413 protein-coding genes, 5 tRNA genes, 1 other RNA gene, 3 pseudogenes and 1 riboswitch (2 of these 423 only partly in view) are annotated in these 461373 nt (G+C 60.1%); of the genes and pseudogenes, 258 read left to right on the top strand and 164 right to left on the bottom strand.

The window, feature by feature from the left end; all coding sequences use genetic code 11:
* Positions 1–524 carry the 5' portion of a leucyl aminopeptidase gene (locus KVQ82_RS22070; protein WP_198760213.1) on the bottom strand. 442 nt of this gene lie to the left of the window's left edge, so only the first 524 of its 966 coding nucleotides appear in the window; the start codon lies at positions 522–524; its stop codon lies off the left edge, out of view.
* 70 nt (positions 525–594) lie between these two features.
* Complete coding sequence (locus KVQ82_RS22065) at positions 595–732, bottom strand: hypothetical protein (protein WP_003222780.1); 138 nt, start codon at positions 730–732, stop codon at positions 595–597.
* A gap of 893 nt (positions 733–1625) precedes the next feature.
* On the opposite strand from KVQ82_RS22065, the gene KVQ82_RS22060 reads away from it, so the two are divergent.
* The 3 genes from KVQ82_RS22060 to KVQ82_RS22050 all read left to right on the top strand — a co-directional run bounded on the left by KVQ82_RS22060 (position 1626) and on the right by KVQ82_RS22050 (position 5055).
* The gene (locus tag KVQ82_RS22060; RefSeq protein ID WP_041073059.1) at positions 1626–3044 is read left to right on the top strand and encodes an amino acid permease; all 1419 of its coding nucleotides are present in this window, start codon (positions 1626–1628) and stop codon (positions 3042–3044) included.
* A 99-nt stretch (positions 3045–3143) separates the two neighbouring features.
* Complete coding sequence (gene arfB, locus KVQ82_RS22055; RefSeq protein ID WP_041073058.1) at positions 3144–3557, top strand: alternative ribosome rescue aminoacyl-tRNA hydrolase ArfB; 414 nt, start codon at positions 3144–3146, stop codon at positions 3555–3557.
* A 199-nt stretch (positions 3558–3756) separates the two neighbouring features.
* Positions 3757–5055, top strand: coding sequence for a hypothetical protein (locus tag KVQ82_RS22050; protein WP_222015881.1), 1299 nt, complete (start codon positions 3757–3759; stop codon positions 5053–5055).
* 63 nt (positions 5056–5118) lie between these two features.
* Here KVQ82_RS22050 and KVQ82_RS22045 read toward each other — a convergent pair whose 3' ends face one another.
* The 6 genes from KVQ82_RS22045 to phhA all read right to left on the bottom strand — a co-directional run bounded on the left by KVQ82_RS22045 (position 5119) and on the right by phhA (position 9594).
* Entirely contained in the window at positions 5119–6306 is a 1188-nt protein-coding gene (locus KVQ82_RS22045; protein WP_222019434.1) for an MFS transporter, read from the bottom strand.
* A gap of 115 nt (positions 6307–6421) precedes the next feature.
* Entirely contained in the window at positions 6422–6604 is a 183-nt protein-coding gene (locus KVQ82_RS22040) for a hypothetical protein (RefSeq protein WP_007965516.1), read from the bottom strand.
* 70 nt (positions 6605–6674) lie between these two features.
* Positions 6675–6806: a hypothetical protein gene (locus KVQ82_RS31670; protein ID WP_260687720.1), complete on the bottom strand. Its 132-nt coding sequence runs from the start codon at positions 6804–6806 to the stop codon at positions 6675–6677.
* Positions 6807–7134: 328 nt separating this feature from the next.
* Positions 7135–8328 carry an amino acid aminotransferase gene (locus KVQ82_RS22035; RefSeq protein WP_222015879.1) on the bottom strand — a complete coding sequence of 398 codons (1194 nt, stop codon included), beginning with the start codon at positions 8326–8328 and terminating at the stop codon, positions 7135–7137.
* Positions 8328–8684 carry a 4a-hydroxytetrahydrobiopterin dehydratase gene (locus tag KVQ82_RS22030; RefSeq protein ID WP_003222798.1) on the bottom strand — a complete coding sequence of 119 codons (357 nt, stop codon included), beginning with the start codon at positions 8682–8684 and terminating at the stop codon, positions 8328–8330. Before KVQ82_RS22030 ends, KVQ82_RS22035 begins: the two co-directional genes overlap by 1 nt.
* A gap of 118 nt (positions 8685–8802) precedes the next feature.
* Positions 8803–9594 carry a phenylalanine 4-monooxygenase gene (phhA, locus tag KVQ82_RS22025; RefSeq protein WP_041073052.1) on the bottom strand — a complete coding sequence of 264 codons (792 nt, stop codon included), beginning with the start codon at positions 9592–9594 and terminating at the stop codon, positions 8803–8805.
* A gap of 390 nt (positions 9595–9984) precedes the next feature.
* Between phhA and KVQ82_RS22020 the strand changes: the two genes are divergently transcribed.
* The 42 genes from KVQ82_RS22020 to fliJ all read left to right on the top strand — a co-directional run bounded on the left by KVQ82_RS22020 (position 9985) and on the right by fliJ (position 62427).
* Positions 9985–11547, top strand: a complete 1563-nt coding sequence (locus tag KVQ82_RS22020; protein WP_222015876.1) for a sigma-54-dependent transcriptional regulator — start codon at positions 9985–9987, stop codon at positions 11545–11547.
* Positions 11548–11818: 271 nt separating this feature from the next.
* The gene (locus tag KVQ82_RS22015; RefSeq protein WP_007965507.1) at positions 11819–12559 is read left to right on the top strand and encodes a flagellar basal body rod protein FlgF; all 741 of its coding nucleotides are present in this window, start codon (positions 11819–11821) and stop codon (positions 12557–12559) included.
* Positions 12560–12604: 45 nt separating this feature from the next.
* A complete protein-coding gene (flgG, locus tag KVQ82_RS22010) occupies positions 12605–13390 on the top strand; it encodes a flagellar basal-body rod protein FlgG (RefSeq protein ID WP_003222804.1) in 786 nt (261 codons plus the stop codon).
* A 51-nt stretch (positions 13391–13441) separates the two neighbouring features.
* Entirely contained in the window at positions 13442–14137 is a 696-nt protein-coding gene (flgH, locus tag KVQ82_RS22005) for a flagellar basal body L-ring protein FlgH (protein ID WP_007965503.1), read from the top strand.
* Between the two features lie 27 nt (positions 14138–14164).
* On the top strand, positions 14165–15253 hold the full coding sequence (locus tag KVQ82_RS22000; protein WP_161794916.1) for a flagellar basal body P-ring protein FlgI: 1089 nt from the start codon (positions 14165–14167) through the stop codon (positions 15251–15253).
* 11 nt (positions 15254–15264) lie between these two features.
* Complete coding sequence (gene flgJ, locus KVQ82_RS21995; RefSeq protein WP_222015874.1) at positions 15265–16551, top strand: flagellar assembly peptidoglycan hydrolase FlgJ; 1287 nt, start codon at positions 15265–15267, stop codon at positions 16549–16551.
* 21 nt (positions 16552–16572) lie between these two features.
* Positions 16573–18618: a flagellar hook-associated protein FlgK gene (gene flgK / locus KVQ82_RS21990; RefSeq protein ID WP_041073045.1), complete on the top strand. Its 2046-nt coding sequence runs from the start codon at positions 16573–16575 to the stop codon at positions 18616–18618.
* 13 nt (positions 18619–18631) lie between these two features.
* Positions 18632–20203: a flagellar hook-associated protein 3 gene (locus tag KVQ82_RS21985; RefSeq protein WP_041073043.1), complete on the top strand. Its 1572-nt coding sequence runs from the start codon at positions 18632–18634 to the stop codon at positions 20201–20203.
* Between the two features lie 109 nt (positions 20204–20312).
* Complete coding sequence (locus tag KVQ82_RS21980) at positions 20313–23906, top strand: glycosyltransferase (RefSeq protein ID WP_222015873.1); 3594 nt, start codon at positions 20313–20315, stop codon at positions 23904–23906.
* 214 nt (positions 23907–24120) lie between these two features.
* Positions 24121–27774 carry a calcium-binding protein gene (locus KVQ82_RS21975; protein WP_260687716.1) on the top strand — a complete coding sequence of 1218 codons (3654 nt, stop codon included), beginning with the start codon at positions 24121–24123 and terminating at the stop codon, positions 27772–27774.
* A 97-nt stretch (positions 27775–27871) separates the two neighbouring features.
* The gene (locus tag KVQ82_RS21970) at positions 27872–29878 is read left to right on the top strand and encodes a calcium-binding protein (protein WP_222015871.1); all 2007 of its coding nucleotides are present in this window, start codon (positions 27872–27874) and stop codon (positions 29876–29878) included.
* A 255-nt stretch (positions 29879–30133) separates the two neighbouring features.
* Entirely contained in the window at positions 30134–30907 is a 774-nt protein-coding gene (rfbF, locus tag KVQ82_RS21965; RefSeq protein ID WP_108182025.1) for a glucose-1-phosphate cytidylyltransferase, read from the top strand.
* Positions 30889–31971 carry a CDP-glucose 4,6-dehydratase gene (gene rfbG / locus KVQ82_RS21960; RefSeq protein ID WP_222015869.1) on the top strand — a complete coding sequence of 361 codons (1083 nt, stop codon included), beginning with the start codon at positions 30889–30891 and terminating at the stop codon, positions 31969–31971. Before rfbF ends, rfbG begins: the two co-directional genes overlap by 19 nt.
* A complete protein-coding gene (locus tag KVQ82_RS21955) occupies positions 31968–32528 on the top strand; it encodes a dTDP-4-dehydrorhamnose 3,5-epimerase family protein (RefSeq protein ID WP_222015867.1) in 561 nt (186 codons plus the stop codon). Before rfbG ends, KVQ82_RS21955 begins: the two co-directional genes overlap by 4 nt.
* Positions 32525–33751 carry a class I SAM-dependent methyltransferase gene (locus KVQ82_RS21950; protein WP_222015865.1) on the top strand — a complete coding sequence of 409 codons (1227 nt, stop codon included), beginning with the start codon at positions 32525–32527 and terminating at the stop codon, positions 33749–33751. Before KVQ82_RS21955 ends, KVQ82_RS21950 begins: the two co-directional genes overlap by 4 nt.
* On the top strand, positions 33748–34599 hold the full coding sequence (locus KVQ82_RS21945; protein ID WP_222015855.1) for an NAD(P)-dependent oxidoreductase: 852 nt from the start codon (positions 33748–33750) through the stop codon (positions 34597–34599). The genes KVQ82_RS21950 and KVQ82_RS21945 overlap by 4 nt, the downstream gene beginning before the upstream one ends.
* Positions 34596–35666, top strand: a complete 1071-nt coding sequence (locus tag KVQ82_RS21940) for a class I SAM-dependent methyltransferase (RefSeq protein ID WP_222015853.1) — start codon at positions 34596–34598, stop codon at positions 35664–35666. The genes KVQ82_RS21945 and KVQ82_RS21940 overlap by 4 nt, the downstream gene beginning before the upstream one ends.
* 17 nt (positions 35667–35683) lie before the next feature.
* On the top strand, positions 35684–36421 hold the full coding sequence (locus KVQ82_RS21935) for a cephalosporin hydroxylase family protein (RefSeq protein ID WP_047292500.1): 738 nt from the start codon (positions 35684–35686) through the stop codon (positions 36419–36421).
* Positions 36422–36476: 55 nt separating this feature from the next.
* Positions 36477–39392 carry a TIGR00180 family glycosyltransferase gene (locus KVQ82_RS21930; RefSeq protein WP_222015843.1) on the top strand — a complete coding sequence of 972 codons (2916 nt, stop codon included), beginning with the start codon at positions 36477–36479 and terminating at the stop codon, positions 39390–39392.
* Between the two features lie 30 nt (positions 39393–39422).
* The gene (pseB, locus tag KVQ82_RS21925; RefSeq protein WP_027614222.1) at positions 39423–40424 is read left to right on the top strand and encodes a UDP-N-acetylglucosamine 4,6-dehydratase (inverting); all 1002 of its coding nucleotides are present in this window, start codon (positions 39423–39425) and stop codon (positions 40422–40424) included.
* Positions 40421–41578 carry a UDP-4-amino-4,6-dideoxy-N-acetyl-beta-L-altrosamine transaminase gene (gene pseC, locus KVQ82_RS21920; RefSeq protein WP_222015833.1) on the top strand — a complete coding sequence of 386 codons (1158 nt, stop codon included), beginning with the start codon at positions 40421–40423 and terminating at the stop codon, positions 41576–41578. Before pseB ends, pseC begins: the two co-directional genes overlap by 4 nt.
* Positions 41579–41609: 31 nt before the next feature.
* Positions 41610–42230: a pseudaminic acid biosynthesis-associated methylase gene (locus KVQ82_RS21915; RefSeq protein ID WP_041073020.1), complete on the top strand. Its 621-nt coding sequence runs from the start codon at positions 41610–41612 to the stop codon at positions 42228–42230.
* Positions 42227–42922: a pseudaminic acid cytidylyltransferase gene (gene pseF / locus KVQ82_RS21910; protein ID WP_222015813.1), complete on the top strand. Its 696-nt coding sequence runs from the start codon at positions 42227–42229 to the stop codon at positions 42920–42922. Before KVQ82_RS21915 ends, pseF begins: the two co-directional genes overlap by 4 nt.
* Complete coding sequence (gene pseG, locus KVQ82_RS21905) at positions 42919–44424, top strand: UDP-2,4-diacetamido-2,4,6-trideoxy-beta-L-altropyranose hydrolase (RefSeq protein ID WP_222015811.1); 1506 nt, start codon at positions 42919–42921, stop codon at positions 44422–44424. The genes pseF and pseG overlap by 4 nt, the downstream gene beginning before the upstream one ends.
* The gene (gene pseI, locus KVQ82_RS21900; RefSeq protein ID WP_047292515.1) at positions 44417–45469 is read left to right on the top strand and encodes a pseudaminic acid synthase; all 1053 of its coding nucleotides are present in this window, start codon (positions 44417–44419) and stop codon (positions 45467–45469) included. The genes pseG and pseI overlap by 8 nt, the downstream gene beginning before the upstream one ends.
* Before the next feature lie 227 nt (positions 45470–45696).
* Positions 45697–46623 carry a ketoacyl-ACP synthase III gene (locus KVQ82_RS21895; protein WP_145593072.1) on the top strand — a complete coding sequence of 309 codons (927 nt, stop codon included), beginning with the start codon at positions 45697–45699 and terminating at the stop codon, positions 46621–46623.
* Between the two features lie 85 nt (positions 46624–46708).
* Positions 46709–47998, top strand: a complete 1290-nt coding sequence (locus tag KVQ82_RS21890; RefSeq protein ID WP_222015809.1) for a motility associated factor glycosyltransferase family protein — start codon at positions 46709–46711, stop codon at positions 47996–47998.
* On the top strand, positions 47995–48267 hold the full coding sequence (locus KVQ82_RS21885; protein WP_041073009.1) for a hypothetical protein: 273 nt from the start codon (positions 47995–47997) through the stop codon (positions 48265–48267). Before KVQ82_RS21890 ends, KVQ82_RS21885 begins: the two co-directional genes overlap by 4 nt.
* 236 nt (positions 48268–48503) lie before the next feature.
* The gene (locus KVQ82_RS21880; RefSeq protein ID WP_007920059.1) at positions 48504–49355 is read left to right on the top strand and encodes a flagellin domain-containing protein; all 852 of its coding nucleotides are present in this window, start codon (positions 48504–48506) and stop codon (positions 49353–49355) included.
* 72 nt (positions 49356–49427) lie between these two features.
* Positions 49428–49787 carry a flagellar protein FlaG gene (locus KVQ82_RS21875; protein ID WP_041073007.1) on the top strand — a complete coding sequence of 120 codons (360 nt, stop codon included), beginning with the start codon at positions 49428–49430 and terminating at the stop codon, positions 49785–49787.
* Between the two features lie 83 nt (positions 49788–49870).
* Positions 49871–51340, top strand: a complete 1470-nt coding sequence (gene fliD / locus KVQ82_RS21870; RefSeq protein ID WP_222015807.1) for a flagellar filament capping protein FliD — start codon at positions 49871–49873, stop codon at positions 51338–51340.
* Positions 51341–51469: 129 nt separating this feature from the next.
* Positions 51470–51868 (top strand): flagellar export chaperone FliS, encoded by a 399-nt coding sequence (fliS, locus tag KVQ82_RS21865; RefSeq protein ID WP_027614233.1) that lies wholly within the window; start codon positions 51470–51472, stop codon positions 51866–51868.
* A gap of 11 nt (positions 51869–51879) precedes the next feature.
* Entirely contained in the window at positions 51880–52176 is a 297-nt protein-coding gene (locus KVQ82_RS21860; protein ID WP_041073003.1) for a hypothetical protein, read from the top strand.
* A 172-nt stretch (positions 52177–52348) separates the two neighbouring features.
* Positions 52349–53824, top strand: coding sequence for a sigma-54 dependent transcriptional regulator (locus KVQ82_RS21855; RefSeq protein WP_041073001.1), 1476 nt, complete (start codon positions 52349–52351; stop codon positions 53822–53824).
* A 125-nt stretch (positions 53825–53949) separates the two neighbouring features.
* Entirely contained in the window at positions 53950–55143 is a 1194-nt protein-coding gene (locus KVQ82_RS21850; protein WP_222019433.1) for a PAS domain-containing sensor histidine kinase, read from the top strand.
* Positions 55144–55148: 5 nt separating this feature from the next.
* Positions 55149–56540 (top strand): sigma-54 dependent transcriptional regulator, encoded by a 1392-nt coding sequence (locus KVQ82_RS21845; protein WP_222015806.1) that lies wholly within the window; start codon positions 55149–55151, stop codon positions 56538–56540.
* Positions 56541–56667: 127 nt separating this feature from the next.
* On the top strand, positions 56668–56997 hold the full coding sequence (gene fliE, locus KVQ82_RS21840; RefSeq protein ID WP_003222869.1) for a flagellar hook-basal body complex protein FliE: 330 nt from the start codon (positions 56668–56670) through the stop codon (positions 56995–56997).
* Between the two features lie 15 nt (positions 56998–57012).
* Positions 57013–58800, top strand: coding sequence for a flagellar basal-body MS-ring/collar protein FliF (gene fliF / locus KVQ82_RS21835; RefSeq protein WP_027614236.1), 1788 nt, complete (start codon positions 57013–57015; stop codon positions 58798–58800).
* Positions 58793–59812 (top strand): flagellar motor switch protein FliG, encoded by a 1020-nt coding sequence (gene fliG / locus KVQ82_RS21830; protein ID WP_007920042.1) that lies wholly within the window; start codon positions 58793–58795, stop codon positions 59810–59812. Before fliF ends, fliG begins: the two co-directional genes overlap by 8 nt.
* Positions 59813–59816: 4 nt before the next feature.
* Positions 59817–60623, top strand: coding sequence for a flagellar assembly protein FliH (fliH, locus tag KVQ82_RS21825; RefSeq protein ID WP_222015804.1), 807 nt, complete (start codon positions 59817–59819; stop codon positions 60621–60623).
* The gene (gene fliI, locus KVQ82_RS21820; protein WP_222015801.1) at positions 60613–61971 is read left to right on the top strand and encodes a flagellar protein export ATPase FliI; all 1359 of its coding nucleotides are present in this window, start codon (positions 60613–60615) and stop codon (positions 61969–61971) included. The genes fliH and fliI overlap by 11 nt, the downstream gene beginning before the upstream one ends.
* Before the next feature lie 6 nt (positions 61972–61977).
* Complete coding sequence (fliJ, locus tag KVQ82_RS21815) at positions 61978–62427, top strand: flagellar export protein FliJ (protein ID WP_222015799.1); 450 nt, start codon at positions 61978–61980, stop codon at positions 62425–62427.
* 36 nt (positions 62428–62463) lie between these two features.
* Here fliJ and KVQ82_RS21810 read toward each other — a convergent pair whose 3' ends face one another.
* On the bottom strand, positions 62464–62808 hold the full coding sequence (locus KVQ82_RS21810) for a hypothetical protein (protein WP_222015798.1): 345 nt from the start codon (positions 62806–62808) through the stop codon (positions 62464–62466).
* 147 nt (positions 62809–62955) lie between these two features.
* Here KVQ82_RS21810 and KVQ82_RS21805 point away from each other — a divergent pair.
* Positions 62956–63069: pseudogene (locus tag KVQ82_RS21805) on the top strand (flagella biosynthesis chaperone FliJ); the annotation flags it as partial.
* A gap of 37 nt (positions 63070–63106) precedes the next feature.
* Here KVQ82_RS21805 and KVQ82_RS21800 read toward each other — a convergent pair.
* The gene (locus tag KVQ82_RS21800; protein ID WP_222015796.1) at positions 63107–63460 is read right to left on the bottom strand and encodes a hypothetical protein; all 354 of its coding nucleotides are present in this window, start codon (positions 63458–63460) and stop codon (positions 63107–63109) included.
* 218 nt (positions 63461–63678) lie between these two features.
* On the opposite strand from KVQ82_RS21800, the gene KVQ82_RS21795 reads away from it, so the two are divergent.
* The 12 genes from KVQ82_RS21795 (at position 63679) to flhB (ending at position 73203) form a co-directional block, all read left to right on the top strand.
* Complete coding sequence (locus KVQ82_RS21795; protein WP_108182045.1) at positions 63679–63984, top strand: STAS domain-containing protein; 306 nt, start codon at positions 63679–63681, stop codon at positions 63982–63984.
* Positions 63985–63989: 5 nt separating this feature from the next.
* On the top strand, positions 63990–65693 hold the full coding sequence (locus KVQ82_RS21790; RefSeq protein WP_222015794.1) for a fused response regulator/phosphatase: 1704 nt from the start codon (positions 63990–63992) through the stop codon (positions 65691–65693).
* 30 nt (positions 65694–65723) lie between these two features.
* On the top strand, positions 65724–66071 hold the full coding sequence (locus tag KVQ82_RS21785) for an Hpt domain-containing protein (RefSeq protein WP_041072985.1): 348 nt from the start codon (positions 65724–65726) through the stop codon (positions 66069–66071).
* 106 nt (positions 66072–66177) lie between these two features.
* A complete protein-coding gene (locus KVQ82_RS21780) occupies positions 66178–67572 on the top strand; it encodes a flagellar hook-length control protein FliK (protein WP_222015792.1) in 1395 nt (464 codons plus the stop codon).
* A 225-nt stretch (positions 67573–67797) separates the two neighbouring features.
* On the top strand, positions 67798–68301 hold the full coding sequence (gene fliL / locus KVQ82_RS21775; RefSeq protein ID WP_007966247.1) for a flagellar basal body-associated protein FliL: 504 nt from the start codon (positions 67798–67800) through the stop codon (positions 68299–68301).
* 9 nt (positions 68302–68310) lie between these two features.
* Entirely contained in the window at positions 68311–69279 is a 969-nt protein-coding gene (gene fliM, locus KVQ82_RS21770) for a flagellar motor switch protein FliM (protein ID WP_003222890.1), read from the top strand.
* A gap of 53 nt (positions 69280–69332) precedes the next feature.
* Positions 69333–69794: a flagellar motor switch protein FliN gene (gene fliN / locus KVQ82_RS21765; RefSeq protein WP_164747895.1), complete on the top strand. Its 462-nt coding sequence runs from the start codon at positions 69333–69335 to the stop codon at positions 69792–69794.
* Positions 69795–70247 (top strand): flagellar biosynthetic protein FliO, encoded by a 453-nt coding sequence (gene fliO / locus KVQ82_RS21760; protein ID WP_095139378.1) that lies wholly within the window; start codon positions 69795–69797, stop codon positions 70245–70247. It abuts the gene before it with no gap.
* The gene (gene fliP / locus KVQ82_RS21755; RefSeq protein WP_041072977.1) at positions 70247–71005 is read left to right on the top strand and encodes a flagellar type III secretion system pore protein FliP; all 759 of its coding nucleotides are present in this window, start codon (positions 70247–70249) and stop codon (positions 71003–71005) included. Before fliO ends, fliP begins: the two co-directional genes overlap by 1 nt.
* Complete coding sequence (fliQ, locus tag KVQ82_RS21750; RefSeq protein WP_041072975.1) at positions 71002–71271, top strand: flagellar biosynthesis protein FliQ; 270 nt, start codon at positions 71002–71004, stop codon at positions 71269–71271. Before fliP ends, fliQ begins: the two co-directional genes overlap by 4 nt.
* Positions 71272–71274: 3 nt before the next feature.
* A complete protein-coding gene (gene fliR, locus KVQ82_RS21745) occupies positions 71275–72060 on the top strand; it encodes a flagellar biosynthetic protein FliR (RefSeq protein ID WP_041072973.1) in 786 nt (261 codons plus the stop codon).
* A 3-nt stretch (positions 72061–72063) separates the two neighbouring features.
* Positions 72064–73203, top strand: coding sequence for a flagellar biosynthesis protein FlhB (flhB, locus tag KVQ82_RS21740; RefSeq protein WP_222015790.1), 1140 nt, complete (start codon positions 72064–72066; stop codon positions 73201–73203).
* A 242-nt stretch (positions 73204–73445) separates the two neighbouring features.
* On the opposite strand, the gene KVQ82_RS21735 is transcribed toward flhB, so the two are convergent.
* Complete coding sequence (locus KVQ82_RS21735; RefSeq protein ID WP_222015789.1) at positions 73446–73805, bottom strand: hypothetical protein; 360 nt, start codon at positions 73803–73805, stop codon at positions 73446–73448.
* A 594-nt stretch (positions 73806–74399) separates the two neighbouring features.
* On the opposite strand from KVQ82_RS21735, the gene KVQ82_RS21730 reads away from it, so the two are divergent.
* Complete coding sequence (locus KVQ82_RS21730; protein ID WP_222015787.1) at positions 74400–74726, top strand: hypothetical protein; 327 nt, start codon at positions 74400–74402, stop codon at positions 74724–74726.
* Positions 74727–75024: 298 nt separating this feature from the next.
* Here KVQ82_RS21730 and KVQ82_RS21725 read toward each other — a convergent pair.
* From KVQ82_RS21725 to KVQ82_RS21715, 3 genes and pseudogenes are all read right to left on the bottom strand, one after another.
* A pseudogene (locus tag KVQ82_RS21725) lies at positions 75025–75355 on the bottom strand (hypothetical protein).
* 63 nt (positions 75356–75418) lie between these two features.
* The gene (locus KVQ82_RS21720; protein ID WP_222015784.1) at positions 75419–78337 is read right to left on the bottom strand and encodes a hypothetical protein; all 2919 of its coding nucleotides are present in this window, start codon (positions 78335–78337) and stop codon (positions 75419–75421) included.
* A gap of 342 nt (positions 78338–78679) precedes the next feature.
* Positions 78680–79009: a hypothetical protein gene (locus tag KVQ82_RS21715; RefSeq protein ID WP_260687703.1), complete on the bottom strand. Its 330-nt coding sequence runs from the start codon at positions 79007–79009 to the stop codon at positions 78680–78682.
* Positions 79010–79269: 260 nt separating this feature from the next.
* Between KVQ82_RS21715 and KVQ82_RS21710 the strand changes: the two genes are divergently transcribed.
* The 15 genes from KVQ82_RS21710 (at position 79270) to KVQ82_RS21640 (ending at position 94594) form a co-directional block, all read left to right on the top strand.
* Complete coding sequence (locus KVQ82_RS21710; RefSeq protein WP_108182054.1) at positions 79270–79932, top strand: hypothetical protein; 663 nt, start codon at positions 79270–79272, stop codon at positions 79930–79932.
* A 221-nt stretch (positions 79933–80153) separates the two neighbouring features.
* Positions 80154–82283 carry a flagellar biosynthesis protein FlhA gene (gene flhA, locus KVQ82_RS21705; protein WP_041072957.1) on the top strand — a complete coding sequence of 710 codons (2130 nt, stop codon included), beginning with the start codon at positions 80154–80156 and terminating at the stop codon, positions 82281–82283.
* A gap of 11 nt (positions 82284–82294) precedes the next feature.
* Positions 82295–83635: a flagellar biosynthesis protein FlhF gene (gene flhF / locus KVQ82_RS21700; protein ID WP_222015783.1), complete on the top strand. Its 1341-nt coding sequence runs from the start codon at positions 82295–82297 to the stop codon at positions 83633–83635.
* A gap of 113 nt (positions 83636–83748) precedes the next feature.
* Positions 83749–84579: a flagellar synthesis regulator FleN gene (gene fleN / locus KVQ82_RS21695; protein WP_003222917.1), complete on the top strand. Its 831-nt coding sequence runs from the start codon at positions 83749–83751 to the stop codon at positions 84577–84579.
* Positions 84576–85316, top strand: a complete 741-nt coding sequence (gene fliA, locus KVQ82_RS21690; protein ID WP_007920004.1) for an RNA polymerase sigma factor FliA — start codon at positions 84576–84578, stop codon at positions 85314–85316. Before fleN ends, fliA begins: the two co-directional genes overlap by 4 nt.
* A 167-nt stretch (positions 85317–85483) precedes the next feature.
* Positions 85484–85855 carry a chemotaxis response regulator CheY gene (locus KVQ82_RS21685; RefSeq protein ID WP_003183998.1) on the top strand — a complete coding sequence of 124 codons (372 nt, stop codon included), beginning with the start codon at positions 85484–85486 and terminating at the stop codon, positions 85853–85855.
* 18 nt (positions 85856–85873) lie between these two features.
* The gene (locus KVQ82_RS21680) at positions 85874–86662 is read left to right on the top strand and encodes a protein phosphatase CheZ (protein WP_027613919.1); all 789 of its coding nucleotides are present in this window, start codon (positions 85874–85876) and stop codon (positions 86660–86662) included.
* A 54-nt stretch (positions 86663–86716) separates the two neighbouring features.
* A complete protein-coding gene (locus KVQ82_RS21675) occupies positions 86717–88996 on the top strand; it encodes a chemotaxis protein CheA (RefSeq protein WP_222015780.1) in 2280 nt (759 codons plus the stop codon).
* 49 nt (positions 88997–89045) lie between these two features.
* Complete coding sequence (locus tag KVQ82_RS21670; protein ID WP_041072948.1) at positions 89046–90182, top strand: chemotaxis response regulator protein-glutamate methylesterase; 1137 nt, start codon at positions 89046–89048, stop codon at positions 90180–90182.
* A complete protein-coding gene (locus KVQ82_RS21665; RefSeq protein WP_007967839.1) occupies positions 90182–90922 on the top strand; it encodes a flagellar motor protein in 741 nt (246 codons plus the stop codon). Before KVQ82_RS21670 ends, KVQ82_RS21665 begins: the two co-directional genes overlap by 1 nt.
* 15 nt (positions 90923–90937) lie before the next feature.
* The gene (gene motD, locus KVQ82_RS21660) at positions 90938–91828 is read left to right on the top strand and encodes a flagellar motor protein MotD (RefSeq protein WP_003222931.1); all 891 of its coding nucleotides are present in this window, start codon (positions 90938–90940) and stop codon (positions 91826–91828) included.
* Positions 91829–91871: 43 nt separating this feature from the next.
* Positions 91872–92660, top strand: coding sequence for a ParA family protein (locus tag KVQ82_RS21655; protein ID WP_003222933.1), 789 nt, complete (start codon positions 91872–91874; stop codon positions 92658–92660).
* A 2-nt stretch (positions 92661–92662) separates the two neighbouring features.
* Positions 92663–93625 (top strand): CheW domain-containing protein, encoded by a 963-nt coding sequence (locus tag KVQ82_RS21650; protein WP_222015778.1) that lies wholly within the window; start codon positions 92663–92665, stop codon positions 93623–93625.
* A gap of 90 nt (positions 93626–93715) precedes the next feature.
* Positions 93716–94201: a chemotaxis protein CheW gene (locus KVQ82_RS21645; RefSeq protein ID WP_003222936.1), complete on the top strand. Its 486-nt coding sequence runs from the start codon at positions 93716–93718 to the stop codon at positions 94199–94201.
* Complete coding sequence (locus KVQ82_RS21640) at positions 94202–94594, top strand: DUF2802 domain-containing protein (protein WP_007961680.1); 393 nt, start codon at positions 94202–94204, stop codon at positions 94592–94594.
* Positions 94595–94685: 91 nt separating this feature from the next.
* Here the strand turns inward: KVQ82_RS21640 and KVQ82_RS21635 are convergent, their stop codons facing one another.
* Both KVQ82_RS21635 and KVQ82_RS21630 read right to left on the bottom strand, forming a co-directional pair.
* Positions 94686–95015: an EscU/YscU/HrcU family type III secretion system export apparatus switch protein gene (locus tag KVQ82_RS21635; RefSeq protein ID WP_047599966.1), complete on the bottom strand. Its 330-nt coding sequence runs from the start codon at positions 95013–95015 to the stop codon at positions 94686–94688.
* Entirely contained in the window at positions 95012–96592 is a 1581-nt protein-coding gene (locus KVQ82_RS21630) for a flagellar hook-length control protein FliK (RefSeq protein WP_222015776.1), read from the bottom strand. Before KVQ82_RS21630 ends, KVQ82_RS21635 begins: the two co-directional genes overlap by 4 nt.
* Positions 96593–96789: 197 nt before the next feature.
* On the opposite strand from KVQ82_RS21630, the gene ccmA reads away from it, so the two are divergent.
* The 10 genes from ccmA to KVQ82_RS21580 all read left to right on the top strand — a co-directional run bounded on the left by ccmA (position 96790) and on the right by KVQ82_RS21580 (position 104172).
* Entirely contained in the window at positions 96790–97425 is a 636-nt protein-coding gene (gene ccmA, locus KVQ82_RS21625; RefSeq protein WP_045122041.1) for a cytochrome c biogenesis heme-transporting ATPase CcmA, read from the top strand.
* Entirely contained in the window at positions 97422–98090 is a 669-nt protein-coding gene (gene ccmB / locus KVQ82_RS21620) for a heme exporter protein CcmB (RefSeq protein ID WP_003222942.1), read from the top strand. Before ccmA ends, ccmB begins: the two co-directional genes overlap by 4 nt.
* Positions 98091–98168: 78 nt before the next feature.
* On the top strand, positions 98169–98924 hold the full coding sequence (locus KVQ82_RS21615) for a heme ABC transporter permease (protein WP_041072937.1): 756 nt from the start codon (positions 98169–98171) through the stop codon (positions 98922–98924).
* On the top strand, positions 98921–99097 hold the full coding sequence (gene ccmD / locus KVQ82_RS21610) for a heme exporter protein CcmD (RefSeq protein ID WP_003222944.1): 177 nt from the start codon (positions 98921–98923) through the stop codon (positions 99095–99097). The genes KVQ82_RS21615 and ccmD overlap by 4 nt, the downstream gene beginning before the upstream one ends.
* Positions 99094–99549 (top strand): cytochrome c maturation protein CcmE, encoded by a 456-nt coding sequence (gene ccmE, locus KVQ82_RS21605; protein WP_041072935.1) that lies wholly within the window; start codon positions 99094–99096, stop codon positions 99547–99549. Before ccmD ends, ccmE begins: the two co-directional genes overlap by 4 nt.
* Positions 99550–99552: 3 nt before the next feature.
* On the top strand, positions 99553–101541 hold the full coding sequence (locus KVQ82_RS21600) for a heme lyase CcmF/NrfE family subunit (RefSeq protein WP_222015774.1): 1989 nt from the start codon (positions 99553–99555) through the stop codon (positions 101539–101541).
* Positions 101538–102074, top strand: a complete 537-nt coding sequence (locus KVQ82_RS21595) for a DsbE family thiol:disulfide interchange protein (RefSeq protein ID WP_041072930.1) — start codon at positions 101538–101540, stop codon at positions 102072–102074. The genes KVQ82_RS21600 and KVQ82_RS21595 overlap by 4 nt, the downstream gene beginning before the upstream one ends.
* Complete coding sequence (locus KVQ82_RS21590) at positions 102071–102541, top strand: cytochrome c-type biogenesis protein (protein WP_041072928.1); 471 nt, start codon at positions 102071–102073, stop codon at positions 102539–102541. The genes KVQ82_RS21595 and KVQ82_RS21590 overlap by 4 nt, the downstream gene beginning before the upstream one ends.
* On the top strand, positions 102538–103740 hold the full coding sequence (gene ccmI / locus KVQ82_RS21585; protein ID WP_041072926.1) for a c-type cytochrome biogenesis protein CcmI: 1203 nt from the start codon (positions 102538–102540) through the stop codon (positions 103738–103740). The genes KVQ82_RS21590 and ccmI overlap by 4 nt, the downstream gene beginning before the upstream one ends.
* A gap of 27 nt (positions 103741–103767) precedes the next feature.
* Positions 103768–104172 carry a hypothetical protein gene (locus KVQ82_RS21580; RefSeq protein WP_222015772.1) on the top strand — a complete coding sequence of 135 codons (405 nt, stop codon included), beginning with the start codon at positions 103768–103770 and terminating at the stop codon, positions 104170–104172.
* 58 nt (positions 104173–104230) lie between these two features.
* Here the strand turns inward: KVQ82_RS21580 and KVQ82_RS21575 are convergent, their stop codons facing one another.
* The 4 genes from KVQ82_RS21575 to KVQ82_RS21560 all read right to left on the bottom strand — a co-directional run bounded on the left by KVQ82_RS21575 (position 104231) and on the right by KVQ82_RS21560 (position 107610).
* Positions 104231–104764, bottom strand: coding sequence for a PIN domain-containing protein (locus KVQ82_RS21575; RefSeq protein ID WP_222015771.1), 534 nt, complete (start codon positions 104762–104764; stop codon positions 104231–104233).
* Positions 104765–104801: 37 nt separating this feature from the next.
* Positions 104802–105269: a helix-turn-helix domain-containing protein gene (locus KVQ82_RS21570; protein WP_047599956.1), complete on the bottom strand. Its 468-nt coding sequence runs from the start codon at positions 105267–105269 to the stop codon at positions 104802–104804.
* Positions 105270–105351: 82 nt separating this feature from the next.
* Entirely contained in the window at positions 105352–106239 is an 888-nt protein-coding gene (locus KVQ82_RS21565) for a LysR family transcriptional regulator (RefSeq protein WP_222015768.1), read from the bottom strand.
* A gap of 183 nt (positions 106240–106422) precedes the next feature.
* Complete coding sequence (locus tag KVQ82_RS21560) at positions 106423–107610, bottom strand: MFS transporter (protein WP_047292599.1); 1188 nt, start codon at positions 107608–107610, stop codon at positions 106423–106425.
* 243 nt (positions 107611–107853) lie between these two features.
* Between KVQ82_RS21560 and KVQ82_RS21555 the strand changes: the two genes are divergently transcribed.
* On the top strand, positions 107854–108474 hold the full coding sequence (locus KVQ82_RS21555) for a DUF5666 domain-containing protein (protein ID WP_198759596.1): 621 nt from the start codon (positions 107854–107856) through the stop codon (positions 108472–108474).
* Positions 108475–108618: 144 nt separating this feature from the next.
* Here the strand turns inward: KVQ82_RS21555 and KVQ82_RS21550 are convergent, their stop codons facing one another.
* From KVQ82_RS21550 to gcl, 8 genes are all read right to left on the bottom strand, one after another.
* A complete protein-coding gene (locus tag KVQ82_RS21550; protein WP_222015766.1) occupies positions 108619–109614 on the bottom strand; it encodes a sulfate ABC transporter substrate-binding protein in 996 nt (331 codons plus the stop codon).
* A 180-nt stretch (positions 109615–109794) separates the two neighbouring features.
* Entirely contained in the window at positions 109795–110619 is an 825-nt protein-coding gene (locus KVQ82_RS21545) for an ion transporter (protein WP_086791480.1), read from the bottom strand.
* Between the two features lie 21 nt (positions 110620–110640).
* A complete protein-coding gene (locus KVQ82_RS21540) occupies positions 110641–111555 on the bottom strand; it encodes an urea transporter (protein ID WP_198760332.1) in 915 nt (304 codons plus the stop codon).
* A gap of 201 nt (positions 111556–111756) precedes the next feature.
* Positions 111757–113172, bottom strand: a complete 1416-nt coding sequence (gene pyk, locus KVQ82_RS21535) for a pyruvate kinase (protein ID WP_007961656.1) — start codon at positions 113170–113172, stop codon at positions 111757–111759.
* Positions 113169–114443, bottom strand: coding sequence for a glycerate kinase (locus tag KVQ82_RS21530; protein ID WP_222015764.1), 1275 nt, complete (start codon positions 114441–114443; stop codon positions 113169–113171). Before KVQ82_RS21530 ends, pyk begins: the two co-directional genes overlap by 4 nt.
* A gap of 170 nt (positions 114444–114613) precedes the next feature.
* Positions 114614–115507, bottom strand: a complete 894-nt coding sequence (locus tag KVQ82_RS21525) for a 2-hydroxy-3-oxopropionate reductase (protein WP_047292610.1) — start codon at positions 115505–115507, stop codon at positions 114614–114616.
* Between the two features lie 223 nt (positions 115508–115730).
* A complete protein-coding gene (gene hyi / locus KVQ82_RS21520) occupies positions 115731–116513 on the bottom strand; it encodes a hydroxypyruvate isomerase (RefSeq protein WP_198760333.1) in 783 nt (260 codons plus the stop codon).
* A 156-nt stretch (positions 116514–116669) separates the two neighbouring features.
* On the bottom strand, positions 116670–118445 hold the full coding sequence (gcl, locus tag KVQ82_RS21515; RefSeq protein WP_041072901.1) for a glyoxylate carboligase: 1776 nt from the start codon (positions 118443–118445) through the stop codon (positions 116670–116672).
* Between the two features lie 269 nt (positions 118446–118714).
* Here gcl and KVQ82_RS21510 point away from each other — a divergent pair, with 269 nt between their 5' ends.
* Both KVQ82_RS21510 and KVQ82_RS21505 read left to right on the top strand, forming a co-directional pair.
* Positions 118715–119155 (top strand): heme-binding protein, encoded by a 441-nt coding sequence (locus KVQ82_RS21510; RefSeq protein WP_095667156.1) that lies wholly within the window; start codon positions 118715–118717, stop codon positions 119153–119155.
* Between the two features lie 210 nt (positions 119156–119365).
* Positions 119366–119797 (top strand): transposase, encoded by a 432-nt coding sequence (locus tag KVQ82_RS21505; protein ID WP_222015762.1) that lies wholly within the window; start codon positions 119366–119368, stop codon positions 119795–119797.
* A 155-nt stretch (positions 119798–119952) separates the two neighbouring features.
* Here the strand turns inward: KVQ82_RS21505 and KVQ82_RS21500 are convergent, their stop codons facing one another.
* Positions 119953–120558 carry a TetR/AcrR family transcriptional regulator gene (locus KVQ82_RS21500; RefSeq protein WP_047292618.1) on the bottom strand — a complete coding sequence of 202 codons (606 nt, stop codon included), beginning with the start codon at positions 120556–120558 and terminating at the stop codon, positions 119953–119955.
* Positions 120559–120692: 134 nt separating this feature from the next.
* Here KVQ82_RS21500 and KVQ82_RS21495 point away from each other — a divergent pair, with 134 nt between their 5' ends.
* The gene (locus tag KVQ82_RS21495; protein ID WP_222015760.1) at positions 120693–121607 is read left to right on the top strand and encodes a DUF808 domain-containing protein; all 915 of its coding nucleotides are present in this window, start codon (positions 120693–120695) and stop codon (positions 121605–121607) included.
* 176 nt (positions 121608–121783) lie between these two features.
* Here KVQ82_RS21495 and KVQ82_RS21490 read toward each other — a convergent pair whose 3' ends face one another.
* Together KVQ82_RS21490 and KVQ82_RS21485 are read right to left on the bottom strand one after the other, a co-directional pair.
* Positions 121784–122572 carry a VacJ family lipoprotein gene (locus KVQ82_RS21490; protein WP_041072896.1) on the bottom strand — a complete coding sequence of 263 codons (789 nt, stop codon included), beginning with the start codon at positions 122570–122572 and terminating at the stop codon, positions 121784–121786.
* A complete protein-coding gene (locus KVQ82_RS21485) occupies positions 122565–123863 on the bottom strand; it encodes a serine/threonine protein kinase (protein ID WP_041072894.1) in 1299 nt (432 codons plus the stop codon). The genes KVQ82_RS21490 and KVQ82_RS21485 overlap by 8 nt, the downstream gene beginning before the upstream one ends.
* A 223-nt stretch (positions 123864–124086) precedes the next feature.
* On the opposite strand from KVQ82_RS21485, the gene KVQ82_RS21480 reads away from it, so the two are divergent.
* Positions 124087–124455: a hypothetical protein gene (locus tag KVQ82_RS21480; RefSeq protein WP_222015757.1), complete on the top strand. Its 369-nt coding sequence runs from the start codon at positions 124087–124089 to the stop codon at positions 124453–124455.
* A gap of 93 nt (positions 124456–124548) precedes the next feature.
* Here KVQ82_RS21480 and KVQ82_RS21475 read toward each other — a convergent pair whose 3' ends face one another.
* Complete coding sequence (locus tag KVQ82_RS21475) at positions 124549–126144, bottom strand: beta (1-6) glucans synthase (protein ID WP_222015756.1); 1596 nt, start codon at positions 126142–126144, stop codon at positions 124549–124551.
* Positions 126145–126445: 301 nt separating this feature from the next.
* Between KVQ82_RS21475 and KVQ82_RS21470 the strand changes: the two genes are divergently transcribed.
* From KVQ82_RS21470 to KVQ82_RS21460, 3 genes are all read left to right on the top strand, one after another.
* Entirely contained in the window at positions 126446–127297 is an 852-nt protein-coding gene (locus KVQ82_RS21470; protein WP_047292628.1) for a glycine betaine ABC transporter substrate-binding protein, read from the top strand.
* 250 nt (positions 127298–127547) lie between these two features.
* Positions 127548–127859, top strand: coding sequence for a DUF485 domain-containing protein (locus tag KVQ82_RS21465; RefSeq protein WP_041072887.1), 312 nt, complete (start codon positions 127548–127550; stop codon positions 127857–127859).
* Positions 127856–129514, top strand: a complete 1659-nt coding sequence (locus KVQ82_RS21460) for a cation acetate symporter (protein WP_041072885.1) — start codon at positions 127856–127858, stop codon at positions 129512–129514. The genes KVQ82_RS21465 and KVQ82_RS21460 overlap by 4 nt, the downstream gene beginning before the upstream one ends.
* 982 nt (positions 129515–130496) lie before the next feature.
* Here the strand turns inward: KVQ82_RS21460 and gltA are convergent.
* Positions 130497–131786, bottom strand: coding sequence for a citrate synthase (gltA, locus tag KVQ82_RS21455; RefSeq protein WP_003222994.1), 1290 nt, complete (start codon positions 131784–131786; stop codon positions 130497–130499).
* A gap of 363 nt (positions 131787–132149) precedes the next feature.
* On the opposite strand from gltA, the gene sdhC reads away from it, so the two are divergent.
* The 12 genes from sdhC (at position 132150) to KVQ82_RS21395 (ending at position 146616) form a co-directional block, all read left to right on the top strand.
* On the top strand, positions 132150–132524 hold the full coding sequence (gene sdhC / locus KVQ82_RS21450; RefSeq protein WP_016773673.1) for a succinate dehydrogenase, cytochrome b556 subunit: 375 nt from the start codon (positions 132150–132152) through the stop codon (positions 132522–132524).
* On the top strand, positions 132518–132886 hold the full coding sequence (sdhD, locus tag KVQ82_RS21445) for a succinate dehydrogenase, hydrophobic membrane anchor protein (RefSeq protein WP_003222999.1): 369 nt from the start codon (positions 132518–132520) through the stop codon (positions 132884–132886). Before sdhC ends, sdhD begins: the two co-directional genes overlap by 7 nt.
* 3 nt (positions 132887–132889) lie before the next feature.
* On the top strand, positions 132890–134662 hold the full coding sequence (sdhA, locus tag KVQ82_RS21440) for a succinate dehydrogenase flavoprotein subunit (RefSeq protein WP_007962857.1): 1773 nt from the start codon (positions 132890–132892) through the stop codon (positions 134660–134662).
* Between the two features lie 11 nt (positions 134663–134673).
* Complete coding sequence (locus tag KVQ82_RS21435) at positions 134674–135378, top strand: succinate dehydrogenase iron-sulfur subunit (protein ID WP_003223007.1); 705 nt, start codon at positions 134674–134676, stop codon at positions 135376–135378.
* Between the two features lie 259 nt (positions 135379–135637).
* Entirely contained in the window at positions 135638–138469 is a 2832-nt protein-coding gene (locus tag KVQ82_RS21430; RefSeq protein WP_222015753.1) for a 2-oxoglutarate dehydrogenase E1 component, read from the top strand.
* 42 nt (positions 138470–138511) lie between these two features.
* A complete protein-coding gene (gene odhB, locus KVQ82_RS21425) occupies positions 138512–139735 on the top strand; it encodes a 2-oxoglutarate dehydrogenase complex dihydrolipoyllysine-residue succinyltransferase (protein ID WP_222015733.1) in 1224 nt (407 codons plus the stop codon).
* Positions 139736–139832: 97 nt separating this feature from the next.
* Positions 139833–141269 (top strand): dihydrolipoyl dehydrogenase, encoded by a 1437-nt coding sequence (gene lpdA, locus KVQ82_RS21420; RefSeq protein WP_041074385.1) that lies wholly within the window; start codon positions 139833–139835, stop codon positions 141267–141269.
* A gap of 201 nt (positions 141270–141470) precedes the next feature.
* The gene (gene sucC / locus KVQ82_RS21415) at positions 141471–142637 is read left to right on the top strand and encodes an ADP-forming succinate--CoA ligase subunit beta (RefSeq protein ID WP_222015723.1); all 1167 of its coding nucleotides are present in this window, start codon (positions 141471–141473) and stop codon (positions 142635–142637) included.
* The gene (gene sucD / locus KVQ82_RS21410) at positions 142637–143518 is read left to right on the top strand and encodes a succinate--CoA ligase subunit alpha (RefSeq protein ID WP_003223019.1); all 882 of its coding nucleotides are present in this window, start codon (positions 142637–142639) and stop codon (positions 143516–143518) included. The genes sucC and sucD overlap by 1 nt, the downstream gene beginning before the upstream one ends.
* 388 nt (positions 143519–143906) lie before the next feature.
* Positions 143907–145220, top strand: coding sequence for a branched-chain amino acid transport system II carrier protein (gene brnQ / locus KVQ82_RS21405; RefSeq protein ID WP_047292845.1), 1314 nt, complete (start codon positions 143907–143909; stop codon positions 145218–145220).
* 257 nt (positions 145221–145477) lie between these two features.
* On the top strand, positions 145478–146215 hold the full coding sequence (locus tag KVQ82_RS21400; RefSeq protein WP_003223022.1) for a DUF599 domain-containing protein: 738 nt from the start codon (positions 145478–145480) through the stop codon (positions 146213–146215).
* Positions 146215–146616 (top strand): MAPEG family protein, encoded by a 402-nt coding sequence (locus KVQ82_RS21395; protein ID WP_041074377.1) that lies wholly within the window; start codon positions 146215–146217, stop codon positions 146614–146616. The genes KVQ82_RS21400 and KVQ82_RS21395 overlap by 1 nt, the downstream gene beginning before the upstream one ends.
* Before the next feature lie 88 nt (positions 146617–146704).
* Here KVQ82_RS21395 and KVQ82_RS21390 read toward each other — a convergent pair whose 3' ends face one another.
* Positions 146705–146941 carry a hypothetical protein gene (locus KVQ82_RS21390; protein WP_007962865.1) on the bottom strand — a complete coding sequence of 79 codons (237 nt, stop codon included), beginning with the start codon at positions 146939–146941 and terminating at the stop codon, positions 146705–146707.
* Between the two features lie 158 nt (positions 146942–147099).
* Here KVQ82_RS21390 and KVQ82_RS21385 point away from each other — a divergent pair, with 158 nt between their 5' ends.
* From KVQ82_RS21385 to KVQ82_RS21370, 4 genes are all read left to right on the top strand, one after another.
* Positions 147100–147576, top strand: coding sequence for a PaaI family thioesterase (locus tag KVQ82_RS21385; RefSeq protein WP_222015721.1), 477 nt, complete (start codon positions 147100–147102; stop codon positions 147574–147576).
* On the top strand, positions 147573–148025 hold the full coding sequence (locus KVQ82_RS21380) for a PaaI family thioesterase (protein ID WP_108182076.1): 453 nt from the start codon (positions 147573–147575) through the stop codon (positions 148023–148025). The genes KVQ82_RS21385 and KVQ82_RS21380 overlap by 4 nt, the downstream gene beginning before the upstream one ends.
* Before the next feature lie 81 nt (positions 148026–148106).
* Positions 148107–150011, top strand: coding sequence for a molecular chaperone HtpG (gene htpG, locus KVQ82_RS21375; protein ID WP_222015718.1), 1905 nt, complete (start codon positions 148107–148109; stop codon positions 150009–150011).
* 68 nt (positions 150012–150079) lie between these two features.
* Entirely contained in the window at positions 150080–150808 is a 729-nt protein-coding gene (locus KVQ82_RS21370) for a dienelactone hydrolase family protein (RefSeq protein ID WP_222015717.1), read from the top strand.
* A gap of 157 nt (positions 150809–150965) precedes the next feature.
* Here KVQ82_RS21370 and KVQ82_RS21365 read toward each other — a convergent pair whose 3' ends face one another.
* Together KVQ82_RS21365 and KVQ82_RS21360 are read right to left on the bottom strand one after the other, a co-directional pair.
* Entirely contained in the window at positions 150966–151829 is an 864-nt protein-coding gene (locus KVQ82_RS21365; protein WP_222015715.1) for a pirin family protein, read from the bottom strand.
* A gap of 61 nt (positions 151830–151890) precedes the next feature.
* Complete coding sequence (locus KVQ82_RS21360) at positions 151891–152307, bottom strand: OsmC family protein (protein WP_027614046.1); 417 nt, start codon at positions 152305–152307, stop codon at positions 151891–151893.
* A 153-nt stretch (positions 152308–152460) separates the two neighbouring features.
* Here KVQ82_RS21360 and KVQ82_RS21355 point away from each other — a divergent pair, with 153 nt between their 5' ends.
* Both KVQ82_RS21355 and KVQ82_RS21350 read left to right on the top strand, forming a co-directional pair.
* Positions 152461–153492 carry an amidohydrolase family protein gene (locus KVQ82_RS21355; protein ID WP_222015713.1) on the top strand — a complete coding sequence of 344 codons (1032 nt, stop codon included), beginning with the start codon at positions 152461–152463 and terminating at the stop codon, positions 153490–153492.
* A 130-nt stretch (positions 153493–153622) separates the two neighbouring features.
* Complete coding sequence (locus tag KVQ82_RS21350) at positions 153623–155248, top strand: methyl-accepting chemotaxis protein (protein WP_108182080.1); 1626 nt, start codon at positions 153623–153625, stop codon at positions 155246–155248.
* A gap of 133 nt (positions 155249–155381) precedes the next feature.
* Here KVQ82_RS21350 and KVQ82_RS21345 read toward each other — a convergent pair whose 3' ends face one another.
* From KVQ82_RS21345 to purM, 3 genes are read right to left on the bottom strand one after another with little or no spacing between them, the layout of a single operon-like run.
* Entirely contained in the window at positions 155382–156095 is a 714-nt protein-coding gene (locus KVQ82_RS21345; RefSeq protein ID WP_041074363.1) for a DUF3108 domain-containing protein, read from the bottom strand.
* Between the two features lie 8 nt (positions 156096–156103).
* Complete coding sequence (purN, locus tag KVQ82_RS21340) at positions 156104–156754, bottom strand: phosphoribosylglycinamide formyltransferase (protein WP_041074361.1); 651 nt, start codon at positions 156752–156754, stop codon at positions 156104–156106.
* On the bottom strand, positions 156754–157812 hold the full coding sequence (gene purM, locus KVQ82_RS21335; protein WP_041074359.1) for a phosphoribosylformylglycinamidine cyclo-ligase: 1059 nt from the start codon (positions 157810–157812) through the stop codon (positions 156754–156756). Before purM ends, purN begins: the two co-directional genes overlap by 1 nt.
* A gap of 374 nt (positions 157813–158186) precedes the next feature.
* Between purM and KVQ82_RS21330 the strand changes: the two genes are divergently transcribed.
* The 5 genes from KVQ82_RS21330 (at position 158187) to KVQ82_RS21310 (ending at position 162886) form a co-directional block, all read left to right on the top strand.
* Positions 158187–159257: a DUF2066 domain-containing protein gene (locus KVQ82_RS21330; RefSeq protein ID WP_222015711.1), complete on the top strand. Its 1071-nt coding sequence runs from the start codon at positions 158187–158189 to the stop codon at positions 159255–159257.
* A gap of 31 nt (positions 159258–159288) precedes the next feature.
* Entirely contained in the window at positions 159289–160362 is a 1074-nt protein-coding gene (locus KVQ82_RS21325) for an AI-2E family transporter (protein WP_222015709.1), read from the top strand.
* 219 nt (positions 160363–160581) lie between these two features.
* Positions 160582–161286 carry a DnaA regulatory inactivator Hda gene (gene hda / locus KVQ82_RS21320; protein WP_025111852.1) on the top strand — a complete coding sequence of 235 codons (705 nt, stop codon included), beginning with the start codon at positions 160582–160584 and terminating at the stop codon, positions 161284–161286.
* 226 nt (positions 161287–161512) lie between these two features.
* Complete coding sequence (locus KVQ82_RS21315) at positions 161513–162130, top strand: C40 family peptidase (RefSeq protein WP_041074354.1); 618 nt, start codon at positions 161513–161515, stop codon at positions 162128–162130.
* A gap of 219 nt (positions 162131–162349) precedes the next feature.
* Positions 162350–162886 (top strand): C40 family peptidase, encoded by a 537-nt coding sequence (locus tag KVQ82_RS21310; protein ID WP_034156233.1) that lies wholly within the window; start codon positions 162350–162352, stop codon positions 162884–162886.
* A 132-nt stretch (positions 162887–163018) separates the two neighbouring features.
* Here KVQ82_RS21310 and KVQ82_RS21305 read toward each other — a convergent pair whose 3' ends face one another.
* Positions 163019–164332 carry a sorbosone dehydrogenase family protein gene (locus KVQ82_RS21305; protein WP_222015707.1) on the bottom strand — a complete coding sequence of 438 codons (1314 nt, stop codon included), beginning with the start codon at positions 164330–164332 and terminating at the stop codon, positions 163019–163021.
* Between the two features lie 66 nt (positions 164333–164398).
* Entirely contained in the window at positions 164399–164983 is a 585-nt protein-coding gene (locus KVQ82_RS21300) for a hypothetical protein (protein WP_222015705.1), read from the bottom strand.
* A gap of 164 nt (positions 164984–165147) precedes the next feature.
* Positions 165148–165379, top strand: a riboswitch (cobalamin riboswitch).
* Positions 165380–165458: 79 nt separating this feature from the next.
* Between KVQ82_RS21300 and cobO the strand changes: the two genes are divergently transcribed.
* The 14 genes from cobO (at position 165459) to KVQ82_RS21235 (ending at position 177074) form a co-directional block, all read left to right on the top strand.
* Positions 165459–166070, top strand: a complete 612-nt coding sequence (gene cobO, locus KVQ82_RS21295) for a cob(I)yrinic acid a,c-diamide adenosyltransferase (RefSeq protein WP_041074346.1) — start codon at positions 165459–165461, stop codon at positions 166068–166070.
* Positions 166067–167467, top strand: a complete 1401-nt coding sequence (locus KVQ82_RS21290; RefSeq protein WP_222015703.1) for a cobyrinate a,c-diamide synthase — start codon at positions 166067–166069, stop codon at positions 167465–167467. The genes cobO and KVQ82_RS21290 overlap by 4 nt, the downstream gene beginning before the upstream one ends.
* Positions 167464–168114 carry a 5,6-dimethylbenzimidazole synthase gene (gene bluB / locus KVQ82_RS21285; protein ID WP_086794931.1) on the top strand — a complete coding sequence of 217 codons (651 nt, stop codon included), beginning with the start codon at positions 167464–167466 and terminating at the stop codon, positions 168112–168114. The genes KVQ82_RS21290 and bluB overlap by 4 nt, the downstream gene beginning before the upstream one ends.
* A complete protein-coding gene (cbiB, locus tag KVQ82_RS21280; protein WP_222015692.1) occupies positions 168111–169019 on the top strand; it encodes an adenosylcobinamide-phosphate synthase CbiB in 909 nt (302 codons plus the stop codon). The genes bluB and cbiB overlap by 4 nt, the downstream gene beginning before the upstream one ends.
* Complete coding sequence (gene cobD, locus KVQ82_RS21275) at positions 169012–170004, top strand: threonine-phosphate decarboxylase CobD (RefSeq protein ID WP_222015690.1); 993 nt, start codon at positions 169012–169014, stop codon at positions 170002–170004. Before cbiB ends, cobD begins: the two co-directional genes overlap by 8 nt.
* Positions 170001–171452, top strand: a complete 1452-nt coding sequence (locus tag KVQ82_RS21270) for a cobyric acid synthase (protein WP_222015688.1) — start codon at positions 170001–170003, stop codon at positions 171450–171452. The genes cobD and KVQ82_RS21270 overlap by 4 nt, the downstream gene beginning before the upstream one ends.
* A 138-nt stretch (positions 171453–171590) precedes the next feature.
* The gene (gene cobU, locus KVQ82_RS21265) at positions 171591–172112 is read left to right on the top strand and encodes a bifunctional adenosylcobinamide kinase/adenosylcobinamide-phosphate guanylyltransferase (RefSeq protein WP_222015686.1); all 522 of its coding nucleotides are present in this window, start codon (positions 171591–171593) and stop codon (positions 172110–172112) included.
* Positions 172109–173164 carry a nicotinate-nucleotide--dimethylbenzimidazole phosphoribosyltransferase gene (cobT, locus tag KVQ82_RS21260; protein WP_222015676.1) on the top strand — a complete coding sequence of 352 codons (1056 nt, stop codon included), beginning with the start codon at positions 172109–172111 and terminating at the stop codon, positions 173162–173164. The genes cobU and cobT overlap by 4 nt, the downstream gene beginning before the upstream one ends.
* A complete protein-coding gene (gene cobC / locus KVQ82_RS21255) occupies positions 173161–173736 on the top strand; it encodes an alpha-ribazole phosphatase family protein (RefSeq protein WP_222015670.1) in 576 nt (191 codons plus the stop codon). The genes cobT and cobC overlap by 4 nt, the downstream gene beginning before the upstream one ends.
* Before the next feature lies 1 nt (position 173737).
* On the top strand, positions 173738–174469 hold the full coding sequence (locus KVQ82_RS21250) for an adenosylcobinamide-GDP ribazoletransferase (protein ID WP_222015668.1): 732 nt from the start codon (positions 173738–173740) through the stop codon (positions 174467–174469).
* Positions 174470–174670: 201 nt separating this feature from the next.
* On the top strand, positions 174671–175075 hold the full coding sequence (locus tag KVQ82_RS21245; protein ID WP_007950413.1) for a MarR family winged helix-turn-helix transcriptional regulator: 405 nt from the start codon (positions 174671–174673) through the stop codon (positions 175073–175075).
* Positions 175076–175128: 53 nt separating this feature from the next.
* Positions 175129–176337, top strand: a complete 1209-nt coding sequence (locus KVQ82_RS21240) for an MFS transporter (RefSeq protein WP_097087521.1) — start codon at positions 175129–175131, stop codon at positions 176335–176337.
* On the top strand, positions 176334–176459 hold the full coding sequence (locus KVQ82_RS31665) for a hypothetical protein (protein ID WP_256198942.1): 126 nt from the start codon (positions 176334–176336) through the stop codon (positions 176457–176459). The genes KVQ82_RS21240 and KVQ82_RS31665 overlap by 4 nt, the downstream gene beginning before the upstream one ends.
* A 54-nt stretch (positions 176460–176513) precedes the next feature.
* Positions 176514–177074 carry a glutathione peroxidase gene (locus KVQ82_RS21235; protein WP_222015659.1) on the top strand — a complete coding sequence of 187 codons (561 nt, stop codon included), beginning with the start codon at positions 176514–176516 and terminating at the stop codon, positions 177072–177074.
* A gap of 179 nt (positions 177075–177253) precedes the next feature.
* On the opposite strand, the gene KVQ82_RS21230 is transcribed toward KVQ82_RS21235, so the two are convergent.
* The 3 genes from KVQ82_RS21230 to KVQ82_RS21220 form a co-directional block, all read right to left on the bottom strand.
* A complete protein-coding gene (locus KVQ82_RS21230) occupies positions 177254–178525 on the bottom strand; it encodes an OmpP1/FadL family transporter (RefSeq protein WP_086794935.1) in 1272 nt (423 codons plus the stop codon).
* Between the two features lie 146 nt (positions 178526–178671).
* Positions 178672–179154 (bottom strand): hypothetical protein, encoded by a 483-nt coding sequence (locus tag KVQ82_RS21225; RefSeq protein ID WP_041074321.1) that lies wholly within the window; start codon positions 179152–179154, stop codon positions 178672–178674.
* A 274-nt stretch (positions 179155–179428) separates the two neighbouring features.
* Positions 179429–179653 carry a hypothetical protein gene (locus KVQ82_RS21220; protein ID WP_007962908.1) on the bottom strand — a complete coding sequence of 75 codons (225 nt, stop codon included), beginning with the start codon at positions 179651–179653 and terminating at the stop codon, positions 179429–179431.
* Between the two features lie 1010 nt (positions 179654–180663).
* Here KVQ82_RS21220 and KVQ82_RS21215 point away from each other — a divergent pair.
* Both KVQ82_RS21215 and rmuC read left to right on the top strand, forming a co-directional pair.
* Positions 180664–180987, top strand: a complete 324-nt coding sequence (locus KVQ82_RS21215; protein ID WP_084234297.1) for a sel1 repeat family protein — start codon at positions 180664–180666, stop codon at positions 180985–180987.
* A gap of 175 nt (positions 180988–181162) precedes the next feature.
* Positions 181163–182527: a DNA recombination protein RmuC gene (gene rmuC / locus KVQ82_RS21210; RefSeq protein WP_222019431.1), complete on the top strand. Its 1365-nt coding sequence runs from the start codon at positions 181163–181165 to the stop codon at positions 182525–182527.
* Positions 182528–182613: 86 nt separating this feature from the next.
* Here the strand turns inward: rmuC and KVQ82_RS21205 are convergent, their stop codons facing one another.
* Both KVQ82_RS21205 and KVQ82_RS21200 read right to left on the bottom strand, forming a co-directional pair.
* Complete coding sequence (locus tag KVQ82_RS21205) at positions 182614–186084, bottom strand: PAS domain-containing hybrid sensor histidine kinase/response regulator (RefSeq protein WP_222015657.1); 3471 nt, start codon at positions 186082–186084, stop codon at positions 182614–182616.
* A 247-nt stretch (positions 186085–186331) separates the two neighbouring features.
* Complete coding sequence (locus KVQ82_RS21200) at positions 186332–186874, bottom strand: TetR/AcrR family transcriptional regulator (RefSeq protein WP_222015655.1); 543 nt, start codon at positions 186872–186874, stop codon at positions 186332–186334.
* 91 nt (positions 186875–186965) lie between these two features.
* On the opposite strand from KVQ82_RS21200, the gene KVQ82_RS21195 reads away from it, so the two are divergent.
* The 4 genes from KVQ82_RS21195 to KVQ82_RS21180 all read left to right on the top strand — a co-directional run bounded on the left by KVQ82_RS21195 (position 186966) and on the right by KVQ82_RS21180 (position 191745).
* On the top strand, positions 186966–188153 hold the full coding sequence (locus KVQ82_RS21195; RefSeq protein ID WP_222015644.1) for an MFS transporter: 1188 nt from the start codon (positions 186966–186968) through the stop codon (positions 188151–188153).
* A 51-nt stretch (positions 188154–188204) separates the two neighbouring features.
* A complete protein-coding gene (locus KVQ82_RS21190) occupies positions 188205–188516 on the top strand; it encodes a cupin (RefSeq protein ID WP_222015642.1) in 312 nt (103 codons plus the stop codon).
* Between the two features lie 105 nt (positions 188517–188621).
* Positions 188622–189773, top strand: coding sequence for a TDT family transporter (locus tag KVQ82_RS21185; RefSeq protein ID WP_222015640.1), 1152 nt, complete (start codon positions 188622–188624; stop codon positions 189771–189773).
* 97 nt (positions 189774–189870) lie between these two features.
* Complete coding sequence (locus KVQ82_RS21180; protein WP_222015638.1) at positions 189871–191745, top strand: MFS transporter; 1875 nt, start codon at positions 189871–189873, stop codon at positions 191743–191745.
* Between the two features lie 123 nt (positions 191746–191868).
* Here the strand turns inward: KVQ82_RS21180 and sugE are convergent, their stop codons facing one another.
* The 3 genes from sugE to rdgC form a co-directional block, all read right to left on the bottom strand.
* Positions 191869–192183 carry a quaternary ammonium compound efflux SMR transporter SugE gene (gene sugE, locus KVQ82_RS21175; RefSeq protein WP_198759050.1) on the bottom strand — a complete coding sequence of 105 codons (315 nt, stop codon included), beginning with the start codon at positions 192181–192183 and terminating at the stop codon, positions 191869–191871.
* A 119-nt stretch (positions 192184–192302) separates the two neighbouring features.
* Positions 192303–193268 carry a bile acid:sodium symporter family protein gene (locus KVQ82_RS21170; RefSeq protein WP_198759049.1) on the bottom strand — a complete coding sequence of 322 codons (966 nt, stop codon included), beginning with the start codon at positions 193266–193268 and terminating at the stop codon, positions 192303–192305.
* Positions 193269–193442: 174 nt separating this feature from the next.
* Complete coding sequence (rdgC, locus tag KVQ82_RS21165; protein ID WP_003223096.1) at positions 193443–194363, bottom strand: recombination-associated protein RdgC; 921 nt, start codon at positions 194361–194363, stop codon at positions 193443–193445.
* A 159-nt stretch (positions 194364–194522) separates the two neighbouring features.
* On the opposite strand from rdgC, the gene KVQ82_RS21160 reads away from it, so the two are divergent.
* The 4 genes from KVQ82_RS21160 (at position 194523) to KVQ82_RS21145 (ending at position 195064) form a co-directional block, all read left to right on the top strand.
* Positions 194523–194598 (top strand) — tRNA-Val (locus KVQ82_RS21160).
* A gap of 19 nt (positions 194599–194617) precedes the next feature.
* Positions 194618–194694: transfer RNA gene (locus KVQ82_RS21155), tRNA-Asp, on the top strand.
* A gap of 198 nt (positions 194695–194892) precedes the next feature.
* Positions 194893–194968: transfer RNA gene (locus tag KVQ82_RS21150), tRNA-Val, on the top strand.
* 19 nt (positions 194969–194987) lie between these two features.
* Positions 194988–195064, top strand: a tRNA-Asp gene (locus KVQ82_RS21145).
* Between the two features lie 200 nt (positions 195065–195264).
* Here KVQ82_RS21145 and KVQ82_RS21140 read toward each other — a convergent pair.
* Entirely contained in the window at positions 195265–196398 is a 1134-nt protein-coding gene (locus tag KVQ82_RS21140) for a catalase family protein (RefSeq protein ID WP_222019430.1), read from the bottom strand.
* A 26-nt stretch (positions 196399–196424) separates the two neighbouring features.
* A complete protein-coding gene (locus KVQ82_RS21135; RefSeq protein ID WP_222015637.1) occupies positions 196425–198233 on the bottom strand; it encodes a di-heme-cytochrome C peroxidase in 1809 nt (602 codons plus the stop codon).
* A gap of 270 nt (positions 198234–198503) precedes the next feature.
* Here KVQ82_RS21135 and KVQ82_RS21130 point away from each other — a divergent pair, with 270 nt between their 5' ends.
* The 7 genes from KVQ82_RS21130 to KVQ82_RS21100 all read left to right on the top strand — a co-directional run bounded on the left by KVQ82_RS21130 (position 198504) and on the right by KVQ82_RS21100 (position 206642).
* Positions 198504–199220, top strand: coding sequence for an FKBP-type peptidyl-prolyl cis-trans isomerase (locus tag KVQ82_RS21130; protein ID WP_007966725.1), 717 nt, complete (start codon positions 198504–198506; stop codon positions 199218–199220).
* A 300-nt stretch (positions 199221–199520) separates the two neighbouring features.
* Entirely contained in the window at positions 199521–199976 is a 456-nt protein-coding gene (locus KVQ82_RS21125; protein WP_041071886.1) for a YkvA family protein, read from the top strand.
* 113 nt (positions 199977–200089) lie between these two features.
* Entirely contained in the window at positions 200090–200431 is a 342-nt protein-coding gene (locus tag KVQ82_RS21120) for a helix-turn-helix domain-containing protein (protein WP_041071888.1), read from the top strand.
* On the top strand, positions 200428–200799 hold the full coding sequence (locus KVQ82_RS21115) for a hypothetical protein (protein ID WP_003223109.1): 372 nt from the start codon (positions 200428–200430) through the stop codon (positions 200797–200799). Before KVQ82_RS21120 ends, KVQ82_RS21115 begins: the two co-directional genes overlap by 4 nt.
* Positions 200800–201198 carry a sel1 repeat family protein gene (locus tag KVQ82_RS21110; RefSeq protein ID WP_198760334.1) on the top strand — a complete coding sequence of 133 codons (399 nt, stop codon included), beginning with the start codon at positions 200800–200802 and terminating at the stop codon, positions 201196–201198.
* 246 nt (positions 201199–201444) lie between these two features.
* Positions 201445–206226 carry an RHS repeat-associated core domain-containing protein gene (locus tag KVQ82_RS21105; protein WP_222015634.1) on the top strand — a complete coding sequence of 1594 codons (4782 nt, stop codon included), beginning with the start codon at positions 201445–201447 and terminating at the stop codon, positions 206224–206226.
* The gene (locus tag KVQ82_RS21100; RefSeq protein WP_222015632.1) at positions 206226–206642 is read left to right on the top strand and encodes a hypothetical protein; all 417 of its coding nucleotides are present in this window, start codon (positions 206226–206228) and stop codon (positions 206640–206642) included. Before KVQ82_RS21105 ends, KVQ82_RS21100 begins: the two co-directional genes overlap by 1 nt.
* 19 nt (positions 206643–206661) lie before the next feature.
* Here the strand turns inward: KVQ82_RS21100 and KVQ82_RS21095 are convergent, their stop codons facing one another.
* Entirely contained in the window at positions 206662–208452 is a 1791-nt protein-coding gene (locus KVQ82_RS21095) for a bifunctional diguanylate cyclase/phosphodiesterase (RefSeq protein WP_222015630.1), read from the bottom strand.
* A 133-nt stretch (positions 208453–208585) separates the two neighbouring features.
* Positions 208586–210670 carry a carboxy terminal-processing peptidase gene (locus KVQ82_RS21090; RefSeq protein ID WP_222015628.1) on the bottom strand — a complete coding sequence of 695 codons (2085 nt, stop codon included), beginning with the start codon at positions 210668–210670 and terminating at the stop codon, positions 208586–208588.
* 138 nt (positions 210671–210808) lie between these two features.
* Between KVQ82_RS21090 and KVQ82_RS21085 the strand changes: the two genes are divergently transcribed.
* Complete coding sequence (locus tag KVQ82_RS21085; RefSeq protein ID WP_222015626.1) at positions 210809–211771, top strand: zinc-binding dehydrogenase; 963 nt, start codon at positions 210809–210811, stop codon at positions 211769–211771.
* A 172-nt stretch (positions 211772–211943) separates the two neighbouring features.
* On the opposite strand, the gene KVQ82_RS21080 is transcribed toward KVQ82_RS21085, so the two are convergent.
* The 6 genes from KVQ82_RS21080 to KVQ82_RS21055 form a co-directional block, all read right to left on the bottom strand.
* Positions 211944–212597 carry an HAD family phosphatase gene (locus KVQ82_RS21080; protein ID WP_222015625.1) on the bottom strand — a complete coding sequence of 218 codons (654 nt, stop codon included), beginning with the start codon at positions 212595–212597 and terminating at the stop codon, positions 211944–211946.
* Between the two features lie 34 nt (positions 212598–212631).
* Positions 212632–213621: an ABC transporter ATP-binding protein gene (locus KVQ82_RS21075; RefSeq protein WP_222015623.1), complete on the bottom strand. Its 990-nt coding sequence runs from the start codon at positions 213619–213621 to the stop codon at positions 212632–212634.
* Positions 213618–214418, bottom strand: coding sequence for an ABC transporter permease (locus KVQ82_RS21070; RefSeq protein WP_007965346.1), 801 nt, complete (start codon positions 214416–214418; stop codon positions 213618–213620). Before KVQ82_RS21070 ends, KVQ82_RS21075 begins: the two co-directional genes overlap by 4 nt.
* Positions 214405–215241, bottom strand: coding sequence for an ABC transporter permease subunit (locus tag KVQ82_RS21065; protein WP_222019429.1), 837 nt, complete (start codon positions 215239–215241; stop codon positions 214405–214407). Before KVQ82_RS21065 ends, KVQ82_RS21070 begins: the two co-directional genes overlap by 14 nt.
* Positions 215242–215246: 5 nt before the next feature.
* Positions 215247–216053 (bottom strand): alkaline phosphatase family protein, encoded by an 807-nt coding sequence (locus KVQ82_RS21060; protein WP_041071912.1) that lies wholly within the window; start codon positions 216051–216053, stop codon positions 215247–215249.
* Positions 216054–216232: 179 nt separating this feature from the next.
* Complete coding sequence (locus KVQ82_RS21055) at positions 216233–217300, bottom strand: ABC transporter substrate-binding protein (protein WP_041071914.1); 1068 nt, start codon at positions 217298–217300, stop codon at positions 216233–216235.
* Positions 217301–217652: 352 nt separating this feature from the next.
* On the opposite strand from KVQ82_RS21055, the gene KVQ82_RS21050 reads away from it, so the two are divergent.
* A complete protein-coding gene (locus KVQ82_RS21050) occupies positions 217653–218366 on the top strand; it encodes a UTRA domain-containing protein (protein WP_222015621.1) in 714 nt (237 codons plus the stop codon).
* Positions 218367–219241: 875 nt separating this feature from the next.
* Here KVQ82_RS21050 and KVQ82_RS21045 read toward each other — a convergent pair.
* The 8 genes from KVQ82_RS21045 to minC form a co-directional block, all read right to left on the bottom strand.
* Entirely contained in the window at positions 219242–220576 is a 1335-nt protein-coding gene (locus KVQ82_RS21045; protein ID WP_222015619.1) for an amidohydrolase, read from the bottom strand.
* Positions 220577–220642: 66 nt separating this feature from the next.
* Positions 220643–222796 carry a mechanosensitive ion channel family protein gene (locus KVQ82_RS21040; RefSeq protein WP_047292938.1) on the bottom strand — a complete coding sequence of 718 codons (2154 nt, stop codon included), beginning with the start codon at positions 222794–222796 and terminating at the stop codon, positions 220643–220645.
* Between the two features lie 77 nt (positions 222797–222873).
* The gene (locus KVQ82_RS21035) at positions 222874–223050 is read right to left on the bottom strand and encodes a hypothetical protein (protein ID WP_177327380.1); all 177 of its coding nucleotides are present in this window, start codon (positions 223048–223050) and stop codon (positions 222874–222876) included.
* A gap of 195 nt (positions 223051–223245) precedes the next feature.
* Complete coding sequence (locus KVQ82_RS21030) at positions 223246–224535, bottom strand: M18 family aminopeptidase (RefSeq protein ID WP_047292939.1); 1290 nt, start codon at positions 224533–224535, stop codon at positions 223246–223248.
* Positions 224536–224713: 178 nt separating this feature from the next.
* Positions 224714–225349, bottom strand: a complete 636-nt coding sequence (locus tag KVQ82_RS21025) for an RluA family pseudouridine synthase (protein ID WP_222015618.1) — start codon at positions 225347–225349, stop codon at positions 224714–224716.
* A gap of 168 nt (positions 225350–225517) precedes the next feature.
* A complete protein-coding gene (gene minE / locus KVQ82_RS21020; protein WP_003223146.1) occupies positions 225518–225772 on the bottom strand; it encodes a cell division topological specificity factor MinE in 255 nt (84 codons plus the stop codon).
* A complete protein-coding gene (minD, locus tag KVQ82_RS21015; protein WP_007960626.1) occupies positions 225772–226584 on the bottom strand; it encodes a septum site-determining protein MinD in 813 nt (270 codons plus the stop codon). Before minD ends, minE begins: the two co-directional genes overlap by 1 nt.
* Before the next feature lie 199 nt (positions 226585–226783).
* On the bottom strand, positions 226784–227521 hold the full coding sequence (minC, locus tag KVQ82_RS21010) for a septum site-determining protein MinC (protein ID WP_027613349.1): 738 nt from the start codon (positions 227519–227521) through the stop codon (positions 226784–226786).
* A gap of 117 nt (positions 227522–227638) precedes the next feature.
* Here minC and KVQ82_RS21005 point away from each other — a divergent pair, with 117 nt between their 5' ends.
* Both KVQ82_RS21005 and KVQ82_RS21000 read left to right on the top strand, forming a co-directional pair.
* Positions 227639–228574 carry a lipid A biosynthesis lauroyl acyltransferase gene (locus tag KVQ82_RS21005; RefSeq protein WP_096797021.1) on the top strand — a complete coding sequence of 312 codons (936 nt, stop codon included), beginning with the start codon at positions 227639–227641 and terminating at the stop codon, positions 228572–228574.
* A 35-nt stretch (positions 228575–228609) separates the two neighbouring features.
* Complete coding sequence (locus KVQ82_RS21000; RefSeq protein WP_222015616.1) at positions 228610–229767, top strand: patatin-like phospholipase family protein; 1158 nt, start codon at positions 228610–228612, stop codon at positions 229765–229767.
* Between the two features lie 89 nt (positions 229768–229856).
* Here KVQ82_RS21000 and KVQ82_RS20995 read toward each other — a convergent pair whose 3' ends face one another.
* The 9 genes and pseudogenes from KVQ82_RS20995 to puuE form a co-directional block, all read right to left on the bottom strand.
* Positions 229857–230642 (bottom strand): outer membrane protein OmpK, encoded by a 786-nt coding sequence (locus KVQ82_RS20995; protein ID WP_041068818.1) that lies wholly within the window; start codon positions 230640–230642, stop codon positions 229857–229859.
* 373 nt (positions 230643–231015) lie between these two features.
* Positions 231016–231801 carry an outer membrane protein OmpK gene (locus tag KVQ82_RS20990; protein WP_222015615.1) on the bottom strand — a complete coding sequence of 262 codons (786 nt, stop codon included), beginning with the start codon at positions 231799–231801 and terminating at the stop codon, positions 231016–231018.
* A gap of 49 nt (positions 231802–231850) precedes the next feature.
* Positions 231851–231976 (bottom strand): annotated as a pseudogene (locus KVQ82_RS31660) (metal ABC transporter ATP-binding protein); the annotation flags it as partial.
* Positions 231961–233313, bottom strand: coding sequence for a nucleobase:cation symporter-2 family protein (locus KVQ82_RS20985; RefSeq protein WP_222015613.1), 1353 nt, complete (start codon positions 233311–233313; stop codon positions 231961–231963). The pseudogene KVQ82_RS31660 and the gene KVQ82_RS20985, both read right to left, overlap by 16 nt.
* 191 nt (positions 233314–233504) lie before the next feature.
* On the bottom strand, positions 233505–234821 hold the full coding sequence (locus tag KVQ82_RS20980; RefSeq protein WP_222015611.1) for a urate hydroxylase PuuD: 1317 nt from the start codon (positions 234819–234821) through the stop codon (positions 233505–233507).
* A 51-nt stretch (positions 234822–234872) separates the two neighbouring features.
* Complete coding sequence (locus tag KVQ82_RS20975; RefSeq protein WP_041068829.1) at positions 234873–235376, bottom strand: ureidoglycolate lyase; 504 nt, start codon at positions 235374–235376, stop codon at positions 234873–234875.
* Between the two features lie 150 nt (positions 235377–235526).
* Positions 235527–236522, bottom strand: coding sequence for an allantoicase (gene alc, locus KVQ82_RS20970; protein ID WP_222015609.1), 996 nt, complete (start codon positions 236520–236522; stop codon positions 235527–235529).
* An 87-nt stretch (positions 236523–236609) separates the two neighbouring features.
* Entirely contained in the window at positions 236610–237125 is a 516-nt protein-coding gene (uraD, locus tag KVQ82_RS20965; RefSeq protein ID WP_041068835.1) for a 2-oxo-4-hydroxy-4-carboxy-5-ureidoimidazoline decarboxylase, read from the bottom strand.
* A complete protein-coding gene (gene puuE / locus KVQ82_RS20960; RefSeq protein WP_039769896.1) occupies positions 237122–238048 on the bottom strand; it encodes an allantoinase PuuE in 927 nt (308 codons plus the stop codon). Before puuE ends, uraD begins: the two co-directional genes overlap by 4 nt.
* 421 nt (positions 238049–238469) lie before the next feature.
* Here puuE and uraH point away from each other — a divergent pair, with 421 nt between their 5' ends.
* Complete coding sequence (gene uraH, locus KVQ82_RS20955; protein WP_007913983.1) at positions 238470–238823, top strand: hydroxyisourate hydrolase; 354 nt, start codon at positions 238470–238472, stop codon at positions 238821–238823.
* A gap of 183 nt (positions 238824–239006) precedes the next feature.
* Here the strand turns inward: uraH and KVQ82_RS20950 are convergent, their stop codons facing one another.
* From KVQ82_RS20950 to KVQ82_RS20940, 3 genes are all read right to left on the bottom strand, one after another.
* Positions 239007–239633 carry a LysE family translocator gene (locus KVQ82_RS20950; protein WP_003223174.1) on the bottom strand — a complete coding sequence of 209 codons (627 nt, stop codon included), beginning with the start codon at positions 239631–239633 and terminating at the stop codon, positions 239007–239009.
* An 88-nt stretch (positions 239634–239721) separates the two neighbouring features.
* Positions 239722–241071, bottom strand: coding sequence for an NCS2 family permease (locus tag KVQ82_RS20945; protein WP_041068843.1), 1350 nt, complete (start codon positions 241069–241071; stop codon positions 239722–239724).
* Positions 241072–241369: 298 nt separating this feature from the next.
* Complete coding sequence (locus KVQ82_RS20940) at positions 241370–241816, bottom strand: MarR family winged helix-turn-helix transcriptional regulator (protein ID WP_222015599.1); 447 nt, start codon at positions 241814–241816, stop codon at positions 241370–241372.
* Positions 241817–241898: 82 nt separating this feature from the next.
* On the opposite strand from KVQ82_RS20940, the gene KVQ82_RS20935 reads away from it, so the two are divergent.
* On the top strand, positions 241899–243065 hold the full coding sequence (locus KVQ82_RS20935; protein ID WP_222015597.1) for a PLP-dependent aminotransferase family protein: 1167 nt from the start codon (positions 241899–241901) through the stop codon (positions 243063–243065).
* A gap of 165 nt (positions 243066–243230) precedes the next feature.
* Here KVQ82_RS20935 and KVQ82_RS20930 read toward each other — a convergent pair whose 3' ends face one another.
* The 12 genes from KVQ82_RS20930 to KVQ82_RS20880 all read right to left on the bottom strand — a co-directional run bounded on the left by KVQ82_RS20930 (position 243231) and on the right by KVQ82_RS20880 (position 250201).
* On the bottom strand, positions 243231–243602 hold the full coding sequence (locus tag KVQ82_RS20930; protein WP_108184371.1) for a glutathione S-transferase N-terminal domain-containing protein: 372 nt from the start codon (positions 243600–243602) through the stop codon (positions 243231–243233).
* Positions 243603–243704: 102 nt separating this feature from the next.
* A complete protein-coding gene (gene folE, locus KVQ82_RS20925; RefSeq protein WP_019826593.1) occupies positions 243705–244250 on the bottom strand; it encodes a GTP cyclohydrolase I FolE in 546 nt (181 codons plus the stop codon).
* Between the two features lie 22 nt (positions 244251–244272).
* A complete protein-coding gene (locus KVQ82_RS20920; protein ID WP_260688125.1) occupies positions 244273–245421 on the bottom strand; it encodes a site-specific integrase in 1149 nt (382 codons plus the stop codon).
* Positions 245322–245942 carry a hypothetical protein gene (locus KVQ82_RS31655; RefSeq protein WP_260687693.1) on the bottom strand — a complete coding sequence of 207 codons (621 nt, stop codon included), beginning with the start codon at positions 245940–245942 and terminating at the stop codon, positions 245322–245324. Before KVQ82_RS31655 ends, KVQ82_RS20920 begins: the two co-directional genes overlap by 100 nt.
* Positions 245939–246358, bottom strand: coding sequence for a hypothetical protein (locus tag KVQ82_RS20915; protein ID WP_222015593.1), 420 nt, complete (start codon positions 246356–246358; stop codon positions 245939–245941). The genes KVQ82_RS31655 and KVQ82_RS20915 overlap by 4 nt, the downstream gene beginning before the upstream one ends.
* 76 nt (positions 246359–246434) lie before the next feature.
* The gene (locus KVQ82_RS20910) at positions 246435–247247 is read right to left on the bottom strand and encodes a DUF2303 family protein (protein WP_222015591.1); all 813 of its coding nucleotides are present in this window, start codon (positions 247245–247247) and stop codon (positions 246435–246437) included.
* 41 nt (positions 247248–247288) lie between these two features.
* Positions 247289–247639: a hypothetical protein gene (locus tag KVQ82_RS20905; protein WP_222015589.1), complete on the bottom strand. Its 351-nt coding sequence runs from the start codon at positions 247637–247639 to the stop codon at positions 247289–247291.
* Positions 247640–247699: 60 nt separating this feature from the next.
* Positions 247700–247942 (bottom strand): pyocin activator PrtN family protein, encoded by a 243-nt coding sequence (locus tag KVQ82_RS20900; RefSeq protein ID WP_073473050.1) that lies wholly within the window; start codon positions 247940–247942, stop codon positions 247700–247702.
* Complete coding sequence (locus KVQ82_RS20895; protein ID WP_222015587.1) at positions 247939–248322, bottom strand: hypothetical protein; 384 nt, start codon at positions 248320–248322, stop codon at positions 247939–247941. Before KVQ82_RS20895 ends, KVQ82_RS20900 begins: the two co-directional genes overlap by 4 nt.
* A complete protein-coding gene (locus KVQ82_RS20890) occupies positions 248319–248597 on the bottom strand; it encodes a hypothetical protein (RefSeq protein ID WP_095667284.1) in 279 nt (92 codons plus the stop codon). Before KVQ82_RS20890 ends, KVQ82_RS20895 begins: the two co-directional genes overlap by 4 nt.
* A gap of 9 nt (positions 248598–248606) precedes the next feature.
* Positions 248607–249173 (bottom strand): deoxynucleotide monophosphate kinase, encoded by a 567-nt coding sequence (locus KVQ82_RS20885; protein WP_222015585.1) that lies wholly within the window; start codon positions 249171–249173, stop codon positions 248607–248609.
* Positions 249174–249502: 329 nt separating this feature from the next.
* On the bottom strand, positions 249503–250201 hold the full coding sequence (locus KVQ82_RS20880; RefSeq protein WP_240783206.1) for a LexA family transcriptional regulator: 699 nt from the start codon (positions 250199–250201) through the stop codon (positions 249503–249505).
* Between the two features lie 418 nt (positions 250202–250619).
* On the opposite strand from KVQ82_RS20880, the gene KVQ82_RS20875 reads away from it, so the two are divergent.
* The 8 genes from KVQ82_RS20875 to KVQ82_RS20840 all read left to right on the top strand — a co-directional run bounded on the left by KVQ82_RS20875 (position 250620) and on the right by KVQ82_RS20840 (position 258074).
* Positions 250620–251108, top strand: coding sequence for a phage regulatory CII family protein (locus tag KVQ82_RS20875; protein WP_119427029.1), 489 nt, complete (start codon positions 250620–250622; stop codon positions 251106–251108).
* On the top strand, positions 251101–251307 hold the full coding sequence (locus tag KVQ82_RS20870) for a TraR/DksA C4-type zinc finger protein (RefSeq protein ID WP_134785633.1): 207 nt from the start codon (positions 251101–251103) through the stop codon (positions 251305–251307). The genes KVQ82_RS20875 and KVQ82_RS20870 overlap by 8 nt, the downstream gene beginning before the upstream one ends.
* Complete coding sequence (locus KVQ82_RS20865) at positions 251304–254003, top strand: DUF5906 domain-containing protein (RefSeq protein ID WP_222015583.1); 2700 nt, start codon at positions 251304–251306, stop codon at positions 254001–254003. Before KVQ82_RS20870 ends, KVQ82_RS20865 begins: the two co-directional genes overlap by 4 nt.
* Entirely contained in the window at positions 254000–254338 is a 339-nt protein-coding gene (locus tag KVQ82_RS20860) for a hypothetical protein (protein ID WP_222015582.1), read from the top strand. Before KVQ82_RS20865 ends, KVQ82_RS20860 begins: the two co-directional genes overlap by 4 nt.
* A complete protein-coding gene (locus KVQ82_RS20855) occupies positions 254331–254813 on the top strand; it encodes a hypothetical protein (RefSeq protein ID WP_222015580.1) in 483 nt (160 codons plus the stop codon). The genes KVQ82_RS20860 and KVQ82_RS20855 overlap by 8 nt, the downstream gene beginning before the upstream one ends.
* Before the next feature lie 191 nt (positions 254814–255004).
* Entirely contained in the window at positions 255005–255349 is a 345-nt protein-coding gene (locus KVQ82_RS20850; RefSeq protein WP_217831755.1) for a phage holin family protein, read from the top strand.
* A gap of 135 nt (positions 255350–255484) precedes the next feature.
* On the top strand, positions 255485–256048 hold the full coding sequence (locus KVQ82_RS20845) for a hypothetical protein (protein WP_222015578.1): 564 nt from the start codon (positions 255485–255487) through the stop codon (positions 256046–256048).
* Between the two features lie 4 nt (positions 256049–256052).
* On the top strand, positions 256053–258074 hold the full coding sequence (locus KVQ82_RS20840; RefSeq protein ID WP_222015576.1) for a phage terminase large subunit family protein: 2022 nt from the start codon (positions 256053–256055) through the stop codon (positions 258072–258074).
* Positions 258075–258076: 2 nt separating this feature from the next.
* On the opposite strand, the gene KVQ82_RS20835 is transcribed toward KVQ82_RS20840, so the two are convergent.
* Positions 258077–258514: a hypothetical protein gene (locus KVQ82_RS20835; RefSeq protein WP_222015574.1), complete on the bottom strand. Its 438-nt coding sequence runs from the start codon at positions 258512–258514 to the stop codon at positions 258077–258079.
* On the opposite strand from KVQ82_RS20835, the gene KVQ82_RS20830 reads away from it, so the two are divergent.
* The 28 genes from KVQ82_RS20830 to umuC all read left to right on the top strand — a co-directional run bounded on the left by KVQ82_RS20830 (position 258513) and on the right by umuC (position 280461).
* Positions 258513–258764 carry a hypothetical protein gene (locus tag KVQ82_RS20830; protein WP_222015572.1) on the top strand — a complete coding sequence of 84 codons (252 nt, stop codon included), beginning with the start codon at positions 258513–258515 and terminating at the stop codon, positions 258762–258764. The two genes, KVQ82_RS20835 and KVQ82_RS20830, sit on opposite strands and share 2 nt — an antisense overlap.
* Before the next feature lie 44 nt (positions 258765–258808).
* Positions 258809–259015, top strand: coding sequence for a phage head-tail joining protein (locus tag KVQ82_RS20825; RefSeq protein WP_222015570.1), 207 nt, complete (start codon positions 258809–258811; stop codon positions 259013–259015).
* Positions 259015–260499: a phage portal protein gene (locus KVQ82_RS20820; protein WP_222015567.1), complete on the top strand. Its 1485-nt coding sequence runs from the start codon at positions 259015–259017 to the stop codon at positions 260497–260499. Before KVQ82_RS20825 ends, KVQ82_RS20820 begins: the two co-directional genes overlap by 1 nt.
* Complete coding sequence (locus KVQ82_RS20815; RefSeq protein WP_222015565.1) at positions 260496–261638, top strand: head maturation protease, ClpP-related; 1143 nt, start codon at positions 260496–260498, stop codon at positions 261636–261638. The genes KVQ82_RS20820 and KVQ82_RS20815 overlap by 4 nt, the downstream gene beginning before the upstream one ends.
* On the top strand, positions 261635–261979 hold the full coding sequence (locus KVQ82_RS20810) for a head decoration protein (protein ID WP_222015563.1): 345 nt from the start codon (positions 261635–261637) through the stop codon (positions 261977–261979). Before KVQ82_RS20815 ends, KVQ82_RS20810 begins: the two co-directional genes overlap by 4 nt.
* Before the next feature lie 62 nt (positions 261980–262041).
* Entirely contained in the window at positions 262042–263037 is a 996-nt protein-coding gene (locus tag KVQ82_RS20805) for a major capsid protein (RefSeq protein WP_222015560.1), read from the top strand.
* A gap of 2 nt (positions 263038–263039) precedes the next feature.
* The gene (locus KVQ82_RS20800) at positions 263040–263360 is read left to right on the top strand and encodes a hypothetical protein (protein ID WP_222015558.1); all 321 of its coding nucleotides are present in this window, start codon (positions 263040–263042) and stop codon (positions 263358–263360) included.
* Positions 263357–264013: a hypothetical protein gene (locus tag KVQ82_RS20795; RefSeq protein WP_222015556.1), complete on the top strand. Its 657-nt coding sequence runs from the start codon at positions 263357–263359 to the stop codon at positions 264011–264013. Before KVQ82_RS20800 ends, KVQ82_RS20795 begins: the two co-directional genes overlap by 4 nt.
* 1 nt (position 264014) lies before the next feature.
* Positions 264015–264554 carry a hypothetical protein gene (locus tag KVQ82_RS20790; RefSeq protein ID WP_222015545.1) on the top strand — a complete coding sequence of 180 codons (540 nt, stop codon included), beginning with the start codon at positions 264015–264017 and terminating at the stop codon, positions 264552–264554.
* Positions 264551–265120: a phage baseplate assembly protein V gene (locus tag KVQ82_RS20785; RefSeq protein WP_260687692.1), complete on the top strand. Its 570-nt coding sequence runs from the start codon at positions 264551–264553 to the stop codon at positions 265118–265120. The genes KVQ82_RS20790 and KVQ82_RS20785 overlap by 4 nt, the downstream gene beginning before the upstream one ends.
* Positions 265121–265175: 55 nt before the next feature.
* On the top strand, positions 265176–265409 hold the full coding sequence (locus KVQ82_RS20780; protein WP_222019471.1) for a hypothetical protein: 234 nt from the start codon (positions 265176–265178) through the stop codon (positions 265407–265409).
* 5 nt (positions 265410–265414) lie between these two features.
* Positions 265415–265741 carry a GPW/gp25 family protein gene (locus KVQ82_RS20775; protein ID WP_085683149.1) on the top strand — a complete coding sequence of 109 codons (327 nt, stop codon included), beginning with the start codon at positions 265415–265417 and terminating at the stop codon, positions 265739–265741.
* Entirely contained in the window at positions 265738–266622 is an 885-nt protein-coding gene (locus KVQ82_RS20770; protein ID WP_222015543.1) for a baseplate J/gp47 family protein, read from the top strand. The genes KVQ82_RS20775 and KVQ82_RS20770 overlap by 4 nt, the downstream gene beginning before the upstream one ends.
* Position 266623: 1 nt before the next feature.
* A complete protein-coding gene (locus KVQ82_RS20765) occupies positions 266624–267229 on the top strand; it encodes a phage tail protein I (RefSeq protein WP_222015524.1) in 606 nt (201 codons plus the stop codon).
* The gene (locus tag KVQ82_RS20760) at positions 267226–269184 is read left to right on the top strand and encodes a phage tail protein (protein ID WP_222015522.1); all 1959 of its coding nucleotides are present in this window, start codon (positions 267226–267228) and stop codon (positions 269182–269184) included. Before KVQ82_RS20765 ends, KVQ82_RS20760 begins: the two co-directional genes overlap by 4 nt.
* 2 nt (positions 269185–269186) lie before the next feature.
* A complete protein-coding gene (locus tag KVQ82_RS20755) occupies positions 269187–269630 on the top strand; it encodes a phage tail assembly chaperone (protein WP_222015519.1) in 444 nt (147 codons plus the stop codon).
* Between the two features lie 103 nt (positions 269631–269733).
* Entirely contained in the window at positions 269734–270900 is a 1167-nt protein-coding gene (locus KVQ82_RS20750) for a phage tail sheath family protein (RefSeq protein WP_222015508.1), read from the top strand.
* 12 nt (positions 270901–270912) lie between these two features.
* Entirely contained in the window at positions 270913–271416 is a 504-nt protein-coding gene (locus KVQ82_RS20745) for a phage major tail tube protein (protein ID WP_085683143.1), read from the top strand.
* An 11-nt stretch (positions 271417–271427) separates the two neighbouring features.
* Positions 271428–271742 carry a phage tail assembly protein gene (locus KVQ82_RS20740; protein WP_222015507.1) on the top strand — a complete coding sequence of 105 codons (315 nt, stop codon included), beginning with the start codon at positions 271428–271430 and terminating at the stop codon, positions 271740–271742.
* Positions 271743–271898: 156 nt separating this feature from the next.
* Positions 271899–274406 (top strand): phage tail tape measure protein, encoded by a 2508-nt coding sequence (locus KVQ82_RS20735; protein ID WP_222015506.1) that lies wholly within the window; start codon positions 271899–271901, stop codon positions 274404–274406.
* A gap of 9 nt (positions 274407–274415) precedes the next feature.
* On the top strand, positions 274416–275261 hold the full coding sequence (locus tag KVQ82_RS20730) for a phage tail protein (protein WP_222015505.1): 846 nt from the start codon (positions 274416–274418) through the stop codon (positions 275259–275261).
* A complete protein-coding gene (locus KVQ82_RS20725; RefSeq protein ID WP_222015504.1) occupies positions 275236–275442 on the top strand; it encodes a tail protein X in 207 nt (68 codons plus the stop codon). Before KVQ82_RS20730 ends, KVQ82_RS20725 begins: the two co-directional genes overlap by 26 nt.
* A gap of 88 nt (positions 275443–275530) precedes the next feature.
* Positions 275531–276580: a phage late control D family protein gene (locus KVQ82_RS20720; protein WP_222015503.1), complete on the top strand. Its 1050-nt coding sequence runs from the start codon at positions 275531–275533 to the stop codon at positions 276578–276580.
* 30 nt (positions 276581–276610) lie between these two features.
* Positions 276611–277165, top strand: coding sequence for a glycoside hydrolase family 19 protein (locus tag KVQ82_RS20715; RefSeq protein WP_222015502.1), 555 nt, complete (start codon positions 276611–276613; stop codon positions 277163–277165).
* Positions 277156–277698, top strand: a complete 543-nt coding sequence (locus KVQ82_RS20710) for a lysis system i-spanin subunit Rz (protein WP_222015501.1) — start codon at positions 277156–277158, stop codon at positions 277696–277698. The genes KVQ82_RS20715 and KVQ82_RS20710 overlap by 10 nt, the downstream gene beginning before the upstream one ends.
* Positions 277699–277847: 149 nt before the next feature.
* Positions 277848–278642: a DNA adenine methylase gene (locus KVQ82_RS20705; RefSeq protein WP_222015500.1), complete on the top strand. Its 795-nt coding sequence runs from the start codon at positions 277848–277850 to the stop codon at positions 278640–278642.
* Positions 278643–278765: 123 nt separating this feature from the next.
* Positions 278766–279191, top strand: a complete 426-nt coding sequence (locus KVQ82_RS20700) for a LexA family transcriptional regulator (RefSeq protein ID WP_096796959.1) — start codon at positions 278766–278768, stop codon at positions 279189–279191.
* Entirely contained in the window at positions 279184–280461 is a 1278-nt protein-coding gene (gene umuC, locus KVQ82_RS20695; protein ID WP_222015499.1) for a translesion error-prone DNA polymerase V subunit UmuC, read from the top strand. Before KVQ82_RS20700 ends, umuC begins: the two co-directional genes overlap by 8 nt.
* Before the next feature lie 92 nt (positions 280462–280553).
* On the opposite strand, the gene yidD is transcribed toward umuC, so the two are convergent.
* Positions 280554–280760, bottom strand: coding sequence for a membrane protein insertion efficiency factor YidD (gene yidD, locus KVQ82_RS20690; protein WP_222015498.1), 207 nt, complete (start codon positions 280758–280760; stop codon positions 280554–280556).
* Positions 280757–280999 carry a hypothetical protein gene (locus KVQ82_RS20685; RefSeq protein ID WP_010457973.1) on the bottom strand — a complete coding sequence of 81 codons (243 nt, stop codon included), beginning with the start codon at positions 280997–280999 and terminating at the stop codon, positions 280757–280759. The genes yidD and KVQ82_RS20685 overlap by 4 nt, the downstream gene beginning before the upstream one ends.
* Positions 281000–281330: 331 nt before the next feature.
* Between KVQ82_RS20685 and KVQ82_RS20680 the strand changes: the two genes are divergently transcribed.
* On the top strand, positions 281331–282968 hold the full coding sequence (locus tag KVQ82_RS20680; protein WP_222015497.1) for a restriction endonuclease: 1638 nt from the start codon (positions 281331–281333) through the stop codon (positions 282966–282968).
* Positions 282969–283275: 307 nt separating this feature from the next.
* Complete coding sequence (locus KVQ82_RS20675; protein WP_260687691.1) at positions 283276–287073, top strand: SIR2 family protein; 3798 nt, start codon at positions 283276–283278, stop codon at positions 287071–287073.
* Positions 287074–287414: 341 nt separating this feature from the next.
* On the opposite strand, the gene KVQ82_RS20670 is transcribed toward KVQ82_RS20675, so the two are convergent.
* The 4 genes from KVQ82_RS20670 to KVQ82_RS20655 form a co-directional block, all read right to left on the bottom strand.
* Positions 287415–287633 (bottom strand): hypothetical protein, encoded by a 219-nt coding sequence (locus tag KVQ82_RS20670; RefSeq protein WP_085655295.1) that lies wholly within the window; start codon positions 287631–287633, stop codon positions 287415–287417.
* 1030 nt (positions 287634–288663) lie between these two features.
* Positions 288664–289221: a Smr/MutS family protein gene (locus KVQ82_RS20665; RefSeq protein ID WP_222015496.1), complete on the bottom strand. Its 558-nt coding sequence runs from the start codon at positions 289219–289221 to the stop codon at positions 288664–288666.
* Positions 289222–289295: 74 nt separating this feature from the next.
* A complete protein-coding gene (locus KVQ82_RS20660; protein ID WP_007914024.1) occupies positions 289296–289616 on the bottom strand; it encodes a hypothetical protein in 321 nt (106 codons plus the stop codon).
* 130 nt (positions 289617–289746) lie between these two features.
* Positions 289747–290337 carry a cysteine hydrolase family protein gene (locus KVQ82_RS20655; protein WP_003223193.1) on the bottom strand — a complete coding sequence of 197 codons (591 nt, stop codon included), beginning with the start codon at positions 290335–290337 and terminating at the stop codon, positions 289747–289749.
* Between the two features lie 239 nt (positions 290338–290576).
* On the opposite strand from KVQ82_RS20655, the gene prmB reads away from it, so the two are divergent.
* Positions 290577–291485, top strand: coding sequence for a 50S ribosomal protein L3 N(5)-glutamine methyltransferase (gene prmB / locus KVQ82_RS20650; RefSeq protein WP_047292951.1), 909 nt, complete (start codon positions 290577–290579; stop codon positions 291483–291485).
* A gap of 83 nt (positions 291486–291568) precedes the next feature.
* Here prmB and KVQ82_RS20645 read toward each other — a convergent pair whose 3' ends face one another.
* Positions 291569–292360 (bottom strand): hypothetical protein, encoded by a 792-nt coding sequence (locus KVQ82_RS20645; protein ID WP_145593227.1) that lies wholly within the window; start codon positions 292358–292360, stop codon positions 291569–291571.
* A gap of 99 nt (positions 292361–292459) precedes the next feature.
* Entirely contained in the window at positions 292460–293413 is a 954-nt protein-coding gene (locus KVQ82_RS20640; protein ID WP_222015495.1) for an alpha/beta hydrolase, read from the bottom strand.
* 130 nt (positions 293414–293543) lie between these two features.
* On the opposite strand from KVQ82_RS20640, the gene aroC reads away from it, so the two are divergent.
* The 5 genes from aroC (at position 293544) to mtnC (ending at position 297761) form a co-directional block, all read left to right on the top strand.
* A complete protein-coding gene (aroC, locus tag KVQ82_RS20635) occupies positions 293544–294635 on the top strand; it encodes a chorismate synthase (RefSeq protein WP_041068866.1) in 1092 nt (363 codons plus the stop codon).
* Between the two features lie 31 nt (positions 294636–294666).
* On the top strand, positions 294667–295812 hold the full coding sequence (locus KVQ82_RS20630; protein WP_222015494.1) for an MFS transporter: 1146 nt from the start codon (positions 294667–294669) through the stop codon (positions 295810–295812).
* On the top strand, positions 295809–296435 hold the full coding sequence (locus tag KVQ82_RS20625; protein ID WP_041068872.1) for a methylthioribulose 1-phosphate dehydratase: 627 nt from the start codon (positions 295809–295811) through the stop codon (positions 296433–296435). The genes KVQ82_RS20630 and KVQ82_RS20625 overlap by 4 nt, the downstream gene beginning before the upstream one ends.
* A 92-nt stretch (positions 296436–296527) precedes the next feature.
* Complete coding sequence (locus KVQ82_RS20620) at positions 296528–297073, top strand: acireductone dioxygenase (RefSeq protein ID WP_047293056.1); 546 nt, start codon at positions 296528–296530, stop codon at positions 297071–297073.
* A 4-nt stretch (positions 297074–297077) separates the two neighbouring features.
* On the top strand, positions 297078–297761 hold the full coding sequence (gene mtnC, locus KVQ82_RS20615) for an acireductone synthase (RefSeq protein WP_222015493.1): 684 nt from the start codon (positions 297078–297080) through the stop codon (positions 297759–297761).
* Positions 297762–297932: 171 nt separating this feature from the next.
* On the opposite strand, the gene KVQ82_RS31830 is transcribed toward mtnC, so the two are convergent.
* Positions 297933–298211, bottom strand: coding sequence for a DUF3509 domain-containing protein (locus KVQ82_RS31830; RefSeq protein WP_027613327.1), 279 nt, complete (start codon positions 298209–298211; stop codon positions 297933–297935).
* A 377-nt stretch (positions 298212–298588) separates the two neighbouring features.
* Between KVQ82_RS31830 and KVQ82_RS20605 the strand changes: the two genes are divergently transcribed.
* The 10 genes from KVQ82_RS20605 (at position 298589) to KVQ82_RS20560 (ending at position 307934) form a co-directional block, all read left to right on the top strand.
* Entirely contained in the window at positions 298589–300427 is a 1839-nt protein-coding gene (locus KVQ82_RS20605) for a long-chain-acyl-CoA synthetase (RefSeq protein ID WP_222015492.1), read from the top strand.
* A gap of 96 nt (positions 300428–300523) precedes the next feature.
* Positions 300524–301042, top strand: coding sequence for an ankyrin repeat domain-containing protein (locus KVQ82_RS20600; protein ID WP_041068881.1), 519 nt, complete (start codon positions 300524–300526; stop codon positions 301040–301042).
* 203 nt (positions 301043–301245) lie between these two features.
* On the top strand, positions 301246–301776 hold the full coding sequence (locus KVQ82_RS20595; protein WP_198759349.1) for a hypothetical protein: 531 nt from the start codon (positions 301246–301248) through the stop codon (positions 301774–301776).
* A gap of 71 nt (positions 301777–301847) precedes the next feature.
* Positions 301848–302039: a PLDc N-terminal domain-containing protein gene (locus tag KVQ82_RS20590; RefSeq protein WP_007960694.1), complete on the top strand. Its 192-nt coding sequence runs from the start codon at positions 301848–301850 to the stop codon at positions 302037–302039.
* Positions 302040–302266: 227 nt separating this feature from the next.
* On the top strand, positions 302267–303142 hold the full coding sequence (speE, locus tag KVQ82_RS20585) for a polyamine aminopropyltransferase (RefSeq protein WP_041068886.1): 876 nt from the start codon (positions 302267–302269) through the stop codon (positions 303140–303142).
* A 289-nt stretch (positions 303143–303431) separates the two neighbouring features.
* The gene (locus KVQ82_RS20580; RefSeq protein WP_041068889.1) at positions 303432–303665 is read left to right on the top strand and encodes a hypothetical protein; all 234 of its coding nucleotides are present in this window, start codon (positions 303432–303434) and stop codon (positions 303663–303665) included.
* A gap of 214 nt (positions 303666–303879) precedes the next feature.
* A complete protein-coding gene (locus tag KVQ82_RS20575; protein ID WP_041068892.1) occupies positions 303880–304227 on the top strand; it encodes a ribonuclease E inhibitor RraB in 348 nt (115 codons plus the stop codon).
* A 534-nt stretch (positions 304228–304761) separates the two neighbouring features.
* Complete coding sequence (locus KVQ82_RS20570; RefSeq protein WP_041068899.1) at positions 304762–306171, top strand: circularly permuted type 2 ATP-grasp protein; 1410 nt, start codon at positions 304762–304764, stop codon at positions 306169–306171.
* 12 nt (positions 306172–306183) lie between these two features.
* Positions 306184–307134, top strand: coding sequence for an alpha-E domain-containing protein (locus KVQ82_RS20565; RefSeq protein ID WP_007960702.1), 951 nt, complete (start codon positions 306184–306186; stop codon positions 307132–307134).
* A complete protein-coding gene (locus KVQ82_RS20560) occupies positions 307131–307934 on the top strand; it encodes a transglutaminase family protein (RefSeq protein WP_108182136.1) in 804 nt (267 codons plus the stop codon). The genes KVQ82_RS20565 and KVQ82_RS20560 overlap by 4 nt, the downstream gene beginning before the upstream one ends.
* Before the next feature lie 121 nt (positions 307935–308055).
* Here the strand turns inward: KVQ82_RS20560 and KVQ82_RS20555 are convergent, their stop codons facing one another.
* On the bottom strand, positions 308056–308877 hold the full coding sequence (locus KVQ82_RS20555; protein WP_222019426.1) for a cytochrome c: 822 nt from the start codon (positions 308875–308877) through the stop codon (positions 308056–308058).
* Between the two features lie 584 nt (positions 308878–309461).
* Here KVQ82_RS20555 and KVQ82_RS20550 point away from each other — a divergent pair.
* The 3 genes from KVQ82_RS20550 to KVQ82_RS20540 all read left to right on the top strand — a co-directional run bounded on the left by KVQ82_RS20550 (position 309462) and on the right by KVQ82_RS20540 (position 313659).
* Positions 309462–310667, top strand: coding sequence for an acetyl-CoA C-acetyltransferase (locus tag KVQ82_RS20550; protein ID WP_222015491.1), 1206 nt, complete (start codon positions 309462–309464; stop codon positions 310665–310667).
* Between the two features lie 24 nt (positions 310668–310691).
* Positions 310692–312836 carry a 3-hydroxyacyl-CoA dehydrogenase NAD-binding domain-containing protein gene (locus KVQ82_RS20545; protein ID WP_222015490.1) on the top strand — a complete coding sequence of 715 codons (2145 nt, stop codon included), beginning with the start codon at positions 310692–310694 and terminating at the stop codon, positions 312834–312836.
* Positions 312837–312930: 94 nt separating this feature from the next.
* Positions 312931–313659 carry an amidotransferase gene (locus KVQ82_RS20540; protein WP_222015489.1) on the top strand — a complete coding sequence of 243 codons (729 nt, stop codon included), beginning with the start codon at positions 312931–312933 and terminating at the stop codon, positions 313657–313659.
* Between the two features lie 132 nt (positions 313660–313791).
* On the opposite strand, the gene KVQ82_RS20535 is transcribed toward KVQ82_RS20540, so the two are convergent.
* From KVQ82_RS20535 to KVQ82_RS20525, 3 genes are all read right to left on the bottom strand, one after another.
* Positions 313792–314763, bottom strand: a complete 972-nt coding sequence (locus tag KVQ82_RS20535) for a magnesium and cobalt transport protein CorA (protein WP_027613314.1) — start codon at positions 314761–314763, stop codon at positions 313792–313794.
* Between the two features lie 134 nt (positions 314764–314897).
* A complete protein-coding gene (locus tag KVQ82_RS20530; RefSeq protein WP_222015488.1) occupies positions 314898–315620 on the bottom strand; it encodes a 1-acylglycerol-3-phosphate O-acyltransferase in 723 nt (240 codons plus the stop codon).
* A gap of 217 nt (positions 315621–315837) precedes the next feature.
* Positions 315838–316527: a crotonase/enoyl-CoA hydratase family protein gene (locus tag KVQ82_RS20525; protein WP_047598841.1), complete on the bottom strand. Its 690-nt coding sequence runs from the start codon at positions 316525–316527 to the stop codon at positions 315838–315840.
* A gap of 295 nt (positions 316528–316822) precedes the next feature.
* Here KVQ82_RS20525 and KVQ82_RS20520 point away from each other — a divergent pair.
* The 6 genes from KVQ82_RS20520 (at position 316823) to KVQ82_RS20495 (ending at position 319345) form a co-directional block, all read left to right on the top strand.
* Positions 316823–316912, top strand: a tRNA-Ser gene (locus tag KVQ82_RS20520).
* A gap of 163 nt (positions 316913–317075) precedes the next feature.
* Complete coding sequence (locus tag KVQ82_RS20515) at positions 317076–317396, top strand: YbjQ family protein (RefSeq protein WP_222015487.1); 321 nt, start codon at positions 317076–317078, stop codon at positions 317394–317396.
* Positions 317397–317610: 214 nt separating this feature from the next.
* Entirely contained in the window at positions 317611–317799 is a 189-nt protein-coding gene (locus KVQ82_RS20510) for a hypothetical protein (RefSeq protein WP_041067596.1), read from the top strand.
* A gap of 326 nt (positions 317800–318125) precedes the next feature.
* Entirely contained in the window at positions 318126–318494 is a 369-nt protein-coding gene (locus KVQ82_RS20505; RefSeq protein WP_007960728.1) for a glycine zipper domain-containing protein, read from the top strand.
* Positions 318495–318628: 134 nt separating this feature from the next.
* A complete protein-coding gene (locus KVQ82_RS20500) occupies positions 318629–319054 on the top strand; it encodes a YMGG-like glycine zipper-containing protein (RefSeq protein ID WP_041067599.1) in 426 nt (141 codons plus the stop codon).
* A gap of 123 nt (positions 319055–319177) precedes the next feature.
* Positions 319178–319345 (top strand): hypothetical protein, encoded by a 168-nt coding sequence (locus KVQ82_RS20495; RefSeq protein ID WP_222015486.1) that lies wholly within the window; start codon positions 319178–319180, stop codon positions 319343–319345.
* Positions 319346–319615: 270 nt separating this feature from the next.
* On the opposite strand, the gene KVQ82_RS20490 is transcribed toward KVQ82_RS20495, so the two are convergent.
* Together KVQ82_RS20490 and KVQ82_RS20485 are read right to left on the bottom strand one after the other, a co-directional pair.
* The gene (locus KVQ82_RS20490) at positions 319616–319999 is read right to left on the bottom strand and encodes a hypothetical protein (RefSeq protein ID WP_086794790.1); all 384 of its coding nucleotides are present in this window, start codon (positions 319997–319999) and stop codon (positions 319616–319618) included.
* Entirely contained in the window at positions 319992–324779 is a 4788-nt protein-coding gene (locus KVQ82_RS20485) for an RHS repeat-associated core domain-containing protein (protein WP_222015485.1), read from the bottom strand. The genes KVQ82_RS20490 and KVQ82_RS20485 overlap by 8 nt, the downstream gene beginning before the upstream one ends.
* Positions 324780–325025: 246 nt before the next feature.
* Between KVQ82_RS20485 and KVQ82_RS20480 the strand changes: the two genes are divergently transcribed.
* Positions 325026–325721, top strand: coding sequence for an HAD-IA family hydrolase (locus KVQ82_RS20480; protein WP_108182142.1), 696 nt, complete (start codon positions 325026–325028; stop codon positions 325719–325721).
* A 79-nt stretch (positions 325722–325800) separates the two neighbouring features.
* On the opposite strand, the gene KVQ82_RS20475 is transcribed toward KVQ82_RS20480, so the two are convergent.
* Positions 325801–326547, bottom strand: coding sequence for a 3-oxoacyl-ACP reductase family protein (locus tag KVQ82_RS20475; protein WP_222015484.1), 747 nt, complete (start codon positions 326545–326547; stop codon positions 325801–325803).
* Positions 326548–326673: 126 nt separating this feature from the next.
* On the opposite strand from KVQ82_RS20475, the gene KVQ82_RS20470 reads away from it, so the two are divergent.
* Positions 326674–327600, top strand: coding sequence for a LysR family transcriptional regulator (locus KVQ82_RS20470; protein ID WP_095669232.1), 927 nt, complete (start codon positions 326674–326676; stop codon positions 327598–327600).
* Between the two features lie 116 nt (positions 327601–327716).
* Here KVQ82_RS20470 and KVQ82_RS20465 read toward each other — a convergent pair whose 3' ends face one another.
* The 3 genes from KVQ82_RS20465 to KVQ82_RS20455 all read right to left on the bottom strand — a co-directional run bounded on the left by KVQ82_RS20465 (position 327717) and on the right by KVQ82_RS20455 (position 331351).
* Complete coding sequence (locus tag KVQ82_RS20465; RefSeq protein WP_041067608.1) at positions 327717–328445, bottom strand: aspartate/glutamate racemase family protein; 729 nt, start codon at positions 328443–328445, stop codon at positions 327717–327719.
* A 53-nt stretch (positions 328446–328498) separates the two neighbouring features.
* Positions 328499–330037, bottom strand: a complete 1539-nt coding sequence (locus KVQ82_RS20460; protein ID WP_222015482.1) for an NCS1 family nucleobase:cation symporter-1 — start codon at positions 330035–330037, stop codon at positions 328499–328501.
* A gap of 579 nt (positions 330038–330616) precedes the next feature.
* Entirely contained in the window at positions 330617–331351 is a 735-nt protein-coding gene (locus KVQ82_RS20455) for a phosphoadenylyl-sulfate reductase (RefSeq protein ID WP_222015480.1), read from the bottom strand.
* Positions 331352–331514: 163 nt separating this feature from the next.
* Between KVQ82_RS20455 and thrH the strand changes: the two genes are divergently transcribed.
* On the top strand, positions 331515–332132 hold the full coding sequence (gene thrH / locus KVQ82_RS20450; RefSeq protein ID WP_041067615.1) for a bifunctional phosphoserine phosphatase/homoserine phosphotransferase ThrH: 618 nt from the start codon (positions 331515–331517) through the stop codon (positions 332130–332132).
* 112 nt (positions 332133–332244) lie between these two features.
* On the opposite strand, the gene pabB is transcribed toward thrH, so the two are convergent.
* The 4 genes from pabB to KVQ82_RS20430 all read right to left on the bottom strand — a co-directional run bounded on the left by pabB (position 332245) and on the right by KVQ82_RS20430 (position 336863).
* Positions 332245–333588 (bottom strand): aminodeoxychorismate synthase component I, encoded by a 1344-nt coding sequence (pabB, locus tag KVQ82_RS20445; RefSeq protein ID WP_222015478.1) that lies wholly within the window; start codon positions 333586–333588, stop codon positions 332245–332247.
* 211 nt (positions 333589–333799) lie between these two features.
* Positions 333800–334786: an alpha-L-glutamate ligase-like protein gene (locus tag KVQ82_RS20440; RefSeq protein WP_108182146.1), complete on the bottom strand. Its 987-nt coding sequence runs from the start codon at positions 334784–334786 to the stop codon at positions 333800–333802.
* Positions 334786–336321 carry an inactive transglutaminase family protein gene (locus KVQ82_RS20435; protein WP_041067624.1) on the bottom strand — a complete coding sequence of 512 codons (1536 nt, stop codon included), beginning with the start codon at positions 336319–336321 and terminating at the stop codon, positions 334786–334788. The genes KVQ82_RS20440 and KVQ82_RS20435 overlap by 1 nt, the downstream gene beginning before the upstream one ends.
* A gap of 5 nt (positions 336322–336326) precedes the next feature.
* A complete protein-coding gene (locus KVQ82_RS20430; RefSeq protein WP_025110318.1) occupies positions 336327–336863 on the bottom strand; it encodes an ATP-dependent zinc protease in 537 nt (178 codons plus the stop codon).
* A gap of 291 nt (positions 336864–337154) precedes the next feature.
* On the opposite strand from KVQ82_RS20430, the gene KVQ82_RS20425 reads away from it, so the two are divergent.
* The 6 genes from KVQ82_RS20425 to prpD all read left to right on the top strand — a co-directional run bounded on the left by KVQ82_RS20425 (position 337155) and on the right by prpD (position 345756).
* On the top strand, positions 337155–337877 hold the full coding sequence (locus tag KVQ82_RS20425) for a GntR family transcriptional regulator (protein WP_174377155.1): 723 nt from the start codon (positions 337155–337157) through the stop codon (positions 337875–337877).
* A complete protein-coding gene (prpB, locus tag KVQ82_RS20420; protein ID WP_041067638.1) occupies positions 337874–338764 on the top strand; it encodes a methylisocitrate lyase in 891 nt (296 codons plus the stop codon). The genes KVQ82_RS20425 and prpB overlap by 4 nt, the downstream gene beginning before the upstream one ends.
* Positions 338765–338910: 146 nt before the next feature.
* Positions 338911–340038 (top strand): 2-methylcitrate synthase, encoded by a 1128-nt coding sequence (gene prpC, locus KVQ82_RS20415; protein ID WP_222015476.1) that lies wholly within the window; start codon positions 338911–338913, stop codon positions 340036–340038.
* Positions 340039–340243: 205 nt separating this feature from the next.
* The gene (gene acnD, locus KVQ82_RS20410) at positions 340244–342838 is read left to right on the top strand and encodes a Fe/S-dependent 2-methylisocitrate dehydratase AcnD (protein ID WP_222015474.1); all 2595 of its coding nucleotides are present in this window, start codon (positions 340244–340246) and stop codon (positions 342836–342838) included.
* A 54-nt stretch (positions 342839–342892) separates the two neighbouring features.
* Positions 342893–344095, top strand: coding sequence for a 2-methylaconitate cis-trans isomerase PrpF (gene prpF, locus KVQ82_RS20405; RefSeq protein WP_222015472.1), 1203 nt, complete (start codon positions 342893–342895; stop codon positions 344093–344095).
* Between the two features lie 176 nt (positions 344096–344271).
* Positions 344272–345756 (top strand): 2-methylcitrate dehydratase, encoded by a 1485-nt coding sequence (prpD, locus tag KVQ82_RS20400; protein WP_222015470.1) that lies wholly within the window; start codon positions 344272–344274, stop codon positions 345754–345756.
* A gap of 24 nt (positions 345757–345780) precedes the next feature.
* On the opposite strand, the gene KVQ82_RS20395 is transcribed toward prpD, so the two are convergent.
* The 3 genes from KVQ82_RS20395 to KVQ82_RS20385 all read right to left on the bottom strand — a co-directional run bounded on the left by KVQ82_RS20395 (position 345781) and on the right by KVQ82_RS20385 (position 350054).
* Positions 345781–347103, bottom strand: a complete 1323-nt coding sequence (locus tag KVQ82_RS20395; protein ID WP_041067653.1) for an AAA-associated domain-containing protein — start codon at positions 347101–347103, stop codon at positions 345781–345783.
* Positions 347104–347117: 14 nt separating this feature from the next.
* Entirely contained in the window at positions 347118–348863 is a 1746-nt protein-coding gene (locus KVQ82_RS20390; protein WP_222015468.1) for an ABC transporter permease subunit, read from the bottom strand.
* Positions 348864–349235: 372 nt separating this feature from the next.
* Entirely contained in the window at positions 349236–350054 is an 819-nt protein-coding gene (locus KVQ82_RS20385; RefSeq protein WP_007960912.1) for a pyruvate, water dikinase regulatory protein, read from the bottom strand.
* Positions 350055–350228: 174 nt separating this feature from the next.
* Here KVQ82_RS20385 and ppsA point away from each other — a divergent pair, with 174 nt between their 5' ends.
* The 8 genes from ppsA to KVQ82_RS20345 all read left to right on the top strand — a co-directional run bounded on the left by ppsA (position 350229) and on the right by KVQ82_RS20345 (position 358489).
* Positions 350229–352604: a phosphoenolpyruvate synthase gene (ppsA, locus tag KVQ82_RS20380; RefSeq protein WP_041067660.1), complete on the top strand. Its 2376-nt coding sequence runs from the start codon at positions 350229–350231 to the stop codon at positions 352602–352604.
* A gap of 185 nt (positions 352605–352789) precedes the next feature.
* Positions 352790–353779: an alpha/beta fold hydrolase gene (locus tag KVQ82_RS20375; protein WP_222015466.1), complete on the top strand. Its 990-nt coding sequence runs from the start codon at positions 352790–352792 to the stop codon at positions 353777–353779.
* Between the two features lie 226 nt (positions 353780–354005).
* Positions 354006–354497, top strand: coding sequence for a ribonuclease E activity regulator RraA (gene rraA, locus KVQ82_RS20370; RefSeq protein WP_007960915.1), 492 nt, complete (start codon positions 354006–354008; stop codon positions 354495–354497).
* 22 nt (positions 354498–354519) lie between these two features.
* Positions 354520–355515 (top strand): zinc transporter ZntB, encoded by a 996-nt coding sequence (locus KVQ82_RS20365; protein ID WP_222015465.1) that lies wholly within the window; start codon positions 354520–354522, stop codon positions 355513–355515.
* Positions 355516–355578: 63 nt separating this feature from the next.
* Entirely contained in the window at positions 355579–355827 is a 249-nt protein-coding gene (locus KVQ82_RS20360; RefSeq protein ID WP_003223293.1) for a hypothetical protein, read from the top strand.
* Positions 355828–355829: 2 nt separating this feature from the next.
* Positions 355830–356654 (top strand): mechanosensitive ion channel domain-containing protein, encoded by an 825-nt coding sequence (locus tag KVQ82_RS20355; protein WP_007916401.1) that lies wholly within the window; start codon positions 355830–355832, stop codon positions 356652–356654.
* 87 nt (positions 356655–356741) lie between these two features.
* Positions 356742–357332 carry an RNA polymerase sigma factor SigX gene (gene sigX, locus KVQ82_RS20350; RefSeq protein ID WP_011333251.1) on the top strand — a complete coding sequence of 197 codons (591 nt, stop codon included), beginning with the start codon at positions 356742–356744 and terminating at the stop codon, positions 357330–357332.
* A gap of 107 nt (positions 357333–357439) precedes the next feature.
* Positions 357440–358489: an OmpA family protein gene (locus KVQ82_RS20345; protein WP_027613290.1), complete on the top strand. Its 1050-nt coding sequence runs from the start codon at positions 357440–357442 to the stop codon at positions 358487–358489.
* Between the two features lie 96 nt (positions 358490–358585).
* Here the strand turns inward: KVQ82_RS20345 and cobA are convergent, their stop codons facing one another.
* From cobA to KVQ82_RS20305, 8 genes are all read right to left on the bottom strand, one after another.
* Positions 358586–359353, bottom strand: a complete 768-nt coding sequence (gene cobA / locus KVQ82_RS20340; RefSeq protein WP_222015463.1) for a uroporphyrinogen-III C-methyltransferase — start codon at positions 359351–359353, stop codon at positions 358586–358588.
* A gap of 11 nt (positions 359354–359364) precedes the next feature.
* Positions 359365–362079: a nitrate reductase gene (locus KVQ82_RS20335; RefSeq protein ID WP_222015461.1), complete on the bottom strand. Its 2715-nt coding sequence runs from the start codon at positions 362077–362079 to the stop codon at positions 359365–359367.
* Entirely contained in the window at positions 362079–362396 is a 318-nt protein-coding gene (gene nirD / locus KVQ82_RS20330; RefSeq protein ID WP_041067740.1) for a nitrite reductase small subunit NirD, read from the bottom strand. The genes KVQ82_RS20335 and nirD overlap by 1 nt, the downstream gene beginning before the upstream one ends.
* Positions 362393–364846 (bottom strand): nitrite reductase large subunit NirB, encoded by a 2454-nt coding sequence (gene nirB, locus KVQ82_RS20325; protein ID WP_222015460.1) that lies wholly within the window; start codon positions 364844–364846, stop codon positions 362393–362395. Before nirB ends, nirD begins: the two co-directional genes overlap by 4 nt.
* A gap of 374 nt (positions 364847–365220) precedes the next feature.
* Positions 365221–366894 carry a bifunctional protein-serine/threonine kinase/phosphatase gene (locus KVQ82_RS20320; protein ID WP_222015458.1) on the bottom strand — a complete coding sequence of 558 codons (1674 nt, stop codon included), beginning with the start codon at positions 366892–366894 and terminating at the stop codon, positions 365221–365223.
* A gap of 7 nt (positions 366895–366901) precedes the next feature.
* A complete protein-coding gene (locus KVQ82_RS20315) occupies positions 366902–368113 on the bottom strand; it encodes a NarK/NasA family nitrate transporter (protein WP_222015456.1) in 1212 nt (403 codons plus the stop codon).
* Positions 368114–368415: 302 nt separating this feature from the next.
* On the bottom strand, positions 368416–368991 hold the full coding sequence (locus KVQ82_RS20310) for an ANTAR domain-containing response regulator (protein WP_086794916.1): 576 nt from the start codon (positions 368989–368991) through the stop codon (positions 368416–368418).
* A 15-nt stretch (positions 368992–369006) separates the two neighbouring features.
* On the bottom strand, positions 369007–370218 hold the full coding sequence (locus KVQ82_RS20305) for a CmpA/NrtA family ABC transporter substrate-binding protein (protein WP_222015455.1): 1212 nt from the start codon (positions 370216–370218) through the stop codon (positions 369007–369009).
* Positions 370219–370441: 223 nt separating this feature from the next.
* Between KVQ82_RS20305 and KVQ82_RS20300 the strand changes: the two genes are divergently transcribed.
* Complete coding sequence (locus tag KVQ82_RS20300) at positions 370442–371461, top strand: quinone-dependent dihydroorotate dehydrogenase (protein WP_222015453.1); 1020 nt, start codon at positions 370442–370444, stop codon at positions 371459–371461.
* 300 nt (positions 371462–371761) lie between these two features.
* On the opposite strand, the gene KVQ82_RS20295 is transcribed toward KVQ82_RS20300, so the two are convergent.
* A complete protein-coding gene (locus tag KVQ82_RS20295) occupies positions 371762–371977 on the bottom strand; it encodes a ribosome modulation factor (protein WP_003223300.1) in 216 nt (71 codons plus the stop codon).
* A 532-nt stretch (positions 371978–372509) separates the two neighbouring features.
* Here KVQ82_RS20295 and rlmKL point away from each other — a divergent pair.
* Both rlmKL and KVQ82_RS20285 read left to right on the top strand, forming a co-directional pair.
* A complete protein-coding gene (gene rlmKL, locus KVQ82_RS20290; protein WP_222015451.1) occupies positions 372510–374780 on the top strand; it encodes a bifunctional 23S rRNA (guanine(2069)-N(7))-methyltransferase RlmK/23S rRNA (guanine(2445)-N(2))-methyltransferase RlmL in 2271 nt (756 codons plus the stop codon).
* A gap of 147 nt (positions 374781–374927) precedes the next feature.
* Complete coding sequence (locus KVQ82_RS20285) at positions 374928–377315, top strand: diguanylate cyclase (RefSeq protein WP_222015449.1); 2388 nt, start codon at positions 374928–374930, stop codon at positions 377313–377315.
* 137 nt (positions 377316–377452) lie between these two features.
* Here the strand turns inward: KVQ82_RS20285 and dacB are convergent, their stop codons facing one another.
* On the bottom strand, positions 377453–378913 hold the full coding sequence (gene dacB, locus KVQ82_RS20280; RefSeq protein ID WP_086794912.1) for a D-alanyl-D-alanine carboxypeptidase/D-alanyl-D-alanine-endopeptidase: 1461 nt from the start codon (positions 378911–378913) through the stop codon (positions 377453–377455).
* A gap of 235 nt (positions 378914–379148) precedes the next feature.
* Here dacB and KVQ82_RS20275 point away from each other — a divergent pair, with 235 nt between their 5' ends.
* A complete protein-coding gene (locus KVQ82_RS20275; RefSeq protein WP_003223308.1) occupies positions 379149–379493 on the top strand; it encodes a YggL family protein in 345 nt (114 codons plus the stop codon).
* 128 nt (positions 379494–379621) lie between these two features.
* Here the strand turns inward: KVQ82_RS20275 and KVQ82_RS20270 are convergent, their stop codons facing one another.
* The gene (locus KVQ82_RS20270; RefSeq protein WP_041067769.1) at positions 379622–380812 is read right to left on the bottom strand and encodes a benzoate/H(+) symporter BenE family transporter; all 1191 of its coding nucleotides are present in this window, start codon (positions 380810–380812) and stop codon (positions 379622–379624) included.
* Between the two features lie 357 nt (positions 380813–381169).
* On the opposite strand from KVQ82_RS20270, the gene KVQ82_RS20265 reads away from it, so the two are divergent.
* The gene (locus KVQ82_RS20265; RefSeq protein ID WP_007961054.1) at positions 381170–381934 is read left to right on the top strand and encodes a GntR family transcriptional regulator; all 765 of its coding nucleotides are present in this window, start codon (positions 381170–381172) and stop codon (positions 381932–381934) included.
* A gap of 183 nt (positions 381935–382117) precedes the next feature.
* On the opposite strand, the gene guaD is transcribed toward KVQ82_RS20265, so the two are convergent.
* From guaD to xdhA, 4 genes are all read right to left on the bottom strand, one after another.
* Entirely contained in the window at positions 382118–383422 is a 1305-nt protein-coding gene (gene guaD / locus KVQ82_RS20260; protein WP_041067772.1) for a guanine deaminase, read from the bottom strand.
* A gap of 13 nt (positions 383423–383435) precedes the next feature.
* A complete protein-coding gene (gene xdhC, locus KVQ82_RS20255) occupies positions 383436–384293 on the bottom strand; it encodes a xanthine dehydrogenase accessory protein XdhC (RefSeq protein WP_222015448.1) in 858 nt (285 codons plus the stop codon).
* A gap of 72 nt (positions 384294–384365) precedes the next feature.
* Positions 384366–386765: a xanthine dehydrogenase molybdopterin binding subunit gene (xdhB, locus tag KVQ82_RS20250; RefSeq protein ID WP_222015445.1), complete on the bottom strand. Its 2400-nt coding sequence runs from the start codon at positions 386763–386765 to the stop codon at positions 384366–384368.
* Entirely contained in the window at positions 386758–388212 is a 1455-nt protein-coding gene (xdhA, locus tag KVQ82_RS20245) for a xanthine dehydrogenase small subunit (protein ID WP_222015443.1), read from the bottom strand. Before xdhA ends, xdhB begins: the two co-directional genes overlap by 8 nt.
* Positions 388213–388479: 267 nt before the next feature.
* Here xdhA and KVQ82_RS20240 point away from each other — a divergent pair, with 267 nt between their 5' ends.
* The 7 genes from KVQ82_RS20240 to KVQ82_RS20210 all read left to right on the top strand — a co-directional run bounded on the left by KVQ82_RS20240 (position 388480) and on the right by KVQ82_RS20210 (position 400017).
* The gene (locus tag KVQ82_RS20240; RefSeq protein ID WP_041067784.1) at positions 388480–389139 is read left to right on the top strand and encodes a GntR family transcriptional regulator; all 660 of its coding nucleotides are present in this window, start codon (positions 388480–388482) and stop codon (positions 389137–389139) included.
* Positions 389140–389141: 2 nt separating this feature from the next.
* Complete coding sequence (gene smc, locus KVQ82_RS20235) at positions 389142–392630, top strand: chromosome segregation protein SMC (protein WP_222015442.1); 3489 nt, start codon at positions 389142–389144, stop codon at positions 392628–392630.
* A gap of 259 nt (positions 392631–392889) precedes the next feature.
* On the top strand, positions 392890–393753 hold the full coding sequence (zipA, locus tag KVQ82_RS20230; protein WP_027613270.1) for a cell division protein ZipA: 864 nt from the start codon (positions 392890–392892) through the stop codon (positions 393751–393753).
* 147 nt (positions 393754–393900) lie between these two features.
* Positions 393901–396258, top strand: a complete 2358-nt coding sequence (gene ligA, locus KVQ82_RS20225) for an NAD-dependent DNA ligase LigA (protein WP_222015440.1) — start codon at positions 393901–393903, stop codon at positions 396256–396258.
* A 171-nt stretch (positions 396259–396429) separates the two neighbouring features.
* Entirely contained in the window at positions 396430–397593 is a 1164-nt protein-coding gene (locus KVQ82_RS20220) for a putative zinc-binding metallopeptidase (protein ID WP_047293062.1), read from the top strand.
* Between the two features lie 147 nt (positions 397594–397740).
* Positions 397741–397837: signal recognition particle sRNA small type (gene ffs / locus KVQ82_RS20215), an RNA gene on the top strand.
* 230 nt (positions 397838–398067) lie between these two features.
* Positions 398068–400017 carry a hypothetical protein gene (locus KVQ82_RS20210; protein WP_222015438.1) on the top strand — a complete coding sequence of 650 codons (1950 nt, stop codon included), beginning with the start codon at positions 398068–398070 and terminating at the stop codon, positions 400015–400017.
* A gap of 37 nt (positions 400018–400054) precedes the next feature.
* On the opposite strand, the gene KVQ82_RS20205 is transcribed toward KVQ82_RS20210, so the two are convergent.
* Entirely contained in the window at positions 400055–400804 is a 750-nt protein-coding gene (locus KVQ82_RS20205; protein WP_198759855.1) for an ABC transporter substrate-binding protein, read from the bottom strand.
* A gap of 143 nt (positions 400805–400947) precedes the next feature.
* Here KVQ82_RS20205 and dnaX point away from each other — a divergent pair, with 143 nt between their 5' ends.
* The 5 genes from dnaX to KVQ82_RS20180 all read left to right on the top strand — a co-directional run bounded on the left by dnaX (position 400948) and on the right by KVQ82_RS20180 (position 406806).
* Entirely contained in the window at positions 400948–403038 is a 2091-nt protein-coding gene (gene dnaX / locus KVQ82_RS20200) for a DNA polymerase III subunit gamma/tau (RefSeq protein ID WP_222015435.1), read from the top strand.
* A 67-nt stretch (positions 403039–403105) separates the two neighbouring features.
* A complete protein-coding gene (locus KVQ82_RS20195) occupies positions 403106–403444 on the top strand; it encodes a YbaB/EbfC family nucleoid-associated protein (RefSeq protein WP_003223337.1) in 339 nt (112 codons plus the stop codon).
* Positions 403445–403744: 300 nt separating this feature from the next.
* Complete coding sequence (locus KVQ82_RS20190; protein WP_041067808.1) at positions 403745–404779, top strand: NADP-dependent oxidoreductase; 1035 nt, start codon at positions 403745–403747, stop codon at positions 404777–404779.
* Between the two features lie 66 nt (positions 404780–404845).
* Positions 404846–405448 carry a recombination mediator RecR gene (gene recR / locus KVQ82_RS20185; RefSeq protein ID WP_007965550.1) on the top strand — a complete coding sequence of 201 codons (603 nt, stop codon included), beginning with the start codon at positions 404846–404848 and terminating at the stop codon, positions 405446–405448.
* Between the two features lie 209 nt (positions 405449–405657).
* Positions 405658–406806 (top strand): acyl-CoA dehydrogenase family protein, encoded by a 1149-nt coding sequence (locus KVQ82_RS20180; protein ID WP_222015433.1) that lies wholly within the window; start codon positions 405658–405660, stop codon positions 406804–406806.
* Between the two features lie 89 nt (positions 406807–406895).
* Here KVQ82_RS20180 and KVQ82_RS20175 read toward each other — a convergent pair whose 3' ends face one another.
* The 11 genes from KVQ82_RS20175 to KVQ82_RS20125 all read right to left on the bottom strand — a co-directional run bounded on the left by KVQ82_RS20175 (position 406896) and on the right by KVQ82_RS20125 (position 416765).
* Entirely contained in the window at positions 406896–407444 is a 549-nt protein-coding gene (locus KVQ82_RS20175; RefSeq protein WP_003223345.1) for an adenine phosphoribosyltransferase, read from the bottom strand.
* 78 nt (positions 407445–407522) lie between these two features.
* Positions 407523–408257, bottom strand: a complete 735-nt coding sequence (gene fnr / locus KVQ82_RS20170; protein ID WP_025110355.1) for a fumarate/nitrate reduction transcriptional regulator Fnr — start codon at positions 408255–408257, stop codon at positions 407523–407525.
* 159 nt (positions 408258–408416) lie between these two features.
* Positions 408417–409799 (bottom strand): oxygen-independent coproporphyrinogen III oxidase, encoded by a 1383-nt coding sequence (hemN, locus tag KVQ82_RS20165; protein WP_041067816.1) that lies wholly within the window; start codon positions 409797–409799, stop codon positions 408417–408419.
* A 246-nt stretch (positions 409800–410045) separates the two neighbouring features.
* Entirely contained in the window at positions 410046–410729 is a 684-nt protein-coding gene (locus tag KVQ82_RS20160) for a sulfite exporter TauE/SafE family protein (protein WP_222015432.1), read from the bottom strand.
* Positions 410722–410934: a cbb3-type cytochrome oxidase assembly protein CcoS gene (gene ccoS, locus KVQ82_RS20155; protein WP_041067822.1), complete on the bottom strand. Its 213-nt coding sequence runs from the start codon at positions 410932–410934 to the stop codon at positions 410722–410724. The genes KVQ82_RS20160 and ccoS overlap by 8 nt, the downstream gene beginning before the upstream one ends.
* Before the next feature lie 22 nt (positions 410935–410956).
* Positions 410957–413407 carry a heavy metal translocating P-type ATPase gene (locus KVQ82_RS20150; protein ID WP_222015431.1) on the bottom strand — a complete coding sequence of 817 codons (2451 nt, stop codon included), beginning with the start codon at positions 413405–413407 and terminating at the stop codon, positions 410957–410959.
* 130 nt (positions 413408–413537) lie between these two features.
* Positions 413538–414077, bottom strand: a complete 540-nt coding sequence (locus KVQ82_RS20145; protein WP_108182177.1) for a FixH family protein — start codon at positions 414075–414077, stop codon at positions 413538–413540.
* Positions 414078–414088: 11 nt separating this feature from the next.
* A complete protein-coding gene (gene ccoG, locus KVQ82_RS20140; RefSeq protein WP_222015430.1) occupies positions 414089–415504 on the bottom strand; it encodes a cytochrome c oxidase accessory protein CcoG in 1416 nt (471 codons plus the stop codon).
* Between the two features lie 222 nt (positions 415505–415726).
* Complete coding sequence (locus KVQ82_RS20135) at positions 415727–416137, bottom strand: type II toxin-antitoxin system VapC family toxin (protein ID WP_222015429.1); 411 nt, start codon at positions 416135–416137, stop codon at positions 415727–415729.
* Positions 416137–416391 (bottom strand): type II toxin-antitoxin system Phd/YefM family antitoxin, encoded by a 255-nt coding sequence (locus tag KVQ82_RS20130; RefSeq protein WP_041067899.1) that lies wholly within the window; start codon positions 416389–416391, stop codon positions 416137–416139. Before KVQ82_RS20130 ends, KVQ82_RS20135 begins: the two co-directional genes overlap by 1 nt.
* A gap of 173 nt (positions 416392–416564) precedes the next feature.
* Complete coding sequence (locus KVQ82_RS20125; protein ID WP_108182179.1) at positions 416565–416765, bottom strand: hypothetical protein; 201 nt, start codon at positions 416763–416765, stop codon at positions 416565–416567.
* A gap of 253 nt (positions 416766–417018) precedes the next feature.
* Here KVQ82_RS20125 and KVQ82_RS20120 point away from each other — a divergent pair, with 253 nt between their 5' ends.
* A complete protein-coding gene (locus KVQ82_RS20120; RefSeq protein WP_108182180.1) occupies positions 417019–418023 on the top strand; it encodes a metallophosphoesterase in 1005 nt (334 codons plus the stop codon).
* A gap of 55 nt (positions 418024–418078) precedes the next feature.
* Here the strand turns inward: KVQ82_RS20120 and ccoP (KVQ82_RS20115) are convergent, their stop codons facing one another.
* The 8 genes from ccoP (KVQ82_RS20115) to ccoN (KVQ82_RS20080) all read right to left on the bottom strand — a co-directional run bounded on the left by ccoP (KVQ82_RS20115) (position 418079) and on the right by ccoN (KVQ82_RS20080) (position 424977).
* On the bottom strand, positions 418079–419062 hold the full coding sequence (gene ccoP, locus KVQ82_RS20115; protein WP_041067842.1) for a cytochrome-c oxidase, cbb3-type subunit III: 984 nt from the start codon (positions 419060–419062) through the stop codon (positions 418079–418081).
* On the bottom strand, positions 419059–419244 hold the full coding sequence (locus KVQ82_RS20110; RefSeq protein ID WP_003175465.1) for a CcoQ/FixQ family Cbb3-type cytochrome c oxidase assembly chaperone: 186 nt from the start codon (positions 419242–419244) through the stop codon (positions 419059–419061). Before KVQ82_RS20110 ends, ccoP (KVQ82_RS20115) begins: the two co-directional genes overlap by 4 nt.
* A 6-nt stretch (positions 419245–419250) precedes the next feature.
* Positions 419251–419859 carry a cytochrome-c oxidase, cbb3-type subunit II gene (gene ccoO / locus KVQ82_RS20105; protein WP_198760195.1) on the bottom strand — a complete coding sequence of 203 codons (609 nt, stop codon included), beginning with the start codon at positions 419857–419859 and terminating at the stop codon, positions 419251–419253.
* On the bottom strand, positions 419859–421301 hold the full coding sequence (ccoN, locus tag KVQ82_RS20100) for a cytochrome-c oxidase, cbb3-type subunit I (RefSeq protein ID WP_222015428.1): 1443 nt from the start codon (positions 421299–421301) through the stop codon (positions 419859–419861). The genes ccoO (KVQ82_RS20105) and ccoN (KVQ82_RS20100) overlap by 1 nt, the downstream gene beginning before the upstream one ends.
* Before the next feature lie 481 nt (positions 421302–421782).
* Positions 421783–422736, bottom strand: coding sequence for a cytochrome-c oxidase, cbb3-type subunit III (gene ccoP / locus KVQ82_RS20095; protein ID WP_222015427.1), 954 nt, complete (start codon positions 422734–422736; stop codon positions 421783–421785).
* The gene (locus KVQ82_RS20090; protein WP_041067875.1) at positions 422733–422930 is read right to left on the bottom strand and encodes a cbb3-type cytochrome c oxidase subunit 3; all 198 of its coding nucleotides are present in this window, start codon (positions 422928–422930) and stop codon (positions 422733–422735) included. Before KVQ82_RS20090 ends, ccoP (KVQ82_RS20095) begins: the two co-directional genes overlap by 4 nt.
* Positions 422931–422933: 3 nt before the next feature.
* Positions 422934–423542: a cytochrome-c oxidase, cbb3-type subunit II gene (ccoO, locus tag KVQ82_RS20085; protein WP_003223389.1), complete on the bottom strand. Its 609-nt coding sequence runs from the start codon at positions 423540–423542 to the stop codon at positions 422934–422936.
* A gap of 10 nt (positions 423543–423552) precedes the next feature.
* Positions 423553–424977 (bottom strand): cytochrome-c oxidase, cbb3-type subunit I, encoded by a 1425-nt coding sequence (ccoN, locus tag KVQ82_RS20080; protein WP_041067879.1) that lies wholly within the window; start codon positions 424975–424977, stop codon positions 423553–423555.
* Between the two features lie 95 nt (positions 424978–425072).
* On the opposite strand from ccoN (KVQ82_RS20080), the gene KVQ82_RS20075 reads away from it, so the two are divergent.
* Positions 425073–425750 (top strand): alpha/beta family hydrolase, encoded by a 678-nt coding sequence (locus tag KVQ82_RS20075; protein ID WP_222015426.1) that lies wholly within the window; start codon positions 425073–425075, stop codon positions 425748–425750.
* A 1026-nt stretch (positions 425751–426776) separates the two neighbouring features.
* Here the strand turns inward: KVQ82_RS20075 and KVQ82_RS20070 are convergent.
* Positions 426777–427289: a hypothetical protein gene (locus tag KVQ82_RS20070; protein WP_222015424.1), complete on the bottom strand. Its 513-nt coding sequence runs from the start codon at positions 427287–427289 to the stop codon at positions 426777–426779.
* A 258-nt stretch (positions 427290–427547) separates the two neighbouring features.
* On the opposite strand from KVQ82_RS20070, the gene KVQ82_RS20065 reads away from it, so the two are divergent.
* The gene (locus KVQ82_RS20065; protein ID WP_222019470.1) at positions 427548–427817 is read left to right on the top strand and encodes a hypothetical protein; all 270 of its coding nucleotides are present in this window, start codon (positions 427548–427550) and stop codon (positions 427815–427817) included.
* A 246-nt stretch (positions 427818–428063) separates the two neighbouring features.
* Here KVQ82_RS20065 and KVQ82_RS20060 read toward each other — a convergent pair whose 3' ends face one another.
* The 3 genes from KVQ82_RS20060 to inhA all read right to left on the bottom strand — a co-directional run bounded on the left by KVQ82_RS20060 (position 428064) and on the right by inhA (position 431416).
* Entirely contained in the window at positions 428064–429629 is a 1566-nt protein-coding gene (locus tag KVQ82_RS20060) for a PAS domain-containing methyl-accepting chemotaxis protein (protein ID WP_222015422.1), read from the bottom strand.
* Between the two features lie 102 nt (positions 429630–429731).
* Positions 429732–430523 (bottom strand): CPBP family glutamic-type intramembrane protease, encoded by a 792-nt coding sequence (locus KVQ82_RS20055; RefSeq protein ID WP_222015420.1) that lies wholly within the window; start codon positions 430521–430523, stop codon positions 429732–429734.
* Between the two features lie 206 nt (positions 430524–430729).
* A complete protein-coding gene (inhA, locus tag KVQ82_RS20050) occupies positions 430730–431416 on the bottom strand; it encodes an isonitrile hydratase (RefSeq protein ID WP_222015415.1) in 687 nt (228 codons plus the stop codon).
* A gap of 89 nt (positions 431417–431505) precedes the next feature.
* Here inhA and KVQ82_RS20045 point away from each other — a divergent pair, with 89 nt between their 5' ends.
* Both KVQ82_RS20045 and KVQ82_RS20040 read left to right on the top strand, forming a co-directional pair.
* On the top strand, positions 431506–432477 hold the full coding sequence (locus tag KVQ82_RS20045) for a GlxA family transcriptional regulator (protein WP_222015414.1): 972 nt from the start codon (positions 431506–431508) through the stop codon (positions 432475–432477).
* 55 nt (positions 432478–432532) lie between these two features.
* Positions 432533–433627, top strand: coding sequence for a hypothetical protein (locus KVQ82_RS20040; protein ID WP_222015413.1), 1095 nt, complete (start codon positions 432533–432535; stop codon positions 433625–433627).
* Positions 433628–433636: 9 nt separating this feature from the next.
* On the opposite strand, the gene KVQ82_RS20035 is transcribed toward KVQ82_RS20040, so the two are convergent.
* The 6 genes from KVQ82_RS20035 to KVQ82_RS20010 all read right to left on the bottom strand — a co-directional run bounded on the left by KVQ82_RS20035 (position 433637) and on the right by KVQ82_RS20010 (position 440811).
* On the bottom strand, positions 433637–434539 hold the full coding sequence (locus tag KVQ82_RS20035) for an alpha/beta fold hydrolase (protein ID WP_222015412.1): 903 nt from the start codon (positions 434537–434539) through the stop codon (positions 433637–433639).
* 44 nt (positions 434540–434583) lie between these two features.
* On the bottom strand, positions 434584–435681 hold the full coding sequence (locus tag KVQ82_RS20030) for a hypothetical protein (protein WP_222015409.1): 1098 nt from the start codon (positions 435679–435681) through the stop codon (positions 434584–434586).
* Between the two features lie 94 nt (positions 435682–435775).
* The gene (locus KVQ82_RS20025; protein WP_222015407.1) at positions 435776–436165 is read right to left on the bottom strand and encodes a hypothetical protein; all 390 of its coding nucleotides are present in this window, start codon (positions 436163–436165) and stop codon (positions 435776–435778) included.
* A 391-nt stretch (positions 436166–436556) separates the two neighbouring features.
* The gene (locus KVQ82_RS20020; protein ID WP_222015405.1) at positions 436557–438383 is read right to left on the bottom strand and encodes a glycoside hydrolase family 15 protein; all 1827 of its coding nucleotides are present in this window, start codon (positions 438381–438383) and stop codon (positions 436557–436559) included.
* Entirely contained in the window at positions 438376–439176 is an 801-nt protein-coding gene (locus KVQ82_RS20015; RefSeq protein ID WP_041068237.1) for a glucose 1-dehydrogenase, read from the bottom strand. Before KVQ82_RS20015 ends, KVQ82_RS20020 begins: the two co-directional genes overlap by 8 nt.
* Positions 439177–439263: 87 nt before the next feature.
* Positions 439264–440811, bottom strand: coding sequence for a family 2 encapsulin nanocompartment cargo protein terpene cyclase (locus tag KVQ82_RS20010; protein ID WP_222015403.1), 1548 nt, complete (start codon positions 440809–440811; stop codon positions 439264–439266).
* Between the two features lie 334 nt (positions 440812–441145).
* On the opposite strand from KVQ82_RS20010, the gene KVQ82_RS20005 reads away from it, so the two are divergent.
* On the top strand, positions 441146–442318 hold the full coding sequence (locus tag KVQ82_RS20005) for an MFS transporter (protein WP_222015402.1): 1173 nt from the start codon (positions 441146–441148) through the stop codon (positions 442316–442318).
* A 177-nt stretch (positions 442319–442495) separates the two neighbouring features.
* Here the strand turns inward: KVQ82_RS20005 and KVQ82_RS20000 are convergent, their stop codons facing one another.
* Positions 442496–443629 (bottom strand): cupin-like domain-containing protein, encoded by a 1134-nt coding sequence (locus tag KVQ82_RS20000; RefSeq protein WP_222015401.1) that lies wholly within the window; start codon positions 443627–443629, stop codon positions 442496–442498.
* 180 nt (positions 443630–443809) lie between these two features.
* On the opposite strand from KVQ82_RS20000, the gene KVQ82_RS19995 reads away from it, so the two are divergent.
* From KVQ82_RS19995 to KVQ82_RS19985, 3 genes are all read left to right on the top strand, one after another.
* A complete protein-coding gene (locus KVQ82_RS19995) occupies positions 443810–444496 on the top strand; it encodes a thioesterase II family protein (RefSeq protein WP_217436937.1) in 687 nt (228 codons plus the stop codon).
* Between the two features lie 229 nt (positions 444497–444725).
* Positions 444726–457046 carry a non-ribosomal peptide synthetase gene (locus KVQ82_RS19990; protein ID WP_222015400.1) on the top strand — a complete coding sequence of 4107 codons (12321 nt, stop codon included), beginning with the start codon at positions 444726–444728 and terminating at the stop codon, positions 457044–457046.
* On the top strand, positions 457046–461373 hold the 5' end (the start) of the coding sequence (locus KVQ82_RS19985; protein ID WP_222015382.1) for a non-ribosomal peptide synthase/polyketide synthase. 10663 nt of this gene lie beyond the right edge of the window; the window shows 4328 of its 14991 coding nt (coding positions 1–4328); its start codon is at positions 457046–457048; its stop codon lies off the right edge, out of view. The genes KVQ82_RS19990 and KVQ82_RS19985 overlap by 1 nt, the downstream gene beginning before the upstream one ends.

Genomic DNA, 461373 nt, shown 5'->3' with positions numbered 1-461373 from the left:
CCGTTGATGTCGGTCCACTTCTTGATGCTGCTCAGCGGCGTTTCAAACCATGAGCCGTGGTCGTCCTTGAAACTCAGCGTGGTCGCTTGGGACATGCGCTGGATCAAGTGACTGTTGAGCCCGGCGATACGCTGCGGCGTCACGCTGAAGGTGTCGTAGAAATAGTCGCCGTAATCCTTGAACAACAGCGACTTCTTCCAGTTTTCCGCCATCACGCCTTGCAGGGCGCGCACGAACTCCGGGCCGTCGGGGCGCGGGTTGGGTAGGGTGGAAGAGTCGTAGAAGAAAATGTACAGATCGCTGTCGGCAATCGCCGCCGTCAGCGTTGCGGTGCTTTCCAGGTCCAGGCGTCTGGCGCTGAAGGTGAAGCGGGGATGATCGCCGGCCTGTTCGACGATGGCGCCGGTCAGGGCTTCGTAATCGGCGGTGTGGCCGAGCAGTACCTTCGCCGAGTCGAGACCGGCAAGGGCAGGGTGATGTTCGAGGTAGTAAAGGAAATGCGAGATCGCGCGGGGCTTATCCATGAGTCCTCCCTGACTGACCGTGAGAAAGCGGCAGGCACGACCGGCCGGATCGTGCCTGCCCGGGGATGTCTTACAGAGGCCACATCGCCGTGCCGAACGGAACCACCGCGTCGGCTTGCATCATTTCCACGGCGGCCTCATGGGTTGGCGCTTCAAACCATTCGTCCAGTTGCAGTTCGGTGTCCAGGTCTTTTTCCAGTGCTTGCATGGTCGATCTCCTAGATGACTTTCACGGTTATGACTGGCCGGTCGAGGTGGCCGGCAAGACGTGAAGAACCTAGTTCAGGGTGTTTTGTAATGCAAAAAATTATTTATTTAAAATTTAAATAAACTTTTTATTCTGTTTTTAAGCGGCGGTTTTCTTATTTGAAAACAAAAAACTAAGCGGCCACTTTCATTAGCAAGCTAGCTACCGTCAATTTGCAGACGTCCTACAGAATTTTCCGAAATGGAAAATCTGCGTTACGCCTTGTAAAGAAATGTTTACGAAAACCCCGGTAAAGGCCAGTGGATTCACCCCGTTGCCGACACTGTAAGGAAAACCTGCCGACGCCCGGCTGCAAAGGCCCCGCGCAGGGCTCTGGCGTGCTTGTTTCAGCCTCGTTTGCAGGGTGAGATGCGCCTCATGCCTGTCGTGCAGGTGCATAACAAGAAGGAGGCGCAATGAACGCCGAGATTGATCTTCACTTCTCTCCGTGGGGCGTTTTTTCGCTCGTCCCCGTCGATGGCCTGCAAAGGCCTGACTCATTTTTTGCAGTCGCCCGAGTGTCTCGAGGCGGACCCACGCAATCCCGGCAGGCGCCACGCTGATCCAGCGGGGTCTGGCAGCAGGGGGTTAGCGGTGTACAATGCGCCGCGTTTTAACTGTGACCCTCTGCGTAATCGCGCAAACCTCAAGGCTATCCGCCTTGTTCACTCCGCCACGTCACAAGCGTGTCGGGTTCGATTTCGTCACAGATAAAAACAAACAGGTGACGCATGACCGTTGTAAAAACGCTGAATTCCTGGTGCTTGCGCTGGGGTTTGATCGGGGTTGTCTGAAATCGCAACCTTGCAGCAACGTCTACTGAACATCATCAAACCTTGCGTGGGACCTTTTTCATGAGTGGACAAAACTCGCAATCAGGCGAGCTGAAACGCGGCCTGAAAAATCGCCATATTCAACTGATCGCCCTCGGTGGCGCGATTGGTACCGGATTGTTCCTCGGCTCGGCCGGGGTGCTGAAATCCGCCGGCCCGTCGATGATCCTCGGCTACGCCATCTGCGGCTTCATCGCCTTCATGATCATGCGCCAGCTCGGCGAGATGATCGTCGAAGAGCCGGTGGCCGGTTCCTTCAGCCATTTCGCACACAAGTACTGGGGCGGTTTTGCCGGTTTCCTGTCGGGCTGGAACTGCTGGATTCTGTACATTCTGGTGGGCATGTCGGAGCTGACCGCGGTCGGCAAGTACATCCACTACTGGGCGCCGGACATCCCGACCTGGGTCACCGCCGCTGCATTCTTCGTGCTGATCAACGCGATCAACCTGGCCAACGTCAAAGTCTTCGGTGAAGCCGAATTCTGGTTCGCGATCATCAAGGTCGTGGCGATCGTCGGCATGATCGCGCTGGGCAGCTACCTGCTGGTCAGCGGCCATGGCGGCCCGCAGGCCTCGGTCAGTAACCTGTGGTCGCACGGCGGGTTCTTCCCCAACGGCGTCAGCGGTCTGGTGATGGCGATGGCGATCATCATGTTCTCCTTCGGCGGTCTGGAAATGCTCGGTTTCACTGCAGCCGAGGCCGACAAGCCGAAAACCGTGATCCCGAAAGCGATCAACCAGGTGATCTACCGGATCCTGATTTTCTACATCGGCGCGCTGGTGATCCTGCTGTCGCTGACCCCGTGGGACAGTCTGCTGGAAACGCTCAATGCGTCCGGCGATTCGTACAGCGGCAGCCCGTTCGTGCAGGTGTTCTCGATGCTCGGCAGCAACACCGCCGCGCACATCCTCAACTTCGTGGTACTGACCGCGGCGCTGTCGGTGTACAACAGCGGTACTTACTGCAACAGCCGCATGCTGCTGGGTATGGCCGAGCAAGGCGATGCGCCTAAGGCCTTGTCGAAGATCGACAAACGCGGCGTGCCGGTGCGTTCGATCCTCGCGTCCGCGGCGGTCACGCTGGTGGCGGTGTTGCTTAACTACCTGATGCCGCAACAGGCGCTGGAACTGCTGATGTCGCTGGTGGTGGCCACCCTGGTGATCAACTGGGCGATGATCAGCTTCTCGCACTTCAAGTTCCGCCAGCACATGAACAAGACGCAGCAGACGCCGCTGTTCAAGGCGCTGTGGTACCCGTACGGTAACTACGTCTGCCTGGCGTTCGTCGCGTTCATCCTCGGCGTGATGTTGTTGATCCCGGGCATCCAGATCTCGGTGTACGCGATTCCGGTGTGGGTCGTGTTCATGTGGGTCTGCTACGTGATCAAGAACAAACGCGGTGCGCAGCAGGCGCTGCACGCGGCAAGTGCTTCGAAGTAGGCGCTGAGGCAACAAACAACAAACCCGGCCAATGTGCCGGGTTTTTTATTGCGCCTGTTGATGGCGTATCCTGCTGCTTCTGAATACGGACGCTTTTCCATGCTGGTGATTTCCAACAATGTGCATCTGCCGGATGCCGAGATCGAACTGACGGCCATTCGCGCGCAGGGCGCCGGTGGGCAGAATGTCAACAAGGTCTCCAGCGCCGTGCACCTGCGCTTCGACATTCCGGCCTCGTCCTTGCCCGAGTTCTACAAGGAGCGGCTGCTGGCGCTGCGCGACAGCCGCATCACCAGTGATGGCGTGCTGATTATCAAGGCTCAGCAATACCGCACGCAGGAAGCCAACCGCGCCGATGCGCTGCAGCGTCTGACCGAGCTGATTCTCAGCGCCACCAAGGTCGAAAAGAAACGCCGCCCGACCAAGCCGACCCTCGGTTCGAAGAAGCGCCGGCTCGAATCCAAGACCAAGCGTGGCAGCATCAAGGCCGGGCGGGGCAAGGTGGATTTTTAAGGTTTGGCGCCCTGGAATTATTCCATTTCATCATAAGCGGGCATTGCATCCATTTCGTCCCCCTCAACTTAAATGCATTTCCGGATATTGAAATACACACTTATAACCAATCGGTCTGCCAGGCTGTCATATATGACAGGTGTGCCGGATGGCTGCCTCACGTTTACTGAGCTCTCTTTTCTAGATTGAGCAAAAGCAAATGAATAACTTAATTAACGGGCGTGGTACTCCAGATACTGATTTTGGTGTGCGTGGTGAGGTCGTTCTTTATGGAAAGAAAGGTCAGCGACTCCAGGCTCGGGTCGTCACTCTTCTTTCGGAGCCGAACAGAATTCTTTGCGGCGCCACTGACGAGGAGCTGCAAGAAACTTACCTGTCCATGCTTGATGAAAGAGGTCGTATCGACCAGAGCTTCGGAAATTTGGGTACAACTGTTTTTAAACTATCGGATTTTTTTCCTGAGTGGGGTCTGGCGCAGCCCTATAGCGTGAAATTTGATAGTGCTCATGGCAAGTATGTGTTGGGGTACTTCGCTCGTAAAGACGGCTTTAATCGTGCTACCGGCCTGGCTCGATTTGACTTGAATGGGCAGCTCGATAAAGCGTTTGGTAACAACGGCGTCATGTTGTGGAGTCTGGATGTGAAAGAGGCTGTTCCTGTCAGTTCGAAAGTCCAAAAGGTGGAGCAACCGTTGACTGATAAGGGGCGCGACTACCACGGATCGATGGAGTTATTAGACGATGGTGGTGTATTGCTTTTGACTACGCTTGACGACCGTGGCTGGGTAGATCGAGCATTTCTAGTCAAAGTGAAGAGCAGCGGAACCCTGGACGAAGGGTATGGTAATCGTGGGTGGCGATTGGTTATTCGAGGTTCGAGTGGTTTTGTCATAGGAGAGGACTTGGTCAGGCTGGGTGATGATTTTCTCGTCGCCGCTTCAGAGGGTTCTCCTGTTAAGAAGTGGTTTGTTGGCAGATATGATGCTGAGGGCGAGCTCGATACTGGTTTTGCGGTCGAAGGTTATTATGATGGAGCCCCTTCGGTTAAAGACATCATTCTGAAACGCGACGATCGTTCTCGGTTTTATATTGTCGGTACTTCGGATAATGGAGTTCCGCAGTATCTGTTTCTCAAGCTTCAACGTCGCGGGCTGAATGGCGAGGAAGATCCACTTTTTGGCGATCAAGGATGGACAGGGTCTATCAGTAATGACTTCAGCGATATCTATATGACGAAAGCAGTCCTCTACAATTTGAAATCAACCGTTGTGGTAGCAGGTTATGCTTATTTGCGTGGCGGGTCGGACAGCCAGGCATTTATTGGCAGTATTGAACAAGACATGGGGTGGGATGATGGGTTTGGTGATACTGGAAAGATTGTATTTTCAAAAGACCAGATTATTCACGATCTCGCGGTCCAGGAAGATCGAAAAATTGTGTTTGTTTCCAGTAAAAACAGAGAGAGCGGTAGCTTCGCCATCTTCCGTTTGCATGGTTAGTGTATAAAAACGGAAGCTGTCTATTGGCCATTCGGAATCGACTGAATGGCCAATATTGGGCGATCAGTGAAAGTGGTGTTTTGGCGCACTGCGATACAGATACACACTCAGGATCAGGCCGCTCAGCGCAGCGAGGGCGGCGAACAGGAAGATCGAGGAAAAACCGAAACCCGACGCAATGGCCCCGGCCAACGGCCCGGTAATCCCCAAAGACAAGTCGATGAACAGCGAATAAGCGCCAACGGCCGCGCCTCGGCTGGAGGCCGGCACCAGGTTCACCGCTTCCACGCCCAGCGCCGGGAACACCAGCGAGAAGCCGAAACCGCTCAGCGCCGCCCCGGCCAGCGCCCAATGTGCGTCGGGCGCCAGCCACAGCAGCAACAGGCCCAGGGTTTCCACCGACAGACAGGCAATCGCCACGCGAAAGCCGCCGAGGCGGTTGATCAGGTTGCCGAACAGCAGCCGCGCGCCAATGAAGCTGGCGCCGAACAGGCTCAGGCACAACACCGCGTTATCCCAGTGCTGAGTGGCGTAATACAGGGTGATGAAGGTGGCGATGGTGCCGAAACCAATCGAGCCCAGTGCCAGTCCGCAGCCGTGCGGGAACACGCGACCGAGCACATGCATGAACGGCAGACGCTCGCCGGCGACAATCGGCGCGGCGGTTTTCGGCCACGCCAGCAGCAAGCCCAGCGCTGCCAGCAGAATGATGCTGACGCCCATGCTCCACAGCCCCAACTGGCCGACCAGCCACACCCCGAACGGCGCACCCACCGCCAGCGCGCCGTAACTGGCGATGCCGTTCCACGAAATCACTTTCGCGGTATTCGCCGCGCCAACGCGGCCGATGCCCCAGCCGATTGAACCGGAGCCGACCAGGCTTTCCGCGCTGCCCAGCACCAGACGGCCGATCAACAGGCTGATCAGGCTGAGCATCGGCAAGTTGGGAGTCCAGGCCGAAATCAGCATGAACACCCCACTCAAACCGCAACCGGCCAGACCAATCATCACCGCGCGCTTGCTGCCCTGATTGTCGATGATCTTGCCGGCGTACGGACGGCTGAGCAGGGTGGCAAGGTATTGCACGCTGATCACCAGCCCGGCGATCACCGCGCCAAAACCCAGGTCGCTGTGGACGTAACCCGGCAACACCGCGAGCGGAATGCCGATGTTCAGGTAGCCGATAAAGGTGAAGAGGACGATGGACACGACTTGCAGCGTGACTGCCAGGGGGCGCTGGGGTTGTGGCATAGAGGACGACATTGGGAACGATCCACGGCAAAGCAGGATTAGATAGGCTGCTTATGATACCGGCGCGGACGTGTCAGGGGCGGGGAAAAGTAAAACTATTTGCCGGACGGGGACGTCAGGGTTTGGCCGGGGCGACCAGTTGCGTGGTGACGAGGGCGGCGAGGGCGTTTTCTTCGCTGCCGAAACGGGCGAGCAAAGCAGCCTGTTTTTCCGGAGAGAGGCGCTGCCAGATCTCGATCATTTTCTCGGTGGCGCCGATCAGGACGGCGGCTTGGCTTTCGGAGAATTCGTCGGTCATGGCGGGCTCGGTTTCAGGCAGTGTGGAAAGCGCATCTTAGCGCTTTCCACACGGTCTGTACGGCGGGGTTTTACTCTTCGTGGTCGGCCTGGCGGCTGTCAACGGCTTCTTTCGGCTCGGGCTGTTGGGCACCGGCTTGTTGCGTGGTCGTCTGCTCAGGTACGTGCAGGCTTGGGAAGGGGAGATTAGGAATCTCGTGCATGGTTGCGCTCCTCGCTAAGTCTGTTGATAGATCTGGTAGATCCGCGCTTCTTGAAAGCCTGCGCAGGATACAGCAGGAAAAATGACAATCAGACTTTTAATTCAAAATAATGCGACAGATGGCCGCAGGGGAGGGCGTATTCCAAGTGTGGGTGTGAATAAACCTGTGGCGAGGGGATTTATCCCCGATCGGCTGCGAAGCGGTCGTAAAACAATTGCACGCGCCATGTCAGACATTTCGCGATTGCAGTGTTGAGGCCGCTTCGCTGCCCATCGGGGATAAATCCCCTCACCACAGGGCTCACTCCTAAGAGGGGGGGATTGCGGGGTTATCTGCAGACGTCAGCGATGGCGTCGGCCAGCAGTGCCAGACGCGTGGCATCTATGCCGGCGACGTTCGCCCGGCCCGAGCTGACCATGTACACGCTGTGCTGCTCACGCAGTTGTTTGACCTGCTCCGGCGACAGGCCGGTGTAGGAGAACATGCCGCGTTGCACGCCAATGTGCGCAAAGCGCTCACGCAAACCGTGCGGTTCCAGTGCTTCGACCAGACCGCTGCGCAGCTGGGCGATGCGCAAGCGCATGGCTTCCACTTCGTCGGCCCAGCGCGCTTTCAGCTCCGGGTCGGCGAGGATGGTCGCGACCACGGCCGCGCCGTGATCCGGTGGCGTCGACCACAGGTTGCGGGCGATGTTGGCCAGTTGGCTGCGAATGTCGATCAGTTTGTCGGCGGTTTTCGCGCAAACAATCAGCGCCCCGGTGCGGTCGCGGTACAGGCCGAAGTTTTTCGAGCAGGAGCTGGTGATCAGCAACTCGGGCACTTCGGCAGCGAACAGCCGGGTCGACCATGCGTCCTGCTCCAGCCCGTCGCCAAAGCCCTGGTAGGCGAAGTCGATCAGTGGCAGCAGGTCACGCCGGCGCACGACGTCGAGCACACGCTGCCAGTCGTCGTGACTCAGGTCGAAACCGGTCGGGTTGTGGCAGCAGGCATGCAGCAGCACCACATCGCCTTGCGGCACTTCGTTGAGCACGGCAAGCATCGCGTCGACGTCGAGGCGGTTGTCGCTGCCCACGTAGGGGTAGTGACTGACCTTGACCCCGGCGGCGGCGAAAATCGTTTCGTGGATCGGCCAGGTCGGGTTGCTCAGCCAGACGCCCTTGCCCGGCAGGCACTGGGCGATGAAGTCGGCTGCCAGACGCAGGGCACCGGTGCCGCCCGGAGTCTGGGTGGCGCCGGCGCGCTGTTCGGCGATCAGCTTCGAGTCGGCGCCAAGCACCAGCTCATTGATGACCTTGCCGAACAATGGGTTGCCGTGCCCGCCGATGTAGGTCTTGGTGTCCTGGCGTTCGACCAGTCGCGCTTCGGCGATTTTCACCGCTTCGGGGATCGGCGTCAGGCCCTGGGCATCCTTGTAGACGCCAACGCCGAGGTCGAACTTGCGCGGGTTACTGTCCTGCGCATAGGCCTCCATCAAACCGAGGATCGGGTCGCCGGGTACCCGGCCGATGGCGTCAAAGTGCATTACTTGCGTCCTTCTGCGGTCTTGGCCACTTCATCAGTGCGCGCGGCCATGATGAAGTCGTTGCGGTGCAGGCCCTTGATCGAGTGGCTCCACCAGGTCACGGTGACTTTGCCCCACTCGGTCAGCAGACCCGGGTGGTGACCTTCGGCCTCGGAGATCTCGCCGACGGCGTTGGTGAAGGCCAGTGCGTGCTTGAAGTTCTTGAACAGGAAGACTTTCTCCAACTGCATGATGCTGTCGCGCACTTCGATGTTCCAGTCAGGGATCTGCTTGATCAGGATCGGCAGTTCTTCGTCGCTGACTTGTGGCGCATCGGCACGGCAGGCTTCGCAGTGGGCTTGGTTCAAAGTGGACATGGTGTGATTCCTGAAATCGAGTGTGTTTTTTTTATAGAAACTATCGGTCCGTCAATGCCGTCACGCTAAACCAAAGTGGCGGCGACTGACAGACTCAATTGTCAGCAAAAGTCGCGGATCACGCGGCTTTCGGTTTTGGCGGAAACTTCGGTGCGTGCAACCCCAACTGCATGCCTTGCTTGACCATGCCCATGATGTCTTCGTGGGCCAGGTCGAACAGGCGCTTGAGGTTCGGCAGGACAAAATAAAGTGGCTGCAGGATGTCGATGCGATACGGCGTGCGCATGGCTTCCAACGGGTCGAAGGCCTGATGCTCGGGCTCGTCCGACAGCGAATAAACGGTTTCCTTCGGCGAGGACAGGATGCCGCCGCCATAGATGCGTTTGCCTTGCGGGGTGTCGACCAGGCCGAACTCGATGGTCATCCAGTACAGGCGCGCCAGGTACACGCGCTCTTCCTTGGTGGCCTGCAGGCCGAGCTTGCCGTAGGTATGGGTGAATTCAGCGAACCATGGGTTGGTCAGCAGCGGGCAGTGACCGAAGATCTCGTGGAAGATGTCCGGCTCTTGCAGGTAGTCCAGTTCTTCGCGGGTACGAATGAATGTAGCCACCGGAAACTGCTTGCTGGCGAGCAATTCGAAGAAGGTCTGGAAGGGGATCAGTGCCGGGACGCGGGCAACCTGCCAACCGGTGGTCTCACCGAGCACCTTGTTGATCTCGCCCAGTTGCGGAATGCGGTCGTGGGGCAGACCGAGTTTTTCGATACCGTCCAGGTATTCCTGGCACGCGCGACCCTCGATCACTTTCAGCTGGCGGGTGATCAGCGTGTTCCACACCGCATGTTCTTCGGCGGGGTAGTCGATAAAACCTTGCGCATCGGGCTCGCGGGCCACGTATTGCGTCTGTTTCATACTGCTCTCCTGCTAGGGGAATTCGTTCTTGTTATGTCCAGCGATGGGGTCAGGATTACCCGAGAGTGGGGCGGGATGCAGCAGTTTGAACGCGATCGTTGTAGGAACAATCGCCGTATTTTGTAAATAAATCGTTACGCTTTGGCCGGTATCTCGCATTTACGGTGATTTGCAGGTTTGAAAAGGGCCGTGCCTGTCACATAATCTTGACAACTATCTGCGCGCCTCGACAGAAAAATGGGTTCCGGGCGCACCGCAATACCCTGTGGGAGCGAGTTTGCTCGCGAAAGCGGCAGTTCTGACATATCAATGTTGGGTGTGCTGACGCATTCGCGAGCAAGCTCGCTCCCACAGGAATTGTGTTCAATCCCAATTTGTCGGGTCATTCATATGCGTATCAAAGTCCACTGCCAGAACCGCATCGGCATCCTGCGTGACATTCTCAATCTCTTGGTCGAGTACGGGATTAACGTTGCGCGCGGTGAGGTCGGCGGCGAGCATGGCAATGCGATCTACCTGCACTGCCCGAACCTGATCAACATTCAGTTCCAGGCGCTGCGGCCGAAGTTCGAAGCGATTGCCGGGGTGTTTGGGGTCAAGCGCGTCGGGTTGATGCCCAGTGAGCGTCGGCACATGGAGTTGAATGCGTTGCTTGGCGCGCTGGAATTTCCGGTGCTGTCGATCGACATGGGCGGCTCGATCGTTGCCGCCAACCGCGCGGCCGCGCAGTTGCTCGGGGTGCGCGTGGACGAGGTGCCGGGGATTCCGCTGTCGCGCTACGCCGAGGATTTCGACCTGCCGGAACTGGTACGCGCCAACAAATCGCGAATCAACGGCATGCGCGTCAAGGTCAAGGGCGACATCTTTCTCGCCGACATCGCGCCACTGCAATCGGAGCACGACGACAGCGAAGCCATGGCCGGTGCGGTGCTGACCCTGCACCGCGCCGACCGCGTCGGCGAGCGCATCTATAACGTGCGCAAACAGGAGCTGCGTGGCTTTGACAGTATCTTCCAGAGTTCGAAGGTGATGGCGGCGGTGGTGCGTGAGGCCCGGCGCATGGCGCCACTGGATGCGCCGCTGTTGATCGAAGGCGAAACCGGCACCGGCAAAGAATTGTTGGCGCGGGCCTGTCACCTCGCCAGTCCACGCGGGCAGTCGCCATTGATGGCGCTCAACTGCGCGGGGCTGCCGGAGTCGATGGCCGAGACCGAACTGTTCGGCTACGGTCCCGGCGCGTTCGAAGGCGCGCGCGCCGAAGGCAAACTCGGCCTGCTGGAACTGACAGCGGGCGGTACGCTGTTTCTTGATGGCGTCGGCGAAATGAGCCCGCGCTTGCAGGTGAAGCTGCTGCGCTTTCTGCAGGACGGCTGCTTCCGCCGGGTCGGCAGCGATGAAGAGGTGTATCTGGATGTGCGGGTGATCTGCGCCACTCAGGTCGACTTGTCCGAGCTGTGCGCGCGCGGCGAGTTTCGTCAGGATCTGTATCACCGCTTGAACGTGTTGTCGCTGCACATCCCGCCGCTGCGCGAATGCCTCGACGGTTTGACACCCCTGGTGGAACACTTCCTCGATCAGGCCAGTCGGCAGATCGGTTGCTCGCTGCCGAAACTGGCGCCGGCGGCGATGGAGCGTCTCAGTCACTACCACTGGCCGGGCAACGTGCGGCAGCTGGAGAACGTGCTGTTCCAGGCGGTTTCACTGTGCGAGGGCGGCACGGTCAAGGTCGAGCATATTCGCTTGCCGGACTACGGCGTGCGTCAGCCGCTTGGCGATTTCTCGCTGGAGGGCGGGTTGGACGAGATCGTCGGGCGCTTCGAGAAAGCCGTACTGGAGCGGCTGTACTCCGAGCACCCGAGCAGTCGGCAACTGGGTAAGCGGTTGGGGGTTTCGCATACCACCATCGCTAATAAGTTGCGTGAGTATGAGGTCGGTAAAGACTCTGAAGCTTGAGATCAAAAGATCGCAGCGTGCCGCAGCCCCTACAGGGGGAAGCATTTCAATGTAGGAGCTGCCGAAGGCTGCGATCTTTTGATCCTTTGCCGCCAAGCGGCATAACACCGCCGGTTTTTCGACTTCGATACATTTCAAATTTCCCCGCAAAACCCCGCAAGTCCTTTGTTTACCGGGCCGCAAGCCGTCAGAAAAAAGTTGGTCTGCAAATTGCTTATGGCTCAGCAGTACAGCGGTGGGCGGCAAACGTCCGGCATGCAGAGGAAAGAGTGTGGACAAGTACCTTTATGTGGCAATGACCGGCGCCAGTCAGAACGCGCTGGCGCAAAAGGCCCATGCCAACAACCTGGCGAACATCTCCACCAATGGTTTTCAGCGCGACCTGGAGCAGGCGCGTTCGATGCCGGTGTTCGGTGACAGCTTTCCGGCGCGTGCGTTTGCCATGAGTGAGCGGCCCGCCACCGACTTCACCGCCGGTTCGCTGGTGCAGACCGGCCGCGACCTCGATGTGGCCGTGACCGGCAACGGTTTTATTGCCGTGCAGAACCCCAACGGCGGCGAAAGCTACGTGCGCACCGGCAGCCTCAACATCGACGCCCTCGGCGTATTGCGCGCCGGCAACGGCATGCCGGTATTGGGCAACGGCGGTCCGATCGCCGTGCCGCCGGAGCAGCAGGTCGAAGTCGGTGAAGACGGCACCATCAGTATTCGTGCGATGGGCGAAGGCCCGCGCGTCATGGCGGAAGTCGACCGGATCAAACTGGTCAACCCGGACATCAAGAACCTCAACAAAGGCCTCGACGGCTCGATCTACACCAAGGACGGCCAGCCGGCGCCGGCCGACGCCAACGTCAAACTGGTGTCGGGTTTCCTCGAGTCGAGCAACGTCAATGCCGTGGAAGAAATGACCTCGGTGCTGGCCCTGGCCAAGCAGTTCGAGTTGCACGTCAAGATGATGAACACCGCCAAAGACGACGACCAGGCCATGGCTCGGGTCTTGCAGATCAGCTAATTATCAGAACGTCGCGCCGTAAAACAGGCGCACGAGGAGAATCGAATGCTTCCGGCTCTATGGGTTGCCAAAACCGGTCTGTCCGCCCAGGACACCAACCTGACCACCATTTCCAACAACCTGGCCAACGTCTCGACCACGGGTTTCAAACGTGACCGTGCCGAGTTCCAGGACCTGCTGTATCAGATCAAGCGTCAGCCAGGCGCCCAGTCGACCCAGGACAGCGAACTGCCGTCGGGTCTGCAACTGGGTACCGGTGTGCGCATCGTCGGTACCCAGAAAAACTTCACCGCCGGCAGCCTGCAAACCACCGAGCAGCCGCTGGACATGGCCATCGACGGTCGCGGTTTCTTCCAGATCCTGCAGCCGGACGGCACCACGTCCTACACCCGTGACGGTACTTTCCACCTCGACTCCAACGGCCAGATCGTCAACGCCAGCGGTTTCGCCCTGGAGCCGGCCATCGTCATCCCGAACAACGCGCAGAGCTTCACTGTCGGCACCGACGGCACCGTCTCGATCACCGTGCCAGGCAACCCGGCCGCTCAAGTGATCGGCAACCTGCAAACCGCCGACTTCATCAACCCGGCCGGTCTGCAGGCGGTGGGTAACAACCTGTTCCTGGAAACCGCTGCTTCCGGCGCGCCGCAAATCGGCACCCCGGGCCTGAACGGTTTCGGTACCACGCTGCAGAACACCCTGGAAGGTTCCAACGTCAGCACCGTTGAAGAGATGGTCAACATGATCACCACTCAGCGCGCCTACGAGATGAACTCCAAGGTGATCTCCACCGCCGACCAGATGCTCTCGTTCGTAACGCAGAATCTGTAATCAAGTCTATGGGGCGGCCTGAGGCCGCCAGCAACACCGTGAGGTAGGGTCATGAAACGCTTCGTATCTGTTCTGGCATTGGGTGGGGTCGTCTCGCTCGCGGGCTGCGTCGCACCGACGCCCAAGCCCAATGACCCTTACTACGCTCCGGTGTTGCCACGCACGCCATTGCCGGCGGCGGCCAACAACGGCTCGATCTATCAGGCCGGCTTCGAGCAGAACCTGTACAGCGACCGCAAGGCGTTCCGGGTCGGTGACATCATCACCATCACCCTGAACGAGAAGACGCAGGCGAGCAAGAACGCCAACTCCCAGGTGGCCAAGAACAGCAAGACCGGCATCGGTCTGACCTCGCTGTTCGGCGGCAGTGGCACCACCAACAACCCGTTGGGTGGCAATGACCTGAGCCTCGACGTCGGCTACAGCGGCGACCGTGCAACCAAGGGCGACAGCAAGGCCGCGCAGGGCAACACCCTGACCGGCTCGATCACTGTGACCGTGGCCGACGTGCTGCCCAACGGCATCATCGCCGTGCGCGGCGAGAAGTGGATGACCCTCAACACCGGCGACGAGCTGGTGCGGATCGCCGGTCTGGTGCGTGCCGATGACATCGCCACCGACAACACCGTGTCGTCGACCCGTGTCGCCGATGCGCGCATCACCTACTCGGGCACCGGTTCGTTTGCCGATGCGAGTCAGCCAGGCTGGTTCGACCGTTTCTTCCTCAGCCCGCTGTTCCCTTTCTAGGTGGCGACTTTGAATTTCAAGAGCCTCATGCTGGCGGCGGCCCTGTTGTCCGCTGCCTTTGGTGCCCACGCCGAGCGGCTGAAAGATATCGCCAGCATTTCCGGCGTGCGTTCCAACCAGTTGATCGGTTACGGCCTGGTGGTCGGGCTTAACGGCACCGGCGACCAGACGACGCAAACCCCGTTCACCCTGCAGACCTTCAACAACATGCTCTCGCAGTTCGGCATCAAGGTGCCGCCGGGATCGGGCAACGTGCAGTTGAAAAACGTCGCGGCGGTGTCGGTGAGTGCCGATCTGCCGGCGTTCGCCAAACCGGGTCAGCAGGTCGACATCACCGTGTCTTCGATCGGTAACTCCAAGAGCCTGCGCGGCGGCACCCTGTTGCTGACCCCGCTCAAAGGTATCGACGGCAACGTCTACGCCATCGCTCAGGGCAACCTGGTGGTCGGCGGTTTCGATGCCGAAGGGCGTGACGGTTCGAAGATCACCGTCAACGTTCCGTCGGCCGGTCGTATTCCGGGCGGTGCGTCGGTAGAACGTTCGGTGCCGAGCGGTTTCAACCAGGGCAACAGCCTGACGCTGAACCTCAACCGTTCCGACTTCACCACCGCCAAGCGCATCGTCGACAAGATCAACGACATGCTCGGCCCTGGCGTGGCGCAAGCCATCGACGGTGGCTCGATTCGTGTGACGGCGCCGCTCGATCCGAGCCAGCGCGTCGACTATCTGTCGATTCTGGAAAACCTTGAAGTGGACCCGGGGCAGGCGGTGGCGAAAGTCATCATCAACTCGCGCACCGGCACCATCGTCATCGGCCAGAACGTGAAAGTCTCGCCGGCCGCCGTGACCCACGGCAGCCTGACCGTGACCATCACCGAAGACCCGATCGTCAGCCAGCCGGGCCCGTTGTCCAATGGGCAGACGGCCGTGGTGCCACGCTCGCGGGTCAACGCCCAGCAGGAAGCCAAGCCGATGTTCAAGTTCGGCCCGGGCACCACCCTCGACGAAATCGTGCGGGCGGTGAACCAGGTGGGCGCGGCACCGGGTGACCTGATGGCCATTCTCGAAGCTCTGAAGCAGGCCGGCGCGTTGCAAGCCGACCTGATCGTGATCTGAGGGCGGCGACCATGGATATGCGCAAAGGCAGTCTGGTGGGCACGGGCGATTCGGGTTCGTACTCCGACCTCAATCGTCTGAACCAGCTCAAGGTCGGCGACAAGAACAGCGATGCGAACATGCGCAAGGTGGCGCAGGAATTCGAATCGCTGTTCCTTGGCGAAATGCTCAAGTCGATGCGTTCGGCCACCGAGGCGTTGGGTAAAGACAACCCGATGAACACCCCGGCGGCCAAGCAATATCAGGAAATGTACGACCAGCAACTGGCGGTCTCGCTGTCCCGTGAGGGCGGGGGTATCGGTCTGGCCGACGTGCTGATGAAGCAGATGTCGAGGAACAAACCGCTGGCGCCAGGCGAGGCTGCGGCAGCGTCCGCCGCCAAGCAAGAGGCGGCGAAAGCGGCTGCGGTGCAGACGCCGATTGCCGCCGGCACGACCGCCACCCACGGGCCGTTATCGCGGCTCAATGGCGAGCGTCCGCTGTGGGCGTCGCGTTCCGGGCGTGTCGCCACGACCGAAGCCTCGCACAGCAATGACATGGCCATGATCAACAAGCGTCGTCTGGCCTTGCCGCCGAAACTGGCCGATCGTTTGCTCGCCGGTCTGGTGCCTTCCGCCACGCCGACAGCCACCAATGCCTTGCCGCAACGTGCCGCAACGACGGCCACCACCGGCGCCGGTCCGCTGTACAACGGCGACTGGCTGACCCGTGCCGAAGACGCCAAGGCGTCCGGCGGGCAGATGCAGATTTACGGCCGGGCGATGGCGCAGATTCCGCTGGCGCCGGCCAAGCGCGCCTTCAGCTCCGCCGATGAATTCGTCAACACCATGCTGCCGATGGCCAAAGAAGCCGCCGCGCGTATTGGCGTCGATCCGCGTTATCTGGTGGCGCAGGCCGCACTGGAAACCGGCTGGGGCAAATCGGTCATGCGTGCCCAGGATGGCAGCAGCAGCCACAACCTGTTCGGCATCAAGGCCAGCAGCAACTGGACCGGCGATTCGGCCCGGGCAATCACCAGCGAGTTCCGCAACGGGCAGATGGTCAAGGAGACGGCGCAGTTCCGTTCCTATGCCTCGTACAAGGACAGTTTCCACGATCTGGTGACTTTGCTGCAGACCAACAATCGCTATCAAGATGTCGTGAAGTCGGCCGATAACCCAGAACAGTTTGTACGCGAGTTGCAAAAGGCCGGTTACGCGACCGACCCGAACTACGCGACGAAGATTTCGCAGATTGCCAAGCAGATGAACAGTTTCGAAAACTACGCTGCGGCCGGCGTTTCAACGACGCCTCTATAAACACACGGTAAGGTTTGAATCATGAGTTTGCTCAATATCGGGATGTCGGGGTTGTCCGCGAGTTCTTCCTCTCTCGCGACCACAGGTAACAACATTGCCAACGTCGACACCGCCGGTTATTCACGCCAGCAAACCGTGCAGAGCACCAAGTCCTCGCAGCAGTTCGGCAACGTCTTCATCGGGACGGGGACGACCCTGGCCGACGTGCGCCGGGTCTACAACTCTTACCTCGAAAACCAGCTGCATACCGCCACCTCGCTCAATAGCGAAGCGGCTGCGTACGGTGCCCAGGCCACTGCGCTGGATGCCTCGATGTCCGACACCAACACCGGCCTGACCGGTGTGCTGCAGAAATTCTTCACCTCGATGCAGGGCGTGGCGACCTCGGCCACGGACGACACTTCCCGTCAGTCGGTGCTGACCGGTGCGCAGGCGCTGACCAGCCGTTTCAATGCCCTGGCCAAACAGCTGAACGATCAGAACACCACGATCAACGGCAACCTTGCGGACATGACGTCGCAAGTGAACAAACTGGCCACCTCGATTGCTAATCTCAACCAGAAGATCGGCGAGATTTCCACCAGCGGCGGTCAGCCGAACGATCTGCTCGACAGCCGTAACGAAGCGGTGCGCCAGCTCTCCGAGCTGACCGGTGCGCAGGTCGTCGAGCGTGGCACCAGTTTTGATGTGTACATCGGCACCGGCCAGCCGCTGGTGATCGGCAACACCACCAACACCCTGAGCACCGTGCCGAGCAAGGATGATCCGACGCGCATGGCCATTCAGATGGACCGTGGCTCAAGCGTCATCGACATCACGTCGGCCATGAGCGGCGGCGAAATCGGTGGTCTGCTGACCTACCGCAAAGAAGTGCTCGATCCGTCGCTCAACGAGTTGGGCCGTGTCGCGCTGGTGGTGGCCGACCAAGTTAACAGTCAGCAGGCCCAGGGCATCGACAAGAACGGTGACTTCGGTGCAGCGATTTTCAACAACATCAACAGTGCCGCGCTGATCAGCCAGCGCAGCATCGCGCAGGCGGGCAATAGCGCCGGCTCGGGCAACCTCGATGTCACCATCAAGGACACCGGCAAGCTGACCACCAGCGATTACCAGGTGACCTTCACCAGCGCCACCAATTATTCGGTCAAGCGCTCCGATGGCACTGACATGGGCTCGTTCAGCACCACGACTACGCCGCCACCTGTGATCGACGGTTTCACCCTGGCCCTCAATGGCGGGGCACTGAGCGCGGGCGACACGTTCAAGGTGACGCCGACCCGTAACGCGGCGAGCTCGATTCAGACCGTATTGACCGATCCGAAGAAAGTCGCGGCGGCAGCACCGTTGACCGGCGTGGCCAGTGCCAACAATTCCGGTACCTACACCCAGCCGACGCTGACCGACTCGATCGACATCTACAACCCGGCGTCGCAGACCGAGTTGCAAAATGCGCTCAAATATTCGACGCCGGTCAAGCTGGTGTTCGGGGCGGTCGCCAGTGGCAGCCAGTCGTACAACATGGTCGACGCCAAGGGCAACACCATCGGTTCGGGCACCATCGTGCCGGGGCAGGCCAACACCTTGAACCTCAAGGTCGGCATGGTCGACTCCACCGGCGCGCCGGTGATGGACACCACGGTCACGCCGAACGTGCAGAAGACTTTCACCGTGCAGACCACCGTGGGCGCGACGCCGAAGTCCGGCGAAACCTTCACCATCAACCTGACCGGCGCGGCCTCTTCGGACAACCGCAACGCCCAGGCACTGGTTGGCCTGCAGACCAAACAGACCGTGGACACCGGCAGCGGCAGCAAAGGCATCAGCCTGACCGACGCTTACAACAAACTGGTGACCAACGTCGGTACCAAGGCTGCACAGAGCAAGTCCGACAATGACGCCACCTCGGTGATCCTCGATCAGGCCAAGGGCGCGCGTGATTCGTTGTCCCAGGTCAACCTCGATGAAGAGACCGGCAACCTGGTCAAGTATCAGCAGTACTACACAGCGTCTTCGCAGATCATCAAAGCTGCGCAGGAAACTTTCGCCACGCTGATCAACAGTCTTTAAGGAGTCGTAATTCATGCGCATTTCCACCGCCCAGTATTACGCGACGCAAGCTGCTCAATATCAGCGCAACTACAGCAAGACGGTCGCGACCGCCAACGAAGCGAGCAGCCTGCAGCGCATCAACACCGCTGCCGACGATCCGATCGGCGCCGGTCGTCTGCTCAAGCTGGGTCAGCAAAGTGCGATGCTCGACCAGTATCAGGGCAACATCGACACCACCAAGAGTGCGCTGACCGTGCAGGAGTCGACGTTGAACTCCATTACCACGGCTTTGCAGCGCGCCAAGGAAATCGGCCTGGCGGCCAACAACGGCATCGCCACCGACGACAACCGCAAGGCCTATGCGGCAGAACTGAGCCAGATCCAGCAACAAGTGCTGGGCCTGATGAACTCCAAGGATGCCAACGGCAACTATCTGTTCTCCGGTTCCAAGACCGATACCGCGCCGTACTCGCAAAACGTCGACGGCACCTACACCTACAACGGTGACCAGACCCAGATCAACCTGGGCATTGGCGACGGCATGTCGGTCGCGACCAACACCACCGGTTGGGATGCGTTCCAGCAGACCATCAACACCAGCCGTACGCAGACCAACATGACCGCTCCGGCGGTGGATGACGGTCGTGTGGTGCTGTCCAACGGTACGGTTGGCACCGCGGCGACCTACAACGCCAAGTTCACGGCGGGCCAGCCATACACCGTGGATTTCATCAGCAGCACGCAGTTGAAAATCACCGATGCCCTGGGCAACGACGTGACGTCCGAGGCCAGCCAGAACGGCCTGATCAGCAACAGCAATGGTGCCAACCAGACCGTCAGCTTCCGTGGCGTCGACATGAAGTTGAACATCAACCTCAAAGCCGGCGACACCAACCCGGATGCGGTCATCGCCGGTCACAGCTTCCAGCTGTCGGCCACGCCTGACTCGTTTACTACCGCGCGCAGCCCGGGCAACCCGTCGACGGCGGTTATCACCGGCTCCAGTGTGACCAACCAGGCAGCCTACAGCGCAGCCTTCCCGTCGGGCGGCGGGGCAGTGCTGAAATTCACCAGCGCCACCGATTTCGACCTGTACGCGGCCCCTGTGACCGCTGACAGCAAACCGGTGTCGTCGGGCACCATGGTCGGCGGCAACGCCACGGCCGCCGGTGTGACCTTCGCCATTGGCGGTACGCCGGGCGCGGGCGATCAGTTCTCGATCCAGTCCAACAACCACCAGACCCAGAACGTGCTCGACACCCTGGGCCAGATGGTCACGGCGCTGAACCTGCCGGTCGACGGTGATCCGGTGGTCAAGCAGCAGTTCCAGGGGGCCATGGAATCGGCGCTGGGTAACCTCGACAGCGCCTCCAACCAAATCGGCGCAGCGGTGACCTCGATCGGTGCTCGCGGCCAGTCGCTGGAGGATCAGAACACGACCAACCAGAGCCTGATCCAGGCCAACACCACGACTCAGGGTTCGATCCGTGATTCGGATCCGGCCGAGGTGATGACCCGCCTGACATTGCAACAGACCATGCTGCAAGCCTCGCAACTGGCGTTCAGCAAGATCAGTCAGTTGGGTCTGTTCAACAAGATCTGACGTCGGACGGGCGCCTCGGCGCCCGTTTGTCTCGTCCCTCAGTTAATGTTTTTTTGCGGTTTCATGGGCTCGCTTTACCGAGCGGGCTCGTACCGCCTGTGAGCCCGCCGTGAATTCACTTCCTCTCGTTAGTCTGGTCATTCCCGCCTTCAATCCGCGCTTCTTCGAGCGGACCTTGAACAGTGCGGTGAGCCAGACTTATGGCCAACTCGAAATCATTGTGTGCGACGACAGTCGCGGCGACGAGATCGAAGCCATCACCGCGTCTGTGACCGAACAGACAGGTGTGGCCGTACGCTACGTGCGCAATCCGCGGACGCTGGGGCTGGTCGATAACCTCAAGGCTTGTCTCGAGCAGGCGCAGGGCGAGTACATCAAGTTTCTGTGCGATGACGATCTGCTCTATTCCGCGTGCATCGAGCAGCAGGCCCATGAAATGCAGCGTGAAGAAGTCAGCCTGGTGGTGGCGCAACGGCTGCTCTGGGACGCAAACGACATCATTCTGCCGGCGCGCATCGAAAACACGCCGTTGTCGCCAGTCAGTGGCTTGCTCAAGGGCGACGACGTACTGGGCATCTTTGAAAAATTCCCGGTCAACGTGCTCGGTGGATTCAGCAATGCGCTGATGCGTCGTGCCGACGTCGTCGAGCTGTTGCCGGCATTGACCGAGGATGGCGCCTGCTTCGTCGCGACGCTGGATTTTGCCCTGTATGTCTGCCTGCTGCGGCGCGGCAATCTGGCGGTGTCCAACAGCGTACTCAGTGCCGAACGCCTCTACCCGGAGCGTCTGAGTGCACAGCAACCGATGAAGGATGCTGCGCAAGTCGAGCGCGAGTGGATTTCGCAAATGCTCAAGGCGCGCAGCGGTGAATCGGCGCCTGCGCCGGGATGGGTGCGTTATGTTCCGCTGTCCCGGGCCGATGAGTTGCCCCGGGTCTGGCAAGAGTTGCCCCTGAGTCGAACGCTGGGTACCAAGCAGAGCCGTCAGGAGTGGGGAGTCGGCGTCAACAGCTTCAGCTTCGGCGAACTGTACGCACAGTGGCTGGCATGTCGGGTGCTCACCGAGCAGCAACGTCACTGGTTGCCGGAAACGCTCGCCAGTTGGCCCTGCCAGCCGCGCATCGTACCGATCATCATTGACGGGCAGGGCAGTCGCGATGGTCTGGAGCGCACGTTGGAGGCGCTCGCTGCGCAGGATTATCCGCCAGAGCTGATCCTGGTCCTGTCCGCTTCGTGTACCGAGGCGCGCCTTGACGGGCGAGTGTTCCACATGTCGTTGCAGGATGATGGGCTGGAGCAGATCAACACACTGCTGCCGCAGCTCGAAGGGGCTGACTGGTTCTATCTGTTGCAGCCAGGCGATCGCCTGGTGGCGCCGGCGTTGCTGGTCATGGCCGACCGGATCGCGCACACCCCAACCCTGACATGTCTGTACAGCGACGAAGGCAGCCTGCGCAGCGGCGAGTCGGCAGAACCTGCGTTCAAACCGGATTTCAACCTCGACCTGATGCGCAGTTATCCCTACGTCGGGCGCGCCCTGGCGTTCAAGCGTGAGCGGTTTCTGGCGCTCGGCGGCTTTACGCCGACGTTTGCCGAACTGGCGCCGCATGATGCGCTGTGGCGGATGGTCGAGAACGACGGCTTGCACGTCGTGGGGCACATCGCCGAAGTGTTGCTGGAGTCCAAATTCGACCTCTCCCAGTGGCTGACCGAGCCCGGTGTCGTGGCGCAAAGCCCGCGGATTCTCGAAGCGCATCTGCAACGCCTGGGGATTGCCCATGACATCCGCCGTGGCGGCAGCGAACTGCTCAACCGCGTGGATTATCAGCATGCTCGACGCCCGCTGGTGTCGGTGGTGATTGTCACTCAAGACCAGACGGCTGCATTGCAGCGCTGTGTTGAAACGCTGCTGGAAAAGACCGCTTACACCGAGTACGAATTACTGTTGGTCGACAACGGCAGCGAAAGCGCCGAGGCGCGGGTGTGGCTGGACGGCATGGCGCAACTGGGCAGCGAGCGAATTCGTGTGCTGAGCTATCCGCAAAAGGGTAATGCGGCGGCCGCGCACAACTTTGCGGTCAGCCATGCGCGTGGCGAGTATGTGGTGCTGCTCAATGCTTTCGCGGTTATCACGCAGGCCGACTGGCTCGACGAACTGCTCAATCATGCGCAACGCCCGGAAGTCGGTGTAGTCGGTGCGAAGCTGTTCAACCCGGACGGTGGTGTGCTGCACGCCGGGCTGATTCTCGGTTTGAACGGCCCGGTCGGGCTGCCGTTCTATGGCCAGCCCGTGCAGTCGGACGGGTACATGTTCCGCCTGCAAGCGGTGCATGACCTGAGCGCGGTTGGCGGCGATTGCCTGATGATTCGCAAGTCGGTCTTCGAGGTTGCCGGTGGGCTCGACGAACAGGATCTGAAGCAGACGTTGAACGTCGTGGATCTGTGTTTGCGGGTCGGCCGCGAAGGCTACCTGGTGGTATTGAATCCCCACGCCATGCTCGCCGTGGGCGCACGCCCGAGCGCCGCGGCGACGACTGAAGACGAAGCGCTGTTCGCCGAGGAAAGGGAAACCTTCTACCAGCGCTGGTTGCCAACCATCGCCCGCGATCCGGCCTACAACATTAACCTGACTCTGCAGGGTGTCGGTGCCACCAACTTCAGTCTTGAGCCTGGCCTGCGAACCGGTTGGAGTGCCTTTTCCAAAGCGCAGTTGCCGAATGTGCTGGTGGTGCCGATCAACGCCTCGGCCATCGGCCATTACCGCATGAGTCAGCCGATGATCGAGCTGCAGGCGGCCAACAGAGTCGAGGGGCGCATTTGCTATGGTTTGCCGTCGATCATTGATATCGAGCGCCAGTCGCCTGATGTGATCGTGCTGCAGGGGCGCTATTCGGAACACGCCATCGATGAAATCCCGCCTCTGAAAAAATACTTCAATGCGCGGCGCATCTTCGAGCTCGATGACTACGTCATCGACGTTCCCCATCGCAATGCGCACATCCGCAATATGCCGAGCAAGCAGGACATGGAGCGTATGGTGCGACGTGCCATCGGTCTGTGTGATCGTGTGGTCGTATCGACCCAGCCCCTGGCTAACGTGCTGTCCGACATGCACCACGACATTCGTGTCGTACCGAACATGCTGTCCAAGGACTTGTGGAGCCACTTGCGCAGTCAACGCCGCACCTCGAAGAAACCACGGGTCGGTTGGGGCGGCGGGACCAGTCACCACGGTGATCTGGCGGTGATCGCCGATGTGGTGCGCGAACTGGCCAACGAAGTCGACTGGGTTTTCTTCGGCATGTGCCCGGACGATCTGCTGCCGTACATGCATGAGTTCCACGGCGTGATCGATCTGGAGGTCTACCCGGCGAAGTTGGCCAGCCTGAACCTGGACCTGGCCCTCGCGCCGCTGGAATTCCACGTCTTCAATGACTGCAAAAGCAACTTGCGGCTGCTGGAGTACGGTGCCTGCGGCTATCCGGTGATCTGCACCGACACCGAGGCCTACCGTGGTTATCTGCCGTGTACCCGGATCAAGACCAACAGCACGGACGAGTGGCTGCAAGCGATCCGCATGCACCTGGCCGATCCGGATGCCAGTTACCGCATGGGTGATGAGTTGCGTGAGGTAGTGCTGCGTGACTACGTGTTGCGTGGCGATAACTTGCGGTATTGGGAGTATGGCTGGTTGGCGGATTGATCTGCGTTCGGCTACCGGAAAAAGGCGACCTGAAGGTCGCTTTTTTTTGTCCGTGAAATGCGTGTCTGCGTTAAATGCCGACGGATTTGCGCGCGGATTAAAGCTTTGGTTTTTCCCTGTCGATATCAACGTATTCTCGATTTATCAATGTGCTTGGCGGGGGATGATCGCCACGCAAGCAGGGGCCGGTTCATAACAAGGCAAGGAAGAAGTAATGGCAGTTATAAACGGAACAAACGGCGCGGATACGCTGACCGGTACCAGTGGGGATGATGAAATCAATGGCCTGGCCGGCAATGATCTGATCAGGGGAAGTGCCGGAGCAGACAAGATCGATGGCGGTACCGGGACTGATACGGTGGACTATTCCGCATCGGCTGATGGGATCAACGTCGACATCCGCTCTAATGCTGTCGGTCTTGCGGGCATCGGCGGCGACGCTCAGGGTGACACCCTGAGCGGCATTGAAAAGGTGATCGGCACGGCGTTCAACGACACCTTCAATCTCGATACGGCCACCGCGACGTTCGAGGGCGGAGCGGGGGATGATGTCTACGTTCTCAACGGCAGTGGCGGCACGGTCATCGAACAGTCGAGTGGCGGTAACGATGAAGTACGCAGCAACTTCGCCCAGATTTACCTGAGCGCCAACGTCGAGCGTCTGACCTATACCGGAACCGGTTCATTCACCGGTTGGGGCAATGCCAGCGACAACGTCATTACAGGAGGCGTTGGCAACGACTTCCTGTATGGCGGCGCGGGAGCTGATCAGTTTATCGGTGGTGCCGGTATCGACACGGTCGGCTATACCGATAGCACTGTCGGTGTCAGCATCAACCTGAAAACCGGCGTCAATTCCGGGATCGCGGCGGGGGATACCTACACCGGCATTGAACGAATCCTCGGCTCGAACGGCAACGATACATTCGTCGCCGATAGTCGGGTATTTGCCTTTGACGGCGGCGCCGGAGCGGCGGATGTGGTGGATTACTCGACATCCAACGAGGCGATCAATGTCGACATCCGCTATAACGCTGTCGGTCTCGCGGGCATTGGCGGCGACGCTCAGGGTGACACCCTGTTCGGCATTGAAAAGGTGATCGGCACGGGGTTCAACGACACCTTCAATCTCGATTCGGCCACTGCGACGTTCGAGGGTGGAGCGGGGGATGATGTCTACGTTCTCAACGGCAGTGGCGGCACGGTCATCGAACAGTCGGGTGGCGGTAACGATGAAGTACGCAGCAACTTCGCCCAGATTTACCTGAGCGCCAACGTCGAGCGTCTGACCTATACCGGTAACGCGGCATTCACCGGTTGGGGCAACGCCAGCGACAACGTCATTACGGGGGGCATTGGCAATGACACCCTGTATGGCGGCGCGGGTGCCGACCAGTTCATCGGTGGTGGGGGTATCGACACCGCTGGCTATGCCGACAGCACTGTCGGCGTCACCTTGAATTTCAAGACCGGGGTCAACAGCGGCATCGCAGCGGGCGATACCTACACCGGCATTGAGCGAATCCTCGGCTCGGGCTTCAACGATACCTTCATCGCCGACAGTCGGGTGTTTGCATTTGACGGCGGTGCGGGAACGGCTGACGTGGTGGATTACTCGACGTCTGTCGAGGCGATCAATGTCGATATCCGAGCTAATGCTGTCGGTCTCGCGGGCATTGGCGGCGACGCTCAGGGTGACACCCTGATCGGCATTGAAAAAGTGATCGGCACGGCGTTCAACGACACCTTCAATCTCGATTCGGCCACTGCGACGTTCGAGGGTGGAGCGGGGGATGATGTCTACGTTCTCAACGGCAGTGGCGGCACGGTCATCGAACAGGCGGGTGGCGGTAACGATGAAGTACGCAGCAACTTCGGCCAGATTTACCTGAGCGCCAACGTCGAGCGTCTGACCTATACCGGCAACGCTTCATTCATCGGCTGGGGCAATGCCAGCGACAACATTATTACCGGTGGTGCCGGCAACGACCTGTTGTATGGCGGCGCAGGTGCCGATCAATTTATTGGTGGCGCCGGCATGGATACCGCCAGCTACGGCGACAGTACTGTTGGCGTCAGCATCAATTTGAAAACCGGTGTCAACAGCGGCATCGCAGCGGGCGATACCTATACCGGCATCGAGCGAATCCTCGGCTCGGGCTTCAACGATACCTTCATCGCCGACAGTCGGGTGTTTGCATTTGACGGCGGTGCGGGAACGGCTGACGTGGTGGATTACTCGACGTCTGTCGAGGCGATCAATGTCGATATCCGAGCTAATGCTGTCGGTCTCGCGGGCATTGGCGGCGACGCTCAGGGTGACACCCTGATCGGCATTGAAAAGGTCATCGGCACGGCGTTCAACGACACCTTCAATCTCGATTCGGCCACTGCGACGTTCGAGGGTGGAGCGGGGGATGATGTCTACGTTCTCAACGGCAGTGGCGGCACGGTCATCGAACAGGCGGGTGGCGGTAACGATGAAGTACGCAGCAACTTCGGCCAGATCTACCTGGGCGCCAACGTCGAGCGTCTGACCTATACCGGCACCGGGTCATTCACCGGTTGGGGCAACGCCATCGACAACATCATTACAGGGGGCAATGGCAACGACATCCTGTATGGCGGCGCGGGTGCCGACCGGTTCATCGGTGGTGCCGGTTTTGACACTGTCGGCTACGGCGACACGACTATTGGCGTCACCATCAACCTGAAAACCGGGGTTCACACGGGGATCGCAGCAGGGGATACCTACACCAGTATCGAGGCTTTGACCGGCACGATAGCCGGTGACATTTTCATCGCCGACGGCGCGGCCATGGCTTTTGACGGGTTAGTGGGTGCGGACATGGTCAGCTATGAACAATCCGACAGCGCCGTGACCATTGATTTGAAAACTAAGGTCAATGCGGGTGACGCGGCCGGCGATACCTACACCGGAATCGAGTTTTTCCAGGGCAGCAGCTTCAACGACACCCTGTCCGGAACCGCATTCGGTGACAACTTCATTGGTGGCTCCGGTGCGGACCTGATCGATGGGCGTGAAGGGCATGACACTGCCTGGTACATCAACAGCAAGGCCGCTGTGAACATTAATCTGCAGACCAACGTCAACGAAGGCGCCGATGCTCAAGGTGATGTGCTGCTCAATATCGAGCGAGTGATCGGCAGCCAATTCGACGATACGCTGACCGGAAGTTCGGCAGTCGATTTTCTTGAGGGCAGCACAGGCAACGACGTGATTTATGGCGGCGACGGGGCCGACTTCATTTATGGAGGCCTGGTTTCCCTGGCCGGGCCGTTAGCCAGTTCGGCACCCAATGCAGGGGCTGAGGCTGATGCGCTCTATGGCGGCAATGACAACGACACGATTCTCACCGCATCCAACGACACTGGCAGCCGTGCGTATGGCGAAGCGGGCGATGACACCATCACCGTAGCTCATGGCATCGCTGATGGTGGTGAAGGCAATGACAAGCTGATCGGTACCGGCCTGGGCTTCTCGCTGTTTGGCGGCGTGGGCAAGGATAATCTGGTATTGCAGTCCGTCGGTTCGGCCTTCGGTGGTGAAGGTGACGATATCTACACCATCGACACTTCGGCATTGGTCAACATTCAGGACGACGGTACCAGCCGTGGCGACAAGATTGTGCTGTCGTACATTCGCGCTTCGGAACTGCAAGTCGATCGTGTCGGTGACGACCTCTACCTGCACCGTTACAGCGTTTCAGCCGGACAGACGCCGGATGAGGGCGTGCGCCTGAAGGATTGGTTTGCCGGTTCCGACACTATCGAGCAGATCGTGACGGCCGATAATCAGACCATCAATCTGCCGGCTAACAGTGATGCGTTCGCGATGTTTGGCTGACCACTGAATCGCACACCTGCAATCGCAATGCGGCCGCAGGTGTGCGCTTGGCAGCTGAAGGACCAACCTGGTTTTCAACCAAGCAAGGAAGAAGCAAATGTCAGTGATTTATGGAACGAGTGAAGCCGATGTCATGGGCGGCAATGAAGGCAATGACGAACTCTACGGACTGGAGTCGGATGATCAGATCTGGGGTACCACGGGGTCCGATCTGCTGGATGGCGGGGAAGGGTTCGATTCAGTGAGTTATCAGATGATGCCGAACGGCGTCAGCGTCGATTTCCGCGAGGGGCTGGCCACTGTCACCAAGGCGGACGGCTCCGTCGATACTCTGGTCGGCATCGAAAAAGTCATCGGCAGCTTTGACAATGACACCTTGGTCAGTTCGGTCAGCGGTATCACGCTGGAAGGTGATAACGGCGATGACGTGTACATCGTCGGTAGCGAAGGTGTGACCATCGTCGAAGCGGAACGCGGCGGTTACGACGAGCTGCGCACCAGCGTCAACACCCAGAGGATGGATCCGTTCCTGGACAAAATGATCTTCACCGGCACCGGCGACTTCAAGGGCTACGGCAATGCCGAGGCGAACGTGATTGTCGCCGGTGCAGGCAATGACGTGCTGTGGGGTGGCGACGGTGGCGATCAGTTCATTGGCGGTGAGGGCTTCGACACCGTCAGCTATACCGACAGCCTTGAAGGCGTCAGTATCGAGCTCTCGAGCATGTGGGGCGCCACCGGCATTGCATTCGGCGATACCTACTCGAGCATCGAGGCCGTGCGGGGTTCGAATTTCAACGATGTGATCTTCGCCGGCGCAAGCGCAATGGTCATGGACGGTGCCGATGGCTTTGACGCCGTCGATTACAGCCGTTCCAACGACGCGGTCAGCATCGAGTTTCGTGATGGCAAGGGCTTCGGTTCCGGCGACTACGCCGAGGGCGACACCTTGATCAATGTGGAAAAGGTTGTCGGGACTAACCTGGACGATCACTTCACTGCCAACTCGGGCGGCGTGACCTTCGAAGGTGGCTGGGGCAGCGACGTCTATACGATCAACAGCGAGGGTGTGACCATCGTCGAGACAGACTCAGGCATGGGGTTTGACGAGCTGTACACCAGCCTGTCGGTCATGAAGATGGACCCGTTCATCGAGAAAATGACCTACACCGGTACAGCCGATTTCACCGGTTATGGCAATGATTCCGACAACTACATCTTCGGCGGCAGCGGCGATGACCTGTTCTACGGTGGCGCCGGACGGGATGTGTTCGTCGGCGGCGCGGGAACGGACATCGTCAGCTATGACGACAGCGATACGGGTGTGGTGGTCAACCTGTCGAGGATTGGCCAGAACGGTACGGCCGAAGGGGATATGTATTACGACGTAGAAGGTCTGCAAGGCAGTCGTTTCAACGATGTGATGGATGCCGGCCGCGAGGACGCGATCCTGGAAGGTGGCAACGGCGATGATGTGATCAGTGGCAACGATGGCAATGATCACCTTTACGGCGGACTGAAATCCGGTCTCGACGGTGATGTCGCGCAGGCCGACACACTGTCTGGCGGTTCGGGTGATGACGTCATCGTCAGCGCTGTGAATGACCTGGGTACAGTGGCCCACGGCGACGGAGGCAATGACACCATCACGGTCCACAACGGCAGTGCCCTTGGTGATGACGGTCATGACGTGCTCACCGGCACCGGCAACAATTATCTGTTGTCAGGTGGCAGCGGCAACGACGTGCTGAACCTCAATCTTCCGGGGCAGTCCGGTACTGGCGGCACCGCACTGGGCGGTATGGGTGACGATATCTACATCGTGAACAGCACCGGGCTGGTATCGATTCAGGACGAGGGCTGGGATCTCAACGACACCCTGATCCTCAACACCATCACCAACGCCAGCCAGTTGAACGTCACCCGCATCGGCGATGATGCCTACCTGCACAGCGCCAACGACGGCAGCAGCGGTGTGCCGGACAACGGCGTGAAACTGGCGGGATGGTACGCCGGGTTCAACAACATCGAGCACCTGCAGACTGCCGACGGCCAGGTCTACGACCTGCCGGCGACGATTGATGGGTTCGCCATGTTCGGCTGATCACTCGATCTGTTGATGCAACGCAATGAAAGGGATGAATCCGCTGCTGGATTCATCCCTTTTTTCATGCCTTACGGCGCACCCGACGCAGGGCTTGCGGAGCTGGCGCGTTTCCTGCAAGTCCCCCTCAAATCGCCATAAAACGAGCGCTCGCGGTCATCGCAGCGGCGCCGCAGGCGGCAAAAGGGTTAGCCAGACGGCCCGCATCGCTCAACCAAGCCATGCGCAGCCCGGTGACGAACGAGAGGGGAGACGATGAAGGCAGTTATTTTGGCGGGTGGCCTCGGCACGCGCATCAGTGAAGAGTCGCACCTCAAGCCCAAGCCCATGATCGAGATCGGCGGCAAGCCAATTCTCTGGCACATCATGAAGCAGTATTCCGCTCACGGGATCCACGACTTCGTGATTTGCCTGGGCTACAAGGGCTATGCGATCAAAGACTTCTTCGCCAACTACTTCCTGCACACCTCCGACGTCACGTTCGACATGCGCAACAACCGCATGGACGTGCACCAGAACTACAGCGAGCCGTGGAGCGTCACCCTGATCGACACCGGCGAGGAAACCATGACCGGTGGCCGTCTGCTGCGTGCCGGCCGTTACCTCAAGGATGAAGAGGCGTTCTGCTTCACCTACGGCGACGGCGTTTCCGACATCAACATTGCTCAACTCGTCGATTACCACAAAGCCCACGGTCGCCTGGCCACCGTCACCGCGGTGCAGCCGCCGGGACGTTACGGTGCCCTTGAGCGCCAGGGCGATCAGGTGCTCGGTTTCACCGAAAAACCGCGTGGCGACGGTGGCTGGATCAACGGCGGCTTTTTCGTGCTGTCGCCCAAAGTCCTGTCCTACATTGCTGGCGATGAAACCACTTGGGAAGCCGAGCCGCTGGCGCGTCTGGCTCAGGAAGAACAGTTGAACGCCTTCGAACACGAAGGCTTCTGGCATCCGATGGACACCCTGCGCGACAAGAACCACCTCGAAGCGCTGTGGCAGAGCGGGGAGGCCCCATGGAAGCAATGGGCCTGAGTGCGGATTTCTGGCGCGGCAAGCGCGTACTGATTACCGGCCACACCGGTTTCAAGGGCAGTTGGCTGACCCTGTGGCTGCAAAGCCTCGGCGCGCAAGTCAGCGGTTTCTCGCTGGATCCGTCGACCGAGCCGAGCCTGTATGAACTGGCGCGGGTTCACGAAGGGATCAACGATCAGCGCGGTGATCTGCGCGATCTCGGCGCGTTGCTGGAGATCATCGCCGACACCGAGCCGGAAATCGTCCTGCACCTGGCCGCGCAGCCACTGGTGCGTGAAGGCTATCGCGACCCGCTGGGTACTTATTCCAGCAACGTCATGGGCACGCTGAACCTGCTCGAAGCGATCCGTCAGGTCGGTTGCGTGCGCGCCTGCGTGCTGGTGACCACCGACAAGGTTTACGCCAACAAGGAATGGCTGTGGCCCTACCGCGAAGACGAAGCCCTCGGCGGGCACGATCCCTACAGCAGCAGCAAGGCTTGCTGCGAACTGTTGGCGCAGTCTTACGCCGCGTCGTTTTTCCCGGCCGACAAGTACGCTGAACACGGTCTGGCCCTGGCCACCGCGCGCGCCGGCAACGTCTTGGGTGGCGGTGACTTCGCCCCTGAACGGCTGATTCCCGACGTGCTCAAGGCCTGGACTGCAGACGAGCCGGTGACCCTGCGTTACCCGCAAGCCGTGCGCCCGTGGCAGCACGCGCTGGAACCGCTGGCCGGTTACCTGCAACTGGCTGCCGGCCTCTACGAGCAAGGCCCGGAATACGCCGGGGCGTGGAATTTCGGCCCGGGCAAGGCGGACATGTGCAGCGTCGGCGAAGTGGTCGAACTGCTTGCCAACCGCTGGCCTCAGGCACGTGGTTTGCGCATCGAAAAAAGCGAACTGCACGAGGCCGGCCTGTTGCGTCTGGACAGCAGCCGCGCCCGTCAGGTGCTGGGCTGGCAGCCACGCTGGACCTTGCAGCAATGCCTGACCCAGACCCTCGACTGGCATCTGGCGTGGCAGAACGGCGATGACATGCGCAACGTCACTCTCGGCCAACTGAACCTGTACCGAGGCGCGCTGTGAGCGAGTTTTCCTTGAAACCGTTGCCGCTGGCCGGGCTGTTCAGCGTCCAGCACAAACGCTTCGAAGATCAGCGCGGGCACTTCGCCCGATTGTTCTGCGAAGGCAGCCTGAACGCGTTCGGCCGCGAATTTCACATCCGCCAGATCAACCATTCCTGCACCCGCGAGAAGGGCAGTGTGCGCGGTCTGCATTATCAGAATGCCAATGCGCCGGAAGCCAAGCTGATCACTTGCCTGCGCGGTGAAGTGTGGGACGTGGCGGTGGATCTGCGTCCTGACTCCGAGACCTTTCTGCACTGGCACGCCGAGCACCTCAAGGCTGGCGATGGTCGCAGCCTGTTGATTCCGGCCGGGTTCGCCCACGGCTTCCAGACCCTGACCGCCGACGCCGAACTGCTTTACCTGCACAGCGCTGATTATGCGCCGGAGCATGAGGGCGGCTTGTCGGTGAACGATCCACGGCTGGCGATTGCCTGGCCGTTGCCTGTCAATAATTTGTCAGCGCGTGATGCCAGCCATCCTGCGCTCGATCAACACTTTGCCGGAGTGCGTCTATGAACTGCCGTGGGTGCGCCGCACCGCTGAGCCTGCCGCTGATCGACCTCGGCACCTCGCCACCGTCCAACGCCTACGTGCACGCCGAGCGCCTGGAACAGGCCGAGCAATGGGTGCCGCTCAAGGTTGCCGTGTGCCAGCAATGCTGGCTGGTGCAGACCGAGGATTACACCCGCGCCGACAGCCTGTTCGACGCCGAGTACGCCTACTTCAGTTCGTTCTCCAGCACCTGGCTGGCCCATGCCGAGCGTTATGTCGCCGAGATGGTCGAGCGCTTTGACCTGAACGCCGACAGCCGTGTGGTCGAAGTCGCCGCCAATGACGGCTATCTCCTGCAGTACGTCGCTGCTCGCGGCATTCCGTGTCTGGGTGTCGAGCCGACCCGCAGCACCGCGCAAGCGGCGCGGGAAAAAGGCCTGCAGATTCGTGAAGTGTTCTTCGGTCGCGACAGCGCTGCGCAGCTGCACAGCGAAGGCTGGGGCGCCGACCTGATGGCCGCCAACAACGTGCTCGCGCATGTGCCGGACATCAATGATTTTCTCGGTGGTTTCGCCGCGCTGCTCAAGCCGACCGGCGTCGCCACTTTTGAGTTTCCGCAACTGCTGACGCTGATGGCCGGCGCGCAGTTCGACACGCTGTACCACGAGCACTATTCGTATCTGTCGCTGACCGCGGTGCAGACTTTGTGCGAGCGCAATGGTCTGGAAGTGTTCGACGTCAGTCAGTTGAGCACCCATGGCGGTTCTCTGCGGGTGTTCGTGCAGCGCCAGGACGGTGAGCGTCGTGCGGTGCAGCCGGCGGTGCAGCAACAACTGCAGGCCGAACTGGATGCCGGGGTGAAAACGCCGGAGTACTACGCGACCCTCGCGCCGGCTGCCCAACGCATCAAACATGAACTGCTGCGCTTCCTGTTGCAGGCCAAGGCCGACGGCAAGCGTGTGGTCGGTTACGGCGCGGCGGCCAAGGGCAACACCTTGCTCAACTACGCCGGGGTCAAACCCGATCTGCTGGCGTGGGTGGCCGATGCCAACCCGCACAAGCAGGGCAAGTTTTTGCCGGGCAGTCGTATTCCGATTGTCGCGCCGGCGCAGATCGACATCGAAAAACCGGACTACGTGCTGGTGTTGCCGTGGAACCTGCTGCACGAAGTCAGTCAGCAACTGGCGCAGGTGCGTCAGTGGGACGGGCGCTTCGTGATCGCCGTGCCTGAGATGAAAGTCCTGTGAAAGTCCTGGTCAGCGGCGCCACGGGCTTCGTCGGTCGGCATCTGGTCGCGGCGTTGCTCGCGCGTGGCTGCGCCGTGCGCGCGGTGGCGCGCAATACAGATACGGCTGCGAGCATGCCATGGATCAATGACGTCGAATTCGTCGCGGCGGATATTCATGCGGCGGAGCTGGACATTGCGGCGCTCACCGACGGCATCGACGTACTTGCCCATCTCGCCTGGCCGGGGTTGCCGAACTATCGGGCGCTGTTCCATTTCGAGCACAACCTGATGGCCGACTACCGCTTTATCAAAGACGCGGTCGAGGCGGGTGTGCCGCAAGTCCTGGTGACCGGCACCTGCTTCGAGTACGGCATGCAAAGCGGCCCGCTCAGCGAAAGCGTCGAGCCGCGGCCGAGCAATCCTTACGGTCTGGCGAAACACACACTGCACCTGTTTTTGCAAAATCTGCAGCAGGAAAAACCGTTCACCTTGCAGTGGGCGCGTCTGTTCTACCTGCATGGCGAAGGGCAGAACCCCAACAGCCTGCTGGCGGCGCTGGATCGGGCGATCGATGCCGGCGAGACGTCGTTCAACATGTCCGGCGGTGAGCAACTGCGGGACTTTTTGCCGATTGCCAGCGCCGCCGATCACCTCGCCGCGATCGTCCATCAGCGCGATTTCAATGGCGTGATCAATTGCGCCAGTGGCCAACCGGTATCGGTGCGCGCACTGGTTGAACAACGGCTGCGCGAGCGCGGTGCGGCACTGAATCTGAACCTCGGCCATTACCCTTATCCGACCCATGAACCGATGGCGTTCTGGGCCGTGACCGAGCGTTTGCAACAGCTACTGGGAGAGCCGCAATGAGGCACGAGTTGTATCGGGTCACCGACCTGCCGGTGTTGCAGAACCGCACCTTTGCCGACCCTGAATCGGCAAAGGCGTCGGCCAGCGCCGACATGCTGCTGGTGCAGGATGAGCGCAGCGGTCTGATCTTCAACGCCGCGTTCGATGCCGACAAGCTCAGCTATGACGCCGACTATCAGAACGAACAGGCCCATTCGGGCCAGTTCCAGAAGCACCTGAGCGACGTCGAAGGCATCATCGCCAAACACTTCAAGGGCCAGGAGCTGATCGAAGTCGGCTGCGGCAAGGGCTACTTTCTTGAGTTGCTCAAGGGCCTCGGTTATTCGATCACCGGGATTGATCCGGCCTACGAAGGCGAAAACGCCGACGTAATCAAGGCGCCGTTCACCCGAGGTCTCGGCCTGGCGGCGGACGCCATCGTGCTGCGTCATGTGCTGGAACACATCGAAGACCCGGTCAGCTTCCTGTCGGTGATCGCCGAAGCCAACCAGGGCGGGCAGATCTACATCGAAGTGCCGTGCTTCGACTGGATCCTCGAGCACAAAGCGTGGTTCGACCTGTTCTACGAGCACGTCAATTATTTCCGCCTCGATGACCTGCGCCGGATGTTCGGCACCGTGCACGAGGCCGGCCACCTGTTTGGCGGCCAGTACCTGTACATCGTCGCCGACCTGTCGACGTTGCGCCTGACCCCGGATCAACCGGTGCCACGCCTGGCACTGCCGGACGGTTTTACGGCGAGCCTTGAGCGTGCGGTGCAGATCATCCAGTCCGCACCTGAACAGGGTTCGGCGATCTGGGGCGCGTCGTCCAAAGGCGTGATCTATTCGCTGTTCCTGCAGCGCGCGGGTGTCGCGGTGGATCGCGTGGTGGATATCAACCCCGCCAAGCAGGGACGTTATCTGCCACTGAGCGGCGCGCGGGTGTCCTCGCCGCAAGAGGCCATGGATGCCTTGCCCGAAGGCGCCAACCTGTTTGTGATGAACTCCAATTACCTCGAAGAAATCAAGCGGATGACCGGTGGACGTTACGTCTATCACGCCGTTGACAGCGCTTCGTTCCAGTGACCCTTGAGATTTTGAACATGACCGACAACAGCATCAACAAAGCCTTCGAAGCCGAGTGCCGGGAACAGATCGCCCAGCAGGGTGACGACCAGAAACTCACTGGCCTGGCCCGTGATTTCTTCAACGAATCGGCCAAACACAAGTACAGCTATCACTTCTCGTGGATGGGCCGCCCGATCATCCAGCTGCCGCAGGACATGATGGCAATGCAGGAGATCATCTGGCAGGTCAAGCCGGATCTGGTCATCGAGTGCGGCATCGCCCACGGCGGTTCGATCATCTATTACGCCTCTCTGCTGGAACTGCAAGGTCACGGCGAAGTGCTGGGCATCGACCTCGACATCCGCCCGCACAACCGTGAAGCGATCGAAAGCCACCCGATGGCCAAGCGCATCAAGATGATCGAAGGTTCGAGCATCGATCCGGCCATCGCCGCTCAGGTGCAGGCTGCGGCCAAGGGCAAGAAGGTCATTCTGGTCCTCGACTCCAACCACACCCACGACCACGTGCTCGAAGAGCTGCGCCTGTATGCGCCGCTGGTCTCGGTCGACAGCTACTGCGTGGTGATGGACACCGTGGTTGAAGACATGCCGGCCGATTTCTTCCCGGATCGCCCGTGGGGCCCGGGCGACAACCCGAAAACCGCGGTGTGGAAGTACCTGGAAGAGAATCAGGACTTCGAGATCGACCAGCAGTTGCAGAACAAGCTGCTGATCACCGTGGCGCCGGACGGCTATCTGCGTCGCGTTCGTTAATTCGCACCATCACCAAAGCGTTATCTCGGCGAGTCGCCGGTTGTGGAGAGAAGTTATGCAAGGCAAGTACAGTTCTGAACTGGCGCTACCGCTCAACGAGCTGTTGACCGTGGTGCTGATTACTCACAATCGGCCGGCGTTCCTGCGTCGGGCGGTGAAGTATTACAGCAGCTTGCCCTGCCGGATCATGGTGCTCGACTCGACGGTCGAGCGGCCTGAAGGGGATTTTTCCGCCGTCGATTATCACCATGTGCCGCAGTTCGCCTACTGGGGCATGCAGGCCAAACTGGCTTATGGTGTGGAGCAGCTGACCACGCCGTATATGGTGCTGGCGGCCGACGATGACTTCATCCTGCACGATTCGCTGACCGAGTCCGTGAACTTCCTGCAGGCGAACCAGGATTACGGCATGTGCCACGGCTATTGCCTGATGTACCTGTCTCTGGCCCATGGTGTGAACTACTACCGGCGTGACAAGAAAGTCCGGGAAGACTATTCGTCCGAGCGGGCGCAGGATCGGGTTATCGATTACATGAGTCAGTACATCCCGCCGTTCTACGCGGTGACCCGTACTGACCTGATGAAAAACTGGCATTCGGCGTTGCCACCGGGTACCAATTTCCAGTGGCAGGAAATCGGTCACGTCTATTACCTGCTGGCCAGTGCCAAGGCACGCATCCTGCCGATGCCTTATGTGGTACGCGAGATCAACTACGGTGTCTCCGAGCACAATACCGATGTGTATCACTCGCTGACGTACGCCGACGGCAAATCGGTCGCCGAGCGAGAAGCCTTTGCCGAGTTTCTCGCCTCTCTGCCAACCGCCATTCAAGGGCTCGACGCCGGACAGCTCAAGGCGTTTGCCCTGCAGAGTTTCGAGGCGATGGCTGACAGCTTGACGACTGGACGAGCGCTGACAGCGGAACTGATTTTCGAATCCACCTGGAATCAGAACCTCAGGCATCCGGATCGTCGTTTTGGTCCGTTGCAGTACGTCGAGATGCCGTTTTACAACCAGCCGTTCTTCGATCGTCTGGAACAGTTCGAATTCATGCTGCACGCCATGCCCGCCGGCCGTATGCAACTGGAAGGGCTTGAGGGGATATGGACGCGTCAGGCGCACCTGCTGCAGGCACGCAACAACGATACGCCGGAAAGTGTGGTCGACCGTTTGTGGCAGGCGCACGACCTCAATGCTTTCAACCAGACAGTCGTCAAACGCCTTGCCGCGCATCTGAATGACATGGGTGAAGACGAAGCCGCCGGGTCGGTGAACGAGTGGATCGCTCGGCTTGAAACCCTGGTGATTGAAGACCATCAGGCAGTCTTCGACAACATGAAATCCGGTCGCCTGCTGCAGTGGCTGGCCGCGCGGGAGCCGTCGGCGCAACAGGTCGAGTCGATCACTCGACATCTGTCGGCCAATGGCGGTGGTCCGCAGTTCGGCATCTTCCTGCTGGATCTGGATGACCAGATCGACAAGGTGCAGGTCTCGCTCGACAGTCTGCTCGAGGGGCACTGCAAAGCGTTCAGGATTGTGGTGTTCACCACGGGCGAGCCGCCGGTGGCGACCACCGCGCAAAATACCCTGCACTTCGTGCGCGTTACCCAGAGCAACTACGTCGACAAGTTGAATCAGAGTGCTCAGCAGTCAGCGTGCGACTGGTTGTTGCTGGCGCAGGCGGGCGACGAGTTCACCGCCGGCGGCCTGTTGCGGGCGAGTCTGGAACTGATGTCTGCCGCGGGTGTGCGCGCCGTCGCCACCGATGAAATCCAGCGCAAGGAAAACGGTGCACTGGTCGACGTCTTCCGCCCGGGCTTCAATCTGGACCTGCTGCAAAGCGTTCCAGCGCTGATGGCGCGTCATTGGTTGATTCGCCGCGAAGTGTTGCTCGAAGCCGGTGGCTATCAGGCCGACTTCAGCAAGGCACTGGAGCTGGATCTGCTGCTGCGCATCATCGAACAGGGCGGCATTGGCGGCCTGGCGCATCTCGACGAGCCACTGCTGATCACCCAGGCCTCGGTACTGGAAGAGAATGCCCACGAACGTCAGGCGCTGCTGCGTCACCTGGGCAATCGTGGTTACAAGGCCAGGGTCACCTCGGCGACGCCCGGTACCTATCAGATTGATTACCGTCACGCCGAACAGCCGCTGGTGTCGATCATTGTGCCGGCCATCGACGACCTGGCGGCACTGCGTCGCTGCCTGGAAGGCGTGTTGCTCAGAACCCGTTACAGCCGTTATGAAGTGCTGATTGCGGCGAATCCGAATCAGTCGGCCGAGGTCAATGACTGGCTGGGCACGCTGCGTAACCCTAAAGTCAATGTGCTGCGTGCCGATCAGCCGCTCGGCGAGACGGCGTTGTACAACGCCGCCAGCGAGCAGGCGCAGGGTGAGTATCTGGTGCTGTTGGCCGCTGACAGCGAAATCGTCAATCCAAACTGGATCGACTCGTTGCTCAATCACGCGCAGCGTCCGGAAGTGGCTATCGTCGGTGCCAAACTCGTCGATCGTGACGGCAAGATCGCTCATGCCGGTTTGATTCTTGGTCTGAACGATGGCGTGGGCTCGCCTTTCATCGGTGAAAAACATGCCGCTGAGGGCTACATGCAACGCCTGGCGGTCGAGCAGAATTATTCCGCGGTGTCGAAAGTGTGCCTGATGATCCGCAAAGAACTGTTCAACGCACTGGGCGGTCTGGACGAAGTGACGTTCGCCGACGGCTTGAGCGATGTCGATCTGTGCCTCAAGGCCGGTGAGGCGGGTTACCTCATTGTGTGGACGCCGCTGGTGCAGGTTGTGCATCCGGGCCTCTTGCCGCAAGCGCCATCAGCCCTGGCTGCTTTGCGTGAGAAGTGGGGCGGCGCCTTTGCGCAGGACAGTGCCTACAACGCCAACCTGTCCCTCATCGGCAAAGGTTTTACCTTGGGTGAAAGCACGCCGGTCAACTGGTCGCAGTTACTCGCTTGAGTCCGTCGGACAAGCAACAGGAATCAGCACATGTTCAACGGTAAATCGATCTTCATCTCTGGCGGCACCGGCTCGTTCGGGCGCAAATTCATCGCCCGTCTGCTTGAGCAATACCAGCCCAAGCGCGTGGTGGTGTTCTCCCGCGATGAACTCAAACAATACGAAATGCAGCAGACGTTCAACGCGCCGTGCATGCGCTACTTTCTCGGTGACGTGCGCGACGCCGACCGGCTGCGGCAGGCCATGCGCGGCATCGACTACGTGGTGCACGCGGCGGCGCTCAAGCAGGTGCCGGCGGCGGAGTACAACCCGACCGAGTGCATCCGCACCAACGTCAATGGCGCGGAGAACATCATTGCCGCCGCCATCGACAACGGCGTGAAGAAAGTCGTCGCGCTGTCCACCGACAAAGCGGCCAGCCCGATCAATCTGTACGGCGCGACCAAGCTGCTGTCGGACAAGCTGTTCGTCGCCGCCAACAACATTGCCGGTGAGCAACAAACGCGTTTTGCCGTGGTGCGCTACGGCAACGTGGCGGGCTCGCGGGGTTCGGTGGTGCCGTTCTTCAGCAAGCTGATTGCCGACGGTGCGCAGGAGCTGCCGATCACCGACGAGCGCATGACCCGCTTCTGGATCACCCTCGATCACGGCGTGCAGTTTGTCCTCGACAGCTTTGCGCGGATGCACGGCGGCGAAGTGTTCGTGCCGAAGATCCCGTCGATCCGCATCGTCGATCTGGCGCGGGGCATGGCCGAGCATCTGCCGCACAAGAACGTCGGTATTCGTCCCGGGGAAAAACTGCATGAACTGATGGTGCCGCTGGACGATGCGCGGATGACCCTGGAATTCGAGGATCACTACACCATCCAGCCTTCCATCCGCTTTACCAGCGTCGATGTCGATTTCTCCATCGACAAGCTTGGCGAACATGGGCGGCCGGTGAGTGAAGATTTCGAATACCGCTCCGACACCAATCCGCACTACCTCTCGGTCGGGCAGATCGCCGAGCTGCACGCGAAGTTGTCGGCATGATTCCCTACGGTCGGCAGAGCGTTGATCAGGCGGACATCGATGCCGTGGTCGAGGTTTTGCAATCGGACTGGCTGACTCAAGGCCCGACCATCGAGCGTTTCGAGCAGGCAATGGCTGCACGCTGCCAGGCCGACTTCGCGGTGGCGGTGTGCAACGCCACCGCGGCGCTGCACATCGCTTGCCTCGCTGCCGGCCTGGGCCCGGGCGACCGTTTGTGGACCACGCCGAACACTTTTCTGGCCTCAGCCAACTGCGGGCGCTATTGCGGCGCCGAGGTGGATTTCGTCGACATCGATCCGCTGACCTGGAACCTCGATGCTTATGCTCTCGCCGCGAAGCTCGATCAGGCCGAGCAGGACGGCACACTGCCGAAAGTGTTGGTGGCGGTGGCGTTCTCCGGGCAGAGCTGCGACCTGCGCAAGATTGCCGAACTGGCCGAGCGCTACAACTTCACGGTGATCGAAGACGCCTCGCACGCGGTGGGCGCCAGCTACGCCGGGCGCCCGGTGGGGTGCGGGGAATTTGCGGCGATGACCGTGTTCAGTTTCCACCCGGTGAAAATCATCACCAGCGCCGAAGGTGGCATGGTCCTGACCAATCGCCCGCAACTGGCCGAGCGTCTGCAACGCCTGCGCAGCCACGGCATGACCCGCGATCCGCAGCAGATGAGCGAACCCAGCCACGGCCCGTGGTATTACCAGCAGATCGAGCTGGGCTTCAATTACCGGATCACCGATTTGCAAGCGGCGCTGGGTCTGTCGCAACTGGCCAAACTGGACGGGTTCATCGCCCGTCGCCGCGAACTGGCGGCGCGTTACGACCGGTTGCTGGCCTACCTGCCACTGACCTTGCCCAGCGCGCAGCCGGAGGCGGAATCGGCGTGGCACCTGTACGTGGTGCGCCTGCAGACCGAACGCATCGGCCTGACCCATCGTCAGGTGTTCGAAGGCTTGCGTGCCGCCGGCATCGGCGTGAACCTGCACTATATTCCTGTGCATTTGCAGCCGTACTATCGCGACCTGGGTTTTGCCGAAGGCGACTTCCCCGAAGCCGAGCGTTATTACGCCGAGGCGATCAGCCTGCCGCTGTATCCGTTGCTCAGTGATGAGCAGCAGGATCATGTGGTCGAGCAATTGCGCCGGCTGACCGAATAAACCCCGCTGCGGCGGCGAATGAGACTGTGCAATGCGTGATCTGAGTGAGCAGGAAAAATTCTGGCAGGGCGATTTCGGCAACCAGTACGTCGATCGTAACGTCGGTCAGCCGCTGGTCGCGGCCAACCTGGCGTTGTTCGCCAAGGCCCTGAGCCGCGCCGGGCGCATCGACAGTGTGGTTGAGCTGGGCACCAATGCCGGCAACAACCTGCAGGCGCTGCGTCAACTGCTGCCGCACAGTGAATTGTTCGGCGTCGAGATCAATGAAAGCGCCTGTGCGCAGGCGCGGGCACTGGGCATCGCGCAGATCTGGCACGGCTCGCTGTTCGACTTTCCGCGCGAGCGCAGTTACGACCTGACCCTGAGCAAAGGCGTGCTGATCCATCTGGCGCCGGAGCTGCTGCCGACTGCCTATGCGCAGTTGTATGCGTTGAGCCAGCGCTACATCCTGATCGCCGAATACTACAATCCGGCACCGGTGGAAGTGTCCTATCGCGGCAACAGCGGCAAGCTGTTCAAGCGCGATTTCGCCGGGGAAATGCTCGATCGTTATGCCGATCTGCAATTGCTCGATTACGGCTTTGGTTATCACCGTGACCCGCAATTCCCGGTGGACGACATCACCTGGTTTCTGCTGGAAAAACGTCCTTGAACAGCGTCGCAATCATCCCGGCCCGTGGTGGCAGCAAGCGCATTCCGCGCAAGAATCTGCTGGCGTTCGACGGCGTGCCGATGATTGTCCGCTCGATCCGAACGGCGCTTGACAGTGGCCTGTTCGAACAGGTCGTGGTCAGTACCGATGACGCGGAAATTGCCGAACTGGCGCTGGCTCACGGTGCGCAAGTGCCGTTCCTGCGCCCGGCTGAACTGGCGGATGATTTCACCGGCACCGCTGCGGTGATCGTGCATGCCTTGCAGCAACTGCCCGCGTTCGATTACGCCTGCTGCGTGTACGCCACGGCGCCGTTGTTGCAGGCGCGTTTTTTGTGCGAGGGATTCGAGTTGCTGCAGCAGCACCCGGACAAAGCCTTTGCGTTCTCCGTGTGCAGCTTTGGTTTCCCGGTGCAGCGTGCGCTGACGCTGGACGGGCAGGGCGCATTGACCGCGTTGTACCCGGAATTTCGCAACACCCGCTCGCAGGATCTGCCTGAAGCTTTTCAGGACGCCGGCCAGTTTTACTGGGGCCGTCGCGAGGCGTGGCTGCGCGGTGACGTGTTGTATTCACCCGCGAGCCTGCCGGTGCTTCTGCCGCGGCATCTGGTGCAGGACATCGACACGCTGCAAGACTGGAAACGCGCCGAATACCTCTACGCCGCGCTCAAGGCCGGCGGAGAACTGCAATGAGAGTGCTGATCCGCGCTGACGCTTCGCCGACCATCGGCAGTGGCCACATTGCCCGTTGTCTGACGCTGGCGCGGGTGCTGCGCCAGCAGGGCAGTCATGTCGCCTTTGCCTGTCGGCGGTTGCCCGGGCATCGGCTCGATGCCTTGGCTGCCGAAGGTTTCGAGACCTTCGCCTTGCCGGACTTCTACCCCGGCGAAGACCCGCAGCAAGCCATCGAATCGATGCTGCCGTGGCAGGCAGACATCGAGGCGCTGGACGCCTTGCTGGCAGGTCACGCCGCATTCGACTGGATCATCGCCGACCACTACGGCCTCGATCATCATTGGCAAACCGCTGCCCGTCGTTGGGCGCCACGGATTGCGGCGGTGGACGATCTCGCCACCCGCCGTTACAGCGTTGATCTGCTGCTCAATCAGAATCTGTCCGGTCTCAGCGCAAACTATGCGCCGCTGCTGCCCGAAGGCTGCCGCACCTTGCTCGGCCCGCGCTACGCCATGCTGCGCGAGGAGTTCGTCTGCCCGGCCATTGCGATCAAGCCCAAGGCGCGCCGGGTGCTGGTGAATTTCGGTGGTTTCGATGCGGCGATGCAGACTCACCACGCGATGTTGGCACTTCAGGACTTCACTGAACTGGAAGTGGATTTCGTCGCCGGTGCGGACAATCCTGCGTGGGCGCAAATGCAGGCACTGGCCGCAACACGGCCGCATTGGCGCATGCACAGTTTCGTCAGCGATTTCCAGCAACGCATGACCGCGGCCGATCTGTTTATCGGCGCCGGTGGCGGCACCAGTTGGGAGCGCGCGGCGCTGGGCCTGCCGACGATCTGCATCGCGGTATCGAACAATCAGCAGGCCAACGGCGAAGTCATGGCAGCGGCGGGGGCGCATGTGTTCATGGGCGCCCGCGAGCTGGTCAGCGTCGAACAACTGCGCGACGCCATCGGTTTTGTCGTCGACAATGTCTATCTGCGCCAGAGTCTGGCCGAGCGTTCACGTCAACTGGTCGATGGGCGCGGTGCGTTGCGCGTGGCGGCAGCGCTGGCCGGTGCCGTGCTCACGCTGCGCCCGGCGACCCTCGATGATGCGCAATTGCTGTTCGACGGGCGCAATGCCGAGGCTGTGCGGCGCTGGTCACTGGACACGGCTGCAATCGAATGGCCGCAGCACCTGAACTGGCTGAAGGCGAGCCTGCGCAACCCGCAGCGTCTGCTGTTGATTGCCGAGGCCGATGACGGCCCGGTCGGCGTCTTGCGTTATGACTTGCGTGGATTTGAGGCTGAAGTGTCGCTGTATCTGCTGCGCGGGCGTTTTGGTCTGGGCTGGGGCAGGGCGCTGCTGGCGCGAGGTGAGGCGTTCGTCCGCGAGCACTGGCCGCAGATGACCGCCATCACCGCTCAGGTGCTGCCGGGCAATCGCCCCTCTTTAAATGTGTTTCGTGACGCCGGATTCGCCCAGAGTGCCTGCGCGTTCACCCAGGTTTTGAAGGATCACCGCGATGAGTAGTTTCAAGATTGGCGAGCGTCTGATCGGTGCCGATGCGCCGCCGTTCATCATTGCCGAGATGAGCGGAAACCATAATCAGTCGCTGGAGCTGGCGCTGCAGATTGTCGAGGCCGCCGCCAAGGCTGGGGCGCATGCCTTGAAGCTGCAGACTTACACCGCGCAGACCATGACCCTGGATCTGGCCGAGGGCGAGTTTTTCATCAAAGACCCGAATAGCCTGTGGGCGGGTACTTCGCTGTACGACCTGTATGAGAAGGCCCACACCCCGTGGGAGTGGCACGCGCCGATTTTCGCTCGGGCCAAAGAACTGGGCATGCTCGCGTTCTCGACGCCGTTCGATGACACGGCGGTGGACTTTCTCGAAAGCCTCGACGTGCCGGCGTACAAGATCGCGAGTTTCGAAAACACCGATCTGCCGTTGATCCGTCGTGTGGCGGCAACCGGCAAACCGCTGATCATCTCCACCGGCATGGCCAGCATCGCCGAGCTCGACGAAACCGTGCGCGCCGCCCGCGAGGCGGGGTGCAAGGATCTGGTGCTGCTCAAGTGCACCAGCACTTACCCGGCGACCCCGCTCAACAGCAACGTGCGCACGATCCCGCATCTGCGTGAACTGTTCGGTTGCGAGGTGGGACTGTCCGATCACTCGATGGGCGTGGGTGTGTCCGTGGCCGCCGTGGCACTCGGGGCAACGGTGGTGGAAAAACACTTTACCCTCGACCGTTCGGCAGGTGGCGTCGACGCCAGTTTCTCGCTGGAGCCTGCGGAGCTGGCCAGTCTGGTGGTCGAAACCGAACGCGCCTGGCAAGCCATGGGCCAGGTGCATTACGGCGTCACCGAGGCCGAGCGCAAGTCGCTGGTCTATCGCCGCTCGCTGTACGTCACTGCCGACATGGCCGCCGGTGAAGCCTTTTCCGGGGACAATCTGCGCGCCATTCGCCCTGGTCTCGGTCTGCCGCCCAAGCACACCGATGCCGTCCTCGGTCGCCGCGCTCGTCAGGCGATCAAACGCGGCACGCCGCTGGACTGGTCGTTGGTCGAATAACCCGATCTGCCACCGATTCGGCAAAATAGCGTGACCTGCGAGTCATAACGCGCATCTTCACTGTATTGTATTGACCGGGGAGATGGCGCCTGGCCGTGTAATCGGTTCCAGTGATAGCCCTTTGCGCTCCCCGTGGCTGCCCGTTGTGGCGGCCGTTTTCTGTTTGTCGGCGCCCCTCGAATCCTTGCGAGCGGTGGTTTTGGGCTGTTTTTTATTGGGAAGCCGTAATGATTGGCATAAAAAGCATTGCGAGCTACGTTCCTGTAGCCGGCGTGGACAATTACGCACAAGGTGCAAAATTCGAGAAGGATGAAGAATTCATCCTCGGTAAAATCGGTTCGGCCTTCCTGCCGCGCAAAGGCGCTGAACAGGAAACCTCCGATCTGTGCGTGGAAGCGGCCAATGCGCTGTTTGCCAGCAACCCTGAATTGAAACGTGAATCGATCGACGCGCTGATCGTCGTCACCCAGAACGGTGACGAAGAAGGTCTGCCGCACACCGCTGCGATCGTCCAGGACAAGCTCGGTCTGCCGACAAATGTTGCGGCGTTCGACATTTCCCTGGGCTGCTCCGGTTACGTCTACGGCATTTACGCGATCAAGGGCTTCATGGAAGCCGCCGGCCTGAAGAACGGCCTGCTGATCACCGCTGACCCGTATTCGAAAATCGTCGACCCGGAAGACCGCAACACCACCATGCTCTTCGGCGATGCCGCCACGGCGACCTGGATGGGCGAAGACCCGGCCTGGGCGCTGGGCAAGGCCAAGTTCGGTACCGACGGTTCCGGCGCGCCACACCTGAAAGTCACTGATGGCGTGTTCTTCATGAACGGCCGTCAGGTGTTCAACTTCGCACTGCTCAAAGTCCCGGCGCACTTGCACGAATTGCTCGACGACTCCGGCCTCAAGGCTGACGACATCGACGCCTTCTGCATTCACCAGGGCAGTGCGGCGATTGTCGATGCGGTGGCGCGGCGTTTCGAAGGTGAACCGGAGAAGTTCATCAAGGATATGGTCGAGACCGGCAATACCGTGTCGTCGAGCATCCCGCTGCTGCTGGAAAAACACGTACTCGATTCCGACTGGCAGCGCATTGCCCTGAGCGGTTTCGGTGTCGGTCTGTCGTGGGGCTCGGCGATCATCTATCGTCCTTGAGTCGGTCAAAAACGGCGGATACAAAAATAGCGTTCAAGGTTACCCTTGAACGCTATTTTTTTGCCTGAAGGGAGCGCGAGCCGGCATGAGCGAGTTTTTCCAAGCCAACGCCGAGGTTATCCAGCAGCGCTGGCCGGCGTTGTTCGAGCGGCTGATGGCTGAAGACGGTTCAGCGGTTCAAGCCGAGCTGGTGCAGGGCTTGGGCTCGACGCTCAGTGTCAATGGCATTCAACTGACCAGTCGCCACGACCGCGTCCACGAAGCCCGCATCCAGGCTGCCAGTCTGGCGGATAAGCCGCAGTTGCACGTCTATGGCACCGGCCTCGGCGACCTGCCATCGGTGCTGCTGGAGCGCGCCGGGCTTGAGCGGTTGTACGTGCATATTCTCAATGGCGCGTTGTTCGCCCTGGTGCTGCAACTGCTCGATCAGCGCCAATGGCTGGAAGATCCGCGCGTGCAGCTGTTCTATGCCGGTGATCTGTCAGACATCTGCACACCGTTTTTCGCCTTGCCGGCCGAGATGCTGCTGGCTGATGACTTCAACGCGAAGATCCGCGATCGGTTGGTCAGCGAAGTGCACTTGAGCTTCAACAATCGTGAATTCGATCCACATTTGCCGTTCATTCAGCAGCGTCTGCAAGACTGTTTGCCGGTGTTGCTGGGCGATGATGATGTGGCGCAGTTGTTCGGGACGGCCAGTGGCCGGGAAATCTATGTGATTGGCACCGGGCCGACGCTCGAAGGACATTTTCAGCGTCTGGCGGCGGTGCGCGCGCAGGCTGAACGTCCGGTGTTGATGTGTGTGGATACCGCTTACCGGCCATTGCGTGAGCACGGGATCGTCCCGGATCTGGTGGTCACCATTGATCAGCGCATCAGCTTCCGGCATCTGCCGTTCGAGGACTCCGCTGGCATCCCGCTGGTGTATCTGCCCATGAGCGATCCTGCCGTGCTGACCGCGTGGAAGGGCAAACGCTACGGCGGTTACTCGGCCAGTCCGGTGTACGCCGCGTTGCGCGAGCAATATCCGCGCGGGCAACTGCATGTCGGTGGCAGCGTGATTCATCCGGCGGTGGATCTGGCGGTGAAGATGGGTGCATCGCGCATTACCCTGTTCGGCGCCGACTTCGCCTTCCCGATGAACAAGACCCATGCCGGCTGGAATGACGGTGATCTGGGGCCGGGGGTCGATCAGGCGCGGCACTGGGTACAGGACGGCCATGGCCAGCGGGTCAGCACCCAGCTGAACTTTCGCGGCTATCTGTGTGTGCTGGAGCGCTATATCGCCGCGCATCCGCAGGTGCAGTTCTTCAACAGCAGTCGGGCAGGCGCGCTGATCGCCGGGACACAGTTCAATCAGGAGTTTGTGCAATGACGACGATTGAGCAGTGCGTCGACGAGTGCCGTCAGTGCGCCGGGTTGTTTCGTCTGGGGCGTGACGTTGAGGCGGCGCTGGATATGGTCGAGGTGTTCGAGGGCGCGCAGCAATTGCTGATGTCCGCGCCGGCGACGGTACAGCAGGACTGGGCCTTGGTACTCACGCAGATGCTCGACTGTCAGGAGCGCCAGGACTGGTTGGGCCTGGCTGACTGGATGGAGTACGAGTTGATCGAAGTGTTGCAAAAAGCACGATCGGCAAACTGACCGACCGCACTGGCCCGCGGCTTTGCGTGCGGGTCGGTTTTATGGCGTCATTTTTTCGCAGGTGGGGGGCGCTAAGCCCTTGTTTTCTCGGGGGTGGCAGGGTGATGGCAAATTTTTTTCAAAAAGCCCTCAAGCAACCTGCCAACCCGACGATAACTATTACGAAGGTTCTCTAGGCCATTCCAGGCGGTTGCCAGGGCCGGAAGCCGCAGTACCCAACCAACGAGGAATTCGTCATGGCTTTAACAGTAAACACCAACACCACGTCGCTGAACGTTCAAAAGAACCTGAACCGCGCTTCCGACGCTCTGTCGACTTCGATGCAGCGCCTGTCTTCCGGCCTGAAAATCAACAGCGCTAAAGACGACGCTGCTGGCCTGCAGATCTCGAACCGTATGTCTTCGCAGATCCGTGGTAACACCCAAGCCATCCAGAACGCCAACGACGGTATCTCCGTTGCTCAGACCGCTGAAGGCGCTCTGCAAGCGACTACCGACATTCTGCAGCGTATGCGTGAACTGGCTGTTAAAGCACGTAACGGCACCAACGGCACTGCTGACCAGACCGCTACCAACGCTGAATTCGCTCAGATGTCTGACGAAATCACCCGTATCTCGGCATCGACCAACCTGAACGGCAAAAACCTGCTGGACGGTTCGGCTGGTACTGTGACCCTGCAAGTTGGCGCAAACACTGGTTCGGCTAACCACATCGACCTGGTACTGAGCTCCAAGTTCGACGCCGTCAGCCTGTCGGTTGGTAGCGGTACTCTGTCCCTGACTGGCGCTACCGTAACTGGCGCTTCGCAGAACATCGACAACGCGATCACCGCAATCGACGCCGCTATCGCTGCAATCGGTGCAACTCGTGCCAGCCTGGGTGCTTCGCAAAACCGTCTGACCAGCACCATCCAGAACTTGCAGAACATCACCGAGAACACCACTGCTGCACAAGGTCGCGTACAAGATACCGACTTCGCCGCAGAGACTGCTAACCTGACCAAGCAGCAAACCCTGCAACAGGCTTCGACCTCTGTACTGGCTCAAGCCAACCAACTGCCTTCCGCTGTACTGAAGCTGCTTCAGTAATTCGGAATGAGTTTGGGCGGGAGGGTGCGCTGGTCGCGCTCTCTCGCTTTTTTACGTTAGGAGGTGATGAGCATGGACATGAGCGTAAAGCTTAACGTGTCTTATCCGGCTCCCAAGCCAGCGACGCCTGTTGCTGATAAGCCGTCCGAGACGCCAAAAGTTGCACCGGCCGACGCTCCGGTCGCTGACAAGAAAAGTCAGCAAACGGATGACGCCAAGTTGAAACTGGCCGTGCAAGAGATCGAGAAGTTCGTTCAATCGATCAAGCGTAACCTGGAGTTCTCGATCGACGAGCACTCTGGCAAGGTCATCGTCAAGGTGATCGCAAGCGAGACGGGTGAGGTCGTACGCCAGATCCCCTCCGCAGAAGCACTCAAGCTCGCAGACAGCCTCGCCAACGCAAGCCATGTGTTGTTCGACGCCAAAGTCTGATAGCTGGCATGAATAGTGTTTGTCTTTCTTGAATGACGCCTGGATGGGTCAAAAGTCTGGCAACAATCTGAAGGGAGATGCACATGGCAAGTCCAATTCTACCGGGTTCCGGACTGGGTTCCGGCCTGGACATCGGCGCGATCGTGACCGCGCTGGTCAACGCCGACAAGTCGCCGAAGCAGACGCAGATCGATTCCGCGACCAAGACCAATACCCTGAAGATTTCCGGTGTCGGCACGTTGAAGAGTGCGCTGACCGCGTACCAGACGGCGATGACCAACCTGGGCAGCAAGACCAACCCGGCATTTGCCGGCTTCACGGCGACCTCGAGCAACACAGCGATTCTCGGCGCCACCTCCGATAACACCGCGGTGTCGGGGACTTACAACGTTGTTGTCAACCAATTGGCCACTGGCTCGAAAGTTGCCAGCGCTTCATTCGCCGGCGGTGCTGCCAGTGCCATTCCGAGTGGTACCCTGAAAATCAGTCAGAATGGCACTGATTACAATGTCACGATTCCGGCCAATGCGACCTTGCAGAGCACCCGTGACGCGATCAACACGGCTCAGGGCGCCAATGGCATTTCTGCCAACATCGTGACCGATAGCAGCGGCGCTTCGCGTCTGGTGATCAGCTCGAACAAGACGGGCGCAGGTTCCGACCTGTCTGTCAGCGGGATTGCCGGTCTGGAAATCGACGGTACTCAGCCGATGGGTACCAATCCGGCGGCAGGCGCCTCTGGCAACGTCAACGGTCCTGCACAAGATGCCATGGTGACCATCGACGGTCTTCAGGTTTCCAGCAAGAGCAACACGGTCAGTGGTGCAATCAGCGGCTTGACTCTGAATCTGACCGCAGTCAGCCCAGTCGTTGGTAGCGTTGCCACGCCGACCGTTGTCAGCGTCGATACCAACACCAAAGGGCTGCAGGCTTCGGTTCAGGCGTTTGTTGACGCCTACAACACCCTGAAGACCACCATCGACACCCTGTCCAAGGCAACACCGGACGCCGATGGCAAACTGACGGTGCAGGCCGCTTTCACCGGTGACTCGTTGCCGCGCTCGCTGATCTCCGACATCCGTGGCCAGTTGACTGCTCCTGGTGCTGGTGCAGATGGTGCTTTGTCCTACCTGTCGGAGATCGGTGTGATGACCGATCGTCTCACCGGTAACCTGACGTTCGATACTGCTGCGTTCACCAAAACCATGAGTCAGCCTGGCAAGGCCGGTCAGGTTCAGCAGATGTTCACCGGGACCAATGACACCAACGGTCTGCTGGCGCGCATGAGCAAGGCGGTGGACCCGTATCTGAAAGCTTCTCCGGATGGTAAAACCACCACGGGTTTGCTTGATCAGCGTATGACCATTTTGAACAACAACACGCGCAACCTTACTTCCCAGCAATTGGCGCTGGATCTGCGTGTGGCCAACCTGACCAAGACGTTGACTGCGAAATACAACGCCATGGACCTGCTGGTTGGGCAAATGAAGGCGACGGCCAGTAACATCACGTCGTTCTTCAGCTCGCTGAACGCTCAGCAATCCGCGAAGTAACCCGCAAGAACGACAAAAACCCGGCTACGCTTTATCGGCGTGCGCCGGGTTTTTGTCTTTTGATCTAAAGTTCTGTGATTCGTTGGCGATACACTGGTTATACGAGTCATTGTGGCAATGAGGTAGAACATGAACCCAATGTTAGCCCTTCGGCAATATCAGAAAGTCGGCGCGCACGCCCAGACCTCCGAGGCGAGCCCGCACCGTCTGGTACAAATGTTGATGGAAGGCGGGCTGGCCCGCATCGCTCAGGCCAAGGGTGCCATCGAGCGCAAGGACATTCCTGGCAAGTGCACCTCGATCAGCAAGGCCATTGGCATTGTCAGCGGTCTGCGCGAAGGTCTGGACCTGGAAAAGTGTGCCGATGAATTGGCCGATCTGGACGGGCTGTACATCTACATGATGAAGCGCCTCGCCGAGGCCAACATCAACAGCGATCCGCGCATTCTCGATGAGGTCGCCGGCTTGCTGAGCACGGTCAAAGAAGGCTGGGATGCCATCGCCCCCGAGCCTGCTCCGCAGTTTTGAAGGAGAGCACCATGAGTCTTGTATTGCAGCGAATCGCCGACACCCGTGAAGCGCTGGTCAGTGCGCTGGCCGAACGCAACTGGGAAGCCATTGGCGAGCTGGATCTGGCTTGCCGATCCTGCATGGAAGACGTCATGGTCGAGGCCTCGCTGGATGAGGAGGCCTTGCGCAATAACCTTGAGGAGCTGCTCCATGTCTACAAGGAGCTTCTGGAGGCAGCGATGGGTGAGCGGCAGGCGATAGCCAACGAGATGTCGCAGATCACCCAAGCGCAAAAGGCGGCAAAGGTTTACCATCTGTTTGGTTAATTAACCCCCAGTTAATCCAGACATGTGCGCCATAAATTTGACTGTGCACGGTTTTTTGACTTAACTAGTGGCTGTTTTCAGATTTCAGGCGTCTACAGGCACAAGGTGTCCTGCAAGCGTCTCGCTTGCCCCATTTTTCGGGCATTGAGTTGACTAGGGAAGTTGCTATTGCATGTGGCGTGAAACCAAAATTCTGCTGATCGATGACGATAGCGTCCGCCGCCGCGACCTGGCGGTGATTTTAAATTTTCTCGGCGAAGAAAATTTACCCTGCGGCAGCCATGACTGGCAGCAGGCTGTCGGCTCTTTGTCATCAAGTCGTGAAGTCATCTGTGTACTGATCGGGACGGTAAATGCTCCGGGTGCACTGTTGGGCTTGTTAAAGACACTCTCGACATGGGATGAGTTCCTTCCGGTTTTGCTGATGGGCGATAATTCTTCCGTCGACCTGCCGGAAGACCAGCGCCGCCGGGTGCTTTCGACGCTGGAAATGCCACCCAGCTACAGCAAGCTGCTCGACTCCCTGCACCGTGCCCAGGTCTATCGCGAGATGTACGACCAGGCCCGCGAGCGCGGCCGTCATCGCGAACCCAACTTGTTCCGCAGCCTCGTCGGCACCAGCCGGGCGATCCAGCATGTCCGTCAGATGATGCAGCAAGTGGCCGATACCGACGCCAGTGTGCTGATCCTCGGCGAGTCCGGCACCGGCAAGGAAGTGGTTGCGCGCAACCTGCATTACCACTCCAAGCGTCGCGACGCGCCATTCGTGCCAGTCAACTGCGGGGCGATCCCGGCAGAGCTGCTGGAAAGCGAACTGTTCGGGCACGAGAAGGGCGCCTTCACCGGCGCGATCACCAGCCGTGCCGGACGTTTCGAGCTGGCCAACGGCGGTACGCTGTTCCTCGATGAAATCGGCGACATGCCGCTGCCGATGCAGGTCAAACTGTTGCGCGTCCTGCAGGAGCGTACCTTCGAGCGTGTGGGCAGCAACAAGACCCAGAGCGTCGATGTGCGCATCATTGCCGCGACTCACAAGAACCTCGAAAGCATGATTGAGGTCGGCACCTTCCGCGAAGACCTCTACTATCGCCTGAATGTGTTCCCGATCGAGATGGCGCCGTTGCGTGAGCGCGTCGAAGACATCCCGCTGCTGATGAACGAACTGATCTCGCGCATGGAGCACGAAAAGCGCGGTTCGATCCGCTTCAACTCGGCAGCGATCATGTCGCTGTGCCGTCACGGCTGGCCGGGCAACGTCCGCGAGCTGGCCAACCTGGTGGAGCGCATGGCGATCATGCATCCGTACGGGGTCATCGGTGTGGTCGAGTTGCCGAAGAAATTCCGCTACGTCGATGATGAAGACGAGCAGATGGTCGACAGCCTGCGCAGCGATCTCGAAGAGCGCGTGGCGATCAACGGTCATACCCCGGACTTCACCGCCAACGCTTTGTTGCCGCCGGAAGGTCTGGACCTCAAAGACTACCTCGGTGGTCTGGAGCAGGGCCTGATCCAGCAGGCACTGGACGATGCCAATGGCATTGTGGCGCGTGCCGCCGAACGCCTGCGCATTCGTCGTACCACGCTGGTGGAGAAGATGCGCAAGTACGGCATGAGCCGGCGCGAAGGTGATGAACAGGCGGATGATTGACGCCTGTTTTTCAACGCCTTCATTTATAAGCAGTTTTTTTTAGGCACGGGTATTGCTACATCCCTCGCAACGTTCCGTTTAACTGACGGTCAGCCAAGCGAGAGAACACAATGCCCCACGCCCAGATGTCATCTGCCTCCAATGCCGAGGGGCAATCGTCGTCCGTAGAGCAGGCGAGCCGTCAGGGGCTTGAGCAGGCGTTCGCGCTGTTCAATCAGATGTCCAGTCAATTGACCGACTCCTACAGCATGCTTGAAGCCCGGGTCACCGAGCTCAAGGGCGAGTTGGCCGTGGTCAGTGCCCAACGCATGCAGGAGCTGGCCGAAAAAGAACGTTTGGCCAACCGCCTGCAAAACCTCCTTGATCTGTTGCCCGGTGGTGTCATCGTCATTGACGGCCACGGCATGGTTCGCGAAGCCAATCCGGCGGCTATCGAGTTGTTGGGGTTGCCTTTGGAAGGCGAGTTGTGGCGCCACGTGATCGCCCGATGCTTCGCCCCGCGTGAGGATGATGGTCATGAAATCTCTCTGAAAAACGGTCGGCGACTGTCGATTGCCACCCGCTCGCTGGATGCCGAGCCGGGGCAGTTGGTGCTGCTCAACGACCTGACAGAAACCCGCCACCTTCAAGATCAACTGGCGCGTCATGAGCGTCTGTCATCGCTGGGGCGTATGGTCGCCTCGCTGGCCCATCAGATCCGCACGCCGTTGTCCGCCGCTTTGCTCTACGCCAGTCATCTGACTGAGCAGGAATTGCCGGTCGCGACCCAACAGCGCTTTGCCGGACGCCTCAAAGAGCGCCTGCATGAGCTGGAGCATCAGGTGCGTGACATGCTGGTGTTCGCCCGCGGCGAGTTGCCGTTGACTGACCGCATCACCCCCAATGCCTTGATGCAGTCGCTGCAAGCGGCAGCGTTGACCCATGTGCAGGACTTGCCCATTCGCTGGCAGTGCGACAGTCATGCCGGCGAATTGCTGTGCAACCGCGACACGCTGGTCGGGGCTCTTCTCAATCTGATCGAAAACGCGATTCAGGCCAGTGACGGCAACGTGCGCCTGAAAGTGCATTGCTACACCCGCGACAGCAGCCTGCGCCTGTGCGTCAGCGACAGCGGCAGCGGTATAGATCCGGTGGTGCTCGAGCGTCTCGGCGAGCCATTTTTTACCACCAAAGTCACCGGCACCGGGCTCGGCCTGACCGTGGTCAAGGCTGTGGCCCGGGCACATCAGGGAGAATTGCGGCTGCGTTCGCGGGTCGGGCGCGGCACGTGCGCGCAGGTGATCCTGCCGCTGTTTTCCGCTGTACAGGGAGCTGAGTAAACGTCATGGGCATCAAGGTTTTGCTGGTCGAGGATGACCACTCGTTGCGCGAAGCGCTGGCCGATACGCTGTTGCTGGCGGGCCACGACTACCAAGCCGTCGGCAGCGCCGAAGAGGCGTTGCAAGCGGTCGAGCGCGAAGCGTTCAGTCTCGTGGTCAGTGACGTCAACATGCCCGGCATGGACGGCCATCAACTGCTTGGACTGTTGCGCGCCCGGCGGCCGCAACTACCGGTGCTGCTGATGACCGCACACGGCGCGGTGGAGCGAGCGGTCGATGCGATGCGCCAGGGGGCGGCGGATTATCTGGTCAAGCCGTTCGAGCCCAAGGCTCTGCTGGACCTGGTTTCGCGGCATGCGCTGGGCTGTATCAGCGTGGCTGATAGCGACGGGCCGGTGGCGGTCGAGGCGGCCAGTGCGCAACTGCTCGACCTGGCGGCGCGGGTGGCACGCAGCGATTCCACGGTATTGATCTCCGGCGAGTCCGGTACCGGCAAGGAAGTGCTGGCGCGCTACATCCATCAGCAATCCCAACGTGCCAGTCAGCCGTTCATCGCGATCAACTGCGCGGCGATTCCCGACAACATGCTCGAGGCCACGCTGTTCGGTCACGAGAAGGGCTCATTCACCGGCGCCATCGCGGCGCAGCCTGGCAAGTTTGAACAAGCCGATGGCGGCACCCTTCTGCTCGACGAGATTTCCGAAATGCCCCTGGGCCTGCAAGCCAAGTTGCTGCGGGTACTGCAGGAGCGTGAAGTCGAGCGTGTCGGTGCGCGCAAGCCGATCGCGCTGGATATTCGCGTGGTCGCGACCACCAACCGCGATCTGGCCGGCGAAGTGGCGGCTGGACGCTTCCGTGAAGACCTTTTTTACCGTCTGTCGGTTTTCCCTCTGGCGTGGCGTCCACTTCGCGAGCGCACTGCCGATATCTTGCCGCTGGCCGAGCGGTTGCTGAACAAACACGTCAATAAAATGAAGCACGCGCCGGCGAAACTGTCGCCAGAAGCCCGGGCTTGCCTCACCGGTTATCCGTGGCCGGGCAATGTGCGTGAACTGGATAACGCCATTCAACGGGCGCTGATTCTGCAGCAGGGCGGTTTGATCCAGCCGCAGGATTTCTGCCTGACGGGCGCGGTGACGTTTGGTGCTGCGCCGTCCGTTGCGCCGGTGCAGCCGTTGGTGCGCGAGATCGAAGTCGAGGCTGAATCCGCCGGTGCGCTGGGCGATGACCTGCGGCGTCGGGAGTTTCAGATGATCATCGATACCCTGCGCACCGAACGCGGCCGGCGCAAGGAAGCGGCGGAAAAACTCGGTATCAGCCCGCGAACCCTGCGCTACAAGCTGGCGCAAATGCGCGATGCCGGGATGGACGTCGAAGGCTATCTGTTCGCCACGTGAGCGGTGGAGCGAATGTTTGAAAGTGCTTTTCTGAAAGGCTGCCCGATAGCTGGCACCCTTGTTGCTAATACCTGTGTACCCGCCGAGTGAGTGTCAAAAAATTGCGGGCCGCCCAAGAGAGTAGACCATGAGCCAAGGTATTGAATTTAATCGGTTGATGATGGACATGAAGGCCATGAAAATGGACGCCATGGCCACGCCGAAATCGACTGCCGCCGTCCCTGAACTGGCAGGCAGCAGCTTTTCCGACATGCTCGGTCAGGCCATCAACAAAGTCAGCGATACCCAGCAGGCCTCGACTCAGTTGGCCAACGCATTTGAAATCGGCAAGAGCGGCGTCGATCTGACCGACGTGATGATCGCCTCGCAGAAAGCCAGCGTGTCGTTCCAGGCTCTGACCCAGGTGCGCAACAAACTGGTTCAGGCTTATCAAGACATCATGCAGATGCCGGTTTAAGGACGAGATTGAGTCATGGCAGAAGCAGTCGCCGATAACGTTCCGGCCAAGGCCACCCCGATAGACGGCAAACCGCCGCTGTTCGGCCTGTCCTTCCTGGAAAACCTCTCCGAGATGACCATGCTGCGTCAGGTGGGCCTGTTGGTCGGCCTGGCTGCGAGCGTGGCGATTGGCTTTGCCGTGGTGCTGTGGTCGCAGCAGCCGGATTACCGTCCGTTGTACGGCAGCCTTGCCGGCATGGACGCCAAGCAGGTCATGGACACCCTGGCCTCCGCCGACATCCCTTACACCGTCGAGCCGAACTCCGGCGCCTTGCTGGTCAAGGCTGACGACCTGTCCCGTGCGCGGATGAAACTCGCGGCCGCTGGTGTCACTCCCAGCGACGGCAACATCGGTTTCGAAATCCTCGACAAGGAACAGGGTCTGGGCACCAGCCAGTTCATGGAAGCGACCCGTTACCGTCGCGGCCTCGAAGGCGAACTGGCGCGCACCATCTCCAGCCTGAACAACGTCAAGGGCGCCCGCGTGCACCTGGCGATTCCGAAGAGCTCGGTGTTCGTGCGTGATGAGCGCAAGCCAAGCGCTTCGGTTCTGGTCGAGTTGTACTCCGGTCGTTCGCTGGAGCCGGGTCAGGTGGTGGCGATCATCAACCTAGTGGCGACTTCCGTGCCTGAACTGAGCAAATCGCAGATCACCGTCGTCGATCAGAAGGGCAATCTGCTCTCCGATCAGGCGGAGAACTCCGAAATGACCATGGCCGGCAAGCAGTTCGATTACAGCCGCCGCATGGAAAGCATGCTCACTCAGCGCGTGCACAACATTCTGCAGCCGGTACTGGGTAACGATCGCTACAAGGCTGAAGTCTCGGCCGACATTGATTTCAGTGCCGTCGAATCGACCGCCGAGCAGTTCAACCCGGACCAACCGGCGTTGCGCAGCGAGCAGTCGGTCAATGAACAGCGCACCGCCAGCAATGGCCCGCAAGGTGTCCCGGGGGCCCTGAGCAATCAGCCGCCGGCGCCGGCCTCGGCACCGCAAACCACCGGTGGTGCGCAGGGCTCTACCGGCATGATTCAGCCCGGTCAGCCACTGGTGGATGCCAACGGTCAGCAGATCATGGACCCGGCCACCGGCCAGCCGATGCTCGCACCGTACCCGGCGGACAAGCGTCAACAATCCACCAAGAACTTCGAACTTGACCGTTCCATCAGCCACACCAAGCAGCAGCAGGGTCGCCTGAATCGTCTGTCGGTGTCGGTAGTGGTCGACGATCAGGTCAAGGTCAATGCGGCCAACGGGGAAACCACCCGCGCGCCATGGAGCGCCGATGAACTGGCGCGTTTCACCCGTCTGGTGCAGGACGCCGTTGGCTTCGATGCCAGCCGTGGTGACAGCGTCAGCGTGATCAACATGCCGTTTTCCGCCGAACGCGGTGAAGTGGTTGCCGATATTCCGTTCTACTCCCAGCCATGGTTCTGGGACATCGTCAAACAAGTGCTGGGTGTGTTGTTCATCCTGGTGCTGGTGTTTGGTGTGCTGCGTCCGGTGTTGAACAACATCACCGGTGGCGGCAAAGGCAAGGAGCTGGCCGGTCTGGGCAGCGACGTGGAACTCGGTGGCATGGGCGGCCTGGACGGCGACCTGGCCAACGACCGCGTGAGCCTCGGTGGTCCGCAGAGCATTCTGTTGCCGAGCCCGAGTGAGGGTTACGACGCACAACTGAATGCAATCAAGAGCTTGGTGGCCGAGGATCCGGGTCGCGTGGCTCAGGTCGTGAAAGAGTGGATTAACGCAGATGAGTGATAACCGAGCCGCAACTGTCAAACTGAACAAGGTCGACAAAGCTGCAATTCTGCTGCTGTCCCTGGGTTCGACCGATGCCGCGCAAGTGCTGCGCCACATGGGCCCGAAAGAGGTTCAGCGGGTGGGTGTGGCCATGGCTCAGATGGGCAACGTCCATCGCGAGCAGGTCGAGCAGGTCATGAGCGAGTTCGTCGACATCGTCGGCGACCAGACCAGCCTCGGCGTCGGTTCCGACGACTACGTGCGCAAAATGCTTACCCAGGCCTTGGGCGAAGACAAGGCCAACGGCCTGATCGACCGCATTCTGCTCGGTGGCAACACCAGCGGCCTCGACAGCCTGAAATGGATGGAGCCGCGCGCGGTTGCCGACGTGATCCGTTACGAACACCCGCAGATCCAGGCCATCGTCGTCGCGTACCTCGACCCGGATCAGGCCGGTGAAGTGCTCGGCAACTTTGACCACAAGGTGCGCCTGGACATCATCCTGCGCGTTTCGTCGCTGAACACCGTGCAACCGGCTGCGCTGAAAGAGCTGAACCAGATTCTCGAGAAGCAGTTCTCCGGCAACTCAAACGCCTCGCGCACCACCCTGGGTGGCATCAAGCGTGCGGCGGACATCATGAACTTCCTCGACAGCTCGATCGAAGGCCAGCTCATGGACTCGATCCGCGAAGTCGACGAAGACCTGTCCGGTCAGATCGAAGACCTCATGTTCGTGTTCAACAACCTCGCCGACGTCGACGACCGCGGCATCCAGGCGCTGTTGCGCGAAGTCTCTTCCGATGTGCTGGTGCTGGCCCTCAAGGGTTCGGACGAAGGCGTCAAGGAGAAGATCTTCAAGAACATGTCCAAGCGTGCCGCCGAACTGTTGCGCGACGACCTCGAAGCCAAAGGCCCGGTGCGCGTCAGCGACGTGGAAACCGCGCAGAAAGAAATCCTCACCATTGCCCGTCGTATGGCCGAAGCCGGCGAGATCGTGCTCGGTGGCAAGGGCGGCGAGGAAATGATCTAAGCCCATGGACAAGCATGACGAGTCAGTGACGGATCTGATCCGCGCCCGCGATGTCCGTGGTTTCGAATCCTGGGCACTGCCCAGCTTCGATCCGCCGAAACCGGAACCCGAGCCGGAGCCGGAGCCCGAACCGCCGGAAATGGAAGAAGTGCCGCTGGAAGAAGTCCAGCCACTGACCCTGGAAGAACTCGAAAGCATCCGTCAGGAGGCTTACAACGAGGGCTTTGGCATCGGTGAGAAGGAAGGTTTTCACAGCGCCACGCTCAAGGTGCGTCAGGAAGCCGAAGTGGCGCTGGCGGCAAAACTGGCCAGCCTCGAACAACTGATGACCCACCTGTTCGAGCCGATTGCCGAGCAAGACACGCAGATCGAAAAATCGCTGGTCGACCTCGTGCAACACATCACCAGACAGGTGATCAAGCGCGAACTGGCGATCGATTCCAGCCAGATCGAACACGTCATGCGCGACGCGCTCAAGTTGCTGCCGTTGGGCGTGGACAACGTGCGCCTGTACGTCAATCCGCAGGACTTCGAACAGGCCAAGGCCTTGCGCGAACGCCATGAGGAAACCTGGCGCATCGTCGAGGACGAGTCGCTGATGCCCGGTGGTTGCCGGGTTGAAACCGCGCACAGCCGCATCGACGCGAGCATTGAAACCCGCATCACCCAGGTCATGGGCAAGCTGTTTGACCAGTTGCACGAACAGTCTCTGCACCCGGCTGCGCCGGATCTGAGTCTGGACATTCCTGAAGAAAGCCCATCGGCGACTGCGCCGCAAGAGCCGCTCGCGGACATCCCCGATGCGCCTTGAACGCACCAGTTTCGCCAAGCGCTTCAGCACCTATGCCGACGCCACTGAAATCGCTGGCGCGCCGATTCTTGAAGGCCGCCTGCTGCGCATGGTCGGCCTCACCCTCGAAGCCGAAGGCTTGCGCGCCGCCATGGGCACACGCTGCCTGGTGATCAATGACGACAGCTATCACCCGTCCCAGGTGGAAGCGGAAGTCATGGGGTTTTCCGGCAGCAAAGTCTTCCTGATGCCGGTCGGCAGCGTCGCCGGCATTGCCCCGGGCGCCCGTGTGGTGCCGCTGGCCGAAACCGGTCGTCTGCCGATGGGCATGAGCATGCTCGGTCGCGTACTCGACGGTGCCGGACGGGCGCTGGACGGCAAGGGCGGGATGAAGGCTGAAGACTGGGTGCCGATGGACGGCCCGACAATCAACCCGCTCAACCGCGACCCGATTCACGAACCGCTGGATGTCGGCATCCGTTGCATCAACGGTTTGCTGACGGTCGGGCGTGGTCAGCGTCTGGGCCTGTTCGCCGGTACCGGTGTCGGTAAATCGGTGCTGCTGGGCATGATGACCCGCTTCACCGAGGCCGACATCATCGTCGTTGGTCTGATCGGTGAGCGGGGTCGAGAAGTTAAGGAGTTCATCGAGCACATCCTCGGTGAAGAAGGCCTCAAGCGTTCGGTGGTGGTCGCCTCACCGGCGGACGATGCGCCGCTGATGCGTTTGCGCGCGGCCATGTACTGCACGCGGATCGCCGAGTATTTCCGTGACAAGGGCAAGAACGTTCTGTTGCTGATGGATTCGCTGACCCGTTTCGCTCAGGCTCAGCGGGAAATCGCTCTGGCCATCGGCGAGCCGCCAGCGACCAAGGGTTATCCGCCCTCGGTGTTCGCCAAACTGCCGAAACTGGTAGAGCGCGCCGGTAATGCGGAGAAGGGCGGGGGTTCGATTACTGCGTTCTACACCGTGTTGTCCGAAGGCGATGACCAGCAGGACCCGATTGCCGACTCGGCGCGGGGCGTGCTCGACGGCCACATCGTGTTGTCCCGGCGGCTGGCCGAGGAAGGGCACTATCCGGCCATCGACATCGAAGCCTCGATCAGCCGGGTGATGCCGGCGGTGGTTTCGGCGGAACACATGCAGCGTGCGCAGTACTTCAAACAGCTGTGGTCGCGCTATCAGCAGAGCCGCGATCTGATCAGCGTCGGCGCTTACGTCGCCGGTGGCGACCGAGAGACCGATCTGGCGATCAATCTGCAGCCGCAACTGACCCGCTACCAGCGGCAGGGGCTGAACGACAAGATCAACATGGGCGAGAGCCAGGCCTATCTGGAAACCCTGTTCGCGCCTGCGGCGGGCGGGTAACCGGCCATGGCCATGAGCCGAGCTGCACGTCTGGCACCGGTGGTGGAAATGGCCGAACAGGCTGAAAAAACGGCCGTCCAGCGCCTGGGATACTTTCAGGGCCAGGTCAAGGTGGCTGAAAGCAAACTCGCCGACCTCGATGCCTTTCGTCTGGATTATCAAGAACAGTGGATCGTACGCGGCAGCGACGGGGTTTCCGGGCAATGGCTGCTGGGGTATCACGGCTTTCTGGCGCAACTGGACACCGCGATCGACCAGCAGCGGCAAAGCCTGGCCTGGCACCAGAACAACCTGATCAAGGCGCGAGACGCCTGGCAGCAGGCGTTCGCCAAGGTCGAAGGCCTGCGCAAACTGGTGCAGCGCTACCGCGAAGAGGCGCAACGCCTCGAAGACAAGCGAGAGCAGAGGTTGCTGGATGAGTTGTCGCAGCGTTTGCCGCGGCACGATCCGTATTAAACGTGCCGCAGCAGTAGTGCTAGAGGATGGTCTGAGTCATTCGGCTAATATTGTGAAACTGAACAATGCGGAGAATCCCAGAAATTTGGAGTCGCGGAACACGGTGATGAAGGCATATATCTGTTTGCCCACAAGTTCCCAATCATTGGCAGGATCGATGGCTATACCGTGATCCTCTCGATCAGAGCCGAGTATACGCTTCTTTATGATGGGGAAGGTTCCATCGGCTACAAGGTAAAATGCAAGCTCGTCGCCTTTCTTACCCGGGTAGTTCGCCATCACGTAGGTATCACCACTTTCGTATTCAGCGTAGGTGACGATGTTTGGTGACAGGGTGTTTTTCAGGAACGGTGCTTCGAAAAGTGTATTAGGCGAGTTCATGATGCAGATCCTTTGATCTTAGGGCAGCGAAATTGCTGCCGCTTGATTAAGGGCTACGCCTCTTTCCTCGGTCCACTGTCAGATCTGACAGTGGCGACGAGCGGCAGTCTCGGTCAGTCTCGGAGTGGCTGCAGGGCATCGGTCTTACTGCGCAAACGATTGCAGCGCTACCGCGAAGCGGCGCAACGCCTCGAAGACAAGCGCGAGCAGAGGTTGCTGGATGAGTTGTTGCAGCGCCTGCCGCGACGCGATCCATACTGATGCGACGCGGCAGTACCGCTTTAAACGATGTCTTGAATCAATCGGCTGATACGCTGAACGTGAATGCCTTGGATTGACCCAGCGTGATTGATTTACGTCTTACGGTGAAGTACACACTGACCGTTTTTCCCACAAGTTCCCAATCGTCGGTCGAGTTGATTTTCGTGCCAACTTCCCCATTCGTAACTCCCGCGGAAGAAACTCTGGCGAGTTTTTCATAGTGCACATTCCCGTCAGCGTCAAAGACAAATGTGACTTCGTCATTTAGCTCTGTACGGTATCGCGCCATTACAATGGCTTCGCCTCGTTCGTACTCTGCATGGCTGATCTGGGTGGGCGACACTGTGTTTTTCAGGTGTGGCGCTGGGTAGGGTTCTTTTGACGAGCTCATGAGTCATATCCTTCGATTCGAGCGCAGCGATTTTGCTGCCGCTTGATGATGGGTTTGGATAATCATCGCGCACACTGACAGATCTGACAGTTACGACGAACGGTGCGCGAAGAGGGTGCAAATGAATCCATGGTCATTTGTTGCTGCAATCGAGTTGCTGGCCGCTCTACCAAGTGCTAAACCTTGTACACGTTCGTCAATGACAAGGAAGCCAGTCAATGTCAGTCGTTACAGAAGTCTCTCCGGATGGTCAAAAACTGACGATTTCGGTCAGGGGGCGGTTCGATTTCGGGCGCCATCAGGAGTTTCGCGAGGCCTATGAGCGGCTTAACCGCAAGCCTGACTCCATCGTGGTCGATCTGAAGGACGCCACCTACCTCGACAGCTCCGCGCTGGGCATGCTGCTCCTGCTGCGCGATCACGCCGGCGGCGACGACTCGGACGTGCGGGTGGTCAACAGCAACTCCGACGTGCGCAAGATTCTCGCCATCTCCAACTTCGACAAACTGTTCGACATCAGTTGACGGCCATGCAGGCGCAAGAGCCGCTGACGATCCTGATCGCCGAAGACAGCGCCGCCGACCGGTTACTGTTGTCGACCATCGTCCGGCGTCAGGGACATGAAGTACTGACCGCCGCCAATGGCGCCGAAGCGCTGGAAGTGTTTCGGCGCCAGCCGCTGCATCTGGTGCTGATGGACGCGATGATGCCGGTGATGGACGGCTTCGAAGCGGCGCGACAGATCAAGGCGCTGGCGGGCGAAACCCTGGTGCCGATCATCTTTCTGACCTCGTTGACCGAAAGCGAAGCGCTGGCACGCTGTCTGGAGGCGGGCGGCGACGACTTTCTGGCGAAGCCGTACAACCAGGTGATCCTTGCCGCCAAAATCAAGGCGATGGATCGCTTGCGTCGTTTGCAGGCCACGGTGCTGCAGCAGCGCGACCTGATTGCCAAGCATCACGATTACCTGCTCAACGAACAACGCGTGGCCAAAGCGGTGTTCGACAAGGTCGCGCATTCGGGTTGCCTGAGCGCGCCGAATATTCGCTACCTGCAATCGCCCTATGCATTGTTCAACGGCGACCTGCTGCTGGCGGCCTACACGCCGGCCGGCGACATGCATGTGCTGCTCGGTGATTTCACCGGCCACGGTCTGCCGGCGGCGGTGGGGGCGATGCCGTTGGCCGAAGTGTTTTACGGCATGACGGCCAAAGGTTACGGCCTGGCCGAAACCCTGCGCGAGATGAACGCCAAGCTCAAGCGCATCCTGCCGGTGGACATGTTCTGCTGCGCGACCATGCTTTGCCTGAGCTTTCAGCGCCGTACTGTGGAGGTGTGGAACGGCGGCATGCCCGATGGCTATCTGCACCGGATCGCCACGGGCGAACGGCTGCCGCTGCCGGCGCGGCATTTACCGCTGGGGGTGCTCAGCCCGCAGGCATTCGACGATCGCACCGAAGTGCAGGCCATGGCGGTGGGGGACCGCGTGTTCCTGCTGTCAGACGGCGTGATCGATACCACTGACGCCGATGACCGCTTGTTTGGTGTCGAGCGTTTGCAGCAACTGTTTGCCGCCAATCGTGAACCGGACAACCTGTTCGCCGAGATCGAGCAGGCCTTGCACGCCTTTCGTGGCGAGCCCCGCGACGATGTGAGCATGGTCGAGATCAGTCTGCTGGAAGCGGCGCAGGTGGTGCCGTCGGCGCCGGTGTACTCCGACAGCGGCCAATCCTGTCCGCTGGACTGGTCGGTTAGCTTCGAGTTTCGCGGTGCGACGCTCAAACGCTTCAATCCGTTGCCATATTTGCTGCAATTGTTACTGGAAGTACATGGCTTGCGCACCCAGGGTGGCGCAATCTACAGCGTGCTTGCCGAGCTCTATTCCAATGCACTGGAGCATGGCGTGCTGGGACTCGATTCCAGCCTCAAGCGCGATGCCGCTGGATTCGCTCGCTACTACGAGCAGCGCAATGCACGACTCGAAGCGTTGCAGGACGGTTACGTGCGCGTGCATCTGCAAGTGAAACCGCAAGGTGCCGGAGGCTGCCTGGTCATCCGCGTCGAGGACAGCGGCAAGGGGTTTGACGTGGCGCGCGTGATGGAGCGACCGCTGGACGGCGTCCGTCTGTCGGGGCGCGGCGTCAGCTTGATTCGGCAATTGGGGCATAACGCCAGTTGGTCGGACGAAGGTCGCAGTGCTTGCGTAGAGTTTTTCTGGGAGGTTAGGGCATAATTCGCCGATTCTTGATCAAGGAGTGAACAAGTGACTGACCAACATGTGGATCGCGAAGTACTCGATGCGTTGCGCGAAGTGATGGAAGACAGCTATCCGGATTTGCTGGATACCTTCCTGACCGATTCTGAAAGTCGCTTGCATCAATTACAAAAGACCGCCGACGCCAAGGTGTTGGCCGAGGTCGCCCATAGTTTCAAGGGCAGCGCCAGCAACATGGGCGCCGTGCGACTGGCGACGCTCTGTCAGGCGCTCGAGGCGGACGCCAGAAACAAAAGTCCCGCCGAAATCGTCGATCTGGTGGCGGACATCAGCAGCGAATTTGCCGATGTGCGACCTGTCTACGAAGACGAACGCCAGCACGCCCTCACGCATTGAATCCTGCCGTCCGGCGCTTTTCGCCAGCGCCGGACGAAACTGGCCCGACACTTGCAATAATCCCCGTCAACTGTACCTACGATCCCAGTGCAGCGGAGACCGTGTCATGCCTGCGACCCCCAATGTTCTTCTTCAATCTGCCGCCCAGGCCAAGGCGCAAGCCGCTGCTGCCAAAGCACCGGTCGTGGCTGCAGACGCCGGGGACAAGGCCTCAAGCTTCGCTCAGGTGTTCGCTGATCAAGGCCCGAAAAAAAATCTGCCAGGCACTGACAGTTCGTTGAAACCGGCACGTGACAAGGTTGCCGACAACAGCGACAAGAAAGATCTCGGCAGGGATAAGTCTGCCGCCTCGCAACAGACCGTTGCCGATAGCGGCAATGCCTTGCCTGCCGACAAGACCGCTTCGACTGCATCCGATGATCAGGCGGCCTCTGACAATGCCGCCACCGATGCGGCCGCTGACAGCACGCAGACGCCAGTGGCGGACACCCCCCCGGTAGATCCGGCGCTGGATCCGGCGCTGGTGCAAACCGTGCAACCGCTGGTGACTGCACCGGCGGTGCCCGCGCCAGTCGCTGCAACACCGGAGCCGGTCAAGGCCGAGACACCGGTCGTGGCTGCAACCGTTGCGCCAGCCGTGGTCAAAGACCCGACGGCATCGACCGATAGCGCTTTCGACCCGGCGGCCGATCCACTCGATTCGCTGCCGGCGGTGCGCATGGCGATGGAGCAGGGCGGACACATTTCTGCCAGCAGTCAGGCGCAACCCAAAGCTACGCCGGCCCAGACTCAGGCCGACGGTGAATTGACTGCGGCGCAGAACTTCGCTGCCGGCATGGCGAGCATGCTCGACGTACAGGCCGACAAGGACAGCACCAGTCAAAGCGGCGAGAAAGCCTTCAGCGGTCTGATCGACGATGGCCTGAAAGATCTCAAGTCTGCCACCAGCGACACTCGAGTCGATGATTTCGCCAACCGTCTGGCGGCGCTGACTCAGGCGGCTACGCCGAAAACCGCGAACGCGGTGCCGGTGAATCAACCGATCGCCATGCACCAGAGCGGCTGGACCGAAGAAATCGTCAACCGCGTCATGTACCTGTCCAGCGCCAACCTGAAGGCGGCGGATATTCAATTGCAGCCGGCAGAGCTGGGGCGTCTGGATATTCGGGTGAACATGGTTCCGGACCAGCAGACCCAAGTGACCTTCATGAGCGCGCATCCAAGCGTGCGTGAAGCGCTCGATGGTCAGATGCATCGCCTGCGTGACATGTTCACCCAGCAGGGCATGGGCCAGGTTGACGTCAATGTCTCCGACCAGAGCCGTGGCTGGCAGGGTCAGCAGGGTCAGGAACAGGCGCAGCAGGGTCAGAGTGGCCGCACCAGCGCTGCTGGCGGACGTCTGGATTCGGCGGAAGAAGAATTGGCGCCTGTGAGCGTGGCCGAAGCCGCTGCGCAAACCACCAGCGTGATCGGCTCCAGCGCCGTCGACTATTACGCCTGATTCAAGGTGTTCACAAAAACCTGTGGGAGCTGGCTTGCCAGCGATGGCGCCGGCACATTCAAAACCAATGTGTCAGACCAATCGCGATCGCTGGCAAGCCAGCTCCCACAGGGCTTGTATCGATTCATGCACCTCGCTCCTCCAACGCTCCGACACTTCTGGCATAACACTTGCTCTTGCCTTGCCGTGCGACTGTGAAAACCCGATTAGTGACGGATTATTGGCATGGCGAAGAGCGAAGCAGCAGCTGTAAAAGACCCCGCGACCAAAGGCAAACTCAAGATGATCATCCTGATCGTGGTGGCTCTGCTGCTGGCGATCGGTGTTTCCGTGGGCGCGACCTGGTACTTCATGCACAGCGCTCAGAGCAAGCCTGCCGCAGCGGCCGAGGCTACTCCGGTCGGCAAGCAACCGGCGATTTTCGAGCCGATGGCGCCGGCGTTTGTCGCCAACTACAACCAGAACGGCCGTCAGCGCTACATGCAGGTGAGCATCACCATGCTGGCGCGTAATCAGGCCGATCTGGAGGCGCTCAAAGTGCACATGCCGGTGATCCGCAACAACCTGGTGATGCTCTTCTCCGGTCAGGATTTCGCCACACTGGCGACCCCGGTCGGCCAGGAGATGCTGCGCCAGAAGGCCACAGCCAGCGTCCAGGAAGTGGCGCAGAAAGAGCTGGGCAAAGTGGTGATCGAACAGTTGCTTTTCACTAATTTCGTACTGCAGTAGGAACACGACATGGCCGTGCAGGATCTGCTGTCCCAGGATGAAATCGACGCGCTGTTGCATGGCGTCGACGATGGTCTGGTACAGACCGATAACGCTGCCGAACCCGGCAGTGTCAAAAGCTACGACCTGACCAGCCAGGATCGCATCGTCCGTGGACGCATGCCGACCCTGGAAATGATCAACGAGCGTTTTGCCCGTTACACCCGCATCAGCATGTTCAACATGCTGCGCCGCTCGGCCGACGTTGCCGTCGGTGGCGTACAGGTGATGAAGTTTGGCGAATACGTGCACTCGCTGTACGTGCCGACCAGCCTCAACCTGGTCAAGATCAAACCGTTGCGTGGTACCGCACTGTTCATCCTCGACGCCAAACTGGTGTTCAAGCTGGTGGACAATTTCTTTGGCGGCGACGGCCGTCACGCCAAGATCGAAGGGCGTGAATTCACCCCGACCGAACTGCGTGTGGTGCGCATGGTGCTGGAGCAGGCCTTCGTCGATCTGAAGGAGGCCTGGCAGGCGATCATGGAAGTCAATTTCGAGTACATCAACTCGGAAGTGAACCCGGCCATGGCCAACATCGTCGGCCCGAGCGAAGCGATTGTGGTCTCCACTTTCCACATCGAACTCGACGGCGGTGGCGGTGACCTGCACGTGACCATGCCGTACTCGATGATCGAGCCGGTACGCGAAATGCTCGACGCCGGTTTCCAGTCGGACCTCGACGATCAGGACGAGCGTTGGGTCAACGCCCTGCGTCAGGACGTGCTCGATGTCGACGTGCCGATCGGCGCCACCGTGGCCCGCCGTCAGTTGAAGCTGCGCGACATCCTGCACATGCAGCCGGGGGATGTGATCCCGGTCGAAATGCCGGAAGACATGATCATGCGCGCCAACGGCGTACCGGCCTTCAAGGTCAAGATGGGCTCGCACAAAGGCAACCTCGCGTTGCAGGTGATCGAGCCGATCGAGCGGCGCTGAAGCGCCGCTCTCACCCCCACGCATTTAACTGAATTGTTGCCCGCCGAGGACAAATGATGAACGACGAAATGAACGCCCAGGACGATCAGGCACTGGCCGATGAATGGGCTGCGGCTCTGGAAGAGACCGGTGATGGCAGCCAGGCTGACATCGATGCGCTGCTGGCGGCCGACGCTGGCGCGGCAAGCTCCAACCGTCTGCCGATGGAAGAGTTCGGCAGCGTGCCGAAGAACAACGATCCAGTGACGCTGGATGGCCCGAACCTCGACGTGATCCTCGACATCCCGGTGTCGATCTCGATGGAAGTGGGCAGCACCGACATCAACATCCGCAACCTGCTGCAACTGAACCAGGGTTCGGTGATCGAGCTCGATCGTCTGGCCGGCGAGCCGCTGGACGTACTGGTCAACGGCACCCTGATCGCGCACGGCGAAGTGGTGGTGGTCAACGAGAAGTTCGGCATCCGCCTGACCGACGTGATCAGCCCAAGCGAACGCATCAAGAAGCTGCGCTGAGTGAAACGGTTTCTCTGGGCTTTGCTGGCACTGCCATTGAGCGTGCTGGCCGCCGAGCCGTCGACGGCGACCACCGTGCCCGCTGCCACCGCGCCGATGGTCAACAGCGGCGTGGCCGGGCAACTGACGCAACTGGTGTTCGGTCTGTTGCTGGTGCTGGGGTTGATCTTCTTCCTCGCCTGGCTACTGCGCCGGGTGCAGCAGGCCGGGCCAGCGGGCAAGGGCCAGGTGATCGAACTGATCGGCTCGCGCGCGCTCGGTCCGCGTGACCGGTTGATGCTGGTGCAGGTCGGCAACGAGCAAATTCTGTTGGGCCTCAGCCCTGGCACCATCACCGCGCTGCACGTGCTCAAAGAACCGGTGCAAGTGCCGAGCAGTAGCGAAAAAGCGACCCCGGAATTTGCCCAGCATCTGCTGAAGATTCTCGGCAAGGATCAGAAGGATAAGAAGTAATGGCTGCGCTCCGCATCGTCTTGACGCTGGCCCTGATGCTGGCCGCGCCACTGGCATTCGCCGCCGATCCGTTGTCGATCCCGGCGATCACGCTGGGCACCAATGCCGACGGCGCGCAGGAATACTCGGTCAGCCTGCAGATCCTGCTGATCATGACGGCGCTGAGCTTCATTCCGGCGGCCGTGATTCTGATGACCAGTTTTACCCGGATCATCATCGTCTTCTCGATCTTGCGTCAGGCCCTCGGTCTGCAGCAGACGCCGTCGAACCAGATTCTCACCGGCATGGCGCTGTTCCTCACCATGTTTATCATGGCCCCGGTGTTCGACCGAGTGAACAACGATGCGCTGCAGCCGTACCTGGCGGAAAAGCTCACCGCGCAGCAAGCGGTGGAAAAGGCTCAGGTACCGATCAAGGACTTCATGCTCGCCCAGACCCGCACCAGCGATCTGGAGCTGTTCATGCGTCTGTCCAAGCGCACCGACATCGCCACCCCGGATCAGGCGCCGCTGACCATTCTGGTGCCGGCGTTCGTCACTTCCGAGCTGAAGACCGCCTTCCAGATCGGTTTCATGATCTTCATCCCGTTTCTGATCATCGACCTGGTAGTGGCGAGCGTGCTGATGGCGATGGGTATGATGATGCTCTCGCCGCTGATCATTTCGCTGCCGTTCAAGATCATGCTGTTCGTGCTGGTGGATGGCTGGGCGCTGATCATCGGCACTCTGGCCAGTAGCTTCGGAGGTGTCTCGCCATGACGCCGGAAGTTGCGGTCGATATCTTTCGTGAAGCGCTGTGGCTGACCACCTTGATGGTCGCGATTCTGGTGGTGCCGAGTCTGTTGGTCGGCTTGTTGGTGGCGATGTTTCAGGCCGCGACGCAGATCAACGAACAGACCCTGAGTTTCCTGCCGCGTCTGTTGGTGATGCTGGTGACGCTGATTGTGGGTGGTCCATGGATCGTGCAGACGTTCATGGAATACATCATCCAGCTCTACAAAAACATCCCGATGGTCATCGGCTGAACCATGCAATCGTTGCTTCAGCTGACCGACACCCAGATCAGTACCTGGGTGGCGTCGTTCATGTTGCCACTGTTTCGTGTTGCCTCGATGCTGATGGTCATGCCAGTGTTCGGCACCACCCTGGTGTCACGCCGCGTGCGGTTGTATTTCGCCGTGGCCATTACCGTGTGCATTGCCCCGGGGCTGCCGCCGATGCCGGAGGTCAGTCCGCTGGCGCTCAGTGGCTGGTTGCTGATTGCCGAGCAGATTCTGGTCGGCGCGGTGCTGGGGTTTTCCCTGCAACTGTTTTTCCAGGCGTTTGCCGTGGCCGGGCAGATTGTCGCGATCCAGATGGGTATGGGCTTCGCCTCGATGGTCGACCCGGCCAACGGCGTCTCGGTGGCGGTCATCGGCCAGTTCTTCACCATGCTGGTGACGTTGTTGTTCCTGTCGATGAACGGCCATCTGGTGGTCTTCGAAGTGCTCACCGAGAGCTTCACCACGCTGCCGGTCGGCGGCGGCTTGATGACGGCGCAGTACTGGGAGTTGGCCGGCAAACTCGGCTGGGTGCTCGGGGCGGCGTTGTTGCTGGTGTTGCCGGCGGTCACGGCGCTGCTGGTGGTCAACATTGCGTTCGGCGTGATGACCCGCGCCGCGCCGCAACTGAACATTTTCTCCATCGGCTTTCCGCTGACCCTGGTGCTCGGCCTGTTCATTGTCTGGGTCGGTCTGGCGGACATCCTCAATCAGTATCAACCGCTGGCCTCAGAAGCCCTGCAGTTGCTACGCGAACTGGCACGGGCGCGCTGAGGCATGGCTGAGAGCGAAAGCGGTCAGGACAAAACAGAAGACCCCACGGAGAAACGCAAAAAGGACTCCCGTGAGAAGGGTGAGATTGCCCGCTCCAAAGAGCTCAACACCCTGGCGGTGATGCTCGCCGGCGCTGGTGGCCTGCTGATCTTTGGCGGCATGCTGGCGCAGGAATTGATGGACCTGATGCGCCTCAATTTCAACCTTTCGCGGGAAGTGATCATGGACGAGAAATCCATGGGCACCTTCCTGCTGGTCTCGGGCAAGATCGCCCTGGTTGCGATCCAGCCGGTCATGATTACTTTGTTGCTGGCCGCATTGATCGGGCCGATCTCCCTCGGCGGCTGGCTGTTCGCCGCCGGCTCCATGGCGCCGAAATTCAGCCGGATGAATCCGGGTGCGGGCCTCAAGCGCATGTTCTCGATGAAGGCCGTGATCGAACTGGTCAAGGCGCTGGCCAAGTTCATCATCACGCTGTTCGTGGCACTGATGGTGTTGTCGGCCGATATCGATGACTTCCTGCGGATCGCCCATGAACCGCTTGAGCAGGCAATCATTCACAGCGTGACGCTGGTGGGCTGGAGTTCACTGTGGCTGGCCTGCGGGCTGATCATCATCGCGGCGGTCGACGTGCCGGTGCAGCTCTGGGAAAGCCACAAGAAACTGCTGATGACCAAGCAGGAAGTGCGCGACGAGCACAAGGATCAGGAAGGCCGGCCAGAGGTCAAACAGCGCATCCGCCAGACCCAGCGCGAGATGTCGCAGCGGCGGATGATGGCGGCGATTCCCGACGCCGACGTGGTCATCACCAACCCGACCCACTACGCCGTGGCGCTCAAGTACGATTCGGAGAAGGGTGGCGCGCCAGTGCTGCTGGCCAAGGGTAGCGATTTCCTCGCGCTGAAGATCCGCGAAATCGCCGTCGCCAACAACGTCATGCTCCTCGAATCGCCGGGGCTGGCACGCTCGATCTACTACTCCACCGAACTTGAGCAGGAAATCCCCGGCGGCCTGTACCTGGCTGTCGCCCAGGTGCTGGCCTACGTCTACCAGATCCGCCAGTACCGCGCCGGCAAGGGCAAGCGCCCGGATCCACTCAAGGACGATTTGCCGATCCCGCCGGATTTGCGCCGCGATTCCTGACGTTTGCCGTGATCAAAAAAACCGCCGCCCCGGTTTGACGAGGCGGCGGTTTTTTTATGCCCGACCCAATGATATTTCGGCGCCTGTCGCCGTCATTGTGGTGAGGGGATTCATCCCCGATGGGCTGCGCAGCGGCCCTAAAACCTGTCACTGCGATCTTTCAGGAATACCGCGAGCTCAGGATCTACGACTGCTGCGCAGCCGATCGGGGATGAATCCCCTCGCCACAGGTTCTTGCCTGCTTAGCCTGCCAACTCCAGATTATCCAGCGCCCGATTCACCGCCAGTTCGCCGAGCATGATCAATTGCGCGATGCCCAGCAGCGTCCTGCGCTGCGACGCCGGTATCAGGTGGGCGAAGTCATTGGCGATGGTTCTGGCTGAGGCGAGTGTCTCGCAGGCGTCGGCCAGCAGTTCTTCGTTTTTGAAGTCGGCGGTCACGGCGTACATCCTGCGGGTTCTGCGCGGCGATGGGGTGGATCCGGGCGCACAGAGGTAATGGTCGAGCGCGCGGTCGGCGGCATCGTGGAGCTTTTTCGAATCGAGGGATTCGTAGGGGGAGGTGGGGTCGGTTTCGGGCGGGTTGGGTGTTGGTTTGATCATGGTGAAGCTCCGTGGTTGATTTGGCCGCCACGGCTCATCGCTAAACAAGTAAAGGTGGCGGCTGTACGCAGGTTAGCGATCCGGGTCACAGAAACCCCGGGTAGACCCGAAGGTCTCCCGCGCACAGCCACCATGACGCCAAGTGCAGATAGACAAACCTGCAATTGAGACTGGGGATTGAGCGTCTGTAAGGTATCGGATCGCTAAACCCGATCGCTGATTCGTCAGCGACCGATCCACAATAGAACCCGCCCCCAAGGCGCACAAGCCGGCGGATTCTGGCGTAGCTGTAGGCAATGGCGCAAGGATATGTAGCCGCAAGGCGTGTCTGAAGGTGTCTTTTAAACACCGAAGTTTAAAGGGCAGCTGAGCGAGCAAATGTCACTGAGTGCCTGGTTTTTCGCTGAAAGGACCTCGCGGACGATTTGCTGACTGCGCCGGGTTAACGGCGTGATTCCAATATTTACCTTTCGTCTGGAAACATGTCGTACCTGTCAGGTTTTACAGGTGTGGAACAAGTGCATTTGCGGTTTGCTTGCTGGGTGGCGCTGCACATTCGATGCGCACACTTCTGTGACAACAGGGAGAAAGACAATGAAAGGCAAATTCGACAGCTATGACAAAACTACGGGTAAGATCACCATTGTGGCGGACGAAGAACCCAATAAGGCGGGCAGTCCAGTCGACTCTCTTCCCGAAAATTCCACTCTTTCCAAGTGGTTTACCAAGTACGAGTTTGAGGCTGAGTACGCCGAACTACGTAGTCTGGACTATGAAATTAAATCTACAAATGAGAAAAAGAAATACGAGCTTATCGTTCCTGAGGCGCATAGGGGCATTATTAACATCGCACCGGGTGCGAGCGTTGAGTTTGAACTTGTGAGCGAGGGGTCAATGGAAGTGAAAAGTATCAGTTACTAAGTAGTCTGGTGTTTTAAAAATCTTTCCGATTTCATCGAATCTGCGCCGCGATTCCTGAACCTACCGATAAAAAACGCCGCCCCGGTTTGACGAGGCGGCGGTTTTTTTATGTCTGACCCAATGATATTTCGGCGCCTGTCGCTGTCATTGTGGTGAGGGAGCTTGCTCCCGCTGGGCTGCGTAGCAGACCCAAAACCTGAGACTTCGATCTTTTAGAAATAGCGCGAATTCAGGGTTTACGACTGCTGCGCCGTCGAGCGGGAGCAAGCTCCCTCGCCACAGGTTCTTGCCTGCCTTCTTAGCCTGCCAACTCCAGATTATCCAGCGCCCGATTCACCGCCAGCTCCCCCAGCATGATCAATTGCGCGATGCCCAGCAGCGTTCTGCGCTGCGACGCGGGTATGAGGTGGGCGAAGTCATTGGCGATGGTTCTGGCTGAGGCGAGTGTTTCGCAGGCATCGGCCAACAGTTCTTCGTTTTTGAAGTCGGCGGTCACGGCGTAGATCAAGTGGGTTTTACGTTGAATGTGCGTGGCACCGGGCGGGCAGAGGTAGTGTTAGAGGACGCGGCCGGCTCTTCGTGGAGTTTTTTGAATCGAGGGAAATTGGTGCCTGCGTTGGGTGAGGCATTCTAAAAAAAAGCAGCTGTTAATGTTGCTGGAAATAAGCGCCCCAATTGAGGCGCTTATGGGGTTAATCAAACGTAAAGTTATCAAAAATTACTTGTTCTTCGCCTCCGTTATGAAATTCGATGTAATTGATGTTCGGTGCAGAAAAAATTAACTGTGAAATGCCTGTGCTGCTGATTAGTGATCTTTCGCCTATATATCCGTCTGGTCCATAGAATAGGATTTTTCCAAGGGCGGCTTGAACGTCAGTATAGTAAAAGCTTAATTTTTTGGCGGGGGCTTTTAGGGTTATCCTGAATCTGGTTACAGTGCTCTCGTTAATTAATACGTTCCCCTCTATCAGCCCTGAAGCGCTCCCTCTATTAAATTCGACGATTTTTAGTGACCCTGTTGAGCTTTGATTAATAATGCTTATCGCACCAGTATCTAAAGTTTTCAACGGTCCTATAAGTTGAGGGAGGACAGCATCAAAATTCTCATCTCTTTGGGTGCCTCTAAGGCTATAGATTCGTGGTGGGCAGATTGCCGCAGTGATCTGACAGGCTATTCCGTCAAGATTTACTTTCACGATGATCGTCAGCTTCGTTCCGTTCTTCAGTTCTTTTAACCACTCAATCGGAGCCGCCAGGGACAATCCATCCGGCGAATCATTGGGCTCTCCCGACCTGACGTCGTTGGTTATCGGATCGCCGTTCTTGTCAAAGCCTGTACAGGTTACCCAGATCGGCTGTCCTGGTGCGAACAATGGCCATCTTTCCGCGAGAATCCGCGAATCTGTAGTGAGGTCTTGAATGTTCAATTCCGTACTTGTGTTGCCTGCGATGTTCGGTGTTGGTAAGCGTGGATCTTCATCGGTTATCTTCATTACGTTCAGGGGCAGAATGGGTGATTTGCCAGCTTGGCTGTCATTGCGATTCAAACTCCAACGAAGGCCCATCACCTTGCCTTGCCGCGCCGCAAGAAACGCCGGGCTCAACACCGTGTTCACCCGTTTGTTGCTGTTGAATTCGACCAACGGGAACGGCGGCCAACCCGGCGGTGGATTGACCTCCTCCAGGCTTGCCCGGTCGCCGCTCAATGCTTCAAGAAATTCAATGCGTACCGTCACTCCTTCCGGGTAGGCCAGGACATAAATCGGATCGATGGCCGGTGCTACAAGAAACGGTGGCGGCAGCTCCGTCAGCGCCGTGCCGATGCGCAATGTCAATTCCCGGGATTGCCCCAGCGGCACGCTGCCGCGATGAATACTGTAATCCGCGACCACCGTGCCGTTGAGGTTGGCGGTCACGTATTTTTTATCCACGGTGATGCGTACCGGCCGGCCGGCGGTGGCGGGGATCAGGTCGACATGATCATTGATGCTGCCGCCGCTGGCGGAGCCGCGCCAACGGTAGTTCACGCGATCCTTGTCCTGGGTGCCGAGGTACGGCACCACCAGCGTGGCGCCAGTGGGTGGCACGTTGTCCGGGTCGAGCACGTCGTTGGCATCTGCGCCCTCGACTTCCGGCCGGTCGAACGTCGGCAAGGCCACACCGACCTGCATCATGAACGGCAGCGAATCGCGGACGCTCAACAGCCCCGTTTCGCTGTTGGTGACGATGTAATAGACCTTGACGTTCAGGCCGTTGAAGCGCTGGATTTCGGCATTGCTCACGCTGCGCAGGACGGGATGATTGTCCGCCACGTTGCCGACCGGACGGGGATCTTCGTAAAAAACGGTGTCGTTGCCGGGCGTCCGGGCCCACCAGATCAGGTTGATCAGGTCACTGCTGTTGCGACCGGAATACCAGGGAATGTTGACGGTTGCCCAAGGGGTCTCCGGTGGCAACGTCCCGCCCGGTGCTTCGTCGACGGTAGGGGCGACCAACTGACTGATGTCGCCAATTACCGTGACACTGAGATTTTTCGAAGGGCGGTCGCTTTCACCGTTGCGACGGCGCACATAGCCGACCGAGGCTGCGCCTTTGGCGATGGCTTTGACGGCGGCGTTGGGGATGGTGAAATCGAGCTGGAAGGGCACGTACAACACCTCTTTTTCCAGCGGCCCAACGATGATTTGCGACCCTTGCGCCGGGGTACCGATCCAGGTCAGGAGCACCTTGTCGCCCACCGCAAAATCATCCTTGGTGATATACACGCGGGCGTTCACATCGTCATCCCCGAGCTGATCGAGGTCGATGCTGACGGTTGGAGTGCCGTTGACCAGCACCTGCGGTTCGTCCAGCCGATTGCCGCCGAGGTCCACCAACAGGTGATGTGTCGCCGACCACGGCGCACGCTCGTCCGGGTAATTGCCGCAGCGATCAATGACCTGATAAGCCACCGCCACGCGCGCTCCGTCTCCGGCCGCCTCGATAACGGCGCGACTGAAAACGACGTCGATCGGGTTGCCGATCGGGTCCTGGGCCTGCTGGGGCGTAACGACATGTACCAGTTGCTGGCTGCCCCAGCGGGCGAGAATGCGGTCGTATCGGGTGAGGTTGCGGTAGGGCACGATGTGCATCGTCACCCCGCCGGGCGGCAGGGTCTCATCGACCTCGTCATGGGAGAGGGAGAACTTGAGATCGGAATGGCCGTCATCGCCCGGAATGTCATCGTACTCGCCGGGCCGCGTGAGTTTGACCAGCAAGGTCTGGATGGGGGCCGAGTCCTCCGGGGTCTGGTTCTTGCGCGTGATCCGGTAGAAAACTGGCGTGGCATCCCCCTCAAACACGTGGGCCCTGGCAATGGTGAAAGCTACATCCTTGTTGAGCTCGGCGTTGTTCTCGATGTGCTTGCTCCAAACCGCTGCACTGTCATTGCCCCAAAACACTTCGGCATAATCGCCAATGGACATGGTCAGCCAAGGGGGGATGATGCCTTGCAGATCGCCTTCCACGGCTCTGATGGGAAGGCCTGCGTAATAGTGTTCGGCGGGGTTGAGGGTGACTTGGGCCGGAAAATACAGAGGTCTGAGGGCTTGAGGGGTTTGCTGGCTGGACATCTGGCGAACTCCGGTCGGGGGCTGGGTGACGGAGTTATTGAGCGCGCGTTGGAGGAATTGGGCACCTGTCAGATCTGACAGGTGCCGGCGGGTTTCCGACAAGTGGTCATGTGGGCTGAGGGAAAGAGGCGACAAACCGCAGCCGGGTTAAATGAGGTGGCGGTTTTTTTATGCCTGGAGACATGTATCGGCTGTGAGGCCGCCTTCGCGAGCAAGCTCGCTCCCACAGGGGTTGGGGTCGATCACAAACCTGTGCCTACACGCCGAACCTGTGGGAGCGGGCTTGCCCGCGAAGACGTCAGCAGCCGCAACGCCTCATTCAAGGCTTGTCACCGAACCGTGTTACTGCGGCAACTCCAGATTATTCATCACCCGATTCACCGCCAGTTCGCCGAGCATGATCAGTTGCGCAATGCCCAATAGCGTCCTGCGCTGCGACGCCGGTATCAGGTGGGCGAAGTCATTGGCGATGGTTCTGGCTGAGGCGAGTGTTTCGCAGGCATCGGCCAGCAGTTCTTCGTTTTTGAAGTCGGCGGTTACCGCGAACCCGCCCCCAAGGCGCACAAGCCGGCGGATTCTGGCGTAGCTGTAGGCAATGGCGCAAGGAGGTGTAGCCCACAATGCGTGTCTGGAGGTGTCTTTTAAACGCCAGCGTTTAAAGGTGCTGCTCATGATTCTGTGGTGTCGCAGATGGCCTCTTCGCGAGCAAGGCCGCTCCCACAGGGGGGCTGTGTGATACCCCCAATCTGTGTTCATTGCGACGCGATTCCTGATAAATCAAAAGACTGCGACCTTCCGCCTGTCTGAAAAAGGCCTCTACCTGTTAGTTCTGACAGTGGACACAAAGGGCATTCAGCTATCCCATGTTCCTTGGCAGGTTTCCCGGGCAAGTCGCCTTCTGACCTGTCTTAACATTCGCCAAGGAGAAGGTCATGCCAGAGAACTACAGAAAGCTTGAAGGAATGAGGTTCGAGTTCGTTTCCGGGGCGGTGGCGAAAGAGTCTGATCATATCGCTTGCACGTTCACTTTTAAGGCGATGTTGGACTTCACGCATTTCGTGCACATGAGCAATGCGTATGTGCCGGGCTATCTCGATTCGTATATCAATGCGATCAAGCCAAGGTTGGACGGGGTAGCCCACCATAGTCTCTACAACCGATTCAATAGTGCCGCTGGCAACATTGGCACCGTTGAAGAGTTGGTCAGGGTTTTCTCTTCGCCCAATAACTACTCCGATACATGGGGGAGCAATGGCACTGCCCTGCAGATGCGTTATCACAAACCACAATTTCACATGGTTGATGATCAGTTACAGGTCACGGGTGGGCAGGACTTTCGATGGGAGGTCGAGGGGGAGATCGAGCCGCAGGATGTGCCGGACATTTACTTTGTCTGGGCACTGATTGTGTTGAAGGCATACCCCGAAGATCCTTTTCATCAGCCTGAGGAAATCGTGACCTTAGGCTATTCTGAGGAGGCGTTTGTCGACGTGGGAGGGAGTCCGATCCGTAAGGGTACGCGCTACCTGGTGGGCCGCGATTTGCGTCTTGGTGCGATTAATCCAGCGCAAATTTTGACTGCCGGATATCCGTGAGTGCGCGGTTTTTTCTGATTTTTGTTCACCTGCGCTAAGGGTGATAGTCGTCCTGCGTCTGTTTCGCGGTCGGCTCCATGGCGCCCAGCTTCTTTCAAGACACTTCCCCTGGAGCAAACCTCAATTTCAATCCCCGGCAAAAGTTGGAAGGCTTCTTGCAGTAGCCGCCGTGCGCCCGCTTCGGGCGTCAAAAGTTTGCTTTAAAGGAACGGGGAAAACCGGTGGATCGCTCTCAGTTATTCAACACTGCTCGCTCGAATGTTGCCGACCTCAGTCGAGGCAATCTGGGCGTGCCGTTGTTGCTGCTGGTCATGCTGGCCATGATGATGCTGCCGGTGCCGCCGTTCCTGCTGGACGTGTTCTTCACCTTCAACATCGCCTTGTCGATTGTCGTCCTGCTGGTCTGCGTGTACGCGTTGCGGCCGCTGGATTTCGCGGTGTTCCCGACGATTCTGCTGGTGGCGACGCTGCTGCGGCTGGCGTTGAACGTGGCCTCGACGCGGGTGGTGATGCTCCACGGTCAGGACGGCCACGCCGCCGCCGGCAAGGTGATCCAGGCCTTCGGTGAAGTAGTGATCGGCGGTAACTACGTGGTCGGTATCGTGGTCTTCGCGATCCTGATGATCATCAACTTCGTCGTGGTGACCAAGGGTGCCGGGCGGATTTCCGAGGTGAGCGCGCGCTTCACCCTCGACGCAATGCCTGGCAAACAAATGGCGATCGACGCCGACCTCAACGCCGGTCTGATCGACCAGAACCAGGCCAAGGCGCGCCGTCAGGAAGTCGCGCAAGAGGCTGAGTTCTACGGTTCGATGGACGGTGCCAGCAAGTTCGTGCGGGGTGACGCCATTGCCGGCTTGCTGATCCTGTTCATCAACCTCATCGGTGGCATGGCGGTCGGTATCTTCCAGCACAACATGAACTTCGCCGACGCCGGCAAGGTGTACGCCTTGCTGACCATCGGTGACGGTTTGGTGGCGCAATTGCCATCACTGTTGTTATCGACAGCGGCAGCGATCATGGTGACCCGTGCTTCCGGTTCGGAAGACATGGGCAAGCAAATCAACCGGCAGATGTTCGCTTCGCCCAAAGCACTGGCAGTGGCGGCTGGTCTGATGGCGGTCATGGGTCTGGTTCCGGGCATGCCGCATTTCTCGTTTCTGAGCATGGCTGCGCTGGCCGCCGGTGGCGCCTACTTGTTCTGGAAAAAACAGAACGTCGCCAAGGTGCAGGCGCTGCAGGAAGTTCAGCGTCAGCAGGAACTGCTGCCGTCGCCGGCCCGCGCCATGGAGACCAAGGAGCTGGGCTGGGATGACGTGACGCCGATCGACATGATCGGCCTGGAAGTCGGCTATCGCCTGATCCCGCTGGTCGATCGCAATCAGGGCGGGCAGTTGCTGGCGCGGATCAAGGGCGTGCGCAAGAAGCTCTCGCAGGACCTGGGCTTCCTGATGCCGACCGTGCACATCCGTGACAACCTCGATCTGGCGCCGAGCGCCTATCGCCTGACCCTGATGGGCGTGATCCTGGCTGAAGCCGAGATCTACCCGGACCGCGAACTGGCGATCAACCCGGGGCAGGTCTACGGCACGCTCAACGGCATTACCGCCAAAGATCCGGCTTTCGGCCTGGAGGCAGTGTGGATCGAAGTCAGCCAGCGCGCGCAGGCGCAATCGCTCGGGTACACCGTGGTCGACGCCAGTACCGTGGTCGCGACGCACTTGAACCAGATTCTGTACAAACACTCCAGTGAGCTGATCGGCCACGAAGAAGTGCAGCAACTCATGCAATTGCTGGCCAAAAGCTCGCCGAAACTGGCTGAAGAGCTGGTGCCGGGTGTGGTGTCGCTGTCGCAATTGCTCAAGGTGCTGCAGGCATTGCTGGCCGAACACGTGCCGGTACGCGACATCCGCAGCATTGCCGAAGCCATCGCCAACAACGCCGCCAAGAGTCAAGATACCGCCGCTTTGGTGGCCGCCGTACGCGTCGGCGTATCCCGCGCCATCGTCCAAAGCATTGTAGGCACTGACTCCGAGCTGCCTGTGATCACCTTGGAACCAAGGTTGGAACAAATATTGCTCAATAGTCTGCAGAAGGCAGGACAAGGCTCGGAAGAGGGCGTTCTGCTGGAGCCAAGCATGGCCGAGAAGCTGCAGCGTTCGCTCATCGAAGCGGCGCAGCGCCAGGAAATGCAAGGTCAACCGGTGATCCTGTTGGTAGCAGGCCCGATCCGCGCGATGCTCTCGCGTTTCGGTCGCCTCGCCGTCCCGGGGCTGCACGTGCTGGCCTACCAGGAAATTCCGGACAACAAGCAAGTGACCATCGTTGCGACAGTAGGGCCCAACGGCTGAGGTAGTGGTTTATGCAAGTTAAGCGTTTTTTCGCCGCCGATATGCGTCAGGCCATGAAGCTGGTTCGTGATGAGCTGGGCGCTGATGCCGCCATCATTGGCAACCGCCGCATTGCCGGCGGCGTCGAGCTGACGGCGGCGCTGGATTACAAATTGTCGGCGCTGGCGCCACGGGTTCCGAACATGGAACTCGAGGACGAACTGCGCAAGACCCAGTCGCGCATCGTCACTGCTAAGGCCGAACTGAGCCTGCGTGGCGAAGCCGATGGCAATAGCAATCGCCAGATCTTTGCCGGGCTGCCGTTGACGGCCGGCCTGCCACTGACCGCTGCCGAACCGTTGAGCGAACCGACCTACGCCGCCCCGGCGCGCCCGGCGCCGGCACCTGCAGCGGCATCGGCGGGTGTCGATCCGCGTGCGCTGGATTCGATGCGTTTCGAATTGAACAGTCTGCGTGAGCTGATGGAAGTGCAGCTCGGCACCCTGGCCTGGAACCAGTTGCAAGGTAGTCGTCCGGCGCAAGCCAATCTGTATCGCCGCCTGCAGCGCATCGGTCTGTCCGGGCCGTTGTCGCGCGACCTGCTGGCGATGATCACCGACATCGAAGAACCACGTCAGGCCTGGCGCATGTTGCTCGCGCACCTGGCGCGGATGATTGCCGTACCGGAAGTCGAGCCGCTGGAAGAGGGTGGAGTGATTGCCATGGTCGGCCCGGCCGGCATGGGCAAGACCACCACCCTGGCCAAACTCGCTGCGCGCTACGTGCTCAAGTACGGCGCGCAGAATGTGGCGCTGGTCAGCATGGACAGCTTCCGCATCGGTGCGCAGGAACAACTCAAGACCCTGGGGCGGATTCTCAACGTGCCGGTGACCCACGTCGATCCGGGCCAGTCGTTGGTGCAGGCGCTGGATCCATTGCTGCGCAAGCGCGTGGTGCTGATCGATACCGCCGGCCTGCAGGCCAGCGATCCGGCGCTGCGCATGCAGCTGGAAAGTCTGGCCGGGCGTGGCATCCGTTCAAAAAATTATCTGGTGCTGGCAACCACCAGCCAGAAACAGGTTCTAACCGCCGCTTATCACAGTTACAAGCGTTGCGGGCTTGCCGGCTGCATCCTGACTAAACTGGATGAGACGGCCAGCCTTGGCGAAGTGTTGAGCCTGGCGATCAGTCATGAACTGCCGGTCGCGTACCTGACCGATGGACCACGGATTCCGGATGATCTGCATCTGCCGCGCCGTCATCAGCTGGTCAGCCGCGCCGTCAGCGTGCAAATGCAGGAAGAACCCAGCGAAGAAGCCATGGCTGACATGTTCGCTGATATCTACCACAGCCCGACCAAGCAGGTTGGCTGAGGTAATGAACAGTTTTTGTACCTACATCGATGGTCTGCCATGCATTGTTCCGGTTGTGAACGCGCAGCCAGTAATGTGGCCTCCGTCTATGCAAGACAAGGTAAAGAAATAACATGGGCAGCATGCATCCCGTACAGGTGATCGCGGTGACCGGCGGCAAAGGTGGCGTCGGCAAGACTAACGTGTCAGTGAACTTGTCTCTGGCGCTGGCAGAGCTTGGCCGTCGGGTCATGCTGCTGGACGCTGACCTGGGGCTGGCGAACGTCGACGTTCTGCTGGGACTGACCCCCAAACGCACGCTGGCCGATGTGATCGAAGGCCGCTGCGAGCTGCGCGACGTGCTGTTGCAGGGCCCCGGCGGGATCCGCATCGTACCGGCCGCTTCCGGCACCCAAAGCATGGTGCACCTGAGCCCGGCGCAACATGCCGGTCTGATTCAGGCCTTCAGCGACATCGGCGACAATCTCGATGTACTGGTGATCGACACCGCTGCGGGCATTGGTGACTCGGTAGTCAGTTTCGTGCGCGCGGCGCAGGAAGTGTTGCTGGTGGTCTGCGACGAGCCGACCTCGATCACCGACGCCTACGCGCTGATCAAACTGCTCAACCGCGACTACGGCATGAACCGCTTCCGCGTCCTCGCCAACATGGCGCAGAGCCCGCAGGAAGGGCGCAATCTGTTCGCCAAGTTGACCAAGGTCACGGATCGCTTTCTCGACGTCGCCTTACAATACGTCGGCGCGGTGCCGTACGACGAAAGCGTGCGCAAGGCAGTGCAGAAGCAGCGAGCGGTCTATGAAGCCTTTCCGCGTTCCAAGTGCGCGCTGGCGTTCAAGGCGATCGCACAGAAGGTCGATACCTGGCCGCTGCCTGCCAACCCGCGTGGGCACCTTGAGTTTTTCGTCGAGCGCCTCGTGCAGCAAACGGCAGGGCCTGTGTTATGACCGCCAGCGGTATGAACTACTACAAGAAATCGGCACGTGACGCGCAGTACGAGTTGATCGAGCGTTACGCGCCACTGGTCAAGCGCATTGCCTATCACCTGCTGGCGCGCTTGCCGGCGAGTGTGCAGGTCGAAGACCTGATTCAGGCCGGGATGATCGGCCTGCTCGAAGTCTCGACCAAATATGACGCCAGCAAAGGCGCCAGTTTCGAAACGTACGCGGGCATTCGGATCCGCGGCGCGATGCTCGATGAAGTGCGCAAGGGGGATTGGGCACCACGCTCGGTTCACCGCAACACCCGTATGGTCAGCGACGCAATTCGCTCAATTGAAGCTAAAACCGGCCGTGATGCTAAAGATCACGAGGTTGCGGCCGAACTCCAATTGAGTCTCGATGATTACTACGGGATTTTGAATGACACGCTGGGCAGCCGGCTGTTCAGTTTCGACGACCTGCTGCAGGACGGCGAACACGAAGGGCTGCACGAGGATGGCGCCAGTGCTCATCTTGAGCCGTCACGCGATCTGGAAGATGAACGCTTCCAGGCTGCGCTGGCGGACGCGATTGCCAATTTGCCGGAGCGTGAGCGACTGGTGTTGGCGCTGTACTACGACGAAGAACTGAACCTCAAGGAAATCGGTGAAGTCCTTGGCGTCAGTGAATCGCGGGTCAGCCAGTTACACAGCCAGTGCGCGGCCCGCTTGCGGGGGCGTTTGGGGGAGTGGCGAGCGCGCTGAAGGCAGTGTGGGGACACTGCGAACGAGGCTGGTGCGGTGATGAACGGCACCGGTCTTGCTCTGTTGTGCTCCAGACAGTCATCGAGTGCTTTGCCGGATTGATTGAAATGGCGCGTCCAGGTGCTGGGCGCGTTTAAGACTGCTTGGAGGTCGAATTGGACAAGAACATGAAAATCCTCATCGTTGATGACTTCTCAACGATGCGGCGGATCATCAAGAACCTGCTGCGTGATCTGGGGTTCACCAACACCGTCGAGGCCGACGATGGCACCACTGCCATTCCGGTGCTCAACAGCGGAAGCATCGACTTTCTGGTAACGGACTGGAACATGCCGGGCATGACCGGTATCGACCTGCTGCGCCACGTGCGTGCCGATGAAAAACTCAAGCACCTGCCCGTGCTGATGGTGACTGCCGAAGCCAAGCGCGAGCAGATCATCGAAGCGGCCCAGGCCGGCGTGAACGGCTACGTGGTCAAACCTTTCACGGCTCAGGCGCTGAAAGAAAAAATCGAGAAGATTTTCGAACGCATCGGCTGATGAACGCGCGGGGGAGCTATGGAGCATAACGAATCTTCACAGGGCGATTTCGAATCGACCCTGAAAAAACACGCGGTCGAACTGGTCGAGAGCCTTGAAAAAGGCAGGTTCGGCGACGCTGTGCAACTGATCCATGAGCTCAATCAGACCCGTGACCGTGGCCTGTATCAGGAAGTGGGCAAGCTCACACGCGAACTGCACAGTGCGATCGTCAACTTCCAGATTGATCCGCACATGCCGCAGGCCGAGGAAGTGTCGCAAATCACCGACGCCACCGAACGCCTGGGCTATGTGGTCAAGCTGACCGAAGCCGCGGCCAACCGCACCATGGATCTGGTGGAAAGCGCGACCCCGGTGGTCAATGGCCTGGCTGAAGAAGCCCAGGCCCTGAGCACCGATTGGGGCCGCTTCATGCGTCGTGAAGTCGGGGCTGAAGAGTTCCGCGAGCTGGCGCGCCGGGTCGACGGTTTTCTGTCACGCAGCAGCACGGACAACCGTGCGGTGTCGAGCAACCTGAACGACATCCTGCTGGCTCAGGATTACCAGGACCTCACCGGTCAGGTGATCAAGCGTGTGACCCAACTGGTCACCGAAGTCGAAAGCAATTTGCTCAAACTCGTCCTCATGGCCAGTCAGGTTGACCGCTTTGCGGGCATCGAACACGACCGTGCCGCGATGCTTGCAGAAAAAGATCCACAAAAACATCTCTCGCAGGGTGAAGGTCCGCAGATTCATGCCGATAAACGAGAAGACGTTGTGTCCGGTCAGGACGATGTGGACGATTTGTTATCCAGCCTCGGATTCTAGAGTTTTGGAATTTTAGGTTTTTTGGGTTTTTAGACCTGTAGGAGCACCCCATTAATGAGCTTCGGCGCCGATGAAGAGATCCTTCAGGATTTCCTGGTTGAGGCCGGCGAGATTCTTGAGCAACTGTCCGAGCAACTGGTCGAGCTGGAAAGCCGCCCGGATGACGCAGATCTGCTCAACGCAATTTTTCGCGGTTTCCACACTGTAAAAGGGGGCGCCGGCTTCCTTCAGCTCAACGAGCTGGTGGAGTGCTGTCACATCGCCGAAAACGTGTTCGACATCCTGCGCAAGGGTGAGCGTCGCGTTGATGCAGAACTGATGGACGTGGTGCTTGAAGCACTGGACGCGGTGAACAGCATGTTCAGCGAAGTCCGTGAACGTGCACCGATCACGGCCGCCACTCCGGAACTGCTGGCCGCGCTGGCGCGTCTGGCCGAGCCGCAATCGGCGGACGAAGCTCCGGCTTCGCCGGTGGCCGAGATGATCGAAGAGCTGGTCGTCGAAGGCGATTCGAGCGATTCGGGCGACATCACCGATAACGAATTTGAACAGCTGCTGGATTCGCTGAACGCCGTCAAGGCTGAAGCCGAAGCCCCGGCCGCTGCTGCGCCTGCGCCGGCTGCCGATGCGGCCGCCAGCGATGAAATCACCGACGCCGAATTCGAGTCGTTGCTCGATCAGTTGCACGGCAAAGGCCAGTTCGCGCCAGACGCCGTGGCACCGACCGCGGCTGCTCCGACGGCACCGGCTGCCGGTGACAGTTCGGACATCACCGACGACGAATTCGAAGCACTGCTCGATCAATTGCACGGCAAGGGCAACTTCGCCGTTGAAGCGCTGGAATCGGCAATTGCCTCGGCACCGGCTGCGCCTGCCGCACCGGCGGCCGCGGCTGCCGGCAGTGATCTGATCAGCGATCACGAATTCGAATCGTTGCTCGACGAGTTGCACGGCAAAGGCAAGTTCACCGACGTTGGCGCCGCTGCTGCAGGCACCGCGTCGACCGTGGCTGCGCCAGTTGCCAAGGCCGCCGCTCCGGCTGCTGCGCCGAAAGCGGCGCCCAAGCCTGAACCGAAAGCCGAAACGCCGAAACCGGCTGCCGCTGCTGCGCCAGCGCCGGCCCGTGCTCCCGCTGCACCGCCGCCGGAAAAACCGGCGAGCGAAGCCGAGACCACCGTGCGGGTCGATACCGCGCGTCTCGACGAAATCATGAACATGGTCGGCGAACTGGTGCTGGTGCGTAACCGCCTGGTGCGCCTGGGTCTCAACAGCGGCGACGAAGCCATGTCCAAGGCCGTGTCGAACCTCGACGTGGTCACGGCGGACTTGCAGACCGCGGTGATGAAGACCCGGATGCAGCCGATCAAGAAGGTCTTCGGGCGCTTCCCGCGTCTGGTTCGTGACCTGGCGCGTCAGCTCAAGAAAGAGATCAACCTGGAACTGGTGGGTGAAGAAACCGACCTCGACAAAAACCTTGTCGAGGCCCTGGCCGACCCGCTGGTCCACTTGGTGCGCAACGCGGTCGACCACGGCATCGAGTCGCCGGAAGAACGCGAAGCTTCGGGCAAGGCCCGTGGCGGTCGCGTGGTACTGGCGGCCGAGCAGGAAGGCGACCACATCCTGTTGTCGATCTCCGACGACGGCAAGGGCATGGACCCGAACGTCCTGCGTTCGATCGCGGTAAAGCGCGGTGTGATGGACAAGGACGCGGCCGATCGCCTGAGCGATACCGAGTGCTACAACCTGATCTTCGCCCCGGGTTTCTCGACCAAGACCGAGATCTCCGACGTGTCTGGCCGTGGTGTCGGCATGGACGTGGTGAAGACCAAGATTTCCCAGCTCAACGGTTCGATCAACATCTACTCGACCAAGGGCCAGGGCTCGAAGATCGTCATCAAGGTGCCGCTGACCCTGGCGATCATGCCGACCCTGATGGTCATGCTCGGCAATCAGGCGTTTGCGTTCCCGCTGGTCAACGTCAACGAAATTTTCCACCTCGACCTGTCGACCACCAACGTGGTGGATGGCCAGGAAGTGGTGATCGTGCGGGACAAGGCGCTGCCATTGTTCTACCTCAAGCGCTGGCTGGTCAGCTCCGCCGCTCACGAAGAGCAGCGTGAAGGCCATGTGGTGATCCTGTCGGTGGGCACCCAGCGGATCGGCTTCGTCGTCGATCAACTGGTCGGCCAGGAAGAAGTGGTCATCAAGCCATTGGGCAAAATGCTGCAGGGCACTCCGGGCATGTCCGGCGCCACCATCACCGGTGACGGCCGCATCGCGCTGATCCTCGATGTTCCAAGCATGCTCAAGCGTTACGCGACGAAGCGTATTTGAATCCGGGGCGGCGGGGCGACAACGTCCCGCTGCACCTAATGGAGTGTTTATGGCAGTCAAAGTCCTGGTGGTGGACGATTCGGGTTTTTTCCGCCGCCGCGTCTCGGAAATTCTTTCAGCGGATCCGAGCATCCAGGTGGTCGGCACGGCCACCAACGGTAAAGAGGCGATCGATCAGGCCCTGGCCCTCAAGCCGGACGTGATCACCATGGACTACGAGATGCCGATGATGGATGGCATCACGGCAGTGCGGCACATCATGCAGCGTTGCCCGACCCCGGTGTTGATGTTCTCCTCGCTGACGCACGAAGGCGCCCGGGTGACCCTGGATGCGCTGGACGCTGGCGCGGTGGATTTCCTGCCGAAGAATTTCGAAGACATCTCGCGCAACCCCGAGAAGGTCAAGCAACTGCTGTGCGAGAAGGTCCACAGCATCTCGCGCAGTAACCGTCGTTTCAGTGCCTACAGTGCGCCGGCTCCGGCCGCTGCACCGACGCCTGCACCCGCCCCGGCGGCTTCGAGTTTCAGCAGCCACAGCACTGCTGCTCCGACGCGTCCGGCGCCGGCTCCAGCACCTGCTCGCGCGCCAGCCGCCAGCGCGTCGTCGCCGGCTCCGAAACGCAAAGCCTACAAACTGGTCGCCATCGGCACCTCGACCGGCGGCCCGGTTGCCCTGCAACGGGTGCTGACCCAATTGCCGGCAAACTTCCCGGCGCCGATCGTGCTGATCCAGCACATGCCGGCGGCGTTCACCAAGGCGTTTGCCGAGCGTCTGGACAAGCTGTGCCGCATCAGCGTCAAGGAAGCCGAGGATGGCGACATCCTGCGTCCAGGCCTGGCGCTGCTGGCCCCGGGTGGCAAGCAGATGATGATCGACGGCCGTGGCGCGGTGAAAATCCTGCCGGGCGACGAGCGTCTGAATTACAAGCCCTGCGTGGACATCACCTTCGGTTCGGCGGCCAAGTCCTACGGCGACAAAGTTCTGGCGGTGGTCCTCACCGGCATGGGCGCCGACGGCCGTGAAGGCGCGCGTCTGCTCAAGCAGGGCGGCAGCTCGGTATGGGCCCAGGACGAAGCAAGCTGCGTGATCTACGGCATGCCGATGGCCATCGTCAAAGCCGATCTGGCTGACGCGGTCTACGGCCTGGACGACATCGGCAAGCACATTGTCGAGGCGTGTATCTGATGGATGTTTTAAGCCTTATCGGGATTATCCTGGCGTTCGTCGCCATCATTGGCGGCAACTTCCTTGAGGGCGGTCACCTCGGCGCGCTGGCCAACGGCCCGGCGGCGCTGATCGTCCTCGGTGGCACCATCGGTGCAGCGCTGTTGCAATCGCCGATGAGCGCCTTCAAGCGCGCCATGCAGATCCTCGCCTGGATCCTGTTTCCGCCACGGGTGGATCTGGCTGGCGGCATCGACCGCGTGGTCAACTGGAGCCTCACTGCGCGCAAGGAAGGCCTGCTCGGCCTGGAAGGCGTCGCCGATGCCGAGCCGGACAACTACTCGCGCAAAGGCCTGCAACTGCTGGTCGACGGCGCCGAGCCGGAAGCGATCCGCAGCATCCTCGAAGTGGATTTCTACACCCAGGAAGCCCGCGACATCGAAGCGGCCAAAGTCTTCGAAAGCATGGGCGGCTACGCGCCGACCATCGGCATCATCGGTGCGGTGATGGGCCTGATCCATGTGATGGGCAACCTCGCTGATCCGACGCAATTGGGCAGCGGCATTGCCGTGGCATTCGTCGCGACCATCTACGGCGTGGCCAGTGCCAACCTGGTGTTGCTGCCGGTGGCGGCCAAGCTCAAGTCAATCGCGTTGCGGCAGTCGCGTTATCGCGAAATGTTGTTGGAAGGTATTTTGTCGATCGCCGAAGGTGAAAACCCTCGCTCTATCGAGCTGAAGCTTCAGGGCTTCATGGATTGATGGGGGTAATGGACTATGGCTCGCCGCAGGCATCAGGAAGAACACGTTAATCACGAGCGCTGGCTCGTGTCCTACGCGGATTTCATCACGCTGCTGTTCGCGTTCTTTGTGGTGATGTACTCGATCTCGTCGATCAACGAAGGCAAGTACAAAGTCATTTCCGAAGCGTTGATCGGGGTTTTCACCGACTCCGATCGCTCGCTCAAGCCGATTCCGATTGGTGAAGAACGACCGAAAACCGTCACCCCGGCCAAGCCGCTGGTCAAGGACAGCGAGCAGGTCGATGCGGGTATCGCCGGGGCCAGCGATCCGCTGAAAAGCATCGCCGATGACATCAGTGCCGCGTTCGGCGACCTGATTGCTTCCAACCAGATGACTGTGCGCGGCAATGAGTTGTGGGTCGAGATCGAACTCAACTCCAGCCTGTTGTTCGGCAGTGGCGACGCGATGCCGAGCGACATCGCCTTCAACATCATCGACAAGGTCGCGGCGATCCTCAAACCGTTCGATAACCCGATCCACGTCGAAGGCTTCACCGACGATCAGCCGATCCGCACTGCGCAGTACCCGACCAACTGGGAGCTGTCCTCGGCGCGTTCGGCGAGCATCGTACGGATGCTGGCGATGCAGGGCGTGAACCCCGGGCGTCTGGCCTCGGTGGGTTACGGTGAGTTTCAGCCGGTGGCCAACAACGCCACCGCCGAAGGCCGGGCGAAAAACCGTCGTGTGGTGCTGGTGGTGTCGCGCAATCTCGATGTGCGCCGCAGTCTGACCGGCACCGGGACCGCCAATGCGCAACCGGACGCAGCATTGAAGCGTGCTGGCACACAAACTGCACCGACCCCGGTCAAGACGCCGGGACGCGAGAGTGCCGTCAATTCTCCGTCGCCCGCATTAATACGCTGAGCTATGTCTCGGTCGAGGATCTCGGCCGGGAGGAACGAACCGAATGAGAGTCTGGGCAGTCGCCAATCAAAAGGGTGGTGTCGGTAAAACCACATCTTCCATCGCTTTAGCCGGGTTGCTGGCGGAGGCGGGCAAGCGCGTGGTTGTGGTCGATCTCGACCCGCACGGCTCAATGACCAGCTATTTCGGCTACGACCCCGACAGCCTGGAACACAGCAACTACGACCTGTTTCTGCACAAGGGCAGCGTGCCGCAAGGCTTGCCCGGGCAGTTGCTGTTGTCGACCAGCGACGAACGCATTTCCCTGTTGCCGTCGAGTACCGCACTCGCCACCCTTGAGCGCCAGTCGCCGGGGCAGAGTGGTTTGGGCCTGGTGATCGCCAAGAGTCTGGCGCAGCTGTGGCAGGACTTCGATTACGCGATCATCGACAGCCCGCCGTTGCTCGGCGTGTTGATGGTCAACGCCCTGGCCGCGAGCCAGCAACTGGTGATCCCGGTGCAGACCGAGCACCTGGCCGTCAAAGGCCTGGAGCGCATGGTCAACACCTTGGCGATGATCAACCGCTCGCGCAAACAGGCGCTGCCGTTCAGCATCGTGCCGACCCTGTTCGACCGCCGCACCCAGGCGTCGCTGGGCACCTTGCGCGTGCTGCGCGACAAGTTTCCGGAAGAGATCTGGCAGGGTTACATCCCGGTCGATACCCGTCTGCGTGATGCCAGCCGGGCCGGGGTCACGCCTTCGCAGTTCGACGGCAAGAGTCGTGGCGTGCTGGCGTACCGCGCGTTGCTCAAGCATCTGCTGGCGCAGCAACTTGTTCCGCAGGTGGCTTGAGCATGAATCGGCCGATCAAACTGACGTCGCGTCCGCAACTGGCGTTGCAGTCCTATCTGGACAGCTTGCTGCAGGAAATCCCTGACGAGTTGCCGCCAGTGGAAATGCCGGTCGAGGCGCCGGTCGAGGTGGCCGAAAGTGCTGCGGCGCTGGATGAGTTTCAGGCTGCGGTACTGGAAGAGCAGGCGCGTGATGCGCAGAAAGCCGCCAAACCTGCCGCCCCGGTTGCCGCGCCTGCCGCCGCACCGATCGCCAAGGCGCCAGTGGCGTTGATCGAAGAAGCCGAGCCGCCACGCGCGCCGGTTTCGACACTCGCCCCGCTGCTGCAAACCCAATTGTTGAAAACCGCGCCGGAACCGGTCGTGGCCGAACCTGCGCCAGTTGCGCCGGCACCCGTCGAGCAGACGCTGGTGCCGCCGGTGGTGGAAGTTCACCTGCCGCCAAGCAACACGCCACCTCCGGTGGACACCGATGGCCGTCCGGCCTGGGCTGCCGAAGCGTTCGAGTGCCTGTTGTTCGATGTTGCCGGGCTGACGCTGGCGGTGCCGCTGGTGTGCCTGGGCTCAATCTATTCGCTGGCCGGCCACGAGTTGACGCCGCTGTTCGGGCAGCCGGAATGGTTCCTCGGGATTCTGCCGAGCCAGGCCGGCAATCTGAAAGTCTTGGACACGGCGCGTTGGGTCATGCCGGATCGCTATCGCGATGATTTCCGTCAGGGCCTGCAGTACGTGATTTCGGTACAAGGTTACGAATGGGGCCTGGCGGTGCATCAGGTCAGCCGTTCGTTGCGTCTGGATCCGAATGAAATCAAATGGAGAAGTCACCGGGGTCAGCGGCCATGGCTCGCCGGCACGGTGATAGAGCACATGTGTGCATTACTTGATGTAGCCGCGCTGGCCGAGTTGATCGCCAGCGGCGGGGCAAAGCACATGGGCGGCCACAAGCCGCTACATAAATCGACATAGCAGCCGACATAACAATCAGGCGATGGCATTTTTCAATGCCTCCACACAGAACACACACCGCCCAGTGCGGTTTTTTCGAGGGGTCAGGGTATGAGTAGTCAGGCGACGAATGCAAAAGGTTCTGAAGATCCGATCCTGCAATGGGTGACCTTCAAGCTGGACAACGAAACCTACGGCATCAACGTGATGCGCGTTCAGGAAGTCCTGCGGTACACCGAAATCGCTCCGGTACCGGGTGCGCCAAGCTACGTGCTGGGCATCATCAACCTGCGCGGTAACGTGGTCACCGTGATCGACACCCGTCAGCGCTTCGGCCTGAACAGCGGCGAGATCAGCGACAACACCCGTATTGTCATCATCGAAGCCGACAAGCAAGTGGTCGGGATCATGGTCGACAGCGTGGCCGAAGTGGTTTACCTGCGTCAGTCGGAAATCGAGACCGCGCCGAACGTCGGCAATGAAGAATCGGCCAAGTTCATCCAAGGCGTGTGCAACAAGAACAACGAGTTGCTGATCCTGGTCGAGCTGGACAAGATGATGAGCGAAGAAGAATGGTCGGAACTGGAGAGCATCTGATTGATTCTCGAGGTGGCGGTCATTGTCCTGTTCCTCTTCTGGGCAGGCACGCTGGCAATGTTTCTGGCGTACATCAAGGCGCAGCGCGTAATCGCGGCGCAACAGGCCCAGGGCGACGCGCTGCGTGATCAGCGCATCAAAGACCTGGCCAAGCGTGTCGACGACTATCAGAACGGCAACGTGCGCATGGGCGAAGCCCTGCACGAGCTGCGCTCGGTCGTCGGCCCGTTGCCGGACAAGATAGTTGCGCTGGAGCAGCGCGACCCATCTAGCCTGTCGTTCGCCCAGGCGGCGAAACTGGTGGGCATGGGCGCGAGCGTCGATGAGCTGACTCAGTCCTGCGGTTTGACCCAGGCTGAGGCGGAGTTGATGCGCAAGTTGCACAGAAGCTGAAGATCAAAAGATCGCAGCCTGCGGCAGCTCTACATTGGAACGCGCTTCCCTGTAGGAGCTGCCGAAGGCTGCGATCTTTTGCTTTCAAGGCTTAATAATCATCCCCGCGCGCGGTAACGTCCTTCTCGACCATCGGCGCATCCGGATCCTGTCCCTCGGGGAATTTTCCCTTCAGATTCCACGCAAACGCGATGATCTCGGCGATCGTGCGGTACAGCTCTTCGGGGATGCTGTCGCCCAGTTCCATTCGCGCCAACAGGCGCACCAGCTCGGCGTTTTCATAGATCGGCACTTCACAGTCGCGGGCAATGCGCAGGATTTCTTCGGCCAGTTCCTCGTCGCCCTTGGCGGTGAGGGTCGGGGCGTGGTTGCCGTCGTATTTGAGGGCGATGGCCTGGCGTGGAGCAGTGGAATCGTTCATGCGGTTTCGTCGACCCAGCGGTGTTCGAGACGGGTTTGATTGCCTTGCGGCGGGGTGCCGAGGTGGCAGTCGAGATCACCGACGTTCAGCCCGCGATCAAGCAGGCGCTGGCGCAGCGCGAACAGGTTGGTTTCGATCAGGTCGGCGGTGTACGGGCGCTCGGCCCAGAGCTGACTCGACAGGCTGCCGGCAATCAGCTGCGCCTGAATTTGCATCGGCCCCAACGGCTCCATATCGAACGCCAGATCGACGCGCCACAGTTGCTGTTTGGGCTCGCGCTCGTCGCGGCGTTCGTTGGGTTGCGGTTCTCTTTCCGGCGCTTCTTCGCGCTGGAACTTGACCTGCAACGGCACGATGTCCTGCAGGTTACGCATGGGGATTTCCAACTGCCAGGTGCTGAGCAGGCGGCCGTCATCGGTGACCCCGGTCTGTTCCAGACTCGACAACTGATGGCTTTGCAGGCGCGACACGGCGGCTGCAGCGAGGCGCAGCAGATGTTCCAGATCGCCTTCGCCGTCCTGGCTTTGCAGCAGGCGGTCGGGCAGCGGGAAACTGCTCGGCACGGGTTTGGCGCTGACCTGGCCGAGGGTGCCGAGGGCGTTGCGCACGAAACTCGGCAGCGCTTGCGCCAGGGTGTTGGCGGCAATGATCGCGTTGAAACTGGCATTGCCCGGCACACCCGGGGACAGTTGCGCGATCAGTTTGAGCAGATCGGCTTTCATGTCCGGGGCCAGCGCCGGATTCTGTCCGGTCAGCAATTTGGCTTCGAGGAAGGCGCCACTGTTGGCCAGGGCCAGGGCCACGCCTTTGGCGCTGCTCATCTGCTGCACATCGGGCAAATTGGCAAGCAGACGCACGACGGCAGCGCGCAGATCCTGCGAAGTCTGATCATCGTCGCTCGGCAGGTTTTGCAAAGCATTGAGCAAACCGTCCAGCGAGCCTTGGCGACTTTGTTGGCCGAGCAGTTGCTGGCTCACCGCCAATTGCTCCTGACGGCTGCTCAGTGGCACGAATTTGAGGGTTTGCGAGTCTTCGACCAGTGCCGAAAGCAGGGTGCCGATGCGCAGCGGCGTCGGGCTGTCGATGTCCAGCGTGGCGCCACTTTGCGCGGTGTTGAGCAGACTGACCAGCGAGCGGTACACCGTCGGCTGCCCCGGCACTTGCGGCAGTGTCTGCGAGGTCAGCACCTTGCCTTGCAGCAGTGTGCCGACCGGCAACTGCGCGGTGTCGATGCGGGTGAGGGCGGCGACGCTGCTGGCGATGGCCTGCTGCACGGTGATTGCCAGATTGCCCGCCGATGGCTGAGTAACCGCCAGGTTGGTACCGGTTGGCAGCGGCAGGTTGCTGCTGGCTTGCACGGTGGTCTGGCGGCCGCCGTCGACGGTGACCTTGAGCAACAGTTGAAAGGTCTGATCCGCCTGCTTGAGTGACAACACCTCGGCCTGAGCGCTTTGCCCGGCACCGATCAAGCCTTCGACCGGGGTCAGCAGCTTGAGCAACTCACCGCTCATCACCAGCGGACGCGTGTTCGCCGGGGTGGTGGGCGGAAGCGGGAGGATGTTCATTTCGCCTGTCATACGCGGACACAACCTGAGGAAATTGCGCTCTTGGGAGTAAGGCACGCCATGTATAATGCCGCGCGTCTTGCGCTTCGTTCAGAAAACATAGCAATTGTTTGATCCAGCTCTCTGGTTCGCACCGTCATTGCATTTATCCTGCATCTCTTTAACGGCCGCGCCAGAGCCGACTTGAACCGTATAAGGCCCGTGATCCCTTGACCAGTCCTGTCCTGCAAACCGTTGCCCTTGCCTGCGAGCGAGACCTGCGGCTGCTCTTCGAAAATCTCGAATTAAGACTGGCCAGTGGCGATATGGTGCAGATCAGCGGCCCCAACGGCAGCGGTAAGACCAGCCTGCTGCGCCTGTTGTCCGGGTTGATGCAGCCGACCAGCGGTCAGGTGCTGCTCAACGGTCAGCCTTTGACAGCACAACCGAGCGAACTGGCGCGCAACCTGTTGTGGATCGGCCACGCCGCCGGGATCAAGGACTTGCTGACCCCGGAAGAGAACCTGTCCTGGCTCTGCGCCCTGCATCGGCCGGCTGAACGCGAGGCAATCTGGCAGGCGCTGGCAGCCGTAGGATTGCGCGGTTTCGAAGATGTTCCCTGCCACACCCTGTCCGCCGGTCAGCAACGCCGTGTGGCGCTGGCGCGGCTGTATCTGGACAGCCCGCCGCTGTGGATTCTCGACGAGCCGTTCACCGCGCTCGACAAACAGGGCGTGGCGCAGCTTGAAGAACACCTGGCCGGACACTGCGAGCGCGGCGGTCTGGTGGTTCTGACCACGCACCACACGCTGAGCCGGATGCCGGCCGGTTATCGCGATATCGATCTGGGGAACTGGGCAGTATGAGTGTGTTCGGCCTGCTGGTTGCCCGTGAGTCCCGTTTGCTGTTTCGTCGCCCGGCGGAACTGGCCAATCCGCTGATTTTCTTCGCCATCGTCATCGCTTTGTTCCCGCTGGCCGTCGGCCCGGAAACTCAAGTCTTGCAAAACCTGTCCCCGGGGTTAGTCTGGGTGGCCGCGCTGTTGTCGGTCCTGCTTTCGCTGGACGGATTGTTTCGCAGTGATTTCGAAGATGGCTCTCTGGAGCAGTGGGTCCTTTCGCCGCACCCGCTGCCCCTGCTGGTGCTGGCCAAGGTACTGGCACACTGGCTGTTCTCGGGACTGGCACTGGTTCTGCTCTCGCCGTTGCTGGCGTTGATGCTCGGTCTGCCGGTCGCCTGCCTGCCAGTGTTGCTGTTGTCTTTGCTGCTGGGTACCCCGGTGCTGAGCTTGCTCGGCGCGGTGGGCGCGGCGCTGACGGTCGGTCTGAAACGCGGCGGCCTGTTGCTGGCGTTGCTGATTCTGCCGTTGTACATCCCGGTGTTGATCCTTGGCAGTGGCGCCTTGCAGGCCGCCTTGCAAGGCATGCCGGCGACCGGGTATCTGCTGTGGCTGGGTAGCCTGACCGCCCTGGCGATCACCCTGACACCTTTTGCAATAGCGGCTGGCCTGAAGATCAGCGTCGGCGAATAATGAGGTCTGGTTAAAATTTAACCAGCAAAGACCCTGAGACTGCTCACACCGATGAGCGGCACCCGTGATGGAAACAGTATGAACTGGACCTGGTTTCACAAGCTCGGCTCGCCCAAGTGGTTCTACGGCATCAGCAGCAAGTTCCTGCCGTGGTTGAGCATCGCAGCGTTGCTGCTGATCAGCATTGGCGTCGTCTGGGGCCTGGCCTTCGCGCCGCCGGACTATCAGCAGGGCAACAGCTTTCGCATCATCTATATTCACGTGCCGGCGGCGATGCTCGCGCAGTCGATCTACGTGATGCTGGCGGTGTGCGGCGTGGTCGGCCTGGTGTGGAAAATGAAACTGGCCGACGTCGCCCTGCAATGCGCGGCGCCGATCGGCGCGTGGATGACCGCTGTGGCGCTGGTCACCGGGGCGATCTGGGGCAAGCCGACCTGGGGCTCGTGGTGGGTCTGGGATGCGCGGTTGACGTCGATGCTGATTCTGCTGTTTCTGTATTTCGGGGTGATTGCGCTGGGCAACGCCATCAGCAACCGCGACAGCGCCGCCAAGGCCTGCGCGGTACTGGCGATTGTCGGGGTGATCAACATTCCGATCATCAAGTACTCGGTGGAGTGGTGGAACACCCTGCACCAGGGCGCGACCTTCACCCTCACCGAAAAACCGGCGATGCCCGCGGAAATGTGGCTGCCGCTGCTGCTGACGGTGCTGGGTTTCTACTGCTTCTTCGGCGCCGTGCTGTTGTTGCGCATGCGCCTTGAAGTGCTCAAGCGCGAAGCGCGCGCCAGTTGGGTCAAGGAAGAAGTGCAGAACAGCCTGGAGGCCGCGCGATGAGTTTCGCTTCATTTGGCGACTTTCTCGCCATGGGCCACCACGGCCTGTACGTCTGGTCGGCCTACGGTATCTGTCTGGCGGTGCTGATCCTCAACGTGGTCGCACCGATTGCGGCCCGCAAGCGCTATCTGCAACAAGAGGCGCGTCGTCTGCGCCGGGAGAACGGCAAGTGAATCCGCTGCGCAAAAAACGTCTGACCCTCATTCTGGCGATTCTGGTCGGGGTCGGCGCTGCCGTCGGCCTGGCCCTCAGCGCCCTGCAGGAAAACATCAACCTGTTTTACACGCCGACCCAGATCGCCAACGGCGAAGCGCCGCACGACACGCGCATCCGCGCCGGCGGCATGGTCGAGAAGGGCTCGCTGCAGCGTTCGCCGGACTCGCTGGACGTCAAATTCGTCGTCACCGACTTCAACAAAGCCGTGACCATCACCTACCGCGGGATCCTTCCGGATCTGTTCCGCGAAGGGCAGGGCATCGTCGCCCTGGGCAAACTCAATGCCGACGGCGTGGTGGTGGCCGATGAAGTGCTGGCCAAGCACGACGAGAAGTACATGCCGCCGGAAGTGACCAAAGCGCTGAAAGACAGTGGTCAATCGGCACCGACCCCAGCGAAGGAGGGTTGATTGATGACGTCTGCACTGTTTATTCCCGAACTCGGCCATCTGGCGATGATTCTGGCGCTGTGTTTCGCGCTGGTGCAGGCCGTGGTGCCGCTGCTCGGTGCCTGGCGCGGCGACCGTCTGTGGATGGGCCTGGCCCAGCCGGCGGCGTGGGGCCAGTTTGCGTTCCTGCTGTTTGCCTTCGGTTGCCTGACCTACGCATTCATGACCGACGATTTTTCGGTCGGTTACGTGGCGATGAACTCCAACAGCGCCTTGCCGTGGTACTACAAGTTCAGCGCTGTATGGGGCGCCCACGAAGGGTCGCTGCTGCTGTGGGCCTTGATCCTCGGTGGCTGGACCTTCGCCGTGTCGGTGTTCTCCCGGCAGTTGCCACAAGTCATGCTCGCCCGCGTGCTGGCGGTGATGGGCATGATCAGCACCGGTTTCCTGCTGTTTCTGATCCTCACCTCCAACCCGTTTTCGCGGATCCTGCCGCAGATTCCGGCCGATGGTCGTGACCTCAATCCGCTGCTGCAGGACATCGGCCTGATCGTGCATCCGCCGATGCTCTATATGGGTTATGTGGGGTTCTCGGTAGCCTTCGCCTTCGCCATCGCCGCACTGCTCGGTGGTCGTCTTGATGCTGCTTGGGCGCGCTGGTCGCGGCCGTGGACGATTGTCGCCTGGGCGTTTCTCGGCATCGGCATCACCCTCGGTTCGTGGTGGGCTTACTACGAACTCGGCTGGGGCGGCTGGTGGTTCTGGGACCCGGTGGAAAACGCCTCGTTCATGCCATGGCTGGTCGGCACCGCGTTGATCCACTCGCTGGCCGTCACGGAAAAACGTGGGGTGTTCAAGAGCTGGACGGTGTTGCTGGCGATTGCTGCATTTTCGTTGAGCCTGCTCGGTACCTTCCTCGTGCGCTCCGGCGTGCTGACCTCGGTGCACGCGTTTGCCTCCGACCCTGAGCGTGGCGTGTTCATTCTGATCTTCCTGCTGTTCGTGGTCGGTGGTTCGCTGACGCTGTTTGCGTTGCGCGCGCCGGTGGTCAAGAGCCAGGTCGGCTTCAACCTGTGGTCGCGTGAAACCCTGTTGCTGGGCAACAACCTGGTGCTGGTGGTAGCGGCGTCGATGATTCTGCTCGGCACCCTGTATCCGCTGATTCTCGATGCGATCAGCGGCGCCAAGCTCTCGGTCGGCCCGCCTTACTTCAATGCGCTGTTCATCCCGCTGATGGCGTTGCTGATGCTGGTGATGGCGGTCGGCGTGATCGTGCGCTGGAAAGACACCCCGGTGAAGTGGCTGGCGAACATGCTGACTCCGGTGCTGCTCGGTAGCGTCGCATTGGCGGTGGTGGCCGGTGTCGCCTACGGCGATTTCAACTGGGCGGTGATCGCGACGTTCCTGCTCGCTGCGTGGGTGTTGCTCGCCGGCGTGCGCGACATCTTCGACAAGACTCGCCACAAGGGCCTGATCAAAGGTCTGCCAAGCCTGACTCGCAGCTACTGGGGCATGCAGATCGCTCACCTCGGCATCGCCGTATGCGCACTCGGTGTGGTGCTGTCGAGTCAGAACAGTGCCGAACGCGACCTGCGTCTGGCGCCGGGCGAGTCGATGGATCTGGCCGGTTATCACTTCATCTTCGAAGGTGCCAAGCACTTTGAAGGGCCGAACTTCACCTCCGACAAGGGCACCATCCGGGTGATCCGCGACGGCAAGGAAGTCAGCGTGTTGCACCCGGAAAAACGCCTGTACACGGTGCAGAGTTCGATGATGACCGAGGCCGGGATCGACGCCGGTTTCACTCGCGATCTCTATGTCGCCTTGGGCGAGCCGCTGGAAAACGGCGCGTGGGCGGTGCGGGTTCACGTCAAACCGTTCGTGCGCTGGATCTGGTTTGGTGGTCTGCTGACCGGTCTGGGCGGATTGCTGGCGGCGCTGGATCGGCGTTATCGAGTCAAGGTCAAAGCCCGGGTGCGTGAAGCCCTCGGCCTGCAAGGAGCGGCTGCATGAGACGTTGGTTGATGCTGGTACCCCTGGCGATTTTCCTGCTGGTGGCGGTGTTTCTTTATCGCGGTCTGTACCTCGATCCGGCGGAGCTGCCGTCGGCGATGATCAACAAGCCCTTCCCGGAATTCAGCCTGCCGAATGTGCAGGGCGACAAGACCCTGACCAAGGCTGACATCCTCGGCAAACCGGCACTGGTCAACGTCTGGGGCACCTGGTGCATTTCCTGCCGGGTCGAGCACCCGGTACTGAACAAACTGGCCGAGCGTGGCGTGGTGATCTACGGCATCAACTACAAGGACACCAACGCCGATGCGTTGAAGTGGCTGGCCGAATTCCACAACCCGTACCTGCTGGACATCCGTGACGACGAAGGTTCGCTGGGTCTGAACCTCGGCGTGTACGGCGCGCCGGAAACCTTCTTCATCGACGCCAAGGGCATCATCCGCGACAAGTACGTCGGGGTGATCGACGAACAGGTCTGGCGCGAAAAACTCGCAGCCAAATATCAGGCACTGGTCGATGAGGCCAAGCCATGAAGCGTTTTATGGCTGCCGTGGTCTTGGGTTTGAGTCTGGCCGGTGTGGCCCACGCCGCGATTGACACCTACGAGTTCGCCAAGGAAGGCGATCGCGAGCGTTTCCGCGAGTTGACCAAGGAACTGCGCTGCCCCAAGTGCCAGAACCAGGACATCGCCGACTCCAACGCACCGATTGCCGCAGACCTGCGCAAAGAGATTTTCCGCATGCTCGGCGAGGGCAAGGACAATCAGCAGATCATCGATTTCATGGTTGATCGCTACGGTGATTTCGTCCGCTACAAACCGGCGCTCAACGCCAAGACTGCACTGCTGTGGTTCGGCCCGGCCGGGCTGCTGCTTGGCGGTCTGGTGGTGATTGTGCTGATCGTGCGCCGTCGTCGCGGTCAGCGCGCCGAAACCCCGTCATCGCTGTCCACCGAAGAACGTCAGCGCCTCGACCAACTGTTGGATAAAAACCAAGAATGATTGATTTCTGGCTTGCCGCAGGGCTGTTGCTTCTGGTCGCCCTGAGTTTTCTGCTGATTCCGGTTTTACGTGGCCGTCGCGCCCAGCGTGAAGAGGATCGGACTGCCCTGAACGTCGCGCTGTATCAGGAACGCGTCGCCGAGCTGCAAGCGCAGCAGGCCGAAGGCGTGCTCGATGCCGCGCAAATGGACAGCGGTCGTGCGGAAGCAGCGCGTGAACTGCTCGCCGATACCGAAGGCGTTGCCGCGCCGCGTGTGTCGAAACTGGGCAAGCCGTTGCCGTTGTTGGCCGCGGTGCTGGTGCCGGTGTTGGGCCTGGGTCTGTACCTGCATTTCGGTGCTGCGGACAAGGTCGAGCTGACCCGCGAGTTCGCCCAGGCGCCGCAGTCGATGGAAGAGATGACCCGGCGTCTGGAACGAGCCGTCGCCGCGCAACCGGATTCGGCGGAAGGTCTGTACTTCCTCGGTCGCACCTACATGGCCCAGGATCGTCCGGCGGACGCGGCGAAGATGTTCGAACGCGCCGCCAACCTTGCCGGTCGCCAGCCGGAGCTGCTCGGCCAGTGGGCACAGGCGCAGTATTTTGCCGACGGTAAAAAGTGGTCGGACAAGATCCAGGCCCTGACCGACGAAGCGCTGAAAGCCGACCCGAAAGAAGTCACCAGCCTCGGTCTGCTCGGCATCGCCGCGTTCGAAGGCGAGCGTTATCAGCAAGCCATCGACTATTGGAATCGCCTGCTGGCGCAATTGCCAGAGAACGACAAGTCCCGCGAAGCCCTGCAGGGCGGCATCAACCGCGCCACTGAACGGCTTGAAGCCAGCGGCGGCAAGGTCGCCGCTGCACCGGCTGCCAAGGTTGCCGCACTGCTCAAGGTGCGCGTCGATCTGGCCAGCGAACTCAAAGGCAAGGTGCAACCGGGCGACAGCGTGTTCATCTTCGCCCGTGCCGTTTCCGGCCCGCCGGCACCGTTGGCGGCCAAGCGTCTGACCGTGGCGGACCTGCCGGTGACCGTCGAACTGGGCGATGCCGACGCGATGATGCCGCAGTTGAAACTGTCGAACTTTCCTGAAGTCCAACTGGTTGCGCGCATCTCTCGCGCCGGTCAACCGACCGCCGGGGAGTGGGTGGGTCGCAGCGGCCCTCTGGCCAGCAGCACCACCGCACCGCAAACACTGACCATTGACAGCCCGGACCAATAACCCCGGAACCCACAGGAAAGCACCGCCATGCACAGCCTCGCCCGCATCACCGTCATTACATTGGCCTTGAGCATGAGCGCATGTGCGGTGCACCGACCGGAACCGACCACCAACCTGCCACCCATCCCGCCGTCACAACCGAGCCCGACCCCGTCGACCTCACCAACACCCGGAAAAAGCATCCCGGCCAAACCGTCCAAACCGGTGCCACGCACCTCGGCCAGCTTCGCCCCGCCACCGGGCGGCAACAGCCACTGGGATCAGAAGCTTGGGGTCTACGTCCTCGACGACCAGCCCAACACCTTCTACCGCCAGCGCACCTACTTCCGCTGGAACAACGGCTGGACCCGCTCAGTCAGCCCCAACGGCCCTTGGGAAGACACCGACATCCACGGCGTGCCGCCGGGGTTGAGCAAACAGTTCGGGCAGTGATGAGCACGCGGCGATCTTTGGATCGCCGTTTGTTTGTCTGGTGTTCCAAAACGAGTATTCAGAGCCTCGCACGGTAGGCGCTTAGCGCCTGAACTGACTCGACCAATCTCTGGCGCCGCAAAAGGTCAAGGAACGGCTCGATCTCCATTGGCGGAAATTTCAGTTGTTGGCGCTGTCGTTGCGCCGCAGCGATAACAGCTGCCGGATCAAGGTGAAACAGGTTCTCGACAAACTCATCTGGGTGTTGGGCCTCGACGCCATAGGGGGCGAGGCAGGTATCGGGAAAATCTTTCAGGTTGAATGTCACGATCACCCCAGCGCCGCAGCGTATGGCTGCAGCCAATACATGGCGGTCGTTGGGATCGGGCAGGGAAAGTCCGGTGATCAGCGCTTCATAGTCACAGACACAGGCATCGGGTATCGCACGATCCATAAGCTCGGACGTGCGATCCAGTTGCTCCATCGTCAGATCGGTTCGGTTCTTCAATAAATTGCGTTTCCATTCGCCGTGAATCTCCTGGGTCCATCGGGCTCGAAATCGCCCCGAAAGCGCGAGCCACATCAGCAAGTCTCTAAGCGGGGCGGGGTACAAAACACATGCATCGTATACAGCGGTGAAAGGGAATGCCTCACTCGTATCCTGTCCTTAAAGCCTGTGCCTGCTCCGCGAGAAGCGCCATTGCCTGCTCGCTGGCGGTATCGCGCCGGGTTTTATAGTCCATCAAATCGGCGAAACGCACACGTCGGTGCTTGCCGGTTTTGTGGTAGGACAACTCGCCGCTTTCCAGCAGTTTTATCAGGTGCGGGCGTGAGACATTGAGCAGGTCGGCGGCTTCCTGAGTGGTCAGCTCGGCATGCACCGGTACGACTTTGACCGCGTTACCCTCGGCCAGCGCCGCCAGAATATCCATCAGCAGTTGTAATGCCGAGGTTGGCAGCTCGACCTGATGCGCCTGGTTCTGTTCGTCGAAAATCTGGATGTGCTGTGTTTCGAATTGGGTCGCCAGGTAGGCGGCGAGCGCGCGTTTGCCTTCGATGGCGGCTTTGACTTCGCGCTCCACCGGGAGGTTGAGAGAGGGGTGGAGGACAATCGACATAATGGATTCCAGCATTCTGAATAAGATGCCGGAACGTTATTCGAATTAAACGAAAATCGCAATAAACGAAACAAAAGCCGGTTCAGTTCAGGTGTGTCAGCAAGTTTTCCATGTACTCCACAAACGCCCGCGCCTTCGCACTGACCATCCGCCCCGTGGGAAATACTGCCCACAAGTCCTGATCCGGCAATGCCCAATCACTCATCACCGCCCTGACCGCGCCGCGTGCCAGCTCCGGGGCGAACATCCATTGCGAGGCAATCGCCAGGCCCTGATCCGCCAGCACGGCTGCGCGCAAACCCTCGGCGGCGCTGACGCGCAGGCGGCCGGTCAAGGTTTGCGTCTGCTGTTCGCGGCCTTTGGTGAAGGTCCAGGTGGCGCCGCCGCTGAGGTTGTAGACAATGCCTTGATGCTGATCCAGATCGGTCGGGCAGCACGGCTCACCGTGGCGGGCGAAGTAGGCCGGGCTGCCGAGCACCACGCGGCGGCAGTCGGCGATTTTGCGCGCGGTGAGGCTGGAGTCACTGAGCGGGCCCATGCGCAGGGCGACGTCGATGCCTTCTTCGACCAGATTGATGTTGCGGTCATCGAGCATCAGGTCGATGTTCAGGTGCGGATGCCGATCGAGAAACGCCCCCAGTTGCGGCACCACATGCAGGCGTCCGAAAGTCACCGCAGCGCTGATGCGCAGGTTGCCGCGCAAACCGCCGGCGCTGCCACGGGCGGCGTTATCGGCTTCGTTGGCTTCATCGATGGCGCGTCTTGCTCGCTCGAAAAACGCCAGGCCGGCTTCGGTCGGCGTCAGGCCACGGGTCGAGCGCAGCAACAGGCTGACCGCCAGGCGCTTTTCCAGCTGAGCGATGGTTTTCGACACGGCGGGCTGGCCGATATTCAGGCGTCGCGCGGCGGCGGAAAACGAGCCGGTTTCGACGACGCAGACAAAGGTTTCCATGGCGGCGAGGCGGTCCATCTCAGGTCCTTGTGCAATCTTCAAGCATTCAGAGGAGCCCTGTGGGAGCGAGCTTGCTCGCGAATACGGTCTGACATCCAGCGGATGGGTTGACTGATCCGGCGCCTTCGCGAGCAAGCTCGCTCCCACAGGGGGACGTTGTGTCTTTAGTACTCGGTTTTTGCCGAGCGAGCTGCAGATGACTCAAGCCGTCGCCAATGAACCACGTTGCGAAGCACTCAAAAACCGCACCAGCGCCAGCAGCGGGAAGGCGCTGCCGACAATCACGATCCACAACCAGCCGCCATGTTCATACACGGCACTGGCGACCGACGAGCCGAAGGCGCCGCCGATGAAGATGCTGGTCATGTACAGCGCATTCAGGCGACCACGGCTTTTGGCGTCCAGCGAGTAGACCGCGCGCTGGCCGAGAACCATGTTCATCTGCACGCAGAAGTCCAGTACCACACCGGTCACGGCCAGGCCGATGACGCTGTAGGCCGGGTGGATGAAGGCGGGCAAGAAGCTCAGGCTGGCGAACAGCATGGCCAGCAGCGAGGCGATGCGGGTGTGGCCGGCGTCCGCCAGGCGTCCGCTGATCGGCGCGGCGATGGCACCGATGGCGCCGACCAGGGCGAAGATCGCGATCTCGCTCTGCGACAGGCCATGGTTACGCGCCAGCTCCAACGGCACGGCGGTCCAGAACAGGCTGAAGGTGGCGAACATGCAACCCTGATAAAACGCCCGCTGGCGCAGCACCGGTTGCTGGCGCAGCAATGTCCACAATGAGCCGATCAGTTGGCCGTATGTGGCGCTGTGATCCGGTTGACGCTTGGGCACGGTCAGCGCCAGCACCACGCTGATCGCTGCCATCAACGCCGCAGCAATCATGAACATCGCGCGCCAGCCGAAATGGTCAGCCACCACGCTCGACACCGGTCGCGCCAGCAGAATGCCCAACAGCAAGCCACCCATGATCCCGCCGACCACCCGACCCCGGGACTCTTCCGGCGCCAGATGCGCGGCCAGCGGAATCAGGATCTGCACCGACACCGAACTGAAACCCACCAGCAGCGAGATCAGCAAGAACACATTCGGCTGACTGGTGAACGCCGCGCCGAGCAGGCTGGCAATGGCCACCACGGTGGTGATGATCATCAGTCGGCGGTTTTCCAGCAGGTCGCCCAGCGGCACCAGGAAAAACAGACCCAGCGCATAACCGATCTGTGTCAGCGAGACGATGAAGCTGGCCATGGTGTCAGAGAGGCCGATGTCCGGTGCGATCAGACCAATGATCGGTTGCGCGTAGTAGATGTTGGCGACGATGGCACCGCAGCAAAAGGCGAACAGCAGCACCATGCCTCGGGTCATTGCGTGAGTTGTAGCGTTCATAAGGTTTCTCGATCCAGCGAAAGGGAATGCGGTGAGGCTAAGGGACGCACCGACGTGGCGGTAGAAGCCTTGTATCGATATCAGTTATTCCGTTGCGGAATGATTGGCTTCAAGCGCGGTGTCGTCCATCGGCGAACCTTGCGTCCGGCCGGAGAGCGTCGATGATACATTCACTTACATCTTCTTCGATAGCGTGCTTATGTTTACCGCTGCTGTTCAACTGTTTACCAACGGAGGATTGCCATGTTGCGTCGGCTGCTGCGTCACACCACTACGATTGTTCTGATCGGTCTGCTTGGCGCCAGCGCAGTACAGGCTGCGGATGCCCCGGGGATGCGGATCGGCGTACGCGGCGAGATCACCGGAGTCAGCGCTGACTCGTTGAAAGTCCACGTCAACAGCGGCGAGAACGTGGTGATTCAATTGACCGCTGACACCAAAGTGCGCGCCGTCACCCTGGCCAATATCGAGGACATCAAGCCCGGCAGCTACATCGGCTCGGCGGCCATGCCGCAGGAGGACGGCACGCTCAAGGCGCTGGAAGTGCACGTATTCCCGCCGGAACTGGCCGGCAGCGGCGACGGCCATCGGCCGTTCGACTTGGCCAAGGGCAGCAGCATGACCAATGGCAGCGTCGGTGATCTGGTGGTGAGCAATGGCCGGGTGCTGACCGTCAACTACAAGGGCGGGCAGCAGAAGATTCTGGTGCCGGAGGATGTGCCGATCGTCAACCTGATGCCAGGGGATCGGAGTTTGCTCAAGGTTGGGGTGAAGATCGTGACGTTCGTCACGCAAGACGCGGACGGCACGCTGACCGCCCAATCGATTTCCGCTGGCAAGGATGGCGTCACTCCCCCGATGTAACTGCAGGAGCTGCCGAAGGCTGCGATCTTTTGATCTTGGTTTTTAAAATCAAAGTCAAAAGATCGCAGCCTGCGGCAGCTCCTACAGGGTTTCGCCACAAAAAAGGCGACCTGTTGAGGTCGCCTTTTTCATGTCCGCCAAATCTTACTGGCTGTAGATCTGATCAAAGATCCCGCCATCATTGAAGTGGGTCTTCTGCACCGAACGCCAGTCGCCGAAGGTCTTCTCAACCGACAGGAAGTCGACTTTCGGGAAACGATCGGTGTACTTCGCCAGCACTGCCGGGTCCCGTGGACGCAGGTAGTTGGCGGCAGCAATTTCCTGACCTTCCGGCGACCACAGATATTTCAGGTATTCATCGGCGGCGGCGCGGGTGCCTTTTTTGTCGACCACTTTGTCGACCACCGACACCGGTGGTTCGGCTTCGGCGGAGACGCTCGGGTAGATCACTTCAAACTGATCGCGACCGAATTCGCGTGCGATCATTTCGGCTTCGTTCTCGAAGGTCACCAGCACGTCGCCGATCTGGTTGGTCATGAACGTGGTGGTCGCGGCGCGGCCACCGGTGTCGAGCACTGGCGCTTGCTTGAACAGTTTACCGACGAAGTCTTTGGCCTTGTTCTCGTCACCACCATTCTTCAGCACGTAGCCCCAGGCCGAGAGGTAGGTGTAGCGACCGTTGCCCGAAGTTTTCGGGTTCGGCACGATCACCTGCACGCCGTCCTTGAGCAGGTCCGGCCAGTCTTTCAGGGCTTTCGGGTTGCCTTTACGGACGATGAACACGGTGGCTGAGGTGAACGGCGCGCTGTTGTTCGGCAGGCGAGTGACCCAGTTGTCCGGCACCAGTTTGCCGTTGTCGGCGAGGGCGTTGATGTCGGTTGCCATATTCATGGTGATGACGTCAGCCGGCAGCCCATCGATCACCGAGCGCGCCTGCTTGCTCGAACCGCCGAAGGACATTTGCACGGTGATGTTTTCGTTGTGCTCGGCCTGCCAGTGTTTCTGGAACGCAGTGTTGTAGTCCTTGTAGAAATCGCGCATCACGTCATAGGAGACATTGAGCAGGGTCGGTGCGGCTTGAACCACGCTGCCAAAGGCAAGACCGGCGGCGAGAAGTGAGGCGCCAAAGAGTTTTTTCACTGCGCATTCCTTGTTGTTTATATGTAGGAGCTGCCGAAGGCTGCGATCTTTTGATCCTGATCTTTTAAAAGCAAGATCAAAAGATCGCAGCCTGCGGCAGCTCCTACAGGGGGTGATGTTTAATTGCCACTGACTATAACGGGGCACGCATAGTCGTTTAAAGATTAAAAAGCTCTGTGCTTATTCCACTTTCTTGAACAGCTGACTGCCACACCGCGAGCAAAACGCCGCGCTGTGTTCATGGCTGCTTTTCTTGCACACCGGGCAGTCGTGTTGCAGCTGTTCGCCGCGCATGGCGTTGGCCAGTTCCGCTGTGAAAATCCCGGTGGGCACGGCGATGATCGAGTAACCGGTGATCATCACCAGCGAGGAAATCACCTGGCCCAGCGGAGTCTTGGGCACGATGTCGCCGAAGCCTACCGTGGTCAACGTCACGATAGCCCAATAGATGCCTTTGGGGATGCTGGTGAAGCCGTGTTCCGGGCCTTCGATCACGTACATCAGGGTGCCGAACACCGTCACCAGCGTGCAGACGCTGACCAGGAACACCACGATCTTCTGCTTGCTGCCGCGCAGCGCCGACATCAAATAGTTGGCTTGCTTGAGGTATGGGCTGAGCTTGAGTACGCGGAAGATCCGCAGCATCCGAATGATCCGGATGATCAGCAGGTACTGCGCATCGCTGTAATACAGCGCGAGGATCCCCGGCACGATCGCCAGCAGATCCACCAGTCCGTAGAAACTGAAGGCGTAGCGCAACGGTTTCGGTGAGCAATACAGGCGCAGGATGTATTCACCGAGAAAAATGACCGTGAAACCCCACTCGATGTAGGCCAGCACATCGGCGTAGTTCTGGTGAATGCTGTCGATGCTGTCGAGCATCACCACCACCAGGCTGGCGAGGATGATCAACAGCAGGGTGCCGTCAAAGCGCCGCCCGGCGAGGGTGTCGCTCTGGAAAATCATCACGTAAAGCCGTTCACGCCAACTGTTGCTGCTGTCCATGGATAACGCCTGAATTGAAGATCAGCGCAGCCTAGGTTGATTGTCCCCCTGTGCGCAAGGCGTGGCGTCGACGGCCGCTTTGCCGAGCATCTGGATCCCGGCACGGATCAGCCAGCCGGCGAGTATGAACGGCGCGGTCAGCGTCGCCAGACCAAGGGCGGCGAACAGCGGCGTGACCAGCAGCGCAAGGACGATGCCCAGCAGCGGCAGCCACGGTTGTTGACGCTGTGAACTGAAGGCGAGGGCGGCGAGCACCGCGTTGTAACTGCCCAGTCCCAGCAACGCTGCAGCGGTTTCGTGGTGTAGCAGGCTGGAGGCGAGACCGATGGCCGACGCCAGCACTGCCCAGCAGAACGCCCGGCGATCAGCGATCAACAGACCGATGCCGATCAACGCGCCGGCCAGCGGATGACCGAGGAACATCACCTGACCCAGTCCACGCAGTTCAGCGGCGAGCAGGTTCAGCGAGGTCATCTCGATGTGAGTCATCGGCGCAGACGGTTCGGCGAACAACAGTAACACCCAGCTCATTGCTACAAACGGTGAGGTGTAGGCCGGTATCGATCGGCTGCGGTACACGTGTTTGAGCCATTGCTGAGTGACCATCGCACTGAGGCCACCGGCCGCCAGAATCAGCGGCGGCAGCATCGGCGACCACGGGAAATACAGGCTGAGCACCAAGCCAAGCAGCACGCCGTTGTAACTGAACAATCCGGCCTGACGATCCGCCTTGGCATAGTTGCGTCGCTGTGCGGTGAGCAGGCCGGCGACTGCACCGAGCAGCGCGCCGGCAAACAGCACCGGCGCAGTGAGCAGGATCGCCAGCAGGCACAACAGGCCGCACAGCGGATGGCGCTGGAGGAATATCTGACTGAAACCGTTGAGCAAAGCCTCGGCCCAGTCGGGGCAGTGGGTGTTGAAATGATTGGCAGGCATGTTGAAAAAAATCTGGGCAGTTGGAAAATCAAAAGGTCTTGCCAATAACTGTGGCGAGGGAGCTTGCTCCCGCTGGGTCGCGTAGCGGCCCCAACATGGGTTAATGCGGTTCTTCTGTGAAAACCGTCATGCCCTAAAAGCGACGACTGCTGCGCAGCCGAGCGGGAGCAAGCTCCCTCGCCACAGGTTTTGTGTCGCTAGTCAGATCAGCGTTTCGATCCGCAGTGAGTTGGTCGATCCTGGCTGCCCGAACGGCACACCGGCGGTGATCAGCAACGTATCGCCACGCTCGGCCATGCCTTGCGCCTGGGCGATTTCCAGCGCGGTCGAACACACCTCATCGACCTGACGCAGGCGATCGTTGACCACCGAATGAATCCCCCACGCCACGCTCAAGCGCCGCGCGGTCTGCAGGTTCGGCGTCAGGTTGAGGATCGGCGCTTTCGGTCGTTCCCGTGCCGCGCGCAACGTCGAAGCGCCCGATTCGCTGTAGTTGACCAGCACCGCCACCGGCAGCACGTTGCTGATGCGGCGGATCGCGCAACTGATCGCATCGGACACCGTCGCCTCGGCTTTCGGTCGGCTGACGTCGAGTTGAGTCTGATAGTCCGGACCGTTTTCCACCTGACGGATGATCTTGCTCATCATCTGCACCGCTTCCAGCGGGTATTCACCGGAGGCGGTTTCGGCCGACAGCATCACCGCATCCGCGCCTTCAGCCACAGCATTCGCCACGTCAGTGACTTCGGCGCGGGTCGGGGCCGGGGAGAAACGCATCGATTCGAGCATCTGCGTCGCCACCACCACCGGTTTACCCAGTTCGCGGCAGGTGCTGATGATGTTTTTCTGGATCTGCGGCACGCTTTCCGCCGGAACTTCGACGCCGAGATCGCCGCGAGCGACCATGATCGCGTCACTCAATTCGGCGATTTCGCGCAGTTGTTCAACCGCTGACGGCTTCTCGATTTTCGCCATCAGAAAGGCCTTGTCACCGATCAGCTCGCGGGCTTCGAGAATGTCTTGCGGGCGTTGCACGAACGACAGCGCCACCCAGTCCACCCCCAGCTCCAGGCCGAAGCTCAGGTCGCGGCGATCCTTGGCCGTCAGTGGGCTGAGGTCGAGCACCGCTTGCGGCACGTTCACGCCTTTGCGGTCCGACAGTTCGCCGCCATTGAGCACGGTAGTGTCGATCGCGTCGGAGTATTTGCTGACCACGCGCAGGCGCAGTTTGCCGTCATCCAGCAGCAGATCCATGCCCGCTTCGAGCGCGGCGATGATCTCCGGGTGCGGCAGGTTCACGCGGCGTTCATCGCCCGGGGTCGCGTCCAGATCGAGGCGGAAGGCCTGACCGCGATGCAGCTGCACCTTGCCGTCGGCGAACTTGCCGACGCGCAGTTTCGGCCCCTGCAAGTCCATCAGGATCCCCAGCGGATAGTTGAGCTGGCGCTCGACCTCGCGGATCCACTGATAGCGCTTGGCGTGGTCGGCGTGATCGCCGTGGCTGAAGTTCAGGCGGAAGATGTTGACCCCGGCCTCGACCAGCTCACGGATGTCTTCGATGCCATCGACGGCAGGTCCGAGGGTGGCGAGGATTTTTACCTTTTTGTCAGGCGTCATGATTTGCAGTTCTCAAGGATCAGGATGGCGCGGAAGTCGTTGACGTTGGTGCGGGTCGGCTCGGTGACGATCAGCGCATCGAGCGCCTCGAAGTAGCCGTAACCGTTGTTGTTATCCAGCTCGTCGCTGGCGCTCAATCCGAGGGCGGCGGCGCGGGCGTAGCTGTCCGGGGTCATGATTGCGCCGGCGTTGTCTTCCGAGCCGTCGATGCCGTCGGTGTCGCCGGCCAGCGCGTAGACGCCGGGCTGGCCCTTGAGGCTGTCAGTGAGGCTCAAGAGGAATTCGGCGTTGCGTCCGCCGCGACCATTGCCGCGTACGGTCACCGTGGTTTCACCGCCGGAGAGAATCACGCAAGGCGCAGCCAGTGGCTGCCCATGGTTGATGATCTGTCGGGCGATGCCGGCGTGGACCTTCGCCACCTCGCGGGATTCGCCTTCCAGGTCGCCAAGGATCAGCGTGCTGAAACCGGCCTGACGACATTTCACCGCCGCCGCATCCAGTGATTGCTGCGGGCGCGCGATCAACTGGAAATGACTGCGGGCCAGGCTCGGGTCTCCGGGTTTGACGGTTTCCGATTCCGCGCTTTGCAGCCAAGTACGCACGGACGCCGGGACTTCGATGCCGTAGCGCTTGAGGATCGCCAGCGCTTCGGCCGAGGTGCTCGGGTCGGCCACGGTCGGGCCCGAGGCGATGACCGTGGCGAGGTCGCCCGGTACATCGGAAATCGCGTAGGTATACACAGTGGCAGGCCAGCAGGCCTTACCGAGGCGGCCGCCCTTGATCGCCGAGAGGTGCTTGCGCACGCAGTTCATTTCGCCGATGGTCGCGCCGGATTTGAGCAGGGCTTTGTTGATCGACTGCTTGTCCGCCAGGGTGATGCCTTCAGCCGGCAGGGCGAGCAGGGCAGAGCCGCCACCAGAGAGCAGGAAGATCACGCGATCGTCTTCGCTCAGGTTGCTGACCAGTTCCAGCACGCGTTTGGCCACGGCCAGGCCGGCAGCGTCCGGTACCGGGTGCGCGGCTTCGACCACTTCGATTTTTTCGCACGGGGCGCCGTGACCGTAACGGGTCACTACCAGACCGGATACTTCACCCTGCCAGCAGCGCTCGACCACCTGGGCCATGGCGGCTGCGGCCTTGCCGGCGCCGATGACGATCACCCGACCCGTGCGATCGGCAGGCAGATGGGCTTCGAGGACTTGGTTCGGATGGGCCGCGTCGATGGCTGTGGCAAACAGCTCACGCAGCAGTTGTTGCGGATCGACCGACATGGCGGGCTCCCGGAATTCTTGTTATTGGGATGGAACGACAACGGTGCAGCGACGCGATCCTTGTGGGAGCTGGCTTGCCAGCGATTCAGGCGCCGCGGTCATTCAGGCAGACCGAGTCGATGCCATCGCGGGCAAGCCCGCTCCCACAGGGAGCGAGCCAGAAGCGCAGATTACTTCTTGTCGCGAATCGAGAAGTTGGCCATGTGTTCCAGACCCTTGATCAGCGCCGAGTGGTCCCAGTTGCTGCCACCGATGGCCGCGCAGGTGCTGAACACTTGCTGGGCGTTGGCGGTGTTCGGCAGGTTGATGTTCAGTTCCTTGGCGCCTTGCAGGGCCAGGTTCAGGTCTTTCTGGTGCAGGCTGATGCGGAAGCCCGGGTCGAAGGTGCCTTTGATCATGCGCTCGCCGTGCACTTCGAGAATCTTCGACGAAGCGAAACCGCCCATCAGCGCTTCACGCACCTTGGCTGGATCAGCACCGTTTTTCGAGGCGAACAGCAGGGCTTCAGCGACAGCCTGAATGTTCAGCGCGACGATGATCTGGTTCGCCACTTTGGCGGTCTGACCGTCGCCATTGCCACCGACCAGGGTGATGTTCTTGCCCATGGCTTGGAACAGCGGCAGCGCGCGTTCGAAGGCATCGGCATCGCCACCGACCATGATGCTCAGAGTCGCGGCCTTGGCGCCGACTTCACCGCCGGATACCGGGGCGTCGAGGTACTGCGCGCCTTTTTCGTTGATCTTCGCGGCGAAGGCCTTGGTGGCGGTCGGCGAGATAGAGCTCATGTCGATCACCACTTTGCCTTTGCCGATACCGGCAGCCACGCCGTCGGCGCGGAACAGCACGTCGTCGACCTGTGGGGTATCCGGCACCATGACGATGATGAATTCAGCTTCCTGCGCCACTTCGCGCGGGTTGGCCAGGGCGACGGCGCCAGCGGCCACCAGATCGGCCGGAGCGGCGTCGTGGTGCGCCGACAGGAACAGGCTGTGACCGGCTTTCTGCAGGTTCGAAGCCATTGGGTGGCCCATGATGCCGGTGCCGATAAATCCGATTTTAGCCATGAGAAAATCCTCTTGTTTTTGTGTAGCTCCCAACACCGGGTTGGTGAGCTTTTGTGGCGAGGGGATTCATCCCCGATGGGCAGCGAAGCTGCCCCAGCTTTTAGCGCGAATCAGTTCCAATCCCGGGTGCAGGTTTTACGACTGCTGCGCAGCCGGTCGGGGATAAATCCCCTCACCACAGGGGATCTGGTTTCAAATACAGATCCATGTTGAAAACTCGGACTCAGATCGCGTTGTGCGATTTCAGCCAGCCCAGACCGGCCTCAGTGGTGGTCAGCGGCTTGTACTCGCAGCCGACCCAGCCCTGATAACCGATGCGATCCAGGTGTTCGAACAGGAAGCGGTAGTTGATCTCGCCAGTGCCCGGCTCGTTGCGCCCCGGGTTGTCCGCGAGCTGCACATGGTTGATCTCGGCCAGGTGCGATTGCAGGGTACGGGCCAGATCGCCTTCCATGATTTGCATGTGATAGATGTCGTACTGCAGGAACAGGTTGGCGCTGCCAACTTGCTCGCGAATCGACAGGGCTTGCGCCGTGTTGTTCAGGTAAAAGCCCGGGATGTCGCGGGTGTTGATCGCTTCCATCACCAGTTTGATACCCGCCGCCTGCAGCTTGTCGGCGGCGTACTTGAGGTTGGCGACGAAGGTCTTTTCCACAGTGGCATCGTCGACGCCTTGCGGGCGGATACCGGCCAGGCAGTTGACCTGGGTGTTGCCCAGCACTTGCGCGTAGGCAATCGCCAGATCGACCCCGGCGCGGAACTCTTCAACGCGATCCGGCAGGCAGGCGATACCGCGCTCGCCCTTGGCCCAGTCACCGGCCGGCAGGTTGAACAGCACTTGGGTCAGCCCGTTGGCCTCGAGCTTTGCCTTGATTTCGGCAGAGCTGAAGTCGTACGGGAACAGGTATTCCACACCACTGAAACCGGCCTTGGCGGCGGCGTCGAAACGGGCAAGGAAATCCTGTTCGGTGAACAGCATGGACAGGTTGGCTGCGAAACGCGGCATGGTGGTCTCCTGTTGCGAATTAATGATGATGGCCCTGTGTAGGAGCTGCCGCAGGCTGCGATCTTTTGATCCTGATCCTGAAAAACCAAGATCAAAAGATCGCAGCCTGCGGCAGCTCCTACAGGGGAGTAACCGCGGCCATCAAATCCTGGCAGATCAGTCGAGCAGCGAAATCGCCGTTGGCGCGTCGTTGCCGACCAGCGCCAGGTCTTCGAATTCGTTGACGGCGTTGATCTCGGTCCCCATGGAGATGTTGGTCACACGCTCCAGGATGATTTCGACGATCACCGGCACTTTGAACTCTTCGATCAGCTCTTCGGCCTTGCGCAGGGCAGGGGCGATGTCCGCCGGTTCGAACACACGCAGCGCTTTACAGCCCAGGCCTTCGGCGACGGCGACGTGGTCGACACCGTAACCGTTGAGTTCCGGCGCGTTCAGGTTATCGAAGGACAGCTGCACGCAGTAGTCCATTTCGAACCCGCGCTGGGCCTGACGGATCAGGCCCAGGTACGAGTTGTTCACCACGACGTGGATGTAAGGCAGTTTGAACTGAGCGCCGACCGCCAGCTCCTCGATCATGAACTGGAAGTCATAGTCCCCCGACAGGGCCACGACTTTACGGTTCGGATCGGCCTTGACCACACCCAGCGCTGCCGGAATGGTCCAGCCCAACGGGCCGGCCTGACCGCAGTTGATCCAGTGACGCGGCTTGTAGACGTGCAGGAACTGCGCGCCGGCAATCTGCGACAGACCAATGGTGCTGACGTAGCAGGTGTCTTTGCCGAACACCTGGTTCATTTCTTCGTAAACGCGTTGCGGCTTGACCGGCACGTTGTCGAAGTGGGTCTTGCGCTGCAGGCTGGCCTTGCGCTGCTGGCAATCCTGCAGCCAGGCACTGCGGTTTTTCAGCTTGCCGGCGGCTTGCCATTCGCGGGCGACTTCGATGAACACGGTCAGCGCCGCAGCAGCGTCGGAGACGATACCCAGGTCCGGGGTGAACACACGGCCGATCTGCGTGCCTTCGATGTCAACGTGAATGAACTTGCGGCCTTCGGTGTAGACGTCGACCGAACCGGTGTGACGGTTGGCCCAGCGGTTACCGATGCCCAGCACCACATCGGACTTGAGCATCGTGGCGTTGCCGTAACGGTGCGACGTCTGCAGACCAACCATGCCGACCATCAGCGGGTGATCGTCCGGAATGGTGCCCCAGCCCATCAGGGTCGGGATCACCGGAATACCGGTCAGCTCGGCGAACTCCACCAGCAAATCGCTGGCGTCGGCGTTGATGATGCCGCCACCGGCTACCAGCAATGGACGCTCGGCCTGATCCAACAGCGCCAGCGCCTTTTCGACCTGAACGCGGCTCGCGGTCGGTTTGGCCAGCGGCAGTGGCTGGTAGGCGTCGATGTCGAATTCGATTTCAGCCATCTGCACGTCGAACGGCAGGTCGATCAGCACCGGGCCTGGACGGCCGGAGCGCATTTCGTAGAAGGCTTTCTGGAACGCGTAAGGCACCTGGCCCGGCTCCAGAACGGTGGTCGCCCACTTGGTGACGGGCTTGACGATGCTGGTGATATCGACCGCCTGGAAGTCTTCCTTGTGCATACGGGCGCGGGGTGCCTGGCCGGTGATGCAGAGGATCGGAATCGAGTCGGCCGAGGCGCTGTAGAGCCCGGTGACCATGTCGGTACCGGCCGGGCCGGACGTACCGATGCACACGCCGATGTTGCCGGCCTTGGTGCGGGTGTACCCCTCGGCCATGTGCGACGCGCCTTCGACGTGGCGAGCGAGGACGTGATCGATGCCACCGACTTTTTTCAGTGCGGAGTACAGCGGGTTGATCGCTGCACCCGGAATGCCAAAAGCGGTATCAACCCCTTCACGGCGCATCACCAGAACGGCGGCTTCGATTGCTCTCATTTTGCTCATGGTTTTGTGCCTCTTTACGTTTTGTAATTGTATACAAGTGGCTTTGCGCAGAGTGTATTCACGGCGGACGGCGCAGGTCAATCCATTTTCTCAAGCGCCTGTTTCATTCGTCGCAAGCCCGATTCTGCTGTGGCTTTTCGTCGCATGTGGCGCTTTTCGAAAATTATTGTATACAAAAAAATAATTCATTGTGTTCTATTTGTGGCATCGGGCTGCGGCACAACCGCGCAGCCCCACGACTTTCCCAATAACAAAATGAGGACGGCACCATGAGCGCTTTAACCTTGAAAGTCGCAGTCAACCTGGTCGAACAGGCCATCACTACCGGGCGCGGGATCAACGCCGCGCCGCTGACCATCGCGGTACTCGACACCGGCGGCCACCTGATCACTCTGCAACGCGAAGACGGCGCCAGCCTGCTGCGCCCGAACATCGCCATCGGCAAAGCCTGGGGCGCCATCGCCCTGGGCAAGGGCTCACGCCTGCTGGCGCTGGACGCCCAACAACGCCCGGCCTTCATCGCCGCACTCAACAGCATGGGCCAGGGCAGCGTCGTCCCGGCTCCGGGCGGGGTGTTGATTCGTGATCAGGCGGGGAATGTGCTGGGCGCGATCGGCATCAGCGGCGATCTGTCGGATATTGATGAGCAGGTGGCGATCAAAGCGGTGGAGGCACTGGATTTGCGGGCGGATGCGGGGGTGGCGGCTTGATCTTAAGCGGCTGATCGAAAGTCATCGCTGGCAAGCCAGCTCCCACAAGGTTTTGTATTGGGCAACGATTTGTGATCGACACAAAGCTCTGTGGGAGCTGGCTTGCCAGCGATGGCGGCCTGTCTGACACATCAAGAAAAAAGACCACACCAATCAAATAGATCATTGAGGTCTAGCCTTCTGATGAACTCATCATGAAGGGGCAATGGATTGCCTGATCTTCCCGCTTCACATCGTCTGCGAACCGGCCGCTATGCCGAGCCCAATCGCATCTATCTACTGACAACCAATACACTTGATCGCGAGCCGATCTTTGCTGACTTCGCTTTGGGCAGATTGGTCGTTCGTCGATTTCGGCGGGCACAAGAGCTTGGATTGGCACAGTCACTGGCGTGGGTGGTCATGCCGGATCATTTTCATTGGCTCGTTGTGCTGGAAAACTGTTCGCTCAGAAGGCTGATGGGTGAAACCAAGTCGCTGATAACCAGAGAAGTGAATTTATCCATCGGCCGTAGCGGGCCGCTTTGGCAGCAGGGTTTTCATGACCGTGCATTGAGGCGGGAAGATGATCTGGTGAAGATGGCGCGCTATGTGGTGGCCAATCCATTGCGGGCAGGATTGGTGGAAAGGCTAGGTGATTAGCCGCTGTGGGATGCTATCTGGGTTTGAATTGATACCGAGCTGCCGCCATCGCTGGCAAGCCAGCTCCCACAGGTTCTTGTGTTGAACACAAACTTTGCGAACGAAACAGATCCTTGTGGGAGCTGGCTTGCCAGCGATAGGGGCACCGCGGTCTATCAGTCCGGCTCGCACCCCTTCAACACCAACCGGATAATCGTCTGCGCCGCCGCCTCGTAATCCGCCTCGTCCAGCTTGTCCTTGCCGGTAACTGCAGAGATCTGCCAGTCGAAGTCGGCGTAGGTCTGGGTCGCGGCCCAGATGCTGAACATCAGGTGGTTGGGGTCGAGCGGGGCGATCTGGCCGCGGTCGATCCAGCTCTGGATGCAGTCGATGTTGTGCTTGGCCTGGCTGTTGAGCTGCTCGACCAGGTCGGCGCTCAGGTGCGGGGCGCCGTGCATGATTTCGCTGGCGAACACCTTGGAGGCGAAGGGCAGGTCGCGGGAGATGCGGATCTTCGAGCGGATGTAGCCGCTGAGCACTTCGCTCGGCACGCCGTCCGGGTTGAACGGGGTCGAGGCCTGCAGGATCGGCACGATGATGCTTTCCAGGACCTCGCGGTAGAGGTTTTCCTTGGACTTGAAGTAGTAGTAGACGTTGGGCTTGGGCAATCCTGCCTTGGCGGCGATGTCGCTGGTTTTGGTCGCAGCGAAGCCCTTGTCGGCAAATTCCTCACTGGCGGCACGCAGGATCAGTTCTTTGTTGCGCTCGCGGATTGTGCTCATAAACCCGGTGGTTCCTTGCCTGTTCTGGCGGTTGCGCATGGTAGCACCGGCCTCGCGCATGGCTCAAGAATGCCCCGTGTGGCCCGCAGTCGCGGTATGCTGCGCAGCATTATTCACATAAGGAAACACGATTCATGGCAGGAAGCAGTTTGCTGGTGCTGATCGACGATATTGCCACCGTTCTGGATGACGTGGCGTTGATGAGCAAAATGGCCGCGAAGAAGACCGCCGGGGTACTCGGCGATGATCTGGCGCTCAATGCCCAGCAAGTCTCCGGAGTTCGCGCCGAGCGGGAAATTCCCGTGGTCTGGGCAGTGGCCAATGGCTCGTTCGTCAACAAACTGATTCTGGTGCCGTCGGCGCTGGCGATCAGCGCATTTGTGCCGTGGCTGGTGACGCCGCTGTTGATGGTCGGCGGCGCGTACCTGTGTTTTGAAGGTTTCGAGAAACTCGCGCACAAGTTCCTGCACAGCAAGGCCGAAGATGATGCCAACCACGCGCAACTGAGCGCGGCGGTGGCCGAGCCGACCACCGATCTGGTGGCCTACGAGAAGGACAAGATCAAAGGCGCAATCCGCACCGACTTTATCCTCTCCGCGGAAATCATCGCCATCACCCTCGGCACCGTGGCCGACGCTTCGCTGACTCAGCAAGTGATCGTGATGTCGGGCATCGCCATCGTCATGACCGTGGGCGTTTATGGTCTGGTGGCCGGCATCGTCAAGCTCGACGACCTGGGCCTGTGGCTGACCCGGAAATCGGGTGCAGCAGCAAAAAGCATTGGCAACGCGATCCTGCGCGCCGCGCCGTACATGATGAAAGGCCTGTCGGTGATCGGCACGGCGGCGATGTTCCTGGTCGGTGGCGGCATCCTCACCCACGGTATTCCGGTGGTGCATCACTGGATTGAAAGTGTCGGTGCAGCGGCTGGCAGTGCCGGGTTTGCCGTGCCTGTGTTGCTCAATGGCGTAGCGGGGATTATCGCGGGCGCGGCAGTGCTGGCGGTGGTGTCGGCGGTTGGCAAGATCTGGCGCGCGATCAAAGGCTGAACACAACAACCCTGTGGGAGCGGGCTTGCCCGCGAATGCGGTGTGCCAGTCGAAGAATATGCTGACTGATTCACCGCATTCGCGAGCAAGCTCGCTCCCACAGTTTGATCCTGGTTGTGCCATGAAAAAGGGCCATTCGACTCGCATCGAATGGCCCTTTTTCGTTGCCGCTGAAGTTACTCGGCAATCTGCAGCTTGCGCGACTCGGTGTAGACGTAGCGCACTTTCTCGTACTCGAACGGCGAGTTCATCTGGCCGTAGCGGAAGTTGGTCTGGTAGCGCTTGTCGACTGCACGCAAGGCCCAGATTTCCGGGTGGTTTTCGCTGACTTTCGACACGTTCAGGTAGTTGATCGCCGATTCGGCGGTGTAGTCCACGGCCAGGCCGGCGGTGTCGCGGATGTTCGACGGGCCGAGAATCGGCAACACGAAGTAGGCGCCGCCCGGTACGCCGTAGAAACCCAGGGTCTGACCGAAGTCTTCGCTCTGGCGCGGCAGGCCCATGGCGGTCGCCGGGTCCCACAGGCCGGCAATGCCGATGGTGGTGTTGAGCAACAGGCGCGCGGTGGTTTCCATCGAGCGCTTGCCCTTGAACTGCAGCAGGCTGTTGACCAGGTTTGGCACGTCGCCGAGGTTGTTGAAGAAGTTGCTCACTCCGGTGCGCAGGAAGCTCGGCGTCACGTAGCGATAACCGTCGACCACCGGCAGGAACACCCATTGGTCGAAGCGGTAATTGAAGTGGTAGACGCGGCGGTTCCATGACTCCAGCGGGTCATAGACGTTGAGCGCGTTGAGTGTCGAGCGTTCGAACTCACGCTGGTCCAGCCCCGGGTTGAACTTGAGTTTGGACAGCGGCTCCTTGAAGCCGTCGCTGTCGACCACCACTGGCGCGTTGGCTTTGCTGTTGTCGGCCTGGGCCACGCCTGCACTGAGGAGCGCTGCAATCAGCAGGAGATATTTAGCCACGGAAGAACTCCAGCATGGCGTCGCTGTTGACGCGGTAGTTAAGGTTGCCGCAATGGCCGCCCAGTGGGTAAACAGTCAGGCGATCGCCGAAGGTCTTGCGCAGGAAACCCAGGTCGCCAGGGCCGAGAATCACGTCGTCAGCGTTGTGCATGACGGCGATTTTCGGGCTGTCGTGCAGGTAATCCTTGAGCGCGTACAGGCTGACCTGGTCGATCAGTTGCAGCAGGCTGCCGCCGTCGGTACGGGCGCGCCACATCGGGATCACCTGTTCGGTCAGGTAGCAGTCGAAGTCGCATTGCAGCGCACGCTTGAGAAACGGCGTGAGGCTGGTGCCTTCGGTGATCGGGAATTTCGGCGGGGTGATCAGGCCACGACGGTTGATCAGGTCGGAGGTGAAGGCAATGTCGGCGGCCGAGAAACGGAACGAGGTGCCGATCAGCATCGCCATCTGTTCGTTGGTCAGGTGCTGTTTGGACTGCTGGAAGTCGTAGAGCAGGGCGTCGTTGAGGTCGATGTAGCCTTTCTGCTGGAAGTAGCGGGTCAGCTTGTTCAGCACCAGTTCATAGAAAGTGGTGCTGTTGTTGATGCCCTTCACCTCGGTCTGCACCAGCTTGTCGAGGTTGCTGATGGACGTGTAGAGGTTGACCGGCGGGTTGAGCAGCAGGACTTTCTTGAAGTTGAAACTGCGTCGGGTCTCGTCCAGGTGCGCGACGAACGCGGCATCCAGCGCGCCAAGGCTGTAGCCGCTGAGGTAGTACTCGGTGACCGGCAGTTTCGGATGTTGCGCGCGCACGGCCTGCATCACCCGGTACATGTCTTCGGCGTCTTCCTTGGTGATGCCCGGGGTGGCGAAGCGTGACGCGGCGCTGATGAAGTCGAAGCTGGTTGGCGACGACAACTGCACGACGTTGTAGCCGGCCTTGTAATAAAGCTTCTTCAGGTACTCATTGAGCGAACTGTCATAACGCGCACCGGTGCCGGCGATCAGGAAGATCAGCGGCGCCGGTTTGTCCTGCTCGGCGATACGGTAGGTGAGTTTTTTCACCGGCCAGAAGTTGTCCGGGAGGATGAAGGCCCGTTCCGGGCGCAGGGTGATGCTGTGGTCGGACTGATTGATCTCGTCGTTCGACGGCAATTCCGGACGCAGGTCCGGTGGTGTGGTGGCGATGGTCGCCTCGAACGGGTTGGTCAGGGGATAGCCATAACTGGCGGCATCGATATCCACCGCCAGTGCGGACGCACTCAGAATAAGGCCGCTGAACAGCGCGGCGAAGCGCAAGGAACGGAGCATGACTGGATCCCTTAAAGGAAGGTGCCGAATGAAGTTCGCAGGCTATGACCACCGGGCTTGCGCCAAAGTGCCATGCCTCGGCACCAAACAGGCAGAATTCGGAGTAATAGTAGCTGGACGATACACTCTGCAAGGCGCGGATGACCAGTTAACAGTTGTTAGTGCTTGCCAATGCGTGCGGGCAGATTAAGCTGGCCGCCGATTTCGTTGATTGGAGAGATTCATGTCCCGCCGCTTGCCCGTGATTCTGTTGCTCGTGCTGTTGCCGCTGTGGCTGGCCGCCAGTTATGGCGCGCGTTATGGCTTCATGGAGGATGGGCAGTGGGTCGGCATCTGCGTCGATGAGGCGACCCGCTGGGAATGCACGGTGCGCTCGAATCTGGGGCTGATGATTCACTTCAAGGTGTTGGGCTGGACCGCGCTGGGTGCGGCGCTGCTGGGTTTTGTGCTGCCGGGGCGGGCAGGGTGGTGGCTGGCGGTGCTGGCGCTGGTGTTCGGGTTGCCGGCGCTGGCGTTGTACAACACGACGCTGGCGGTGTTTGCGGTGGTGATTGCCGGATTGCGGTTGGTCCGGGCATCCCGCAGCGCCTGACAGAAAAAGATCGCAGCCTTCGGCAGCTCCTACAAGGGGCAGTGAACCCTGTAGGAGCTGCCGAAGGCTGCGATCTTTTGATCTTGCTGCTAATCAGCGACTGCGAACCCGCAGACAGCGCCACAACGCCGCCACCATTAACCCGCTGACCAGCGCCCAGCCCCACGCCTGCTGATTCAACAAGCCTTCCTCATACAGCTGCGGCGCAATGCCGGCGCCGATGATAAAGGTCAGCAGGGCGATTTCCCGGCGTGGCACGCTGACTGGGCGGCACACATACACCAGCGCCGGCAGAATGAACGCCATGCTGGCAAAGCTGCGATAGCGTGCGTCAAAAACCATCTCCAGCATCATCACCGCTGCCGCAAAACCGGCCACGGCAACCAGCCATCCGGCGCGGCGTTCCAGCAGACTGAACGCGCGTTCACGCCAACCCTGGCGGGCGCTCAGGCTCAGCGTGGCATGTGCCAGCACCAACAGATTCAATACGGTCAGCAAGCCGACCCACAGCCATTCGCTGGCAAACCGCGTGGTTACTCGCGCCAGATCGCCCCAGGCGCCGATCGAGCAGGCGGCCAGCGCACCGAGCAGCGGCAGGATCAATGCCGATCGGGTGGTGCGCACCCGGCCGCCGAGCAGCAGTGTGCCGAGGAAAATCAGGCCGCCGACGCCCAGCCATGCCTTCCAGTAGGGCACATTGGTCACCGGCCCGGCAAGCACGCCCTTGTCCTGGCGGTCGGCATCGAACAGGCCCCAGTAACCGCCGACTGCACCTTCGCTGCCACGCTTCCATGGCTGGTCGAACGCTTCGATCAAGTTGTAATGCCAGCCTTCTTTCTCGGCCATCGCGACAAAACCACGAATGAACTTGGCCTCGTTGACCCGGCTCGGCAGGGCGGTTTCGCGCTGGCGACCTTCGCTGGGCCAGCCGGTCTCGCCGATCATCACGTCTTTGGGCGCGAATTTGTTGCCGAACACCTGGCGTACATCCGCCACATGTTGCAGGGCGACGTCGATGTTCGACGGATCATCTTCCCAGTACGGCAGCAAGTGAATGGTCAGAAAATCCACCGCCGGCGCGACTTCCGGGTGCTTGAGCCAGAACTCCCAGACATCGGCATAGGTGACCGGTTGCTTGATCTGGCTTTTGACCTTGTTGATCAGCTTCGCCAGTTGCGCGCCGGTGACTTCCTTGCGCAGCAGCGCTTCGTTGCCGACGATCACCGCGCTGACCACATCCGGGTTGGCGTTGGCCGAGGCAATCAGCAGGTCGACTTCCTTTTCAGTGTCCACCGGGTTGCTGTTGACCCAGGCACCGATCATCAGCTTCAAACCGTGCTTGCGCGCCAGTTCCGGCAGCGCTTCGAGGCCGGTCATTGAGTAGGTGCGGATGCATTCGAAACGCGTCGCCAGCAGGGCGAGGTCGGCGTCCATGCGCTCCGGACGCAGTTTGAACGGCACGTCGAACGGCGACTGATCCTTGTCGAACGGCGTGTAGGAGGCGCATTGCAATTTGTGCGTCGGGGTTGCGGCATCCGGCAGAATCACCGGTTTGCCGAGGCCGTACCAGAAGCCACCGAGGGCCAACAGGCCGAGCAGGCAGGCAAAGAGATAAGGAACAAGCGGGAAGCGGGAGGTCGCGGACATGGTCAGGCCGAGTGGCTGCAAAGCGACGCATGTTACCTGCATTTATCCGCGGGTTGGTGGCCTGCATGATTTGCACATGCAAAGTTCGGGCGGATTGTCTGGCGCCAATTATTCAGAGGTGATTAATGGCCTTCTGATGTCGTTTCTCGGTGTATTGAGGTCGCTGACAGAGCAGGTCGCGTTTGGCGTCAGGCCGATGATCGAAAGCGTCAGTACCCTTATAGAAAAGACGACTGATGTTCGGACGAGTTTGCGGTCAGGCGTGATGGGGGCGCTGTGCACCATAACAATACGTTGACGATGCCCGGCATCCGTCGGGCGCAGCATTTCGGGGAAGTAAACGATGAAGATGCGACGACTTTTAGGCGCAGGTGCCGCTCTGGTGCTTGCGATGAGCTCCACTTTCGCCAGCGCTGAAAAACAGACCCTGAACATCGGTTACGTTGACGGCTGGTCCGACAGCGTCGCGACCACCCACGTGGCCGCCGAAGTGATCAAACAGAAACTCGGCTACGACGTGAAGCTGCAAGCCGTCGCCACCGGGATCATGTGGCAGGGCGTGGCGACCGGCAAACTCGATGCGATGCTCTCGGCCTGGCTGCCGGTGACCCATGGCGAATACTGGGCGAAGAACAAGGATCTGGTCGTCGATTACGGCCCGAACTTCAAGGATGCGAAAATCGGCCTGATCGTGCCGGAGTACGTCAAGGCGAAATCGATCGAAGACCTCAAGACCGATGACAGCTTCAAGAACCGCATCGTCGGCATCGACGCCGGCTCGGGCGTGATGCTCAAGACCGATCAGGCGATCAAGGATTACGGTCTGGACAAATACACCCTCAAGGCCAGTTCCGGCGCCGGCATGATTGCCGAGCTGACCCGTGCCGAGAAGAAGAACGAATCGATTGCCGTCACCGGTTGGGTGCCGCACTGGATGTTCGCCAAGTGGAAACTGCGCTTCCTTGACGACCCGAAAGGCGTGTATGGCGCGGCTGAAACCGTAAACAGCATCGGTAGCAAAGAACTGGCTACCAAGGCACCGGAAGTGGCCAAGTTCCTGAAAAACTTCCAGTGGGCGTCGAAAGACGAGATCGGCGAGGTCATGCTGGCCATCCAGGACGGCGCCAAGCCTGACGCGGCGGCCAAGGATTGGGTCGCCAAGCACCCGGACCGCGTGGCTGACTGGACCAAATAACCCCAGATTGCTTCGGTTCACCGCACATCCTGTGGGAGCGGGCTTGCCCGCGATAGCGGTCTGTCAGTCAACTGATTAGTTGGCTGATACGACGCCATCGCTGGCAAGCCAGCTCCCACAGTTTTTTTTGTGTGCTGAAAATTGGCGAAAACGTCATGTCGTTCTAATACTAAGGTCGTCTGGAAGCCGTTCCGCAGCCGCATACAGTGGATACGTTCCAACAATAATCTGTGCTGCGAGGATAAAAACAATGAACGACAGCATTTACCTCTCGATTCAAAACAGCCCGCGCTTCAAGGAGCTGGTGAGAAAAAGAGAAAAATTCGCCTGGATACTCTCGGCGATCATGCTCGGGCTGTATTCCGGATTCATCCTGTTGATTGCTTACGGGCCGCAAGTGCTCGGAGCGAAACTCAGCCCCGGGTCTTCAATTACCTGGGGCATTCCGATCGGTGTCGGGCTGATTGTCTCGGCCTTCGTCCTGACCGGTATCTACGTGCGACGCGCCAATGGCGAGTTTGACGACCTGAACAATGCGATTCTCAAGGAGGCTCAGCAATGATCCGGCGTCTACTGGCTCTTTTGAGCATTGCAGCATTCGCTCCGGCTGTCTGGGCTGCTGACGCCTTGACCGGCGAAGTCCACAAACAACCACTCAACGTTTCCGCGATCGCCATGTTCGTGGTGTTCGTCGGTGCGACCTTGTGCATCACCTACTGGGCGTCCAAGCGCAACAAGTCGGCCGCTGACTACTATGCGGCGGGCGGCAAGATCACCGGGTTCCAGAACGGTCTGGCGATTGCCGGCGACTACATGTCGGCGGCGTCCTTCCTGGGGATTTCCGCGCTGGTGTTCACCTCTGGCTACGATGGCCTGATCTACTCGATCGGCTTCCTGGTGGGCTGGCCGATCATTCTGTTCCTGATCGCCGAGCGTCTGCGTAACCTGGGTAAATACACCTTTGCCGACGTGGCGTCCTACCGCCTCGGGCAAACCCAGATCCGCACGCTGTCTGCCTGTGGTTCGCTGGTGGTGGTGGCGTTCTACCTGATCGCGCAAATGGTCGGTGCCGGCAAGCTGATCCAGCTGCTGTTCGGCCTCGACTACTACGTGGCGGTGATTCTGGTCGGTATCCTGATGTGCCTCTACGTGCTGTTCGGCGGCATGCTGGCGACCACTTGGGTGCAGATCATCAAGGCGGTGCTGTTGCTGTCCGGTGCTTCGTTCATGGCGCTGATGGTGATGAAACACGTCAACTTCGACTTCAACATGCTGTTCTCCGAGGCGATCAAGGTTCACCCCAAAGGTGAGGCGATCATGAGCCCCGGCGGTCTGGTGAAAGACCCGATTTCGGCGTTCTCTCTGGGCCTGGCACTGATGTTTGGTACTGCTGGTCTGCCACACATCCTGATGCGCTTCTTCACCGTGAGTGACGCGAAAGAAGCGCGCAAGAGCGTGCTGTATGCCACCGGCTTCATTGGCTACTTCTACATCCTGACCTTCATCATCGGCTTCGGCGCGATCCTGCTGGTCAGCACCAACCCGGCCTTCAAGGATGCAGCGGGCGCTCTGCTCGGCGGCAACAACATGGCGGCGGTGCACCTGGCTGACGCAGTGGGTGGCAGTATCTTCCTCGGTTTCATCTCGGCGGTGGCGTTCGCGACCATTCTGGCGGTGGTGGCCGGTCTGACTCTGGCCGGTGCTTCGGCGGTGTCGCACGACCTGTATGCCAGTGTGATCAAGAAGGGCAAGGCCAACGACAAGGATGAGATTCGCGTGTCGAAGATCACCACCATCGCCCTGGGTGTGCTGGCGATTGGTCTGGGCATCCTGTTCGAAAGCCAGAACATCGCGTTCATGGTCGGCCTGGCGTTCTCGATTGCAGCGAGCTGCAACTTCCCGGTGCTGTTGCTTTCGATGTACTGGAAGAAGCTGACGACCCGCGGCGCGATGGTCGGTGGCTGGTTGGGGCTGGTGAGTGCGGTGGGTCTGATGATCCTCGGCCCGACCATCTGGGTGCAGATTCTGCATCACGAGAAGGCGATCTTCCCTTACGAGTACCCGGCGTTGTTTTCGATGATCATTGCGTTCATCGGTATCTGGTTCTTCTCGATCACCGACAAGTCGGCGGCGGCCGAGAACGAGCGGGCGCTGTTCTTCCCGCAGTTTGTGCGTTCGCAGACGGGGTTGGGGGCGAGTGGGGCGGTTTCGCACTAAGATCTGGTTACATGGTTTGAGTGGAATGCCCTGGTTGAGAGATCGGGGCATTTTCTTTTTGTGGGCGGTTATCGGACTTGGGCCTTCGTGGTTGGTGTTTATGAGTACATATCCGTTGCTGCGGTAACGGCTGCTTAGGGTTCCGCCCTTACGGCGGGTCACTTTTGACAAACGCCTCAAAAGTAACCAAAAAGGCTTTACCCTGACGTTCGGCCCTCGCTCAGGCTCGGGTTCCTTCGCTGCGGGATTCATCCGGGGGGGCAGCGCCTACGGTTTGCTTCGCTGCACCTCCTCTCGCTGTGTTTGGCTGCGCCAAACGGTCGCTGCGCTCCCACCCCCCGGATAAATCCCTCCACTCAGCCTGCCGACGGGCCCTCAGATCAAAAGCTTTACTCGAGCTAACGCTCATCGTGTTGAGTGGTGAAAAGCTAGCGCTTGGCTTTGGCGCTTCTGTGGGAGCGAGCTTGCTCGCGAAGGCGGCCTGACAGCCGACCAAATTCCAACTGAAAACACCCAATCCCCTGTAGGAACTGCCGAAGGCTGTGATCTTTTGATCTGCTTTGGCTTTGGCTTTGGCTTTGGCTTTTGATCTTAAGCCCCTTCGGCAGGCCGAGCGTAGGTGTCCATCAGGGGGTTAGGCGCGCAGCGCCGTGCGGCGAAGCCGCATACATCGAAAGGAGGTGCAGCGAAGCAAACCGTAGGCGATGCCCCCGGATGGGCACCGTAGCGAGGGAACGCTGAGCCTAAGCGAAGTGCCGTACGCCGGGGCAAAGCCTTTTGGGTTACCTTTTCGGCGTCTGGAAAAGGTGACTCGCTGTAAGAGCGAAACCGCCAGCGGCAACACCCGCAGCAACGGATATGCCCACAAATGCCCAAAAGCCAGTCGGCCCCCAGGCCGCTGCGACCCCACAAACAAAAACGGCCTCTATATAAATAGAGGCCGTTCCCGATACAACTTCAAGACGTTATCGCAAGACAAGCCTTATTTGCGGTCTTCCAGCTTGGTGATATCACGCGACTCATAGCCAGTGTACAACTGGCGCGGACGGCCAATCTTGTACGGGCTGGAGAGCATTTCTTTCCAGTGCGAAATCCAGCCCACAGTACGCGCCAGAGCGAAGATCACGGTGAACATGCTGGTTGGAATGCCGATCGCCTTGAGGATGATCCCCGAGTAGAAGTCGACGTTCGGGTACAGCGAGCGCTCGATGAAGTACGGGTCGGTCAGGGCGATCTCTTCCAGGCGCATGGCCAGTTCGAGTTGCGGATCGTTGTTGATGCCCAGTTCCTTCAGTACTTCGTCGCAGGTCTGCTTCATCACAGTCGCGCGCGGATCGCGGTTCTTGTAAACGCGGTGACCGAAGCCCATCAGCTTGAACGGGTCGTTCTTGTCCTTGGCCTTGGCGATGAACTTGTCGATGTTGGACACATCGCCAATCTCGTCAAGCATGGTCAGAACGGCTTCGTTCGCACCGCCGTGGGCAGGGCCCCACAGTGCGGCGATGCCGGCGGCGATACAAGCGAACGGGTTGGCACCCGAAGAGCCAGCCAGGCGCACGGTGGAGGTCGATGCGTTCTGCTCGTGGTCGGCGTGGAGGATGAAGATCCGGTCCATGGCCTTGGCAAGTACCGGGCTGATCGGTTTGATCTCGCACGGGGTGTTGAACATCATGTGCAGGAAGTTTTCCGCGTACGTCAGGTCGTTGCGCGGGTACATCATGGGTTGGCCCATGGAGTACTTGTAAACCATCGCTGCCAGGGTCGGCATCTTGGCAACCAGACGGATCGCGGAGATTTCGCGATGCTGCGGGTTATTGATGTCCAGGGAGTCGTGGTAGAAGGCCGAAAGGGCGCCGACTACGCCGCACATGACGGCCATCGGGTGGGCGTCGCGACGGAAGCCGTTGAAGAAGGTTTTCAGCTGCTCGTGAACCATGGTGTGGTTTTTCACGGTGCTGACGAACTGGGCCTTCTGTTCTGCGGTCGGCAGTTCGCCGTTGAGCAGCAGGTAGCAGGTTTCCAGGTAGTCCGACTTTTCAGCCAGCTGTTCGATCGGGTAGCCGCGGTGCAACAGAATGCCGTTGTCACCGTCGATATAGGTGATCTTCGATTCGCACGAGGCGGTCGACATGAAACCCGGGTCGAAAGTGAAGCGGCCCGTGGCCGTCAGGCCCCGAACATCGATTACATCGGGACCAACGGTGCCGGTTAAAATGGGCAGCTCGACGGGGGCTGCGCCCTCGATGATCAACTGCGCTTTTTTGTCAGCCATGTGGCCTCCTATTTATGCTTGAACCATCAGACAGACCCCCCACGCAGGGCCCGCACCACTATAGTGAGATAAATTCGAATGTCAATTTGCCTAAAGTCTTGCTCCAGAAGGCTTTAAGCGCACTTTTTCCTCGAAATTGACTGCCATTTACGCCTTTTATACGACTTGTGCAATCAGCTATTTGGGGTAGGTGATTGCGTTGTCATTAGTAGCCTAACTGTCTATACTCGGCCACCGACCGCCAAGGGCTTTTGGGCTTGCTTTCATTGGGGGTCGCATCCCTGGGTGGTGGTTACCTGACCAGTGCACTCCCCAACAACTTTGCCCTGATTGTTAGGGGCTCTTCAGTGTGAAAAAAAAGCCGTGAAAAGCCAACGACCTGTAAACCTAGACCTAAGGACCATCAAACTCCCAGTCACTGCTTACACGTCCATTCTTCACCGTATCTCCGGTGTCATCCTCTTCGTGTGCCTTGCCATCATGCTTTACGCATTGGACAAGTCGCTGAGCTCCGAGGAAGGCTTCGGTCAGGTGAAAGCGTGTCTGACCAGTCCGCTAGCGAAGCTAGTGATTTGGGGCATCCTGTCCGCTCTGCTGTATCACTTGGTAGCCGGTGTGCGCCATTTGATCATGGACATGGGCATCGGTGAGACGCTGGAAGGCGGCAAGCTGGGCTCGAAAATCGTTATCGCCGTTTCCGTGGTGGTAATCGTTCTGGCAGGAGTCTGGATATGGTAACTAACGTCACGAACCTCTCGCGTTCGGGCCTCTATGACTGGATGGCGCAACGTGTGTCGGCGGTCGTTCTCGCGGCTTACTTCATCTTTCTGATCGGATACGTCGTGGCCCACCCAGGCCTCGAGTACGCCCAGTGGCATGAACTGTTCGCCCACAACGGGATGCGTATTTTCAGCCTCCTGGCCCTTGTTGCTCTCGGCGCTCACGCCTGGGTCGGCATGTGGACCATCGCGACTGACTACCTGACGCCAATGGCGTTCGGCAAGTCCGCGACGGCTATACGTTTCCTTTTCCAGGCAGTATGCGGCGTCGCGATGTTCGCTTACTTCGTCTGGGGTGTGCAGATTCTCTGGGGTATCTGAGTCATGGCTAACATTCCAACGATTTCTTTCGACGCCATCATTATTGGTGGTGGCGGTGCTGGCATGCGCGCTGCGCTGCAGCTGGCACAGGGCGGTCACAAGACTGCGGTGATCACCAAGGTTTTCCCGACCCGTTCGCACACTGTATCCGCCCAGGGCGGCATCACCTGCGCGATCGCGTCCGCTGACCCGAACGATGACTGGCGCTGGCACATGTACGATACCGTCAAGGGTTCCGACTACATCGGTGACCAGGACGCTATCGAATACATGTGTCAGGAAGGCCCGGCTGCCGTTTTCGAACTGGACCACATGGGTCTGCCGTTCTCGCGTACCGAGCAAGGTCGTATCTACCAGCGTCCGTTCGGTGGTCAGTCCAAGGACTACGGTAAAGGTGGTCAGGCTGCTCGCACCTGCGCAGCGTCCGACCGTACCGGTCACGCACTGCTGCACACCCTTTATCAGGGCAACCTGAAAGCCGGCACCACGTTCCTGAACGAGTACTACGCTGTCGACCTGGTGAAAAACCAGGAAGGCGAGTTCGTCGGTGTGATCGCGATCTGCATCGAAACCGGCGAAACTTCGTACATCCGTGCCAAGGCCACCGTACTGGCCACTGGCGGTGCCGGTCGTATCTACGCCTCCACCACCAATGCCCTGATCAACACCGGTGACGGCGTTGGCATGGCGCTGCGTGCTGGCGTACCGGTACAAGACATCGAAATGTGGCAGTTCCACCCGACCGGCATCGCCGGCGCCGGTGTACTGGTTACAGAAGGCTGCCGTGGTGAAGGTGGTTACCTGATCAACAAGCACGGCGAGCGTTTCATGGAGCGTTATGCTCCGAACGCGAAAGACCTGGCTGGTCGTGACGTGGTTGCCCGTTCGATGGTTAAAGAAATCATCGCCGGTAACGGTTGCGGTCCGAATGGCGATCACGTAATGCTCAAACTCGACCACTTGGGCGAGGAAGTGCTGCACAGCCGTCTGCCAGGCATCTGCGAACTGTCGAAGACTTTCGCACACGTTGACCCGGTGGTTGCGCCGGTTCCGGTTGTTCCGACCTGCCACTACATGATGGGCGGCGTTGCCACCAACATTCATGGTCAGGCGATCACCCAGAACGCCGAAGGCGTGGACCAGATCATTCCTGGCCTGTTCGCCGTAGGTGAAGTGGCTTGCGTATCGGTACACGGTGCCAACCGTCTGGGCGGCAACTCGCTGCTCGACCTGGTGGTATTCGGCCGCGCTGCCGGCCTGCACCTGGAGAAGGCGCTGACCGACGGCATCGAATACGACGACGCTACCGAAGCCGACATCGAAGCAGCCCTGTCGCGTCTGAACGCGCTGAACGGCCGTACCGATGGCGAAGACGTGGCAACCCTGCGTCGCGAGCTGCAAAGCTGCATGCAGAACTACTTCGGCGTATTCCGTACTGGCGAATACATGCAGAAGGGTATCGCTCAGCTGGCCGATCTGCGCAAGCGCATCGCCAATGTGAAGATCAACGATAAGTCGCAAGCGTTCAACACTGCGCGTATCGAAGCTCTGGAACTGCAAAACCTGCTGGAAGTGGCTGAAGCTACCGCCATCGCGGCCGAAGTACGTAAAGAGTCCCGCGGCGCTCACGCCCGTGAAGACTTCGAAGACCGTGACGACGAAAACTGGCTGTGCCACACCCTGTACTTCCCGGGTGAGAAACGCGTCGCCAAGCGTGCCGTAAACTTCTCGCCGAAGACTGTTCCGACTTTCGAACCTAAAGTCCGGACTTATTAAGGGTGATCGCCATGTTGCAAGTCAGTGTTTATCGCTACAACCCTGATCAGGACGCTGCGCCGTTCATGCAGGAATTCCAGGTCGATACCGGTGGTAAAGACCTGATGGTGCTGGACGTGCTGGCCCTGATCAAAGAGCAGGACGAGGGTTTCTCCTATCGTCGCTCTTGCCGTGAAGGCGTCTGCGGCTCCGACGGCATGAACATCAACGGCAAGAACGGTCTGGCGTGCATCACGCCGCTGTCCGCTGTCGTAAAAGGCAACAAGTTGATCGTTCGTCCGCTGCCAGGTCTGCCGGTTATCCGTGACCTGGTTGTCGATATGAGCATCTTCTACAAGCAATACGAGAAGGTTAAGCCTTACCTGCAGAACGACACGCCGGCTCCGGCCATCGAGCGTCTGCAGTCCCCTGAAGAGCGTGAAAAGCTCGACGGTCTGTACGAGTGCATCCTGTGCGCCTGCTGCTCGACCTCGTGCCCGTCCTTCTGGTGGAACCCGGACAAATTCCTGGGTCCAGCTGCCCTGCTGCAAGCGTACCGCTTCCTGGCAGACAGCCGTGACACCAAGACGTCCGAGCGTCTGGCTTCGCTCGATGACCCGTTCAGCGTTTTCCGCTGCCGGGGCATCATGAACTGCGTCAACGTATGTCCGAAAGGCCTGAACCCGACTAAGGCCATCGGTCACATCCGTAACATGCTGCTTTCGAGCGGCGTGTGATTCAGCTGCTGTAACCGTAGAACCGCTGTAACGAAGAGGCTGTGGCGCGGGCTTCAACCCGCGTCATGGCTATAACCAGAGCAGTAGCCACAAGCTGCAGCTCTTATTTTGAAGAAATGAGACAAGCAGGGGCATCCGGGCTGGTACCCGGACTATCAGCGTGATCCTAAGTGGCTTGTTTTGGTCGCTGCATTCGGACTTCTGCAAGTTTGCTCGGTATTGACGCCGATGGTGTTCCCCTAACCGAGGGTGACCAAGCATGCAAGAAAGCGTGATGCAGCGCATGTGGAACAGCGCCTACCTTTCAGGTGGAAACGCTGCCTATGTGGAAGAGCTTTATGAGCTCTACCTGCACGACCCTAACGCTGTGCCAGAAGAGTGGCGCACCTACTTTCAGAAGCTGCCTGCCGACGGCAGCTCTGCCACTGATGTTTCGCACTCCACAATTCGCGATCATTTCGTGCTGCTGGCAAAGAACCAGCGCCGCGCTCAACCGGTTTCCGCCGGGAGCGTGAGCAGTGAGCACGAGAAGAAGCAAGTTGAAGTGCTGCGATTGATCCAGGCCTACCGTATGCGTGGCCACCAGGCAGCCCAGCTTGACCCGCTGGGGCTGTGGCAGCGTCCTGCACCTGCAGACCTGTCGATCAATCATTACGGCTTGACCAATGCCGATCTTGATACGACCTTCCGTGCCGGCGACCTGTTCATCGGCAAAGAGGAAGCGAGCCTACGCGAAATTCACGAAGCGTTGCAGCAGACATATTGCCGCACCATCGGCGCTGAATTTACGCACATCACCGATTCCGAGCAGCGCCAGTGGTTCCAGCAGCGTCTGGAAAGCGTGCGCGGTCGTCCGACGTACTCCGCTGACATCAAGAGCCACCTGCTTGAGCGCGTGACGGCCGGTGAAGGCCTGGAAAAATACCTGGGCACCAAATACCCGGGCACCAAGCGTTTCGGTCTGGAAGGCGGCGAAAGCCTGATTCCGATGCTCGACGAACTGATCCAGCGTTCCGGTTCCTACGGCACCAAGGAAGTCGTCATCGGCATGGCCCACCGTGGCCGTCTGAACGTGCTGGTCAACACCTTCGGCAAGAACCCGCGCGAGCTGTTCGACGAGTTCGAAGGCAAGAAGAAGGTCGAGCTGGGTTCCGGTGACGTTAAATACCACCAGGGCTTCTCGTCCAACGTGATGACCGCCGGCGGTGAAGTTCACCTGGCCATGGCGTTCAACCCGTCCCACCTGGAAATCGTTTCCCCGGTGGTAGAAGGTTCGGTTCGCGCCCGTCAGGATCGTCGTAACGACCCGACCGGTGAGAAGGTTCTGCCGATCTCCATCCACGGTGACGCTGCATTCGCAGGTCAGGGCGTGGTCATGGAAACCTTCCAGATGTCGCAGACCCGCGGTTTCAAGACCGGCGGTACCGTGCACATCGTGATCAACAACCAGGTCGGTTTCACCATCAGCAACCCGCTGGACTCGCGTTCCACCGAGTACGCCACCGACGTTGCGAAGATGATCCAGGCGCCGATCCTCCATGTGAATGGTGATGATCCGGAAGCCGTGCTGTTCGTCACTCAGCTGGCCATCGACTATCGCATGCAGTTCAAGCGCGACGTGGTGATCGACCTGGTCTGCTACCGTCGTCGCGGCCACAACGAGGCCGACGAGCCAAGCGGCACCCAGCCGCTGATGTATCAGCAGATCACCAAGCAGCGCACCACCCGTGAGCTGTACGCTGATCGTCTGACTCAGGCCGGTGTGCTCGACGCAGAGCGTGTACAGGCGAAAGTCGACGAGTATCGCAACGCGCTGGACAACGGTCTGCACGTGGTGAAATCGCTGGTCAAAGAGCCGAACAAAGAGCTGTTCGTGGACTGGCGTCCGTACCTGGGCCACGCCTGGACTGCGCGTCACGACACGCGTTTCGACCTGAAGACCCTGCAGGAACTGTCCGCCAAGCTGCTGGAAATTCCGGAAGGCTTCGTGGTTCAGCGTCAGGTTGCGAAGATCTACGAAGACCGTCAGAAGATGCAAGCCGGCGGCCTGCCGATCAACTGGGGTTACGCCGAAACCATGGCGTACGCGACCCTGGCGTTCGAAGGTCACCCGATCCGCATGACCGGTCAGGACATCGGCCGCGGTACGTTCTCGCACCGTCACGCTGTGCTGCACAACCAGAAAGACGCCGGCACCTACATTCCGCTGAAGCACCTGTACGAAGGTCAGCCACGCTTTGACCTGTACGACTCGTTCCTGTCGGAAGAAGCGGTACTGGCCTTCGAATACGGCTACTCGACCACCACGCCAAACGCGCTGGTGATCTGGGAAGCCCAGTTCGGCGACTTCGCCAACGGTGCACAGGTTGTTATCGACCAGTTCATCACCAGCGGCGAACACAAGTGGGGCCGTCTCTGCGGTCTGACCATGCTGTTGCCGCACGGCTACGAAGGTCAGGGTCCTGAGCACAGCTCGGCACGTCTTGAGCGTTACCTGCAACTGTGCGCCGAGCACAACATTCAGGTGTGCATGCCGACCACCCCGGCGCAGATCTACCACTTGCTGCGCCGTCAGGTGATTCGCCCGCTGCGCAAGCCATTGGTCGTTCTGACTCCAAAGTCGTTGCTGCGCCACAAACTGGCCATCTCGACCCTGGAAGATCTGGCCGAAGGTTCGTTCCAGACCGTGATCCCGGAAATCGACACCCTGGACCCGAAAAAGGTCGAGCGTGTTGTTCTGTGTAGCGGCAAGGTCTACTACGACCTGCTGGAAAAACGTCGTGCCGAAGGCCGTGACGATATCGCCATCGTGCGTATCGAGCAGCTGTATCCATTCCCTGAGGACGACTTGAAAGAAGTCCTGGCGCCTTACACCAACGCCAAAGCGGCCGTCTGGTGTCAGGAAGAGCCAATGAACCAGGGCGCCTGGTACTGCAGCCAGCACCACCTGCGTCGCAGCATCGGTAACCTCAACAAATCTCTCGTACTCGAGTACGCGGGCCGTGAGGCTTCTGCTGCACCTGCATGTGGTTACGCATCGATGCACGCCGAGCAGCAGGAAAAACTGCTGCAAGACGCGTTTACCGTTTAACGCCTTCGCGCACCTGAAACCGAATTTAAGGAACCACAGATAATGGCTATCGAGATCAAAGCCCCCACTTTCCCGGAATCGGTTGCCGATGGCACCGTTGCCACCTGGCACAAACAACCGGGCGACGCCGTCAAGCGTGACGAACTGATCGTCGACATCGAAACCGACAAAGTCGTACTGGAAGTGCTGGCTACCGCCGACGGCGTGCTGGGCGCAATCGTCAAGGGCGAAGGCGACACCGTTCTGTCCGACGAAGTCCTGGGCTCCATCGTTGAAGGCGGCGCTGCTGCCGCTGCTCCAGCCGCCGCTGCTGCTCCGGCTGTTGCTGCCGCTGCCCCGGCTGCTGCCGAAGGCGAAGACGATCCTGTTGCTGCTCCGGCTGCGCGCAAGCTGGCTGAAGAAAACGGCATCAACATCGCTTCCGTTGCCGGCACCGGCAAAGGCGGTCGTGTGACCAAGGAAGACGTGGTGGCTGCTGTTGCCGCGAAGAAAGCCGCTCCGGCTGCCGCTCCTGCGAAAGCTGCTGCTCCGGCCGCTGCTGCCCCGGTATTCGCTGCCGGTGACCGCGTTGAAAAACGCGTGCCGATGACCCGTCTGCGTGCCAAGGTTGCCGAGCGTCTGGTTGAAGCCCAGTCGAACATGGCGATGCTGACCACGTTCAACGAAGTCGACATGACCGAAGTCATGGCCCTGCGTTCGAAGTACAAGGACCTGTTCGAGAAGTCCCACAACGGCGTACGCCTGGGCTTCATGTCGTTCTTCGTCAAGGCGGCCACCGAAGCGCTGAAACGCTTCCCGGCGGTCAACGCTTCGATCGACGGCGCGGACATCGTCTACCACGGCTACGCCGACATCGGTGTTGCCGTTTCCAGCGACCGTGGTCTGGTTGTTCCGGTTCTGCGTAACGCCGAGCTGATGAGCCTGGCTGAAATCGAAGGCGGCATCGCCACGTTCGGCAAAAAAGCCCGTGACGGCAAACTGTCGATGGAAGAGATGACCGGTGGTACCTTCACCATCACCAACGGTGGTACCTTCGGCTCGATGATGTCGACTCCGATCGTCAACCCGCCGCAGGCAGCGATTCTGGGCATGCACAACATCATCCAGCGTCCTATGGCCATCAACGGTCAGGTCGTGATTCGTCCGATGATGTACCTGGCACTGTCCTACGATCACCGTCTGATCGATGGCAAAGAAGCTGTAACCTTCCTGGTGACCATCAAGAACCTGCTGGAAGATCCGGCTCGTCTGTTGCTGGATATCTGATAGAAGCAGCCATGCGCTGTGGGTGGCGTACCGTCGGCAACGGCGGTACGGCCCGCAGCGCGCGGCTTGAAGCTTTTCGCTAAAGAGGATTTTTTGAATGTCGCAGAAATTTGACGTAGTAGTGATCGGTGCCGGCCCTGGCGGCTATGTAGCTGCCATCAAGGCCGCGCAGCTGGGTCTCACCACTGCCTGCATCGAGAAGTACACCGACGCTGAAGGCAAACAGGCCCTCGGCGGTACTTGCCTGAACGTCGGCTGCATTCCGTCCAAGGCGCTGCTGGACAGCTCCTGGAAGTACAAGGAAGCCAAAGAGAGCTTCAACGTTCACGGTATCTCGACCGGCGAAGTCAAAATGGACGTCGCTGCGATGGTTGGCCGCAAGGCTGGCATCGTCAAGAACCTGACTGGCGGCGTTGCCACCCTGTTCAAGGCTAACGGCGTGACTTCGATCCAGGGCCACGGCAAGCTGCTGGCTGGCAAGAAGGTCGAAGTCACCAAGCCGGACGGTTCGGTTGAAGTCATCGAAGCCGAAAACGTCATCCTGGCCCCAGGTTCGCGTCCGATCGACATTCCACCGGCTCCGGTCGATCAGAAAGTCATCGTCGATTCGACTGGCGCTCTGGAGTTCCAGGCCGTACCTAAGCGTCTGGGCGTGATCGGCGCTGGCGTGATCGGTCTGGAATTGGGTTCGGTGTGGTCGCGTCTGGGTGCAGAAGTGACTGTCCTGGAAGCCCTGGACACTTTCCTGATGGCAGCCGACACCGCTGTTTCCAAGGAAGCGCTGAAAACCCTGACCAAACAGGGTCTGGACATCAAGCTGGGCGCTCGCGTGACCGGTTCGAAAGTGAACGGCGACGAAGTCGTTGTTAACTACACCGATGCCAACGGCGAACAGACCATCACTTTCGACAAGCTGATCGTAGCCGTTGGTCGCCGTCCGGTGACCACTGATCTGCTGGCTGCCGACAGCGGCGTGACCCTGGACGAGCGCGGTTTTGTGCACGTTGACGATCACTGCGCCACCACCGTACCGGGCGTCTACGCCATCGGTGACGTGGTGCGCGGCATGATGCTGGCGCACAAGGCCTCGGAAGAGGGCATCATGGTTGTCGAGCGCATCAAGGGTCACAAAGCCCAGATGAACTATGACCTGATCCCATCGGTTATTTATACTCACCCGGAAATCGCGTGGGTTGGCAAAACCGAGCAGGCCTTGAAAGCCGAAGGCGTTGAAGTTAACGTCGGCACCTTCCCGTTCGCCGCTTCCGGCCGTGCCATGGCCGCCAACGATACCGGTGGTTTCGTCAAGGTCATCGCTGATGCCAAGACAGACCGCGTATTGGGCGTGCACGTGATTGGCCCGAGCGCTGCAGAACTGGTTCAGCAGGGCGCGATCGGTATGGAATTCGGCACCAGCGCTGAAGACCTGGGCATGATGGTTTTCTCCCATCCGACCCTGTCTGAAGCCTTGCACGAAGCTGCTCTGGCAGTGAATGGCGGCGCCATCCACATTGCCAACCGCAAGAAGCGTTAAGACACACAATAAGAAACCACGGCGGTAACGGCCCGTCGTGAGCCTTGCGAGCAAGTCTCACCGCGGAATGTCCGCTGGACGCAGTCTTGCGTAGCTGAATCGGGTAACCGGAAGGCTACGCAAGCAGCAGTCACAGGTGGCGCGGCACTCATCAAGAGCGCAGCGCCGAATGCGCAGTACCTAACGAAGACGGTAAAAAGCATGAATCTTCACGAGTATCAGGGTAAGCAGCTGTTCGCTGAATACGGCCTGCCAGTTTCCACTGGTTACGCAGTAGACACCCCGGAAGCAGCAGCAGAAGCTTGCGAAAAAATCGGCGGCAGCGAGTGGGTTGTCAAAGCCCAGGTCCACGCCGGTGGTCGCGGTAAAGCGGGCGGCGTCAAGCTGGTTCGCAACAAAGAAGACGCCAAGGCCTTCGCACAGCAGTGGCTGGGCAAGCGTCTGGTGACTTACCAGACTGACGCCAATGGTCAGCCAGTCACCAAGATCCTGGTTGAATCGTGCACTGATATCGCTAAAGAGCTGTACCTGGGCGCTGTCGTTGACCGTTCGAGCCGTCGCATCGTGTTCATGGCTTCCACCGAAGGTGGCGTGGACATCGAGAAAATCGCTCACGACACTCCAGAAAAAATTCTGAAAGCCACTATCGATCCACTGGTTGGCGCTCAGCCATTCCAGGGTCGCGAGCTGGCGTTCCAACTGGGTCTGGAAGGCAAGCAAGTTGCCCAGTTCGCCAAGATCTTCGTCGGTCTGGCCAAACTGTTCCAGGATCACGATCTGGCCCTGCTGGAAGTGAACCCGCTGGTGATCAAGGCTGACGGCGATCTGCACTGCCTGGACGCCAAGATCAACATCGACGCCAACGCCATGTACCGTCAGCCTAAGCTGAAGACTTTCCACGATCCGTCGCAAGACGATCCGCGCGAAGCGCACGCTGCCAAGTTCGAACTGAACTACGTAGCCCTGGAAGGCAACATCGGCTGCATGGTCAACGGTGCCGGCCTGGCCATGGGTACCATGGACATCGTCAACCTGCACGGCGGCAAGCCAGCCAACTTCCTCGACGTAGGTGGTGGTGCTACCAAAGAGCGCGTGACCGAAGCCTTCAAGATCATCCTGTCCGACACCAACGTCGCTGCAGTACTGGTCAACATCTTCGGTGGCATCGTTCGCTGCGACATGATTGCCGAAGGCATCATCGGCGCCGTGAAAGAAGTCGGCGTGAAAATCCCGGTTGTTGTTCGCCTTGAAGGCAACAACGCTGAGCTGGGCGCTAAAGTACTGGCAGAAAGCGGTTTGAACATCATCGCTGCTACCAGCCTGACCGACGCTGCTCAACAAGTTGTCAAAGCTGCGGAGGGCAAATAATGAGCGTCCTGATCAATAAAGACACCAAAGTTATCTGCCAGGGTATTACCGGTTCGCAAGGTAGTTTCCACACCCAGCAAGCCATCGAATACGGCACCAAGATGGTTGGTGGTGTAACTCCGGGCAAAGGCGGCACCGAGCACCTGGGTCTGCCAGTGTTCAACACCGTTAAAGACGCAGTTGCTGCCACTGGCGCTACCGCCAGCGTGATCTACGTTCCGGCTCCTTTCTGCAAGGACTCGATCCTGGAAGCAGCGTTCGGCGGCATCAAGCTGATCGTTTGCATCACCGAAGGCATTCCTACCCTGGACATGCTGGACGCTAAAGTTAAGTGCGACGAGCTGGGTGTTACCCTGATCGGCCCTAACTGCCCAGGCGTGATCACTCCAGGCGAATGCAAGATCGGCATCATGCCAGGTCACATTCACTTGCCAGGCAAGGTCGGTATCGTTTCGCGTTCCGGCACCCTGACCTACGAAGCTGTGAAGCAGACCACTGACGCCGGTTTCGGTCAGTCGACTTGCGTCGGCATCGGTGGTGACCCGATCCCGGGTTCGAACTTCATCGACATCCTGAAGCTGTTCCAGGAAGACCCGAAGACCGAAGCGATCGTGATGATCGGCGAGATCGGTGGTTCGGCTGAAGAAGAAGCGGCTGCCTACATCAAGGCACACGTGACCAAGCCGGTTGTTTCCTACATCGCGGGTGTGACTGCTCCTCCGGGCAAGCGCATGGGCCATGCTGGCGCAATCATCTCTGGCGGCAAAGGCACTGCAGACGAGAAATTCGCTGCGCTGCAAGACGCAGGCGTAAAAACCGTGCGTTCGCTGGCAGACATCGGCAAGGCCTTGGCCGAGCTGACCGGTTGGGCTGTCAAGTAAGCCTCGTGCTTGACTGACGCTTCACCAGACAAAGGCCACCTTCGGGTGGCCTTTGTTGTTTCTGAAGATCAAAAGATCGCAGCCTTCGGCAGCTCCTACAGATGATCCTGTGTAGGAGCTGCCGAAGGCTGCGATCTTTTGATCTTTGCGTTCTTTATGAAATTTAGATGCGTAAACGCGACACCGACACGTCGTGTATCGGATAGTTCGCCCTCAAACAGTGCGTTTGTCAGACAAATTCGTTAGGCTAGCAGCCATTTTTGCGTCTGCCGCCCACAAGGCATGCAACGCGCTAAACGGGTCAGCCCCATACGGACTGACAGCATTTCCCTGACCCAAAAGGGAAATCCCCCTCTAAATTCCGATTCAGTAGTGTGGTATTTCCTTAATGAAAGTTTTGAAAGGTCAGGACATCCTGGCACTGGGCTTTATGACATTTGCCCTGTTCGTCGGGGCCGGCAACATCATTTTCCCGCCTATCGTCGGCCTGCAGTCCGGACCTAACGTCTGGATGGCGGCGCTGGGCTTTTTGATCACGGCAGTCGGCCTGCCGGTGGTCACCGTTGTCGCTCTGGCCAAGGTCGGGGGGGCGATGGATGCGCTGAGCAGCCCGATTGGCAAGATCGCCGGTGGTGTCCTCGCCGCGGCGTGCTACCTGGCGGTCGGCCCGTTGTTCGCCACCCCGCGGACTGCGACCGTCTCCTTTGAAGTGGGTCTGGCGCCACTGACCGGCGAAAGTCCGCTGGCGCTGTTCCTCTACAGCTCGGTGTACTTCCTGCTGGTATTCTTCATCTCGCTGTATCCGGGCCGTCTGCTCGATACCGTGGGGCGTTTCCTCGCACCGCTGAAAATCATCGCCCTGGCGGTACTCGGCATCGCCGCGTTCGCCTTGCCGGCCGGTGATATTGGCCAGGCTACGCCTGAATACGTCGCGGCACCGTTCTCCCAGGGCTTCATCAATGGTTACCTGACCATGGATACCCTCGGCGCGCTGGTCTTCGGCATCGTCATCGTCAACGCGATCCGCTCCCGTGGCGTCGAGTCGCCTGCGCTGATCACCCGTTACGCAATCATTGCCGGCCTGATCGCCGGTGTCGGTCTGGCGCTGGTGTACATCAGCCTGTTCCGCCTCGGCTCCGGCAGCCACGAAGTCGCGGTCGGTGCCACTAACGGCGCGGCGGTGCTGCATGCTTACGTGCAACACACCTTCGGTTCGCTGGGCAGCGGTTTCCTCGCGGTGCTGATCTCGCTGGCGTGCCTGGTGACGGCGGTCGGTCTGACCTGTGCCTGCGCTGAATACTTCAGCCGCGTGCTGCCGCTGTCCTACAAGACCCTGGTGATCATCCTCGCCGCGTTCTCGCTGCTGGTGTCCAACCTGGGCCTGACCAAGCTGATCGCGTTCTCGATCCCGGTACTGACCGCAATCTACCCGCCGTGTATCGTTCTGGTGGCCCTGAGCTTCTGCAAGGACTTCTGGCATGAACACGGGCGGATCCTCGGCCCGGTCATGCTGGTGTCGTTCCTGTTCGGCACCATCGACGCGCTCAAGGGCGCCGGTCTGGCTGACTGGATGCCGTCGCAGCTGGCGCACCTGCCGCTGAGCGAGCAGGGTTTGGCCTGGCTGGTTCCATGCGTGATGACCCTGGTGGTCGCCGTGGTCTGCGATCGCCTGCTGGGCAAGCGCAGCGAAGCCGTTGCCTGACGTTGTCTGACCCGCCACAAGCGGGTCTTCAGCGCTTAAACAGAAATGCCCCGTATCAATCGATACGGGGCATTTTTTATGGGCGTCTGGCAGTGTCTTTTTTCGCGAGCTAACGTCGAAAGGTTGCCGAAGTCTTAATGTGGGAGCGAGCCTGCTCGCGAAAGCGTTGTGTCAGCCGCCATCAATGTTGTGCGATACGCCGCTTTCGCGAGCAGGCTCGCTCCCACAGGCAGCATCCATACTCCACAGGGAATTGCATGTCGTTTATCCAAGCCAACCTGATCCACCTGCTGGCCGCGCTCTGGTTTGTCATCTGCTGGGGCGGCTACACCCGTTATGCGTCGTGGAAGGCCCGCGACACTGCGTGCCTGGCCAGTGTGTTGCACCTGTACCGCGAAGACTGGATGCGCCGCATGCTCCTGCGTGACAACCGCATCGCCGACGCCAGCGTTATCGGCAATCTGGAGCGTAACGCCTCGTTCTTCGCCTCCAGCACCCTGATTATTCTTGCCGGTATTCTGACCGTGCTCGGTGCGTCCGAACGCGCCGTGTCGTTGCTGGCGGATATCCCGATGGTGCAGCAGGCATCGCAGGGCATGTCGGAGATCAAGTTGCTGTGCCTGGCGCTGGTGTTCGTCTATGCGTTTTTCACGTTCAGTTGGTGCATGCGTCAGTACAACTTTGCCGCGGTACTGGTCGGCTCAGCGCCAATGATTGGCGAGCGCCAAGTGTCCGAGCAGGAGCGCAAGGCGTTCGCACTGCGGGCGGCACGGGTGATTTCGATGGCGGCCAACCAGTTCAACTTCGGTCTGCGTTCCTACTACTTCGGCATGAGCATGCTGGCGTGGTTTGTCAGCCCGTGGTTGTTCATGTTGATGAGTGCCGGTGTGGTTCTAGTGTTGTACCGCCGCGAGTTTCACTCCGACGTGCTCGATGTGATGGTCTATACCCCTACAGAGGCGCCATTGCCCGAAACCAATAAAGAGGCCGCTTGATGAGTATTCCGTTCTGGTGTGTGTTTATCAGTGCATTGTTGATCTACATCGCGCGTATGCCGGTGGGTAAAGCCATGAAAGAGCAGGGCGGTTACAACAACCACCTGCCGCGCCAACAACAGGCGCAACTCACTGGTTATGGCGCGCGGGCGCTGGCGGCGCATCAGAACTGCATCGAAGCGTTCATCCTGTTCGCCGTGGGTGTGCTGATGGCGCACACCACGCAAACCCAAGGCTGGTTGATTGATGCTCTGGCAATCATCTTTGTGATCGCGCGGATTCTTTACGTGTGGTTGTATCTGGCGGATAAACCAGCCCTGCGCAGTCTGGTGTGGCTGGTCGGCCTGCTCTGCAGTTTGTTGCTGATGATTAGTCCGACTTTTAGAACCGTATTGCTCTAAGAAAGCCTCTAAGCCAAGACTGACCAAAAATCACAGGCAAAAGAAAACCCGCACTTGGCGGGTTTTCTTTTTCTGCATCAAGTCGCAATTATTGCTTCTTGGCAGCTTCTTCTTGAGCAGCTTGATTCGATTCAGCCTGAGCTTTGGCAGCTTCGGCGTTTTCTTTTGCTGCGTCGTTCACTTTATCCTGAGCTTTGTTCATGTCTTGCTGAGCTTGCTCAGCATGTTGGTTGGCATCTTGAGCTTTGTCCTCGGATTTTTTATCGCAGGCAGCGAGACCGAGGGAGGCGGTCAACATCAAGGCAATAGCTAAAGTCTTACGCATGGGGTGTTTCTCCTTATGGAAAATAACTACTGGCCTTAAGAGCGCAGCGCCAAAGGTTAAGTTCCTCATTTTGTTCAGATATATAAGTTTGTTTTTCAGTGGAACTTTTGCCGCATTGCTTACTACTGGCAAAAGGCTCTAACGAGAGTAATTATCAAATGGCTGAAAACCCCGTTTTTGAGCGCGCGACACGCTTTCTATCGGCCCTGCGCCATTGTCAGGTGCTCGGTTTGACGGTGCACAGCGCCAGCAGCGAAGGGCTGACGGTGAAGCTACCGTACAGCGCGCAAATCGTTGGCAATCCGCAAACCGGGGTCATCCACGGCGGCGCGATTACTTCGCTGATGGACACTGCATGCGGTATGTCCACATTGTGCGTGCTGCCGGAATTCGAAGTCTGCCCGACCCTGGACCTGCGCATCGACTACATGCACGCCGCCGAGCCGAACAAGGACGTCTACGGTTTCGCCGAGTGTTATCGGGTCACCACCGATGTGATCTTCGCTCGCGGTTTTGCCTATCAGGACGATCCGCAGCAACCCATAGCCCATGTTGTTGGCACGTTCATGCGCATGGGCAAGGGGCTGAAAGGCTCCCAGGGATTTGGTGGCAGGATCAAAGGAGAACTTCGATGAGCGATGACTGGAAGCAACAACTGCTGCTGGCTCACGCCCAGGGCGATTACGCGCCTTTGCTGCAGATGATTCCCTACGCCGGGCTGATCGGCGTCGAATGCTCGCGAGTCGGTGATGACCTGCTGTTCAAGCTGCCGGCGAACAAGGACAACATTGGTAACCCTTTATTGCCTGCGATCCATGGCGGGGTGATCGCCGGATTCATGGAGCTGGCAGCCGCGTTGCATTTGTTGATCTTCACCGGAGCGCCCGGGGTACCGAAGATCATCGATTTTTCCCTGGATTACCTGCGCGCCGGGCAGTTTCGCGACACTTGGGCCAAATGTCAGGTCTGCCGTCAGGGCCGGCGCGTGGCCAACGTCGCCATTGCGGCCTGGCAAAGTACCGAGAGCGAACCGATCGCCACCGCCCGTGCACACTTCAAAATCGATGAGCCCTTGAAATCCTGAACGCTGCCCCCAACTCAGTGAACAACCCGCCGCCGACCCTCCGGGTCGCGGCCACTGCCATCTGATTGGAGTTTGATGACCATGAGTGTGGAAACTCAAAAGGAAACCCTGGGCTTCCAGACCGAGGTAAAGCAGCTGCTGCACCTCATGATCCATTCGCTGTATTCCAACAAGGAAATCTTCCTTCGCGAATTGATCTCGAACGCCTCTGACGCTGTCGACAAGCTGCGCTTCGAAGCTCTGGCCAAGCCGGAATTGCTCGAAGGTGGCGCTGAACTGAAAATCCGTGTGAGCTTCGACAAGGACGCCAAGACCGTCACCCTCGAAGACAACGGTATCGGCATGAACCGTGACGATGTGATCACCCACCTGGGGACCATCGCCAAGTCGGGCACCGCCGATTTCATGAAGAATCTCTCGGGCGATCAGAAGAAAGATTCGCACCTGATCGGCCAATTCGGTGTCGGCTTCTACTCGGCGTTCATCGTTGCCGACCAGGTTGATGTGTATTCCCGTCGCGCCGGCACTCCTGCCAGCGAAGGCGTGCACTGGTCGTCGAAAGGCGAGGGCGAATTCGAAGTCGCCACCATCGACAAGCCAGAACGCGGCACCCGCATCGTCCTGCACCTGAAATCCGCTGAAGACGAATTCGCCGACGGCTGGCGTCTGCGCAACATCATCAAGAAATACTCCGACCACATCGCGCTGCCGATCGAGCTGCCGAAAGAAGTCACTGCCGCTGAAGGCGAAGAGAAGCCTGCCGTTGAATGGGAAACCGTCAACCGCGCCAGCGCCCTGTGGACCCGTCCGCGCACTGAAGTGAAGGACGAGGAATACCAGGAGTTCTACAAGCACATCGCTCACGACTTCGAAAACCCGCTGGCCTGGAGCCACAACAAGGTCGAAGGCAAGCTCGAGTACAGCTCGCTGCTGTACGTGCCGGCCCGTGCGCCGTTCGATCTGTACCAGCGTGAAGCGCCGAAAGGCCTGAAGCTGTACGTGCAGCGCGTGTTCGTGATGGATCAGGCCGAGTCGTTCCTGCCGCTGTACCTGCGCTTCATCAAGGGCGTGGTCGATTCCAACGACCTGTCGCTGAACGTGTCGCGGGAAATCCTGCAGAAAGACCCGATCATCGACTCGATGAAGTCGGCGCTGACCAAGCGCGTGCTGGACATGCTGGAAAAACTGGCGAAGAACGAGCCGGAGCAATACAAGGGCTTCTGGAAAAACTTCGGTCAGGTCATGAAAGAAGGCCCGGCAGAAGATTTCGCCAACAAGGAAAAAATTGCCGGTCTGCTGCGCTTCGCATCGACCACCGAAGGTGACGGCGAGCAGATCGTCGGTCTGGCTGACTACCTGGCGCGCGCCAAGGAAGGTCAGGACAAGATCTACTACCTCACCGGTGAAACCTACGCGCAGGTCAAGAACAGCCCGCACCTGGAAGTCTTCCGCAAGAAAGGCATCGAAGTGCTGCTGCTGACCGACCGTATCGACGAGTGGCTGATGAGCTACCTCAGCGAATTCGATGGCAAGACCTTTGTCGACGTGGCACGCGGTGACCTCGATCTGGGCAACCTGGACTCGGAAGAGGACAAGAAAGCCGCAGAAGAAGTCGCCAAGTCCAAAGAAGGTCTGGTCGAGCGTCTGAAAACCGCGCTGGGCGATTCCGTTGCTGAGGTTCGCGTCTCTCACCGTCTGACCGACTCGCCAGCCATTCTGGCTATTGGCGAACAGGACCTGGGCCTGCAAATGCGCCAGATCCTCGAAGCCAGCGGGCAGAAAGTGCCGGAGTCGAAGCCGATTTTCGAATTCAACCCGAGCCACCCGCTGATCGAGAAACTCGATGGCGAGCAGAACGAAGCGCGTTTTGGCGACCTGTCGCACATCCTCTTCGATCAGGCCGCTCTGGCGGCTGGCGAAAGCTTGAAAGACCCGGCCGCTTATGTGACCCGTCTGAACAAGCTGCTGGTTGAGCTGTCAGCCTAATCACGATGTAGAAAAACCCGCTTCGGCGGGTTTTTTCATTCTGGTGTTTAACTAATCAGGAGTCAGAAATGAGCCAAGTTACTGTTCGTTCCGTGGTCTATCAGTTGGATGGTCAGCCCTATGAAGGTCGTCTGGCGTTCGACGCCGAGCACAGGGGGGCGCGCCCGGGCCTGTTGATGGCGCCGAACTGGATGGGCGTCAGCGCCGGGGCGGAAGAAGTCGCCAAATCGGTCGCGGCCAAGGGGTACGTGGTGTTGATTGCTGACGTGTACGGGCAGGCAGTACGTCCGCAGAACGCTGACGAGGCCGGCGCGGCGATGATGCCGCTGAAGAACGATCGTGCACTGCTGCGCAAGCGTATGCAGGCGGCGTTCGAACAACTGCAGAAGCAGGGCGAGGCGGCGGTCGATACCTCGAAGCTGGCAGTGTTCGGTTTCTGCTTCGGCGGTTGCTGTGCGCTGGATCTGGCGCGTACCGGTGCACCGGTGAAGGCGGCGGTGTCGTTCCACGGCACGCTTGACTCGCCGAACCCGGCCGATGCGCAGAACATCAAGGGCTCGGTGCTGGTGCTGCACGGTGCTTCCGACCCGTTGGTGCCGAAAGAGCAATTGCCGGCGTTCGAAGATGAAATGAACGCGGCGAAGGTCGATTGGCAGTTGCTCAGCTATGGCGGTGCGGTGCACTCATTCACCGATCCGCATGCCAATGTGCCAGGCAAGATGATGTACGACGCGAAGACCGCCAAGCGTGCGTTCAAGTCGATGCATGATTTGCTGGAAGAAGTGTTCAAAGGCTGATTGTGCAGTCAGGCATTGACTCGGTCGGTGCCTGATCTGGCCTCATCGCTGGCAAGCCAGCTCCCACAGTGTTCGATTCGTTTGCTGGATATTTGTCCGGCGCTAAACCTGTGGGCGCTGGCTTGCCAGCGATGGCTGACTAACAGGCGACACAGAGCTAAGGCAATTCAATCCGCTCAACTTCCCCCGGTACCGTCGGCCAATCCCCGGCCGCCCACTTGCGCCGCGCCTCATCGATCGCCGCCGGATCGCTAGCGACGAAATTCCAGTTGATCCGCCGTGGCCCGTCCAGTGCTGCGCCGCCAAACACCACCGCGTGCACATCGCTCTCGGCAAACAGACTCATCGCTTCCCCGCCCGGCAACACCGCCAGCGCGTGGGGTTCGAGGGGCTCGCCATTCAATTGCGCATCGCCACTCAGCACATACACCGCGCGTTCTGCGTGCTCGGTCGGGATCAGCAGTGTGGTCGCGGTCTGCATCTTCACTTCGGCATACAGCGTAGGAGAAAGCACCGGCACCGGCGATTCCAGGCAAAAGCCTGACCCGGCAATCATCCGAATCTGCACGCCAAGGTTATCGCTGACCGGCAAGGTTGCGGCCGGGTGATGGCTGTAATGCCCAGGGCCTTGCTCATGATCCTTGGGCGAAGCCAGCCAGATCTGCAAGCCGTGCATGGTGAAGCTTTGCGCCCACAACGGCTCGGGCGTGCGCTCGACATGGGCAATCGCACTGCCGGCGGTCATCCAGCTGACATCGCCGGCGCTGACCACTTGATCGGAGCCAAGGCTGTCCTTGTGCTGGATCTGCCCTTCGAAGAGGTAGGTCAGGGTCGACAGACCAATGTGCGGATGCTGTCGGATGTTCATGCCTTTGCCCGTCGGATAAACCGTCTCGAGCATGTGGTCGAAAAATACAAATGGCCCGACGCTGCGGCATTTGGCTGACGGCAGCGGGCGCAGGATCGGCTGGCCTTCGACGTCTTCGGCGCGCGGGCGGATGATCAGTGGTTGCGTATCCATGGTGCATTCCAGGCTGAGCGGGTGATGCCAGAAGCATAACCCGCCGCTGGCAAGAGGGTGATTACTGGCTGTCGAAGCCTTGTGGAGCGTGGGTTTCGATGCTGACGTCGGTGGTGGTCATCAGTTTGTGGATCGGGCAGCGATCGGCGACGCGCAGCAGTTCTTCACGCTGGGCATCGGTGAGGACGCCCTTGAGGGTAAGCGTCACATGCAGGGCATATTTGCCTTTCTGCTCTTCGCTGTTGTCGCGTTTGACTTCGACACCCACGCCGGTCAGCGGGATGTCTTTTTTCTTCGCGTACATTTTCAGGGTCAGGGCTTTGCAGGCACCGAGCGCGGCGTCGAAGTAGTCGTGTGGCTCGGGTGCCGAGCCTTCGCCGCCGGCAGACTTCGGCACGTCGGCAAACAATTCGTGGTCATCGATCTGTACGGTGTGACGAAAACCTTCGGCGGAGACGGTATTGACGGTAACAGTCATGGCAACCTCACTGGCAGTAGGAAAAAGTCGTGCGATCAAAAAAGACCTTGCAGTTATAGAGCATTCCCACAGAGCCGCGTTCCACTTTCCTGCAGGATGAACCCTTGTTGTCGGCTCAAGGTCTAGGCTATGCCTACCTGTCGGAGATTACTTGTGTCCCTGTTTCGTTTGAGTCTTGCCTGCCTGCTGGCATGTGCCGGTACCGCCAGCGCCCGCGATTACACTTACAGCGATGCGCACCTGCACTATGTGGATTTTTTCCAGGAGACCGCCGGCATGGCGAAATTGCTCACGGCCATGCAGGACAATTCCATCGACCATGTGATGATTTCCGGCATTCCCGTGGCGAAGAAATGGCATGAAGACGAACCCAAACGTCCACGCTATTACGCCGGTGATGACGCCGACGCCTACTGGTACAGCGCCACCGACGTGATCGTTGCCGATGCCGTGCAGAAACTGACGCCGGAGCAGCGTCTGCACTTTCATCCATTCCTCTCGGGCTTCAACCCTAACGACAAGAACTCTGCCGCACACATCCAGCGCCTGCTCGATCTGTATCCGGGTCTGTGGCAGGGCATCGGCGAAGTGTTCACCCGCCATGATGACCTGACGGCACTGACCGCTGGCGATACCCCTCGGGCCAATAACGAAGCGATGAAGCGGATATATCACCTGGCCGCCGAAAACGATCTGCCGGTGATGCTGCATTCCAACATCACTTCCAAGCGTGAGAAAAATCCGCTGTACCTGAAGGAAGTTGAAGAACCGCTGCGAAATCACCCGCACACCCGGTTCATCTGGGCGCACGCCGGCACCAGTGCGGAGATCCATCGGCACCAGACGCAGTTGGAATTCCTTCTGCCCACCGTCAGCCGGATGTTGGAGGCTTACCCGAATCTATTCATCGATCTGTCGTGGAGCATGCTCACGCCGTATCTGCTGGATGAGCAGGGCAAGCCGCGTGCGCAATGGCTGGCATTGGTGGAGAAATACCCTGAGCGCTTTATGGTGGGTTCGGATGTTGTAGGCCGATTCAACAAGCTCGGTGAGGAAATGCGCAGTTTCACGCCGTTCCTTGATGCCTTGCCCGAAGACGTGGCGCGTAAAGTCGCCCGGGATAATTTCTTGGCGATATTGCCGCGAACAGCAGCAAAGTCCGGGAAATCCGCGCTGAATCGTTAATGCCGAGGGTTCGAAGTATCAAGGCCTTTTGATATCACCTTTTCGTCTTACGCAAATTTGCGCGGGGCCGATACCTTCTAGAGCAACCAGCTGCAGGGTTGATGCAGCGCTTTTGGAAGGAACCAGAGTAATGAGCATCCGTAGTCTCAATATTGCGCCGCGTGCCGGCCTGGGTTTTGGTGTGTTGGCCTTGATGGTGTTTGCCTTGGGGGCGTTCGCCCTGCTGCAAATGTCGAACATGCGCGCCCAGTCGGATGAGGTCGACAACAACTGGTTGCCGAGCGTGATGGCGGTTGGCGAGATGAGTCAGGACATGCTGCGCCTGCGTGCGCTGACCATGCGTCTGTTGCTCAATCGGGATCCGCAGGCGCTGGCGCAGAATGTCGCCAAGCTCAATGACCTGCGCGGTGTGTTGAGCGAAGCCCAGCAACGCTATGACGTGTTGATCGTGCTGCCCGAAGAGCGCAAATTGTTCGACCGCTTCAAGGTCGCCGAGCACCAGTATCTGGAGTTTCAGGCGCAGGTCATGCAGTTGTCCGCGCAGAATCGGGTGGAGGAGGCGGCGGCGATTCTCAACGGTGAGATGAGCCCGTTGGCCGACGACATGGCGGTCACTCTGAAAGAGTTGGTCGAGCTGAACAAGCACAACGCCAACCTTGCCACCGAAGCGGCGCGCCTGGTCTTCATCAATTCGCGGGTCTGGGTCGGCGTGATGATCGGCATCACTGCACTGATCACCATCGGTCTGGCGCTGTTGCTGACCCGCAGCATCGTGTTGCCTCTGACGCAGTCGCTGGGCGTGGCGGAAGTGGTGGCCGGTGGCGATCTGACGGGCGATATCAATATCTCCGGCAAGGACGAACCGGCGCGGCTGCTGCAGGCGCTGAAAAGCATGCAGCATAACCTGCGCGACACCATCCGGCAGATTTCCGAGTCGTCCAGTCAGTTGGCTTCGGCATCGGAGGAGCTGAGTTGTGTCACCGAAGACGCCACACGTGGGCTGCACCAGCAGAGCCTGGAGATTGAACAGGCCGCCACGGCGGTCAATCAGATGACGGCTGCCGTTGAGGAAGTGGCGAGCAATGCGGTGGCGACATCCGAGGCGTCACGCGAGTCTGATCGCATCGCCCAGCGTGGCCGCGAGCAGGTCCGGCAGACCGTGACGTCAATCGAATCCCTGGCTGATGATGTCACGTCGAATGCCACGCAGGTGGAGGATCTGGCGCAGAAGGTTCACGGCATCAGCAAGGTGCTGGATGTGATCCGCTCGATTGCCGAGCAGACCAACCTGCTCGCGCTAAACGCTGCGATCGAGGCCGCGCGGGCCGGCGATGCCGGTCGCGGCTTCGCGGTGGTGGCCGATGAAGTGCGGGCGTTGGCTCATCGCACGCAGCAATCGACCCAAGAAATCGAACAGATGATCGGCGGTATCCAGCAGGGCACCGATTCGGCGGTCAATTCGATGCAGCAGAGCAGCCTTCGCGCCAATTCAACGCTGGAACTGGCGAAGGCGGCGGGTGAGGCGCTGGAAGAAATTGCCTCGGCGTTCACCTTGATCAACGAGCGCAACCTGGTGATCGCCAGCGCCTCGGAGGAGCAGGCGGCAGTGGCGCGGGAGGTGGACCGCAATCTGATGAATATTCGCGATCTGGCGACGCAGACTTCTGCCGGGGCTAATCAGACCAGTGCGGCGAGCCAGGAGTTGTCGCGGCTGGCGGTGGATTTGAACAATATGGTGGCCAAATTTTCGGTCTGATCTGACCGCTGAAGATCGAGCTGAACTTTGTGGGAGCGAGCAGGCTCGCTCCCACAGGGGGATATGTGTCGTCGCGAAAACTGCAGGCATAAAAAAGCCCCGCATCTGCGGGGCTTTTTGTTGTAGCGGCGGATCAGCTGCCTTTAACGGTTTTGCCGTTGACCGTGCCGTCTTGGAGCATGATGTTGTACTCCTTGCCGTCGGTTTCAACCTGTTGCAGGCGGACCAGCAGGTAATCCCAATCCTTGGCGAACCACAGCACGGTAGTGCGCTTGCTTTGTGTCGGATCGCGCACGCGCTCGACCTTGATTGCATCGATCTTGCCGGCCTTGGTGTCGACTTTCTCGGCACCCAGTACACGGAAGTCATAGGTATCGACTTCACCGTCATCGACCACCTGGTAGCTCATGGTCTTCTTGCCGGAGGCGACGTCGTGCTGCAGCGCCAGTTGATAGGTCGACTTGTCGACCATGCCACGGTTCAGCGGGATCTTCACCGCGTCGCCACGGTCGGTGCCGGTGACCATCTTGCTGTTCCAGTCGAAGTCCAGATCAGCCTTTTTCGCTTTGCCCAGACCGCCACGTTCGAAGTGGTAGGACTGCGGCAGCAGGGTGTCCTTGTCCAGGGTCAGGGTGCTTTCTTCCGTCAGGCTGGCGATCATCATCGACGCCTTGAAGCTGAGTTTCCAGACGCCGTTGGCTTCCTTGGTCAGGCTGCGTTCGGCGGTGCCACTCATGGGCAACTGTTTCCAGTCGGCAGTGTAGCTGGCGGAGAACGGTTGAAGGTCTGCCGCCTGCGCGAAGGGCAGGGCGAGCAGAGCGCAAGCGAAGAGCAGGGCGCGACGCATAAAATCTCCTAGTGTCGAATCAAGTGGCCGCTGGCCGCGAGTAACTGGCCATCCAGTAAAGCACCTTGCTCACCGAGTGCCAGTCGGCCTTCGGCAAACCAGCGTACAGCCATCGGGTAGATCAGGTGTTCCTGGACATGCACTCGCTGCGCAAGTGTCTGCGGCGTGTCGTGCAACTCTACCGGTATTACTGCCTGTACGACCAGTGGCCCACCATCGAGTTCCTCGGTGACGAAGTGCACGGAGCAGCCGTGTTCCGCATCGCCGGCCTCGAGCGCCCGCTGATGAGTGTGTAACCCTTTGTATTTGGGCAGCAGCGACGGGTGGATATTGAGCAGACGACCCTGATAGTGGCGCACGAAATCAGCGCTGAGAATGCGCATGAAGCCGGCCAGCACCACGAGTTTCGGTTTGAATTCGTCGATCAGTTCGATCAGGGCCGCATCGAAGGCCTCGCGACCTTCGAAGGCCTTGTGATCCAGCGAGCGGGTGGCGATACCCGCGTCACTGGCGCGTTGCAGGCCGTAGGCGTCGGCGCGGTTGGAAATCACCGCGGCGATGCGGACCGGGCTGTCGCCGGTCCGCGTGCTGTCGATCAGAGCCTGCAAGTTACTGCCGGTGCCGGACAACAGCACCACGACATCACAGGTCTGGGACATCAGTGAGCCTTGAGGTTTTTCAGCTCGACTTGAGCGGCGCCTTCGGCAGCGGCAGCGATCTGGCCGATGACCCAAGGTTGCTCGCCGGCATCACGCAGGGTGTTCAGGGTCACTTCAACGTGCTCCTGAGCCACGCAGATGACCATGCCAACGCCGCAGTTCAGTACGCGGTGCATCTCGGTCTCGTCAACGTTGCCTTTCTCTTGCAGCCAGTCGAAGACCGCCGGGCGAGTCCAGCTGGCCACGTCAACCACGGCCTGAGCGCCTTTTGGCAGAACGCGCGGGATGTTGTCCAGCAGGCCGCCACCGGTGATGTGGGCCATGGCTTTGACCGCGCCGGTGTCTTTGATCAGCTTGAGCAGCGGCTTCACGTAGATGCGGGTCGGGGCCATCAGCAGGTCGGTCAGCGGTTTGCCGTCGAGCTGAACGGTTTCGATGTCGGCGCCGGACACTTCGATGATCTTGCGGATCAGCGAGTAGCCGTTGGAGTGCGGGCCGGACGATGGCAGGGCGATCAGCGCGTCACCGGTGGCGACTTTCGAGCCGTCGATGATGTCGGCTTTTTCCACGACGCCGACGCAGAAGCCGGCCAGGTCGTAGTCTTCGCCTTCGTACATGCCAGGCATTTCAGCGGTTTCGCCGCCAACCAGAGAGCAGCCAGCCAGTTCGCAGCCTGCACCGATACCGGTGACCACGGTGGCAGCTACGTCGACGTTCAGCTTGCCGGTGGCGTAGTAGTCGAGGAAGAACAGTGGTTCTGCGCCGCACACCACCAGATCGTTGACGCACATGGCGACCAGGTCCTGGCCGATGCTGTCGTGCTTGTTCAGGTTCAGCGCCAGGCGCAGCTTGGTGCCGACGCCATCAGTACCGGATACCAGCACCGGCTGTTTGTAACCGGCCGGGATCTCGCAGAGGGCGCCGAAACCGCCCAGGCCGCCCATGACTTCCGGGCGCGCAGTGCGCTTGGCGACGCTCTTGATGCGTTCGACCAATGCTTCACCGGCGTCGATGTCTACACCGGCGTCCTTGTAGCTCAGGGAGGGTTGCTTGCTCATGATCCAGGCCTTTAGGGGAGGGGATTCAGGGGTAACGACCGAGTTCAGCGGGAACATCGAAATCGAGAGGGCGATGGCCTCACGCGAATTTCGGGGTGCCCGGCTGTTGCCGGTCTGCGAAGGCGCGCGATTTTATCAGGCTTGAGGGGCAGCGGCCATCCTCGCGCCGACGGGCAGGGGCATAATCAGCGGAAATTTTTTGCAATTGTGCCGGGTGGCTGCCTGTATAAGGTGTACCGATTAACCGTCTATCGTTATCCCTGTGCAAAAACTTACCGCCGCCGTGTGAATGTTTTGCGATGGCAGATTGTCACAGCCTTGCTTAACCGGTTCACGCGGCCTGTTCCAGCCGCTCCTGTCGACGGGAATTTTCCATGCGTTTTTGTAAATTGTTGGTTGTGGGTTGTTTGTCCGTGGTCAGCCTGGCGAGTCATGCCGAAAACCTCAAAGGTCTCTATCAAGTGCGTCAGCCGGTCAGCAGCCAGGCGCCGGAAGAGCGCGATCGCGCCACGCAGGCGGCGCTCGATACGCTGGTGTTGCGCCTGACCGGTGACCCGAAGGCGGTGCAAAATCCAGGGTTGGCAACGATTCGCAAAGACCCGCAGCAGATCATCAGTCAGTTCGGTTTTGATGCCGGGCCACCGGAAGTGCTGAAAGTCGATTTCGACCCGGCCACCACTGAGCAGGCGCTGCGTCGTGCGGGATTGTCGTTGTGGGGCGCGAGCCGGCCGTCGATCCTGAGTTGGTGGCTGAACGATTCGACTGAAGGCTCGAGCCTGGTCGGTGACGGTCAGACAGCGGCGGCACCCCTGCGTGCAGCGGCTCAGCATCGTGGTTTGCCCTTGCGTTTGCCGCTGGCGGATCTGAGTGAGCAACTGGTGGCCACCGCGCCGGTGCTGGATGGCACCGATCCCGCACCATTGCGCGGCGCTTCGGAGCGTTACGGCGCAGATGCCTTGCTGGCGGTGCATGCGCACGAAGAGGGCGGGCAGTGGCAGGCCAAGTGGCATCTGTGGCTGGGCGATCAGAAAGAGGCCGGCAGTGTGCAGGGCGCCGATCAGGCTGGCGTGGCCGATGCGGTGATGCTGGCGGTAGCGGAGCGTCTGGCGCCGCGCTTTGTCGCCAAGCCTGGTGCTTCGGGCCAACAGACCCTGGAAGTGCAGGGCATGAATCTTGAGCATTACGCCACACTGCTGCGGTTACTCGAACCGTTCGGTGTGCGTCTGCAAAGTGTCGAGGGTGATCGCATCGTGTATCGGGTCAACGGCAGTGCCGATCAGTTGCGCGCGCAGTTGTCGCTGGCGAAGTTGCAGGAGTTGCCGGCCGAAGCACCGACGCCAGTGCCAATGCCAGTGCCAGCGCCGCAGCCAGCCGTCGCAGGTGCGACGCCTGTTGCGGCACCGACGCCTGCACCGGTAGCACCTTCGTTGCGGTTTCGCTGGTAAGTCTTTCCTTATATAGAAGCAGGAGTGATACATGGCCGATACGCGGCGTTGGTTCTGGCTCGGTGGGGTAGTCCTGCTTTGCGCGTTTGTGTGGTTGCTGCATCCGATCCTCACGCCGTTTCTGGTGGCGCTGCTGCTGGCGTACCTGTTCGATCCGCTGGTGGATCGGTTGGAGAAACTCGGTTTGTCGCGAACCTGGGGTGTTATCGCGGTGTTCGCCTTGTTCACTCTGATCGTCACCACGTTGCTGTTGGTGCTGGTGCCGATGCTTGCCAAGCAGTTGGTGCGTTTGTATGAGTTGGCGCCGCAAATGCTTGACTGGCTGCAGCACACGGCGCTGCCGTGGGCGCAATCGAAGCTGGGGCTGTCGGACGGTTTCTGGAAGTTCGACAAGGTCAAGGCTGCAATCAGTGAACACATGGGGCAAACCACTGACATCGTCGGTGTGGTGCTGAGTCAGGCCACGGCTTCAAGCCTGGCGCTGATCGGCTGGCTGGCGAATCTGGTGTTGATTCCGGTGGTGAGTTTCTACCTGCTACGCGACTGGGACGTGATGATGGCCAAGATCCGCAGCCTGCTGCCCCGTGACCGTGAAGAAACCATCGTCTCGCTCGCGGGTGAGTGCCATGAGGTGCTCGGCGCGTTCGTGCGCGGGCAATTGCTGGTGATGCTGGCGCTGGGCGTGATCTACGCAGCGGGTCTGATGATCGTTGGGCTGGAACTGGGGCTGTTGATCGGCCTGATCGCTGGTCTGGCGGCCATCGTGCCGTACATGGGCTTCGTGATCGGGATTGGCGCGGCACTGATTGCCGGTTTGTTCCAGTTCGGTGGTGATCTGTATCCGATGATCGGAATCGTGGCGGTGTTCATGGTCGGGCAGGCGCTCGAAGGCATGGTGCTGACGCCTTTGCTGGTGGGTGACCGGATCGGTCTGCATCCGGTGGCGGTGATTTTCGCGATTCTGGCCGGCGGCGAGCTGTTCGGCTTTACCGGTGTGCTGCTGGCATTGCCGGTGGCGGCGGTGATCATGGTGCTGGTGCGTCACGTGCACGATTTGTACAAGGACTCGGATATTTACAGCGGGACCGATGAGCCCGAGCTGTGATCCGATCACGGGCGGTCCGGCATTGTGCCGGGTTGGCCCGTGTTTTGCGGTGGATTGTTTCGCTAACGCGTCAGAGAAACTGTCATAAAACCAGCGTGTTAACGCAAACCTTTGATTTTGCTTGGGGTCTGTCGCATTGTGCGCTCAGCTTCACGGGTATAAACTTCGCAAACTTTACACAGAGGCCACTAACGGTTCCTTGAGAACTGTTCAGTCAGCATGAAACCGATTCAGCTGCCCCTAGGTGTGCGTCTGCGTGACGACGCCACCTTCATCAACTACTACCCAGGCGCCAATGCCGCTGCACTCGGCTATGTCGAGCGCCTATGCGAAGCCGACGCCGGTTGGACCGAAAGCCTGATCTACCTGTGGGGCAAGCACGGGGTAGGGCGTACGCATCTGTTGCAGGCGGCTTGCCTGCGCTTTGAGCAGATGGGTGAGCCGGCGGTGTACCTGCCGCTGGCCGAATTGATGGATCGCGGTATCGAAATCCTCGACAACCTTGAGCAGTACGAACTGGTCTGCCTGGATGACTTGCAGGTGATTGCCGGCAAGCCGGACTGGGAAGAGGCGATGTTTCATCTGTTCAACCGCTTGCGTGACAGCGGTCGGCGTTTGCTGATTGCCGCTTCAACCTCGCCACGCGAGCTGCCGGTGAAACTGGCTGACCTCAAATCGCGCCTGACGCTGGCGCTGATCTTCCAGATGCGCCCGCTTTCCGATGAAGACAAATTGCGTGCCCTGCAATTGCGTGCTTCGCGTCGCGGCCTGCACCTGACCGATGAAGTCGGACACTTTATTCTGACCCGCGGCACCCGCAGCATGAGTGCACTGTTCGACCTGCTCGAACAGCTGGATCAGGCCTCGTTGCAGGCGCAACGCAAGCTGACAATTCCGTTCCTGAAGGAAACCCTCGGCTGGTAGTGCAGCCCTTTAAATCCGCAGGTTTCAGGCGGTTTCGACATATTTCAGGCGCCAGAAATCCCGCATTTCCACACGGTGTGCAGACTGCGTATCGAGTTAAATGGGCTTAAGCGCTTAGATGTAAACGAGAAACCGGGAAGTCACAAAAAGATCGATTGAATTTGCAAATGAGGCCGATAGCGGGCATAGTCTCGGCTTCTTTACAACTTCAGCCACGGTCGTGCCCATGCTAAATCGCTTCGCACCCCTCGTGCCTCTCGCACTCGTCACCCTGTTGTTCGGTTGCGCTGCTCATTCTCCAGTTCAAGAGCAGCCTCAACAGGTTAAAAATTCTGCCACCGCCCAGTCTTCCGTTATTTACCAGGAAGAGCTGGCCACCGAAAAAGAACTCGCCGATTTCAACGGCAAGAAGCCCTATGAGCTTCCGGTTCTGGCCGACAGCATCCTCGAACGCGGCATGTCCCTGATCGGTACCCGTTACCGTTTCGGCGGTACCTCTGAAGCCGGTTTCGACTGCAGCGGTTTCATCGGTTATCTGTTCCGCGAAGAGGCCGGCATGAATCTGCCGCGCTCCACCCGCGAAATGATCAATGTGGATGCGCCTCTGGTCTCGCGCGGTAATCTTGAGCCGGGCGATCTGCTGTTCTTCGCCACCAATGGTCGTCGCGGTCGTGTAAGCCACGCCGGGATCTACCTGGGTGACAACCAGTTCATTCATTCCAGCAGCCGTCGCAGCGGCGGTGTCCGCATTGACAGCCTGGGTGACAGCTACTGGAGCAAGACCTTCATCGAAGCCAAGCGCGCCCTCGCAATGGCACCGACCGTGGTTACCGCTCGCAAGTAATTCCCCGTTGTCGCCACGTCCGTGGCGACAAAAACGGTTCCCGGCAAGGGAGTAGACCTAGACTTTACAAGGTGAAGTTAAAGTCTTACTTGAAGTTTGCCGTGTAGCCGCTAGAATCCTGTATCTATATTGATGGCAAACCGCCTGCGTGCTCCGCAGGCGGTTTTGTTTCTGTCCATTCGGCAGAGAAAGCCGCAGCCAGATCAGGATGTTCTGCTTATGACGATGTCGGCCCGCCTCACATTGATTTTCTTCGCAGCGCTGCTCAGCGCTTGCGCCAGCCGCACTCCGCCGCCTGCGCCTGTGGTACGCGCTCCGGTGGTGTTCGGGCCCTCCCAGGCTTTTTCGCCGGCTGCTGAAGACGTGTTGTTTCGCGCGCTGGGCCTGGTTGGCACACCTTATCGCTGGGGCGGCAACACACCGGATTCCGGGTTCGATTGCAGCGGCCTGATCGGTTTCGTCTACCGCGATGCCGCCGGTATCTCCTTGCCGCGCTCCACTCGCGAGATGATCGTGATGCAAGCGCCGAATGTCGGCAAAGAGGGTTTGCAGACTGGCGACCTGATCTTCTTCGCCACCAATGGCGGCTCGCAGGTCAGTCATGCGGGGATCTACGTGGGGGAAGGTCGCTTCGTGCATGCGCCAGCAACCGGCGGCACAGTGAAGCTGGACAGCCTGTCGAAGGCGTATTGGCAGAAGGCGTATCTGAGTGCCAAGCGGGTGTTGCAGCCGGAGCATCTGGCGCATAACCCCTAGTAAAAATCGCAGCAATCCTAAAGTGGGAGCGAGCCTGCTCGCGAAAGCGGTGTATCAGTCAACTCAATGGAGGCTGACACTCCGCATTCGCGAGCAGGCTCGCTCCCACAGTTGTTTTGTGGCGGGCCAAAGTTACTTGGCGGCCGACACCCGCCACACCTTGTTCCCCACATCATCGGCCACCAGCAAACCACCTTGCTGGTCAATCACCACGCCAACCGGGCGGCCCAATGCGTTCTCGTCCTTGTCGAGGAAGCCGGTCAGCACATCCACCGGTGCTCCGTTCGGCTTGCCGGCGGCGAATGGTACGAAAATCACCTTATAGCCACTGTGCGGTTTGCGGTTCCACGAGCCGTGCTGGCCGATAAACGCGCCTTCCTTGAACTGCGCCGGCAAGTTGTTGCCCTCGGCGAAGGTCAGGCCCAGTGACGCGGTGTGCGGGCCGACGGCATAGTCCGGAGCGATGGCCTTGGCCACCAGATCCAGATTCTGCGGCTTCACCCGGACATCCACGTGCTGGCCGTAATAGCTGAAGGGCCAGCCATAGAATCCACCGTCCTTGACCGAGGTGATGTAGTCCGGCACCAGGTCGCTGCCGATTTCGTCACGTTCGTTGACTGCTGTCCACAGCGCGCCTGTGGTGGGTTCCCACGCCAGGCCGTTGGGGTTACGAATGCCTGAGGCGAAGATCCGGTGATTGCCGGTGGCGCGATCGACTTCCCAGATCGCGGCGCGACCTTCTTCTTTATCCAGACCATTCTCGCCGACGTTGCTGTTCGAGCCGACAGTGACGTACAGCTTGCTGCCGTCCTTGCTGGCGATGACGTTTTTGGTCCAGTGATGGTTCAGCGTGCCGCCCGGCAGGTCGGTGACTTTGATCGGCTGGGTCTTGATCTCCGTCGCGCCGGATTCGTAGTGGAAGCGCAGCAGCCGATCGGTGTCGGCGACGTACAAATCGTTGCCGACCAGGGTCATGCCGAATGGCGAGTTGAGGTTCTGCAGAAACACCGTGCGGGTCTCGGCCACGCCGTCGTGATCGGCGTCGCGCAGCAGGGTGATGCGGTTCGGGCTCGGCACGCCGGCACCGGCTTTGCCCATGACTTTCTTCATCACCCAGCCACGAATGCCGCTGCTGTCGTCAGGCTTGGGCGGAGCGTTGGTTTCCGCCACCAGCACGTCACCGTTGGGCAGCACGTAGAGCCAGCGTGGGTGATCGAGGCCTTCGGCAAATGCAGCCACTTGCGTACCGGCTGCGGCGGTCGGTTTGCCACCTGCAGGCCAGCCGACCGCTGGGGCGATGTTCACCGTCGGGATCAGGGTTTTGTTCGGTTCGGGCAGCTTGGGTGACGGTCCGGTGCCGTCAGAAACTTGCAGGCTGGAGGATTCACCGCAGGCGGCGAGCCCTCCGGCGAGGGCGATGACGAGAGCGAGTCGGGTTTTGCGCATTACTGATCTTCCCTATGAATGCATGCCTAATCATAGAGGAGTGCGCGCACCCGATGGTTCAACCGCTCAACCACGGGCCTCTTTGAACAGCACGGCGATGCCTGGGTGATAGTTACCCGCTTCGCTGCGCAACTTGCGGTAGGCGTAGGGGAAATACCAGGCCACTGCGCAGCAGTGTTCCTTTTGCAGGTCGTCGACCATGTCCTGCAGTTCTTCCGGGCTGGCGCTGTGCTGAGCCTTCTGCGGGGCGACGAACAGACAGCCGAGCTTGAGGTCACTGGCGAAGCTGATGCGTTTGGCATCGCTGGTGATGTCCAGCAGGGCCTGAGTCAGGTTGAGGTTGTTGACCCGCGGCCAGCGCTGGGTGGCCTGAAGGTAGGCGCGGTCTTCGGCCCCGGCGATGAACAGGTCGGCGCGGGCATTGCGCTCGCCGTCCTCGCTCTGCTTGCGGGTGGTGGTATCGCAGAGGGTAACCAGCTCGGCCATCCATGCCGCAGCGGAGAGCAAGCCGAGATTGGCGTTCTCGTCATGCCAGTAGGGCGTGTCGTTGTCACCGCGTACCGCGTTGTAACGGTCAATACAGTCAAACCAGCGTTCAAGCACCGGGCGCAGGAATTCCAGGCGCGGGTTGCTGATGATCATGCCTTGCATCGTCATCATCCTTATTGTTGTGGTGTGCTTTTTCAATCAAAAGCATGGCTCTTTGATATCACTTGTCTCAGTGTGGCACAAGATTGGCGTCAGATAATTGATCGGTGGCAGTTATTCGCCCGACGGCCCCCTCTTTAATTGACGCTCCACCCCCAACCCTCTAACCTTCGCGGCTTGTTTCAGGTGCTCTGTGACGCGTGTCGACAGAGTGAAACAGGGAAGCCGGTGAGGGTTGTCTTCAGGTGAAGAACGATCACGATCCCGGCGCTGCCCCCGCAACGGTAAATGAGTGAAAACTGCGCATTGAGCCACTGTGTCGACCGACGCGGGAAGGCGCGCAGTCAGGCGATTCGCCGCTCATGAGCCCGGAGACCGGCCTGATCCATCCAGCGGCATCACGGTGGGCGATGCCAGGCTTTTTGCCGTCTGTTCTTGTGCCTGCCCGCCGTTATCCAGCCTCAACGGAGAGCTCCCCATGACCGATTCCCCCGAGCGCGACGAACGCCATCTGGCGCGTATGCAGCGCAAAAAAGCCGTGATCGACGAGCGCATCGCCAATTCGCCTGACGAATGCGGCCTGGTGCTGGTGTTGACCGGCAATGGCAAAGGCAAAAGCAGCTCGGCGTTCGGCATGCTCGCCCGCGCCATGGGCCACGGTATGCAGTGTGGCGTGGTGCAATTCATCAAGGGCCGCAACAGCACTGGTGAAGAGTTGTTCTTCCGCCGCTTCCCCGAGCAAGTGCGTTTTCACGTGATGGGCGAGGGTTTCACCTGGGAAACCCAGGACCGCCAGCGTGACATCGCCGCCGCCGAAGCTGCGTGGGCAGTGTCCCGCGAGCTGCTGCGCGATCCGTCGATCGGCCTGGTGGTGCTGGATGAACTGAACATCGCCCTGAAACACGGCTACCTCGATCTGGATCGAGTGCTCAGCGACCTGCAGGCGCGTCCGCCGATGCAGCACGTGATCGTCACCGGCCGCGCGGCCAAGCCGGAAATGATCGAAATGGGCGACACCGTCACCGAAATGGGCATGCTCAAGCACGCCTTCCAGGCCGGCATCAAAGCGCAGAAAGGCGTCGAACTTTGAATCAACCACGTCACTGCCCGGCGGTGCTGATTGCCGCGCCGGCCTCCGGTCAGGGCAAGACCACCGTCACCGCCGCGCTCGCGCGCTTGCACCGCAATCAGGGGCGCAAGGTGCGCGTGTTCAAGTGCGGCCCGGACTTCCTCGACCCGATGATTCTCGAGCGCGCCAGCGGTGCGCCGGTGTATCAACTGGACATGTGGATGGTTGGCGAACAAGAAAGCCGCCGCCTGTTGTGGGAAGCCGCCGCCGAAGCCGATCTGATCCTGATCGAAGGTGTGATGGGCCTGTTCGACGGCACGCCGTCCAGCGCTGATCTGGCGCGGCATTTTGGTGTGCCTGTGCTTGGTGTGATCGATGGTACCGCCATGGCCCAGACCTTTGGTGCACTGGCGCTGGGGTTGGCGCGCTATCAGCCGGACCTGCCGTTTGCCGGGGTGCTGGCCAACCGCGTCGGCACCTTGCGTCATGCGCAATTGCTCGAAGGCAGCCTCACCGAAGGTCTGCGTTGGTACGGCGCGCTGTCGCGGGAAACCGGGATCGAGTTGCCGAGCCGCCATCTCGGTCTGGTGCAGGCCAGCGAACTGAATGATCTGGACCTGCGTCTCGACGCGGCGGCTGAAGCACTGGCCAGCAGTTGCGAGGTAGCGCTGCCACCGGCCGTGGCATTCGCCGCGCCTGAAATGATCAGCGCTGAACCGCTGCTCGACGGCGTGCGCATTGCCGTCGCTCGTGACGAAGCCTTTGCCTTCACCTACGGTGCCAGCCTCGATCTGCTGCGGGCGATGGGCGCCGAGTTGAGTTTCTTCTCGCCGATCCGCGATACGCAGTTGCCCGACGCCGACAGTCTGTATCTGCCCGGTGGTTACCCGGAATTGCACCATGTCGCGCTGGCGCAAAATACTGTGATGCTGGATGCGATTCGCGCGCACCACGCTGCCGGCAAACCGCTGCTTGCCGAGTGCGGCGGCATGCTCTATCTGCTCGACGCGTTGACCGATGTCGACGGCACCCGCGCCGAACTGGTCGGGCTGCTGCGCGGTGAGGCAGTGATGCAAAAACGTCTGGCGGCACTGGCACTGCAAGCGGTGGATTTGCCAGAAGGTTCGTTGCGCGGCCACACCTATCACCATTCCCTGACCAGCACCGAGCTGACGCCGATTGCCCGGGGCATCAGCCCGAATGGCGGGCGCGGGGCGGAGGCGGTTTATCGGGAAGGGCGGATGACGGCGTCGTACGTGCATTTTTACTTTCCGTCGAACCCGACGGCGATTGCCGCATTGTTTGCGCCAGATCTCAAGGCCGCCATCGCTGGCAAGCCAGCTCCCACAGTGGCCGGTGTCATGCCTGAAGAAACGCGATCCCCTGTGGGAGCTGGCTTGCCAGCGATGGGGCCATGACCGACAACGCCTATTCCGAGGCCGAACGCGCAGCCGTCTACCGAGCCATCGCCGAACGCCGCGACATGCGCCACTTCACCGGCGGCACGGTCGAACCGGAGCTGCTGCGCCGTCTGCTCGAAGCCGCGCATCAGGCGCCCAGCGTCGGTCTGATGCAGCCATGGCGCTTTATCCGCATCAGCGATCGCGCCTTGCGTGGGCAGATCCAGAACCTCGTCGAAGAAGAGCGCGTGCGTACCGCCGAAGCCCTCGGCGAGCGCAGTGACGAGTTCATGAAGCTCAAGGTTGAAGGCATCAACGACTGCGCCGAAGTGCTGGTCGCGGCGCTGATGGATGATCGCGAAAAGCACATTTTCGGCCGTCGTACGCTGCCGGAAATGGACATGGCCTCGCTGTCCTGCGCGATTCAGAATCTGTGGCTGGCGTCACGTGCCGAGGGGCTGGGCATGGGCTGGGTGTCGCTGTTCGAACCGCAGGCGCTGGCCGATCTGCTGCAGCTGCCGGCCGGGGCCAAGCCATTGGCGGTGTTGTGCCTGGGGCCGGTCAAGGCATTCTATCCGGCGCCGATGCTGGTACTCGAAGGGTGGGCGCAGGCGCGGCCGCTCAATGAGTTGCTGTACGAAAATTATTGGGGAGTGAGTCAATGAGTGTGGCGTTGTTGAGTGTCGCCGCGGTCGCGCTGGATGCGCTGCTGGGTGAACCGAAACGCTGGCATCCGCTGGTGGCGTTCGGCAATTTTGCCGGGCGCATCGAGCGCCGTTTCAATGCGGGCGGACGTGGCTGGCGCAGTCACGGGGTCACCGCGTGGGTGATCGCGGTGCTGCCGCTGACCTTGCTCGCGACCGCGTTTTCCTGGGCGCCGTACGTGGGCTGGATCGTCGAGATTCTGGCGCTGTATTGCGCCCTCGGCATGCGCAGCCTCGGTGAGCATGTCGCGCCGGTAGCCTGCGCCTTGCGCGCTGATGATCTGGAAGAAGCGCGCAAACGCGTCGGCTATCTGGTCAGTCGCCAGACCAGCGAACTGGACAGCACCGCCGTCGCCCGCGCCGCCACCGAATCGGTGCTGGAAAACGGCAGTGACGCGGTGTTCGCCGCGCTGTTCTGGTTCGTCGTGGCCGGCGCGCCGGGCGTGGTGCTCTATCGCCTGAGCAATACGCTCGACGCAATGTGGGGCTATCGCAATGAACGCTTCGAGCGCTTCGGCTGGTGCGCGGCAAAAATCGACGACGTGCTCAACTACATTCCGGCCCGACTGGTGGCGCTGACCTACGCGCTGCTGGGCAACACCCGGCTCGCCTGGAAATGCTGGCGCAGCCAGGGCCCGCAATGGGACAGCCCCAACGCCGGTCCGGTGATGGCGGCTGGCGCCGGTGCGTTAGGCGTCGAACTGGGCGGCCCGGCGATCTATCACGGCGAACTGCATGAGCGTCCGCAACTGGGCGAAGGTGCGCCGGCGGATGCCGATTCGATTGATCGTGGCTGGCAATTGGTCCAGCGCGGGGTATGGTTATGGCTGCTGATTCTCTGCGTGGGGGCTGAATTCTATGCTTGAGCACGGTGGCCGGCTGCGCAAGGCTGCACTCGATTACGGGATTGCCGAGGCCGACTGGCTCGACCTGTCCAGCGGCCTTGCGCCGTGGCCATTTGCGGTGCCGCAGATTCCGTTGCGCGCCTGGGCACGCTTGCCGGAAACCGACGACGGCCTGGAGCAGGCCGCGTGTGATTACTACGGTGCTTCGCAGGTGCTGCCGGTGGCCGGCTCGCAAATGGCGATCCAGCTGCTGCCGCGTTTGCGCCGCGCCGGCAAGGTCGGTGTGTTGTCGCCGTGTTATGCCGAGCACGCCGAAGCCTGGCGTCGCAGTGGTTACATCGTGCGCGAAGTGCTGGAGCAGGAAGTGGAGTTCTTTCTCGACAGCCTCGACGTGCTGGTGGTGGTCAATCCGAACAATCCCACCGGCCTGAGCCTGACGCCGGCGCGGCTGCTCGACTGGCATGCGCGGCTGGCCCAGCGCGGCGGCTGGCTGGTGGTCGATGAAGCGTTCATGGATAACACGCCGCAACTGAGTCTGGCGTCGCACACCCATCAAGTTGGCCTGATCGTCTTGCGCTCCTTCGGCAAGTTTTTCGGTCTGGCCGGGGTGCGTCTGGGGTTTGTGCTGGCCGAGCGCAAGTTGCTCAGATTGCTCGCCGAACAGGTCGGGCCGTGGGCGGTGAGCGGGCCGACGCGGGTGCTCGGTCAGGCCTGTTTGCAGGACACCGAAGCGCACACTCGGCAACGTATTCGCAGCGATGAGGCCAGTGAGCGCCTCGTGTTGTTGCTGGAGCGCTATGGTTTCAAACCTCAGGGCGGTTGCGCGTTGTTTCAGTGGCTGATCACCGAGCACGCGCCTGCGTTGCACGAGTTCATGGCGCGACGCGGGATCCTTCTGCGCATCTTCACCCACAACAGCAGTTTGCGTTTTGGCCTGCCCGCCAACGCCGCTGAAGAAGCGCGCCTCGAACAGGCGCTGCAAGCCTTTGCCAAGGAATCGAAATGACCACCTTGATGGTGCAAGGCACCACCTCCGACGCCGGTAAAAGCACGCTGGTGACGGCGCTGTGCCGCTGGGCCACCCGTCAGGGCGTGGCGGTGGTGCCGTTCAAACCGCAGAACATGGCGCTCAACAGTGCGGTGACCGCCGACGGCGGCGAGATTGGCCGGGCGCAAGCGGTGCAGGCGCAAGCCGCGCATCTCGAACCGCATACCGACATGAACCCGGTGCTGCTCAAACCCAACAGCGACACCGGCGCGCAGGTAATCATCCATGGCCGCGCGGTCACCAGCATGAACGCGGTGGCGTATCACGACTACAAAGCCATCGCCATGCAGGCGGTGCTCGCGTCGCACGAGCGGCTGAGCGCGGCCTATCCGCTGGTGATGGTTGAAGGCGCTGGCTCGCCGGCCGAAATCAATCTGCGTGCCGGTGACATCGCCAACATGGGCTTCGCCGAAGCGGTGGATTGCCCGGTGCTGCTGATCGCCGACATCAATCGCGGCGGGGTGTTTGCGCATCTGGTCGGCACGCTGGAGTTGCTGTCGCCGAGCGAGCAGACACGGGTCCAGGGCTTCATCATCAACCGCTTTCGCGGTGACATCGCCTTGCTGCAACCGGGCCTCGACTGGCTGGAACAACGCACCGGCAAACCGGTGGTCGGCGTGCTGCCGTACGTGATGGATCTGCATCTGGAGGCCGAGGATGGCATCGATCAGCGCCAGACCGACAAGGCCGAACAGGTGTTGAAAGTGGTGGTGCCGGTGCTGCCGCGCATCAGCAACCACACGGACTTTGATCCACTGCGCCTGCATCCGCAGGTCGATCTGCAATTCATCGGCCCGGGGCAGGCGATCCCTGCCGCCGACCTGATCATTCTGCCTGGCTCGAAAAGCGTGCGCAGCGATCTTGCCTATTTACGTGCCAATGGCTGGGACACGGCGATCAATCGGCACTTGCGCTATGGCGGCAAGGTGCTGGGGATCTGTGGCGGTCTGCAAATGCTCGGCGAGCAAGTGCACGATCCGCTGGGCCTCGAAGGCGCGCCGGGTTCGAGTGCCGGCCTGGGTTTGCTGGCGTTCGAAACCACGCTGGAAGCCGAGAAGCAGTTACGCAATGTCCGAGGGCATCTGGCGTTGGAAAACGCCGAGGTCAGTGGCTATGAAATCCATGCAGGCGTGACGGTGGGGCCGGCGCTGGAAAATGCGGCGGTGCATCTGGATGACGGTCGTTGCGATGGCGCGCAGAGTCTGGACGGGCAGGTGTTCGGCACCTACCTGCATGGCTTGTTCGAATCACCGCAAGCCAGTGCCGCGTTACTGCGCTGGGCCGGGTTGAGCGCTGTGCAGGAGGTGGATTACCACGGCTTGCGCGAGCGCGATATCGAGCGGTTGGCGGATCTGGTGGAGCGGCATCTGGATACCGATTTGTTGCGTGAGCTCTGCGGGATTTGAGTGGCCTGCCCAGGCCCCATCGCTTGCAAGCCAGCTCCCACAGGGGAGTGAGGTGTTTCAGCCACTGCGATCACTGTGGGAGCGGGCTTGCCCGCGAAGGGGCCGGTTGCCTCAACACTTAATTTTCAGGATGTCCCCATGCACCAACTGATCCTCGGCGGCGCCCGCTCCGGCAAAAGTCGCCTGGCGGAAAAACTCGCCAGCGACAGCCATCTGGCTGTCACCTACATCGCCACCAGCCAGCCGCTGGACGGTGAAATGAACGCCCGCGTCGCCCATCACCGCGCCCGGCGTCCGGCCGAATGGGCACTGATCGAAGAGCCCATAGCGCTGGCCCGCGTCCTGCGTGAAAGCGCCGACGCCGAGCGTTGCCTGCTGGTGGACTGCCTGACCCTGTGGCTGACCAATCTGCTGATGCTCGATGACGCCGCGCGTCTCGCCGCCGAACGTGAAGCTCTGCTGGACTGCCTGGCGTCATTGCCGGGGGAAATCATTTTTGTCAGCAACGAGACCGGAATGGGTGTCGTGCCGCTGGGCGAATTGACTCGCCGCTACGTCGATGAAGCCGGTTGGCTGCATCAAGCTCTGGCCGAGCGTTGTCAGCGAGTCGTCCTGACCGTCGCCGGCCTGCCCCTGACCCTGAAAGGACCTGCGTTATGACTCAAGCGTGGTGGTTGAACCCGTGCCAATCCGTAAATACCGAGATCGTTGAACACGCGGCGGCGCGCCAACAGCAGTTGACCAAACCGGCCGGGTCCCTCGGTCGCCTCGAAAGCGTGGCGGTGCAGCTGGCCGGATTGCAGGGGCAGATCAAGCCGACCCTCAAGCAGGTCTGGATCGCGATTTTTGCTGGTGATCACGGGGTGGTCGCGGAAGGTGTTTCCGCCTTCCCGCAGGAAGTCACCGGGCAGATGCTGCTCAACTTCGTCAGCGGCGGTGCGGCGATCAGCGTGCTGGCGCGCCAGCTCGATGCGCAATTGGAGGTGGTCGATCTGGGCACGGTGACGCCATCGTTGAACCTGCCGGGCGTGCGCCACCTTAACATCGGCCCGGGCACGGCGAATTTCGCGAAGGGCGCGGCGATGACCCAAGCGCAGGGCGAACTCGCCTTGCAGGCCGGTCGTGACAGCGTGCTGCGCGCCAAAGCGGCGGGCGCACAGTTGTTCATCGGTGGCGAAATGGGCATCGGCAACACCACTGCCGCCAGTGCACTGGCGTGTGCCTTGCTCGATTGCCCGGTGGTGCACCTGACCGGTCCCGGCACCGGGTTGAACGCCGAAGGCGTCAGCCATAAAGCACAAGTGATCGAGCGCGCACTGGCGCTGCACGCGGCGCAACGTGGCGATGCGCTGCAAACCCTGTTCAACCTCGGCGGTTTTGAAATCGCCGCACTGGTCGGCGCGTACCTGGCTTGTGCGCAGGAGGGCGTGGCGGTGCTGGTCGACGGCTTTATCTGCACGGTCGCCGCGTTGGTCGCGGTGCGGCTGAATCCAGCCTGCCGCGAGTGGCTGCTGTTCGGCCACCGGGGCGCCGAGCCGGGCCATCGTCATGTGCTGGAAACCCTCAATGCCGAACCGCTGCTGGAACTCGGTTTGCGTCTGGGCGAGGGCAGCGGGGCGGCGTTGGCTGTGCCGCTGTTGCGTCTGGCCTGCGACCTGCACGGGCAGATGGCGACGTTCGCCGAAGCGGCGGTGGCGGATCGTCCGGCATGACGTTGCGTCTGGACCTGCTGCGCCACGGGGAGACGGAGCTGGGCGGCGGATTGCGCGGTAGCCTCGATGATGCGCTCACGGAAAAGGGTTGGGCGCAGATGCGTGCGGCGGTGATAGCCGGAGGGCCGTGGGATCGCTTGATCAGCTCGCCGCTGCAGCGTTGTGCGCGGTTTGCTGCAGAGCTGGGCGAGCAACTGAATCTGCCGGTGCAGTTGGACAAGGACCTGCAGGAACTGCATTTCGGTGCCTGGGAAGGGCAGAGCGCAGCGGCACTGATGGAGACCGATGCCGAGGCGCTGGGGTTGTTCTGGGCCGATCCGTATGCTTTCACGCCGCCGCAGGGTGAGCCGGTCAGTGATTTTGCGGCGCGCGTGCTGGGCGCGGTTGCGCGTTTGCATCAGGCCTATGCCGGTGAACGCGTTTTGTTGATCAGTCATGGCGGCGTGATGCGTCTGTTGCTGGCGCAGGCGCGAGGTTTGCCACGTGAGCAGTTGCTCAATGTCGAAGTCGCGCATGCTTCGCTGTTCGCGCTCAGCGTCGAGGCCGATGGCGTGCTCAAGGAAGGTCACTGAGATGCTGCCACTGTGGATCGCCCTGCAATTTCTCAGCAGCTTGCCGATTCGTCTGCCGGGGATGCCGGAGCCGCAACAGCTCGGGCGTTCGCTGTTGTTTTATCCGTTGGTGGGGCTGCTGTTCGGGGTGATCCTCTGGGCATTCAACCTGGTATTGGCCGGCGCGCCGTTGTTGTTGCATGCGGCGCTGTTGCTGACGGTGTGGGTGCTGCTCAGCGGCGCGCTGCATCTGGATGGTCTGGCTGACAGCGCCGACGCCTGGCTTGGTGGTTTCGGTGATCGTGAGCGCACGCTGACGATCATGAAGGATCCGCGCAGCGGGCCGATTGCCGTGGTGACGCTGGTGTTGGTGTTGCTGCTGAAGTTCTGCGCGTTGCTGGCGCTGGTCGAGCAAGGGCACGCGGTGATGTTGATCATCGTGCCGCTGCTGGGGCGAGCGGCGTTGCTGGGGCTGTTTCTGACCACGCCGTATGTGCGCGCGGGAGGTCTGGGGCAGGCGTTGGCTGATCATTTGCCGCGCAGGGCCGGTTGGTGGGTGCTTGGGGCGAGTGCGCTGGCCTGTTTGCTGATTGCCGGGGTGAAAGCGATTGTTGCGCTGGTTGTCGCGTTCGTCGGGTTTGTCTGGCTGCGGCAGGTGATGATGCGGCGGTTGGGTGGGACCACTGGCGATACGGCGGGGGCATTGCTGGAATTGCTGGAGATGGCGGTGCTGGTTGGGGTGGTGTTGGTCTGACAGGCGTCTGTTGCCTGTTCGGACCTCATCGCTGGCAAGCCAGCTCCCACAAGTATTGAGGGCGTTTGCAGATTTTTTGAACACTTGCAAAAACTGTGGGAGCTGGCTTGCCAGCGATGGGGATGTGTCAGACGCCACAATCCTTATTGATAAACTCATGTGTAACTTGATTTAACACAGTCGCGGGTATATACACGCATCATGCTTCCTTCTCAATGTTTGTGCACCAACCTGCGTCGCGCCGCTCGTGGCGTCAGCAGGCATTATGACGGCGCTCTCGACGGCTTCGGGATCAACGTTGCCCAGTATTCTTTGCTGTGCAATCTGCAGCGTCTGGATCAACCGAGCATCTCGGAACTGGCCGAAGCCATGGGCCTGGATCGCAGCACCCTGGGGCGCAACCTGCGGGTGCTGGAAGGCGAGGGCCTGGTGGCGCTGGCCGAGGGCGAGGACATGCGCAACCGCATCGTCCGGCTCACCGAAACCGGTGCACAGCGCCTTGCGGCGGCGCTGCCAGCCTGGGAAGCGGCGCAACAGCGATTGATCGATCGCCTGGGCGCCGAGAAGCGTGAAACCTTGCTGCGACTGTTGGACGAACTGGCCTGAACGCCGGTTTTTCCGGATTTAAGCGGGTATATACCCGCGAACGGAGAATAACAATGACATCGATGTGGCGTACGTGCGGTTGGGTGTTGCTGGGAAGTGCGCTGATTCTGGCGTTGTCATTGGGCGTGCGGCACGGCTTCGGCCTGTTCCTGTCGCCGATGAGTGCGCAGTTCGGCTGGGGGCGCGAAGTGTTTGCCTTCGCCATCGCCCTGCAGAACCTGATCTGGGGTCTGGCGCAGCCGTTCACTGGCGCCCTGGCTGACCGTTTCGGGGCGGCGAAAGTGGTGCTGGTCGGCGGCGTGCTGTATGCCGCGGGCCTGGTGTGCATGGGGCTGTCCGATTCGGCGCTGACCCTGTCGCTGAGTGCCGGTCTGTTGATCGGTATCGGTCTGTCCGGTACGTCGTTCTCGGTGATTCTCGGCGTGGTCGGTCGTGCGGTGCCGCCGGAAAAACGCAGCATGGGCATGGGCATCGCCAGTGCTGCCGGTTCGTTCGGCCAGTTTGCGATGTTGCCGGGCACGCTGGGTTTGATCGGCTGGCTCGGCTGGTCGGCGGCGTTGCTGGTGCTGGGCCTGCTGGTGGCGCTGATCGTGCCGCTGGTGAGCATGCTCAAGGACAAGCCGCTGCCGGTGCTGGGCCATGAACAGAGCCTGTCCGAAGCGTTACGCGAAGCCTGTTCGCACTCGGGGTTCTGGCTGTTGGCATTCGGCTTTTTCGTCTGCGGCTTTCAGGTGGTGTTCATCGGTGTGCATCTGCCGGCCTATCTGGTTGATCAACATCTGCCGGCAACCGTCGGCACCACGGTGCTGGCGCTGATCGGTCTGTTCAATATCTTTGGCACTTATACCGCTGGCTGGCTCGGCGGACGCATGTCCAAGCCGCGTCTGCTGACGGCGTTGTATCTGCTGCGTGCGGTGGTGATCGTGCTGTTTCTGTGGCTGCCGGTGACGACGACGTCGGCGTACCTGTTCGGCATGGCCATGGGCTTCCTGTGGCTGTCGACGGTGCCGTTGACCAACGGCACGGTGGCGACCTTGTTTGGTGTGCGCAATCTGTCCATGCTCGGCGGCATCGTGTTCCTGTTTCATCAGCTTGGCTCGTTCCTCGGCGGCTGGCTGGGAGGCGTGGTGTATGACCGTACCGGGAGTTATGACTTGATCTGGCAAGTGGCGATTCTTTTGAGCCTGCTGGCGGCCGCGCTGAACTGGCCGGTACGCGAGCGTCCGGTGGCGCGCCTGCAACCGGCTGTCGGCGCCGTATGAAGCGTTCCTGGCCGCGAATCGCCTTCACCGCACTCGGCGCGCTGTTGCTGGCGCTGGTGTGGTGGGGCTGGCATCAGGGCGGCCTGGCGTTGATGCAGTTGGGCATGGGCGCTTGCTTGTAGGCTTGGATGACGAGTAACGTCGGGAGTCTGATGACTGCTCAAAGGATGCCCGACATGCTCATGCGCTGGTGTGCTGTACCCGCGTTGCTGATGGCGTTGACCGGACTGGCCCAGGCGGCTGATTGCCCGGAGGCGCTGCAAGGTTCGTTGCCCAAGTTGCGCGCCAAGGAATCCGTCGATCTGTGCCAGCGCTACGCCGGCAAGCCGCTGGTGGTGGTCAATACCGCCAGTTTCTGTGGCTTCGCTCCCCAGTTCGAGGGCCTCGAAGCGCTCAATCAGCATTACAAGGCGCAAGGCCTGGAAATGCTCGGCGTGCCCTCCAATGACTTCAAGCAGGAGTCCAAGGACAGCGCCGAAACCGCCAAGGTCTGCTACGCCAACTACGGCGTGACGTTCACCATGACCGAGCCGCAGAAGGTTCGTGGCGATGAGGCGACTCACCTGTTCAAGGTGCTGGCCGAACAGAGCAGTGCGCCGAAGTGGAATTTCTACAAGTATGTGATTGATCGGCAGGGCAAGGTGATTGCCAATTTCTCCAGCCTGACCAAGCCGGATGATCCGGAGTTTATTGCGGCAGTTGAAAAGGCTATCGCCTCAAAACCACTGCAACCATGACCCTGTAGGAGCTGCGGAACGCTGCGATCTTTTGATCTTAAAAAACAAGATCAAAAGATCGCAGCCTCGTTTCACTCGACAGCTCCTACAGGTTGTAAATCTCAGGCACAAAAAGCCCCGCTTTCTTTAAAGAGAGCGGGGCTTTTCTGTGGGCGAGGGTTTAGCCTCGCCGTGCAGCATCAGAAGCGGTAAGTAGCGCCAACACCGAAACCGTTTGCCGAGTTTTCATACTTGGCGTCGTAGGTCTGGCCACGATCGTTCTGGTTGTGGACCTTGACCGACTCTTCTTTCAGGTACGAGTAAGCCACGTCGATGGTCAGGTCTTCGGTCGGGCTCCAGCCGGCACCGATGCTGAAGATTGTGCGGTCGCCAGTAGGGATGCGTGGCGAGCGGTCGACGTTGTTGGTCGGCGACTGGTCGAAAGTCAGACCGGTGCGCAGTACCCATTCCTTGTTCAGCTGGTACGAAGTACCCACGGCGTAAGCCCAGGAGTCGTGCCAGTTCTGCTCTTCGGTGATCTCGCCAAACTGACCGGCCAGCAGCGGCTGTACGCCGGAGTTTTCAACGGTGATCTTCTTCAACTGGCTCCAGCGGGTCCAGGTCGAACCGGCGTAGACGTTCCAACGATCGTTGATCGCCTGAGTGACCGAGAAGTCCACCGATTCAGGCGTGGTGATCTTCAGCGAAGCGTCGTACTTCTGCTCGGCGCCCAGACCGACTGCGCCCAACACGCTGTAATTGACCTTGGTGTTGCCTTCGAGCTTGTAATCGACTTTCGAGTGGTAGGTCAGACCCAGACGCGTGGTGTCGGTGGCCTGTACCAGCACGCCGATGTTGTAGCCCAGCGCGGTATCGTCACCCTTGATCTTGACCTTGCCGTCCGGCGCGGCCTGGGTGATCGACAGGTTGGATTCCAGCGTACCGTCGATACGGTTGATGGTCGGACCGAAACCGATCGACACCACATCGTTGAACTTATAGCTGACAGTTGGCTGGAAAGTGATGACTTGTACTTCGGACTTGCTGCCGAAGTAACGGCCGCCAAAGCCTTTTTCATAGTCGGTAATCAGGCCGAACGGCACGTAAACGCCGAGGCCGAATGCCCAATGCTCGTCGATCGGTTTGACATAGAAGCCCATAGGTACGGAGGTGAAGGGCACCATGTCGCCTTTGTTGCTGCCGCCGTTAGGGCTGGAGCTGGCGTCGCTGATATCGGTCTTGGCATCGAGGAATGCAACACCGCCGGTGACTTGTTCGCGCGTGAGGCGCGACATGCCGGCAGGGTTGCCATAAACAGTGCTTGCGTCGTCGGCAGAAGAGGATCGCCCAGCGTAACCAGTACCCATCCCGCTGATGCTGTGTTCGTTGATGGCAAAGCCAGCTGCGAAGATCTGGGTGGATGCCATGGTAACGGCGAGGCTAAGGGTGGTTTTGAGCATGACTTTTTTCATTATTAGAACTCCTGGTGATCACCGGGGCGAAAATTACCAACATTTTCGTTCCAGCGCTATAGTCCCTATACCTTGAGTTAGAGCGGTTTTGTAGGACAATCCGACCAGATTCGCGGCCTGTTGAGCGATCTTCTGAAACTCGCCAGTCAACACGCGACCTGATTCACCGGTGAAACACAGGTTTGCCAAGCGTAGGTGAAGTCGCGCAGACGGCCTTGCGGCTGGAAGGTCTGACGCCAGATTCGCGCCATGCCCAGCAGATCGCCCGGGGCGGGGAGGGTGGGGTGTTGTTCTTCTACCAGCAGCCAGGCGATGGCGGTGGCGTAACGCAGATTGACGGTCAATTCCAGGTGCGGGCCGCTAAGAAAAGCATGCTGGCTGGCGAGGCCGCGAACAAGGCTCGCGCGCTCCGGATCCAGTGCCAGGTAGTGATCCCAAAGGGCTTGGTGGCGATGCTCGGCAATCCGGTAGAGGCCGTGGCCACGGCGGTCATGCAGGGCGGAGCCGAGGGCGGACTGGCTGGCGGCGATTCCCAGCAGCAGGGATTCGGCGGTTGCGCAGTGACGTCCCAGATAAATCAATGTGGGACGGATCACGTAGCGACACAGTTCGCTGGCAGCGATACCCATAATGCCCTCGATTCTTGTAATGGGGCGGCGAAACCTGAAGGGGCCTTGGCAGCGGTGGATCGACTCAGGCTCGCCGGAAGCGGATCAAGCCGCTTGAGTTGAAGTGTAGTGTCATATTCACGTCGTAAAGGCCTGTTTTTAAAATATTTCCGGCGCTGGGTCAGTCGCGTTATATCCGATGGTGCTTAGACGTCAAAAGCTAAAAGCGAAACATCAGGCAATAAAAAGCCCCGCATTATGTGCGGGGCTTTTGCTTTTGCAGCCTTTTCGGCCCTCAGGCAATCAACGCCTGACGCGTACGATCGATAATGGCCTGCAGCGGTTCGGCGCTGGAGTATTGATCGGGGTACAGACGCTCGCTGTGGCGAGCGATCCCGTGTTCATTGACCACGGTGAAGCTGAAGCAGCCTTTGCGAGCGGCCATGATCAGGCAGTTCATTGGGGCAAAAGCGTTGGTTAGGGTGCGAATGGCATCCTGAGTCTGGATTTGAGTAGACATAGTTATTAGGTGTTCCTACAAATGACACGGATAAGAACCGTGCAACGTTAAAACGTTCCAGTAATGTCGACCACCATTGGTCGAACAAAGAACCCGACTGGAACAAAGCAGCCAGTTTGAAGCGCTGATAAGTTGGCGCGCTTGGGCTGGCAGGTAGGTACTTAGGAGGACAGGCAACACATCGAGGGCAGAGGTTCTGGGCCCGGGGTGAAGATCCTGATCAATTTGCAGGTTGGTTCGGTCAGAGTAAGTGGTCTTTGCAGCACCCTTTGCATTCATTCAAAGGCTGTGCTGGCGCAAGATTTACCTGGAAACCATCGAGGGGTCGTTCCCGCTTTTTTCGGTGAAGGGCTTCTGGGAAGAAGGTTGACCGTGGGGATGTGTTCGACCGGAATTGACTTTCAGCTTGGTACTAACGCCGCGGATAGTAACGAAACGTCCTGGACAATGCAAACCCTGCGGCAAAAAAGATTTCGGTCGGTGGCGCGGATCGTGGGTGACAGGGCTGGCCCTTTCGCGAGCAGGCTCACTCCCACAGGAGAACAGGGACCGAATGTGGGAGCGAGCCTGCTCGCGAAGAAGCCGTCCGTCGCCACAAAAGCGTGCAGCCATGCCCATCGCCAACCCGCTTATCCACTGCTCAGGGCGCAAAACGACCCGAAAAAGCGCATCGATATAACCGGGTAACAGGTACTTGTGCACATTAGTTGCGCAGACGGTAACCTCACTGTCACATCAATCCTGACCCCGGTGGCTGCCTGCATCAAAAGTTTAAGTCAATGAAAAATATCGTCTTTTTTTGTTGGTGAAAAAATCGTCAGTTTGACTGCGAGCCCCATTCCACAAGGCTTTGCGGAGGTTCGGGAGCGGTTGTCCACTGAGTTATCCACAGCTTCTGTGGATTGTCCCTAGCGCTTGCTCTAGGACGGGCGTGCCGGGTTTTTTTCGACTTTACCTGTACGAAAAAGAGAGTAGAGTGGCGCGCCTTCCGATCTGTCCCACAGTGTTTTATGAAGTTTCGCTCAGTATCAGACTCTGTTACCTCCGAACACCCTCGTGTTACCTCACCCAAGCGATTTTCCGTGCGTGTGGCCGAATGGCTGCTCGACAGCCCACGGCTGGGCGATAGCCGTAATGCCAAGCATCTGGCGGGGCGTCTGCTCAAGCAACCGGCACGCGAAGGCGTAGTCGCGGCGCAAAGTCGCCTCGGCCAATTGATGTGCCGCGAGTGCGGCAATGCCCGGGATCGGCGCATCGGCCAGGATCTGCTGCGCCAGGCCGCTCGCGCCGGCGACCGTCGTGCACAACGGGAACTCGGTCTGCTCGAAGACTGAGCTGTCCAACACCCCACGCCTTGGTTAACCTTCAGGCTTTATCGGATCGGCAGGAGTGGCTATGGCTATGGACTTGACCAGCGTGTTGCTCGGTCTGGCGGGCGCGGGATTACCGCTGCTGGCGCTGGCCTGGCAACTGCAGCGGCGGGCCAGCGATCGGCAAGCCGAGGTCGCCTTGCTCGAAGAGCGCCTGGCCATGGCGCAACTGGCGCAGGACGGGCTTAACGTGCAGTTGGAATCCAGCCGCGATGAAATCGTCGACCTCGGCCAGGCCAATGCCGCCAGGCAGGCGGAGTTGGCGGCTCTGCGCCGCGAAGTCGAGTTGTTGCAGATCGAACGCGATGACGCCCGTGACGCGTCCCACGCCTGGAACATCGAGCGTGCCAACAAAGAGGCCGAATTGCGCCGCCTCGACGCCCAGACCGCTTCGCTGAACGCCGAACTGCGCGAGCAACAGGAAAGCCATCAACAACGTCTCAGCGACCTGCAAGGCTCGCGCGATGAGTTGCGCGCGCAGTTCGCCGAGCTGGCAGGAAAGATCTTCGATGAGCGTGAACAGCGCTTTGCCGAGACCAGTCAACAGCGCCTCGGGCAGTTGCTCGATCCGCTGAAAGAGCGCATCCAGTCCTTCGAAAAACGCGTGGAAGAGAGCTATCAGGCCGAAGCCCGCGAGCGCTTTTCGCTGGCCAAAGAGCTGGAGCGTCTGCAGCAATTGAACCTGCGTCTGAGTGACGAAGCGACCAACCTGACCCGTGCCCTCAAAGGCCAGAAAACCCAAGGCAACTGGGGTGAGTTGATTCTTGAGCGGGTGCTGGAGCACGCCGGTCTGGAGAAGGGCCGCGAGTACCAGACCCAGGTCAACCTCAAGGGGCCGGACGGCGAGCGCTTCCAGCCAGACGTGATCATTTACCTGCCGGGCGACAAGCAGGTGGTGGTCGACTCCAAGGTCAGCCTCACGGCGTATCAGCAGTACGTCGCCGCTGAAGACGACACCCTCGGCCAGATCGCGATCAAGCAGCACGTGCTGTCGCTGCGCAGTCACGTCAAAGGCCTGGCCGGAAAGGATTACAAGCGTCTGGAAGGCCTGCACAGCCTCGATTTCGTGTTGCTGTTCGTGCCGATCGAAGCGGCATTTTCCGCCGCTTTGCAAGCCGAGCCGACGCTATTTCAGGAGGCGTTCGACCGCAACATCGTGATCGTCAGCCCAACCACCTTGCTGGCGACGTTACGGGTGATCGACAGCCTGTGGAAGCAGGAACGGCAGAGCCAGAACGCCCGGGAAATCGCCGAGCGTGCCGGCTGGCTGTACGACAAATTCGTGCTGTTCATTCAGGATCTGGACGAAGTCGGCAATCGCCTGCAACAGCTGGACAAGGCCTACAGTTCGGCGCGCAACAAACTCACGGAAGGGCGCGGCAACCTGGTCAGCCGCAGTGAACAGCTCAAACTGCTCGGTGCGCGGGCGAGCAAGAGTCTGCCGGCGGACTTGTTGGAACGGGCGATGACCGATGTCGACGGGCTGGTCGAACTGCCAGAGTGAAGAGCAAAAGATCGCAGCCTGCGGCAGCTCCTACAGGATGAATGCAAATCCCATGTAGGAGCTGCCGCAGGCTGCGATCTTTTGCTTTACAGCGGCACATACCGACTCAACAACGCCCGCAACGCCGCCGGTTTCACTGGTTTGGTCAGATAATCCAGCCCTGCCGCATGCACCTGCGCCACCGTCTCCGGGCGGCCATCGGCGCTGATCACCACCCCCGGCACCGGCTCGCCTAACGTGGTGCGCAGCCACGCCATCAGCTCGGTTCCGGTATCGCCGTGGTCGAGGTGATAGTCGACCAGTGCCAGTTGCGGTCGTACGCCATCGTTGAGCAACGCCGCGCATTCTTCGCGATTGCGCGCCGTCCACACCTGACAGCCCCAGCGGGTGAGCAGGCTGTTCATGCCAATCAGAATGCTGTCTTCGTTGTCGATGCACAGTACTTGCGCGCCGCTGAGCAACTTGCCGTTCAACTCCACCGCGGCGTTCTGCGGCAGCGCTTGCGTCCGGGCCAATGGCACGCTGACGCTGAACACGCTGCCGCGTCCCGGCCACGAACGTACGCGCAGGGTATGGCCAAGCACGCGACATAAACCGTCGGCAATCGCCAGGCCCAGGCCGAGGCCTTTTTCGGCGCGGGTCTGATGGCTGTCGAGGCGTTTGAATTCCTCGAAAATCACCTGTTGCTTGTCTTCCGGAATCCCCGGTCCGCGATCCCACACTTCCAGACACAGTTCACTGCCGCGACGGCGTACGCCCAGCAGCACCGGGCCCTTGGCGTAGCGGAACGCGTTGGTCAGGAAGTTCTGCAAGATCCGCCGCAGCAGCTTGATGTCGCTGTCGATGCGCAAATGACTGCCGCGCACCCGGAACGTCAGCCCTTGTTCCTGCGCCAGCGCCTTGAATTCGGCGCCGAGGGTGTCGAACAGCTCGTTGACCGCGAACGGCTTGCGATCGGGGTTGATCTTGCCGTTTTCCAGGCGGGAAATATCCAGCAGGTCGCTGATCAGGTCTTCTGCCGAACGCAGCGAACTGTCGAGGTGTTGCACCAGTTTCTGTGCCTCGCTGCTCAAGCCGTCGTCCTGGTGGGACAGGGCGGCAGAGAACAGGCGCGCGGCGTTCAGCGGCTGCATCAGGTCATGGCTGACGGCGGCGAGGAAACGGGTTTTCGACTGATTCGCGGCCTCGGCATGGCCCTTGGCTTCGGTCAGTGCAACGTTGAGCTGCGACAGCTCTTGGGTGCGCTCGCTGACCCGTTGCTCCAAACCTTCGTTGGCCTCGGTCAGCGCCTGCTCGGCTTCGCGGAACGCGGTGATGTCGGTGAAACTCATGACGAAGCCGCCGCCGGGCATCGGGTTGCCGATCAGCTCGATCACTCGGCCGTTGGGGAACAAGCGTTCGGACGTGTGCGCACGCCCCTGACGCATCCAGTGCAGCCGCCGGGCAACGTGGACTTCCGCCTCGCCGGGGCCGCACAAGCCGCGTTCGGCGTTGTAGCGAATGATGTCGGCAATCGGCCGGCCGACGCTGATCAAGCCGTCCGGGTAGTTGAACAGCTCCAGATAGCGCCGGTTCCACGCCACCAGTTTCAGCGACTGGTCGACCACGCTGATGCCCTGGGTGATGTTCTCGATCGCGCCTTGCAGCAGGGCGCGGTTGAACTGCAGCACTTCCGAGGCTTCGTCAGCGATCCGGACGACGTCCTCCAGCTGCATTTCCCGACCTTCAATCGCCGCTTTTACCACTGCCCGAGTCGAAGAAGCGCCGAGCACACCAGCCAACAAGCGTTCGGTGTGGGCGATCCATTCGCCGTCAGCATTCTGGTTCGGGTTGAAGCCCTTGCCCTGCCGGTAGGCGAAACGAATGAAGCTCTGCCGCGCACGTTCTTCACCGACAAAGCGTGCCGCCAGTTGCAGCAAATCATCGATCTGCACTGCGAGCATCGAACGCGCACTCGGCCGCGCGCTGATTTCCTGACCGATGAAGCGCCCGGCCTGCCAGTGCTCCGAAACCCGTGTACGCGACAGCACCGAGACCCAGGCGAACAACGTGAAGTTGCCCGCCAGTGACAGCACCACGCCTTGGGTCAGCGGGGTGATCGGCAGGTTCAGCGGGTTGCTGTGCAGCCACGAAAGGCCCGGGAACGTGCTCAGCGACCAGCCGAGACTGTGGGCGGCAATCGGCAGGATCAGCGTGTAGAACCAGAGGAACGTACCGGCGGCCAGACCGGCGAAAACCCCGCGACGGTTGGCCTGCTTCCAGTACAGCGCGCCGAGCATCGCCGGGGCCAGTTGGGTGACGGCGGCGAAGGCGATCTGGCCGATGGTTGCGAGGCTTGCGGTGGAGCCGAGCAAGCGGTAACTGACGTAGGCCAGCAACAGAATCAGCACGATGCTCACGCGGCGCACCGAGAGCATCCACTGGCGGAACACTTCGAACGGGCGCTCGGCGTTGTTACGGCGCAGCAACCACGGCAACAGCATGTCGTTGGAAACCATGGTCGACAGTGCCACGCTGGCCACAATCACCATGCCGGTGGCCGCCGACGCGCCGCCGATGAACGCCAGCAACGCCAAGGCCGGATGGGCCTGGGCCAGCGGCAGGCTGATCACGAACGAGTCGGGCAGTACGTGGCTCGGCAGCATCATCTGCCCGGCGAGGGCGATCGGCACCACGAACAGCGCGGCCAGCGCCAGATAAGCCGGGAACACCCATTTGGCCAGGCGCAGGTCTTGCGGGTCGATGTTCTCCACCACGGTGACATGAAACTGTCGTGGCAGGCAGATGATCGCCATCATCGCCACACCCGTTTGCACCACCATCGACGGCCAGTTGATGGTTTCTTTCCAGTATTGCTCCAGTCGTGGCGCGAGCATGGCCTGATTGAACAGGTCGTCGAAACCGTCATACAGGCCAAAGGTGACGAAGGCGCCGACAGCAAGAAAGGCGAACAGCTTGACCAGTGATTCAAAGGCAATCGCCAGCACCATGCCGCGGTGGTGCTCGGTGGCGTCGAGGTTGCGCGTGCCGAAGACGATAGTGAACAGCGCCAGCACCAGCGACACGATCAGCGCGGTGTCCTGGGCGCGGGTGCCCATGGCGTCGGCACCGGCGCCGATCAACAGGTTTACACCGAGGACGATGCCTTTGAGTTGCAGAGCGATATAAGGGAGAACGCCGACCAGACAGATCAGCGCGACCACCACTGCCAGCGATTGCGATTTGCCGTAGCGCGCGGCGATGAAGTCGGCAATCGAGGTGATGTTCTCCTGTTTGCTGATCATCACCATTTTCTGCAGGACCCACGGCGCCCCCAGCAACAACAGGATCGGCCCGAGGTAGATCGGCAGGAATGACCACAGCTGTTCAGCGGCTTGGCCGACGGCGCCGAAGAACGTCCAACTGGTGCAATAAACCGCCAGCGACAGGCTGTATACCCACGCGCGCATCCGCGGCGGCAACGGCGTGCTGCGACGGTCGCCATAGAAGGCGATGGCGAACATGATGGCCATATAGGCCAGGGCGACGGCGGCGATCAGCCCGGTGGACAGCGACATGCAACACTCCCGACAAAAGACTCCCCGGCAATCCTGCCCGGGCGGACAGTCTCGCATGAGTGCGGCGGTTAGTCAGTGTCGACCAAGGTCGTGGCGTGGCGGGGTGTCGCAGGTTTGAAACCGGGTGGCTTCTCGGGTGACCGGTCAGGCCCCATCGCTGGCAAGCCAGCTCCCACAAGGAACTCCAGTGGGCACATATTTTGTGAACATCACAGACCCTGTGGGAGCTGGCTTGCCAGCGAAAGCGTCAGTCCTGTTTCAGCGCGATATCGATCAACCGATGCAGCTCATCCACCTCCAGCGCCGCCGCCGAAAACAGAATCCGGAACACCACCGGGGCCACCACCAGATTGATCAGATGATCAACGCTCGGCGCCGGCTCGTCAGGGTGACGCTCGATGATGGTCTGCAACTGCGCGCCAATGATCGTCACGCAATACCCCGGCGTGGCGCTGGCCTGCACGTCGCGCATCATGTTGCGCCCAGGCTCCGAACTCATCTCGTCCAGATACTGCTCGGCCCAGGCGCGGATATCACCGCGCAGGTCACCGGTCACCGCCGGTTCACTGTCCGGGCGCATGCGGGCGAGGGCGACGTCGGCGAGCAATGCTGCCAGATCACCCCAGCGCCGATAGATCGTCGACGGCGTGACCCCGGCGCGCGCCGCAATTTGCGGGACGGTCACGGTGCTGCGCTCCTGTTCTTGCAGAAGTGCGCGGACTGCCGAATGAATCGACTCTTGCACCCGGGCACTGCGGCCACCGGGGCGTAAACCTTCTTTAATAGCCATGCGTCAGACCTTAACACAAAGAATTTGCTTTAAGCCAAGGCCGGGAGCACACTCCGCAAAAGCAAAAAATTAGCTTTTGCGGAGTGTGCCCATGACCAGCCTTGCTTCCAACCGTGGCAGCCTGATTTTTCTGGCGATCACCTTACTCAGTTTTCTCGCCGCTTCCACGGCGCCGACGCCGTTGTATCACCTGTATCAGGATCAACTGCACTTCTCGGCAGCGGTGCTGACCCTGATTTTCGGCGTGTATGCGCTGAGTCTGCTGGCGGCGCTGCTGACGGTCGGCTCGCTGTCCGATCACTTGGGACGCAAACCGGTGATTTTCACGGCAGTACTGCTCAATGCACTGGCGATGTTGCTGTTTATCGGCGCCGACAGTGTTGCCTGGCTGATCAGCGCCCGCGTATTGCAGGGTTTTGCCACCGGCATGGCCACCGCTGTTTTGAGCGCGACGCTGCTCGACACCGACCGCCAGCAAGGGCCGTTGATCAACAGCGTCGCACCGTTGCTCGGCATGGCGCTGGGCAGCATGGGCTGCGGCTTGCTGGCCGAGTTCGCCCCGGCGCCGTTGCAGCTGACTTACTGGCTGCTGCTGGCGCTGTTTGTGTTGCAGGCGGTGTATGTCTGGCGTCTGCCGGAAAGCGTCACTCCACAAGCCGGGGCCTGGGCTTCGTTGCGGCCAACCCTGCATGTGCCGGTTCAGGCGCGTTCGACCTTATGGCGTGTGCTACCGCTGAACACCGCAACCTGGGCCCTCGGCGGCTTTTTTGCCTCACTGGCACCGTCGCTGGTGCGCACTGCTACCGGTTCGACGTCGAACCTGATCGGCGGCGCTACCGTTTCGGCGTTGACCGTGACCGGGGCGCTGATGATCTTCACTTTGCGCAATCGTCCCGCCGGCAAAGCCCTGCAAATTGGCGCCAGTCTGCTGCCTATCGGCGTGCTGCTGATTTTGCTCGGCGTGCACAGCGCCAGTCTGGCGCTGTTTTTCCTCGGCACACTGGTTGCCGGTTGCGGCTTTGGCTCGGGTTTCCTCGGCGCGGTGCGCAGCCTGGTGCCGTTGGCCCTGCCGCATGAACGGGCCGGTTTGATGTCGGCGTACTACGCGCTGAGTTATCTGGCGTTCTGCCTGCCGGCCTTGTTGGCCGGGCATTTGACCCGAGCCTATGGGTTGCTGGCGACCACCGACGGCTATGGCGCCGGATTGATCGTCCTGGCCGTCGCCGCGCTGTTGCTCAGCCTGCGCCCGCAAGCAGTCAAGGCTTGCAGCACTCCATAAACGCGGTGGTTTCAGTTACCTTTGTCCGGCCTTCTTTTCACGGATCGACAGATGAAGATTATCCGCAGCAAGTCGTTCACCGCCGAGCGTGCCTGGGGCGCGCTGGACATCGCCAACATGAACGGCATCACCACGCGCCTGCACTGGACTGATCAGCCGTACAAATGGCACATCAACGACGGTGAGGAGGTGTTCGTGGTGCTCGACGGTCAAGTGCAGATGCACTATCGCGAACAGGGCGAAGAAAAGCAGGTGCTGCTGGAGATCGGCGACATCTTCTACGCCTCGGTCGGCACTGAGCACGTTGCGCACCCACAGGGGGTGGCGCGGATTCTGGTAATCGAAAGCGAAGGCAGTGTTTGACTGCTTATCTGCAAAGTAGATAACAGATAGAGAAATTACCCGTTATATAGATATTCGATTCGGTTCTACCATGGACTTAACCTCACCTGAGGACAGGAGTTCATGATGACTTGCCCCAACATAGCCAAACCCGGCATCAAGCCGTTAAGCCAGCTTCAGCATCCGCGTGAAGTGATCCGTCAATTCACCCCGAACTGGTTCGCCGCGACCATGGGCACCGGCGTGCTGGCCCTGGCGCTGGCGCAACTGCCGGTGGCGATCCCCGGGTTGCACGCGGTGGCCGAAGGTTTGTGGCTATTCAACATTCTGTTGTTCAGCCTGTTTACCTTCGCTTATGCCGCGCGCTGGATCTTATTTTTTGATGAAGCGCGGCGGGTCTTCGGCCACTCCACCGTATCGATGTTCTTCGGCACTATTCCCATGGGTTTGGCGACCATCATCAACGGCTTTTTATTGTTCGGTCTGCCACGCTGGGGCGAGGGCGTGATTCATCTTGCCGAAGTGCTGTGGTGGCTCGATGTGGCGATGTCGCTGGCCTGCGGTGTGTTGATTCCGTACATGATGTTTACCCGTCAGGAACACAGCATCGACCAGATGACTGCCGTCTGGCTGCTACCGGTGGTGGCTGCAGAAGTGGCGGCGGCCAGCGGCGGTTTGCTCGCGCCGCATCTGGCCGATGCTCACGCGCAACTGGTGGTGCTGATCACCAGCTACGTGCTCTGGGCATTTTCCCTGCCGGTGGCGTTCAGCATTCTGACCATCCTGTTGCTGCGCATGGCGCTGCATAAACTGCCTCACGAAAACATGGCCGCCTCGAGCTGGCTGGCCCTCGGCCCGATCGGCACTGGTGCGTTGGGCATGTTGCTGCTGGGCGCTGATGCACCAGCGATCTTCGCCGCCAACGGGCTGCCGGGTATCGGTGAAATCGCTGCAGGCGTAGGGCTGGTCGCCGGTATCACCCTGTGGGGCTTCGGCTTGTGGTGGATGTTGATGGCGCTGCTGATCACCGCGCGTTACCTGCGTGACGGCATCCCGTTCAACCTCGGCTGGTGGGGTTTTACCTTCCCGCTGGGCGTGTATTCGCTGGCGACCCTCAAGCTCGCCAGCACGCTGAGCCTGGGTTTTTTCAGCGTGGTCGGCTGCGTGCTGGTGAGTCTGCTGGCGGTGATGTGGCTGATCGTCGGTAAACGCACCGTGCAAGGCGCGTGGCGCGGTGAGCTGTTTGTCTCACCTTGTATTGCAGGGTTGAAGAAATAACCTGAAAAGTTTAGGTAAGGTGTGGCCTGGATCGCCGATCGAGATTCCAATAAGCAGATCCAGGCCATTCTCTACCGACCTCAGGGAAACACGGAAGATGAGTCACCCCTCACAGTTCAACCTGCTTCGCACTCGGCGCTTTCTGCCGTTTTTCATCACCCAGTCACTGGGCGCGTTCAACGACAACGTGTTCAAGCAGTCGCTGATCCTCGCCATTCTGTATCGGCTGACCATCGAAGGTGACCGTTCGATCTGGGTCAACCTGTGTGCGCTGCTGTTTATCCTGCCGTTCTTCCTGTTCTCGGCGCTGGCCGGGCAGTTCGGGGAAAAATTCGCCAAGGACGCGCTGATCCGTCTGATCAAGCTCGCGGAAATCGCGATCATGGCCGTAGGATCGGTCGGTTTCCTCTTCGATCACCTGTCGCTGATGCTGGTGGCGCTGTTCGCCATGGGCACGCATTCGGCGCTGTTCGGGCCGGTGAAGTATTCGATCCTGCCGCAGGCGTTGCGTGAGGATGAACTGGTTGGCGGCAACGGGCTGGTGGAGATGGGCACGTTTCTGGCGATTCTCGCCGGGACCATCGGCGCCGGGATCATCATGTCCTCGACCCATTACGCGCCACTGGTGTCGACCGCGATTGTCGGCATTGCCGTGATCGGTTATCTCGCCAGTCGCAGCATTCCGCGCGCGGCGGCGGCATCGCCGGAAATGCGCCTGAACTGGAACATCTTCAGCCAGTCCTGGGCCACCCTCAAACTCGGTCTGGGCCAGACGCCCGCAGTGTCGCGTTCGATTGTCGGCAACTCGTGGTTCTGGTTTGTCGGGGCGATTTACCTGACGCAGATCCCGGCCTACGCCAAGGAATGGATGCACGGCGACGAAACCGTGGTGACGCTGATTCTCACAGTGTTTTCGGTAGGCATTGCGCTGGGTTCGATGCTGTGCGAGAAGCTCTCCGGGCGCAAAGTCGAGATCGGTCTGGTGCCGTTCGGTTCGTTCGGCCTGACCGTGTTTGGCCTGCTGCTGTGGTGGCATTCCGGTGGAATCCCGGAAAGCGTCACTGGCCACAGCTGGACCGAAGTGCTGGGCTTTGCGCATACCTGGGCGGTGCTGGTCGACATTCTCGGCCTGGGTATTTTTGGCGGCTTCTATATTGTGCCGCTGTACGCCTTGATCCAGTCGCGCACCGCCGAGAACGAGCGGGCGCGGGTGATTGCCGCCAACAATATTCTCAACGCCCTGTTCATGGTGGTGTCGGCGATCGTTTCGATCGTGTTGCTGAGCGTGGTCAAACTGTCGATTCCGCAATTGTTCCTGGTGGTGTCGCTGCTGAACATCGGCGTCAACGCCTACATCTTCAAGATCGTCCCCGAGTTCAGCATGCGTTTCATGATCTGGCTGCTCAGCCATTCCATGTACCGCGTCGAGCACCGCAACCTCGAGGCGATCCCGGACGAGGGCGCGGCATTGCTGGTGTGCAACCACGTGTCGTTCGTCGATGCCTTGCTGATTGGCGGCGCGGTGCGTCGGCCGATTCGCTTTGTCATGTACTACAAGATCTACAACCTGCCGGTGCTGAACTTTATCTTCCGCACGGCGGGGACGATTCCGATTGCCGGACGCAACGAAGACATCCAGATCTACGAAAAGGCCTTCACCCGGATTGCCCAGTATCTGAAGGACGGTGAGCTGGTGTGCATCTTCCCGGAAGGCAAGTTGACCACTGATGGCGAGATCAATGAGTTCAAGGGCGGGCTGACGCGGATTCTCGAAGAAACGCCGGTGCCGGTGATTCCGCTGGCGTTGCAGGGGTTGTGGGGCAGTTTCTTCAGTCGCGATCCGAACAAGGGACTGTTCAAGCGGTTGTGGTCGCGGGTGACGTTGGTAGCCGGTTCGGCGGTGGCGGTGGAATCTGCGGAGCCGGCGAAGCTGCAGGGGTTGGTGGGGGCGTTGCGCGGGACTGTCAGATAGTTGTTATCTGAATTGGCCCCATCGCTGGCAAGCCAGCTCCCACAGGTTTTCTGGATTTACACAAGAATTGTGTTCACCGGAGATCCCTGTGGGAGCTGGCTTGCCAGCGATGGGGCCATTGGCTTAAGCGCTTACTTTAAGGCCAATCAACCCGGTAATGATCAACGCCACACTGGCCAGGCGAATCAACGCCATCGATTCACCAAACAGAATGATCCCGGCAATCACCGTGCCCACAGCGCCGACTCCGGTCCAGATCGCATAAGCCGTACCCAGCGGCAATTCCTTCATCGCCAGGCCCAGCAAGCCGAGGCTGATGGCCATGGCCGCAACCGTCAGGAGGGTGGGGAGCGGGCGGGTGAAGCCGTCGGTGTATTTCAGGCCGACGGCCCAGCCGACTTCGAACAGGCCGGCGAAAAACAGAATGATCCAGGACATGAGAGACCTCCATCGATTGACGGGGCCGTCCCCAGATTGATAACTCGATCGAGCCGCAGGGTCGTCCCCGCGTAGCGAAATAGTCTGCCGAGCATTAATCCGGGGATCAAGTTTCCCGGTCAGTCGGCTGGCTGCTGCGCTAGCGCCTCACGGTCTTCTTTCTCGCTCATGCGCCGGAAGTACGTCGAGAGCAACGCCCCGGAAATGTTGTGCCAGACGCTGAATAACGCGCTCGGCACCGCCGCCAGCGGCGAGAAGTGCGCACTCGCCAGCGCCGCGCCCAACCCCGAGTTCTGCATGCCGACCTCCAGCGCCAGCGACTTGCGCTGCGCCAGTGGCAGCTTGAACAGACGTCCGGTGAAGTAACCCAGCAGGTAGCCGAAGCTGTTGTGCAGCATCACCACGGCCATGATCAGCAGCCCGGATTCGGCAATCTTCGCCTGACTGGCGGCCACCACGGCGGTGACGATGATCACGATGCTGACCACAGACACCAGTGGCAACACGTCCACCGCGTGGCGCACCCTGTCGCCGAGCACGCGTTGCGCGACCACGCCGAGCACGATCGGCAGCAACACCACTTGCAGGATCGACCAGAACAACTCCATGAACGACACCGGCAACCATGCCGAAGCCAGCAGCCAGATCAATGCCGGGGTCAGCAGCGGAGCGAGCAGGGTGGTGACAGCGGCAATCGCCACCGACAGCGCCAGATCGCCGCGGGCCAGCCAGGTCATGACGTTGGAAGAGGTGCCGCTTGGGCAGCAGCCGACCAGAATCACCCCGACCGCGATTTCCGGCGGTAGGTGGAAGATCTGGCAGAGCAACCACGCCACGCCGGGCATGATCACGAAATGTGCGACCACGCCCAAAGCCACGCGCCACGGATGGCGGGCGACGGCAGCGAAGTCATCGAGTTTGAGGGTCAGGCCCATGCCGAACATCACCAGCCCCAGCAGCGGCACGATTGCGCCTTTGAGGCCGAGGAACCACGCCGGTTGCAGGAACGCGATCACGGCGAAAATCAGAACCCAGTAAGCGAAGGTATTGCCGACAAAGCGGCTCAGTGCAGCCAGTGCTCGCATGGCGTGTTCCTTATTATGTGAAAGCGTTAGGAAGCCAAGCATACGGTGCCAGCAAAAAGATCGCAGCCTTCGGCAGCTCATACAGGGAAACACATTCCAAATGTAGGAGCTGCCGAAGGCTGCGATCTTTGCTTTTTCAGGCGCCCTCAATAAAGGAGGGCGCCGGAGAGAGGTTTAGATCCCCTGCGGAGTCTCTTCCCCACCCAACGCTTCCACCAGTGCCGGCAGGAAGTCGCCGAAGGTCAGCATCATCAGGGTGAAGCTGGCGTCCAGTTGGCCCAGAGCCTCGTCGCCACCGTCCTGCTCCGCCTGATCCTGCAGCAGGTCTTCGAACTTCAGGCGTTTGACGGTCATCTTGTCATCGAGCATGAACGACAACTTGTCTTGCCAGGCCAGCGACAACTGAGTGACAACTTTGCCGGTGCTCAAGTGCAGCTGAATTTCTTCGCTGGTCAGATCCTGACGCTTGCAACGCACGATGCCGCCGTCTTCGTGTGTATCGCGCAGCTCGCATTCGTCCAGCACGAAGAAGTCCGGTGCTGCTTGCTGGGTGGTGACCCACTCGGTCATCACCGCGGTCGGCGCGGTTTTCACGGTCAGCGGACGCACGGGCAGGGTGCCGAGCACTTCACGCATTGTGGAGAGCAGGTCTTCGGCGCGTTTCGGGCTGGCCGAGTTCACCAGGATCAGGCCCTGTTTCGGTGCGATGGCAGCGAAGGTCGACGAGCGACGGATAAAGGCGCGCGGCAGGAACGCCTGGATGATTTCATCCTTGATCTGATCGCGTTCCTTCTTATAGACCTTGCGCATCTGCTCGGCTTCGATCTCTTCGACCTTTTCCTTGACCGCGTCGCGCACGACGCTGCCCGGCAGAATACGTTCTTCCTTACGCGCAGCGATCAGCAGGAAGTCGCCGCTGACGTGCACCAGTGGCGCATCTTCGCCTTTGCCGAATGGCGCGACGAAACCGTAGGTGGTCAACTCCTGGCTTGCACATGGACGCGCCAGTTTGGTGGCCAGTGCAGTTTCCAGCGCCTCGGCATCGACAGGCAGGTCTTGGGTCAGGCGATAGATCAGCAGGTTTTTGAACCACATGGGGTGAGTCTCTCCTTTATACAAAGGGGGGCATTATTGTCTTCGCCGTGGCATAGGCCAACCCTTCTCTAAGCCTTTGGAAGGCCTGAGAAAATTAATTAAAAAAGTGCTTGCCAGAGGTTGGGTCGCTCCGTAGAATGCGCGCCACACCGAAGCGAAGGGTGATTAGCTCAGCTGGGAGAGCGTCTGCCTTACAAGCAGAATGTCGGCGGTTCGATCCCGTCATCACCCACCATTCGTTTCAAGTGTTTAGCGCAGCGGTAGTTCAGTCGGTTAGAATACCGGCCTGTCACGCCGGGGGTCGCGGGTTCGAGTCCCGTCCGCTGCGCCATATTCGGTAACCTGGAGCACTGAACGCCAGGTCACCACGGAAAACCCGCTGAAGCGGGTTTTTTTCTGTCTCACGTTTGTACCTTGTTCCATCGGGTTTGTGTCGTTTCACCGGTTTTCGGATTTATTTGAAAAAAACTTCAATTAAATCAACACTTTACGAAAACTTGTGGCATAATGCGCCCCGTAACGAAGCGAAGGGTGATTAGCTCAGCTGGGAGAGCGTCTGCCTTACAAGCAGAATGTCGGCGGTTCGATCCCGTCATCACCCACCATTCGTTTCAAGCGTTTCGCGCAGCGGTAGTTCAGTCGGTTAGAATACCGGCCTGTCACGCCGGGGGTCGCGGGTTCGAGTCCCGTCCGCTGCGCCATATTCGGTCACCTGGACCCACTGAACGCCAGGTCACCACAGAAAGCCCGCCAAGTGCGGGCTTTTTGCTGTCTGCGATTTGTGAAATCACTCGATCTCCTCTGTAGGAGCTGCGGCACGCTGCGATCTTTTGATCTTGCTTTTAGAGATCAAAAGATCGCAGCCTCGTTTCACTCGACAGCTCCTACAGAGGAATTCTCACTATTCAGCATTGCGGCTATGCCGATAATCGCTCACCGCCTCATACACCGCTTTACGCAAGCGATTGATCCCGCCAATCGGCCGATGCGCCTCGATACCAAACCACGGATTGAACGACAGGTTGTCGCATGCCAGATTCAGCGCTGGCGTGTCGAAGTCCTGCGCCGGCAGGGTGATCCGTGCCACTGTTTCGAACGCTGAATCCTGCTCGCGCCACTCGATGCTGGTGTCCTCGATCGGCATGTACTTGTTCGCATCCTGGCGCTGAATCTGCAGCACGAAACACGCCGGTACCCGATCCGTCGACAATTGCTGATTCAAGGCGCTGCGCAGGAAATTCGGCAGGTCGTGATTTTGCGCGGGCAGGGTGTAGGTTGGGCAGTTGTCTGGATCCGGCGCAACCCGAAACTTGGCATTGGCCTCGCCAAATTTGTAAGGCGATACCGAAAAGTAGGTGGTCGCGGTCGGGCTGTCCGGCGGCGGTGACAGGGTCGCCAGGGCGATGAGCAGGTGGCGAATCTGCCAGTTGCGCGGATCCCAGCCAGGAAAGAACGCCATGATCTTTTTGCCGTCAGCCTGAGCCGCCACATTCTGACGGTACTCGGCGACATCGCTGACGAAGAAGTTCGGGTGGCTGAACATCACAAAGTCTTGTTCACGGCGCACCTGACGGTCGCCGAGCAGCTGCTTGCCGGGGACATCGAGCAGCTTGATCGCCATCCCCCGGGCGTCGCGGATGCTGTCGAACTGCGGGTAGGCGTTGCCATTGGACAAGCGAATCAACGCCTGCCAGGTTTTGCCTGGTTCGGTGAAAACACCTTGGCGCAGCGCTGGTGTCAGTTCCGGCAGCACCGTCACTTCAGCTTTCACGCAACCATGGGCTTTGGCATGCGCATCGCGCAGGTAGCGTGTGCCTTCGCGGTGCTGATCGACGATGCGTACGGCGGTCTGGATCACGTCCTGGGTCATGGCCGCTTCACCGGCGGGAACCTGTTCCTGCGCTGACACCGGGCCTCTGTGTTGCCAGGCGAACCACGCGCTGGCGATGGCCCAGCCCAGCAGGCCGACAATCAGCAATGCCAGCAGGGCTTTGCCTAGCAGACGCCCCAGCCACATCCAGACGCGGGCGAACATCGACGGTCTTTTATACGGGTCGATCCTCATGGCAATTGCGCCTCCAACGGGCCGCCCAGGACTTTCAGGTACTCCAGCAAGGCCCAGCGCTCCTCTGGTTGCAGCAGTCGGCCGATGACCCCACTGCCGCGCTCGCCGGCGCGGAATTCGTGACCGCTGTTGTGGTTGCCGGAGATTCGCGTGTCGAACAGGAAACCATTGGTAAAGGCTTCGGTGCGATACCCCAGATGGCGCGGGTCGTATTCGAACGTACCTTTATAAAACGTCGTGGCACGCTCATCCTGCGGCGACAGCAATTGATAAAGGCTCGGTACTGAACCGTTGTGCAGAAACGGCGCGGTGGCCCAGATACCGGCCAACGGCCTGGCCTTGTAGGCGACCTTTTCGCGCACGCCGATCGGCAGTCCGAAGCCGTCGAGTTGGGGTTTTTCCTGCGGGGTGACGCCGGCCTCGCGATAGGCGCGCTTCTCGACGAACGCGGTGACGTAGGCCAGGCCCTTGGCCACCGATAGCTGGCTCAGGTCCAGTGGTTCGGTGGGCGTCGGATGCAACTTCACATCCATTTGCTCAAGTTCTTTCGGGTCCCATTGCAGCGGCGTCAGGTCGAAGCGGTGAGTGGCAATGTTGGTCGCGGCATTCGGGTCGGTGCCGATCACCTCCACCGGCAACATGTGCAAGTGCTGCACCCAGCGCTCGCCCTCTTGAGTCTTGCGCGGCACGTGGCAACCGGCGCAGTTCTCGGCAAACAGCGTGCGGCCCTTGGCGGCCAACGGTTTGTCGATGGCACCCAGGACATCTTCCGGCCAGGCTGGTGGTTGCAGGCGTTGCAGGGTTTCCTCGATTGTGTGCAGATCGCGTACGCGGACACTCGAGGCATAACGCGCATCGCCTTGCAGCGGCTGGCCGTTGCTGTCGAAGAAATTCAGCGTAGCGCCGACGCCCAATGCCTCACCGATGTTGCGCGCCATCGGTTGCTGGGCCGAGCCGTTCCACTGCACCCAGTCGAAGGTCCACATGTCCCACAGTTGCGGGTAGTCGACCGGGGCGTTGGCCACGCGGTAGTTGGCGGGGGAAATCGCGTCGCCGAAGGTGGCGTTGGCAATGCGGCCGAACGCATCGGTGCGTCCAGGGCCTTCCTCGGTCGGGTAGAGGCCGCGATGGGTATCGTTCCAGGCGACTTTCAGGAAGGTGTTCAGCGATTGCTTGAAGTCTTTGCGCAGTTGCTCGCGGCGCGGCTCGTAGCCATCGCCCAGAACATTTCTGGCGAAGCGTTCGAATTTCCACGGGTTGTAGTAAGTCGAGGCCAGACTGGCGACCAATGCCTGTCCGAAACTGCCACCGCGCAACGTAGGAACGCTGGAAGGCAAAACATGCTGCGCCGACCCGCCGTCGATCCGCACGGCCTGGCCGTTGAAGCGCAGTTCGCCGGTGTGGCAGGCGGCGCAGGTGATATCGAGGTATTGCTCGGTACCGCCGGGGTTCTGATGGCGGGCAAAGCCAACCGGCAGATTGCCAGGGTTGTTCGGCGTGGCTTTCTGCTGCGGATCAACCAGAAAACCGAAGCGTGCGAGGTATTCCGGGGACGCGAAACGCTGCTGCGAGAAGGGCAGTTCCAGCGCCTGGAACCATTCATAGCGCAGGCCTTTGACCTGCGTCCCTTGCGGGGTGAAATAGTAAGTCTGGCGCTCCTCCTCGCTCCACTGTTGCAGGTAACGTACCTGTTGGGCCGGGGTATAGAAGGGCAGTTTCGGGTTGGCGACGTAGTACAGAATCACGGCCAGGACCAGGCCCAGCAGTACCACGATCAGAGTCAGCACACGGAATAAGAGGCGCAAGATAAACATCCTTGTCGAGTTGTTGCGCTGTTATGCCTCAGCTGCTGCAGGTGCGGCAAGTGGCCATTACGCCAACTGTCGTAGGAAGTCTCGTCAGCCCTTGTCAGGCCAAGATGACAGAAGCTTCATCGTCGCTTTGCTCGAATGCGTTTTAATCCCTGAACTTATCGGACGTTTCCTGCTCTCATGCCGGTAGCCATTGGTCGTGGCGGCCTGATAAGCTCGCGGCTTTACTCGATTGCCCTTTCGGCGCATGAACAAGGAAATAGCATGAAACAGCATCGGTTGGCGGCGGCGGTAGCCCTGGTTAGCCTGGTCCTCGCGGGTTGTGATTCGCAGACCAGCGTAGAGCTGAAAACCCCGGCGCAAAAAGCTTCCTACGGTATCGGCCTGAACATGGGCAAGAGCCTTGCTCAGGAAGGCATGGATGATCTGGACTCCAAAGCGGTAGCCCAGGGCATCGAAGATGCCGTCGGCAAGAAAGAACAGAAGCTGAAAGACGAAGAACTGGTCGAAGCTTTCGCCGCGCTGCAAAAGCGTGCCGAAGAGCGTATGGCCAAGATGAGCGAAGAGTCGGCAGCCGCCGGCAAGAAATTCCTCGAAGAAAACGGCAAGAAGCCTGGCGTTACCACCACCGCTTCCGGTCTGCAGTACGAAGTGGTCAAGAAAGCCGACGGCCCACAGCCCAAGCCGACCGACGTAGTGACTGTTCACTACACCGGCAAGCTGACCAACGGCACCGTGTTCGACAGCTCCGTGGAACGTGGCAGCCCGATCGATCTGCCGGTCAGCGGCGTGATCCCGGGTTGGGTTGAAGGTCTGCAACTGATGCACGTTGGCGAGAAGTACAAACTGTACATCCCTAGCGATCTGGCTTACGGCGCGCAATCGCCAAGCCCGGCAATCCCGGCCAACTCGGTTCTGGTCTTCGACTTGGAACTGCTGGCCATCAAGGATCCAGCCAAAGAAGACGCCGCTGCCAAGTAACAGGCATCGGTAACGGCTTCGCCAACAACGCCTCGCTTATGCGGGGCGTTGTTGCATCTGAAGGATGGCGCAGGTAAACAGAGCGAACGGATGCCGCTGGCAGCAGTCCTAGAGATTGAGGCCGCCGTGGGTAGACGTCCTGAGCCGCCAAGTCAATGAAATATTGGGTTTTTTTATGTGAGTAAAAAACGCCCGATCTGAGCGAAGCCCTTATGAAACGGGGCTCTCAGCGCTGAAATGCAGCTCTGTTCACAAGGTTATCCACAATTTGTGTGGATAACATTTCAACGGGAGAAATAGATGAAAGCGCCGTGGAATTTCGCCCGGTTTCTGCCTCTGGCGGGACGCCTGCTAGCGCGTGGCCGGCTGCCGACTCTGCTGTTCGCCGTGGCGAGCAAGGGCGCTGCGCAAGGTAATCGCCTGGGCAAGCTCAAGGATGATCTGCGCTTGCTCCAGGCATTGTGTCTGGCTTACTGGCGCGGCGAGTACCGGGCGATCAGTCCGAAAGCCATCGTTTCGGTGGTGGCGGGCTTGATGTATTTCCTCAGCCCGGTAGACGCGATCCCGGATTTCATCCCCGTCTTCGGCATGCTCGATGACATTGCTGTTCTCGCCTGGCTAATGAAAACCCTCGACGACGAACTCGCTGCCTTCCGGCTCTGGCGCAATCGACAACAGCCGGAAAAGCTCGCAGTGGTCGAGCGTTTGCCCGATACCCCCGAGCAACTTCAACTGCAGGGCCCGAAAAAAACCTGATTCACCTCGTCTGCAGGCAGATTGATACCCCCCCGCGACCTTGGCCGCTGTTAGGATTACACTTCTAGGGAAAAGTGCCGACTCGCTAAGTGTTGTTGTCCTACGGGGTAGTCATGGATATTCAGATAATTGCACGCGATGGCGAACCCGAATACGCGGTTCTGCCATGGGGCCAGTATCAGGCTCTACTGAAAGCAGCAGGCATCAACGACATACCGCAGCAGCAGGCGCCAGCGCCGGCCGCCGCAGCGCCAGACCCGATTCTTCCAGGTCTGGATCAACTACGCAGTTTGCGCGAAGGGAAGGGCATCGCCATCGAGGCGCTGGCCCGCACGGTAGGCATCAGCCCGTCTTATCTGGCCATGATCGAAAGCGGCGAGCGTCAACCTGACGCCGCGATTCGCCGCAGCCTGGCCTGGGAACTGACGGTGCCGGGTTGGAGGGATGAATCGTGAGCGTACGCATCAGTCGTCAACATTGGGACGGATTGTTGGGGGAGCTGGATCAGGCGCGCAGGCAGCGCCATCTGTTGACCTATCGAGCCTTGCTCGAACGTTTGCAACTGCCGACGCCGGCGATGCAGACGCTGACCGCGGCACTTGAGCATCTGGCTGCACTGGACGCCAAGGCCGAGCAGCCATTGCGCAGCTCGCTGGTGATCAGCCAAGGGGCCAGCCGTTTGCCTCGAACCGGTTTTTTTGAGTGCGTTGAACGTCTCGGGCGTTTTTCCGGGCCATCCGATGGCGTCGCGGCTGCCTCTTGGCATGCGTCGGAAGTGGTCAGGGTCTTCGAATACGAGTACCCGGAATCGGCGGAGGCCTGAGTGTTCTTTCGACTCAAGGCATCGGCCAGTTACTGGTTGGCCCGCAGGCTGTTTCACTGGTCGTGGTTCGTCCGCCAACCCAGAGGCTGGCGCTGGCTCGAAGGGCAGTTTGCGCGCATGGCCAATCTGGGCGATGTCGGCGCGCAAAGCTTTTATGGGCACATTCTGACGTTTCGCGGTGTTGGCCTGGGCGCCCGCGAAGAGGGTGTGCGACTGTTGTGTCTGGCGGCGCTCGCCGGCGATGGCAAAGCAGCTTATCAGGTCGGCGTGATCAGCCTGGCCGGTACTCCGAGCAAAGCGCCGGATCCGGCAGAAGCGGCGCGCTGGTGGACGCTGGCCGCCAAGGCCGGCCACCCGTTGGCCGAGCTCAAACTCAAAGAGTTGAGCGCTCGGGATTAAACCCAGTAAATCATTTTGTATCGTTGGATAAACGTGGCGTGAGGGAAACCTCACGCCACGTTTGCGTTTATCGCCATACGTTTTGTAGTAATCAGTCCTTTGCAGAATAGTCCTACAGCAAAAGCCTACTCGCCTGACTTCTTTCCTGATTGATCCCCCGCAAAGTCCCCGCGCCTAATTTTTGCGCGAGGGAACGCTCATGTTTGACCCGGTTTTTCATTCCACCCCGCATCGTTGCGTGCGCTGATGGAAGCCGTCAGCCGTATCGAGCAGGAACTCGACAGCTTTCCCGACACCCTCAGCCTCTATCGCCAGCAGCTTGAACATTGGTTCAGCAGAGCGGCCGATCAGGTCAGCCATGCGGCGGATTTGCCGTCGCTGATGGGCATGGAGCGGATCATCCGTTTCGGTGATCGCATCACCGCTGTCAGCACAGGAGACAGTGAGTTTGCCTCCGGCGTCGTGCAGTGCCCGAAAAGCGGGGTGCTGACGATCGAGAGCAAATTCGAGTCGGTGTACGACATTCCGCTGGGCGACATCGTGGTCGATGTGGTGGCGGTGGATGATGGCCAAATCTTCCCCGTCGGACTTGATGCGCAAGGCCGGGGAACATTCACCGGGACGCCGGGCAAGTTCTATCGCGTGCAGGTGCACAGCGACGTTACCTCGGAGCAGATCGAGGCGCTGTTCAAGTCCTACGACGGCTTGACCGGTAATCTGGAGGGCTGGCTGCGCAGCGAGTGGCAGGGGTTCAAGCCGCAGTGGTCACAGTCGGTGGCGACTGCGGCGGGCAACGGCATGCTCGCCGGGAGTTGGGCGGCGATCGAGGGCGTGTGGGACAGCATCGGCATGCTGTCGGAGATTCTGCAGGATCCAGGGGCGTTTGCTGAACGTCTTGGAAGTGGTGCGGCCGATCTGATCCGCCTCGCAGAATCAGCTCCGGATGTCATGCAAAAGCTGCAGTTGCTGGTCAGCGACGAGGCGGCGCTGTGTTTGCTGTTGCGCAGTGCAAGTCTCTGGCTGGAGATGCTGCCGCCCAGCCGGATCGCCGGTAAAACCGCTGAAATGGCGTCGATGATGATCGTGCAGGTGCTGCTCGATGTGCTGATCGGCGTTGTGTTGACATTCGTCGGGGCTGGTGCAGGGATCGCCTATCTGACGCTACGCCTGGCGGATCGCGCCGCCCAGCTGCTCACGGTTGTGAAACGCTTGGTAAAGGCGATGTTCGGCATCGTCAACACGTTCATCCATTACGTCGACCAGTACAAAACCGTCGCCGCGCGGGGCATTGCCGCCGGCGTTAAAAAGGGCCGCATGCAGTTGCGCTGGGATGCGAAGCGCAATGCCGCCCTGAAGAAAAACGAGCATCACGACGACTCGCCGGAACAAGCGAAAAACCCCAACGGCGACAGCGCCGATTGCGCGCCGCTGACCTGCACCAACGGTTGCCCGGTGTCGATGGTCACCGGCGAAGAACTGCTGACCCTGACCGATGGCACGCTCGATGGCTTGCTGCCGTTCGAGTTCACCCGGCTGTATCGCACCAGCGCGGTGGAGATCGATGTCGGGCTGGGGTTTGGCTGGAGCCATTCGCTGGCGCATCGGCTGGAGTTTGATGGCGATGCGGTGGTCTGGGTCGATCACGAAAATCGCCGCACGCGGTTTCCGTTGCCCAGTGTGGAGCGGCCGCAGATTCACAACAGCCTGTCGCGGGCGGCGATTTTTCTCGGGGATGAACCGGAGGAACTGATCCTCGCGCTGGCCGGGGATGCGGCGCGGTTTTATCACTTTCGTGCCGGGCGGCTGGTGGCGGTCAGTGATGCGTATGGCAATCGTCTGACCGTTTCTCGCGATCATCAGCAGCGAATTATTCGCCTGGACAATGGCGCGGGTCGCTCGCTGCTGTTGCGCTACGACCGGGCGCATCTGGTGGCAGTTGATTACCAGGTGTTTGAGGCGGGTGGCTGGCGCACCGAGCAAACGCTGGTCAGTTATTGCTACGACGCGCGTCAGCGGTTGTTGGCCGCGACCAATGCGGTCGGTGACAGCGAGCGTTACGACTACGACGATCAGCACGTCATCCTGCAGCGGCAGTTGACCGGCGGCGCGAGCTTTTTCTGGGAGTGGGAACGTTCCGGCAAAGCCGCGCGTTGCGTGCGCCATTGGGCGTCGTTCGCGCAGATGGACACCCGTTACGTCTGGGCCGATGACGGCAGCGTCGCGGTGCACTACGTCGATGGCAGCGAAGAAACCTACGTCCACGATGACAGCGCACGGCTGGTGCGCAAGGTCGAGGCCGATGGCGGTGAGCACCTCAAGGCTTATGACGATCAGGGCCGGCTGATCGCCGAGCAGGATCCGCTGGGCGCGGTCACCGAATACCGTTACGACGACGTCGGACGGCTGATCGCGCTGCTTCCGCCGGACGATGAGCCAACGTCCTACGAGTACCGCAACGGTTTCCTGCACAGCCGTTCCCGCGGCGAGGCGGTGTGGACGTTTCGGCGCAACGCCGAGGGCGATGTCACCGAGGCGGTCGATCCCGACGGTCAGGTCACCCATTACTACTACGACACGCGCGGGCAGTTGCTGTCGATCCGCTACCCGGACACCAGCCGGCACAAGTTGTCGTGGAACGACCTTGGCCAACTGACCGAAGAAACCCTGCCCGACGGTGGTGTACGGCACTTTTCCTACGATGCGCAGGGGCGACGGACGACCACTTGCGACGAACACGGTGCGATCACTCGCCAGCAGTGGGACGCCGTTGGCCGACTAGTTCAGACGACGTTGCCCACAGGCGCCACTCGCGCCTACAGCTACGGCGCGTACGGCCAGGTCACGGCCGAGCGTGACGAACTCGGGCGCATCACCCGCTACGAGTATGACGACGACCTGCACCTCGTCTCGCGCAGGATCAATCCCGACGGCACGCGGGTGCAGTACCGCTACGACCATGCGCAACTGCTGCTGACGGAAATCGAGAACGAGTCCGGCGAAAAGTACCGACTGGACTACACGCCCACCGGATTGATCCGACAGGAAACCGGCTTCGACGGCCGGCGCACCGCGTACGCCTACGACCGCAACGGGCACCTGCTGGAAAAAACCGAGTTCGGCGATGACGGCTCGACGCTGGTCACTGCCTACGCGCGTGATGCGGCCGGGCGTCTGCTGCTGAAAACCCTGCCGGACGGGGTTGAGGTGGCTTACACCTACGACCGCCTGGGCCGATTAACCGGGGTCGATGATGGCCAGCAACATCCACTGGCCTTTGAATACGACCTGCAGGACCGGCTGATCACCGAGCATCGGGGCTGGGGCACCTTGCGTTATGCCTATGACGCCTGCGGGCAGCTCAAGCGCCAGCGTCTGCCGGACAACAGCACGCTCGACTATCACTACGCCAAGGGCGGCGCGCTGACCGCCATTGACCTTAATGGCACGCGGCTGACCAGCCACGTCTATCAGTCGGGTCGCGAACAACAACGTCAACAAGGCCTGTTGCTCAGCGAATATGCCTACGACGATCAAGGCCGTTTGCTGGCCCACGCTGTAGGCCATCAGCACGCTTCGCTGTATCGCCGCGATTATGCCTACAGCGCCAACGGCAATCTGGAACACATTGCCGACAGCCGTCACGGTCAGCGCACCTATGGCTACGATGCCCTCGACCGGCTGATTCGCGTCCGCCACTCGCGCGACGAACTGCCCGAAGCCTTCGCCCACGACCCGGCCGGCAACCTGCTGATGCAGGACCGTCCCGGCCCCACCCGGATCAAGGGCAACCGCCTGCTGATGCAGGGCGACCGGCACTACGACTACGACGCCTTCGGCAACCTGATCCGCGAGCGTCGTGGCCGCGATCAACTGCTGATCACCGAATACCGCTACGACTGCCAGCACCGCCTGATCGGCCTGACCCGCCCCGACGGCCAAACCGCGACCTACCAATACGACGCCTTCGGCCGGCGCATCCGCAAAACCGTCGACGGCATCAGCACCGAGTTCTTCTGGCAAGGCGACCACCTCGTCGCCGAAAGCAGCAAAACCCACCACCGCAGCTACGTCTACGAACCCGGCACCTTCCGCCCACTGGCCCTGCTCGACGGCAAAGGCCCGAAAAAGGCCTGCCCGTTCTACTACCAACTCGACCACCTCGGCACCCCGCAGGAACTGACCGATTACAGCGGCGAAATCGTCTGGTCGGCGCAGTACGACGCCTACGGCAAGGTCGCGGTAATCACTCTGGCGGGCGAGGACTACCTCGACCAGCCGCTGCGGTTTCAGGGGCAGTATTTCGATGCGGAGAGTGGACTGCATTACAACCGGCATCGGTATTACGACCCGAGGTTGGGGCGGTATCTGACGCCGGATCCGGTGAAGTTGGCGGGTGGGTTGAATCAGTACCGGTACGTGCCGAATCCGACGGGGTGGGTGGATCCGTTGGGGTTGAGCTGCAGTTGTCCTCCGCCGACACCGCGCCGTCCGATGCGCTACGAGGCGGGGCGTGCAGTTGTCGAAGAAGGTGCGCCTCCACTGCCGAAGATGACAGCGCAGGAGCGGCGGGCGAGGCTTGATGAGGTGGCTGAGGAGAATGCGAAGCGTCGGGTACATGAATATGAAGATCTTTATGGTATGCACACCGTAAAAAAACACAGCTCCGAAATTCCTGATCGAGCCCTTAAGCAACGTGGAATTAATGGTGCTGATCCTCATACTGGTATTGTCCCAGTACGTGCAAGAGGAAATCTTAGCTCTCAGTTTCATAACTGGCGGATGCATTTGGGCGCGTTGAATAAAGCGATGACAAAGGATAAAGATGGTTTAATTATGCACACAGGGAAAGATCAAAAAGGTAATCCAATAGTTAGATTGGAGTTGCCTGGGGCGGGGCGTGGGTATAGGCCAAATAGAATGGATCCGCAAAATCCGAGCCTCAATGAGGATATGAATTGGTTCGAAGTGAAATTCGATCAGATAAATATACAGAAGCCGTTTACGGGGTTTCCTGCTGAGGGTAAGTAATGTTGAAAGATCCGTTTTTGAATGAGCCTTTTGATCCGCGGTTAATGTGGTTTATTGGTATGTTCGATGTTTATGATCGGGAAGAAACACGAGGGGTAGAACTCGAAGTTTACAATCCCGATGATACTGGTGATCGGGAGGCTTTGATCCGAAAGTATTGTCTGGATCTGCCGTACCTCTCTCATCGGCACAAACTGGTCTTACTTGAGAATCTGGAAGTAAAACTCGCGGATCCAACATATGACTTTCAGCATTTGTTCGAGATCGATCCTTGCGAAGCCGCAAGTTGGCCTCGTGAAGAGTGGGATTCCCTTGAAAATCCTCGAGGTTTTTTTGAGGAAATTTATAAATTGGCGATTGAGGTTTGGGAGCTGGATCTTGCAAAAGCCTCTAGTGAAGATCGGTCTATATGGTAGCTTCGATTATTTTAAAACATCAACGATGGCCAGAAACGAGGGCTTCGGTAATCGGTAGAGCATCCATACTATCAATCACATGCACGCTATACCCCGGAACATTCTTCGCATGATGCTTCGCCTGCGAAGCCATTTCCGCCAGCTGACTCGCATCCAGTTCTGCGCAGGCTGCGGGGTGCAAGTGGACGACGCCGATGGAGAGTGACAACAACGGATACTCCTGCCGAGTCCCCTGGCGATTCGGCGCGATAAAGCAGCCGGCTTCCAGGTGCTCCGGGCGATAGAAACGCCTACATTGGCTCTGGAAGTCGTCGAGCAGTTGGTTGAGGCGTTTGCGCCAGTCTTCCGGGCCGAGTACCAGCAGGAAGTCGTCGCCGCCGATGTGGCCGACGAAGTCGCGGGACGGGTCGACGCGTTCGTTCAGGCATTGCGCCAGGTACAGCAGGACTTCGTCGCCACGGCCGTAGCCGTAGATGTCGTTGAAGGGTTTGAAGCTGTCGATGTCGACGTAGCAGATGATCGATTCGCGGCCTTGTTGCAGCAGGCGGGTCAGGCATTGCTGGATCGGCACGTTGCCGGGCAGCAGGGTCAGCGGGTTGGCGTAGCGCGCCTGCTGGATTTTCAGTTCGGTGATGAGTTTGAGCACGTCGATCACCCGGCCAAGGCCCAGATAACCGCCGTTGAGGGTGATGATGAAATCTTCTTCGATGCGCTGCCGGGCGCGGCTGGTGATCAGGCGGCTGACCTGTTGCAGCGACTGGCTCATTTCCACGGCGAGGAAGTCATCGTTCATCAGGCGGCTGATCGGTTTACGTGCGAACAGGTCGGTGGCGAACGGTTTGAGCAGTGCGTCGGACAGCGAATGGCGATGGACGATGCCGCACGGCTGGCCCTGTTCGTCGAGCACCGCCAGTGAGTTCAGATTGGCCTGGCGGCGGAAGGCTTCCAGCACCGTCGCGGTTGGTGTGTCGCGATGCACCGCCGGTTGGTCGTTGAGCAGGGCGCTGAGGTCGCTGCCTTCGTCATTCAATGTCACGGCGCTGCTGTCGTGTTTCGGCATCAGGGCCCGGGCATCGCGGGGCGGATGCTCCTGTGGACGACCCAGCAGGTAACCCTGCACCAGGTCGACGCCCATCTCGGTCAGCACCGCCAGTTCCTCCGGCAACTCGATACCTTCGGCAATCACTTGCGCGCGCGAGGCCTTGGCGATTTGCAGGATCGAGCCGACGAACTCTCGTTTTAACGCGTCCTGATGAATGCCGTCGATGAAGTGTCGGTCGATCTTCACGTAATCCGGGCGCAGTTCTGACCACAGACGCAGGCTCGAATAGCCGGCGCCCAAGTCATCCAGTGCAATCGAAAAGCCCATCGCCCGATAGTGATGCAGTGCGGTTTGCAGCAACTGGAAATCGTCGATCGGCGTCTGTTCGGTGAGCTCGATGACCACTTGGCTCGGCGGAATGCCGAAGTCCTGCAGCAGTTGCAGGGTTCGTCCCGGTTGGTGCGCAGCTTCGAGCAGGGACTCCGGCGAGACGTTGAGGAACAGCTTGCCCGGCAGTTGCTGCTCGTTGAAACGACGGCAGGCCGACTGGCGGCAGGCGATCTCCAGTTCGCTCAAGCGGCCGGCCTGACGCGCCACGGCGAACAGCGCGATTGGCGTGTGTAGCGGGCTGTTTGACGGGCCTCGGGTAAGGGCTTCGTAGCCGAGAATGCGACGCTCGGAGAGACAAATGATCGGCTGGAACAGGCTGTGCAAACCGCTTTGAGTCAGGATCGAGCTCAAGGCACTCAGCTGTTCGGTCGTGGTCATGGCAATCTCTGGCGATAAAAAAAGGACTGGGAGCGCTCTTGCTTGAAGAGGCGCTCCCAGTCCTTTATTTCACGACAGAATGATGACTGTTTGATGACGCTCCGGGGAGCGTCACCATTAAATTGCCATCATCTTACTTCTTGGCCACCTGATTGCTCAGCTTCAGGTAATCCAGCAGGACGCGCCCGGTTTCGCTCAGGTAAGCGTCGTCCTCTGGTTTGACCTTGTCCGGCTCAGCCGCAGCCAGCGCGTCTTCATCTTCTTTCTTCAGCTCTTTGAGCGGCTCTTCGCCTTTGGCTTTGCGACGGATGTTTTCCATCGCCAGTTGCTTGGCATCGATGTCCGCGTGCTGGGCACGACGATCGGCTTCGTTGAGGCTGACGGTTTTTTCTTCCATCAACTTCTGCGCCAGGGCCAGCTTGTCGCGGATGAATACGAACTCGGCGTCTTTGGCGCTGCGTGCGTCGTGCTCGGACTTGAGCTGCGCGAGGAACGGTTTGAACGGATCGGAGGCCGGCTTGATCGCCGCCTTGATGGTGTCCCAGGGCATGGCTTCCGGCAGGGCACTTTCGCCGATTTCCTTGGTGTCGATGATCGACGGGTAGTCGATGTCCGGCAGCACGCCCTGATGCTGGGTACTCTGCCCGGACACCCGGTAGAACTTGGCCAGGGTCAGTTTCAGTTCGCCATGGTTCAGCGGCTGAATGGTCTGTACGGTGCCTTTGCCGAAGGTCTGGCCACCGATGATCAATGCGCGATGGTAGTCCTGCATGGCGCCAGCGAAAATCTCCGAAGCCGACGCGGACAGGCGGTTGACCAGCAGTGCCATCGGGCCTTTGTAGAACGCGCCCGGGTTTTCATCTTCGAGGACATCGACGCGGCCATCGGCATTACGCACGAGGACGGTCGGGCCCTTGTCGATGAACAGGCTGGTCAGTTCGGTGGCTTCCTGCAGGGAGCCGCCGCCGTTGTTGCGCAGGTCGATGACCACGCCGTCGACTTTCTCTTTCTGCAGTTCGGTCAGCAGTTTCTTGACGTCACGGGTGGTGCTCTTGTAATCCGGATCACCGGCACGGAACGCCTTGAAGTCGAGGTAGAAGGCCGGGATCTCAATGACGCCGAGCTTGTAGTCCTTGCCGTCCTGTTTCAGGTTCAGCACGGACTTTTTCACCGCCTGGTCTTCAAGCTTCACCGCTTCGCGAGTGATCGGCACGATCTTGCTGGTCTGGTCGTTCGGCGCATTGCTCGCCGGAATCACTTCCAGGCGCACCACGGTGCCTTTTGGACCGCGGATCAGCTTGACCACTTCGTCCAGACGCCAGCCCACCACGTCGACCATCTCTTTGTTGCCCTGGGCAACGCCGATGATCTTGTCGGCCGGTGCGACCTGTTTGGTTTTGTCGGCCGGGCCTGCCGGCACCAGACGCACGACTTTCACTTGATCGTTGTCGCTCTGCAACACGGCGCCGATGCCCTCCAGGGACAGGCTCATGTTGATGTCGAAGTTCTCCGCGTTATCCGGCGACAGATAGTTGGTGTGCGGGTCGTAGGACATGGCGAAGGTGTTGATATACGCCTGGAAAATGTCTTCCGCGCGAGTCTGATCGAGGCGCGCCAACTGATTCTTGTAGCGCTTGGTCAGGGTTTCCTGGATCTGCTTGGAATCCTTGCCGGCAATCTTCTGCCGCAGCACTTCGTCCTTGACGCGTTTGCGCCACAGGTCGTCGAGTTCAGCGGTGGATTTGAGCCAAGGGGCGTCCTTGCGATCGATCAGCAAGGTCTCCTTGGTGGTGAAGTCCATCTTGTCGACGCCCTTGTTCAGCTCCGCAATGGCGAAGTCCAGACGCGCCTTGACGCGGTCCAGATAGCGCTTGTAGATGGTGAACCCGGCGTTGAGGTCGCCGCTCTTGAGGAAGTCGTCGAACTGGGTCTTCCATTTGTCGAATTCGGCGATGTCGCTGGCCATGAAATAGCTGCGCGACGGGTCCAGCAGCTTGATGTAGCTGTCGTAGATGATCACCGAGCGCGCATCGTCGAGCGGCGGCTTGCTGTAGTGGTGACGCTTGAGCAACTCGACGACGTTGAGACTGGCGATCACTTCGTCGCGATCAGGCTGCAACTTGTCCCAGCTGTTGGCTGCGAATGTAGTGCCCGATACCGGCAGCAAGCCGATACCGATGAAAAGAGCGAGGGCGGTGCTGGGGAGCAAATGCTTCATGCTGATTCGACGCGGGGACAATTGATAACGCATATTAGGCCGTCTTTGAAGTCGCCGGTTCTACGAGAGCCGGTCGCATAATGCAAAAAGCCCGGCGCTACAGCTTCGGGCTCAGTCCAGACTCACTATGGAGGCACTGTGAAGGCATTGCAAGGCGTTGAAGGTCAAGTGGCATGGGTTGAAGAGCCGAGTCCGGCATGTGATGTAGGACAAGTGCGCATTCGTGTGGCGGCAGCCGGCCTCAATCGCGCCGATTTATTACAGAAAGCCGGGCTTTATCCACCGCCGCCCGGTGCCAGTCAGGTGCTCGGTCTTGAGTGCTCCGGGGTGATCAGCGAAGTCGGCGCCGGCTCCTCCTGGCAGGTCGGCGACCGGGTCTGCGCCTTGCTGGCCGGGGGCGGAATGGCCGAGGAGGTGGTGGTCGACGGACGGCACGTGCTGCCGGTGCCCGAGGGCGTTTCGTTGATCGAGGCCGCGGCATTACCCGAGGTTTATGCAACGGTCTGGCTCAACGTGTTTCAACTGGCGGCGCTGAAACCCGGCGAGAAGGTTCTCCTGCACGCCGGGGCCAGTGGAATTGGTTCAGCCGCCATTCAGCTATGCAAGGCGTTCGGCAATCCCTGTTGGGTCAGCGTCGGGTCGGCTGAGCGATTGGCCTACTGTGAGGCGCTGGGAGCCCAGGGCGGCGTGGTGCGCACCGATGATCTGGAAAGCCTGCGCGACTTCGGGCCGTTTGACGTGATCCTTGATCCGGTCGGCGGCAACTACGCCGCGCTGAACCTCAAGCTGACGGCGCTGGACGGACGCTGGGTACTGATCGGCCTGATGGGCGGGCGTGAGGCGAAACTGGACCTGGCACAGGTGCTGGGCAAGCGCGTGCAGTTGCTCGGTTCGACGTTGCGTAGTCGCGACGATCAGTTCAAGGCCGACCTGTTCAGCGATTTGAGCCAGCATGTGTGGCCGCTGTTTGCCGAGGGCCGGTTGAGTCCGCAATTGGCAAAAGCCTTCCCGGTGAAAGACGCCGAGGCGGCGTTTGCCGAGCTGGCGAGCAATACGGTTTCGGGGAAGGTGGTGTTGGTGATTGACGACAGTCTGAGCTGACCTCCACCAACCCTTGTGGCGAGGGAGCTTGCTCCCGTTGGGTCGCGAAGCGGCCCCAAATCATTCAACGCGGTGAGTCAGATCAAACCGGTTGACTGGTTCTGCGACTGCTTTGCAGCCGAGCGGGAGCAAGCTCCCTCGCCACATTTATGCGTCCAAATTGGATCTTTGGTTATTTCCAGAGATGGATCGGCCAGCCGGCTTTTTCGGCGTGCTCCAGCAATACCGGATCCGGATTCACCACATGCGGGAAATCCACCTTCAGCAGCAACGGCAGATCATTGCGTGAATCCGAATAGAAACTCGCGCCTTCGAGGTTCTCCTCCTCGGCGTCCAGCCATTCCAGCAGGCGGGTGATCTTGCCTTCGCGGTAGGTCAGCGTGCCGACGGTCTGGCCATTGTAAACGCCGTGCGCAACGTCCAGTTCGATGCCGAGAATTTCGTCGATGCCCAAGCGGTCGGCGATCGGTTTGACCAGGTGCGTGCCCGAAGCCGAGATCACCAGAATCCGGTCGCCGCCCTTGCGGTGAGCGGCGATGGTTTCGGTGGCGTCGCTGAAGATGATCGGTTCGATGAAGTCTTCAACCCATGGGCCGACCAGGTGCTCGACCTCTTCCGGGGTACGCCCGATCATCGGCTCGAGGCTGAACGCCATGAATTCTTCCATGCGCAATTTGCCATGGCTGTAGGCGTCCATCAGCTCGTTGTTCTTGCGCATGAACGACTCGGGATCGACCCACCCCAGGCGCCCCATCTGTTCGCTCCAGAGGGTGGCGCAGTCGCCGTGGATCAGAGTTTCGTCCAGATCAAAAATTGCCAGGGCCATCAGTGCAGTTCTCTCTTCAACGTCAGCAAAGTCATCAGGCTACCTCACACAGGGCCGTCGGATCGATGGAAAGCGCCAGACGCTGCCCGTCGGGATGCAGATCCGCCGCCGAGCGGTTGAGCACATCGACCACCAGTTCCACGCCGCGCGCTTCGACCCGGTAGCGGATCACGTTGCCGAGCAGGCTGTGGCTGCGGATCTGCGCATCGAGTTCGCCATTGAGGCTCAGTTCGATGGCTTCCGGGCGTATGGCGATGCGGTGGTTGATCGGCCTTTGCAGCAGCTTCGAGGCGCTCTCGGCGTCGAGCAGGTTGTAGTTGCCGATGAAGCCTGCGGCGAATATGTCCACTGGTGCGGTGTAGAGGGTTTCGGCATCGCCGCTCTGCACGATCTTCCCTTGGTTCATCAGGAAAATCCGGTCGGACATGGTCAGCGCTTCTTCCTGGTCGTGGGTGACGAAGATGGTGGTCAGGCCGAGTTCGCGCTGGATCTGGCGGATCTGTTCGCGCAGGTGTTTACGGATTCGCGCATCCAGCGCCGACAGCGGTTCATCCAGCAACAACAGGCGTGGGCGGGTGACCAGCGAGCGGGCGAGGGCGACACGCTGGCACTGACCGCCGGAAAGCTGATGCGGATAACGGCTGGCGAAGTCGTTGAGCTCGACCAGTTTCAGCACCTCGGCGACACGCTTGTGGCTGTCGTCCGCGTTGACTTTTTGCATGCGCAGGCCGAAGGCGACGTTCTGCTCGACGGTCATGTTGGGGAACAGCGCGTAGCTCTGGAACACCATGCCGATCCCGCGTTTCTGCGGGCTCAGCGGCACGATGTCGACGCCATCAAGCAGGATCTTGCCGCCATCCACCGGCGTCAGCCCGGCGATACAACGCAGCAGGGTGGACTTGCCGCAACCGGACGGGCCGAGCAGGGTGACGAACTCGCCTTTGTTGATTTCGCAGTTGATGTCGCTGAACACCGTGGTGCCCGCGTAGTTTTTCTGCAGGTGTTGGACGCTGACGTAGCTCATTCGCTTTTGTCCTTGTTCAAGATGTTGGCGATCCAGGTCAGGACCAGCACGAAAAAGAAGTACGAGATCACCAGCGCACTGGTGAAGTGGCCGCTGCTGTTGCGCATGTTGTTCAGATACACCTGCAGGGTTTCGTAGCGCGTGCCGACGAGGATGTTGGCGAACACGAATTCCCCGAACAGGAACGAGAACGACAGCAGCAGCGCGACCATCAGGCCTTTGCGCAGGTTCGGCAGCACCACCAGAAACGCCGCCTGAAAGGTGCTGGCGCCGAGCAATTGCGCGGCGTCCATCAGGTCGCGCAGGTTGATCGCCTGCAGATTGTTGGTGATCGCCCGGTACATGAACGGCAGCGCCACGGTGAAGTAGCAACCGATCAGGATCCACGGCGTACCGACCATCGCCAACGGCCCGGAACCGTACAGTTGCAACAGGCCTACCGACGACACCACTGGCGGCACCGCGAAGGGCAGCAGGATCAGGATGTTCATCAGCGCATCGAGTTTCGGGAAGTGGTAATGCACCACGAACAGCAACGGCAGGATCAGCACCACCGACAGCACCAGCGCGCCGACGCACACCAGCAGCGACTGGCCGAAAGCATGCAGAAAGCGTGGATCGCTCCACAGCTGGAGGTACCACTTGAAGGTGAAGCCGCTGGGCAGGATGGTCGCCGACCAGCTGCTGGCGATCGAATAGATCAGCGTACCCACCAGCGGCAGCAGCAGGATCGCAAACAGCAAATAAACCACGACGCGGTGGTAGACGCCGGCCGGGCCGGATTCAGCGCGAGACATGGTAGCTCCTCTTCAGCAGCAATTGATGCACGACGGTGACGAGGGTCATCAACGCCACCAGCACCACGGCCAGGGCGCTGGCCAGATTCGGATCGAGGGAAATATCCCCGGAAACCATTGCCGCGATGCGGATCGGCAGCACGTTGAAGTTGCCGGTGGTCAAGGCGTACACCGTGGCGTAGGCGCCGAGAGCGTTGGCCAGCAGGATCACAAATGTACCGAGCAGTGCCGGGGTCAGCACCGGTAGACCAATATGCCGCCAGAACTGCCAGCCGTTGGCGCCGAGCAGCGCAGCGGATTCGCGCCAGTCTTCACGCAAGGCGTCGAAGGCCGGGTAGAGCAGCAGCACGCCGAGGGGAATCTGGAAGTAGGTATAGAGGATGATCAGACCGGTTTTCGAGTACAGGTTGAAGTCCTGAATGATCCCGGCCTGCTTGAGCATGATGGTGATGCTGCCGTTGAAACCGAGCAGGATGATGAACGCGAAGGCCAGGGGCACGCCGGCGAAGTTGCTGGTCATATTGGCGAAGGCATTCACGAAGTTGCGCAGTTTCGAGTCGACCCGGCGCAGGGAATACGCACCGAGCACGGCGATGATGATGCCGAACACACTCGACCAGAAACTGATCTCCAGGCTGTACTGAATCGCCTGCAGATAGAACTTGGAACTGAAGATCTTTCTGAAGTTGGCGAAGCCCCAGCCGAATTCTTCCGATTGCAAGCTGTTGATCATCACCCAGACCAGCGGGGCGATTTCGAACACGATAAAGAACAGGGCGAACGGCACCAGGCACAGGGCTGCCAGCCATTTGCCGCGAGTCATGGCATTCACTTGAGCAGCTCCCGGCATACAGGTTTGTCGTGGGGGGCGCCGAGCAGTTCGCAGACGGTGCCGCAGATCTCGGTTTGCTTCGGCGCGGCATCAATATTGAAGCTGAAGGCGTCACCGAGAACGAACAGCGGCACCTGCCGCTCTTCCGGCAACAGGCCGTTGTGCGAGCGGTCGTTGTTCATGCCGTGGTCGGCGGTGACCAGTACCTGATAGCCCGCATCGAGCCAGCCTTGCAGGTAGTCGGCGAGGATGATGTCCGCCGAGCGTGCGCTATTGCGGTATTGCGTGGAGTCGAGGCCGTGCTTGTGGCCGGCGTCGTCGATGTTCATCGGGTGAATCAGCAGAAAGTTCGGCGCGTGGCGCAGGCGCAGGTTTTCCGCGTCGGCAAACAGGTGCGAATCCGGGTAGTGATCGCTCCAGTAGAAGTGGCCGTGCTGGATCGGCAATGACAGGTTTTCGGTGTGCCGGTCGCGGGCCACGACGAACGGCGAGCGGTTATACAGCTCGCTGACCCAGTGATAGGCCGCTGCGGCGGTTTTCAGGCCGGCGTCGCGGGCGTAGTGATAGATGCTGCGCTGGTTGGACAGACGCGCGACATTGTTGTGGACGATGCCACTGTCGATCGGCGGCACGCCGGTGAGGATGCATTCGTAAAGCGGTCGGGACAGGGCCGGCAACTCGCACTCCAACTGATAGAGTGCGGCGCGTCCTGCGCCAACGTAAGCCTGCAGATGCCCCATGGCGTGCCGCGCGACCTCGTAATTGAGACCGTCGAGCACGACAAGGATGACGTTGTGCTTCATAGGGGCAAAAACTCCGCGAAAACAGGAAGTATCAGATTCATTCGGGAGCCCTTGTGGGAGCGAGCTTGCTCGCGAAGGCGTCGTGTCAGCCACCATCAATGCTGAATGAAAGACCGCATTCGCGAGCAAGCTCGCTCCCACAGGGATCTCCGGCAATCCCGAAAGTGGGATTTACAGGATTACTTCATCTCGACGATGACTTCTTCGTTCCACTTCTGCGGCAGGGCCTTGGAGGTTTTTTCCCACGCGTCGGCGTCCTTGATTGGCGTGACCTTTTTGTACTGCTCGTTTGGCAGCAGCTTGGCCTTCACGTCTTCCGGCAGTTGCAGATGTTCGGCACGGATCGGACGGGCGTTGCCGCGCGCCAGGTTGGTCTGGCCGGCGTCGCTGAAGATGTATTCGCGGGTCAGCTTGGCGGCGTTCGGGTTTTTTGCGTACTTGTTGATGATGGTGGTGTAGCCGGAAATCACCGAGCCGTCGGACGGGATCAGCACCACGTAGTCATCCGGGTTGGCCATCTTGGCCTTGTAGCTCAGACCATTGAAGTCCCAGACCACGCCGACTTCGATCTCGCCTTTTTCCATGGTGGCGATGGTCGGGTTGGCCATCGACAGGCGACCTTGCTTGGCGATGTCTGCAAACAGCAGCAAGGCCGGCTGGAGGTTCTTCTCGTCGCCACCGTTGGCCAGGGCAGCGGCGAGTACGCCGTTGGCGGCTTGCGCGGCGGTGCTCACGTCACCGATGGAAACCTTGTATTTGCCGCCCTTGAGGTCAGCCCATTTGGTCGGTACTTCGGAACCGTGCAGCAGCTTCTTGTTGACGATGAAGGCGATGGTGCCGGTGTAGGCCAATGCCCAGTTGCCGTCCTTGTCCTTGGCCCAGGCCGGCACCTGATCCCAAGTGCTCGGTTTGTACGGTTGCACCACGCCCTGCTTGACCGCGATCGGGCCGAAGGCGGCGCCGACGTCGCCGATGTCGGCGGTGGCGTTGTCTTTTTCAGCGGCGAACTTGGCGATTTCCTGGGCCGAGCTCATGTCGGTGTCAATGTGTTTCAGGCCGTAGGTCTTGGCCAGGTCTTCCCAGGTGCCTTTCCAGTTGGCCCAGTCATCGGGCATGCCGACGCTGTTGACGGCGCCTTCCGCTTTCGCAGCGGCTTCGAGGGTTTTCAGATCGGTGTCGGCCGCCATGGCGGCGGTGCACATTGCAATGGTCGAGCCTAACAGTGTTGCCAGGAAAAGCTGTTTCATTCCGAAGCTCCTTGGTCGTGTTCAACGCTGCGATTGCGGTTTGTGTTGGTCTAGGTCAGCAATACCTGAGCCAATTTAAGGGGGCTGGATGACACTTTGATGTCGGCGGTCGCCCGGCAGGCCTTTTATTTGCCCGGTTTCGGCGCTTGCCCGCTAAGCGTAGACCAAGGTCAAAGCCCCGGCAGACAAGGCACTTGGCCGATGTATTGCAAGTCATGAAGGCGACCGTCGGGCGGTTTTGTCATCTCTCGGTCATCTGCACTGCCTAGGCTTGCAAGACACGGAAACGGCTTGCAGGCCGTACGGTTTTTGCCCCGAAACAGTGCTGGTCTAGTCCAGATAGGTAACGTTGATGCGCGATGAGGCAACAAAAGCGGTGACAGCCATCGGCCAGGTGCTGCAGGAGCAGCTCGATCATGGCCTGTTGGCGCCGGGCAGCAAGCTGCCGGCCGAGCGCAAGCTCAGTGAGTTGTTCGGCACCACGCGCATCACGGTGCGTGAGGCCTTGTTGCAGCTGGAGGCGCAGGGGCAGATTTATCGCGAGGAGCGCCGTGGCTGGTTCGTTTCGCCGCCGCGTCTGGCGTACAACCTGATGCAGCGCAGTCACTTTCACGCGATGGTCAGTGCACAGGGGCGGGAGCCGTCGACCGAGGTGATTTCCGCGCGCCTGCAGCCAGCTTCGGCGGCGGTGTGTGCGTTGTTGCAGTTGCCGGCGTTGTCCAGCGTGATTCAGATTTGTCGGTCGCGGCGCATCGACGGGCGGCTGGTGTTGTATGTGGAGCATTATCTGAATCCGCAGTATTTTCCGGGGATTCTGGGGTTTGATTTGAATCAGTCGATGACCGAGTTGTATGCGCGGCATTACGATTTGCACTATGGGCGGGTGCGGTTCGAGATTGTGCCGACGTCGTTGGCGGTGGATGCGGCGGCGGCTTTGCGCGTGTCTGTCGGGAGTCCGGGGTTACGGATTGCCCGGGTCAATTATGATCAGCATGAGCGGTTGATTGATTGTGATCTGGAGTTTTGGCGGCATGATGCGATTCACGTCGGGGTCGATGTTGTTTGAGCTTTTGGCCTTGGCGGCCTCTGGGCTGACCAGGTTCTTGGGGTTTTGGGTGTTTATCCGTTGCTTCGGGTGTTGCGGCTGGCGGTTTCGCTTTTACAGCGAGTCCCTTTGGCAAACGCCCCAAAGGAACCAAAGGTCTGTGCCCTGACGTTCGGCCCGCTCGCTAAAGCTCGGGGTTCCTTCGCTCCGGGATCGATCCGGGCGCATCGCCTCCGGTTTGCTTCGCTGCACCTCCTCTCGATGTGTTCGACTTCGTCGAACGGTCGCTTCGCTCCCACCCCCGGATCAATCCCTCCGCTCAGCCTGCCGACGGGCCGGTGAGTCAAGATCAAGAGCTTTCGGCGAGCTGACACTCGGCCATTGAGTGGTGAAGAGCCTGCGGTCGGCTTTTGCTTTGCTGTAGGGGTGAGCCTGCTCGCGATGGCGGCCTGAAAGCCGACCAATCACCAACTGCCTGCACTCAATCCAACTGTGGGAGCTGGCCTGCCAGTGGTGGTGACCTCCCAGCCGACCAACTCCAACAGCCCACACCCAATCCACTGTGGGAGCGAGCTTGCTCGCGAAGGCGGCCTGACAGCCGACCAATCTCCAACTGCCTGCACCCAATCCCACTGTGGGAGCTGGCTTGCCAGCGATGGCGGCCTGACAGCCGACCAATCTCTAACTGCCTGCACCCAATCTCTCTGTGGGAGCTGGCCTGCCAGTGATGGTGACCTCCCAGCCGACCAATCACCAACTGCCTGCACTCAATCCAACTGTGGGAGCTGGCTTGCCAGCGATGGCGGCCTGACAGCCGACCAATCTCCAACCGAATACATCCAATCAACTGTGGGAGCGAACCTGCTCGCGAAGTCGCCCCCACAATCACTTCATCTCTATCTGGCCAGCTCAGCATTCCCATACAAATAATCCGTCGCCAGCGACGCCATCGTCCTCACCCCAACCACCAGCGCCGACTCATCCACAAAGAACCCCGGATTATGATTCGGCGCGGCCTTGCTCATGTCCTGATCCCGTGGTGTCACGCCGAGAAATACGAACAACCCCGGCACTTCCTTGGCGAAGAACGAGAAGTCTTCCGCGCCGCCCACCAACGGTGCATTGACCACGTCATCCTTGGCTGCCCACTTCAACGTCGGCAGCATTTTTTCCGTCAGTGCCGGGTTGTTGATCGTGGGGTCGTATTTTTCGATGATGGTCACGTCGGCTTTCGCGCCGCCGCTTTCGGCGATTTTTTCGATGGTCTGGCGTACGTCGGCGTGGAGTTTCTGGCGGATGCCGTAGTCGTAGGAGCGGATGGTGCCGCTCATGTCCACCGACTCGGGAATGATGTTGTAGCGGGTGCCGCCGTTGATGGTGCCGATGCTGACCACCGACGGGTAAGACGAAATATCGGTGCGGCGGCTGACCACGGTTTGCAGGCCGACGATGGTTTGTGCGCCGACGGTGATCGGGTCGATGCCGTCCCACGGGCGGCCGGCGTGGGTCTGTTTGCCGAGGATTTTGATGCGCAGGTCGTCGGAGCTGGCCAGGGTGGCGCCGGGGCGGTAGGCGATCTGGCCGGCGGGGACGCCGGCCCAGACGTGCAGACCAAAGACGGCGTCGGGTTTGGGTGATTTCATCACGCCTTCCTGCACCATCATTTTCGCGCCCCAAGTGTTTTTGCCGTCGGGGATGAAGTCGCTCGGGCCTTCTTCGGCGGGCTGGAAGTAGAACACCACGGTGCCGGGCAGGGTGTCACGCATGCCCGTAAGAATTTTCGCCGTGCTCAACAGGATCGCGGTGTGGGCGTCGTGGCCGCAGGCGTGCATCACGTCGACTTCTTTGTCCAGATAAGTGCCTTTGGCTTTCGAGGCGAAGGGCAGCTCGGCGACTTCCTTGACCGGCAATGCGTCCATGTCGGCGCGCAGGGCCACGGTCGGGCCGGGCAGGGCGCCTTTGAGGATGGCGACTACGCCGGTGCGGGCGACGTTGGTTTTCACTTCCAGGCCCAGCGCCTTGAGCTGTTTGGCGACCAGTTCCGCGGTGCGTTTCTCGGTGTTGCCCAGTTCCGGATGCGCGTGGATGTCGCGGCGGGTTTCCAGCAGTTCCGGTTCAAGTGCCTTGGCTTGCGTGGCGATCTGTTCGCGGGTGCTGTCCAGGGTGGCGGCGCTGGCGGTGCCGGCCAGCAGGGTGAGCAGAACAGTCTGGGCGATACGTGTCAGCTGCATCGGGTTTCTCCATGGTTATTGTTTTTCTGGCTTCCCTGCCTGTGACCCGAGTGTCTGCGCGAAGTGCTATTCCTTCGGCTGGCCACCGCCGGCAGTGATGACCTGCACACTCATGCGTGGCGTCGCCAGATCGAGTCCGGCTTCGTCCAGATGGCGTTTGAGCGACAGGTTGAACGCGCGGGAAACTTCCCATTGTTTGATCGGCGCGGTCTTGAACCGCGCGCGCAGAATCGCGCTGCCGGACTCGAAACTTTCCACGCCCTGAATCTCCAGTGGCGACCAGATATTGCGCCGTTGCAGCGGGTCGGTGCGCATTTTCTGGCCGACTTCGCGCATCAGTTTGATCGCGTCGTCGATTTCCATGTTGTACGGCACCGCCACGCGGAAAATCGCGTAGCCGAACTCGCGGGAGTAGTTCTTGATGCTTTTGATTTCGCTGAACGGGATGGTGTGAACGATGCCGTCGATATCGCGCAGGCGCACAGTGCGGATGGTCAGGCCTTCGACGGTACCCAGATGGCCGCCGACATCGACGTAGTCATCAATGGCCAGCGAGTCTTCGATGATGATGAACAGGCCGGTGATCAGGTCCGCCACCAGCGACTGCGCACCGAAACCGATGGCCAGACCGATCACACCGGCACCGGCCAGCAGTGGCGTAACGTTCATGCCCATGTTCGCCAGGGCGACGATCAGCGCAATGATGAAAATCGCCACGAACAGCACGTTGCGGATCAGCGGCATCATCGTCTGTGCGCGGGCATTCGCCAGGCCTTTGCGCGAGCGGGTGAGGGCGTGATGCACGGCGGTGTCGGCAAGGATCCAGATCAACCAGGAGAAAATCAGCGTACCGATCAGGCTGAACAGTTTGACGCTGACGTCATGCCCTTCGCCCTCGGCAAAGCCGATCAGCGATTTGCCCCATACGCGCAGGCCGAGCTCGATGAAGATCAGCCACACCAGCAGGTGGGCGAGGGTGTAGAAGAAGCTCTTCAGGCGCTCCGAGTACAGCGCATGGCGCTTCGGCCCGCGTTGCGGTTTGAGCGAGTGCCGGCGCACGAGACCGTTGATCACCATGCACATCACCAACAGCACCGTGCAGATCAGTGACTGGCGCAGGGCGGTGCTGGTGTCGCCGGCAGAGACGAAGGTGGCGAACAGCGAAATCCCGACCAGCACCAGCGCCGGCACGTACCAGAAGGTGCCGAGGATATCGATGGTGTCGCTGAGGGCGCGGCGGGTCAGGCGACGGGACAATGGCTGGTTGCGGATCAGATGGGCGATTGGCCGGCGGAAGCGCAGGATGAACAGCCCGGTGAACAGCGCCGCGAGGACATTGGTAACGGTCGCGGTGGTATGCGCCAGGTGCACGCCGAGGCTTTCCACCAGGCGCGGGTCGTTGAGCGCTTCACCGAACGCGGCGAAGCTGCCGATCAGCCAAAGTGGACGGAACGCCTGATGCCGCAGGATGTACAGCGCCCGGTGCCGGTGCGGGCCGTCGAGCAGCGAGAAGGCGATCACGCAGATCGCCGAGAAACAGGTGCCGACCACCAGCGCATACGCCAGTACCATCGCCAGGCTCTTGCCCAATGACGAGGGCAGCGCGTAGCTCATGTAAACGGTGATGACCAACGCGATCAGCCATGGTCCGAGCTTGCGCAGGGCGAAGCGCAGCATGTCGAGGGCCTTGGGGTGCTGCGGCAGTTCTTCGGTCAGGCCGAAGCGCATGCGCACCCGGTGACCGAGCCAGATCAGCGCGGCGGCGAGCAGGCTCCAGACCATCAGGATCACCGCGAAGCCGAAGATGATCGGCAGCCACTCGCTGGCCGGCAACATCAGGTTATCGAGTTCGTCCTTGGCCAGATCGAACTCGTCGGACCAGCGGGTCAGCGGACTGTCGTCGCCGGAGAACTGCTTCTCGAAACTGGCCAGCGTGCCGCCAATCAGGCCCAGCACGCCTTCTTCCGGTGAAACCTGGGCTTTCTTTGTGGCGTCGCGCAGCTTTTTCAGGTCGCTCAGCAACTGTGCGCGTTGCTTGTCGTTTTCCAGCGACTTGATGACTTCATCCAGCGACTGACCCAACGGTTCCTGCGCCTCGGGCTGCGCCTTGGTGGAGTTGAGCAACCCCGGCAAGCCGACCGCGTGGGCAGGGGCCAGCGGCAGCAGCGTCATCAGGCAGACAAGGAACAGGCAGGGCAGAGCAAACAGACGAGCGAACACTAGGCGGTCAACCTCGCAAAGGGGCGAATTGAGCGAGTGTACGAGGCAGTCAGAATCAATGCGAGCCGGGCGCGGATTTATTCGTTGAGTTTGGCGAGGATCTTGTAGACCACGGTTGCCAGGATCATCAGCATACCGATCCACATGGCGAAGACGCCGGCGTTCTTGTCGCGGAAGTTGAAGCCGATGGCCAGCAGGATCATCCCGCTCAGGATCGGGACGAGCATTGCGTGGAACGAAGACATCGAGATCATGGAGACTGCCTTGTCGAAGGGGATGATGTAAGTCTAGGTCGGTTTCTTTGAAGCTGTATTGATCTGTGTAGGAGCTGCTGCAGGCTGCGATCTTTTGATCTTGCTTTTGAATGCAAAAAACAAGATCAAAAGATCGCAGCCTGCGGCAGCTCCTACAGGGATTTGTGATCATCCCGAGAGATGATCGTTTAGCGATTACGGCAATTCACGGGAGGCGTAGAACGCGCTCAGCACTTTGACCAGGTGCGCCAGGTCATGGCTGCCGCACAGTTCGCGGATCGAGTGCATGGCGAAGGTCGGCAGGCCGATATCGACGGTGCGCACGCCCAGGTGGCTGGCGGTGATCGGGCCGATGGTCGAACCGCAACCCATGTCGCTGCGCACCACGAAGCTCTGTACCGGCACTTCTTCGGCCATGCACAGGTGGCGGAAGAATCCGGCGGTTTCGCTGTTGGTGGCGTAGCGCTGGTTGCTGTTGACCTTGATCACCGGGCCGGCGTTGAGTTTCGGGCCGTGGTTGGCGTCGTGCTTCTCGGCGTAGTTGGGGTGTACGCCGTGGGCGTTGTCGGCCGAGACCAGCAGCGATTTCTGAATGGTACGGACGAACTCGTCGCCTTCCGGCAGCAGGCGGCGCAGGGTCTGTTCGAGCATCGGGCCATCGGCACCGCACGCCGAGCAGGAGCCGACTTCTTCGTGGTCGTTGCACACCAGCACGCAGGTTTCTTCGGTGTCGGCGCTGAGCAGGGCTTGCAGGCCGGCGTAGCACGACAGCAAGTTGTCCAGGCGCGCGCCGGCGATGAAGTCGCCATGCAGGCCGATGATCGCCGCGCTCTGGGTGTCGTAGAAACTCAGCTCGTAATCCAGCACCACGTCGGCGTTCAGACCGTGTTCGCGAGCCAGTTGATCGGTCAATACCGCACGGAAGTCGACGCGCTCGTCACCGGCGAACTGCGCGAGGATCGGCGGCAGCTCCGTCTGTGCGTTGATCGCCCAGCCTTGGTTGGCTTCACGGTTGAGGTGAATCGCCAGGTTGGGAATGATCGCGATTGGCGCCTTGAAGTCGATCAACTGACTTTCGACCTTGCCGTCGCGACGGAAGGTGACGCGACCGGCCAGCGACAGGTCGCGGTCGAACCACGGCGCCAGCAGTGCGCCGCCGTACACTTCAACGCCCAGTTGCCAGAAGCCCTGACGTTGCAGTTCCGGTTGCGGCTTGACCCGCAGACACGGGCTGTCGGTGTGGGCGCCGACCAGACGGATCCCGTCGTGCAGTGGCGAGTTGCGGCCCATTTTGATCGCGACGATTGAGGAGTCGTTACGGGTGACGTAATAGCGGCCGTTGGCCTCGGTGGTCCATGGCTCGCGCTCGTCGAGGCGCACGTAACCGGCGGCCTCCAGACGCTGAACAAGGCTGGCGGTGGCGTGGAACGGGGTAGGGGAGGCCTTGAGGAAGTCGATCAGGCCTTGGTTCAACTCTTCGCGCATAAGAAGCTCCAGACAGCAATGGGCGCGAGTTTAACGCATCGGCCGAGGAATTGAATCCGAACCGGATCCCTGTGGGAGCGAGCTTGCTCGCGAAAGCGCTATGACATTCAACATTGATGCTGACTGATCAATTGCTTTCGCGAGCAGGCTCGCTCCCACAAGGGTTCGGCGGTGCTTGTCAGAACGGCGCAGGGCACTCGAAGCGCAGACGCTCGCCGGTTTGCGGATGGGTGAAGCTGAGCATGCTGGCGTGCAGGCACAGGCGCGGCCAGGCGGCGAGGGCCTGTTCGTGGGCGTAGAGCCCGTCGCCCAGCAACGGGTGCCCGATGGACAGCATGTGCACGCGCAACTGGTGCGAGCGCCCGGTGATTGGCGTCAGTTCGACGCGGCACCAGTCGCCGCAACGTTCCAGTACGCGCCAGTAGGTCAGTGCGTGTTTGCCGAATTCGTGGTCGACCACGTGGCGCGGTTTGGTCGGTGGGTCGTAGCGCAACGGCAAATCGATGCTGCCGCTGTCCAGTTCCGGCTGACCCCAGGCCAGCGCGGTGTAGGCCTTTTCGGTTTCGCGGTCGTGAAACTGTCGCGACAGTTCGCGGTGGGTGTCGGCGTCACGGGCCAGCAGAATGATGCCGGAGGTTTCCCAGTCCAGGCGATGGACGATACGCGCCTCCGGGTAGCCCTTTTCCTGCAGACGGGTGATCAGGCAGTCCTTGTTGTCGTCGGCGCGACCGGGCACCGAGAGCAGCAAGGTCGGCTTGTCGACCACAAGGACAGCGGCGTCCTGATGGATGATGCGGATGTTGGACAGCGGCATTAAAACAGCCTCGTAACAAATGCCAACGGCGGCTCAGACTGCTGATAACCCTGTAGGAGCTGCCGAAGGCTGCGATCTTTTGACGTTGAAGATCAAAAGATCGCAGCCTTCGGCAGCTCCTACACGAGCATCAGCAGCCCGAGCCGCCGTAGCGACTGCCGGATCGACTCAGCGATCAGGCAGGGTGATGTTGAGTTCCAGAATCGAGCAACTGCCCTGGCTTTCCAGTGCAACATGTACGTCGTCGTTGCCGATGTTGACGTACTTGCGGATCACATCGACCAGTTCCTTCTGCAAGGCTGGCAGGTAATCCGGCGTGCTGCGCTGGCCGCGCTCATGCGCCACGATGATCTGTAGACGCTCTTTCGCTACCGAGGCGGTACTTGGCTTTTTGTTGGCACGAAAGAAGTCAAAAAGGTTCATTACCTACCTCCAAACAGGCGCTCGAAGAATCCCTTCTTCGTAACATCGAGGAAACGATGTTCTTTTTCTTTGCCCAGCAGACGATCAACGGCATCGCTGTAGGCCTGACCGGCATCGCTCTGGTCGTCGAGAATCACCGGGACACCCGAGTTGGAAGCCTTCAGGACCGCCTGCGACTCAGGGATGACGCCCAGCAGGGTCACGGCCAGGATTTCCTTCACGTCTTCAACGCCCAGCATTTCGCCATCGCTGACGCGCTGCGGGTTGTAACGGGTCAGCAGGAGGTGTTCCTTGATCGGCTCTTCGCCGAGTTCGGCACGACGCGATTTGCTGGCCAGCAGGCCGAGCATGCGGTCGGAGTCACGTACCGAGGACACTTCCGGGTTGGTCACGATGATCGCTTCGTCGGCGAAGTACATCGCCAGGTGTGCGCCTTTCTCGATGCCCGCCGGGGAGTCGCAGACCACGAAGTCGAAGTCTTCCTTCAACTGCATCAGGACTTTTTCCACGCCTTCCTGGGTCAGCGCGTCTTTGTCGCGGGTCTGGCTGGCGGCCAGCACGTAGAGGTTTTCCAGGCGCTTGTCTTTGATCAGGGCCTGCTGCAGGTTGGCTTCGCCGTTGACCACGTTGACGAAGTCGTACACCACGCGACGCTCGCAACCCATGATCAGGTCGAGGTTACGCAGGCCCACGTCGAAGTCGACGATCACTGTTTTATGGCCGCGCAGAGCGAGGCCGGTACCGATAGCGGCGCTGGTGGTGGTCTTACCCACACCACCCTTGCCGGATGTAACCACGAGAATCTTGGCCAAGGTGTTTCACCCCTAAGGAAGAAGGACTGTTTAGCCCCTGAAAAACATCTCTTGAAAACTACTGCAGTCGGACAGCCTTGGCTGGAATTCGGCGCAAGTCGCAATTGCCGGGGGCAAACGCTGCTTGTTCCTTTTTCCTACTTCGTTTGAGCCGTTTTCGCTACGTTTTAGAGATGCTTGGAAAATGCGGCAGTATCCGTTAAAGCCGAATGATGTTCAACACGTCGGCCGACAGGCTGACCTGGACGCCGGAGCCCCACAGTGGATCGCGGCGCAAATCTTCGGAAACCTTGTAATGCCCGGCGATGGAGATCAGTTCAGCGCTCAATTGCTGACAGAAAATCCGCGCCTTGGTGTCGCCTTTGACGCCGGCCAGTGCGCGACCGCGCATCGGGCCGTATACATGGATGTTGCCATCGGCCAGAAGTTCCGCCCCCGGACTGACCGAGGACACCACCACCAGATCGCCACCCTGGGCATATATCTGTTGGCCACCACGTACTGGCGTGGTGATGACGCGGGTCGGTTTGACCGTTGGCTCCGGCGGCTTTTCCGGCTTCTTTTTGACTTCCGGTTCCGGGGCTTCCAGCGGTCGTTCACGGGCGCCGGACGGCGGCAGCACCGGGATGTCGATGGCGATGGCGGCAGCGATGTCTTCGATACGGCTGGCGCGGATTGCCAGGGTGCGCAGGCCATGTTGGCGGCACACGCGCATCAGCCCGGGCAGATCGACCGCGCCTTCGCCGGGTGGCAGTTTGTCCAGCGCCAGGACCAACGGTGCATTGCTGAAGAAATTCGGTGCCTGGGCGACTTTGGCGGCCAGTTGCCGATCAAGGCTGTCGAGGTCGTTGCGGGACAGTTCCAGCACCGTAATGGCCAGCATGCTGCCCTTCAACTGGAACACGGGATCTCGGTCTGGCGATTCGTTTTGGCTCATATCGGCATACAACGGCTTGTCACTAAAAGTGCCGAGACTTATAACGAGAACGCCCGCGAGCCGCAAGCCGGGTCGAACGATGTAGAATGCGCGGCCACTGAATTTACGGAAGCTTTAATGGATCGCCCGCGTTTTCGAAGAGCCTTTCTTTCTCCCCGCTTCTGGCCGCTCTGGTGCGGTCTGGGGCTGTTGTGGCTGGTCGTGCAGTTGCCATATGCGGTTTTACTGACGATCGGTCGTGTTTTGGGCGCATTGATGTATCGCGTGGCCGGCGACCGGCGGCGCATCGCCAAGCGCAATCTCGAGCTGTGCTTCCCGGAAAAATCCGCCGCCGAGCGTAAACGCTTGCTCAAGGAAAACTTCGCCTCCACCGGCATCGCTTTTTTTGAAATGGCGATGAGCTGGTGGTGGTCCCGTGAGCGTCTGGCCAAACTGGCCCACGTCGAAGGCCTGGAGCATCTGCAAAAAGCCCAGCGCGAAGGCAAGGGCGTGATCCTCATGGCGGCGCACTTCACCACCCTGGAAATCGGCGCGGCGCTGCTCGGCCAGCAACACACCATCGATGGCATGTACCGCGAGCACAAGAACCCGTTGTTCGACTTCGTCCAGCGTCGCGGCCGCGAGCGGCACAACCTCGATTCGCTGGCGGTGGAGCGTGACGACGTGCGCGGCATGCTCAAGCTGCTACGTTCGGGCCGGGCGATCTGGTACGCGCCGGATCAGGACTATGGCGCCAAGCAGAGTATCTTTGTGCCGCTGTTCGGCATTCAGGCAGCGACCGTGACCGCGACCACCAAATTCGCCCGCTTGGGTAAAGCGCTGGTGGTGCCGTTCACTCAGGAGCGTCTGGCCGACGGCAGCGGTTACAAGCTGGTGATTCATCCGCCGCTGGAAGACTTTCCGGGTGAAACCGAAGAGGCCGACTGCATCCGCATCAACCAGTGGGTGGAAAGCGCCTTGCGCGCCTGCCCTGAGCAATACTTGTGGGCGCACCGCCGCTTCAAGAGCCGTCCACCGGGCGAGCCGAAGCTTTACCCGAAACGGCGCGGCTGATTCACTCACCCTTTCAAGCACCACGGAGCGTTGCGATGAGCCCAGCTGAACCGGTCACAGGTTTGATTCTTTCCGGCGGCGGGGCTCGGGCGGCGTATCAGGTGGGGGTGCTGGCGGCGATTGCCGAATTGCTGCCGCTGGGCGCGGACAATCCGTTTCCGGTGATCGTCGGCACTTCGGCCGGGGCGATCAATGCGGTCAGCCTGGCCAGCGGCGCCACCGATTTTCGCGCGGCCATCGAACGCCTCACTCTGTTCTGGCAAGGTTTTCGCAGCCATCGGGTGCTGCGCAGCGACTGGCCCGGGGTGATCCGTCAGGCCAGCCGCTTTGTCAGTCACAGCCTGCTGGGTATGGGTCGACACCTGCCGGTGGCGCTGCTCAACAGTTCGCCGCTGCGCGACCTGCTGAACGAAAAGCTACACATGCCCGGCATCGCCGAATCCATCGCCCGCAAGCAATTGCATGCGGTGGCGGTGACCGCGTTCGGCTACGAGTCGGGGCAGGCGGTGACCTTCTATCAGGGCGGCGGCAAGATCGATGCGTGGTTGCGCCATCGACGGATCGGCGTGCCGGCGCAATTGTCGGTGGACCATTTGCTGGCCAGTTCGGCGATCCCGTTGCTGTTTGCCCCGGTGAAAATCGGTGAGGAATATTTCGGCGACGGCGCAGTGCGCCAATCGGCACCGATCAGCCCGGCGCTGCACCTGGGTGCGAGTCGGGTGCTGGTGGTGGGTGTGAGCGGCAACCCGCGCGGTTTTGATCCGCAGCAGCCGCTGGAGCGCGCCTACACCGGGCAGCAGCCGACGCTGGCGCAGATCGGCGGGCACATGCTCAACAGCACGTTCATTGACAGTCTGGAAAGCGACATCGAGTTGCTCCAGCGTCTGAATCAGTTCAGTCGACTGATGCCCGATGGCGTGCCGACTCGTGAGTTGGGCGTGGCGCCAGTGGACGTGCTGGTGATTGCGCCGAGTCAGCCGATCGACGAGATCGCCGCGCGGCATCGCCAGGAGTTACCGGCGGCGTTGCGTTTGTTCTTGCGCGGCCCGGGGGCGACGAAAACGAGTGGGGCAGGGGTGCTGAGTTATCTGCTGTTCGAGGCGGGGTATTGCAGCGAGCTGATCGATTTGGGACGGCGCGATGCGTTGGCCAAGCGTGAGGAGTTGTGCCGGTTTCTCGGGTTAACTTTTTAAAGGCAAAAGATCGCAGGCTTCGCCAGCTCCTACAGGGATAGCGCATTCCAATGTAGGAGCTGCCGCAGGCTGCGATCTTTTGATCTTTATCAGAAGTGGAACTTCACCAGGAAGCTGGTCACGTTCTGATTGGTGGTGAAGCCACGGGTGTCGTCGATCCCGTACTTGTCTTTCCAGTAGTCGTATTCAACACCGACGTACAGCTGCTTCTCGCCGAAATGCAGCGCCTTGCCCAGGTCGTATTTGACCTGCGGGTTGAAGTGCAGGTTGGCGTGGTATTCGCCTTTGCTGTTGACGTCGTTGTCGACCACCCAGTCCATGTAACCGTCGATCAGCACGTTCGAGCTGCCGACCGGGATGGTGTAGGACCAGACCGGCGTGATCTGCCAGACGTTATCACCCGGACGCGAGCCGTCGGTGTGGCGCTGGTAGAAGTTCAGCTGGAAGTAGTCGAAACCCGGGATCGCCAGGTCGAAGCCAGGACCGATCAGGTACGACTCGACGTCGCCTTCACCGAACTCGTAAGTCATCGCCAGCAGCACGTCTTTGATCGGACCGAATTCGAGCTTCTGGTCGAGGACTTTGCCCAGCGAGATGCGCGGCTGGAACTCACCGTAATAGGTGTTGTTGCCGACGCCGCCGTCTGGCTTGCCGTTGTAGAAGATCTTGTCGATGAACAGGAAGTTATCCCCGTACTTCCAGGCATCGGCGTGCTCGAAGGTGACGGTCTGCTGGATCGCCGGGTTGACCTTGAAGTCTTTGCCGTAGAGATAGGTCAGGCTGTTGTTCTGCCATTGCAGCAGGCCGTCGGCCATGGCTTGGCCGCCGGCCAGCATCGATCCCGCGAGCATCAGGCTGGTGCACATACGTTTCATTCGGTTGCTCCCAAAGTAGGTGTTCCACGTTTATTTTTTTAAGATCGGCGCTCTGGTGTGGCGCCTTTTTTCGTTGCTGCAAAAGTCATCCGATCGGTCAGCTTCGCTGGTGATAGCAAGAGCTGGGCCAACGCTTTCGAAAAGCAAAAAAACGCCCGTTCGGCTGCTGAAAAACAGTCGATTGCGCGTGTTTTCGGGATGCCTCGGTACTGACCGGGGCCGGGATAAGTTGGCTTGTCGGTCAGGAATTAAATCCGGGCTTTTTTTTAGACCGAATTCAAGAGGCCGCGGAGAATACTGACTCCTCGGCCAGCTCTCAAGTGCCCCGCAACAGAGCACCGACGACAGGTATGGGGCACGGTTGCGGGCCATCTCAGAAGTGCACCTTCACCAGCAGGCTGGCGGTGTTCTGGTTGGTGTCGAGGTTGTGACTGCTTTCGACGCCATATTTGTTCTTCCAGTAGCTGTATTCGGTGCCGACGTACAGCTGCTTCTGGCTCCAGCCCAAGGCTTTGCCGAGGTCGTATTTGATCTGCGGATTGATGTGCAGGTTGGCGTGGTAAGTGCCGCGCGAGTTCTGATCGTTATCGACCACCCAGTCCAGATAGCCATCGATCAGCAGGTCGGAGTTGCCCAGCGGCACGCTGTACGACCAGCCCGGAGTGATCTGCCACACGCCGTCGCCAGGGCGCGGGCCTTCGGTCTGGCGGCGGAAAATGTTCAGGGTCACGTAGTTGAAACCGGGCACTTTCAGGTCGAAGCCGGGGCCGATCAGGTAGGCTTCGCTGTCGCCTTCGCCGTACTCGTAGGTCATCGCCAGCAGCACGTCCTTGATCGGCCCGAACTCGATTTTCCGGTCGAAGATCTTGCCGAACGAGAAGCGCGGAGTGAATTCGCCGTAGAAGGTGTGCGGGCCTTTGTTGCGGTCTTCCTGGCCGTTGTAGAAGATCTTGTCGACGAACAGGAAGTTGTCGCCGTACTTCCACTTGTCGGCGTGCTCGAACGTCACCGTCTGCTGGATCGACGGGTTGATCGCGAAGTTCTTGCCGTACAGGTAACTCAGGCTGTTGGTCTGCCACAGCAGTAAATCGCCGGCCATGGCCTGACTCGCGGCCAGCAGGCCGCCACTCAACAGAACGCTGGTTTGCGTGCGAATCATCGGTTGCTCCCTCTTGTTTTTATTGTTGAGGCAGGGTGTTGCACGTCCCCTGTGGAAGCGAGCCTGCTCGCGAAAGCGGTGTGTCATTCAACAGTGATGTTGACTGACATGGCCTCTTCGCGAGCAAGCTCGCTCCCACAGGGATAATCGGTAATGCTGTTAATGCGCGTGGCAGTCGTTGATCGCGGCGCGTTCGGCGCCGCCGAGGATGTTGAACAGCAGGTTCAGCGTCAGTGCGCTGAGCGTGGCCATGGCGATACCGCTGTGGGTGATCGGGCTCATCCACAGCGGCAGATGCGCGAAGAACTCCGGACGCACCACCGGGATCAGGCCCATGCCGATGCTCACTGCCACCAGCAACTGGTTGCGACGGTCACCGATGTCGGCTTCCTGGAGAATCTTGATCCCGGTGGCAGCGACCATGCCGAACATCGCAATCGCCGCTCCACCCAGCACTGCCGGTGGAATCGATGCGACGAGGAACGCCGCTTTCGGCAGCAGGCTCAGCACGATCAGCAGGCCACCGGCAACGATGGTCACCGAACGGCAACGCACGCCGGTCATCTGCACCAGGCCGATGTTCTGCGCAAACGAGGAGTGGGTGAAGGTGTTGAAGAAACCGGCAACGAACGAGGCGCCGGCATCGCACAGCAGGCCGCGCCGCAGCATCCGTGGGCAGACTTCCTGACCGGTGATTTTGCCCAGCGCGAGGAACATCCCGGTGGACTCGACGAAAATGATCACCACCACCAGACACATCGACAGGATCGGCGCCAGTTCGAATTTCGGCATGCCGAAGTGCAGCGGGGTGACGAACTGAACCCATGGCGCGTTGGCCATGCCGCTCAGGTCGACCATGCCGATGGCGCCGCAGAGCACGTAGCCCAGGCACATGCCGATCAGCACGGAAATATTGACCCAGAAGCCGCGCATGAAGCGGTGGATCAACAAAATGGTCGCCAGCACCAGCGCGGCGATGGCCAGATAAATCGGTGAGCCGAACTGCGCCGCAGCGGCCCCGCCACCGGCCCAGTTCACGGCCACGGGGAACAGCGACAGACCGATCGAAGTGATGACCGTGCCAGTCACCAACGGCGGGAAGAAGCGCACGACCTTGGACATGAACGGAGCGATCAGCATGCCGAAGAGTCCGGCGGCGATGGTCGCACCGAAGATCCCTTGCAGACCGATACCGGGCATGCCGGCCATGGCGACCATGCTGCCGACGGCCGCGAAACTGGCGCCCATCATTACTGGCATGCGGATGCCCATCGGGCCGATCCCGAGCGACTGGACGATGGTGGCGATACCGGCGACCAGCAGGTCGGCGTTGATCAGGAAGGCGATTTCTTCACGACTCAGGCCAGCGGCCTGTCCGATGATCAACGGCACCGCGATGGCACCGCCGTACATCAGCAGAACATGTTGCAAACCGACCAGGATCAGTTGCAAAAGGGGCAAACGCTGAATGGCGGGTGCGTCGGGGATGCGCGCTTTGGACAGCTCGGACATGCAACACCTCGGATCTTTTTATTCTTGTGATTAACAGCTGTCGGGTTGCTCACAGCTGTTTCTTTGCATCAGGTCTGTGGCGAGGGAGCTTGCTCCCGCTGGACTGCGTAGCAGTCCCTGCTCTTCAGGCAAAGAGAGGGGCCGCTTCGCGACCCAGCGGGAGCAAGCTCCCTCGCCACAATTTGTGTTGCTTAGTTGGTCTGGGCTCCCTGGGCGATCCATGCACCGATCAGGTCACGTTCCTGCTGGGTCATCTGCGTGATGTTGCCCAGTGGCATGATCTGCGTGGTGATGGCTTGCGCCTGGATCCGCGCCGCGTTCTGACGGATCTGCTCGGGGGTGTCGAACATCACACCGGCCGGTGCCGCGCTGAACAACGGGCTGGTCGGTTTGGCCGAGTGGCAAACCGCGCAGCGTTCCTGGATCACGTTGTGCACCTTGTCGAAGGCCGGACCTGCGCTGGACGCTTGCGCCGGTGCCGCAGCCGGGGCTGCTGCTGGCGCTGCAGGCGCCGCCGCTTCAGCCGGTTTCGCGCCACCACCCAGGGCCGTTTCCGGCAGCGGTTGGTACTCGATTTTCGCGGGTGCCTTGGCCACGTCCGGCGCGGTCGGCATCGGCGCCGGGCCGGTGACGTACGCCAGGGTGATCATGCCCACCGCTGCCACGGGCAGGGTCCAGGCAAACTTGTGGCTGTCGTGACGGGTGTTGAAGTAGTGACGCACCAACACCGCCAACACCGCGATCCCGGCCAGGATCAACCAGTTGTACTGGCTGCCATAAGTGCTCGGGAAGTGGTTGCTGATCATGATGAACAGCACCGGCAGGGTGAAGTAGTTGTTGTGACGCGAACGCAGCAGGCCTTTGGCTGGCAGCGCCGGGTCCGGCGTGCGGTTTTCGGCAATGGCCGCCACCAGTGCACGCTGTGCCGGCATGATGATGCGGAACACGTTGCCGACCATGATGGTGCCGATGATCGCGCCGACGTGCAGGTACGCACCACGACCGCTGAACACTTTGCTGAAGCCATACGCCGCGCCGATGATCAGCACGAACAGGATGAAGCCGAGCAGGGCGGGTTTCTTGCCAAGGGCCGAATCGCAGAGGAAGTCGTAGATGAACCAGCCGGCGATCAGCGAACCGATGCCGATGGCCACGCCTTCAGGGCCGGTCAGGCCGCTGCCGGGTGCCACGAGGTAGAGCACGGGGTTGGAGTAGAACACCACGCACAGCAGCGCGATCCCCGACATCCAGGTGAAGTAGGCTTCCCATTTGAACCAGTGCAGGTTCTCCGGCATCGACGGTGGGGCCAGTTTGTATTTTTCCAGGTGATAGATACCGCCGCCGTGGATTGCCCACAGATCACCGGCCAGACCGGTTTTCGGGTTGACGCGGTTGAGGTTGTTCTCCAGCCAGACGAAGTAGAACGACGCGCCGATCCAGGCCACGCCAGTGATCATGTGAACCCAGCGCACGCTCAGGTTCAGCCATTCCAACAGATGTGCTTCCACAGTCTTTACCTCTCGCCTGTCACTCTTGTTGTCGAGTGATCAGACCTTCTCTTATTGGTGGGGGGCGAGGATCAACCGCTCATCCTCTTTGAAAAAATGCTCATCGCAGTTGTTGCCTGTGCCACTGCGATCAACCACCAGGAAGTCATCCCGCTTTTCGATCGTCAGCACCGGGTGGTGCCAGACGCCGCGATGGTAATTGATGCCCTGCCTGCCGTTGGTGACGAAGGCGCGGACCAAGCCTGATACAGGTACATCGCCAAGTGGCGCGACCACGATCAGAAAGGGGTTGCCGAGCAGCGGAATGAAAGCCTGGCTGCCCAGCGGATGGCGTTCCAGCATGCTCACGGTCAACGGCATGTCCTGCGCGTCGGCGCGGAAGATGCTGATGATCGCGTTGTCCTCAGGCGTAGCGGTTTCGACCGTCGCCAGTTTGTGGAAGCGCATGGTCGAACCGTTGTTGATCATGAAGTGGTCGCTGCCGTCGGTTTCGATCACGTCACCGAAGGGGGCGAAGGCTTCTTTGGTCAGCGGTTCAATCTGTAGTGTGCGCATGCTGTTCTTTTCCGAATTCTGTGTTGTTCAACTTTTAAGTGCGTCTTGCGCGATCCCTGTAGGAGCTGGCGAAGCCTGCGATCTTTTGATTTTGCTTTTAAGATCAAGATCAAGAGATCGCAGCCTGCGGCAGCTCCTACAGGCTCAGCATTACTTCGCGACCTTGCCGAGCACGCGCAGGCGGCTCACACCACCATCCGGGAACACGTTCAGGCGGATGTGGGTGATCGGGCCCAGTGCCTTGACCTGCTCGACGAAGGTGTGTTCGGCGTGCATTTCCAGTTTCTGGCTCGGCAGCAGTTCGCGCCAGAACAGCGACTGGGTTTCGATCTGGCTGTCGGTGCCGCCTTTGACGAACGCGCCCTGGATCGAGCAGGTGTCCGGGTAGTTGCCCTTGAAGTGCAGGGTGTCGACGATGATTTTTTCGATCTCGCCCGGATGGCCCAGCGCGACGATCACCCAGTCATTGCCCGGCGTGCGACGACGTGCGGTTTCCCAGCCGTCGCCCATGTTGATGCCACGGCCCGGGTTGAGGATGTTGCTCATGCGGCCGAAGTGTTCGTCGGAGCAGGCGAGGGCGCGGCCGCCGTTGAGGGCTGCTGCCAGGTCGACTTGCTCGTTGTCGCCCACCGCGGACCAGTCGCGGAACGGAATGCCGTACACGCGCAGACGGGCGACGCCGCCGTCCGGGTAGATGTTGAAGCGCAGGTGACTGAACGCTTTGTCGTTGCTGATTTCGTGGTAGTGGTGGCTGTTGCCCTGCAGCTCGACGGCCGACAGGACTTCAGTCCACTGGGTGTTTTCGTCCGGTTCGCCCGAGGCCAGGAAGCATGCTTCCAGCGAGGCCGATGGCGGGAAGTTGCCGGTGAAGAATGAAGTGTCGATGTCCACGCCTTTGATCGAACCCGGAACGCCCAGGCGGATCACCGCGCTGTCGTAGCCTTCGAAGCGCTTGCGACGCGATTCCCAGCCGTCCATCCACTTGCCGTTGTCGTCGAACACACCCTCCTTCCACACGGCCGGGGTCGGCTGAAACAGACGATTGGCGTCTGCGAACCAGTCATCGGTGACCGAGATGATTTTGGTGCCCAGGCGGGCATCGGCCAGGTTGACGAACTTCTCGAAAGGTACGGCGTAAGCTTTCATTCTTCTTGTCTGCCTTTAATAAGTTGGCTGGGGATGCTTGCAAGGCCCTGGGCATTCTCCGCGTCTGACATGCTCGGGCCAGGCTTGCTAAAGAGTCAGTAAACGGAACAGGGCGATCTTGTTGATCTCCGCCAGCGCGCATTTGAATTCGGTGTCGACCGAGTTGTGAATGCGCGTTTCGAACGCCGCGAGGATCTGATGCCGGTTGCTGCCTTTTACCGCCATGATGAAGGGAAACTTGAACTTGGCCTTGTAGGCGTCGTTCAGCTCGGTGAAGCGCTGGAACTCTTCGGCCGTGCATTGGTGAATACCGGCGCCAGCCTGTTCATGGGTGCTGGCTTCGGTCAGTTGGCCCTGGACGGCGGCTTTGCCGGCCAGGTCCGGGTGAGCATTGATCAGTGCCAGTTGACTGGCGTGATCGGCGCTCAACAAGATGTCGCTCATGCGCTGGTGCAGGGTTTCGATCTCGTCGATCGAAGCGTCCACGCCCAGGTCGTAAGCCTTCTCGGCCACCCATGGCGAATGTTCGTAGATGTCGGCGAAGGCTTTGACGAAAGCGTCGCGGCTCAGGGTCGACGGTTGCAGGGTTTGAAAGCGGCTCATTTAGCGGCCCCTTGGTACGGATGGGTTTCGTGCCAGTGACGCGCGATGTCGACGCGACGGCTGAACCACACCTGTTCATGACTTTTGGCGTATTCGATGAAGCGCTTGAGCGACGCCAGACGCGCCGGACGGCCGATCAGGCGGCAGTGCAGACCGATCGAAAGCATCTTCGGCGCTTCGGCGCCCTCGGCGTAGAGCACGTCGAACGCGTCTTTGAGGTATTCGAAGAAGTCGTCGCCCTTGTTGAAACCCTGCACCTGGGTGAAGCGCATGTCATTGGTGTCGAGGGTGTACGGGATCACCAGGTGCGGCTTGCCGGTCGGGTTGTTCGGTTCCCAGTAGGGCAGGTCGTCGTCGTAGGTGTCGCAGTCGTAAAGGAAACCGCCTTCTTCCATCACCAGGCGCCGGGTGTTCGGGCCGGTGCGGCCGGTGTACCAGCCCAGTGGGCGTTCGCCGGTGAGTTCGGTGAGGATGCGGATCGCTTCGAGCATGTGCTCGCGTTCCTGCGCCTCATCCATGTACTGGTAGTCGATCCAGCGGTAGCCGTGGCTGCAGATCTCGTGGCCGGCTTCGACCATCGCGCGGATCACATCCGGGTGGCGCTGGGCAGCCATGGCGACGGCGAAGATGGTCAGCGGAATGTCGAATTCCTTGAACAGTTTCAGAATCCGCCATACGCCGGCGCGGCTGCCATACTCGTAAAGCGATTCCATGCTCATATTGCGCGCGCCTTGCAGCGGCTGGGCAGCAACCATTTCCGAGAGGAAGGCTTCGGATTCTTTGTCGCCGTGCAGGATGTTGCGCTCGCCGCCTTCTTCGTAGTTGAGTACGAAGGACAGCGCGATGCGCGCGTTGCCCGGCCAGTGTGGGTGAGGAGGGTTACTGCCGTAACCGATCAGGTCGCGTGGGTAGTCAGCGCTCACTGCAGTCTTCCTTCTTATTCGTTGACAGGTTTGTGTAACGGCCTGCGCAGGCTGGCGTCACAGCGATGGGCTGATTGTATACAACTTTATTCGCAATTTGTAAGCCTGAATTTTCGCATTTTTCACCGACTGTCATCTTTTGCTGCTAATGGCGTAAGCCTGCAAGAAACCTGCCTGATCAGTCAGCTAATGGCTGTGAGGTTCAATACTCAGGCGCCTGAGGAGCAGATCAAGGTGAAACACCCGAATGGCGGGGGTGGTGCGAAAAATGTCGTTTTTATTGTGTACAATTTTTTTGAAAAGTGTCTTAATCAGTCGCTCGCCGCAGCTTTTCGTGCTCCGAATCGGTGCGGTCTCCTTTTTACCTGACTTCGGGAGGCGCGAAGTCTGACTGCTCTTTGCGGCCAGGCGCGCAGAATCAATGGGACGTTTGACAACACACGTTTTGGACGCTGCACACGGTTGCCCGGGCAGCTCGATCAAGGTCGAGCTGTACCGCGTTGAAGGTTCGCACCTGGAATTGGTCGCCAGTGCCGTTACCAACAGCGATGGTCGGGTCGATGCGCCGCTGCTGCAAGGCGATGACTACCGCACCGGGGTTTATCAAGTGCAGTTCCACGCCGGCGATTACTACCGCGCCCGTGGTGTGCAACTGCCGGAACCGGCGTTTCTGGACGTGGTGGTGCTGCGTTTTGGCATCTCCGCCGAGCAGGATCACTACCACGTGCCACTGCTGATCTCGCCTTACAGCTATTCCACCTACCGGGGCAGCTGACCCCCAAGCAGCTGCCCCCACCGGGAAGCGACTGCGCATATAGCTTCTTTGGTCTTTCGCCCGCTCACACTGCGGGCTTTTTTTCGTCTGCCTTAAAGTCAAAAGATCGCAGCCTGCGGCAGCTCCTACAGTTTGGAATGCAATCCCCTGTAGGAGCTGCCGCAGGCTGCGATCTTTTGCTCTTTAACGGCTCAACAGCGACGCAGCGCCCGCACCACTGAACAACCCGGCACTCACCCGGTTGAACCAGCTCTGCCCCTTGCCGCTACGCAGATAGCGCGCCGCACCATGCGCACCCAGCCCGTAAGCCAGTTTGCAGCACAGGTCGAGCACCACCCAGGTCGCGATCATGATCAGCAGTTGCGGCAGGAACGGTTGTTGCGCGCTGAGGAACTGCGGCAGAAACGCGGCGAAAAACAGAATGTCCTTTGGATTGCTCGCGCCCAACACAAACGCCCGACCAAACAGGGTGCGAAAACGTGGCACCGGTGCGGCCTGCGGCACTTCGGCGCCCACCGCTGGCTGACGCGATTGCTGCCAGCTCTGCCAGGCGAGGTAGAACAGGTACAGCGCACCGACGATTTTCAGGGCGCTGAACAACTGTTCTGACGCCAGCAACAGGGCGCCCAACCCCAGCGCCGACGCACTGAGCAGGCAGATCGAGGCGATCACGCCGCCGAGAAACGCCGGATAAGAGCGGCGCAAGCCGTAATTCAGACTGTTGCTGATCATCAGCAAAGACAGCGGCCCCGGAATCAGGATCACCACCAATGCAGCGCCACTGAACAGCAGCCAGGTTTCCAGACTCATCACTTTGCTCCTTTTTTGTTGTACTCAAGAATGTGCAAAGCCCCACCCGCGAGGGTGAGGCTGGTTTGACGCTTGAACCGCGTGACGCTTACAAGAAGATGAACTTGGCGATGAAGATCGCGCAGAGCACCCACAGGCTGACGGAAATTTCCTTGTACTTGCCGGTACCGGCTTTCAACGCCACGTAGGTGATGAAGCCCAGCGCAATGCCGTCGGCGACCGAGAAGGTCAGCGGCATCATGATCGCGGTGACGATCGCCGGGATGGCGTCAGTGGCTTCATCCCATTCGATGTGCGCCATGCCGCCCATCATCAGCATCGCGACATAAATCAGTGCACCGGCGGTGGCATAGGCCGGAATCATCCCGGCCAGCGGTGCGAAAAACATCGCGGCTATAAATAGCACACCCACGGTGACTGCGGTAAGACCAGTCCGACCACCAGCCGCTACGCCAGCGGCACTTTCCACATAGCTGGTAACAGGAGGAACACCGACCACCGCGCCGAAAACACTGGAGGCACTGTCGGCTTTCATCGCGCGGGAGAGGTTTTCGATACGGCCGTCAGCGTTGACCAGATTGGCGCGTTGGGCGACGCCCATCAGCGTGCCGGCGGTGTCGAACATGTGTACGAAAAGGAAAGCCAGGACCACGCTGATCATGCTGACGTTGAACACGCCCGCGACGTTCATCGCCATGAAGGTCGGCGCCAGGCTCGGCGGGGTCGACATGATGCCGGAGTAGTGCACGATGCCCAGGCCCCAACCAGCGAGGGTCACGGTGATAATGCTGATGAGGATCGCGCCGAACACCTTGTGGTAACTGAGGATCGCGATCATCAGGAAGCAGATCGCCGCCAGCAGCGGGCCGGGTTCACGCAGGGAGCCGAGTTTGATCAGGGTGGCCGGGCTGTCGACGACGATACCGGCGGTTTTCAGACCGATCAGCCCGAGGAACAGACCGACACCGGCGCCCATCGCAAAGCGCAGGCTGACCGGGATGCTGTTGAGCAGCCATTCGCGAATCCGCGAGAAGGTCAGGATCATGAACAGCACACCGGAAACGAACACCGCACCGAGCGCGGTTTCCCAGTTGTAGCCCATGGTGCCGACCACGGTGTAAGTGAAGAAAGCGTTGAGGCCCATGCCCGGCGCCAGGCCCACCGGCCAGTTGGCGTACAGGCCCATCAGCAGGCAGCCGAGTGCGGCGGCGATGCAGGTGGCGACGAAGGCTGCACCGTGATCGATCCCGGCATCGGCCATGATGTTCGGGTTGACGAAGATGATGTAAGCCATGGTGATGAAGGTTGTCAGACCGGCAATCAGCTCGGTCTTCACCGTGGTGCCATGCAAGCTGAGTTTGAAGATGCGCTCCAGCACGCCTGTGCGTAAGGGCGGCGAGAGTTCCAGCGTCGATGCTTCGGATTTGCGGCTTTCCACAGCGAGTACTCCTCAAGAGTTTTATTGTTATTTCCAGGGCCGGACCCATGAGGGGTGGCAGCAGCCCTTTGAGGCATACGCGAATTTGTTGACCATGCGGTCAGGAACTCGCACGCAGTGGATTATGCTTTTGTGTACAAATAAAGCAAATATTGTTTTTGGTTTTGTTTACGAAAGGTCAGGCGATAGGGATATATCGCCCTCAGAGGCCCCATCGCTGGCAAGCCAGCTCCCACAGGTTTTGTGTACACCACCGATCATTGTGGGAGCTGGCTTGCCAGCGATCAGGCCGGATCAGTCAATCGAGATGTGACTGAGTGCTCCCAAGCGCAATGTTCACCGCTAACCACCCATTCACCGCCGCCTCTCCAGCCTCGGCAAACACCCGCTCGAGCAACTTCACCTGCTCACGGCGCAACGCCTGCTCGAACTTCGCACCCTCTACGGTCAGCTCCAGCAGGCGCTTACGCTTGTCCGCCTCCGACGCCACGCTGTCCACCAAGTGCATTTCCTGCAGCTGGCGCAACGGCATGTTCAGCGCCTGCTTGCTCACGCCGAGCAATCCCAGCAACTCCTTCACGCTCAAATTCGGATAACGCGCGATGAAAAACACAATGCGCTGATGCACCCGGGACAGGCCGCGACGTTCGAGCATTTCGTCGGCCTTGGCGGTGAACGCCTGATAGCCGAAGAAAAACGCTTCCATCGCCTGCTGCTGGCTGGCGGGGTTTTTAAGGTCAAGCATGTTGACGTACTCGCTCAAGCTGTCGTAGTTTCAGTCAACCAGTTTGACTCATTTTCTCCAGCCCTCGCTACCGGTGACTCCCATGGCTTTTTCCGAACGTGTTTCGCGCCTTAAAAGTTCTCTGATCCGTGAAATCCTCGCCGCCGCCCAGCGTCCGGAGGTGATGTCGTTTGCCGGTGGCCTGCCCGCCGAAGCCATGCTGCCGAAAGTCGAATGGGCCGACATGCCGCTGTCCCTCGGCCAATACGGCATGAGCGAAGGCGAGCCGGCGCTGCGTGAAGCGCTGGCGACGCAGGCGCGAGCGCTGGGTCTGGCGTGCACCGCGAGTCAGGTGCTAGTGGTCAGCGGTTCCCAACAGACCCTCGATCTGGCAGCCAAGTTGTACATCGACAAGGGCACCGAAATTCTTCTGGAAGCCCCGACCTACCTGGCCGCGTTGCAGATCTTCCAGCTGTTCGGCGCCGAGTGCCTGACCGTGCCACAAGAGTCCGACGGCCCGAACCTGGCGCAGCTACGCAGTCGTCTTGAGCAACACCGCCCGGCATTCATCTACCTGATCCCGACATTTCAGAATCCATCCGCCGTGCGTTACAGCGAAGCCAAGCGCGCTGCGGTCGCCGCATTGCTGGATGAATTCGGCGTGACCCTGATCGAAGACGAGCCGTACCGCGAACTGACGTTCGATGGCGGCAGCGCCAAACCGATTGCCGGGCGTTTGAAGAAAGCCAGCTGGATCTACACCGGCACCGTGTCGAAAACCTTGCTCCCGGGTTTGCGCGTCGGCTACCTGATCGCCAGCCCGGACCTGTTTCCGCACCTGCTCAAACTCAAGCAATCGGCGGATCTGCACACCAACCGCATCGGCCAGTGGCAGGCATTGCAATGGATCGGCAGTGAAAAATATCAGCAGCACCTGGGTGAGTTGCGCGGCTTCTACCGGCAGCGCCGCGATGCGTTTCAAGCGGCGCTGGAAACGCATTTCTCTGATCTGGCGGACTGGAACGCCCCGCAGGGCGGGCTGTTTTTCTGGCTGACGCTGAAGCAACCGCTGGATACGCGAACGCTGCTCAACGAGGCGCTGGCCAATGACGTGGCGTTCATGCCGGGCGAGCCGTTCTTTCCCGAGCCGGATAAAAACCTCGGGCACCTGCGTTTGAATTTCAGCCACATCGACCCGGCGCGACTGGATGAAGGGTTGAAGCGGTTGGCGGCGGTGGTGAGGCAGGCGCAACTAGACAAAGCAGCCTGAAAAAAATAAACCGGCTCGAGGGCCGGTTTATTTTTGTCTGAGTAATGTGTTGTTCTTGCGGCCCTCATCGCTGGCAAGCCAGCTCCCACAGGTTTTGTGAACGCCTCAGGTCACTGTGGGAGCTGGCTTGCCAGCGATGGGGCCATAAGCAACACAACATCAATATCAGACCGCCGCAAACCGCTTATCCAGATAATCAATAATCACCTTGGACTCATACATCCAGGTCGTCTGCCCATTCTCTTCAATGCGCAGGCACGGCACCTTGATTTTGCCGCCCTGATTCAGCAGGGTCTGGCGATCCTGTTCGTTGTTCTTCGCGTCCTTCAGTGCGACCGGCACATTCAGGCGACGCAGGGTGCGGCGGGTTTTCACGCAGAACGGGCAGGCGTGGAACTGATACAGGGTCAGGCCTTTGGCGGCGGCGTTGACTTGCGCCTGTACTTCGGCCGGGCGCTGCTTCTTGCCCGGGCGAGTGATGAAGTCGATGAAGATGATCAGTTGGCCAAGGCCGACACGAAGCGCTTTTACGAACACGTTGAAAGCCTCACGGTGCAAAGAGAGAAGGGCGCGCAGCTTACCCGATTTTTCACGGACGAAAAAAAACCGGCGATCAACGCCGGTTTTTTCTGCAGCCGATTACTTGATCAGGCTGAGGAACTCGCTGCGAGTCGCCGCGTTTTCGCGGAACTCACCGAGCATCACCGAAGTGATCATCGACGAATTCTGTTTCTCGACACCGCGCATCATCATGCACATGTGCTTGGCCTCGATCACCACGGCCACGCCCAGCGCACCGGTGACTTGCATCACTGCATCGGCGATCTGGCGGCTGAGGTTTTCCTGGATCTGCAGGCGGCGGGCGTACATGTCGACGATCCGCGCGACCTTCGACAGGCCCAGCACTTTGCCGCTCGGAATGTACGCGACGTGCGCCTTGCCGATGAACGGCAGCAGGTGGTGTTCGCACAACGAGTACAGCTCGATGTCCTTGACCAGCACCATTTCGCTGTTGTCGGAGCTGAACAGGGCACCGTTGGTGACCTCTTCGAGCGTCTGTTCATAACCGCGGCAGAGGTACTGCATGGCTTTGGCGGCACGCTTTGGCGTGTCGAGCAGGCCCTCGCGGGAGACGTCCTCGCCCAGTTGGCCGAGAATCGCGGTGTAGTTCTGTTCCAGTGTCACAGGGGCTGATTCCATAAGGGTTTCAGAGGGGTACTGTTTCTGTCTGTACCAATTTTGTACCAATCAAGCTGTTTTCGAGCTTACCGAGTTCACCCCAGTCAGTGCTGGAATTGATCCATCGGGCGTAAGTCGATAGCAACATCTGAACGCTATGACCGAGCTGAGTGGCAATAAACGCAGGGTTCATACCCGCCATGAGGCACATGGTAGCGTATGTGTGTCGGCAGTTGTATTGCCGGCGGGCGCGAATCCCCAATTCGGTCAGTGCAGCCTGGAAGTGTTTGTCGGTCACACTCGATTGTTGAATGAACTCGAAGTTCTTCGTCGGCGGGAACACGTAGGGCGATTCGGCGCGTTTGCGGCGGCTCTGCAAAGCGCGTTGTTGCGCCTCCAGCTCGGCCTGCTCTAGGGCGTGCAGCGCTCGGCTATTGAGCATGACCTGGCGTACGTTCCGGGTTTTTGTGCGCTCCTCGATCTTGTAATCCGCGACGATCCGACACACGTTGACCAGTCGCTTTTCCTTGTCGACCTCTTCCCAGCGCAGTGCCGCGATTTCGCTGGGGCGCATGCCGGTGTAAAACGCGAACTCGAAGTACGCAGCGTAGATCCGCATCGAATGGGTCAGCGTCTTATATAGGTGATCGATAATCTGGTTGGCCTCATCCACGGTGAAGGGATCGATGGGTTTCTTGGCCTTCACCGGCAGCTCAATGGAATCCACGGGGTTACGGTTGATCAGACCGTCTTTTACCGCGGTACCGAACACCGTGGTCAGACGCTGGATCGCCGCACGCTTCACGCCCGGTGTCGGCCATTCGGTATTGGCCACCACCTTGCGCAGCATCACTGACGTGATGCTGTCGATGGGAAGCATTGCCAGATACGGCATCCAGTACAAATTGAGCGAGCCAAGGTAGTTCTTGCGTGTCCCGGCCACGATCTCGCGACTGTTGAGCCACTCCTGGGCGTACTCCCCGAAACGGGGAGTCGCCGAGTAGTTGGCATAGGTGGAGTTGGGGAACAGTTCGGCGTAGCGCTGATCATCCAATACGCCATGCTTGATGAGGCTGGTTACGTTAGCGCGTAGGTCGGCGGCAGCCTTAATCCCCTTCGGCGTTTGGGGATAGGGGAGGGTTTCGCAACGGCGTTGCCCGTTCCAGGTGAAGCGAATGCGGACGGACTGCCCAGCAAATTCAACTCCGGTGGGCAATCCCATTGGCTCTCGAGCCATGCTTCGTATCTCCTCAGACTGTAATAAATGCGGCTATCGATGGTGTTCCAGACACCTTTGGGAATGACGCCTCGGGCGCGCTTGCCTTGGAGCGCTCGGCGGGTGGTGCCGACCAACTCGGCCATCTTGTCTTCTGGGATCTTGTCCAGGTGATAGGTTGGGAGCGATGAGTCTGCATCGTCATCAGCGGGCGTATACCCCTCAGCAAGCTGCGCGACCGGGCGTTGCTGAGCGGTCAGCGTTGCACTGTTTGTCGCTGCCCGGTGCAGCTTTTCTTGGGAGGGAAGTGCCTCGGTAGCGGCTTGAGGTGCGCAGCAGAGACTTTTTATGTCTTGAGTGTCGACGAGCGTGCTGTCGCAGAGCAACGCGGTCGATAATCGTGCTCGCACGTAAGATTTCTCGCCGCCTTGCTCTGAGATCCGATAATGAGTGGGTCCGAAGTAGGAGAGTGTGCCGTTCATGCGGCCTCTCCCTTATTTGCAACCCGCAGAAGGTCTGCCATGGCCAGCGCTTGGTCGCGCAGGACTCTGGTTTCGCGTTCGAGTTTTTTGCCCGTGCGGAAGGCGGCGAATGTCTCGGCGGCGATCCGGAGCTTGTCTGCGATGTCGAGCAGCGTTTGGCGTTCGGGCTCGCCGAGTGCTAGCGCTTGCTGGAGACGTTTGCTGAATTGCGCCAAGTGAGCGTGGTCGGCCTTGATGAAGTCGAGCGAGGCCCTTAACTCGCGAATGGTCTTGGCGCTTTTGGCGCGCTGAATGTCGTCGCTTTCTTTCATACCGGCGGACATACCGTCGTTGTGGCCCATGAAGTAGCCGGCCCAGACAAGTAACCCGGCTAGGGTGATCAGGGCTATGAGTGCGCAGATCTGAATTGCGGTCATGTGCTGTGTACCTCAGTAGACCCTTCCGCCGGGATACTTGGTGAGAGGCCGGCGGAGGGTGATTGGATTGACGTGGTTAGCCCAAGTTGAAATTGCCAATAGTCAATTGCGCGCCGCCACCGACTTCGTGCTGCACGACTTCCTTGAATTCTTGTGCCAAGTCTTCGCGAAGCTGTTCTTCTCCAATCCAGCGCAGGCGCAGCAGGGGCTTATCGCTGCCGGTGAGAACGGCTACACGCAGGCGGATTATCTGGACTTTTAGCCCTTCATATGGCTCGACGGTGAACAGGAATTCAGCAGGCAAACCCTCCGAGGATTTAGCTTCAATCTGGTCCATCGCGGAGCGAGATGCGCTCAGGTCACCGACGACGTGCTCGCTCTTGCGTGCTTGCTCGATGCTGATGGAGCGAATGGCACTCGCGGCTTTACGCAAATCGATGGGACTGTCATCGGCTGCGAGAGCTTGGAGATTCGATGCCCAATCCTCGATCCAGTCGCTGAGGTCTTTCTGCGCGAACTGAATGGAAGCTGCACGCTCCAGCGCCCGGAAGGCAGCAGTTTTTCTCAAGTTCAGAGTGGCGGTAAAGTCGCCGTGCCCTGGTGACTTGGTGTCGCCTAGGTTGAATATGACTGTGCACGACATTGCCTCGGCGTCCACAAAGCCAGACGCGACAACCTCGGCACTTTGCGTCATCACGTAGTTGCCGAAGTCCAGCAGTGAGTGAGTGGTGAGCGCGCCGCGGAACCGACTACGAGCAGCTTGAAATTTCTCAATGCTGTGGATTTTCTGGTCAGACGGCAATACTAGCGCTGGGGTAAAAGTATCCAGTGGCTTGGCATAGGCCAATACAGCGGTGTCCTGAATCAACTGAATTGCTTTGGCTTCCATTGAATCGACTTCCTTTGGTGAGAGGGGTGGAATCGAACGGTTTAGGACTTCGCGTGAATTGGCGCGTCGTCGCGGTTGAATAGCTGACCGGCGCGGGGGGCTTCGGCGAACAAAGTCAGGCGCCCGCCCTCATTGACGTGCATCGGGGTGTCGAGGGTGGTGTCCTCGGTACGGTTGCCGCGTTTGGTCGGCACCTTGTAGGCGAGCTTGTGATTGACGGTGACTTGATGACTGTTGGCGATCTGCTTCAAGGTGAAGGTCAGAGTGACCGAGCCGACCTTGCCGTTATCAACAACTCCCGATGCCACTTCAGAAAGTGCGTGACCGATCTGATTGGCGAAGACGCCTGCGTTGAGTTCGCCGATGAATTCGGCCGTATCCGTAGGTTTCATGTGCTGTGCCTATTGATGTGCGATTTGTTTGCCTCTGGACGGCAGAGGCGACCGTTGAAATCAAGCCGCTTGCTTTGCCGCTTGGGCGTCGAGGAACTCGGCCAGGTCGTGCAGGTACACCACTCGTTGTGCGCGAGCCGACCCGTGCAAGCGCTTTACGACCAGCGCGATACGACCTGCCTTGATCTCGGCCAGTAAGTAGCGGTCGGTGCGAATGTGTGCGAAGTACTGTTCCCGAACTGCTGCCAAGGTCGGGCATGGAGTAGCGAACTGACGTCGCAATTGCTCTAGTGTGTTGCTCACGCTGCGTTCTCCCCGTACCCCTCCGATGGGGGCAGCAACTTGAGGCGAATCAGCTCGGCGAGGCCTTCTTTACTTTTGCCCATGGCAGCCGCGCAGATGTTGCCCATGGCGTCAGCCACCACGGCGCCGAATGGAAACTCAGGCGAATTGGTCGGCGTAACGTAGGCGACTTGCCCGTCAAGGATCACGTTGTTGACGCAGCGAAATACCTCGGCTAGCTCGGTGCTTAGTACTGGCATGCTTTCCAGTAGTTGGATGGCTTCCGTCGAGGCGCCAACGAGCGTTGCGCGGCTGACTACCCCCGGGCAGTTCAAGTAGATCGGGATCAGCTTCAGGGCGCCGAGGGCTTGCGTGTAGGCATTGAGGTTGTTGGTTTTCATGCAGCGGCGTCCTTTTTGGTAATGATGATTCCTAGCTTCTTGGCCAGCCATTCGATCCCTTCTTCCTTCACCATCACCACGGAGTAATGACGGCACTTGTTGAGGGACGGAATCACGGTGCTGCGCGGATCCGAATACAGATAGCCGCGATCACGGTGCTGGCTGGCTAGATCGCCACTGCTGTTGAGAATGCCCAGCTCGCGCAACCTGGTGCGGAAGGCGCGGGGCTTGAGTCCGAGCAATGCGGCGGATTCGTCCAGGGTGCGGTTTGTCATAACGCTGCCTCAGGCCGCCGCAGCACGGGTGTGCAGGGTGTCCACAATATGGTTTAGGTTGGTGAACAACTCTTCGAACGGCCCATCATTCGGTAGCCAGATATCTCCCGGGGCGCGCACGACACCGTTTTCACTGCTGTGCTGGTTGACGGTGAGAGCTGCTATCCGCTCCATGTGAATCACCACGCCGCCACGTTTACGGATGAAATCCGCTTCGTTTTCGAACCGCACATCGCTGACGACAAAGCCGCGTGTTTCGTCGTGGGTGCGAGCGAGTAGGTCGAGATTCTGTTCCGCAAGCAGCAGCCAGAGTTCGGGATGCACGTTGTTGCGGCCCCACTCGGTGCCAAGTGATTGCATTAACTGGCGAGGGGATCGGCCGAGCCATGGCAGCGGCAGTTCCTTCTGGGCACCGTCGAAGTCGCAAGGGCTCAAGTTGAGGATGTGCATCAGACCGTCACGCAGTGGGTCTGCGAACGCGTAAGCCTGGAATCCATGGTGGCTTACCAGATGCTGCGCGGCGGTGTCTTTACCTGAGCGGGCGACGCCAGCGATGCCAATTAAAAGAGGCTTCATGCTGCATCACCCCCGAACGGTGCGCATCCGTGAGTGATGACATTTACTTTTGCCGGTGCTAAGCGAGTGCCAGGCGCGACGATTACCAGTAGGCCGGTGCGTTTTTGAATCTCTTTTACGGCTTCTGGGTTAGTGCAAGCTGATGGGTGTAGGTACACCGGGCAACGAGTGTTGTTGTGCTGTGTTGTTTGCATGTCCGTACTCTTTGGTGAGAGATTTACGATGCAAACGATACAAATACGTATTGATTCAGTCAATACGAATTTGAATTGAATTTTTCACGATGCAAAAAAAGCCCGCATCGCTGCGGGCCTGTTTTGGGTTATGTATTAGAAAATTTCAAGCTTCGAAAATACTACGCCACAAATGATTGCGTCGGCCCCTAACTCAATGATCGGCTCTGGCCATGCTGGATTCAGCGGTTTCAGAAACCGGCGGCTGCCCTCCATCACCAATTGCTTGAAAGTTGCTTCTTGGCTATCTATGAGCTTGGCAATTACAAGAGAACCATTCTCCGCATCTTTCGCGGGATCAACAAAGATGATGTCTCCGTCTCGAAAGGATCTACGTTCATGTTGATTGAACATGGATAGTCCACGTACTCGCAAGGCATAGCTTTGGCTGCTATGGGATGCGGCGCATGGGAGCCATATCTCCGCATCATCAAGGGTCCTAACGTCTTCAATCTCACACCATGCGCCGGCTTGAACCCAAGAGATGAGAGGGACGTAGCCTTTAATAGCTGGCCCAGGTTCAACGTTGGTCTCATTCGCAGATGGCGCGCCCTGATCAATCATCGGGTCTTTGTGTTCGCCTCCCTTCCAAAGCCAGTTGCTGCTGACCTTCAAGGCTTTGCTGATCTTCTCGATATTTTCATGGCGTGGGCTGGTTACCGCGTTCGTCACAATTCTATGAATCGTCGGTTGCGGAACGCCGGAGCGTCGGCCGAGTTCGCCTTCTGACAGCCCCAATTCCTGCATGCGTTGGGCGATGCGGTCTCCGATCACTTTTTCTCTGCCTTGATTCAAAAACGTATCGCCGAGTGTATTGAATCATTCAATACGTTTGTGTATTGTGGCGGCCAATGCGAAAGCGCATCGGTGAACGATATGACTATCCAAGAAATGCTTGCGGAGCTGCTTCGGTCTGGCTTGTCCCAGAGAGTTATTGCAGATCGCGTAGGAACAACCCAGCCGACTATCAATCGCGCCGCGAAAGGTGCAGATGTTCGATACGTAACGGGTAAGGCAATCGAATGCCTATACACCCAAGAGAAAGAAGCGGCCGATCTTAAGTCGGCAGCTTAAAAGGTGCTGAGCTGGGGCCTCTCACCAAAGAATCCCCCAGCCCAGCTACGACGATACACAGCACATGCACATCGGTCGTGGTCGTAGGATAGGGTTTACCCTGGGCTATGGCTACACCGTAAATAGGGGATTTACGGTTATGAGTCGCACAGATCTTTTGCCGGACGCTGGTCCGGTCCTGCCTCTACGCCAAGCGATCTATCGCGCTGGTCGTGACTATAAGGGCGGAATTACCGCCCTTGCCTTTGAAATGGTGTTGGACAACGACACCCTCCAGAAGAAACTCAAGCTCGATGAAGAACGCCGCTGGCTGAATCCAGATGAGCTTGAGGAAGTGATCAGGCTGACCGCTGATCCACGCCTACTGGACGCATTGATGCGACCAGCAGGTGCGGTTTGGTACCGGCCCGTGCCCGTACCGGCAACCCGTGACGCCTTGAAAGCGGTCGGTAAGCTACTCGGGGAAACCGGTGAATTCGTGGCCAAGATGCATGACGGCGCGGCGGACAACGTCTGGGAGCTTCATGAAGTCGTGGATCTCGAAAAGTACGGAATGGATGTGATTCGCGAAGTCCTCGGCATCATGGCGGGTGCCCGTCAGGCGATGGAGGATCGCATCAATGGCTGATGATATCGACCGCGCAAACGAGCAGGCGCAATACCTGCTTGATGTTGCTATTCATCGTAATCGCCGCGTGCCATCGAGCCGCGTTAGCGCGCAGTTCTGTGACGACTGCGATGAACCAATCCCGTTGCTACGACAGCAGAAGGTTGAAGGTTGCGAGACCTGCGTCTCTTGTCAGGAGCTGCGGGAGGCCCGGCGATGAGTGAATCGGGCAAAGGAACAGCCATCGCTACATGGGCAAAGCGTTACATCAGTACTTTTGACTTGGCACTTGTATCGATTGATCCAGGTGAAAAGGCTCCGAAAGGCCTAGGGTGGAATAAGCCCGGAGGCTATATCACCGACGCCGACACGGCCGAGGCGTTCTGGCAACGAAACCCAAATCACAACCTTGGCGTCGTGCTGGGGCCGAGCCGCGTTTGTTCATTGGATGTTGATGACGTTCAGTGGACGCGACATGTTCTGTACGAACTGTTGGGCCTGGACCTTGATGCGATGGCAGTGGTGTTCCCGACTATTGTCGGGAATCCGCTGCGATTCCGGGTTGTGTTCAAGGTCCCGGAAGGCATCGAACTCACGCGTCACTCGCTTTCATGGCCGAATGAAAAAGACCCGGATGGTTCGATTTTCAAAGGATTGATGGACAAGGCCAAGGCTGCGAAAGAGCAGGGTGATCTTGCCGCAGAAGCTGCTGCACGAACCGAAGCCGAGCCGTTCAAACGCTTCACGGTCTTTGAGCTACGTGCGGGACTGGTGCAAGACGTATTTCCACCATCAATTCATCCCGGTACCGGCAAACCTTACATCTGGAAAACCGCTCCAAGTGCTACTGACGGGCTGCCCACGCTGACCAAAGAGTTGCTTACCATTTGGCAGAATTGGGAGTTTTTTAAGCGAGATGCTGAAGCTGCGTGTCCATGGGCGATTGCGTCACCGAAGCCACCGGTCAAAGCCCCAAAGCGTCCTGCGCTCGGTGGTGGCAAACGGCCCTCGGTAATTGATGAATTCAACCGTTGTCACGATGTTGCGGAGCTTCTTCGCTCCCATGGGTACATCAAGCGAGGCAATAAGTGGCTGTACCCTCAAAGCAGCACCGGTCTGCCAGGGGTGACGATCAGTGAGGGCAAGGTTTATTCGCACCACGGTGCTGATCCTCTCGCGAACGGACATCAGAACGACGCCTTTGAAGTGTTCTGCTTACTCGAGCACGGCGGCGACCAGTCGAAGGCTGTGAAGGATGCTGCGCGAATGTTGGGCATGCAACACGCCGCCCGTCCAGATCCTAATGATCTTCCCCCCACCCCATCCGGTGAATTGAGCGGGCCGACCTCCGACGAAACACGCCCGTCCAGCGAGGCCGCTCCTGCTCCTGATGGGGGGGCGGGGGAGGTCATAACGCTGGACCACATTCTGCGTCGTTTTGCGCTGGTAGAAGGCACCACGCACGTGTGGGATTGCGACCAATCGAAGGTAATGAAGAAGTCCGCCTTCGAAGCTCGTGTGGGCAAGCCACTGGCCAAAGCCTGGTTGGACGACACCGGAAAGAGACTGATTTCTGACGACCATGTTCGCGAGATCGAGCAGGCGCGCCGCATGGCTGGGAAGAAGGGCGGTGCATTCGGGATGTCTCCAACCGATCGTTACGTTTACATCGATGGCACCAAAGACGTTTGGGATCGCGAAAAGAAGCGGCGCATAGCCGAGGGCGCGGTGAAGATGGCGCTGGGTGACACTTACCCCTTGTGGCTGAACAGCAGCGAACGCCGCACCGTCGATGTTGAACACATCGTGTTTGATCCGACCATGACGAAGGATCCTGCGGTGTACATCAATACCTTTGACGGGTTGCCGCTTGAGCCAGTCAGGGATGATGCAGCGTGTGCCAACCTGCGTTGGCTGATTTCATTTCTATGTAACCACGATGAAGCTGCAACCGATTGGCTAACTCGCTGGCTGGCGTATCCGCTGCAGCACCTGGGCGCCAAGATGGACACCGCTGTATTGATGCATTCGATCATGGAAGGTTCTGGCAAGAGCCTTTTGTTCGCTGACGCACTCGGCATGCTTTACGGCCAATACGCAGCGACTGTTGGTCAGACGCAGTTGGAAAGTAGTTTCAACGCGTGGCAAAGCCGCAAATTGTGGTCCGTCTTTGAAGAGGTGGTCAGTCGCGATCAACGTTACAACCAAGTGGGCAAGATCAAGCACTTGATCACTGGTAAAACGGTGCGGATGGAGTCGAAGTTCATTAATGGATGGGAAGAAGCCAACCATATGAACGCGGTATTTCTCAGCAACGAGATTCTTCCGTGGCCAATCAGTGACAGTGATCGACGAATGCTGGTTATGTGGCCTATGGAGACCCTACCAGTCGCTCGGCAAAAGGCGATTGGTCGTGAACTGGAGCAGGGTGGGGTGGCGGCGCTCTATGGTTGGTTACTGTCGGTCGATCTAGGGGACTTCAACCAGCGCACGCGGCCGCCATCGACCGAGGCGCGTGAGCGTTTGGTGGCCTTGAGTCGGGCCGGCTGGCAAACATTCTTGCATTTGTGGAAGTACAGCGAGCTGGGGCATGGGCTTTGGGGGCCATGTCTATCGACCGACCTCTATTCGTTGTTTCTCGAATGGTGTCAGCGCAACAAAGAGCATGTGATGAGTCAGACGAAATTCTCTCTGTTCATCAGTTCCGAGGTGGATAAATCGCGTGCAATACCTTGGACTGATGGCAATAACCGTCGTTTCGGCGCGTTTTTCTTTCCCGCGGACCTGGATGCTTCCCCGCCCCCATCACTCAAGGCGGCCGAGCTGGGCAAGCAGGTGGAAAACTGGCGGGCAAAGGCCAGGCTGGCGGGCTGGCACGTGGACAGCTGGGATCACATCAAGGCGCTTGCAGCATGACTATTTTCAAAAGTGTGTTGGGTGTGTTGAGTGTGTGTCGGGTTGATTTTGAATACTCCACACAATTTGAGTGCCCGAATTACATGCCTTCGCGGGTGTTGTGTGGGGTGTGTTGGGTTTTGTGTCGCGCACGCGCATGCATGACGTTCTTTGCAACGAATTCAACGGAAGGAATTTTTTCTTATGCGAAGACTGATAAACCCAACAAACCCAACACACTCAACTCAAGTTTGATTGAAGCATTGAATTTAAAGGGATTTATGTGTGTTGGATTTGTGTCGGGTTGGGGTATTTCTGTGTTGGGTTGGGTTTTACGGGGGCAGGGCAATGATTGAGGCGATGGAGTTGTTGCTGAAACATTGGGGCGAGCAATGCCGACACGCCGGTGAAGCCGGAGGCATGGGTAGCCCGATGGCGACGATCATGGAATGGGGCGGTTGCGCGCCGCGAGGCACACCCGGTTCTCGGATCCTTCTCGGCGGTGGTGCGGGTCCAGATGCAATTGCGCAGGAAATTGGTGCCGCCCTTTCCGAGATCGCCCGGCAAGATGGTCGGGGCGAAAGGCTGCAACAGCTGGCAGTTATGCGTTACGGCTTTGACCCTGCACCGACATGGGCAGCGCAGATGCATGAATTGGGCTACGTCTCAAAGGCGAAGCAAACCTACTACGATCTTGTGCACCGCCTTCATGTGCGACTCTTTGAGGTGCTGACCGAGCGTAAAGATGCACGTAAGTGGCTGACCGTTGGTCGGGGTGCTTTACCTCAAAGTCTCCTCAAAGTTGCGTCAAAGTTGCGTCAAGTTGGATAACCGAAAATGCCCCCTTTTCGGTTCCGTACTCAGGGGGTAAAAAGTCTCCACGATATGGATTCTGCGCCTTGGCGCTACCCCGAGCACGTGCTGTGCACTTCGTCCTGGCGTATGCCGCGACTTTGAAAACCCTGCCCTCCGGTGGGGTTTTCTTTTTTGTGTTCGGCATGCTCCTTCACTTGAGGCACAACATGACAAATGAGCAGCAAGCGCTGGCAGAAATGCCGATCTGGTTGGTGATCGTCCTGGCTCTGGTCGGCGGCGTATCCGGTGAGATGTGGCGAGCAGACAAGGATGGTGCCCGGGGCTGGGCGTTGATACGTCGGCTCGCGCTGCGATCCGGTGCCTGCATTGTCTGCGGAGTCTCGGCAATGATGCTGATGATCGCGGCGGGCATGTCGCTCTGGACGGCGGGCGCCTTGGGTTGTCTCACGGCAATGGCCGGTGCAGATGTTGCCATCGGCTTGTACGAACGCTGGGCTGCCAAGCGGCTTGGCGTGTGCGATGTCCCGCCGAATGGCGGCGGACCAGCCTGAAACCGCCGGGGACCCTGGGGTTATTCGGAGGGTACGGGGTCGGAAACCCGCGGGATCTTGCGACTGGCCGATTTTTTCACGTTGGTTGACAGAGGTTGACATAGGTTGACGGCCCTAGGTTGACAGGAGGTTTACATGACCGTTTTGAGCCGAACGGAATACGCGGCCAGCAAAGGTTGGTCTCGCCAGTACGTCGGCAAACTGGCCAAGCAGGGCCGATTGATTTACGCCTCGGATGGCAAGATCGATGTCGAAGCCACCGATCAATATTTGGAAATGACGGGCGATCCAGCCCGCAGCAATTCAGGCACCCGTATCGCACCGGTCACCGCTGCGTCGGGCCAGCAGCCGTGGATCGCTTCCGCGCTTCCCACTTCCGCCCCGCAAGCTGCGCCGGATTATCACAAAGCTAAAACACGGTTGGCGTTAGCGCAGGCTGAGAGGGCCGAGGCGGACCTTCAAAAGATCGCCGGTGAATTGGTTGATCGGGAAGTCGTCGACGAAGCTGCATTTGCGAGCGGGCGCATAACTCGTGATTTGCTACTGAGCTTGCCACCCAAACTTGCCCCCGTGCTGTCAGCCATGACCAGCACATGGGACATTGAAAAGCACCTGCTGACTGAGATCCGCCAAGCGCTTGAAGAGGCTGAGCGCCTGTCTACTGAAGACTTCAACCACGCCCTAACTCTCGGAAACTGATCCTATGGAAGCCAAACTTGCAGACGGTGCCGAGGTTTACCGGGCGGCGTACTTCCGTGGTCTGCGCCCTGAGCCTGAGCTGTGGGTCGATCAATGGGCTGACGAGTACATGCGCATACCGCGCGACACAGGTGCTGCCGAGCCAGGTCGGTACCGCACTTCCCGGACGCCATATGCTCGCGAGCCTATGCGTTGCCTGTCACCGGCACATCGCAGTAAACGTGTAGTCACGATGGTGGCTTCGCAGTTGATGAAAACCCAGATTGCGCTGAACTGGATAGGTGGGCTGATCCACATGGCGCCATCAAATATCCTGACCTTGCTGCCGAGCTTGGGCCTGGCTAAGCGGGTGTCGTCACGGATCGGAAAGACCATCAAAGCCACACCTGTTCTACGCGAGCGAATCGCGACCGGGCGTGATGCAGTCAACACGATGGACACCAAGGAGTTCGAGGGTGGCTCGCTGTACGTCACCACTGCTGGTTCTGCGGCCAACCTGTCGGAGCTGTCGGCGCGCTACATCTACGGTGATGAAATTGACCGCTGGGAAGTCGACATCGGAGAAGAGGGGGATCCCATCGAATTGGCGGAGACCCGGGCGAGTACTTTCGGTCGTAACGCCAAATTCTATTTCTCCAGTTCGCCAACGATCAAAGGTGCTTCACGGATAGCGGATCTCTTTGAAGGTAGCGATCAACGTCACTACTACGTGCCATGCCCGGACTGCGGTCATATGCAGGTACTTGAGTGGGAGCGTCTGCATTACAGCGACGATTTCAGCACCGTGCATTACGAATGCGCTGCAGGCGAATGTGATGTGCTGATCGAGGAACACCACAAGGGCGAAATGCTTGCTCAAGGCGAATGGCGTGCGCATGCTGAAGGCGACGGGGAGACAGTTGGATTCCACCTCAACGCTCTCTATTCACCACCCGGCTGGATGGACTGGCGCACCTTGGCCATGCAGTTCGAGAAGGCAAAAACCGCTCAAAGCAAAGGTGATCTTGAACCCATGCAGGTGTTTTACAACACCCGATTGGCCAAGGTTTGGGACAGTGCGCAGGAACAGACCAAGGCTGAGGTGCTGATCGCCCGGGCGCGGCAGGAGACCTACACCCTCGGTGCGATGCCGGCCGGTGTGCTGATGCTGACCAGTGCCGTCGACGTCCAGGCTAATCGCCTAGAAATGATGGTGATGGGTTTTGGTGTCGGCATGGAACGCTGGGTGGTCGATCACCAGGTCATCTGGGGCGATCCAGCCGACGAGCGCACTTGGGCTGTGCTGGACGAGAAACTCAAGGCTCGCTACCGGCATCCTTGCGGCATCGGCCTGGGCATCCTTGCCGTTGGCGTCGACTCCGGCGGTCACCACACCGACGAGGTCTACCAGTTCTGCCGCGTTCGCCGCTGGCGCAACGTTTTTGCCATCAAAGGCGCGAGCAAGCCGGGCAGGCCAGTCATCGCACAGCGCCCGTCCCTGGTCGACGTGACCTGGAAAGGCCAGACCGAACGCAACGGCGCCGAGCTGTGGTTCGTCGGCACCGACACGGCAAAGGACTGGATCTATAACCGCTACCCGTTCCCGGACGGTCCGGGTTCACTGCACTTTGCCAATGACCTGCCGGACGAGTTCTTCGCCCAGTGCGTCGCCGAGCGCAAAGTCGTTCGTTATGTGCGCGGTCACAAGCGTATCGAATGGGTCAAGGGAAAGGCCGAACGCAACGAAGCCCTCGACCTGATGGTGTATTGCCTGGCCATGGCTCATTACCTTGGCATCAACCGTTACCAGGAACACGACTGGGATCGGGTGCGCCAGGCACTGGCACAGTCCGGTCTGTTCGACGACGTGCTTGGTGTCAAACCGGTTCAGGCTGAGCGCGTCGAGGAAGGCGCAACACCTGAACCGGTGGCCGTACGACAGGCTCAAGCCGTACAACGACCTGCTGTACTAGTCGCTCCAACCCGACCACCAACTGCACCACCTCAACGCCGCAGTTCTACCAGCGGTTACTTAAAGAGACGCTAGCTTCAGGTTAGTCCAATGATGGGACTAAAAATCTTAACTCCAAGACCTAAAGCTTCAGATACCAGCCCACGAGCTACTTCTTTGCCGCTTTCTTTTGCGGTGGTAGCTAATTGTTCCCCAATGCTTTCCTTTGAAGAAACGCTTTCTGGAATGGCTTTCAAGACCTCCAGACCTTTGGCCGTTAGGACAGCGTGAGAAACATAGAGATAGGGATCCGGCGCGCAATTTATGTACCCCGCCTGCCTCAGCCATTCGGCTGTCGCTAGAAAAAAATCAGCATCTTCTGTAGGTACTTCAGTGCCTAGAAAGTCGTCGAGCTGCTTGGCGTTCTCGACAAAGTCCTCAGCCATGAGTGCTTGAGGGATCGGGAAGTGTTGATAAAGGACGGCAAAAATTTTGCCTGTGATGTCGTCAAATTTTTCAATGTTGGAGACAGCCATGTCAGAAAACTCCGATGAACAAGCGCGACGAGCGCAAAAAGTAAAGGCCGCAGCAGAACTTCAACAGGAGCTGCGCCGAGTGGTTGCAGAACAGTTAACAGGACGAATGGACTGGGTCCGAGCTCGTACTTTTTGGACCTTGCGACTTCCCCAGATCGCACCTGAAGAGTTGGCCGAAGCTCTGGCGCATGTTTTAGCCGGAGGCAGCTTCAGGCAAGAAATTCAATCGAGAAACCAGAATTTCACCTGACGTTTTATATATCACTTCGCCAGTGCCCATCTAGAGAGTGCCCTATGTCATTTACTTCAAAGCATCTCGATGCTATCGAGCGCGCGATTGCACGCGGTGAAAAGACCGTGCGCTACAGCGACCGAACGGTGGAGTACCGCGACGTCGACGAACTGCTCCGCGCTCGTGAAGAAATCCGCAGTTCGCTAATCAGCGCTGCCGCTCCGCGCTCGCGGGTCCTGCGGCTCAGTCACGGAGGCAAGGGAATCTGATGTCTCGACAATTTCCGGCACTGACGCGTAGCGGATTTTTGTTGCCATCGAACATCAAGGCAAGCTACGAAGGCGCCGGAGAGGGCCGTCGTTCGGCCAGTTGGGATGCTTCCGATAACGGCATCAACAGCATCAACACCCCAGCGCTACGCAACCTGCGAGCCCGGTCGCGGGCTGCTGTGCGCAATGACCCGTATGCGGCCAATGCGATCAACAAGCGTGTCAGCAACCTGATCGGCACCGGCATCACGCCGCGCCCGAAGGTCAAGGACGAAGCACTGCGAACTCTGCTGCAAGAACTATGGGACGATTGGGCCGACGAGTCGGATGCAGACGGCCTCTGCGACTTTTACGGGCAGCAGGCACTGGTGGCTCGCACCGTCGAAACAGCGGGCGAGTGCTTTGCCCGGTTGCGTCCACGTAGTCTCGACGAGGGCCTGGTCGTGCCGCTGCAGCTGCAGATCCTGGCACCGGAGTTTGTGCCGCACGACAAATTCGAAACCACCCGCGACGGCAACATCATCCGCGCCGGGATCGAGTTCAACCCGGCCGGCAAGCGCGTGGCCTATTGGATGTACCGCTCGCACCCGCGTGACGCGTCGTCGCTCAACAGTGGCTATAACCAGCTGGTGCGTGTACCGGCCAGCCAGGTGCTGCACATCTTCGAACCGCTGGAACCGGGTCAACTACGCGGCGTGCCTCGCATGTCACCAGTCCTCAAGCGACTGCGCAGCCTGGACAACTACGACGACGCGGTGCTGTTTCGGCAGGAGGTCTCAAACCTGTTTGCCGGCTTCATCAAGCGTCCGTCGCAGGACATGGGCCAAGTACCTCGCGACCCGGTCACCGGGCAGTTGATCGCCACCGACCGCGACGGCTTCACACCGATGGTCGCGCTTGAGCCCGGCACCATGCAGGAGCTGGGTGCCGGTGAGGAGGTCGAGTTCTCCAAACCACCGGACGCCGGCAACAACTACCCGGACTTCATGCGTCAGCAGCTGATGGCCGCAGCGGCCGGCACCGACACGCCTTACGAGATCCTTACCGGTGACATGAAAGGCATCAACGACCGGGCGCTGCGTGTGGTGCTGAACGAGTTCCGACGCCGCCTCGAACAGCTGCAATTCAACGTCTATATCCACCAGCTCTGCCGGCCGGTACGCGCCGCGTGGCTGGACATGGCCGTGCTGGCTGGGGTGATTGGCCTACCGGATTACGCCAGTCGCCGCCGCGAATTTCTGCGCACTCGCTGGGTGCCTCAAGGCTGGGCCTACATCCAGCCAGTACAGGACGTGCAAGCGCGAATGCTGGAGGTCAACGCCGGATTCGCCTCGCGCAGTGAGATGTGCCTGCGCACTGGCTACGACGCCGAAGCCGTCGACGCGGAGAACGCGGCTGACGCTCAACGTGCCCGCGACTTGGGCCTCAATTACCGAACGCTCGTCGAGGTCGATACCCACCCTGACGACCAGGAGAAACCATGAAACCGCCGTTCCCTCTACGGATCTTCAACAAGCTGGACGGGCAACTGTCCGTGCAAGACAAACACTGGTACAGCCTCCGGGCCAGCGGTGAAGCCGAACAACGCACAATCGAGGTGTACGTTTACGGCGAGATCGGCACCTGGGGTATTACCGCCAATCAGTTCGTGCGTGACCTTGCCGAGCTGGATGACGGCACCTCACCGATTGTTGTGGCGTTCAACAGCATCGGCGGCGACCTGTTTGATGGTCTGGCCATTCACAACGCCTTGTCGCGATTGGGCGAACGCTGCACCGGCCGCGTCGATGCCTTGGCTGCCAGTGCCGCGAGCGTTGCAGTCTGCGGCGCTCATCGCGTGGTCATCGCGGAAAACGCCGCTCTGATGATCCACAACCCGTGGACGTACGCCTCGGGTGATGCCGAGGACATGCGCAAGGTTGCGAACGCGCTGGATCAAGCGCTGGAGCTCATCATCACGGCCTACAAGGCCAAGGCGCCCAACATCGACGAAGTCGAGCTGCGGCGTCTGGTCAATGCCGAGACCTGGCTGACGGCCCGCGAAGCGGTGGCCCTCGGGTTGGCCGACGAGGTCGGCGACGGTGTACAAATCAAAGCGTGCCTGGGGCAGGGCACGGTGATGCAGAAGTACCAGCACACTCCCCAGGCGCTGCTGGATCTGCTCAACGAACCCGCGAAACCGACCGAGCCAGTGATCGACGATCCGGAACCTCCAGAGCCTGTTGCGGATGCGGCGGCGCTGGCTGTGCTGATCAGCAAGTCCTGTAACCAAGGCGGAATGAGCAACCTGATCGAGCCACTGCTGGCCACCACCAAGTTGGTCGACGAGGCGACCGTCAAGGCAGCGATCACCCAAGCCAAGTCGATCCGCGATCTATGTGTGGCCGCCCGGCTGCCAGAGTTTGCGGTGGAGTTTGTGCAAGCTGGACTGGATACCAGCGCCGTGCGTGCGCGGCTCTTCGACAAAGTCGTGGGGAAAGGCGGAGGCTTCGAGATCGACAACAGCCTGCCACAGAACGAAGACCCGGCTCCCAAAAATCAAGCCAAACAACCCGATCCGCCGTCGATCTGGGCGGCACGTCAGGCCGCTCAATCTCAAGCCTCTAAAGGAGCAAGACCATGACCATCAAACGCGAACCGATGCATGCAGGTGAGTTCCTGCTGTCCGAGGGCGCCGGCAACATCTCCCGGGAAGCAATCAATGTTGCGGCTGGTCCGGCGCTGGAGCCGGGTCAAATCCTCGGCCTGGTGGCTACGACCAGTGAATTCGCCCCGTACAACCCGACCGCCGAAGACGGCACGGAAAACGCCGTCGCCATTCTCTACGGCCCACTCGGCGAATCGGACGTCGTTCGTCGCGGTCGCGCCGTGGTGCGGTTGGCCGAGGTCAGCGAAGCACACCTGACCGGCCTGGATCTGGCCGCCGAGAAAGCCCTCGCCACTCACTTCGTGATCGTCCGCTAAGTCGATCCTTCTTTTGTAAGCATCCCGCCGTGTGCGGGATTTTTCGTTTCTGGAGAGTACCCATGGCCGATATCGCCATTTTTGACGACGAAGCATTCAGCGTCGATTCGCTGACCGCTGCACTCAACGATCAGCCTTACTTGCCGGGGCGCATCAGCGCGCTGGGTCTGTTCCGCGAGGAAGGCATCACCACTCTGACCGTGCAGATTGAAAAGGACGGCGACACTCTGGCCCTGGTGCCGGCGGGTGAGCGTGGCACGTCCGGCTTGGTGGTCGCAGGCAGCAAGCGCAACCTGATCCCGTTCAACACCGTGCACCTGCCGGAGCGCTTCACCATCAAGGCTGACGAGATTCAAGGCATCCGCGCCTTCGGTACCCGCACTGAACTGCAGGCGGTGCAGGACGTAGTCAATGCACGGTTGGCCAAGGCGCGGCGCCAGTTGGACGCCACGCACGAGTTTCAGCGCATGGGCGCATTGAATGGTCAGATCCTCGACGCCGATGGCTCGACGGTCCTGCTGGACCTCTATGACCGCTTCGGTGTGCAACGTCAGAAGCTGTCGATGGGGTTGGCAGACCCGAGCACTGAGCTGCGGGTTAAATGCGGTGAGGCCTTGGACATGCAGGAAGATGCACTCGGTAGCGTGACCAGCACCGGAGCTCGCGCCTTCTGCGGCAAGAACTTTTGGAACAAGCTGATCGTTCACAAGTCGGTCAAGGAGACGTACCTCAATAGCCAGCAGGCAGCAGCCCTGCGCGGCGATGCTCGTGAAAGCTTTGAGTTCGGCGGCATCATCTGGGAGCGCTACCGTGGCAAGGTAGCTGGCATTTCGTTCGTGCATGACGACAAGGCGCTGCTGATCCCTGAAGGCGTGCCGGATCTGTACATCTCGGTGTTTGCGCCGGCTGACTACATGGAAACGGTCAACACCCAAGGCATTCCGTACTACAGCATGATCGAACCGTTGCCGTTCAAGAAAGGCATGGCCGGTGAAGCTCAGTCCAATCCGCTGCACCTGTGCACACGACCACGGGCGCAGATTCTCCTGGAGCTGTAACCATGGCCTTCCGGGAGTTGCTGGAAGACATCGACGACACGGTGTTCGAAACCCTCGGCGACACGGCCCGGATCGAGGGCTACGACGAACCGGTGCTCGGCATGTTCGCCGCGCCTTGGTTGCAGCCCAAGATGGGCAGTATCAGAACGGCGTTGCGGGAGCCGAAGTTCGAGATCCGCGTCCGTGATTCGCACGGCCTGAAAAAAGGGCTGCTGGTGAGCGTAGATCTGCCGGAGCTGGACGGCGGCGGCGACTACGACCTGCTGCAGCTGGAGCCGGGCGGTGACGGATTGGTCGCCTTGATCCTGAGGAAGCGACCATGAGTGTCGGCAGTTATTTCAAGCCCTCGGCCGGCGGCGGGATGATCTCCCTGCAGACCTCGGCGGCAGACCTGAAAGCCTTTCAGGACTTCGCCGCCCTGGTGCCCAAGGCTGCCGCCGCTGCTCAGCGCCGAGCCATCAACAAAACCCTGCGTTGGCTCGCTACACACATCGCCCGCGCTGTCGGCCGTCAGGAACGTATCGCCGTAGCAGCAGTGCGGCAGCGCCTGCGGGCCTACCCGGTCAGCGGGGGAGCCAACAGCGGCAAACTCTGGTTCGGCCTCAACGCCATGGAAGCCAGCCGCATCGGTCGTCCTCGGCAGAGTCAGTCCGGCGTATCGGTGGCCGGTCGACGCTTTCAGGGCGCGTTCTTCAAGAAGGTCTATGGCAACAGCGCGGACGTCTGGATCCGCACAGCCAGCAAGCATTTTAACGCCAGTGACTACCCTGACAGCGATGTCAGCGGGGCAGGCGGAGCCAGTTCGGGCTGGATCGCCGAACACGGCAGCCGCTTTCCACTGGCGAAAGCCAAGGTATCGCTTGAGCAGGCGCGGCCACACTTCGAAAGCTGGATCCGCAAGGCCGACGAACAGTTGCTGCACGTCCTGCAGCAGGAACTCAATTTTGAACTGCAGAAGCATATGAAGGGGACATGACATGACGGATCAAGTCGACGAGCCTTTCAGCCTGGAGCAGTTGTATCAAGCCATTGAGCGGCATATTCAGGATCACCTGCCAGGTATCCATACAGTTGCGGTCTGGCCGAACATTGATGATCGCATCGCATTGCCGGCGGTTCTGGTCGAATTGGCAGAGATGGAGCCGGGACTGGATCCGGGAACCGGCGAAACGGGTCTGTCCTGCAAGTTCGAGGCGCGTGTTATTACCGACCCGATCCAGCCTGATCACCATCAGCAAGCGGTGTTCATAGCCGGTCAATTGGCCGTGCTGCTGCGAATGCAGTCGTGGGGTGTGGAAGTTGAACCGGCGGAGTTTGTTCAGGCCATGCAGGACTGGACGAAGCCGGAACTGGACGGCTACACCGTCTGGGTTGTGGAATGGACGCAGCAGATCTACCTCGGCGAAACGCAATGGCGGTGGCCCGATCAACCACCGGGCACGTTGCTGTTCGGCGTGGAGCCTGACACTGGCCTGGCCAACAAGGACAAGTACTTTGCGCCGGAGGATCTACCATGAGCGGCGGCTACGTTAGCGCCCAGCATGACCGCATGCTCGCTGGCCTGGTCAAGGACTGCTACGTGGTGGCGGTGGATCTTACGGCGTCACCACCGGTGTGCCGCGTTTCGGACGGTGAATGGGTCAGTGGTTGGGTGCGCTGGCACAGCGTCGCCGCCGGCAAGGCACGACACTGGCGAGCGCCGAGCCTGAATGAGCAGGGCACCTTGATCAGTGCCAGTGGCGAAGTGGCACAAGGCACGTTCATTCCCGGCTTGTACGGTAACGGCGGGCCACCGCCTGACAACCGTGACCACGTCGAAGTCTGGCGCTTTGAGGACGGCGGATCCCTGATCTACGACTGGGAAGCCAAGAGCTACACCATCAGCCTGCCAACCGGCACCGTCATCATCAAGGTCGGGTCAACTCAAGCCGAGGTGACCGACAGCGCTGTCACTGTGAAGTCGGGAACGATCGATCTCGAAGCCAAGGTGAACATCAAGGGACCGCTGCACGTCACCGGAGACATCACCAGCGATGGTGCAATACTGGACACGACCGGCAACAGCAACCACCACAAACATTAGTGAAACTCTCCAACTCGGCCCGCCTTGTGCGGGCTTTTTCATGCCCGGAGCAATCATGGCCAAACCTCAAGACGATACATCGGGGCAGGATCCTGTCGCCGTAACCCCACCGGTTTCGATCACATCCGCAGTGAAATTTCGCGACACCCTCTACACCTCGCGTACGGTGATCCTTCCGGACGGTCGCACCCTTCCCGTGGCCAAGAGCCTGGTCTCGGTCGAGGCGGGTGATGACGTCGCGCTGAAGTACCTCAAGGCTCACCCTGAATACGAGCAGCTCAAGGAGTAGGTCCGATGATCGGAATGGATCGCCACACCGGGCAGCCCATCTCCGGCATCGAGCATCTACGTCAGTCGGTGGCGGACATCCTCGGCACACCGTTGCTGAGCCGTCGTGAACGGCCGGAGTACGGCAGCAAGCTTCGGCGCATGGTTGACCTGCCGATCAACGAAGGTTGGAAGAGCGCGGCGCAGGCTGAGGCAGTGCGGGCACTCAATCAATGGGAGCCGCGACTCAAGCTTGAGCGCATCGTGGTTGTCTCCGTCCTCGGCGGCAAAATCAATTTCAAGATCAGCGGCGAGTACCTCGGTGAACGCGGCACGTTGGAGGTGTGGGTATGAGTACCCTGGTAGATCTGTCGGAGCTGCCGGCGCCGGACGTGCTGGAGCCGCTGGACTTTGAAGACACCTACAGCGAAGCGCTGGACGTGTTCCGAGGGCACATGGGACAGAACTGGACCGCTTCGCTGGAAAGCGATCCGGTGACCAAACTGCTGGAGGTCGGTAGCTACATCAAGCTCGGCAATCGGGCGCGAGTCAACGACGCGGCCAAGGCTCAGTTGTTGGCCTATGCCACCGGTGCCGATTTGGATCACCTGGCCGCCAACGTCAACCTCAAACGTCTGGTGATCCAGGCGGCGGATCCGGTGGCCGTACCGCCCGTTGAGGCGGTGATGGAGTCTCACGATGCGCTGCGTGAACGGGTGCAACTGGCTTACGAAGGGCTGACCACGGCCGGCCCCCGCAATAGCTACATCCTCCATGCACGGAACGCGTCGGCGCTGGTCGCCGATGCCACGGCGGAAAGCCCGGCGCCGGCCTGCGTCGACGTCACGGTGCTGGGACTTGAGGGTGACGGTACGGCCGAACCGGAACTGCTGGCCTTGGTCGCGAAGGCGGTGAACGATGACGACGTGCGCCCGGTTGGCGACCGCGTCACCGTGCGCGGTGCGGAGATCCTGCGTTACCGGGTCGACGCCGTGCTTCACATGAAGGGCGCCGGCCCCGAGAACGACGCGGCGCTTACCGAGGCGATCCGTCGATTGCAGGCCTGGATCAATCCAAGGCGCCGATTGGGCGTCGAGGTGGCCCGGTCTGGCGTCGATGCGCAGTTGCATGTCGCCGGCGTGGGGCGGGTGGAGCTAAAGGATTGGCAGGATCTCAAACCCACCAAGGCGCAGGCCGCGTACTGCACGGGTTACACCGTCGTGCTGGGAGGCTGACATGCGCAGTCTTTTGCCGCTCAACAGCACTCCCCTGGAACGGGGTATCGAGGCGACCTTCGCCGAGACCACGTTGATTCCGTTGCGCACGTTGTACAACCCCGACACTTGTCCGGAGCACTTGCTGCCGCATCTGGCCTGGGCCTGGTCGGTCGACCGCTGGGATCCAGCCTGGTCGGAACCGGTCAAGCGCGCGGCCATCAAGGCGTCGTTCTTTATCCACAAACACAAGGGCACCATCGGTGCCTTGCGCAGAGTCGTCGAACCGCTGGGCTACCTGATCGAGATCGCCGAATGGTTCAACACGGTGCCAGAAGGCGTGCCGGGCACTTTTGCGTTGAAGGTCGGGGTACTGGATACCGGCATCACCGAGGAAATGTACCTCGAACTCGAACGCCTGATCGATGACGCCAAACCGGTTAGCCGCAAGTTGACGGGGCTGGCCATCAGCCTTGAGACGCAAGGCAACCTGAATGTGGGTGCATGCCTCTACGACGGCGATGAACTCGACATTTACCCGCCTGAAATGCAGGACATCAACGTCACCGGCAACTTCGGTGTGGTTGGGCGGGAACACTCCATTGACACCTTGGACATTTATTCATGATTGATGAGAATTCGAAGTTCTTCGCGATCCTCACGGACGTGGGTGCCGCCAAGCTGGCGAATGCCAACGTGCTTGGGGTTCCCTGGAACATTACACAGATGGGCCTGGGCGATGCGAACGGCACTGACCCGCAGCCAAGCGCCAAGCAAACCAAACTGATCAACGAGTGGCGCCGGCGGCCGCTGAATCAGCTACGCATTGATCCGATCAATGCGGCAGTGATCATCGCCGAGCAGGTGATTCCAGCCGATGAGGGTGGCCGCTGGATTCGTGAGGTCGGACTGTACGATGCGGACGGCGATCTGGTAGCGGTGGCCAACTGTGCGCCGAGCTTCAAGCCAATTCTGTCGCAGGGCTCGGGACGTACGCAGGTGGTGCGGATGAACCTCATTGTTTCCAGTACCGCACAGATCAGTCTCAAGATCGATCCGGCGGTGGTGCTGGCAACGCGTGAGTGGGTCGATTCACGCATTCTTGAGGAGCTGAGCAAGCTCGACATCAAGCAGTCGGTGCGAGCAGCCACCACGGCCAATATCAACCTGGTCGGTTTGCAGGTGGTGGACGGGGTTTCGTTGAACGCCGGTGACCGGGTACTGGTGAAGAACCAGACGTTGGCCAAGGACAATGGTCCATGGGTGGCGGCGGTAGGTGCTTGGGTGCGGGCCAAGGATGCGGACAACAACACCAAGGTGACGCCGAATCTGACGGTGGCGGTCGAGGTTGGCGCAACTCAGGCCGACACGATCTGGCAACTGGTGACGGATGGCCCGATTGTCGTGGGCACCACCGCGCTGACGTTCAAGGACATCACAGACGGATTTGCCCGGTTGTTCTCGCCGACGTTTTCCGGCAACCCCACGGCTCCCACGCCGGCGCAGTTCGACAGCAGCAAGTCGCTTGTGACGACTGAATTTCTCAAGCGGCGCGGTATCGAGTTTTCGGGGTTCACGACCAACGATGCGAGTCTGGTGCTTTCGGCAGCGCACGTCGGCGGCCTTCACAGTTTCTCTGCCGCAGCACAGCTCACGGCGATCTTGCCGCCGACAGCAGGTGTTGCGCAGGGAGCCACGATCACGCTGGTCAGCGCCGGCCCGGGCGGGTTGAAAATCGTAGGTTCGGGGACTGACGTGGTCTATACCTCGACCGGCGTGGCCGGCCCGTTGGTGCTGGCTTTGGGCGACACGGCCGAATTCATCCGTCTGCAAGATCAGTGGCGGTTGATCGGCGGCATGGCGGCGTTGCGCTTCGCGGGTACGTTGAGTGGAGCGCACTTCTTCACGCAGCCGCAGTTCGATAACGGCAAGGCGTTGGCCACGACTGAATTTGTGCAGCGAGCCCAGGGTAACTTCAGCGGGCAAACGAATATCACCACGTCGGCTACCACGCTTACGCCAGCCCTGGCTGGGCGGCGCATCGTCGGCAATGTGGCTGGTACTTGGACACTTCCGCTGTTGGCCGCCAGTCCTGTCGGGTCAAAGTTTTATATTCAAAACTCGTCAAGTGGCGACATTGTGGTTAGCCGACAAGGGACGACGGATACTATCGTCGCCCTCGCCAAAACCGTGAACAGCGTCATTATCCCGACGGGGTCGGCTGGTGTTCTGGTGTGCGGTGAAACCAATTGGGTGTTTGAGGAGGGGCCCGCCACCCTGAAATACTCCACGGAGTTTGCATCGAGCATTTCTGGCTCGGGGTGGGCGAAAAATGCCAACGGCCTCATTGAGCAGTGGGGAACAGGCGTCACCGATGCGAACGGCTATGTGTACGTCACATTTCCTATCCCGTTTCCAAATGGCTGCCGCAATATCATCTTTAATCATGTGGGTTCGCTGAGTCTTATGTCCGCAGTCATGGGGGGGAGCGTTACGGCGACGGGTTGTACGTTGCGATTGCAAAACTCAGCCAATGCATCGGCAGTGAACTGGACAGTCTGGTGGCGGGCTATGGGGAACTAAAAATGAGCAAAATCGTGTATTTCAGTCCGTCCATTTGTGGGGCCTATCGCCCTGAGATTCATGGCACGAACATGCCGGCGGACGTGGTCGAGGTGGCGGAAAGTGTCTGGCAGGCGCTGCTCGATGAGTTGTCGACCAGTCCAAAAAAAATGTCGTCCCGGCCCGATGGTCAGCCGGTGCTGATCGATCCGCCGCCGCTCGATGCTGACGAACTGGCAGCGGTCGAACGGGCTTGGCGTGACGGGCGGCTGGCCCTGACCGATCCGCTGGTTTCCCGGCATCGCGACGAGCTGGAAGAAAGCGGCGCAACTTCGCTCACGGCCGAGCAGTACACGGAGTTGCAGGCCTACCGCCGGCAGTTGCGCGACTGGCCGCAGGTCGGAGAATTCCCGCTCGCCGAACACCGACCGCCGGCACCGACCTGGTTGGCAACGCAAACCACCTGAACGCCCCGTACTGACGGGGCGTTTCTCATTCCGCCTCACGCAATATCAACACTTCAAGCCTCGCAGACACGCGGGGCTTTTTCGTTTCTGGAGAACGAGCCTTATGAGTTTCTTTCACGGCGTCACGACCACAGCGGTCGACACCGGCGCGCGCACCATCACGCTGCCGTCTTCCTCGATCATCGGTTTGTGCGACACCTTCACGCCGGGTGTGTTGGGCGGCGGCACTGCCAAGGCTGGGGAGCTGAAGCTGATCACCACCGAGCGCGAAGCCATTGCAGCGTTTGGCGCGGAATCGGCAATGACCCGAGCCTGCCAGGCGATCTACAAAAAAGCCAAGGCGGTGATCGTCGCCATTGGCGTGCCGAAGATGGATGATCCGGCGCTGCAGACATCGGCCATTATCGGCGGCGTGTTGGCTTCGGGTCAGCGTACTGGCCTGCAGGCACTGCTCGATGGCAAAAGCCTGTTCAACGCCCAACCGCGTTTGCTGATCGCACCTGGTCATTCGGCCACGCAAGCGGTGGCCACTGCCATCGATGGTCTAGCGCAGAAGCTGCGCGCCATTGGCATCATCGACGGGCCATGCACCACCGACGAGGAAGCCATGGCCTACGCCGACAATTTCGGCAGTCGCAACCTGTTTATGGTCGATCCCGGTGTGCAGTTCTGGGATACCGGAGTAAGCAAGACGGTGGATGCTCCCGGCTCTGCGTGGACCGCCGGCCTGTTTGCCTGGACGGATGCGACCTACGGTTTCTGGGCCTCGCCGTCTAACAAGGAATTCACCGGCATCACAGGCACCACCCGTGCGGTCGAGTACCTGGATGGCGACGAGACCTGCCGGGCCAACCTGCTCAACAACGCCAATATCACCACGATCATTCGTGACGACGGCTACCGACTTTGGGGTAACCGCACGCTGTCGAGCGATCCGAAATGGGCGTTCGTCACCCGCGTGCGCACGCTGTTCATCCTCATGGATGCGGTGCAGGCCGGCCACAAATGGGCGGTCGACCGCTCGATCACCAAGACCTACGTCAAGGACGTCACCGACGGCCTGGAAGCGTTCATGCGTGACCTGAAAAACCAAGGTGCGGTAATCAACTTCGAGGTGTTTCCGGATCACGAATTGAACACCGCCAGCCAGATCGAGCAGGGCAAGGTGTACTGGCGTATCCGCTTCACCGACGTGCCGCCGGCTGAAAACCCGAACTTCCTTTTTGAGGTCACCAACGAGTGGATGACCGAAGTGCTTGAACCTGCCTAAGGAGGCACCCTGATGATTCCTGAAGTTCTCTCCAACTGCGCCGGGTTTATCGACGGCGTCAGTTTTGCCGGCGAAATGCCGAGCCTGACCCTGCCCAAGGTGGTGCTGAAAACCGAAGCCTATCGAGGCGGCGGTATGGCCGGCGAGGTCGAGATCCCGACCGGCGTGGAAAAACTGGAAGCCGGCTTTACCACCAATGGTGTGCGGCGCGAAGCGCTCAAATTCTTCGGTTTGTCCGACCGCACCGCCTGCAGCGCTGTGTTCCGAGGTTCGTTCAAGGGGCTCAAGGGCAAGGTCACCCCGGTGATCGTCACCATGCGTGGCGGTATCAAGGAAGTCGACATGGGCGACTGGAAGGCCGGTGAGAAGGCCGAGACCAAACACAACATGGCATTGACCTACTACAAGCTCGAAGTCGCCGGCCGGGTGATTTACGAGATCGACATGCTGGGCATGGTGCTGGTCATCGATGGCGTCGACCAGCTTGCAGACGAACGTGCGGCCCTGGGCCTTTAAGGAAATACGCAATGACTCAAGTAATTCAAACCACCCCGGAGCAGCCGCTGCCAAAGTGGATGGAAATCACGGAGGAAGGTTTCCGGATCAGCCTCAAGCACCCGACTGAACTCAATGGCGTTCAGGTCGACCGCTTGACGATGCGTGCACCGTGCGTGCGAGATGTTCGGGCGGCACAGGCGGCCTCCAACGGTGACGCCGAGCAGCGCGAACTGTCGCTGTTCGCTTCGCTGACCCAGACCCCGGAAGCGGATTTGATCGCGCTCAAGGTGGTCGATTACATGCGCCTGCAGGCCGGCTACTTTCGCCTGGTCACGGACGAGTAAATGCGACGGCTCTACGTTGAAGATCCTGGCCAAGCGCATGGCCAGGGAAACTGGGTTCTCTGCGGCTGAGATCACGGCCATGCCCTTCAACGAACTGGTGTGGTGGCTCTCCGACTGAGCCACCGCTCAACTCTTTCCGACGCATAAGGCACGCACATGGCGAAGAACCTCGCGCTTGGCTTTGTCATTGGCGGCGCCGTCGATCCGACGGTAGGCAAAGCGTTCAAGGACGTCGAAAGCAAGATCAAACACCTGGACTCGGTGGGTAGCAAAGCCCGAGTCTTGCAGAACACCATCGGCGACACCATGCGTTTGCGTGAAGAATGGCGCAAGGCGCACACGACCGGCGCCGAGGGCGCGGACAAGCTGCTGGCCAAATATGAAAAGAACCTCGCGCTGCTGAAAAAGCAAGGCGTCGAGGTGGGACGGCTGAGCAAGGCTTACGCCACCATGGGCCGGGTGGCCGCCGGCGCCGAACTGAAAGCGCTGGGTCACCGGCAGATCGAGGAGGGCCGGTCCGGTCTGAAAAGCACCCTCGGTCAGGCCGGTGCGCTGACCGCTGCAGCCGCCATCCCGACCAAGGTCAGTGCTGATTACGGCGCGATCATTCGCGACATCGCGATCAAGGCCAACATTGCCAACTCGCCGGAAGAGGCGCAGTTATCCAAGACGGTGATCGAAACGTCTCGCGATACCGGCATGGCGCGCAACCAGGTCGCAGAAGTGGTCAACGCCCTGGTCGGTGCCGGCATGGAGCTGGATAAGGCGCTGGCTTATGCACCGACGGCGGCCAAGTTTGCCGTGGGCCAGGGATCGGATGGCACTGAAACGGCCAAGATGATCAACGCACTAGGTCAGAACGCCAAGATCACTGACCCCAAGGTGATGGAAAAAGCGCTGGAAGCCATCGCCTATCAGGGCCAAGCAGGCAGCTTCGAAGCGGTCGACATGGCCAAGTGGTTCCCTGAGCTTCTAGCCGGCATGGGCAAACTGGGTATTACCGGCATGGACTCGGTGACGCAGCTGGGCGCCATGCTTCAGGTGCAAATGAAAACGGCCGGCGGTTCGGATGAGGCGGCCAACAACCTCAAAAACTGGATGGAAAAAATCGGCTCCGGCGAGACGGTCGACGCTTACAAAAAGGCCGGTATCGACTACAAGGGCTCGATGCAGACCGGTCTGCAAAACGGCATGTCCACACTGGAATCCAGCTTTGCCTTGGCGCAGAAGTACATCGAAGCGACCGATCCGAAACGGGCCGCCGAGATGGCCAAGGCCACAGCCGCGATCAGCAAAGAGGCTGATCCCGAGAAAGCCAAGGCCATGATGAAGTCTTTGGAGGAGGCTTTGCGCACCGGTGACCTGTTTGCCGACATGCAGGTGAAAGCGGCTCTAACCGCGTACATGCAGAACAAGGATCTGTACAACCAGCTGAAAAAGGACTCGGCCGATGCCACCGGGATCCTCGACAAGAACCTCGCCGAACGCCGGCAAACCTCGGCGCAGAAATGGTCCGAGATGGCACAGTCCATGGATGACGCCATGCGCAGCATCGGCGATGCGATCCGGCCGGTCACCGACGGCGTGGCTGACGGCATCAACAACGTCAGTCGCAAGCTCTCGGGCTTCGCCGATGAGTTTCCACGGGTCACGCTCGGCATCGGCACGGCGGTGGCTGGACTCATCGCGCTCAGAGGCGTGGTCAATGCCTACAAAGTGGGCAAGGGCCTGATGAACCTCGGGCGTGGCACCTTGCTGGGCAACCCGAACATCCCGCAAAAAGTGATCGTCACCAACCTGCCGGGTGCCGGCGGTGGATTGGATGCCGACGACCTCGGTGGCGGCGAAGGCAAGAAAGGCAAAGGCGGTAAGGGTGGCAGCAGTGGAGGTGGTGGCCGTGGTGGCAAGATCGTCGATGGCATGAAAGGCCCTGCCTTTCTGGCAGTGGTCGATGCTGGTTTCAAGGCCTTTGACACTTACGAAAATGCTGTGACTCAGGATGAGAAAGCCGAAGGCTACGGCGAGGCAGCCGGTGGGCTGGCCGGTACTTTGGCCGGTGCAGCTGCAGGCGCCGCTATTGGTTCGGCAGTGCCGATCATTGGCAACATCGTCGGCGGCATGATCGGCGGATACCTCGGTTACATGGGCGGCGATGTGGCGGGAGGTTTTCTGGGCAAGAAACTGTTCGGCGCCGACGAGTCGCTCAAGCGTGTACCGGACGCCGGGCCATTGATGATGGCCGATGCCGGAAAAAACCTGCCGCCGGTGATGGGTGACATCGCCCGATCATTCGCCCCGAAATCCGCCACCGGCCCGCTTGCGCCGGGTGTAACACCACCTGCAGTGCCCACGGTCAATAAGTTGCTCCCTGAGCGCCCAGCCGACGCTGCAGCGTTGGGTGATGTCGCCCGTTCGCTGGCCACGCCTGCCAGCCTTCCGATCCCGCCACCTCTGCTGGCAGCACCGATCCCGACTCCCCGATCCGAAACACCGAAGGTCGAACAACGTGTCGAGATCTCTGCGCCGCTGCACATTACCGTGCAGGGCGATGCCAAGGATCCGGCGCAAATGGCGCGAGAGCTGCAGCCCTACATCGCGCAGCAAATGCAGCAGGCCACGCAGCAGCTGCAGAACCGCAAACTCTATGATGAACCGCATGTGTAAGGAGGACTGATGGCCTACATGGAACAGCTGCAGTCAGGGCTCAAGCAACTGGCAGCGGCGGGGGAGACCGGGCGGCGTAGCCTTGACAGCATGATGGGACCGGTCAACGGCGCGATCAGCGAGATCAGCGGCGCTGCCTCGGAGCTTGAAGGCATTCCATTTGTCGGTCCGGCAATCGGGGAAAAGCTGCAGCGTGTGATGCGGGGGGTGAATGCCGCCCAGGCCAAGGTCGGCCAAGTGGTAGCCACTTACAACAAGGCCACGCGAGCCGTGTCAGAGATCGATGAGCGCATGGGCCAATTGAAGGAACAGGCTGCTCGGGCGTCGACCGCGATCAATAAGATCGCCGGCAAGGTTAGCCCATCGCTGGGGAACATCATGCCAACCGGATCGCTGGCCGGTGACGCGACGCCGGTACCGGAAACGGTGAAGCCGTTCCCGCACCTGCTGATCGTACAGCCGCTGGATCCTAAGGCGGTGCCGTATTACTTCAACCTGGACACCGCCGCTTTCGACGAGCTACGGCGCTCGACCGAATACCGCTGGGCTTCGCAGGAACGCCTGACCCGGCGACCGGCGCAGCAAGCAGTGGGCATCGGTGAGGAAAAAATCACCCTTAAGGGCGCGATCTTTCCGGGCTTCAAGGGCGGCATCAAACAACTGGACACTCTTCGCAGCCTCGGCGCTCAGCAACTGCCGCTGACGCTGACCACCGGCTATGGCGACGTCCTCGGCACCTGGTGCTTGAAGAACGTCGACGAAGAACAGAGCGCGCTGCTGCAGGGCGGGATCCCGCGCAAGCAGGCGTTCACTTTGGAGTTTGTGCGTTATGGCGATGACCTGCAGAACGTCTGACGGGGATCTACTCGACACCCTGTGTTACCACGCCTACGGGCATCTCAGCGGAACGGTCGAGGCGGTGCTGGATGCTAATCAGGGCTTGGCCGATGAGTTGCAACCTTATCGGGCCGGTATTGTGATCGAGTTACCAGATCTGCCACTGCCGTCGGAGGATGGCATAGCGCTATGGAGTTGATGAACTATAGTCCCCCGTAGTTCTATTTGCTCCCTTGGTTTCACCCCTCCAAAGCCCGCCCCGTGCGGGCTTTTTTTTGGAAAAAATAATGACCCCGACCTTTCGCATCGTCGCCGGCGGTGCCGACATAACCCAACGAATAAACGACCGCCTCCTGCAGCTGAAAACCACAGATAAACCCGGCATGGAGTCCGACGAGTTCGAGCTGCGCATCGACGACCGTGACGGCGCGGTGGTGCTGCCTCCACGCGGGGCCAGTATCGAGATTTACCTCGGCTACGCAGAAACCAAACTGACCCGCATCGGCCGATACGTCGTCGACGAGATTGAGCTGTCCGGCCCGCCGGATACGTTGGTGATCACTGGAAAGGCCAGCGACATGCGTGGCAGTGGCAAGACCACTCGCAGTGGAAGCTGGGAAAGCGTGCCACTGTGGCGGATCGTCGCCGACGTCGCCGCCCGCAACGGCTGGCAAGCGGTCTGCCCGGTTCAGACCAAGGTGCCGCGCGCCGATCAGCTCAACGAGTCGGACTTCAACTTCATCACCCGTCTGGCCAAGCAGTACGACTGCACGGCCAAAGTAGCCGACGGCAAGTTGCTGGTGATGCCACGGCAAGCGGGGCAGAGCGCGTCGGGCAAGGCGCTCGGTGTGGTGACAATCCGCCGCCCAGACGTTAGCCGCTTTCAGTTCAGACTCGGCGACCGCAATACCCACAAGGCCGTATCGACCAAGCATCAGGACAAGAAGACCGGCAGGCTCGCCGTGGTCACCCTCGACAACGACGAATCACCCGACGGCTTGCCGCCGGTGCACACCGACCGGCACATCTACCCAAACAAGTCAGCTGCCGAAGCCGCTGCTCAGGCACGTCTCACCGCGTTCAATCGCTCCACCGCTGGTGTCCGGCTAGAGATGGCCGGACGCACCGACCTGTTTGCCGAACGATCGATTAACGCCCAAGGCTTTAAGGTCGGACTCGACGGCGAGTACCTGGTCGACTCCGTGGAGCAGGTCTTCACCCAGGCTGGTTGGAGCACGACGGTCGAGTGTAACGGCGGCAAGAAAGGCAAGGCGAAAGCCAAAGGCAAAAAGAAAAAGCCGGCGAAGGATCTGAAGGTTGTTCAGATCAAGCAGTAGTGCCGAAGTCCCACAACCGAGGAGAACCCCATGTCACTGACAGAACAACAGCTGCAACGCATCATGCCCAACGCCCGCCGCCAAGCGGGCGTTTTTGTTTCTGCGCTCAATGCGGCGATGGTCCGCCGGCAGATCAACACACCGCAACGCCAGGCCGCATTTCTCGCCCAGGTCGGGCACGAATCCGGCGAACTGAATTACGTGCGTGAGCTTGGCGGCGACCAATACCTGAGCAAGTACGATACTGGCACTCTGGCCGCGCGGCTGGGCAACTCGCCCGAGGCCGACGGCGATGGCCAGCACTACCGTGGTCGTGGGCTGATTCAGATCACCGGCCACAACAACTATCTGCGCTGCAGCTTTGCGCTGTTCGGCGACGAGCGTTTGCTGCGCACGCCGGAGCTGCTGGAGCTGCCGCAGTGGGCCGCCGAGTCGGCCGCGTGGTTCTGGTGGGTTCGTGGGCTGAATGCTCTGGCGGATCAGGGCGCGTGCGAGGAGATCACCCGCAAGATCAACGGCGGCCTGAATGGTCTGCAGGAGCGCCTGCAGTTGTGGGAGCGGGCGAGGGCGGTGTTATGCGCCTAGGCGAAATGATCCCGGTGCCGTATCGGCTGTTTGGCAAAGTGGTGCTGCTGACCACTCTGGTCGGCGGATCCGCTGCTATCACCTGGCAAGTGCAGGATTGGCGCTACGGCAAACAACTCGCCGAACAGGCCCGCCTCCACACTGAAGCCCTCAATCAACTGGCCCTGGCCTCGGCCGCGCAGCAGCGTGCCGAACAAAACAAACGCCTCGCGCTCGAGCAGCGCCTGACTACCAGTGAACAAACCCATTACCGAGCCTTGAGCGATGTCCAACGTGATCAGGATCGCCTGCGCGACCGCCTTGCCACTGCTGATCTGCGCCTGTCAGTCCTCCTCGATGCCACCACCGGTGGCGGCAACGGATCGATGCCAACCCCCACCACCACCGGCAGCGTGGTTCATGGCACCACAAGAGCCGAACTTGACCCAGCGCATGCTCAACGAATTATCGGCGTCACCAACGACGGCGACCGGGGGCTGATTGCCCTCGCGGCCTGTCAGGCATACGCCAAAGAAGTATCAACACCGAAGTGAAAAAGAGCGGCCGGTCCGGATGCGTCAACATTCAGAACGGCCGCCGTCCCTGCAGATGGTCCCTGCAAGTCCAGCCAAGGCTCTTGCTCCGTGCACAAAGCGCGGCGAGCCTAGCACCTGTTTATCCATACAGTAAAGGTCTTGCTTTTATGTCTACACCCATCATTCCTTGGATGGGCGGCAAACGCCGCCTGGCCGACCGCCTCATTCCGCTTTTTCCGCCGCACGAATGCTACGTCGAAGTCTTTGCCGGCGGTGCCGCGCTCTACTTCATGAAGCCCCAGCCATCGCCGGTCGAAGTCCTCAACGACATCAACGGCGACCTGGTTACGCTTTACCGCGTCGTGCAGAACCACCTCGAAGAATTTGTGCGCCAATTCAAATGGGCGCTCAGTTCGCGGCAGGTGTTCGAATGGCAGAAAATGACCCGCCCCGAAACCCTCACCGACATCCAGCGCGCCGCCCGATTCTTCTACCTGCAGCACCATGCCTTCGCCGGCAAGGTCTCGGGTCAGACATTCGGCACTGCGACCACTGTCCCGGCCATCAACCTGCTACGCATCGAGGAAAACCTCTCGGCCGCGTGGCAGCGCCTGTCCGGTACCTACGTCGAAAACCTGCCCTGGCTTGAATGCGCGGAACGCTACGACCGTGCCCATACCTTCCACTACATGGACCCGCCTTACTGGCAGACCGCCGGGTATGGCGTGGACTTTCCTTTCGAGAACTATGAACGGATGGCCGACTTCATGCGCCGCTGCAAAGGCAAGGTGATGGTCAGCATCAACGATCATCCCGATATCCGCCGTGTGTTCAAAGCCTTCCACTTTGAGACTCTGGACATCCGCTACACCACAGCCAATCAGCGGCAGGGTAAGGCTGAAGTCAGTGGCGAGCTGGTAATCATGAACTGGGAGCCGGTAGTGTTGGGTGGGTTGTTCTGACGGATGCTGGTTGTCATTCTTTAGTCCCCGCCCTCCCGTTTATCCGATATTTCCTACAGAAATTGACCGAGTGCCGTTCTGAACGTTAACTGTATATTCGTACAGTATCGGAAGTCGTGCGTCATGAGCTTTTCAATCCTAGGCCCTATTGCTGTGGCCGGTCGGAAATTACCTCTTTGTCTTTTTCGGGTGCCGGCAGGTTTTCCTTCGCCGGCAGCGGATCACATCGAAACCCACATCTCGCTCGACGAAGTGCTCAACATCCGGGCCCCGCATGTTTACTTGGTGAAAATTGCCGGAGAGAGCATGCAGGGGGCAGGAATCTTCGACGGTGATTTGGCGGTAGTGGATCGTTCACTGGAACCGGCACATGGGCATATTGTTGTTGCGCTGCTTAACAATGATCCGCTTTGCAAGCGGCTGTGCATCCGTGGAAAAGAGGTGATCCTCCTGTCCGAGAATCCCAAGTACCCACCGCGCTACGTGCTGGAAGGCGATGAGCTGGCGATCTGGGGCGTAATCATTGGTAGTGTACGCAGTCATGTCTAAGCGGGTGCCGGTGTTCGGCCTGATCGATTGCAACAGTTTCTACGCCAGCTGCGAGCGAGTGTTCCGTCCTGACCTGGCAAAGGTCCCCATCGTTGTCTTATCGAATAATGACGGCTGCGTCATTGCCCGCAGCTACGACGCCAAGCCATACGTGAAAATGGGCGAGCCGTACTTCCAGATCAAACACAAGCTTAAGCGGCACGGCATCGTCCCGTTCTCCTCGAACTACGCGCTGTACGGGGACATGAGTGAGCGCGTCATGACGCTGATTGAGTCTATGGTGCCCGCAGTCGAGGTCTACAGCATCGACGAAGCCTTCGTCGATCTCGCCGGAATCACCGATTTGGACGGCCTCGGTAGACAGATCCGTAGTCAGGTGCTGAGGTGCGCTGGCATTCCGGTCGGTGTCGGCATCGCGCACACCAAGACCTTGGCCAAGCTGGCCAACCATACGGCTAAACGCCTTCAGGCGCAGACGGGCGGTGTCGTCAATATTTGCGACCCAACTAAGCGTGACTGGGTGCTGCGCAACACAGACGTTTCAGAGGTGTGGGGTATAGGGCGTCGAATGAAAGCGCACCTGGATACGATGGGAATCAAGAGTGCGATGGATCTGGCAAAAGCTGATCCTTGGACGCTACGCAAAAACTTCAGTGTGGTGATCGAAAAGACGGCGCGCGAACTGGCCGGCACCCCCTGTCTGGAACTGGATGACCCCGATCCTCCGAAGCAGGAGATCTGCTGCAGTCGAATGTTCGGCACCCGGCTGACGGAACTGGCACCGATCAAGGAGGCGGTGGCCACATACATGATGCGCGCCTCGGAAAAGCTGAGGGCGCAAAAGTCGCTGTGCAAAAAAGTGCGCGTGAGCATCCGCACCGGGATGTTCAATCCTGAGGAGGCGAAATACGCCAATGGTGTGGTGATCGATATGCCTTACCCCACGGATGATGTCCGGCTACTCACCAGGGCCGCAGTTGATGCGCTGGATCGGGTATATCGCCCTGGTTTCAAGTACAGCAAGGCGGAGGTATTGCTGATGAGCCTGTGTCAGCCCGGCGAATACACGGATGATCTGTTTGCGGCTTCTCAACCGACCAAATCTACCAGGGTGATGGCCGTACTGGATCAGATCAACGAACGGTGGGGAAAGGGGACGCTGCGAGCGGCGAGTGTCCCTAGTAGCCCAGCGTGGGCCATGCGGCGTGAAATGATGAGTCAGAGCTACACGACTCGCTTGGACCAATTGTGGACGATCAACTGTAGGTAGTAAATCGTCCGCTATCGGCCAAAAGCAGACCGTCAGGATCATGGCAAGCATTGCTGAACAGTTAAGGTGGCGGGGCTCACTGTCCGAATTATTCAGGGAAAATCTTCCCCGCCGTTCGGGTACCGACACCTGCAGATGCGGCCCACAGCCATGCGGCAGCCGTTTAGAACGCCATACTTTTCGATGGCTTGTATCGCATAGTTTGAACAGGACGGCTCAAATCGGCAGGCATCTCGCAATCTAGAGGGAGCAATTCGCTGATAGCAGCGAATTGCTGATACGGCGCAAAGCTTGATCATCGGGGCTTGCGCAAAGAAATTACGTAATAGTGGTTCAGCACGTTTTTCTTCCCCATTAACGCGTCGAAGCATCCCGGTTTGACTGAAACGCCAATCGTGTCAATCCGATAGAACTCCCACCCATCCTCAGCATGAGTGTTGACCACATTTTGTAGATAAACAGCGGCCTCGTTCCCCCGGTGTTCCTTCGCACGAACTTCAATGTTTGGCGGCACTTGAACCATTTTGTAGATGTACATCCGTGATCACCTGATGAATGCTCGTATTCCCCTGAATACAAAGCGCATTCGCTTTATATCTGGTTCCGAGCCGGATGAGCAACCCGAATCGCACGCTCCCGGATCGGCCAAGAAAGCAAGCTCTCGCCAGGGCGCCTTCCGGCCATCGGGTGCCAATCGTGAAAGGTAGCTTGCGGCCAGAAGCGGACGTATGCAAGCGACCGCTATCGGCCAAAAGCGGTCACCTCAACCTGAAAATTGATTTTTGGTACGCAACCCGAAACGTCCAACTCCGTATTCAGCGAGGATTATCTTTTGATACCATCATGCCACTAGTAAGGAGGCGGCATGTATGGCAAAGCGAAGTGGATTCGAGAAAGTAATCCGAGCAATTGCCCGGGAGACAGCGAAACAGCAAAGGCTGAATGAGTCCGAGCGCCGTGCAGTTGTCCGTGCAGCTGATCGTGCTGAACGCCAGCAGCTCAGAGCGCATGCGATTCGCGAGCGTGAACGAGTTCGATATGATCGCGAATCTGAGCGAGCTGCAAAACAAAATTACTTGGAGTTTCGCGAGCAGGAAGTCCGCGACGGAAACGCAACCATTCTATTTTGGATAGAAGGATTGCAATCCATTTTGTCGGCAGCATTGATGGTGGATGATACTGTTACATTCGACTCCCTTCGAATCACTGACAACCCGCCCCCCTTTACTCCAGCGAAAGCGTTGACTACTAATGTAGAGGGGCCTTCACAGGAGTTCTTCACCTCGAAGGTTGCTCCGTTGCCCTGGTATCTTTCGTTTATACCAAAATTCAAAGCCCAACATGCTGATAAGCTGAGGGCCGCATTAGAACAATTCAACGCAAGTGAAGAAGAATGTAAAGCTCAGAATATCCAGCGTCTGGAAGCGCTGGAAAGCGCGCGGAATTTCTATGACGAAGGTGTGTCCGCGCTTCTTGAAAAAAAGGCACTCCGCGACTCCGAAGTCGATGCGTTCCGTTACTCCTACTATGAAGGAGACCCGGAGTCGATTATTGCTTATTGCAGCATGGTTCTTGAAAAATCTGATTATCCAGAAGGCTTCCCGCAGAATTTTTCTTTGGCCTTCGTGCCTGAATCGAAACAACTTGTAGTCGAATATGAGATGCCTACATCGGAGATCATTCCTGAAGTTGCAGAGTACCGCTACGTAAAGTCCAAAGACGAGGTCACTACTAAGCAACGCAAACCCGCAGAAATCAAATCTTTATATGCCGATCTAGTCGCAAGTATTGCGCTCAGGTGTATCCATGAGCTTTATGAGGCAGACCAGGGAGAGTTTATAGAGGTATGTTGTTTCAACGGCTACGTAAATACTATCGATCCTGCGACCGGACTCGGTGTGCAGCCACATCTTGTATCAGTACGAGCTACCCGTGAAACTTTTACGAAAATCGATCTTGCGCGCGTTGATCGTTCCGTTTGCCTTAAAAATCTCGGTGCGCATGTTTCGCGTTCACCTAGCGAGGCACAACCGATTAGACCAATTATTGAATTCAACATGGTCGACAAGCGATTTGTTGATCAACAAGATCTTGCGTCTCAACTCAGTTCAGCCACAAATCTTATGGATTTGAACCCCTATGAGTTTGAAGCGCTCGTAGCGAATTTGTTTGGGAAAATGGGATTAGAGTCAAAACTCACTAGATCCTCCCGCGATGGAGGAGTCGATTGTATTGCGTACGACCCTCGTCCGATCTTAGGTGGAAAGGTGGTTATCCAAGCAAAGCGGTATAAACACACCGTCGGCGTCTCAGCAGTTCGTGACCTCTACGGAACGATGATGAATGAAGGTGCTAATAAGGGAATTTTGGTTACAACTAGTGGTTATGGTCCAGATGCATTCGAATTTGCTAAAGACAAGCCGATCGAGCTCATCGAAGGCGGAGGGCTACTCTTTCTCCTTCAAGAAATTGGAGTGGAAGCGCGAATTTTGATGCCCACGGAGTAAGTCGAACGGCTCAAATACTTTTTCATCCATAATGACCCGTGCCGCGCTCTTTCGAGCCCAAAGAGTCGAAGCAATTGTCAGCGTAAGTCTACTGGTGGCCTAGAGCTGTCCAATATCGACGACCGCTTCAGACATCGGCAAGCGACTGCTGTCGGTCATTGATCCTAAAAAGCAACCTCTATCAGCCAGAAGCGGACATTCCCATGCGACTGCATACGGCCAAAAGCGGTCGTTCCCAAGCGGCGGCTTTCTACCCTAGCAGCCCTTCGTTAACGCGCGCTATCCATTCTAGTGGTGAGTTGAACTTATGAAATTTTACGCCAGTGGTCCCTCGATACCAGATATTTTACTAGAGCGTTGCGATGCCGGTCGCGTGGTGTTTCTATGTGGTGCAGGAGTCTCAATTCCGTCTGGAATGCCCACATTTATCGGGTTGACTCAATACGTCATCGAGTTCTTCGGCCCGCCTGACGATTCGGAAATTATGACCTCGTTTCTGCCGTGGTTGACTCGTGAGTCGGATTCGAACGTGCCGCTGGACCAGATTTTTAACCTTCTTCATTTAGAGTATGGCAAGGATGAGGTTAATGCCCTAGTAACAGAGAGGTTAAGTGTTTCTTTGGAAGGTCATAATTTTGGGCGGGAACACAACCTCATAAAACGCATTTCTTCTAGTCAGGGTGGAATGCCACAGATCGTAACGACAAACTTTGATAGGTTGTTCGAGTTGCCGGGTGACGCTGGGCAACTGAAGTTGCATGTTCCTCCTGCTTTCCCAAATCTTAATTTTGGCTTGAATATAGAAGGTGTAACCTATCTGCACGGAAGACTAGTAGATACAACCGCAGAAAGTCATCCTTATGTCTTAAGTAGCGCCGATTTCGGGCGGGCCTATCTTTCCGAGGGCTGGGCGACGAACTTCATTAGGCATCTCCTTGAACGCTATACGGTTGTTCTGGTTGGTTATAAGGCCGAAGATCCGCCTGTAAAGTATCTGCTTCAGGGGCTAAATCATGATGGCCAATATGATCGATCCAAACTCTACGCCTTTGACCGGGGGTCAGTTGAAGATGTAGAAGTTAAATGGCGTGATCGAGGTGTTACTGGTATCGCTTATTCCAATCACTCAGACTTGTGGAAAAGCATGGAGGCTTGGGCTGAGCGGTCCGATGATCCGCGCAAGTGGCGTTTATCCACGATTGCTAAGAGTCAGAGGGACCCAAAGGAATTAATGCCCCATGAGCGAGGTCAAGTTGCTCATGTGCTTCGTACTGTGCGGGGGGCGAGAGCGTTTTCAGAGGCTGAGCCTGTACCACATCCAGAGTGGATATGCGTGATGGATGCTAATGTCCGATCAGGCGAGAAGAGTAGCGGTTATGGGAGTGAAAGAGAAACATTTGATCCTATTTTCCATTATGGGCTTGATGATGATCTGATAGATATCTCTGAAAATGAGCGCAGGCAAGGGGTCACTAATGACAATCTTCTGGTGTGGCGTGAGGAAGATGATAATCCGCACGACTCCCATCGTTTGGGTGGACGACAGGTGGAGGGATTAGAGAGTACGCCAAAAAGGCTTGGCCACCTTATATCTTGGATTTGCAAGTCTATTAATAGTCCTGTTTTAGCCTGGTGGGCAGTTCGCCAGAATGGACTGCATCCTAGGTTGCTTCACCAAATTCAGTGGCATTTGAGGCATTCTAAACTCCTCTCCGAACGTGCTCGCCATTTATGGCGGCTACTTGTTGAGCATCATCAAGACCCTCGCAATCGTCGATGGAATGGTGAGTGGTTTGACTTTAAAAACTTGATTGATGCAGAAGGTTGGACCCCTAATGCTCTACGAGAGTTTCGGAGATTCGCGACGCCAAAACTGCAGATTAGCCTCCCGTCCGGCTTAGGGAAGTCAATGCCTCCATCAGCATCTTGGGAGGAAATAGATTTTAACGACTTAGGGCGGTTTGAGGTCGCGTTCCTTGATCGGAACAATGAAGAATTACAGGTTCCAGATAGTCAGTTAAGTCAGGTTTTTGGGATTTTGGAACATCAGTTGAGTGTTGTTTCCAGCTTGCTGGAAGATATCAACGTAAAATTCTTCGACACACCTACGTGTTATCCAGAGCGTGATATAGGTGGGCGGGAGCGGGTCACAAGTACGGCTGAGCCTATGGTTTGGTTTGTTCAGCTTTTTGACAGAATGGCTTCCATCTGGCCAGAGATTGCAAGAGCGCACGCAACTATCTGGTCTATGGATGAGCAATTTTTCTTTAGGAAGTTAAAGTTATACGCGTTTAGTAAGGTTGATATCTTTGATGCTGATCATGTAGCGCAGGCGGTTTTGGGCTTGAGCCAAGAGGCATTGTGGGATACTGACGTGGTTCGTGAGCTGCTTTTTTTGCTTAGTGATCGGTGGGCAGAGTTTTCAACTGAATACCAGAGAAGAATTGCGGAGCGGATCATCGCCGGCCCCGATCAGCAATCTCACTGGTCTGATGAAGAGTTTCATCAAGTCAGAGATAGGATTGCGGCCAAATATGCTCGATATCTCGAAATTCAGGGCTGCAATTTGACTGGCGACCTCAGTCAGCGGCTTAAGGATATTATTAGCGGGATTTCTGAGTGGAGCGACGGGTGGGCCACCTCTACAGTAACCATACATGGTTCGAGGGTAGGTTGGGTGGGTACTGACGAAGCTCCCGACAAACTTTTGAATGTTCCCGTTAACGAAGTGATTCCCAAGGCTAAAGAAGACCATCAGCGCGACTTCGACAGCTTCACTGATAGGCGACCTTTTGCAGGATTGGTGAAGACCAATCCTAGGAAGGCGCTTTCTGCGCTAACACTTGAAGGTAAGAGAGGTGAATACCCAAGTGCGTTCTGGAACTCCATGATCAACGATCTTCCAGCGGATATTTCCCCCAGACTGAAACGATTATTTATAAATAGACTGGCACGCCTTCCGAACGTAGCTGTAGTAGAGCTGCGATACGTATTGACAAGATGGCTGGAGCAAAATATTAGGTCTGTCTTGGATTTTGATAGCGCCCTCGCTTGGGCTGTCTATGACAATGTTGTCAACGGAATTTTTAGTGGTGATGCTGATGCTACTGAGAGCGGGGTGGGTGAGGTTCACCGTGGTGGGAAGGCTGTCGAGCGATCACGTCGCACTTACAACTATGCAATCAATGGCCCCATTGGTATGTGCGCCGAAGCTCTTCTTCATGCACTTTCAAGTAATCAGCAGGGCGCGAATTCGTTAATCCCAGCTAACATAAAGTCTCGTGTTGAACGGCTTTTTTCTGCCCAGGGAGAGGGCGCGGATCACGCTGTTTCTATCGTGTTTCGTGAATTGAACTGGCTTATGTTTGTCGATCCAATTTGGACTAAGCATAAACTTGTCCCAATGTTGTCGTTCGATCATCCAGTCTCAGAGCCTGCTTGGAATGGATTTCTTCATGTAGATATGCCTGCAACTGAATTAGTAGAGGTCATTAAGCCTCTATTGCTTAATTTAATTCCGTGGATTAACGGTCTGTCTTGGGAACGCGATCTATCTCAGGTAGCCTCTCAATGGTTGGGGTTGATGAGGATTTTTCATCCGGATAGCCCAAGCGGCCTTACACGAAGCGAAATGCGCTCGGTCCTTCGGGACATGTCCGACGATGAACGAAATCAGTTCATCTTCTGGTTGGGGCTCGTTGGGCGGAAGAATGAAAACGGTTGGGTAGAGCACGTGATTCCATTTATTAGTATGGATTGGCCAAGGGAGCGCCGATATAGGACATCTGCTTCGATAAAAGCATGGATCGGCCTACTTGATGATACGGGCGAATATTTTCCAACGGTGTATGAGGCGGTGAAGAAATTCTTGGTGCCGGTGGAGATAAGTGACCATCCGTTTTATCGATTTACTCTGGATGTCGGTGAAGAAAAACCGATTGCCGTTCTTTATCCTGAAGTTACGCTCGATCTTATGCACACAGTTACTCCACAGGTGCTGGCCAGAGCTCCTTACGAATTACCAAGCATACTTGCGTTGATAGTCGAGAGTGCTCCTAGCCTTAAATCGGATCCGCGCTATTTGCGCCTAATTGAACTTGTATAGGCAAGCTGAGAAACAAGATAAATAACAGGGTCGGGAGCATGGTGTGCTTTCGACCCTGGGGTTAGGCTCAAGTCTCAACCGACCTGCACTACTGCGCTAACCAGGACTCTATTGAATTGGTCCCGTACTCAGCCATCCATTTCTTCAACACTTTATGGTTGGGCAATCCCTTTGGCTAGTAGGGTGTGAAGTGCAGTTGCTAAACCACTTGTGGCCATAAGCTGCCCATCTTGAACGACCGCTATGGGTTGAAAACCGTTACTCACGTGCGTCCGCTTCTGGCCGAAAGCTGCCGCTCACGGAATGCCAATTTTGGCCGATTGCTGCCTGCAAAGACGATATTAGGATTGCCGTATCCGCATGATCGCATCTGTGATCGCTTTTGCATTTGTGTCTAAGGTCTCCATAGCCATCACAGCGTTATCTGCAACCACTGCCGCGCCACTGGCTGCAAGCCAAACGGCAACCTCCTCGATTGCCGCCGCCAGTGCATGCTGGTTGTGCAGGAGCAACGTCAGGGCGTCAGCAGTGGCGATATTAGAAGCTGAGTTATTTGGCATGCGATCCATCCTGGAAATGAGGTGTTCGCGAAGCCTAGCTCATGCGGCCGCAGCAGAGACGCACTTAGATACCGCATGCTTAAAAATTGCTACAACGGGCAGATGATTTGAGACTTCAGCCAATCAGTTGGCGGGGGAGGCGGCCTACTGCATCCAATCCATCATTAGAGCCAGCCTGCGGCCGCTTTCGGCCAAAGGCAGCCCTTCTGGACAAGCGGATCCAAAACAAGCACCGCCTGCCATGGGATCACGTTCGCTTAAATTGGAACGCAATCTTAATCGCGGCCTCAGCATGACCAGCGAGCAAAGCTATTTGCGCGGGGATAATAACCTCGCCCCAAGACAAATTTGTCGCTACGGACACTATCAAATACAGCTCGTAATGGTGTCCGTTCAACTCGGCTTTGATCCAAGCAAGGGTGCTATCTAGAGTGCCAACTGTTACTGGAATAGAGATATACCTGCTTTGATCCGTCAGTCGCACACCGCCGCGACGACATTCAAAGTGAACAGCCATCCGTTCGTAGGTCTGAGGGTCAATGCCATGCACGACGACGAAATAGTCTATGCAATCATCCTGGGTCACTGTAGTAATCATAAATTTTCAGTTCATGGAGAAGACCACTTTGCCGTAGAGGTCTGCCAGCTAAGGTTTTCTTGGGGCCGGTCTCTGCCGTTATCCATTATTGATCGACTGGTTTGGGTCCGTAAGCAGCCATTCGATTTACGATTAAGACATCATTCAACAATGAAAAAAGCCCCGCATCGTTTCAAGCGATGCGGGGCTTTTTCGATGTAGGAGGAATACTAATTCCGTACCAATTTCTGTACCAATACGTGTGTATTGGGGTGAAATTCTAGGTTTTTCTCGGCGCTAAACCCCTGATTTCATTGACCCTGAGAACCTACTGCTGCCCATTAAACATGGCGGTGTAATTCTGTTCCAGGGACATGAAACTACCTGTGGGGATTTTCGCAAAGGGCAAGGGTACGGTGGCGGACACAACCCTGCAAGTTCGGTGTAACGCGATTATTCGTCGCGGCCTTCCATCATGGTGCGTTTGAGCATCACGTACACCGCACCGGCACCGCCGTGTTTTGCCTGACATGAGCAGAAACCGAGCACTTGCGGATGCTGGCGCAGCCACGTGTTGACGTGGCTTTTGATCATCGGCCGCTTGCCGTCCAGGCGCACGGCCTTGCCGTGGGTGACGCGCACGCAGCGGATTTCGAATCGGGTTGCTTCGGCGAGAAACGCCCAAAGCGTCTCGCGGGCCTTTTCAACGTTCATGCCGTGCAGGTCGAGGCTGCCTTCGAACGGGATCTGCCCGATCTTGAGCTTGCGCATCTGGCTTTCCTGCACCCCGTCGCGGGCCCACATCAACTCGTCTTCGGGGCCGACGTCGATCACGAACTGATCGGACAGGCCATCCACGGTGGTGTTGTCGGTGCGCACGGTGGCGGACTGGCGCAGCTTGGCAATGCGCGCGCGGTCAGCCTTGGGTTTGCCGGTGTCGGCGCGGTCGTGCTTGATCGGCTTGACGCCTTGGATCGCACTTTTGAACAGGGAAAAATCGTCGTCTTGCATGTCAGCCTCCGCGAAGGGCGGCCAGTTTACCCAAGTCGAAACAAAACGGCCCGGCAAAAAGCCAGGCCGTGCAGTCAGTCGTGTTTTTTCATCAGGTGCGGGGACATGTTCAGTTCCCGCGATTGCCGGGCGCGACGCCGGCATCGACGCCACAGGGCCACGCCGAAGTACAGGAACAACAAGCCGACCGCGAGAATGATCGCCGAACCCATCGGCGTGGCATTCAAGTCGCCGAGCGCCGGCGGGCGTCCCAGCAGGCTGGCGGCACCGGCCATCGCCAGCAGCACACCGAACGTCGCCAGAATGGCGGCGATCGCTGCGCCGAATCGAAAACGCCAGTTGCTTTGGCCTTTGGGCCGCAAGCGGCGTGCGTCAAATCCATCGGATAACTTCATTCCGACCTTCCTCAATGGGTATCGGCCCTTCGACCGGGAGTTGACCGGGTTGTTCCTGAGGCTAAGGCAATTGAAGCAAATGCGAGGCTTTTGCGGATGAGCGGCGCGGTGAGCCGCTCATTCGCAGAGATCAGATCAGATCTTGAGTCAGGGCGAGGGTGGCGAAGTTGTCGGCCATGATCGCCATTTCCGCTTCCTGTACCACGGCGGCGCTGAGCACGCGGCCCTTGAACGGCAGGTCGCGGGTGGCGCAGGCGTCTTCGACCAGCGTGCAACGGAAACCCAGGTTCTTCGCCGCACGCACGGTGGTGCTGACGCTGGAGTGGCTCATGAAGCCGCAGACGATCAGGTCCAGCGAGCCGAGGTTCTGCAGACGGTCCAGCAGTTCGGTACCGTGAAACGCACTCGGCAGCAGTTTGCCGATGATGGTTTCATCGCCCTGTGGCTCAAGGCCGGGGATGAATTCGCCACGTTCGCCCTGTGGATCGAACAGGCCACCGACGGTGCCGAGATGACGCACGTGCACGATCGGCCGACCGGCTGCACGGGCCGCAGCGACCAGTTGTTTGATGTTCGCGACGGCCGCGTCCATGCCGCTCAGGGCCAGCGGGCCACTGAGGTACTCTTTCTGGGCATCGATGATGACCACGGTGGCATGGCTCAGTGTGGCCGCTGCGTAACCGCGGCCGCTGAGTTGAAACATCGTTTTTGGAACGGACATTCTGGGGCTCCTTGGGGTGGGGCTTTTGCGGCATTGTCCTCTGGCTGAGCGCTTCTGTGAACCGCTACCATCGTAGGCGCCGTCGTTACTGGCCTGCAGCCTTGTCAAGTTACACGTTCTGTTCAATAGCTGATGCAAAAATCAGAAAGGTCCTACTGTCGCTCCGCTGATTTTCCTGCGTCGTCGGCGGGCGTTTTGGCTGGTAGAATCGCCAGTCGTTTTTTCTGGAGTTCTGCCCCGTGATCACTTCCCGACTTCGTACCCTGCGCGACCACATCCGTTGGGCCGTCAGCCGCTTCCATGGGGAGGATCTGTTTTTCGGCCATGGCACCGACAATGCCTGGGATGAAGCCCGGCAGTTGGTCCTCGGTGCCTTGCACCTGCCGTGGGAGATCGCCGACAGCTACCTCGACTGTGCGCTGGAAGACGACGAGCTGGTCAACCTGCAACGCCTGCTCAAGCGCCGCATCGAAGAGCGTATTCCGACCGCGTACCTGCTGGGCGAAGCTTGGTTCTGTGGCATGTCGTTCATCGTCGATGAGCGCGTGCTGATCCCGCGTTCACCGATTGGCGAGCTGATCGAAAACCGTTTTGCCCCATGGATCGGTGACGAACCTGCGCGGATTCTCGACCTGTGCACCGGCTCCGGTTGCATCGGCATCGCCTGCGCCTATGAGTTCCAGAACGCTGAAGTGGTGCTGGCCGATCTGTCGTTCGAAGCGCTGGAAGTGGCCAACCAGAACATCGAGCGCCACGGCGTCGATGAGCGTGTGTACACCGTGCAGGGCGATGGGTTTGACGGGTTGCCAGGTCAGCGTTTCGATCTGATCGTCTCGAACCCGCCGTACGTTGACGCAGAAGATTTCGCCGACATGCCGGACGAATACCAGCACGAACCGGAGCTGGGCCTGGCCTGTGGTGATGACGGCTTGAACCTGGTGCGACGGATGCTCGCCGAGGCGGCGGATCACCTGACCGAGAAGGGTTTGCTGATCGTTGAGGTGGGCAACAGCCAGGTGCACGTCGAAGCGCTGTACCCGGAAGTCGACTTCGCCTGGCTCGATTTCGAGCGCGGCGGGCATGGCGTGTTCATGCTGACCGCAGAGCAGTGCCGTGCTCATCAGGCCCTGTTCGCCTCCCGCGTTTAAGGGCGAAAAGCAAAAGATCGCAGGCTTCGCCAGCTCCTACACGGATCCCCTGTAGGAGCTGCCGCAGGCTGCGATCTTTTGATCTACCGGTGCGTAGCAATCCAGATCAACAACCCCGCCTGAAACACCGCAAACGCCACCAGACAGGTAATGGTAAAGCGCAATCCAGCATCTTCACGCTTGAACTTGCTGACCTTCTCTTCCTGCTTCTTCAGCTTCACTTCCTGCTCGGCCAGGTTCTGTTCGGCCTGTTGCAGCATCTGCGCCGCTTCGAGAATCTCGACGATCTGCAGCTTCTCGCTGTTCCAGTCGCCCAGCAAGTCACCGACCTGCACCTCTTTGACGCTGCCCTTCAAATGCTGGGCGTCGGCGTAGACCACGTCAAAACCATGCACGCGCAAGAAGTGATCGCGACGCAGGCGGGTGTCTTCGTTCAGCGCGTCCTTGTTGTTCAGGTCCATGCCGTCGACGGTGTAGGCGGGCCAGCGTTTTTTCGCCCAATTGATGCCTTGCGCGGCCAGGAAGCGACCGATGCCACGGTTTAGCGGTTCGATCTGCAAGCCGCTGTCGGGGCCGAAATGCACACGCTTGCTGGTGTGATTGACCCACACATCGAGATGGTTCTGCTCTTTGCGCACGCGCTGGCCGGGCAGTTTGATCGCCATGCGCATCAGGCTGTGCTCTTTGCTGTTGCGCTCGGCATAGCCGAATTCGACAAAACGCAACGGCCGGCCACCGGTGTGACGGTCAGTCTGCAGCGGGGCCAGGCGGAGCATCTTGTGGTGCTCGACGCTGACGTCCGCCCATGGCAGCTCGACCGCTGGCGGTGCGTCTTTTTCAGCGGTGGTGTCGGGTGAAGTCGGGGTATCAGTCATAACGGCGAGATCCTGTCCAAGCCCTGCTTGTCGCCAGCCGGTTCGCTGGCGACAAAGGCTTATCGGCCGTTTTTTTCAGGACTGGAGGGTAAACACCGTTTAACGGCTGCGAAGTCCGTCAATAAATTCGATGAGTTTGCCGCCCAGCTCCGCCGCCAGTGGCAAATTCGGGTCCTTGTAGGAGGCCAATTGCCGCTTCACATCGGCAGCGACGATGCGCATGACGTGGTTCATGCCGTCGATTACCACCAGTTCGGCATTGGGATTGGCCGCTTTGAGCGCCTGTGCGTCGCCGACGCCGACCTGCATGTCGTTGCTGCCCTGAACGATCAGCGCCGGCATCTTCAACTGTGCAAACGCCTTGGCCGGATCCTGACGGAACAGCGAAATCAGGTACGGCTGCACGCTCGGGCGGAAAATCGGCTGTAGCGGCGCCGGTACGTTGGCGTCGGTGTGGCCGGCCTTGAGGCTGTCGAGCAGTTGATTGCTGCGCAGCATCAACGGTGGCGGCAGGCTGCGCGCCAGTTGTTCGCGAATCACTTGATCCACTGGCCTTGCGCTGCCGGACAGGGAAATCAGCGCAGCAGCCTCCGTGCGCGGGGCGGCGAGGGTGGCAATGAGGGCGCCTTCGCTGTGACCGAGCAGAATCAACGGGCCGAAACGCGGATCGCTTTTCAGCTTCTGGCTCCAGGCCACAGCATCGTTGACGTAGGCCTCCACCGACAGATTGCGCTCGTCAGGCGTGGCCGCGAAGCTCGCAGCGACCCCGCGCTTGTCGTAGCGCACGCTGGCAATGTTGTGTTTGGCCAGCACCCAGGCCAGCCGCTTGAGACTGTCATTGCGCCCGCCATCGGGGTTATTGCCGTCACGATCTGTAGGACCGGAGCCGGCAAGGATCAGGACAACCGGTACTGGGGTGTCGGATTTTGGCAGCAACAGCGAGCCGAAAAGTTCACCGTTGCCGGTGTCCAGAGAGATCGGGCGCTGCAGGACAGTCGCGTGGGCAAAGCCGGTAAACAGGGTAAGACTCAAGATCAGAACTCGCAGCATCATCACGCCATCATTCGCCAAGGTGCCGGTTGGACTCACCAACACCACTAAGGTTCGAGGATGAACTACTCGGTTAGCCTGCGTATACTGGCGCGCATCACGAATTCGGGTTTGATTTCACGGAGCGTCCTGCATGTCCGGCAATACCTACGGCAAGTTGTTCACTGTCACCACCGCTGGCGAGAGCCATGGTCCGGCGTTGGTCGCCATTGTCGACGGCTGCCCGCCGGGCCTGGAGATCTCCCTCGAAGACCTGCAGCGCGACCTCGATCGCCGCAAGCCGGGCACCAGCCGCCACACCACCCAGCGCCAGGAAGCCGACGAAGTCGAAATCCTTTCCGGCGTGTTCGAAGGGCGCACCACAGGTTGCTCGATCGGCCTGTTGATCCGCAACACCGACCAGAAGTCCAAGGACTACTCGGCGATCAAGGATCTGTTCCGCCCGGCGCACGCCGACTACACCTACCACCACAAATACGGTGAGCGCGATTATCGCGGCGGCGGTCGCAGCTCGGCGCGCGAAACCGCCATGCGCGTGGCGGCCGGGGCGATTGCGAAGAAATTCCTCGCCACCCAAGGCATTGTCATCCGTGGCTACATGAGCCAGCTCGGTCCGATCGAAATCCCGTTCAAGACCTGGGATTCGGTGGAACAGAACGCGTTCTTCAGCCCGGACCCGGACAAGGTGCCGGAGCTGGAAGCTTACATGGACCAATTGCGCCGCGATCAGGACTCGGTCGGGGCGAAGATCACCGTAGTCGCCGAAGGCGTGATGCCGGGCCTCGGCGAGCCGATTTTCGACCGCCTCGACGCTGAACTGGCGCACGCGCTGATGAGCATCAACGCGGTCAAAGGCGTGGAAATCGGCGCCGGTTTCGCCTGCGTCGCTCAGCGCGGCACCGAGCATCGTGATGAACTGACCCCGGAAGGTTTCCTCAGCAACAACGCTGGCGGCATTCTTGGCGGGATCTCGTCGGGTCAGCCGATCGTCGCGCACCTAGCGTTGAAGCCGACGTCGAGCATCACCACCCCGGGCCGTTCGATCGATATCCACGGCAACCCGGTAGATGTGATCACCAAGGGCCGTCACGACCCGTGCGTCGGCATCCGCGCCACGCCGATTGCCGAAGCGATGATGGCCATCGTGCTGATGGACCACCTGCTGCGTCACCGTGGGCAGAACGCCGACGTGCGCGTCAGCACCCCGGTGCTGGGTCAGCTTTGATGGTTGATCGCCAAGCCGTCGCGGCCTGACCGTGGCGGCGCTCCCGTACTGGCGGCTGTCCAGTTTCTATCTGTTCTATTTCGCCTTGCTCGGTTCGACAGCGCCGTTTCTGGCGCTGTACTTCGATCATCTCGGGTTCAGCGCCGCGCGCATCGGCGAACTGGTGGCGATCCCGATGCTGATGCGCTGTGTGGCGCCGAACATCTGGGGCTGGCTCGGCGACTACACCGGCAAACGCCTGGCCATCGTGCGCTTCGGTGCGGTGTGTACTCTGCTGACGTTCTCGCTGATTTTCGTCAGCAAGACCTACGCCTGGCTGGCGATGGTCATGGCGTTGCACGCGTTCTTCTGGCACGCGGTGCTGCCGCAGTTCGAAGTCATCACCCTCGCGCACTTGCAGGGGCAAACCGCGCGCTACAGCCAGATTCGCCTGTGGGGCTCGATCGGTTTCATCATCACCGTGGTCGCGCTGGGCCGTTTGTTCGAATGGCTGAGCCTCGACATCTACCCGGCGGCGCTGGTGCTGATCATGGCCGGCATCGTCCTCAGCAGCCTGTGGGTGCCGAACGCGCAGCCACCGCAAGGTAATCGGCCGAGCGGGGAGGGCTTTCTCAAGCAGCTGCGCAGCCCCGGTGTGCTGGCGTTTTACGCTTGCGTCGCGCTGATGCAGATGAGCCACGGCCCTTATTACACGTTTCTGACCTTGCACCTTGAACGCCTCGGTTACACACGCGGCACAATCGGCATGCTCTGGGCCGTGGGCGTGGTCGCCGAAGTGCTGATGTTCATGGCCATGAGCCGGATTCTCGCGCGGTTTTCCTTGCGTCGGGTGCTGATGGCAAGTTTTCTGCTGGCGGCGCTGCGCTGGTTGCTGCTAGGTTCGTTCGCCGAATTCCTGTGGCTGCTGTTGTTTGCGCAAGTGCTGCACGCGGCGACCTTCGGCAGCTTTCATGCGGCTGCCATCGCTTTCGTGCAACGTAGCTTCGGTGCGCGTCAGCAAGGTCAGGGCCAGGCGCTTTACGCCGCGCTGGCCGGCACCGGTGGCGCGCTCGGTGCGTTGTATTCCGGTTACAGCTGGAATGCCCTCGGCGCGACATTGACCTTTAGTATTGCCAGTCTCGCGGCGCTCGCTGCTGCCGTTATCATTGCCACACGTATGCAAGAGGACAGGCCATGAGCCTTACGCGTGAACAGCTCGCCCAGCAGATCGTCGACGCCGGGCGTTTTCTTTATGGTCGCGGCTGGTCGCCGGCCACCAGCAGCAATTACTCGACGCGCCTGTCGCCGAGCGAAGCGCTGCTGACCGTGTCCGGCAAGCACAAGGGCCAGTTGGGCCTGGACGATGTGCTCGCCACGGATTTGTCCGGCAACAGCCTGGAACCGGGCAAAAAGCCCTCGGCCGAAACCCTGCTCCACACTCAGCTCTACAGCTGGCGCGCGGAAATCGGTGCGGTGCTGCACACCCATTCGGTGAACGCCACGGTCCTGTCGCGGCTGACACCGCAAGACTTTATCGAGTTCGAAGACTACGAACTGCAAAAAGCCTTCAGCGGCATCTCCACCCACGAATCCCGGGTGCGCGTGCCGATCTTCGACAACGATCAGGACATTGCGCGCCTCGCCGCCAAGGTGCAGCCTTGGCTCGACGCCCATCCCGATTGCGTCGGTTACCTGATTCGCGGCCACGGCCTGTACACCTGGGGCGCGCAGATGAGCGATGCGCTGCGGCAGATCGAGGCTTTTGAATTTCTGTTTGAATGCGAGTTGAAAACCCGCAGCGTCATGAACCGCCAAGGCTGACTTCACCAGAAGCCGCCCATTTGCCTGATGAACTGCACTGCCCGACCGGTCTGCAAGAACCGGACGGCAAGGCCGATACCGAGGAATTGCCCATGAGCAGCCTGTCTGTCTATCACGTATCCAGCCCCGAGATTCCGAACAAGGTGCTGACCCATTTCGAAGACATCGCCTCGACGCTCGCCGAGCAGGGCGTGCGCTTCGACCGCTGGCAAGCCGCGACGAAGATCCAGCCCGGTGCCAGCCAGGAAGAGGTGATCAGCGCCTATCAGGAGCAGATCGACAAGCTGATGACCGAGCGCGGTTACATCACCGTCGATGTGATCAGCCTCAACAGCGATCACCCGCAAAAAGCCGAACTGCGCGCCAAGTTCCTTGAAGAACACCGCCATGGCGAGGACGAAGTGCGCTTTTTCGTTGCCGGTCGTGGCCTGTTTACCCTGCACATCGACGATTATGTCTACGCGGTGTTGTGCGAGAAGAACGACCTGATCTCGGTGCCGGCCGGCACCAAACACTGGTTCGACATGGGCGAGCACCCGCACTTCGTGGCGATTCGCCTGTTCAACAACCCGGAAGGCTGGGTCGCCAACTTCACCGGCGAAGACATCGCCGGGCGCTTCCCGCGTCTGGAGGACTGAGCCGATGTCGATCAAAGTCATCCTCACTGACATTGAAGGCACCACCAGCGCGGTGAGTTTCGTCTTCGACGTGCTGTTCCCGTATGCCGCCAAACACCTGCCGGACTTCGTGCGGCAGAACGCCGAGCGCGCCGATGTCGCCGAGCAACTCGACGCCGTGCGCCGTGACAACAACGAGCCGCAGGCCGATGTTGAACGAGTGGTGGAAATCCTCCTGAGCTGGATCGCCGAAGACCGCAAGGCCACGCCGCTCAAAGCGCTGCAAGGCATGGTCTGGGCGCAGGGCTATCAGGCCGGGCAGTTGAAAGGCCACGTTTACCCGGACGCCGTTGAAGCGCTCAAGCGCTGGCATCAGGCCGGTTATCAACTGTTTGTGTATTCGTCCGGTTCGATCCAGGCGCAGAAACTGATCTTTGGTTGTTCCGAGGCGGGGGATCTGACGCCGCTGTTCAGCGGATATTTCGACACCACCTCGGGGCCCAAGCGTGAGGCGCAGTCTTACACCAACATTCAACAAGCGATTGGCGTCGAGCCGCAGGACATTCTGTTCCTGTCCGACATCGTGCAGGAACTCGATGCCGCCCAAGCGGCAGGTCTGCAAACCTGTGGCCTGGCGCGCGAGGGTGGAGAACTGGGAAGCCATATCACCGTCGACAGCTTCACCGGCATCGAACCCGAAGCCTTCTAACCACACAAGTCCCTGTAGGAGCTGCGGAACGCTGCGATCTTTTGACTTTGATTTAAAAGATCAAGATCAAAAGATCGCAGCCTTCGGCAGCTCCTACATAAGCATTGCGTACAAACAAAAGGCCGTGGAGCAGATGCTTCACGGCCTTTTTTGTTTAATGCGTTTACATTTTTACAGCGAGTGATACGTCGGCAGGGCAAAACGCTGCTGGCTTTGCAGCATTGCAATCTGCGGCAGTTCACTGGCTTCTTCTGCCAGGTCACGACGGATGGCGCTGATTGCCCACGACAGTTGGTCGGCGTTGTGCATTTGCTGGTAGGTCAAGGCGCGCTTGAACACTTTGCCTTCGCTGCTGCGCAAGGTCAGCAAAATCCCGCCATCAGGACGCGGTGCAGTGGTGACGTTGAAGTTGGAGAACAGGGAGGTAAATTTTTCTTGAATCAGGCTCATGTCTTTCAGCTCCGTATGCACTTGAAGGGCAAGCATGCAGAGGAGGTTGCAGCGATTGTGCCAGCATTTGAAAAATAAAAAATCCTTTAAAATCAATGGCTTGAAAATCATGAAATTTGCACGGGTCGTGCAAACTGCATGAATGGCCATCGTGCATCCTGCATTTTGCGGGATTCTCTTCAGTTGGACGGAACCAAATGGCAAAGGCGCAATCTCCGCTGCCAGGCATGAGCGGGCGGATACAAAACATTGCAAAAACCGCGTGTACAGCTTGAGAAGCGCTGTCGTATTTTCGATCCCGACCTTGCCCGCAACGCAGGTCATGCCACGGCCCGAACAATAAGAAACCGGCCTGCCAGGTCGAACGGGGAGCTGCCATGCGTCACGCGCCGAGCGACACGATTACCTGGAGCATGATGCTCCGCAAACTGCCGACAATCGCCAAAGCCATCCCGCGGGTGGTCAAGGGCATGAAAGTCGCCAACGTCACGGATCCGACCCAAACGTGTGGCCTCGGCTGGACCTTCGAGCAGGCAACCCTGCGTAACCCTGAAGGCCTGGCGATCCTGCAGGACAACGTCTTGCTGACCTACGCGCAGGTCAACCAATGGGCCAATCGCATCGCCCACTATTTGAGTGCGCAGGGCATCGGCAAGGGCGATGTGGTCGCGGTGTTCATTGAAAACCGGCCGGAACTGCTGGTGACCATTCTGGCGCTGGCCAAACTCGGCGCGGTCAGTGCGCTGCTCAATACTTCGCAGACCCGCGACACGCTGATTCACAGCATCAATCTGGTAGCGCCGGTGGCGATCGTGCTCGGTGAAGAACTGCAACCGGCGTTTGCCGCGATCCGCGAGCAGGTGTCGATCCCGGCGCAGCGCACCTGGTTTATCGCTGACCGCGACACCTACAGCCACCCGGGCATTGCGCCCGATGGCTACATCAATCTGATCAGTGCCAGTGCCGATGCGTCCGGTGACAACCCGCCCAGCAGCGGCGAAGTGTTCTTCAACGATCCGTGTTTTTACATTTACACCTCCGGCACCACCGGTCTGCCCAAGGCCGGGGTGTTCAAGCACGGTCGCTGGATGCGCAGTTCGGCCAGCTTCGGCATGATCGCCCTGAACATGACGCCCGACGACGTCGTCTATTGCACTTTGCCGCTGTACCACGCCACGGGGCTCTGCGTGTGCTGGGGCTCGGCGATCAACGGTGCTTCCGGGTTCGCCATCCGCCGCAAGTTCAGCGCCAGCCAGTTCTGGCCGGACGTGCGTCGCTATAACGCGACCACCCTCGGGTATGTCGGCGAATTGTGCCGCTATCTGGTCGATCAACCACCCAGCGCCGATGACAGCCGTCACGCCGTGCGCAAGATGATCGGCAACGGCTTGCGTCCCGGCGCCTGGGCCGAGTTCAAGACCCGGTTTGCCGTCGAGCACATCTGCGAGCTGTACGCGGCGAGTGACGGCAATATCGGCTTCAGCAACATTCTCAACTTCGACAACACCATTGGTTTCTCGCTGATGGCCTGGGAACTGGTGGCATACGACCACGACAGCGGGCAGCCGCTGCGCAGCGCCAACGGCTTCATGCGCAAGGTCGGCAAGGGCGAGCAGGGCTTGCTGCTGGCACGGATCGACGAAAAGGCCCCGCTGGACGGTTACACCGACCCAGAGAAAACCGCCAAAGTGGTGCTGCATGATGTGTTCAGCAAGGGCGACCGCTTCTTCAATACCGGCGACTTGCTGCGCAATATCGGTTTCGGCCATGCGCAGTTTGTCGATCGCCTCGGCGATACCTACCGCTGGAAGGGCGAAAACGTCTCGACCACGGAAGTGGAAAACCTGTTGTTGCAGCATCCGCACATTTCCGAGGCGGTGGCCTACGGTGTGGAAGTGCGCAACACCAACGGTCGCGCCGGGATGGCCGCCATTACGCCCGCCGAGTCACTGGCGACCCTGGATTTCACTGAATTGCTCGCATTCGCCCGTCAGCGCATGCCGGCGTATGCGGTGCCGCTGTTCCTGCGGGTGAAGGTGAAAATGGAAACCACCGGGACGTTCAAATACCAGAAGACCCGTTTGAAAAAAGAGGGCTTCGACCCCGCCCAGACTGGGGATGACCCAATCTATGCCTGGTTGCCCGGCACTCAGACTTACGTGCAGGTGACGGATCAGGTGCTGACCGATATTCATCAGGGCAAGTACCGCTATTGAGATTGGCTATGGCCGGACTTGAGAAAAAGGGGGTGACAGCTATCGTCGCGCTCGGGAAACTGTCGGCTTTGCGAATAACCGAAAGTGGAGTTGCCCATGTCTGACCAAAGCCGCCAGATGACCCCTGAAGAAGCTGCCGAATTCACCGAGCAGGTTTTCAACAAGGCGCGCGAAGGTGATGCGCTGATGCTTGATCGGCTGATCAGCGCCGGTTTGCCGGTGAACCTGAAAAACAGCAAGGGCGACACGCTCTTGATGCTCGCCAGTTACTACGGCCACGTCGACGCGGTGCAGGTGCTGCTCAAGCACAAGGCCGACCCGGAAATGCGCAACGGCAACGGCCAGAGTCCGATTGCCGGTGCCGCGTTCAAAGGCGATCTGGCGGTGGTCAAGGCGCTGGTGGAAGCGGGTGCCGAGATCGAAGGTTCGTCCTTTGACGGGCGCACGGCGTTGATGATGGCGGCGATGTTCAACCGCGTTGAAATCGTCGATTACCTGATCGGCAAAGGCGCGGATCCGCAAGCCAAAGATGCCAATGGCATCACCGCGCTGGATGCGGCGCGGACCATGGGGGCGGTCGATACCACGGCGCAGCTGGAAAAGCTGCTGGCCTGAGGCTGTCGAGATTCTGTGGCGAGGGAGCTTGCTCCCGCTCCAGTGCGTAGCGCTGGTAAAAATGGTGAGGCCACTGTTTTTGGGCCGCTTCGCGCCCCAGCGGGAGCAAGCTCCCTCGCCACATTGTTCTGTGTGCAGCCGGAGGTCGCAATGCGCTATCCTTCGCGCCCTCGAAATTCACCTTCGCCACAGGATCCGCCCTCATGAAAGCCGCACTCGTCGAACTCATCAGCAAAATCAGCTCCGGCTGCATGGGCGAGGACGAGATCCTGAACGTGGCCGACGAAGCGGCGCAGGCCTACGCCAATGCCGATGCGTTCCTCGCGGCCAACCCGGACATCAACTACGACGACACCTTCCCGATTCCGCTGGGGGAGTGGGTGGTGGTCGGCAGCCTGCCGGACACCGTGCTGTTCCAGGCCGACACCTACGTTGACCTGTTCGCGCAGATCGTCGCCTCGTTTGGCCCGGGCGTCGAATTCAACCTCAAGCCCAAGCAACTGGCCAAGACCGAGGCACTGACCGCACTCAACCGCATTCAGGTGCAGATGAGCAGCCTGAACAAGGAAAACGGCGGTTACACGCTGATGAACTTCAGTCAGCTGCTCGATGACGAGCTGCAAGTGGTGCTGGTCTACGGCAACGACGTGCCACGAGTGCTGGAGCTGTGTGCCGAAGTCGGCATCGCGGCGGCGCCGTCCCTGGAAGCGCTGAAAGTCGCCGTTCACGTCTGAACGCAATAAAAGGGAACCCTGCGCGCGACCGTCTATCCTAAAAGTGCATGCCACTAATCTGGAGTGACACCATGGGTTCCACGTTCAACGGGCTGATTGGCCTGATCATTCTTGCCCTCGACATCTGGGCCATTATCAACGTACTGAAAAGCGGTGCCGAGACCGGGATGAAAATCCTCTGGGTCCTGCTGATTATCCTCCTGCCGGTGCTGGGTCTGATCATCTGGGCGATTGCCGGGCCGCGGGGCAATGTGCGGGTCTGAAGAACACTGTAATACCCCTGTAGGAGCTGCCGAAGGCTGCGATCTTTTGACTTTGTTTTTTTAAAACAGAAATCAAAAGATCGCGGCCTTCGGCAGCTCCTACATGGATTGTGGATTGTCGATAAACAGAGGTTCGACCTGTCATCTTCGGCAACGTAGAATGCGCGCCTTTCCCGGGCAATCGTCCCCCACGATCGACGCCCGCGCATTCATCGGAGCACTTGACCATGACCGTCACCAAGACCAGCGAGTACCTGGAAACCCTCTACGAAGGCTACGGCCAGCGTTTTCGCATGGAAAAACTGCTGCACGAAGTGCGCACCGAACATCAACACCTGGTGATCTTCCAGAACCCGCGTATGGGTCGGGTGATGGCGCTGGACGGCGTGATCCAGACCACCGAAGCCGACGAATTCATCTACCACGAAATGCTCACCCACGTGCCGATCCTCGCCCACGGCACAGCCAAGCGCGTGCTGATCATCGGCGGCGGTGACGGTGGCATGCTGCGCGAAGTGACCAAACACGCCAGCGTCGAGCACATCACCATGGTCGAGATCGACGGCACCGTGGTCGACATGTGCAAGGAATTTCTGCCGAACCACTCCAAGGGCGCCTATGACGATCCACGCCTGAATCTGGTGATCGACGACGGCATGCGTTTCGTCGCCACCACCACAGAAAAATTCGACGTGATCATCTCCGACTCCACCGACCCGATCGGTCCGGGCGAAGTGCTGTTCTCGGAGAACTTCTACCAGGCCTGTCACCGTTGCCTGAACGAAGGCGGGATCCTCGTGACCCAGAACGGCACGCCGTTCATGCAGATCGATGAAGTCAAAACCACCGCCGGTCGCCTGCGCAGCCTGTTCCCGGACTGGCACTTCTATCAAGCGGCCGTGCCGACCTACATTGGCGGTTCGATGACCTTCGCCTGGGGCTCGACCAACCCGGCCTATCGCAAGCTGAGCCGTGAAACCTTGCAGCAGCGCTTCATCGGCAGCGGCATCGTCACCCGCTACTACAACCCGGAAATCCACATCGGCGCGTTCGCGCTGCCACAGTACGTGCTGCAGGCGATCAACAAGCCAAGCAACGACTGACGCACTATTCCCGGATCGGTGATAGATCCCCTGTGGTGAGGGGATTTATCCCCGACCGGCTGCGCAGCAGTCGTAAAATCGGCAGACGCGTTGGAACTGACACTATGCGTTCGCTGAATTCAGAAACGCTTCGCGCCCATCGGGGATGAATCCCCTCGCCACAGAAGCCTGTTTCCCCATCGGTTAATTTTTTTTCATGTTCGTGCGCCGCAATCCTTTTGAACGATCAATCTCGCCAAAAGTCGAGATAGTAGTAAGCCCATTTGCGGGTTTGATCGAGGAGGCACCGATGCAAAAGTGGAAAGTCACTTTCGTGGACGATCATGGTGAAATTGTCGATGAGGTGTTCGAGCGCGCGGAATGCCCCAGTGACGACGAGGCTGCACGCCTGATCAAGGAACGGCTCCTGCCGGTGGCCGCCAAACTGGATCTGAACGATCTGGAAGGGCGAACCCCTGATGCTGGCGTCAAAAGCCTCGAAACGCAGAACAGCATCAAGATCCGCAGCATCACTCCAATCTGAAAATCTTCCTTTCATCCGCAACAACCAGGCCTTGGCAGCAGCTCTATCTTGGGGCTACTCTGCAAGCGAGATCAGCGAACGAATCGCTAAGGTCTGGTCTTGTCAGCTACATGCTTGTTTCCCGCCGGCAACCGGTTTGCCGATGTACTTCTGGCCTGTAAGGCCCGGGGCGGGAATACGGAAAGTCTATCCATCTATCCGAGGGGGACGTTTCATGAGCACAGCCTATCAAGAAGACATCAGCAGCAACGTACTGCGCCGCATGAAAGAAGGCGGTTTCGACTTTTCCCGGTTCCATCCCATCGAGTTCTACGCCATTTTCCCGGACGAGGAGCGGGCGCGCAGGGCGGCGGGCAAATTTCGTGGTGAATCCATCAATGCCCAGGTCAGTGCGCGCGAAGATGGCGCCTGGTCACTGGAACTGAGCAAAGTGATGCACGCGACCTATGACGACATTGGCGATTTCGAGCAGGGCTTTTCTGCCGTGGTCGAGCCGCTGGGCGGCATCATCGAAGGCTGGGGCGTCAAGCAGGAGGTACGCAACCGCCATCGTCTGAACTGATCTCTGGTTTCAGGTATTGAGCAACGGCTGACCTTCGGGTTGGCCGTTGTCGTTTTCAAGATCAAAAGATCGCAGCCTCCGGCAGCTTCTGCACCAATCACCTGCAGGAGCTGCTGGAGGCTGCGATCTTTTGCTTTTTACTTTCAAAACATTTCAGAAAGGCAAAAAAAAGCCACCGGAGAGGGTGGCTAAAAGGGAAGACCGATAAGGAGAGGAAACCGGTCAGGGTTACGGCCTGCGGGGACTGCGTGGGCAGTCCGGATCAGTGGAGCTGAAGTCTTCAGCGGGGAAGTTTTCAGCGAATGCGCCGATTATCCGCAGCCCGGCGCAAGCAGTGAAATCAACTCTGACTATGCTGGTGATAGGCGATGCAGTGCGTCGCAATGAAGCGGGGGCAATCCTGTTGGAGCATTTGCCGCACAGGAATGGTGCGGTGCTTGCGGCTTGATTATCCAACCGATTGAAATCAAAGCGTTTATGCCGATGGCACGGGCCTTGCGAAGGCCTGTAGGTCCGGGTGACAAGGAGTACGGCATGATCCGCACCTATTTTGATGAAATGTACGATGCCGGCGGCCAGGTTCGCCCGCATTACCGGGAGTTCGCCCGCTGGCTTGCCGACACGCCTGACGAGTTGCTGGCGCAACGGCGGCGCGAGGCCGACCTGCTGTTCCACCGGGCCGGGATCACCTTCACGCTCTATGGCGACGAGCAGGGCACCGAGCGCCTGATTCCGTTCGACACCATTCCGCGCAGCATTCCCGCCAGCGAGTGGCGGATCGTCGAGCGTGGCTGTATCCAGCGGGTCAAGGCGCTGAACATGTTCCTTGCCGACCTCTATCACGAGCAGCGCATCATCAAGGCCGGGATCATTCCCGCCGAACAGGTGCTGGCCAACGAGCAGTACCAGTTGGCGATGCAGGGCCTGGACCTGCACCGCGATATCTATTCGCATATTTCCGGCGTTGATCTGGTGCGCGACGGCGACGGCACCTACTACGTGCTCGAAGACAACCTGCGTACCCCGAGCGGCGTCAGCTACATGCTTGAAGACCGCAAGATGATGATGCGCCTGTTTCCGGAGCTGTTCGCCGCCCAGCGCATCGCGCCCATCGATCACTACCCGAACCTGTTGCTCGACACCCTGAAAAGCTCCAGCCCGATCGACGACCCGAGCGTGGTGGTACTGACGCCGGGGCGCTTCAACAGTGCGTTCTTCGAACACGCCTTTCTGGCACGGGAAATGGGCGTCGAGCTGGTGGAGGGCGCGGATCTGTTCGTGCGTGACGACAAGGTCTTCATGCGCACCACCGACGGGCCGAAAGCGGTGGACGTGATTTACCGGCGTCTCGACGACGCTTTCCTCGACCCGCTGGCGTTCCGCCCGGACTCAATGCTCGGCGTACCGGGACTGCTGTCCTCCTATCGCTCGGGCAACGTGGTGCTGGCCAACGCCATCGGCACCGGCGTGGCGGACGACAAGTCGGTGTACCCGTTTGTCACCGACATGATCCGCTTTTACCTCGACGAAGAGCCGATCCTGAAGAACGTGCCGACCTGGCAGTGCCGCAATCCCTCGGAACTTTCCCACGTACTGGCCAATCTGCCGGATCTGGTGGTCAAGGAAACCCAAGGCTCCGGCGGTTACGGAATGCTGGTGGGGCCGGCGGCGACAGCGGCGGAAATCGATGCATTCCGCGAGCGGATCAAAGCCAAACCCCACGCGTACATCGCGCAGCCGACGTTGTCACTGTCGACCTGTCCGACCTTTGTCGAAAACGGCATTGCGCCGCGCCATATCGACCTGCGTCCGTTTGTACTGTCTGGCCGCGAAACCCGGGTCGTGCCCGGCGGTTTGACCCGTGTCGCCCTGCGTGAAGGCTCCCTGGTGGTGAATTCCTCCCAGGGTGGCGGAACCAAGGACACCTGGGTGGTCGAGGATTGAAGGAAGCTTGCCATGTTAAGTAGAACTGCCTCGGATCTGTACTGGATGTCGCGTTACCTGGAGCGGGCGGAAAACCTCGCGCGGATGCTCGATGTCAGTTATTCGCTGTCGCTGATGCCGCAGGACGGTCGTGGTGACGGTCTGCACGAGCTGGCCATGCCGCTGCTGATTACCGGCACCCTCGACGATTACCTGGAGCGTCACGGCGAACTGCATGCCGAACGCCTGCTGCACTTTTTCGCCCTCGATGCGGCCAACCCGGCGAGCATCTACAGCTGCCTCGGCGCAGCGCGAGCCAGTGCGCATGCGGTGCGCGGGCGTATCACCGCGGACATGTGGGAGAACATCAACGCTACCTGGCTGGAGATTCGCGGCATTGCCGAACAGGGCCTCAGCCGTTACGGCATGAGCCGTTTCTGCGAGTGGATCAAGGAGCGCTCGCACCTGTTCCGGGGCGCGTCCTACGGCACGATCATGCGCAACGATGCGTTCCGCTTCATTCGTCTGGGGACGTTCATCGAGCGTGCGGACAACACGCTGCGCCTGCTTGATGCGCGCTACGAAATGGCTGGCGATCAGGCCGAGGCCGTCAGTGACGGCACCGCCCACGCTTACTATCAATGGAGTGCGCTGCTGCGGGCGCTGTCGTCCTTCGAGGCCTACACCGAGATCTACCGCGACGCCCCCGGCGCCCGGCATGTCGCCGAGTTGCTGCTGTTGCGCGCCGATGTGCCGCGCTCGCTGCGTGCCTGCACCGAGGAAATCGACCAGATTCTCGCCCAGTTGCCAGGGGCCAACGGCCGTCCGGCGCAACGTCTGGCCGCCGAAATGGACGCGCGTCTGCGCTACACCGGCATCAACGAAATCCTCGCCGAAGGCCTGCACGCCTGGCTCACCGAATTCATCCCGCTGGTGCGCCAGTTGGGCAACGCGATTCACAGTTCATACCTGGAGGCTGCATGAGACTTTCCATTAGCCACGAGACCACCTATCACTATGAAGATCAGGTGCGGGCGAGCATCCAGTATCTGCGCCTGACCCCGCACGACAGCGAGCGTCAGCACGTGTTGAGCTGGCAGCTCGACCTGCCGCGTCCGGTGCGCGCGCAGCTCGATCCGTTCGGCAACATCCTGCATGTGCTGACCATGGATGAACCGCACGAAGCGATCATCATCGGCGCCCGCGGCCAAGTGGATATCGACGAATTGCGTGAGGCCGAGCATGAGAGTCAGTCGGCGCTGCCGTTCCTGCGCTTCACTCGCCTGACCGAGGCGGACGAAGCGTTGCGTACGTTTGCCGACAAATCCTGCAAGCAGCGACGTGACCGCACCGCCCTGATCGATCTGATGCACGGCTTGAATCAGCACATGACCTACACGCCGGGCTCCACCGAAGTCGACACCAGTGCCGCCGAAGCCTTCGCCGGGCGCGCCGGGGTTTGCCAGGACCACACTCATGCCTTTCTCGCCTGTGCACGCAGCCTGGGGATCCCGTCACGCTACGTTTCCGGCTACCTGTACAGCGAGGACGCCGAGCACCTGGCCAGCCATGCCTGGGCCGAAGCATGGCTGGATGACGCCTGGTACAGCTTTGACGTGACCAACCAATTGGCCCGCCCGGAGCGGCACCTGAAACTGGCGGTGGGCCTGGATTATCTGGATGCCTGCCCGGTGCGCGGCATGCGCCGTGGAGGGGGGAGCGAGCAGATGCATGCGAAGGTGTTGGTGTCGCCGACGCCAGTCATTTCCGTGCAGCAACAGTAGATCCGGGATACCGCTATCGCTGGCAAGCCAGCTCCCACAGGTTATGCGCTGACTCTGAATCCGCGGTAATCCTGTGGGAGCTGGCTTGCCAGCGAAGAGGCCGGTGATATCACCGCAACGCTTATGGCTTGATCTTGCGCCCAGCCATGTGCTGCAAATAGCCGATCAGCAACTGCAAATCCCCCTCCGGCAACACCTCCGCCGAAAACCCCGGCATCTTCGCCTGTGGCCACTGGCGCAAACTCTGTGGATCACGAATGTAGCGCTTGAGGAAGTCCGCGCCGAAATACTCGGTCGGGTTGTACGGAATGTTCAGGTCCGGCCCGAACTGCGCATCGCCCGCACCGTTCAAGCGGTGGCAGGCCAGGCAGTTCTTCTGGAACAGCGCAAAACCCTGATTCACCGGGTCATTCGCTTTCAGCGCAGGATCCGGCAACAGGGCAGGGAAGCGCTCGGCCACTGGCGCCATGCGCTTGATGCTTGCCACCTGGAACGGCCATTGTTCCGGGCTGATATTGCCGGCTTGTGGGTCGGTCCATACCAGATAGAACGGCCCGGCACTGTGCTTGCCTTCGGACAGCGGCGGCCACGGCTGCGCCGGGTCTTCGATCGCCAGCCAGGCACGTGCGCCTTTGGTATTGAGCAACGGTGCAGCGCTCAGCTCGGCGGCAAAGCCGTCCAGCGCCACCGCTTGCAGATGATCGCCCGGTTTGATGCCCGTCAGCAGCGCCGCGACCGGGACGGCGCGATAAGTCATGTCCTTCTTGTAAGACACATCATTTTTGATGGTCAGGGTTTGTACCTGAGGGTGCTTGAGCAATTCCTCGGTCTGCCAGGTGTGACGGGTTGCGCCCAGCTGCAGATCCAGCTGTGCGGCAGACAAGGGCATGCTCAGCAGCAAGGCCCAGAACATAATGAGCGTTTTCAAATGATCGCCGTCCATGTCGTAGGAGTGCGCAAAGGTTGGCACAGCCACGCTGGCCCGGGAAGCGGGCCAGTCACATTGTTGATGGCAATGAAATGCACCCGGCCGGCGAGTCAGCCGATGACCTTGGTCAGGTTCGGCAAAATCAGCAACAGCGTGGTGGCGAAAAGAATGAGCCCGGCTTGACGAACTTTCGGTTGTTTGAACATGGCTTGACCGCCTTTATTGTTATTTCCTGATGTTTGCCTGCATATCCATGACGGCAAACGCTGCACTTCCTGTAGAAGAACGTCGGCCCCGGCAAAACCCGACGACCCTGACGTACATTTACTACCTTAGAGCCCGCGTCACGCGCGGCTTAGATCCATTTCGTATGTATTTGCTGCTGCTGGCAATAAAAAAGACATGAGGCGTATTGCCAGCTTCTGTGCCGACCGCTTGCTAGACAACTCGCCGACCTGAACCGGTTCACCTGAGGGTGGATGACCGTCCGTCTGAGCGTGCGCGTCAACATCATTGAGCGCTGTGGTCATTGAATCCTCGACGGCGCGGGACAACAGTGAGACCACGAAATTCACTCACCGCACAGGTTCGAGGACGTCATGACCCAAGCTTTGATTTTCGATGCGCTACGTACGCCCCGTGGCAAAGGCAAGGCCGATGGCGCGCTGCACAGCGTCAAACCGGTGAATCTGGTCGCGGGGCTGTTGACCGCGCTGCAGAGCCGTACTGCGCTGGACACCAGCCAGGTCGATGACGTGGTACTCGGTTGCGTCACGCCGATTGGCGATCAAGGTTCCGATATCGCCAAAACCTCGGTGCAGGTGGCGGATTGGGACGTCAGCGTCGCCGGTGTGCAGATCAACCGCTTCTGCGCCTCCGGTCTGGAAGCGGTAAATCTCGGCGCGATGAAAGTCCGCTCCGGTTTCGAAGACCTGGTGGTGGTCGGTGGCGTCGAGTCGATGTCGCGGGTACCGATGGGCAGTGACGGCGGCGCCTGGGCGCTGGACCCGCAGACCAATCTGCACAGCCACTTCACCCCGCAGGGCGTTGGCGCGGATCTGATCGCCACCCTTGAGGGCTTCAGCCGTGAGGATGTCGATGCCTATGCGTTGCACTCGCAGCAAAAAGCTGCACGTGCCCGGGCCGACGGTTCGTTCAACAAGTCGTTGGTGCCGGTGCAGGACCAGAACGGCATCATCCTGCTCGACCACGACGAATTCATTCGCGCCGAATCGACGATGGAAGGTCTCGGCAAACTCAAGCCGAGTTTCGAAATGATCGGCCAGATGGGCTTCGATGCCACCGCGCTGCGGGTTTACAGCCGCGTCGAGCGAATCAACCACGTACACACGCCGGGCAACAGCTCCGGGATCGTCGACGGTGCGGCGCTGATGTTGATCGGCTCCGAAGCCAAGGGCCGTGCGCTGGGTTTGCAGCCTCGGGCGCGTATCGTCGCCACGGCGGTGACCAGTACTGACCCGACGATCATGCTCACCGGCCCGGCGCCGGCCACCCGCAAGGCACTGGCCAAGGCCGGTTTGCGCGTGGAAGACATCGACCTGTTCGAGGTCAACGAAGCGTTTGCCTCGGTGGTGCTCAAGTTCATCAAGGACATGGCGGTCGACCCGGACAAGGTCAACGTCAACGGCGGCTCGATCGCCATGGGCCATCCGCTGGGCGCAACCGGTTGCGCGATCCTCGGCACCTTGCTCGATGAGCTGGAAACCCGGGGTCTGCGTTACGGCCTGGCGACGCTGTGCGTCGGCGGCGGCATGGGCATTGCCACCATCATCGAACGCCTTTGAGCCCCGAATTCAAGGAATCTTGTTATGAGCGAAGCCATTCGTTACGAAAAAGGTCAGGACGCCATCGTCGTGCTGACCATCGACATGCCGGGCCAGAGCGCCAACACCATGAACGCCGTATACCGCCAGGCCATGGGCGCCTGCGTCGCGCGGCTGGTGGCGGAAAAGGACAGCATTGCCGGGGTCATCATCACCTCGGCGAAGAAAACCTTCTTTGCCGGCGGCGACCTCAATGAGCTGATCAAAGTCGGTAAACCCGAGGCCAAAGCGTTCTATGACATGGTGCTGAGCCTCAAGGGGCAATTGCGCACCCTGGAAACCCTCGGCAAACCGGTGGTCGCAGCGATCAACGGTGCCGCACTCGGCGGAGGCTGGGAAATCTGCCTGGCGTGCCATCACCGGGTGGCGCTGGACGTTGCGGCGGTGCAACTCGGTCTGCCGGAAGTGACCCTCGGACTGTTGCCGGGCGGCGGCGGGGTGGTGCGTATGGTGCGTATGCTGGGGATCGAAAAGGCGCTGCCGTATCTGCTCGAAGGCAAGAAGATCCGCCCACAGCAGGCGTTGCAGGCCGGTCTGATCGATGAGTTGGCGGCGGATCGTGACGAGTTGCTGGCCAAGGCGCGCGCCTGGATTGTCGCCAACCCGAGTGTGGTGCAGCGCTGGGATGTGAAGGGCTACCAGATTCCCGGCGGCACGCCGTCGAATCCGAAGGTCGCGCAGATGCTGGCGATTGCGCCGTCAATCCTGCGCAGCAAGACTCAAGGCACGCTGCCCGCGCCGGAGAAAATCCTCTGCGCGGCGGTGGAGGGTGCGCAGGTCGATTTCGACACCGCGCACCTGATCGAAACCCGTTACTTCACCGAACTGACCACCGGGCAGATTTCGAAAAACCTGATCGACACCTTCTGGTTTCAGCTCAACGAAATCAATGCTGGCGGTTCGCGGCCGCGGGGCTTTGAGCCCTATGTCACGCGCAAGGTCGGTGTACTCGGTGCGGGCATGATGGGCGCCGGGATCGCCTTCGTCAGTGCCTCTGCTGGTATCGATGTGGTGCTCAAGGACATCAACCTGGCGGCGGCCGAGAAGGGCAAGGCCCACTCGGCGGCGTTGCTGGACAAGAAAGTCGCCCGTGGGCAGATGACGGCTGAAAAACGCGAGGCGGTGCTGGCGCGGATCCAGGCCAGCGAGAGCGATGCCGATCTGGCGGGTTGTGATCTGATCATCGAGGCTGTGTTCGAAGACCGTGAACTGAAGGCCAACGTCTCCGCGGCAGCGCAAAAAATTGTCGGTCCTGACGCGGTGATTGCCTCCAACACATCAACGTTGCCAATCACCGGACTGGCGACGGCAGTACCCGATCAGAGCAAGTTCATCGGTCTGCATTTCTTCAGTCCGGTGGACAAAATGCCGCTGGTGGAAATCATCAAGGGTGCACAGACCAGTGCTGAAACCCTGGCGCGCGGTTTCGACTTCGTCCTGCAGATCAAGAAAACCCCGATCGTGGTCAACGACAGTCGTGGCTTCTTTACCTCGCGGGTGTTCGGCACCTTCACCAACGAAGGCATCGCCATGCTCGGCGAGGGGGTGAGCGCGCCGATGATCGAGACCGAAGCGCGCAAGGCCGGGATGCCGGTCGGGCCGCTGGCGATCTCCGACGAAGTCTCCCTTAGCCTGATGAACCATATCCATCAGCAAACGGCCAAGGACCTGCAAGCGGAAGGGAAATCGCTGACAGAGCATCCGGCGTTCGCTGTGATTGACTTGCTGCTTAACGAATACAAGCGCCCGGGCAAAGCCGCCGGCGGGGGCTTCTATGATTACCCGGCGGGTGGTCAGAAGCATCTGTGGCCGGAGCTGAAGACGCGTTTCGAGCAGGCCGACGGGCAGATTTCGCCGAAGGATGTGCGTGATCGTCTGCTGTTCGTGCAGGCCCTGGAAACCGTGCGCTGCGTGGAGGAGGGTGTACTGACTTCGACGGCAGATGCCAACGTCGGCTCGATCTTCGGCATTGGATTTGCCCCATGGACCGGCGGCGCATTGCAATTTATCAATCAGTACGGCGTGCAGGACTTCGTCGCACGCGCGCAGTATCTGGCCGAGCAGTACGGCGAGCGCTTTGCGCCACCGGCGTTGTTGCTGGAAAAAGCCGCGAAAGGCGAGTTGTTTTAAGTGATCGGCTGAGCGCTGCGGGGCTTGCCTTGCCGGGGTGTTTCAAGGCAGGCTCTGGGTGTTCATTATTCCCATCACGTGTCAGGTATTTTTTATGTCGCTACGCATCTGCATTCTGGAAACCGACATCCTGCGTCCGGAACTGGTCGATCAATATCAGGGTTACGGGCAGATGTTTCAGCGCCTGTTCTCGCAGCAACCGATTGCCGCCGAGTTCACCGTGTACAACGTGATGCAGGGCGAATACCCCAGCGACGACCTGACCTTTGACGCGTACCTGATCACTGGCAGCAAGGCCGATTCGTTCGGCACCGATCCGTGGATCCAGACTCTCAAGCAATACCTGCTGACTCGCTACGAGCGTGGCGACAAGCTGCTCGGCGTGTGCTTCGGCCATCAACTGCTGGCGCTGTTGCTCGGTGGCAAGAGTGAGCGCGCCACTCAGGGCTGGGGTGTCGGCACCCACAACTACAAACTGGCGGCCAAGGCGCCGTGGATGAGCCCGGTGCGGGAAGAGTTAACGTTGCTGATCAGCCACCAGGATCAGGTCACTGCGTTGCCGGAAAACGCCACGGTCATTGCCTCCAGCGATTTCTGTCCGTTTGCCGCGTATCACATCAACGATCAGGTGCTGTGCTTCCAGGGCCATCCGGAATTTATCCACGACTATTCGCGGGCGCTGCTGGATCTGCGCCAGGACGCGCTGGGGTCACAGATCTATTCCAAAGGCGTGGCCAGCCTGGAGCAGGAGCACCATGGCACCACGGTGGCGGAATGGATGATGCGGTTTGTGGCGCACAAGCCTGAGGCTGCAGCGATTTAAGACCTGACATTTACCTATGTGGCGAGGGAGCTTGCTCCCGCTCGGATGCGCAGCAGCCGTAATTTACGGCAACTTGATGTCTGTTTGGGGGCGCTTCGCACCCCAGCGGGAGCAAGCTCCCTCGCCACAGGACTACAGCCACCCCGACCTCTTGAAACTCGCCCACAAACTCACACACCCCACCGTAATAAACCCCAACACAGCGAAATAGCCGTAATGCCAGCTCAGCTCCGGCATGTTCTGGAAGTTCATCCCGTAAATTCCCGCCACCGCCGTCGGGAACGCCAGAATCGCCGCCCACGCAGCAAACTTGCGTTGCACCACACTTTGCCGTGACGCCTCCAGCAACACGCCGATCTCGATGGTCTGACTGGCAATGTCCGCCAGCGTCGTCAGGTCTTCCATCTGCCGCGTGACGTGAATCTGCACATCGCGGAAGTACGGGCGCATGTTCTTGTCGATGAACGGGAAGCTCAGTTTCTGCAGCTCCTCGCCAATCTCCACCATCGGCGCTGCATAACGGCGCAGGCGCAACACATCGCGGCGCAGGCCGTGAAGTTTCTGGATGTCATGCTCGTTCAACGCACTGCACAGCACGTTGCGCTCCAATTCATCAATCTCGGCATGAATCGCTTCGCCGACTGGCTGGTAGTTTTCGATCACGAAATCCAGCAGTGCATAGAGGACGAAATCTTCGCCGTGCTCGAGCAACAGCGGCCGCGCCTCACAGCGCTGGCGGACGTGCGCATAGGACGCCGAGTGGCCGTTGCGGGCGGTGATGATGTAGCCCTTGCCAGCGAAGATATGCGTTTCGATGAACTGCAAAATCCCATGCTCGCGGATCGGCGAGTAGGTGACGATAAACAAGGCGTCACCAAAGGTTTCCAGCTTTGGCCGGCTGTGTTTTTCCAGGGCATCTTCGATGGCCAGTTCGTGCAGGTTGAACTGGCGTTGTAGATTGGCCAGCTCCTGAGCGTCCGGCTCTTCCAGGCCGATCCAGACAAAATGCCCGGTTTTTGCGGCCCAGGCGGCGCCTTCGTCAAGCGTGATATTGGTGACTTTCTTACCGGCGCTGTAAACCGCAGCAGCAACAACTCGACCCATGGTGGTGGTTCACTTCTTCTTGGCAGATGGCAGGGAATACAAGGCTTCAGCTTAGCCGTGTCGCTGCTTGAGAGTCAGTGAAATCTGCACAGTTCACCCGGCAAAAGAAAACCCGCACGAGGCGGGTTGGTTTTTCACGCAGCTTGCAGCTGCTGATCCATCGCGGCGATGCACTCGCGCATCTGTTCGCGGCATTGGGACATGAGCATGGGCATGTCATCCATGGTCAGCCCGGCTGTAGGAATCGCCGGCAGCGAGCGTATGAGAATTTTCCCGCTGCGCCAGCGGTTCAGGCGCATGTGCTTGATGTAGCTGCTGACGCACACCGGCACAATCGGCACACCGGCGGCGATCGCCATCTGGAACGCGCCTTTCTTGAATGGCAGCAGTTCTTCACCGAGGTTGCGCGTGCCTTCCGGGAACACCCAGATCGACGTGTCTTCGTGTTGCAAGGTGTGGGTGGTGGTGAGCATCGACTTGCGCGCCTTGTGCGCGTTCCCACGATCAATCAACACGTTGCCTGCCAGCCAGAACAGTTGCCCGAACAGCGGCACCCATTTCAGGCTTTTCTTGCCGATGCACACAGTCCGGCGGGGTACCACGTTGCCGAACACGAACAGGTCGTAGTTGGACTGATGGTTGGCCACGATCACGCAGCTGTCGGGCTTGTTCATCAACGGGCCGACTTCAGCCTTCACACGCAAACGCAAAATAAACATGGCCGGTAGCGCGTAGAGGCGGGCGCACAGTCGGCTGTTGTCCGGGTTGAACGGACGGCACAGCCCGAGGATCACGCCCAACACGCCGGCCAGAATAAAGTGCAGGCCCATCAATAACATACGAAACACAAACAGCATTTTCAGGCCCCACCGGGACAAAAGGTGGCGCAGTGTACGGATGTGCACTGTTTTCGGCAATTGCTGCTATAGAGTGCGGAGATAGGCGATGTTTAAGCGCATGTTTCCGAGTTGATTGTCAGACCCGTGCTAGAGCAGTCGACGCTCGATCAACCGAACGCGCAAGAAAAAGCCCGACACGACGGTCGGGCTTTTCTTCGGCTCGGGAAGCGTGGGTTTAACCCAGATGCTCCTGATCCTGGATGATCGCGTTGTCGAGGGTTTCGAGCAGTGCCTTGCGCACTTTGAGCTTGGTGTTCTTGTGCGCGTTCATGTTGATCTTCTTCAACTGACGCGCTGCTGCCAGGGCTGCGCCTTGCAGCTCTTCGGCAGCCACCACCTTGTCGAGGAAACCGGCATCCACCGCGCTTTTCGGATCAAACATCTCGCCGTTGATCACTGAACGGTGGAACGCCGAGCGACGCAGGCGATCACGGGCCAGCTCAATGCCGGCGTGGTGCATGGTCATGCCGATCTGCACTTCGTTCAGGCCGATGCTGAACGGGCCATCGACGCCGATGCGGTAATCGGCAGACAACAGCAGGAACGCGCCTTTGGCCACAGCGTGACCAGGGCAGGCGACAATCACCGGGAACGGATGAGAGAGCAGGCGGCGGGCGAGGGTCGAACCAGCAGTGACCAGCGCCACGGCTTCTTTAGGCCCCGCGGTCATCACCTTCAAGTCGTAGCCGCCCGACAGAATTCCCGGCTGACCGGTAATGATCACGATGGCACGATCAGTCTTCGCCTGATCCAGCGCCGCGTTGAACGCCGCAATCACGTCCGGGGAAATGGCATTGACCTTGCCGTTGTTCAAGGTCAGGGTCGCGATACCGTCTTCGAGGTGGTAGGCAATCAACTCACTCATGACGCTATTCCTTGTAAGAAAGATGGGCAGACGTTACCCACCGCGGCAGGCCAGGTAAAGCGCCGTGACTGACCCGCCAGTCACCGTTTCCGGCCGCGCCCGGCGTAGCACACCGTTCTGCTTCTATATAAAAGGGTGGCCGTCACCAGAGATTGTCCGGTTTGCCATCGCCCAGGGTGGGTCGAAACGCCTTTATGCTTTAAGCGCATGAAAATTCTGAAAAAAAGTTTGCCATCAGAAAAGCTTTCGACTACATTAGCGCGCCTCGACAGACAGAACATGTTTGAAGAGATACGGTGAAGTGTCCGAGTGGCTTAAGGAGCACGCCTGGAAAGTGTGTATACAGGAAACTGTATCGAGAGTTCGAATCTCTCCTTCACCGCCAAATTCAATATACAAAACCCCTGATTTCGAAAGAGATCAGGGGTTTTGTGGTTTCTGGCGTCTGGATTTTAATCCGCTGCGCAAGTCATGCGCGCAAGTGCTCGGTCTGATGTGCCATAGCACATTACAATCGCCACTTTATCCGCTGAAAAAGGACGGTTCCCATGATCATCTCCACCACCCACGCCATCGAAGGCCGCCAGATCACCGCGTACCTGGACATTGTCAGTGCGGAGTCGGTGCAGGGCGTCAATGTGATTCGTGACCTGTTTGCCGGCATGCGCGACTTTTTCGGTGGGCGCTCGCAGACGCTGGAGCGTGCGTTGAAAGAGGCGCGGGTTCAGGCGACTGACGAGATCAAGGGGCGGGCTCGAGCTTTGCAAGCGGATGCGGTGGTCGGGCTGGATTTCGAGATCAGTATGCCGGCGGGCAAGGGCGGCATGGTCGTGGTGTTCGCGACCGGCACAGCGGTCAAGTTGCGTTGAGGTTGTGCAGATCAGCGCCATGGCTTGGATCCCACAAGCTTCAGGGCGTCTTCGGGTAATGGGATGTTGAAGAGGTGTAGGCCATTCGTCGGGCATCGGTCGAACTGAACCGCAAGTCCAGTAATGACCGGCTAGTCTCAAAAGCCTTGGAGGTCGATATTTTTTCAGGCAAAAGGGCTTTGCCGGTGTCGATCTATTGCAAAGGGGAGAGGCTATGACTGATCCGTATATCGAAGACGATGGAGCCGAGTTTTCATTCAATAACTGTGTCCGTTGCGGCCAGACGGAGTACCAATCGGGCTTTGGCGAGGACCCGGTGCAGACCGGCAAGATCAAGTCCACCACGCCCAAGGGGCCGAAAGCCAAATTCCTTCCGAAGGTTTCGGCCCGGTCAAGAAAGTAAGGTGAGACCAAACAACCCCGTCTATGAACGGGGTTTTTTATGCCTGATGTTTATGAAAGGAAATCTCCTACAAGTGATCGGGCAGATTCGGTTTTTTTTTCACAAACTTTTCACGTCCACGGACGTAGGGTGAAGCCATCCGTTAGAAAGCAAGTCTCCAGCCCGTCTCCCCAGCGGGCTTTTTTTTGCCTGCGATAAAACCTTTTGCCAAATCGCTGTCCAATCGGCGCCAAGTGCTCGGCGGCAGCTGATTTTTCTGGACTTCAGCGCGTCGGCAGCTTTCAATCTCGGCCCCTTTTGATCTCCCTATTTTTGAGGTTTTTGTCATGCGTCTAACATTGCCCGCTCTGGTTCTGGGGCTTCTGGTTGCTCAAGGTGCGGTGGCTGGTGAAGGCACTGCGGCACTCGGCGGCGGTCTGGGTGGTGCGCTGGGTAATGTGGTCGGCCAGAAAATGGGCGGCAGCACCGGCGCGGCGATTGGTGCCGGTGTTGCAGGCGCGGCCGGCAGTGCGATGGCCGCCGGCAAAGGCAGCCGCACCAAGGCGGCTATCGGCGGTGGTGTCGGCGCGGCCGGTGGTTCGGTGATCGGCAACAGCCTGGGCGGCCGAAATGGCGCGACCATTGGCGCCGGCCTGGGTGGCGCTGCCGGTGGTGCCGTCGGCGCCAACCTGTCCAAAGGTCACAAGCGTCACTGATTGCGAATGTTTGTCAGAAAAAGCCCGGCTCGACGCCGGGCTTTTTCATGGCTGAACGTTTTTCCGAAAAATGTCTCCAATCTGACATAGGCCCTGTGGGCATACCGTCCCGATTCGGGAACTGTGAGGTTCAAATGCGTTTGTCATTATCTGCACTGTTTTTCGGATTACTGGTCGCCCAAGGTGCGATGGCCGCCGGCGATGGTAGCGCCGCCGTCGGTGGCGGACTGGGCGGTGTGCTCGGTAACGTGGTCGGTGGCCAGCTCGGCGGCAGCACCGGTGCCGCGGTTGGCGCGGGCGTCGGTGGCGCGGCGGGCAGCGCGGTCGGAGCAAATAAACACAATCGCACCGAAGCCGCCATCGGCGGTGGTCTCGGCGCTGCCGGCGGCTCGGTGGTTGGTAATAGTCTGGGCGGCTCCACCGGCTCCGCCATCGGTGCCGGTTTGGGCGGTGCAGCGGGTGGTGCGGTGGGCAACAACCTGGGTGACGACGGTGGAAGCGGGCATTCCGGCGGGGGTCACAAGCACAACAAGTACAAACACAAAAACCGCCATCATTGATTGAATATTCGAAAGGAAACCCGGCCTGGTGCCGGGTTTTTCGTGTCTGGCGGTCGGACACTGGAACGATTGGCTATAGGTCTTTTCGAACGTTATACAACCCACCAGACGTAGAGGTTTGCCATGACGCCCGAAACCGAAGGCAAGGAAGAAAAAGGCCCGAGCGGTCTGCCGTTTATCAATGATCCGGGCAACGAGGATCCGGGGTCGCTGATGGATGATGCGACGGTGCCGTTGAATGATGCGGATGAGGCTTTGGATGATTATGAAGATGAGGAGGATGAGCAGTGATTGTTTGTTCTTTTGATCCTGCTTGGTAGTGATACATTCAGAATGTTAGGGCCTGGGTTCGGTCGGGCCCTTTGCGAGGTGTGAGATGAGTGGTGAGCAGAAGGATGACGATGTCGAACAAACGCCGGAGTATCCGCTGTCTTCGCCTACGGATCCTTTGGGGCGGGGTGAGTTGCCGTTGGAGGATTAGAACGCGGAGGAGTAGTGGTCATCGTTTGATTCTGAGAGGGCTTGCAAGCGCAAGTGCCACCTCAAGCATCGTTTAATTGGCTATTGAACAGAAAAAGAGACGTCAATCCTGTCTGCGCTGACTTTAACGAAGCGCCCATTCAGATGGGGATATTCGTAGTGGATATCCTGGTCCGAAAAATCGACAAACGATCGGAAGGTGTCTCCATCCAAGTAGCCATAAATGTCACAGGAGAACCCGCCGTCAAGCATCTCAATCTGCTGTTTTTCGCGTTCAGTCGCTATCACGCACTCCTCATCAGGCAGCAGCATTTCGAACTCCGCGTCGTAAGTATTTCCCACCACTATTTTTGACGGGCTGTAGCTGACGAAACACTTCAGCGAAAAGCCCTCAACTATCAAGTCAACAGCGTCTTCTACGAATTGATCTATTCCGACGACTAATGCTTTGTATGTCTTAGTCATGAGCAGGCCTCACGGTTTTATCTTGTGCGTTGCCATTGATTGTTCGCCAAAATTCCTTTCCACTTTTGGTGTGTAACGTCGTAATTTCATCATTCGTGTTGGTGCCCACGAAAGCAAATTTTGCTTCACCTTTCCGATTATTTCCCATCAATAGCAAATACCCTGATCGCACCTCGCCGTTGTATAAATACTCCACACGAGTACCTTGATTCACTACTTCTCGTGCGACGAGTAAATATTCCTCCTTGTTCATCGCCTTGAATTCTGCGCCATGCTTTTCAAAATGGCCTAAAAGCTTTTCGTCACTTCCAAAATCTTGAGGGCGGGAATTCGGTTTGGGGAGCGTTGGGTTAGCCTCATCAACAATCGAATCATCAACCCTGTCCGGTGATGAACAACCTGGCTTCTTCGGCGGCGGACAATTGGAGCTCAACCCCAACAGATCCACCCACCCCGTCGGATTCGGCACGTACCGGTACTGATTCAACCCACCCGCCAACTTCACCGGATCCGGCGTCAGATACCGCCCCAACCTCGGGTCGTAATACCGATGCCGGTTGTAATGCAGTCCACTCTCCGCATCGAAATACTGCCCCTGAAACCGCAGCGGCTGGTCGAGGTAGTCCTCGCCCGCCAGAGTGATTACCGCGACCTTGCCGTAGGCGTCGTACTGCGCCGACCAGACGATTTCGCCGCTGTAATCGGTCAGTTCCTGCGGCGTGCCGAGGTGGTCGAGTTGGTAGTAGAACGGGCAGGCCTTTTTCGGGCCTTTGCCGTCGAGCAGCACCAGCGGGCGGAAGGTGCCGGGTTCGTAGACGTAGCTGCGGTGATGGGTTTTGCTGCTTTCGGCGACGAGGTGGTCGCCTTGCCAGAAGAACTCGGTGCTGATGCCGTCGACGGTTTTGCGGATGCGTCGGCCGAAGGCGTCGTATTGGTAGGACGCGGTTTGGCCGTCGGGGCGGGTCAGGCCGATCAGGCGGTGCTGGCAGTCGTAGCGGTATTCGGTGACGAGTTGCTGGTCACGGCCACGGCGTTCGCGGATCAGGTTGCCGAAGGCGTCGTAGTCGTAATGCCGGTCGCCCTGCATCAGCAGGCGGTTGCCCTTGATCCGGGTCGGGCCGGGGCGATCTTGCATCAGCAGGTTGCCGGCGGGATCGTGGGCGAAGGATTCGGGTAGTTCGTCGCGCGAGTGGCGCACGCGGATCAAGCGGTCGAGGGCATCGTAGCCATAGGTGCGCTGGCCATGGCGGCTGTCGGCGATGTGCTCGAGGTTGCCGTTGGCGCTGTAGGCATAATCCCGGCGATACAGCGAGTCGTGCTGATGGCCTACAGCGTGGGCGAGTAAACGGCCCTGATCGTCGTAGGCATAATCGCTGAGCAGCAGGCCTTGTTGGCGTTGTTGTTCGCGACCCGACTGATAGACGTGGCTGGTCAGCCGCGTGCCATTAAGGTCAATGGCGGTCAGCGCGCCGCCCTTGGCGTAGTGATAGTCGAGCGTGCTGTTGTCCGGCAGACGCTGGCGCTTGAGCTGCCCGCAGGCGTCATAGGCATAACGCAAGGTGCCCCAGCCCTGATGCTCGGTGATCAGCCGGTCCTGCCGATCGTATTCAAAGGCCAGTGGATGTTGCTGGCCGTCATCGACGCCGATCAACCGGCCCAGGCGGTCGTAGGTGTAAGCCACCTGAACCCCGTCCGGCAGGGTTTTCAGCAGCAGACGCCCGGCCGCATCACGCGCGTAGGCAGTGACCAGCGTCGAGCCGTCATCGCCGAACTCGGTTTTTTCCAGCAGGTGCCCGTTGCGGTCGTAGGCGTACGCGGTGCGCCGGCCGTCGAAGCCGGTTTCCTGTCGGATCAATCCGGTGGGCGTGTAGTCCAGTCGGTACTTTTCGCCGGACTCGTTCTCGATTTCCGTCAGCAGCAGTTGCGCATGGTCGTAGCGGTACTGCACCCGCGTGCCGTCGGGATTGATCCTGCGCGAGACCAGGTGCAGGTCGTCGTCATACTCGTAGCGGGTGATGCGCCCGAGTTCGTCACGCTCGGCCGTGACCTGGCCGTACGCGCCGTAGCTGTAGGCGCGAGTGGCGCCTGTAGGCAACGTCGTCTGAACCAGTCGGCCAACGGCGTCCCACTGCTGGCGAGTGATCGCACCGTGTTCGTCGCATGAGGTCGTCCGCCGCCCCAGCGCATCGTAGGAAAAGCGCCGTACACCACCGTCGGGCAGGGTTTCCTCGGTCAGTTGGCCAAGGTCGTTCCAGACAAAAATGTGCCGGCTGGTGTCCGGATAACGGACCGACAGTAACTGCCCGCGCGTGTCGTAGTAGTAATAGGTGACCTGGCCGTCCGGATCGACCGCCTCGGTGACATCGCCCTCGGCGTTGCGCCGAAACGTCCACACCGCCTCGCCGCGTGAACGGCTGTGCAGGAAACCGTTGCGGTACTCATAGGACGTTGGCTCATCGTCCGGCGGAAGCAGCGCGATCAGCCGTCCGACGTCGTCGTAGCGGTATTCGGTGACCGCACCCAGCGGATCCTGCTCGGCGATCACCCGGCCCGCAGCGTCATAAGCCTTGAGGTGCTCACCGCCATCGGCCTCGACCTTGCGCACCAGCCGCGCGCTGTCATCGTGGACGTAGGTTTCTTCGCTGCCATCAACGTAATGCACCGTGACGCGGCCGCTGTCGTCCCAGACATACCGCGTATTCATCTGCGCGAACGAGGCCCAATGGCGCACGCAACGCGCGGCTTTGCCGGAACGTTCCCACTCCCAGAAAAAGCTCGCGCCGCCGGTCAGTTGCCGCTGCAGGATGACGTGCTGATCGTCGTAGTCGTAACGCTCGCTGTCCCCGATGGCGTTGGTCGCGGCCAACAATCGCTGACGGGCGTCGTAGCCATAACTGACCAGCGTTTGCTCGGTACGCCAGCCACCCGCCGCAAACACCTGGTAATCAACTGCCACCAGATGCGCCCGGTCGTAGCGCAACAGCAGCGAGCGACCCGCGCCATTGTCCAGGCGGAGAATTCGCAGCTGATGATCGCGAGAAACGGTCAGACGATTGCCATACGCATCGCTGACCGCCGTCAGCCGCCCGGCACGAAAGTGATAAAACCGCGCCGCCTCCCCCGCCAGCGCGAGGATCAGTTCCTCGGGCTCATCGCCGAGAAAAATCGCCGCCCGCGACAGGCTGTTGTGAATCTGCGGCCGTTCAACACTGGGCAATGGGAACCGCGTGCGGCGGTTCTCGTGATCGACCCAGACCACCGCCTCGCCATCGAACTCCAGCCGATGCGCCAGCGAATGGCTCCAGCCAAACCCCAGCCCGACATCGATCTCCACCGCGCTGGTGCGGTACAACCGGGTGAACTCGAACGGCAGCAAGCCATCGAGCGTGCCATCGGTCAGGGTCAGCAGTTCTTCGCCGGTAACCATCGACACCGGACAGCCATTGGTGCAGGTCAGCGGTGCGCAATCGGCGCTGGCGCCGTTGGGGTTTTTCGCTTGATCGGGGGAGTCGTCGCGAGGCTCGTGCCGCTCCATCCGGGTCGTGCCCCGGGACTTGTCCCGTGCCATGGGCGCCGGATTCGGTACCATCAACACCACTGAATCCGCCTGGCGAATATTCAGCGGGACCGCCGGCGTCGGCTTCAGCGGCACGTCGCGCGCATTGACCATCAATGGTTTCAACGCGCCCGCGTGCTTGCTCAGATCCGCACTGGAGGTCAGTTCGCTCAGGCGCAACGCCGATGCGGCCAGCCATTGCCGCGCCCGGGGCGACTTGATCTTGCTCAGCACCTTGCTGCTCAGTCGCACGGGCACGCCAACGCCGCCGCAAACGCGCATCAGCAAAAAGCTGATCAACAACTCGAACCGGACTTCTGCCACCACTTCCGCCAGGTACTGCGGCGGCAGCATCTTCAGCCAACTGGTGAACGCTGCCAGATGGATAAACAGCAACGGCTCGTCACTGAGGATCAGCAAGCCATTGGCGATGGCCTCGCCGGAGGCGTCGAGCAGCGCTTGCAACTCGACATCGCTCAAGTACTGCAGGAGTTTTTCACTGTTGGCCTGCAGGTCGGCGAGCAGGGCAAACAGCTGTTTAACGTCATCCCAGATGTCGTGCAGGGCTTTCTCGAAACCGCGCCAGTCGGCCTGTTGCAACTGCTGGTAACGATCAGCCAAACCGGCGCCGGAAAACTCCGCCCACAGCGGATGAAACCCGTCCCACTCCTGGCGAAGCCAGACCTCCAGCCCGTCCAGAATTTCTTCATAGGAGGCGTACAGCGCTTGGATATGGGCGCTGGACACATCAGGAAAGAAGGTGATGCGATAACGCTGGCCCCGGTCGCAGTCGCTGACTTCCAGAATGCCGCTCGGGCCGATGGTATGTCGCAGTGGTTCACCGAAACTCAATACCCCGTCGACTTCGCCGATCACCGGTTCCAGCAGCACCGGGGTATTGCCGATCGGTACGAAGCGCACTGCCTCGAACAGGTGCACCAGAGTCAACGGGCCGCTGGCGGGGCACATGACCACCGAGGTCTGGATCGGCTGGCGGGATTTGACCGGAGCGCTGAGGTGCACGTCGTCGCCGACCTTGAACACCTGCTCGACATCCAGTGCCGTACCCGTCCAGAACTGCTCGGCCCAGGCCTCGTAGTTGTTCAGGCACAGGCGGAACTCGCGGATCAGCGTTTCGAAGTCCGGGTGTTGCGGGTTCAGGGCGGCAACCACCAGCAGGCCGATGCTGTTGTTCAGGGCCAGGAGCCGATCGGTTTGGAACATTCGCAAGCACTCGCGCACGTGAAAGAGGTGCGCGGACTTTGCGGGGGATCAAAGTGGAAAGAAGTCGGGAAAGTAGGCGTTATCTGTAGGGCTTTTCGCTAAACATCAGCGAGTCATTCCACGGCTCGTAAACATTGCCCGTTGCTCAATCTCTGCTGGCCTCGCTATGCTGCTGAACCCATTAATCAGATCCAAGCAGCGGCGCCAGCTGGGCCGCCCGGGATGTTTTTGATAACGGATCCGATGATGAATGCACCGATGAAGACGTTTGGCCCGATCAAGGCCGTGATTTTCGACATGGACGGTTTGCTGCTGGACACCGAAGGCATCTACACCGAGGTCACCTCGCTCATTGCCGAGCGTTACGGGCGGACCTTCGACTGGAGCGTTAAACAGAACATCATCGGTCGTGGCGCCAATGATCTGGCGAACTACGTGGTGCAGGCGCTGGATCTGCCGATCAGCGCTGAAGAGTTTCTGGTGATCCGCGAGCCGCTGATGCGTGAACGCTTTCCCAGGGCCCAGGCGATGCCGGGCGCGGAGGAGCTGATTCGCCACCTCAAGGCACACAACATTCCGATCGCCGTGGGCACCAGTTCGTCGCGGCAGTCGTTCGGCCAGAAAACCACCTTGCACCGCGACTGGTTTGCGCTGTTCGACTTCATTGTCACGGCGGACGACCCGGAAGTCGGCGCAGCCAAGCCAGCGCCGGACATCTTCCTCACTGCGGCCCGGCGTCTGGGTGTCGCGCCTGAGGATTGCCTGGTGTTCGAGGATTCGCCGTTTGGCGTTACTGCGGCGAAAGCGGCGGGGATGACGGCCATCGCGATTCCCGACGCGGCCATGGCTGATGAAAAATACGCTCACGCCGACGGGATTCTGCGCACGCTCAAGGCATTCACTCCGAGTGCCTGCGGTTTGCCAGCGCTGGAGTGGGCTTGATCTGCCAGTAAAGCGCTCATAAAAAACGCCGCTCTCTGTAAAGAGGTGCGGCGTTTTTTGTACCGGGGATTCAGCGCAATCAGGCGCCGAAACCACCGTCGATGGTCAGGCTGGCACCGGTGATGTAGCCGGCTTCCGGGCCCACCAGATAGGCGACGAAACCGGCGATTTCATCGGCAGTGCCGTAACGGCCGACCGCCATCAGCGGGATCAGGCTTTCAGCGAAATCACCGTGCGCGGGGTTCATGTCGGTGTCGACCGGGCCGGGTTGCACGTTGTTGATGGTGATGCCGCGCGGGCCGAGGTCGCGGGCCAGGCCTTTGGTCAGACCGACCAGTGCTGATTTGCTCATCGCGTACACACCGCCACCGCCGAAGGGCATGCGGTCGGCGTTGGTACTGCCGATGTTGACGATGCGCGAGCCTTCGCCCATGTGCTTGGCGGCTTCCTGAGACGCGATGAACACGCTGCGTACGTTGATCGCCAGCGTCTGGTCGAAGTCTTCCAGTTTGAAGTCTTCCAGCGGCGCGATGGCCAGGACGCCGGCGTTGTTCACCAGAATATCCAGGCGGCCAAAGGCTTCGACGGTGGCGCTGACGGCGTTGCGGATAGCGCCTTCGTCGGCGCTGTCGGCCTTGATCGCCAACGCTTTGCCGCCGTTGGCGGTGATGCTGTTTTGCAATTCTTCGGCCTTGGCGGTGGAGCTGACGTAGGTGAAGGCGACCGCGGCGCCTTCGGCGGCCAGACGTTTGACGATGGCGGCGCCGATACCACGGGAACCGCCTTGAATCAGAGCGACTTTGCCGCTGAGGTGTTGAGTGGTCATGTTCGATCTCCAGAAAATTCAAGGCGGGGTGCCTTGTTGTTGGAGCCGAGTATCGGCCTCGCATCGACAACCGTGTAGACCATGATTGCTATAGTCTGTGTAAACCAGAAGTTTATAGTGGCGATCATGGAAACTTTCAGCAGTATCGAATGCTTCGTGCGCAGCGCCGAAGTCGGCAGCTTTGCCGAGGCCGCCCGGCGCTTGAGCCTGACCCCGGCCGCCGTCGGCAAGAGTGTGGCGAAGCTCGAGGTGCGGCTCGGTGTACGGCTGTTCCAGCGTAGTACACGCAGCCTGACCCTGACCGAGGCCGGCAAGCTGTTTTTGAGTCAGGTCAGTGGCAGTCTGACGACGATTCAGAATGCGGTGGCCAATCTGTCGAGTGTGGAAGGACTGCCGGCGGGGACGTTGAAAGTCAGCATGGGCACGGTATTCGGGCGTTTGTACATCGTGCCGTTGCTGCAAGAGTTTTTACGTCGGTTTCCGGCGATCAACCCTGACTGGCATTTTGATAACCGTCAGGTCGACTTGATTGGGCAGGGTTTCGATGCGGCGATTGGCGGGGGCTTTGAATTGCCCCAAGGCGTGGTCGCACGCAAGTTGGCACCCGCGCATCGTGTGTTGGTGGCGTCTGCTGACTACCTGCAAAAGCACGAGGCGATTGCCGAACCGGACGATCTGCAACGTCACGATGGCATCCTGATTCGTTCGCCGCAAACCGGTCGTGTGCGCTCCTGGCAGTTGATCAGTAGCGGCAGTCAGCTCTGTCAGCCCTTGACCCTGAAGACGCGAATGACCATGAGCGACTCCGAAGCCGCCTGCGCCACGGCAGCGCAGGGGCTGGGGATCGCGCTGGTCAGCATGCCGTTTGCCGTGGGGTATCTGGAGGCTGGCACATTGCAGCGCGTACTGCCGGACTGGTACATCGATGACGGCAACATTTCGATCTACTACGCCGAGCACAAATTGTTGCCAGGCAAGACTCGGGCGTTTGTCGATTTTGTGATTGAGCAGTTTGCTCAGAAGGGGTTGGCGCAGCGGTTCAGTGCTGTTTGAGGACGGGTTGGGACCGAGTTGACCTTTTCGCGAGCAGGCTCGCTCCCACAGGGGATTTTTGAACGCCACAGATCCAATGTGGGAGCGAGCCTGCTCGCGAAGAACGATAACGCGGTCTACCGGGCAAACCGCTCCGCCCAGCCAATGATCTGTTTCGGCCGGGGCGTCGCATAGGTCCGCACCTTGGACGTCGACAACCCCAGTCGCACCAGCGATTCAGCAATGGTCACCGCCGCCGTCACGCCGTCCACCACCGGCACCCCGGTGCGGCGACGAATCTGTTCATCCAGCCCAGCCATGCCGCCGCAGCCCAGACAGATCACTTCGGCCTTGTCCTGGGTGACTGCCAGTTCCGCCTGTTGCACGATGGCTTCCAGCGCCCGTTGTGGCTCGTGCTCCAGTTCCAGCACCGCCAGACCGCTGGCCCGCACCGATGCACAGCGATCCCACAAGCCGGACAGTTTCAGCCGATCCTCGATCAGCGGCACAGTGCGATCCAGCGTCGTGACCACCGAATAGGCGTGGCCGAGAAACATCGCGGTACTGGCAGCGGCGTCGGTGATGTCTACCACCGGCACGTTGAGCAGTTCCTGCAAACCTTCGCGACCGTGTTCGCCGTAACCCGCTTGAATCACCGCGTCGAAAGGCTGGTCGTAGGACATCACCCGATCCATCACGGCGATGGCCGCCAGATAACTTTCGAAATTGCCTTCCACCGAGTCGGCGCCGAAGAACGGCGTCAAGCCGACGATTTCCGTGCCGGGAGACGCGACCGTCTGCGCCGAGCGGGCGATGGCCTGGGTGATGGATTCGGTGGTGTTGACGTTGACCACAAGAATACGCATGAGAAGTCCTTATTGCGGGCAGTTCAGCGGCCCAAACCCGGGCCGCAAGGAAGTTAATGGCTGACGTTGTCGACGGCGATCGATTCGCCGCTGACGTCGGCGTAGTGCGGCTGACGCTTGGCGATGATCAGGTAGAGCAGGGCGGCGATGCCGGCACCCACCAGCCAGGAGAACGGCGAAATGCTGTGGAAACCCGGGACCAGCGCCAGGACGATGGCAATCAGCGCTGCCGGAATGAACGCCGCCACCGCGCGGAAATTCACCCCGCGGCTGTAGTAATAGGCGCCGTCGGGATCTTCGCTGTACAACTGCGGGACGTGGATCCGGCCTTTGCGGATCAGCCAGTAGTCGACCATGATCACGCCGTACAACGGGCCGAGCAGGGCGCCGAGGCCTGAGAGGAAATACACGATCACCAGCGGGCTGTTGTAGAGGTTCCACGGCAGGATCAACACGGCGATGGTCGCGCTGATCAGCCCGGCGCGGCGGAAAGTCAGGTATTTCGGCGCCAGGTTGCTCAGTACGAAGGCCGGGGCGACGAAGTTGGCCATGATGTTCACCGCCACGGTGACGATGAGGAACGCCAGGCAACCGAGGACCAGAAAGAACGTGTTGGGGATCGAAGCGATGATTTCGGTCGGGCTTTCGATGATCCGCCCGTTGATCTGAAATTGCGCACCGCAGAGCAGGACGGTGATGGCAGCGAACACCAGAATATTCACCGGCAGGCCCCAGAAATTGCCGACCTTGATGGTCTTGCGGCATGGCGAGGAGCGGGCGAAGTCGCAGAAATTGAGGATCAGCGTGCCGTAGATCGCCAGCCACAGGGCGCCGCCGGCAAAGATGTTGCGCCACATCTCGCCACCGGTCAGCGGGTCGCGGATCGACCAGGCAATGGTCGCGTTGGCCTGGGTGTACATCCACGCAGCGAGCGCGGCAACGGTCAGCAGAATCACCGGCCCGGCAAAGGCTTCGTAACGGCGGACCATTTCCATGCCATAGGCGAGGATCGCCAATTGCACGAACCAGATCACCACGAAGCACACCCAGCCCAGCGTTGACAGACCGAGGATCGAGTTGTGGTCGTAGTCGGCGAACCCGGGGTGGATCGCCGTCAGCAGCACGCGAAACACCACCGACGCCAGATACGTCTGAATACCGAACCAGGCGATGGCGATCACCGCGCGAATCAACGCCGGAATCTGCGCGCCGTGAATGCCGAAACTGATCCGGCTGATCACCGGAAACGGCACCCCGGTTTTCTGCCCCATGTAGCCGGACAGGTTCATGAAGAAGTACACCAGCGCCGCACCGATCCCCAGCGACAGCAGAATCTGCCAGCCGCCCAGGCCCAACGCATACAGGCCGATGGCGAACGAGTAGTTGGCGATGTTGTGCACATCGTTGGTCCACAGGGCGAAGATGCTGTACTTGCCCCAGCGCCGCCCTTCGGCCCGGGTCGGTGCGAGGTCGCTGTTGTGCAGGCGTGGGCTCAGTTGTAGCGGGGCGGCCAGACCCGCGTCGGGCGATGGCTGGTCGAGGGCAGAGGCGGGCAGATTCAACGCGATGTTGTTGGAGAGACTTGTACGCATTCCGGCAGGCTCCTGATGGGCGGGGCCGCGATGACTGTGCATGAGCTCAGGGCTCGACAAATCTTCGTCGCGGCCAGCAGACATCACTGGTTACGGGGCATCTGCAGCCTGTACGGGATAGGGCGCTTCAGGCTTGCGGATCGAAAGTGTGAATAGATGTTTTGCAGTTTTGTATACAAAACATGTATGCACTAAAGCCAGATCTGTGCCAGTTAGCGATCTATGGAGCGTTGCGCTCATTTCGAAAAGTTATCGATGAGCGCTAAGTGGTTGAAAATATTTGGTTATAAATTGACCGATTGAACAGTTATTTATTTTTTGCGGGGGATTTTGCGGAGGTGGCAAGGCAGAGGCGCTTTGCCAAGGGATGTAACTTTTCAGGGCGTGAAAACAAAAAGTGCACACATAAATGGCACCGATGGTGACATTCGTGTGTACACATTTTTTCATGGCACCACGAAGCAAATGTGGGAGCGAGCTTGCTCGCGAAGGCGTCTTTCCAGTCAACAAATCCGGTGACTGTCAGAACGCTTTCGCGAGCAAGCTCGCTCCCACAGGGGGCATCATTGAGGCAGAGATTTACGCCTTGCTGATGATATTCCCCGCATGCAGCCCGCACTCTTTCTGCGTGGCTTCTTCCCACCACCAGCGGCCTTCGCGTTCGTGCTGGTTCGGCAGGACCGGGCGGGTGCAGGGTTCGCAGCCGATGCTGATGAAGCCGCGTTCATGCAGGCTGTTGTAGGGCAGCTCAAGCATGCGGATGTAGCCCCAGACCTCTTCGCTGGTCATTTGCGCCAGCGGGTTGAATTTGTACAGGGTGCGTTCCGGGGTGGAGAACGCGGTGTCGATTTCCAGCACCGCCACGGCGCTGCGGGTGCCCGGGCTCTGATCGCGGCGCTGGCCGGTGGCCCAGGCTTTGACGCCAGACAGTTTGCGGCGCAGCGGCTCGATCTTGCGGATGCCGCAGCATTCGCCATGACCGTCCTTGTAGAAGCTGAACAGGCCTTTTTCCTTCACGAAAGGTTCGAGTTTGGTGTAGTCCGGCGACACCAGTTCGATGTCGATCTTGTAGTGCTCGCGCACCTGATCGATGAAGCGATAGGTTTCCGGATGCAGGCGGCCGGTGTCGAGGCTGAACACCTTGACGTTCTTGTTCAGCTTCCAGGCCATGTCCACCAGCACCACATCCTCGGCGCCACTGAAAGAGATCCACAGTTCATCACCGAACTCGGCGAACGCGAGTTTCAGGATGTCCTGGGCGGATTTGTTGGCATAGGTCGTGGCGAGTTCCACGACATCGAACGTTGGGCTCATCAGGGCGGCTTCCTACAGGTCGGTGGCGCTGGGCGCTCTATATGGCGCCGATGGTAACAAAAAGCGGCGGAGTAAGGGGCGCCCGCTGCGTTGCGCGGTCGCGGGGGAGTCGCTAGAGTTCGGGCTCGCTCGACTCAATAATCACTACAAACGGGAGTGTCTTGTGGAAATTGCTTGCCTGGATCTTGAAGGGGTACTGGTACCGGAAATCTGGATCGCCTTCGCCGAAAAAACCGGAATCGAATCCCTCAAGGCCACGACCCGGGACATTCCCGATTACGACGTGCTGATGAAGCAGCGTCTGCGCATCCTCGACGAGCACGGCCTGAAACTCTCGGACATTCAGGAAGTGATCGCCACCCTCAAGCCGCTGGATGGCGCGGTGGAGTTCGTTGACTGGCTGCGCGAGCGCTTTCAGGTGGTGATTCTCTCGGACACCTTTTACGAATTCTCCCAGCCGCTGATGCGCCAACTGGGCTTCCCGACCTTGCTCTGCCACCGCCTGATCACTGATGACAGTGGGCGGGTGACCAGCTATCAACTGCGTCAGAAAGACCCCAAGCGTCAGTCGGTGCTGGCATTCAAGAGCCTGTACTACCGAGTGATTGCGGCAGGCGATTCGTATAACGACACGAGCATGCTCGGCGAGGCGGACGCGGGGATTCTGTTCCATGCGCCGGACAACGTGATTCGCGAGTTCCCGCAGTTCCCGGCGGTGCATACGTTTGCCGAGTTGAAGCAGGAGTTCCTCAAGGCTTCGAACCGCGACCTGTCCTTGTAACCCTCAATCCCTCTGTAGGAGCTGCCGAAGGCTGCGATCTTTTGATCTTGATTGTTTAAAAACAGGATCAAAAGATCGCAGCCTTCGGCAGCTCCTACAGGGTTTGCGTCATTCAGAGGTTTTGCAGGGTTTCGAGGAGGATTCGGACCTTGGTAATCGACTCCTGATACTCCGCCTGCCAATCCGAATCAGCCACGATCCCGCCACCACCCCAGCAACATACCTGCCCATCCTTGACCAACAGACTGCGAATTGCGATGGAGCTGTCCATCTCGCCGCGTACGTCCAGGTACAGCAGCGAGCCGCAATACAACCCGCGTCGAGTCGGTTCCAGTTCGTCGATGATTTGCATCGCGCGGATCTTCGGTGCGCCGGTGATCGAGCCACCGGGGAAACTGCCGGCGATCAGGTCGAGTGCGTCGCGGGCATCCGCCAGTTCCCCGGTCACGCTGCTGACCAGGTGATGCACGTTGGGGTAGCTTTCCAGGCTGAACAGCTCCGGTACCCGCACCGAGCCGATGCGGCAGGTGCGGCCGAGATCATTGCGCAGCAGGTCGACGATCATCAGGTTTTCCGCGCGATCCTTGGGGCTGGCCAGCAGTTCGGCGGCGTTGGCCGCGTCTTCGGCAGGCGTCAGACCGCGCGGGCGAGTGCCTTTGATCGGGCGGGTTTCCACTTGGCGCTGGCTGACTTTGACGAAGCGCTCTGGCGACAGACTCAACACCGCGTCGCCGTCCGGCAGGCTCTGGAAACCGGAAAACGGTGTCGGGCAAGCCTCGCGCAACGCGCAGTAGGCCAGCCATGGATCGCCTTGGCAGGTTGCGCGGAAACGCTGGGCGAAGTTGACCTGATAGCAGTCGCCGGCCTGGATGTATTGATGAATGCGCTCCAGCGCCTGGCGATAGTCGTCCGGCGAAAGATCGGCAGTCATCGGCGTGTGCAACTTGAACGGCGTCAGCGGCGCTGAGGTCGGTTGGCTGAACAGCGCGATCAGCCGTTGCCGCTCGCTGTCGGCCAGTGACGGGTGAAACACCAATTGACTGGTGGCGGTCTGGTGATCGCTGATCAGCGCCCAGTCATACAGGCCGAACCGCGCGTCGGGCAGTTGCAGATCGTCCCGGGCCAGGCTCGGCAGATTCTCCAGATGTCGGCCGAAGTCGTAGCTCAGATAGCCGATCAGGCCACCGGCGAAAGGCAGGTCATATTCGACAGGCAGTTGCGCTTCGCCCAGGCGAGTCAGATTATCCCGCAGGCGTTGCAGGAAAACGCCGCCGCTCTCATCGGGCAACACCGCCAGTTGTGCCAGCGGCCAGGCGCTGAGCAGGTCATAACGGCCACGGTCGGCACTCGGCCGGCCGCTGTCGAGCAGCACCGCACCGGGCGCATGGCGGATGGCCGCGAAGTAATCGGCGGGGTTGGCACGGTAGGGCAGCGGGTGTACGGAACAGGTCAACATGGGCGGGGCAGATCGGCCATCGAGGCGGGGTGGGGATTGTAGTCCTCTGCGTGAATTGCTCCTAGAGGGGATGTCGGGGATTGGCAGATCCGCAGCGGCCAACGAGCAACCTGTGGCGAGGGAGCTTGCTCCCGTTGGAGTGCGAAGCGCTCCCCAAAAATCTTACGACTGCTGCGCAGCCGAGCGGGAGCGAGCTCCCTCGCCACGGGGATCAGCCCTCGACCGCCGGAATATGCCCAAACATCTCCTGAGTAAACGCCACCCGCTCTTCAACCGACTCGGTCACACCACGCGCCTTCAGCGCCTCCAGGTGTGCCTCGACCGCATGCGTACGCTGAGTCAGCCCGCAGTCGTTGGCAATCTGGATATTCAGCCCCGGCCGCGCATTCAGTTCGAGAATCAGCGGGCCTTTTTCCTGGTCCAGCACCATGTCCACACCGATGTAGCCCAGGCCGCACAGTTCATAACAGCCGGCGGCGAGTTTCATGAAACCGTCCCAGTACGGCAGTTGCACGCCATCCACCGCGTTGGTGGTGTCGGGGTGTTTGTTGATGATGTTGTTCAGCCAGGTGCCGCGCAGGGTCAGGCCGGTGGCGAGATCGACACCGACGCCGATGGCGCCTTGGTGCAGGTTGGCCTTGCCGCCGGACTGACGGGTTGGCAGGCGCAGCATGGCCATCACTGGATAGCCCATCAACACGATGATGCGGATGTCCGGCACGCCTTCGTAGCTGATGCTCTTGAAGATCTGATCCGGGGTCACCCGGTATTCGATCAGTGCACGGTCGCGGTGACCGCCCAGCGAATACAGGCCGGTGAGAATGCTCGAGATGTGGTGTTCGAGCTCTTCGTGGGCAAGGATCTTGCCCGAGACCGTGCGATAGCGGCCTTCGAAGCGGTCGGCGATGACGATGATGCCGTCACCCCCCGCACCTTGAGCCGGCTTGATCACGAAATCGTTGCGCCCGCCGATGATCGCGTCGAGCTTGTCGATTTCCTTCTCCGTGGAGATCACGCCATACAGCTCCGGCACATGAATGCCGGCCTCGATCGCGCGCTCCTTGGTGATGATCTTGTCATCGACGATCGGGTACAGGCTGCGCTTGTTGTACTTGAGCACGTAGTCGGCGTTACGCCGATTGATGCCCATGATGCCCCGCGCCTCCAGAGCCTTCCAGGTCTTCCAGAAACCGAACATCAGGCGTCAGCCTTCTTCAGGAAAGCCTTGAAGCGCACCAGTTCGGTCAGGCGGTAACCGCGATAGCGACCCATCGCCAGCATGAAACCGACCAGAATCAGCAGGATCGCCGGGAAGGTAAACACGAAGTACACCAGCTCCGGCACAGTCATGATCAAGTGCGCCAGGGACGCCGCGAACAGCGTGCCGATCGCCACTTTCATGGCATGGCTGGCGCCGCGTTCTTCCCAGGTGATCGACAGGCGTTCGATGGTCATGGTCAGAATCACCATCGGGAACAGCGCCACCGACAAGCCACGCTCCAGCCCCAGCTTGTGGCTGAACAGGCTGATGGCGGCAATCAGCACCACCACGAAGGTCAACACTACCGACAGGCGCGGCAGCATCTGCAGCTTCAAATGTTCCAGATACGAGCGTAAGGACAGGCCCAGCGCGGTGATCACGGTAAACAGCAGGATGCCGAAGCCCAGTTGCGTTTCGCGGAAGGCCAGGGCGATCAGCACCGGGGTAAAGGTGCCGAGGGTTTGCAGGCCGATCAGGTTGCGCAGGATCAGGATCACCAGCACGCCGATCGGGATCATCACCATGATCATGAACGTCTGCTGGGTCTGCAGCGGCAGGCCGTAGAGCGAGTATTCGAGGAAGTTGGCATCGGTGTTTTCGTCGGTCAGCTTGGCCAGACGAATCGCGTTCATCTCGCTGTTGTTCAGGCTGAAGGTCACGTTGGCTTTCTTCGCGCCGTCGACGGTGATCAGGTTTTCATCACCGGTCCACCACAGCAGACGGTCGGTCGGCAGGCCTTGCTCACCGGTTTCCGGATTGAAGTACAGCCAGTCGTTGCCATTGAAGCTGCGCAGCCACAACTCCGGGGTTTGCGGTTGATCGGCAACGAGGCGGATGGTGTGGACTTTTTCTACCGGTACGTGGGCGATCGACAACAGCAGTTCGACGATCTTCGCCTTGTGCGGCGTCGACGGATCGCCGGCCAGCAGCAGTTTGACGTTGTCGTCGTTGACGTTGTTGACGCGTTTGATCGCTTCGCCGATGAAGGTCTCGACGTCGGCCGAGTGCTGGCGGATCGGTGCGAGCAGGGCTTCGGCAGCGATTTTTTCCGGGCCTTCGATGGCGATGCTGTCGCGGAAGGTCGGGCCTTTGATCTTGGATTTTTCTGCGGTATAGCGTTTGGTCAGCACCAGACGGTAATAAAGCGTCTGGTTGCCCTTGGCCCGGCGCGCGGACCAGGTGACCTTGCGGTTGCCGTCGACGCGGTTGACCGCCACGCCGTAATTATTGGAGATAAAGCTTTCGTTGAGGCTGACGTAATCGCGGCTCAGCGGCGGCACGAACATCTGGACTTTCACCGGATCCTTGGTGCTGGCGACGAACTCGACTTTGGCGTCGATGTTCCACAGGTCGTCGGTAGCGTCTTCGGTCACCGGGATGCCGAGCACGAAAATCTGATAGGCCGTAACCGAAACGCCCAGGAGCACCAGAATGGTGATCAGGATTTTCAGGTGGAAGGTTAGAGAACGCATGGAAATTACTCGGCGGTATGAGCGGCGATGGTGCAGGCGGGTTTGCCGGCAGCGTATTTAAGACTGGGGTCGACCAGCGCGTCGAAGCGTTTCAGCGCTTCGGAGCCGATCAAAAGCGGGTATTGGAACGCACTACGGTCGGTCAGGTTCACTTCGATGCTGCGCAGCGCCGTGCCCATGCAGATGTCCAGCTCGATCACCGGACGCGCGGTGTATTTCTTGCCTTCTTCCGGGTCGTAGTCGCCGGCGCGGCGCTTGATCTTGCTGACCCGGGCCAGCGGCCGTTCGATCGGGTGCGAATGCGCAGCGTCGATCGCCAGGTAGAAACGCACCCAGGACTCGCCGTTGCGTTTGAAGCGTTTGATGTCGCGGGCACTCAGCGAGGCGGTTTTGGCGCCGGTGTCGAGTTTGGCCGCGACTTGCAGATTGATGCCGTCAAGCGATGCATATTCGTTGAGGCCGTACACGGTTTTTTCCCCCGCCGCGGCGAGGCCGGGCAGGCAAAACAGCGCAAAAAATGTGGGGAAGGGCTTGAGTCTCATAAATCCTGGTGCGCAGCGTTCCGTTTTCGGTTCAGGTTCCTGGCAAAACTTGCGCAAGCGCCTGCGTGTGCCTATCAGCTTTTTATGACAAGCCGTACAAATGGCCAGCAAATGCGGGCGGCATTCTAGCACGGTGGTTTTATGGCGCCAGCGCTCGCGCCGGTCTATAACCCTTGGGGTTGTTGGAGAGGGTTATTAGACGATTGTCGACAATGTGGATTTATCCTTTGACTGATGCGGGCTAATTGGCTAGTTTTTGCCGCATTGGATTTTAAGGTGTCGACAATCATGCTGGATCAACTCGATCCCCCGGTCATCAGCGGCGACGATTCCGAGACGCTCTCGGAAAACGTCTTCCGGCGCATCCAGGCGGCCATCGTCAAAGGTGAGATCGCCCCCGGCAGCAAGATCTCCGAGCCGGAGCTGGCGCGCACCTACGGCATCAGTCGCGGGCCGCTGCGCGAGGCCATTCATCGGCTCGAAGGCCAACGCCTGCTGGTGCGCGTACCGCATGTCGGCGCGCGGGTGGTGTCGCTCAGCCACGCCGAATTGCTCGAACTCTACGAAATCCGCGAATCCCTCGAAGGCATGGCCTGCCGTCTGGCGGCCGAGCGCATGAGCGTCGAAGACATCGACGAACTGCGCCGGGTGCTGGAAACCCACGAGCGCGACGCGGCGTTTCAGGCCGGCGTCGGCTATTACCAGCAGGAAGGCGATTTCGACTTTCACTATCGAATCATTCAGGGCAGCGGCAACCGCACGCTGACGCAAATGCTCTGCGGCGAGCTGTATCAACTGGTGCGCATGTACCGCATCCAGTTTTCCACCACGCCCAATCGGCCACGTCAGGCCTTTGCCGAACACCACCGGATTCTCGATGCCATCGCCGACCGTGACGGCGAACTCGCGGAATTGTTGATGCGCCGCCACATCGGCGCCTCGAAACGCAACATCGCCCGTCATTACCAGGACGGCGCCGACAATAAGACAGCCACTGAACGAGGTGAGTCATGAGTTCCAAGCAGAACACTCCAGGCCAGCGTTTCCGCGATGCGGTCGCCAGCGAGCATCCATTGCAGGTGGTCGGCGCGATCAACGCCAACCACGCGCTGCTGGCCAAGCGTGCCGGTTTCAAGGCGATCTACCTGTCCGGTGGCGGGGTGGCTGCGGGCTCGCTCGGCGTGCCGGACCTGGGCATCACCGGTCTGGATGACGTGCTGACCGACGTGCGGCGCATTACCGACGTCTGCGACTTGCCGCTGCTGGTGGACGTCGACACCGGTTTCGGCGCCTCGGCGTTCAACGTGGCGCGCACCGTGAAGTCGATGATCAAGTTCGGCGCGGCGGCGATTCACATCGAAGACCAGGTCGGCGCCAAACGCTGCGGTCACCGTCCGAACAAGGAAATCGTCACCCAGCAGGAAATGGTCGACCGCATCAAGGCAGCGGTCGATGCCCGTACCGACGACAGCTTTGTGATCATGGCTCGCACTGACGCGCTGGCGGTTGAAGGTCTGGAGTCGGCACTGGATCGCGCCGCCGCGTGCATCGAGGCCGGCGCCGACATGATCTTCCCGGAAGCCATCACCGAACTTGAGATGTACAAGCTGTTCGCCAACCGGGTGAAGGCACCGATCCTCGCCAACATCACCGAGTTTGGCTCGACACCGCTGTACACCACCGAGCAACTGGCTGGCGCCGATGTGTCGCTGGTGCTGTACCCGCTGTCGGCGTTCCGCGCGATGAACAAGGCCGCGGAAAACGTCTACACCGCGATCCGCCGCGACGGCACCCAGCAGAATGTCATCGACACCATGCAAACACGCATGGAGCTTTACGATCGCATCGACTACCACACCTTCGAGCAGAAGCTCGATGCGTTGTTTGCCGCTAAAAAATAAAGGCGAAGATCAAAAGATCGCAGCCTCGTTTCACTCGACAGCTCCTACAGGAACGCGGTCGATGTAGGAGCTGCCGAAGGCTGCGATCTTTTGCCAACAACACCGTAATTGCAGATTCCCTAACAAATTCAAGATTGGAGACAGCAATGGCCGAAGCAAAAGTACTCAGTGGCGCCGGGCTCCGGGGCCAGGTTGCCGGGCAAACCGCACTGTCCACCGTGGGCCAGGCCGGTGCCGGGCTGACCTATCGCGGCTACGACGTGCGCGAACTGGCAGCCGACGCGCAGTTCGAAGAAGTGGCGTACCTGCTGCTGTACGGCGAACTGCCGAGCCAGGCGCAACTCGACGCTTACCAGCAAAAGCTGAGCAAGCTGCGCGATCTGCCGCAGGCACTGAAAGAAGTGCTCGAACGCATCCCTGCCGACGCTCACCCGATGGACGTCATGCGCACCGGTTGCTCGTTCCTCGGCAACCTCGAACCGGAGAAAGACTTCTCCGAGCAGCGCGACAAGACCGACCGTCTGCTCGCCGCTTTCCCGGCGATCATGTGCTACTGGTATCGCTTCAGTCACGACGGCAAACGCATCAACTGCGTCAGTGATGAGCCATCGATTGGCGGCCACTTCTTGCACCTGTTGCACGACAAGAAGCCGAGCGAACTGCACGTCAAAGTGATGAACGTGTCGCTGATTCTGTACGCCGAACACGAATTCAACGCCTCGACGTTTACCGCTCGCGTTTGTGCATCGACCCTGTCCGACCTGTATTCCTGCGTTACCGCGGCCATCGGTTCGTTGCGCGGCCCGCTGCACGGTGGCGCCAACGAAGCGGCGATGGAAATGATCGAGCGCTTCTCGTCGCCGGAAGAGGCGATCAAGGGCACCCTCGGCATGCTCGAGCGCAAGGACAAGATCATGGGCTTCGGCCACGCAATCTATAAGGACAGCGATCCGCGCAACGAGGTGATCAAGGGCTGGTCGAAAAAACTCGCCGACGAGGTCGGTGACAAGGTGTTGTTCGCGGTTTCCGAAGCCATCGACAAGACCATGTGGGAGCAGAAAAAACTGTTCCCCAATGCCGACTTCTACCATGCCTCGGCGTACCACTTCATGGGCATCCCGACCAAGCTGTTCACGCCGATCTTCGTCTGCTCGCGCCTGACCGGCTGGGCCGCGCACGTGTTCGAACAGCGTGCCAACAACCGCATCATCCGTCCGAGCGCCGAGTACGTCGGCGTTGAACAGCGCAAGTTCGTGCCAATCGAACGTCGCTGAATGGTGAGGACTGAACACTGATCCAGAGGTTCACCGAGGACCCTGTGGGAGCTGGCTTGCCAGCGATGACTGAGTCACATCCAACCTTGATGTCGACTGACCCACCGCTATCGCTGGCAAGCCAGCTCCCACAGGGTTTGGTGTGAACTTCAAGATCAGTGTCCAGCTCACCCTTTGAAACCACCGTGACCCGAGTCCTGACCCGATGAACACAGCATTCCGCAAAAACCTGCCCGGCAGTTCCCTGGATTATTTCGACGTCCGCGCGGCGGTCGAGGCGATTCAGCCCGGCAGTTACGACACCCTGCCGTACACCTCCCGCGTGCTGGCGGAGAACCTGGTGCGTCGCTGCGACCCGGCCACGCTCACCGATTCTCTCAAGCAACTGATCGAACGCAAACGCGACCTCGACTTCCCGTGGTTCCCGGCGCGTGTGGTCTGCCACGACATTCTCGGCCAGACCGCGCTCGTGGACCTCGCCGGCCTGCGTGACGCGATTGCCCAGCAGGGTGGCGACCCGGCGCAGGTCAACCCGGTGGTGCCGACGCAACTGATCGTCGACCACTCGCTGGCGGTGGAGGCCGGCGGTTTCGACAAGCAGGCGTTCGAGAAGAACCGCGCCATCGAAGACCGGCGCAACGAAGACCGTTTTCACTTCATCAACTGGACCAAAAAGGCCTTCAAGAACGTCGACGTGATCCCGCCGGGCAACGGCATCATGCACCAGATCAACCTGGAGAAAATGTCTCCGGTGATTCAGGTGCGTGACGGCGTGGCGTTCCCCGACACCTGCGTCGGCACCGACAGCCACACCCCGCACGTCGATGCGCTGGGCGTGATCGCCATCGGCGTCGGTGGCCTCGAAGCCGAGAGCGTGATGCTCGGCCGCGCCTCGTGGATGCGCCTGCCGGAGAGCGTCGGCGTCGAACTGACCGGCAAGCTGCAACCGGGCATCACCGCCACCGACATGGTGCTGGCCCTGACCGAGTACCTTCGCAAACAGAAAGTCGTCGGCGCCTGGCTGGAGTTCTTCGGCGAAGGCGCCTCGGCGCTGACCCTCGGCGACCGCGCGACCATCTCCAACATGGCCCCGGAGTACGGCGCTACCGCCGCGATGTTCTACATCGACCAGCAGACCATCGACTACCTGAAACTCACCGGTCGCGAAGACCAGCAAGTGCAGCTCGTCGAGCAGTACGCCAGACTCAACGGCTTGTGGGCCGACAGCCTGAAAGGCGCGCAATACGAGCGCGGCCTGAGTTTCGATCTGTCGTCGGTGGTGCGCAACATGGCCGGCCCGAGTAACCCGCACGCCCGCGTCGCGGTGTCGGATCTGGCGGCCAAAGGCATTTCCGGGCAGTGGGATGACGTGCCGGGGCAAATGCCCGATGGCGCGGTGATCATCGCGGCCATCACCAGCTGCACCAACACCAGCAACCCGCGCAACGTGATCGCCGCCGGCCTCTTGGCGCGCAACGCCAACAAGCTTGGGCTGACGCGCAAACCGTGGGTCAAATCCTCGCTGGCACCAGGGTCGAAAACCGTCGCGCTGTATCTCGATGAAGCGGGGCTGACCACGGAGCTGGAGCAACTCGGTTTCGGCGTCGTCGCGTTTGCCTGCACCACTTGCAACGGCATGTCCGGCGCCCTCGATCCGGTGATCCAGCAAGAGATCATCGACCGCGATCTGTATGCGACGGCCGTGCTCTCCGGCAACCGCAACTTTGACGGCCGCATTCACCCGTACGCCAAGCAGGCGTTCCTCGCGTCGCCGCCGCTGGTGGTCGCTTACGCCATCGCCGGGACCATCCGTTTCGACATTGAAAAAGACGTGCTCGGCGTGGTCGATGGCAAGGAAATCCGCCTGAAAGACATCTGGCCGAGCGACGAAGAAATCGACGCCGTGGTGAAGTCGTCGGTCAAGCCGGAGCAATTCCGTCAGGTCTACATTCCGATGTTCGCCATCCACGAAGACACCGGCCCGAAAGTCGCGCCGCTGTACGACTGGCGCGAGATGAGCACCTACATCCGCCGGCCGCCATACTGGGAAGGCGCGCTGGCCGGCGCCCGTCCGTTGAAGGGCATGCGCCCGCTGGCGGTGCTGCCGGACAACATCACCACCGATCACCTGTCGCCCTCGAACGCGATCATGCTCGACAGCGCCGCCGGCGAATACCTGGCGAAAATGGGCCTGCCGGAAGAGGACTTCAACTCGTACGCCACGCACCGTGGCGACCACCTGACCGCGCAGCGTGCAACCTTCGCCAACCCGAAACTGTTCAACGAAATGGTTCAGGAAAACGGCAAGGTCAAGCAAGGCTCGCTGGCCCGCGTTGAGCCGGAAGGCAAGGTGATGCGCATGTGGGAAGCCATCGAAACCTACATGGAGCGCAAGCAGCCGTTGATCATCATTGCCGGCGCCGACTACGGCCAGGGCTCGTCCCGCGACTGGGCGGCGAAAGGCGTGCGTCTGGCAGGCGTGGAAGCGATCGTCGCCGAAGGCTTCGAGCGTATCCACCGCACCAACCTGGTGGGCATGGGCGTGTTGCCGCTGGAATTCAAACCGGGCACCGACCGCAAGACCCTTGGTATCGACGGCAGCGAAACCTACGACGTGATCGGCGCCCGCACACCGCGCGCCGACCTGACGCTGGTGATCCATCGAAAGAACGGTGAGCGCGTCGAAGTGCCGGTGACCTGCCGCCTCGACACCGCCGAAGAAGTGTCGATCTACGAGGCCGGCGGCGTGCTGCAACGCTTCGCTCAGGACTTCCTCGAAGAGTCGGCGGTTGCCGTTTAAATCACGTAGTGCGAGCGCGGGTCGGTTGACCCGCGTTTGCGGATAAGGAGCACCATGGCTCACGCAGCTAAGTTCGCACCGCAGATCAAAATACCCGCCACCTACATGCGCGGCGGCACCAGCAAAGGCGTGTTTTTCAGCCTCAAGGATCTTCCCGAAGCCGCGCAGATTCCCGGCCCGGCCCGCGATGCCTTGCTGCTGCGGGTGATCGGCAGCCCCGACCCGTACGACAAGCAGATCGACGGCATGGGCGGCGCCACCTCGAGCACCAGCAAAACCGTGATCCTGTCGAAAAGCATCAAGGCTGATCACGACGTCGATTACCTGTTCGGTCAGGTCTCCATCGACAAACCGTTCGTGGACTGGAGCGGCAACTGCGGCAACCTCTCGGCAGCGGTCGGTTCGTTCGCCATCAGCAATGGTCTGGTGGAGGCCAGCCGCATTCCGCACAACGGCGTCGCGGTGGTGCGCGTGTGGCAGGCCAACATCGGCAAGACCATCATCGCCCATGTGCCGATCACCAACGGCGAAGTGCAGGAGACCGGTGATTTCGAACTCGACGGCGTGACCTTTCCGGCGGCCGAAGTGCAGGTCGAATTTATGGACCCGGCGGCGGAAGAAGAGGGCGGCGGCGGTTCGATGTTCCCCACCGGCAACCTGATCGATCAGCTGGAGGTGCCGGGTGTCGGCACGTTCCAGGCGACCATGATCAACGCCGGCATCCCGACGATTTTCGTCAACGCCGCAGACATCGGCTACACCGGCACCGAACTGCAAAGCGCGATCAACAGCGACCCGAAAGCGCTGCAGATGTTCGAGACCATCCGCGCCTACGGTGCGTTGCGCATGGGCCTGATTTCGAGTCTGGATGAGGCGGCCAAGCGGCAGCACACGCCGAAAGTCGCGTTTGTCGCCAAGCCTGCGGATTACGTCGCGTCCAGCGGCAAATCGATTGCTGCCGCTGATGTCGATCTGCTGGTGCGTGCGTTGTCGATGGGCAAACTGCACCACGCGATGATGGGCACGGCAGCGGTGGCGATCGGGACGGCGGCGGCGATTTCCGGGACGCTGGTGAATCTCGCGGCGGGCGGTGTCGAGCGCAACGCTGTGCGCTTCGGCCATCCTTCCGGCACCCTGCGCGTGGGTGCCGAGGCCAGCCTGGAAAACGGTGAGTGGGTGGTAAAAAAGGCCATCATGAGCCGCAGTGCGCGGGTGCTGATGGAAGGCTTCGTCCGCATCCCCGGCGACTCCTTCTGAATCCAGCACCGAACAGAACTGTAGGAGCTGCCGCAGGCTGCGATCTTTTGATTTTGCTTTTCAAGATCAAAAGATCGCAGCCTGCGGCAGCTCCTACAGAGATTGCTTTTCAAAAATAAAAATCCATCGCCTGAACCGAGGTCCCATCAACGAACCACTGCAAGAGTGAATCGAACATGAGCGCCAACGTCGACCTGAACAACCGCCCCGACTACGACCGTGTCCTGCAGGACATCGCCGATTACGTCCTCACCTTCAACATCGAATCTGCCGAAGCCCTCGACACCGCCCGCAACTGCCTGATGGACACGTTGGGCTGTGGCCTGCTGGCGCTGCGGTTCCCTGAATGCACGAAACACCTCGGCCCCATTGTCGAGGGCACCGTCGTGCCATTCGGGGCGCGCGTGCCTGGCACTCCCTATCGCCTGGATCCGGTGAAAGCCGCGTGGGACATCGGCTGCATCGTGCGCTGGCTCGACTACAACGACACCTGGCTTGCGGCTGAATGGGGGCATCCGTCGGACAATCTCGGCGGGATTCTCGCGGTGGCTGATCACCTGTCGCAGAAACGTATCGCCAACGGCGAAGCGCCACTGACCGTGCGCGACGTGCTCGAAGCGATGATCATGGCCCACGAGATTCAAGGCGTGATCGCTCTGGAAAATTCGTTCAACCGCGTCGGCCTCGACCACGTTCTACTGGTGAAAGTCGCTTCGACCGCCGTCACCGCCAAACTGATGGGCGCCCGTCGCGAACAACTGCTGTCGGCGTTGTCCCATGCGTTCGCCGATGGTCAGGCGCTGCGCACTTATCGTCATGCGCCGAACGCCGGGTCGCGCAAGTCCTGGGCGGCGGGGGATGCGACCAGCCGCGGCGTGCGTCTGGCCGACATCGCGCTACGCGGCGAGATGGGCATTCCCGGGGTGTTGACGGCCAAACAGTGGGGCTTCTACGACGTATCGTTCAGCCACACCAACAACAATCTGGCGCTCAAGCAGGAAGGCAAACGCACCTTCAGTTTCTCGCGGCCCTACGGCAGTTACGTCATGGAAAACGTGCTGTTCAAGATCAGCTTCCCCGCCGAGTTCCATGCGCAAACGGCCTGCGAAGCGGCGGTGACCTTGCATCCGTTGGTGCGCAACCGCTTGCATGAAATCGACCGCATCGTCATCACCACCCATGAGTCAGCGATTCGCATCATCTCCAAGGTCGGGCCGCTGGCCAACGCCGCCGACCGCGATCACTGCCTGCAGTACATGACCGCCGTGCCGCTGGCGTTCGGCAATCTGCTGGCCGAGCAGTACGAGGACGACTTCCACGCCGCGCACCCGATCATCGATGTGCTGCGCGAGAAGATGGTCATCGTCGAAGACCCGCGTTTCACCCGCGAATATCTGGAGGCTGACAAGCGCTCGATTGCCAACGCGGTGCAGGTGTTTTTCAAGGACGGGACGAGTACCGAGAACGTGTTGGTCGAATACCCGATCGGCCATCGTCGGCGCCGGGTCGATGGCATCCCGTTGCTGGAGGACAAGTTCAAGGCCAACCTGGCGACGCGTTTCACCGCGCAGCGCAGCAACGAGATCTTCACCCTGTGCAAGGATCAGCAAGCGCTCGAAGCCACACCGGTCAATCGCTTCGTCGATCTGTTCGTGATCTAGACGCAGTGCCCGAGATGACGAGGGCTACAGGCTGCCCTCGACGTCCTCCAGGCTGAAGGTTTCGGTGTGGTCGTCGTAGGAGAAAATTTCCGCGTAACGGCCCCAGGCGATCACCACTTCCAGGGTTTTCTCGACGAACGCTTCGGTCAGCGAATCCTGCAGTTCCTGCTCGAAACGCACCCGTGGCGCGCGGTGACCGTTGCGCTCCAGCAGTACCTGGCGGATGCGCGCGGCCAGCGGCACATGGCGAATCAGATGTTCGGCGAACAGGGTTTTGCGCTCTTGGGTGCCGTAGTCAGCGAACAGTTTGCCGGCCTCGGTCAGGGTGATGTCGGCGCCCTTGAGTTCGGCAAAACCGAGGTGTTCGATCATTTCGGCCACCGGAAACAGGTCATCGACCTCCAGCAAGCGCCGTTCGGCCACGGTGGGCAGGCCGGCATGGCCGTTGTAGGGTTCGGCGGCGATCGTTTCGATCAGGCCGGCCATCAGGTTGGTCGAGACCTCCGGCAGCGGGCTGCTCATTTTCAGCTCGGGCTTGCCGGCGCTGGCGTCGGCGCTGCGGCGGTCGGTCATCTGCGCGTAAATGTCATCGACCATCTGCCGGAAAGTCGGATCGAGACGATTGCGTGGGTGGGCGAACGGTACCTTGATTTCCGCCACTACACGTCCGGGGTTGGACGACAGCACCAGAATGCGGTCGCACATCAGCACCGCCTCCTCGATGTTGTGGGTGACGATCAGGATCGATTTGATTGGCAATTGCTTGCCGCTCCACAAGTCCAGCAGATCGGTCCTCAAGGTTTCGGCGGTCAGAACGTCCAGCGCCGAAAACGGTTCGTCCATCAGTAACAAAGTCGGGTTGACCACCAGGGCGCGGGCGAATCCGACGCGCTGGCGCATGCCACCGGACAGCTCGCGAGGGTAGGCGTTTTCGAAACCGTCGAGGCCGATCAGGTCGATGGCGGCCAGCGCGCGCTTGCGCGCAGCTTTGCGTTCGACCTGCAAGGCTTGCAGGCCGGCCTCGACGTTTTCCAGTACGGTCAGCCACGGGAACAATGCAAAAGTCTGGAACACCATGGCCACGCCTTCGGCCGGGCCGTGCAGCGGCTGGCCGTTGTACAGGACTGTGCCTGACGACGGTTCGATCAGTCCGGCGATAATCCGCAGCAACGTCGACTTGCCGGAGCCGGAGCGGCCGAGCATGCCGACGATCTCGCCTTCGCGCAGGGTCAGATCGACCCCGCTGAGCACTTGCAGTTCTTCCTTGCCCTTGCCAAACACCCGGTTCACGTCGTTGAGCGCATAGATTTCCGGGCTGGCGGCGGTTGGTTCGGTGTAGGTATTCATCGCAGCGAATCCCGTTAATTCAGTCGGAGTTTGTTTTCGGCGACGGCGTACATCGGTCGCCAGACCAAGCGATTGAAGGCCACGACGAAGATCGCCATCACCACCACGCCCAGAGTGATTTTCGGAAAGTCGCCGGCGGCGGTGGTCTGGGCGATGTAGGCGCCCAGACCGTGGGCGACGACCTTGTCCTGCCCCCAGGAAACGAATTCGGAAACGATGCTGGCGTTCCACGCACCGCCCGAAGCGGTGATGGCGCCGGTCACGTAGTACGGGAAGATCCCCGGCAGCATCACCTTGCGCCACCACAGCCAGCCGCGAATGCGGAAGTTGGTTGCAGCCTCCTTGTAATCATTGGGGAAGGCGCTGGCCCCGGCGATCACGTTGAACAGGATGTACCACTGGGTGCCGAGCACGATCAGCGGGCTGAGCCAGATGTCCGGGTTCAACTGGTAGCGCAGGATGACGATGACGAACACCGGAAACAGCAGGTTGGCCGGGAACGCGGCGAGAAACTGCGCCAGCGGCTGGATCTTCTCCGCCAGCGCCGGGCGCAGGCCGATCATCACGCCAAGTGGCACCCAGATCAGCGAGGCGATGAAAATCAGCCCCGCCACCCGCAGCAGGGTGTAGAACCCCAGCAGCAACACGTGACCGACTTCGGCGATCGTCACCTCGGTGCCGACATACAGCACGATGTGGTACAGCGCATAAACGGTCAGCAGCGCGATCAGCGCGCCCCAGATCCAGTCGATTCTCCTGGATGTCGCCGGGTTGTCAGAGGTCATCGCCTGACGCGCCGCGCGTGGCAGGTTCAAGCGCATGTTGCCCAGCCGGCTGATGGCGCGGCTGAACGGGCGCAGCAGGCGTTGGATCAAGCGGGTGCGCTGGATCAGGTTCAGCACCCAGGACTCAGGTGCGGCGGTCTGTGAGGCGGTGTTCTCCATGCGGAACTTGTCGGCCCAGGACACCAGCGGGCGGAACAGGAACTGGTCGTAGATCAGGATCACTACGATCATCGTCAGGATCACGCAGCCCACCGCGTGCAGGTCTTTCTGCGCGATCGCCAACGCCAGATACGAGCCGATGCCTGGCAGGGTGATGGTCTGGTCACCGACGGTGATCGCTTCCGACGCCACCACGAAGAACCAGCCGCCGGACATGCTCATCATCATGTTCCAGATCAATCCGGGCATGGCGAACGGCACGTCGAGTTTCCAGAATCGCTGCCAGCCGGACAGTTGCAGGTTGGTCGACACCTCCACCAGATCCCGCGGCAGCATGCGCAGCGACTGGTAGAAGCTGAAGGTCATGTTCCATGCCTGACTGGTGAAAATCGCAAAGATCGCGGCGAACTCTGCGCCGAGCACCCGGCCGGGAAACAACAGCAGAAAGAAGGTCACGGTGAACGAGATGTAGCCCAGCACCGGCACCGATTGCAGGATATCGAGCACCGGCACCAGCAGTTTTTCCGCGCGGCGGCTTTTTGCGGCCAGGGTGCCGTAAAGCAGGGTGAACACCAATGCCGCGACCATCGCCGCAAGCATGCGCAGGGTAGTGCGCATGGCGTATTCCGGCAGGTTGCCCGGGTCGAGGGAAATCACTTCGCTCTGCAAGGTGGCGATGGGCGCCCAGGTTTCCCGGGCGGTGATCGAGAAAAACAGCAGGAAGCCGATCACCAGCGGCATGGCGATCAGATCCCAGCGATTGGGCAGCAAGCGCCGGGCCGTGGCCGGGATGTAGTGACGGAACACTTTCTTCATACGCAGTGATTCCAGCGGTTTCCAAAGGGCGCGGCAGTCTGAGCGTAGCTTCTGTCTGCACGACCCACCGAGAATGAGCGGATGCTCGTTCTTCAGGTTCAAGTGGGAAGTGAATGTTGCGGACCTGGCGCATTCGACAGGCCGGAAGGGCAGGCATAGCGGGGGTTTCAGCCCGGATGCGCTGCTTGCGCGGATTGTATGTTTTGCGATGTTACAAAGACGTAAAGAACCTGTCGGTTTTGGGTGAAGAAATTTTCACGTGCAGGGTGCCGCGTCGCGAGCCGCCGGACCGGCAGCGGCTTGATCGAGTGGAATGCTGACCAGTGTGGGAGCGAGCGTGCTCGTGAAGGCGCCAGAGCAGGCACCGCAACGCTATTTGAAACGCCGCTCGACGCCTTTCTCCACCAGAATCTTCGCCGAAATCTCTTCCACCGAAAAATGCGTGGAGTTGATGTGCGGGATGTTCTCGCGGCGGAACAGGTTTTCCACTTCGCGCACTTCGAATTCGCATTGGGCGTAGCTCGAATAGCGGCTGTTGGGCTTGCGTTCGTTGCGAATCGCGGTGAGGCGGTCCGGGTCGATGGTCAGGCCGAACAGTTTGTGCTGATGGGCGCGCAGGGCGGTTGGCAGGGTCAGACGCTCCATGTCGTCTTCGGTCAACGGGTAGTTGGCCGCGCGGATGCCGAATTGCATCGCCATGTACAGGCACGTCGGCGTCTTACCACATCGCGACACGCCCACTAGTATCAGGTCGGCCTTGTCGTAATAGTGGGTGCGTGCGCCGTCATCGTTGTCGAGGGCGAAGTTCACCGCCTCGATACGCTCCATGTAATTGGAGTTGTGGCCGATCGAATGCGACTTGCCGACGGTGTAGGAGGAATGCTCGGTCAGCTCCTGTTCGAGCGGGGCGAGGAAGGTCGAGAAGATGTCGATCATGAAACCATTGGACGTTGCGAGAATCTCACGGATGTCCTGATTGACGATGGTGTCGAAGATGATCGGGCGGAAGCCGTCGGTTTCAGCGGCTTTGTTGATTTGTTGTACCATGGCCCGCGCTTTGTCCGCGTTGTCGATATACGGCCGCGTGAGCTTGGTGAAGGTAATGTTTTCGAACTGCGCCAGAAGGCTTTGACCCAGGGTTTCGGCGGTAATGCCGGTGCCATCGGAGATAAAGAAAGCAGATCGTTTCATTTGCACCTTGGGCCTTAAGCTAATGAGCATTCTTGGATATGATAGGCGCGATTTGCCGGCCGCCATTGGCCCGCATTCTCACTTATTTTCCAGGTCCAGGCCATACAGCCGGCCAACGCTCCCCCGAGCTGCCGGTTTCTGAGCTTTTCCAACACAGTTAGTGGAGAGATCACCTTGGTAGAGTACGTAGTTTCCCTCGATAAGCTCGGCAAACACGATGTTGAGCATGTGGGGGGCAAGAACGCATCCCTGGGCGAGATGATCAGCAACCTGGCGGGTGCCGGTGTGTCGGTCCCCGGCGGCTTTGCCACCACCGCGCAGGCCTATCGCGACTTTCTCGAACTGAGCGGCCTCAACGACCAGATCCACAAGGCTCTCGACGCCCTGGACGTCGATGACGTCAACGCGCTGGCCAAGACCGGTGCACAGATCCGTCAATGGATCATGGAAGCCGAATTCCCCGAAAAACTGAATACCGAGATCCGCACCGCGTTCGCTGCGCTGTCGGCCGGTAACCCTGACGTGGCCGTGGCCGTGCGCTCTTCCGCCACCGCCGAAGACTTGCCGGACGCCTCGTTCGCCGGTCAGCAGGAAACCTTCCTGAACATCCGTGGCGTGGAAAACGTTATCCGCGCCGCCAAAGAGGTGTTCGCTTCGCTGTTCAACGACCGCGCCATCTCCTACCGCGTGCACCAGGGCTTCGACCACAAACTGGTCGCCCTGTCGGCTGGCGTGCAGCGCATGGTGCGTTCGGAAACCGGCACCGCCGGTGTGATGTTCACCCTCGATACCGAATCCGGTTTCCGTGACGTGGTGTTCATCACCGGCGCCTACGGTCTGGGCGAAACCGTCGTCCAAGGCGCGGTCAACCCGGATGAGTTCTACGTGCACAAAGGCACGCTGGAGGCGGGTCGCCCGGCGATCCTGCGGCGCAACCTGGGCAGCAAAGCCATCAAGATGATCTATGGCGACGAGGCCAAGGCCGGTCGTTCGGTGAAGACCGTCGATGTCGACAAGGCTGAACGCGCACGTTTCTGCCTGACCGACGCTGAAGTCAGCGAGCTGGCCAAGCAGGCGATGATCATCGAGAAGCACTACGGCTGCCCGATGGACATCGAGTGGGCCAAGGACGGTGACGACGGCAAGCTGTACATCGTGCAGGCCCGTCCGGAAACCGTGAAGAGCCGCACCCAGGCCAACGTCATGGAACGTTACCTGCTGAAAGAAACCGGCACCGTGCTGGTTGAGGGGCGTGCCATTGGCCAGCGCATCGGCGCCGGCAAAGTGCGGATCATCAAGGACGTCTCGGAAATGGACAAAGTCCAGGCCGGCGACGTGCTGGTCTCCGACATGACCGACCCGGACTGGGAGCCGGTGATGAAACGCGCCAGCGCCATCGTCACCAACCGTGGCGGCCGTACCTGTCACGCGGCGATCATCGCCCGTGAACTGGGGATTCCGGCGGTGGTGGGTTGCGGCAACGCCACCCAACTGCTGAAGGATGGCCAGGGCGTGACCGTGTCCTGCGCCGAAGGCGACACCGGTTACATCTTCGAAGGCGAACTGGGCTTCGACGTCAAGAAGAACTCCGTGGACGCGATGCCGGAGCTGCCGTTCAAGATCATGATGAACGTCGGCAACCCGGACCGCGCCTTCGACTTCGCGCAGTTGCCGAACGCCGGTGTCGGCCTGGCCCGTCTGGAGTTCATCATCAATCGAATGATCGGTGTGCACCCGAAAGCGCTGTTGAATTACGACGGCCTGCCGCAGGAAATCAAGGACAGCGTCGACAAGCGCATCGCCGGTTACCACGATCCGGTCGGTTTCTACGTCGAAAAACTGGTGGAAGGCATCAGCACCCTCGCGGCCGCGTTCTGGCCGAAGAAGGTCATCGTGCGTCTGTCGGACTTCAAGTCCAACGAGTACGCCAACCTGATCGGCGGCAAGCTGTACGAGCCGGAAGAAGAAAACCCGATGCTCGGCTTCCGTGGTGCTTCGCGTTACATCAGCGAATCGTTCCGTGACTGCTTCGAGCTCGAATGCCGCGCGCTGAAGCGTGTGCGCAATGAGATGGGCCTGACCAACGTCGAAATCATGGTGCCGTTCGTCCGTACCCTCGGCGAAGCCAGCCAGGTGGTCGATCTGCTCGCCGAAAACGGCTTGGCCCGTGGCGACAACGGCCTGCGCGTGATCATGATGTGCGAACTGCCATCCAACGCGATTCTCGCTGAAGAATTCCTCGAATTCTTTGACGGTTTCTCCATCGGTTCCAACGACCTGACCCAGCTGACCCTGGGCCTGGACCGTGACTCCGGGATCATCGCGCACCTGTTCGACGAGCGTAATCCGGCGGTCAAGAAGCTGCTGGCCAACGCGATTGCCGCGTGCAACAAGGCCGGCAAGTACATCGGCATTTGCGGTCAGGGCCCTTCGGATCACCCGGACCTGGCCAAATGGCTGATGGAGCAGGGCATCGAAAGCGTGTCGCTGAACCCGGACTCCGTACTGGAAACCTGGTTCTTCCTCGCCGAAGGTCAGGCGCAGGCTTGATCAATATGTGAACGGCCCGCTCCCCTTGTGGGAGCAGAACCTGCTCGTGAAGACGGAGCAACATTCATCAGTGATGTTGGCTGACACTCCGCTTTCGCGAGCAGGCTGGCTCCCACGGGAGGCGGGTTTGAGATTTTAGTAGGGCGGGCTCCTGTAGATGCCGCCCTTTTTTGTGCAAGAGCATTATGCAAAGCAGCAGCAACCTGTTTCCTGTCGCCCTGATCAGCGCCGAACGTCGCGGTGATCTGAGCGAAGATGTCTATCGACTCAAACCCGGCAACAGTCCCGACTGGTCCGTGGAAATCGCCGTGACCCGCTTGGGCATGGCGGATGATACGGCGCCGCGCGGCGTGCCGGTGATTTTGCTGCATGGCAGTTTTTCCAACCGGCGCTTCTGGTTTTCCCCCAAAGGCCTGGGCCTGGGCGCTTACCTGACGCGTCTGGGCTTCGACGTGTGGATCCCGGAGATGCGCGGCCACGGCCTGTCGCAGCGCAACGAGGACTACCGGCGCAACCGCGTGGCTGACTACGCCCGTTACGATCTGCCGGCGATTGCCGCGTTTGTCCGTGAGCAGAGCGGGCAGGTCCCGCACTGGATCGGCCATTCGCTGGGTGGCATTACCCTGGCGGCGGCGCTCGGTGGCGAATACCTCGGCGAGCCGGCGGTGGCCTCGGCGGCGTTTTTCGGCACGCAGGTCAGCCGCACTTATTGGCCGTTGAAGATTCCGCCGGTGGAGTGGAGCGGGCGCTTCATTCTCAAGCGTTTCGCGCAATTGTCCGGCTCCCGCCTCAAGCGCGGCCCGGAAGACGAACCCATCGGTCTGGCGCTGGAAAGCATGCGCTGGTACGGCCTGTTCGGGCGTTTTGGCGACAAGGACAAGGATTGGTGGGCAGGGCTTGCCGAGGTTCAGGTGCCAGCGCTGGCCGTGACGGCGGCGGGGGATCACCAGGATCCGGCGTGGGCCTGTCGCAAACTGTTCGAGCAGATCGGCTCCGAGCACAAACAGTTCGTCAATCTGGGGCGCGAGCAGGGCTTCAGCGACAACTTCGGGCATGTCGAGATGCTGGTGAGCAAAGCGGCGCAGGCTGAGGTCTGGCCACTGGTGGCGCGTTGGTTGAGCGATCAGCAGACGCCGTTGCTCGGCGACAAGCCGGATCTTGCTGCTGCGGTCTGAGCCGGGTGCTCTGAAAAGGGCATTTCGTTCAGGTCGGCTTGCGGCTAAGATATGACGCATTGTGCGGTTCTGGTCATATTTGGTGGCTGTTTAGCTATTACGTTTCAGCGTTTGTTCAGGTTCGTTCAGCGACCATTGCATGAACTAAGGTAAACAGCGACCGCCGGGACTCGTTTCAACAGAGTGCGACATCCTAGATCGTCTTCCTTTTTACAGGAGTTTTTCGATGAACCATTACCTTACGCCTGACCTGTGCGACGCCTATCCGGAGCTGGTGCAGGTGCTGGAACCGATGTTCAGCAATTTCGGCGGCCGTGATTCCTTCGGCGGCGAAATCGTGACCATCAAATGTTTCGAAGACAACTCGCTGGTCAAGGAACAGGCCGAACTCAAGGGCAACGGCAAGGTGCTGGTGGTCGATGGCGGCGGTTCGCTGCGCCGCGCGCTGCTGGGCGACATGATCGCCGAGAAAGCTGCGAAAAACGGCTGGGAAGGGATGGTCATCTACGGTTGCATCCGTGATGTCGACGTTATTGCCCAGACCGATCTCGGCGTTCAGGCGTTGGCCAGCCATCCGATGAAGACCGAAAAACGTGGCATCGGCGATCTCAACGTAGCGGTGACTTTCGCCGGCGTGACGTTCCATCCGGGCCAATACATCTATGCGGACAACAACGGCGTGATCGTTTCGCCGAGCCCGCTGCAGATGCCTGAATAAAGTTTTCGACAAAGGGATGCGGATGTTCGAGGAAGAAAACGCGCAGTGGGGGCTGGTGCACGCCCTGGTGCTGGACGGTAAAGGCGGTGCGCGTTCGATTGCCCGGACTGAACTCGACGATCTGCAGCTGCAGGCCCATGAGAGCCTGTGGCTGCATTGGGATCGCAGTCATCCGCAAACCCAGACCTGGCTGCGCAAATCCAGCGGCCTGAATGAGTTCGCCTGCGACTTGCTGCTGGAGGAAAACACTCGGCCGCGCCTGCTGCCGTTGCCGGATGCCGAGTTGCTGCTGTTTCTGCGCGGGGTCAACCTCAACCCGGGGGCCGAGCCGGAAGACATGGTCTCGGTGCGGATTTTCGCCTCCGCCCAGCGCGTCATCTCGCTGCGTCTGCGCCCGTTGCGCGCCACCGATGAACTGCTGGCGCTGCTGAGCGAAGGCAAAGGATCGAAAACCTCCTCTGAGCTGATCCTGTACCTGGCGCAATTCCTCACCCACAAGGTGCAGGATCTGGTCACGTGCCTGTCGGAACTGGTCGATGAAGAGGAAGAAAAGCTCGATGCCGACGAACGGTATACCCCCGAACATGGCTCGATTTTGCACATCCGTCGCAGGGCGGCCGGACTGAAGCGTTTTCTGGCGCCGCAGCGGGATATTTTCGGACAACTGACGCGGATAAAACTGCCGTGGTTTGTCGATGATGATGCTGACTACTGGAACGAATTGAACAACAGCCTGACCCGCTATCTCGAAGAGTTGGAACTGACCCGAGAGCGCATGGGGCTTGTGCTGGAGGCCGAAGACCGGCGTTTGAACGTGCGCATGAATCGCACGATGTACCGCTTCGGCATCATCACCTGCATCTTTTTGCCGATGAGTTTTATCACCGGTCTTTTGGGTATCAACGTGGGCGGCATTCCGTTCTCGAGCAGCCCTTATGGTTTCCTGATTGCCTGTCTGACAGTGCTGGCGATGGCCATCGGTCAATGGTGGTTATTCCGCCGTTTGCGCTGGGTGTGAATATGCAACATGTGACCCGACCAAATTTGCCCGCGTCTTTCACAGACATCACGAGAGGTGCGTATGCACGATCCGTTTGAACAGTCTTTGCGCGACATGCTCAACGCCTCGCCGTCCAGCCGCGACGACGATGCCTGCCTGGGTCGCGTACTCAAAACCGCCAACCGCCAGGTGGGCGCCGGTGATCTGTTCAGCCTGCTGGGCCGCTGGTTACCCGCGCTGATGATCGCCCTGAATAACGGATCGGCCCACGTTTCGCCGGTTTCCCGTCTTCGTAAAACTACTGCACGCACTGCTGATAAGGCTGATTGAATATGGAACTTGATCTCTGGACTCAGAGCCTCGTCACTGCAATGACTGCGTTGTGGACCAAAGTCGCCAATTTCATCCCGAACCTGTTCGGCGCACTGGTGGTGCTGCTGTTGGGCTTCGTGGTGGCCAAGTTGCTCGATACCCTGCTGTCCAAGCTGCTGGCCAAGCTGGGCCTTGATCGCCTGATGGGCGGCACCGGTCTGACCAAATTGATGTCGCGAGCCGGCCTGCAAGTGCCGATTTCGACTTTGATTGGCAAGATCGTTTACTGGTTCGTTCTGCTGATTTTTCTGGTTTCTGCAGCAGAGTCCCTTGGACTTGAGCGAGTTTCAGCTACGCTGGACATGCTGGCGTTGTATTTGCCGAAAGTTTTCGGCGCCGCGCTGGTGTTGCTGGTGGGTGTTTTGCTCGCGCAATTGGCCAACGGCCTCGTGCGCGGGGCGGCAGAAGGTGTAGGGCTGGACTACGCTTCGGGTTTGGGCCGCATTGCCCAGGGGCTGGTGATCATCATCAGCATCTCGGTCGCGATCAGTCAGCTTGAGGTCAAGACCGACCTGCTGAACCATGTAATCGTCATCGTATTGATTACCGTTGGTCTGGCCGTAGCGCTGGCCATGGGGTTGGGAAGCCGGGAAATTGCCGGTCAGATTCTTGCGGGAATCTATGTGCGTGAGTTGTACCAGGTTGGGCAACAAGTGCGTGTTGGTGAGGTCGAAGGCCAGATCGAAGAGATCGGCACGGTTAAAACCACATTGCTGACCGATGAGGGTGAGCTAGTCTCACTTTCCAATCGGATCCTGCTGGAACAGCATGTGAGTAGCCGCTAACCCGGCAAACCCTGCTAATGTATGCCGCCGCAAAATGCCCTGAGAGGGGTGCGGCGGACATTGACCTGACTGTCGGCACGACTTGTTTTGAATAAAGCCCAAACGCTATCCACGCGCTATGACCCCCGTGAGCTCTCTGATGAGGAGCTGGTCGCGCGCTCGCATACCGAGCTGTTTCACGTGACGCGCGCCTATGAAGAGCTGATGCGGCGTTACCAGAGAACATTATTTAACGTTTGTGCGAGATATCTTGGGAACGATCGCGACGCAGACGATGTCTGTCAGGAAGTGATGCTTAAGGTGCTGTATGGCCTGAAGAACTTCGAGGGGAAATCGAAGTTCAAAACCTGGCTCTACAGCATCACGTATAACGAATGCATCACGCAGTATCGGAAGGAACGGCGAAAGCGTCGCTTGATGGACGCCTTGAGTCTGGACCCGCTGGAAGAAGCGTCGGAAGAAAAGGCGCCGAAACCTGAGGAGAAGGGCGGACTCGATCGCTGGCTGGTGTATGTGAACCCGATTGACCGTGAAATTCTGGTGCTACGATTTGTCGCAGAGCTGGAGTTTCAGGAGATCGCAGACATCATGCACATGGGTTTGAGTGCGACAAAAATGCGGTACAAACGTGCTCTAGACAAATTGCGTGAGAAATTTGCAGGCATTGCTGAAACTTAGTTCAGCGCAAATATCTCTTACGTGTAGGCAAGTTCTGATAGACTTGCCGCCGAGTTGTCCCCCGGTTTGCGGGACTGCTTCACAATCACCAGATGGGGATTTAACGGATGAAACTGAAAAACACCTTGGGCTTGGCCATTGGTTCTCTTATTGCCGCTACTTCGTTCGGCGCACTGGCACAAGGCCAAGGCGCAGTTGAAGGCGAGATCAACTACAAGAAGCAGTACAACGACAGCATTGATCATGTCGAAGACGGCTTCAACCCAGGCGCCAAAATCGGTTACTTCCTGACCGATGACGTCTCGATCAACTTCGGCTGGGATCGTAACAACCACACCCGTTCGAACGACGGTACCGGCAGCCAGAAACTGCGTGGTGACAACTTCGGTCTGACCGCTCAATACCACTTCAACAACGCTGGCGACGCTCTGCGTCCATACGTTGAAGGTGGCGTTAAGCACGGCAACCTGACCAACGTAGCTGCTGACGGCCACACCGGTCGCGACCAGTCGACTTTCCTGACTGCTGGCGCTGGCGTTAAGTACTACTTCGCCGAAAACTTCTTCGCCCGTGCTGGCGTAGAAGCTGACTACAAACTGGACAACGGCCGTTGGGACTACGCTCCATCGGTTGGTCTGGGTGTGAACTTCGGTGGCGGCGGCAAGCCAGCTGCTGCTCCAGTTCCAGCTCCGGCTGAAGTCTGCTCCGACAGCGACAACGACGGCGTTTGCGACAACGTTGACAAGTGCCCGGACACCCCAGCCAACGTAACTGTTGACGCTGATGGCTGCCCAGCAGTTGCTGAAGTTGTTCGTGTAGAGCTGGACGTGAAATTCGACTTCGACAAGTCGGTCGTCAAGCCAAACAGCTACGCTGACATCAAGAACCTGGCTGACTTCATGAAGCAGTACCCAGCCACTCACACCACTGTTGAAGGTCACACTGACTCCGTCGGTCCTGACGCTTACAACCAGAAACTGTCCGAGCGTCGTGCAAACGCCGTTAAGCAAGTTCTGACCCAGCAGTACGGTGTTGAGTCGTCCCGCGTTCAGTCGATCGGCTACGGCGAATCCCGCCCAGTTGCTGACAACAAAACTGAAGCTGGCCGTGCTGTTAACCGTCGCGTAGAAGCGCAGGTTGAAGCTCAAGCTAAGTAATTAGCTGCCGCTACGAGAAAAGCCCGGCTCAGGCCGGGCTTTTCTTTGCCTGCGATTTGGCTTTGAAGCTATAAAGATCGCAGCCTGCGGCAGCTCCTACACGGTATCCGCACACATCCTGTAGGAGCTGCCGAAGGCTGCGATCCTTTGATCTTCTGCAAAGGCAGCCACTGCACCAATGACCAGAATGGCCGGGCTCTTCAGTCCAAACCTGCAAGCGTCGTCACCCATGCTCATCAGATCACTGCGGCACTCGCGCTGTTCTGGCAGAGAGGCATTTTCGATCATCGCCACTGGCATATCCGCCGCCATCCCGCCCGCCAACAACTGATCGCGGATCTCGTCCAGTTTGGCCACCCCCATGTAGATCACCAGTGTCGTACCGCCTTGCGCCAGCGCCTGCCAGTTCAATTGGCTATCGTCCTGGGTATGCGCGGTGACTAGCGTCACCCCGCGCGCCACACCGCGCAACGTCAGCGGAATATCACACTGTGTCGCGCCAGCAAGGCCGGCGGTAATGCCGTTGACCAGCTCGACCTCAACCCCACGTTCGCGCAACCACTGCGCCTCCTCACCACCACGGCCGAAAATGCACGGGTCACCGCCCTTGAGCCGCACCACGCATAGGCCTTGGCGGGCATAACGCAGCATCAGCCGATGGATGAAGGCCTGCGGCGTCGAGCGACAGCCACCGCGCTTGCCCACGGCAATGATTCGCGCCGTAGGGCAATGCTCCAGCAGGGCGTCATTGACCAGATCGTCAATCAACACCACCTCTGCTTCGCGCAACGCGCGTACCGCTTTGAGCGTCAGTAACTCGGGATCACCGGGGCCTGCGCCCACCAGCCAGACTTTTGCATTCATGGTGTTTTCCTTCAGATGACCGATACCGGCTGCAGATCAGCGGCCAGCAAACGCTTGATTTCAGGGACACACGAGCCGCATTGCGTGCCGCACCCCAGTTGTTGTTTGAGACCTTGCAGATCCAGGCCCTGGCGAATTCCGGTACACACCGCGCGGTGACTGACGTTTTTGCAGTTGCACAGGGTTTTGTCCGGATTGGCCTGAACGCCGGCATTGCCGGGTGGTGCACTCATCGGCGCCAGAAGCCAGCGGCGCAGTTGTTCATCGGCGCGACCCTCCAGCCACAAGCCTTGCAGCCAGTGCTGAGCCAGGGTTTCGCCCGCGAGGCGGATTGCGGTGATACGGCCGTTTTCAATGCGTACCCGTTTGCCAATGGCGCGGCGCGGGTCGTCGTAGGCCAGTACTGGACCGTCGAGCAGCGCCAGGCACTGGTCGATATCGCGCAGCCGTTGCGGCTCTGGCGGCGTGGCGCTGGCAGCGCGTATCAGCAGCGCCGGCCGCTCACGTCCGACAAGGCTGAGGCTCACGTAGGAAAACGCCTCGCAGAGAGGTCGTAGCGTCTCGAAATGCCGTTGAACATCGCCCTCGATCAGGGCGAACAAGTGCCATGGCAGATTTACCGCTTCCAGACGCACGCCGCTGTGTTTGAGTTCGGGCTGCTTCGACAAAGGATCGAAGGCCGGCAAGGTCAGACTGTTGACCCCGCCCTTGAGAAACCGGTCGCCCCAATGCATCGGCAGAAACGCCTGGCCGGGGCGCACGCCGTCATCGCTGTCGACCGCGACGATCACGGCACCGCGCCGACTCTTCAGGTTGACCAGATCCCCCGGCTGCAAGCGCTGCCGGCGTAGCTCGTCCGGGTGCAGGCTTAACACGGCTTCGCTGACATGCCCGAACAATTGCGCCGCCGTGCCGGTGCGGCTCATGCCGTGCCATTGATCGCGCAGCCGGCCGGTGATCAGCGTCAGTGGGAACCGTGCATCGCGTTGTTCTTTGGCGGCGCGATAGGGATCGGCGACGAACTGCGCACGACCGTTAGCCGTGGGAAAAATCCCGTCGCCATACAAGCGTGCCGTGCCTTGCCGGGCGCCGGCGGGGAAGGGCCATTGCTGCGGCCCCAGTTCATCGATCAATCGATGGCTGAGGCCCGACAAGTCCAGATCCCGTCCACGGGTCAGTTGTTTGTATTCGTCGAACAACTGCGCCGGCTGTTCGAAAGCAAACAGGCTCGGCTGAAGTGGGCGCAGACGTTTCTCCAGCCGCTGTGCGAAATCCACGGTGATCGCCCAGTCCGGCCGTGCTTCGCCCGGTGGGAGAATGGCCTGTCGTACGTGGGAAATGCGCCGTTCGGAGTTGGTCACCGAACCTTCTTTCTCGCCCCAACTGGCAGCGGGTAACAACAGGTCGACGAAGGCGGCGGTTTCGGTGGTGCGGAAGGCTTCCTGCAACACCACGAACGGGCAGGTCTGCAGCGCCTCGCGCACCGCCTGTTGATCAGGCATGGACTGTGCGGGATTGGTGCAGGCAATCCACAGCGCCTTGATCTGCCCGCTGCGCATCCGCTCGAATAGCTCGATGGCGCTAAGTCCAATGTTTTCAGTCAGTTGATCGACACCCCAATAGGCTGCCACTTCGGCACGGTGTTCGGGGTTGGCTGCCTCCCGGTGGCCGGGCAGCAAATTCGACAGGCTGCCGGTTTCCCGCCCGCCCATGGCATTCGGCTGACCGGTCAGCGAGAAAGGTCCTGCACCCGGGCGGCCGATTTGCCCGGTGGCCAGGTGCAGATTGATCAGCGCGCTGTTTTTTGCGCTGCCAGCGGTGGACTGATTCAGGCCCATGCACCACAGCGACAGGAAGCTTGGCGCGGTGCCCACCCATTCCGCGCACTGCTGCAATTGCTCGACACTGATCCCGCACAGTTGCGCAACCATTTGCGGGGTGTAGTCGCGCACCAGATTTTTCAGCTCAGGCAAACCGTCGGTGTGCGCCTGGATGAAGTCGCGGTCGATCCAGTCTTCCCACAGCAGCAGATGCAAAATCCCATGGAACAGCGCGACATCGGTGCCGGGCAGAATCGCCAGATGCAGGTCCGCCAGCTCACAGGTGTCGGTGCGCCGGGGATCAATGACGATGACTTTCATCTGCGGCCGGCGCGATTTTGCCTCTTCCAGGCGTCGGAAAAGGACTGGGTGGGCGTAGGCCATGTTACTACCGGCGATCATCACGCAATCGCTCAGCTCCAGATCCTCGTAACTGCATGGCGGCGCATCGGCGCCGAGGCTGCGTTTGTAACCGACCACCGCCGACGACATGCACAGCCGGGAATTGCTGTCGATGTTGTTGGTGCCGACCAGTGCTCGTGCCAATTTGTTGAAGGCGTAATAGTCCTCGGTCAGCAACTGCCCGGAAATGTAAAACGCCACGCTGTCCGGGCCGTGTTCGGCGATGGTTTGGGCAAAGACCTGAGTTGCGTGATCCAGCGCCGTGTCCCAGTCGCAACGGCTGCGCGCCAGGCCTTTGCCCAGGCGCAGCTCCGGGTACAGCGCCCGGGCAGCCAGATCGCCGGTCACGTGCAGGGTCGAGCCTTTGCTGCACAGTTTGCCGAAGTTGGCCGGATGCGCCGGATCGCCGCTGACGCCGAGGATGCGCTCGCCGTCATGCTCGATCAGCACGCCGCAGCCGACGCCGCAGTAGCAGCAGGTCGAGGCGGTCGTCTGGCGGTTCATCAGACCGCTTCCCGCAGTGCCAATTGCACGCGGCCGTTTTCGACCCGGGCCGGATGATGGTGCGCGCAGCCGATGTCCGGAGCCTGGGCCTCGCCGGTTTGCAGGTCGATCTGCCAGTTGTGCAGCGGGCAGGCCACGCGTTTGCCGTAGATCAAACCTTGTGACAGCGGCCCACCCTTGTGCGGGCAGCGGTCGTCAAGGGCGAAAACTTCGTCGTCGCTCGTCCGAAAAATTGCGATGTCACCTTTCGGCCCGGCAATGATTCGCGAACCGAGGGCATTGATCTCTTCCAGGGCACAGATATCGAGCCAGTTCATGCCGGCACCTCCAGGTTTTTCACGGGGATCACGTCGAATTCTTTCTTCAGTTGCGGCTGCGCGAGGCGCTCTTTCCATGGGTCTTGTTCAAACGACAGGGAGAATTGCAGGCGCTCATTCAGGGCCTTGCGGCGCTCGGGGTCTTCCAGCACGGCTTTCTTGATGTGCTCCATGCCGACCCGTTGCAGGTAGTGCACGGTACGTTCGAGGTAGAAGGCTTCTTCGCGGTACAGCTGCAGGAACGCGCCGTTGTATTCGCGGACTTCCTCGGCGGTTTTCAGCTTGACGAAGAACTCGGCGACTTCGGTCTTGATCCCGCCGTTGCCGCCGATGTACATCTCCCAGCCGGAGTCGACGCCGATGATTCCTACGTCCTTGATCCCCGCTTCCGAGCAGTTGCGTGGGCATCCGGAGACAGCGAGTTTCACTTTGTGTGGCGACCACATGTTGAACAGGTCGTGCTCAAGCTCAATGCCCAACTGCGTGGAATTTTGCGTGCCGAAGCGGCAGAACTCGCTGCCGACGCAGGTTTTCACGGTACGGATGGATTTGCCGTAGGCGTGGCCGGAGGGCATGTCGAGGTCTTTCCAGACGCCCGGCAAGTCCTGTTTCTTGATCCCCAGCAGGTCAATGCGCTGACCGCCGGTGACCTTGACCATGGGTACGTTGTACTTGTCGGCCACGTCGGCGATGCGCCGCAATTCCGAAGGGTTGGTCACGCCGCCCCACATCCGTGGCACCACCGAATAGGTGCCGTCCTTCTGAATGTTGGCGTGGGCGCGTTCGTTGATCAGGCGCGATTGCGGATCGTCCTTGGCTTCGCCGGGCCAGGTGGAAATCAGGTAGTAGTTCAGCGCAGGACGGCAGGTGGCGCAGCCATTCGGGGTGCGCCAGTTGAGGTAGCTCATGGTGCCGGCGATGCTCAGCAGATGCTGTTCGCGGATCGCCTGGCGGATCTGCCCGTGGTTGAGGTCGCTGCAACCGCAGATGGCTTTTTCGCTTTTCGGTTTGACGTCCGCCGCGCCGCCGACGGTGTTGATCAGGATTTGCTCGACCAGCCCGGCGCAGGAGCCGCACGAGCTTGCAGCTTTGGTGTGCTTCTTGACTTCATCGACGCTGAACAGGCCGTGTTCCTGAATCGCCTTGACGATGGTGCCCTTGCACACGCCGTTGCAGCCGCAGACTTCGGCGGTGTCGGCCATGGCCATGGCTTTGTCCTGGCCCTGATGTCCTACGTCGCCGATAGAATTTTCACCAAACATCAGGTGATCGCGGATCTCGCCGATGGCGTGATTCTCACGAATCTGTCGGAAATACCAACCGCCATCTGCCGTATCGCCGTACAGACAGGCGCCGACCAGCACGTCATCCTTGATCACCAGTTTTTTGTACACGCCGCCGATCGGGTCGGAGAGGGTGATGGTTTCGGTGCCTTCGCCGCCCATGAAATCGCCGGCGGAAAACAGGTCGATGCCGGTGACTTTCAATTTGGTCGAGGTCACCGAACCCTGATACCGGGCGAAACCCAGTTGCGCGAGGTGGTTGGCGCACACCTTGGCCTGTTCGAACAGCGGCGCCACCAGGCCATACGCGATGCCGCGATGGCTGGCGCACTCGCCAATGGCATAGATGCGCGGATCGTAGGTTTGCAGGGTGTCATTGACCAGAATCCCGCGATTGCACGGGATGCCGGCGCGCTCCGCCAGTTCGGTGTTGGGGCGGATGCCGGCAGCCATCACCACCAGATCGGCAGGGATGATCTCGCCGTTCTTGAACTGCACCGAGCCGACCCGGCCATTGCCCGCGTCGTGCAGGGCCTGGGTCTGCTCGCACAAGCGAAAGTGCAGGCCACGGGCTTCGAGAGCGCTTTGCAGCAGCTGACCGCTGGTCTTGTCCAGTTGCCGCTCCAGCAGCCATTCGCCGATGTGCACCACCGTGACGTGCATGCCGCGCAGCATCAGGCCGTTGGCGGCTTCGAGGCCAAGCAGGCCGCCGCCGATGACCACCGCGTGCTTGTGGGTTCGGGCGGTGTCGATCATGGCCTGGGTGTCGGCGATGTCGCGGTAACCGATCACCCCCTGCAAGTCATTGCCGGGGATCGGCAGAATGAACGGTGTCGAACCGGTGGCGATCAGCAGGCGATCATATTCGGCCTCGGTGCCGTCTTCGGCGATCACCCGGCGTTTGACCCGGTCGATCTGTACCACCTTGCGGTTGAGCAGCAATTTGATGTGGTTTTCCAGGTACCAGTCGAGGTCGTTGAGGACGATCTCTTCGAAGGTCTGCTCACCGGCCAGCACCGGCGACAGCAGGATGCGGTTGTAGTTGGTGTGCGGTTCGGCACCGAAGACCGTGATGTCGTACAGCTCGTTGCTCAGCTTGAGCAGTTCTTCCAGGGTGCGAACCCCGGCCATGCCATTGCCGATCATCACCAGTTTGAGTTTTTTCATCAGGTTCTCCGGGGAGCGGTGGCTGGCCTCTTGTGGGCAGTCAGGCCGTGCTCGACAAAAGTTGCGCAAACAAAAAAAGGCGTCCCGCTAGTTGCCTAGCGAGGACGCCTTTGTCCTGGTTCCGTTCTCTCGGGAAGCGCAACCTTCGTCGTTGAAGGTTGGGCTTTATGTATGGTGAAACGGGTAATGCAGTGGTTGTGCCAAGTGGCAGGATGGCCGTCATTGCTGGGTTTTTTGACTGAATGGAGATGTCTCGCTGCACTTTCTGGAGGCGTGTTGCGCTTTTTTGGAGCGCCGGATCAAAAGATCGCAGCCTTCGGCAGCTCCTGCAGGTGAACGCAATTCCAGTAGGAGCTGCCGAAGGCTGCGATCTTTCAAGGGTGATGAAACAACACCACCAGCAACACAAGATTTCCCAACAGCGCCAGCAATGCCACCGTCCGCCAGACCTTCAACGGCTCACGCTCCAGCAAAGGCCTGGGCCGCACACTCAAACTGCGTCGCTCGCCTTGCTCAAGCACCAGCAACCATTCTTCAGCCGTTTCAAAGCGCTGTTGCGGATTGGCAGCCACGCCTCGCTCCAGACTCTGCGCAAGCCATTCCGGCACGTCCGGGCGGTAGCGACCGGCACTCACCGGCACACCGAAGCGCGGCCGTTGAAAGGCTTCGATTTCGCCATAGGGAAAATGCCCCGTGAGCAGGAAATACAAGGTCACGCCCGCCGCGTACAGATCCTGTTGCGCACTCGGTGGCTCGCCGCGAAACGCTTCCGGGGCGATATAACTCGGGGTTCCCGGCAGCGTTGACGGTGCGTCTTCGGACAGACCGGGGCAATACGCCAGACCGAAATCCAGCAGGCGCAACTCGCCATCGTCGCCCAGGTGCAGATTCTCCGGTTTGATGTCGCGGTGCAGAATCTGCCGCCGATGCAGCAGACCCACCGCCCGCAGCAGACGCTCGGCGATGTCCTGCCACTGTGCCAACGGTAACGGGCTGCTGTGTTGAAACAGCCGCGCCAGGGTCATCCCGGAATATTCGCGCATCACATAGTACAAATGCTGACGCTGGGTACCGCTGTGGATTTCAGGAAAATGCCGCCCGGCGACACGCCTGAGGAACCATTCTTCCGACAACAAGGCTTGCCCGGCCTGGGGATCGTCGGCCAGCCGTGGCGGCAGGGTTTTCAACAACCAGCTCCGACCTTGCCCGTCCAGCACGCGATACAGCAGCGATTGCTGGCTCTGAGCGACAACGTTCTGCACCTGCCAGCCTTCGAACATCTGCGCGGTTTTCAACGCTGGCGGCAGTGGCCATTGCTGTAGGTGAATCAGCGCATCACCGATGCTCGCCTCACCGAGCGCATCGACCCGCACCAGCAGTGCACTGGCGTTGTCCTGACTGCCGGCCAGATGCGCGGCGTTGACCAGCGTGTGTGCGGCGCTGTCGAGATTCGGTTGATCGCGCAGGATCGCTGCAATCGCGGTATCGCCCACAGTCGACCACACGCCGTCGCTGAGCAGCACGAAACATTCACCCTCGCGCAACTCGCCGTCGAGAAAATCCAGCACCAGATGCTGATCCAGCCCCAGCGCACGCTTGAGCACGTGCTGCATCCCCGGCTGCTCCCAGACATGATCCTGCGATATCCGCTGCAAAGCGTCGGCGTGCCAGCGATAGACCCGACAATCGCCGACGTGGGCCAGGGTGAAACGCTGGCCGCGCAGGATGAGCGCGCTGACGGTGGTGAGCAGTGGCTGTCCGCCGCCGTTGGCCTGTAACCAGCGGTTTTGTGCGAGCAGCAGGCGATCCAGTGCCTGTGCCACGCTCCAGGTTTGCGGCGTGGCGTAGTAGTCCAGCGCCAGTGCTTGCAGGGTCGAGCGTGCGGCCAGGCCGCCGTCGGCGCACTGGCTGACCCCATCGGCAATGGCGACCAGATAGCCTTTGCTCGCGGCCAGCGCCGGGGCGGGCGTCACCAGGCGCAGGGCGTCCTGGTTTTCCGCGCGCGGGCCGGTGGCGCTGGCCTGGGCAAAGCTCAGTTGCAGGGGCATTGCCGCCTCACACGCGCGCAGCAGTGACCGCCGCCGAACCCCAGGTGGTTCTCCAGCGCCGCTTGACCCCGTGCAGGCCGAACCACGCCAGCACGCCGAGGCTGGCGAACAACCACAGCGCCAGTTGATAGTTGCCGGTGCTTTGCTTGATCGCGCCCATGCCGGCCGCCAGGGCAAAGCCGCCGATGCCACCGGCCATGCCGATCAGTCCGGTCATCACGCCGATCTCCAGACGGAAGCGTTGTGGCACCAACTGGAACACCGCGCCGTTGCCGGCGCCGAGCCCGAGCATGGTGCAGACGAACAGCGCCAGGGCGGCGTAGGAACTGGGCAGGTTGAAACCGACGGCGGCGATGCAGATCGCCGCCACGGTGTACATCGCCAGCAACGTGCGGATGCCGCCGAAGCGATCCGCCAACGCGCCGCCCAGCGGACGCATCAGGCTGCCACCGAACACGCAGGCAGCGGTGTAGTAACCGGCGGTTACCGGGCTCAGCCCGTACTGATCGTTAAAGTAGCCGGGCAGGGCGCTGGCCAGGCCGATGAAGCCGCCGAAGGTCACGCTGTAGAAAAACATGAACCACCAACTGTCGCGGTCGCCGAGGGCCTTGAAGTAGTCGGCCATGGCTTTGGCCCTGGGCCGCTGCGGCGCGTTTTTCGCCAGCCAGGCGAACAGCACCAGCGTCAGGATCAACGGAATCAGGGCAAAACCGAACACGTTGCTCCAGCCGAACGACGCGGCCAGCACCGGGGCGATCAGCGCGGCGAACACGGTGCCGGAGTTACCGGCGCCAGCGATGCCCATCGCCTTGCCTTGATGTTGTGGTGGATACCATTGCGAGGCCAGCGGCAGGGCCACAGCAAACGAGGCACCGGCCATGCCGAGGAATAGCCCCAGCAGCAGCGCCTGTTCATAACTGTGGATACCGAGTTTCCACGCACCGAACAGCGCGCAGATCACGATCACCTGGCCGATCAGCCCGGCGGTCTTCGGCGACAGACGATCAGCCAGCATGCCCATCACAAATCGCAGCACCGCACCGGCGAGTATCGGCGTCGCCACCACCAGCCCGCGTTGTTGGGTGCTCAGGTGCAGGTCGGCGGCGATCTGCACCGCCAACGGGCCGAGCAGGTACCAGACCATGAAGCTCAGGTCGAAATACAGGAACGCTGCGAACAGGGTCGGGGTGTGGCCGGATTTCCAGAAGCTTGAATTCATCGCGCACCTCAGCTGAAAAGAGTCTCGAAAGGAGTCACAGCAGGTGGCGCGCCGCCACGGCCGCACCACCGGCCCCGGGCTGTGGGGCCAAAACGCAAAAACGCCGCTACCTGGTTCGCCGATGGGGCGAGCGGGGTGAGCGACGTCTTTGTCGTGGGTGGGGCAACCGCCGTTGGTTACCTGTGCTGAATGCTTAGCCAGATTTGTGCCAAGGATCAAAAGATCGCAGCCTTCGGCAGCTCCTACAGGAAATTGCGTGCCTTTGTAGGAGCTGCCGAAGGCTGCGATCTTTTGCTCTTCAATCAGCCGAGCAACTCACTCATGGCAATGATTTGCTCCGCCACCTGAATCAGTTTCTGCTGGCGGCTCATGGCCTGGCGGCGCATCAGGGTGTAGGCCTCTTCCTCATTGCAGTCCTTCATTTTCATCAGCAGCCCTTTGGCCAGCTCGATGCGTTTGCGCTCGGCCAGTTGCTGGTCGCGGGCCAGCAGTTGCGCGCGCAAGGCCTGATCGCTTTCGAAGCGGGCCATGGCCACATCGAGAATCGGCTGCAGGCGCTGGGCGTGGATGCCTTCGACGATGTAGGCGCTGACCCCGGACTTGATCGCCTGACGCATCACACCCGGGTCGTGTTCGTCGGTGAACATCACGATCGGTCGGGGCTGGTCACGGCTGACCAGCACCACTTGCTCCATCACATCGCGGCCCGGTGACTCGGTATCGATCAGGATCACGTCCGGGCGCACCGTTTCGACGCGGGCCGGCAGGTCGATGATCAGGCCGGACTCATCGATGACCTCGAAACCCGCCTCGATCAGCGCGGCTTTCAGGCGCCCGACTTTTTTCGCGGTGTCGTTGATCAGCAGAATGCGCAGCATATTGGCGGTCTCCTGTCAGCGGCGGGCGAGCAGAGGAGCGGCGTCGCTCAGGGCGTGCAGCTTGAAACTGCGGGCGTATGCGGCCGGATCGCTGCCGTCCCAGACTTTGCCATCGAGCAACTGGCTGCTGCGCATCTCTTTGCCCCACGCGGCGACACTGACGGCGGTGGCGGCTTCGCGGTAGATGTCCAGTTGCTGAACCTGGCGGGCCACCGCGAGGTAATCAGGGTCCTCGCGCAACAGGCCCCAGCGACGGAATTGGGTCATGAACCACATGCCGTCGGACAGATACGGCAAATTCACCTCGCCGTTGCCGTGAAAACGCAAGGCGTGCGGGTCCTGCCAGCGGTTGCCGAGGCCATCGGCGTAATCCCCGAGAAAACGCGGTTCGATGCAGGACAGCGGGGCGTCGAGATATTCCGGGGCGCTCAGCAACTGCGCGGTGCTGCGGCGGTTTTCCGCGCTTTGTTCAATGAAGCGGCTGGCCTCGAGAATCGCCATTACCAGCGCCCGGGCGCTGTTGGGGTATTGTTCGACGAACGCGCGGGTGCAGCCGAGGACTTTCTCCGGATGATCGGGCCAGATGCTCTGGCTGGTCGCCAGGGTGAACCCCAGATCCTGCTGCACGGCGGCTGCCGCCCACGGCTCACCGACGCAGAAACCATCGATGCGCCCGGCTTGCAGGTGCGCGACCATTTGCGGCGGCGGCACCACCACGCTGTCGACGTCCTGCAACGGATGAATGCCCTGACTCGCCAGCCAGTAATACAGCCACATCGCGTGGGTACCGGTGGGAAAAGTCTGGGCGAAGGTCAGTTTTGCGCGGGTTTGGTGCGCGTGCCGATCCAGCGCTTCAGGACTGGTCACGCCCAGTTGCTGCAAGCCGTGGGACAGGTTGAGGCTCTGGCCATTCTGGTTCAGCCCCATCAGCACCGCCATGTCACTCGGCGCCACGCCGCCGATGCCCAGATGCACCGCGTAAATCAGCCCGTACAGGCTGTGGGCGACATCCAGTTCACCGCTGACCAGTTTGTCGCGCAACGTCGCCCAGGACGCCTGACGCTTGAGGTTGATTGTCAGGCCGTAGGGCTGGGCAAAGCCTTGCGTGGCGGCCACGACCACCGAGGCGCAGTCGCTCAAGGCCATGAAACCGAGATTGATCACGCTTTTTTCCGGGGCATCACTGCCGTTGACCCAGGCCAGTGGCCCGACGGACGAATCACTCATATAAAGCCACCCTCAAAAAAAACGCCGTCCCAGGTTTTGCTCAGGCAAAACCTGCGAACGACGCCATTGTCCGTGCCCGCACGCCGTCATTGGCCTGGGGGCTGATAACCCTGAAAGTGCAAGGCATATGCCAGTCAGGCTGATTTGCCTGTGCGCCTCGCGCCGGGGGGCGATGCCCGGCTATAATCGCCGCCTCTTTTCGCCGCCCGAGTCATCGCCGCCCATGTACACCCTGGCCCGTCAGCTGTTGTTCAAACTTTCCCCGGAAACCTCCCACGATCTGTCGCTGGATCTGATCGGCGCGGGTGGGCGTTTGGGCCTCAACGGCATGCTGTGCAAGAAGCCGGCGAACCTGCCGGTGACGGTCATGGGCCTGGACTTCCCGAATCCGGTGGGTCTGGCGGCCGGTCTGGACAAGAACGGCGCGGCCATCGACGGTTTCTCGCAACTGGGTTTCGGCTTTGTCGAAATCGGCACCGTGACCCCGCGTCCGCAACCGGGCAACCCGAAACCACGGATCTTCCGCCTGCCGGAGGCCGAGGCGATCATCAATCGCATGGGCTTCAACAACCTCGGTGTGGATAACCTGCTGGCGCGGGTCGCTGCAGCCAAATACAAGGGCGTGCTGGGGATCAACATCGGCAAGAACTTCGACACTCCGGTCGAGCGCGCGGTAGATGACTACCTGATTTGCCTGGACAAGGTGTATGCCCACGCCAGCTATGTCACGGTCAACGTCAGTTCGCCCAACACCCCGGGCCTGCGCAGCCTGCAGTTCGGTGATTCGCTCAAGCAGTTGCTGGCGGACCTGGCCACGCGCCGTGCCGAACTGGCCCTGCGTCACGGCAAACATGTACCGCTGGCGATCAAGATCGCTCCGGACATGACCGACGAAGAGACCGCGCAAGTGGCTCAGGCATTGATCGAAACCGGGATGGACGCAGTGATCGCCACCAACACCACCCTGAGTCGCGTCGGCGTCGAAGGCATGGAATACGGTGACGAGGCGGGTGGTCTGTCCGGCGCCCCGGTGCGCGACAAGAGCACGCATACCGTGAAGGTGTTGGCTGAGGAGCTGGGTGGTCGGTTGCCGATCATTGCGGCGGGTGGCATCACTGAAGGCAAGCATGCGGCCGAGAAAATCATGGCGGGTGCGAGTCTGGTGCAGATTTACTCGGGCTTCATCTACAAAGGCCCGGCCTTGATTCGTGAATCGGTCGACGCGATTGCCGCGCTGCGCTGAGGCTGTTGAGGACTCGTGATGAGGGGCTTTTGTGGCGAGGGGATTTATCCCCGATCGACTGCGCAGCAGTCGTAAAATTTGCATCCGCCGTTCGCCTGGCACACTCGGGTGGATGGATTCGGGGCCGCTTTGCAGCCCATCGGGGATGAATCCCCTCGCCACAGGGATCTGTATCGTCCGGAGCAAGCATAAAAAAGGGCTCCTCGAAGGAGCCCCTGGGCCGTAGCCCGCCGTCCGGGAAGGACGTGCATGGTAAGTCGCTAGAAATTCAGATTGTCGTGTTGCAATAAGTGCCCTGTGTCAGCCGACGGCGTGAAGTTCGTTGAGTCTGTGGATCCCCGCAGTGCCGGTCATACCGTCCCAGTTGTCGCCGCGTCCTTCTCGCCAGCCGTTGATCCAGGCTTGACGTACCGACGGTAGAGTAAATGGGCAAAGCTCGCGGGATTTGCCACCAACGCCATATTGATATCCGCGCAAAAATGCTCTTTCCAACGGATCACGCTTAAGTCTTCTCATAGGGTGTTTCCCTCACTTGTTGACTGTTTTCGTCGCGTTGACCTCAATCGAGGTCTGGCAGAAAAAACTCTGCCGTTGGGCGGCTCGCTGCCGGCGTGGCGAGCCAAGGTGTTGACGCCGTTGCGACGTCAACCTGTGGTCAGTTCTAACCAATGAGTCACAGCGAGGGAATGATCGTTTTGTCATAAGGACGTAACGAAAGTAGTGCTACAGCCATAAGTAACGACGGGTTTCATGAAGGTTTCTGCAGCAAACCCCGGTATGATCGGCCCCGCGCTGGATGATGGGGTTAATCCTTTAGTGAGAATGACCCACGTTTGCGCTTGGGTAATATGCGACGAAGGGTCGCTTTAAGACTTTTTGTTTCATCAACTTTTTTATCTGTCCCGGCATCTAAGCTCTTTTAACCCGAGCAGCGGGGATGGAACGGCACACCTTCGTGCCACGCGGGCGTTCTTGTGGAAAAGCGCCTGATTGAAAACCGGATCGGCAATGCGTTGCCGGTTCACTAGCCAAAGGCTCTGGAAATACCATGTCCGATCGTTTCGAACTCTTCCTCACTTGCCCCAAAGGCCTTGAAGGCCTGCTCATCGAGGAAGCCGTCGGGCTTGGCCTTGAAGAGGCCCGCGAGCACACCTCTGCCGTGCGTGGCATGGCGACCATGGAAACCGCTTATCGCCTGTGCCTGTGGTCGCGTCTGGCCAACCGGGTGCTGCTGGTGCTCAAGCGCTTCCCGATGAAAGACGCTGAAGACCTGTACCACGGCGTGCTTGACGTCGAGTGGCAGGATCACATGCTCGCCGACGGCACTCTGGCTGTTGAATTCAGCGGTCACGGCTCGGGCATCGACAACACCCACTTCGGCGCGCTGAAAGTCAAAGACGCCATCGTCGACAAACTGCGTACCCCGCAAGGCGACCGTCCGTCGATCGACAAGCTCAACCCGGATCTGCGCATTCACCTGCGCCTGGATCGCGGCGAAGCGATTCTGTCCCTCGACCTGTCCGGTCACAGCCTGCACCAGCGCGGCTACCGCCTGCAGCAGGGCGCGGCGCCGTTGAAGGAAAACCTCGCGGCAGCGATCCTGATCCGTTCCGGCTGGCCGCGCATTGCGGCCGAAGGTGGCGCGCTGGCTGACCCGATGTGCGGTGTCGGTACGTTCCTCGTCGAAGCCGGGATGATCGCCGCCGACATGGCGCCGAACCTGCGCCGTGAGCAGTGGGGCTTCACCGCCTGGCTGGGGCACGTTCCGGCGCTGTGGAAAAAACTCCATGAAGAAGCCGTCGAGCGTGCCGCTGCCGGTCTGGCCAAGCCGCCGCTGTGGATTCGCGGTTACGAAGCCGACCCGCGACTGATTCAACCGGGTCGCAACAACGTCGAGCGTGCCGGTCTGAGCGAGTGGATCAAGATCTATCAGGGCGAAGTCGCGACCTTCGAGCCGCGTCCGGACCAGAGCCAGAAAGGTCTGGTGATCTGCAACCCGCCGTACGGCGAGCGTCTGGGCGACGAAGCCAGCCTGCTTTACCTCTATCAGAACCTTGGCGAGCGCCTGCGTCAGGCCTGCCTGAACTGGGAAGCGGCGGTGTTCACCGGCGCGCCGGATCTGGGCAAGCGCATGGGCATTCGCAGCCACAAACAGTATTCGTTCTGGAACGGCGCGTTGCCGTGCAAACTGCTGTTGATCAAAGTGCTGCCGGATCAGTTCGTCACCGGCGAGCGGCGGACCCCGGAACAGCGTCAGGCCGAGCGTGAGCAAGCCGCTTACGATCAAACCCCGAACGAGCCGCAAGAGCGCAAGTTCAACAAGAACGGCAACCCGATCAAACCGACGCCAGCCCCGGCCCCGGTGATCGAGCAGCCGCGCCTGAGCGAAGGCGGGCAGATGTTTGCCAACCGCCTGCAGAAAAACCTCAAGGCGATGAGCAAGTGGGTCAAGCGCGAAGGCATCGACTGCTACCGCGTCTACGATGCCGACATGCCGGAATACGCCATGGCCATCGACCTGTATCACGACTGGGTGCACGTGCAGGAATACGCCGCGCCGAAGTCGATCGATCCGGAAAAAGCCTCGGCACGCATGTTCGACGCCTTGGCCGCGATCCCGCAGGCGCTGAACGTCGACAAGAGCCGCGTGGTGGTCAAACGCCGCGAGCGCCAGAGCGGCACCAAGCAATACGAACGTCAGGCGGCGCAGGGCAAGTTCAATGAGGTCAGCGAAGGCGGCGTCAAGCTGCTGGTGAACCTCACCGACTACCTCGACACCGGGCTGTTCCTCGACCACCGGCCGATGCGCATGCGCATTCAGAAAGAGGCGGCCGGCAAGCGCTTCCTCAATCTGTTCTGCTACACCGCGACCGCCAGTGTGCACGCGGCCAAGGGCGGTGCGCGCAGCACCACCAGCGTCGACCTGTCGAAGACTTACCTCGACTGGGCGCGGCGCAACCTGTCGCTGAACGGCTTCTCCGACAAGAACCGTCTGGAGCAGGGCGACGTGATGGCGTGGCTGGAAAGCAGCCGCGACGAGTACGACCTGATCTTCATCGACCCGCCGACCTTCTCCAACTCCAAGCGCATGGAAGGCATCTTTGACGTGCAGCGTGACCAGGTGCAGTTGATCGACCTGGCCATGGCACGCCTGGCCCCGGGTGGCGTGCTGTATTTCTCCAACAACTTCCGCAAGTTCCAGCTGGAGGAGAACCTGGCCGAACGTTACGCGGTCGAGGAAATCAGCGCGCAGACCATCGATCCGGATTTTGCGCGTAACACCAAGATCCACCGCGCCTGGAAAATCACGGCTCGTTGACGCTTGGGCGGGTTGGATCCACAGAGCCTTGATTTTTAAAGGCTCTTGGATCCGATCAGCGCTAGCCAAATTAATGGCTAATAGCTATAACTCAACGCATGGCCAATGGGGTTTTCCCCCGAAACAATGGCGTCGTGAGTTGCCCCTATGTCGTTGCACCCCGTGCGCCCAAAGATTCTGGGTTTTATCAGTGAAGACGTCTCGGCCTGGCTGGTCGCGATACTGGTATTGCTCGCCGGCGGGATTCTCACGGGGCTGCTCGCCTGGGCCACCCTCAATCAGTTTCACCATCAACTGCGCCAACGCTTTCAGCTGCTGGCCAATGAGCGTTACAGCCGCATCGAAGAACGTTTCCAGGATCAGGAACAGCGTCTCGACGGCCTGCGCCGTTTTTTCGCCAACTCCGATTCGGTCTCACGCAGCGAATTCGACGGCTATGCCAAACCGCTTCTGTTACGCACCCAGGCCTATTCCTATGCGCCGCGGGTCAGCCGTGCCGAGCGTCCGGCGATCGAACAAGCGGTGCGTAGCGAAGGGTTCAGCACCTTCACCTTTCGCGAGCTGAATGCTGACGGCCAGTTGCAGACCGCCGGTGATCGTCCCGAATACGTTCCGGTGATCTACACCCAGAGCCAGAGCCGCTTGCCCACCCCGCTGGGCTATGACCTGCTGGCACAACCGTTGCGCCGGGCGACGCTGGAACGCGCCGACCGCAGCGGGCACATGGCGGTGTCGCAGCCGTTGCATCTGGTGGGGATTGATCCGGCCTATGCCCGGGGCGTCTTGCTGCTGGCGCCGGTCACCGAGGAGGGCGCGGCGAAAGGTTCTGCGCAAGGGTACGTGATGGCGGTGATCAGCATGCAGCAGTTGCTGGCCGACGGACTGCCGGAGGAAACCCAGGATTTCCTCACGGTGCGTATTCTCGACCTGTCCACCGACGATCAGCATGAAGTGCTCTACGAGTCCGCCAACAAGGCCGGGGCCAGCGACCTGTCCGCCACACGCTTGGTTCGCATGGCCGACCATGATTATCAAGTGGACATTCAGCCCAGCGAGGCATTTTTACAGGCCAACCATTCTTCCATCAGCAGCCTGGTGGTGCTGGGCGCGCTGCTGAGCCTGTTGCTCAGCGCGTTGCTGTATGTGCTGGTCAGTCAACGCCAGCGCGCCCTGCGCATGGTTGAACTGCGCACGCAGGAACTGCACGCCCGCGAGCAGGAGTTGCGCGGCACCCACGGTCAGTTGCGCGGCGTGCTGAATGCCGCGACCCAGGTGGCGATCATTGCCACGGATCTGCGCGGGGTGATCAACACCTTCAACCCCGGCGCGGAACAGATGCTCGGCTACAGCAGCACCGATGTGGTCGGGCACATGACCCTGGAAAACCTGCATCTGCCGCGAGAGCTGGCCGCGCGTTCCGCGGAGTTGAGTGCGCGTTACGGCAAGAGCATTCCGACCTGCCACGCGATGTTGGTCGAGGGCGGTGAAGTGGGCGGTCACGAGGCGCGCGAGTGGACGCTGGTGCGCAGCGACGGCAGTTATCTGCCGGTGAACATGCTTGCCACCCCGGTACTGGATGAGCAGGGTTTGTGGGTCGGGCATCTGGCGATCTGCATCGACATCACCGAGCGCAAGCGCGTGCACGAAGCACTGGCGGCGCGCGATGTATTGCTGAAAAAGCTCAGCGCCCATGTGCCCGGCGGCATCTACCAATTCAAGATGGAGTTCGACGGGCGTTTCAGCGTGATTTATGCCAGCGACGGCATCCGCGAGATCTACGAGCTGGAGCCCGACGTGCTGCTGCTCAATGCCGAGGCGATTTTCACCCGCATCCATCCACAAGACGTCTCGCGAGTGCGCAGCTCGATCCGCGCTTCGGCGGACAGCCTCAGCCCATGGCGCGAGGAATACCGCGTGCAGTTGCCCGAGCGTGGCCTGCGCTGGGTGCGCGGCGAGGCGACGCCGGAGGAACTGCCGGGCGGCGGCGTGCTGTGGCACGGCTACATCTCGGACATTTCCGACTTGAAACGGGTGGAAGAGGAACTGCGGGCGCTGTCGGTCACCGACTCGCTGACCGGCATCCACAACCGCCGCTACTTCCAGGAACGCCTGACCACCGAAATGGCCCGGGTCGAGCGCGGCGGCGGTGAGCTGTCGGTGATCATGCTCGACATCGACCACTTCAAACGCATCAATGACCAGTACGGTCATGCCGTCGGCGATCGGGTGCTGCAGGCGGTGTGCGAGCGCATCGGCCATCGCTTGCGGCGGACCGACGTGTTCTGTCGTCTCGGTGGCGAGGAATTCATGGTGCTGTGCCCGGACATCGACGGCGAACATGCGTACAAGCTGGCGGTGGAGTTGTGGCAAGGCCTGCGCAGCGCGCCGGTGGACGTGGTCGGGGTGGTGACGGCCAGTTTCGGCATCGCCAGCTGGCGTCCGGGGGAAGGCGCGGATGCGCTGCTGCTGCGGGCGGATTCCGGGGTGTATGCGGCGAAGCAGGGTGGGCGCGATCGGGTGGAGCAGATGAGCTGAGATTCAATACACCACAATCCTGTGGGAGCTGGCTTGCCAGCGATAGGGGCGTTTCAGTCAGCATCTTCGGTGGCTGACATTCCGCTATCGCTGGCAAGCCAGCTCCCACAGGGTTTGGTGGTGTTCGCAGTATCGTATTACAGCGCCGAAGCGGTCTGCGGCAAACGTGGCTGCTTGTACAGGTCCAGCAGCACCTGATCCAGCACCGACGACGCGCCGAATGGGGCTTTGTCGTTGAGGATCGCCACCACCGCCCAGGTATTGCCGTTGACGTCGCGGCTGAAGCCGGCGATGGCGCGCACGGTGTTCAGGGTGCCGGTCTTGACGTGGGCCTCGCCGCGCATCGCGGTGGTTTTCAGGCGTTTGCGCATGGTGCCGTCGGTGCCGGCAATCGGCAGCGAGCTGATGTACTCGGCAGCGTATGGGCTGTGCCAGGCCGCTTGCAGCATGTTGGCCATCTCGCGGGCACTGACGCGTTCGGCGCGCGACAGCCCGGAGCCGTTTTCCATCACCAGGTGCGGCGCGGTGATGCCTTTTTTCGCCAGCCACTGGCGGACTACGCGTTGTGCGGCCTTGGCGTCGTCACCGTCGGCTTCGTTGCGGTACTTCTGACCGAGGCTCAGGAACAGCTGCTGGGCCATGGTGTTGTTACTGTATTTGTTGATGTCGCGGATGATTTCCGCCAGATCCGGCGAGTAGGCGCGGGCCAGCAGCTTGGCGCTGCTCGGGGTCGCGGCGAGGCGATCCTTGCCCTGGATGCTGCCGCCCAGTTCTTTCCAGATCGCGCGCACGGCGCCAGCGGTGTAGGTCGCGTGGTCGAGCAGCGACAGGTAAGTCTGCGAGCTGCAGCCATCGCCCAACTGGCCGGCGACGGTCACGGTCACGCTGCCATCAGGCTGGGTCACCGGGTTGTAGCGCACGCCACCGGTGCACTGCTTGGAGTTGAGCGCCTTGACCGTGTTTTCGATGCGCACGCTGGCAATCGGCGGCTCCACCGAGATCAGCACCCGGCCACCGTCATTGCGCGCGACGAAGCGCAGGGCCTTGAGGTTGACCAGCAGCGAGTCGGGTTTGACCAGGAACGGTTTGTTCTCGTCGTTGCCGTCGTCGTTGAATTCCGGCAGTTGTGGCTGGATGAAGAAGCTGCGGTCGAGGATCAGGTCGCCGGTGACCTGGGTCACGCCGTTGGCGCGCAGGTCGCGCATCAGCAGCCAGAGTTTTTCCATGTTCAGCTTCGGATCGCCGCCACCCTTGAGGTACAGGTTGCCGTTGAGGATGCCGCCGCTCAGGTCGCCATCGGTGTAGAACTCGGTTTTCCACTGATGGTTGGGGCCGAGCATTTCCAGCGAGGCGTAGGTGGTGACCAGTTTCATGGTCGAGGCCGGGTTGACCGAGACATCGGCGTTGTACACGGTCGGATTGCCCGGGCCGTCGAGCGGGATCATCACCAGCGACAGCGCGGTCGGCTGCAGTTTGCTGGCCTTGAGGGCTTTTTCGACGTTGGGGGTGAGGGCGGTATTGATAGTGGCAGCGGCAACCGGCAGGGCCAGGGGCAGAAGAAGGCCGGCAAGAAACAGAGGACGCAACGATTTGATCATATGAAATAAAACCCTGCAAAAGAGGGGAGAAATAACGAGGGCATGGATGAAAAAGCCCTCAGTGGTCATGAAAGTGTCGGCATTATGCCCCAAGGTGTAACAGCTTGTGCCTTGCCCGGGGCGGCCATTTCGTTATTTTTTTTACAGGCGGTCGGCCATAGCGCCCAGAGAGTCGGGCAATTGACGGCTTAAACTGGTAAAGTGCCGGCCGTTATTACTTAAGAGGATTGTTCCAATGGCGACTAACCGTTCCCAGCGTCTGCGCAAAAAACTGTGCGTTGATGAATTTCAAGAGCTGGGTTTCGAACTGAACCTGGACTTCAAAGAAGACTTGTCCGAAGAAGCCATTGACGCTTTCCTCGAAGCATTCATCAAAGAAGCCATGGAAGCCAACGGTCTGGGTTATGTCGGCGGCGATGACTTCGGTCTGGTGTGCCTGCAGAAGCGTGGCTCGGTCAACGAAGAGCAGCGCGCTGCCGTTGAAGCCTGGCTGAAAAACCGTAGCGAACTGACCGGCATGACCGTCAGCCCGCTGCTGGACGTCTGGTATCCGGAAAAGCCGATCAACGCGGCCAAGTGATACTGAAAAAAACGGCGACCTTCGGGTCGCCGTTTTTTTGCAAGATCAAAAGATCGCAGCCTTCGGCAGCTCCTACATCGGGATATGCGTTTCCCTGTAGGAGCTGCCGAAGGCTGCGATCTTTTGCTTTAAGCTTTACGCCAGTTGAGTATCAGCAAGGTCAGCACCCCCGCCACAATCCCCCAGAACGCCGAACCGATGGAAAACAGCGTCAACCCCGACGCCGTGACCATGAACGTGATCAGCGCCGCCTCGCGTTCTTTCACCTCGGTCATGGCAATGCTCAAACCGTTGATGATCGAACCGAACAGCGCCAATGCGGCAATCGACAGCACCAGTTCTTTCGGCAGCGCGGCAAACAGCGCCGCCAATGTTGCGCCGAACACCCCGGCAATCCCGTAGAAAATCCCGCACCAGACCGCGGCGGTGTAGCGTTTGTTGCGGTCTTCATGAGCGTGCGGCCCGGTGCAGATGGCTGCGCTGATCGCCGCGAGATTGATGCCGTGGGAACCGAATGGCGCCAGCAGCAGCGAGGCGATGCCGGTGGTGGTGATCAGCGGCGAGGCCGGTACGTTGTAGCCGTCGGCGCGCAGCACGGCGATGCCGGGCATGTTCTGCGAGGTCATCGCCACCACGAACAGCGGAATGCCGATGCTGATGGTCGCCGCGAGGGAGAAGTGCGGCGTGGTCCAGACCGGCGTCGCCACTTCCAGATGAAAGCCGCTGAAATCCAGCAGCCCCATGAAGCCCGACAGCGCGGTGCCGATCAGCAATGCAGCGAGCACCGCGTAACGCGGCGACAGGCGCTTGACCAGCAGATAGGTGAAAAACATCCCCAGCACCAGCCCGGTACGGTGTTGTGCGGCGACGAAGATTTCGCTGCCGATCTTGAACAGAATCCCCGCCAGCAACGCCGCCGCCAGCGATGCCGGGATTTTTTTCACCAAGCGTTCGAAGCTGCCGGTCAATCCGCAAATGGTCACCAGCACCGCGCAAGTGATGTAGGCGCCGATGGCCTCGCCGTAGCTGACGCCGCCCAGACTGGTGATCAGCAGGGCTGCACCGGGGGTCGACCAGGCGATGGTGATCGGTGTGCGATAGCGCAGCGACAAACCGATCGAGCACACCGCCATGCCGATCGAGATCGCCCAGATCCACGAGGAAATCTGTCCGCTGCTCAGGCCCGCCGCTTGCCCGGCCTGGAACATCAACACCAGCGAACTGGTGTAGCCGGTCATCATCGCGATGAAACCGGCGACGATGGCCGAGGGCGAAGTGTCGGCGAGAGGGCGCAGGCGGGTGTAGGTGGCGTCGTTCATGACGGCGGTGTTCCTTATACAGATGAAGATCCCCGCAATTACGCTGAACCTTGTGTAGGAGCTGCCGAAGGCTGCGATCTTTTGATTTTGATGTTTGGAAGCAAGATCAAAAGATCGCAGCCTTCGGCAGCTCCTACATAAGAGCAGGTGTGCGCAAAGGCGGATTCTGCGATCAAGCCTAAACTCAATCGTAACGGATCGTTGCAATACAGCCGTGGTCACAAACAGCCATACAGTCGTGTTGCCACCATCCATTGTGTACAATCGCGCTGTTTTTTACGCGATACTTGCCAGCGACCTACTGTGCCGTATTACAGTCACGGTCTATTCGCCGCAGTTCTCCCGACTCGAGTGCCCATGAACGAACAGTTGCAACCCCTCAAGAAACAACCGCGAGCAGGCAAAGCCGGCCGCAGCGGAACCCAGGACGATATTGTCTACGCGCATATCTTCGAGGCGATCCTCGAACAGCGTCTGGCGCCCGGTACAAAATTGAGCGAAGAAGCGCTGGGGGAAATCTTCGGGGTCAGCCGCACCATCATTCGCCGCGCGCTGTCGCGTCTGGCTCATGAAGGCGTGGTGTTGTTGCGACCGAACCGCGGCGCTGTAGTCGCCAGCCCGAGCGTAGAAGAAGCGCGGCAGGTGTTCATGGCCCGCCGTCTGGTGGAACGCGCGATTACCGAGCTGGCCGTGCAGCACGCCACCGCCGAGCAGATCGCCGAATTGCGTCAGATGGTCAACGACGAGCGTGACAGCTTCTCCCGCGGCGATCGCGGCGCCGGTATCCGTCTGTCCGGCGAATTCCACCTGAAATTGGCCGAAGCGGCGAAAAATGCGCCATTGATCAGCTTCCAGCGCAGCCTGGTCTCGCAGACTTCGCTGATCATCGCCCAGTACGAAAGCGGCAACCGCTCGCATTGCTCCTACGACGAGCACACCCAGTTGATCGACGCCATCGAAGCGCGCAACGGTGAACTGGCGGTGGACCTGATGATGCACCACATGGATCACATCGACAGCAAGCTCAACCTCGATGAGGAAAGTGCGTCGGATGACCTGCATGCGGTGTTCTCGCATTTGTTGCAGACCAAGAAGCCTGGGCGCCCTGCGGCCAAGCTTTGAGCTGACACCGAGTCGCCCCAATCGCTGGCAAGCCAGCTCCCACAGGGATTTGTGGGGTTCACCGAATCTGCGATACACCGGAAAACCTGTGGGAGCTGGCTTGCCAGCGATAGCAATCTGACAGGCAACAAAAATCCCCCAGGCTGAAAAGCGCTGGGGGATTTTTTATGCCTTGGAAAAAAATCAGCGCTGATGCACCAAAGCTCCCGCCGCATACGTCTGCTGCACCGTGCGGTCATCCCCGAGCGTCATCAGCACAAACAACGTCTCGGCAATGTTGTTGGCCTGTTTCAGGCGATAGCTCAGCAGTGGTGTGGCGTTGTAGTCGAGCACCAGGAAGTCGGCATCGGAACCCGGTTGCAGGTTGCCGATCTTGTCTTCCAGGCGCAGTGCCCGCGCACCGCCCAGGGTCGCCAGGTACAGCGACTTGAACGGACTCAACCGCGCACCCTGCAATTGCATGACTTTGTAGGCTTCGTTCAGGGTTTGCAGCAGCGAGAAACTGGTACCGCCGCCGACGTCAGTGCCCAGACCGACGTTCAGTTTGTGCTTCTCGGCCATCGGCAGGTTGAACAGGCCGCTGCCGAGGAAGAAGTTCGAAGTCGGGCAGAACGAGATCGCCGAGCCGGTTTCCGCCAGCCGCGCGCATTCGTCGTCGCACAGGTGCACGCCGTGGGCGAATACCGAGCGCTCGCCGAGCAGCTGGTAGTGATCGTAGACGTCCAGATAGCCCTTGCGCTCCGGGAACAGTTCCTTGACCCACTCGATTTCCTTGAGGTTCTCGCTGATGTGGGTCTGCATGTACAGATCCGGGTATTCGGTCAGCAGTTGGCCGGCGAGGGTCAGTTGTTCCGGGGTGCTGGTCGGGGCGAAGCGCGGGGTAACCGCGTAATGCAGGCGGCCCTTGCCATGCCAGCGCTCGATCAGCGCCTTGCTCTCGACGTAGCTCGATTCGGCGGTGTCGGTCAGATAGTCCGGCGCGTTGCGGTCCATCATCACCTTGCCGGCGATCATCCGCAGGTCGAGCTTCTCGGCGGCCTCGAAAAACGAATTCACCGACTGCGGATGCACGCTGCCGAACACCAGCGCAGTGGTGGTGCCGTTGCGCAGCAGCTCCTTGATGAAGATATCGGCCACGTCGTCGGCGTGGGCCTTGTCACCGAACTGGCTTTCGCACGGGAAGGTGTAGGTGTTGAGCCAGTCCAGCAGTTGTTCGCCGTAGGCCCCGACCATGCCGGTTTGCGGCAGATGGATGTGGGTGTCGATGAAGCCCGGGGTAATCAGCGCATCCTGATAGTGGGTGATCTCGATGTCCGCCGGCAGGGTCGGCAGCAGTTCGCTGGCGTGGCCGAGGGCGCTGATCTTGCCGCCATCGACCACCAGCAGGCCGTCCTCGAAATATTCGTAGGAGGCTTCGATCCCGACTTCGGCGGGGTCGGCGATGCTGTGCAGGATGGCGGCGCGGTAGGCTTTGCGAGTCAGAGGCATGAGGGTTCTCTAATCAGTTTGAGGCTTTGAGTGTGGCGGCCTGACTGCGCCGGGAAACGGGCAGCAGTTTGGCAATCGGTTCGGCGCTGGCGCTGTGCTGGCCGAAATTGGCGTTATAGGTGGCGATGATTTCGCCGGCGATGGAGATGGCGATTTCCACAGGCAGTTTGCCTTTGACTTCGCCGATGCCCATCGGGCAGCGCATGCGTTGCACGACGCCACTGTCGAAACCGCGATCACGCAGGCGATGTTCGAATTTGACGCGTTTGGTCTTCGAACCGATCAGGCCGAAGTAAGCGAAGTCGTTGCGCTTGAGGATCGCGGCAGTGAGTTCCAGGTCGAGCTGATGGTTGTGGCTCATGACGATGCAATAGCTGCCGGCGGGCAAATCGTCGATTTCATCCACAGGCTCTTCGGCGACGATTTTACGCACGCCGTGGGGGAGCTGTTCGGGGAATTCCTCTTCCCGCGAATCGATCCAGCGTACCCGGCACGGCAGGCTGGCGAGCAGCGGCACCAACGCCCGGCCAACATGCCCGGCGCCGAACACGGCGATCTGCGCCTGCACCTGGCCCATCGGTTCGAACAGCAACACGGTGGCGCCACCGCAGCACTGGCCGAGGCTGGCACCAAGGCTGAAACGCTCCAGATGAGTGTCCTGCTTGCCGCTGGTGAGCATCTCGCGGGCGATCTGCATGGCTTTGTATTCCAGGTGCCCGCCACCGATGGTGTCGAAGGTCTGACGGGCGCTGACGACCATTTTCGAGCCGGCATTGCGCGGGGTCGAGCCGAGTTCTTCAATGATCGTCACCAGAACACAGGGTTCGCCCTGGTTCTGCAGGTCGGCGAGGGCGTCGATCCAGTTGTACATGTTCACCTCGACATCTGTCGTTGTCTGTTCGGGCCGCATCGCTGGCTTGCCAGCGATTGGCCGCGCCTCGGTCTAGAGCGGAGCCAACTCGGTTTCAGCTTCGACCGCTTTCACCGTCTTGAGCTGGCGCATCTGCTCACACCCCCACAACACCCGCTCCGGGGTCGCCGGCGCATCGATCTGCGGTTGATGCTTGTAGTCACCGAGGCTTGCCACCGCGTCCTTGATCGCGCACCACGCGGCAATCCCGAGCATGAACGGCGGCTCACCCACAGCCTTGGAATGGAACACCGTGTCTTCCGGGTTCTTGCGGTTTTCCACCAGTTTCACCCGCAGGTCCAGCGGCATGTCCGCCACGGCCGGGATCTTGTAGCTGGCCGGGCCGTTGGTCATCAGCTTGCCCTTGTTGTTCCAGACCAGCTCTTCCATGGTCAGCCAGCCCATGCCCTGGATGAAACCGCCCTCGACCTGACCGATGTCGATGGCCGGGTTCAGCGAGGCGCCGACGTCGTGGAGGATGTCGGTACGCAGCATCTTGTACTCGCCGGTCAGGGTGTCGACGATCACTTCGCAGCACGCCGCACCGAAGGCGAAGTAGTAGAACGGCCGGCCCCGGGCCTGGCTGCGGTCGTAGTAGATTTTCGGGGTCTTGTAGAAGCCGGTGCTCGACAGCGAGACCTGATTGAAATACGCCAGTTGAATCAGCGCCTCGAAGGTCATGATGTGGTCACGCACGCGCACATGGCCGTTGTGGAATTCCACGTCTTCTTCGCTGACCTTGTAGTGCCGCGCGGCGAATTCCACCAGACGCTGCTTGATGATCTCGGCGGCATTCTGCGCGGCCTTGCCGTTGAGGTCGGCGCCGCTGGAGGCAGCGGTCGGCGAGGTGTTTGGCACTTTGTCGGTGTTGGTCGCGGTGATCTGCACCCGATCCATTTCCACCTGGAACACTTCGGCCACCACCTGCGCGACTTTGGTGTTGAGGCCCTGGCCCATTTCCGTGCCGCCGTGGTTCAGGTGGATGCTGCCGTCGGTGTAGACGTGGATCAGCGCGCCGGCCTGGTTGAGGAAACTGGCGGTGAAGGAAATGCCGAACTTCACCGGGGTCAGCGCCAAGCCTTTTTTCAGGATCGGGCTGTTGGCGTTGTAGCGACGGATCGCTTCGCGGCGCTCGGCGTACTGGCTGCTTTCTTCCAGTTCGGCGGTCATCTCTTCGAGCATGTTGTGCTCGACGGTCTGGTAGTAGTGGGTGACGTTGCGCTCGGTCTTTCCGTAGTAGTTGGCCTTGCGCACCGCCAGCGGATCGAGGTTGAGATGGCGGGCAATCGCGTCCATCACTTCTTCGATGGCGACCATCCCTTGCGGGCCGCCGAAACCACGGTAGGCGGTGTTCGATGCGGTGTTGGTCTTGCAGCGGTGACCGTTGATGGTCGCGTCGCCGAGGTAATAAGAGTTGTCCGAGTGGAACATCGCCCGGTCAACGATCGAGGCGGACAGGTCCGGCGAGCAGCCGCAGTTGCCGGCCAGGTCCATGGCGATGCCGTGCAGGCGCCCGCTGCTGTCGAAGCCGACGTCGTACTCGACATAGAACGGGTGGCGCTTGCCGGTCATCAGCATGTCTTCGACCCGTGGCAGGCGCATCTTGGTCGGCTGGCCGGTGAGGTGCGCGATCACCGCGCACAGGCACGCCGGGCTGGCGGCCTGGGTTTCCTTGCCGCCAAAACCACCGCCCATGCGGCGCATGTCGACGACGATCTTGTTCATCGACACGTCGAGCACTTCGGCCACCAGTTTCTGCACTTCGGTGGGGTTCTGCGTCGAGCAGTAGACGATCATGCCGCCGTCTTCGGTGGGCATGACCGAGGAGATCTGCGTCTCCAGATAAAAGTGTTCCTGGCCGCCGATGTGCAGCGTGCCCTGAATGCGGTGTTCGGCGGTGGCCAGGGCCGAAGCCGAATCGCCACGCTGGTGGGTGTGGCTGTCGAGCACGAAGTGGCGTTTGCGCAGGGCCTCGACCACGTCCAGCACCGGCTCCAGATCTTCGTACTCGATGATCGCCGCCATGGCCGCTTTGCGTGCGGTTTCCAGGTCTTTCGCGGCCACGGCCAGTACCGGTTGCCCGACGAACTGCACGTCATCGATCGCCAGCAGCGGATCGCCCGGCAGCAACGGGCCGATGTCTTTCAGGCCCGGCACGTCTTCGTGGGTGATCGCAATGCGCACGCCTTCGAAGGCGTAGCAGGGCTTGGTGTCGATGCTGATGATCTTCGCGTGGGCGCGGTCCGACAGCCGTGCGTACACGTGCAGCTGATTGGGGAATTCCAGGCGATCATCGATGTACTGCGCTTCACCGGACACATGCTTGGCGGCGCTGTCGTGCTTGACGCTGCGGCCGACGCCGGTGGTCAGGTCCCTGGCGAACAGTTCCGCCAGTTCGGCTTGAGTCTTCTCTACGGAGTGATGGTTAGACATAAGCGGTCACCCGAGTCTCGATGTGCGGTGTTTGCAGTTCGATGAAGTATTTGCGCAGCAGGTTCTGCGCGCTGAGCAGGCGATATTCCTTGCTGGCGCGAAAGTCCGAGAGCGGCGTGAAGTCTTCGCCCAGTGCGGCGCAGGCGCGTTCGATCACAGCGTTGTTGAACGGCTGGCCGAGCAGTACGGCTTCGCAATGCGCGGCGCGTTTGGGGATCGCGGCCATGCCGCCGAACGCCACGCGTGCGTCACTGATCACGCCGTTTTCGACGCGCAGATTGAAGGCGGCGCAGACGGCGGAAATGTCATCGTCCAGACGCTTGGAGACCTTGTAGGCGCGGAAACGCTGCTCGGCCGTGGCACGCGGGACGATGATCTTCTCGATGAACTCGCTTTCCTGACGGGCGGTGACCTTGTAGTCGATGAAGTAATCTTCCAGGTTCAGCGTGCGCCGGGTTTCGCCTTTGCACAGCACCACTTGCGCGCCGAGGGCGATCAGCAGCGGTGGCGAGTCACCGATCGGCGAGGCGTTGCCGATGTTGCCGCCGAGGGTGCCCTGGTTGCGGATCTGTAGCGAGGCGAAGCGGTGCAGCAGTTCGCCGAAGTCCGGATATTCGGCAGTCAGCGCTTCGTAGCAATCGGAGAGCGCGGTGGCGGCGCCGATTTCGAGGCGGTCATCGAAGGTTTCGATGCGCTTCATTTCGGCGACGTTGCCGACGTAGATCATCACCGGCAGGGTGCGATGGAACTGGGTGACTTCCAGCGCCAGATCGGTGCCGCCGGCCAGCAGCCGTGCTTGTGGGTAAGCGTCATACAGATCGGCCAGATCGGCGACGGTCAGCGGCACCAGGCAGCGCTTGTCGCCACTGTTGAGTTCACCGATATCGGTCGGGGCGATGGCTTTGAGGCGGGCGATGGTCTCGGCTTCGCGGGCGTCGAACTGGTCCGGTTGCTTGCCACAGCACGATTGCTCGGCGGCGGCGAGAATCGGCCGGTAGCCGGTGCAGCGGCAGAGATTGCCGGCCAGCGCTTCGTGCGCCTTGGCCTGATCCGGTGCATCGCTGTTCTTTTGCAGGGCGAACAGCGACATGACGAAACCGGGGGTGCAAAAGCCGCACTGCGAGCCGTGGCACTCGACCATGGCTTGCTGCACGCTGTGCAATTCGCCCTGGTGCTTGAGGTCTTCGACGCTGATCAGTTGTTTGCCATGCAGCGACGACACAAAGGTCAGGCACGAGTTGAGGCTGCGATAGCGAATGTATTCGCGGCCGGCGTCATCGGTTTGCAACTCGCCGACTACTACGGTGCAGGCGCCACAGTCGCCGCTGGCGCAGCCTTCTTTGGTGCCGGATTTGCCTACATGCTCACGCAGGTAATTGAGCACGGTCAGATTCGGGTCCAGGGCGTGCTCGCTACGGAGTTCCTGGTTAAGTAAAAACTGGATCACGGAAGGCCTCGCAGACTCATTATTGTTGTTAACCGACGTGAGCCGAATTTAGCAGGTCTGACTTTTCGGTCAATGGTTTTCTGACTTAAAGGTCAGGAAAATCGGTTTTGTCGATTAACGCGTGCTCTATTGAGTATTGACCCTGAGCGGAACCACTGCTTTTTTGCTTGAATCGTGCCAAAAAGCGCCGTGCGGGCACTCCGCCATGCACGTGCATTTGCGCTACACTGCGCCGCTTGTGCAGATCGAAGAGTTTGAAGGACAACCATGACGTTCAAGGCGCCGGACAGCCTCGCCGAGCAAATCGCTCACCACCTCGCCGAACGCATCATTCGCGGCGAAATGAAGCCGGGAGAGCGCATTCAGGAACAGAAGGTCACGCTGGCCCTCAATGTCAGCCGCGGATCAGTCCGCGAAGCCTTGCTGATCCTCGAACGCCGTCACCTGATCGCGATCCTGCCGCGACGTGGCGCCCATGTCACCGAACTCACCGCGCACAAGGTGCAGAGCCTGTGCACGCTGATGAGCGAGCTGTACATCCTGCTCGGCAATGCGGTTGCCAACGGCTGGCAGACCCAGGCCGACATGGCGCCGTTCGTGCAGATCCAGCAGCGCCTCACCGCCAGCTACGAGCGTCAGGACATCCGCACCTTTGTCGACGACAGCTTCGCCGTGATGCGCGCTGCGTACCCGTTTGCCAACAACCCGTACCTGCAAGAGACCGTCGAGAACCTGCAGCCGGCCATGAGCCGTGCCTATTTCCTCGCCCTCGAACAGCGCAAGGCCGAAATGAGCGAATTCCTCGAACTGTTCGAACGCCTGCTGGCCGCTGTGCTCGCCCGTGATTTGCCGCAGATTCGCATTGTGCTGACGGCTTATGCCCAGCGCAGCAGCGATCTGGTGGTCTCCGCCCTTACGGTTGCCTGAGCGTGCGGCTAAAGTGCATCAAACTGGCGGGGTTCAAGTCCTTCGTCGACCCGACCACGGTGAACTTCCCCAGTAACATGGCGGCAGTCGTCGGGCCGAACGGTTGCGGCAAGTCGAACATCATCGACGCCGTACGCTGGGTGATGGGCGAGAGTTCGGCGAAGAACCTGCGTGGCGAGTCGATGACCGACGTCATCTTCAATGGCTCGACCAGCCGCAAACCGGTGAGTCAGGCGAGCATCGAACTGGTGTTCGACAACTCCGACGGCACCCTGGTCGGCGAATACGCGGCGTACGCCGAGATTTCCATTCGCCGCAAGGTCACCCGCGACAGCCAGAACAGCTATTTCCTCAACGGCGCCAAGTGCCGCCGTCGCGACATCACCGACATCTTCCTCGGCACCGGCCTCGGCCCGCGCAGCTACTCGATCATCGAGCAGGGGATGATCTCCAAGCTGATCGAAGCCAAGCCGGAAGACCTGCGCAACTTTATCGAAGAAGCGGCGGGCATCTCCAAGTACAAGGAGCGTCGGCGCGAAACCGAAAACCGCATCCGCCGCACCCACGAAAACCTGGCGCGTCTGACCGACCTGCGTGAAGAGCTTGAGCGTCAGCTCGAACGCCTGCACCGGCAGGCCGAGTCCGCGAAGAAGTATCAGGAATACAAAGCCGAAGAGCGCCAGCTCAAGGCGCAACTGTCGGCCCTGCGCTGGCAGGACCTGAACGATCAGGTCGGCCAGCGCGAATCGATCATCGGCAACCAGGAAGTCAGTTTCGAAGCGCTGGTCGCCGAGCAGCGCAATGCCGATGCCGCCATTGAGCGCCTGCGCGACGGGCACCATGAACTGTCCGAACGCTTCAATCTGGTGCAGGGACGCTTCTATTCGGTCGGCGGCGACATCGCCCGCGTCGAGCAGAGTATCCAGCACGGCCAGCAACGCTTGCGTCAGTTGCAGGACGACCTTAAGGAAGCCGAGCGCGCGCGTCTGGAAACCGAATCGCACCTGGGCCACGACCGCACGCTGCTGCTGACACTTGGCGAAGAGCTGGACATGCTCATCCCCGAGCAGGAAGTCACCAGCGCCGCCGCCGAAGAAGCCGCCGCTGCGCTGGAAGATTCCGAAAGCGTCATGCACGGCTGGCAGGAACAGTGGGACACTTTCAACCTGACCGCTGCCGAACCCCGGCGCCAGGCCGAAGTGCAGCAGTCGCGGATCCAGCAGCTGGAAACCAGCATGGAGCGGCTGGCCGATCGGCAAAAGCGTCTCGCCGAAGAGCGCGATCTGCTTTCCGCCGATCCCGAAGACGCGGCGATCATGGCGCTCAACGAGCAGCTCGCCGAATCCGAAGCGACCCTCGAAGATTTGCAGACCAGCGAAGAAGCGCAGGTCGAAAAGCTTGAACAACTGCGTCAGGAATTGCAGCAGGCACTGACTGCGCAACAACAGGCGCAGGGCGATCTGCAGCGGCTCAACGGGCGACTGGCGTCGTTGGAAGCCTTGCAGCAAGCTGCGCTTGATCCGGGCACCGGTACTGCCGAATGGCTGAAAGAACACAACCTCGCCGAACGTCCGCGTCTGGCCGAAGGGCTGAAGGTTGAAGCCGGTTGGGAGCTGGCGGTGGAAACCGTGCTCGGCGCCGATCTGCAAGCGGTGCTGGTGGACGACTTCAACGGTTTCGATCTGTCCGGTTTCACCCAAGGCGATCTGCGCCTGCTCAGCCCCGCCAGCGATGGTGTGCGGGTAGCGGGCAGCCTGCTGGATAAAGTCGAGGCGCAGATCGATCTGTCGCCGTGGCTCGGCCAGGTCAAACCGGTCGACAGCCTTGAACAGGCGTTGGCCCTGCGCGGCCAGTTGAGTGCCGGGCAGAGCCTGATCAGTCGCGACGGTTACTGGGTTGGCCGACACTTTCTGCGCGTACGTCGCGCCAGTGAAGCCGAAAGCGGCATGCTCGCCCGTGGTCAGGAAATCGAGACGTTGCAGGCCGAGCGCGAAGAGCGCGAAGCCACGGTCGAAGCCATGGAAAACCGCTTGCAGACCTTGCGTGCGCAACAGCGTCAGCAGGAAAACGGCCGCGAACATTTGCGTCGCCTGCTGCAGGATGAAGCCCGCTCACAAGGTGAATTGAAAGCCCAGTTGTCTGCCGGTAAAGCCAAGGCTGAACAACTGACGCTGCGCCGCACGCGGCTTGACGAAGAGCTGATCGAACTCGGCGAGCAGCGCGAGCTGGAGCACGAACAGGTCGGCGAAGCGCGCATGCAATTGCAGGAAGCGCTCGATGCCATGGCGCTGGACACCGAGCAGCGCGAGTTGCTGCTGGCCCAGCGTGACAGCCTGCGCGAACGCCTTGATCGCGTGCGCCAGGAAGCCCGCCAGCACAAGGATCACGCCCATCAACTGGCGGTGCGTCTCGGTTCGCTGCGTGCGCAGCACGATTCCACGCGTCAGGCGTTGGAACGTCTGGAGATGCAGGCCGAGCGCCTGAGCGAAAAACGCGAACAGTTGAGTCTGAATCTGGAGGAGGGCGAGGCACCGCTGGAAGAGCTGCGCCTGAAACTCGAAGAGCTGCTCGACAAGCGCATGACCGTCGACGAAGAACTGAAGACCGCACAGATTGCTCTGGAAGACGCCGACCGCGAATTGCGCGAGGCGGAAAAGCGCCGGACCCAGGCCGAGCAGCAATCGCAACTGATCCGTGGCCAGCTCGAACAGCAGCGCATGGAATGGCAAGCGCTGACCGTGCGGCGCAAGGCGTTGCAGGATCAATTGCTCGAAGACGGCTACGATCTCAATGGCGTGCTCGCGACGTTGACCCCCGAGGCCAGTGAACGCGCCGCCGAAGAAGAACTCGAACGGATCAATGCGCGGATTCAGCGCCTGGGTGCGATCAACCTCGCGGCCATCGACGAATACACGCAACAATCCGAGCGTAAACGTTATCTGGATGCGCAGGACGCCGATCTGGTCGAAGCATTGGAGACCCTGGAAAACGTCATTCGCAAGATCGACAAGGAAACCCGTAACCGCTTCAAAGATACCTTTGATCAGATCAATGGCGGTTTACAGGCGCTTTTCCCGAAAGTTTTCGGTGGCGGCAGCGCGTATTTGGAACTGACGGGCGAAGATCTACTCGATACAGGGGTGACGATCATGGCGCGGCCGCCAGGAAAGAAGAACAGCACCATCCATTTGCTCTCCGGCGGGGAAAAAGCCCTGACCGCGCTGGCACTGGTTTTTGCGATCTTCAAATTGAATCCGGCGCCGTTCTGCATGCTCGATGAAGTTGACGCGCCACTGGATGACGCTAACGTTGGACGCTACGCACGATTGGTTAAAGAGATGTCCCAGACCGTGCAGTTCATCTATATCACCCACAATAAGATCGCCATGGAAATGGCCGATCAACTGATGGGCGTGACGATGCACGAGCCGGGTTGTTCGCGACTGGTTGCAGTGGATGTCGAGGAGGCAATGGCGATGGTGGACGCCTGAGTCAGCGTGGTGTCGGAAGGGTATAAGTAGTCTGTAGGACTTTTTTACCGACTTCGACTTGCTGGCCAATCGACATATTCGCGCAAGCCAACGTGACAGACGGTGTAAAGTTGTCTTTGGTCGTGCTAGTTTAATGTCAATTTTTCGTATACGTGGGCAAAACGCCTGTCAGAACATAGAGTTGGCGCCACGTTTTAAAGCGGTTTGCACAATGTAAACCCCTTATTTTTCAGCATTTTTTATAGAGGCACGGGATTACATGGAAATCGGTCTGCGCGAGTGGCTGATCGTCATCGGCATCATTGTGATAGCCGGTATTCTTTTCGATGGCTGGCGCCGTATGCGCGGCGGCAAGGGAAAACTGAAATTCCGTCTTGACCGAAGTCTGTCCAACCTGCCGGACGAGGACACCAGCGCTGAGCTGTTGGGCCCGGCCCGCGTGCTGGATACGCATAAAGAGCCGCAACTGGACGAACACGACCTGCCGTCGGTGAGCATGCCGGCCCGCGAAGCACGCGAGCCTCGCGAATCCGGTTCGAAACGTGGCAAGCGCGGCAGCAACGGTCCGGCCCAGGGCGACCTGAACCTCGACCTGGACCTGGACGGCGGCCCGAGCTTCAGCAGCCGTGATGATGACTTCGTCGACGACAGCAAGCCTGCGCCAGCGGTGGCCGACAAGGATCAGCCGCAAGCCGAAGAAGTCCTGGTGATCAGCGTGATTTGCCGCGACGCCGCCGGCTTCAAAGGCCCGGCCCTGCTGCAGAATATTCTGGAAAGCGGTCTGCGTTTTGGCGAGATGGATATTTTCCACCGTCACGAAAGCATGGCCGGCAACGGTGAAGTGCTGTTCTCCATGGCCAACGCGGTCAAGCCGGGTATCTTCGATCTGGACGACATCGACCATTTCAGCACCCCGGCGGTGAGCTTCTTCCTCGGCCTGCCAGGCCCGCGTCATCCGAAGCAGGCCTTCGACGTGATGGTGGCGGCAGCACGCAAGCTGTCCCAGGAACTGAACGGCGAGCTGAAAGACGACCAGCGCAGCGTGCTGACCGCGCAAACTATCGAGCACTACCGTCAGCGCATCGTCGAATTCGAACGCCGCGCCCTGACCCAGAAGCGCTAAGGCCGAGATCAAAAGATCGCAGCCTTCGGCAGCTCCTACAGAGGAACGCGATCCCTGTAGGAGCTGTCGAGTGCAACGAGGCTGCGATCTTTGAATGATGAAACTGGAGCAGCCTCGGCTGCTCTTTTGCTTTATGAGAGAACACCCATGACCGCCGCCAAAAACCGCATTCTAGAGCTGCGCGCTGAACTCGATCAGCACAACTACCGGTACCACGTCCTCGACGAGCCGAGCATTCCGGACGCCGAGTACGACCGGTTGTTCCACGAGCTCAAGGCGCTGGAGGCGGCCAATCCCGAACTGATCACCAGCGACTCGCCGACCCAGCGTGTCGGCAGCGTGGCGTTGACTGCCTTCACCCAAGTGCGTCACGAAGTGCCGATGCTCAGCCTCGGCAACGCCTTCGAAGAAACCGACATGCGCGAATTCGACCGCCGGGTGACCGAAGGTCTGGATCTGCCGGCTGGTGATCTGTTCGGTGGCGGTGCGTCGGTGGAATACAGCTGCGAGCCGAAACTCGATGGCCTGGCGGTCAGCCTGCTGTATCAGGACGGTGTGCTGGTACGCGGCGCTACCCGTGGCGATGGCACCACCGGTGAAGACATCAGCGTCAACGTGCGCACGGTGCGCAACATTCCATTGAAGCTGCATGGCGAAGGCTGGCCGGCGACCCTCGAAGTGCGTGGTGAGGTGTTCATGTCCAAGGCCGGTTTCGAGCGCCTCAACGCCTCGCAACTGGAAGTCGGCGGCAAGACCTTCGCCAACCCGCGCAACGCCGCTGCCGGCAGCCTGCGTCAGCTGGATTCGAAGATCACCGCCAACCGCCCGCTGGAATTCTGCTGCTACGGCATCGGTCAGGTCTCCCACGATATCTCCGATACCCACATCGGCAACCTCAAGCAGTTGCAGAAGTGGGGCCTGCCGATCAGCCACGAGCTGAAACTGGCCAAAGGCATCGGCGAGTGCCTGGATTACTACCGCGACATCGGCGAACGGCGTAACGCGCTGGCCTACGAAATCGACGGTGTGGTGTTCAAGGTCAACAGCATCGCCGATCAGCGCGAGCTGGGTTTCCGTGCCCGCGAGCCGCGCTGGGCGATTGCGCACAAATTCCCGGCGATGGAAGAACTCACCGAACTGCTCGACGTGGAATTCCAGGTCGGCCGTACCGGCGCGGTCACCCCGGTGGCGCGGCTGAAACCGGTCAAGGTGGCGGGCGTCACCGTGGCCAACGCCACCTTGCACAACATGGATGAAGTGGCGCGCCTGGGCCTGATGATCGGCGACACCGTGATCATCCGCCGCGCCGGAGACGTGATCCCGCAGGTGGTGCAAGTGGTCACCGAGCGTCGCCCCGAGAATGCGCGTCCTGTAGCGATTCCAGAGAGCTGCCCGGTCTGTGGCTCCCATGTCGAACGCACGCAATTGGTCAAACGCAGCAAGGGCAAGGAAACCATCAGCGAAGGCGCGGTGTACCGTTGCGTTGGCCGTCTGGCCTGTGGTGCGCAACTGAAGCAGGCGATCATTCACTTTGTCTCGCGTCGGGCGATGGACATCGAAGGCCTTGGCGACAAGAGCGTCGAGCAACTGGTCGACGAAGGTCTGGTCAATTCGCCGGCCGATCTGTATGCGCTGAAGTTCGACGACATTGTTGATCTGGAAGGCTTCGCTGAAGTCTCCAGCAACAAGCTGCTGGCGGCGATTGAAGACAGCAAGCAGCCGGGGCTGGCGCGTTTCATCTACGCCCTTGGCATTCCCGATGTCGGCGAAGAGACGGCCAAAGTCCTGGCGCGCTCGCTGGGTTCGCTGGAGCGCGTGCAACAGGCGCTGCCACAGGTGCTGACCTACCTGCCGGACATCGGTCTGGAAGTGGCGTACGAGATTCACAGCTTCTTTGAAGATGCGCACAACCAGCAGGTGATCACCGAGTTGCTGGGGCATGGCCTGCAAATTCAGGATCAGGGCGATCTGGGCGCCGAATTTGCCGCCAGCACCACCCTCGGCGGTCTGCTCGACAAGCTGCACATTCCCTTTGTCGGCCCGGGCGGCGCGCAGAAACTGGCAGACAAGTTCGGTTCGCTGGACGCGGTGATGAATGCCGACTGGCTGGACATGCGCCAGGCGCTGCCGGAGAAGCAGGCCAATTCGGTGCGCGAGTTTTTTGGTGTGGCCGAGCACCGGCAGATTGCCGAAGCGGCGGAGCAACAACTGCGTGATTTCGGCATGCACTGGCTGAGCGAGAAGAAAGTCGTCGAAGGCTTGCCGCTGTCCGGCGAAACCTGGGTGTTGACCGGCAAGGTCGAGCTGATGAGCCGCGATGTGGCCAAGGAACACCTGGAAAGCCTCGGCGCCAAGGTCGCCGGCTCGGTATCGGCGAAAACTCATTGCGTGGTCGCAGGGCCCGGTGCCGGCTCGAAACTGACCAGGGCCAATGAGCTGGGCGTGAAGGTGATGGACGAAGAGGCGTTTATCGCTTTCCTGAAGGGACACGGCCTGTCCGTTTAAGAACAAAAGATCGCAGCCTGCGGCAGCTCCTACAGAATTAGTGTCTTGCCACATTGACCCCCTGTAGGAGCTGCCGAAGGCTGCGATCTTTTGCTTTTCCCCACACAAAGCGTGGGAACGATCAGCGCACGAGGATGATCTAGTCTTGGCAAGCCCCAGGGAGAGATCGCCATGTACCGCTTTTTCGAGCAGCTCAGTTCTCGCATCGTCGCGCCGTTCATGGGCGAATCTTCACGCAACAGCAAAATCTGGCCGTGCCGCTGCGGCCAGTCGCTGTTCTTTCGCAACAGCCAGTGCCTGGCTTGCAGCGCCATGCTCGGCTATCAGCCTGAAGCAAGTCGCCTGACCTCGCTGCAGCCCGGGCCGCAGGACGGTAGCTGGACACTCGATGCCGATCCCGACGCCGGATTGTTTCGTCGCTGCGCCAATCTCGACACCCCCGCCGCCTGCAATTGGCTGCTGCCGGATAACGGCCGCGACAGCCTGTGCGTCGCCTGCAGCCTCAATCGCACCATCCCCGACCTCTCGGTGCCGGAAAACCCTGAGCGCTGGCGCAAAGTCGAAATCGCTAAACGCCGGCTGGTGGCGCAACTGATCACCCTCGGGCTGCCGGTCATCCCGAAAACCGTGGATGAAGAGCGCGGCCTGGCCTTTGATTTCATCGGCGTCGACCTCGAAGGCAACGCGCCAATGACCGGCCACGCCAACGGCTTGATCACCCTCGACATCAAAGAGGCCGACGACGCCCACCGCGAGCAGGTGCGGGCGGCGATGCATGAACCTTATCGCACGCTGCTCGGGCATTTCCGGCATGAGGTCGGGCATTATTACTGGGATCGTCTGATCGCCAACGGCCCGTGGCTCGAAGCCTTCCGCAACCTGTTCGGCGACGAGCGCGCCAGTTACGCCGAAGCGCTCGACCGTCACTATCAACAGGGTGCACCGTTGGACTGGCCGCAACATTACGTCAGCGCCTACGCGACCATGCACCCGTGGGAAGACTGGGCCGAGACCTGGGCGCATTACCTGCACATGATGGACGCGGTGGACACTGCACTGGGTTTCGGCATGAGTGCGCGGGAAATGGACTTCGACTATCAGCCGTTTCCACCGAGCACGCTGTATGACCCGGAGCACCCCGGCGGCGCGGCGTTCCTGTCGTTCGTCAATGCGTGGATCGAACTGGCGGGCATGCTCAACGAGCTGTCACGCAGCATGGGCCAGCCGGATTTCTACCCGTTCGTGTTGCCGGCGGCGGCGATTGCCAAGCTGCACTTCATCCATCTGGTGATCCAGCAGGCGGGCGGCAAGGCGGATGAGGTGCTGACCCTGTAGGAGCTGCCGCAGGCTGGGATCTTTTCAGGCTCAGTGCATGTCCTTGAACACGTTCATATTTTTTATCTGAAACCAACGGTTGTAACTTCATCTCAGATAGGTACAATGGCGCGGCTCGCCGACAGGTGAGTGTCGTTATGGTGACCCCATCGGTCCCCCCGCAACGATTACCCGTGAACCTGGTCAGATCCGGAAGGAAGCAGCCACAGCGGGAACATTGTGTGCCGGGGTGTGGCTGGTGGGGTTACCACCTTAACGAACAAAGAACGCTTCAACAGAACTGCATGGGTTTCGCCCACTGCGGTTTTTTTATGCCTGCGATTTGAGCTATCACGCCAGCCCCCTGTAGGAGCGAGCCTGCTCGCGAAGGCAGCCGCCCCGATGCCTGTTCAGCCACCAAGGTTGAACAGTGGCATACTCCACCGTCTTGCTGCGCGCGTCGTTGACAAGTTCGCGCCCTGGCTACGAGGTTGTATGCACCCGGAACATCACGATTTATCCACCGCCGTTTATTTGCCCGTGACGGACGAGACCTGCGCGAACCTCTTGCAGCCCGATGGCGTGACAATCCTCGACACGCTGACAGATGCGCAGCTCGCCGCCGTGCTGGTCATCCAGAATCTGGCCCAGGCCGCCAAGAAGGATCTCACTGCCGCTGCGGCGGAGAAGGTGCTGGCGCGACTGATTGCGTGGGCGGTCGATGGCCGGACAGGGCTGCTGTCCGAGGCGCAACGCCTGTTCGATCCGCGTCAGCTGTATTTCGGCCTGAACGCCATCAGGGGATTGAATCTGCGTTTGCTGTTGGCTGACGAGGTGTCGGCGCAGGATTACCTGCTGCCCGATGGCAAGTGGGATGATGAGTTCAAAACGCGCCACCACGCGGCTAACAATCCGTTCAGCCAGCAGATGATCAGCCCGGCACACCGCGAGCGCTGGCTCAGCGCCGCGCAAGACAAACTGGTCAGAACCTTCCGCGCCAACCTCGATGAAGACCTGCACGTCCAAGGCTATGCCGGGATCGGCAAGAGCCACTTGGTCGGTGCCTTGACCGAGTGCCTGGACCCCGGGAAAACCCTGTTGCTGGCACGCACCCCGGAAAAACTTGCGACCCTGTGCCAGCGCATGGGCGTTACCGGTGATCGTAAACCCGGCATCACCTTTGAAGCGTTCGCGCGCGGGCTGATTTATGGGCGCAAGCTGCCGCCCGCAAGCGCCGCCGGCCGAGTTGCGAGCAAACAGAGTCTGGCGCAGGCGCTGAACATCCTGGGCTTTCGCGAGCACGATGCGCAACGCACCCTGAGCGTCTGTCTGGAAACCCTCGAGCGCTATTGCCATTCCCGGGACTACAGCCTGTCGGCGCATCATCTGCCGCATTTCAAGCTGTCGCTGTCCAGCCTTGAGTCCAAGGTGTTGCTGGAGTATTCGAGCCGCGTCTGGACTTACCTTGAGGCCAACCCGGCGTGGGGCCGGCAGAGCGGCTTCGAAGCCTTGTTGCTGATCAAGCGGGCAAGCCTCGCGGGCTGTGTGGTGCCGCCGCGGTATACCCACGTGCTGATCGACGAGAGCCAGGACATTCCTGCGTCGCTGCTGCAGATTATCGAGCGCGGCCGGCAGGTTCTGATCACGCTGGGCGATGAGTATCAGCACGCCGAGCGTGATCTGGTGAAAAGAAAGCGTGAAGTGCGCCAGAGCGATATCACTTATTCAGTGCGTTCGGGGCGCAACGTCGAGCGTCTGGTCAATCCGCTGATTTCCCGGCACTCGGAAAAGAGCAAGGTGCCGTTCGAAGGCGCGCGTGAAGCTGACGTCGGCATCGAGTTTTATCCGCAGGGCTTTGTCCCGCCCGAAGGTTGCGTGGTGCTGACGGCGTCCCCTTGGGACACCATGAAGTGGGCGATGCAGCTGCACGATGCCAATTGCCCGTTCAGCTTTGCCGACATGAAAGCGCAGCGCGACCTCGAACACTTCATGACCAGCGCCATCGAGTTGTTCAAGGTCGATTACTACAGTTCCACGCACAGCGAGAAGGGCCCGCATCGCTATTTCAGCGACGTGCCGAAGTGGCAGCAGGTGTGCGAGGCCAACCAGTACGACGAGGCGTTTCTGTGGGTCGAGGCCGAGCTGGAGAAGGGCTTCAAGGTGGCTGACCTGACCCGGCTCAACCGGATGATCGGCAGCCCCGGCAAAAGCTGCCTGTTGATGCAGGCCCAGGAGGCGGGCGGCATGGAGTTCGACCGCGTTCTACTGACGCCCGAGCTGCTGACCAACGTGCAGTTCAAGGACGCCTACGCGTTCGATCAGCGGATCTGCGCCGTGTACATCGCCATCTCCCGCGCCCGGCAGCAGCTTTATCTGCCGTACGATGTGGTCGAGTGGATCGAGTTTCACGACTACCAGAAATTCCGTGAGTCGCACGGTTACTGAATAATTCTCTGTGGGAAATGTCCCCCCCAAAAAGGGGTTATGGGGTGGTTTCCGAGGATCCGGTATACAGCCGGATGATGTCATCAATCTCTCCCGACATTTTCATCCGCAGCAGCGTGCGCAGGATCCGCTGCACCGGCACCTGCGGGTCATTCCTCACATAGCAGCCGACATGCTGTTCCTGCAGCACCGCCACCCCCTGCAGTTGCTGCGTGGGCAGCAGGCGCTGATTGAACCAGTCCAGTGTCCATTGATTGCTCACCGCATAGCGATAACGCCCGGCCAGGAGTTTTTCCAGCACTTGTTCCTGATTGCGCGCGTCGTCGCGTTGCAGGTGGTCGGCGTCGAACAGCGGCTGCAGAGTCGGGTAGGTGTAGCCGAGCACGGTGCCGATCGATTGCCGGGGAAGGCGGGCGGGATCGACGTGGAGCGGTTGATTGTCGCGGCTGATCAGCAGATCGCGCTGAAACAGCAGCGGGAGGCTCCAGATGTAGTCTCCGGACTGATTCGGCAACCATGATTGTGCGGCATAGCAGCGCACGTCGACTTCACCGTGTTCCATGGCGTTCTGCACCCGGGCGCGCGGCAGCACATGGAATTCGGCGGGTACGCCGACCTGTGTCGCCAGGCTGAGCATGATGTCGTGGAGGATGCCCTGGGTCGGGCGGCCATGGTCGATCTGCACCATGGGCATCGCCCAGCTGTCGGCCACGACGAAGCGCAGCGGCGGTTCGGCGGCGTTCACGCTCAGACTGATCCCCAACAAAGCTCCCAAGGCCCAACGCATAAATGCTCCGATGAGTCCCGACCACGAGCGAAATTTCCTCGCCAACAGCAGCTTAGCCAGATTAGACGAGCACACCGGATGCAATTTTGCCCTTGCTCCGCTAGCATTAGCCGCTTCAGCTTCCTTCGTTGCGACGGTTTTCGATGAGTTATCAGGTTCTTGCACGTAAATGGCGTCCGCGCTCGTTCCGCGAAATGGTCGGCCAGACCCATGTGCTCAAGGCTCTGATCAATGCCTTGGACAGCCAGCGGCTGCACCACGCGTACCTGTTCACCGGTACCCGCGGGGTCGGCAAGACCACCATTGCGCGGATCATTGCCAAATGCCTGAACTGTGAGACAGGTATCACTTCCAGCCCCTGCGGCGAGTGTTCGGTGTGCCGCGAGATCGATGAAGGGCGCTTCGTCGACCTGATCGAGATCGACGCCGCGAGCCGGACCAAGGTCGAGGACACCCGCGAGCTGCTCGATAATGTGCAGTACGCGCCGAGCCGTGGGCGCTTCAAGGTCTACCTGATCGACGAAGTGCACATGCTCTCCAGCCATTCCTTCAATGCGCTGCTGAAAACCCTTGAAGAGCCGCCGCCGTACGTCAAGTTCATCCTCGCGACCACGGACCCGCAGAAACTTCCGGCAACGATTTTGTCGCGTTGCCTGCAGTTCTCGCTGAAGAACATGACGCCCGAGCGCGTGGTCGAGCATCTGACCCACGTCTTGGGCGCCGAAAACGTGCCGTTCGAAGACGACGCGCTGTGGCTGCTGGGCCGCGCCGCTGACGGCTCGATGCGTGACGCCATGAGCCTGACCGACCAGGCCATCGCCTTCGGTGAAGGCAAGGTATTGGCCGCCGATGTGCGGGCGATGCTCGGCACGCTGGATCACGGCCAGGTCTTCGACGTGCTGCACGCACTGATCGAAGGCGACGCCAAGGCGTTGCTCGAAGCCGTGCGCCACCTGGCCGAGCAAGGCCCGGACTGGAATGGCGTGCTCTCGGAAATTCTCAACGTGTTGCACCGTGTCGCCATCGCCCAGGCCTTGCCTGAAGGTGTCGATAACGGCCATGGCGACCGTGACCGCGTATTGGCTTTGGCTCAGGCGCTGCCGGCCGAAGACGTGCAGTTCTATTACCAGATGGGCCTGATCGGCCGCCGCGACTTGCCGCTGGCGCCGGACCCGCGTGGCGGTTTCGAGATGGTGCTGCTGCGGATGCTGGCCTTCCGGCCCGCAGACACCGCGGACGCCCCGAGGCAACCGCTAAAGCCAGTGGGGATCAGCCAGGCCACAGTTGATTCCGCAAACTCCGTGGCTGCCGCGCCCAAGCCTGCGCCGGTAGTCGCTGCGGCCGTTGCGCCAACGCCAGCGGCGGTTGCTGCGCCGGTTCCGGAGGCAGCGCCTGTGGTGACCGCCGCGCCGGCACCTGCGCCGGAAGCAGAACCAGAGCCAGAGCCAGTCGCCGAAGCGGTGGTCGATCTGCCGTGGAACGATCCGGTCGAACCTGAGCCGGAACCCGCACCTGTGCAGCAACCGGCCGTCGAGCCGGTACTGGAAACCGCCAGCGAGCAGCCCGAATTGCCGCCGATGCCGCTGCCGACCCCGGACAGCGTGGTGCCGGACGCGCCGGAGTGGGCCGCTGCGCCGATTCCCGAGCCGTCGGTCGCCGACGTCGATGCCGCCACGCCGGGCATGGACCTCGACGACGAACCGCCGCTGGACGAAGACTACATCGAGCCGGACATGGATTCGGCCTACAGCTACCTCGACGACCTGGCCAGCGAGCACACCGCCGAGCCAGCCCCGGAACCCGAGCCGGAGCCTGCCGCCGCGCCAGCCACCGGTCTGGCGTTGCAATGGCTGGAGCTGTTCCCGCAACTGCCGATCTCCGGCATGACCGGCAGCATTGCCGCCAACTGCACGCTGATTGCGGTCGATGGCGACCATTGGCTGATGCACCTGGACCCGGCGCACAGCGCACTGTTCAACGCCACGCAACAGCGGCGCCTGAACGACGCGTTGAACCAGTTCCACGGTCGCACGCTGAGCCTGACCATCGAGCTGATCAAGCCCGAGCAGGAAACCCCGGCGCAGGCTGCTTCGCGGCGTCGGGCCAACCGTCAGCGCGAGGCGGAGGAATCGATCCACGGTGATCCGTTCATCCAGCAGATGGTCCAGCAGTTCGGTGCGGTCGTGCGACACGATACTATTGAACCTGTCGATGCCTTGGTCGCCCAAGGCTAATAACTGAGGGCGTTCGGCGTTAAGCGCCGGGCGCTGTTTTGATCCAAGTACTTTTGAGGTGATTCCCATGATGAAAGGTGGCATGGCCGGCCTGATGAAGCAGGCGCAGCAGATGCAGGAAAAAATGGCCAAGATGCAGGAAGAACTGGCCAACGCCGAAGTCACCGGCAAGGCCGGTGGCGATATGGTCACCGTGGTCATGACCGGTCGTCACGACGTGAAAAGTGTCAGCATCGACCCAAGCCTGGTTGAAGGCCTGAGCGAAGACGACAAGGAAATGCTCGAAGCCGTGGTCGCCGCCGCCGTCAACGATGCCGTGCGCAAGATCGAAGCCAACAGCCAGGAAAAAATGGGCAGCATGACCGCCGGCATGAACCTGCCAGCAGGTATGAAACTGCCATTCTGATTCGCCATCGCGATTTGGATGAGCTACACAAAATGCCAGGCATCGCGCCTGGCATTTTTGTTTCCGTTTCTGGGGCGTTCGGTATTCGTTTGTGGCGAGGGAGCTTGCTCCCGCTCGGCGACGAAGTCGTCGTAAACCCTGAAAACCCGGTATACCTGAAATAAAGCAGGGGGAGCGCTTCGCACTCCAGCGGGAGCAAGCTCCCTCGCCACAGGCGTCTAGTAGAAACATCGAACGCTGTGATGCCACCAAGGTCTGCTCCCTATACCCTCGAATTCATCATTCACAGGAGACGCTGACATGTCCGACCCTCTGACTCTCAATCAACGCTTTGTGCTCGCCTCGCGCCCGGTCGGTGCGCCGACCCCGGAAAACTTCCGTCTGGAGCGCGAAGCGTTGCCGGATCTCGAAGACGGCCAGGTGCTGCTGAAAACCCTGTACCTGTCGCTGGACCCTTACATGCGCGGACGCATGAGTGACGCACCGTCCTACGCCGCGCCGGTACAAATCGGTGAAGTGATGACCGGTGGTGCTGTCAGCCGAGTCGAGGATTCGCGTCATCCGAAATTCCACCAAGGCGATCTGGTGGTCGGCCTCACCGGCTGGCAGAGCCACAGCATCAGCGATGGGCGCAACATCATGCCGATCCCGTCCGGCCTGCCGAGTCCGTCGATGGCGCTTGGCGTGTTGGGCATGCCGGGTATGACTGCGTACATGGGGCTGATCGACATCGGTCAGCCGAAAGAAGGTGAAACGCTTGTCGTGGCTGCTGCGTCCGGCGCCGTCGGCTCGGTGGTTGGTCAAGTGGCAAAGATCAAAGGCCTGCGCGCCGTGGGTGTGGCCGGTGGTGCCGACAAATGCAAATACGTGGTCGAGGAACTGGGTTTCGATGCCTGCATCGATCACAAGGCGCCGGACTTTGCCGAGCAACTGGCCAAAGCCTGCCCGAACGGCATCGATATCTATTATGAAAACGTGGGCGGGCATGTGTTCGATGCGGTGGTGCCGCTGCTCAATCCCAAGGCGCGCATTCCACTGTGCGGGCTGATCGCCGGTTACAACGCCACTGAGGTGCCGCAGGGCCCGGATCGTCTGCCAATGCTGCAGCGTACGTTGCTGACCAAGCGTGTGCGGATTCAGGGCTTCATCGTGTTTGATGACTACGGCGACCGTCAGCCGGAATTCATCAGCCACATGGTGCCGTGGGTGCGCGACGGCAAGGTCAAATTCCGCGAAGACGTGGTGGAAGGTCTGGAGCAGGCACCCGAGGCGTTTATCGGTCTGCTGGAGGGACGCAACTTCGGCAAACTGGTGGTGAAGGTTGCCCAGGACTGAGCATTTGACGCTGGCCGGAGGCGCGGGTATAAACCGCGTCTCGTTGTTTTGTCGGACTTTTTACCCATGAGCTTCAGCCCTTTGATTCGCCAACTGATCGACGCCCTGCGCACCTTGCCCGGCGTGGGTCAGAAAACCGCCCAGCGCATGGCGTTGCAGTTGCTCGAACGTGACCGCAGCGGCGGCACGCGCCTGGCCCAGGCCTTGAGCCAGGCCATGGAAGGGGTGGGTCACTGCCGTCAGTGCCGCACGCTGACTGAAGACGATCTGTGCCCGCAATGCGCCGACACGCGCCGCGACGACACGCTGCTGTGCGTGGTGGAAGGGCCGATGGACGTGTATGCGGTGGAGCAGACCGGTTTCCGTGGACGCTACTTCGTGCTCAAGGGCCACCTGTCGCCGCTCGACGGTCTGGGGCCGGAAGCCATCGGTATTCCGCAGTTGATGGCGCGCATTGAAGAGGCCGGCACCTTTACCGAAGTCATCCTCGCCACCAACCCGACGGTGGAAGGTGAGGCGACCGCGCATTACATCGCCCAGCTTCTGGCCAACAAAGGGCTGATCGCCTCGCGGATTGCCCACGGTGTGCCGCTGGGTGGTGAGCTGGAGTTGGTGGATGGCGGGACGCTGGCGCATTCGTTTGCAGGGCGTAAACCGATTTCCCTCTGACAGGTGTATCGCCTGATCTGGCCCCATCGCTGGCAAGCCAGCTCCCACAGTGATTTCGGTCGTTCACAAATGTTGTGCACACTAAAGAAACCTGTGGGAGCTGGCTTGCCAGCGATGGGCGCACCTCGATTTGGCTGATTCACACAATTGTGTTGAAAACCAAGCAAGCGCTCGGTTAACGTCGGCCAACCCTTCGATGGAGTTCGCCGATGCCTGCCTTCCAGGAATACTTCGACCCCAGCCACCAAATGGTCCGCGACAGCGTCAGACGTTTCGTCGAGCGCGAGATCCTGCCGGACGTCGATGCGTGGGAAGAAGCCGAAGGCTTTCCCCGTGAGCTGTACCTGAAGGCCGGGGCGGCGGGGATTCTTGGCATCGGTTTTCCCGAAGCGCTGGGTGGCAGCCACGAAGGTGATCTGTTCGCCAAGGTTGCCGCCAGCGAAGAACTGATGCGCTGCGGTTCCGGTGGTCTGGTTGCCGGCCTCGGCTCGCTGGATATCGGCCTGCCACCGATCGTCAAATGGGCCCGGCCCGAGGTGCGCGAGCGTGTCGTGCCGCAAGTGCTCAGCGGCGAGAAAATCAGTGCGTTGGCGATTACCGAACCCGGCGGTGGTTCCGACGTCGCCAACCTGCAGACCCGCGCCGTGCGTGACGGTGACGTTTATCGGGTCAGCGGCAGCAAGACCTTCATTACCAGTGGCGTACGCGCCGACTTCTATACCGTCGCCGTGCGCACCGGAGCGCCGGGTTTCGGCGGCATCAGCCTGCTGTTGATCGAGAAGGGCACCCCCGGCTTCACCGTCGGCCGCCAGTTGAAAAAAATGGGCTGGTGGGCCTCGGACACCGCTGAGCTGTTCTTCGACGATTGCAGGGTGCCTGTGGGCAATCTGATCGGCGCCGAGAACATGGGCTTCGCCTGCATCATGGGCAATTTCCAGAGCGAACGGCTGGCGCTGGCGCTGATGGCCAACATGACCTCGCAGCTCGCGCTCGAAGAAGCGCTGAAATGGGCGCGCGAGCGTGAAGCATTCGGCAAGCCGATCGGCAAGTTTCAGGTGATCAAACATCGGTTGGCCGAAATGGCCACGGCGCTGGAAGTATCGCGCGAGTTCACCTCTCGGCAAGCGGCGAAAATGGCGGCGGGGCAGAGCGTGATCAAGGAGATTTCCATGGCCAAGAACGTCGCCACGGACACCTCGGACCGGATCACCAGCGAGGCGGTGCAGATTCTTGGTGGCCTGGGTTTCATGCGCGAGAGTCTGGTAGAGCGGTTGTATCGGGATAATCGCATTCTGTCGATCGGCGGCGGGACGCGGGAGGTGATGAACGAGATCATCAGCAAGCAGATGGGGCTTTAAAAGCAAAAGATCGCAGCCTTCGGCAGCTCCTACAGGGAAACGCACATCCCTTGTAGGAGCTGCCGAAGGCTGCGATCTTTTGATCTTTACTATTTATCGGTCAAAGCAAACTGCGTCAGGCAGAAGGTAGGGATGCCCATATCTTCCAGACGCTGCGAACCGCCCAGCTCCGGCAGATCAATGATCGCCGCCGCCTCATGCACCCGCGCGCCCATGCGGCGGATCAGGTTGGCGGCTGCGATCAGCGTGCCACCGGTGGCAATCAGGTCATCGAACATCACCACCGAATCACCTTCGCACAGGCTGTCGGCGTGGACTTCGAGGAACGCTTCGCCGTATTCGGTCGCGTAACCTTCGGCCAACACGTCCGCCGGCAGTTTGCCCTGCTTGCGGAACAGCACCAGCGGCTTGTTCAACTGGTAGGCCAGCACCGAACCGATCAGGAAGCCGCGCGCATCCATCGCGCCGATGTGGGTGAAGTCGGCTTCCACATAGCGGTGGGCGAAGCTGTCCATCACCAGGCGCAGGGCCTTGGGCGACTGGAACAGCGGGGTGATGTCGCGAAAGATCACGCCCGGTTTCGGGAAGTCGATCACGGGGCGGATCAGGGATTTGATGTCGAAGGAGTCGAAGACCATCGTCGAGGTGTCCTGGCAGGGCTGCAAACGGCGCAGTATACCCGCGGCTGAAACGCTTCGCTCAACCGCGGATCGAGATCAGCCTTCGAGCGAGCCGCCGGCCAGGGCGCAGAGCTGGATCGGGTCGAGGATGTGGATCTCCTTGCCCTCGGCGGCGATCAGTTCGTTCTGCTGGAAGCGCGTGAACACCCGCGACACGGTTTCCACCGCCAGGCCCAGGTAATTGCCGATTTCGTTGCGCGACATGCTCAGGCGGAACTGGTTGGCCGAGAAACCCCGAGCGCGGAAGCGGGCCGACAGGTTGACCAGGAACGTGGCGATGCGCTCGTCGGCGGTTTTCTTCGACAGCAACAGCATCATTTGCTGGTCGTCACGGATCTCGCGGCTCATCACCCGCATCAGTTGCCGGCGCAGCTGCGGCAGTTGCAGGGCCAGTTCATCGAGGCGTTCGAAAGGGATTTCACAGACCGAGGTGGTTTCCAGGGCCTGGGCCGACACCGGATGTTTCTCGGTGTCCATCCCGGACAGGCCGACCAGTTCGCTCGGCAGGTGGAAACCGGTGAGCTGTTCTTCGCCGGTGTCGCTCAGGCTGAAGGTCTTCAGGGCGCCGGAGCGTACTGCATAAACGGAATCGAAGGTGTCACCCTGGCGGAACAGGAACTCACCCTTTTTCAACGGGCGACCACGTTTAACGATTTCGTCCAGCGCATCCATGTCTTCCAGATTCAGAGAAAGTGGCAGGCAGAGAGGGGCCAGGCTGCAATCCTTGCAATGGGCCTGGTTGTGAGCGCGCAGTTTGACTGGCTCGGACATTTCTTAAATCCTTGTGGGAAAACACACATAAGCCGTAAGGGTAACCCACGGGAGGACATTCAGGCCAGTCTGGGGCGAGATTGCCCTGCGGGCATAAGGCCGCAGGGCAAACAAAGACACGGGGCATTCGCGATACATCGGTTTCATGAGCAGGACGTTTCAGATCACCCGCGAGAAGCGCTGGCGGTTCTGTTGTTCCAGGTACGCGTCGAACACCATGCACACCGAACGCACCAGCAGGCGTCCGGCCGGCAACACTTCGATGCGCTCGCGCTCCAGCTTGATCAGCCCGTCGTTGGCCATGCCCTGCAGTTGCGGCCACAGCGCGCCGAAATAACCCTGAAAATCAATGTTGAACGCTTGCTCGATTTCGGCGAATTCCAGGCTGAAATTGCAGATCAGTTGCTGGATCACCGCGCGTCGCAGGCGATCGTCGGCATTGCACACCAAGCCCCGGCTGGTCGCCAGTTGCGCGGCGGCGAGGGTGTTCTGGTACTGGTTCAGATCGCTGTTGTTCTGGCAGTAGAGATCGCCGATCTGACTGATCGCCGACACCCCCAGACCAATCAAGTCGCAATGGCCGTGAGTGGTGTAGCCCTGGAAGTTGCGCTGCAGGGTCTGTTCTTCCTGGGCAATCGCCAACTCATCGTCGGGCAGGGCGAAGTGATCCATGCCGATGTAGCGATAACCGGCGGCGGTCAGTTGTTCGATGGTGCGCTGGAGCATTTGCAGTTTTTGCGCAGGGCTTGGCAGCTCGTGGCTGTTGATCCGCCGCTGTGGCATGAAGCGCTCCGGCAGGTGCGCATAGTTGAATACCGAGAGCCGGTCCGGTTGCAGGCTGATGACTTCCTCGACGGTCCGCGCGAAATTTTCCGGGGTCTGCTTCGGCAGGCCGTAGATCAGGTCGATGTTGATCGAGCGAAATTGCAGGGTGCGCGCCGCGTCGATCACTGCACGGGTTTCTTCCAGGCTCTGCAGGCGATTGACCGCCCGTTGCACCGCCGGATCGAGGTCTTGCAGGCCGATGCTGACCCGGTTGAAACCCAGTTCACGCAGCAGGCCCATGGTCGACCAGTCGGCCTCGCGCGGGTCGATCTCGATGCCGTAGTCGCCGGAGTCATCATCCAGCAGATTGAAGTGTTTGCGCAGGTGCGCCATCAACTGCCGCAGCTCGTCATGGCTGAGGAAGGTCGGGGTGCCGCCGCCGAAGTGCAACTGCTCGACTTTCTGTGCCGGTTCCAGGTGACAGGCAATCAACTGGATTTCCTGTTCCAGGCGTTGCAGATACGGCTGTGCCCGCCCGCGATCCTTGGTGATGACCTTGTTGCAGGCGCAGTAGTAGCAAATATTCGCGCAGAACGGCACATGCACATACAGCGACAATGGGCGCAGCGCCTTGCGACTTTCGCGCAGGGCGTGAAACAGGTCGAAGGTGCCGACCTGGCTGTTGAATTGCACGGCGGTCGGATACGAGGTGTAGCGCGGCCCCGCCAGGTCGTAGCGGCGGATCAGATCAGTGTCCCAACGAATGGCGTCGAGCATGCGGGCATTCCCCCGGATAGGCTGGCAGTGTGGCGAGTCTATCGGGGTGCGGCGACGGGGCTCTTGATTTGCATCAACGGCGGATTGGTAGTGATTGCTTTGTGGTGAGGGGATTTATCCCCGATCGACTGCGAAGCAGTCGTAAACCTGTTTGCAATGTATGAATGGAAGAATGCAGGGGCGCTTCGCACACCATCGGGGATAAATCCCCTCACCACAATGGATCTTCTCAGGGCTTTGATCGGATCAGTGACCCATCAGCCAATGTTGGTGGGGGCCAGGAAGGGTCCAGATCCCGAACAGAATCACCAGCAAGCCACCGGCCACGCGCACACTGCGTTTACGCAGCAACGCCGTCACCCGCTCGGCAGCCAGTCCGGTGGCGAGTAGCACCGGCCAAGTGCCCAGCCCGAACGCCAGCATCAACAACCCACTGTCCAGCGCATTGCCCTGGCTCGCCGACCACAGCAGCGTGCTGTAAACCAGTCCGCACGGCAGCCAGCCCCACAGTGCGCCGAGCAGCAGGGCGCGGGGCAAACTCGACACCGGCAGCAAGCGGTTGGCCACCGGCTGAATGTAACGCCACAAGCCACGGCCGAGGCTTTCGATACGGGTCAGGCCGCTCCACCAGCCGGCCAGATACAGGCCCATGGCAACCAGCAGCAACCCGGCGAGAATACGCATGAACATCGCCGCCGGACTGTTCGCCACCGCCCAGCCAGCCAGCCCGATCAGCAAACCGGCCGTCGCGTAACTGAGGATCCGTCCGAGGTTGTACGCCAGCAGCAGACGAAAGCGCCGGCTGCGCTGTTCCTTGGGAATCGCCAAGGTCAGCGCGCCCATCAGGCCGCCGCACATGCCCAGGCAATGCCCGCCACCGAGCAGGCCAAGGATCAGCGCGGAAACCAGGAGAGGCACCAGCTCAAGCATGGGGTGGCGCCTTGTCCTGCGGCTGGTCGGATTTGGCTTCGTCGACGGCGGCGGTGTGGTTCGGGTCCTGATCATCGAACAGGATGCTGTGCGCCGGGCCATCAAGGTCGTCGTACTGACCGCTGTCCACCGCCCAGAAGAAGATGTACACAGCGATGGCCACGATCAGCAGGGCGGCGGGGATCATCACGTAAAGAGCTGGCATCGGTACTCCAGGCCCGCACGGCTCAAGCCGGCAACGGGCGGGTTTCTGAACGGGTGCCGACAACCGGCGCGCTCGGCAGGCGAGTCAGGCGCAGGGCGTTGAGCACCACGGTCAACGAACTGATCGACATGCCGACGGCGGCCCACACCGGGGTGATCCAGCCGAGGGCGGCGAACGGCAACATGAGGCCATTGTACAGCGCCGCCCACAGCAGGTTCTCGATGATTACCCGACGGGTTCTGCGCGCTAACGTGAAGGCGTGCACCAGCGCATCGAGGCGGTTGGACAGCAGCACCGCGTCGGCACTGGTTTTCGCCAGATCGGTGGCCGAACCCATGGCCACGCTGATGTCGGCAGCGGCCAGCACCGGCACGTCGTTGACCCCGTCACCGAGCATCAACACCTTGCGTCCTTGTTGATGCAGCTGTTGCAGCACATGCAGTTTGTCATCCGGGCGTAGACCGCCACGGGCCTCGTCGATACCCAATTCGGTGGCAACGCTGGCGACCATCGGCGAGCTGTCGCCGGACAGCAGCAATGTGCGCCAGCCACGCGCCTTGCAGGCGGCGAGCAGGGCGGGCGCATCGTCGCGCAGGCGATCGTCGAGGACGAACCACGCCAGCGCTGCCGTGTGATCACCGAGCAGCAGCCACTGACCCGGCTCATCCGGCATCGCCGGCAGTGGCGAACCGCTGAGGGCGCAGACAAACTCCGCCTGACCAATGCGCAAGCGCTGTGTACCTACCCGTCCTTCGAGACCGAGTCCCGGCGTGCTGTGCACATCTTCAGCGGCCAGTGGCGCACGACCGAAGGCGCGGGCAATCGGGTGTTCCGAACGGTTTTCCAGGGCGGCGGCAAGGCTCAGGCACTGGTCGCTGCTGAGTGTGCCCAGCGGGTGAATCGAGCGCAGGACCAGGCGGCCTTCGGTGAGTGTGCCGGTCTTGTCGAAGATCACCGTGTCGATCTGGTTCAGGCCTTCCAGCACATGCCCGCGCGTCAGCAACAGGCCGAGTTTGTGCAGGGTGCCGGTGGCGGCGGTCAACGCCGTCGGGGTTGCCAGCGACAGCGCGCAAGGGCAGGTCGCGACCAGCATCGCCAGGACGATCCAGAACGCCCGCGACGCATCCAGTTCCCACCACAACAGGCCGATGGCCGCCGCCGCAATCAGCGACAACAGCAAGAACCACTGCGCCGCGCGGTCGGCGATTTCCGCCAGGCGCGGTTTTTCCGCCTGGGCGCGATCGAGCAGGCGGACGATGGCCGACAGGCGCGTGTCCTGACCCAGCGCCAGTACCTCGACGGTGAGCGCGCCTTCGACATTCAGCGTGCCCGCGGTGACCGCATCGCCCAGCGTGCGCGGTTGCGGCAGGTATTCGCCGGTCAGCAGCGATTCGTCGATGCTTGACTGGCCATCGAGAATCTTGCCATCCGCTGGCAGGATCGAACCCGGTTGCACCAGCACCCGGTCACCCAGGCGCAGTTCGCTGAGCAGGATGCGTTCGCTCTGGCCGTCGGTGTCGAGACGCAGACACGAGGCCGGCAGCAGGTTTACAAGCTGCGCAGTGGCAGCGGCGGTGCGTTCGCGGGCACGGCGTTCCAGATAACGCCCGGCGAGCAGGAACAGCGCAAACATCCCGACCGCATCGAAATACAGCTCACCGACGCCGGTGATCGAGGTCCAGATCCCGGCGATGTAGGCGCTACCGATGGCCAGCGACACCGAGACGTCCATGGTCAGGTGGCGGGTGCGCAGATCGCGCATCGCGCCCTTGAAGAACGGCGCGCAGCTGTAGAACACGATCGGTGTTGTGAGAAATAGCGCTACCCAGCGCAGGATCGTGTGCAATTCGGGGCTGAGGTCGATGTTGAATTCCGGCCAGGTGGCCATGGTCGCCATCATTGCCTGAAACCACAGCAATCCGGCGACGCCGAGCTGGCGCAACGCGAGGCGATTTTCGCTGGCCAGTTGCTCGCTGGCGCGGTCAGCCTGATACGGGTGGGCGACGTAACCGATGTGGCGCAGCTCGGCGAGGATCTGGCTCAGCGGCAATTGCGCGTCGGCCCATTGCACATGCAGGCGATGGTTGGACAGATTCAGTCGTGCCTCGGCCACTGCCGGCAGGCTGCGCAGGTGTTTCTCGATCAGCCAGCCGCAGGCTGCGCAACTGATGCCTTCCATCAACAGCGTGGTTTCGGCGAGTTCGCCTGCGTGACGGACGAAGGGTTTTTGCACGTCGGCGCGGTCGTACAGCGCCAGTTCATCGGTCAATTGCACCGGCAAGGCTTCGGGGTTGGCCGAGGCTTCGCTGCGATGCTGGTAATAGCTTTCCAGACCACCGGCGACGATGGCTTCGGCCACGGCCTGACAGCCGGGGCAGCAGAACTCGCGGGACTCCCCGAGCACGACGGCGGTGAAGCGACTGCCCGACGGAACGGGCAGGGCGCAGTGGTAGCAGGGGAGTGGGGTGGTCATCGAATATTCGCTAATACTGCTGAATCAACACCATCCTTGTAGGAGCTGCCGCAGGCTGCGATCTTTTGATTTTGTTTTTGAAAGCAAGATCAAAAGATCGCAGCCTGCGGCAGCTCCTACAGGGTTCGGTTTACTTCTTCTGGTCTTCAGCGCCCTGCAGCGGTTCGTCACCGAGCAGCAGATCCTTGTCATGGCTGACCTGTTCTTCTTCGAACATGCGCCACACGTGGTCGTCCTGAGTGCCCAGCAATTCGACAAAACGCCGACCTTCGACCTTGTCGCCCAACTGGCCGATGTAACGGCCGGCTTCGGTTTCGCTGCGGGTCAGGACAATCTTGCGATCCTTCTCCGGCTGGGTCGGCGAGATCAGGTTCAGTTCCAGGGTTTTCGGCTGGCTGTCACCGCTCAGGCGCAGGTCGACTTCGCCGGTGAGTTCATCCAGATGGACGTTGGCGCGCATCTTCAACTCCTGCGCCAACAGTTCACGGTCCAGCGAGCGGTTGATGCCTTTGCCGGCCTCGTAGTAGTTGTCGTTGACCAGGTTGTCCGGGTTGTTCACCGCAATGGTCACCATTGACAGGGTCAACGTCACCGAGCAGGCCAGGATTCCGATGATGATCCATGGCCAGAGGTGCTTGTACCAAGGGCTTGCGGCGTTTGCGGCGGGCATGTTCAGTTCTCTCAACGGGTTTGTGGGCCGATGAATCGGCTCTTGGCTTCAACGTGGACGCTGTCGTCGTCGGCGTCCTTGAGGATGAATTTCACCTCGTTGGTGCTCGACGGCAATTGTTCCGGTGCGCTCGACAACTCCACCGGCATGCTGAAGATTTCGCCGGCCGGGACCTTGATCTCGCGTTTGCCTTGCAGGCGCAGATCCGGCAGGCCGACGGCCTCCAGCACGTAGGTGTGGTCGCGCTGATCCTTGTTCATGATCTTCAGGCTGTAGACGTTTTCGATCCGGCCTTCGGCGTTCTCGCGGTACAGCACGCGGTCCTTGCTGACGTCGAAGCCGACCAGCGAGCGCATGAAGAACGCCGTCACCAGCAGGCTGATCATCGCCAGCAGCACCACGGCATAGCCGATCAGGCGTGGCCGCAGTTTATGGGTTTTCTGGCCGGACAGGTTGTGTTCGGTGGTGTAGCTGATGAGGCCGCGCGGGTAGTCCATTTTGTCCATGATCGCGTCGCAGGCGTCGATGCACGCGGCGCAACCGATGCACTCGATCTGCAGGCCGTCACGGATGTCGATACCGGTCGGGCACACCTGGACGCACATGGTGCAGTCAATGCAATCGCCCAGGCCCATAGCCTTGTAATCGACGCCTTTCTTGCGCGGGCCACGGCTTTCGCCGCGACGCGGGTCGTAGGACACGATCAGGGTGTCCTTGTCGAACATCACGCTCTGGAAACGTGCATAGGGGCACATGTAGATGCACACCTGCTCGCGCAGCCAGCCGGCGTTGCCGTAGGTGGCGAGGGTGAAGAAACCGACCCAGAAATACGACCAGCCATCGGCCTGGCCGGTGAAGAACTCGATCACCAGTTCGCGGATTGGCGAGAAGTAGCCGACGAAGGTCATGCCGGTGACGAAGCCGATCAGCAGCCACAATGAATGCTTGGCGAGCTTGCGCAGGAACTTGTTGCCGCTCATCGGCGCTTTATCGAGCTTGATCCGCTGGTTGCGGTCGCCTTCGGTGACTTTCTCGCACCACATGAAAATCCACGTCCACACGCTTTGCGGACAGGTGTAGCCGCACCAGACGCGGCCGGCGTAAACGGTGATGAAGAACAGACCGAACGCGGCAATGATCAGCAGGCCAGACAGCAGGATGAAGTCCTGCGGCCAGAAGGTCGCACCAAAGATGAAGAACTTGCGTTCCGGCAGGTTCCACCACACCGCCTGATGCCCGCCCCAGTTCAGCCACACCGTACCGAAATACAACAGAAACAGCGCAGCGCCGCCCATCATCCGCAGATTGCGGAACAGGCCAGTGAAAGCACGGGTGTAGATTTTTTCTCGAGAGGCGTAAAGGTCGACGCTGTTGTTCGCGTTTTTGCTCGGCGGTGTGACGTCGTGTACCGGAATCTGGTTGCTCATCATTGCATCCCACGGCAGTGGACAAATGCCTCGGTCGATACGTGCCGACCGCGGTCAGAAAGGGGTGTTGCAGTGGCGCAATGATACGCCTGTCGCTCTAATTCAAGGGTGCGACCTTTGGTCGCGTTGGGAAAAAAGCATTATTGGTGTAGCGAATGCAGCAAAGCCTGATGCAGATCAATTGACTTGTTGAGTATGGACGGTTTTGCAGTGGCAGCTAATTCATTGCTCCCATGGGTTGATCAGGGCGACGCCGCTCGAGCGGAAATCATCGACATTGCGCGTGACCACCGTGAGTCCATGCACCAGGGCCGTGGCAGCGATCAATGCATCGCTTTCATTGGCCTGGTCGGGCACATGCAGGCTGGCACAACGCAGCGCTACTGCAGCATCAACCGGCAGGATTCGGGCTTCGAATGCGGGCATGACGTGACGCGTCAGCCAACTGCGCAACAGCTTTCCTTGAGCAGGATCGCGCCGTTCCATTCGCAGGACTCCGGTTTCCAGTTCTTTCAGAGTAATGGCGGAAATGTACAGACGCGGGGCGATGACGCCTTTGGCCCAACTGACCACATTGGCATCGGCTTGCGGCTTGCGAAGTTCGGAAATCACATGGGTGTCGAGTAAATACATCAGGACAGGTCCACGGGACGATGAATGATGACTGCGCGCTCGGTTTCGAAATCGATGTCGGCAGCCTCCGGCATGACCAACCAATCGACAATGCTTGTGTTTGCGCCGCTCAGTTTCTGATATTCCTCAATGCTCAAAAGGACATGAGAGGCCTTGCCACGGTCGGTGATGATCACTGGACCCAGACGCGCAGCCTTTTTGGCGCTGCTGGTGTCCTGGTTGAATTCACGGCTGGAGATGGTGGTGATTGCCATCATGGTTGACCTCTCGCATACAGATGTAGCAACGTTACTACTTCGCCTTGGGGGCGGCAATCGAGGAAGACAGGACTCAGCGGTCCGTTGGTCGGTCCGTGGCTGGCATTAGTCGAGCCAACCTCGCACAAGGCGCAGGCCGGCTCAGGTTGATACTGACGTGGCTTCAAGACTCAGGGCAGCCTGCCGCCGCCCAGGCTATCGAGACTGCCGGTATTTCGATGGCGTTTTGTGGTGCTTTTGGAATCGGGTTGTGACGGACTGTCGAATGTCGCGGTAATGGTTTCCACGGTTTTTTCCGATGATTCGGTTGGAAGATCAGATTCAGTAAGAGGCTGATCAACCAGGAGACAGGTTTTGTCGTCATTCAACATAGCGGCTTCATCCTTGAAGTGGCTCCGATGCGGGTCACCGGGCCTTTGGCAGACCCTACAGAGCAAGCTGAAACGAGTCCATCAGGCATGTGTCTCAAAGTATTAATTTCAACGGCTATGTCCATGCCGTAGAAATATCATTAGTTAATTGAAAGCTTTTAATTTTTTATTGATTTCGAATAGTTTGGTGTCTGTTCTGCAGCATGCTAGTTGCATGTTCGTGTTTTGAAAGTTAACGGAATAATGGAGTGTTATGAAAATCAAGGAAGTTAAAGAGCTTTTCGCTTGTCTGTGCCTGTTATCGCTGAGTTATTTCGCCAGTGCCAATGAAGGTGTTCCGCTGCACATGGTATTTGCCTCGGACCCGCAATACCCGTGGACGGAAAAATCGGACAGTGGTGAAGATGAGCCGAGCGCGGACTTTGAAAAACGCTCGAAATGGCTGGTCGAGAGCCAGTTTGCGAGTATTGCGCAGTTTCGCAACGAAATGGGCGGCCAGGCCGCCGTGCCGTTGATGATCAACGGCGACATCACTGCGTTCGGCCATGGCTGGCAGCGCTCCTTCATGAAGACGATGCTGAACAAACACTTTGGCGATCAATTTCTCTATGGGCTGGGTAATCATGATTACCAGAACAACGTGAATGACTGTTTCAGTGAGAGTTGCGCGGCGGGCAGTATTGTCGATTATCGTGATCATCACGAGGGTAAAGTCGATAAGTTTGATCTTGAAGTGAGTGGCAGCTTTTTGAATAAGCACTATCTCGGCAGTCTGGCGTATTCAAAGAATATTGGTGAAGTACATCTGGTGCAGTTGAATAATGAGCCGACTTACCAGGTGAAGATTTCCCATGCGCTGAATCCGACCTCGTTCGACATCAAACAGTCACTGGACTGGCTGGAAAATGATTTGCGAATAGCGCGAGCGCAGGGCTACGCGATCATTATCAATATGCACAAACCCTATGACTGGGCAGGCAGTTGGGAGCAACAGAAGCGCTTTCGCGAAATGCTTGAAAAGTATCAGGTGACGGCGATATTTGCTGGTCATTACCATGGCGAGGGTGGCAGCCAGACCTACATGGGCAGTGTGCCGATGTTCCTCAGCGGTGCGGCCTCTCAACAGACGTACCTGACGGCCAGCTTTTCCAAAGACCGCAAACAACTTGAGGTGAGTCTGGTCGAGGGTAATCAGTGGCGCCATCGTCAACCGGTGGCCACAGTGCCGGTGAAATCGATCTGGGCCAGTCGCCCATAAAAAAGCCCCCGCCAGAACACTGGTGGGGGCTTTATTTTGCGTCAGGCGTTAGGCCTTATTGGGCCTCGGCTTCAGCGGGTTTGTCACCGTGAGACAGGCTGTAAACATACGCCGCCAGCAAGTGCACCTTATCGTTGCCTTGCAGTTGTTCCTGCGCAGGCATCTGGCCCTGACGGCCGTAACGGATGGTCTGCTGCAGTTGGGCGAAGCTCGAACCGTAGATGAACGCGGCCGGGTGGGTCAGATTCGGTGCACCCATCGCCGGGGTGCCTTTGCCTTCCGGTCCGTGGCAGGCCACGCAGTTGGCGGCGAACAGTTTCTGGCCGTTGGCCGGGTCAGCCTTGGTGCCTTCCGGCAGTTTGCGGCCATCAAGTTGAGTGACCACGAAGGCTGCGACGTCGGCGACGCCTTGCTCGCCAATGACGTCGGCCCAGGCCGGCATCACCGCGTGACGACCGCCCATGATGGTGGTCTTGATGGTTTCCGGCTCGCCGCCCCAGCGCCAGTCGGCGTCGGTCAGGTTCGGGAAGCCATAGGCGCCTTTGGCGTCGGAGCCGTGGCACACCGAGCAGTTGGAGGCGAACAGGCGACCGCCCATCTTCAGTGCTTGTGGATCCTTGGCGACTTCCTCGATTGGCATCGCCGCGAACTTGGCGAAGATCGGACCGAACTTGGCGTCCGAGCGGGCCATTTCCTTTTCCCACTCGTGCACGCCGGTCCAGCCGGTCTGGCCGTTGGCGAACGCGGTCTGCTTGTCGTTATCGAGGTAGTTGTAGCCCGGCAACAAGCCTTTCCAGTTGCCCAGACCCGGGTACAGCACCAGATAACCGAGAGCGAACACGATGGTGCCCACGAACAGCATGAACCACCATTTCGGCAGTGGGTTGTCGTACTCCTCGATCCCGTCGAAGGAGTGGCCCACGGTCTCTTCCGTCTGCTCGCTGCGCTGGCCCTTGCGGGTCGACAGCAGCAGCCAGGTCAGGGAAAAGATCGTACCGAGACTGAGGACTGTGACGTACAGACTCCAGAATGTAGTCATTCTTTGTTACTCCTAGAAGCTTGCTCGACGTGCTTGATGGCTTCGGGATCATCCGCAAAAGGCAGCAAGGTTGCGTCTTCAAACTCCGACTTGCGCTTGGGGCTGAACACCCACAACGCCAAACCGATGAAGGCCACCATCACGACAACGGTGCCCAGGCCGCGAATCATCCCGATATCCATGAAGAATCACCGTTTGCTTTTGATGATGGTGCCCAGGCCCTGAAGGTAGGCCACCAGCGCGTCCATTTCGGTTTTGCCCTTCACGGCCTCTTTTGCACCGGCGATGTCTTCGTCGGTGTAAGGGACGCCGAGTGTGCGCAACACTTCCATTTTCTTGGCCGTGTCTTTGCCGTCGAGCTTGTTTTCCACGAGGAACGGGTAAGCCGGCATTTTCGACTCAGGCACTACGTTGCGCGGGTTGTACAGGTGCGCACGCTGCCAGTCATCGGAGTAACGACCGCCCACGCGAGCCAGGTCCGGACCGGTACGTTTGGAACCCCACAGGAACGGGTGGTCCCAGACGCTTTCACCGGCGACCGAGTAGTGGCCGTAGCGTTCGGTTTCGGCACGGAACGGACGGATCATCTGCGAGTGGCAGCCGACACAACCGTTGGCGATGTAGACGTCGCGGCCTTCCAGTTCCAGTGCCGAGCGCGGCTTCATGCCTTCGACCGGCTTGTTGGTGACGTCCTGGAAGAACAGCGGAACGATCTGGGTCAGGCCGCCAATGCTGACGGCGATAACCATGAAGAAGGCCAGCAGGCCAATATTCTTCTCGACAGCTTCATGCTTCATCAGTGAGCTCCAACGACAGCGATCTGGGCGGCGGCTTCGGCTTCAACCGGGTTCGAGGCGCGCACGGTGCGCCAGACGTTGTAAGCCATCAGGAACATGCCGCTGGCGAAGAATGCACCGCCCAGGGCACGGACGATGTAGCCCGGGTGGCTGGCCTGCAGCGCTTCGACGAACGAGTAGGTGAGGGTGCCGTCATCGTTGATTGCACGCCACATCAGACCCTGAGTGATGCCGTTGACCCACATCGAGGCGATGTACAGCACGGTACCGATGGTCGCGAGCCAGAAGTGTGCGTTGATCAGGCCGACGCTGTGCATCTGCGCGCGGCCGAACAGTTTCGGGATCATGTGGTAGATCGCGCCGATCGAAATCATCGCCACCCAGCCCAGAGCGCCGGCGTGTACGTGGCCGATGGTCCAGTCGGTGTAGTGCGAGAGCGAGTTGACGGTCTTGATCGCCATCATCGGACCTTCGAAGGTCGACATGCCATAGAACGCCAGCGACACCACAAGGAAGCGCAGGATCGGGTCGGTGCGCAGCTTATGCCAGGCACCCGACAGGGTCATCATGCCGTTGATCATGCCGCCCCAGCTTGGCGCCAGCAGAATGATCGACATCGCCATGCCCAGCGATTGTGCCCAGTCCGGCAGTGCGGTGTAGTGCAGGTGGTGCGGGCCGGCCCAGATGTACAGGGTGATCAGGGCCCAGAAGTGCACGATCGACAGGCGATAGGAGTAGATCGGGCGTTCGGCCTGTTTCGGCACGAAGTAGTACATCATCCCGAGGAAGCCGGTGGTCAGGAAGAAACCCACGGCGTTGTGGCCGTACCACCACTGGATCATCGCGTCGGTCGCGCCAGAGTAGGCGGAGTAGGACTTGAAGAAGCTGACCGGCAGGGAAGCGTGGTTGACGATGTGCAGCATCGCGGTCACGACGATGAACGCGCCGTAGAACCAGTTACCGACATAGATGTGCTTGGTCTTGCGCTTGGTGATGGTGCCGAAGAACACCAGCCCGTAGGAGACCCAGACAATGGCCAGCAGAATGGCGAGCGGCCATTCCAGTTCGGCGTATTCCTTGGTGGTGGTGTAGCCCAGCGGCAAGGTAATGATTGCGCCGACGATAACTACCTGCCAGCCCCAGAAGGTGAAGGCGGCGAGGCTGTCGGAGATCAGTCGCGTCTGGCAGGTTCGCTGCACGACATAGTAGGAAGTGGCAAACAGTGCACAACCACCGAAGGCGAAAATCACCAGGTTTGTGTGCAACGGGCGCAGGCGTCCAAAGCTCGTCCACGGCAGACCGAAGTTCAACTCCGGCCAGACCAGTTGCGAGGCGATGAAGACACCAAGCCCCATGCCAAGGATCCCCCAGACCACCGTCATGATGGCGAACTGGCGGACTACCTTATAGTTATAAGCAGTCGGACTGATTGCTGTGCTCATTCTAAGGTTCCACGGTTTGGGTGTTTTATTAGGATTAAAATCGGCCGCAAGTATGCAGAGAGCAGGGGGTCATTGCAACGCGCCATGACCTGGGTCAATGCTTTCCAACGCTGATTCTGCGGCCTTTCCATACGCCGCGTAAGGACAAAATCGGCCTCGGACAAAATGTCGCAGCGGACGAAAAAAGCGAGGGGTTCAGGTCAGATGTAACGAGGTGTGTTCCAACGCAGTGATCGGGTGACGGACGGTCATCGACGCGACAGCCGGTATCTACCGGGCTTTGCGCCCTGTCAGTCAGGCGATTTGTCGAACACATCGCTCAAGGTCGACCTGGAACCGGCACGGGCCAGTCCGCATCGAGCAAGCGTAGACCCGAATCGGAGGATTCGAAAGGAGAGGGTGTGACGGGGTGCGACAATGCGTCGCAAAGGGGCGGGATGCTGCCGCATCGAGAACGATGCGGCAGAGGTGTACGCAATACTTATTGCTTGTTGTCTTCGGTAATCAGTTTTTCTGTATTCAATCCGTGTGAAAGACTGTACACATAAGCGGCCAGCAATTGCACTTTATCGTTGCCCAGCAATTCGTTCTGCGCTGGCATATGGCCTTGGCGACCATGGCGGATGGTCTGCTCAAGCTGCGTCAGGCTGGTGCCGTAGATAAATCCGGCCGGGTGCGTCAGGTTCGGCGCACCCATGGCTTCAGTGCCTTGGCCGGTTGCCCCATGACAGGCTACGCAGGTGTTGCTGAACGCTTGCTGTCCGGCCTGCAGGTCAGCCTTGCTGTCGGCCGGCAGCGGCAGGCCGGCCAGTTCGTGACGCACATACGCCGCGACGTTCTTTACACCTGTCTCGCCGAGCACTTCGCCCCAGGCCGGCATCGCCGCCATCCGCCCACCCATGATGGTGGTCTTGATGGTCTCGGCACTGCCGCCCCAGCGCCAGTCCTTGTCCGCCAGGTTGGGGAAACCGAACGCGCCCTTGGCGTCGGAACCGTGGCACACCGAGCAGTTGGAGGCGAACAGTCGGCCACCCATTTTCAGCGCCTGCGGATCCTTCGCCACTTCTTCCACCGGCATGGCGGCGAACTTGGCGAATATCGGCCCGAATTTGGCGTCGGCCTTGCTCATTTCCTTTTCCCATTCGTGGACGCCGGTCCAGCCGTCCTCGTAGCCGGGCAGAATGCCTTTCCAGTTGCCCAGGCCCGGATACAGGATCAGATAGCCCACGGAAAACACCAGCGTGCCGGCGAACAGCATGAACCACCACTGCGGCAGCGGGTTGTCGTACTCCTCGATGCCGTCGAAGCTGTGGCCCATGGTCTGGTCGACGCTGCCCTTGGTCTCGCCCCGGCGCGTGCCGATCAGCAGCCAGGTCAGGCCGATCAGGCTGCCGATGGTCAGTACGCAGATCCACGTACTCCAGAAGGTGGTCATGGCCGGGTACTCCTTGTTTCAGATGCGGGGGTAGTGTCGGGTTGCGGCTCGTCGGCGAACGGCAGCAGACGTGCTTCGGCAAACTCCGGGGTGCGCTTGCGATTGAATACCCACAAGGTCAGACCGACGAAGGCGACGAACACCACGACCGTGCCGAGACCACGTATGAGGCCTGTGCTCATTTCAATGACCATGGCTCACCTCTTGCTCTTGATCGCAGTGCCAAGCACTTGCAGGTAGGAGACGAGGGCGTCCATCTCGGTCTTGCCCTTGAGGCTGGCGACCGCGCCGCTGATATCGTCGTCGGTGTACGGCACGCCGAGGGTGCGCATGGTCTTGAGCTTGGTTTCGGTGTGGCTGCTGTCGACCGCTTGCGTGACCAGCCACGGGTAGGCCGGCATTTTCGACTCGGGTACCACGTTGCGCGGGTTGTACAAGTGCGCGCGGTGCCAGTCATCCGAGTAACGCGCGCCGACGCGGGCCAGGTCCGGCCCGGTACGTTTCGAACCCCACAGGAACGGGTGATCCCACACGCTTTCGCCGGCCACCGAGTAGTGCCCGTAGCGTTCGGTTTCAGCGCGGAACGGGCGGATCATCTGCGAGTGGCAACCGACGCAGCCTTCGCGGATGTAGATGTCGCGGCCTTCCAGTTGCAGCGCGGTGTAGGGCTTCATGCCTTCCACCGGTTTGTTGGTGACGTCCTGGAAGAACAGCGGGACGATCTGGGTCAGGCCGCCGATGCTCACGGCAAACACCATCAGCAGCATCAGCAGGCCGACGTTCTTTTCAATCGTTTCGTGTTTCATGGCGGACTCCTCAGGCCATCTGCGCGGCAGCAACGACGTCAGCAGGCTGCGAGGCCCGCACGGTGCGCCAGGTGTTGTAAGCCATCAGGAACATGCCGCTGAGGAAGATCGCCCCACCCACCAGACGCACGATGAAGCCTGGGTGGCTGGCCACCAGGGTTTCGACGAAGGAGTAGGTCAGCGTGCCGTCCTCGTTGACTGCGCGCCACATCAGGCCCTGGGCGATGCCGTTGACCCACATCGAAGCGATGTAGAGCACGGTGCCGATGGTCGCGAGCCAGAAGTGCGCGTTGATCAGGCCGATGCTGTGCATCTGCTCTTTGCCGAAGACTTTCGGGATCATGTGGTACAGCGCGCCGATGGAAATCATCGCTACCCAGCCGAGCGCGCCGGCGTGAACGTGGCCGATGGTCCAGTCGGTGTAGTGGGAGAGGGCGTTTACAGTCTTGATCGCCATCATCGGACCTTCGAAGGTCGACATGCCGTAGAACGCCAGCGACACCACGAGGAAGCGCAGGATCGGGTCGCTGCGCAACTTATGCCACGCGCCCGAGAGGGTCATCATGCCGTTGATCATGCCGCCCCAGCTCGGCGCCAGCAGAATCAGCGACATCACCATGCCCAGCGACTGCGCCCAGTCCGGCAGCGCGGTGTAGTGCAGGTGGTGCGGGCCGGCCCAGATGTACAGGGTGATCAGCGCCCAGAAGTGCACGATCGACAGGCGATACGAATACACCGGACGTTCAGCCTGTTTAGGCACGAAGTAGTACATCATCCCGAGGAAACCGGCGGTGAGGAAAAAGCCTACGGCGTTGTGGCCGTACCACCATTGCACCATCGCGTCGGTCGCACCGGCGTACACCGAGTAGGACTTGGTGAAGCTCACCGGCAACTCGAGGTTGTTGACGATGTGCAGGATCGCCACGGTGATGATGAACGCGCCGAAGAACCAGTTGCCCACATAAATGTGCTTGGTCTTGCGCTGCATGATCGTGCCGAAGAACACGATGGCGTAGGCGACCCAGACGATGGTGATCAGGATGTCGATCGGCCATTCCAGCTCGGCGTATTCCTTGGAGCTGGTATAACCCAGCGGCAGGCTGATCGCCGCCAGCAGGATCACCAGTTGCCAGCCCCAGAAGCAGAACGCGGCGATTTTCGGCGCGAACAATTGCGTCTGGCAGGTGCGCTGCACCGAGTAGAACGAACTGGCGAACAGCGCACAGCCACCGAAGGCGAAGATCACCGCGTTGGTGTGCAGCGGGCGCAGACGGCCGAAACTGGTCCAGGGCAAATTGAAGTTGAGTTCCGGCCAGACCAATTGGGCCGCGAGAAAAACCCCGAGCCCCATGCCGACGATGCCCCACACCACCGTCATAATGGCGAATTGGCGGACCACCTTGTAGTTGTAGGCGGTACTGATAGAAGTGTTCATGGTTCCCCATCCACGGTTCAGCCGAAGTGAGCGCGTGCAGAAAACGCCGCGAATCCTTCGCCTGGAGTTATAGGCAGACTAAAAGCGAGGCAAGCATGGACAAACAGCACAAGGCCAGTATTGACGGGGATCAATGGGCGCAGTGCGTGCGGGATCATGGGTGGCTTTGGGATGCTGCATCGGGCGAGGCTTCGGCGACGTTGATCCTGGCCCATGGTGCAGGTGCGCCGATGGACAGTGACTGGATGACGGATATGGCTGGGCGCCTTGCTGGATTGGGCGTGAACGTGTTGCGGTTTGAGTTTCCTTATATGGCGCAGCGTCGGGTTGATGGCAGTAAACGCCCGCCGAATCCGGCGCCGAAACTGCTTGAGTGCTGGCGCGAAGTGTTCGCTGAAGTGCGACGTCATGTCGCTGGGGTTTTGGCGGTTGGCGGGAAGTCGATGGGGGGGCGGATGGCCAGTCTCTTGGCCGATGAGTTGGGGGCTGATGCGCTTGTCTGTCTTGGATATCCGTTTTATGCGGTGGGGAAACCGGAGAAGCCGCGGGTTGAGCATCTGGCTTCTTTGCGGACTCGGACGTTGATTGTTCAGGGCGAGCGGGATGCGCTGGGCAATCGGGACGCTGTCGAGGCTTACGATCTATCGCCGAGTATTGAGGTGTTTTGGTTGGCCTCTGGGGATCATGATTTGAAGCCGCTCAAGGTTTCCGGGTTTACGCATGAGCAGCATTTGGCTTCGGCTGCGGAGACGGTTGCCGGGTTTCTTCGGTGAGGCTTTGTTTGGGGGGCATATCCGTTGCTGCGGTCACGGCGGCTTAGGGTTTCGCCCTTACGGCGACTCACTTTTTTTACAAACGCCTAAAAAAAGTAAGCAAAAAAACGCTTGCTCCTACGTCCGGCCCGCTCGCTAAAGCTCGGGGTTCCTTCGCTGCGGGATCGATCCGGGGAGCAGCGCCTACGGTTTGCTTCGCTGCACCTCCTCTCGCTGTGTTTGGCTTCGCCAAACGGTCGCTGCGCTCCCACCCCCGGATCAATCCCTCCACTCAGCCTTCCGACGTCGCCCCGTGGATCAAGATCAAAAGCGGTACTTGAGCTAACGCTCATCGTGTTGAGTGGTGAGGAGCAAGAGCGGTGCGGGTTCTGCTCTTGCTCTTGTGTGGGAGCTGGCTTGCCAGCGATGGCGGCCTGACAGCCGACCAGTTTCTAAACTGATGGCACCCGATTCCACTGTGGGAGCTGGCTTGCCAGCGATGGCGGCCTGACAGCCGACCAATTTCTAACTGATGACACCCGATCCCACTGTGGGAGCTGGCTTGCCAGCGATGGCGGCCTGACAGCCGACCAATTTCTAACTGATGACACCCGATCCCACTGTGGGAGCTGGCTTGCCAGCGATGGCGGTCTGCCAGCCGACCAATTTCTAACTGATGACACCCGATCCCACTGTGGGAGCTGGCTTGCCAGCGATGACGGCCTGACAGCCGACCAATTTCTAAACTGATGGCACCCGATTCCAGTGTGGGAGCTGGCTTGCCAGCGATGGCGGCCTGACAGCCGATCAATTTCTAACTGATGGCACCCGGTCCCACTGTGGGAGCTGGCTTGCCAGCGATGGCGGCCTGACAGTCGACCAATCTCTAACTGATGAGACCTGATCCCACTGTGGGAGCATGCTTGCTCGCGAAAGCGGTCTGCCAGACACCATGAGTTTCAGGCTGGCAATAAAAAGCCCGGACGCTTTCGCCGTCCGGGCTTTAAAAGCCAAAAGATCGCAGCGTGTGGCAGCGCTTGCACGAAGTTATTCTTTCAAGGGACTTTGAGGTGGGCTTGCCCGGAATTGCAGTGAGCCAGCTTCAGTCGGTCTCACCCGGGTCATGGTGAAGGTCCCCTTGGGCTTCAGACGATAGCGATTACTTTTGAACAAGGCCTCGAATGATCCCGTAGCGATGTCCGTTTCAGGGTCATATTTGATGCTGAGGGTCGCCGAGTCGGCGTCTACCGTAGCCATTCCGATGAATCCCGGTGGCGCAGGGATCCAATGGCTGTGTACACATGTCAGCCCTTGGTCGAGGTGATAAACACCTGTGAGAGTCTTATCGGATTGGTAGGGCAGAGTCATGGAGAAAGCAAAATAGTTTTCATCGTCGAAATTCCCTGTTCCACCGCTTATGGCCCAATACAACTCCCCCAAAAACTCGCCTTCATAGAAGGAACTGAATTCCGCTGTTTTCCGTTTGTCGCCCAATCTCCATTGAAACGTGTCATTGCGCACTGGTGGCTTTTTCGGGAGAAACATAACGTGAGTGGTCATTGTTAAACCTGCCTTTTCGAGTAAGAGGAGGTGTTACAACCGACTGCAATTACGGTTTCTCCTGATACTCGCTCGAACAGGTGGGCGTCTACTGTCAGATCTCACAGCTAGGCAGCCAGCCTTATATGTGCTGGTCAGCTAATAACGTTGCCGAGACTGGTGTGAATATCCGCTGCTGCGGTATCGGCCACTTAAGGTTTCGCCCTTGCGACGACTCACTTTTTTGACAAGCGCCTCAAAAAAGTCAGCAACAAACGCTTGCTCCTGCGTTCGACCCGCTCGCTGGGGCTCGGGGTGCCTTCGCTCCGGGATCGATCCGGGGGGCAGCGTCTACGGCTTGCTTCGCTGCGCCTCTTCTCGATCGTCGAGGCTTGCGAATCGCTGTCGTCGGCCAAAGCCAGGGCTGGCAATATCGCCAACTCAATCGGCGGCCCGGAGGGCAATCCGCTGCTGGCGCTGCAACAGCTGATCATGTTGAACGAGCTGTTGGTTAATCGATTGCTGGACAAACTGCGGTTGCCTCAATAATTCCGCTGGCCGTTATGGCATCTTCGCGAGCAAGCTCGCTCCCACATTGGTTCTGCGTACAGAGGACTAAATGTGGGAGCGAGCCTGCTCGCGAATGCGGTCTGCCAGGCACAATCACTTTCAGGCTGGCAATAAAAAGCCCGGACGCTTTCGCTGTCCGGGCTTTCAAGATCAAGAGATCGCAGCCTTCGGCAGCTCCTACAGGTGATCGATGTAGGAGCTGCCGCAGGCTGCGATCTTTTGCTTTTAGCGGTTAAACCGCTCGACCAACGAATATTGCGTATTGGCCGTCTTGGTCAGCTCTTCACTCAGCAGCGCCGAGTTATGCGCCTGTTCCGAGGTCTGGTCCGCCAGTTCCGAAATGTTGCTGATGTTGCGGCTGATTTCTTCAGCCACGGCACTTTGCTCTTCGGTCGCGGCGGCGATCTGGGTGGTCATGTCGGTGATGTTGGCCACTGCTTCGCTGATGCCGACCAGGGCCTGATCTGCTTCCAGTACCCGCGCCACACCTTCTTCCGCCTGGCGATGGCCGGCTTCCATGGTTTGTACGGCGCTGGAGGCGGTCTGTTGCAGCTTGGCGATCAGGGCGTGGATCTGGCCGGTGGATTCGCTGGTGCGTTGTGCCAGTTGGCGGACTTCGTCGGCGACCACGGCAAAACCACGGCCCATCTCGCCGGCACGTGCGGCTTCAATCGCAGCGTTGAGCGCGAGCAGGTTGGTCTGGTCGGCGATGCCTTTGATCACGTCGACCACGCCGCCGATTTCGTCGCTGTCCTTGGCCAGTTGCGTGACGGTCAGCCCGGTTTCCCCGACGACGACCGACAGGCGCTGGATGGCTTCGCGGGTTTCCCCGGCGATGTCGCGACCGCGACCGGTCAGGCGGTTGGCTTCTTGTGTCGCGTCAGCAGTGCGCTGTACGTGGCTGGCCACTTCCTGGGTGGTGGCGGCCATCTGGTTGACGGCGGTGGCGACCTGTTCGGTTTCCACGCGCTGACGTTCCAGACCGCTGGAGCTGTTGTGCGCCAGGGCGTCGGACTGTTTGGCCTGATCGGTCAGGTGCTCGGCGGTGTCCTGCAGACGGGGCAGGCAGGTTTTCAGGCGCGCTTCCTGGCTGAGGATCGACATTTCCAGACGCGCCTGCGCGCCACGGCTGTCGGTGTACATCTGCGCGATCAGCGGGTCGGAGGTGGTCTGTTCGGCCAGGCGCAGCAGGCGCTTGAGTCCGCGTTGCTGCCATTGCAGGCCCATCAGGCCCAGTGGTACCGACAAACCGGCCGCGAGGGCAAAGCCCCAGTGCGAGTTCAGCGTCGCGCCGATCACGAAGCTCAGCTGGCTGACCAGAATGAACGGCAACCAGTCCTGCAGCACCGGCAGCCATTTGTCGCTGGAAGGGATCGCCGACTTGCCCTGGTTGATGCGTTGGTAGAGCGCTTCGGCACGGCGGATCTGTTCGGCGGTGGGTTTGATTCGCACCGACTCGTAACCGACCACCTGATTGCCGTCGAACACCGGTGTCACGTAGGCGTTCACCCAGTAGTGGTCACCGGATTTGCAGCGGTTCTTGACAATGCCCATCCATGGCAAGCCTTGTTTCAGTGTGCCCCACATGTGCGAAAACACCGCCGCCGGCACGTCAGGATGACGGACCAGGTTGTGCGGCGCACGGATCAGTTCTTCACGCGAAAACCCGCTGATTTCGACGAAAGCGTCGTTGCAGTAGGTGATCACGCCCTTGGCGTCGGTTGTGGAAATCAACCGCTGCTGAGCCGGGAAAGTCCGTTCGCGTTGTGTAATGGGCTGGTTGTTACGCATGGTTTTTCAATCCGCAAGGCTTTGAAAGGTTGTCGGCGCTGTCAGGAAATTATTGAAGTTTTTTTTCAGATATCAGCACGGCGTCGCAAAACCGCGCTTGCTTCAACCGGCCAGCATCGGATAGGTGAACAGCGCAAAATGCAGCAGGTTCAGCCCGAAATGCGTGGCGATCGCCGCCGCCAGCCCGCCGAAACGGTAGGCCAGACCATAGCCGACACCCGCCAGACCCGCCAGCAGCACCCAGTGCCAGCCGGCACCCACATGCGCCAGGGCAAAGATCAGCGACGCCAGCAGCAGAGCGAGGATGTCGCCATGGGGCAGGTGCTTGAACAGCCGGCTCAAACCGCCCTGTATATAGCCACGAAACAGTGCTTCCTCGACCAGCGTCACCAATAGCAGATTGTTCAGCAGCCACAGCCACGCCTGATCAGGCCACTTCGGTGCCCAGGCAATCATCCCGAATAACAGTGCGCCACCCAGGGCCAGGGTTGCGCTCAACATCAGGCCGAGGACGCTGGCGAATACCGTCAGACGCAGCGAGCGGGCGGCGACGATCCACGGGCAGGCCAAAAGCAGCCAGAAGCCGATCAGCGGTTTGTCCAGATTCAGGTACATCGCGAACGGCACGGCGTCATCGGTGAAACGCATCTTCGCGATGGCCCGACCGTTGTCGAACCCCGGCAACCAGTGCAGCGCCAGTGACAGGGCGAGGAAAACAAACACAGCGTGACCCAGCAACCGCGCCACCGGCACCAGCTGTTGGCGCACGGCGAAACCGGCCACCAGCAACAGTCCGAAGGAGATCAGCGCAAGCCAGCCGAGTTGGCCAAAGCTCAACGCCAGTCCATAACCGAGGCTGAGAAGTGCCAGATAGGGCCATGGCAACGCCTTCATCGAAAGTCCTTGTGCAGAATGGGATGGAAGGGCTTTCTACACGGGTGAGGGCGTGGGGACAAGTAAAGGTGTGGCGGGAAACGGTGACACGCCGCAATCCGACCTGTAGGAGCTGCCGCAGGCTGCGATCTTTTGATCTTGAAAAGCCAAAGTCAAAAGATCGCAGCCTGCGGCAGCTCCTACAGGGTTTTGTGTGTGGCTGAGGATCAGCGCAGGTTGAGTTTCGCGGCGGCGCGTTCGGTGATCTCCGAGCGCAATTTCAGCGACGGCGCAGCCCGCAGGCGAGCCTCATCGACGATTGCGCTCGGTGCCGTATCAGGACTGCCCGAATTGAACGGCGGCGCCGGCGCATATTCCAGTTGCAACTGAATCAACTGCGCCGCCTCGGCCCCTACCAGTTCAGCCGCCAGCACCAACGCAAAGTCGATGCCTGCGGTAATGCCGCCACCGGTAAACAGATTGCCGTCGCGTACCACCCGGTCCTGCACCGCAATCGCGCCGAGTTTCGGCAGCAGTTCGTGATAGGCCCAGTGGGTGGTCGCACGTTTGCCTTTCAGCAGTCCCGCCGCGCCCAGCACCAGCGAACCGGTGCAAACCGACGTTACATACCTGGCCTGCGCCGCCTGACGCCTGATGAACTCCAACGTCTGCTCATCTTCCATCAGCGGCCCGACCCCGGCGCCGCCGGGTATGCAGATCACATCCAGATTCGGGCAGTCCTCGAAGGTGGTGGTCGGTTTCAACAGCAGGCCGGTGCTGGCGGTGATCGGCACCAGATCTTTCCAGATCAGATGCACCTGCACGTCCGGCAGCGAGGCCAGTACGTCATAGGGACCGGTCAGGTCGAGTTGCTGCACCTGCGGAAACAACAGAAAACCGATCTGCAACGTCATGGGGTTTTTCTCCATTTGAGGGGTGGACGGCGTAACTGTAGGCGCGTAGGTTCTGGCGTATACGCCAATAAACCCACGAATTACGCCAAATGCCCAAAGCCATTCACGTACTTGCGTTCGCCAACATGCAAATCCTCGACGTCACTGGCCCGCTGCAAGTGTTCGCCTCGGCCAACGACATCGCCCGCCAACGCGGCTTGCCGGTGCCGTATGTGCCGTCGGTGATTGCTCGCGAGGGCGGGGCGGTGATGTCCTCGGCGGGGCTGGCGGTGCTCGCCGAACCGTTGCCGCAAGACGCCAGCGACACGCTGATTATCGCGGGTGGTTGGGGGATCTATCCGGCATCCGAAGATGAGTCGCTGGTGGATTGGGTACGCGAGCACGCAGCGAAATGTCGACGCGTCGCCTCGGTGTGTACGGGGGCATTTCTACTGGCGGCGAGCGGCTGGCTCGACGGACGTCGCGTGGTCACCCACTGGACCCGTTGCGAACAACTGGCGCAGCAGCACCCGAAGTTGCAGGTCGAAGCCAACCCGATTTTCATCAACGATGGCCCGGTCTGGACCTCGGCCGGCGTTACCGCCGGCATCGATCTGGCGTTGGCGATGGTCGAGGAAGATCTGGGCCGCGACCTCGCCCTCGACGTCGCCCGGCATCTGGTGGTGTTCCTCAAACGCCCCGGCGGGCAATCGCAATTCAGCGTGACCCTGGCCCTGCAGAATCAGGGCAATCGCTTTGATGAGCTGCACGCCTGGATCGCCGAAAACCTCACCTGCGACCTCGGCGTCCCGACCCTGGCCGAACAGGCCGGCATGAGCGAACGCAGTTTCGTCCGCCACTACCGCGCCGACACCGGCCAGACCCCGGCCCGCGCCATCGAACTGATCCGCGTCGAAACCGCCCGGCGCCTGCTCAGCGACACCGGGCTGCCGGTGAAACGGGTGGCGGCCAACTGCGGGTTTGGCAGTGAGGAGACGTTGCGCCGCAGTTTCCTGCGGGCGATCGGGGTGACGCCGCAGGCGTATCGGGAGCGGTTTTCGGTCAGCGTTGCAATCGGATGAACGATGGTGGCATTTTGTTGGCGCGGCCATATCAATCGTTCACCCAGGAGCTTTTATGACTTTAGGGATCTCTTACGCGCTCAATCGGCGATTAGTGGTTATGGGCGACTTGCTGCTGTCGGGTGATGAGACTGAGCACGACGTCTCTATTCCTTCCGTGGGCAAAGTCACTGAAGTCTTTCCCAAGGGATCGGGGTATTCCATCGTCGGGCTGACCCAAAAGGTCATTGTCATCTGTGATGACATGGCCATCGCATGGGCAGGCCATGAAGTGGCGGCAAGATTGGTGATTCAAGAACTGCGAGCCATGGCGGGATCCGGGCTGACCCCAGCTGCCCTTCGAGCGTATCTGAAGCAACTGCCGGACGATCTGAATGGCTTGGATCTGCAACTGACGGGATATTTCGTCTATGAGAATGCGGCCTATCAAATCAACTTCGACGCCAGGACTTTCGACACTCCGAGCTGTACCGATCTGCACTTGATCGGCACAGGCGCGCCAGTGTTTGAAAGTCTGCTCGGACAATACCAGTGGGAGACCGGCACCGCCCTCGGTGTCGAAGCTGATCGTGCGACCTACCTGAGCACTACGATGGCATTTGCCGGCATGCTTCTGGAACTCGAATTGAAAAGCAAGACGACTTCGCTGCACTGCTACTTCGGGGGAGGTTACGAAATAGTGTTCGGCGAGGATGGGGCTTTCCGAAAACTCGATGATGTGACGCATGTGTACTGGAACATTCACGTTAGCGGGAAAGAGGTTGGCATCAGCAAACCTTTCCATATTCAGAAGCAGTTTTATCGCAATGGTCACCTGATGATCATGCCTATTCGGTTTTCAGCTGCGGACGCCGAAGAACAAGGGGTCACCGCCACTGAGCTTCATGTGGTTGCAGAACCGGGAATCACAGTCAGTGCGAACGAACTCGGGATGGACGATTTACCATCCTTAAACTCTCGAAACACCTTGCACTATTTCATCCAAGGCGAGACGGAACAGGTATTTACCCGCTTTCAGTACCGCCCGAACCCGAAGGACAATGATCTGACCATTGTCGAAACCGAGACAGGACTGCAACTGAAAATCCGCAAGGAATTCTTCAAACACATAGCCGAGAAAGTCCGCAACGACCCGCGATGGCAGCCATAGGGTTGAGCGTCAGTCGGTTCGCAACAGATCTAGCAATGCCTTGATCGTTTCCTGCGGTGCTTCCTCGGGAATGTTGTGGCCCACGCCAGCGAGCAACCGCCGCTCATAGAATCCGCTGAAGTGTTCGGCGTCCTTATCCTCTTCCGGTGCGGGGCCAACCCCGTCATCGGCGCCGCACAGGGAAATGCTCGGCACGCTGATTGCCGGCTGCTTCGTCAGCGCATCTTCCATCCACTCGAGCGCGGGATCACCGGGCGCATACATGAAACGATGGCGATAGGAATGAATCACCACCTCGACGAAGTCCGGGTTATCGAACGTCGGCGCGCTCAGTGGGTATCGCTCGGCGTTGCGCGACCACGTAGGGGACCACAATTGCCACAGCAACTCACAGAACTCTCGCCGGTTTTGCCTCAGTCCCTCAACACCTCGCGGCGTGTGGAAATAGTACTGATACCAGAGCCGATGCTCCGTCTCGGGATCCAGCGGCGTGACTGAGTTGGCAATGTCCTGCAAGTTATAGCCATCGCCAGTGACCAACCCACGCACTCGCTCGGGGTACAACGCCGCAATAATGCACGCCGCGCGCCCACCCCAGTCGTACCCGCACAGCGTGGCTTGTCCGATACCCAGCCCATCCATCAGGTCGAGCAGATCCTGGGCGAGGGCAGCTTGTTGGCCTGAGCGCAACGTTTCGGCACTGTTGAACCGAGTCGGCCCGTAACCACGCAGGTACGGAACAATGACCCGATAGCCTTCGGCAGCCAGAGCTGGGGCGATTTCGTCGTAAGCACGGGGTGAGTAGGGGAAACCGTGGAGCAGAATGACTGAGGCTCCTGTATCTGGGCCGTGGTGTTCGTAGGCAATTTCGAGAGTAGCGGTTTTTGCTTGTTGTATTGGATAGCAGAGCATGGCAGTTCCAGAATGCGTTCGCATTCTGGAACACTAGACTATGACTAGTCTGATTTTGGATCACCCTTGCTTTTTATCTCTTCCTTTTTCTCGTTTCGGGCTGGCGAATCAACATCAAATGACTCGTACGAGATCAGTTTTATATCTTTTTTGTCAATTTGATACTTAATGTTTTTGATCATGATTAGAACGGTATCTTCTCCTTTCCAAAGTATCCACGATTTGGTCAGGGAGCAGGTTTTTGAAGTTAATGGTCTGACGTTTTTTTCATCATTTTTTTTGAAATAGTCACATAGCTCGTTCTTCAGAACTATTTCTTCGGCACGGAAACTCCCAAGGCCAAGTATATGCATCACTCCTTTGGGGATGGTGGCGAGACTTTGCGTAGCAATAAAAATCAAAAACAATAGCCCTAAGGCGCTCAATACGGTTTCAGTAATGCCTGTTTTCTTGAAAGATGCAAGGAATACATTGATAAAGAGGATTAGCATTAAGCTGAAGAAAACATACATGCGCGCAGTTGTTTCTTTCAATTCAGCGTCGACAATGCTTTCAACTCCGTGCAGAGCGATGTTAATGACCATCAATGCACAGAGACTCATAACAAGTGTGTTGAGTGCAAGTGCAATGGCGTTTTTTGGCAGTTCTTCCCCTTTCGCGAGCATGATCACGAACCACAGTAATCCACTGGCCAAAAAACCCATGAAACAATATTCGCGGTAGTCGCTGTATAGCATTGCACCAAGTGCCAAGTTTATGAGCAAAAATAATGCTATTCCCTGTCGGAGGAAGATATATTTGAAACGTTTTGGTTGTTCATCTGGCAGGTTCTTCTCCAGCAGATCTTTCCAAGCCAACGAAGGAAGTATAAAAAGCCCGGCAATTACCAATGAAAATCCAACGCCGATTATGAGTGCGGAAAACAGTAGAAGGATCGAGTCAGTTAGTGATATTCGTGGTGTGTAATTTATGTGAGAAAAGTATATGAAGAAAATCAATAGTCCGGTAAGGGTGCTTATTGCGTAATACGCCTTGCGTTTTTCTTCAGAGAATAGCGATTTCATGAATTCGCGCACGTGCTGTTTGACTGCGTCGAGTGAGTCCGCCGGTCTATCGTTATGATCCGGTGTCAATGCATTCATGGTCTAACTTCCTTGTATGGATTATTTGGGATTTATTTTGCTTTTCAATTCAATTTTTTGAGTGACCAAAAGATAAGGAGCCGCCGTACTTCTTTCAGGTTTCAGCTTCCGCCACCTGATTGAAATACTTCGTCCGATCCGGGGTAAACGTCACCCGCATCTTCGTCCGCGAGCAGGTCATCGAGCGTTCTTCACTCAGATCAATATCCAGGTCTTCGCCACGCAATCCTTGCCACTGCGCCAGGTATTTCAGCGAGCCGTATTTTTCGTTTTTCTTCAGGCTGCGGCTGACGCCACCTTTCCAGCCGAGTACTGGCAGTTCACCGGCGAGGCATTGTTGCGCGAGGTCGGGGAAGCGGCTGGCGCGCTGGCGGCCGATTTCCCAGCATTTGATCAGGCCTTTGTCGGCGGCTTCCCACAGTTGGCTGCGGGTCAGGCCGGTGCGCAGGGGCGTGGTGATGGGGCGGTGGACGTGCTGGGTCATTCTGGTTCCTTGAATTCGGGTTTTATTGGACAGCTCCGCTGTGCCCGTTGCGGTGGATGGTAGGGGGGGATGTAACAGCTGGCAACAGGGTATTTCAGGGTGTAAGTGCAGGTTGCGGGGGAGGGATTTGCCTGGGTTTTGTTTAGAAGAAGCAGGAACAAACTACCCAAACTGTGGCGAGGGGATTTATCCCCGATCGACTGCGCAGCAGTCGCAAAGCCATGCAATGCGGCACTGTTGAACAAATAAGCAGGCAAAGAGCGGGGCTGCTGCGCAGCCCATCGGGGATAAATCCCCTCACCCCAGGAGATCTGATTCTGTTTATTTCTGTGTAGGGGTTAGCCCAGCGAAGCGTGCTGATACGGCATATTTCCTACAGATACTGGCGAAATTACGGCTGCCACTCACCCTTCTCCCCACTCAAACGCCGATCGAGAAAACTCGCCGCACTGATCAATGCCAGATGCGTCAGCGCTTGCGGGGTGTTGCCCAGGTGCCGGCCATGGCTGTCGAACTCTTCGGCGTATAACCCTAGCGGGTTCGCATAACGCAGCAATTGCTCGAATTCCAGATGGGCCTTTTCCACCTGACCGGCCCGGGCCAGGCATTCGACGTACCAGAACGAGCAGGCGGCAAAGGCGCCTTCGGTGCCGGTCAAACCGTCAATGTTGGCGTCATCGTTGCGATAGCGATAAACCATGCCGTCGCGCACCAGCGTCTTTTCGATCGCTTCAAGGGTCGACAGCCAGCGCGGGTCCTTGGCGCTGACGAAGCGCACCAGCGGCATCAGCAGCATCGAACCGTCGAGCGCGGTGCCGCCCTTGTACTGGACGAAATGCCCGCGCTCCTCATTCCAGAAGTTGTCCCAGATGTCGGCGTAGATCGCCTGCCGGGTCTGATCCCACTGGACGAACGGCGCCGGCAGCGAGCGTTTCGAGGCCAGGCGGATGGCCCGGTCAAGCGCCACCCAACACATCAGTCGCGAGTGCAGGAAGTGATGCTGCTCACCGCGCATTTCCCAAATACCTACATCGGTTGTCTGCCAGGTCTCATACACCTGATCGACTACTTCGCGCACGTGTTTCCAGCCCTGGTGGGAAATCGCGTCGCCGTACTTGTTGACCAGGTACACCGCGTCCATCAGTTCGCCAAAGATATCGAGCTGAATCTGATCGTACGCGCCATTGCCGATGCGCACCGGTTGCGCGCCACCATGACCGGAAAGGTGCGTGAGTTCGGTTTCCGGCAGCTCCTGGCGACCGTCGATCGCATAGAGGATGTTGAGTTTGGTCGAATGACCCTGACAATCGCTGACCCGCCCACGCAGCCAGCCCATGTAGGCGTTGGCCTCGTCGACAAAGCCCAGGCGCATGAACGCGTAGACGGTGAAGGAGGCGTCGCGGATCCAGGTGTAGCGATAATCCCAGTTGCGCTCGCCGCCGGGGGTTTCCGGCAGGCCAAAGGTGGCGGCGGCGAGGATCGCGCCGTGCTTGCGCGAGGTCAGCAACTTCAGCGCCAGTGCCGAACGATTGACCATCTCCCGCCAACGCCCGCGGTAGTTGGACTGGCCGATCCAGTCACGCCAGAACTTCAACGTGCGCTCCAGGCACATTTTCGCGCCGTCATCCTTGAAACGCGGATCGTCGGCGCCACCGAGAACAAATTCGGCGTGCTGATCCTGTTTCAAACTGAAGGAGGCAACGGCCGACTCGCCATCGATGTGCAACGCCTGATCCGCCACCAGCCGCAGTGAGGGCTGACCCTCGGCGCTGAAAATCACCGATTGTTGATCCATCTGCGCCCGGGTGTTGGCACGCGCGTAGTCATGGCGCACCGCGCAGCGCATGTGAAAGGTCGCTTCACCGCTGACCACCCGCACCCGGCGCATCAGCAGCGGCAGGTCATCGACACTGTCGCCGATCGGCAGCAGATCGGTGATTTCCACTACGGCCTGTTCGCTGAGCCAGCGCGTCTGCAGCACGTTGGTGTCGGGCAGGTAGATCTGCTCGCGCCGGGCATCGGGCAAGTCCGGGGCGAGCTGGAAAATCCCCGCCTCGGGCGTGTCGAGCAGCGAACAGAAGATCGACGGGCTGTCGAATTCCGGCCAGCAGAAAAAATCCACGCTGCCCTTGTCGTTGACCAGTGCGGCACTGCGCAGGTCGCCGATGATGCCGTGGGCGTCGATCGGGCTTTGTCGTTCAGGATGATGCTCAGCCATTGCCACGAAACTCCGGATAAAGACTCATGCCGCCGTCGATGAACAGGGTGGTGCCGACGATGTAGTCGGCGGCGTCGGAAGCGAGAAACACCACCGCGTTGGCGATGTCCTCGACATCGCCAACGCGACCGTAGGGGATCAGCTCCAGCAGCTTTTCACCGGCGGCGCCTTCGGTGGCTTCTTTGTTGATTGCCGTGCGAATCGCCCCCGGCGCGATGCCGTTGATACGGATGCGCTGCTGGCTGACTTCCTGGGCGAGGGTCTGCATCAACTGATCGACGCCGCCCTTGGACGCCGCATAGTTGACGTGCCCGGCCCACGGGATGCGCTGATGCACCGAACTCATGTGAATGATCTTGCCGGCGGCGCGGGACACGCCTTCACGCACGCCCTGACGGTTGAAAATCCGCAACGCGGCGCGGGCGCAGAGAAACTGGCCGGTGAGGTTGACGCCGATCACCGTGTTCCAGTCTTCCAGAGTCATGTCCACCGCAGCGGCATCCTTTTGCAGACCGGAATTGGCCACCAGAATGTCCAGCGCACCAAAGGCTTCGAGGGTCTCGGCGAACAGCCGTTCGACTTGGTCTTCCTTGGAAATATCGGCGCCGATGGCCAGTGCCTGACCGCCGTCGGCGATGATTTGCTGCGCCAGCGCTTCAGCAGGTTCGGCCTGACGGTGGTAATTGATGACGACGGCGGCGCCGGCAGCGGCCAGCGCTTTGGCGGCGGCATGGCCGATGCCGGAACTGGCGCCGGTGACCAGTGCTACTTGGCGGGCGAGGGAAATCTGCATGCTCGAAATGCCTGGGTTAAGGGCTCAGTCAGCTGACCCATGGCGAGCTGCGAGAGTTCATCCGCATGCATGAAAAGATCGACACGTTCAGACGTGATAGCGGCCACTGTGCCGGTGCCATTCAAGACTGCCGGAGACCCAGCTTTTTATGCCGGTCAGAAAACGCTGCAGCAGCGGCGATGCATCCGGCAGCACGGCTTGTTCCGCCGCTTCATACAGGTGCACGATTTCGTCATGAACGTGCGCGCACTTGATCATCGCTTGTCGGGGCGTGCAATTGTGTTCGCGAGCCAGTAACAGCGGCAGATTGAAATCGCCGATTGCGGCCTGATTTTCCTTGTGTGCGGAATACAGATCGTTGGCGACGATCGTGGCGCTGGCGGCCAGCGTGGTCACGCGCCGCACGGCAGGGGCGCTGTAGATGTGTGCTGGCAGTTCGTATCCGCCGATCACGTCGATCAATGACATGCAGGGTAAAAAACTGTTGGTCTGGCGTTGAGCGAGGTATTCCCAGATGGGTGGGGTCAATCCTTCCAGACGCCAGGCCGCTTCGGCAGTCATGGTGACAAACATGGCGATGATTTCGTGGCGTACCCTGGCCACTTGTACGGAAGATGCGAATGCCTGAACGCGGTCCATATAGGCGCGAAGCGCAACCAGTACCGGGTCACTGTTCAGTGCCTGATCAAGACCGCAACGAAAGCGAGAGGGCAGGTGCGCCGGCTCCAGTGCGGCCAGCGCCAGCGAAAGTCGGGGCCCTACCAGGCGCGGTTCGGAGCCGGTTCGCTCGTCATCACAGTAGTAATCATCCACGGCAAACAGGGCGGCGATGCACTGTGCCGAAAGCAGCAGGCGATCGGGATCGTGAGTGTCGGTATGGCAAAGCATGGCGAAGCGACCGAACCCCATGGCACGGACCTTTTCGAGTTGTCCGGCAAATATGCCGACCTCCTTGATCCATGGCATGAGCCGATCCTCGACAGCCTCGGCCAGCGCCGTATCAACCCGAAACGGCGCCGGACAATACAACGGCGGGACGGCCCAGGGTGATCTTGCCTTTTTCCCAAAAGCATCAGGCATTGATCGTGCCGCTGACGCATCGCGGGCGGCCTCGAACCATTGCCTTACACCCCCTGTCCCGAACTGCTCGAACATCCGGCGAAACCAGATCGTGAACTGCTCGGGTGCCTGTTCGATCCGTTCGGTGATCTCCTCCAGCGACAGCCACTCCCAACTTTCGACTTCCTCGGGATTGGCTACCGGATCGAGCTGGCTGAGGCCGGCAAACACATGGTCAAATTCATGCTCGATCAGTTGATTGGACATTTGCTCGTAATAGAGCATCGAGGCGACTTTCTGCAGTTTGCACGTCGTGCCCATTTCCTCCTGCAGTCGACGCAGGGCAGCGGCGGCCGTGCGTTCGCCGGGGCGAGGATGCCCGCAGCACGTGTTGGTCCATAATCCGCCGGAATGATATTTGCCCAACGCGCGTTGCTGCATCAGCATCCGACCTTGTGAGTCAAAGAGCAGAATCGAAAATGCGCGATGGCGCAGTCCCTGATGATGCACCTTCATCTTTGAGGCTACACCGGTCTGGCGATCCTTGGGCGATACCAGAATAAGCTGTTCTTCCATGGCAAGGCTCCTTGGCGCGTGCGCTATGGGATAGTGCTCAAGAGCAGTTGCCCGTTCATTCAGGAGCGGTACGCCATTGAGTCAAAGCCTCATGAGAACTGCAATCGCATGAAAAGGCACCTGTAAAACCTGACAGGTGTGCGCGATTTTCGACTATTGGTTATGTGATTCCTGACGTCGGCGGCAATGCCATTGGTCTTGGGAAGAGATCCTGGGAGAGTGCCTGGAATCGCAAGGTGTTGAGTTTCGCGCCTTCACATTCCACCAACAATTCCCCGCTTCCACGCTCATCAACCTTTATGGCAACTTGGCGGCCCCTGATGAGGCTGTACCCATGGCAAACCCCTACCGCGAATTATTCACCGCCCCCGGCGCCCGGGCTTTTGTTCTGGCCGGGATGATCGCGCGCATGCCGATTTCCATGACCGGCATCGGCGTGATCACCATGCTCTCGCAGCTCAAGGGCGGGTACGCGCTGGCCGGTGCGGTGGCGGCGACGTTTGCCCTGGCCACGGCGTTTTGTGCACCGCAGGTCTCGCGGCTGGTGGATCGTTTCGGCCAGGGTAAAGTGCTGCCGCTGTCGGCGTTGATCGGTGGTGGGGCGCTGCTGATGTTGCTGCTGTGCACGCGTTTGCAGGCGCCGACCTGGACGCTGTTCATCTTCGCCGCGCTGGCCGGCTGCATGCCGAGCATGTCGGCGATGGTGCGCGCGCGCTGGACCGAGATCTATCGCGGCCAGCCGCAATTGCAGACCGCCTATGCGCTGGAGTCGGTGCTCGATGAAGTCTGTTTCATCGTCGGCCCGCCGCTGTCGGTGGGTTTATGCGTGGTGGCGTTTCCCGAGGCCGGGCCGTTGGCCGCGCTGTTGGCGCTGGCGATCGGGGTGACGGCGTTTGTCGCCCAGCGCAGCACCGAACCGGCGGTGCACCCGCAGGAGTCGCAGCATCAGGGTTCGATCATTCGCTCGACCGACGTGCAATGGCTGCTGGCGTTGATGCTCGCCATGGGCGTCATCGTCGGTGTGGTCGATGTGGTCAGCGTCGCCTTCGCCCAGCAGCAGGGTCAGCCGGCGGCGGCGAGCATCGTGTTGTCGGTGTACGCCATCGGTTCGTGTCTGGCCGGTATCGCCTTCGGCGCGATGCGTTCGAAACTGCCGTTGCCGCGTCTGTTCCTGTATGGCGGCGTGGCGACGGCGGTGACCACGCTGCCGTTGTTGCTGGCGAGCAATATTGTCAGCTTGTCGCTGGCGGTGTTTGTCGCGGGATTGTTCTTCTCGCCGACGCTGATTGTGGCGATGGCGTTGATCGAGCGCATCGTGCCGCCGGCCAAGCTGACTGAAGGCCTGACCTGGCTGGTGACCGGATTGAGCATCGGCGTGGCGATTGGTGCCGCCGGCTCCGGCGCGCTGGTCGATGCCTTTGGCGCACGCAGCGGATTCTGGCTGGCGATTGCGGCGGGGGCGGTGGTATTGGCGTCGGCATTTCAGAGTTATCGGCACCTGAAATAACCCGGCATTGACGAGCTGTTGGGGTGAGGGGATTTATCCCCGATGGGCCGCGAAGCAGCCCCAAATCCAGCCAGCCCTTTCCTTCAGAAGTACCTTGCCGGGAGTTTGCGACCGCTGCGCAGTCGATCGGGGATAAATCCCCTCGCCACAGAGTTATCCACACCGACAGCGAATGGGTCACCAACCCCGGCCCGAATTCACCCAGAAATTCACCGACAGTGACGTCGACACCGACTCCACCTGATGGAACCAGCCCTCCGGCAAAAACAGCAGATCCCCGGCTTCCAGCGTCACGCGCAGGAACGTCACATCGCGTGCTGCAGGAAAGCGCTGGTAGTCCGGCGCGTCGGGGTTGAAGTCGCAGCCGTCCAGGCCACCCTTAGGCGCGGTCGACCAGGTACCCAGTGCTTCGCGGTGATGCGGGGCGGCGAGGGTGAACTGCTTCTGGCCCCAGACCTGCGCGAACAAATTATCGGTGTCGTCGCGGTGCAGCGGCGTCAGCGTGCCTTTGGGGCCGATCCAGATGCGTGGCGGGATGAACAGCGAGGCATCGAAGTAGGGCGGGTACTTGATCTGCTGCAGCAATTGCGCCGGCAGGATGTTGTTGCCCATGTAGGCCGGTGGTTCGCCGTCAGCCCTTTTGACTGCCGGTTGATCCAGCGAGGCAATGAACTCGGCCATCGACGTCGAGCGGAAATCACGTTCGGTGGAAAAGGTCTTCTTCACGTAATCTCCGTGGCGGGTGATGCCCTGCAGTTCGGCGAAATGCACCAGTGATTCCTCGCGACTGAGCTTGAACAGCGGCCAGTCCTGCAGGGCATTGCTGATCACCACCGGGATGCCGTTGGGCAAATACTTGCTTTTGAACTCGCTGACCGACAATTCATCGCGCGCATGGCGCTCGACGCGGGTCTGGACCGGCAGTCCGGCGGTGAGTCGTTCACTGAAGCGCGGCGGGGTCGGATAGCGCTTGTTCATGTCGACTTTTTGCGCCACGGCGCCACCGTGCATCGCGTGCTCGATGATCTGCGGCAGCAGCGTCGCCAGGCCCATGTTGCCGCCGATTTTCAGGCGACCGCTGGCGAACAGTTCTTCGACATTGACCCGGCCGCCCATGATCCCGAGAAAATCGCTCTCGGCGACTTCAATGGTCACGTCGGGGCTGGGGTGGCGTCCGGGTGCGGTGCGACTGCTGGCCTTGACCTCCGACCAGTAGGCCTGCTGCGGGCCAAACACGAATTGGAAAACGCCTTCGATGCCGACGGCACCGGCGTTGGCGAACAACTTGCCCAGGATGCTCTGCAGGTCCACGGTGAATCCTCGTTATTGGTTTTGGCCTGAACAGTTAACGAGCGCCTGTTGGTGCAATTTACCGGCGCGCGACTAATTTGCCGGGGGCGTAATCCGTCTCTCTCTACAGACAAATTTTTTGAGGAAAGCCGGGTGAACAAGCTGACCCTGCTGTGCCTGCCGTACTCCGGCGCCAGCGCCATGGTCTATAGCCGCTGGCGGCCAAAACTGCCGCAATGGTTGCAATTGCAACCGGTGGAACTGCCGGGGCGCGGTGCGCGTTTCGACGAGCCGCTGCACACGGATATGCGTGCGCTGGCGATGCAACTGGCCAAGGAATTGCGACCCAATCTCAAAGCGCCGTATGCGGTGTTCGGCCATAGCCTGGGCGCGCTGCTGGCCTGCGAAATCGCTCACGCGCTGCGCGCATTGGGCTGTCCGGAACCGGTGGCGCTGTTTGCCTCGGGCACGGCGGCGCCGACGATGCGCGCCGATTACGATCGCGGTTTCGCCGAGCCGAAAACCGACGCCGAGCTGATCGATCAATTGCGCACGCTCAACGGCACCAGCGAAGAAGTGCTGGCCAATGCCGAACTGATGAGCCTGACCCTGCCGATCCTGCGCGCCGACTTCCTGCTCTGCGGCAAATTCGAGCCGTTGTCGCGGCCGTTGCTCAACTGCCCGGTGCACGTGCTGGGCGGCAAGGCGGATCGCGCGACCACCGAACAACTGATCGGCTGGAGCAAGGAAACCCGCGGCAGCTTTTCGGTGGACATGCTCGCCGGCGGGCACTTTTTCATTCATGAGCATGAGGCCAAAGTGCTCAAGGTGATCAAGGATCAGCTGGAAGGACATCATCGCCGGCACAGCCTGGCCATCACCGCCTGATCCGCTCCCTGTAGGAGCTGCGGCACGCTGCGATCTTTTGATCCTAATCTTTAAAATCAAAAGATCGCAGCGTGCCGCAGCTCCTACAGGGTTGTGCGATACGACAGAAATTCCCCGCTCTACCTCCCGCCTGACAGTTGTTCTCATTCGCTAATTTTTCCGGTCTGCATTCGTTTTATAGGGACGACGTGCCTTTGTGCTTCCTGCCTACTGATCCGGATGCTGAGAAATGAATGCTGAAGACTCCTTGAAACTTGCTCGCCGGTTTATCGGGTTGCCCCTGGAAAAGCGCCAGATGTTCCTCGCGGCCCTGCACAAGGAGGGCGTGGATTTCGCGCGGTTCCCGATACCGGCCGGCATCGCAGCCGAGGATCGTCAGGCGCTGTCTTACGCGCAGCGACGCATGTGGTTCCTGTGGCAACTCGATCCGCAGAGCGGAGCCTACAACCTGCCCGGTGCAGTGCGACTCAATGGTCGACTGAACCAGTCGGCGCTGGAGCAAGCCTTCGCCAGTCTGGTGGAGCGTCACGAAACCCTGCGCACAGTGTTCCAGCGCCAGGCCGATGACAGCCTGCTGCAAGTGCCGGCCACCGCGCCGCTGCTGATTAACCGGGAAGACTTCAGCGCTCTGTCGGCCAGCGAGCGCGAACAGGCGGTGATCGATGCCGCCGAACAGCAGTCGCTGCTGCCATTCGATCTGGCGGTCGGCCCGTTGCTGCGGGTGACCTTGCTCAAACTTGCCGAGCAGGAACATGTGCTGCTGCTGACCCTGCACCACATCGTGTCCGATGGCTGGTCGATGAACGTGTTGATCGACGAGTTCATCCGTTGCTACGACGCGTTCGACGCGGGTCAGGCGCCGCAATTGCCGCCATTGCCGATCCAGTACAGCGACTATGCGCTGTGGCAACGCCGCTGGCTGGAGGCCGGTGAGCAGGCGCGCCAACTCGACTATTGGCAGGCACAACTGGGCGACGAACACCCGGTGCTGGAGTTGCCATTGGATCATTCGCGCCCGGCGATGCCGAGCTATCGCGGCACTCGTTACGAGTTTGCGGTCGACGGCCAACTCGCCGAGCAGCTGCGCAGCACGGCGCAACAGCATCAGGTCACCGTGTTCATGTTCCTGCTCGGCGCCTTCAATGCGCTGCTGCACCGTTACACCGGGCAGACCGACCTGCGCGTCGGCGTGCCGATCGCCAACCGTAATCGCGGCGAGATCGAAGGCCTGATCGGCTTCTTCGTCAACACCCAGGTGCTGCGCACGCAACTCGACGGCCAGACCCGGGTCGACGAGTTGCTGCGGGCGGTCAAGGAAACCGCGCTGGGTGCGCAGGCGCATCAGGATCTGCCGTTCGAGCAACTGGTCGAAGCGCTGAAGCTGGAACGCAGCCTCAGCCACACGCCGCTGTTCCAGGTGATGTACAACCACCAGCCGCACGTGGCCGATATCGCCACCCTCCGCACCGCATCCGGTCTGCAACTCGACAGCCTCGACTGGCAGAGCCGCACCACCCAGTTCGACCTGACGCTGGACACTTGGGAGCAGGGCGGCAAGCTGCACGCCGCGCTGACCTACGCCAGCGACCTGTTCGATGCACCGACCATCGAACGCATGGCGCGGCACTGGCTGCACTTGCTGACGGCGATGGTCGCCGATCCGTCGCAGCGTATCGGTGAGTTGCCGCTGCTGGAGGCAGACGAGCAGCGCACGCTGGTGCACGACTGGAACAACGTCCACGCGCAGTACCCGAGCGACACGCCGATTCATCAGTTGATCGAAGCACAGGTCGCGCGTACGCCGCAGGCCCCGGCACTGCTGTTCGGCGAACAGACCCTGAGCTACGCCGAGCTGGATGCGCGGGCCAATCGTCTGGCGCATCTGCTGCGCGAACAGGGCGTGCAGGCGGACGGTCTGGTTGGCGTGTGCGCCCTGCGTTCGGTGGAAATGGTCGTCGCGCTGCTGGCGATTCTCAAGGCCGGCGGCGCTTACGTGCCGCTGGATCCGGAATACCCGCAGGAGCGTCTGGCCTACATGATCGAGGACAGCGGCATTACTTTGCTGCTGACGCAACAGGCGCTGCTGGCAACGCTGCCGACTGACGGCGTAAATGTCGTCATCCTGGATCAGCCGGAGCTGCTCGACCGTTACAGCGATAGCCGTCCCGACGTCAGCGTCGATCCGCTGAACCTGGCGTACGTGATTTACACCTCGGGTTCCACCGGTAAACCGAAGGGCGCTGGCAACAGCCACGCGGCGCTGGTCAACCGTTTGTGCTGGATGCAGGAAGCCTATGCGCTGGATGCCAGTGATTCGGTGCTGCAGAAAACCCCGTTCAGTTTCGACGTATCGGTGTGGGAGTTCTTCTGGCCGCTGCTGACCGGCGCGCGGCTGGTGGTGGCCGCGCCGGGTGCGCACCGTGATCCGCTGCAATTGATCGATAGCATCAACCGTCACGGCATCAGCACGCTGCACTTTGTGCCGTCGATGTTGCAGGCGTTCATTCACGAGGCCGGCGTGGAGAGCTGCAGCGGTCTCAAGCGGATTGTCTGCAGCGGTGAAGCGTTGCCGCTGGATGCGCAACTGCAAGTCTTCGCCAAACTGCCGAACGCGAGCCTCTACAACTTGTACGGCCCGACCGAAGCGGCCATCGACGTCACTCACTGGACCTGTGTCGATGAAGGCGCGGACAGCGTGCCGATCGGTCGGCCGATCGCCAACCTGCGCACCCATCTGCTCGATGCCGAATTGCTGCCGGTGCCGAGCGGTGTCGCCGGTGAACTGTATCTGGGCGGCGCCGGGCTGGCGCGCAGTTATCACCAGCGTCCGGCGCTGACGGCCGAACGTTTTGTGCCGTGCCCGTTCCATGACGGCGCGCGCCTGTACCGCACCGGCGACCGTGTGCGGCAGCGTGCCGACGGCGTGATCGAATACCTCGGGCGTCTCGACCACCAGGTAAAATTGCGCGGCCTGCGCATCGAGCTGGGTGAAATCGAGACCCGCCTGATGCAGCACTCGCTGGTGCGTGAGGCGGTGGTGCTGGTGCAGGGCGGCAAGCATCTGGTGGCTTATCTGGTGCTGGAAAACCCGCAGGCAGACGAGCAGTGGCAACAGGAACTCAAGGCGTGGCTGCTCGGCAGCCTGCCGGAGTTCATGGTGCCGACCTACCTGATCACCCTCGACAAATTGCCGGTCACCGCCAACGGCAAACTCGACCGCAAGGCCTTGCCGCAACCGGATGCCGCGCCGCAACAGGCGTTCGTGGCGCCACAGGACGCCATGCAGAAAGCCCTCGCGGCGATCTGGGAAGCTGTGCTCGGCCTCGACCGCGTTGGCCTCGACGATAACTTCTTCGAGCTGGGCGGCGATTCGATCATCTCGATTCAAGTGGTCAGCCGTGCGCGGCAGGCCGGGATCCGTATCAGCCCGCGTGACCTGTTCCAGTACCAGACCGTGCGCAGTCTGGCGCTGGTCGCGAGCCACGATCATCTGTCTTCGGTCGATCAGGGGCCGGTGACCGGCGACGCCGTGCTCGGGCCGATCCAGCAAGATTTCTTCAGTCGGGCGATGCCGGTGCGCGAGCACTGGAACCAGTCGTTGCTGCTGACCCCGCGTGAGGCGTTGAACGCACAATGGCTCGATGCGGCGCTGACCCACCTGATCAATCACCACGACGCCTTGCGCCTGCGTTTTGTCGAAGGCACTGAAGGCTGGCAACAAAGCCACGGCCCGCTAGTGAACAGCGCTGAGATGTGGCAACGCGATGCCGAATCTGCCGAACAGTTGCAGGCGCTGTGCAACCAAGCTCAGCGCAGCCTCGACCTGCAAAACGGCCCGTTGCTGCGGGCGTTGCTGGTGACCATGGCCGACGGCTCGCAACGACTGGCGCTGATCATTCATCACCTAGCGGTCGATGGCGTTTCCTGGCGGGTGCTGCTGGAAGATCTGCAGCAGGCTTACGAGCAACTGGCGGCGGGCGGCGGCATTCAGTTGCCGGCCAAGACCAGCGCGTTCCAGAGCTGGACGGCGCGTCTGGCGCAGGAAGCGTCGCGCTTCGATGAGCAATTGAGCTATTGGAAAGCCCAGCATCAGGGTGCCAAGGATCTGCCGTGCGACCGCCCGGATGGCAGCCTGCAAAATTTGCATGGCGAGAAAATCGAATGGCGCCTCGACGCCGAGCGCACCCGCCAGTTGCTGCAACAGGCGCCGGCCGCCTATCGCACCCAAGTCAACGATCTGTTGCTCACCGCACTGGCGCGCACCATCAGTCGCTGGAGCCAGCAGCCGGGCACGCTGATCGAACTGGAAGGCCATGGCCGCGAAGATCTGTTCGATGACATTGACCTGACCCGCACCGCGGGCTGGTTCACCAGTCTGTTCGCGGTCAACCTGACCGCCAGCGCTGATCTCGACGGCTCGATCAAGGCGATCAAGGAGCAACTGCGCGCGGTGCCGGACAAAGGTCTGGGTTACGGCGTGCTACGGCATCTGGCCGCGCCGTCGGTGCGCGCCGAACTGGCCGCTCTGCCGCAACCGCGCATCACCTTCAACTACCTCGGCCAGTTCGACCGCCAGTTCGACGAGGCGGCGTTGTTCGTGCCGGCTGTTGAAACCAGCGGCGTGGCGCAGGACTCGTCGGCGCCTTTGGGCAACTGGCTGACCGTCGAAGGTCAGGTGTATGGCGGCGAACTGTCGATGAGCTGGGGCTTCAGCCGCGAGATGTTCGACAGCGCCACGGTGCAGCACCTGGTCGATCAATACGCCATCGAGTTGCAGGCGCTGATCGAACACTGCTGCACGCTGCCCATTGCGCAAGCGACGCCTTCGGACTTCCCGCTGGCTCGGGTGACCCAGGCGCAACTGGATGCGCTGCCGGTGCCGGTCGGTCAGCTTGATGATGTCTATCCGCTGTCGCCGATGCAGCAGGGTTTGCTGTTCCACACTCTCTACGAGCAAGCGGCGGGGGAATACATCAACCAGTTGCGCGTGGATGTGCAAGGCCTTGACCCTGAGCGGTTCCGCGCCGCGTGGCAGGCCACCGTCGATGCGCAGGACATTCTGCGCAGCGGTTTCGTCTGGCAGGGCGAACTGGCGCAACCGCTGCAGATCGTCCATAAGCAGGTGCAGTTGCCGTTCAGCATTCTCGACTGGCGCGAGCGTGATGATCAGCCGGCAGCCCTTGCGGCGCTGGCCGATGCCGAGCGTCAGCAAGGATTCGATCTGAGCCATGCACCGTTGCTGCGTCTGGTGCTGGTGCAGACCGCTGCCGAGCAATGGCACCTGATCTACACCCATCACCACATCCTCATGGACGGCTGGAGCAACTCGCAGTTGCTCGGCGAAGTGTTGCAGCGCTACAGCGGTCGCACCCCGGCCCATGGCGGCGGACGTTATCGCGATTACATCGCCTGGCTGCAACGTCAGGACGGCAAGCTCAGTCAGGACTTCTGGAGCGCTCAGTTGGCCGCGCTGCAAGAGCCGACCCGACTGGCCCGCGCCGCTACCGGCGGCGAGCGCGCCAGCGGCCACGGCGACCATTATCTGACGCTGGACGTGACGCGCACCCAGGCGCTGGAAGCGTTTGCCCGGCAGCAGAAAGTCACCGTCAACACCCTCGTGCAAGCTGCGTGGCTGCTGTTGCTGCAGCGCTACACCGGTCATGAGGCGGTGGCGTTCGGTGCGACCGTGGCCGGGCGTCCGGCGGATATGCCGGGCATCGAGCAGCAGGTCGGCCTGTTCATCAACACCCTGCCGGTGATCGGCGCGCCGCGCCCGGACCAAAGCGTTGGCCAATGGCTGCAAGCGGTGCAGGCGCAAAACCTCAGCCTGCGCGACTTCGAACACACGCCGCTGGCGGACATCCAGCGCTGGGCCGGGCAGGGCGGGGAAGCGCTGTTCGACAACATTCTGGTGTTCGAAAACTACCCGGTCGCCCAGGCGCTGAGCCAGGCCGGGCAAGGCCTGACATTTGGTGAGGTCGGTAACCTGGAGCAGACCCACTACGCCCTGAGCGTGGCGGTCACCCTCGGTCAGCAACTGGCGCTGCACTACAGCTTCGACCGCAGCCAGTTTGCCGGTGAGGTGATCGAAGGCATCAGTGCCCACCTGCTGCAGTTGCTTGAGCAATTTGCGCTGTCGGCCGAACGCAACCTCGGCGAAATCGCTCTGGCCAGCGCTGACGAGCAGGCCCGCCAGCAATCCGAAAACCAGCCGCAGCCGTACCCGCTGGACATCGCTGTGCATCAGCGCATTGCCGCGCTGGCGGTCGAGCGCCCGCAGCGCACCGCAGTGATCTTCAACGGTCAGCACTTCAGTTATGGCGAGATCGAGCAGCGTGCCAATCAATTGGCCCACGCGCTGATCGCCCGTGGCGTCGGCGCCGAGACTCGGGTCGGTGTGGCCCTGCCACGCAGCGAGGCGGTGATCGTCGCGCTGTTGGCGGTGCTCAAGGCCGGCGGTGCCTATGTGCCGCTGGACACCAGTTACCCACTTGAACGCCTGGCCTATCTGATCGAGGATTCAGGGCTGGCGCTGCTGATCAGCGATTCGTCGGTGTCGGCGCAATTGCCGGTGGCCGAATCGGTGCCATTGCTGGAGCTGGATCGTCTCGACCTGCGCGAGTTGCCGATCACGGCGCCACAGGTGCCAGTCGATCCGCATAACCTCGCGTACGTGATCTACACCTCCGGTTCCACCGGCAATCCGAAAGGCGTCAGCGTTGCCCACGGCCCCTTGGCGATGCATTGCCAGGCCATCGGTCAGCGCTACGAAATGCGCGACAGCGACTGCGAATTCCACTTCATGTCGTTCGCCTTCGACGGCGCCCACGAACGCTGGCTGACCAGCCTGACCCACGGTGCTTCGCTGCTGATTCGCGACGACACGCTGTGGACACCGGAGCAGACTTACAACGCGATGATCGAACACGGCGTGAGCGTGGTCGCGTTCCCGCCGGTGTACCTGCAACAACTGGCCGAACACGCCGAGCGTGTCGGCAACCCGCCGAAGGTGCGGATCTATTGCTTCGGTGGCGATGCGGTGCCGAACGCCAGTTTCGAACGGGTCAAACGCGCGCTCGATCCGGACTACATCATCAACGGCTACGGCCCGACCGAAACCGTGGTCACTCCGCTGATCTGGAAGGCTGGCCGTGAAGAGCCGTGCGGCGCTGCTTACGCACCGATCGGCAGCCGGATCGGCGACCGCAGCGCCTATGTGCTCGATGCCGATCTGAACCTGTTGCCGCAAGGCATGGCCGGTGAGTTGTACCTCGGTGGTACGGGGTTGGCGCGGGGGTATCTGAATCGTCCGGGGCTGACCGCCGAGCGTTTTGTCGCTGACCCGTTCAGCGCCCATGGCGGCTTGCTCTATCGCACCGGCGACCTGGTGCGCCAACGTGTCGACGGCACGTTCGACTATCTGGATCGCATCGACAATCAGGTGAAGATTCGCGGTTTCCGTATCGAACTGGGCGAAGTCGAAGCGGCGCTGCAAGCTCACGACGGTGTGCGTGAAGCGGTGGTCGTGGCGCAGGAAGGCAGCGCCGGCAGTGGCAAGCGTCTGGTGGCCTACGTGGTTGGCGATTCGGCCCGTGACGGTTTCACCGAAGACCTGCGCGCGCAGCTCAAGGCCAGCCTGCCGGCGCACATGGTGCCGGCGTATGTCCTGCGTCTTGAGCGCATGCCGCTGACGCCGAACGGCAAGCTCGATCGCAAGAACCTGCCGAAACCGGACGTCAGCCAACTGCAACAAACCTATGTCGCGCCACAGACGGCGCTGGAGCAGCAACTGGCGGCGATCTGGCAAGACGTGCTCAAGCTTGAGCAAGTCGGTGTCAGCGACAACTTCTTCGAACTGGGCGGCGATTCGATCATCTCGATTCAGGTGGTCAGCCGGGCGCGGCAGGCCGGGATTCGCTTCAGCCCCAAAGACCTGTTCCAGCACCAGACCATTCAGGCCCTGGCCGCCGTCGCGCAGACCGGCGAAGTCGTGCAGCCAATCGATCAGCGCGCGCAAACCGGCGAAACCGCGCTGCTGCCGATTCATCAGGCATTCTTCGCCGAAGCGATTCCCGACCGTCACCACTGGAACCAGTCGGTGATGCTCAAGCCGACGCAGGCGTTGGATGCTCAGGTTCTGGAGCAGGCGCTGGATGCGTTAGTCGTTCAGCACGACAGTTTGCGTCTGGAGTTTGTCGAGCAGGCCACGGGCTGGTCGGCGCACTACCGCGACGTCGCCACGCAAGCGGGGGAAACCATTCTCTGGCAAGTCGAGGTCGCTGATCTCGCCGCCCTTGAGGCACTGGGCAACAAGGCCCAGCGCAGCCTGCAACTGAGCGGCGGTTCGCTGATCCGCGCGGTGCTGGCGAACCTGGCTGATGGCAGTCAGCGCCTGCTGCTGATCGTCCATCACCTGGTGGTCGATGGCGTGTCGTGGCGGATTCTGTTTGAAGACCTGCAACGTGCTTACCGGCAGATTCTCGCCGGTCACGCCGTGCAGTTGCCGGCCAAGACCAGTGCGCTCAAAGCCTGGGCGGCGGCGTTGCAGGACTACGCCAAAACCCCTGCGTTACAGGCCGAACTGGGCTTCTGGCAGCAGCAGTTGCACGGCGCTTCGGCGGCTTTGCCTTACGACCATCCGAACGGTGGGCAGCAACACGATCAGGCGCTGACCCTGCGCCGCAAACTCGATCAGACCCTGACCCGTCAGTTGTTGCAGGAAGCCCCGGCGGCCTATCGCACCCAGGTCAACGACCTGTTGCTGACCGCACTGGCGCGGGTGCTGGTACGCTGGACCGGGGACGACAATGCCTTGGTATTGCTTGAGGGCCATGGTCGCGAAGACCTGTTCGAACACATCGATCTGACCCGCACCGTGGGCTGGTTCACCAGCGTATTCCCGGCACGCCTGGCTCCGGCCGCCGAACTCGGCGCGTCGCTCAAGCAGATCAAGGAACAGCTGCGGGCGATCCCCCACAAAGGCATCGGCTTCGGCGCACTCGCGCACCTCGGTGATGAGCCGGCGCGTGCCACCCTGCAAGCCTTGCCGGCGCCGCGCCTGACCTTCAACTATCTTGGCCAGTTCGACGGCAGCTTCGATGCTGCCAGCGATGCTCTGTTCGTGCCGACCAGCGAGTCCGGCGGCGCAGAGGTCAATTTGCAAGGGCCGCTGGGCAATCCGCTGGCGCTCAATAGCAAGGTGTTCGGCGGTGAGCTGGACCTGAGCTGGACTTACAGCGGCGCGATGTTCGACACCGCCACCATCCAGCGTCTGGCCGACGATTATGTGCAGGAACTGACCGCGCTGATCGGCCACTGCTGCGACACTGCCAACCGTGGTGTGACGCCGTCGGACTTCCCGTTGGCGCAACTGTCGCAAGCGCAACTCGACGCGCTGGTACTGGAGCCGCAAGGCATCGACGACATTTATCCGCTGTCGCCGATGCAGCAGGGCATGCTGTTCCACACCTTGCTCGAACACGGCAATGGCGACTACATCAACCAGATGCGCCTGGACGTCGACGGCGTCGATCCGCAACGCTTCCGCGCAGCGTGGCAGTCGGCGGTGGATGCGCATGACATCTTGCGCAGCGGTTTCTTCTGGCAAGGCGATCTGCCGCAACCGGTGCAAGTGGTGCAGCGTCAGGTCGAGGTGCCGTTCAGCGTACTCGACTGGCACGACAGAACTGATCTGGAGGCAGCGCTGCAAACCCTCGCCGATGAGGAGCGCGCACTGGGTCTGGACCTGAGTTGCGCACCGCTGATGCGTCTGGTGCTGGTGCGCACTGCAGCCGAGCGTTATCACTTGATCTACACCAACCATCACATCCTGATGGACGGCTGGAGCAGCGCGCAGTTGCTCGGCGAAGTGTTGCAGCACTACAGCGGCGAAGCGGTCGCCCGTGGCGCGGGTCGCTACCGTGATTACATCGCCTGGCTGCAACGTCAGGATGGCGCGGCGGCGCAAGCCTACTGGCGGGCGACGCTGGGCAATCTGCAGGAACCGACGCGCCTGGCCAATGCCATCGCACGGCCGCAGGCCGGTTTGCCGAGCGTGGGTTACGGCGATCATTACCAGGTGCTCGACGCTGAGCTGAGCCAGCGCCTGGGCGAGTTTGCCCGGGCCGCGAAAGTCACCGTCAACACCGTGGTGCAAGCGGCGTGGCTGCTGCTGTTGCAGCGCTACACCGGCAAGGATTGCGTGGCGTTCGGCGCCACCGTCGCCGGGCGTCCGGCGGAGCTGCCGGGGGCCGAAGCGCAGATCGGCCTGTTCATCAACACGCTGCCGGTGATCGCTGCGCCGTCCGCGCAGCAGAGCGTGATCGCCTGGCTGCAAGCGGTGCAGGCGCAGAACCTCGCCTCGCGCGAGTTCGAACACACGCCGCTGGCGGACATTCAGCGCTGGGCCGGGCAGGGCGGCGACGCGCTGTTCGACAGCCTGATGGTGTTCGAGAACTACCCGATCGGCGAGGCGCTGGAACGCGGTGCGCCGCAAGGTCTGCGCTTCGGCACGGTGGCCAATCAGGAGCAGACCAACTATCCGCTGACCCTGCTGGTGAACATGGGTGCGCAACTGTCGGTGCATTTCAGTTACCAGCGCGACAGCTTCGCGGCAACCAGCGTGGCGCAGTTGGGCGCGCATCTGCAGCGTCTGCTGAGCCAGATGGCGGATGGCGGCGAACGCACGCTCAGCGAGCTGAACCTGATCGAACACAGCCCTCAAGTGAATAGCGATTTCGCCACCGAGCAGTGCATCCATCAAGCCATTGCCCATCAAGTGGCGGCGACCCCGGATGCCTTGGCGGTGACCTTCGCCAATACGAAGTTGAGCTACGGTGAATTGGACGCGCAGGCCAATCGTCTGGCGCACAAGCTGCTTGAGCTGGGTGTCGGCCCGGAAGTGCGCGTGGGCGTGGCGATGCCGCGTTCCGAGCAGTTGCTGATTGCCTTGCTCGCGGTGCTCAAGGCCGGTGGCGCCTATGTGCCGCTGGACCCGGATTACCCGGCGGATCGCGTTGCCTACATGCTGGAGGACAGCCGGGCGCGGGTGTTGCTCACCGAACAGGCGGTTGCCTCGACCCTGAGCGTGCCGGGCGATACGCAAGTGCTGCTGATGGATCAGGTTTCGTTGAGCGGTTATTCGACGGTTGCGCCACAGACTGCGGTGCAACCGGACAACCTCGCCTACGTGATCTACACCTCCGGCTCCACCGGCAAACCCAAAGGCGTAGCGATTGCCCATCGCAACGTCATGGCGCTGATCGACTGGTCGGCCAAGGTCTACAGCCGTAACGACATTCAAGGCGTGCTGGCCTCGACTTCGGTGTGCTTCGACCTGTCGGTGTGGGAGCTGTTCGTCACGTTGGCCAACGGCGGCTCGCTGATCATCGCGCGTAATGCCTTGGAGCTCCCGCAACTGCCGGCCCGTGATCAGGTGCGCCTGATCAACACCGTGCCGTCGGCGATTGCCGCGCTGCAGCGTTCCGGGCAGATTCCGTCGAGCGTGCGCATCATCAATCTGGCGGGTGAACCGCTGAAGCAAGCGCTGGTGGAGGCGCTGTATCAGCAGCCGACGGTCGAGCATGTTTACGACCTGTATGGCCCGTCGGAAGACACCACCTACTCGACCTGGACCCGCCGCAGTGCCGGTGGTCAGGCGCGGATCGGGCGTGCGCTCGAGCACAGCGCCAGCCATCTGCTGGATGCCGATCTGCACGCGGTGCCGCAGGGCGTTTCGGCGGAGCTGTACCTGTCCGGCGCCGGCATCACGCGCGGTTATCTGGGACGTGCGGCAATGACCGCCGAGCGTTTCGTGCCGAATCCTTTCGGCGGCAACGGCGAGCGCCTGTACCGCACCGGCGACCTGATTCGTCAGCGCGAGGAGGGCGAGCTGGAGTACATGGGCCGGATCGACCATCAGGTGAAAATTCGTGGATTCCGCATCGAACTGGGGGAGATCGAGGCGCGATTGCTCGCCCAGCCGACGGTCAGCGAAGCGGCGGTGCTGGCCGTCGACAGCGACAGTGGGGCGCAACTGGTGGCGTATGTGGTCGCCCCACAACTGGAGATGCACGACGGGGACGCGCAGCGGCAACTGCGCGAGGGACTAAAGACTGGCCTCAAATCTTCGTTACCTGACTACATGATTCCCGCGCACCTGCTGTTCCTTGAGCAGTTGCCACTGACCCCCAACGGCAAACTCGACCGCAAGGCCCTGCCGGCGGTCGATGCCAGCCAGATGCAGGCCGCGTATGTCGCGCCGCACAGTGAGCTTGAGCAACAGGTCGCGGCGATCTGGCAGCAAGTGCTCGAAGTGCAGCGCATCGGTCTGAACGATCACTTCTTCGAACTCGGTGGGCACTCGCTGCTGGCGGTCAACGTGGTGTCGCGCATGGCCCTTGAACTGGGCCTGACGCTGACCCCGCAACTGTTATTTCAGCACCCCGTCCTGAGCGATTTTGTCGCTCGACTCGATACAGGAGGCGGGGCAATCAACGAACAGAAACTGAGCAAGCTGGAAGCCCTGCTTGACGATATGGAGGAAGTCTGATGGACAAGAGTGTTGCTTTGAGGGTAGCCAAGCGCTTTATCACTCTGCCGCTGGACAAACGTAAGCTGTACCTGGAAAAGATGCTCGAAGAGGGCGTCTCTCCGGCCAACCTGCCGATCCCGGAAACACGTTCCGGGTTTGCGGCGATTCTTCTGTCGTACGCTCAGGAACGTCAACTGTTCCTCTGGCAAATGGACCCGCACAGCACCGCGTATCACATCCCCAGCGCCCTGCGCCTCAAGGGCCGGCTGGATGTGGCAGCGCTGCAACGCAGCTTCAACGCGGTGGCGGCGCGTCACGAAAGCCTGCGCACCACTTTCGCCGAGCAGGGTGAAAGCTTTTGCCAGGTGATTCATCCGCAGCTGCCGCTGAGCATCAGCCTGACGCCATTGCCGGAGGGCCTCGACGCCGCCGGGGAAGACGCCGCGATCAAGGCCTTCGTCGAAAGCGCAACCGCACGCCCGTTCAATTTGCAGCAGGGCCCGCTGCTGCGGGTGGCGTTGCTCGAAGTGGCGGAAGACGACCATGTGCTGGTGTTGATCCAGCACCACATCATCGCCGATGGCTGGTCGATCAAAGTCCTGGTCAACGAGCTGATCCAGCATTACGCCGCCGACACCGCCGGGCAGCCGCTGAGCCTGCCGGAACTGGAAGTGCAATACGCCGACTACGCGATCTGGCAGCGCCACTGGCTGGAAGCGGGCGAGCGCGAGCGCCAGTTGGCCTACTGGGTCAAGACCCTGGGCGGCGAGCAGCCGGTGCTGGAACTGCCGATCGATTTCCCGCGTCCGGCCGTGCAAAGCCTGCGCGGTGCGCGGCTGGAACTGAACCTGCCGGCAGACCTCGGCGACGCCCTCAAACAGCTGGCGCAGCGCGAAGGTGCGAGCCTGTTCATGCTGCTGCTGGCGTCGTTTCAGGCGCTGCTGCATCGCTACAGCGGTCAGGCGCAGATTCGCGTCGGGGTGCCGACCGCCAACCGTAACCGGGTCGAGACCGAAGGCCTGATCGGCTTCTTCGTCAACACGCAAGTGCTGAATGCCGAAGTCAGCGGGCAATTGCCGTTCAACCAGTTGCTGGCTCAGGTCAAGCAGGCGGCGATGGATGCGCAGGCCCATCAGGATCTGCCGTTCGAGCAACTGATCGAAGCGCTGCAACCGGAGCGCAGCCTGAGCCACAGCCCGGTGTTCCAGGTGATGTTCAACCACCAGACCAGTCGCGATCAGGGCCGCAGCGCCGCGCAGTTACCGCAACTGAGTGTCGAGGACGTGCAGTGGGAAGGGCGCACCGCGCAGTTCGACCTGACGCTGAATACCTACGAGTCCAGCGACGGCTTTGCCGCCGAGCTGACCTACGCCACCGATCTGTTCAAAGCTGAAACCGTCGAGCGTCTGGCGCGTCACTGGCAGAACCTGCTGCGTGGCATCGTCGCCGCGCCGAGCCAGCGCGTCGGCGAATTGCCGTTGCTGGAAAGCGCCGAACACGGCGTGCTGTTGCAGGACTGGTTGCGCAGCGCCGACCGCACTGCGCTAGCCGAATGCGTGCAGCAGGATTTCTCGCGGCGTGCGCAGCAAACGCCGCAGGCCACTGCACTGATCATCGGCGAAGACGTGCTGAGCTACGGCGAGCTGGATGCCCGCTCGAGTCAACTGGCGCACAAGCTGATCGAGGCCGGCGTCGGCCCGGATCAACTGGTTGGCATCGCCGTCGAGCGCAGCGCGGAAATGATCGTCGGCCTGCTGGCGATCCTCAAGGCTGGCGGTGCTTATGTGCCGCTGGATCCGGCGTATCCGCAGGATCGTCTGGCCTACATGATCGAGGATAGCGGCCTGCCATTGCTGCTGACCCAAAGCCATTTGCAGACGCAGCTGCCGATCCCGCCGGGTGTGCAAACGCTGCTGCTGGATCAACCTCGCGAGTGGCTGGCGGCTTATCCACAGAGCGCGCCGGACGTTGCAGTCAATGGCGAGCATCTGGCCTACACGATCTACACCTCCGGTTCCACCGGCAAACCGAAAGGCGTGATGGTGCGCCACGCGGCGCTGAGCAACTTTGTCGCGAGCATGATCAAGCAGCCGGGCATCGTGGCGACGGATCGCGTGCTGTCGCTGACCACGTTCTCGTTCGATATTTTCGGCCTGGAAATCTACGGCCCATTGCTGGCCGGCGCTTGTGTGGTGCTGACTGGCAAGGATGTGCATCAAGACCCGCAAGCGGTGCTCGAACTGATCGAGCGTCATGCCGTGACGGCGCTGCAAGCCACGCCTTCGACCTGGCGCATGCTGCTGGACAACGAACAGGCGCCCATCCTTTCGGGCCGCACGTTCCTCTGTGGCGGTGAAGCGCTGCCGCAGGAACTGGCGCAACGCATGCTCGCACTGACGCCGAGGGTGTGGAACCTCTACGGCCCGACCGAAACCACTATCTGGTCGGCGCAGCACGCCTTGAGTGCGGACAACAGCCGTCCATTCCTCGGCACGCCGATCGACAACACCGCGTTGTACATCCTCGGCAGCGACCTGGAGCTCAATCCGCTCGGCGCCCCGGGGGAATTGCTGATCGGCGGCGACGGCCTCGCTCGTGGTTACTTCCAGCGCCCGAGCCTGACTGCCGAACGCTTTGTCCCGGATCCCTTTTCGACGACCGGCGCGCGTCTGTACCGCACCGGTGACTTGACCCGTTACCGCGCCGAAGGCGTGATCGAGTACATCGGGCGGATCGACCATCAGGTGAAAATCCGTGGTTTCCGGATTGAACTCGGCGAGATCGAAGCGCGTTTGCTCGCCCTCGATAGCGTGCGCGAAACCGTCGTAGTCGCTCAGGACGGCCCGACCGGACCGCAACTGGTCGGCTATGTGGTGCCGACCGCCGACGCTTTTGATGAAGGCGGACTGCGCGCCGCATTGAAAGCCAGCCTCAAGGCCGAGCTGCCGGAATACATGGTGCCGGCGCACCTGTTGTTCCTCGCGCAACTGCCACTGACGCCGAACGGTAAAGTCGACCGCAAAGCCTTGCCGGCGCCCGACGCCAGCCAACTGCAATCGACTTACATCGCGCCGCAAACCGCCACTCAGCACAGCGTCGCCGAGATCTGGCAAGCGGTGCTCAAGCTCGATCGCGTGGGTCTGAGTGACAACTTCTTCGAACTGGGCGGCCACTCGTTGCTGGTCACGCAAGTGGTCTCGCGGGTGCGTCAGGCGCTGAACGTTCAAGTGCCGCTGCGCACGTTGTTCGAACACAGCACGCTGGAAGACTTTGTCGCCGCGCTGGGTGTCGATCAGGCGCATCGGGAGCCGCCGATTGTTGCCTTGCCACGCCAGCAACCGCTGGCGCTGTCCTATGCCCAGGAGCGTCAATGGTTCCTCTGGCAACTGGAACCGACCAGCACCGCTTATCACGTGCCGGCGGCGTTGCGTCTGCGCGGTGAGCTGGATCTGCCGGCGTTGCAGCGCAGCTTCGACGCGCTGATCGAGCGCCACGAATCGCTGCGCACCTGCTTCGTCGAACAGCAGGGGCAGACCCTGCAAGTGATCCAGGCTCACGGCACGCTCGATCTGCAGGTGCAGGACGTGGCGGCGGAGCTCGACGAGGCGGCGCTGCAAGCGCGAGTCGCCGCCGAAACCCTGCACCTGTTCAATCTGCAGCAAGGCCCGTTGCTGCGGGTCAAACTGCTGCGTCTGGCCGCCGATGACCACGCGTTGGTCATCACCCTGCATCACATCGTCTCCGACGGCTGGTCGATGAATGTCATGGTCGATGAGCTGGTGGCGTTGTATGCCGCCTACAGCCAAGGCCAGAACGTGCAATTGCCGGCGCTGCCGGTGCAATACGCCGACTACGCCGCGTGGCAGAAACAGTGGATGGACGCCGGTGAACGCGAGCGGCAATTGAGCTACTGGACCGCACAACTCGGCGATGGCGATCAACCGCTGCTGGAGCTGCCGACCGACCGTCCGCGTCCAGCCGAGCAGAGCTATCGTGGCGCCCGTCGCGAGATCCCGCTGAGCCTCGAACTGGCCACCGCGCTCAAGCACCTGGCGCAGCGCGAGAACGTCACGCTGTTTGCGCTGTTGCTGGCGTCGTTCCAGACCCTGCTGCATCGCTACAGCGGTCAGGCCGATATCCGCGTCGGGGTGCCGGTGGCCAACCGCAACCGGGTCGAGACCGAAGGCCTGATCGGTTTCTTCGTCAACACCCAGGTACTCAAGGCCGAGTTCGACAGTCAGCAGACGTTCCGCAGCCTGCTGCAGCAAGTGAAAAATACGGTGCTCGGCGCCCAGGCGCATCAGGATCTGCCGTTCGAACAACTGGTCGACGCGCTGCAACCGGA

It is taken from the genome of Pseudomonas sp. AO-1, assembly GCF_019775695.1.
GTDB classification, from domain to species: domain Bacteria; phylum Pseudomonadota; class Gammaproteobacteria; order Pseudomonadales; family Pseudomonadaceae; genus Aquipseudomonas; species Aquipseudomonas parakoreensis.
The sequence above is the reverse complement of the archived record's forward strand: the minus strand, read 5'-3'. Positions and strand labels throughout refer to the sequence as shown.

Bases quoted from the DNA above. Each gene is read 5' to 3' on its own strand.
- KVQ82_RS22065 (WP_003222780.1), bottom strand. From the start codon at position 732: ATGCAAGCACTGGAAAAAGACCTGGACACCGAACTGCAACTGGACGAA.
- KVQ82_RS22060 (WP_041073059.1), top strand. From the start codon at position 1,626: ATGAGTGGACAAAACTCGCAATCAGGCGAGCTGAAACGCGGCCTGAAA.
- arfB (WP_041073058.1), top strand. From the start codon at position 3,144: ATGCTGGTGATTTCCAACAATGTGCATCTGCCGGATGCCGAGATCGAA.
- KVQ82_RS22050 (WP_222015881.1), top strand. From the start codon at position 3,757: ATGAATAACTTAATTAACGGGCGTGGTACTCCAGATACTGATTTTGGT.
- KVQ82_RS22045 (WP_222019434.1), bottom strand. From the start codon at position 6,306: ATGCCACAACCCCAGCGCCCCCTGGCAGTCACGCTGCAAGTCGTGTCC.
- KVQ82_RS22040 (WP_007965516.1), bottom strand. From the start codon at position 6,604: ATGACCGACGAATTCTCCGAAAGCCAAGCCGCCGTCCTGATCGGCGCC.
- KVQ82_RS31670 (WP_260687720.1), bottom strand. From the start codon at position 6,806: ATGCACGAGATTCCTAATCTCCCCTTCCCAAGCCTGCACGTACCTGAG.
- KVQ82_RS22035 (WP_222015879.1), bottom strand. From the start codon at position 8,328: ATGCACTTTGACGCCATCGGCCGGGTACCCGGCGACCCGATCCTCGGT.
- KVQ82_RS22030 (WP_003222798.1), bottom strand. From the start codon at position 8,684: ATGTCCACTTTGAACCAAGCCCACTGCGAAGCCTGCCGTGCCGATGCG.
- phhA (WP_041073052.1), bottom strand. From the start codon at position 9,594: ATGAAACAGACGCAATACGTGGCCCGCGAGCCCGATGCGCAAGGTTTT.
- KVQ82_RS22020 (WP_222015876.1), top strand. From the start codon at position 9,985: ATGCGTATCAAAGTCCACTGCCAGAACCGCATCGGCATCCTGCGTGAC.
- flgG (WP_003222804.1), top strand. From the start codon at position 12,605: ATGCTTCCGGCTCTATGGGTTGCCAAAACCGGTCTGTCCGCCCAGGAC.
- flgH (WP_007965503.1), top strand. From the start codon at position 13,442: ATGAAACGCTTCGTATCTGTTCTGGCATTGGGTGGGGTCGTCTCGCTC.
- KVQ82_RS22000 (WP_161794916.1), top strand. From the start codon at position 14,165: ATGCTGGCGGCGGCCCTGTTGTCCGCTGCCTTTGGTGCCCACGCCGAG.
- flgJ (WP_222015874.1), top strand. From the start codon at position 15,265: ATGGATATGCGCAAAGGCAGTCTGGTGGGCACGGGCGATTCGGGTTCG.
- flgK (WP_041073045.1), top strand. From the start codon at position 16,573: ATGAGTTTGCTCAATATCGGGATGTCGGGGTTGTCCGCGAGTTCTTCC.
- KVQ82_RS21985 (WP_041073043.1), top strand. From the start codon at position 18,632: ATGCGCATTTCCACCGCCCAGTATTACGCGACGCAAGCTGCTCAATAT.
- KVQ82_RS21975 (WP_260687716.1), top strand. From the start codon at position 24,121: ATGGCAGTTATAAACGGAACAAACGGCGCGGATACGCTGACCGGTACC.
- KVQ82_RS21970 (WP_222015871.1), top strand. From the start codon at position 27,872: ATGTCAGTGATTTATGGAACGAGTGAAGCCGATGTCATGGGCGGCAAT.
- rfbF (WP_108182025.1), top strand. From the start codon at position 30,134: ATGAAGGCAGTTATTTTGGCGGGTGGCCTCGGCACGCGCATCAGTGAA.
- rfbG (WP_222015869.1), top strand. From the start codon at position 30,889: ATGGAAGCAATGGGCCTGAGTGCGGATTTCTGGCGCGGCAAGCGCGTA.
- KVQ82_RS21950 (WP_222015865.1), top strand. From the start codon at position 32,525: ATGAACTGCCGTGGGTGCGCCGCACCGCTGAGCCTGCCGCTGATCGAC.
- KVQ82_RS21940 (WP_222015853.1), top strand. From the start codon at position 34,596: ATGAGGCACGAGTTGTATCGGGTCACCGACCTGCCGGTGTTGCAGAAC.
- KVQ82_RS21935 (WP_047292500.1), top strand. From the start codon at position 35,684: ATGACCGACAACAGCATCAACAAAGCCTTCGAAGCCGAGTGCCGGGAA.
- KVQ82_RS21930 (WP_222015843.1), top strand. From the start codon at position 36,477: ATGCAAGGCAAGTACAGTTCTGAACTGGCGCTACCGCTCAACGAGCTG.
- pseB (WP_027614222.1), top strand. From the start codon at position 39,423: ATGTTCAACGGTAAATCGATCTTCATCTCTGGCGGCACCGGCTCGTTC.
- pseC (WP_222015833.1), top strand. From the start codon at position 40,421: ATGATTCCCTACGGTCGGCAGAGCGTTGATCAGGCGGACATCGATGCC.
- KVQ82_RS21915 (WP_041073020.1), top strand. From the start codon at position 41,610: ATGCGTGATCTGAGTGAGCAGGAAAAATTCTGGCAGGGCGATTTCGGC.
- pseG (WP_222015811.1), top strand. From the start codon at position 42,919: ATGAGAGTGCTGATCCGCGCTGACGCTTCGCCGACCATCGGCAGTGGC.
- pseI (WP_047292515.1), top strand. From the start codon at position 44,417: ATGAGTAGTTTCAAGATTGGCGAGCGTCTGATCGGTGCCGATGCGCCG.
- KVQ82_RS21895 (WP_145593072.1), top strand. From the start codon at position 45,697: ATGATTGGCATAAAAAGCATTGCGAGCTACGTTCCTGTAGCCGGCGTG.
- KVQ82_RS21890 (WP_222015809.1), top strand. From the start codon at position 46,709: ATGAGCGAGTTTTTCCAAGCCAACGCCGAGGTTATCCAGCAGCGCTGG.
- KVQ82_RS21885 (WP_041073009.1), top strand. From the start codon at position 47,995: ATGACGACGATTGAGCAGTGCGTCGACGAGTGCCGTCAGTGCGCCGGG.
- KVQ82_RS21880 (WP_007920059.1), top strand. From the start codon at position 48,504: ATGGCTTTAACAGTAAACACCAACACCACGTCGCTGAACGTTCAAAAG.
- KVQ82_RS21875 (WP_041073007.1), top strand. From the start codon at position 49,428: ATGGACATGAGCGTAAAGCTTAACGTGTCTTATCCGGCTCCCAAGCCA.
- fliD (WP_222015807.1), top strand. From the start codon at position 49,871: ATGGCAAGTCCAATTCTACCGGGTTCCGGACTGGGTTCCGGCCTGGAC.
- fliS (WP_027614233.1), top strand. From the start codon at position 51,470: ATGAACCCAATGTTAGCCCTTCGGCAATATCAGAAAGTCGGCGCGCAC.
- KVQ82_RS21860 (WP_041073003.1), top strand. From the start codon at position 51,880: ATGAGTCTTGTATTGCAGCGAATCGCCGACACCCGTGAAGCGCTGGTC.
- KVQ82_RS21855 (WP_041073001.1), top strand. From the start codon at position 52,349: ATGTGGCGTGAAACCAAAATTCTGCTGATCGATGACGATAGCGTCCGC.
- KVQ82_RS21850 (WP_222019433.1), top strand. From the start codon at position 53,950: ATGTCATCTGCCTCCAATGCCGAGGGGCAATCGTCGTCCGTAGAGCAG.
- KVQ82_RS21845 (WP_222015806.1), top strand. From the start codon at position 55,149: ATGGGCATCAAGGTTTTGCTGGTCGAGGATGACCACTCGTTGCGCGAA.
- fliE (WP_003222869.1), top strand. From the start codon at position 56,668: ATGAGCCAAGGTATTGAATTTAATCGGTTGATGATGGACATGAAGGCC.
- fliF (WP_027614236.1), top strand. From the start codon at position 57,013: ATGGCAGAAGCAGTCGCCGATAACGTTCCGGCCAAGGCCACCCCGATA.
- fliG (WP_007920042.1), top strand. From the start codon at position 58,793: ATGAGTGATAACCGAGCCGCAACTGTCAAACTGAACAAGGTCGACAAA.
- fliH (WP_222015804.1), top strand. From the start codon at position 59,817: ATGGACAAGCATGACGAGTCAGTGACGGATCTGATCCGCGCCCGCGAT.
- fliI (WP_222015801.1), top strand. From the start codon at position 60,613: ATGCGCCTTGAACGCACCAGTTTCGCCAAGCGCTTCAGCACCTATGCC.
- fliJ (WP_222015799.1), top strand. From the start codon at position 61,978: ATGGCCATGAGCCGAGCTGCACGTCTGGCACCGGTGGTGGAAATGGCC.
- KVQ82_RS21810 (WP_222015798.1), bottom strand. From the start codon at position 62,808: ATGAACTCGCCTAATACACTTTTCGAAGCACCGTTCCTGAAAAACACC.
- KVQ82_RS21800 (WP_222015796.1), bottom strand. From the start codon at position 63,460: ATGAGCTCGTCAAAAGAACCCTACCCAGCGCCACACCTGAAAAACACA.
- KVQ82_RS21795 (WP_108182045.1), top strand. From the start codon at position 63,679: ATGTCAGTCGTTACAGAAGTCTCTCCGGATGGTCAAAAACTGACGATT.
- KVQ82_RS21790 (WP_222015794.1), top strand. From the start codon at position 63,990: ATGCAGGCGCAAGAGCCGCTGACGATCCTGATCGCCGAAGACAGCGCC.
- KVQ82_RS21780 (WP_222015792.1), top strand. From the start codon at position 66,178: ATGCCTGCGACCCCCAATGTTCTTCTTCAATCTGCCGCCCAGGCCAAG.
- fliL (WP_007966247.1), top strand. From the start codon at position 67,798: ATGGCGAAGAGCGAAGCAGCAGCTGTAAAAGACCCCGCGACCAAAGGC.
- fliM (WP_003222890.1), top strand. From the start codon at position 68,311: ATGGCCGTGCAGGATCTGCTGTCCCAGGATGAAATCGACGCGCTGTTG.
- fliN (WP_164747895.1), top strand. From the start codon at position 69,333: ATGATGAACGACGAAATGAACGCCCAGGACGATCAGGCACTGGCCGAT.
- fliP (WP_041072977.1), top strand. From the start codon at position 70,247: ATGGCTGCGCTCCGCATCGTCTTGACGCTGGCCCTGATGCTGGCCGCG.
- fliQ (WP_041072975.1), top strand. From the start codon at position 71,002: ATGACGCCGGAAGTTGCGGTCGATATCTTTCGTGAAGCGCTGTGGCTG.
- fliR (WP_041072973.1), top strand. From the start codon at position 71,275: ATGCAATCGTTGCTTCAGCTGACCGACACCCAGATCAGTACCTGGGTG.
- flhB (WP_222015790.1), top strand. From the start codon at position 72,064: ATGGCTGAGAGCGAAAGCGGTCAGGACAAAACAGAAGACCCCACGGAG.
- KVQ82_RS21735 (WP_222015789.1), bottom strand. From the start codon at position 73,805: ATGATCAAACCAACACCCAACCCGCCCGAAACCGACCCCACCTCCCCC.
- KVQ82_RS21730 (WP_222015787.1), top strand. From the start codon at position 74,400: ATGAAAGGCAAATTCGACAGCTATGACAAAACTACGGGTAAGATCACC.
- KVQ82_RS21720 (WP_222015784.1), bottom strand. From the start codon at position 78,337: ATGTCCAGCCAGCAAACCCCTCAAGCCCTCAGACCTCTGTATTTTCCG.
- KVQ82_RS21715 (WP_260687703.1), bottom strand. From the start codon at position 79,009: ATGAGCAGCACCTTTAAACGCTGGCGTTTAAAAGACACCTCCAGACAC.
- KVQ82_RS21710 (WP_108182054.1), top strand. From the start codon at position 79,270: ATGCCAGAGAACTACAGAAAGCTTGAAGGAATGAGGTTCGAGTTCGTT.
- flhF (WP_222015783.1), top strand. From the start codon at position 82,295: ATGCAAGTTAAGCGTTTTTTCGCCGCCGATATGCGTCAGGCCATGAAG.
- fleN (WP_003222917.1), top strand. From the start codon at position 83,749: ATGGGCAGCATGCATCCCGTACAGGTGATCGCGGTGACCGGCGGCAAA.
- fliA (WP_007920004.1), top strand. From the start codon at position 84,576: ATGACCGCCAGCGGTATGAACTACTACAAGAAATCGGCACGTGACGCG.
- KVQ82_RS21685 (WP_003183998.1), top strand. From the start codon at position 85,484: ATGAAAATCCTCATCGTTGATGACTTCTCAACGATGCGGCGGATCATC.
- KVQ82_RS21680 (WP_027613919.1), top strand. From the start codon at position 85,874: ATGGAGCATAACGAATCTTCACAGGGCGATTTCGAATCGACCCTGAAA.
- KVQ82_RS21675 (WP_222015780.1), top strand. From the start codon at position 86,717: ATGAGCTTCGGCGCCGATGAAGAGATCCTTCAGGATTTCCTGGTTGAG.
- KVQ82_RS21670 (WP_041072948.1), top strand. From the start codon at position 89,046: ATGGCAGTCAAAGTCCTGGTGGTGGACGATTCGGGTTTTTTCCGCCGC.
- KVQ82_RS21665 (WP_007967839.1), top strand. From the start codon at position 90,182: ATGGATGTTTTAAGCCTTATCGGGATTATCCTGGCGTTCGTCGCCATC.
- motD (WP_003222931.1), top strand. From the start codon at position 90,938: ATGGCTCGCCGCAGGCATCAGGAAGAACACGTTAATCACGAGCGCTGG.
- KVQ82_RS21655 (WP_003222933.1), top strand. From the start codon at position 91,872: ATGAGAGTCTGGGCAGTCGCCAATCAAAAGGGTGGTGTCGGTAAAACC.
- KVQ82_RS21650 (WP_222015778.1), top strand. From the start codon at position 92,663: ATGAATCGGCCGATCAAACTGACGTCGCGTCCGCAACTGGCGTTGCAG.
- KVQ82_RS21645 (WP_003222936.1), top strand. From the start codon at position 93,716: ATGAGTAGTCAGGCGACGAATGCAAAAGGTTCTGAAGATCCGATCCTG.
- KVQ82_RS21635 (WP_047599966.1), bottom strand. From the start codon at position 95,015: ATGAACGATTCCACTGCTCCACGCCAGGCCATCGCCCTCAAATACGAC.
- KVQ82_RS21630 (WP_222015776.1), bottom strand. From the start codon at position 96,592: ATGACAGGCGAAATGAACATCCTCCCGCTTCCGCCCACCACCCCGGCG.
- ccmB (WP_003222942.1), top strand. From the start codon at position 97,422: ATGAGTGTGTTCGGCCTGCTGGTTGCCCGTGAGTCCCGTTTGCTGTTT.
- KVQ82_RS21615 (WP_041072937.1), top strand. From the start codon at position 98,169: ATGAACTGGACCTGGTTTCACAAGCTCGGCTCGCCCAAGTGGTTCTAC.
- ccmD (WP_003222944.1), top strand. From the start codon at position 98,921: ATGAGTTTCGCTTCATTTGGCGACTTTCTCGCCATGGGCCACCACGGC.
- KVQ82_RS21600 (WP_222015774.1), top strand. From the start codon at position 99,553: ATGACGTCTGCACTGTTTATTCCCGAACTCGGCCATCTGGCGATGATT.
- KVQ82_RS21595 (WP_041072930.1), top strand. From the start codon at position 101,538: ATGAGACGTTGGTTGATGCTGGTACCCCTGGCGATTTTCCTGCTGGTG.
- KVQ82_RS21590 (WP_041072928.1), top strand. From the start codon at position 102,071: ATGAAGCGTTTTATGGCTGCCGTGGTCTTGGGTTTGAGTCTGGCCGGT.
- ccmI (WP_041072926.1), top strand. From the start codon at position 102,538: ATGATTGATTTCTGGCTTGCCGCAGGGCTGTTGCTTCTGGTCGCCCTG.
- KVQ82_RS21580 (WP_222015772.1), top strand. From the start codon at position 103,768: ATGCACAGCCTCGCCCGCATCACCGTCATTACATTGGCCTTGAGCATG.
- KVQ82_RS21570 (WP_047599956.1), bottom strand. From the start codon at position 105,269: ATGTCGATTGTCCTCCACCCCTCTCTCAACCTCCCGGTGGAGCGCGAA.
- KVQ82_RS21565 (WP_222015768.1), bottom strand. From the start codon at position 106,239: ATGGACCGCCTCGCCGCCATGGAAACCTTTGTCTGCGTCGTCGAAACC.
- KVQ82_RS21560 (WP_047292599.1), bottom strand. From the start codon at position 107,610: ATGAACGCTACAACTCACGCAATGACCCGAGGCATGGTGCTGCTGTTC.
- KVQ82_RS21555 (WP_198759596.1), top strand. From the start codon at position 107,854: ATGTTGCGTCGGCTGCTGCGTCACACCACTACGATTGTTCTGATCGGT.
- KVQ82_RS21545 (WP_086791480.1), bottom strand. From the start codon at position 110,619: ATGGACAGCAGCAACAGTTGGCGTGAACGGCTTTACGTGATGATTTTC.
- KVQ82_RS21540 (WP_198760332.1), bottom strand. From the start codon at position 111,555: ATGCCTGCCAATCATTTCAACACCCACTGCCCCGACTGGGCCGAGGCT.
- pyk (WP_007961656.1), bottom strand. From the start codon at position 113,172: ATGACGCCTGACAAAAAGGTAAAAATCCTCGCCACCCTCGGACCTGCC.
- KVQ82_RS21530 (WP_222015764.1), bottom strand. From the start codon at position 114,443: ATGTCGGTCGATCCGCAACAACTGCTGCGTGAGCTGTTTGCCACAGCC.
- KVQ82_RS21525 (WP_047292610.1), bottom strand. From the start codon at position 115,507: ATGGCTAAAATCGGATTTATCGGCACCGGCATCATGGGCCACCCAATG.
- hyi (WP_198760333.1), bottom strand. From the start codon at position 116,513: ATGCCGCGTTTCGCAGCCAACCTGTCCATGCTGTTCACCGAACAGGAT.
- gcl (WP_041072901.1), bottom strand. From the start codon at position 118,445: ATGAGCAAAATGAGAGCAATCGAAGCCGCCGTTCTGGTGATGCGCCGT.
- KVQ82_RS21510 (WP_095667156.1), top strand. From the start codon at position 118,715: ATGAGCGCTTTAACCTTGAAAGTCGCAGTCAACCTGGTCGAACAGGCC.
- KVQ82_RS21500 (WP_047292618.1), bottom strand. From the start codon at position 120,558: ATGAGCACAATCCGCGAGCGCAACAAAGAACTGATCCTGCGTGCCGCC.
- KVQ82_RS21495 (WP_222015760.1), top strand. From the start codon at position 120,693: ATGGCAGGAAGCAGTTTGCTGGTGCTGATCGACGATATTGCCACCGTT.
- KVQ82_RS21485 (WP_041072894.1), bottom strand. From the start codon at position 123,863: ATGCTCCGTTCCTTGCGCTTCGCCGCGCTGTTCAGCGGCCTTATTCTG.
- KVQ82_RS21480 (WP_222015757.1), top strand. From the start codon at position 124,087: ATGTCCCGCCGCTTGCCCGTGATTCTGTTGCTCGTGCTGTTGCCGCTG.
- KVQ82_RS21475 (WP_222015756.1), bottom strand. From the start codon at position 126,144: ATGCAGGTAACATGCGTCGCTTTGCAGCCACTCGGCCTGACCATGTCC.
- KVQ82_RS21470 (WP_047292628.1), top strand. From the start codon at position 126,446: ATGAAGATGCGACGACTTTTAGGCGCAGGTGCCGCTCTGGTGCTTGCG.
- KVQ82_RS21465 (WP_041072887.1), top strand. From the start codon at position 127,548: ATGAACGACAGCATTTACCTCTCGATTCAAAACAGCCCGCGCTTCAAG.
- KVQ82_RS21460 (WP_041072885.1), top strand. From the start codon at position 127,856: ATGATCCGGCGTCTACTGGCTCTTTTGAGCATTGCAGCATTCGCTCCG.
- gltA (WP_003222994.1), bottom strand. From the start codon at position 131,786: ATGGCTGACAAAAAAGCGCAGTTGATCATCGAGGGCGCAGCCCCCGTC.
- sdhD (WP_003222999.1), top strand. From the start codon at position 132,518: ATGGTAACTAACGTCACGAACCTCTCGCGTTCGGGCCTCTATGACTGG.
- sdhA (WP_007962857.1), top strand. From the start codon at position 132,890: ATGGCTAACATTCCAACGATTTCTTTCGACGCCATCATTATTGGTGGT.
- KVQ82_RS21435 (WP_003223007.1), top strand. From the start codon at position 134,674: ATGTTGCAAGTCAGTGTTTATCGCTACAACCCTGATCAGGACGCTGCG.
- KVQ82_RS21430 (WP_222015753.1), top strand. From the start codon at position 135,638: ATGCAAGAAAGCGTGATGCAGCGCATGTGGAACAGCGCCTACCTTTCA.
- odhB (WP_222015733.1), top strand. From the start codon at position 138,512: ATGGCTATCGAGATCAAAGCCCCCACTTTCCCGGAATCGGTTGCCGAT.
- lpdA (WP_041074385.1), top strand. From the start codon at position 139,833: ATGTCGCAGAAATTTGACGTAGTAGTGATCGGTGCCGGCCCTGGCGGC.
- sucC (WP_222015723.1), top strand. From the start codon at position 141,471: ATGAATCTTCACGAGTATCAGGGTAAGCAGCTGTTCGCTGAATACGGC.
- sucD (WP_003223019.1), top strand. From the start codon at position 142,637: ATGAGCGTCCTGATCAATAAAGACACCAAAGTTATCTGCCAGGGTATT.
- brnQ (WP_047292845.1), top strand. From the start codon at position 143,907: ATGAAAGTTTTGAAAGGTCAGGACATCCTGGCACTGGGCTTTATGACA.
- KVQ82_RS21400 (WP_003223022.1), top strand. From the start codon at position 145,478: ATGTCGTTTATCCAAGCCAACCTGATCCACCTGCTGGCCGCGCTCTGG.
- KVQ82_RS21395 (WP_041074377.1), top strand. From the start codon at position 146,215: ATGAGTATTCCGTTCTGGTGTGTGTTTATCAGTGCATTGTTGATCTAC.
- KVQ82_RS21390 (WP_007962865.1), bottom strand. From the start codon at position 146,941: ATGCGTAAGACTTTAGCTATTGCCTTGATGTTGACCGCCTCCCTCGGT.
- KVQ82_RS21385 (WP_222015721.1), top strand. From the start codon at position 147,100: ATGGCTGAAAACCCCGTTTTTGAGCGCGCGACACGCTTTCTATCGGCC.
- KVQ82_RS21380 (WP_108182076.1), top strand. From the start codon at position 147,573: ATGAGCGATGACTGGAAGCAACAACTGCTGCTGGCTCACGCCCAGGGC.
- htpG (WP_222015718.1), top strand. From the start codon at position 148,107: ATGAGTGTGGAAACTCAAAAGGAAACCCTGGGCTTCCAGACCGAGGTA.
- KVQ82_RS21370 (WP_222015717.1), top strand. From the start codon at position 150,080: ATGAGCCAAGTTACTGTTCGTTCCGTGGTCTATCAGTTGGATGGTCAG.
- KVQ82_RS21365 (WP_222015715.1), bottom strand. From the start codon at position 151,829: ATGGATACGCAACCACTGATCATCCGCCCGCGCGCCGAAGACGTCGAA.
- KVQ82_RS21360 (WP_027614046.1), bottom strand. From the start codon at position 152,307: ATGACTGTTACCGTCAATACCGTCTCCGCCGAAGGTTTTCGTCACACC.
- KVQ82_RS21350 (WP_108182080.1), top strand. From the start codon at position 153,623: ATGAGCATCCGTAGTCTCAATATTGCGCCGCGTGCCGGCCTGGGTTTT.
- KVQ82_RS21345 (WP_041074363.1), bottom strand. From the start codon at position 156,095: ATGCGTCGCGCCCTGCTCTTCGCTTGCGCTCTGCTCGCCCTGCCCTTC.
- purN (WP_041074361.1), bottom strand. From the start codon at position 156,754: ATGTCCCAGACCTGTGATGTCGTGGTGCTGTTGTCCGGCACCGGCAGT.
- purM (WP_041074359.1), bottom strand. From the start codon at position 157,812: ATGAGCAAGCAACCCTCCCTGAGCTACAAGGACGCCGGTGTAGACATC.
- KVQ82_RS21330 (WP_222015711.1), top strand. From the start codon at position 158,187: ATGCGTTTTTGTAAATTGTTGGTTGTGGGTTGTTTGTCCGTGGTCAGC.
- KVQ82_RS21325 (WP_222015709.1), top strand. From the start codon at position 159,289: ATGGCCGATACGCGGCGTTGGTTCTGGCTCGGTGGGGTAGTCCTGCTT.
- hda (WP_025111852.1), top strand. From the start codon at position 160,582: ATGAAACCGATTCAGCTGCCCCTAGGTGTGCGTCTGCGTGACGACGCC.
- KVQ82_RS21315 (WP_041074354.1), top strand. From the start codon at position 161,513: ATGCTAAATCGCTTCGCACCCCTCGTGCCTCTCGCACTCGTCACCCTG.
- KVQ82_RS21310 (WP_034156233.1), top strand. From the start codon at position 162,350: ATGACGATGTCGGCCCGCCTCACATTGATTTTCTTCGCAGCGCTGCTC.
- KVQ82_RS21305 (WP_222015707.1), bottom strand. From the start codon at position 164,332: ATGCGCAAAACCCGACTCGCTCTCGTCATCGCCCTCGCCGGAGGGCTC.
- KVQ82_RS21300 (WP_222015705.1), bottom strand. From the start codon at position 164,983: ATGCAAGGCATGATCATCAGCAACCCGCGCCTGGAATTCCTGCGCCCG.
- cobO (WP_041074346.1), top strand. From the start codon at position 165,459: ATGACCGATTCCCCCGAGCGCGACGAACGCCATCTGGCGCGTATGCAG.
- bluB (WP_086794931.1), top strand. From the start codon at position 167,464: ATGACCGACAACGCCTATTCCGAGGCCGAACGCGCAGCCGTCTACCGA.
- cbiB (WP_222015692.1), top strand. From the start codon at position 168,111: ATGAGTGTGGCGTTGTTGAGTGTCGCCGCGGTCGCGCTGGATGCGCTG.
- cobD (WP_222015690.1), top strand. From the start codon at position 169,012: ATGCTTGAGCACGGTGGCCGGCTGCGCAAGGCTGCACTCGATTACGGG.
- KVQ82_RS21270 (WP_222015688.1), top strand. From the start codon at position 170,001: ATGACCACCTTGATGGTGCAAGGCACCACCTCCGACGCCGGTAAAAGC.
- cobU (WP_222015686.1), top strand. From the start codon at position 171,591: ATGCACCAACTGATCCTCGGCGGCGCCCGCTCCGGCAAAAGTCGCCTG.
- cobT (WP_222015676.1), top strand. From the start codon at position 172,109: ATGACTCAAGCGTGGTGGTTGAACCCGTGCCAATCCGTAAATACCGAG.
- cobC (WP_222015670.1), top strand. From the start codon at position 173,161: ATGACGTTGCGTCTGGACCTGCTGCGCCACGGGGAGACGGAGCTGGGC.
- KVQ82_RS21250 (WP_222015668.1), top strand. From the start codon at position 173,738: ATGCTGCCACTGTGGATCGCCCTGCAATTTCTCAGCAGCTTGCCGATT.
- KVQ82_RS21245 (WP_007950413.1), top strand. From the start codon at position 174,671: ATGCTTCCTTCTCAATGTTTGTGCACCAACCTGCGTCGCGCCGCTCGT.
- KVQ82_RS21240 (WP_097087521.1), top strand. From the start codon at position 175,129: ATGACATCGATGTGGCGTACGTGCGGTTGGGTGTTGCTGGGAAGTGCG.
- KVQ82_RS31665 (WP_256198942.1), top strand. From the start codon at position 176,334: ATGAAGCGTTCCTGGCCGCGAATCGCCTTCACCGCACTCGGCGCGCTG.
- KVQ82_RS21235 (WP_222015659.1), top strand. From the start codon at position 176,514: ATGCTCATGCGCTGGTGTGCTGTACCCGCGTTGCTGATGGCGTTGACC.
- KVQ82_RS21230 (WP_086794935.1), bottom strand. From the start codon at position 178,525: ATGAAAAAAGTCATGCTCAAAACCACCCTTAGCCTCGCCGTTACCATG.
- KVQ82_RS21225 (WP_041074321.1), bottom strand. From the start codon at position 179,154: ATGGGTATCGCTGCCAGCGAACTGTGTCGCTACGTGATCCGTCCCACA.
- KVQ82_RS21220 (WP_007962908.1), bottom strand. From the start codon at position 179,653: ATGTCTACTCAAATCCAGACTCAGGATGCCATTCGCACCCTAACCAAC.
- KVQ82_RS21215 (WP_084234297.1), top strand. From the start codon at position 180,664: ATGAAGTTTCGCTCAGTATCAGACTCTGTTACCTCCGAACACCCTCGT.
- KVQ82_RS21205 (WP_222015657.1), bottom strand. From the start codon at position 186,084: ATGTCGCTGTCCACCGGGCTGATCGCCGCCGTCGCCCTGGCCTATATG.
- KVQ82_RS21200 (WP_222015655.1), bottom strand. From the start codon at position 186,874: ATGGCTATTAAAGAAGGTTTACGCCCCGGTGGCCGCAGTGCCCGGGTG.
- KVQ82_RS21195 (WP_222015644.1), top strand. From the start codon at position 186,966: ATGACCAGCCTTGCTTCCAACCGTGGCAGCCTGATTTTTCTGGCGATC.
- KVQ82_RS21190 (WP_222015642.1), top strand. From the start codon at position 188,205: ATGAAGATTATCCGCAGCAAGTCGTTCACCGCCGAGCGTGCCTGGGGC.
- KVQ82_RS21185 (WP_222015640.1), top strand. From the start codon at position 188,622: ATGACTTGCCCCAACATAGCCAAACCCGGCATCAAGCCGTTAAGCCAG.
- KVQ82_RS21180 (WP_222015638.1), top strand. From the start codon at position 189,871: ATGAGTCACCCCTCACAGTTCAACCTGCTTCGCACTCGGCGCTTTCTG.
- sugE (WP_198759050.1), bottom strand. From the start codon at position 192,183: ATGTCCTGGATCATTCTGTTTTTCGCCGGCCTGTTCGAAGTCGGCTGG.
- KVQ82_RS21170 (WP_198759049.1), bottom strand. From the start codon at position 193,268: ATGCGAGCACTGGCTGCACTGAGCCGCTTTGTCGGCAATACCTTCGCT.
- rdgC (WP_003223096.1), bottom strand. From the start codon at position 194,363: ATGTGGTTCAAAAACCTGCTGATCTATCGCCTGACCCAAGACCTGCCT.
- KVQ82_RS21140 (WP_222019430.1), bottom strand. From the start codon at position 196,398: ATGTTCGCCCGCGTCTGGATGTGGCTGGGGCGTCTGCTAGGCAAAGCC.
- KVQ82_RS21130 (WP_007966725.1), top strand. From the start codon at position 198,504: ATGAAACAGCATCGGTTGGCGGCGGCGGTAGCCCTGGTTAGCCTGGTC.
- KVQ82_RS21125 (WP_041071886.1), top strand. From the start codon at position 199,521: ATGAAAGCGCCGTGGAATTTCGCCCGGTTTCTGCCTCTGGCGGGACGC.
- KVQ82_RS21120 (WP_041071888.1), top strand. From the start codon at position 200,090: ATGGATATTCAGATAATTGCACGCGATGGCGAACCCGAATACGCGGTT.
- KVQ82_RS21105 (WP_222015634.1), top strand. From the start codon at position 201,445: ATGGAAGCCGTCAGCCGTATCGAGCAGGAACTCGACAGCTTTCCCGAC.
- KVQ82_RS21100 (WP_222015632.1), top strand. From the start codon at position 206,226: ATGTTGAAAGATCCGTTTTTGAATGAGCCTTTTGATCCGCGGTTAATG.
- KVQ82_RS21095 (WP_222015630.1), bottom strand. From the start codon at position 208,452: ATGACCACGACCGAACAGCTGAGTGCCTTGAGCTCGATCCTGACTCAA.
- KVQ82_RS21090 (WP_222015628.1), bottom strand. From the start codon at position 210,670: ATGAAGCATTTGCTCCCCAGCACCGCCCTCGCTCTTTTCATCGGTATC.
- KVQ82_RS21080 (WP_222015625.1), bottom strand. From the start codon at position 212,597: ATGGCCCTGGCAATTTTTGATCTGGACGAAACTCTGATCCACGGCGAC.
- KVQ82_RS21075 (WP_222015623.1), bottom strand. From the start codon at position 213,621: ATGAGCTACGTCAGCGTCCAACACCTGCAGAAAAACTACGCGGGCACC.
- KVQ82_RS21070 (WP_007965346.1), bottom strand. From the start codon at position 214,418: ATGTCTCGCGCTGAATCCGGCCCGGCCGGCGTCTACCACCGCGTCGTG.
- KVQ82_RS21065 (WP_222019429.1), bottom strand. From the start codon at position 215,241: ATGACTCGCGGCAAATGGCTGGCAGCCCTGTGCCTGGTGCCGTTCGCC.
- KVQ82_RS21060 (WP_041071912.1), bottom strand. From the start codon at position 216,053: ATGAAGCACAACGTCATCCTTGTCGTGCTCGACGGTCTCAATTACGAG.
- KVQ82_RS21055 (WP_041071914.1), bottom strand. From the start codon at position 217,300: ATGAAACAGCTTTTCCTGGCAACACTGTTAGGCTCGACCATTGCAATG.
- KVQ82_RS21050 (WP_222015621.1), top strand. From the start codon at position 217,653: ATGCGCGATGAGGCAACAAAAGCGGTGACAGCCATCGGCCAGGTGCTG.
- KVQ82_RS21045 (WP_222015619.1), bottom strand. From the start codon at position 220,576: ATGCAGCTGACACGTATCGCCCAGACTGTTCTGCTCACCCTGCTGGCC.
- KVQ82_RS21035 (WP_177327380.1), bottom strand. From the start codon at position 223,050: ATGATCTCGATGTCTTCGTTCCACGCAATGCTCGTCCCGATCCTGAGC.
- KVQ82_RS21030 (WP_047292939.1), bottom strand. From the start codon at position 224,535: ATGCGCGAAGAGTTGAACCAAGGCCTGATCGACTTCCTCAAGGCCTCC.
- KVQ82_RS21025 (WP_222015618.1), bottom strand. From the start codon at position 225,349: ATGCCGCTGTCCAACATCCGCATCATCCATCAGGACGCCGCTGTCCTT.
- minE (WP_003223146.1), bottom strand. From the start codon at position 225,772: ATGAACCTTTTTGACTTCTTTCGTGCCAACAAAAAGCCAAGTACCGCC.
- minC (WP_027613349.1), bottom strand. From the start codon at position 227,521: ATGAGCCAAAACGAATCGCCAGACCGAGATCCCGTGTTCCAGTTGAAG.
- KVQ82_RS21005 (WP_096797021.1), top strand. From the start codon at position 227,639: ATGGATCGCCCGCGTTTTCGAAGAGCCTTTCTTTCTCCCCGCTTCTGG.
- KVQ82_RS21000 (WP_222015616.1), top strand. From the start codon at position 228,610: ATGAGCCCAGCTGAACCGGTCACAGGTTTGATTCTTTCCGGCGGCGGG.
- KVQ82_RS20995 (WP_041068818.1), bottom strand. From the start codon at position 230,642: ATGAAACGTATGTGCACCAGCCTGATGCTCGCGGGATCGATGCTGGCC.
- KVQ82_RS20990 (WP_222015615.1), bottom strand. From the start codon at position 231,801: ATGATTCGCACGCAAACCAGCGTTCTGTTGAGTGGCGGCCTGCTGGCC.
- KVQ82_RS20985 (WP_222015613.1), bottom strand. From the start codon at position 233,313: ATGTCCGAGCTGTCCAAAGCGCGCATCCCCGACGCACCCGCCATTCAG.
- KVQ82_RS20975 (WP_041068829.1), bottom strand. From the start codon at position 235,376: ATGCGCACACTACAGATTGAACCGCTGACCAAAGAAGCCTTCGCCCCC.
- alc (WP_222015609.1), bottom strand. From the start codon at position 236,522: ATGAAAGCTTACGCCGTACCTTTCGAGAAGTTCGTCAACCTGGCCGAT.
- uraD (WP_041068835.1), bottom strand. From the start codon at position 237,125: ATGAGCCGCTTTCAAACCCTGCAACCGTCGACCCTGAGCCGCGACGCT.
- uraH (WP_007913983.1), top strand. From the start codon at position 238,470: ATGGGACGTTTGACAACACACGTTTTGGACGCTGCACACGGTTGCCCG.
- KVQ82_RS20950 (WP_003223174.1), bottom strand. From the start codon at position 239,633: ATGAGTCTGGAAACCTGGCTGCTGTTCAGTGGCGCTGCATTGGTGGTG.
- KVQ82_RS20940 (WP_222015599.1), bottom strand. From the start codon at position 241,816: ATGCTTGACCTTAAAAACCCCGCCAGCCAGCAGCAGGCGATGGAAGCG.
- KVQ82_RS20935 (WP_222015597.1), top strand. From the start codon at position 241,899: ATGGCTTTTTCCGAACGTGTTTCGCGCCTTAAAAGTTCTCTGATCCGT.
- KVQ82_RS31655 (WP_260687693.1), bottom strand. From the start codon at position 245,942: ATGAACGGCACACTCTCCTACTTCGGACCCACTCATTATCGGATCTCA.
- KVQ82_RS20915 (WP_222015593.1), bottom strand. From the start codon at position 246,358: ATGACCGCAATTCAGATCTGCGCACTCATAGCCCTGATCACCCTAGCC.
- KVQ82_RS20910 (WP_222015591.1), bottom strand. From the start codon at position 247,247: ATGGAAGCCAAAGCAATTCAGTTGATTCAGGACACCGCTGTATTGGCC.
- KVQ82_RS20905 (WP_222015589.1), bottom strand. From the start codon at position 247,639: ATGAAACCTACGGATACGGCCGAATTCATCGGCGAACTCAACGCAGGC.
- KVQ82_RS20895 (WP_222015587.1), bottom strand. From the start codon at position 248,322: ATGAAAACCAACAACCTCAATGCCTACACGCAAGCCCTCGGCGCCCTG.
- KVQ82_RS20890 (WP_095667284.1), bottom strand. From the start codon at position 248,597: ATGACAAACCGCACCCTGGACGAATCCGCCGCATTGCTCGGACTCAAG.
- KVQ82_RS20885 (WP_222015585.1), bottom strand. From the start codon at position 249,173: ATGAAGCCTCTTTTAATTGGCATCGCTGGCGTCGCCCGCTCAGGTAAA.
- KVQ82_RS20875 (WP_119427029.1), top strand. From the start codon at position 250,620: ATGAGTCGCACAGATCTTTTGCCGGACGCTGGTCCGGTCCTGCCTCTA.
- KVQ82_RS20870 (WP_134785633.1), top strand. From the start codon at position 251,101: ATGGCTGATGATATCGACCGCGCAAACGAGCAGGCGCAATACCTGCTT.
- KVQ82_RS20865 (WP_222015583.1), top strand. From the start codon at position 251,304: ATGAGTGAATCGGGCAAAGGAACAGCCATCGCTACATGGGCAAAGCGT.
- KVQ82_RS20860 (WP_222015582.1), top strand. From the start codon at position 254,000: ATGACTATTTTCAAAAGTGTGTTGGGTGTGTTGAGTGTGTGTCGGGTT.
- KVQ82_RS20855 (WP_222015580.1), top strand. From the start codon at position 254,331: ATGATTGAGGCGATGGAGTTGTTGCTGAAACATTGGGGCGAGCAATGC.
- KVQ82_RS20850 (WP_217831755.1), top strand. From the start codon at position 255,005: ATGACAAATGAGCAGCAAGCGCTGGCAGAAATGCCGATCTGGTTGGTG.
- KVQ82_RS20845 (WP_222015578.1), top strand. From the start codon at position 255,485: ATGACCGTTTTGAGCCGAACGGAATACGCGGCCAGCAAAGGTTGGTCT.
- KVQ82_RS20840 (WP_222015576.1), top strand. From the start codon at position 256,053: ATGGAAGCCAAACTTGCAGACGGTGCCGAGGTTTACCGGGCGGCGTAC.
- KVQ82_RS20830 (WP_222015572.1), top strand. From the start codon at position 258,513: ATGTCAGAAAACTCCGATGAACAAGCGCGACGAGCGCAAAAAGTAAAG.
- KVQ82_RS20835 (WP_222015574.1), bottom strand. From the start codon at position 258,514: ATGGCTGTCTCCAACATTGAAAAATTTGACGACATCACAGGCAAAATT.
- KVQ82_RS20825 (WP_222015570.1), top strand. From the start codon at position 258,809: ATGTCATTTACTTCAAAGCATCTCGATGCTATCGAGCGCGCGATTGCA.
- KVQ82_RS20820 (WP_222015567.1), top strand. From the start codon at position 259,015: ATGTCTCGACAATTTCCGGCACTGACGCGTAGCGGATTTTTGTTGCCA.
- KVQ82_RS20815 (WP_222015565.1), top strand. From the start codon at position 260,496: ATGAAACCGCCGTTCCCTCTACGGATCTTCAACAAGCTGGACGGGCAA.
- KVQ82_RS20810 (WP_222015563.1), top strand. From the start codon at position 261,635: ATGACCATCAAACGCGAACCGATGCATGCAGGTGAGTTCCTGCTGTCC.
- KVQ82_RS20805 (WP_222015560.1), top strand. From the start codon at position 262,042: ATGGCCGATATCGCCATTTTTGACGACGAAGCATTCAGCGTCGATTCG.
- KVQ82_RS20800 (WP_222015558.1), top strand. From the start codon at position 263,040: ATGGCCTTCCGGGAGTTGCTGGAAGACATCGACGACACGGTGTTCGAA.
- KVQ82_RS20795 (WP_222015556.1), top strand. From the start codon at position 263,357: ATGAGTGTCGGCAGTTATTTCAAGCCCTCGGCCGGCGGCGGGATGATC.
- KVQ82_RS20790 (WP_222015545.1), top strand. From the start codon at position 264,015: ATGACGGATCAAGTCGACGAGCCTTTCAGCCTGGAGCAGTTGTATCAA.
- KVQ82_RS20785 (WP_260687692.1), top strand. From the start codon at position 264,551: ATGAGCGGCGGCTACGTTAGCGCCCAGCATGACCGCATGCTCGCTGGC.
- KVQ82_RS20780 (WP_222019471.1), top strand. From the start codon at position 265,176: ATGGCCAAACCTCAAGACGATACATCGGGGCAGGATCCTGTCGCCGTA.
- KVQ82_RS20775 (WP_085683149.1), top strand. From the start codon at position 265,415: ATGATCGGAATGGATCGCCACACCGGGCAGCCCATCTCCGGCATCGAG.
- KVQ82_RS20770 (WP_222015543.1), top strand. From the start codon at position 265,738: ATGAGTACCCTGGTAGATCTGTCGGAGCTGCCGGCGCCGGACGTGCTG.
- KVQ82_RS20765 (WP_222015524.1), top strand. From the start codon at position 266,624: ATGCGCAGTCTTTTGCCGCTCAACAGCACTCCCCTGGAACGGGGTATC.
- KVQ82_RS20760 (WP_222015522.1), top strand. From the start codon at position 267,226: ATGATTGATGAGAATTCGAAGTTCTTCGCGATCCTCACGGACGTGGGT.
- KVQ82_RS20755 (WP_222015519.1), top strand. From the start codon at position 269,187: ATGAGCAAAATCGTGTATTTCAGTCCGTCCATTTGTGGGGCCTATCGC.
- KVQ82_RS20750 (WP_222015508.1), top strand. From the start codon at position 269,734: ATGAGTTTCTTTCACGGCGTCACGACCACAGCGGTCGACACCGGCGCG.
- KVQ82_RS20745 (WP_085683143.1), top strand. From the start codon at position 270,913: ATGATTCCTGAAGTTCTCTCCAACTGCGCCGGGTTTATCGACGGCGTC.
- KVQ82_RS20740 (WP_222015507.1), top strand. From the start codon at position 271,428: ATGACTCAAGTAATTCAAACCACCCCGGAGCAGCCGCTGCCAAAGTGG.
- KVQ82_RS20735 (WP_222015506.1), top strand. From the start codon at position 271,899: ATGGCGAAGAACCTCGCGCTTGGCTTTGTCATTGGCGGCGCCGTCGAT.
- KVQ82_RS20730 (WP_222015505.1), top strand. From the start codon at position 274,416: ATGGCCTACATGGAACAGCTGCAGTCAGGGCTCAAGCAACTGGCAGCG.
- KVQ82_RS20725 (WP_222015504.1), top strand. From the start codon at position 275,236: ATGGCGATGACCTGCAGAACGTCTGACGGGGATCTACTCGACACCCTG.
- KVQ82_RS20720 (WP_222015503.1), top strand. From the start codon at position 275,531: ATGACCCCGACCTTTCGCATCGTCGCCGGCGGTGCCGACATAACCCAA.
- KVQ82_RS20715 (WP_222015502.1), top strand. From the start codon at position 276,611: ATGTCACTGACAGAACAACAGCTGCAACGCATCATGCCCAACGCCCGC.
- KVQ82_RS20710 (WP_222015501.1), top strand. From the start codon at position 277,156: ATGCGCCTAGGCGAAATGATCCCGGTGCCGTATCGGCTGTTTGGCAAA.
- KVQ82_RS20705 (WP_222015500.1), top strand. From the start codon at position 277,848: ATGTCTACACCCATCATTCCTTGGATGGGCGGCAAACGCCGCCTGGCC.
- KVQ82_RS20700 (WP_096796959.1), top strand. From the start codon at position 278,766: ATGAGCTTTTCAATCCTAGGCCCTATTGCTGTGGCCGGTCGGAAATTA.
- umuC (WP_222015499.1), top strand. From the start codon at position 279,184: ATGTCTAAGCGGGTGCCGGTGTTCGGCCTGATCGATTGCAACAGTTTC.
- yidD (WP_222015498.1), bottom strand. From the start codon at position 280,760: ATGATCAAGCTTTGCGCCGTATCAGCAATTCGCTGCTATCAGCGAATT.
- KVQ82_RS20685 (WP_010457973.1), bottom strand. From the start codon at position 280,999: ATGTACATCTACAAAATGGTTCAAGTGCCGCCAAACATTGAAGTTCGT.
- KVQ82_RS20680 (WP_222015497.1), top strand. From the start codon at position 281,331: ATGGCAAAGCGAAGTGGATTCGAGAAAGTAATCCGAGCAATTGCCCGG.
- KVQ82_RS20675 (WP_260687691.1), top strand. From the start codon at position 283,276: ATGAAATTTTACGCCAGTGGTCCCTCGATACCAGATATTTTACTAGAG.
- KVQ82_RS20670 (WP_085655295.1), bottom strand. From the start codon at position 287,633: ATGCCAAATAACTCAGCTTCTAATATCGCCACTGCTGACGCCCTGACG.
- KVQ82_RS20665 (WP_222015496.1), bottom strand. From the start codon at position 289,221: ATGCAAGACGACGATTTTTCCCTGTTCAAAAGTGCGATCCAAGGCGTC.
- KVQ82_RS20660 (WP_007914024.1), bottom strand. From the start codon at position 289,616: ATGAAGTTATCCGATGGATTTGACGCACGCCGCTTGCGGCCCAAAGGC.
- KVQ82_RS20655 (WP_003223193.1), bottom strand. From the start codon at position 290,337: ATGTCCGTTCCAAAAACGATGTTTCAACTCAGCGGCCGCGGTTACGCA.
- KVQ82_RS20645 (WP_145593227.1), bottom strand. From the start codon at position 292,360: ATGACTGATACCCCGACTTCACCCGACACCACCGCTGAAAAAGACGCA.
- KVQ82_RS20640 (WP_222015495.1), bottom strand. From the start codon at position 293,413: ATGATGCTGCGAGTTCTGATCTTGAGTCTTACCCTGTTTACCGGCTTT.
- aroC (WP_041068866.1), top strand. From the start codon at position 293,544: ATGTCCGGCAATACCTACGGCAAGTTGTTCACTGTCACCACCGCTGGC.
- KVQ82_RS20625 (WP_041068872.1), top strand. From the start codon at position 295,809: ATGAGCCTTACGCGTGAACAGCTCGCCCAGCAGATCGTCGACGCCGGG.
- KVQ82_RS20620 (WP_047293056.1), top strand. From the start codon at position 296,528: ATGAGCAGCCTGTCTGTCTATCACGTATCCAGCCCCGAGATTCCGAAC.
- mtnC (WP_222015493.1), top strand. From the start codon at position 297,078: ATGTCGATCAAAGTCATCCTCACTGACATTGAAGGCACCACCAGCGCG.
- KVQ82_RS31830 (WP_027613327.1), bottom strand. From the start codon at position 298,211: ATGAGCCTGATTCAAGAAAAATTTACCTCCCTGTTCTCCAACTTCAAC.
- KVQ82_RS20605 (WP_222015492.1), top strand. From the start codon at position 298,589: ATGCGTCACGCGCCGAGCGACACGATTACCTGGAGCATGATGCTCCGC.
- KVQ82_RS20600 (WP_041068881.1), top strand. From the start codon at position 300,524: ATGTCTGACCAAAGCCGCCAGATGACCCCTGAAGAAGCTGCCGAATTC.
- KVQ82_RS20595 (WP_198759349.1), top strand. From the start codon at position 301,246: ATGAAAGCCGCACTCGTCGAACTCATCAGCAAAATCAGCTCCGGCTGC.
- KVQ82_RS20590 (WP_007960694.1), top strand. From the start codon at position 301,848: ATGGGTTCCACGTTCAACGGGCTGATTGGCCTGATCATTCTTGCCCTC.
- speE (WP_041068886.1), top strand. From the start codon at position 302,267: ATGACCGTCACCAAGACCAGCGAGTACCTGGAAACCCTCTACGAAGGC.
- KVQ82_RS20580 (WP_041068889.1), top strand. From the start codon at position 303,432: ATGCAAAAGTGGAAAGTCACTTTCGTGGACGATCATGGTGAAATTGTC.
- KVQ82_RS20575 (WP_041068892.1), top strand. From the start codon at position 303,880: ATGAGCACAGCCTATCAAGAAGACATCAGCAGCAACGTACTGCGCCGC.
- KVQ82_RS20570 (WP_041068899.1), top strand. From the start codon at position 304,762: ATGATCCGCACCTATTTTGATGAAATGTACGATGCCGGCGGCCAGGTT.
- KVQ82_RS20565 (WP_007960702.1), top strand. From the start codon at position 306,184: ATGTTAAGTAGAACTGCCTCGGATCTGTACTGGATGTCGCGTTACCTG.
- KVQ82_RS20560 (WP_108182136.1), top strand. From the start codon at position 307,131: ATGAGACTTTCCATTAGCCACGAGACCACCTATCACTATGAAGATCAG.
- KVQ82_RS20555 (WP_222019426.1), bottom strand. From the start codon at position 308,877: ATGGACGGCGATCATTTGAAAACGCTCATTATGTTCTGGGCCTTGCTG.
- KVQ82_RS20550 (WP_222015491.1), top strand. From the start codon at position 309,462: ATGACCCAAGCTTTGATTTTCGATGCGCTACGTACGCCCCGTGGCAAA.
- KVQ82_RS20545 (WP_222015490.1), top strand. From the start codon at position 310,692: ATGAGCGAAGCCATTCGTTACGAAAAAGGTCAGGACGCCATCGTCGTG.
- KVQ82_RS20540 (WP_222015489.1), top strand. From the start codon at position 312,931: ATGTCGCTACGCATCTGCATTCTGGAAACCGACATCCTGCGTCCGGAA.
- KVQ82_RS20535 (WP_027613314.1), bottom strand. From the start codon at position 314,763: ATGGGTCGAGTTGTTGCTGCTGCGGTTTACAGCGCCGGTAAGAAAGTC.
- KVQ82_RS20530 (WP_222015488.1), bottom strand. From the start codon at position 315,620: ATGCTGTTTGTGTTTCGTATGTTATTGATGGGCCTGCACTTTATTCTG.
- KVQ82_RS20525 (WP_047598841.1), bottom strand. From the start codon at position 316,527: ATGAGTGAGTTGATTGCCTACCACCTCGAAGACGGTATCGCGACCCTG.
- KVQ82_RS20515 (WP_222015487.1), top strand. From the start codon at position 317,076: ATGATCATCTCCACCACCCACGCCATCGAAGGCCGCCAGATCACCGCG.
- KVQ82_RS20510 (WP_041067596.1), top strand. From the start codon at position 317,611: ATGACTGATCCGTATATCGAAGACGATGGAGCCGAGTTTTCATTCAAT.
- KVQ82_RS20505 (WP_007960728.1), top strand. From the start codon at position 318,126: ATGCGTCTAACATTGCCCGCTCTGGTTCTGGGGCTTCTGGTTGCTCAA.
- KVQ82_RS20500 (WP_041067599.1), top strand. From the start codon at position 318,629: ATGCGTTTGTCATTATCTGCACTGTTTTTCGGATTACTGGTCGCCCAA.
- KVQ82_RS20495 (WP_222015486.1), top strand. From the start codon at position 319,178: ATGACGCCCGAAACCGAAGGCAAGGAAGAAAAAGGCCCGAGCGGTCTG.
- KVQ82_RS20490 (WP_086794790.1), bottom strand. From the start codon at position 319,999: ATGACTAAGACATACAAAGCATTAGTCGTCGGAATAGATCAATTCGTA.
- KVQ82_RS20485 (WP_222015485.1), bottom strand. From the start codon at position 324,779: ATGTTCCAAACCGATCGGCTCCTGGCCCTGAACAACAGCATCGGCCTG.
- KVQ82_RS20480 (WP_108182142.1), top strand. From the start codon at position 325,026: ATGAATGCACCGATGAAGACGTTTGGCCCGATCAAGGCCGTGATTTTC.
- KVQ82_RS20475 (WP_222015484.1), bottom strand. From the start codon at position 326,547: ATGACCACTCAACACCTCAGCGGCAAAGTCGCTCTGATTCAAGGCGGT.
- KVQ82_RS20470 (WP_095669232.1), top strand. From the start codon at position 326,674: ATGGAAACTTTCAGCAGTATCGAATGCTTCGTGCGCAGCGCCGAAGTC.
- KVQ82_RS20465 (WP_041067608.1), bottom strand. From the start codon at position 328,445: ATGCGTATTCTTGTGGTCAACGTCAACACCACCGAATCCATCACCCAG.
- KVQ82_RS20460 (WP_222015482.1), bottom strand. From the start codon at position 330,037: ATGCGTACAAGTCTCTCCAACAACATCGCGTTGAATCTGCCCGCCTCT.
- KVQ82_RS20455 (WP_222015480.1), bottom strand. From the start codon at position 331,351: ATGAGCCCAACGTTCGATGTCGTGGAACTCGCCACGACCTATGCCAAC.
- pabB (WP_222015478.1), bottom strand. From the start codon at position 333,588: ATGTTGACCTGTTCCGTACACCCGCTGCCCTACCGTGCCAACCCCGCC.
- KVQ82_RS20440 (WP_108182146.1), bottom strand. From the start codon at position 334,786: ATGTTCGGTTTCTGGAAGACCTGGAAGGCTCTGGAGGCGCGGGGCATC.
- KVQ82_RS20435 (WP_041067624.1), bottom strand. From the start codon at position 336,321: ATGCGTTCTCTAACCTTCCACCTGAAAATCCTGATCACCATTCTGGTG.
- KVQ82_RS20430 (WP_025110318.1), bottom strand. From the start codon at position 336,863: ATGAGACTCAAGCCCTTCCCCACATTTTTTGCGCTGTTTTGCCTGCCC.
- prpB (WP_041067638.1), top strand. From the start codon at position 337,874: ATGAGTTCCAAGCAGAACACTCCAGGCCAGCGTTTCCGCGATGCGGTC.
- prpC (WP_222015476.1), top strand. From the start codon at position 338,911: ATGGCCGAAGCAAAAGTACTCAGTGGCGCCGGGCTCCGGGGCCAGGTT.
- acnD (WP_222015474.1), top strand. From the start codon at position 340,244: ATGAACACAGCATTCCGCAAAAACCTGCCCGGCAGTTCCCTGGATTAT.
- prpF (WP_222015472.1), top strand. From the start codon at position 342,893: ATGGCTCACGCAGCTAAGTTCGCACCGCAGATCAAAATACCCGCCACC.
- prpD (WP_222015470.1), top strand. From the start codon at position 344,272: ATGAGCGCCAACGTCGACCTGAACAACCGCCCCGACTACGACCGTGTC.
- KVQ82_RS20395 (WP_041067653.1), bottom strand. From the start codon at position 347,103: ATGAATACCTACACCGAACCAACCGCCGCCAGCCCGGAAATCTATGCG.
- KVQ82_RS20390 (WP_222015468.1), bottom strand. From the start codon at position 348,863: ATGAAGAAAGTGTTCCGTCACTACATCCCGGCCACGGCCCGGCGCTTG.
- KVQ82_RS20385 (WP_007960912.1), bottom strand. From the start codon at position 350,054: ATGAAACGATCTGCTTTCTTTATCTCCGATGGCACCGGCATTACCGCC.
- KVQ82_RS20375 (WP_222015466.1), top strand. From the start codon at position 352,790: ATGCAAAGCAGCAGCAACCTGTTTCCTGTCGCCCTGATCAGCGCCGAA.
- rraA (WP_007960915.1), top strand. From the start codon at position 354,006: ATGAACCATTACCTTACGCCTGACCTGTGCGACGCCTATCCGGAGCTG.
- KVQ82_RS20365 (WP_222015465.1), top strand. From the start codon at position 354,520: ATGTTCGAGGAAGAAAACGCGCAGTGGGGGCTGGTGCACGCCCTGGTG.
- KVQ82_RS20360 (WP_003223293.1), top strand. From the start codon at position 355,579: ATGCACGATCCGTTTGAACAGTCTTTGCGCGACATGCTCAACGCCTCG.
- KVQ82_RS20355 (WP_007916401.1), top strand. From the start codon at position 355,830: ATGGAACTTGATCTCTGGACTCAGAGCCTCGTCACTGCAATGACTGCG.
- KVQ82_RS20345 (WP_027613290.1), top strand. From the start codon at position 357,440: ATGAAACTGAAAAACACCTTGGGCTTGGCCATTGGTTCTCTTATTGCC.
- cobA (WP_222015463.1), bottom strand. From the start codon at position 359,353: ATGAATGCAAAAGTCTGGCTGGTGGGCGCAGGCCCCGGTGATCCCGAG.
- KVQ82_RS20335 (WP_222015461.1), bottom strand. From the start codon at position 362,079: ATGAACCGCCAGACGACCGCCTCGACCTGCTGCTACTGCGGCGTCGGC.
- nirD (WP_041067740.1), bottom strand. From the start codon at position 362,396: ATGAACTGGCTCGATATCTGTGCCCTGGAAGAGATCAATGCCCTCGGT.
- nirB (WP_222015460.1), bottom strand. From the start codon at position 364,846: ATGAAAAAACTCAAACTGGTGATGATCGGCAATGGCATGGCCGGGGTT.
- KVQ82_RS20320 (WP_222015458.1), bottom strand. From the start codon at position 366,894: ATGCCCCTGCAACTGAGCTTTGCCCAGGCCAGCGCCACCGGCCCGCGC.
- KVQ82_RS20315 (WP_222015456.1), bottom strand. From the start codon at position 368,113: ATGAATTCAAGCTTCTGGAAATCCGGCCACACCCCGACCCTGTTCGCA.
- KVQ82_RS20310 (WP_086794916.1), bottom strand. From the start codon at position 368,991: ATGCTGCGCATTCTGCTGATCAACGACACCGCGAAAAAAGTCGGGCGC.
- KVQ82_RS20305 (WP_222015455.1), bottom strand. From the start codon at position 370,218: ATGAGTGATTCGTCCGTCGGGCCACTGGCCTGGGTCAACGGCAGTGAT.
- KVQ82_RS20300 (WP_222015453.1), top strand. From the start codon at position 370,442: ATGTACACCCTGGCCCGTCAGCTGTTGTTCAAACTTTCCCCGGAAACC.
- KVQ82_RS20295 (WP_003223300.1), bottom strand. From the start codon at position 371,977: ATGAGAAGACTTAAGCGTGATCCGTTGGAAAGAGCATTTTTGCGCGGA.
- rlmKL (WP_222015451.1), top strand. From the start codon at position 372,510: ATGTCCGATCGTTTCGAACTCTTCCTCACTTGCCCCAAAGGCCTTGAA.
- KVQ82_RS20285 (WP_222015449.1), top strand. From the start codon at position 374,928: ATGTCGTTGCACCCCGTGCGCCCAAAGATTCTGGGTTTTATCAGTGAA.
- dacB (WP_086794912.1), bottom strand. From the start codon at position 378,913: ATGATCAAATCGTTGCGTCCTCTGTTTCTTGCCGGCCTTCTTCTGCCC.
- KVQ82_RS20275 (WP_003223308.1), top strand. From the start codon at position 379,149: ATGGCGACTAACCGTTCCCAGCGTCTGCGCAAAAAACTGTGCGTTGAT.
- KVQ82_RS20270 (WP_041067769.1), bottom strand. From the start codon at position 380,812: ATGAACGACGCCACCTACACCCGCCTGCGCCCTCTCGCCGACACTTCG.
- KVQ82_RS20265 (WP_007961054.1), top strand. From the start codon at position 381,170: ATGAACGAACAGTTGCAACCCCTCAAGAAACAACCGCGAGCAGGCAAA.
- guaD (WP_041067772.1), bottom strand. From the start codon at position 383,422: ATGCCTCTGACTCGCAAAGCCTACCGCGCCGCCATCCTGCACAGCATC.
- xdhC (WP_222015448.1), bottom strand. From the start codon at position 384,293: ATGTACAACTGGATCGACGCCCTCGCCGACCTGCAGAACCAGGGCGAA.
- xdhB (WP_222015445.1), bottom strand. From the start codon at position 386,765: ATGTCTAACCATCACTCCGTAGAGAAGACTCAAGCCGAACTGGCGGAA.
- KVQ82_RS20240 (WP_041067784.1), top strand. From the start codon at position 388,480: ATGACGTTCAAGGCGCCGGACAGCCTCGCCGAGCAAATCGCTCACCAC.
- zipA (WP_027613270.1), top strand. From the start codon at position 392,890: ATGGAAATCGGTCTGCGCGAGTGGCTGATCGTCATCGGCATCATTGTG.
- ligA (WP_222015440.1), top strand. From the start codon at position 393,901: ATGACCGCCGCCAAAAACCGCATTCTAGAGCTGCGCGCTGAACTCGAT.
- KVQ82_RS20220 (WP_047293062.1), top strand. From the start codon at position 396,430: ATGTACCGCTTTTTCGAGCAGCTCAGTTCTCGCATCGTCGCGCCGTTC.
- KVQ82_RS20210 (WP_222015438.1), top strand. From the start codon at position 398,068: ATGCACCCGGAACATCACGATTTATCCACCGCCGTTTATTTGCCCGTG.
- KVQ82_RS20205 (WP_198759855.1), bottom strand. From the start codon at position 400,804: ATGCGTTGGGCCTTGGGAGCTTTGTTGGGGATCAGTCTGAGCGTGAAC.
- dnaX (WP_222015435.1), top strand. From the start codon at position 400,948: ATGAGTTATCAGGTTCTTGCACGTAAATGGCGTCCGCGCTCGTTCCGC.
- KVQ82_RS20195 (WP_003223337.1), top strand. From the start codon at position 403,106: ATGATGAAAGGTGGCATGGCCGGCCTGATGAAGCAGGCGCAGCAGATG.
- KVQ82_RS20190 (WP_041067808.1), top strand. From the start codon at position 403,745: ATGTCCGACCCTCTGACTCTCAATCAACGCTTTGTGCTCGCCTCGCGC.
- recR (WP_007965550.1), top strand. From the start codon at position 404,846: ATGAGCTTCAGCCCTTTGATTCGCCAACTGATCGACGCCCTGCGCACC.
- KVQ82_RS20180 (WP_222015433.1), top strand. From the start codon at position 405,658: ATGCCTGCCTTCCAGGAATACTTCGACCCCAGCCACCAAATGGTCCGC.
- KVQ82_RS20175 (WP_003223345.1), bottom strand. From the start codon at position 407,444: ATGGTCTTCGACTCCTTCGACATCAAATCCCTGATCCGCCCCGTGATC.
- fnr (WP_025110355.1), bottom strand. From the start codon at position 408,257: ATGTCCGAGCCAGTCAAACTGCGCGCTCACAACCAGGCCCATTGCAAG.
- hemN (WP_041067816.1), bottom strand. From the start codon at position 409,799: ATGCTCGACGCCATTCGTTGGGACACTGATCTGATCCGCCGCTACGAC.
- KVQ82_RS20160 (WP_222015432.1), bottom strand. From the start codon at position 410,729: ATGCTTGAGCTGGTGCCTCTCCTGGTTTCCGCGCTGATCCTTGGCCTG.
- ccoS (WP_041067822.1), bottom strand. From the start codon at position 410,934: ATGCCAGCTCTTTACGTGATGATCCCCGCCGCCCTGCTGATCGTGGCC.
- KVQ82_RS20150 (WP_222015431.1), bottom strand. From the start codon at position 413,407: ATGACCACCCCACTCCCCTGCTACCACTGCGCCCTGCCCGTTCCGTCG.
- KVQ82_RS20145 (WP_108182177.1), bottom strand. From the start codon at position 414,077: ATGCCCGCCGCAAACGCCGCAAGCCCTTGGTACAAGCACCTCTGGCCA.
- ccoG (WP_222015430.1), bottom strand. From the start codon at position 415,504: ATGAGCAACCAGATTCCGGTACACGACGTCACACCGCCGAGCAAAAAC.
- KVQ82_RS20135 (WP_222015429.1), bottom strand. From the start codon at position 416,137: ATGTATTTACTCGACACCCATGTGATTTCCGAACTTCGCAAGCCGCAA.
- KVQ82_RS20130 (WP_041067899.1), bottom strand. From the start codon at position 416,391: ATGGCAATCACCACCATCTCCAGCCGTGAATTCAACCAGGACACCAGC.
- KVQ82_RS20125 (WP_108182179.1), bottom strand. From the start codon at position 416,765: ATGTTGAATGACGACAAAACCTGTCTCCTGGTTGATCAGCCTCTTACT.
- KVQ82_RS20120 (WP_108182180.1), top strand. From the start codon at position 417,019: ATGAAAATCAAGGAAGTTAAAGAGCTTTTCGCTTGTCTGTGCCTGTTA.
- ccoP (WP_041067842.1), bottom strand. From the start codon at position 419,062: ATGACTACATTCTGGAGTCTGTACGTCACAGTCCTCAGTCTCGGTACG.
- KVQ82_RS20110 (WP_003175465.1), bottom strand. From the start codon at position 419,244: ATGGATATCGGGATGATTCGCGGCCTGGGCACCGTTGTCGTGATGGTG.
- ccoO (WP_198760195.1), bottom strand. From the start codon at position 419,859: ATGAAGCATGAAGCTGTCGAGAAGAATATTGGCCTGCTGGCCTTCTTC.
- ccoN (WP_222015428.1), bottom strand. From the start codon at position 421,301: ATGAGCACAGCAATCAGTCCGACTGCTTATAACTATAAGGTAGTCCGC.
- ccoP (WP_222015427.1), bottom strand. From the start codon at position 422,736: ATGACCACCTTCTGGAGTACGTGGATCTGCGTACTGACCATCGGCAGC.
- KVQ82_RS20090 (WP_041067875.1), bottom strand. From the start codon at position 422,930: ATGGTCATTGAAATGAGCACAGGCCTCATACGTGGTCTCGGCACGGTC.
- ccoO (WP_003223389.1), bottom strand. From the start codon at position 423,542: ATGAAACACGAAACGATTGAAAAGAACGTCGGCCTGCTGATGCTGCTG.
- ccoN (WP_041067879.1), bottom strand. From the start codon at position 424,977: ATGAACACTTCTATCAGTACCGCCTACAACTACAAGGTGGTCCGCCAA.
- KVQ82_RS20075 (WP_222015426.1), top strand. From the start codon at position 425,073: ATGGACAAACAGCACAAGGCCAGTATTGACGGGGATCAATGGGCGCAG.
- KVQ82_RS20070 (WP_222015424.1), bottom strand. From the start codon at position 427,289: ATGACCACTCACGTTATGTTTCTCCCGAAAAAGCCACCAGTGCGCAAT.
- KVQ82_RS20060 (WP_222015422.1), bottom strand. From the start codon at position 429,629: ATGCGTAACAACCAGCCCATTACACAACGCGAACGGACTTTCCCGGCT.
- KVQ82_RS20055 (WP_222015420.1), bottom strand. From the start codon at position 430,523: ATGAAGGCGTTGCCATGGCCCTATCTGGCACTTCTCAGCCTCGGTTAT.
- inhA (WP_222015415.1), bottom strand. From the start codon at position 431,416: ATGACGTTGCAGATCGGTTTTCTGTTGTTTCCGCAGGTGCAGCAACTC.
- KVQ82_RS20045 (WP_222015414.1), top strand. From the start codon at position 431,506: ATGCCCAAAGCCATTCACGTACTTGCGTTCGCCAACATGCAAATCCTC.
- KVQ82_RS20040 (WP_222015413.1), top strand. From the start codon at position 432,533: ATGACTTTAGGGATCTCTTACGCGCTCAATCGGCGATTAGTGGTTATG.
- KVQ82_RS20035 (WP_222015412.1), bottom strand. From the start codon at position 434,539: ATGCTCTGCTATCCAATACAACAAGCAAAAACCGCTACTCTCGAAATT.
- KVQ82_RS20030 (WP_222015409.1), bottom strand. From the start codon at position 435,681: ATGAATGCATTGACACCGGATCATAACGATAGACCGGCGGACTCACTC.
- KVQ82_RS20025 (WP_222015407.1), bottom strand. From the start codon at position 436,165: ATGACCCAGCACGTCCACCGCCCCATCACCACGCCCCTGCGCACCGGC.
- KVQ82_RS20020 (WP_222015405.1), bottom strand. From the start codon at position 438,383: ATGGCTGAGCATCATCCTGAACGACAAAGCCCGATCGACGCCCACGGC.
- KVQ82_RS20015 (WP_041068237.1), bottom strand. From the start codon at position 439,176: ATGCAGATTTCCCTCGCCCGCCAAGTAGCACTGGTCACCGGCGCCAGT.
- KVQ82_RS20010 (WP_222015403.1), bottom strand. From the start codon at position 440,811: ATGGAAGAACAGCTTATTCTGGTATCGCCCAAGGATCGCCAGACCGGT.
- KVQ82_RS20005 (WP_222015402.1), top strand. From the start codon at position 441,146: ATGGCAAACCCCTACCGCGAATTATTCACCGCCCCCGGCGCCCGGGCT.
- KVQ82_RS19995 (WP_217436937.1), top strand. From the start codon at position 443,810: ATGGTCTATAGCCGCTGGCGGCCAAAACTGCCGCAATGGTTGCAATTG.
- KVQ82_RS19990 (WP_222015400.1), top strand. From the start codon at position 444,726: ATGAATGCTGAAGACTCCTTGAAACTTGCTCGCCGGTTTATCGGGTTG.